Genomic DNA, 461,373 nt, shown 5'->3' with positions numbered 1-461,373 from the left:
GCAGGTGCAGTCTGCCTGTGGGGTGTGCATGGCCTGAAGAAGCTGCTGGGTGCCGACGATGCACTGGACGTGTTCGGTGTACACGGCGTGGGCGGTATCTTCGGCGCGCTGATGACGGGTGTGTTTGCTGATCCGGCACTGGGTGGCACGGGCATCTACGACTATGTTGCCAATGCAGTTGCGCCAACCTACTCCATTGTTGATCAAGTGATTGTTCAGGCCAAGGCTGTAGGCACCACGCTGGTCTGGTCCGGTCTGGTCTCGGTTGTGCTCTTCTTCGTGATCGACAAGATCATTGGTCTGCGTGTACCGGAAGACGAAGAGCGCGAAGGTCTGGATGTGACATCGCACGGTGAAAAGGCTTACTACCGCTAAGGCGGATGGGTGAAACGGTCTCACTGGGGAGAGCGCCATCCGCATCATTTGATGCTAAAGATGACAGGGGTTGGGGAACGTCTGTCATCCGATCAGGATGGCGAGCGCGCAAGGTGGCGGTATCGGGACGAATGTCTCCTTGACCCGGTACCGCCAGCCCGCTCGGTGAGATCGTCCAGTCTTGTGAAGGAAAAAACAGGCGGCTTGGCCGCCTGTTTGCTTTTGAATTGAGCACTTGCCAGCGAAAACGCCCCGCATCAGCAGGGCGTTTTGCTTGACTCAGCTCGCGAATCAAACGGCAGCGTGATCGCGCAGCATGGTGTACAGCTGATCCTTCAGCGACAGGCGCTGGTGCTTCAGGCCGTCCAGTTCGCCGGTGCCCAGACGGTCTTCACCGTTTTCGGCGCGGGTGATGGCCTTGTCGACCGACTCGTATTCGCCTGCCAGACGGGCGAAGTGGGCGCTGTCCTGCTTCAGCACATGGATGCTGTCGCGGTGTTCCGGGAATTCGGAGATCAGGGGATGATGATCGATATGCATGGGTCTATCCTGTGCGATGTTGGGAACCTGCCGGGTTGACCTGCTTGTCTTTCCGGCGTTGAGATCAGGTTATGCCTGTCGCCGGTTCCCCATATTGATCGCGATCAAATTGCATGCTCAAGGATTGCTACCGGATGTCTCAATCCAGTGATCGACCCGTGATTCCAGTACGCTGAGTGGCAGGGTGCCCTCACCCAAAATCTGATCATGGAAGTCTGCCAGCCGGAAATGGCTGCCCAGTTTGTCTTGCGCACGCTGACGCAACTCCTGGATTTTCAGTGAGCCAATCTTGTAACCCAGCGCTTGTCCGGGCCAGGCCATATAGCGTTCAATAGCATTGCGGGCGCGGGCTTCGTCATAGCCAAGTGTCTCACGGAAGTATTGAATCGCCTGTTCGCGTGACCAGCCCTTGTCATGCAAGCCGGTATCAACGACCAAGCGAGCTGCGCGAAGCAATTCGTCTGTGAGGTGTCCTTCATAGGCAAGCGGATCGGCGTCATACAGCCCCATTTCTTTGCCGAGTGTTTCCGCATACAGCGCCCAGCCTTCGGTATAGGCATTGTTGCCACTGAATTTACGAAATGCGGGCAGCGCGATCTCCAGCATGGTCGCGCTGTGGAAATGATGACCGGGGACGCCTTCATGCAGGAATAATGTCGTCATGCCAGCTTGCCCGTAGGTTGCTGGATCATTGACCACTGCCCAGAAAACCCCCGGCCGGGTACCGTCAGATGACGGGCCTGAGTAATGATCCGAGGCCGTTTTGCGACTGATTTCTGGCTCGAGGCGGATATCCATCGGTGTGCCAGGCAGATGATTGAACAGTTGCGGAAGCTTGCTATACACGTTGGCCGCAATGCGCTTGTATTCCGCAATCACCTGATCTTCGGATGTAAAGGGATGGTAGCGAGGCTGCTCATGTACCCACTTGGGTAAGCCCGCAGCCGGGCCGTCATACCCGAGCTTGGGTGCCAGCTTCGCAAATTCAGACTGGATGCGCGCTACTTCTTTGAGCCCGATCTCGTGAATAACAGACGGTTTAAGATTGGATCCTGTCTGGGTGAAAATGCGAGCCTGATACCACTCCTTGCCATCAGGCAGGCTGCTGATGCCCGCTGTATCACGACAGGCCGGCAGGTATTCCTGTTCCATAAATGTGGTCAGTCTGCGCAGTGCGGGCATAACCTGCTGTTGCACTGTCCGTGTGAAGTCTTTGCTCAACGCTTGCTTGTCCGCGCTAGAAAAGTCAGCCGGGAAGCGATGGATGGGTTTCAGGTACAGGTTGTCGTTCTCAGACTTGGCCAGCAGGCTCTGATACTGCGGGAGTGTTGAGCGTATCAGTGCTTTAGGCAGAACAATGTGCTGGCGCATGCCACGGCGCATATTCAGCATGGACTGATCTATCCAGTGGGGGAGTTGGCGCAAACGACTCAGGTAGGCGCGATACTGCTTGGGGGTATCCAGCGGTTGGTTGTCTTCACCACTGCCATAACTCGCCAGCGTGACCGGAATGCTTCCCATCTGGTCGATCGGGAGCAGATAGGCGGGAAACCGTTCCAGCGCAAGCGCCGAGCGGAGTTCGTATTCCAGAACATCCCATGTCAGCTTGTCCTTATCATCTAGCTGATGACGTTTAATAGCTGCAAGCCTTCGCTGCAGGATATGCAATGTCTGGTATTGCTTGCGTACCTCGGCCGGATCATTATTTTTGCCAAGCTGGTCGTCATAGCGGTTTTCGCCATAATCGGTTGCCCGCATGGGATCAAAGCGGATCTGCAGCTCGTAAAAGTCATGGGCGACGTTTGCCAGTTGTGTTTTCAGCGTCTGTGCCATGGCGTCCGGTCGTGCAGCTGGTCTGGGGGCTGCTTTAGCAGTCGTATCCGGGCTAACGCTCAAGAGGCATATTGACAGGGCGATGGCGGACAGCGGGAAAACAGGGCGAAACATGCAAGACTCCTGTGATAGATGGGGGATCAATCAAAAGGTCAGAATGAAACGGGCACCTTGGCTGATGCCGTGTGCGAGTCTGACGGTCCCGTGGTTGTTATGAACGAGTTGTCTAACGAGTGCGAGGCCGATGCCCCGACCTTTGGATTTGGTCGAAAAGAACGGCGTAAAAATCTGGCTGGTGATGGCATCTGGCACGCCGGGACCATTATCACTGACCTCAATGCGCAAACGCCCGCCTTTACTGAGTCTGGCACTGATATTCAGGCACGGAGGATTTGATTGCCGGCAGGCTTCCAGTGCATTTCGGGCAAGATTAATGAATGCTTGCTCAAGTTGACCTGAATCGCACATGAGTTCGACAGTCGGCGGTTCGATACTCAAACGAAGATGACCCTGAACGGCATCCCATTCCGGACGAATCAGTGCTTCCAGGCGCGCAAATAGCTGGCTGACCGGTGTGCGTTCCATGATGGGCGCGGGCAGGGCAGACAAACGGCGATAACTGGATACAAACGCGGCCAGGCTGTCAGCACGGCGACTGATGGCCTCAAGCGCCGTATGCAGATCGCTTCGTGCATCGATGTCCTGATCTGAAATCTCCATTAATTCGAGCGCCGTTCTGGAGAGCGAGGCCACGGGGGTAAGTGAGTTCATGATTTCATGCGTCAGCACGTGCACGAGTTGCTGCCAGGCGTGGAGCGTTTCGGCTTCTAGTTCACTTTCGACCGGCAGGAGCGCAATGAGGCGTTCTTGTTGTCCTGCAACTAACAGGGTAGTAGCGGCAAACAGGACACGTTCGGCACCACGCTCCGATTCAAAGCTGACCAGTTGCTGATGATCACCCGGGGTGTCGTTAAACATGCCATACAGTGCGATGGGAGGATGGAAGCGTCCGGGGGCAATGAGGCGGTGTGCACGTGTGTTCAGGGGAGCACACTGCCCGGCGCTTTGCCTGAATAATGCAATCGGCGCATGATCCAGACGTGCTTCCAGCGCATGAAGACGGGACATCATGTCCAATGCATCCTGCACCGGGGGAGGGGATGCCTCCTCGATGGGAGTCTCCCCCGCTTGTAGTGTGCGCAACGATGTCAGTAAAAGCGGCACACCAATGATGACTGCCAATATGGCCAGAACCAGTAAACGCATGCGGATGTCATCGGTCAGCGTAAGTGGCGGGATAAGCAGGCAGCACAGTGCAGTGACGCCCGAGCAGAAAAGCAGGCACGCCATCAGGGGACGCAGCAGTGGGCGCCATCCGCGCGGTTCAGAGGCCATGCTTTTCCAGTCGTCTGTACAGTGCGGCGCGTGACAAGCCCAGCTTTTTGGCAGCCTGACTGATATTGCCTTCACAGGCCGCCATCACGTCGGTAATGGTCTGCCGTTCCTGTTCGGCCAGTGTGGAATCCTCCGGATATCCTACTTCGGTCACTCCGCCGGAGTGGGTGGGGTGCGGCTCGCTTATCGCGAAATCGAGCAGTCTGAATGTGTCGTGGGGTGACAGAATCGTCGCGCGCTCGCATGCGTGGCGCAGTGCCCGAATATTGCCCGGCCATGCATGGGCGGTTAGCGCGGCCAGCGCGTCGGGTTCAATTGGACGCAGGGGTTTGCGGTACTGGAGCGCATATGTCCGAAGATAGTGATCCAGCAGTAAAGGAATGTCTGCCTGGCGTTCTCGCAGCGGCGGTACGCGCAGCACAATGGTATTGAGCCTGAAGAGCAAATCGGTTCGGAATATCTGTGGATCGAATAGCTTCAGTTCGGCGAGATTGGTGGCGCTGACAATACGCACATCCAATGGAATCGGGTGATCACCGCCAACAGGCGTGATATGTCGCCGCTCTAATGCCGTCAGAAGTCGCGCCTGCGCAGACAACGGCATATTGCCGATTTCATCCAGAAACAAAGTACCGCCCTGGGCGGCTAGAAATCGGCCTTCTCGATCCTGCCGGGCATCGGTGAATGCACCGCGCTTATGTCCGAACAGCTCGCTCTCAAAAGTGGATTCAGGCACGGCGCCCATGTCAATGGCCTGAAAGGGTGCCCGGTGGCGTAGCGAACGTGCGTGGATCTCTCGTGCAACCAGCTCTTTACCTACTCCATTTTCACCCAGAATCAGGATATTTGCCTCGGTGGGGGCGACGCTGTGAATCATGGCATTGAGCTGGCGCATGGCCGTAGATTCACCCAATAGCGGCGAGGCACCGCTCGCATGAGCTGATTGACGAGGGGTCCGGCTGGCAAGTGCCGCCTCGATGGTACTGATCAGCCGCTGGTTATCCCAAGGCTTGGTAACAAAGTCTGTTGCACCGAGTTTAAGCGCACGTACTGCAAGCGGCACATCGGCATACGCGGTCATGGCAATGACGGCGGGCGCAAGCGGTTTTGAAACAAGCCGCGTCAGGGTATCGATTCCTTCGGTGCCGTCAGTGCGGCCGACTGTAAAGTTGAAATCGAGCAACACGACATCGGGCATACCCTGTTGCAAGGTGTGTTCCAGCTGCGACGGATCAGACAGCCAGCTAATGCGGGCAAATCGCCGTCGCAACAACAGACGCGCTGCGATCGCAACGTCCTCATCGTCATCAAGAATCAGGATATGGCCGTGTACAGACTGCTCAGACATGCATATTCAACGGTGTGATCAATGGCGGGAATGTATCAGTTGCACTTTGGCTATCGCAACACGTTGATCCTTTGCCTGTACGGAATGTGCAAACTTGGTCTATCAAGATAAAGCGGAGGGATGATTACGGAAATCGTCATGAGTCAGGTCGGAGAGAGTCAACCGTTCTCACGGAGCGTGCATTTTCTGGCGCAGCAATACTTCATTCACGATAATCGTGAAGCGTTGCTTATGTACGCCCATCGTTATGATTTCGACATTCTGTTTTTTGATCAGATTGCCGACTTCTTAATGGCGTCCGAAGAGGCAGGATCGGCAGATCTGTTTGTGGTCGATCTGGATGTGCTTTACAACCTGCAGGCCAGTAATAATCGCACGCCTTTTTTGGGCGATCTGCTGCGGCAACTTCCGCAAATCCACCAGTATGTGTACCTGCAGACACGTCGGCAAAGTGAGCGCTTCCTGTTACAGCGCATGCTGGTCGAAACCAATTGTCTGGCCTATGCGGAAAAGCCCATTGCCAACGATGTACTGATAGACAAACTGTTTAGCCTGCTATTTGATCATCAGATTCACAGTACCGATCAAATGGTGTATCTGGGCGATTGCGGTCTGCTTGATGTGGCCATGCTGACCCGCAAGGGGATTCACTGGGTACATCATGACGATCCCCACACCTTGCACCGCTACGTGCGTGAACACCCGCCGGAAATGGTGGTGATTGATGATCGTCTGTTTAGTCAGCTAGAGATTCTGCCAGCTGTCATCAATCGCAATCTGGAAACCGATCCGAGTCTGGAGATGGTGCTTTTGCAGCACCGTCATGATGAATCTTTGCTGGCGCGCGCCATTAAAGGGGGCATGGATACTGTCTTGTTAGCGCAAGATCCATCGCTGGCTACCCGGCAATTGATCCATCGCCTGGATAAAATCAGTATCAACCGGAATCTGATCAGTCGCGATCGTGCGACAGGCTTGCTGAATAAGGTGGGCTTCCAGAAGCAGGCTCGTAGCGTGCTGTCTCAGGCCGGCTCCGATCGGCATATGGCCATGGCCGTGATCGATATCGACAAGTTCAAGAATATCAATGACACGTGGGGGCATCACTTTGGCGACATCGTGATCAAGCGTCTGGCGGTCTTGTTGCAGGTTCACATGAAACAGGATGATTTACTGAGCCGTTTTGGCGGTGAAGAATTCGTCATGTTGCTGATGGACTGCAATCTTGAAGCGGCCTATTTGCGACTTGAGCGCATGCGCCTGGCGTTTGCCGGGGTGCTGTTTGAGGTGGAAGAGGAAGACTGGCGCGGCTTTACCTTTTCTGGGGGGGCAGCGGCGTACCCGGCCTTGCGCAGCGAAACCGAGCTTTTCCGCCGTGCCGATGAAATGCTGTATCTGGCCAAGCAAAACGGCCGCAATCAGATCGTCGCCGAATAGGGTGACTGACCACAGTGTCCGGTTCCGGACACTGTTCGCTGTCCGATCCCGGACACTCGCAGCCTTTACGTATGAGTCATGTTTTGTAAGTTACTGATATTGATGGGTAGATGAAGCTGGCACGCAGCTTGCAGATAACTTGAAATGAAACGTTATCAATGCAGGAGGGAGTGTCCATGAGTCATGCTGATCACAATCTGCCCGTAAGCGGTGCGGGCATGGATGAAGTGATTAAGCGCAATCGTAAGCCGCTATATATCAAGCTTGGTATTGCTGCTACGGTGTTATCCGGATTGGCGTGGGCTGGCTGGCAGGCAATGCCGCACGGGTTGGTGGTGTCGGGTGCGGATCTGCATATTGCCTCCGTGACTCGCGGGGTGTTTCACGACGACATCATCGTGCGTGGTAATCTGGAGCCCGCCAATAGCGTGGTATTGGACTCGGTTGAAGGCGGCCGCGTCGAACAGGTACTGGTAAAAGACGGCACCATGGTTAAACAGGGACAGCCACTCTATCGCCTGTCTAATCCTAATCTCCAGCAAAACTTGCTCATGGCGCGCTATCAGCTGACGCAGGCTTACGGCATGCTGTCGAATGCCCAGCAATCAGCAGCGCAGGGGGATCTCAGCTATCGGGCACAACGCCGCGACCTGCAGCGACAGCTCGATATGGCGAAACGTCACAATAAGCGTAACGAGGACCTATCTCGCCAGGGCTTTATTTCGGCCATGGCGCTGGAATCATCGCAAGATGCGGTCAAAGGGTTGGAGCAGCAGCTGGATGCACTGGAGCAGAGCTATGCCCGCGAACAGCCATTGCGTGATGCTGCCCTGAAAAAGCAGGAAGATGCGGTAGGCGGTATGGCCGATGGCGTCAAGCTGGTCGCCAACGCCATTGATGCATTGACGGTGCGTGCGCCCATTCATGGTCAGCTAACCAATTTCTCTTTGCAGGTCGGGATGCTGGTGCAAATGTCCACTCGCGTAGGACGTATTGATGATCCCAGTAATTTCAAACTGACCGCCTCGGTCGATGAATACTATGTGAGCCGCGTCCATGCGGGGCAGAAGGGTGCGGTATCGGTGGATGGCCAAAGCTATTCCGTCAATGTCGTACGCGCCTTTCCTCAGGTCAAGGATGGGCGCTTTCAGGTTGAGCTGGCCTTTGACGGCGCACAACCCAAGGGCATGCGCCCCGGTCAGAGTGTCGATGCACGCTTGACGCTGGGCGATCCGAAGCCTGCCTTACTGCTACCCTACGATGCCTTCATTAACGATACGGGTGGGGCATGGGTGTTTGTGGCGGATGCTCAGGGCAAGCATGCAGAACGGCGTGCCATCAGGACGGGGCGTCGTTCCAGTAGCCAGATCGAAGTATTGTCCGGGCTCAATCCGGGAGAGCGGGTGGTGGTATCGACATATGCCACGTTTGCTAAGGCACATGCCCTTGATATCGGGCATTAACCATTCGGACGGATACCATGATTTTTAGCCCATTCTGCTTAGCTGCGCGTCGCACCATATCAAATACAACAGGAGGAAACCAACATGCTCAGACTCGTTAATGTCACCAAACTGCATCTGGCTGGCGAAGTGCAAACCCGCGCCCTGAATGGCATTGATTTGGACATTGCATCAGGTGAATACGTCGCGATCACGGGGCCTTCCGGCTGCGGAAAATCCACACTGCTGAGCGTCCTTGGTCTGCTGGATGTACCGTCAAGTGGCGAGTACTGGTTCGATGGTCACAATGTGGCAGGCTGGCGTGAGTCAAAACTCAATCAGCTGCGTCGTGGTCGCATTGGCTTTATTTTTCAGAGCTTTAACCTGATTGAAGAGCTGAACGTATTCGAAAACGTAGAGCTGGCGCTGGAATATACCGATACGCCGGTGAAAGAACGCAAACAGCGTATCGAGGCCGCTCTGGATAAGCTCGGCGTCTCGCATCGTGCCCGTCATCGTCCATCGCAGCTATCCGGTGGTCAGCAGCAGCGCGTCGCCATTGCACGCGCCCTGGTTGCAGGCCCCGGCCTGTTACTAGCCGATGAACCCACAGGCAATCTGGACTCGGCTCATGGCGACGAAGTCATGAAGATGTTGCGGCAGATTAATGAAGATGGCACCACGGTGATCATGGTGACTCACTCTCCCGCACATGCCGCACAGGCTAATCGCACCATTCAACTTCTGGATGGACGCGTATTGGTGGATGCCGCTCAGCGCGTGTAAGTCTGCATGGCATAGCGATTGGTCGCTTGCACAAAACAAGATACCGGGGAAAGCCTGATGAACTGGAAAGATTTTCGAGTTGCCTGTCGTCTATTGATTGCCGACAAGGTATATGCGCTCGTGGTGCTGGGCGGACTGGCTGTTGCGATGGCTACTGTTTTGCTGCTGGGTGCGTTTATTCGCAACAGCCTGAGAATTGAGTCGGTTCCTGCCGAATCCAATTTGATGCGTGTGGAGTTGTCCGTCAGCAATCAGGGACGGGAGGGGGACTGGGTAGGATATGTACCCGTGCCGGTGAAACCCAAATTGGGCAATCTATCCGGTATAGCCGCGTTGTCTCGCTACTATCCCTACGATCAATCACTGCGTGTGGGGCAGACCGTACTGCGCCGCAACTTTGCCTTTGTCGACCCTGACTTTCCGGCTATGACGGGACTTCGGGTGCTACAAGGTGATGTGGCAGCAGCCCTGGTGCAGCCCGATGCCGTGGCAATTCGCCGGGCACTTGCAGTGGAGCTGTTTGGTCATGCAGATGCACTTGGCAAGAGTCTGTCGGTTGCAGGTAAGCCCTTGCGCGTGGTGGCAATCTTGCCTGATTTGGCGGGTTACGAGCATTTTGACTTTGATGTGCTGGCCGGTACGGAATCCGCTGCATGGACAAATCGAGGCTTTGCCATCAATGCCTGGGGCCACTTCCACGGCAGCTTATTCGCCTCTTTGCAGCCCGGTGCGGATGTGTCAGGGATTGCAAGCCAATTAGTAGCGGTGATGGATGACTCGCCCTGGGCGCAATGGATGAAACCAGAGGAACGCGTCAATGGGCATATTGCGCGCTTTCGGCTGATTCCATTCGAGCGCATGCTATTAGATGGCGCATTCAGCAGAGACATACTTGAGCGGGCTGGTGGCTTGGCGCTGGTGGGCATCGCAGTGCTGTTGCTGGCCTTTATCAATTACGTGAATCTGACCACCCTGCGTACGGTACGCCGGACACGTGAGCTTGCAATGCGCAAGGTATTGGGCGCTAGTGTGGGGCGCGTGCGTATGCAATTCATGGCTGAGTCCGTGATGACGGCATGGGTGGCGTGGATAGGCGGCGTGTTTCTTGCGTGGCTGCTGTCCGCATCGTTTGCCCACATGATTGGCATGCGCGAAGGCAATATACTCGATCTCCAGAATGTGCTGGCGCTGCTATTGCTGGCCATCATGGTCGGTGTGTGTGCAAGTCTGTGGTCATGGCGAACCGCTGGACGTATTCAACCAGGCGAGGCGCTGGCCGGACGAGATCATCAGGAGACTTTGCCGGGGCGTTGGTTCCGACGCTTGCTGACTGTGGTGCAGCTGGCAACCACCATGAGCATCGTGTGTATTGGTAGCGTCGTGTATTTGCAAATGGAGCACTTGCATCAACTGGATATTGGCTACGATAAGCGCGGCCTGAAGTGGTTGATGTTTGCGGAAAACCGCACCGTTGATCCGGCTACACTGCTTGCTCGCAAGCAAGCATTTGCAGCCGCGGTTGCGCGGATTGAGGGCGTGACTCAGGTGGCGCTTGCGCAAAATCTTCCCGGCAATGCGGGCGGTGTCCGGAACACGGGGGACTACCGGCTGGCTGGACAGCCCGCTGGGATCAATCTGCGGGAAGAAACAGTGGATAAGCACTTTTTCTCTCTGTTGCATCTGTCTCCCTTAGCGGGGCGGACTTTTGTTGAAGATAGTCCAGTTGATCAAAGCGATGAATGCGTACTCAGTGAGTCTGCCGCAAAAGCATTCGGATTGACTGATCTGCAGCATGCGCTTGGGCAGTTCTTGCGCTCGGATGGTGGAGAGGGGTGTCGCGTGGTTGGCGTGGTCAAAGATGTGCGTCATAGCAGCGCCAGAGTGAGCGATCAGACCGGGCCAGTCATGTACGTACAAAGTACTTTCTGGCTACAGGGGCTCATCATTCGGGTGAGTCCGGACAACTGGTCTGGCGATCTGCAAGTGGCTGATCTGTGGCGCAGCTACTTCCCCGATGATCTTCTGCAATATAACGATGCTGATCAGCTCTATCGTGAAGCGTATCAGCATGACTTTGTGCTGGGGAAGTTGCTGCTGGCTTCATCATGGGTCGCATGCTTGTTGGGCATTGGCGGTCTCTATGCCCTGGCGGGGCACAACGCAGAGCGTCATTATCGACAACTGGTGCTGCGCAAACTGCATGGCGCATCTTCACCCAGACTGCTCGCCTTTTTCCTGCGAGAGCCGGTGATGTTGCTGGGACTTGGATTGCTGGTGGGGGTGCCCGTTGCCTGGCTGGGTGAGTATCACTATCTGGCTCGCTTCTCTGTGGCGGTCGAGCCTGGCTTGCTGCCTTGGGGCGTTTCGATGGCGATCTGCGTACTCATTACCTTGTTTGCCAGCTTGCGTCACGCCTATCGTGCAGCAAATGTACGGATTGTTGAGGCGCTCAAGGCTTGAGCGGTAGTTAAAAGGGGAAAATAAATGCCGACAGTAATTCAACCGACTGTGATATTGCTGGCATTGGCACTGCATTTTGCGTGAGATGCATGGCAGAGATTGGTATTGATTGTAGTGTGACGGGAAATGATTTTGAAAAGGGCGTACATAAATATGTACGCCCTCGATAAATACTTAATTCAGCCTAGTGTTTGGGTATGTCCAAATACCTTTTTCTATAAAGCGATGTTGAGTTTATTGACCCGGCGTGCCAACTGTTTTTGCATACGGTGGATTGAGTTCTGCCTGGTTGCGGAATTCCTCAGCATCTGCGCGACTGACGTTGGTATTTCGCATGTCCGAGACTCTCCGCTTAAAGTGACTTCCCGTGACTTCTTCTGTTTCTTCGCGATCAGTACTGGCCATCTGCTGATGTTGTGTGGATGCACATGCAGCAAGCATGCAAATGGCGCCTGCATAGATAAATAGTTTAGGCATGTTCAATGTCATTCTCCTTGTATTTGATTGCATTAGGTTACACATATTACAAAGCTCGATGCCTTTCTTGATTAAATCGAGCGATGCCATAAGTAATTGTAACATTGTGTTTAATTTAAATGGGTTCCGGTCAATATATGCATAACGGTTGTGACTTCGAAGCAACAGTGCAGGACTGCGTAGCTGCTCAATCCGTCATTCCATAAAAGACAAAGGGCGTACAAATCGGTGTACGCCCAATGGTAAACATCAATGCTGGATTTAAGTGAATAAATTAAATGCCATTTCTTCCCAATGTCTCGAAGCCGGCCTTTGGCATTTCAGCCTGACGACGCAATTCCTCTGGATCAGCTGTTGTCACATTTACATGGCGAGCATCGTTTGCACGACGTTTGATATGACTGCCGGTAATTTCTACCATTTCGTCACCATCGTTGCTGGCGACTTGTTGATTCTGAGTGCTTGCGCACGCGGCCAGCATGCAGAAGGCGCCGACACAGCTAAACAATTTAATGAGTTGCAATGGAAATCTCCTTATTCTTGATAAGCATCAACGTGAACAGGTTCACGCTTGATATGCAAAGATATATCAAAAGCGATCTTTGTAAGGGGATACATTAACATCGTGTACAAAATGCACCAATTGTAATTTTTTATTTACATTTGTGCTGTTACTGTGTCGCAACAGTACAGTTCCTCCGGACAGTTTGCTCAAATATCCACTTCGGCCAGATTTCCCTTCTCTTCCAGCCAGGCTCGACGTGAGCTGGCCTCGCCTTTGCCCATCAGCATGGTCATGATGCGCTTGGTGTCAGGGTCTGAGGCTTCCAGTTCTACACGCAGGGTCCGGCGGGTATCCGGGTTCATGGTGGTGTCAAAGAGCTGTTCCGCGTTCATTTCGCCCAGACCCTTGAAGCGGCTGATGCTCCACGACGATTCGCGCACCTTTTCCATGCGCAGCTTATCCAGAATGGCTTCCAGCTCGCCATCATCCAGTGCGTAGAATTTACGCGGCGGCTTTTGCTTGCCACTACCGGCCACATCAATACGGAATAGTGGCGGTCGGGCGATGTAGATATGTCCGTTCAGCACTAACTGCGGGAAATGGCGGCAGAATAGGGTCAACAGCAACACTTGAATATGCGAGCCATCGACGTCAGCATCGCTCATGATCAGGATCTTGCCGTAGCGCAGGCCGGCCAGATCAACCGTCTGGTCGGAGGTATGCGGGTCGACCCCGATGGCTACAGCGATGTCATGAATTTCGTTATTCCCGAACAACTCTTCTTTGGCGACTTCCCAGCTGTTCAGTACCTTGCCGCGCAGGGGCAGGATGGCCTGGAAATCCTTATCGCGACCCTGTTTGGCGGAGCCGCCAGCCGAATCGCCCTCCACCAGAAATAGCTCGCGGCGGCCAATGTCATCGCTCAGGCAGTCGGTCAGCTTGCCGGGCAGCACGGCTACGCCGCTGGATTTTTTCTTGACCACGGTTTTGGCTGCACGCAGGCGGCTCTGTGCCTGACGAATGGTCAGCTCGGCCAGTTTCTTGCCGTAGTCCAGATGTTCATTGAGCCACAACTCGAAGGGATCACGCACTTGTCCGGACACCAGACGCACCGCATCGCGACTGGACAGGCGCTCCTTGGTCTGACCTTGGAATTGCGGGTCAAGCACCTTGGCACTCAGTACAAACGATGCGCGCGCAAACAAATCTTCAGGCAGCAGCTTCACGCCCTTGGGCATGAGGTTGTGCAGCTCGATAAAGCTCTTCACCGCATTGAAAACACCATCGCGCAGTCCAGTTTCATGCGTACCACCCGACGGTGTAGGAATCAGGTTCACATAGCTTTCACGGGCAATGCCACCTTCTTCTGTCCAGGTGATCACCCAGGCCGCACCTTCGCCCACCGAGAAGCTGTCGTTAGCTTCTGCGATAAAGCGTTCGCCTTTGAACAGGGGGACCGCAAGTTCTTGATCAGCCAGTTGCTCCGAGAGGTAGCCGGCCAGTCCATCCGGATAGCACCAAGCCGTGGTTTCAAGGCTGCCATCGCGTTTTTCAACGTGCAGGTTGACCGTTATGCCGGGCAGCAGCACAGCCTTGGAGCGCAGGATATGCGAGAGCTCGCCAAATGGAATATTGGCCGAATCGAAATATTTTGGGTCTGGCCAGGCGCGTACGCTGGTGCCGGTGTTCTTCTTGCCCACATCCTTGACCACGGCCAGCGGTTCAATCACAAAACCGTCACCGAAGGCTAGCGCGTGCTCCTGGCCATCGCGTTTTACGCGCACTTCCATGCGAGTGGACAAGGCATTGGTCACGCTGACGCCGACACCATGCAAGCCGCCCGAGAAGGAGTAAGCGCCGCCGTCTTTTTTATTGAATTTACCGCCCGCATGAAGCTGGGTGAACACCACTTCAACCGTGGGTACACCCATTTCCGGGTGAATCCCGACCGGAATCCCGCGCCCATCATCGGCCACCATCACCGAGCCGTCGGCATAGATCGTGACATCGATGGTTTTCGCAAAGCCACCCAGTGCCTCATCCGCCGCATTGTCGATCACTTCCTGAATGATATGCAGGGGATTTTCGGTGCGGGTGTACATCCCCGGGCGATGCTTGACGGGCTCCAGTCCTTTCAGGACCTTGACCGAGCTTTCATCGTACTGGGCGGAATTGGGCGTAGCCATCTGCATGCTTTCATGAAACAGTTCGGCCGCAGTCTAGAGCGGCCGATTGGTGTCATGCAAGCGTTGTGGCAGGAAATGTTACGTCCCGAGCAAATCCAGTGATTGTTCGTCCACAAAGGTCTGCCCTGCCGCGTAGCCCAGGTCGAACAGTTCGCTTAGATTGGTTTGCGACCAGTCAAGCACCGATTCCCAGCGTTCCGGGGCAATATGGCGAGTCAGGTCGACCTTGAGCAACTTGCGCTTTGGGTGGCCGTGTTTGTCTACATTGTGTAGATGCTGGAAGAGCTTCAGATCATCTCGGGTGAGTTCGACCAGCGGCGTAATGATGCTTTGCACCCAGGCATCGTACAGATTGCGTGGTGTGTGAATGAGGTGATCGCTGCCCAGTACATCGAAGACGACAATGGTTTCCACGCTCTGATGCAGGCCGGGATCCGCCTTGTGCTCGTCATCGTTTAACAGTGCTTTCAGGTTGAGCGTGTCAATGGCTGCGCCTTCGATGTATTCGCTGTCACCGATCTTGTAGGGCGGATAAATAAAAGGGAAGGACAGGGCTGCGCGGAAATGATCAACATTGAGCTGCTGCTTGTCCCATATTTCCATCCGATGCTGCGTGACGTTGTAGGCGTTGATGTAGAAGGCCGGATCGATGGCCGGGACTTTGCTGAAGTCGACCATGTCCTCTACAAACGGGACATGCGCGCATAGACCCTGACTGTTCCAGCTCCAGGTAGCGGGTGTCAGTGCCTGCAGCCACAGTTGGATGCTGTCACCGACGAATTGAGATTGCTTGTAACTTTGCTCGAGGACGGCCTGAATAAACGGGTCACGATGCAGCCAGTTGCGCCACATATCTGCGCCTAGCCCCGGCTTCATGAATACTTTGTAATTGACCGGCAGCCACTGGTAGATCAGATCGGCTACACCATTACTGGCCCACTCCTTCAACGCCTGGCGTGGGTTGCCATTCTTGGGAGCCTGATACAGCAAACCCATGAGCGCCCCGGCACCCGCCGTGGAAATGACATCGAATTGCACGCCGTGATCGATAAATGCGCACAGCGCCCCACCCATCAGGGTGGCGTTCGGTGCGCCGCCGCCAATGACAAGCGCGGTTCGAGCTGACTTCGGTGTAGCGGGTTTCATGCATCCTCCGGAGCGGCGTGCAGCGCCGCTTTATCGTTGTAGCGCAAATCCCGTGCCGCCGCAGGGGTCAATAGAAGCGGTCTTCGCCCTCTGGTCGGGTTTTGAAGCGTTTGTGTAGCCAGAAATAGCGGGCAGGATCTTTTCGTACACGCGCTTCAATTTCCTGATTGATGCGTGCCGTATCTGCCACGACATCCTTGGTCGGGAAGTCCTGCAAAGGTTCGCCCACGCTGATGACATAGCCATGACGATCACGTCGCCAGAAAAAGGGCACGATATGTGCACCGGTTACAGCGGCCAAGCGCGACAATCCTGAAATGGTGGCAGCCTGCACCCCGAAAAACGGGACGAACACAGATTCATCCGGCCCGAAATCCTGATCCGGAAAGTAATAGAGTCGCAAACCCGACTTCACAGCTCGAATCACCGGACGAATGCCTTCCTGACGCGAGAGCAGCTGTCCGCCAAAGCGCGCACGACGTTCCAGCATGAAACGGTTGAGTTCGGCATGCTTCTGGTTGGTGTAGATGTCGATCATTGGCGTATCGATCGACATACGCAAGCCAGCCAGCTCCAGCCCGGTAAAGTGGGCGCTTAAGAAAATCACCGGTTGGCCATCCAGCTTGTCCAGATTAGCCTGACCTTCGATGCGTACCAGCTGGCGCATGCGTTCCGCACTGGCAAACCAGGCGTAACCAAACTCCAGCAGCATGCGCGCCATTTCGCCGAAGTGTTGCTTAAGCAAGGCCTCGCGTTCAGCTTCAGTCTTTTCGGGGAAGCACAGGCGCAGGTTGACGCGCCCAACACGGCGGCGCTCGGCGGCCAGCCAGTAAATCAGTCGCCCCAGTCCAGCGCCCAGCGCGGATACAATAGGGTAGGGCAGGCGGCTGATCAGCCACATGAGAGCTTTCAGAAAAATCATGCAAGGGGTTCCGGTGCGCCCGCAGGCGTCTTGTAACGGTTATAGCTCCAGAGATATTGATCGGGCGCCCGTGCGATCAGCGTCTCAATATTCTGGTTCATCAGGGCGGCATCATGATCGCGATCGCCATTGAATGCACCCTGCATCGGATAAATATGCACAGCATAGCCGCGGCCATGTGGCAGGCGCTCTGCGAAAAAGAACAGCACGGCAGCATTGGCGCTGCTGGCCAGTCTGGGTAGCAGCGTCATGGTATAGGCTGGTTTCCCAAAAAACGGCGCCCAGGCTCCTTCACCTGCACCCGGTGCCTGATCCGGCAAAATGACGGTCGCTTCGCCGCTTTTCAAGGCCTTCATCAGAATGCGTACACCTGACGGTGTGGCGGGAGCCGTGCGGCCATTGTCACGCACCCGGCCCTGCTGCATCAGCGGTTCCAGCCATTTCAGCTTGGGCGGACGATACATGGCCGTGAGCGGATACGGCAGCCGGGCACTCACATAGCGTCCCGCCACATCAAATGCGCCCAGATGGGGCGTCACAAAAATAAGCGCCTGTTTGTTGTCGATGGCAGCTTGCGCATATTCCCATCCCTCGCATTTCCGAACTTGCTTGACTATGCTATCTGAAGGGAGACCCCAGACCATGGGGAGTTCTAATGCTGCTTTACCATGTTGCACGATACTTGATCGTAGAATCTGGTTATAATGCGCAGTTGTCATCGCAAGGCCGCTCTGGCGCAGATTGTCGCGCAAGCGGATGCGGTAGCGCTGATCAAGTACCCAGGCTAACCAGCCAATGCCACTGCCTATCAGGTGTAATAACCCTAATGGCCAGCGGGACATGAATTTGAGAATGTAAATCAGCATTCCGGTAGAATTGGTCGTTAAACCTAACAATACAAGTCCCTGATTGTAGCGCACCTGCGCAATCCAGCGGCTCACCCGTCACAAGGAATTACCATGCGCGAATTTCTGTTCACGTCTGAATCTGTTTCCGAAGGTCATCCGGACAAGGTTGCGGATCAGGTCTCTGATGCCATCCTTGATGCCATTCTGACTCAGGACAAATATGCGCGCGTGGCCGCTGAGACACTGGTCAATACGGGCTTGTGTGTACTGGCCGGTGAAATCACCACCCATGCCAATGTGGATTACATTCAGGTTGCCCGCGATACGATCAAGCGCATCGGCTACGACAGCTCAGAGCTCGGCTTTGATTACAAGGGCTGTGCCGTGCTGGTGGCTTACGACAAGCAATCGCCGGACATCGCCCAAGGCGTGAATGAAGGCCAGGGCATCGATCTGGACCAGGGCGCAGGTGACCAGGGCCTGATGTTCGGTTATGCCTGTGACGAGACCCCGACGCTGATGCCGGCCGCCATTTACCTGTCGCACCGTCTGGTGCAGCGCCAGAGCGAATTGCGCAAGGATGGCCGCCTGCCGTGGCTGCGTCCGGATGCCAAGTCGCAGGTGACCCTGCGCTACGACGCCGAAACCGGCCGTCCGGTGAGCATTGATACCGTGGTGCTGTCTACCCAGCATCATCCGGATATCGCTTACGAAACCCTGCGCGAAGCTGTGATCGAAGACATCATCAAGCCAGTGCTGCCGCCTGAATTGCTCAAGGATGATGTGAAGTACTTCATCAATCCGACCGGCCGTTTCGTGATTGGTGGCCCGCAAGGTGACTCCGGTCTGACCGGCCGCAAGATCATTGTGGATACCTACGGTGGCGCCTGCCCGCACGGCGGTGGCGCGTTCTCCGGCAAAGATCCTTCCAAGGTTGACCGTTCGGCTGCCTACATGGGCCGCTACATTGCCAAGAACATTGTGGCTGCTGGTATCGCGCGTCAGTGTCAGGTGCAAGTGGCGTACGCCATCGGTATCGCCCAGCCAGTGTCCATCATGGTGGATACCTGGGATACGGGCAAGATCAGCAACGAGCAGATCGTTGAACTGATCAAGCGCCATTTCGATCTGCGTCCGAAGGGCATTGTGCAGACACTGGATCTGCTGCGTCCGATCTACTCCAAGACGGCTGCATATGGTCACTTCGGTCGCGAAGAACCGGAATTCAGCTGGGAAGCCACCGACAAGGCTGCTGCCCTGCGCGCGGACGCAGGCCTGTAAGCACCCCTCCCGGCTTGAGGCTTCAAGCCGGGGTGACGTAAAAACGTCAACACACTCGACGTGAAAGCGTCAAAACACAGATATCCGGCGGGGAGCGCTGCAAAGTCGTCTGACTCCAGGCCCGCCACTGTTGTATCCGTTTCAAAACGGCGCTCACTTAACCCACCGGCTTCGTCCGCATTCTTGCTTGTATAACGGGCAGAATGCGTCATAACGAAGCCAGCGCCGGGTTGGGTGAGTCCGCCCACACCCGGCCACATGCACAAGGAGCACGCTGTGGCTGAATTCAAAGACTTTCATGTAGCGGATATGTCGCTGGCCGATTGGGGCCGCAAGGAAATCCGCATTGCCGAAACCGAAATGCCGGGTCTGATGGCGATTCGCGAAGAATACGCCGCTGCGCAGCCGCTGAAGGGCGCGCGCATTGCCGGTTCGCTGCACATGACCATCCAGACTGCCGTACTGATCGAAACCCTGCAGGCATTGGGTGCGGAAGTGCGCTGGGCGTCGTGCAATATCTTCTCCACACAAGATCATGCTGCTGCTGCAATTGCTGCGGCCAACACCCCTGTGTTCGCCTTCAAGGGCGAGACACTGGAAGAGTACTGGGAATACACCCATCAGATCTTCGAGTGGCCGGAAGGTCGCGATGCCAACATGATTCTGGATGATGGCGGCGATGCCACGCTGCTGCTGCATCTGGGCGCCCGTGCCGAGCACGATATCTCTGTGCTGGCCAATCCGGACAGCGAAGAAGCCCGCATTCTGTTTGCGTCCATCCGCAAGCGTCTGGAAACTGTGCCGGGCTGGTATTCCCGCCGTCTGACCGCCATTCAGGGCGTAACCGAAGAAACCACGACTGGCGTGCATCGTTTGTATCAGATGCATCAGCGCGGCGAACTGAAGTTCCCGGCCATCAATGTGAATGACTCGGTCACCAAGTCCAAGTTCGACAATCTGTACGGCTGCCGTGAATCGCTGGTCGACGGTATCAAGCGTGCTACCGACGTGATGGTGGCAGGCAAGATCGCTGTCGTCGCAGGTTATGGCGATGTGGGTAAGGGTTCTGCTCAAGCACTGCGCGCCCTGTCCGCACAGGTGTGGGTCACCGAAATCGATCCGATCTGCGCCCTGCAAGCGGCGATGGAGGGTTACCGTGTTGTCACCATGGATTACGCCGCCGACAAGGCCGATATCTTCGTAACCGCCACCGGTAACTTCCATGTGATCACCCATGATCACATGGCCAAGATGAAAGATCAGGCCATCGTCTGCAATATCGGTCACTTCGACAATGAAATCGAAGTGGCGGCGCTGGAGCAATACCAGTGGGAGGAAATCAAGCCACAGGTTGATCATGTGATCTTCCCCGACGGCAAGCGCATCATCCTGCTGGCCAAGGGCCGTCTGGTGAATCTGGGCTGCGGTACCGGCCATCCGAGCTATGTGATGTCCAGCTCGTTTGCTAACCAGACCATTGCACAGATCGAACTGTTCACCCGTAACCATGCCTATCCGGTTGGCGTCTATACTCTGCCGAAGCATCTGGATGAGAAGGTTGCCCGCCTGCAGCTGAAGAAGCTGAATGCGCAGCTGACTCAGCTGACGGATGAGCAAGCCAAGTACATTGGCGTGGATAAGTCGGGTCCGTATAAGGCGGATCACTACCGCTATTAATTCGCGCTTAGCGGATAAACAAAAACCCGGCGCTGTTGGCCGGGTTTTTTCATGCAGAAGCGGTCGCTTAAAATTAGAACTGCGCGCTCATGAAAATCCCGACATGGGAACCGTCTGTGGTCAGCTGGTGGCGGGATACATCGATGCCGTTATATTTCTGCAACTTCAGCGTTTCATGGACATAGCGGCCACTTAGCCATACGCGGTCGTTCATTGCGTAGCCTAGTTCGATGACCGAACTGTTCTCACCTGCGTATTCAGCGCTTTCGCTGGCGCCATCTGCATCAAGCTTCAGCTTGGCCGTGCCAATGTGGCGAATGCCTGCGCCAATGCGCCATTGCGGTGAAAACTGGTAAAAGCCCAGGACTTCGAATGGAAAGCGCGAGAACGTGGCGTCACCATTTTTATAGTGGCGGTTATCGACGTGGTAATTGAGGGTTGCTTGCAGGGCGATCGGATAGTCCTGCGACTGAAAGACGACCCCCGCGCCGAGCTGAACGAGATTACCGGCGTACAGCTTGTCCGTTCCCTTGCTGGTTTCTACCGTGGCAAGCTTATCGCCGCCGCCAGTCAGGCCAGCCTGCACAATAAAGCGGAAAGGCTTGTAATTCGCTTGCTCCGTCATCATCGGGGTTTGCTCATCTGCATAGGCTGCGAGCGAAGCGAGGACAAGGCAACCTCCTAATACTGCTTTTTTCATTTTTAAGTGATCCAGTGACATCAGAAAAGACAAAGGGCGGTCAGTCTAGGTTGTTCCGCCAAGCCATTCAAATAATCGGTGCGATCGGGGAGGGTGAATGGAAAAACTGTGGTGAATTCGGTGTGGATGGGGGTGTGCTTGACTGAATGCTTCGGCATTCTTCAGAGGACTGAAAAACAAAAAACCCGCGTTGCACTGAGCAAAGCGGGTTTCAAGTATTTCCTCACAAGTCCCACTAGGTGGGGTGGTGGCCGGTCGCGGAATCGAACCACGGACACGCGGATTTTCAATCCCCACGTTTTCTATGAAGTTAAGAGATGTACAAGTTAGATGAAGGATGTTCCTGAAGGAAAGACCTCGCCGTTTCTGACGAGCTTTGCTTGCTCTACATTGAAGGGCTTTCATCAAGGAAGTACCTACCTAAAGTTGGCATTACACGTTGGCGATGCCATGAAGGTTTGGTGAGTGGAAGCGGTAAGTAAGGCGTACGGCAGGCAGTTGTGCAAGTCGTTAAAGGTATGGGGTAAGGATTTCCCTGATCAAATGAATCTGGTGGTGGATCAAAAAGTCGTGAGCTGGGGCACGTGCGCACGGCGAGCGACAGTCTGAGAAAGAATCGGCATTTGGGGTATTGCCCCCCATGCTAACTAAACTCTTGGTATGCCGTGGTAGGGAAAGGCCAGTTCGAAGGTGTGCTCTAGTGCTGAAGTGGAGTGCAGTCACATCTATGGCCTTTAATCCATCGGATTTTATTCAAATGAGCCAAAGAATATTTCACTGTATGACTTGGTCGAAAGAGTTCATTTTTTTATTGGCGATATGGTCTTGATTAGGGAGCCTCTGAGTGAGTAAAAATATAAGGTCGTGCAATCATGTAACCCGTTGATTGAACATGCCTGATTTTTGTGAAAAGGGACTTATTCAGAGCCTCCTTAGGGTGACAATATTATTTTTGTCTTTTGTGATTGAGAAAATGTCGCCGCAAGCAATAACTAATTGAGTGAGTGGGCTTGCGGCTTTAGTAGATATGCCAAAGTTTCGTAGTGCTGGAGTTGCCTGTTCGATTCTAATAATGCCATTATTTTTTTTGAATATTTTAAGAATTTCTTGTTTGACTTCTGATCGTCTTTCATCAAAAGATTTGTGGCCGAAACTAGGCGTGACTTTGTGCATTGGATTCATATAATGCACGTTGCAAGCAATAAGTATGCCAGATTTAATGTCTTGGCCAATGGCTGGCTCTATTCCGAGGCAGAAAGTGAAATTTTTAATATGGGTAATATCTTCAATATCCTCAATGTCTTTAATATTGAATTTGTCTATATCTACGTGTATTTTTTTTAAATTTATGCCTAGATGTAAGTCATATGTGAATCCCAGCGGGCCAAGTTTGATGGTGCCCTTGTGAAAAGAGCCTAGCAAGGGAGTGCTGTGTGAGAGGATATTTTCAAGTCTTAAGGCAATGCTTTCAATGTTTCGTTCAGCAACTCCCTTGCGCTGTTCGAGCCAACTTATTTCAGCACCCAAAAATAGAGGGATATGCACTCTTTCAAGTTGTGACTTAAAAAAAGATATTACTCTCCTTGAGTGAAGATCAAAAACAAATGCTCTTCCGCTGTGGATGTTGCAGATGATGCCACTTCGTCGCTTGATGGGGGGAGTAATATCACTATCAGATAGGCGTGGAATTGCAGTGTAATGATTGTGGTTTATTTTTTTTGAGTGTGATCTGTATCCTATGATGAATAGAAGTTTGCTTGATTTAAATGTGAGCTCATAATTAAGTTGAGCTCTATGAAGGGATAGAAAAATATCTTTTCCATCTACTTTAAAAGCGACCTTTTTTTGGGGATCATTGCCAGTTATTGTTCCATGAATAGTTTTGCCGAGCCATTCAATAACTGGCGTGGAGCCGCTCCATGGTTGAGGATTTTCTGCTTGAATTAAGTGGTCAGGGGCAGAGACTGAGGTGCCTGTCCAGCTTACATATGTGCCAATGACAAGTGGGATATTTGATTCGCGAAGTTTTGAAGTTTCTATTGAATAGCATCGCCCTTCGTAGCTAACCAGAGTTGATATTCCAAAGCGGTTAATATTACTAAGCTGGCCAAAAATTCGTGCATCAATTTGTGTAGGTTCCTTGTTTGAATATAATATCTCTATATTGGTTTCGAGGGCGGGTTCTTCTTTGGAGGAGGGAGTGTCACTGGAGAAGAATTGAAGGAATTTATTTAATCTATGTTTAAACATGCGCATTGTGTGCTCAGTGAATAATGGGGTAGGGCTTATGGATGATAGTCTGTTGGCGATAATTGTATCATTTTGGAATTTAATTGGTCTACTATAATTGGGCTTTGATTGCCAACTTGAATGGTTAAGTGATTTTAGGTGTGGGAAGTGGATTAGGGGTGTGAAGGCGCTTGACATAATGCCGCTTACTATTTATTATTTGTAATGTAGATGCCTTGAATGAACTTGCCTTAAATGGGTGGGTGATGTTGTGGCTTGTCTGGGATGACATGGGTTTAACAATTGGTATCTAACAGCCATTGTTGAATCTTCTCTCTGAGAAGCTGTGATAATGTTTGATAAAGTCTTGATGAACGGAGTTGGCTTGCTTGGTAGCAAGCATGATGGTTTAGTAGTACTTGCATGACTACTTTGGGTTTTTGAGGGTTGGCTCAAGGGTGGTAATGTTTACTGAACAATCGACTTCCAACGGTAATAACCTTGAAAATTTATCCTGACTGTATCAATGCTACCATTTTCATGGCAAATACATAATTAGTAATTGATTGTAAAGCCCGGCTGGTAACTGGGCTTTTTGTAAAGCCCGGCTGGTAACTGGGCTTTTTTAAAGCCCGGTTTGGTACCCCGGGCTTTCTTTATTCATCTTGACGGATGTAAATAGAACCTCTGAATAAGTCCAAATATAAGGTTGCGCATCAAAATAACCCGTTGATTGGACCTGCCTGATCTTATGGTGAAGGGACTTATTCAGAGTATCCTAAAGCATATTTGAATGTTAATTAATATGCGTAACTGTCACACGAATAACCTTGCGCGGTGTAAGTGGTGTATTGGATTTGGCTGTAATTCAATAGGGCTGATATATTGCCTTCTTAGTGTGCTGTTGTATATTTGTTCTTCTGGATCAAGAATAAGTAGAAAAGTATCACAATTAATAAATTCATACTAAGATAAAGTATTCCTGATGCGTACTCAGACTTGAAATTTTCAAGTGTGGATGCAATGGGATGGCAAAGGTATGCTTCAACTTGAGTTTCAGTAAACTAAAGCATTATTCTAGGTTGGTAACTTGCTGAGTGGAGATGCTGAGTTTTGCCTCTTGTTCGAGGTGTGCTTGTTGTTTTTTCTGGTTGAATCATTCACTGTGCAATCAAGGAGAAATTATGTCGATTTATAAGCCTGGACGTCCGAACAAAGGAAACCCGCCAGATGAGGCTGGTGAATATCGGTTTAGGAATAAAGACACGAATGAAATTGATTACATTGGAGAGACAAATAATCTCAGGCGGAGAGAGAGGGAGCACTATAATTCGGATAAGCCCCTTTCTCCAGAAACTCATGACTTTGAATGGCAGCGCGCAGATGGTAGGAGTACATCTGGCACACGCAGAGAGCATGAGTCAGAAAAGATTGGTCAGCATAATCCACTATTAAATATTCGCGGTGGAGGAGGTGGTAGAACTGCGAAATAATATTTGGAAAAGCGCCGAAGTTATGCGGCGCTTTAATTGTATTTGTTAATTTAGTTTTTAAGAAGTATGGAATGTATTGCTGTGAATTATAAATGGATAGAATTTTGTAGATAATGCTGGTTCGCTGCTTGGGTGTTAAATTTGGATTAATGAGATTTCAGTTTAGAAATCTGCTCTTCTTTTTCCGTATTTTGTTGGATCTGAATGAATGTCAAAGCAGCCATTTGGTGCTTGTAAGTCCCACGTGTCCTCCGTTAACCCGAGTTTCTTTAAGAGTCTAAATTGTTTAGAACTTGCTTGGTTGATACATAAGACCGTTACATAAAATAAGAAAAAGAATTTCAAGCCTTTTCTGTCTTCTACAAATCTAATCGAGCTTTTCATGAATATAATTCCAGATGGCATCTTTATCGCTTCATATATAAGCCTAAGATCGGTTCTCCCAACTATTTTTGCAGGATATTTTCGTCTATTTGACAATACCTCAAGAATAGATCGGATTTGATCAGATCTTGAGAGATGGCTTTCTATTGCTCGTTCACTCCACCGTTCAAGAGCGTGACTGGTGAAGACTCTTGTTATGCCAAAGGTGTTAAAGTCAGGTTCTGAAAAAATCGCAGATGGAACTAATTGCCTCGTGACATATAGACTGCCCAGCTTTCCTCTCCAAGCTCCAGCACGCGGTATTTCCATTGCAATTGCAGATTCGGTTACAATTCTTGGCTTATGTTCATTCTTTATGTTTGTAAAATTCATCAGGCCATGAATAGGAGATGACGCTGCGATCTTAAACTCAATAGGAGCTGATAGCAAAGCTTCCAATGTTTTTTTGCTTTGAATTTTACCCCCTCTTTTCTTGGCTATCTCACTTATTATTTCCGCCCGTTTTTTGATGATTTCCGAATAGAATCCACCCAGAAACATGATGTCGGCAGTATTCATTGCATCCTTTTCGCGGAGTTTGGATAGCCAAACGGTGATGTCACGAAAAGCCTCGTTAGTTGCAATGATTTCATCATATTTGCCCAGTGGCATGGCTGCATGTACTTCTTGTGGAGCTTCGCTCGATGCGTTGTGAATCACCTGCAGTGTTGGTACTGGCATGCCATTCATATTGAAATCCTCTCGTGTGACGATGCATTGCCCTGTATGGCTTGAGATGCGGTCCATTCCATAGGGCGTATGCACCTTCAGTTCCAGATGGTGGAGCGCCCCTAATAGCACTACAAATGCGCGGAATCGTGATTGCTTGAGTTGGTGTCCTGATTTCCTCGGACAGCAGACTCAATGGCCCTTTGCTCATGCTTGGCGATGCGTGAGCGTGGCTGACTGTAAATCACAGTTCTGCGGTGCAACTAAGGCATATGCATAGACATCAGTGAACACCATATGGGTGTGCATAGGCCTAGCGCAGATACGCCTAACAAATCGATGATGTATCGGGCTTGCTGTACGAGTTCGGTGACTGCCGGTTATGAAGTCGCATGATGCGTAAGGGTAAAACCCAAAACGCATACAAATAAGCTCAAGTGATGCAGAGCTGGTCTGGCTCACTCAAGTTATTCAGCAAGTAGCTGGCAGGAGCCAGCTTTCTGGAAGCAGTAAAGACTCTGTGTGTGCAAAAGCTGAGTACGCAGCAAAGTTGATCGGAGAGTCGACCGCGCCACCGACTTATGAAAAAGGCGGTGAATTTTAGGTTCCAGTATGTCCCGCAAGAATAATTGATTAACGGGCAGGTACTTATGCCACGGATTAATCCAATATTGACGCTGGAATCACCCGCGCCGGAGGTTCACACCCTCAGCCGGAGTGGAGCTGATCCGTACCGATCGTCCACGAGCTAATAATAGGCAGGAAAGCGAAGGATTGCAAAGACGTGAGTCACTCGGATCTCACTTGTGATGGAAAAGGTACACAGGTGCCGGGGGAGAGGGGGCTCGAACCCCATAAAAAAACACCGGCCTGATCAGGCCGGTGCTTGTCAAACACCTCTGCTAGTCCTCTACGAACTCGGTTGCCAGCGTGTGGAGCGTTTCGTAACCGTCAGGTGCCGGTGCCTGAGCATCGCCCTCTGGAGCCGTGCGGAGCATGCATGGAAGGTAGTAGCCCCCGTTTGACCTTTGATATTCTTGAACATTCAAAAGGTCCATTACCTCCTCGTAGGCAACACGTTGAGATTTAGGTGTTGCGCCAATCTCATCGCAGTGCTCTACATATGCTTTATATAGATCCCTTCTCTCTATTCTGAATTTCTTGACAGGTACTGCTTCCTTCCTGTTGATGATCAGGCAGTGGTTCGCAAATGACAGCACGCTACTCAGCTTCTCCTTGTACGCGGTCAGCGCCTGTTCACTACTCTTTGGGATGCAGAAACCACCTGAAGCATGCAAGGATTGGTACCCCTTGATGGCCCAGTTCAGGATGCCAGGCAGCTCATTTGCCAGCTTCTGGCTGAGGTTTCGGTCAATCTGGCTCTCTTCAACCCTATTGTTCAAGCGGAGAACGATCAGTCGACGGAACCAGCCGTGGGAAGTGTCCTTGCTTCGGGGGAGCGAATTGACCGATACGACGAGCTTTGCCGTTGCCTTGAACTGGAAGGGGTCCTTGCCCTTCCTCTCGGCCGAAATCAGTCCGCCTGCAACAACACGCTTGATGATCTCGTCGGGCAGCTTTGCGCCTGCAGCGACCTCATCCGAGATGTTCGCCAGCTTGCCGCTCATCTCGGCGACATTGAACTTACCTGCGAGCGCTGGAAGGGGTATCACTGAGACATTGTGCACCCCGAGCAGGGAGGTCATTGTCGAGGTAATCACGCTCTTGCCATTGGAGCCGGTGCCCCACAGCCACAGCATTTTTTGGAAGGAAGTGTCTTGTGTAAGCATGTAGCCCATGTACTGCTGCAGGACGAGGATTTTGGCGCTTTGGTCAGCATCACCCCTGAAGGTAGCCTCCAGGAATTTGAGCCACTCTTCGCATGCTGCCTGCGGATCAAAGGTAATGCTGAGCTTGTTCTGCAGGTTGTTTTCGGGGTTGTCAGAGCTGAGTTCGCCAGTCATGAGGTCAACCGTTCCATTGGCGCAGCCAATCAAATGGGCCAGCGGCTCAGGACGGAATTCCTTGCGGCAGGTGACCGTCAGCACGTTAATAACCGCTTCCACTTCGCGCAATGGCTTGCTCTGCTTGTAATGCTCGTTGACTAGGGATGTCTGCAGTGTCTTCACTGCAATTGACGACCATGAACCGGATTTGTAGACCCAGAACAGCCCCTCGCTGAAGTAAGGGCTGATGCCGCCAAAGTAGGTGGCTATGACCGCTTCAGCCTCTAGGTAGTCCGACTCGACTGGCGTCGAGTTGCTGGCAGTCCTGCTGCTGGTGCGGTGGCCTTTGAGTACAGGAAGTGCATCTACATCAATCGCCTTACCATCGGCCTTGCATTCGATGAAGTGATCGGCTGGATGGCTGCCGTCATGGGATGGCATATAGTAGATCTGAACGGCGTTGTCGGAGCAGGGATCCACTTCGACATTGAGGAGCTTGCCTATGCGGCTGGCAATCTTATCGGTGCTGTAGCGACCTGAAGGGACATCTTTGGTCAGAGGCATCACCAAACGCAGCTTGTATGCCTCAGCTGTTGAAGAGAACGTGGTGTACAGGATATAGGCGTATGGCTTAAGAGACGCCTTCAAGGTAGCGAGCCCTTCGGGTGACAGCTCTGCATCAATGTCCAGGATTGCGCCGGTAACTGCGACCGCATTCTCCTTTGTACGGGGCTGATTGGGCTTGAACTCCGTCAGCGAGAACAGTTTCGCCTGATCCTTACTGGGAATGGTAGCGTGACCTAATTGTCCAAAGTGGTAGCACAGCTCTTCAAAATTACATTTTTCAACGCTTTTCGGACGATTGGATTTGATGACTTCGAATTCAGAGAATTGCATTTTTAGGACTTTCTAAAAAAATGCCCCTTCCGAGGCTAAGTGTTTGACTTAATGGTTATTTCATGACTACGTTGGCCATCACATCACTGGCGACGCGGAGACCCGAAGTGCTGAAGTGGGCGTAGCGCTGGGTGGTGGATGGTGATGCATGCCCGACCAGATGTTGGACGGTATAGAGCGACACCCCGTTCTCAACCAGCAACGAGCAAAAGCTGTGGCGGAGATCGTGTATACGCATATGGCTGAGGCCTGCGGCCTCAAGGATGCGGGTAAAAGCCTTGCGCGGATTGTTCAGTGGCTTGGATGGGTCCTTGCCTGGAAAAATCCAAGGCGAACCTGCAACCCGAACTTGCTTACGAAAGATGCTGATTGCGGCCTCGTTGAGCGTGACATGTCGGGACTTTCCGGCTTTTGTGGTCGGAAGGTAGAGCGTGCCAGCATCAATGTCGAGATGCTCCCATCGTGCCTGCAGGATTTCTTCACGACGGCAACCAGTCAGCAGTAATGCCATGATTGCTGATGCAGCAACCTGATTGGTTTCATGCTGCGCGGCCTCCACGAGGCGCTTTGCCTCTTCCTTATTCAGGTACTTCTGATGCTTGATTTCCTCCTTAAACTTGATTGCATGGGTAACAGGGCTCGTTGCGACAATTTCCCACTTGACTGCCAGTGAAAACATCTTCGACAGCAGGGAGCGGTGACGATTGGCGGTGGCCGGAGATAGCAGGTTTTTGATTGTATTCAGGTAGGTGTCGATGCAACGTGTAGTGATATCGCTTAATCGGTATTTGCCAAAGGCGGGGATCAGGTGTTGATTGAGCTTGGCTTCGTCATCTGCGATGGACCGCTTGTACCCGCTTGCATGGGGAACATAGTGCTCCTTAGAAAACTTGGAGAAGAGCGGCACTGCCTTCAGTTGCTGGTTTTCGTTGAACGGGTTGCCACCCCGCTCGATTTGGGCACGGAAACCCAATGCAATCGTACGAGCTTGCTCTACCGTGATCGCGCCAAACGTACCGATACGAAGATGTCTTTTATGACCAGCGATAGTCGCGGCGAACCAGAACGATTTTTGCCCTGACTTGGTCACCTCAATACGAAGACCCTTGACCAATGGGCAAGTGATGCTACGTGACTTCGAGCTTGAATTGGCATCGTGAGGCTTTAAGGCCCTGATTGCCTTATCGGTAAAGGGCGGAGCGTTACTACTTGAACTACTGGGATCAACTTTCATTGCCATGATAGAACCTTTGTAAAAAGGAGGTCATGGCAAGAGGGGGGTGAGATGCGGCAGCGGTACCCGCGCCCATACACAACCACCGCAGAACGAGTCGTACTCGTGCGATGACCATCCTTGTGGATGACTTCCAATAGGCTTATTGGAGTTGGTTTGTATGGCGGGTATTAATCGGAGGCCGCGACCGGAAGCAGGGGACTGGGCGCTGTGGCGCTAGAGACTGCTTCCCTCTAGCACAGCCTCTGTCGATAGCGTCAGAGGCTCATCCAGTTTTTAGGTGTATGTGAATCGCCTATGTAAAGCGATTCAAGGTGCGAATCTTGTACCGTCTTTTGGGTGGTTGTCAACACTCGCGGCATATGAATCCGTTGATTAGAACCCAATTTCTCCCTGTTTTCTTCAGAAATTCCCTCTTGCCACAATGGGTTAGGATGCTGGGTGTGGAAATGTCCAGAAAGAGGCTTCAGTGGCCAGCCTATGGCCAGCCAATTTGAACTTGGATAAAAGTTGGTGCCCTTCGCGCCCTTCATGCCCTTTCATACACCTTGAGGGCGCGAAGGGCGTCAAGGGCACCATTTACAACTGGCGTCGCGCCAACCATGCAACCGTATCCAAGTACGCTAGTGCCTCCGCCTCTTCACGATGACAGTTGCCGTCAAATTCACGGATAGCAGCTCGTTCCATGAAAAATTCGGCAGCATCGGCATCTAGGGATTGGAACCATACGAAAAGTGACTCCTTGCTTGGTTTGAAAGGATGTGAATTCATGATCGCCTCCATCTGCTCGTCTCACGCATGGCGTCACACCTCTGTCGGTGTTGTGCATGGTGAAAGGTGGAAACGGCAGAACGCTGAAATTTCGTGGTCAATGCCTGATGACTTCGGAATGATGATCTCAATACCTGATCCAGAGTCTCCGGTCAGATAAAGCAGTTCGTAACAGGTAGCATGTTCCTCGATGAACTCGAACCCCGGATGCAGGTCCAGATCGGTAGAGCATTCAAGTGAGGACTCAATACTGAGGCTGCCACCAGTAATTGCTTCCACTTCCCTTGGGTGATCCGAGTCGTCGATGATGATGAACTGCGAATATTCGAACGGGTCGATTTCACATGTGTCCAGAAACTGACCAATCCGCATTTCAACTAGGCTTTTGATTTCGCTATTCACAATCTTGTGAATATCTTGATGGGACTGGATGATCATCATTGCTGATTGTCTCCATGCTGGATGTGTAGATTTTCTGGATTTTGAGGGGCTGAGATTCCATATAGGCCAGCCTCATGATTTGGTTTTCTTGGCATATTTGGCCCTGAGCTTGGAAATGGGACCCAATAGGTAGACCCCCTTTTTATCCCCCTTTGTGATGATTTCCTCATTGATTAAGATGGCGGCTAGGTAATAACCGTTATTGCACGATCTACTTTTCAAATAGGCGGGTTGAAGCTGTTTAGGCGAAATGATTGACCCCTCGTTAATTTCGGAGAGGATGGATTCAATTCGACCAAATGGGATTGGTTCGGTGCCGAATATTCCGCCGGATGTGGAAGTGATGCGAATGGCGAAATCATCAACTTCCTTTGCGAAATCTATTGTATAAGTGATTTCGCTGAATTTTTTGCCGCCAAGCGTGCTTGTGCTTTTTGTCTGGGGGTTCATGATGGTTATCCCAAAATGTGGTCGATCAGGTTTTCGGGATGAATGGAAATGCTGAAGTCAATTTCAAGTTCAAAATTGATTTCAAGAATAGAGTCGGAGGTTTCGTGATGGGTAGGCATATTTCCTCGTAATGGTTGATGATTCGAGGAAATATATCTGTCCAATAAATATTTAGATTCGGGTTAAAGTATGTTTGTATATCATTATTCTGTGAAATAGATTGTGTGGATAAGGTCCTGCTCGAATGGTAAAGTTAACTATCGTTCTGCGGGGTGTGATAGATGAATAATTACGATCAGCTGCTGGGTATCAGGGGTGCGCTGGGTATGCTCCAACTGCAGGAGTCTAAGAGAGAACTCCTTGACTCTTTGAAGATGGGAGGATGGGGTACGATGTTGAAATACAATAGCGGCTCATTGGATGTCCTATCTTCTAGGAATGATCATCTTCGCTATTTTGCTGATTTTGAAAGGTCCACCTCAGCTTTACATTCAGTTGGGGAACTTCGTGAGGTATTGCTTGGGATAGAGGCGCTCCCCTTCAGTACCTATCGTGAATCCTTACAAGCATTAGTGATGCATGATCCATTAAGCGAATACCGCAGAATTTATGATAAGTATAATGTGCTTGATCCTATTCAAGAGCTGCGTGATGGATTAAGGTCGCTGCATATTTTGGATCCTTTAAAAGAATATAGGGATGCATTAGAGGCAAGCCGTGTTTTGAGCGACTTTTCTGGAATGAATTCGACTTTCAAGTCTTTGGGGATTGAAAGTATTATTAAGTATGCTACAAGAGAGGAGTGGTCCGCAATCTATAGCTACTTCGATGATAAAGTAGAGCTAGGTCCCGATAATACTATTTCGCTGGGTTCTGCAACGTTTAGCTGTGCTGAAATTCAAAGAATTGCCGATGAAATTGCAGATAAGATTTTTAGTGATTCCTCTGAAAGAATTGAACAGGTTCTGGAAAGGCTGATTGCTGAAGTCAAGGCTTTAAAGAGTCCGGTCCTTGAGAAGATTTTAACCTTGTTTGTTTTTCCAATAATAATGACTTTTGCTTTTTCTTTTATTAACTCTGGTGTTGATTACTATGTGAAAAACTATTTAACAGCTCCGCCACGTGAGGTGGAGAAGAAGATAAAAAAACACGTAATTTCTGAGGTGGAGGATAGGGCTGTCCTCGAAAAATTCAGACTGGTTTCAGGAAAGGCGATTAATGTGAGACTTAATCCATCTGCTAACTCACCAGTTGTCGGTCAATTTCAATTGGGGCAAGTGGTTGCGTTGATGGAGAAACGAGGGGATTGGTCTCTTGTTGCATGGTCTGATGATGGTGGCGGTGTTGTGGTGCGAGGATGGGTGTTCAGTCGATATTTAAAAAAATTCAATTAAAGGGGCAAAGATGAATGAGGACACAGTAAGTAAGGTTACTAACCTGTTTTACTACGGTAAAAGCGCGTAGCTCAAAAACGCGGGCTGTATTTCGCCTGTCGGGAGCACGGTACCAATGGTTTGCTGGCTATAGCCCGGCAGCCGTTCCTTGAACATTTGAAAACAAAAAACCCGCGTTGCAATGAGCAAAGCGGGTTTCAAGTATTTCCTCACAAGTCCCACAGAGTGGGGATGGTGGCCGGTCGCGGAATCGAACCACGGACACGCGGATTTTCAATCCGCTGCTCTACCAACTGAGCTAACCGGCCGCAAGTGAGACGCGCATTAAACCCGATTTAAGAAGGTGCGTCAACCTTTTTCTGCAAATTTTTTTCGGTGTGAGACCGGTTTTGTCCGGGATTCTTGCCTATCTTTCTGTTTTTAATGGGTATTCTTTCATTGCTGGTGGGAGCAAAAAAATGGGGTTCGTATGCGCGGTCTTGTGTCCAGAGTCGCAAAATTTTGCCGTTTCTCTCGAGCCTGCCTTGCTGTGGAATCGCAGAACCTTGTTGGTCAATCACGTGTCGTTCATGAGGCGTAAACAAGAGCGTTCCAAGGGATTCGTTCTGTGGTGGGACGGATAGCAGCCCCAGAAGGAGCAGGGTGTTCATGGCTGTAGCCATCTGAGTTCACCTTCGCAACGCAAATGGGCGCCCGATGTGCGCGTCAGGATGCAGCGATCAAAGTGCACACGCCCGGGAAGCATTGCCAGGCTACCGAGCCATTCGATTGCGGCAACATCATGTACAAATATGCCATCTACCACGAGAGACACGTGCAACCACCCGTTCGGGTCAGGTGCCACGGCATCTCCGATCGTAATCAGGGTAGGGGGAAGAGGGGAGCGCGCGGTGTGCCATGCGGCCCGTGGATCATGGATAAGTGCATGTGTGATGGCGGTTGGTGCAGGTATGGATGGCGGACTTTGCACCGGACGCATCCTGGTCTGACTCATCACAGCTAGTCCGTATGCCTGGGCTGACATATGTATGGCCAGCACGCTGCTTAGCAAGGCAAGACACGGCGCGATGAGTGAGGCGAGGCGGGTGGGTATCATGGCAATGGATGAGTGACGTCCAGGGTGTGGGTATCCTGATGGATGATCAGGCCCGGTGTTCGCTGCAGCTGATCGATCCAGATGCGCGCAGAGGCGTCTGGGCCATGATAGGTCAGCGTACTACGTACATTTCCCCCGTTAGATTGCCAGCGGATTTGGTCAATTCGGATATCCGGTGGCGGCATCAGTCGGGCTGCCAGCGCATGCAAATCGCGATCGGGCCGAGTCTGATGTTCATCTGCATCGGCAATCAGCGCTGACCATGTGGCGGACTGCGAACCTGAATGCGAAGATTCCGTCACGTGAGGTAATGGTGCCGGGCGGGTTGCCAGATAGTGACGCGTCGACTGGCTGTATCCATGCAGAACCCCACTCAAGCCGAGCGCGGCAAGTGAGAGCGCGATAAAGCGGCGCTGCCATGCGGGGCTCGCGTAACCATGACTGGACAGTATGTCTGGTGCCCGCATCAGCACAGGACAGTGCAGTCCTCCCTGGCGGCACAGTACGGAAAGCAGAGAAATATCAGGCGGGATGTCGATTAAGCAGATGTCGAGTCCTGCACGTTCTGCGTGCTGCCCTACACCCTCTCCGTTTGCCTCGGTGCTGATCATCAGGGTGAGAGGGGCGGCTAATCGGAGGATGCGATATTCCTGCAGCTGTGGCCTGATCCAATCATCGTTTCCCAATTGCTCGCCATGGTCGGTGCTATGCAATATTGCACCGTGCTCACACAGTAGCATGCGTGTACGTCTGCCTAGCGGTAAGGCGAGCAAGGTGGGCGTCTGCAGATGCGGCAACAGCGCGTGCGCGGCCAGCATGGCTGCACTGACCACTCGCCAGGGTCGGGACAGTGGCTTGAGCGTCTGCGCCAGCCAGTCGCGCATGCCGGCCTCGCGACAGTGAAAGTGCAGGGTGCGATCTCCCATTGACCAAGTCTGCTGCCAATCGTGCTCGCTCGCCATCGGGGGTATTTCGCTGATGGATTCGCTGGCCAAGTTGAGCAGTATAAACAGCTGCCGTGTCGACTGACCCAGTGCAGGAAGCCAGTCATCCTGATCGCTTAGCTGAATGGCCTGATCCAATGGCGTATTGTCAGGCAGAAACCAAATTCCATCATCGTCTATCAGGATCAGATCCGGATCGTGCCGACCCATGGCTATCCTCCTAATTTGCCCACTAAGTCGTACACGGGCAGCATCACCGCGGCAATGATGCCTGTCATGATTCCCCCAAGGAGCAGCGTCAAAGCAGGCTCGATACTGGCGATGAGCTTATCGGTGCGCTGCTGGCACCGCCGTTCGAAATAGGTGTGGGCGCGTTTCAGGGTAGAGAGCAGGGCACCGGTGTGTTCGCCTGTTTGAATCAATTGGATAAACAGGCTAGGCAAGCGAAGATGCCTGCCGAGGGCAAGACTCAGCGGATGGCCATTTTCCAGATGTACGCAGCACTGTCGAAGAGAGTGCCCAAGCTCTGGATTTGACTGGTTGTGTGCGCAGACGGATACGCACTCTGCGAGGGGCATACCGGACTCGAACAGCATGGCGAGCTGTGAGGCCAGATGACTGGCTCGCCATTCTTGCCGCCATGCGCCGATGACTGGCGCGGACTCCAGGACATGCCCCAGCCATCGCTGGAATCGGGTAGATAGCAGCGTGGCCATTCCGAAGCATAAGGGCGGTGCGAATAGGCAGAGACAGGAAAGGATAGGTGCCTGGCGAAACACCTCATTCACGGACAGCAAGGCTCGCATCGTAGCGGGTGGCTGACTGCCAAACGCACTGAACATGCCGGCAAGTTGAGGGAGTAGCCAGCCAATGATAAAGACGCTGGCTCCGCCACCCACCATCAGCACCAGTGCCGGATAGGTCAGTGCCTTCCGTAAGTGTTTGCGCGCTGCGACATGTTGCTGCAAAACGGCTTCCAGGCGACCCAGTGCTTCGGGTAGTTTTCCGCTGAGTTCGCCTGCTCGAATGACGGCCAGACAGTGCAATGGAATCTGAAGCCCGCAGCGCCGCAGCGCATCCGAAAGGGGAAAGCCGCTTTCTATGATGGCCGCCATTTGCTGAACGGCTGTGCGCCAGCGTGCATGAACCACCAGATCGTGCTGCAGCTTCAATGCCTGCGCGAGAGGTAAGCCAGCGTCGAGTAGCTGGGCCAGCTGAAAGCAGAACTCAGCCAGATCTTCATCTTGAACCGGATAAGCGGCGCGAGAATGACGTAGAAATGGTGTCACGGCCGCCATCCTGTCACGCGTTCGATTTCTGCCGCTGTGGTTAACCCCGCACGAAGAATGCGTTGGGCATCATCCTGAAGGGTGTGTTGCGGATGCAGACTGTCTAGTGCAGTACAGTCAGGTATCAGGCATTCGGCCAGAATGGTTCTACCCTTGAAGCCGCGATGCTGGCAAAGGCTGCATCCCGCGCCAAAGCAGTGCGGACACTGTGTACGCACCAGACGCTGCGACAGGATCAGTTTCAGTTCGCTGGCAAGCTGGCGCGTTGAGATGCCCAGCTCCTCCATGCGCAGCACGGCGTTTCGAGTGGAGGATGCGTGTACGGTAGATAAGACCAGATGTCCTGTCATGGCAGCGCGCATGGCCATGGCTGCAGTTTCTGCATCCCGAATTTCGCCAATCAGAATGATGTCCGGATCCTGGCGCATCAGGGCACGGATGCCATCCGGGAAATTCAGCTGTTCGGAAATGGCGGTTTGACGAATGTGGGGTAACCTGACTTCCACTGGGTCTTCAAGCGTCGCAATATGAATGCCGGGGCTGGATAGGGTGGCGACTAGCGCATGCAACGTAGATGTCTTACCCGAACCCGTGGGGCCGCAGACAAGAATCAGCCCGGAGGGATAGCGCATGGCGAGCTCAAGTGCGGATTGCACTGGTGGAGCCAGGCCAAGCGATGCCAGGCTGCGCGGACCCATATTGAGGTCCGCAAGGCGGAGCACGAGTTTCTCGCCGTCGATTGTGGGCAGGCTGGATACTCTGATTTCCAGCTTTGCATGCTGGCCTTGCCAGGAAAACCGGCCATCCTGAGGATGGCGTGTGTCGGTAATGTCCATGCCCGCAAGTGTTTTGATGCGATTGATGAGCTGAGGCCAGCGATCGAGCGAGGCACTGTGCTGCAGATGTAGCACCCCATCAATTCGCATGCGGATATCACCACTGTAGCGTCCGGGTTCGAAATGAATGTCCGAGGCGCGTAGTCGATGTGCCTCGCCCAGACAGTCATCCAGTATGCCCGGCGCATCCAGATCCTGCCACGCCATTGGCGGCCGCTGCTCCAGGGACAGTGCTTGCGCCAAAGTGAGCGGGTCGCACAATGCAGGCTCGATTAACCAATCGCGATGTAAATGCCGCGTCAGCATGTCCAGGACAACTGTATCCTGTGGGCGTGACATTGCCAGGGTCATGGTGCGAGCGGCAGTGTCCAGTCGGGCTGGCCAGACTTGATAACGGCGTGCGAGATGAGGGCTGAATGGCATCTCGCCAATGCACGTATCCAGTGTGGTGACTAGTTCATTTCCTAGTCTTTTTGCAAGTCTGGGCCAGATGTCCTGCGCCTGAGAAAAGCCCAGCTCGATTAATGTTTCGCCAATGGGTTTGCCGAGGGTGCGTTGTGCCGTCAGTGCCAGGTGAAGTTGGTCAGGATGCAGGATGCCTTCAGCGACTAATGATTCACCAAAACGGACAGTTGGACGACTTGTCATGGTTCATTTGCCTTGTGAGTTGGGCATACGGGTCAGTCGAAGGGGCGGAATGGCTTGCAGCTTGCTCCCCTGGATCTGGACAGCGGACTGCAGTCGGGGCGTTGGCAGTGCGACAGATGCCGGTTCACTGGTCGCTGGCGCAGAAGGTGTGCGAGATGCTGCCTGCGTGTCCGGATGCCATTGAACGGGCCACCAGCAGCCTAGGCTAATCAGCGTGCAGATGACCCAGGCCAGACCGTGATGCTTCGATGTGCGGCCAAGACGGATCATGCGTATCGGTCTGCTCATCGAACCTCCTCGGGTAGGGCATCAGGCCAGCGGGATTCTGCAGCCTTGATGTGTGCCCGGAGCACAATCAGCAGCTCTGTGCGTCGAGCAAGACGTGACTGACTACCAAAGAGCCGATCCAGTCCAAACGGAAAGGTCTGACTGCCCGGCACACGATCCAGATCATGATCCCTCTGCTGCTGCACCAGTCCGCCGAGCACGGCTGTTTCCCCGTCGGCGAGCGTTAAGAGTGATTCGATTTCGCGTACCTGAATTTCCGGAACGGGATTGCGGATACTTTGAGCGGCCAGTCCATCTGCTTGCAGCATGGCAATTGCCGGATCATCCCGATAACCGGTGATACGGCTAATCGTGGGGCGGATATGCAGGATAAGGTCGCCATGAGCACTGATCTGAGGCAGGACTGTCATCACAAATCCGACGGGGACTGTATGAACCGTACTGCTGTATACGCGGCGCTCCGGTGTGCGCTCCGTGGCCTCGCGGATATCGATTTGTGTACTGAAGTAGACTTTTTCGTCTACTACTTTCAAGACTGCACTTTGATTGTTGAGCGCCATGATGCGCGGGTTTGATAGCACACGCGCCGAGCCAACTGACTCAAGTAGCTTCAGGACGCCATTCAGGTCGCCTGACAAATAGCGCGCCAGTCCGAAGGGCTCGGTGCTCAATCTGCTACCCAGGCTGGATTGACCGAATTCCAGTCGCTTTCCGCCTAAAAGCACGCTCCAATTCACACCCGCTGAAAATTCCTCCTTGAGTTCAAGCTCAACCAGTGCCGCGTCGATCAGAATCTGCCGGTGTGATTGCAGATTGATATCGTTCAGGAAGGTGGTAAGTGCAAGGTGTTCGCCACGTTTGAGCCACGCAGCAATGACCCCGCTTTCTGGGTGTAGAACAAATCGTGGCACGGGTGCACTTGCATCGCCCTGCAGAGGTGCGGCGGGTTGCAGTAATGTGGCGATGGCCTTTTCCAGTCGGCCCCAGAATTGCTGATCGCTGGCGCTAGTGAGGTCGGTTTCACTGCTATTGCCCGTCTGGGGGGCGTTTGCCTGTGCGCTACCCGTGGTGCCAACTGCGGTAGACAAGGAAACATGCCCTTTCATCTGTCGGGCGATCTGGGGATAGTCCACGCGGTAGGTATGCAGGGTAGGGACATCATCGTTGACGAGAATGCGCTTATCGCGAATCTCGATCAGCAATCCTGTTTGTAGGGCAATTGCCTCCAGCAGCGTGGCAAGCGGTCTGTTCTTCAATAGGAGCGTAAGACGAGCGTCGCTGCCTGTCTGGATTTGCAATTCCATCCCGCTGTCGGCAGCGAGTGCCGTGAGCACTTCGCGTAAGGGGACATCGCGTACTTCGAGTGAGTACGTGGCAGATTCACCTCTGGCAGAAAGATGGATTGCGACTATTAACATGATGGATATGATTAATTTGTACATTAATTATAAAATATATAAGTAAAATGATTAAAAAAATAATGGCAGATCATCAGAGAGCGTGTCAGACATGATGAGCAATGGATACAACGCGTGTAGTTTGCCTAGCAGCGTAGTGCGCTTGATCCCTAGCAGGCGTGCTGCATCAGTTTTATTATGCTGGCACTGATTGAGTGCCGACATAATGACACTGGCCTCAATCTGCTTCAGCCAGTCATCCAGTTTGAAACCGGGTTGCAGAGGATGAGGCCGACGCTCGGTGTGGGAGGTATCTACAGGTAGAGGCAGATGAGGTTCGATATCCTCCGCGCTTAAACACGCCCGATCTGCGTGTGTGCACAAGCGAAATGCAAAATTGCGCAGCTCCCGCATATTGCCTGCAAAAGGATGGTTCGCCAGGCGTTGGAGCGCGCCGATGTCCAGTGCTGGTCGGAGCGAGTTCCCATCCCGGCAGTTCAAAAAATGATCGAGCCAGATCCAGCGATCCGCGCCGCACTGTCTGAGCGACGGGGTCTGGATATTCAGCACATTGAGCCGGTACATCAAATCCGAGCGGAACAATCCCTCCTCGACTGCTTGGTTCAGATCGCGATTGGTGGCTGCCACAATGCGGGCTGACGTCATGCGTACTGTTGTTTCGCCCACACGTACGAACTCACGGTTTTCCAGAACGCGCAGGAGTTTGGCTTGCACCTCCGGCGATAACTCGCCCACTTCGTCTAGAAATAAAGTGCCGGCGCCACAGGTTTCGAAGTAGCCGCGACTATCTTTGCTTGCTCCTGTAAATGCACCCTTGGCCGAACCAAACAAAATGGACTCGGCCAGACTCTCTGGTAAGGTTGCGCAATTGACGCGCATAAATGGCTGATCGGCACGCGGACTGAGGGCATGCAGCGCATGTGCGACCAGTTCTTTGCCTGTGCCGGATTCTCCGGTAATCAGCACCGGCCAAATGAAGGGCGCATACCGTGCAATGGTTTCACGAAGTGAGATGATGGGGGGACTGTGACCCATGATCGGATGTGAGGATGGGGAACCATCCTGATGATTGAGCGTCCATGCCAGTGTTGCAAGCAGGTCTGCTTCTTCCGGGGGCTTGATTGAAACGGGTTGCGTGGATGCGCTGCCGGACGGTTCCCGCGCCAAAAGTAGCAGTTGACCCTGTTCACCGCTTGACGTGACATTGAAGGCCAATGAGAGGGCTTGCCGGATGTGCTCATGCGGGATGCTGTGATGAGTCGAAAGCTGGAGTAGGATCATATTAAACTCATGTACAATATATAAAACAATAACTTGCGACATGATGTAACAGTTTGTCGGTCAAATGCAAATTGTTGCGATGCGAGAAATTTTGGCCGAAAAATTGATTACAATTTCAATCATGCTTAAAATGGCGCGTTGACTGAGAGACAGAGTGAATCCAGTGTCTTCTGCAAATTTGGTCGAAGTAAACAATGTGACGTTTGCTTACGACACCCGAACGATCCTGAAAGGGATCAACCTCACCATTCCGCGTGGCAAGCTTGTTGCCATCATGGGTGGTTCCGGCTGTGGCAAAACCACCCTGATGCGACTCATTGGCGGGCAGGTCAAGCCGACCTCCGGCGAAGTGAAAGTCGATGGCAAGATCGTGCATGCGCTTGATCGTGATGATCTGTACGACTTGCGCCGCCGCATGGGCATGTTGTTCCAGTTCGGTGCGCTGTTCACCGATCTGTCTGTGTATGACAACGTCGCCTTTCAGATGCGCGAGCATACCGACCTCAGTGAATCCATGATCCGTGATCTGGTACTCATGAAGTTGCATGCGGTCGGCTTGCGTGGTGCATCGCATCTCATGCCATCCGAGCTGTCCGGCGGGATGGCGCGTCGGGTTGCCCTGGCGCGTGCGATTGCGCTTGATCCGATGCTGATGATGTATGACGAGCCCTTCGCTGGCCTCGATCCCATCTCGCTTGGTGTCATCGGGAAGCTGATTCGTGAACTGAACGATGCGCTCGGTGCAACCTCGATTGTCGTGACGCACGATGTGATCGAATCGCTGGAGATTGTCGATTACGTCTATTTCGTGTCCGAGGGCAGAATCGTCGCTCAAGGAACACCCGACGAAATCCGTGCCTCCGACGATCCTTTCGTACGCCAGTTTGTGGGCGGCCTGCCGGATGGCCCTGTGCCGTTCCATTACCCGGCGGCAACCTATGCAGAACAATTGATGGGAGTGCCACATGACTGACTGGTTTGTGGCGCGGCTGTCCGCCCTTGGACGTCCCTTTGTGGATGCGCTGATCAAGGTGGGCTTCGCGACGCGATTTTTCTTCACGCTGCTGCTTCACTCCAGTACGGCTTTTCGCCGCGCCGGACTGACTATCCGCGAAATTTACTTCAGCGGTGTACAGTCGCTGATCATTATTTTGGTATCTGGCCTGTTTGTCGGCATGGTGCTGGGACTGCAGTTTTTCGAACAACTGCAACGCTTCGGTGCAACCGAAACAGTGGGCGTCGTGGTGGCGCTGTCGCTGTTGCGCGAGCTGGGGCCGGTCGTGGCGGGTTTGCTCTTCGCCAGCCGTGCAGGGTCGGCAATGACCGCAGAAATCGGTCTGATGAAAACCACCGAACAACTCGTTGCGATGGAAATGATGGCGGTTGACCCGGTTGCACGTGTGGTCGCGCCGCGATTCTGGGCGGGGGTGATTTCCATGCCCATGCTGGCGATCCTGTTTTCCACGATGGGGATTATCGGCGGCTATCTGGTCTGCGTGAAACTGATCGGTGTGGATGCGGGCGCATTCTGGGGACAGATGCAATCCAGCGTAGACATGCGTGATGATGTGATCAATGGCGTGATCAAGAGCGTGGTGTTTGGTCTGGCAGTTTCGCTGATTGCAGTGTTTGAAGGTTATGAGGCTGAGCCTACGGCGGAAGGCGTTTCCGGCGCCACGACCCGCACAGTGGTGACGTCTTCACTGGTTATTCTCGGTCTGGACTTTGTGCTGACCGCTTTTATGTTCAGGGGCATTTGATGAATCGCCGTTATTACGATTTCTGGGTAGGCTTATTTGTTGCCATGGTATTTCTGGCCATTGCCTTTCTTGCTTTGCGCGTCAGTGGCAGTAGCGGCGCCACGCAGGCTGCCACCTACAATGTCACTGCTACATTCGACAATATTGGCGGCCTGAAGGTGAAGGCACCCGTCAAGAGTGCAGGTGTGGTCGTGGGTCGTGTACTGGACATTCAGTTCGACAGCAAGCGCTATCGTGCCATTGTGAAGCTGGCGCTGGATCCGCGTTATCAGTTCACAAAGGATAGTTCGGCCGAAATTCTGACGTCCGGTATCCTTGGTGAGCAATATATCGGCTTGACCCCGGGGGCAGATGAAACCATGCTGAAAGACGGAGATCAGATTTCCCTGACATCGTCAGCCATTGTGCTGGAACAGCTGATTAGCCAGTTCCTGTTTAGCAAGGCTGCGGAAAACAAGGGTGACGGAGCGGCAGCCAAATAAGGCTGATCGGAGTCAGCATGCGCCAATTGTATTCACCGGTTCTGCTTGGCATGTCCTTGCATGCGGCTGTATGGGCCGTCGACGTGCCGATGCCAGAAACGGTGGTGCGTAATGCCAGTCGCGAAGTGCTTGAAGTGGTGCGCAAGGAAAAATTGACCTTCCGCGACAAGCGATTCAAGGATCTGATCGAGTCGCGCGCGCTGAGCAATTTTGACTTTGCGCGCATGACTGCCCTGGCGGTGGGTAAGGGGTGGCGTGACGCCAATGAGCTGCAGCGCAGCCTGCTCGTGAGAGAGTTCCGCACACTGCTCGTGCGAACCTACTCCATGGCACTGTCAGCACAGTCCATAAAGGATATCGAGGTGAAGCCTGTTCGCTTGGTCGAGGGGGACAACGATGTCGTGGTTCACACTGAAGTGGAAACCAGTTCCGGCCAGACCTTTCCGATCGACTACCGCATGATCCATATTGGTAATACGTGGCGTGCATGTGATATCTCGGTAGAAGGGGTATCACTGGTGAGTACGTATCGAACCAGCTTCAATCAGACCATCGAAAAAGAAGGTATCGAAGGGCTGATTCGCCAGTTACAAGCGCGCAATGCTGCTGCGCGGCAAAAGGGAAAACCGAATAATGCAGACGATACGCCTTGAAGGCGCCATCACATTGAAAACTGTTACCGCACAAAGTGCACGCGTCAGCGTAGCTTTGGCTGCAGATTCGGTGACATTGGACTTAGCCGCGGTCACTGATGTGGATTCGACGGCTGTGAGCATGCTGATGCAGGCGCTCAGAGACGCGCGAGTAAATGGGCGCGACCTGAAAGTGACCCGTCCGCACGATAATATTCTCAATTTGGCACGCTTGTATGGCGTGGAAACCGTGCTTGCCGGAGTCTGGTCATGAAATCATCTGCCCGCGTGCTTCGTTCAATAAGTGCCTGTATGCTATTTGTTCTGATGGCAGGGTGTGCGACACCGGGCAATTATTATGATCCGCTCGAACCGGTTAATCGCAAGGTCTATGCCTTTAATAAATCGGTTGATGAGGCAGTGATGCAACCGGTGGCGCGCGGGTATCGGGATCGTGTGCCGCAGCCTGTGCAAACGGCGGTCAGTAATGTGCTGGGCAATTTCGAAGATATCTATATTGGCCTGAACAATTATCTGCAGGGGAAAGTGGTCGACGGTACCACCGATGCCTTCCGGGTGATGGTAAATACCACGCTGGGACTTGGCGGTCTGATTGATATTGCGTCTGCGGCCAAGGTGCCCAAGCATCAGGCCGATTTTGGCCAGACATTAGGCAAATGGGGCGTCGGATCAGGTCCTTATCTGGTTATGCCGTTTCTTGGTCCTAAAACCTTGCGTGATACCACTGATTGGGTGGTAGGCAGTCAGGTGGACGGAAGTCGTGTGATTCATGATCAGGCGGCACGTAACCAGTTAAAGCTGATTAAAGTGGTCGATCTGAGAGCGCGTTTGCTGAATTCAAATGCACTGATTGGCGAAGCATCGCTTGGCGACGAATATGCCTTTGTGCGCAATGGGTATTTGCAGCGTCGTTACAGTTTGATTTATGACGGTGCGCCACCCAAGCCGCTGAAGCTGGGAGACGATGATGACTTTGATATTTCATCCATCGATGAACCCACAAGCGCAAAGTCTGAAACAGGTAAAAGTGCAGACATACAACAGACTGCACCTGTCACTACCGAGTCACCTCCGGTAACGCCTGCTGAAAAATGAATGCCTTGAAACAGGCGGGTCAATTAGCCCGCCTGTTCTATTTTTTCCATGATATGTGCAGGGATATTCCGATCTTTTCACCTAAGTGAATTGCGCTACAATCCCTGCTTTCCAGTTGGTTGCTACCCATGTCCACTGCGATCCGTTTTTCCCAGGTCAGAAAGCGTTTTGGTGAGCTTGAAGCCCTGAAAGGGGTGGATTTCCAGATTCACGAAGGTGAATTTTTTGCCTTGCTTGGCCCAAATGGTGCAGGCAAAACGACACTGATTTCCATTCTCGGTGGCTTGGCGCGCGCGGATAGTGGCTCTGTCGAAGTCATGGGGCGGGATGTGGTCAGCCAGTATCGCGAAGCACGCCGGCTCGTCGGTATCGTGCCGCAAGAACTGACCTTTGATCCCTTCTTCTCCGTACGTGAAGCACTGCAATTCCAGTCGGGCTATTTTGGATTGCGTCGCAACGACGACTGGATTGACGAAATCCTCGAAAACGTCGGGCTGACAAATAAAGCCAATACCAATATGCGTGCCTTGTCAGGCGGCATGAAGCGTCGGGTCATGGTGGCGCAGGCGCTGGTGCATAAGCCTCCCGTGATCGTGCTCGACGAGCCCACCGCCGGTGTAGACGTGGAATTGCGCCAGAGCTTGTGGGAGTTTGTGCAGCGCTTGAACCAGAAGGGTCATACCATTGTACTGACCACGCATTATCTGGAAGAGGCGGAAGCGCTGTGTGGCCGGATTGCCATGCTGAAGCAGGGCGAGCTGGTGGCGCTGGATACCAAGGATAACCTGATGCAAGCGCATTCGGCGCGCACACTGGCCCTGCGTCTTGAGCAGGGACTGCTGCCGGATAGCATTGCAGCCCTCAAGGTGGGCGAGGACGACGGCATGATCCTGCTGCGTCTGGATGATCCAGCCAGGCTTTCCGGCATTCTGAGCGTGCTCGACATGGCCGGCATTCGTGTACTGGACATTGATATCCGCAAACCTGCGCTTGAACAGATTTTTGTCGACGTGATGCGTCGCCATTCAACGGCTGCCTGAGGAGTACATGGTGCAAGGATTCATCACCCTGTTTTACAAGGAGCTGCTGCGATTCTGGAAAGTGAGCTTCCAGACCGTTGCCGCGCCGGTGCTGACAGCCATGCTGTATCTGCTGATCTTCTCTCATGTGCTGGACCAGCATGTGGAAGCGTTGCCCGGTGTGCGCTATTCTGCCTTCCTGATTCCCGGCCTGGCCATGATGTCGATGTTGCAGAATGCCTTTGCTAATACCTCATCCAGTCTGATTCAGTCCAAAATTACGGGTAATATCGTCTACGTATTGCTGCCGCCCCTGAGTCATCTTGAATTTTTCTCGGCTTATGTGCTCGCCGCTGTTGTTCGCGGTTTAGTGGTCGGTGCTGGTGTCTTACTGGTGACCTCTATCCTGGTGGTGCCAGAGGTGAAGCATCCGTTATGGGTGCTGGCCTTTGCCGTGGCCGGCTGCGGTGTACTCGGTGTGCTAGGCATGATTGCAGGCATCTGGGCTGACAAATTCGACCAATTGGCAGCCTTCCAGAACTTCGTGATTGTGCCGCTGACCTTTCTCTCGGGCGTATTCTATTCGATTCATTCTCTGCCATCCTTCTGGCTGGGCATATCGCACCTGAATCCAGTTTTCTATATGATCGACGGTTTCCGTTACGGATTCTTCGGCGTGGCCGACGTACCGTCCCCGTGGATCAGTCTCGGCGTGGTGGGCGCAGCATTGATCATGCTGTCTGCCTTCACACTTTACTTGCTTAAAAAAGGATACAAGCTGCGCCACTAAAATGGGGTAGCGTGACACATCATGGTGACACCAGAACAAGTCAGGCAATACATTGCTGCAGGTTTGGCATGCGAATTTCTTGAAGTGACCGGTGACGGACATCATTTCGAGGCCACGATTGTCGCCAATGCGTTTGATGGATTGCCGCGTGTGCGTCAGCATCAGATTGTCTATCAGGCATTGGGTGAGCGCATGCGTGAAGAAATTCATGCCCTGTCGATGAAAACATATAGCCCGCACGAATGGAAAAACCGCGCCTAAGCAATGAGACGCCGGAGGCCCCCCGAAAACGGGTGGATTCTGGCATGCGCTGGGCGCTGTTGATAACCGGCCTGCCGTGGCTGTTTATCTTGATTGCGTGGTGGGTGATGCACGAATAATGACGACGCACCGGAAGGTGTGGCGAGATAGTAGATCATGGATAAATTAAAGATTGTGGGCGGTGTTCCGCTCGAAGGTGAAATCGTGATTTCGGGTGCCAAGAACGCGGCTTTGCCGATTCTGTGTGCATCCATTCTCACAGCGGAAACCTTGCGCCTGACCAATGTGCCGCAACTGCGCGATGTAATGACCACCCAGAAATTACTTCAGGGCATGGGTGTGCGCGTCATGACCGACAATGTGCACGAGTTCGAACTGACCGCCAGCCACCTCGACAAGCTGGTTGCACCGTACGAACTGGTGAAAACCATGCGCGCATCGATTCTGGTGCTCGGCCCGATGCTGGCGCGTTTCGGTGAAGCAACCGTGTCCCTGCCGGGTGGATGTGCAATTGGTAGTCGTCCGGTTGATCAGCATATCAAGGGCTTGCAGGCCATGGGCGCTGAAATTGTCATCGAGCATGGCTACATCAAGGCCAAGGCGACGCGTCTCAAGGGCGCACGCATCGTGACCGATATGGTCACCGTGACCGGCACCGAAAACTTGCTGATGGCTGCCACACTGGCCGATGGCATCACCACGATTGAAAACGCTGCGCGCGAGCCGGAAGTGGTCGATCTGGCTGAATGCCTGATCAAGATGGGTGCAAAGATTCGCGGTCATGGTACCGATACCATCACCATCGAGGGTGTGGAGCGTCTGCATGGTGCCGAGCATGCTGTAGTACCGGATCGCATCGAAACGGGTACCTTCCTGTGTGCGGTGGCGGCAGCCGGGGGACGTGTCATTCTGCGTAATACTCGCGCGGATATTCTCGATTCCGTACTCGATAAGCTGCAGGAAGCCGGCATGCATATCGAAGCCGGTGACGGCTGGATTCTGGGCGAGATGCGTGGCCGTCCGAAAGCGGTTGGCTTGCGTACCCTGCCGTATCCTGCATTTCCCACCGATATGCAGGCGCAGTTCATGGCCGTCAATGCGCTGGCCGAAGGCACCGGTGTGATGACCGAAACCATCTTCGAAAATCGCTTTATGCATGCACCTGAACTGGTGCGCATGGGGGCGAATATTTCCACCGAAGGTAACACTGCCATTGTGCAGGGTGTCGAGAAGCTGTCAGGTGCGACAGTTATGGCGACCGACCTGCGCGCATCCGCCAGTCTGGTGATTGCGGGGCTGGCAGCAGAAGGCGAAACCATCATCGATCGTATCTACCATCTGGATCGCGGCTACGAGCTGATCGAGGCCAAGCTGGGTGGTGTGGGTGCCCGCATCGAGCGGATTCAGTAACTGGGATCGCTCAGCATAAAAAAGCCGGCCTCGATAGGCCGGTTTTTATTTTCAAAATCTGCATTATTGCCAGTTCATCCAGCTGGCTACGCCCAGCAGAACCAGCGACAGCACTAAGTACATCAATTGCAGCGGCATCATCCAGCGCGCCCACTTGCTCCACGGGATGCCTGCGAGTGCCAGAACGCCCACCGTGATGCCGGAAGTCGGGATCATGGGCGTGGTGAATTCGCCGAACTGGTAGGCGAGAATCGCCGTTTGCCGAGACACGCCCACCAGATCCGCCAGCGGCGCCATGATGGGCATGGTCAGGGCAGCTTGCCCGGTTCCAGAGTGGATGAAGAAGTTGATGATCGACTGAATCACGAACATTTTCTGCGCGGCGAATGCCGGGCTCGTCGATTGCACGTAAGGCATCAGTCCATGCAAGAGCGTATCGATGATGTGAGCGTCGCGTGCCAGAATCATGGTGCCGCGCGCCAGGGCAATGACCAGTGCGGTGGTGACCAGATCGCGTGCACCCTGCATAAAGGCCGCAACAAACTCATCGGTGTTCAGGCGACCGGCAAAGGCAACAATGATCGACATGGCTAGAAACAGCGCTGCGATTTCTTCGATGTACCATGCGTAGCGCACGACGCCCAGCACCATGGCGCCGAGTGTCAGCGCAAAGATGACTAAGACCAGCGTGTGTTGCCTGCTCATGCCAGTAAATGATTTGAAACCATGCAGATCGATCTGGGCCCGCCTGGACTGATCCAGCTCGAAGCAGGGGCTATATGCCGGGTGGCGCTTGACGCTGGCCGCGTACCAGCTCAGAAAGACGATGGTGATTGCCGTTGCCAGTAGCCAGACGATCAGTCTGAACCCAATGCCGGAAAACAGAGGCACACCTGCAATCCCTTGTGCGACGCCCACATTGAACGGATTCAGGAAGGCCGCCGCAAAGCCGACTTGCGAACCTATGAAGGGAATGGACACGCCGACGATCGAGTCGTAGCCCAGTGCAAGTGCGAGCGGAATGAAGATCATGACAAAGGGAATGGCTTCTTCTGCCATGCCAAAGGTGGCACCGCCCAGCGAAAACAAAGTAACGAACACCGGGATGAGCAAGGCACGGATCAGTGCCGAATCCTGATGGCGTTTTGCCACCGATTTGATGAGTGCGTCGATGGCCTCCGTTTTTTGCAGTACGGCGAAAGCACCACCCACGATCAACACAAAGCCGATGATCAGTGCGGCTTCCACAAATCCTTTGATCGGCGCCATCAGCAATGCGACAGGCCCTTGTGGCCGGCTTGCTATGTACCGAAACGATTCGGGATCGATCAGCTGTTTGCCGTTGAGTTCATGCATGGCATAGGCGCCGCCGGGCACGAACCATGTGGCCAGTGCAATCAGTGTCAGCAGCAGAAAGAGCAGCACGAAGGTATTGGGGAGTTTGAATGAGCGCATGGATGGTGGAGTCCCTGTCATGCAAATCTACATAGAAAGCAGCTTGCCGCTGCGATAGGCCGTTTTTCCTGCAATTTTGGCGAGGCGCATGCCGCGACTGGCATACCGTCGCGCAACCCGTGCGAACAGCACACCGGAAACACTGGCGAGCACCGGCGTCGAATGTCCTGTGAGCGGGTCGATCAGCTCGGCAACCTGTTCGCCGGCATTGATCTGTTCGCCGGTTTCTCGATGAAATACCACGATGCCGGGATGCGGTGCGACCAGGGGTTCGACTCCTTCGAGCGGCGTCGCTTCGCAGCGAGCGGCAGGCAAAGGTGCTGCTTGTCCCTGGACATGCCCTTCGTGCTTCAGAAATTCGATGATGGCTGCTGCATCACGCGCAGCAAATGTGTGTGTAACGTCCGCCTCGCCCCGCAATTCAACCGTTAAAGCCAGGCAGTCCAGTTCAACCGGAAAGCGTCCGGCATAGTGCTCCGCGAGTTCCCACCAGGTCCGTGACAAGGTTTCATCAAACGGATCATCGCCGGACTCGCGTGATACCAGTATGGCCTCGGCACCGAGATAGCGTGCTAGTGGCATGGCGCGCGACTGCAAAGGTGTACCCGCGTAGAGGTGCACGCTGGCCTGATTGTCGCAATGCAGATCAAGCACAATGTCGGCGTCGATCGACAGCGTTTGCAGCAGATGTTTGAGCTGTTCCGATTCGGTAGCAGGCCGTGCCTCACTGAGGAGACTATGGCAGGCATGCCGGATGATGCGCGTATTGTCGCGGGCGGAATGGCCAATCAGTGCATCCAGCCGGGCGGGCAACTCGGGCGTCAGGTGACGATAGCCACGATTGAAGTTGATGCCGGTGCTCAGGTCGAAGCGCCCAAAAGCAACGCCCTGAATCTCCTGACTCAGGCCGATTGGATTGGCGACTGGCACCAGAACAATCTCGCCCGAAATTGCGCCAGCGGACTCGAGTGCCGTCAGGTGTTGCCGCAAGTGCTGGGCGACCAGCATGCCGGGGATTTCGTCTGCATGCAGCGATGCCTGAATATAGACCTTCTGCGGTGTCTGCCTGCTACCGAAGTGCAGGGAATGCAGTAGTCGTTGATGGCCGGCGCTACCGGGGAGCAGCGGATGTTCTTGAATATGCATAACAATCGTGTCTGTTAGATGGCAAAATCGGCTGGGGGACCGATGGTGTCTCACTGATAGAGTGGCGCATTCATCTGAACCGGGCGTATATCCAGTGCCAGGCGCGAGATTGAATAGGATTCGTGTCCGTTGGTGCTGGAAAAATATCCGATGCTGTCCGGCGTCTTGTAAAAGCGGAATTCAAACCCGTTTCCTTGTTCCCTTAGCTTTGAATGATCAAAGGCCAGGCCGATCGCTTCATGCTGGTCACTGTCGATCAGTTCGAACATCAGGTCGGTCAGCGTGGTATTGCCGAGAATATCCGGATAAAAGCGTGCACCGTGAAAATAGGGTTTATCAGGATCAAGCGGATGCTGCAATTTGTCTGCGGCCGGGGTGAGCTGGCCGGTTGAGAGATTGAACCGGTCGCCGCTGTCCAGATAGCTCAGACGAACCCTGCTGATATTGAATTCCCTTCGCGTGGAGTCGGAGGTGGCGGTAGACAAGTCGATCAGGATGGCACCTTTATAACCGACAATTTCGACGTGCTCGCGCTCACGTACAACCAGTGCGGTATTTTCATCGATGCCGAGCCCTAGTGTGTAGCCTGCTTGTTGCATCGCCGGAATCATGCGCGCGAATCGCCCGCGTATGATTAGATGCTGGTCGATAAATACCCCCGGTCCAATAAAGCCGAGTCCGGCGCTGATCTCTTTTCCCTTTTGTACGCCGTTTTTCAGCATGTCGAATGTCGGCATCGCATCGAAGAACATCGTGGTACTCATGATGGCTGCGCCCGCGCTACTCCCCGCGATGACCCCGCCACGCCGGTAAATCTGCCAGATGGCATCCAGCATGGGGCTGTTGCCGCCATCGGTGGTGCGCAGCGCTGCCGTGATCCGACCCTGATCGCCTCCAGTGAAATACACGCCGTTTGCCCGGCGGATCTGTTCGGCCCAATATTTGCTGCTGGCAATATCCTGGGCACGGTGGGTTTTCGAGCGAATAGAGAGCGGCACGACAAAGGCATCTGCGCCATAGGCTTGCAGCCGGACGGCTGCTTTCTTGCCAGCCGCTTCAGGGTCGCCTGACGCGGCCGGGATAACGGCGATCCGTGCGTGCCTGCCGCCGGCGGCATCGACAATACGCGACCAAACTTCGCGATTATCGTTGCGTAATGCCCCCCCAATGATGACCAGCGTTCCTTTGATTGCATCGTTCTCCTCTGCCTGCACGCCAGGACTGCTTAGTGCAGTCAGGAGCAGCAGAGCAAGGCGCCAGCGGTGAAAAGGCTGTAACAGTTTCTGCAAGAGCATTCCTCCTCTGATCTGCGTCAGCGAGCAGCAAATGGCACCAAGCGCTGACGCACCTCTACATGCTCGGGATTACTTGAATGCGTAACTGACCGAACCATAAACATATCTGCCACGCGGATCGGTATAGCTTGGATCGTATCCGGCGATAAAGTGGTAGACCTGATTGGATCGCGGCGGGTTCTGGTCAAACAGGTTCTTTACGCCCACGCGCAGACGCAGTGCACGGGACACGCGGTAGCTGCCACTCAAGTCCCACAGTTGGTAGGCCTCCAGCCGGCGCGGCGAACCGTCCGGCATCGGATTCTGGTCCTTGTAGCCGTGGTAATAGGTTTGCTGCATAGTGAGTCCCAGCGGTCCGCGATCGAAATTGAAGGCCAGACTATGCCGCCAGCGCTGCACCACCTGATCGTTGGCAAACACACCGACACCGTTGATCTCCGGCCCACCATCGGCTTCCTGGCTCACATAGTCGATTACATAGGTGCCATTGAGCGACACCGCGAACCGGCCGACATCGGTGGCAGGCAGTTTCCAGTCCGCACCCAGATCGATCCCGGATGTTTTCAGCGAGCCAATATTGCGCAGGCGCGAATCCACCGAGAGGATGCGTCCCGGAATGCCAGGCAGCGCCGGATCGGGGGTATCACGCGTGATATAGGCGGCATTGCGTACTGGATCGTCGAAGAGCGAACCTTCCGGCGCCACGATCACGTTCGATTTCTTGATGCGCCAGTAGTCGAGCGTGGTACTAAAGCCTTTGCCAGGTTCGAGGACGATGCCGAAGGAGAATTGTTTGGATTCTTCCGGCTGCAGGCCATCCCGGCCACCTGTCAGCTTGTCCGGCTGCAGGCCGCAATAGTCCGGGTTGTCGGTATTGTCGAGTGTCGCGGTCTTGATGCAGCCCAGCGGATCGTTATAGATACCGTTGGTTTGTCCGATACGTGGCGGTGTATAAAGATCTGCCAGTGATGGCGCACGGAAGCCCGTGCCATAACTACTGCGAACCATTAATTCCGGCAGGGGCGTCCAACGTACACCGAGCTTGGGATTCAGCGTGCTCCCGAAGTCGCTATAGTGATCACGGCGCAGCGCAGTTTGAATTTCCAGTGTTTTCAGCAGCGGCAAGTTGAGTTCGGCATACAGCGCGCTGACTTTGCGGTCCCCGGAGAATGCCGTTGCGGCACCATCCCCGCGAATTTCGCCTTGCTCCAGTAATGCTGACGGCGTGAATGCCATCTCTTCCTTGCGGTATTCAGCCCCGAGCGCCACGCCGGCTGTGCCGCCCGCCAGCTCAAACAAATCGCGGCTACCCTTGATTTCGATTGTATTGCTGTTGCCCTTGGCATGGCGTGCTGCATCGTTGATTTTTGCAGCCTCGAGCAACGCCTTGCCCTCTATCCCCGAGGGGCCGAAGGGGTTGATCTTGCCAGCCTTGAAAGCCGAATCGAAGGCAGACGTTTTGACGTAACCGTCGATGTAGTTATCATCGACCGTATTGGTGCTGTGATTGACTGCAGCGTCCACATCCCACTCGCCCAGATGGCTCTTTATGCCCAACAGCAGCCGTTGTGCGAGTGCATCGACTTTATTGGTTCGCGGACCGGCCTCGCTCAGACGCATGTTGACCCGCAGGGGCGTCTGGTTGCTGGTGATGAGCTGAGTTGGGTAGAACGGCCCACCCAAGGGGTAATTCAGATTGCTGATGGTCAACGGACTGATGCGGTAAGTTGTCCGGGTGTCATTCTGCAGCGCTTCCGCGAACAGCGTCGTGTCGCTGCTCAGGGCCATCTGACCGCGTGTAATGAGCGAAAGACGGTCTGACTCCGGGAAGATTTCGGTGTCGTGCATATAGTCATACAGACAGGCGCTGCTGCCTACAAAGCTATCTGCTGCATAAATGGTCGCGGGCGGATTGCATTTTGGGGCGGAGGGATTCAGGCGGGGGCCGGTGGCACTCCCGTTGGACTTGGTACGTCGGACATTGGCCGGAAAGGTATTCGAGCTGCCCACATCGAGATTGATATCCGGCTGGTAGGCCGAACCGATCCAGTCGCGCTGGGTCGAGCGCAATGGCTTGGTTTTCTGGTAATCCAGCACCGCCATCAGGTTATAGCGATCACTTTCCAGATCACCCACACCACCTGACAGGGTCACGATCTGCTTACCCGCGCCACCGTGCTGGCTGTCCCCGAAATAGGCATTGATTTCGGCACCCTGATAGTTGTCCTTGGTGATGAAATTGATCACACCGCCCACTGCATCCGTACCATAGATCGCCGAGGCACCATCCTTGAGGACTTCCACTCGCGTAATGGCCGAGGCAGGAATCGCATTCAGGTCAACGCCTGCATTGCCGCCGGGCGAGGCGAAGTTGGCCAGACGACGACCATTGAGCAAGACCAGCGTCGACGAGACGCCGATTCCGCGCAGATTGGCGCCGTTGAAACCGCGCTGGCCGGAGATATCGCTGAAGCTCTGGCCATCGCTGAGGGCGGCAGCATTGGCGGAGATCATGCCCAGCAGTTCACTGGCAGTTGTCACACCTGCCTTCTCGATGGCCTCACGGTTAATCCGCTGCACAGGTAGCGCTTTTTCAGCATCCAGACGTTTGATGGATGAGCCGGTGACTTCGATTTTCTGCACCCGGAGCGGATTGGTTTCCTCGTCGGCAATGGCCTGACCGGTCGTCATGCCAGTAACGGCCATCAAGCTCAGTGCGTAGAGGGTGGCGCTGGCGAGTGTGTTGGGGGTGGGCTGGAAAGCCGGTTTACGTGCATGCATGACCTGACTCCGGTTGGTTTGGCAAAATCAATGGGCGGTTAAAGGTGAAACGATGAAAACGCGGGCAAAGCATCCCCCTCAGGTGCGTGTTGGCACCTGATCATGGTGGTCGGGGGGTCTGAATGGTTTTAGGAGGGCGTGCGCTTTGCCGCTATTGGCGGGCCTGGCTCGTCCGGACTATGGAGATACGCGGAAATCGCCTCGGTCAGTCGCATGGCTTTCTCTACGTTTTCCTTGTTGGAAACCATGATGGCACTGACAATGCCTTCGAGAACCGCCACCGCAGCACTCAGGCTGCTTGGCAGTACAGGATGTGAACTGGGAGCGAGTAGCACATGATCCGCCAAAGTGGCCAGTGGCGATGCAGTTGAATCTGTAATGGTGATGACGCGCGCAGCCCGGTCGCGCGCAAACCGGGTTAACCTGACCACGTCCAGACCATAGCGCGGGAACGACAGCACGATCAGCGCATCTTTGTCGTCGATATTGGCCAGATGGCCGGCTGCGACCTCGGTTCCCCCCAGTCCGGCCACTTCAACAACATGGCGACAGAAGGGTTGCAGGTGCAGGGCGAGCAGGCCGGCCAGCTGTGCACTGAGACCGAAACCCATGATATAGACGGTTTGTGCCTTGCATATGGCCTCTACGATGGGTGAGAGCTGCTCATCTGTCATTGTTTGCCGAGCTGACTCGATATTGGCAATGGCATACTGCAGATTGGCTGCAGAGGGCGACTCCGCCGATTCTCCGCTTTTAATGGAGTTGCGCAGCTTTTCAACGGGCAGAAATACGTTCTGCACCATTTCGGCAATTTTGCTGCGCATGCCGGCGTAATTGCTGAAACCCAGTTCCCTTGCAAAGCGGCTGATGGTGGCTGCCGACACATCACATTGTTGCGCAAGTTCTTCAATGCCCAGTCCGGGCATGCGTGCAAAGTGGCGCAACATGAAGTCTGCTATCCGGCGACTGGAGGCCGAGCCTTGAGTCAGCAACTCCTGAAGCTGCTTGCCCATCGGAGATTGGGCAAAACTCATATCGGGTGAGCGTCGATCCTGCATGTCATTGCTTGTACTCATCATGGGCATCCGCAAACAGCTGTCAGTCAAGGGAAGCAAAACTTCCTGTATCTGACAGCAATGTATCGCGAGTGCCGGGAGGGATCAATGCGTATTGTTAAAAAATTTTCATAAAGTGTTTTAATGAAAAATAATTTTCATTTTTTGCCTGAAAGGGAATGTGTGAACGGTTTTGTAGATTTTTGATTTGATGGGGAATTTTTGAATTTTTATGACAGATGCTCTGTGGTAGAACTGTCGCAAGGGTGAGACACTATCTGCTGCTCTGAGGGAGGAGACGGCGCGGTATCACTTTTTTTCTGGCAGAAATCCAATTGAGACATTAGCTTAGGTATCTCAGGAAAAAGTGCTTGAATGAGTGCATCGTGCTATGCAGCATGAGCGAAACCAGATAAGCTAGGAAAAGTGGCAAACCTTTTAATTTGCCAATTTTTTGTATCATGATCACGATTGCACTTTCCAAAGGCCGGATCTTCGAAGAGACGGTACCCTTGCTTGCTGCGGCTGGCATCATCCCGGTGGAGGCGCCGGAGTCTTCACGCAAGCTGATTCTGGGCACCAATCGCCCGGACGTCCGTCTGGTGATTGTCCGCGCCACCGATGTGCCGACCTATGTTCGATATGGTGCGGCCGATCTGGGTATTGCCGGCTTCGATGTGCTGCGAGAGCAGAGCCTCGACGGACTCTATCTGCCGCTCGATCTCGAAATTGCCAAGTGCCGCCTGATGGTGGCGGTCCGCGAAGGCTACGATTATCACGCTGCAGTGCGTCAGGGTGCGCGTCTGCGGATTGCCACGAAATATGTCGAATCGGCCCGCGAACACTTTGCCCGCAAAGGTGTGCACGTCGATCTGATCAAGCTTTATGGCTCGATGGAGCTGGCGCCGCTGGTCGGGCTGGCCGATGCCATCGTCGATCTGGTCAGTACCGGAAATACTCTCAAAGCCAATCATCTGGTGGCGGTTGAGCATGTGCTGGATGTGAGTTCGCGTCTGGTGGTCAATCAGGCGTCGCTGAAGCTGAAGCGACACCGGATCCAGCCCATTATTGACGCCTTTGCACTTGCCTCGAACCCGACACCGGAAGCCGCATAATGAAACGACTCACCACCCGCAGTGCCGACTTTGCGTCGAGCCTGGATGCTTTGCTCGCCTTTGAAACCGCCCAGAGCCCTGAAGTCGATGCGACTGTCGCGGCCATTCTGAAAGACGTCCGCCAGCGCAGCGATGCTGCAGTGGTGGACTACACGCGTCGCTTTGATCGCGTTCAGGCGGAAACCATGGCCGATCTGACGCTGTTGCCCGCAGAACTTGAGGCTGCCTTTCACCGCTTGCAGGCTGATGTGCGCGAGGCGCTCGAAACGGCGGCTGCGCGGATTCGCCGCTATCACGAACATCAGGTGCTGAAGAGCTGGCAGTATCAGGAAGACGATGGCACGGTACTCGGCCAGACTGTCACCGCCCTTGATCGCGTGGGCGTGTACGTGCCGGGAGGCAAGGCAGCTTATCCGAGTACGGTATTGATGAACGTGATGCCGGCCAAAGTCGCGGGCGTCAAAGAAATCATCATGGTGGTGCCGACACCGGGTGGCGAGCGCAATGATCTGGTGCTGGCGGCTGCACATTTAGCCGGCGTTGATCGAGTGTTTACCATTGGTGGCGCCCAAGCAGTGGCAGCGCTGGCTTATGGGACGGATACCATTTCGCAAGTCGACAAGATTACCGGCCCGGGCAATGCCTATGTGGCTGCAGCCAAGCGTGCAGTGTTTGGTGTGGTCGGCATTGATATGGTGGCAGGCCCATCGGAAATTCTGGTGATTGCCGATGGCAGTTGCAACCCGGACTGGGTGGCGATGGACTTGTTCAGTCAGGCCGAGCACGATGAAATCGCCCAGAGCATCCTGCTGTGTCCGGATGCCGCGTACATTGATGCAGTTGCCGCCAGTATCGAACGCCTGCTGCCCACCATGCCGCGTCAGGACATCATCCGTGCGTCGCTGGGCAATCGCGGCGCGCTGATCGAGGTTCGCGATCTGGACGAAGCCTGCGCCATCTCCAATCTCATTGCGCCGGAACATCTGGAGCTGTCTGTCGCCGATCCTTGGGCGCTGCATGCCAAGATTCGTCATGCCGGTGCGGTGTTTCTGGGACATTTCACTTCCGAGTCACTGGGGGACTACTGCGCCGGCCCGAATCACGTGCTGCCGACCTCCCGCAGTGCGCGCTTTGCCAGTCCACTAGGTGTCTACGATTTCCAGAAACGCAGCAGCATCATCGCCGTGAGTCGCGAAGGATCGCAAACCCTGGGCCGAATTGCCGCATTGTTGGCTGAAGGCGAGGGACTACCCGCACATGCCCGTTCGGCAACATTGCGACTGGAGGGCGAGGCATGAACACGTTTGACGCATTGAAACCCATTCGCCGCCCGGAAATCGACGCCATTGCGGCCTATCATGTGCCGGATGCATCGGGCTATATCAAGCTCGACGCCATGGAAAACCCCTATGGTTTGCCTCCTGCGCTCAAGTCCGAACTCGGGCAGCGTCTATCCGAGGTGATGCTGAATCGCTATCCCGACCCGTCCGCTCACGTGCTGCGTGCGCGTCTGTGCAAGGCCATGGGTGTACCCGCCGGATACGATGTGATGCTGGGCAATGGCTCGGACGAGCTCATTCAGATCCTTGCGCTGGCGCTGGCCAGGCCCGGTGCGACACTATTGGCTGTTGAGCCCAGTTTTGTGATGTACCGCATGATTGCCGGGTTTGTCGGCATGCAGTATGCCGGTGTGCCGTTGCGCGATGACTTCTCGCTGGATGTCGATGCTGTGCTGGCCGAGATTGCTACCAAGCAACCAGCATTGGTGTTTCTGGCCTATCCCAATAATCCGACTGGCAATCGCTTTGCAGCCGAAGATGTGATCCGCATCATTGAAGCTGCTCCGGGTCTGGTGGTGGTAGATGAGGCCTATCATGCCTTCGCCAGCGACAGTTTCATGCCGCGCCTGCCACAGTATCCAAATCTGGTGGTGATGCGGACTCTATCCAAGCTGGGACTGGCCGGTTTGCGCCTGGGCTTTATGTCCGCGCACCCGGACTGGCTCACCTACTTCGATAAAGTCCGCTTGCCCTACAATATCAATGTGTTAAGTCAGGCTGCAGCCAGTTTTCTGCTCGACCATATCGACGTGTTTAACGCACAGGCGGCCACGATCAGGCAGGAACGTAGCCGGTTGTTTACGGCACTGTCTGCCATGCCGGGTCTCACAGTCTACCCGTCCGAAGCCAATTTCATTCTGGTGCAGATGGCAGACGCAGAAGCGTGTTACGCTGAGCTGAAAGCACAGCATATCCTGATTAAAAAGCTGCATGGCGCACATCCCATGCTGTCCGGTTGCCTGCGATTCACGGTTGGCAGCCCCGAAGAAAATGACCGCGTGCTGGCAGTGCTGGGTGAATGGATCGCCCAGCGTCAGCTTGCTCCTGTCTAACTCAGGCCATACTTATCATGCGCACCGCAACCGTTACGCGAAATACGCTGGAAACCCAGATCACCGTCAGTCTCAATCTGGATGGCACGGGCAGCTTCACATGCGAAACCGGCCTGCCGTTTCTCGATCATATGCTGGATCAGGTGGCCCGCCACGGACTGATTGATCTCGATATTCACGCCGTGGGCGATCTGCATATCGATGCACATCACACCGTGGAAGATCTGGGCATCACCCTTGGTCAGGCCTTTGCGCAAGCGGTGGGCGACAAGAAAGGGATCGTTCGTTACGGACACGCCTATGTGCCGCTTGATGAAGCCCTGTCTCGTGTGGTGTTTGACCTCTCAGGGCGACCGGGGCTGACATACGAATTGCCTTTTACGCGCGCTACGATTGGTCAATTTGATGTCGATCTGTTCAGCGAGTTTTTCCATGGTTTTGTGAATCACGCCAAGGTCACGCTGCATATCGATAATCTGCGCGGACAGAATGCCCATCATCAGGCTGAAACCGTGTTCAAGGCGTTTGGTCGTGCCCTGCGCATGGCGGTGGCCTTCGATCCGCGGGCACTTGATGCCATGCCTTCCACCAAGGGCACACTGACCGCCTGATCGACTACCGGACTGAATCATGAGCATTGCAATCGTCGATTACGGTATGGGTAACCTGCGCTCGGTAGAAAAAGCACTGGCGCACGTGGCGCCCGACCGTGAAATCTTGCTAACCAGTGACCCTGAGGTTATTCGTCGGGCCGATCACGTCGTTTTCCCGGGGCAGGGCGCCATGCGTGACTGTGTGGCAGAACTGGATCAGCGCGGGCTGCGCGAAGCAGTCATGCAGGCCACCCGTGACAAGCCCTTCCTCGGTATCTGTGTGGGTGCTCAATTATTGCTGGATCGTAGCGAAGAGGGTGGCGATACGGCGGCACTCGGGTGTCTGGCTGGTGACGTGGTTCGTTTTCCTGATGAACTGATGGTGGGCGCAAACGGCGAACGCCTGAAAGTCCCGCATATGGGCTGGAACGAAGTCTGGCATCAGGGCGAGCATCCGCTGTGGCGGGATATCCCGGATGGCGATCGCTTTTACTTTGTGCACAGCTATTTCCTGCGTCCGCATGACGAGAATGTCACGGTCGGATGGTCGGAATACCCGTTTCGCTTCTCAGTGGCGATGGCGCGCGCTAATATTTTTGCATGTCAGTTTCATCCGGAAAAAAGTCACCGGGCGGGTCTGGCCTTGTTGCGCAATTTTGTGACCTGGGACGGTGTCTGTTAAGACCCGCAACTTATCCTCTCTGACGTTCCTATCATGCTGATCATTCCTGCTATCGACCTGAAAGACGGTCAGTGCGTACGCCTCAAACAAGGTGAGATGAAAGATGCCGACGTGTTCGGCGATCCGGCCGAAATGGCCGAGCGCTGGCTCAAGGCCGGTGCGCGCCGCCTGCATCTGGTGGATCTTAACGGCGCCTTTGCTGGCAAACCCAAGAATCTCGATGCAGTACGCGCCATTATGGACGTGATCGGTAGCGAGATTCCCGTGCAGCTGGGTGGCGGCATCCGCGATCTGGAAACCATCGAGCGCTATCTCGATGCCGGATTGCGCTACGTGATTATCGGCACGGCAGCGGTAACCAATCCCGGCTTTTTGCACGAGGCCTGTGATGCCTTCCCTGGCTCGGTGATTGTGGGGCTGGATGCCAAAGACGGCAAAGTTGCTACGGATGGCTGGTCCAAAGTGACCAAGCATGACGTGGTTGATCTGGCCAAGCGCTTCGAAGATTACGGTGTCGAATCAGTGATTTACACCGATATCGGCCGTGATGGCATGCTGTCCGGCGTGAATATCGACGCAACCGTGCGACTGGCGCAGGCGCTGACGATTCCGGTGATCGCCTCTGGCGGCCTCAATAATCTCGATGATATCAAGGCACTGTGTGCGGTCGAGTATGAAGGCGTGACTGGCGTCATTGCTGGTCGCTCCATCTACGAAGGCACGCTTGAATTCGGTGCTGCCCAGACGCTGGCAGATGCCGGAGGCTGATTCCGGTCGTAGCCGTGCAGAATTTGTATCAACCACGATTGGGCAGTCATGCTTGCCAAACGCATCATCCCCTGTCTTGACGTCACGGCGGGCCGCGTCGTCAAAGGGGTCAATTTTGTCGACCTGCGCGATGCCGGCGATCCCGTCGAAATCGCCCGCCGCTATGATGAGCAGGGCGCGGACGAACTCACTTTTCTTGATATCACGGCCAGCTCGGATCAGCGCGATATCATCCTGCACATCATCGAGCAAGTAGCGGAGCAGGTGTTTATTCCGCTCACCGTCGGTGGTGGCGTCCGTGCGGTGGCGGACGTCAAGCGTCTGCTGCGAGCCGGTGCGGACAAAGTCAGTATCAACACAACTGCTGTCAGCAACCCCGAAGTGGTTGAAGAAGCGGCGTGCTATTTCGGTTCCCAGGCCATTGTGGTAGCGATTGATGCACGTCGTGTCAGTGCGCCCGGCGAAGCGTTGCGCTGGGAAGTGTTTACCCACGGTGGCCGCAAACCAACCGGGCTGGATGCGATTGAGTGGGCGCAGGAAATGGCGCGCCGTGGCGCTGGCGAGATTCTGCTCACCAGCATGGACCGCGACGGTACCCGTTCCGGATTCGATCTAGATCTAACGCGCGCAGTCAGCGAAGCGGTTCCTGTGCCGGTGATTGCATCTGGCGGGGTCGGATCACTGCAGGATCTGGCCGATGGCGTGACCAGAGGCAAGGCAGATGCCGTGCTTGCTGCCAGCATCTTCCATTTTGGCGAACATACCGTTGGTGAGGCGAAGGCACTGATGCGTGCGCAAGGCATCGAGGTGCGGCTGTGAGCATTTCCGATAGTAAGAACTGGCTCGACGAAGTGCGCTGGGATGCGCAAGGTCTTGTGTGCGCCATTGCCCAGGATGAATCCACGCACCGCGTGCTGATGGTGGCGTGGATGAATCGTGAATCCCTGCAGCTGACAGCTGACACTGGCGTAGCACACTACTGGTCGCGTTCACGCCAGAAGCTGTGGCGAAAAGGCGAAGAATCCGGTCACACACAATTAGTCAGTGAGCTGCGCCTCGACTGCGATGGTGATGTGATCGTGATGCAGATCAAGCAGCAAGGCGGCATCGCCTGTCATACTGGCCGCGAAAGTTGCCTTTACCGTCGGCTGGAAGGCGGAGCGTGGCGCGTGGTTGATCCGGTATTGTGTGATCCTGCTGCTATTTATACAAATCCGCATAAATAATTCCGTTTTTTGCCAATTTGGTTATATTGCGTGCGATTAATTGTGCTTCACGCCGCAATCGAACCTCTCTTATAATCGTTCACCAAAGTCGTGGAGCCCTGCTCATGGCCAAAACCGATGTGCTGTATCGTCTCGCCGATACACTGGAAACCCGTAAGCTTGCCGATCCATCCTCCTCATACACTGCGGGACTGCTGCAGAAGGGGATTGATAGCGTGCTGAAGAAAGTAGGCGAGGAGGCCGTGGAAACCATCATGGCCGCCAAGGATGGCAATCGCCTGCATCTGGTGCGCGAAGTGGCAGATCTGTGGTTTCACACAATGGTTCTGCTGGCGCATCAGGGCCTGGGTCCGGACGATGTATTGGCAGAACTGGCTCGCCGTGAAGGAATTTCCGGCATCGATGAAAAGAATGCCCGAGAGGTAGCTTGATGAGTGACAACTGCATATTCTGCAAGATCGGTCGAGGTGAAATCCCCTCGCGCAAGGTGTACGAGGACGATGATGTCATCGCGTTCCACGACATTCATCCGGTTGCGCAGGTGCATTTTCTGATTGTCCCCAAGCGCCATATCGAATCCCTTCTGGCAGCAAACGCCGACGATGCTGGCTTGCTGGGCAAGCTGCTTGCGCTTGCGCCGCAACTCGCGCGCGAGCAAGGGCTGGGTGAGGGCTTCCGTACACTGATCAATACGGGTCACAAAGGTGGCCAATCTGTATTTCATCTGCATCTGCATGTCTTTGGTGGGGGCGGAAAAGCCGAAACCATGATGGAACAGATGATTCAATAAGGGGTTAACATGGGTTCCATGAGTCTGATTCACTGGCTGATCGTGCTGGTGGTGGTGGTGCTGGTTTTCGGCACTAAAAAGCTGCCGAATCTGGGCAAGGATCTGGGCGACGCGGTGCGTGGTTTCAAGGACGGCATGCGTGGCGATGATGCTGCCGCCAAGCCTGCAGAGAAATCCGACATCCCAGCTGACAAGCACTGATGGCGGTGCATTTAAAGCGTCATTCTTGCCGGAGCGCAGCGCATGTTTGACTTTAGCGCGGGCGAGGTGATTGTCATTGGCGTAGTTGCGCTGGTGGTGATCGGGCCGGAGCGCCTGCCGACCGTTGCACGTACGGTAGGTACCCTGCTTGGTCGTGCGCAGCGATATCTTTCCTCGGTGAAAGCCGAGGTGGAACGCGAGATCGAGCTGGAAAACCTGCGCAAGATGGAAGCCGACATGAATGACCGTGGCCGCCAGCTGGGGCAGGATATTTCGGGTGCCTTCGAAGATACGCCTCATGTGCATGCGTCTACGGGCGAGGATGCACATCTTGCTCCCCCCGAGCCCGTCAAACCGGCGTTTGTGCCGCCACCGCGTGATCGACGCTGACGCTATCTATGCAAGAAGAACTCCAGACATTTGTTGAACACCTGATCGAACTGCGTACCCGGATTGTCCGGGCTATTCTGGGCATTGTGGTGGTGTTTTTTGGCCTGTTTCACTGGTCGCAAGACCTTTACCACCTCATCGCGTTGCCGCTGCTGCAGCATCTGCCCAAGGGTGGCCAGATGATTGCAACCGATGTGACCGGCACTTTCTTTGTGCCCATGAAGGTCACCCTGATGGCGGCGTTTCTGGTGACCTTGCCACATACCCTGTATCAGGCGTGGGCGTTTGTGGCGCCGGGTCTCTACCAGCATGAAAAGCGGCTGATCCTGCCTTTGCTGGTGTCCAGCGTGCTGCTGTTTGTCATCGGCATGGCCTTCGCCTATTTTCTGGTGTTTCCCGTGGTGTTTGGGTTTATGGCTGCGATTGCCCCGGAAGGGGTAGCGATGATGACAGATATCGAGAAATACCTGTCCTTCGTATTAGGGATGTTCCTGGCCTTTGGCGTGACTTTCGAGACCCCTGTGGTGGTAATTGTGCTGGTGAGGATGGGGATTGTGACGGTTGCCAAACTCAAGAGTATCCGTCCATATCTGATCGTCGGTGCATTTGTGGTGGCAGCTATTGTGGCACCTCCAGATGCAGTCAGTCAGTGTCTGCTTGCAGTCCCATTGTGGTTATTGTTCGAATTAGGGTTGGTGATCGCATCTGTCTGGCAGCCCAAGCAGGCTTAAAAATGCATAATCTGATTCATCAGTGAATCGGACGCCATTGATTCATGCATACAGAAAGGGCCGCAGAAAGCGGCCCTCGTCTTTGGAGGAGTCAGCTGACGCACTGGGTGCTATTGGGCATCATCTTCCTCGTCATCGTATTGAACCTTCATTTTGGGACGACGGGCAATCACGACCGGCACGTTTAGCGCCTGATTGCCGCGGTAGATTCGAATGTCGGCCTTTTGTCCGGGTGAGAGCGAGGCAATGTTGGCCAGCATGCCATCCACATCGCGGACAGGATGATCATTGACGCCGACCAGCACGTCGCCGGGTTTGATGCCGCCTTGCCACGCTGGACCACTTTTCACCACGCCGCCAATCAAGGCACCTTCTGAGACAGGCAACTTGAATGTCTGGGCAACATCCGGTGTGAGTGAGCGTGCTTCGATGCCAATCCAGCCCCGTGTGACAGTGCCATCGCGGATCAAGGCTTCCATTACTTCTTTGACAATCGATGTCGGAATGGCAAATCCGATCCCCATGGAACCGCCAGTTTGCGAATAAATGGCAGTATTGATGCCGATTAGATTGCCCTGAGTGTCGATGAGAGCACCACCGGAGTTGCCCGGATTAATGGCGGCATCAGTCTGGATAAAGCTCTCGAAGGTATTCATGCGTGTGGTTCGGCCAAGTGCAGACACGATTCCGCTGGTGACGGTCTGCCCCACATTGAACGGGTTGCCAATGGCCAGTACGACATCGCCTACATTTACGGAGTCGCGTGGTGCAAGTGTCACTGCAGGTAATTTGTCGAGATCGATGCGGATCACGGCAAGATCGGTTTCCGGATCGGTGCCTACCAACTTGGCGTCGGCAGCGCGACCATCGGATAGCATCACGTGAATAGCATCAACTGACTGGACGACGTGATTATTGGTAACAATATAGCCTTTGTCGCTGACGATGACGCCGGAGCCCAGGCTCGCCACCTTTTCGCCACCCTGCTGATCGTTGCGGTCGCCACCGAGAAAGCGGCGAATCACGGGATCATCCAGTAAGGGGTGATTTCGGCGCTTAATCTCTTTGCTGGTATAGATGTTGACGACAGAAGGCATGGCTTTGCGAACAGCCGCGCGGTAACTGCTAGGCGCGATGGGTGTAGCTTTATTGTCATTCATCGCTTCGCGAATGGTGACAACATCACTGACGCGCCGCGGGAGCCATTCTGGTTTGAGTACAGTCAGCAAAAACCATCCAGCCAATCCGATGGTGGTGGTTTGTGCGAAAATCAACCACAGTCTTTTCATAACCGGGAATCCGCTAAATGTCGGAAATAGTGTCGTTACAGGCAATTGAAAAGTATACCGGACAATTACTGAATGCCGGACTTTTCCGCGATTACGCTCCAAATGGTATCCAGGTTGATACAGATCGGCCGATACGGAGGCTTGCACTTGCCGTTACTGCAAGTCTTGAAGCCATTGACGCCGCGATTAGTTGGGGGGCTGATGCGCTACTGGTACATCACGGTTATTTCTGGAAAGGCGAAGATCCACGCTTGATTGGCCCCAAATGGCAGCGCATCCGCAGGTTGTGCGCCGAAAATGTGGGGCTGCTGGCCTATCATCTGCCGCTGGATGCGCATCCGGAGCTGGGAAATAACGCCCAGCTTGCAAAGTTACTGGGTTTGCAGGAAGACGGACGCTTCGGCGATCAGGCGATTGGCTGGATGGGGGCATTGCCGGTCCCCTTGTCGCTGACCGCACTGGGTCAGCTCGTTGAAGCAGAGCTCGGACGGATGCCGATTCTTGTGGGTGAGCGGGATCGGATGGTCAGTCGGATAGGTTGGTGTTCAGGTGGCGCGCAAGGGTATGTGTTAGATGCAGCTGCGGCAGGATGTGAAGTTTATCTGACGGGTGAAGCGTCCGAACGCACCTATCACGATGCAGTGGAAAACGGCATTGCCTTTATAGCCGCAGGGCATGATGCGACTGAACGACTTGGGGTGCAGGCACTTGGCGCGCATCTGGCGGCACAATTTGGATTGCAGGTTCGCTTTTTTGCGTCAGGTAATCCGTTCTGATTCAAGTGCGATAAGTATCTGTTGTTGCGGTATCTGTGTGGCGGGGAATGCACTACACTGGGAGAATCCTTTAACCACGAGGCCATCAGTGCTTAAGTTCTGAGGGCAAATGGGTTAGAATCGAGCGATTTTCGGGTTGGTATTTCCCAAACGAGAGCTCGCTACATTACGAAGATGGTGGCGGGTGCCCAGTTTTCAAGTCAGGGAATCGGTTATGACGAATCAAGTGGACAGCAGCAAGCGGCGCTTCCTGACGCTCGCGACTGGCGCCGTGGGTGGCGTCGCAGTGGTTGGAGTGGCTACACCTTTTGTGGCCAGCTTCTTCCCGTCCGAGCGAGCCAAGGCGGCCGGTGCGCCGACCGAGGTGGACATCAGCAAGATGGAACTCGGTCAGCAAATTACGTCGGAATGGCGTGGCAAGCCGGTGTGGGTGGTTCGCCGCACACCGGAAATGCTGGAAGGCATGAAGCAGATTGAAGGCCAGCTGGCTGATCCGAAGTCGGAAATTTCCGAACAGCCGGATTACTGCAAGAACGAAGGCCGTTCGATCAAGCCGGATGTGTGGGTCGCGCTGGGTGTGTGTACTCACCTGGGTTGCTCGCCGACCTATCGCAAGGATGTGGCGCCGGCCGATCTGGGCCCGGAATGGAAGGGTGGCTTCTACTGCCCGTGCCATGGTTCCAAGTTCGATCTGGCAGGCCGCGTGTATTCTGGCGTCCCGGCTCCCAAGAATTTGGTGATTCCGCCTCACAAATACATCAACGACAAGCTGCTGCTGGTCGGTGAAGACAAGTAAAAGGGGAGCGCAATGAGCAAACTGCAGTCAGTTTTAGGCTGGGTCGACGATCGTTTCCCGTTGACCAAGCTGTGGAATGACCAGTGGGGCAAGTATCCTGCACCCAAGAACTTCAACTTCTGGTACTTCTTTGGTTCGCTGGCGATGCTGGTTCTGGTCATCCAGATTGTCACCGGTATCTTCCTGACCATGAACTACAAGCCGGATGGCAATCTGATTCCGGGCACCAATGTTTCAACCGCCTTCATGTCGGTTGAATACATCATGCGTGACGTGGCAGGTGGCTGGATCATCCGCTACATGCACTCCACTGGCGCTTCCATGTTCTTCGTGGTGGTGTATCTGCACATGTTCCGCGGTCTGGTGTATGGCTCGTTCAAGGCACCGCGCGAACTGATCTGGGTGTTCGGTACCCTGATCTTCCTGTGTCTGATGGCTGAAGCCTTCCTGGGCTATCTGCTGCCATGGGGTCAGATGTCGTTCTGGGGTGCGCAGGTGATTGTGAACCTGTTCTCCGCGATTCCAGTGATCGGTCCGGATCTGTCCGTGCTGATTCGTGGTGACTTCGTGGTGTCCGATGCGACCCTGAACCGCTTCTTTGCCCTGCACGTGATTGCTGTGCCGCTGGTGCTGCTGGGTCTGGTGGTTGCTCACCTGATCGCCCTGCACGAAGTAGGCTCCAACAATCCGGACGGCGTGGAAGTGAAGAAACAGCCGAAGAATCCAGAAACTGGTCTGTACCTCGATGCGATCTACTCGCATCCGTACTACTCGGTGAAGGATATTCTGGGCGTGGTGGTGTTCCTGGCTGTGTTCAGCGCCATCGTGTTCTTTGCGCCGGAAATGGGTGGTTTCTTCCTCGAGCATCCGAACTTCGATCCGGCTGATCCGCTGAAGACCCCGCCGCACATTGCGCCGGTCTGGTACTTCACCCCGTTCTACGCGATTCTGCGTGCGGTGCCGTCGTTTGCCGGTACGCAAGTCTGGGGTGTGATCGCCATGGGTGCGGCCGTTGTGCTGATTGCCTTCTTGCCGTGGCTGGATCGCAGCCCGATCAAGTCGATCCGCTATCGCGGTACCACCTTCAAGGTCATGCTGGTACTGTTCATTGCTGCATTTATCGGTCTGGGTATTTTGGGCGCAATGCCGCCGACCAGCTCGCGCACGATCATTTCGCAGATCTTCTCTGTGATCTACTTCGTGTTCTTCCTGGGTATGCCGTTCTACACCAAGAATGATGTCGGCTCTGTGCCGGTCCCGGATCGCGTGACAGAATCGACGCTGGGTCGCCAGGTTCAGTTCCTGCTGTATGTGGGTCTGACGCTGGCTGGTGCCTTCTTCTTTGCCAAGGTGGTCTAAGCCGATGAAGACTATTCTCGTAAAACTGCTTGCGACAGCAGCCCTGCTGATGCCGGTGGCGGCGACCGCAAATACCGATGTGGCGCTCGACAAGGCTCCGATTGATCGTCGCGATGCCGAATCGCTGCAACGTGGCGCTCAGACATTCGTGAACTACTGTCTGTCCTGTCACGGTGCAAACGCCATGCGTTTCAACCGTCTGACTGACCTTGGTCTGTCCGAGCAGCAGATCAAGGACAACCTGATGTTCACCACCGACAAAGTGGGGAGCACCATGAAGGTTGCCATGCAGGCTAAGGATGGCAAGGCATGGTTCGGTGCAACTCCGCCGGATTTGTCACTGATCGCCCGTTCGCGTGGTGCAGACTGGCTGTACAGCTACCTGCGCAGCTTCTATCGCGATGAATCCCGCCCAACCGGCTGGAACAATGGTGTGTTCGACAAGGTTGGTATGCCGCATGTGCTGTGGCAGATGCAGGGTGATACCGTGCTGGAAACCGTAGAAGGTGAACATCACGAAGCGGCTGGTAATGTGGTGCGTTCCTGGTCTGCTAGCGAAGCGGGTGCAGATGGCAAGGTGCAGCATGTCACCAAGCAAATCGTGCTGGAAAAGGCTGGTACCCATACTCGTCTGGTCGATGGTAAAGCGGATCTGAGCGACTACAACCGCAAAGTAACTGATCTGGTTAACTATCTGGTGTGGATGGGTGAGCCTGCTCAGGTGCAGCGTGAACTGATCGGGACGGGCGTTGTGCTGTTCCTGTTGTTCTTGTTGTTCCCGTTCGTGTACTTCCTGAAGCGCGAATACTGGAAAGACATTCACTGAGTCAATCAGTGGTGAAAAATAAAAAGGGCGGATATCCGCCCTTTTTTCTTTTAAAACATGGGCTTATGTTGAATTTCTGGAATATGCTGTTTTGAAATGCTACAATCTCGCATTACATACTCGACACTAATATGGGAGATCGTCCGCCATGATGACATTGTATTCCGGCACGTCCTGTCCATTCAGCCACCGTTGCCGCATTGTCCTGTTTGAAAAGGGCATGGATTTCCAGATCGTAGATATCGATCTGCAAAATAAGCCGGACGATCTGGTCAATATGAACCCGTATGGCGAAGTGCCGGTTTTGCTGGAACGCGATCTGGTCCTGTACGAGTCCAATATTATCAATGAGTACATCGATGAGCGTTTCCCGCATCCGCAGTTGATGCCCGCAGATCCGATCATGCGTGGTCGTGCACGTCTGATGCTGTTCAACTTCGAGCGCGAACTGTTTGTTCATGTAAAAACACTCGAATCCGGCGATGCCACCAAGAAAGAGCAAGATCGTGCCCGCGCAACTATTCGCGACAATCTTGCCCAGATTGCGCCATTGTTTGTGAAGCAAAAGTTTATGCTGGGCGAAGAGTTCTCGATGCTCGACGTGGCGGTTGCGCCGCTGTTGTGGCGTCTGGAGCACTATGGAGTGGAAGTGAACAAGCAAATGGCTCCGATTCTGAAGTATGCTGAACGCATGTTCAGTCGTCAGGCGTTTATCGATTCGCTGACGCCGAATGAAAAAGCCATGCGCAAGTAAGCATCGGTGATGACACTCCGTAACCTTCAGAGACCTGGTCATTTCAATTCATGAATGCTGCTCCGATTAAACCCTATTTGATGCGCGCCATCCACGAATGGTGTTCGGATCAGGGCTATACGCCTTATCTTGTCGTGGCCGTTCGAGGCCCCATGCAAGTGCCGATGGAATTCGTCAAGCATGGCGAAATTGTGCTGAATATCAGTTACAACGCGACTCGCAATCTGCATTTGGGTGACGACTATGTGCGGTTTTCCGCGCGATTCAATGGTCAGTCACGCGATATCATCGTGCCGATTGGTTCGGTGATATCCCTGTTTGCCCGTGAAACAGGGGAAGGTATGGCGTGGGAGCCGGATGCGCATGAAGATGAAGTGCCTGAGCACGTCCGTCATGGTATTCATGCAGTGACCGATGAAGATACGATCCCTGTGCTGGGGGCATCTGAAGCGCCTGAGGATGATCGCGATCCACCGCCACCGCCTGAACCTGCTCCCTCGGGGGGTAAGCCTCGCTTACGCGTGGTGAAGTGAGCTGAGTACGCTGTGTTAGGCCAGATTGCCTGTGTACCTTGAAATGCCCATAAAAAAACGCCTCGCTGTTGCGAGGCGTTTTTCATGGTTGTGAATCCAGACGGATTACATACCCATGCCACCCATACCGCCCATACCACCCATGTCGCCACCTGCCGGTGCATCATCCTTCGGCAGTTCGGCAACCATGCAGTCGGTGGTCAGCAAGAGACCAGCAACGGAAGCAGCGTGTTGCAGTGCAGAGCGGGTTACCTTGGCCGGATCCAGCACGCCCATTTCAACCATGTCGCCGTATTCGCCGGTTGCAGCGTTGTAACCGAACGCGCCCTTGCCTTCCAGCACCTTGTTGATCACCACGCTCGGCTCGTCGCCAGCGTTGGCTACGATCTGACGCAGCGGAGCTTCGATCGCCTTCAGAACGATCTTCACGCCTTGCTCTTGGTCGTGGTTGATGGTTTCAACCTTGCCCAGGTTAGCACGGGCACGCAGCAGCGCCACGCCACCACCAGCCACGATACCTTCTTCAACGGCAGCGCGGGTAGCGTGCAGTGCATCTTCCACGCGAGCCTTCTTTTCCTTCATTTCGACTTCGGTGGCTGCGCCAACCTTGATCACGGCCACGCCGCCGGCCAGCTTGGCCTTGCGTTCTTGCAGCTTTTCGCGATCGTAGTCGCTGGTGGCTTCTTCGATCTGCTTGTTGATCTGACCCACGCGAGCCTTGATAGCCTCTTCTTGGCCGTGGCCGTCGATGATGGTGGTGTTTTCCTTGCCGATTTCAACGCGCTTGGCTTGGCCCAGATCAGCCAGGGTAGCCTTTTCCAGGGTCAGGCCGACTTCTTCGGCGATCACGGTACCGCCGGTCAGGATGGCGATGTCTTCCAGCATGGCCTTGCGACGGTCGCCAAAGCCAGGAGCCTTCACGGCAACTGTCTTCAGGATACCGCGCATATTGTTCACCACCAGTGTCGCCAGGGCTTCGCCTTCGACATCTTCAGCGATGATCAGCAGCGGACGGCCGGACTTGGCTACTTGTTCCAGAACGGGCAGCAGATCGCGGATGTTGCTGATCTTCTTGTCGAACAGCAGCACGAACGGGTTGTCCAGCGAAGCAATTTGCTTTTCCGGATTGTTGATGAAGTACGGGCTCAGGTAGCCGCGGTCGAACTGCATACCTTCCACGGTTTCCAGGGAGTTTTCCAGGGAGGAACCGTCTTCAACGGTAATCACGCCTTCCTTGCCCACCTTGTCCATCGCGTTGGCGATGATGTTGCCGATGTCTTCATCGGAATTGGCGGAAATGGAACCAACTTGGGCGATTTCCTTGGAAGTCGTGGTCGGCTTGGCGATGTTCTTCAGTTCGGCAACCAGGGCGATAACAGCCTTGTCGATACCGCGCTTCAGATCGGTCGGGTTGAAACCGGCAGCAACGTACTTCATGCCTTCGCCAACGATGGCTTGTGCCAGCACGGTAGCGGTCGTGGTGCCGTCACCAGCGATGTCGGAAGTCTTGGAAGCGACTTCCTTGACCAGTTGTGCGCCCATGTTTTCGAACTTGTCCTTCAGTTCGATTTCCTTGGCAACCGACACACCGTCCTTGGTGATGGTCGGGGCACCGAAGCTGCGCTCCAGCACGACATTGCGGCCTTTCGGGCCCAGGGTCACTTTAACGGCATCAGCCAGAACGTTTACACCAGCCACCATGCGGGCGCGGGCGGAATCACCAAATTTGACTTCTTTTGCAGCCATTTCAATTCTCCAATTCTTTAACCAACGTGCATCTTGCACATTCCCTTTTCCATTCAAGGGAAAAGGGCAGGGGATAAGGGTGGTCGATCACGCGCCTAAAGGCGCAAGACGAAACAATGTCGAGTCTCAGCCTTCGACCACGCCCATGATGTCTTCTTCGCGCATGACCAGCAGTTCGCTGCCGTCTACCTTGACGGTCTGGCCGCTGTACTTGCCGAAGATCACCTTGTCGCCAGCCTTGACTTGCAGGGCGCGCACGGAACCGTTTTCGAGGATTTTGCCGGTGCCGACAGCAACGACTTCGCCCATGTCAGGCTTCTCGGCTGCATTGCCAGGCAGAACGATACCGGATGCGGTCTTTTCTTCGGCTTCGACGCGCTTGATCACAACGCGGTCGTGCAGGGGACGAATCTTCATGGTTTGCTCCTGTTGGAATGTGTTTGAGCCGTTAACAGGCAAAAATCAAAGGGTTGATGCTTGCTTGTTAGCACTCATTGCTAACGAGTGCTAATGATAGGGGCGGGGTGTCGGGTTTTCAAGAGCAGGAAAGTGAAGATTTTCATCGTGAGTCTCAAATGGAGTGATTAAGCGTGGTGTCACAGTAGGTATGCCAGTATCCGGGCTGTAAGAAATGGCAATGTCATTTGTTGGGTATTGGTGCAAAATTCATGCGTGCGACGTATCGTACTGACATAAAAAGATATTTGTGTGCACTACTACGGGATGGGCAGTCAGACATGGCAGATGCGCAATTTTCAGAGGGTGAGCTAGCCGATGGTCCGTCCGGGCTGGCAACGGTCGGCGTATGCATATTTGCACTGTGCATGCTCTACTTCCAATTGCTTACGGCCGCTGCATGGGTTCCCTTACTTGATAGTGCTAATCTCGCACTGCATGAGGCAGGACATCCACTGCTTGGGCTAATCCTGCCGTCGTTGACTGTCTATGGTGGAACCCTCTTCCAGCTGCTATTTCCGCTGGCGGTGATCCGGCACTTCCACAGGCTGCATCGCGCAGATGGCGTGGCGGTCGGGCAAATCTGGCTGGGCGAGAACATGCTGAATATCGGCAGATATATGGCTGATGCACGTACTCAGGTTTTACCATTGGTAGGTGGCGGGGAGCATGACTGGACTGAAATTTTCAGTCGCTGGCATGTGCTTGGGGCTGACCGGTTCATTGGCGGCGCGTGGCGGGTGGCGGGTGTGATCATCATCATATGGGCGTGCTGGCGAATGGTGATGCGGTATGTCGCAGCGTTGGAAGAAGGTGACTGATCTTGTCTCGACTTGCATTACAATCGTCAGATGCATACCCCTCATTCCTCGCACAATCAGCAATGGCTGTCGCGCAGCCGCTCCGCCGTCTGGCACCCCTGTACCCAGATGAAACGCCACGAAACCTTGCCCATTGTGCCGATTGCACGGGGAGAGGGCGCCTGGCTGTTCGACTTTGATGGCAAGCGCCATCTGGATGGCGTCAGCTCCTGGTGGGTCAACTTGTTCGGACATGCCAATCCACGCATGAATGCCGCCATTCTGGATCAGATGAATACGCTGGAACATGTGATTCTGGCCGGCTTTACTCAGCAGCCGGTGGTCGAGCTATCGGAACGGCTCGGGCAGCTGACGGGATTGGGCCACGCCTTCTACGGGTCGGATGGTGCGTCTGCCATTGAAATCGCGCTGAAAATGTCTTTTCACTACTGGCGCAATCTTGGTCAGTCTGCAAAGACCGAATTTGTCAGTCTCGAAAACAGTTACCACGGCGAAACCATGGGCGCGCTGGGGGTCACCGATGTGCCGATTTTCTCGGAAACGTATGCGCCACTGGTGCGACGCGGACATCGTGTCATGACGCCTGACGCACGCGGAGCCTTGCCTGGCGAGACTGCTGCGGATGTTGCACATCGGGCAGCAGCGTCACTCGCGCGCCTGCTCGACCAGCATCATGGGCAGATTGCTGCTGTGATCGTCGAACCCCTGTGTCAGGGGGCGGCGGGGATGGCGATGTACGACCCAGTGTATCTATCAGAAGTACGTGCCTTGTGCGATCGCTATCAGGTGCATTTAATCGCAGACGAGATCGCGATGGGATTTGGGCGAACCGGCACCCTGTTTGCATGCGAACAAGCAGGAATCCGGCCAGACTTTCTCTGTTTGTCGAAGGGAATTACCGGGGGTTATCTGCCTTTGTCCGTGGTGATGACCCGTGATGAAGTGTATTCCGCGTTTTACGATGACGATATCCGCAAGGGATTTCTGCATTCACACTCTTATACCGGTAACGCACTAGCCTGCCGTGCGGCGCTGGAGGTATTGAATATCTTTGAAGATGAAGCCGTGCTGGATCGTAATCGCCAGCTCGGCGAAACGGTAACGTCAGCATTTGCCGAGCTTGCGAGTCATCCTCGTGTAAGTCATGCGCGGCATCTGGGTATGATCTGGGCATTTGATGTGCCAGACGCGCAAGGGAGTTTCGCGCAGCGCTATTTTTCCCTTGCATTGGAAAAAGGCCTGCTTGTCCGACCAGTCGGCAATAGTGTGTATTTGATGCCACCGTATTGTGTGACTGCTGGGGAAGTGATGGATGCGTTTGCTATTATGCGAACTGTACTGGAGCAAGAGTACACTTTGGCGGCAGGTATTCCTGCCGGCTCCGATCCATCCAGACCCGCACCGGCCTGACTTCCGCTGCGGGGTGAGGCAATTTTGTCAGATCACTCATGCAGCTTGAGCTTAAGGTTCCCGAACCTGTAACCCATCATCAACTCGCAACCGAGACGGATCCCCGTGCCTTGAAAGCGTGGCTGGTTTCACTGCCACCTTCGGAGGTGCACGATAGCGCCCGTGCGATTTTCGATGCGCTGACATCGTTGAATCGCACCCGCATGGATGCCGATGATCGCCTGAAACTGCTCGAGCTGTATCAGGTGTCAATCGACATGCTGGAAGCGCCGCTGGAATCCGTATTTACCTCGGTGGCGCAACCAGCTCGGGAGCGTGCGCGGGCGGCTGGCTTGCTGGCGCGAAACCTGCAACTCGAAATGGCCAATGGCTATAAGCTGGTGTTGCGTGAAAAGCTATCCGCGCGCTTTACGCTAAGTAATCGCAATATTCCGTTGCTGATTCAGAAGCTGCTGGCAGTTCATGCCAAGCTGATGTGGATTTGCAGTAAGAATTATCTTTCTGTGCCCGATGGTGTCTGGCTGGAAGTGCATCAGATTTGTCATTACGCTATCCAGCAGCGCATGCTGGATGGGCCGGAGCAGGTGGAGCGCCCGATTCTGACGATTGGCGGGTATTACAAGCAGATCTTGTTACTGGCACTTGCCGATCCCTATCGCTATCAGCCGCATGAGCTCGACAAAATCCGAGAATTGATCCTGCATTATGGATCTCTGGCGAATATCAGTCTGGCTGGCGAATCGCGTGCAGAAGGCCTTGGCGGGATGTTTGCCGTCAAGCTGGATCGTGATCAGCCACCACAGTTTTATGATCCCGGTTTGCTGGATGAGTTTGATACGCCCGCGATACTCCTGGATAGCTCGGACATGGCGCAGATGCTGCGTCGCGTGGAGAGCGCGGCTGAACTGAAGATCCAGAGTATTGCCGACAAGACGCGGGCGTTTGCCTCGCTGGATTTGTTGCGTAGAGTCATCCGGCAGTGGAGCATTGCCCCGAAGCGCGTATTTCAGCGGATTTCGCCTGATGCCCGCGTTTCGACCTGTACGGGCCTGCGTTCTGTTACCCAGTTGCTAGGGTCGCAAACGCATGCAACGGGTGCTGAGCCGGTGCGTAGCATCTTGCCGCCACCAAGCCTGATGCATGAATGCAAGGTACTGAATGAATCGCCATGTGGCTTTGCACTGAGGCTCTCACCCGTGCCGCAACATTGCACTTGCCGTGTTGGCGATGTGGTTGTGGTGCGCGCCGTGGATACGCGCTGGATGCCGGGTGTGTTGCGCTGGATGCAGACGGTTGATCAGGGCGCTGCGCTGGAAATTGGCGTACAGATTATTGCACCGACTGCAGATGTGGTGGATATCCGGCCTGCGACGAGCAATGGCGAGGGGGCATTTCAGACTGCACTGAGTCTGCCTGAAGTCAGTGTCCTTGATCAGCCCGCCTTGCTAGTGGCACCACGCGGGACGTTTTCACCGGGGCGCGAGCTGTTTATTCATGGCGAGACGGCGCGCTATGTGAAAGTGACGCGTCTGGTTGATCAGACGCCCGGAATGGAACTGATCGCCTATTCCGAGCTAGGTTAGGCTGATTGATCTCCGCTGCATTAGCGGTCTGAGCCAGCCAATAGGGCTGAATCGCGCAGGGACGAAATGGGCACCCGCAACTGTTGATCTACCCGGTTCATATAGGTGTCGACAATGCCGTGTAATACGTCACCTTCACCTGCCATCCGTGCTTCCCGTGCGACCAGCAGCGCGTAAAGATCCGCCAGCTGTATCCGTTCCAGTGCAGCGCTCAATACCCAATCTTCATCGCGGGTGCATTCTACCCACTGCTGATCCGACATCCGCTCGAGCAAAACAGTGAGTTCGTCTTGGCCAATTGCAAGTGTATGGCGTAAGGCATCTAAGCTGGCGACCTGCCCGGCCTGACGGAAATCTTCCAGTTTGAGGAGCAGGCGCACCGCATCGTACAGACGTTGACCTGAGTGGGAGGGGCGGCGGAACGCCTGCCCGCGCCAATAGGAAAGCGATGCGGAAAGAACTGCCCCAGTAATCACGATGACCCATGCAATGTATAGCCACAGCAGAAAAATGGGAACGCTGGAGAAGGCACCGTAGATCAACTTGAAAGTGGCGAATTTTTTGATGTACAGCGCGAATAGCCGTTTCATCACATCAAACATGATGGTGGAAAAGATGGCTGCAGCCCATGCGTGACTGGTGGGCACCGGGCAATTGGGCACGACACGATAGAGTACAAGGAAACCAATCAGGGCCAGCAAACCCGGGGTCAGGGCTTGCAAGATTGCATCCAGCCAGCCACCACCGACGCTGGCAAGATTATGGGTCAGGGTGAGGCTGGCGCCGATGAGCATCGGTCCAAGTGTAATCACCGACCAATAAGTAAGCAGGCGGGTATGAACCGGACGGGGCTTGCTGACCCGCCATACACGATTGAAAGTGCGCTCGATGGTGGCCATCATGGCTAGTGCGGTCACACCCAGCGTGATCATCCCGACGGTGGTGAGACGGTCGGCGTTATCCGTAAATTGCCGCATGTAGACGGTGATGATCTTACCTGCAGCCTCTGGTACTAGATTGCCGAGCAGAAAGGTTTTGAAGCGCATGCCCACATCGTCGAACATCGGGAAAGCCGACATGACCGCAAGTGCAATCGTCAGCAAGGGCACGAGGGCGAGCAAGGTTGTAAAAGTCAGACTGCCTGCCGCTTCCAGACAGCGCTCCTGATTCAGGCGTTGCCAGATAAAGCGTGCAAAACCGCCCACATTCCGGACGGGTTCGGGCAACAGGGCGCGGAGGGCATTCAAGGAGAGCATCTGGGGCGTTTTCTGCCAGGGCGATTTGTCATGAAGTCCGTATAATACCTGTCGAATGCGGTGACGGGAAAACCGGCGTGGGCCGACCCGCTGTCACCTGAAGGATACATACTCAACATGACCGAGATTCTGGTTCTGTTTTATTCGCGACATGGTGCGACTCGCCAGTTGGCGCAGCTGATTGCGCGCGGCGTAGACAGCGTGGCGGGTTGTTCTGCCAGGCTGCGCACCGTGCCGTCCGTCAGCACCGTCTGTGAGGCGACGGCAGCGGCGATACCTGATGAGGGGGCGCCCTTCGTGTCGCTGAACGATCTGCGCGAATGTGCCGGGCTGGCACTGGGTAGTCCGACCCGCTTTGGCAATATGGCCGCGCCGCTTAAATATTTCCTCGATACGACCTCGTCCGAATGGCTGGCGGGGAGTCTCGCAGGCAAGCCGGGTGCCGTATTTACCAGTACATCCACACTGCATGGCGGCAACGAATCCACCCTGATGACCATGATGCTGCCACTGTTGCATCATGGCATGCTGATCGTAGGCTTGCCGTTCAGCGAGTCTGCACTGAGTCACACCACCCAGGGCGGATCGCCCTATGGTGCGACCCATGTATCCGGCCACGATGGCAGCAACGTGGTCGACGCGAATGAAAAGGCACTGGCTATGGCGCTGGGTAAGCGTCTCGCCGAAACCGCGCTTAAGCTGAAGGGAAGCATATGAGCGATGCGATGACCCATGAAACGGTTGTTTTACGCTGGATTCGCCTGAGCCGGAATGCCACAGTTGCCGGTACACTGGCTCTACTGGCCTTGTGTATTCTGTGGGAAACGCTACTTGCGCCGCTTCGACCCGGCTCCTTGATGTGGCTGAAAGCCGCGCCACTATTGTTACCCTTGCCGGGCTTGCTACGTGGCAAGCGTTATACCTATCAGTGGATGTCGATGTATATCCTGATCTGGTTTATCGAAGGCACCATGCGTGCATGGGCAGATCATGGCACATCTGCTTATCTGGCCGCTGTCGAAATCGTACTGGCGGTGTGGGTGTTTGCCTTTACCTGCCTGTTTGCGCGTCTGACCCGTCAATGAGCCCATTTCCCGTATTGCGCCGCCTGCACGCAGATGACTTTACCTCCGGCGAGCAACTGGCCGAGGCACTGAATGTATCTCGCGCCAGTATTTCGCTGGCACTGCGCGATGCAGCCGAGCTGGGCGTTTCCATTGAATCTCGCCATGGCAAAGGCTATCGCCTGCATCGCCCGGTTGATTGGCTGGAAGAGTCTGTGGTGGCGAGCCATCTGGGAACTGCACTACGTTTTTTTGATCTGCGATGTTTCGATGAAATCGACTCGACGAATGCTGCATTGATCAAGGCTGCGCACGACGGAGCACCGTCGGGAATGGTCTACGCGGCCGAATATCAAACGGCAGGCCGGGGACGGCGGGGAAGACAGTGGCGCGGCGAACTGGGCGGCACCCTGATGTACTCCTTACTGTGGCGGTTTAACCTTGGGTTAGCTGATCTGTCAGGTTTGAGTCTGGCGGTGGGGTTGGCCGTTGTGCGTGCGTTGCAATCGCTGGGTGTGTCGGGTGCCCAGCTCAAATGGCCTAACGATATTGTCTGTGATGCGGGCAAGCTGGGGGGCATCCTGATCGAGCTAGCGGGGGAGGCGCATGGCCCCGTGGCGGCGGTGTTAGGTATCGGCTTGAATGTGCGTATGTCCGATGACAACCGGGCAGCGATTGATCAACCTGTTGCAACCCTCGATGATCTGGGGCTGAAGTCGACACGCAATCAATTGTTAGCCTGCTTATTACGTGAGCTGGCAGATGTGCTGAATGCATTTTCGCATGGTGGATTTTCTCCGCTGCTGAAGGAGTGGGAGTCACATCATCGCTGGCATGGACAGCCTGTGTCCATGCTGATGCCCGATGGCAGTAAAATCCAAGGCACCGTAGTCGGAGTGAGTGACGAGGGTGCGTTAAAACTGGCGTGTGAAGATGGCATCCGGCAGTTTCATTCGGGTGAGGTCAGTTTACGGGGCGCAGCATGAGTCGAGATTTGTTGCTTGATGCGGGAAATACGCGCTTGAAGTGGCGGGTGGTCGAACAGGGAATCCTTCTCGCTGAAGGGGTGACATCATATCCGGTACCGCAGACCACACCATGGTCTGCGTGTGAGCCTGATCGTGCATTTGTATGCAATGTGGCGGGCAAGGCAGTTGCAATGCAGTTACAGCAAGCATTGCAGATGGGCGAGATTGAATGGCTGCAATCCAGTGCTGATCGCGCGGGTGTACGTAATCTGTATCGAGTGCCTGAGCAGCTGGGCGCAGATCGGTTTGCTGCATTGATTGGTGCTCGCGCCCGCGTAGGTGAGCGAGCTGTGATTGTGGTGATGGCTGGTACGGCCATGACGGTGGATGCTCTGACAGCTGGGGGCGAGTTTCTAGGCGGGGTGATTGTGCCGGGCTTGCAGTTGATGCGCTCGGCTTTGCAGCAGGGTACGGCCAATCTGGGGATGCCTGCTGGCGAGGTTGTGCTGTTTCCTGTGAGTACAGGTGAGGCCATTGTCACGGGGGCGCATATTGCGCTGGCTGGTGCGATTCAGGTGATGCACCAGCGCCTGCTGCAACGGGATGGCTTGAGCCCAGGTATATTGTTATCCGGCGGGGACGCCGAGGCACTGCTGACGTGGGTGCCTCAGGCGCAGCACGTTCAAAATCTGGTTCTGGATGGTCTGGCCCGTTTGGCCGCAGATGCGAACCCGACAGACAAAATGGTGAGTCATGCGTAATTTATTTATCGTATTGCTGCTGGGCAATTTGGCCTTTTGGGGCTATTCCAGCTTGTCTACGCCACCCGCGCCGATTGACTGGAAGGTGCGTCAGGTTGCGGCAGACAAGGTCAGATTAATTGCCCCGGGCGAGCCCATGCATGTGGAGACAGCGCCCGTTGCTGAACCGGCCACTCAGGATGAGAAGCAAGCTGCCAGCGTTGTCGCAGAGGAGAAATCATCCGGTGAAGACAAGCAAGCAAATATGACGAAGGCGCCAGAAGCAGATCTGCACACGTCGAAGGAGTCGGTTGCCCAGAAGGATGACAAGGCCGCGACAAAGTCTGTTCACGACAAGGTTGTCGAAAAAGCCAGTGAAAAGATGTGTGTGGTGTGGCGAGGCATCGACCCGGAGCAATTGAGCATCGTCAAACGCAAACTGGCGAGTGTCCCGGGCAAGCTGGATTTTGATGTGCATCTGCCGGAGGGGCCAAGCCGTTTCTGGGTCTATATTCCACCACGTGCGTCGCTGGCGGACGCGCAGCGCAAGGCGCAGGAAATCACCGAGCGTGGCATGGAGGACAACTTTGTCGTGAATGACGGCGGCAAGTGGCAGAACGCCATTTCGCTGGGCGTATTTTCGAGTCGCGAAGCGGCAGAGCGCCGGTTGGCGGATCTAAAACAGCATAACGTGCAGTCTGCAATCATCCGTGCGAAAGATGATAGCTTGCGTACAGCGACGCTGACTTTCAAGGCGATGGATGTCGGTCAGGCTGATGAAATCGCCAAGCTGAATAAGTCAGCAAGAGGAAGTGTGATTGCTAGCCAGCGGTGTGAAAAACACTAATGGTTGGTAGATGTAATCAAGGGACCTTATGGTCCCTTGATTACATCCAGATGGATCGAGTCTACTTCCGCTCAAACATCAAATCCCACACGCCATGTCCCAGGCGCATACCGCGCTGCTCGAACTTGGTGAGCGGACGCCACTCGGGGCGCGGTGCATAGCCATCGAACTGGTTCTGCAGGTCTGGATTGGCACCGAGGACTTCCAGCATCTGGACGGCATAATCTTCCCAGTCGGTTGCCATGTGGATATAGGCACCCGGCTTCAGCAGCTTGACGATGGTCTCAACAAAAGCGGGTTGCACCAGACGGCGCTTGTTGTGGCGTTTTTTGTGCCATGGATCAGGGAAGTAGAGGTGGAAGCCATCCAGGCAGCCAGGTGTCAGCATGTCGCGCACCACTTCTACGGCATCGTGCCGGATCACACGCAGATTGGTGAGCTGCTGCTCGTTGATCAGCTTGAACAGATTGCCCACGCCGGGGCTGTGCACTTCGATGCCCAGAAAATCGGTATCTGGACGAGCCTTGGCGATATCGGCTGTCGCCACGCCCATCCCGAAGCCGATTTCCAGCACTTTAGGCGCTGCGCGGCCAAAAGCTGCATTCAGATCGAGTGCTGCGGGCGCGTATTCAATGCCCCACTTGGGCATGCCTTCATCAATTGCGCGCGATTGTGCATCGGAGAGATGGCCCTGACGTAGCACGAAGCTGCGGATGTGGCGGTGTTGCGGAGTGTCTTCCATGTCTTTACTCAGCGGGGCGATCGCGTTTGATCGTCCCCGATTATTTATTGCAAAAAATACCTGATCAGCCGATCAGTCCAGTGGTCGGGGAGCTGGGTACGCCACTGTAAAGCTTGCGCGGCATCCGACCGGCCAGGAATGCTTCGCGACCGGCTTCCACGCCCTTTTTCATGGCGCTTGCCATCAGAACCGGGTTCTGTGCGGCGGCAATCGCGGTATTCATCAATACGCCATCGCACCCCAGTTCCATGGCGATGGCTGCATCCGATGCAGTCCCTACACCCGCATCGACAATCACCGGCACCTTGCTCTGTTCGATAATGAGCTTCAGATTCCACGGATTGAGAATGCCCATGCCGGAGCCGATCAGGCTGGCTAGCGGCATGATCGCGCAGCAGCCAATGGCTTCCAGTTCACGGGCCACAATCGGGTCGTCGGAAGTATAGACCATCACGTCAAAGCCCTCTTTCACCAGTGTCTCGGCGGCGACCAGCGTCTCGCGGACATTGGGGAACAGGGTATGCGGATCACCCAGAACTTCCAGCTTCACGAGGCGGTGATCATCCAGCAGCTCGCGGGCCAGACGCAAGGTGCGCACTGCATCTTCCGCGCTGTAGCACCCAGCTGTATTCGGCAGGTAGGTGAACTGCGAGGGCGGCAAGTAGTCGAGCAAGCTGGGGGCGCTGGCATCCTGGCCAATATTCACGCGCCGGATGGCGACGGTGACGATTTCGGCGCCTGCTGCATTAATTGCAGCGCGGGTTTCGGTAAAATCCTTGTACTTGCCTGTGCCTACCAGAAGGCGCGAACCATATTCGCGGCCAGCAATGGTCAATCGATCTTGCATGAGATGCTCCAAAAAACCACATTCTTGCCTATGCGAGGCGTTCAACCTCCGCCAACGGCGACGACAATTTCGAGAGAGTCGCCCTCGGCGAGGGCGGTTTCGGGGTGCAGGCTGCGCGGCACGATCTCGCCATTGCGTTCAATGGCGATGCGACGACCGGTGTGGCCCAGTCGAACAATCAGTTCGGCAACCGTGCAGGGGGATTCGATGGTGCGGCTTTCACCGTTGATAGTCAGAATCACGTTGTGCTTCCCGGATCGGCTCGGGTTGGGAAAAACTGGATTTTACCACGGCGGGGGCGTTCAATCCGGCTCCGCCATGTCGATCGCTTACGATTTAGCTGAGCCGGATGCATGGCCGCTACTGGCGGCAAAGGTTTTTAGACGGTTGAGACGAACCACGGTTTCCAGTTGACGCACGGTCTGCATGACCTTGGCCAGATGCTGGCGGTTTTCGACTTGTAGCGTGAACCGAATTTCGATGTAGTGTTCATCGCTGGTCGGTTCGTCGCCCATGTGCACATTTTCGATATTGGCATCGCTGGACGAAATGGCGGCTGCAATCTGTGCAAGCACACCGCGCCGGTTTTCGGTCAGGACGCGGATCGGCACGTTGAACAGGCGGCCGCGCGGCGCATCCCACTCCACTTCCAGTAACTTGTCCGGATCAAACCTGCCAGCGCGACCCACCTGTGGGCAGTCATGGGTATGGATGACCAGACCCTGCCCCTGCTTGATGATGCCCAGAATCGGATCGCCCGGAATCGGGTTGCAGCAGTGAGCAAATTGTACGGCTACCCCTTCGGTGCCACGAATCACAATCGGGCCGGACTTGCCATCGCCTTCGGCAAGATGACCTGCCAGCGTCAGCAGACGCTGTGCCATCACTGGCGCCAGACGTTTGCCCAGGCCCAGATCGGATAGCAACTCGTCCCGCTTGGAGGGCGCATTTTCGCGTAGATAGCGATCCCATGCCTCTTCGCCCAGCTCCACCATTTTGCCCATCACGCTGACAATCGCCTGATTGAGCATGCGCTCACCCAGTTGTACCGATTCCTCGTAGCGGACGGTTTTGATGAAGTGGCGAATATGCGAGCGTGCCTTGCCCGTTACGACGAAATTCAGCCAGTTCGGATTGGGCTTGGCGGTGACTGCCGTGATGATTTCGATCCGGTCGCCGGTGCGTAGCACGCTGCGCAGTGGCACCAGATCGTGATTGACCTTGGCTGCGATGCAGCGATTGCCGATGTCCGAGTGCACCGCGTAGGCGAAATCGACCGCTGTCGAGCCTTGCGGCAGCGTCAGAATTTTGCCCTTGGGGGTAAAGACATACACTTCGCCGGGGAACAGGTCGACCTTGATATGCTCAAGGAATTCGACCGAATCGCCACTCATGGCCTGAATTTCCAGCAGTGATTGCAGCCACTGGTGAGTTTTCTGGTGCACATCGCCAAAGCTCTCGTCACCGGATTTGTACATCCAGTGCGACGCCACACCCGCTTCCGCCACTTTGTGCATATCGTGGGTGCGGATCTGGATTTCGATCGGTGTGCCGTAAGGGCCGGACAATGCAGTATGCAGTGACTGATATCCATTCGGTTTGGGAATGGCGATGTAGTCCTTGAATGCCCCCGGTACCGGCTTGTACAGGCCATGCAGCGCACCCAGCGTCAGATAGCAGGTGGGCACATCGCGCACAATCACGCGGAAGCCGTAGATATCCAGCACCTCGGAAAATGACAGGTGCTTTTCCTGCATCTTGCGGTGGATACTCGCCAGATGCTTTTCGCGGCCGCTGATGGAGGCTTCGATTTTGGCGTCAGCCAGCTTGAGGCGGATCGCTTCCAGAATCTTGCTGACCACTTCGCGACGGTTGCCGCGCGCCTTTTTCAGCGCATCGGCCAGCACGCGGTGGCGCATGGGGTGCAGGTAACGGAAGGCGAGGTCTTCCAGCTCCTGATAGGTGGAATGCAGACCGATGCGATTGGCAATCGGCGCATAGATTTCCAGCGTTTCGGCCGCGATGCGCTTTTGCTTGTCCTCGCGCATGGCATCCAGCGTCCGCATATTGTGCAGGCGGTCGGCCAGCTTGACGAGCAGGACACGGACATCGCGCGCCATCGCCATCAGCATCTTGCGGAAATTTTCCGCCTGCGCTTCTTCCTTGCTCTGAAACTCCAGTCGCTCCAGTTTCGACAAACCATCGACCAACTCGGCAATGGTTTTGCCAAAGCGCTCGGTCAGTTCCAGCTTGGAAACGGCGGTGTCTTCCATCACGTCGTGCAGGAAGGCAGCAGTCAGCGCCTGTGCATCCATATGCCAGTCAGCCAGTATATCGGCGACGGCCAGCGGATGGGTGATGTAAGGCTCACCGCTCTTGCGGATCTGGCCATGATGAGCGTGTGCACCGAAGGCGAAGGCCTGGCGCAGCAGGTCGACGTCTTCGGGTTTCAGGTAGGCTGACGCCTTGGCCAGAAATTGACCAACATCCTCACGGATCTGATCGCCGTGATCACCAAAGTCGGGGAGAGTGGGAAGCGCGTGCATCTTCAGCAGACGAAAAAGGCGGGCTGTGTGAGCCCGCCTTGTTGGCGTATCGGATTAGCTGCGTGGAATTCGGTTCAGCATTTCGCGACCGATTTTGCCGGCGGCCACTTCGTACAGTGCCTGCACGGTTGGCTTGTGATGAGCGTAGCCATCGACCAGCGGGGTGGAACCGTTTGCTAGCTGACGGGCGCGGTAAGCGGCGACCAGTGTCAGGTCAAAGCGGTTGGCGACGCGTGGCAGACATTCTTCAACGGTAATACGGGCCATGGTGAGATTCTCCAGAGGTTGATGCCGGGGCCGGTCAGGCACCCTTCAGTTCGTTGACGAGGTTGCCGAAACGGGCCAGCTGCTTGGCTGACTTGATCCGTTCTGCACGTACGATGCCGATGATGTCGCGCACCGCTTCGTCAATGTGTTCGTTGACAATGATGTAGTCCGCTTCGTGTGCGTGACCAATCTCCTCGCGGGCATTGGCGAGGCGCTGCACGATGGCATCTTCGCTATCCTTGCCACGGCCACGCAGGCGCTGCTCGAGAATGGCTTGCGATGGCGGCAGGATGAAAATTTCGATGGCGTCCTTGAAGTGCGAATGCACTTGCTGGGCGCCCTGCCAGTCGATTTCCAGCAGGATGTCGCGGCCACTCTTCAGTGCATCTTCGATCCAGCTGCGCGACGTACCGTACAGATTGCCGTGTACTTCTGCGTACTCCAGGAAATCGTTGTGGGCAACCATTTCCTGAAAGGTTTCGCGGGTCACGAAATGATATTCGCGACCATCTACTTCGCCTTCGCGCGGCGCACGAGTGGTGTAGGACACCGACAGTTGCACTTGTGGTTCAGCGGCTAGCAGAGCCAGCACCAAAGTGGTTTTGCCGGCACCCGACGGGGCGACCACGACGAAGATATTGCCTTTACTCATTGTTTTGACTCGCTGATCAGCTCTATATAGGGTACCACAAGCGGACCCCGAGAGCCGATCCGTTGATGATCATTCGATATTCTGCACCTGTTCGCGCATTTGCTCGATCAGGACTTTGAGTTCCATTGAAACCTGTGTGGATTCCAGCGATACAGACTTGGAGCCCAGTGTGTTGGCTTCGCGATGGAGTTCCTGCATGAGAAAATCCAGACGTTTGCCAACTGGCCCCTTTTGTTTGAGGATGCGGCGGACTTCGCTGGTATGAGCCGACAGACGGGATAGTTCCTCTGCCACATCAATACGTTGCGCGAAGAGGGCCACTTCCTGTTTGATGCGATCGTCATCTGCGGAACCGATCGCGTCAACCAGTCGCTCTTTAAGCTTGGCCTCGTAATTGGCGACGATTTCCGGCATTCTGGGTGCGATTTGCGCCACATGCTGTTCGATGCCAACCACACGTTCCAGCATCATGGCGGCCAATTTGGCGCCTTCGCGCTCGCGGGTGGCTGTGAAATCAGTAATGGCCAGATCAAGCAATTCCAGCGCAGTTTCCTGCATTTTTTCGGGGCTGACGGAGTCACTCACCAGTACGCCCGGCCAGCGCAGCAGCTCGCCCATGCGCAAGTCGCCTGCGTCGTGGGCGATGCCACGTGCACGACGAGACAGGTCGACAAGCTGGTGCAATAATCCTTCGTTAAGCTCCAGACCTGGTGCAGCTTCATTGCGAGCAGCGAAGCCCATGCGACATTCCAGCTTGCCCCGGCTGATACGACCGGACAGCTTTTCGCGCAGGGTGTTTTCCAGTGGGCGCAACTCTTCCGGCAAGCGCAGGCTCAGATCGAGAAAGCGGTGATTGACGGCGCGCAACTCCACGCTGAGCACACCGCCGACCAGTTCGCGGCTGGCAATGGCATAGCCTGTCATGCTGAGGATCATGTTTTCTCCGTTCAGGCCAGTGTGAAGCTGCGAACTGTCGCAGGATGGCGTCAGCACTTGACCAAAATCACGATTGTGGCGCGTCGCCTCTGTACGCTGCGCCACATTCATTGTAGCCTCAGGGTGTCTTACAGGCGTAAATCCTGTACATTTGCATGATGCAATGCATGTTAAACACCCTGCGTTGCCCGAAATATACCACAGGCGTTAGCCTTCCCAGATGGCCAATCAGTCCAATTTACCTTTACCCCGCGGCTATCAGCTGCTGAATTACACCATCGTCAAGCAATTGTCGGCCGGTGGGTTCAGTATCGTCTATCTTGCCCACGATGAGCGCGACCATCCGGTGGCGATCAAGGAATACCTGCCCAATGCACTGGCATTGCGTCAGGAGGGGTCGCAAGTTGTGGCGACGTCAGCCGACAAACTTGCCCTGTTTCGTCATGGCATGAAATGCTTCTTTGAAGAGGGCAAAACCCTCGCCACCATTACCCACCCGAACGTGGTGCGCGTGATCAATTTCTTCCGCGCTAACGAAACGGTGTACATGGTGATGGAGTATGAGCGCGGCCGGACGCTTCAGCGCGAAATCCAGCTGACCGAAGGCGGCGTCAAAGAAAACATGATTCTGTATGTGTTTATCCACATGCTGAATGGATTGCGTGAAGTCCATTTGCGCAAACTGCTGCATCTCGATATCAAGCCCGCCAATATCTACATCCGGCGCGATGGCTCGCCCGTGCTGCTGGACTTTGGTTCGGCGCGCCAGGCACTTGGCTCGCAGATTCAGCGCTTTACCCCCATGTACACGCCTGGCTTTGCCTCGCCCGAACAATATGGCGACCGCGAAAAGCTGGGGCCGTGGAGTGATATCTATTCGATCGGCGCCAGTATCTTTGCCTGTATGAGCGGGATGGCGCCTCAGGCTGCAGATCAACGCGCCAAGGATGACCGTTACGTATCGGTGCGCAAGGCATGGGCTGGACGTTATTCCGATGCCTTGTTGGATATTGTCGATTGGTGTCTGGAGATGGACACGCTGCGCCGTCCGCAAAGCGGACTGGAGCTGCAGAAAGCCCTGATGGCGGTAGCGGCCGCACCCCAACCCAAACCGACCTTGCTGGATAACCTGCGTGCAGGCCTGAGTAAGCTGAATCACTTTGGCGGCACGAGGAAAGATAAATGAAGTTCACGATTTTTCAGGAAAGCCGCCAGGGCGCCCGCCAATACAATCAGGATCGCATGTGCTATTCCTACAGCCGCGATTCCTTGCTGATGGTGGTGGCCGACGGTATGGGGGGGCACCTGCATGGTGAAGTAGCCGCGCAGATTACAGTGGAGCTGCTGGCCGAGCTGTTCCAGCGCCGCGCCAAGCCGACCATTCCCAATCCGCACACGTTTTTGCACGACGGTTTTGTAAAGTGTCACGAGGCGATTTTCAACTATGCAGGCAATCACTCTCTGCTAGAAACGCCGCGTACGACGGTAGTCGCTGCCATCATTCAAGATGGCATGATCTATTGGGGGCATGTTGGTGATTCCCGCTTGTATCTGCTGCGCAAGGGGCGCGTGCATAAGCGCACCAAGGATCATTCCAAGGTTCAGGCGCTGATTGATCAGGGTCGCATCACCGAGGAGCAGGCGCGCACTCATCCGGACCGCAACAAAATTTACAACTGCCTGGGCAGCATGTTCCCGCCAGAGGTGGAGCTGGATAAAACCCAGCTACACGATGGCGACACCGTGTTGCTGTGTACGGATGGCATGTGGGGTGGCCTGAATCAGGTGGAGCTGGAACAGATGCTGAGCACCTTCCCCGTGCTGTACGCCCTGCCGCAATTACTGGACCGTGCCGAAGCGGCAGGTGGTCAGTACTGCGACAATCTAACTGCCGTGGCGATCAACTGGCACGAAGAGCAGGAAGAAATCAGTGGTGCGCTGTCGACGCACAAGCTGAGTCAGGGCGAAGTGACGACCCAGTTGCACACACTGGCCAATGACAAGGCACTGAAAGGCAGCAAGGATATTACCGAAGCCGATATCGAAGCGGCCATTCAGGAAATTCAGGACGCCATCCGCAAGTACTCGAAGTAAAGGCAATTTTTCCCCGCCCGTTCGTCTTGGCCGGACAGGCTCGCGTATAATCCTCCCTGATCAACTAGGAGAGTGACTATGCGAGCGTCCGGCCGTTCTGCCGAGCAACTGCGTACTGTACGCATCACCCGCAATTACACCTGCCATGCAGAAGGCTCGGTGCTGATCGAAATGGGTCAGACCAAAGTGCTGTGCACGGCCAGCGTGGAAGAGTCCGTGCCGCCCTTTCTCAAGGGCAAGGGCGAAGGCTGGGTGACGGCTGAATACGGCATGCTGCCGCGTTCGACTCATTCCCGCATGAAACGCGAAGCCGCACAGGGCAAGCAAAGTGGCCGCACTCAGGAAATCCAGCGTCTCATTGGCCGCAGCCTGCGCGCGGTTGTGGATCTCAAGGCGCTCGGCGAGCGCCAGATTACCCTCGACTGCGATGTGCTGCAGGCTGATGGCGGCACGCGCTGCGCGAGCATTACCGGCGCGTTTATTGCCCTGATGGATGCCTGTAACAAGCTGGTCGCCGCTGGCAAATTGCCTGCTTCGCCTGTGCGCGATCATGTGGCGGCAATCTCGGTTGGTATTGTGAATGGCGAGCCGGTGCTGGATCTGGATTACCCGGAAGATAGCGGCTGCGATACCGACATGAACGTCGTGATGACCGGTGCGGGCGGCTTTGTGGAGCTGCAGGGTACCGCCGAAGGGACGCCGTTCAGCCGTGCAGAAATGAATACGCTGCTGGAACTGGCAGAGCGCGGCATTGCCGAGCTGATTGCGGCGCAGAAGGCTGCATTGGGCTGATATGGGGAATGTAACTCCATTTTGGCAAGCATTGGCAGTTGCACCGGAGGGCACGAATCTTTCGGTGTTGGGGCGCGATGTTTGGGGCGAAGAATGGGTGCGCACTGTGGATGCGCCTGTTTGGGTCGAGCATCCTCAGTATCCTGGGCAAAAGCACCGTGCCTTCGTTTACCAGTTCCTAGCGAACCCAGATTTGTGTTTCGCGGCAAGTGAATTGTCGCCGGGAGTGTGGGGGTTTTATGTTCCCCTTTAATCATTTTCCGAAAAACTGAAAGTAGTACATGCACCATCAAGCCTCACGCCGGGTCGCGCTTGCACCCATGCTGGACTGGACTGACCGGCATTTCCGTTATTTCCTGCGGCAGATCAGCCGGTACGCCTGGCTGTATACCGAAATGGTGACCACCGGTGCGATCATTCATGGTGATCGCAACCGTCATCTGGATTTCAATGATGATGAGCATCCGGTTGCCTTGCAGCTGGGCGGATCTGATCCGGCGGATCTGGCGCAATGTGCGAAGATCGCTGCCGAGTGGGGCTACGACGAGGTCAATCTGAACGTCGGTTGCCCGTCCGAACGCGTGCAGAGCGGCTCGTTTGGTGCTTGCCTGATGGCGGAGCCTGCGCTGGTGGCGGATTGCGTAAAGGCCATGCGCGATGCGACCACCATTCCGGTGACGGTGAAACACCGTATCGGGATCGATGCGGTCGAGGATTACAGCTTTGTGCGCGATTTTGTCGGCACGGTGGCGGATGCGGGCTGCGAGGTGTTTATTGCCCATGCGCGCAATGCCATTCTCAAGGGGCTTTCACCCAAACAGAATCGCGAAATCCCGCCACTGAAATACGATTATGTGTACCAGTTGAAGCGCGATTTCCCGCAGCTGGAAATCCTCATCAACGGCGGCATCGACAACTGGGACGCCAGTGCCGAGCATCTGCAGCATCTGGACGGTGTGATGATCGGTCGCATGGCCTATCACGATCCTTACCAGTTTGCGGCCGTGGATGCGCGTTTTTATGGCGATGATCATCCGGTGCCGACGCGCGCCGACATCGCTCGCCACATGATGGGCTATATCGAGCACGTCATGAAAAATGGCAAGACAGAGGTCAAGCATGTGGTGCGCCATATGCTGGGGCTCTATCACGGCGTGTATGGCGGCCGCACCTGGCGGCGTATGCTGTCCGATGCATCCTTGCTCAAGGGCGCAACGCCGGAACTGATCGAAACCGCATTGGCACAGGTGGAACATGAGCAGCGCTAACTTCAAGCATGATTACAAGCAGGCGGTGATCTGGGCGCCTGCGACGCTGGTGCCGATTGGTCTGGCCATCGCCGGCTGGGTGGCGCAGGGCTGGGGTTCGACGCTGCAGATTGGCTTTGGCGTGATCGCGCTGGTGCTGTTTTTTATGGCAGAGCGCTGGCTGACGTATCAGATTCGCGTGGATGCGATCTCGCTGCGCTGGCGCTGGGGCATCTTCCGGCCGGGTGTGCGCGGTGAGTTAATGATGAACGAAATCCATACCGTCGAAGTCGTCACCTTGCCGGACCAGCCACGTCAGCCGGTGCGCGTGGTGGAGGGTATTGAAATACATGGCGGCAACTTTACCCCTTCGCTGAATCGCGGCATTCGGGTGAAGGCTGTGGATGGCAAAGTATTTTGCTTTGGGCTTAACGATCCGGAAAAATGTGCCGAAGCGATTCGCCATTTCAAGCGACTGGCGGATGAAGCGCACGCCAACCGTGATCAGGCCGAACACGACTAAGTCGTTGTCGAAAAGGATAAAGAGCATGAAACGCATTGTGCTGGCCAGCAATAACGCGGGCAAATTGAAAGAATTCCAGCGCCTGTTTGCCACGCTGGACATCGAACTGATTCCACAGGGGCAGCTGGGCGTGAGCGAGGCTGAAGAGCCGCATGCCACCTTTGTCGAGAATGCGCTGGTCAAAGCGCGCCATGCATCACGCGTGACCGGCCTGCCTGCGCTGGCGGATGATTCCGGCATTTGTGTGGAAGCGCTGGGCGGCGCGCCGGGCGTGTATTCTGCACGATATGCCGGTGAGCCGAAATCGGATGCCCGCAATAACGAAAAGCTGCTGGCCGACATGGCCGGACAGGCTGATCGCCGCGCCTTCTACTATGCCGCACTGGTGCTGGTGCGCCATGCTGACGATCCGCGCCCGCTCATTGCCGAAGGCCGATTTGATGGCGTGCTGCTGGATAGCCCGAAGGGCGAGGGCGGCTTTGGTTATGATCCGCTGGTCTATGTGCCTGCCTTTGGCAAGACCGTGGCCGAGCTGACGCCGGAAGAAAAGAATCCGGTGAGTCATCGCGGCAAGGCGCTGAATGCGTTGCTGGATAAATTGCGTGAGGCCGGTGCATGAGTCAGGAATGGCCGAAGTGGCTCAAGGATGATGGCTCGGTGGTGAGCTGCACCGAGAAGGTCAAAGTCATGCAGGAGAACTTCGACGAGCTGCGCCAGATGGCGCAGGATGCGTTCGAAGATGGCCTGTTGATGGAGGTCTCGGAAGCGCAATTGCGTCAGGCACTGGTCGAGATGATGGCCGGCCTCGTCAATCCGTATCGCAAGGGCTGATATGAGCATCACCCTGCAACGGCCCAATCAGTGGCAAGGCCTGACCGCGCTGCCTCCGCTGTCGCTGTATATCCATTTCCCCTGGTGTGTGCGCAAATGCCCCTATTGCGATTTTAACTCGCACGAGTCCAAAAATGGCTTTGACGAGGCAGGCTATATTCAGGCACTGATTGCTGATCTGGAGCATAGTCTCCCATTGATCTGGGGACGGCCCATCCATACGATTTTCATGGGCGGCGGGACGCCTAGCCTGTTTTCTGCCGAGGCCATGGATACGCTGATCGCTGCGATCCGTGCCCGCGTGAAGCTGTTGCCCGATGCCGAAATTACGCTGGAGGCCAATCCGGGTACGGTCGAGGCTGATCGATTCCGGGGCTATCGTGCAGCAGGCATCAATCGGGTGTCGCTGGGAATTCAGAGCTTCAATGCCGGCCATCTGCAGGCCATTGGCCGGATTCATGATGCCGATGAAGCCAAGCGGGCAGCCGCGCTGGCGGCAGAAATATTCGATACCTTTAATCTGGATCTGATGTTTGCGCTGCCGAATCAGACGATTGAAGAGGCGCTGGCTGATGTGGAAACGGCACTCGGTTTCGGACCCGCGCATCTGAGCTGTTATCACCTGACGCTGGAACCAAATACATTGTTCCATCGTTATCCGCCGCCGATTCCTGACGAAGATATCGCCGCCGAGATGCACGACCAGATCGAAGCGCGTTTGCAGCAGGCAGGATTCGATCACTATGAAACGTCAGCCTATGCGCGCCGTGGCCATCGTGCGCGGCACAATCTGAATTACTGGGCGTTTGGCGACTATCTGGGCATTGGTGCGGGTGCGCACGGCAAGCTGAGTTTTCCCGATCGCATCATCCGCCAGATGCGGCACAAACAGCCCACGGCCTATCTATCGGCCATTGCACAGGGCAATGCGGTGCGGACTGAAGAATTGGTGACGCCTGATCAACTGCCCTTTGAGTTCATGCTCAACGCCATGCGTCTCACCGAAGGCGTGCCGGTCGAATTTTTTACCGAACGTACCGGTCTGCCGCTGGCTGCGATGAGCCGTCCGCTGAACGAGGCGAATCGACTGGGACTGCTGGATGCAGATCCATCGAAGCTCGCGCCGAGCGGGCTGGGCCGCCGTTACCAGAATCGACTGTTCGAATTGTTTTTACCCGAAGAGTGAGTCGCCCGAGCGACCGTTTAACCAACTTACCCAAGGAGTTCCCCCATGTCCCGCGAAATCATCCACAGCGACAACGCCCCTAAAGCCATCGGCGCATACTCTCAAGCTGTGAAGGTGGGCAATACTGTTTACCTGTCCGGCCAGCTGGGCATTGTGCCAACTACCGGCGATCTGGCTGAAGGTTTTGAAGCGCAAGCACATCAGATGTTCCAGAACTTGCGTGCAGTGGCGCAAGCAGCGGGTGGCGATCTGAAAGACATCGTCAAGCTGGGCGTATTCGTGATTGATCTGGGCAATTTTGCCAAGCTGAACGAGATCATGGGCCAGTACTTCGAGGCACCGTATCCTGCGCGCGCAGCGATTCAGGCTGCTGCTTTGCCGAAGGGTGGTCTGGTCGAAGCGGATGCAGTGATGGTGCTGAGCTGATCCAAATCAGGTAAATGTGTTGTTAATACACGAAGACGGGCCATTTGGCCCGTTTTGCATATTAGTGACTTCTAATGCGTGTGGCATAATGCAGCCAATCATCTGCGAATGACAGATGTGCAGGGGGGCTGCACTACAATGGTGAAACACGCGCTGTTTTATCGTTGCGTGCAAGGTGGTTCAGAGGTGCACGGAGCACACATGGAAGTACATGTAGACGTGGCGGATTTGCAGTTGGGTATGTTTGTCTGTGAGCTGGATCGCCCCTGGCTGGATACGCCTTTCCTGATGCAGGGATTTCTGATTGACTCGGGCTTGCAGCTGGACATGCTGGTTCAGTACTGCAAGCACGTGAAGGTCGACCTTGGACGCTCGCTTGGCGGGATGTCGCGCTGGTCGGCATTGATTCCATTTGATGTGCTCGCAGCCAGCTCGACCGACGCGCCGGTCGTGATCGATGATGTGAGCAAGGCACGGATCACATCAGACATTCTCAAGGTGCGCGAGCCCTTTGCCGGTCAGTCCAGTGTCCCTGTGGTGCTATATGACGAAGGTCGGAGCGTCCCCGAAGAGTTGCCCAAGGCCAAGGAATCGTTACTGGCTGCCGATGAGCTGATGGAGTCACTGGCCGAAGCGCTGGTCAATGATAAGCCGCCTAGCTTGCAGCAAGTCGAAGAAGTTGTCGGGGATCTGGTTGACTCGGTAGTGCGTAACCCCAATGCGCTGCTTTGGCTGACGAAGCTGCGTGATCAGGATAAAACCGGATACGCCCATGCAGCGGATACCGCCATTTATATGCTGGCATTTGGCCGACATCTTGGCTACCCCAAGCATTCACTGGCCTGGCTGGGCATGGCCGGGCTGATGCTGGATATCGGTAAATTGCGCCTCCCGGCCGAATTGCGAGCGGTGACGGGGCGTCATACTGCTGAACAATATGAAACGATGAAGACGCACGTGCGTCTGAGCCTGGATATTCTCGATTCCATGGGTGGCGTACCGATGGATGTATTCGATGCGGTCGCCCGCCATCACGAGCGGTTTGATGGGAGTGGCTATCCCTATGGCCTCAAGGGGCAGGATATCGGCCTGTTCGGTTCGATGGCAGGCATTGTCGATTGCTTTACCGCACTGACCAGCAACCGGAATTACGGCGTCTCGCTGACGAGTCACGAGGCACTGCAGATTTTGCACAAGTGGGCCGAGCACTATTTCCATGCGCCCCTGGTGGAACAATTTGCGCAGTGTGTGGGGATTTTTCATGTAGGGACACTGGTGGAGCTGTCCAGCGGCGAGATCGGCATCGTCGTGGGGCAGAATCGCGCCCGTCGCCTCAAGCCACGTGTCATGCTGATTAAGGATGCTCACCGCAAAGATTACACCCGTCCTGTCATCGTCGATTTGATGACGCAGATCGGTTCCAATCCGGTCGCGGTGCGCCGCGAATTGCCGATGGGGGCCTTCGGTATTGATCCTCGCGATTATTTTCAGGCACCGTCATGATGCTTGAACAGGATAGCGGAGGGCCGCTTTCGCCTGAATTGGCTTCGACATTGGCGAGATCGCTTGCGGTGGCAAGCGAAGATGCGCTTACGGCGCTGTTGTGGCTGGATCTGGGCGGGATGGCGGGTGCGCGCGCGGCACAAGTCGTTGTACAGGTCAAACAATGGTTACGCGAACAGGATGCGTGCGAAGCCATAGATGGTCGTCATGTCGTGTTCATGCTGCCGCAGCTGCAAAGCGAAGGGCAGGCTGTACTGGCGGCACATCGGGTGCTGGATGAGTTAAATCGTTTCGAGCGGACGCCATTGCTGTTCCTGCCAAAAGTAGGCATCGCACTAGGGCCGCGCCATGCCCGTTCACCCGGAACACTGGTGGAGTCAGCCGAAGCCGCTGCGGCGCAAATCTCGGGTAGTGGTGTGGCCATGTATGATGCGCGTCACGACTACGATAAGCAATTGGTGCAAAGACTGGGTGGTCCGTTGCGCGAAGCACTGGCCGATAATGCGCTGCATCTGGCTTATCAGCCGATGGTTGATTTAAATAGTGGTTGTTGCGCGGGGGCTGAAGCACTATTGCGCTGGCAGGATGCATCACTGGGGTGGGTGCCGCCCTACGAAATTGTGATTGTGGCAGAACGCTTGCATTTGCATAACGAACTGACGCGTTTTGTGCTCAATACCGGCTTTCGAGAAATCGCCATGCTCAATGGGCGTGGTTATCGTGGCACCATCAGCCTGAATCTTGGTGCTAATGACCTGATGGACAGTGGCTTGCCTGACATCATCGCCGATGGATTGGCAATCTGGAATCTTCCGCCGGCGCAGGTTATGTTCGAGCTGACCGAATCGGCAGCCGTGAGCGATATCGACGCGACGATTGAAACACTGCAGCGTCTGCAGTCGCTGGGATGTCGTGTCGCGCTAGATGATTTTGGCACAGGGTATTCCTCCCTAACGCACTTGCTGCGCTTGCCCATCAACAAGCTCAAGATTGACCGCAGCTTCATTCAGGATTTGAAAGCCGGGACGCGTGAGAGCCATATCGTCGAATCGGTCATTGATCTGGCTCACAAGCTGGGTATGACCGTTGTTGCTGAAGGTGTGGAAGAACTGGCCACGGTGGATATCCTGCAAGCCATGCGATGCGACCAGATTCAGGGTTACTATTTTGGACGACCGGGCGATGCCGAAGCCTTGCTGCGATTTGCACTGCAGTTTGGCTCGGAGCCGATCTAGTCGCTTCGTGAAGTGTGTTTCGTTGCGTATAGATACACAATGAAACGAAATATGAAATACTGTTCTTTATGTCGGAAGAGTTTGTCGGGTAGTATGCTGGCACTCAAACAGATATATGGAATGTGCCCATGAACCTGCGCCCCGTCCTGCTTGCCCTTGCGCTTTCCTCCGCTGCATTTGCCGCCGAACAGGCCGCCACGCATGCTCTTCCGCCCGGTATCGAGTGGCGTCAGGGCAATGTGGAAGCAGCGTTTGCCGAGGCCAAAGCCAGCAATAAGCCTTTGTTCCTGTACTGGGGCGCGGTGTGGTGCCCGCCATGCAATCAGGTGAAGGCCACCATCTTCAATCGTCAGGATTTTATCGCGCGCACCCGTCAGTTTGTGCCGGTATTCTTGGACGGGGATAGCCCTGACGCACAGAAGCTGGCCTCCAAATTCAAGGTGGTTGGCTACCCGACCATGATTCTGTTCAAGCCGGATGGCACGGAAGTGACGCGTCTGCCGGGCGAAGTCGATGGCGAGCGTTACGTGCGTGCCCTGAGCGCAGCGCTGCGGACATCGCGTCCGGTGAAAGCCCTGCTGGCATCTGCTCTGAAGGGCGACAAGCTGGCCGAGCAGGACTGGCAGCTACTGGCGGATTACTCGTGGGATGGCGATGAAGCGCAACTGGTCGCTGCCGACAAACTGGCCGATACCCTGCAGGCGCTGGCCAGCAAATCGCCGGTAAAAACCAGCTATGCCGCGACACGTCTGCAACTCAAAGCGCTGGCTATCGCAGCAGGTCGAAAACAGACCATCGCTTTCGACAAAGCTGCAACGCTGGCTGGGATTGAGACGCTGCTGGCTGACGCCAAGCGCGTGAAGGGTCAATCCGATATCATCGCCAATCTGGCCGAACCGATTATCGAGCAGGTGACTGCAGAAGGCGCGCAGCGAAAACAGCTTGCCGCAAAATGGGAAAAGGCGCTGGATACGCTGACGGCTGATCCGACCTTCTCCACAGCGGATCGTCTGGATGCGCTGTCCACCAAGCTGGCGCTGGTGCGTCTGCAGTCTGGCAAGGATGATCTGCCCGCAGCCGTGGTCGCCAATGTGCGCAAGACTGTGGATGCTGCCGACAAAAAGACCACCAATGGCTACGAACGTCAGGCCGTGATCGCCAGCGCAGGTCATCTGCTGACAGATGCCGGTCTGGTGAAAGAATCCGATACGCTGTTGCTGGCCGAATTGAAGAAGTCGCATTCGCCCTACTACCACATGCAGATTCTGGCCTCGAACGCCAAGCTGCGTGGCGATAAGGTCGGTGCGCTGGACTGGTACGGCAAGGCCTACGATGCTTCGGTTGGCGAGGCCACCCGTCTGCAATGGGGCTCGAATTACGTCGGCAATATTGTAGAACTGGCACCGCAGGATGAAGCACGCGTTGAGAAGGCATCGCTGGCTGTGGTGGCTGATGCCGAAAAGGCCAAGAGCGCCTTTTACGAGCGCAGTCAGCGTTCCATGAAGAAGCTGGTCGATAAGCTGCGCGGCTGGAGCAAAGATGGCCAGCATGAGGCCGTAGTGAAACGCGTGCTGGTGAAACTGGGTGATGTGTGCACCCGTCTCCCGGCAAATGATCCCCAGCGCGCCAGCTGTGAAGGTCTGCTGAAAAAGCCGCAAGCCTGATCGATGACCGATCGATGTGCCTAGTTGCACGCCCGTGCCGCTATCTGCTTGAGATAGCGGCATTTTTGTTGCAGTGCGTCATCATTTCGCAGTCTGATTAGGTGATCATGACAGGGTGGACTATCATGCCGAGTATGGGCGGCGCCCATTTCACTTCTGACTTCTGGAGTTTGACATGTTGCGTGGCAAAACAGCGTTGATTACCGGTTCAACCAGCGGCATTGGCAAAGGCATTGCCGAAGCGCTCGCCGCGCAGGGCGCGAATATCGCGCTGAACGGATTTGGCGAGGCGGTGGACATTGCCGCGCAGGTGCAGGATCTGCAGACTCGCTTCGGTATCACAGCTAGCCATATCGCGGCTGACCTGAGCAAGGCGGACGAGATCGAGGCCATGTTTGCCACTGCGCTGTCGCGCCATGATTCGATTGATGTGCTGGTCAACAATGCCGGCATCCAGTTTGTGTCGCCGGTGGATAGTTTTCCGGTTGATAAGTGGAACGCCATCATCGCGCTGAATCTGAATGCCGTCTTCCATACCACGCGTCTGGCGCTGCCCGGCATGAAGGCAAAGGGCTGGGGGCGGGTGGTGAATATTGCCTCCGCGCATGCACTGGTAGCGTCCCCGTTCAAGTCGGCCTATGTTGCCGCCAAGCACGGTGTAGCAGGCTTCACCAAGACGGTTGCACTCGAAGTGGCGACACAGGGCATTACCGTGAACGCCATCTGCCCCGGCTATGTATGGACGCCGCTGGTCGAGAAGCAGATTCCCGATACCGCCAAGGCGCGCGGCCTGACCGAGCAGCAGGTGATTGATCAGGTGATGCTGGCGGCCCAGCCGACCAAGAAGTTTGTACAGATTGGCGAAGTGGCGTCGCTGGCGACTTTCCTCTGCAGTGAGGGCGCGGCGTCAATGACCGGCGCCATCCTGTCGATGGATGGTGGCTGGACAGCACAGTAAGTAAGAAAAGATTCAAGATTTTCCCCGCGCAAACATTGACTTGTGTCGGGCTGGTTCCGGTTTTGGGGCTATAACGAATTTAATGTGCGTGTGCACAATCAGCCGGGCATGGCCGTCAGAAGCGTGACCATGTGTCCCCTTGGAGTTGAGTCATGAGTGATCGTACGTCTGGTTTTCCATTTTCCGGCATGCCGTGGATGCCGCCTTTCCAGATGAACAAGGGGGCCGAGCTACTCACGCAGATGGCGCCTTTCTGGTCGGCGCCGATGGCGTACCAGCAATATGCTCAGGATTTCTGGGAGCGGACAGTACTGTTTCTCGATGTGCTGCGCCAGCGCGGTAATCAGTTCGAAGCCGGGGCTGAGAAGGCTGCGCTAAATGTGCTCGGCTTCGAATACGAAATCATTGTCGATGGTCGTCAGCTGCCGCGCCCGGTGAACTACGGCCTGATGCGCATCAAGCCGCGCCCGACCGATGTGATCGAGCCGCAGCGTCGACCCTTTATCGTGTTCGACCCGCGCGCCGGGCATGGTCCGGGTATTGGCGGCATGAAGCACGATAGCCAGATCGGTATGGCTCTGTCTGCGGGTCATCCATGCTATTTCGTGGGCTTCATGGTCGATCCGATGCCGGGGCAGACCGTGGAAGACGTCTGTCGTGCCGAAATTGCTTTCATCGAAAAGGTAAAAGAGCTGCACGCGGATGCTGATGGCAAGCCCTGTCTGATTGGTAACTGTCAGGCGGGCTGGCAGATCATGATGGCCAATGCCATGCAGCCGGATCTGTCCGGGCCAATCATTCTGTCGGGTGCGCCGCTGTCGTACTGGGCGGGCTATCGCGGCAAGAATCCCATGCGCTATCACGGCGGCATGCTGGGTGGTACATGGCTCACTGCACTGGCCAATGATCTCGGTGGCGGCAAGTTTGATGGCGCCATGCTGGTACAGAATTTTGAAGGCCTGAATCCGGCGAACACCTTTTTCAAGAAAAACTACGAGCTGTTCTCCAAGATCGACACGGAAGACCAGCGCTATCTCGACTTCGAGAAGTGGTGGGGCAATCCGGTATTGCTCAACGGCGAAGAAATCCAGTACATCACCGATGAGCTGTTCGTCGGCAACAAATTGTCTAGTGGCGAGTTGATCACCAGCGACGGTATTCGGGTTGATCTGCGCAATATCACTTCGCCGGTGGTGGTGTTCTGCTCGATGGGCGATAACATCACGCCGCCGCCGCAGGCACTCGGCTGGATTCTCGATGTGTATGGGTCAGACAAGGAGCTGCTGGAGACCGGCCGCACCATCATCTACACCCTGCACGATACGATCGGCCACCTCGGCATTTTTGTCTCGGCCAAGGTCGCTACCAAACATCACGATGGTTTTGCCCGCAATATTGATCTGATCGATGTGCTGTCGCCAGGCTTGTACGAGCTGGTGATTCAGGAGCGCACCGACGATACAGTCAATGCTGATCTGGTCTCCAGCAATTACGTCGCCCGCTTCGAGCGTCGCAAGCTGGCGGATTTGCGCCCGCTGGTGGAAAACCTGCCGGAAGATGATGATCGCTTCAATGCGGTGTCGCGTCTGTCGCGCGTGAACAATGCGCTCTACAAGCAATTCCTGCGTCCGTGGGTGAAGGTATTGGGTACGACGGCGACGGCTGAACTGAACCGTAAGAACAGTGCGCATCGTGTGCGATATTCGCTGTTTTCAGACCGCAATCCATGGATGCGCTCGATTGCCGAGCAGGCCAAGGTCATTCGCGAAAATCGCCATCAGGTGAACGAAGACAATCCCTTCCTGAAAATGCAGGAAGGGCTGGCCGATCAGGTAGTGGAAGGTTTAAATGCTTGGCGCGATGCGCGCGATCATGCGACTGAGCAATGGTTTATGCGTACCTTTGGCAATCCGGTGCTGCAGGCCTGGCTGGGCATGGATGCAGGCGAGGGCAATAAGCGCCGCCGCATGGGCCGTGATCTACTGCGTGAGGCTGAGTCAGCACGTGCGCGTGAATGGGTGGCGTCGCATATCGAAACCGGCGGACTAGGTGCGGCGGGTACGCGCTGTATCCTGTATGCGGGTCTGCTCGATCGCGCCTTTGATGCACGCGCTTTCGCACTGATCCGCCAGTTGCGTCACAACTATCCCTCACTCAGTGTGATGGGGGCGCGAGAGTTCAAGCAACTGCTGCATGATCAGACGGTGGTGCTGGCCTACAATCAGGAAGCCGCGCTTAAGGCCATTCCGCATATGCTGGATGAAGCAGGCGTGGATCGCGCCGAGTTCCTGTCGCATATTGAGGCGATTGTGCGCGCCGATGGCAAGCCGCACCCCGAAGATGAGCAGAAGCTGGTGCATCTGAAGGAAATAGTGCTGGGTGCACAGGGTGCAGGGCAGGTAAAAGTGGTGTCGGCCAGCAAGCCTGCGCCGGTGAAGGCTGCGGGCGCTAAACCTGTCGCAGCAAAGGCAGCGACGGCAAAGCCGGCCACAAAGAAGCCTGCTGCGCCGCGCAAGGTGGCTACGAAAGTGGAAAAGGTTGTGACTGAAACGGTGCAGCCGGTTGTCGCAGCTTCGCCAGTTGCCGCTTCAGCAGAGCTGGTTAAGCCGGCACGTGCCCCGCGTGCGAAAAAGGCACCAGCGGCCTAAGCTGCCTGTGCAGGGGCGACCGGTGGTTGCCCCTGCCGCATTCTTTTTCTGCAGCGGTCAGTTAATCGCATTCCAGCGGCTGACTGCGTCCTTCTTGTTGTCTTCCTGCGCGCCAATCTGGTTGCAGTTGCCGTTCTTGCCGAAGCGGGCACACTGTACCCAGAAACGGCGCGAACCCGCCTTGGTCAGTTCGCCGGCCGAACCGCATTTGATACATCGTTTGACCGGAGTGCCGCTTTGCTCGCTCATGGGTGTTCCTGTGTGCACGTCAGTGCTTCATTGTAGGTCGGGGCGCGCATGATACGCCAATCGCGTGCAATCGCCAGACTTAGAGCACTATCAGGTTGTCGCGGTGGATCAGCTCGGCTTCGTCAACATAACCCAGAATCGCCTCGATGCGTTGCGAGGGCACGCCAGCGATGCGGCGGGCATCCGCGGCGGCGTAATTACTCAGGCCGCGTGCGATTTCAGTGCCAGTCTGATCTACACAGCGAATCATGTCGCCGCGAGCAAATTCGCCGCTCACGCTGCGAATGCCGATGGGCAGCAGGCTGGTACCCTGTTCGCGTAGCGCTTTGACTGCACCGGCATCCAGTTCCACATGACCACATGCCTGCAGATGATCTGCCAGCCAGTTTTTCCGCGCGGTGATGCGGGTTTGTCCGGCCAGTAGTTGCGTGCCGATGGATTCGCCAGATGCCAGGCGACTTAATACCTGCGCCTCGCGACCGCTGGCAATCACAGTATGAGCACCACTACGCGCTGCGCGTTTGGCCGCGATGATCTTGGTATACATGCCGCCCGTGCCCACGCTGGAACCGGCGCCGCCAGCCATGGCCTCAAGCTCGGGTGTACCTGCGATCGCTTCGCTGACCAGTGTGGCATCCGGATGCTTGCGCGGGTCGGCGGTATAGAGGCCAGACTGGTCGGTCAGGATGATCAGGGCATCGCCATCAACGAGATTAGTGACCAGCGCACCCAGCGTATCGTTGTCACCAAAGCGGATTTCATCAGTGGCTACGGTGTCATTTTCATTGATGATGGGGATGACGCCCAGTCCCAGCAGCGTAGTGAGTGTGGTACGTGCATTGAGATAGCGGGTGCGGTCGGCCAGATCTTCGTGGGTCAGTAACACTTGTGCCGTTTTCAGACCATGCTCGCGGAAACATCGCTCGTAGGCTTCGATCAGCCCCATTTGTCCGACGGCTGCGGCAGCCTGTAGTTCGTGCACGGCACTCGGACGTTTCGCCCAGCCCAGTCTTGCCAGTCCTTCGGCAATCGCGCCGGAGCTGACCAATACAATCTGTTTGCCTGCCCGCGTCAGGCTGGCAATCTCGCTGGCCCAGCGCGCCAGCGCAGCATGATCCAGTCCTCGGCCCTCATTGGTAACAAGGCTGGAACCGACTTTGACGACAATGCGCTGGGCAGACTGGATAACGGACATGATCGATAAACTCGCGTGCAGGGTCGGCTATTATTCGATGCTGCGGTGCACGATGGCAATTGAATCTCGCAAATTGCCCGCTGAATTTCGCGATGTAGTGACATTTGTGCATGTGTCTGAGGTGGACGAGCGCCATCAAACTACGAGATATCAGTGATTGATGGTGTGGGTGATTGGATAGGATTGATTACAAATGTTTTTGCAAGGCGGTGTGATACCGGTGGGTAGCTCATGTATGCTGCGCAGCTGCAACGCGGGTGTGATTTGTGACAGTACAAGCGGTTGCGATGCGCCAAGTCCTGTTTTCGTGGGCTAGAATAAGGGAGATGCGCGGAAATCGCGCAGGATGAGGGTTATGGTCGGAATTCTATTGATCACACACTACGGTCTCGGGGAGAGCTATGCCGAATGTGCGGCACACGTGCTCGGTCGCCCCCTGCCCAATTTGCGCCATCTGGCCATCAATCGCCATGACGATCCCGATGAGGCCCGTCGCCGCGCCGAGGCGCTGGTCAATGAACTGGATGATGGATCCGGGGTGGTGATCCTGACCGATATTTATGGCGGAACACCTGCAAACGTTGCCTACAAGCTGATCAAGCCCGGCAAGGTGGAAGCGGTTGCGGGCGTTAATCTACCCATGCTGGTTCGCGCAATCTGTTACAGCCATGAAGCCATTGAAGTGACGGTAAGCAAGGCCGTGACGGGCGGGTTGGAAGGGGTGATGTATATGCTGCCACCCATCGCCCGAGAGCTGGGTCTGGATTAAGCACAGAACAAACGCAACACATAGCAATTCGTTAAACAGGAATGCATCCATGCAAAAGCGTGAAGCCGACATTATCAACAAGCTGGGCCTGCATGCCCGGGCATCCAGCAAGCTCACTCAGTTGGCGAGCAAATTTAATTGCGAAGTCTGGCTGAGCCGCAACGGCAAGCGCGTCAATGCAAAAAGTATTATGGGTGTCATGATGCTGGCAGCAGCCAAGGGCGCCCGCGTCGAGCTGGAAACCAATGGCCCGGATGAAGATGAGGCCATGGAGGCGTTGCTGGGGCTCATTGCCAATCGTTTTGACGAATCTGAATAAGGCGCAGCGGCGATATGGCGATCACCCTGCACGGTATCGGGATTGGTGGTGGCATCGCGATCGGGCGAGCCCATCTGATTTCACATACCGATCTTGAAGTCGCACACTACGATATCGAGGAACGCGAGATTCCGGCGGAACTGGCACGCTTTGACGCGGCCATCCGTGTTACGCGCAAGGAACTGGAAATGCTCTGGGGCTCGATCCCGGAGAATGCCCCGACCGAACTGGGCGCCTTCCTGTCCCTGCATGTGATGCTGCTCAATGATCACACCATTTCGCGCGAACCACGCGACATCATTGCCGAGCATCATTGCAATGCCGAATGGGCGCTCAAGCTGCAGCAGGATCGCCTGCTGGCGCAGTTCGACGAAATTGAAGAAGAATACCTGCGCGAACGCCGCAACGATGTGATTCAGGTGATCGAACGGATCCAGAAATCACTCGACGGTCGTCACGGCACGCGCTTTGTGGCACCTGACGATAGTCGTCATTGCATTCTGATTGCCCATGATCTCAGCCCGGCAGATATGGTGCTGTTCAAGCAATCAGAGTTTGCTGCTTTCCTGACCGATGTCGGCGGTCCAACCTCGCATACGGCTATTCTCGGCCGTAGTCTGGATATTCCGTCGATTCTGGCGTTGCACAATGCGCGCCAGTTGATTCGCGACGAAGAAACCATCATTGTGGATGGCTCGGCTGGCGTGGTCATTGTTGACCCCAGCGAAACCATCCTCGAAGAATATCGCCGCAAGCAGGCAAACCATCTGCAGGAAAAAAAGCGCCTCAAGAGTCTGAAAAAGACCGAGGCGATTACGTTGGATGGTACCAAGGTTGAAGTACTGGCCAATATCGAATCGGCCGCTGATTGTGAGCATGCGCTGGAACATGGTGCGGCCGGCGTGGGTCTGTTCCGGTCCGAATTTCTGTTTCTCGGGCGCGATGATCTGCCGAGCGAAGAAGAACAATTCAATGCCTATCGCGCCGTCATGGAAGGGATGCAGGGCAAGCCTGTCACCATCCGGACGGTCGATCTGGGTCGCGACAAAATGCCCAAGTGGGCCGATCACAACGCCAGTCCCAATCCGGCGCTGGGAATGACCGGTGTGCGCCTGTGTCTGTCCGAGCCGGTGATGTTCCGCACTCAGCTGCGCGCCATGCTGCGTGCGGCGAAATTCGGCCCGCTGAAAATGCTGGTGCCGATGCTCTCTGGCATCCACGAAATCAGCCAGATCCAGTTCCACCTTGAAGAAGCCCGCGAGTCTCTGCGGGACGATGGAGTGGATTTTGGCGAGCTGCAATTAGGTGGCATGATTGAAGTGCCGGCTGCGGCACTATCGATCTCGCACTTCCTGAAAAAGCTTGATTTCGTGTCGATTGGTACCAACGATCTGATCCAGTACACCCTGGCCGTCGATCGTTGCGACGATGCGGTGGCCAATCTGTATGATCCGCTGCATCCGGCGGTGCTGCATCTGATTCGCCACGTCATTCACACGGCCGACCGGTTGGGCAAGCCCGTATCGGTTTGCGGTGAAACGGCGGGCGATCCAAACCTGACACGTCTCTTACTGGCGCTGGGATTGCGCAGTTTTTCGATGCATCCCGCCCAGTTGCTGAATGTAAAACAAGTCATCCTGAAAACGGACCTGACCTCTATGGGTTCGCTGGCGAGCCGTATCCAGCGGGCGGAAGACTCCGGCCGCGTGCGCGAATTGCTGGCGGATCTGAACGACTGATCCATGCATCCTGTACTCAAACCCGACGACGCCATCGATGTGATGGCGTTGCGCTGTATTCTGGTCATCAAATTGCGCCATCATGGCGATGTGTTGCTATCTGGTCCGGTGCTGTCTGCGCTGAAAGCCGCCGCACCGCACACTGAAATTGACGCGCTGGTCTACAAAGACACCCGCGACATGATCGAACTGCATCCGGCCATGAGCCAGTTGCACCTGATCGACCGCCAGTGGAAAAAGCTGGGGCCGGTCGGGCAGCTGCGCGCCGAATGGCAATTGATCCGCACCCTCAAATCCCGCCAGTATGATCTGGTGGTGCATCTTACCGAGCATAATCGCGGCGCTTGGCTGATCCGCTTGCTTAAACCGCGCTGGTCGGTGGGCATGGAGGGCGATTTTGGGCGCTTCTTTGCCAAAACCTTTACCCATCGCTATCCGGTGATTGCAGGCAATCGTCGCCATACCGTGGAGATTCACCTCGATGCGTTGCGGCGGCTAGGAATTCAGCCCGATCCGCGTACGCGATTGACGATGATGCCCGGTGCGCCCGCCGAGCAGCATGTGGCCGAACTACTGGCCACGCACGGCGTGCAAGCCGGGCGTTATATCGTGGTGCATCCGGGTTCGCGCTGGTTATTTAAATGCTGGCCCGTCGAGCAGACGGTGGCGGTCTGTCGGCAGCTGCAGGCCGATGGCCATACCTTGGTGCTCACCGGGGCGCCCGATCCGGCAGAGGCAGGCATGGTCAATGCCGTCATTGCGGGGCTGAGCCAGCCGGTGGTGAATCTGCAAGGCCAGCTTACGCTGAAGCAACTGGGCGCCGTGATTGCATCGGCGCGCATGCTGTTCGGTGTCGATTCCGCGCCCATGCATATGGCTGCTGCGCTGGGCACGCCGGTGGTGGCGCTTTTTGGTCCCTCGGGTGAAATCGAATGGGCACCGTGGCAGGTGAAGCATCGCATTATCACCAGCGATCACCCCTGTCGTCCCTGCGGCCGAGATGGCTGTGGCGGGGGCAAGGTGAGCGATTGTCTGGTGCAGATTGGCAGCCAGCGTGTCTATGCTGCGATTCAGGATTTACTGGCGGAGTGCGCATGAGCGTGCCGCGTCTGGCCATCGTTCGCCAGAAATACAATGCCGCAGGCGGCGCAGAACGATTCGTTAGTCGGGTCATCGATGCCTTGCAGGGCAAGGTAGATGTCACCCTGATCGCGAGGAAATGGAATCAGCATGGCGGACAATCTACCGTCCGCGTGCGCCCGTTTTACATCGGTAGCGTGTGGCGCGACTGGAGTTTTGCCTGCGCGGTACGAGAAGTTGTGGCGGCCGGGGCCTTTGATCTGGTTCAGTCGCACGAACGTATTCCCGGCCTGCCGCTCTATCGTGCGGGCGACGGTGTGCATGCCGAATGGCTGATCCAGCGCGCCCGCGTTCAGTCGCCTGTCAAGCGACTGGGGCGCTGGCTGAATCCCTACCATCATTATCTCACCCGCGCCGAACGGCGGATGTTCGAGCATGCCAATATGCGTGCCGTCATCTGCGTATCTGAACTGGTCAAGCAGGATATCCTGCGCCATTTCCGCATTGATCCAGCCAAGTTACACGTCATCTACAACGGCATCGATACGGCAACGTGGTGCCCCGAATTGCGTGCGCAACTGCGTGATGATGCGCGTGCCAGATTGGGTCTGACGCCGGATCAGGTGGCGCTGGTGTTTGTGGGCTCTGGTTTCGAGCGCAAGGGCGTGGGTACAGCCGTCCGGGCGCTCGCGCAAAGCCCGGCACAGGTGCGATTACTGGTTGCGGGCAAGGATAAACATCAGCATCGCTATGAAACACTGGCAGCGGAGCTGGGCGTGTCGGATCGGGTGACCTTTCTGGGTAGTCTGGACGACGTGCGTCCGCTCTATGCTGCGGGCGATGCCTGCATCCTGCCGACATTGTACGAACCCTTTGGCAATGTGATCCTCGAAGCCATGTCCATGGGGGTGCCGGTGCTCACTACGCATACGGCGGGTGCGGCAGAATGGATACGCCACGGTGATAATGGATTTGTCATGGATGCACTGGACGTGGCAGGCTTCGCTCAAGCGATTGCTCGGATATGCGATGGCGAAAGAGCGGCTGAGATCGGCGCGCGTGCAAGAACAACCGTTGCACCTCATACGCCCGCAGCCATGACGGAGAAACTGGTAGCCCTGTATCAGCAGTTGCTGCCTGCATAACAAGGATCAAATGATGACCGAGCTGTTTCTGGCAATCGACCAGGGCACCACCAGTACCCGCGCCATGGTACTGGGCATGGATGGCAGCGTGCATGCGCGTGCGCAGCGAGAATTACCCCAGCATTATCCGGCCGATGGCTGGGTCGAGCACGATGCGCTGGAGATTCGCGATCATACCCTTGAGCTCTGCAAGCAAGCGCTGGCTGACGTCAGCCAGCCGGTGCGTGCCATCGGCATCACCAACCAGCGCGAAACCACGGTCATCTGGGATCGCCAGACCGGCCTGCCTATCCACAAGGCGATTGTCTGGCAGGACAGACGGACTGCGCCCTGGTGCGCCAGCCATCGCACGCCGGACGTAGAACGCTGGCTGGCCGAGCGCACAGGCCTGCTACTCGACCCGTATTTTTCCGCGACCAAGATTGCCTGGCTGCTGGATCAGGTACCCGGTGCTAGGGCGCGTGCCGAGCGTGGCGAGCTGGCCTTTGGCACGATAGATACCTGGCTAATCTGGACGCTGACTGGTGGCCGCGTACATGCCACCGATGCCAGCAATGCATCCCGCACCGCGCTGTTTAATATCCGGACGCAGACGTGGGATGCCGAGTTGCTGACCTTCTTCAACGTGCCTGATGCCATCCTGCCGACGGTACTCGATAGTGCCGATGATTTTGGTACGACCGATGCAGCGGTATTGGGCGTGGCTTTGCCGATTCGTGGTGTGGCGGGCGACCAGCAGGCGGCCACGGTCGGGCAGGCCTGCTTCGCGCCGGGCATGGTGAAGTCTACCTATGGCACCGGCTGTTTTATGGTGATGAATACCGGCGAGCAGATTGTGACGTCGCGCAATCGCCTACTCAGTACTGTTGCCTGGCGACTGAATGGCAAGGTCACCTACGCACTCGAAGGCAGTATTTTTGTGGCGGGTGCGGCGGTGCAATGGCTGCGCGATGCGGTGCGTCTGGTGAGTCACGCGGGTGAAACCGAACAGATTGCCCGTTCGATTCCCGATACGCGCGGAGTCTATCTGGTGCCAGCCTTTACCGGCCTTGGCGCGCCTTACTGGGACCCCGATGCGCGCGGGGCGATTGTCGGCCTGACGCGTGATACCGGCATGGCCGAAATCGTGCGGGCGGCGCTGGAAGCCGTGTGTTACCAGACCCGTGATTTGCTGGAAGCGATGCGAGCCGATGGCGCACAGATGCCCGCGGCCATTCGTGTCGATGGCGGTATGGCCGTGAACGACTGGGTGATGCAGTATCTGGCGGATTTGCTGGCTACACCGGTCGAGCGTCCGGCATTGACCGAAACCACCGCGCTTGGAGCCGCCTGGCTGGCCGCACTGGGTTCGGGCGCGGCTTCTAGTCTGGAAGAAATCGGCGCACGCTGGCAGTCGGTTGCCCGATTTGATCCGGCGATGGATGACACTGCGCGTGAGCGTCTGTATGGCGGCTGGCGTTCGGCGGTGGCCCGCGTCCAGTTGCAGCCGGGCAGTCGCTGATCCTTAGACGCGCGTCCGCGCAAACAGATGCATGTGGCGCGGCGTACCGTCTGCGTCACAGCGCTCATGACGCATGATGCCCTCCTCGATCATGCCGATCCGGTGCGCAAGGCGGATGGATGCCTGATTTTCCGTATCAACCAGCGCAAAGATCCGGTTTGCTTGTAATTCGCTAAACGCAAAATCGTGAAGCGCACGGGTCGCCTCGCTCATCAATCCCCGTCCGCATTCGCTTGTCCGCCCCCACCAGCCCGTTTCAAATGTGCGAAATTGCCAGTCGGGATGGTGTAGCTCCGCCACTCCTACAAGCAAACCTGTGTCCTGGCGAAAGGCGAGCCAGGGAAGATCCTTGCGCAACATACTGTTGGCTTGACCCAAACGGCACCAGCGCTCCATGGCATCCAGAGTGGGCGTTGCGCTCAACCAGCGCATGGATGCCGGAAAGGCGAGCAATTCATTCAGCGAACCGATCACTGCCGAAAAGACATGCTGGCCGTCTCCTGCCTGCGGTGGCCGTAATATCAGGCGGGTGGTGCGGATGCTGTCAGGTAATGCAATCAGGACAGGATCAAGCATGGTCAGCGCATCCCGATATGAGAGCGACCAATACCGAACAGCACACCGGCATCGTTGGGGTAATAGTCCTGTAGTACCGACTCCTCGCGCAGACCTGCTAGCAGGAGAGATTCGCACAAGGTGGTTTGACTCGCAGGCACCACACACGACAGGCGTCTCGCATTGAGTATCATGAAGCTATATGCAACCAGATGCATGAGTGCATCGGACAGACGTCCACTATTTTTCCATGCGGGGCGTGTCCATAAACTTATTTCATGCACGCCCTCTAGCCAGCGCATGTTTTGCAAGCCAACGGAACACGTGAGTTCGCCAGTTTGCCGGTCGAATGAGAGTAGGAGTAGGCGCTCACGCAAAATCCATTCAGCATGTGCCTCGCGGCAGGCAGCCTCTACACCGGTTTGCGAAGGGCGATGGTGGTTGATGGGCGCGTCTGGCTGCAGGTTCTGTTCAAAGAGTTCAAGTAGCGCTTGATACAGTAGGGGGCCATCGCCTTTGCGCGCAAGCCGCATATGCTGATACGGCGTATCAATCGTTTCCGGGTAATCGCACAAAATGGGATCACGCATAAGGTGGCAGCAGGGACAATAAGTGTTACTGCAGTTTAGGATTGTGCATGCCTATGCAGGCAAGACAATTGTGTGCGATGAAGCATCTTTGCGGCAGAACTGCCATATTCACAACAACTTAGGCCGCTGTCTGGTTGGAAGAAGCATGCTGTTTCGTGAGGAAGATAAAATATTCTGAACGATAAGTATATTGCAATAGATACATATTAATATGCTGTGGTAACGTACATCTGAAATGTGCGAGAATGCCTCAGCACTATTCAGTTCGTTTGTGCAGTAAATAAAAGCCTAAATAATAGGCATACAAGAGGGAGCCCGGACATCCGGGACGAGAAGTGAAACGTCTGCTGCAATATTTTGTGGCTGCCGCACTGTGTTCGTCCAGTGCGTGGGCCGGTATTTCTCTGAGTGCAACCCGTCTGATTGTGAATGAAGGTCGGCGAGATACAAGCCTGACTGTTCGCAATACCGGCGGTGATGCTTTTCTTGCTCAATCCTGGTTGCAATCCGGTGTCAGTGATGATGCACCGGAAACGCTAGAACTATGGGTCACTCCACCTGTTGTGCGAATTGATCCAAATCGGGAAGCATTGGTGCGGATTGTGCCGCTGGATATTGCCAAACTCCCTAAAGAACAGGAATCTGTATTCTATTTGAATGTTCAGCAAGTGCCTGAAAATAAAGCTGATATTCAGAATAAGCTTGTTTTGGCCATTCGCCAGCGTTTAAAAGTGTTTTATCGTCCAAGCGGTTTAAAGGGCACATCTGAGGATGCACCCAAGCAGCTTGTATGGCGTGTCGAAGCTGCAACCGACGGGGGCTATACCGTATTTTTACGGAATCCCTCTGTTTATCACGTGAATTTTGCTGGTGTTTCCTTGCTTCGTGAAAAGCAATCGATTGCGGATCATGATGCATTTATGCTTAAACCGCTTGAATCCCGTGAAATCCACATTGATCGAAAGATCAATGTGGGTGCATCAATTGCAGATACGATTCGGTTTAGCACCATCAACGATTTCGGTGCCGAGGATGTCCAGGCTCATTCACTGCCTAACCCTAGCAGCGCTCAATAGCGCATTGACGCTAGAGGTTTCGGCAGCGCCGACGACGTTTACTCAGGATTTTTTACATAATTTCCGAAACGAATCGCCTGTCGACCTCAGTCAATTTGAGCGGAGTGCTTTGCCACCGGGCAAGTACCTGCTGGATGTGGTGATCAATGATCGCCAGCTAGATGCACGCATGGTTGAACTGGTCGCGGCAGGAGAAACAACGCGTCCCTGCATGAATCGGGAAAACATGCCGGAATTAGCGGAATTGTTTCCTGAAGCGCACTCGGACTGTATCGATCTCGTTGCCTTACTGCCTGGTGTGCAAATCAGTGTGGATGGTCCGGCGCAACGGTTGGTGATTTTCCTGCCCCAGCAGATCATGCAGCGTATTAAACGCCGCTCTTTGCGCAAGAGCTGGGATCAGGGCGTGGATGCGTTATTGGCCAATTACACGATTTCTGCTAATCGCAATTCTGCGGGGAGCCAGTTGTCGTTTGCAACGCAAATGGGTCTTAATACCGGACCTTGGCGCTGGCGAACCAGCTTGTCTGTTGTGCAAGGCGGAAAGCTAAGTGCGAATCGTATTGCACAGCTGCTGTACGGTTATCGACACCTATCCGACTGGAATGGTCAGCTGGTCGTGGGGAACGCGCTTGCTGGCGGAACTGTACTTGGGACAAACCGTATTTACGGTGTGCAGTTTCATACTGATACCGATATGGATCCCGATAAACTCGCTGGCGCTCGCCCGAAAGTACGGGGGTTGGCAAGAACCAATGCCACTATTCGAATTTTCCAGTCCGGACATCAGCTCTATTCGCGTAATGTGCCTCCCGGCGATTTTCTGATTGAAGATTTGCCTGTTCTACTGGGGAATCAGGACTTACTGGTCAGAGTTGAGGAAAGTGATGGCCGGGTGCAGGAGTATTTGCAGCCTGTTTCAGTATTACCCTCCATGCGTGCAACGGGTGAAAGCACGTGGTCTCTGGCCATCGGGCGCTCAGCGAGTGCATCCGACTTTAATATATTGAGCTGGCAGCATGCACGAGGGATCGCCTCGGAATGGACCTTCAATACGGAGGGGGTGCTTGGCAATCGCTATCAGGCGCTGAGTGCAGGTGTCACCCGTCAACTGGGCAATATGGGCGCACTTGAGGCGGATGTCTCGGTGTCTCATTATCACGATCCGTTCAATGACGGACGTGGTGCGAGTGCACGTGTTTTGTGGGCAAAAAGCCTGAGTGATACGCAGACAGATTTTCAGTTGATAGCCGCCCGACATGATTCGCCCGGCTATCTCGATATGAATGATGCGGTTGCGCTTAGCGAGTCCCCTCGGCTTAGCCGCCGGTTTCGCACCAAAGATTCATTGCAGATGATCGTGCAGCAACGCATTGGTGCGCGTCTGAGTGTCAGTGCCAATGCCACGCAGACTACGGCATGGGATAGTCAGGACAAGCAGCAGGTCACAGCCCTGAACGCAAACTGGCAAATGAGTGGTAGTTCATTGCTCTCCCTCTCGTATAACCGAACGCAGGTATTCGGTTTTCCAACGGCTACCTTTTTGATGCTGCAATGGCAGATGCCACTTGGTATCCGTCCGGATAATCAGTCGTTTATGAGTATCCGGCGGCAAGTTAATGATCCGGGCGGATCAGGGTATCAAGCGTCGCTCGGCGGCGCATTTGGTGAAAAGCTGCAGTCCAATTATGCGGTGACCTTATCTCACGGACAGGAAGCCAGTCTGGACGGTTTCCTCGGTCAGAATACATCGAAAGGGTTGGCTACCCTGTCATTCAGTCATTATTCGAATGGCACATCGCTTGGTGCACAGTTTTCCGGTGGATTGGCTTTGCATCGAGATGGCCTGACTTTGGGCACCATGTTGGGTGAGTCTGCCGCACTGGTTTACACAGGAGGGGTGGGGGACGTGAATATTTTAGGGTATCCCAATTCGGTATCTGATCGAAAAGGATACGCCCTGATTCCATCGCTGGCACCTTATCGCGAAAACAGTATTTTGCTCCAACCGGGTTTTGATCCGGCAGGCAATTCTGCCGAGGTGGAGACACTGTCCAAGGAAGTTGTGCCCTCGCGAGGGGCATTGGTTCGCATTCCCTTTAAGGCTCAGCGCGGGATTCCTGTGCTGTTAAGCATTCGCCGCGATAACGGCCAGTGGGTGCCACTGGGCGCGCGTATTGATCTGGGCGAAGGACGTGAAAACTGGGTAGGTCCGCGTGGGATGAGTTATGTGCTGCTGCCTGATACCTCTGGGGTAGCCAAGGTGGTATGGGGGGATGGGCGATGTACGTTTGCCTACGACGTGACACAGTCTGTCGAGTCGATTCGGCGCGAGGTGCAATGCAATGGCTAACTGCTTGCGTCTGATCTGGATGGGATGGATATTGCTTGGCTGCCTGATCGTGTCCGTTCGGGCTGACTGCTATTCATCGCCCAGTAATACCTATCCTTCTGTGGATACGGCCATTACCGAATACATGACCATCTCGATCCCAACCCTGAACTACAGTGCATTGTCCAAGGTGAGCGGGATGACACTGGCCTTTGGCTCAAGCAGCACGGCCACCTCGAACGACGGTAATCTGACCACTTTCGTGTGTGTGGTAGATACGCTGGTGAATACCACCACCAATGTCAATGCAAGCTTTAGCGGTTCGTCGGGGTCGATTTCGGGCTATTACAAACTGGCCAACAAGCTTTACCTGCGTGTCACCTTTCAAGCACTGAACAAGGCCTATCCATTCAGTCAGGACATGTCCTCGCTGACGACGCTGACGAATCCGGCCTCGCTGGGGCATCTGGCCGAGGTGGTATATATCGAGGATGGCACGACAACAGCCAATCCGAGTTACGCGGGTGGTCAGGTGGTGGCGCGTTTTCAGGAGCCCGCATGTGCATCCAATCCACGGGGAAACTATTCCAAAGTCGTGAATGGACGGACGCAGTATTACAACTGTCTGAATATGCAGCTCACCATTAATATCGGTGCAATCAGTACCGCAACCACCTGCAATGCAAATTTGCCATCGACCATATTGATTCCAACTCAGTTGGCATCCGTGATTACCAATACGACGAAGCAGGTGGCCACGTTTACAGCGACGCTAAACTGTTCCGGATTCAGTTCGGCCACGATTCTATTTAATGGACCCGCCGGAAGTGTGGGCACCAATTTGGCCAATCAAGGTACGGCTAGCCCGCTCAGTATCGGGCTGGCGCTTGCCAGCAGTGGAGGCATGATTTCGACGGGTGTGCCTGTCAGTTTGCCGATCACTTCGTCTACGTCAAATAGCTGGCTGTTTAATGTCTATACCATTTCATCATCTGCTTCATTGCAGCCGGGTACGATTAATGTGCCGGTTAATTGGACCATTACGTATCAGTAAGGGGCGGGTGGTTTAATCAGGCCTGCAAGAGTGGGGCCAAATCGGGCTAAAAGCCTAAAACGAGGGAAAGGAAGTCATCATGAAAACCAAACATTTGCTGCCTCTAGCACTGGCACTCACCAGTTTGGCTGGCTTTGCTGCCGGTCAGACATCGACTGCAGGTACTATCACATTCAGTGGTAAAGTGGTTGCACAGCCTTGTACGATCGACACATCGACAAGCACACAAACTGTGACCCTGCAAACAGTGAACACCACCAACTTCTCGGCAATTGGGGATACTGCTGCATTGCAGAACTTCAATCTGAAGTTCACCAATTGTACCTATTACGCAAATGCAACCAACAAGCTGCAAGTTGCGTGGAATGGTACTGCTGATGCAACCGTCAACACGACCTTCAACAATGGTGCTTCTACCGGTAAGGCAACCGGCGTGTCCCTGCAGGTGAAGGAAGCGACCAGCGACAGCAATGTCACACTGGACTCTGCTAACGCAATTGGTACCGTGGTGACACCGACCTTTACCTCCAAGTACACACTGGGCTCAGGTCTGACCGGTACCCAGGCAGTGACCCTGACGTATAGCGTGGCTTACTACGCCACCGCTGCTGCCGTTGGCGCAGGTACGGTCAGTGCTGCAGTGCCTATCGCGATCTCTTTCCCTTAATTTATCGGGGTAGACGACAAAACGGGCCTGAATGGCCCGTTTTTTATTGCCGGTTATCGGCATGGTCGTCACTGCATCTGTATTACGCCTAATACACAAGGAGAGTGAATGCAGTTGGAGTGTGGACATGATGCGCGGCGGTTGGCGAGGGGCTCGCCTGTATGTATGGGCGATGACGGTATGGCTGCTGCAGCCCGCATCGAATAGCGAATCCCAGTCATTTGCAGGAACGATCGAATTCCGCGGCGCCATTGTTGCACCCAGCTGTGTGGTCACGCCATCGGTGCGGGCTGGCAATCAGGGCGAGCAACTGGTATCTGTGAGTTACAGCCAATGTCCGGGTACGGCTGCTGTGCGATATCCCATGCCGCAAGTCAGCATCATCGGTACCGGCGGGCAGACCTTTCAGGGTAAGGAAATTGCTGTGAGCGGGTCTGCTCAGCGCATCAATATTCTTGTCGACTTACCTTGAGTTCAAATGGTGGACTGATGTACTGGAAAACGCACATACCCGCTATCTCGCATGCTTCTGTTGAATGACTCAATAAAATTGGCAAATATTTCCGTAACAAAACTACTTTTTAATCAAAAATGCAGTTGATATACAAAGACTTAGATTGCTTAAAACGCCTGTATAAAGGATAATCCGCGCCAAATTTTGCTGGCCTGCAACATAGGCCGACTCTGTCCGCAACCTGGCGCGCGCCTGCGCCTCGCTGATGAAAGATAGCTTCATGGCTTCTCGTACCGATCTGAGCAATGCGATCCGATTCCTCTCCATGGATGCAGTTCAACAAGCCAATTCCGGTCACCCCGGTGCCCCGATGGGCATGGCTGAAATTGCGCTGGCCCTGTGGGGTGGTCATCTGCGCCACAATCCGGCCAATCCGCACTGGGCAGATCGTGACCGCTTCGTGCTGTCGAATGGCCACGGTTCCATGCTGATTTACTCGCTGCTGCATCTCACCGGTTATGAGCTGAGCATCGATGATCTGAAGCAATTCCGTCAGCTGCATTCCAAGACGCCGGGTCACCCGGAGTATGGCTACGCACCGGGTGTGGAAACCACGACAGGTCCGCTGGGGCAGGGCATCACCAATGCAGTGGGTATGGCCATGGCTGAAAAGATGCTGGCCGCGCAGTTCAACCGTCCGGGTCACGCCATTGTCGATCACTACACCTATGTGTTCATGGGCGACGGCTGCCTGATGGAGGGCATTAGCCATGAAGCGTGTTCGCTGGCCGGCACCTGGAAACTGGGCAAGCTGATTGCCTTCTGGGACGATAACGGCATCTCCATTGATGGCCACGTCGAAGGCTGGTTTACCGATAATACCCCTGCACGTTTCGAATCCTATGGCTGGCATGTGATCGCCGGTGTGGATGGTCACGATGTCGATGCGGTTGACGCCGCCATCCGCGCAGCCAAGGCGGTCAGCGACAAGCCGACCCTGATCTGCTGCAAGACCGTCATCGGCAAGGGTTCGCCTAACAAGCAAGGCACACATGATGTGCACGGTGCGGCACTCGGCCACGCCGAAATCGCCGCCGCCCGCGAGCATCTGGGCTGGAGCCATGCCCCGTTTGAGATTCCGGCTGATGTCTATGCAGGCTGGAACGCACGCGACAAGGGCGCGACGCTGGAAAGCGAGTGGATCAAGCGTTTCGCTGATTACGAAGCTGCGCACCCTGAGTTGGCTGCCGAATTCCTGCGTCGCATGAAGGGCGAATTGCCTGCCAACTGGGCTGAAGTGAAAGCCGCTGCGCTGCAAAAGATTAACGATGCCGCACAAACTGTTGCGACCCGCAAGGCTAGCCAGATCGCCATCGAAGCGTTCTCGCCCGCTTTTCCGGAGTTCGTAGGCGGTTCCGCCGACCTGACCGGCTCCAATCTGACCAATTGGTCGGGGAGCAAGTGGATTGATAGCGAAGGCAACGGTAATTACATTAGCTACGGTGTGCGTGAATTCGGTATGGCTGCCATCATGAACGGTATGGCGCTGCACGGCGGTGTCCGTCCCTACGGCGGTACCTTCCTGATGTTCAGCGAATATGCACGCAATGCCCTGCGTATGGCTGCGCTGATGAAGCAGAACCCGATCTTCGTGTTTACCCACGATTCGATCGGTCTGGGCGAAGATGGTCCGACCCATCAGCCGGTGGAACAAACCGCTACCCTGCGCTACATCCCGAACATGAATACCTGGCGTCCCTGCGATACCATGGAAGCGGCTGTGGCTTGGGCGCATGCCATCGAGCAGAAATCGACCCCGTCCAGCATGATCCTGAGCCGCCAGAATCTGCCGTTTGTCAGTCGCGACGCTGCGCAAGTTGATGCGATCAACAAGGGTGGCTACGTGCTGCGTGATGCCGCCAATGGCGCGCCCAAGCTGGTGCTGATTGCCACCGGTTCGGAAATCGAACTGGCGCTGAAGGCGCGCGAACTGCTGGAAGCAGAAGGCGTGGCAACCCGCGTGGTGTCAATGCCATGTACCAATGTCTTTGATCGTCAGGACAAGACTTATCAGGCAGAAGTCCTGCCACGTGGCACTGCTCGCGTTGCCATCGAAGCGGGCGTATCCGACTTCTGGCGCAAGTATGTGGGGCTCGATGGTGCAGTGGTTGGTATGGATACCTTTGGTGAGTCCGCACCTGCGCCTGCACTGTTCAAGGCGTTTGGCTTCACGGTTGAAAACGTGGTGGCTGTCGCGAAGGCGGTATTGTAATCATTTGCTGTTTTGCGGCCCGTACATGCGGGTAAATGACAAACGGGAGGGAGAAATCCCTCCTTTTTGCATTGAAATCAAGGTTTAAGTACTAAATTTCCTGTGATGTAGTCGCACTTCATCGCAAGGAACAGGTAAAATCGCCTTTTTTGTAGTCTGAAATTTTTGACTACAACTTTCGAGTTTTCAGGAGAGTCACAAGATGTCCATCCGCATTGCCATCAACGGCTACGGTCGTATCGGTCGCAACGTATTGCGCGCAATCTACGAACTGAACCGCAATTCCGAGTTCAAGATCGTTGCCATCAACGCATCGGGTGACATCGAAACCAACGCCCACCTGACCAAGTTCGACACCGTTCACGGTCGCTTCAATGCCACCGTGAAGGCCGATGGCGACTGGCTGCGCATCAACGACGAAAACATCCGCTTCTTCAGCACCCGCAATCCGGCCGAACTGCCGTGGCGCGATCTGGGTATCGATGTGGTGCTGGAATGTACCGGCGCATTTACCAGCAAGGCCAAGTGTCAGGTGCATCTGGATGCGGGCGCCAAGAAGGTGCTGATCTCCGCTCCGGGCGACAAGGATGTCGACGCGACCATCGTGTACGGCGTCAACCACGACATTCTGCGCAGCGACATGACCGTCGTATCCAACGCCTCGTGTACCACCAATTGTCTGGCACCGGTAGCAAAGGTACTGAATGATGCCATCGGCATCGAAAAGGGTCTGATGACCACGATTCACGCCTACACCAACGATCAGGTGCTGACCGATGTGCGTCACAAGGATCTGCGTCGTGCCCGTTCTGCTACGCAATCCATCATCCCGACCAAGACTGGCGCAGCTGCGGCCGTGGGTCTGGTGCTGCCGGAACTGAATGGCAAGCTGGACGGCTACGCCATGCGCGTCCCGACCATCAATGTGTCGATGGTGGATCTGAGCTTTGTGGCCAAGCGCGACACCTCCAAGGAAGAAATCAATGCCCTGATGCGCGATGCCGCCAACGGCCTGATGAAGGGCGTGCTGGGTTACAACGATCTGCCGCTGGTGTCGATCGATTTCAACCACACTAACGAAGCCTCGATTTTCGACTCGACCCTGACCAAGGTGTCCAGCGGCAATCTGGTGAAGGTGGGTAGCTGGTACGACAACGAGTGGGGCTTCTCCGTGCAGATGCTCAATACCGCTCGTGCCATGATGGCAGCCAAGTAAGGTTGTCTGGCGGTGCCGGTTGGTGCCGCTTCCGTGTTTCCGGCCGCTGCTCAAGTGGCCGGATGCACATGTAGTCAGGCAATCGCACCTCCGCAAAATGTCTGCGCTACACTATTCATCTTTCATCACTATCCTATTTGCCTGCCATGAAATTCAAAAAGCTGACTGACCTCGATCTCGCCGGAAAACGTGTTCTGATTCGTGTCGATATGAATGTGCCCGTCAAGGACGGCAAGATCGGTGACGACACCCGTATCCGCGCCAGCCTGCCGACCATCGAACACGCGCTGAAGGCCGGTGCCGGTGTGATCGTGATGACCCACCTGGGCCGTCCGACCGAAGGTCAGGTCAACGAAGAGGACAAGTTGGCCCCCGTGGCAGCACGTCTGGGCGAATTGCTGGGCAAGACCGTGCCGGTGCTGGCTGACTGGACCGGGTTTCAGGTCAAGGCAGGCGAGCTGGTGATGCTGGAAAACGTCCGCTGCAATGTGGGCGAAAAGAAAAACAAGGACGATCTGGGTCAGGCCTATGCCGCGCTGTGTGATGTATTTGTCCATGATGCCTTTGGTACCTCGCACCGCGCCGAAGCCTCGACCTACGCAGTGGCCAAGTTTGCACCCGTTGCCTGCGCTGGCATTCTCATGGCGGCCGAGCTGGACGCACTGGGCAAGGCACTGGCACAACCGGCGCGTCCGCTGGTGGCGATCGTCGCAGGTTCCAAGGTGTCGACCAAGCTGACCATTCTCGAATCGCTGGCCGACAAGGTAGACCAGCTGATCGTGGGCGGCGGCATTGCCAATACCTTCCTGCTGGCGGAAGGCCGAGAAATCGGTAAATCGCTGGCAGAAGCCGATCTGGTCGATGCAGCCCGTGCCGTGATCGCCAAGATCCGCGCCCGTGGCGGCAATGTGCCGCTGCCAAGCGATGTGGTGGTGGGCCAGAAGTTTGCCGCTGACGAACCCGCTGTGACCAAAGCGCTGGCTGACGTGACAGCCGACGACATGATTTTTGATATTGGCCCGAATTCAGCAGCCGAACTGGCCGCCATCGTGGCACAAGCCGGTACCATCGTCTGGAATGGCCCGGTCGGCGTGTTCGAATTCGACCAGTTTGGCAAGGGTACCGAAACCCTGGCGCGCGCCATTGCCGCCAGCAAGGGCTTCTCGATTGCCGGTGGTGGCGACACGCTCGCCGCGGTGGGCAAGTATGGCATCACGGATGAAGTGAGCTATATCTCCACAGGTGGCGGTGCCTTCCTCGAATTCCTGGAAGGCAAGCTGTTGCCTGCAGTCGAAGTGCTTGAAGCGCGGAGCGAATAAGACGATGCGGGCGCTCTGGTGGAGTGTGATTGCTACAGTGGTGCTGGCTGCTTGCGGAAGAGTGGATAGCGAGCTCGTCAGCAAGCCTGTTGTGTTAAACATGCAGCAGAAAGAGACGCCTGCTGCATTTATGCCGCCTGTAGAAGTGCCCCTCCACTCAGCGCCCATGGTTGAGGATGTTCAGGCTGACAGGGCGGATGTAAATGTTCGTCGATATCTGGCTGTATCTCACTCCATCGAGCTTGAAGTAAAGGCTGCAGAGCAGGTCGAAACCACGTTATCAGACCTGACCAAGGGTGTGATGCAAGCCAATGGCGAGATACTGTCATCGCGTTTTGAGCGCAATGATCGCGTCAATCCAAGCGCAACCCTGGCGTTCAGATTGCTGCCTGCGACGGTTGAACCGTTCTTCGCCAGGATTCGCGGGCAGGGCGTGATTGTCAGTCAGGGGACCGAAAGCGAAGATAAAACCGCCGAAGTCGTCGATGTCGATGCCAAGCTGAAGAATCTCACCGAATCGCGTGATCGCATGCGCAAATTGCTGGCCGAAAAGCCCGGCAAGCTGGCTGATATCGTTGAACTGGAAAAAGCACTGACGGAAACGCAAAGCGAGCTCGATTCGATCGTCGGACGTCGCAAGGTATTGGCCAAACAGACCGATATGGTGCGCATGACGCTGGAAATTCATGCGACGCGATCCATCGCCGAGCGTAGTGCGTGGATGCCATTGAAGGACGCCTGGGAATCATCCGGATTTGTGTTCTTTTCGAGCCTGGGACATTTACTGTCGGCACTGATTGCCCTAGTGCCGTGGGCCATCCCGGTGGGCGTGCTGGTCTGGTGGGCGAAACGCCGCTGGGCAAAGCGCAAAGCGCGTGCAGCTGCGCAATAGCGTGGTATGGATGTAAAGCTAAGACAACGCAGGGCGGTCAATCGCCGCCCCGAGTGAAACAAACGAATCAATTATTGAATGGAGTAAGTCATGGCCCTCGTATCAATGCGTCAATTGCTGGATCACGCTGCTGAAAATGGTTACGGCCTGCCAGCGTTCAATGTGAACAACCTCGAGCAGGTTCAGGCCATCATGCAGGCCGCTGACGAGTGCAACAGCCCAGTGATCATGCAAGGTTCCGCCGGTGCCCGCAAATACGCAGGCGAGCCATTCCTGCGCCACCTGATTCTGGCCGCTGTCGAAGCCTATCCGCATATTCCGGTGGTCATGCATCAGGATCACGGTGCCAGCCCGGCCGTGTGTATTCAGGCCATCCGCTCGGGTTTCTCCAGCGTGATGATGGACGGCTCACTGATGGAAGATGCCAAGACCCCATCCAGCTACGAATACAACGTCGATGTGACCCGTCGCGTGGTGGAACTGTCGCACGCGATTGGCGTGTCCGTTGAAGGCGAGCTGGGTTGTCTGGGTTCGCTGGAAACCGGTGAAGGCGAGAAGGAAGACGGCCACGGTTTCGAAGGCAAGCTGAGCCACGATCAGCTCCTGACCGACCCGGAGCAGGCTGCTGACTTCGTCAAGCAGACCGGTGTGGATGCTCTGGCCATTGCCATCGGAACCAGCCATGGCGCTTACAAGTTTACCCGCAAGCCTACCGGTGACATTCTGGCCATCGAGCGCATCAAGGAAATCCACGCCCGCCTGCCGAACACCCACCTGGTGATGCACGGTAGCTCCAGCGTGCCGCAAGAATGGCTGGAAATCATCCGTCAGTACGGTGGCGATATGAAGGAAACCTACGGCGTGCCGGTTGAAGAAATCGTAACCGGTATCAAGTACGGCGTGCGCAAGATCAATATCGACACTGATATCCGTCTGGCGATGACCGGTGCGATCCGTCGCCATTTGGCCACCAACAAATCTGAATTCGACCCGCGCAAGTTCCTCAAAGATGCCATGGGCAGCGCCAGGGACATCTGTAAGGCACGCTTCGAAGCCTTCGGTTGCGCAGGTCAGGCCAGCAAGATCAAAGCGCTTAGCCTGGAAGCCATGTCCGATCGCTACAAGAAGGGCGAACTCGCTGCAATTATCAAATAAATCAAGACAATGGCATAAATTGGCATATTGCCATTTGTCGTTCTACAATTGAACGTAGTCTGATTTTGATGCACTATAGCGGCAGGTAACATATGTCTTTTGGTTATGAACCATCAGGCAGAAGTGTATGCCGTTGGATAGCAAGCAGCCCTTTCGAGAGACTGACCCCGCCCTGCGCGGGGTTTCTTTTTTTGCTGGAATGAACGGTCATAAACCGTTATCTTTGCCATAAAAACCAGCAAAGCCTACCCATGACCTTTACCAGCAAATTTCCCGATCTCGGCCTCACCATTTTCAGCCGGATGTCGCAGCTCGCGCTGCAGCACGGCGCCATCAATCTGTCTCAGGGCTTTCCGGACTATCCCTGTCATGACAACCTGATTCAGGGCGCCGCCGACGCCATGCGCGAAGGCTTCAATCAGTATGCCCCCATGCCCGGCCTGCCAGTATTGCGTCAGGCCATCGCGGCCAAGCTCGCACTTCAAGGCCATGAAGTGGATGCCGATCAGGAGATCACCGTCACCGCAGGCGCCACACAGGCGTTGTATACGGCGATTGCCACCACGCTGCATGCCGGTGATGAGGCTATCATCATCGAGCCAGCCTACGACAGCTATGCGCCCGCTATCGTGGCGCAGGGAGCCATTCCCGTGCGTGTGGCATTGGCACCAACAGCCTTTGCGATGGATTGGGATGCGGTACGTGCTGCTGTTACGCCGCGCACGCGTCTGATCATCATCAATAATCCGAATAATCCGGCCACCAGTGTCCTGACCCGCAGCGATCTCGATGAACTGTTTATCATCGCCGATACCCATGATCTGCTGGTGCTGTCCGACGAGGTCTACGAGCATCTGGTCTTCGATGGCCATCAGCACCACAGTGTGCTGAGCCATCCGGGCTTGCGCTTGCGTGCCTTTGCGGTGTACTCCTTCGGCAAGACATTTCACGCAACCGGCTGGAAGGTAGGCTATGTCGTCGCGCCTGCATTCCTGACTGCAGAATTTCGCAAGCTGCATCAATATCTGGTGTTTTCAGTTGCCACACCGTTGCAGGTCGCGATTGCCCGCCATCTGCAAGCGCCCGAGCACTGGCAGGGCTTATCCGCGTTCTTTGCTGCAAAGCGTGCGCGACTGGCACCTGGCCTTGAAGCCGCCGGATTCAGATTGTTGCCCGTCGCAGGCACCTACTTCCAGATCGCCGACTATCGCGACATCCGTAGCGATCTGGGCGAGCTTGAGTTCTGCGAGTGGTTGACCAAAGAGGTGGGGGTGGCAGCCATACCCCTATCGGCGTTCTATGCTGACGGACGTAATCAGGGACTGGTTCGTTTCTGTTTCGCAAAACAGGACACCACACTGGACGCAGCCATTGAACGGCTAGCGAAAAGATAATCAGAAACGGACAGACAGAACGTAACCCCGCCGTGAAGCATCACGGCGGGAGTGGGCGCTTAATTCCGGCCTTCGAGGGAATCCAGTGCCAATCCGAGGCTGAAGCGGTAATGGACGTTGGCCGATTCTACCTCGCCCAGTTGTTCCAGTAGCCCCCCCAGTTCGGCATGCGCAATCGCGGAGGCATGCACGGCAATACTGGCGTCAAGGTAGGTGCGAGCCTTACCCCACAATGAGGCATGGCGGCACAAACGACCCAGTGTCAGCAACAGATGATGATCGTCGCGATGCTGGGTGAGCCATTCCTCTGCCAGGCCGATCCGCTTCAGGATATCGGCTTCAGCGGTATCTGCTGGCAAGGCACCCAAGGCATCGACCAGATTGCTGTCCCAATTGGCAGTGAGTGCTTCAACCAGAATATGCTCGGCTCGCTGAGTCTGACCGTGCTGCTGGAGCGCACGCGCAACTTCTGCAGCCAAACGCGGTTGCAAGCGTTCTTCCTCGTCTAGTTGCGCCCAGAATCGCGTCAGCATGTCGGGATCCATATCTTCGCTGCGCAACTGATTCAGGCGTGCGCGGGCACGCAGGCGGCTGGCTTGCGCGCGCTCGAGCGCCTCGCTCTTTTCCAGCTGGTGTGACAGCTCAATGACGCGCTCGTTTTGCCCTTCCCGCTGACGGATACGCAATTCCAGCTTAAGTGCAGCCGTGAGATTGGGGGACAGCGCCCGCGCCCGTTCAATCGCGGCCAGTGCTTCACGATTGCGATGCTGGCGATAGCACAGAGTCGCCTCCAGCATTGCTTGCGCCAGCGTGTCGCCTTCGTTCAACTCCCGGGCGGTTTCCAGCCAGGCATCCCGGCTCCGGAGATCGCGGAATTCGTGTGCAGCATAGGCTGCCACCAGCGCATCAATCGCGCGGGTTGCCGGATCTTCCTCCTGATCGGCAATCTTGCGCAGGGCACGCTCGGTTTTTTGCGGACGTCCCTCAAGCAGGGCGCTCAGTGCCTCTGTACGCAGACGTCTGGCTTCCAGCAGCTTCTGACGCGCACGGTAACGCGTAACCTGCTCTGGCATGCCTAGCACCCAGTCAATCATGCGGAATACCATGAACGCGCCAAATACCAGTAGCAGGAACAATACCGCAAAGGCATTGAGCGAGAGCTCAATCCGCCAGGGCGGAGCGAAAATCAGGGTATAACCGGTGTTCAGCTGGGCAAACTGAGCTAGACCAACCGCTGCACCTGCAATCAGAATCAGCCAGAGGAGCCACTTCACTTGCGGCCTCCCTTTTCATCGTTCTTCTGGGCAATCTTACGCGCATCCTTGAGTGCCGACAGACTATCGGCCAGTGTTGGCAACTCTACAGCAGGGCGCTGCTGCATCAACTGTGACAGACCGGCCAGTGTGTTTTTGACAGGTTTGGACTGGCGGTCGAAATAGCGGCGCAACATCGTATCGGCGGCAACCAGATCCTGCTGGAAGCTTGGCTGATCATGTTGCAGCAAGGCCAGACGCGCATTCAACAGGCGCAGTTTGACATGCTCGCGCAGATACAAAGCTTGTTCGGGCGCGAGCAGTACCGGGTCAGGTCGATCAATGCGGCGAATTTCAACCACGGCACCCATCGACTGACGGATCTGTGTCCACGTCCGTTCCAGCCAGTTTCCTTGTGGATTCGCTTCACGCGCTTTAGGTGCGTCTTCCTGCGGACGTGCATCCACCACCAGCGGCAGCGTGTCCACGCCTGCTGCGAGGGCATCAATTCGGGCGGATAAACCCACCAGATCGACATATGGAATACGTTTCAGCGTATCAATATCGCGCGCAACTGCTCGGCGTACAGGCAGCAAGGCACCGGCATCGAATCCGGCCAGGCGCTCATCCAGACGGTAGAGCGCGGATAAGGCCGCACTGACATTGCCGGTGAGCTGCAGTTGCTGTGACGCCAGTGCCAGAGTCAGCTCGGCATCGGCGAGCAGGGCAGCCTCATGGCTGCCTGACAGCACACCATACAGTTCGCGCAAATTGGTTTGCTGCGACAGCAATTCCTCGTTGCGGGTTTCCAGTGTGGCAAGGCGTGCCTCGGCCTGATGCAGGGATTGCTCGGTACGGTCGGTGCGCTGAGTCTGCAATTGCAATGCATTGCTCAGTTTCAGTGCCTGCTGGCGTGACAGAGCATCGGCCTGGTCAATCTGCCAGGCGCTCATACCAAAAGCCGCTGCACATGCCAGCACCACAGCGGCAATTGCCCAGGGCAGATGGCTGTGCGATGACAAGTCCTGAGTCAGCTCCTCCTCTGCTTGCAGGGAAGGCGATGGGCTGTGGGCTGGGGGCGTGATTGACTGGGTGGGGGTGTCTGGTTTGCCAAAACAGGCCAGCAGACTTTCAACGATCGCCTGATCACCTGTGCCCGATAGAATCACCCGCATTGCACCATGACGACGCACTGCGTCGGCGATGCGTGGATGCGAGGCAACGAAATAGCTGTCGCGTAGCTGTGTCTGTGCTGCGGGTGCCGCCAGCTCGAACAAATTATCGACCGCTTCGGAACTGGTGACGATGATTGCGTCCGGCGCAGGGCGCAGCAGCGCATCAAGTGAGGCTGCGTCGATGTCCGGCCGCTGACGCTGATAGGCTTCGACAATATCCAGTACCGCGCCGCGAGCCTGCAAGGTATCCGGCAGCAGAGAACGGCCACCATTGCCCTTGACCAGCAGAACACGCTTCCCTTCCAGTGATTGCATCTCCGGACACGCCAGCAAGCCTTCACTATCGTGCTGGGTGGCCGGTGAAATCACCGTATCGACTCCCATGCGGATGGCGGCATCGCGGGAGGCCGGGCCAATGACGGCACACGGGACGCCTTCCGGCCACTGTTCGACCTGATCGGCGACAGTCGCGATGGCGGTCGGGCTGACAAACACCACCAGATCATATTCGCGAAGCCGGTCAATGGCATCGTACAGCGTCTCAGGATGATCTGGCGGCGCAATGCTGATCATCGGGGCGAGTACAGCTTCCGCGCCTGCATGCTGCAGCAGGCTGGACAGTGTATCGCTCTGACCGGCCGGTCGGGTCACAATAAAACGGCAGTGGGCAAGCGTTGTTGTCATGGGTGATGACTCGGGTGGCCTGGGTAAAGGGCGGAGCGTTCCCGCCTCAAATGTTATTGTAATCTGCTTTGCCCGCCGGACGGGCTATGCGCATGATACAGGCTTGAGCAGCGGGCCTGCACCCTCTGTCAGGAGCAAGTCTGCCACTCTTCTACCCAGACCGGGGGCTGAAGCGATGCTGCCATTCGATTCGGCATACACCATCTGTGTACCATCCGGACTGGATACAAATCCACGCAAGCGGATAAAGGCTTCGTCGACGATTTCAGCATAGGCACCCAGTGGTGTTTCGCAGGAACCATTCAAACGCTGACTCAATGTACGTTCGGCGATGACGCACGAAGCAGTTTCCGCATGATTCAGCGGTGCAAGCATATCGATCAGATCGGTGCGATCTGCGCGAATTTCAATGCCAACGGCGCCTTGGCCGGGTGCCGGGAGGCTGTCTTCCGGGCTCAGGTAGCTGCGGATGCGATCAGCCAGCTCCAAACGCTTGAGTCCGGCTGCAGCCAGAATAATGGCTGAATACTCGCCGTCATCCAGTTTGCGCAGGCGAGTCTGCACATTGCCGCGCAGTGGGCGTACATCCAGGTGCGGGTAGCGCGCGCGCAGTTGCGCTTCGCGGCGCAGGCTGGAGGTGCCTACGATTGCGCCAGATGGCAATTCGGACAGCTGCGTATACTGATTTGACACAAAGGCATCACGTGGGTCTGCCCGCTCCAGAATGGCTGCAATGCTGAACCCTTCCGGCAACACCATGGGGACATCCTTCATGGAGTGAACCGCGATATCGGCGCGGCCATCCATTAGCGCCGTTTCCAGTTCCTTCACAAACAGGCCTTTGCCTCCAATTTTGTTCAGGGTGACGTCCAGAATACGGTCGCCCTGGGTGGTCATGCCCAGCAATTCGACGGTAAGCCCCGGATAGCGGTCACGCAACAGCTGCGCAACATGATTGGCCTGCCACAGGGCAAGCAGAGATTCGCGGGTGGCGATGACGATTTTATTTGGCTGGCTGGACATGAACAGCGTTTCCATTCAATAGGGAAAGCAAGTCACCATTCTAACATGCTCGCTGCATGCGAATAGGTGACGTGAATTTGCAACAATTTTCAATTTTCAGTAGCAGGTTTAGAATTCGCGTTGGACAATCTTCTGTCTTTGCCAAGTGTCAAACAATAACGACTTTCTCGCTTCAGCGCGTGACACCGGCCAACGGAGGAAAACGTGTTGAAACGCTTGACGGGCTTGCTCGCATTCGTCTCCCTGACTAGCTGGGCGACGGTTGTGCCCAACCAGAGCGATCAGTTGTATTGCATGTTCGATAACAAGCAGTATCCGCTTGGAGCGGTCATTCGTGCGCAAGATGGCTTTTACACCTGCAAACTGGTCAGTATCAGTAATGCCCGCAATGAGGCGCCAGTCTGGGTCAAGATCGGCAAGCGACTCGACCCTTCCGTGTCATTCTGATTACGGCAGTCAGGCGGTTTAGCGCCCCATGCCACCTACTTGCTGTGCCAGATAGGTGGCGTAGTTGTCGGTCATCCCGCCAATAAAATCCATCACCCGCATATAGCTCTGGTACAGCGACCATTCTTCCTTGGGGGCGTTGTACTCCATCAAGTCGAGAATCCGTTTGTTGCGGAAGCTGAGCTGATCTGGCGTGGTGCCGAACTGGTAGGCCGCACAGCAGAATGATTCAAGCAGAATATCCAGGCAACTGAACGAACCGACTTCAATTTCCACTTTGCGACGCGCATTGAAAATACGATCTCGCGCCAGCTGTTTGGCATCGTGAATGCCAAGACGCACAAAATCGGGCGCCGAGTGCAGCAAGTCACCCTCATACTCTCCCGCCATCAATTTCTGTTCATTGCGCAGGAATGCCTGACACACTTCGCGCACGCAGCGATCAATCGCCTTTGAGCGCAGTAGCGACATCTTACGGCGAACGGAAGGTGCAGCGGCCACTTCCAGTGCCAGTAAATCGTCGTCTACTCCGGCCAGGCGAATCAGCATCGGCGAGATGGTTTCAAAGGGCAGCATGCCTATTTCCACGCCATCTTCGAGGTCCAGAATGGCGTAGCAAATATCATCCGCCGCTTCCATCAGGTATGACAGCGGATGACGGCACCACTTATCTTTACCTGCCGAAATCAGCCCCAGTTCATTGGCGACTTCCGCAAGCAGCTGGGTTTCGGCCTGATAGCAGGAAAATTTTTCCTTATGCCCGGCATATTCGCTTGTCCACGGATATTTGAGGGTGGCACCCAGGGTAGCGTAGGTCAGGCGCATGCCACCATCAAAGCGGTGGTTTTCTAGTTGGGTGACTACGCGGAATCCCTGTGCATTCCCTTCAAATGTCTGAATGTCACGTAATTCACGTTCGTTCAGTGAAGCGAGCAGATACGCGTGTGCGGGGCGGCGAAACCAGTCGCGAATCGCGTATTCGCCGGCATGGCCAAAGGGCGGATTGCCGATATCGTGCGCGAGGCAGGCTGCGTGCACAATCGAGCCTATATCAAAGGGCGTGATGTGGGCTGGCAAACGGTCGGCAATGGCCTGTCCAACAGCAATTCCTAGTGAACGACCTACACATCCGACTTCAATGGAGTGGGTCAGGCGTGTATGGACGTGATCATTTTCGGTCAGCGGGTGTACCTGAGTTTTGCGACCCAGCCGGCGAAATGGCGAGGAAAAAACAATCCGGTCGTGATCTTTATGGAAGTCGGAACGACCAATCTGTCCGCCGGTTTCCGGTGCCCGTCGCGGTGCGCGCAGGCGGTCGGCCGACAGCAGTTTATCCCATGTCATTAGTGTGGTCATATCAAAGGCTTTAATCGCAGATGTCACACAGTATGACAAATCACCGTGAACAGGAAGTCAGGCATGCGTCTGGCATGTTAAAGTCCGCGGATGCAGTGGCGTATCCCCATTTCCTATCTTGCCCGTTCCAGTTCTCCCTCATGGCTGGGGCGGCATTTCCTGTTGGCCTGGCATCTGGTTATTTTGCTGGTCAGCTGGTTTCCCTTTTCCGAGTGGCGCTATACCGGTGAGGGTGTACTGGCGTTTCTAGCGTATCCATTGCCGCATTATCAAAGCAATTTTGACAATATCATCAACGTGCTGGCCTATGTGCCGCTTGGCTATGCATGGGTGATGCTGCTCAGGCCGCGCTGGGTGGCGATTGTCTGGGCGATGCTGGCGGGTGGAATATTGTCGGCACTGGTCGAGTTTGTGCAACAGTTCGAACCAGGCCGGGTGGCCTCGAATCTGGATATTTTGACGAATACCAGCGGTGCGTTGCTCGGAGCCGTGGCCGGTGTTGTGCTCTCCAAGTTGCTGGTGGTACGTGTGGTTTACCTGTTCCGGCTGAGCTTATTCCGAAGCGGTGCGCTGACGGATCTGGGGATTGTGCTGCTGGCCGTGTGGCTGCTGACCCAGATGAATCCCTCCACACCCCTGTTTGGTGTGGTACTGCAATCGACCGGTATCCCGCAATACTGGACGCCCCCCTTTCCCGCGCCCACCTTGATTCTGGCTGCATTGCAAGCTATGGGTGTGGCGGCGCATTTGCTTTCGGTAACACTGTTCCTGACCATTCTGCTATCACGTCAGCATCAACGAGGCTGGGCTGTGGTCTGGCTGGTCGGATTGGCTGTCCTGATCAAGATGGCCTTCGCGGGTATGCTATTGAAGCCCAGTCGCTACTTGGCCTGGATGGATGGCAATGTGCTGGCGGGTATGCTGGTGGCAGGTGTGTTACTGCTGTTCCTGGTGCGACTGCAGCGGCTATGGCGGGCTACGGCAGCTCTCGGATGTACCTTACTCATCCATGTGGTCGAGCAGCTTTGGCCGCTAGAAGGCCCGTTCACCGGCGTGTTTAGCCTGTTCTCCTGGCGCTATGGTCATGTCACCGACTTTCAGGGGCTGACGATGATGCTGACGGGTCTGTGGCCGCCAGTTGCGGGTTTGTTCTTGCTCGTGGTCATGCGTGAATCATGGTACGAGCGCAGTGGCCCGACCATTCTGGGGCGCTAGTCAGCCCGTATGACTACAGAATCTGGCGGGGGACGGCGGGATTGATGAAGCGTTCGCCGCGCAGCAACTTGTCGAGCATGGCCGGATCTTTCCACTCCGCTTTGCATTGCTCGGAAAAGTGGATGTCAGTCAGCGAAATATTACCCATGCGCGGGTTGTAGGCGTCTTCCCGGAAGCATTGTGCATACCCCGTTTCCGTTTCATGGGCGATCACCGAATACAGGCGCACATCGCTGGATTCGCCATTGGCCATATTGGTATTGGCGAGAATCGCATCAATCACCACAAAAAACAGGCGCGAAAACTGTTCTGCCGAAGGTGAGACAGGCAGGGAAATCCAGCGCGCCGAGTATTGCTTGGCCCAGGCGATATAGTCGGCCTCGTCGCGATCCCAGAAACAGATGGCATGATCGAATGCATCGATTACATCGCGGATCGTGCCCTTCATCAAGCCGAAGTCATACACCATCTGGCCGTGATCAAAGGCGTGCGCCTCCAGAATCACTTCAACTTTATAGCTGTGACCATGGATGGAGCGACGGCAGCGATCGGTGCTGCAGTTGCGGACGATATGGGCGTTTTCGAACTTGAAGAGCTTGCGGATCAGCATGTCTAACCTCTCAGACTTGGGGTTTTACCACCAAGTGTCTGTGCTGGCAACGTCCTTGCCAGCGTAGCAGGTCGTGCAGGGTTCGGATTTTCACGTCGACCAGCGGGTGATGGGTGAGTGAGCGCGTCAGCCAGACCGTGCGCATGCCCAGTCGCTTGGCTGTCAGCAGATTGTTGCGGCTGTCTTCCACCATGATGCAGCGATGCGGATCGAGATGATGCCGCTGCAGTACATGCAGGTAGGCGCGCTGCTGGGGCTTGGGCAGATAGCGCAAATCGCCGATGCTGATGATGGCTTCGAATTGATGCCTGAGGCCGAGTCCATCCAGAACGCGTACCGCATAGTTGCGTTGTGCATTGGTAAACAGGAATTTGCGGCCGGGTAGGGCAGGTAGAATCTCCCGCGCACCGGCGATGGCGATCAGTCGCTGTGCCGCCACAGGATCAGGGTGGGTTGCTTCTAGAAAATGTTCGGGGTCGATATGTTGATGATGACGCATCAAGCCGTTCAGTGTGGTGCCGTAATGCCGCCAGTAATGATGATGCAGGGAAAGCGCAGTGGGGTGATCCAGTTGCAGATGGGTCATCATGTACTGCGTCATTAACCGGTTCATTTCCGGAAACACCCAGTGGTCTGCATCGTGCAGGGTATTATCGAGGTCAAACAGCCAGATGGGCGGCATACAGCTCCAGAAACGACGGTGCTTGAAAAAACAAAAGCCGGCTAGGCCGGCCTTGTCGTATGCAGAGCCAGTTAGCCGTGAATGTATTGCTCGAGCTGATTGATCAGGAACTGCTGCTCGGCAATCTGCTCGCGTACCAGATCGGTGATCGAGATCACGCCAAGGACGACATCGCCATCCATGACGGGCAGGTGGCGGAAGCGCTTTTCGGACATGATCGCCATACACTCGTCACAGGTTTGCGACGGTTTGGCGTAGATGACCTTCTTGGTCATGATATCGCCGATACGGGTACCGGCAGAGGTCTTGCCCTGTAGCACCACTTTGCGGGCGTAGTCTCGTTCGGAGAAAATCCCGACCAGCTTGTCGCCTTCCATGACCAGAACGGCACCGATATCCTTATCGGCCATTAACTGCAGGGCGTTGTAGACGGTGCCCTCGGGGGTCACCGAGAAAATCCCCTGCTTCTGTTTTTCCGCAAGCAATTGACGCGCTGTTTTCATGTGACCTCCATAGATGGCAGTCCGGGTGCAACGCTCCCGGAGCCTTCACTATAGCAGCACAGTTTGTCCTTGCATCAAGATTCGATATTGCACTGCAACGAATCTGGAAATGGCTTGTGGATGCGACTTCGGGGTAGATGCACCGGATTGATTCTGCCCCAGTGCAACCTTAGCTTGCAGAAATCTTCGTGCCTACGCCGTGATCTGTCAGGATCTCCAGCAAAAGTGCATGTTCGACCCGTCCGTCGATGATGTGCACTGCACCAACGCCATTCAGTGCCGCATCCAGCGCGCCGGAGATCTTCGGGATCATGCCGCCGGAAATGGTGCCGTCAGCCACCAGTGCATCAATAATGGTAGGTGTCAGGCCGGTCAGCAGATTGCCGCCTTTGTCGAGCACGCCACTGGTATTGGTCATCAGGATCAGCTTTTCGGCCTTCAGTGTTTCAGCCAACTTGCTCGCCACCAGATCGGCATTGATATTGTAGGCGCTGCCATCGGTACCTACGCCAATGGGCGCGATCACCGGAATGAAATTCTGGCTGCACAGCAGATTGACCAGCGATGGATCGATGCTGTCGATCTCGCCGACCTGACCGATGTCGATGGCTTCGTCATCCGCCGGATTGCGCAGGAACAGCTTGTGTGCGCGGATGAAATGGCCATCCTTGCCGGTGATGCCAACCGCACGACCGCCGTGATGGTTAATTAGCGACACAATCTCCTTATTCACCTGACCGCCCAGCACCATTTCCACGATGTCCATGGTCTCGGCGTCAGTGACGCGCATGCCTTGAATAAACTGGCCTTCCTTGCCGACCTTGTTCAGCAAATCATTGATTTGCGGGCCGCCGCCGTGTACCACAACCGGATTCATGCCAACCAGTTTCAGCATGATCACATCGCGGGCGAAGCCTTCCTTGAGGGCGGGCTCGGTCATGGCGTTGCCACCGTATTTGATCACGATGGTCTTGCCGTAAAAGGACTTGATATACGGCAGGGCTTCCGCGAGGATATTAGCGGTATCGGCGGCAGTTTGCGGGTTCAATGGCGTGACGGTGGGCATGGCGAGTCCTGTGTGTTGCATATGGCGGATATTCTACCGTGTTCCAAACGCTGCGCTTGTATTCTGCATGGCTTGATAATAAGATACTTGTAAGTATGTTTAATTTGGAGGTGGAACATGAAGAAGACAGTCATTGCTGCATTACTGGTATCGTGCGCAACCTTTGCATCTGCCGCGTCGATCAAAGGAAGTGGCAAAGTGGTGGAGCAACAGCGACAGATTGGCGACTTTACTGCGCTGCGCACCGAAGGAGCCTATAGCCTGATCGTCAGAAACGGCGCCGCGCCCTCCATCAAACTCTCCGGTGACGATAATCTGCTACCGTTGGTAGAGACCACCGTGACAGGCAAGCAACTGGTGATCGCGTTCAAGAAAGATACGTCGATTAATATGAATCAGACCATCAAGATCGAAGTCACCGTACCCAAACTGGAACGATTCTCCAACGAAGGCGCAGGAAAAACCGAGATTCTGGATCTAAAGGGTGACTCGTTCGAGATTCAGTACGAAGGCGCTGGCTTGGTGAAAGCGACGGGCACGGTTAAAAAGCTGATTGTGAATGCACAAGGTGCGGGTGCGCTTGAGTTGCAATCACTGAAGGCCGAGGATGCACGTGTATCGGTACAAGGCGTGGGCGCAGTCAAGGTATTCGCCAGCAATGTGCTCGATGCCAGCCTCGAAGGTGTGGGTAGCCTGAAGTATTACGGCCATCCCAAAACCCTGCGCAAGTCAGCTGCTGGTCTGGGTTCGGTGAGTGCAGGTGACTGATTTGCCACGGCAGGCATAAGCTACTAAACAAGCGTCTGCTTTGTGCGCTATGCTCCGTCGAGGCACGATTCGATGGCGAGGAGAGACTCAGCATGCGTGAAGTAGACGTTCTGGTGGTGGGCGGTGGCATCAATGGTGTGGGCATTGCCAATCATCTGGCGGCGCTCAAGCTGGATGTGCTACTGGTTGAGCAGGCTGATCTGGCCTCCGCGACGTCATCGGCCAGTTCCAAGCTGATTCATGGTGGCCTGCGCTATCTGGAATATGGCGAGTTTCGTCTGGTGCGCGAAGCCTTGAACGAGCGAGAAGTTTTGCTGGGGATGGCGCCACACCTGATCTGGCCACTGACCTTTGTATTGCCGCATATGGCGCATTTACGACCGGCATGGATGATCCGTGCCGGTTTGTTTTTGTATGACCATCTTGGGGGCCGCAAGCGCCTGCCAGCTTCCCGATCCATCCAGTTTCAGCGCCACGCCTATGGTGAGCCGCTGATGTCATCGATTCATAAGGGTTTCACCTATGCCGACTGCTGGGCGGATGATGCGCGACTGGTGGTGGCCAACGCGATTCAGTTGCGCGAGCGTGGTGGCGAGGTCAGAACCCGCACCAAGCTGATCCGCGCGCAGCGCATGTCTGATGGCTGGGTATGCACGCTGAAAACAACTAGTGAAACTGAGCAAGTAAAAGCACGTGCCCTGGTCAACGCGGGCGGGCCATGGGTGAGCCAGATTGTCAGTGAGCAACTGCAATTACCCTCCCGCGATAGCATCCGCATGGTGAAAGGCAGCCATATTGTCGTGCCTCGCCTGCATGATGGGCCGCAAGCGTATATTTTGCAGCAGTCTGATCAGCGCATTGTGTTTGTGCTTCCCTATGAACACGAATTCAGTCTGATCGGCACTACGGATGAAGCGTACGAAGGGGATCCAGCACAGGCAAGCTGCAGTGATGAAGAAGTCAGCTATCTCTGTAATGCACTTGCACCCTACTTCAAGCATCCCCCGGATCCGCGCGATGTAGTCTGGCGGTATTCCGGCGTGCGTCCCTTGCATGACGATGATGCGGGCAATCCATCGGCGGTCAGCCGTGACTATGTGTTGCGTCTCGATACGTCCGGTGCGCCGGTATTGTCGGTATTTGGCGGCAAGCTGACGACGTACCGCCAGCTATCGATGCAGGCGGCCGAGATGCTGGGCGAGGCGATGCAAATCCCCGTCCACGCGATCAGGCAGGCACCGGAGAATTTGCCGGGCGGGGATATCAACTGCGAATTTGAATCCTTCCTGCAGCAGTGCGCCCAACGCTGGCCATGGCTGGATGCGCCGGTGCTACAGCGTATGGCACATCAGTACGGATCGCGTCTGGAACAGGTACTCTCCGGCGCTCATGATGTTGCTGATCTGGGCGAACACTGGGGTGCCGGCTTATATAGCCGCGAAGTGGCATATCTGGTGGTGCATGAATGGGCCAGTCATCCGGACGATGTGCTGTGGCGACGCACCAAGTGCGGCTTGCACATGGGTGAGCTGGCGCGGCGCCGGTTTACCGACGCCTTCACATCACACTTTATGCCTTTGGCTGTTTGACGGGCTTCTTCCAGCCGGAAATCGACTTTTGTTCGCGAGCCCGGCAGATGGTGAGCGCATCGGCTGGAGCCGTTTTGGTAATGGTCGAGCCCGCTGCGATGTATGCACCCGTTTCAATGATTACCGGTGCCACCAGCTGGCTATCCGTGCCAATAAAGGCATCGTCACCAATGGTCGTGACAAACTTGTTGGCGCCATCGTAATTGCAGGTAATCACGCCTGCTGACACATTCACCCGTTCACCGATGACCGCATCGCCCAGATAGGCGAGATGACCTGCCTTGGTGCCATTGCCAAGTCGTGCTTTCTTGGTTTCGACGAAATTGCCGATGTGTACTTTTTCGCCCAGTACGGTGTCCGGACGCAGGCGGGCAAACGGGCCCACATCGCTACCCTTGCCGATGATGCTATCTTCGATCACGGTATGCGATTTGATGATGACGCCTTCGCCGATCACCGCATTACGAATCACGCAATTGGCACCGATCCGCACACCATCGGCCAGCACCACATCGCCCTCGAAGATGACATTGACGTCAATTTCTACATCCTTGCCGCACTGCAGTGTGCCACGCAAATCAAAGCGGCTGGGATCGAGCAAGGTTACACCACGCGCCAGCAGTTGATCCGCTGCGCGGCGTTGATAGACTCGCTCCAGTTCAGCGAGCTGGCGCTTATCGTTTACGCCTGCGGCTTCCCAGTGATCGCAGCTGCGGGTGGCAACTTCCAGCCCGTCAGCAACCGTCATGGCAATCACATCGGTCAGATAGTATTCGCCCTGTGCATTGGCATTGCGCAACTGTGGCAGCCAGTCGCCCAGCTTCTCGACAGGGGCGGCCACAAAGCCGGTGTTGATTTCACGGATACTGGCTTCTTCGGGAGAGGCATCTTTCTGTTCGACGATGCGCAATACCTTACCTGCACCATCCCGCACGATTCGACCGTAACCGGTGGGGGTGTCCAGATGCGCTGTCAGGACGGACAGGGTGCTGCCCTGTGTTGATGCGACCAGCTGCTGCAAAGTAGGTGCGGTAATCAGCGGGCAATCACCATACAGCACCAAGGCCATGCCCTCGGTACAGAAAGGCAGGGCTTGCGCTACCGCATGTCCGGTACCCAATTGTTCTGCCTGATGCGCCCACACGATGTCGGTTTCACGAGAAAACGCTGCTTGTACCTGATCGCCGCCATGGCCATGCACCACGATAATCCGGGCAGCACCCAATGTGCGGGCAGCATCCAGTACATGTCCAAGCATCGGACGTCCTGCAATGGGCTGGAGGACTTTCGGCAAGCGTGAGTTCATGCGCTTGCCTTGTCCTGCAGCCAGGATAATGACGTTTAGTGCGTGGGAGTCGGCTGTCGCGACGGCGGGAACGGAGGCGGTATCAGGCGCATTCATAAGAGGATCATCAAAGGGAATGGTAAAAAGGTGATTGTGACGTGCTGGGTGGAAATTTCAAGTGTGGTTGAGGATCAGTTGCTGTCGGATGTGCATAGCTAAATGAAAACCCCGGCAGCAAAGCTAGCCGGGGTTGGAATGGTAAGGCCTCTCTGTTAAGGCTTACTTAAACGAGTACGAAGCACTCACGGTGTAGAAGCGACCGATAATATTGTGGTAGTTGTAGTCGTAGTTCTGCGTGTAGGTCGTATCGATCGGTGGCATGCGATTGGTCAGATTCTGAATGTTCGCAGCCAGTCTCCAGCCCTTAAACCCGGTGTAACCGACGTTCAGGTTATAAGTGGTAAAGGAACCAATTTCACAGCCACCCGGACGATAGTTTGCCACTGAGGCCGGGCAAGCAGAGAGCGGGCTACCAGAGTACGAGAACGAACCGACGGCGTTGGCGCTCAATGTTGTTGCCCACGGACCGCGCTCCAGTGTCGTGGTGAAGTTGGCGCGGATGCGCGGCTGGTTATGGGTGCCATTGTACTCGAGCAAATCACTTTCTTCTGTCGGGCGAACCAGATAGGAGATTGTGTAAGTTGCATTCAAGCCAGTGGACAGCACGCCAAATTCACCAAGATTGGTGCGGGTACGCAGATCGAAGTCGACGCCCTTGGTCTTGGTCTCACCCAGATTCTGGTAGTTCAGCTTCATGTACTGAATCGGGCCAGGAATATTGGGCTGAGCTGGGTTTACCGGGCCGCGGATCACCAAGCCGGGGTACTGAGACTCGTTACCCAGCAGTACTTCTGGATCCAAGGCACCAATTTCGTGTTTACGATTGATGTAGTAGAAGTCCACGGACACATTGATTGAACGGTTCGGCTCGAAGATGATGCCTGTTGTGTAGCTCTTCGATGTTTCCGGCTTCAAGGTCGGATTGGCGCCAATCAGAGCCGGGAAGGAGCCGTTACAATCAGCTGCGGCAGCTGTGGTCGGACAACGGGACGGATCCTGCAGGCCGTTGTAGAAGCCGGTCAGCACACTTTGTGAAATTTCAGGCAGCGACGGTGCGCGGAACCCTTCTGCATAGGTACCACGAACGGCGATATCCTTCGCGGGGGTCCACTTCAGACCAATCTTCGGTGTGGTGGAGTTACCAAAGTCGCTGAAATGGTCATAACGAGCAGCAAACTGAGCTTCGAGGTCTGCTCGCAGCGGAACAGACAATTCCACGAATACGTTGCTTGCCTTACGTTCACCATTGGCGCTGGTTGCACCCAGACCAATCACATCGCCACTTGCGATGCGTGAATCGGCGTTGTCATGCAGATCTTCCTTGCGGAAGCCGACACCGGCAGCAAAGCCGACAGAACCAGCAGGCAATTGATAGAGGTCGCTGTTGGATACCTTCAAGTCGACGCTCTTGGTGGACGTATCGCCGGTGCGAACCAGTTCTGGTGCCAGGCGGTCATACAGTGCTGCACTGTTCTTTGAGCGATCACCAAAGATGTAGGTGCCATTCTGGACAACTTCATTGAACACGCTGGAAAGCACGTAACCGTGGCGGGAGGCTGCTGTTTCGCTCTTGATTAAGCTGGCCGCAACATCCCAGTCCCAATTGCCGGTGGTGCCCTTCAGGCCGCCAACGAATCGAGTCAGTTTGGAGTCCAGATCTTGAGTGCGAGGGCCAACATCACCGAATGCATAGCGGATACTGACAGGCGCTTTGGTCGGATTGTTAGGGTTTCCAACTGGCAGAATTGTCGGCGAAACTGTCACGAGTTGCAGATCTGTTGCACGCAACCAGCTGGTCAGCGCGGTCGGAGTCGAAATCGTTTGGGTCTTCGTCTCGTTCCGGCCAGCCTCTACGAAGGCCTGCAAATCTTCGCTCAGCTGGAATGTGGCGCGGCTGTAGACGTTCTCGCGCTTTGATTTCGGGCTGGCAACGATGTAGTCATTGGCGTTCAGCAAACAGCGGCCGGTTAATGTGCTGCCGCCGTTCACGGCTGGGCCACCATTCAGGTTTTCCGGAGCACATCCCTTGAGCGGCTGCAGGAAGGCCACTTCAGCTTTTGTGACAGGATTGTAAGTGTAGATATTGCCCGGATAGGACTGAGTCGAGCGACCATCTGCTTGGCCGATGACGCGGCGATCAGTAGAGTTGAATGGTGCATCACGATCGCGTTGATAGATTGGCTTGCGGTCGTATGCTTCTGCATTCAGGAACATATTCCAGCGCTGGGTAGCCAGATCACCAAAACCGGCAGTCGCAGTCAGACGGGTTGTTTGGCCGTCGTTGCGGGCGGAAATGCCTGCCGAAGCACTTGTCTTGAAGCCTTGATAGCTTGGCAGCAGGATAATGTTAATTACGCCTGCCATCGCATCGGAGCCGTAAATGGCCGAAGCGCCGTCTTTCAGAATTTCCACACGCTCGACTGCTTCAAGCGGAATCGTGTTCAAGTCGACGAACGTGGACTGACCACCATTGGCAAAGCCGTAATTGGTCATGCGACGGCCGTTTACCAGCACCAGCGTAGCTTGAGCGCCTAGACCGCGAAGCGACACTGCAGCTGCACCAGCTGCGAAGCTGTTTACGTTGGATTCGTTAAAGCCGCCGGAATTGTTACCGGGGATGTTCTGCAATACGTCACTAATGGTGCTGAAACCACTACGCTCAATCTCTTTCTTCGAGATGATCTGAATCGGGGCAGGTGCTTCGGTGTTCACGCGCTTGATGTTAGAGCCAGTGACGGTGATTTTTTCAACTTTCTTTGTATCGTCGCTGTTGGCGTCTGCCGAGTGCGCAAACTGACTGATGGCAGCGGTCGTGCCGATCATCAGCAGGGCCTGGCTGATTTTTTTCAATTGCATCTTGTAGTTCTCCGTTTAGGTCGACACTTTTAATCAATCAATAAGGCGGGGTGTTCGGAACCATTTGATCGACGCACGGTCGAAAGCATGCCTATGTGATGCACCGTATTTTACGGAAGGGCGGGAATCACACCGAAGAAAGCGCAGCGATGTGTCTTAATTGGTGAATGACTGTTGTATCAATGTGTATATGATCAGATGCTATATTAGTGTATTTTAATTTGCATTTCATTTTTAAAACAGTATGTTGCGATTGTTTTTTCCGGTTTTGGCGATGGGGCGAGCACTTGATTGTTAAAAAGCTATATGGTTAAACTGAAAAGTTCAATCTACCTTTTTAGAAAATAAAGCCCCTGATCGTTGCAATCAGAGGCTTTGTTTTGACAAATAAGTTTGCGTTATTTAAGCGAGTAGATCGCGCTCAGGCTGAAACTTCTGCCCTGAACCGAATACAGGCTGGCTGGAATGCCACCTGTGCCGGAATCTGCCCAAGACAGATCCAATGGCGCCTTGCGGTTTGTCAGGTTGTATACATTCAGACGAATCGTGGTGTTCTTGATACCGAAGTAGCCTACGCCTGCATCAAATGTGACATTTGAGCGCACATCGCAAGATGGGCTGAACGACACCATGGCAGTGGTAGAAAAGGTGGATGAACAACCGCGATCAGCACTGGCTTTCAGGTTGTACCCGCCTGTGTAGTTCAGATTGACGAATGCATCCCAGTCACCTTGGTTCCAGCTGTTTTTGAGCTGTGCTTTAGTATGCGGCAGTCCGCCACTTTCACCCACGGTGTACGGATTGCTGTAGGTGCCTGCGTACTCGATCAGCGGTTCCCCTGCCTTCGCACTCTGTTGGAAGGATGAGAGATACTGGGCAGTCAGGCGCGTCACAACCTTGCCATACTGACCAAGCTTGGTGGTAACGGTAGTATCCAGATCAAAACCGGTGAGGATGGTTTCGCCCAGGTTTTCGAAGCGACGCAGTGTGTACAGGATTGGGCCTGTACCTGCGACTGGCAAGCCATTTGCGTCTTTGAGCAGTAAGGCATCGCTATTGTCGCGAATCACGCCTGCTGGATTTTTAGCCTCATTTTCGACGGCGGTCGTACCGGAGATACGGTCAATTTCGTCACGCTTGTGAATCTTGAACCAATCCAGAGACAGGCTGAAATTCTTGCTTGGCGAAATCACAAAGCCCAGCGTTTTGGACTTGGCTGTTTCTGGTTGAATGCCCAGGTTCGGCGAAATGATGGATGCAGTGCTTGGACTGGAGCTGCAAATCGGGGTGACTGGTGTGCCGGTTTTAGGATCACGAGCAATACCATTTTTTTCGGCAACGCCTGGTTGCGTCAGGAAGTTACAGCGTGTGGCATCGTTGGTTGCAGTGAAGGAGGTCACTGCCGACTTCGATATTTGCGACAAGGATGGTGCACGGAATGATTCACCATAGGTACCGCGGAAAGCGATGGTGTCATTCGGCATGAACTTGAAGCCGAGCTTTGGTGTGCGCGAATTGCCATAGTCGCTGTAATGGTCAAAGCGGGCGGCACCAGTCAGCTCCAGCTCGTTTAGGACTGGCAGTACAACTTCACCAAATGCCGAGTAGACATTGCGAGTGCCGTCAGCGCTGGATGCGCCGCGGGACAGTGTCTGACCCTTCATGATTTTATCGTCATTATAGACGTTCAGAGAGTCGCGACGTGCCTCAACGCCGGAGGCAATCGCTGCCGGGCCACCCTTGAGGTCGAACAGTTCGCGGCTACCGCGAAGGTCGATTTGGTCAACCACTGCCTTGCCGCCGTCGTTGTTGTCCGGGCTGATGGCTGATTTTACGGCATCGCTATTTGTGGGTGAGCCAAAGCGGTAGCTGCCATTGGCAACGGCTGCATCCAGCGCTGCTGTATTGATCAGACCCTTCATATTTGTCTTGCGACGGGTCTCATTGTGGGTTAGGCCCAGAGTCCAGTCCCAGCCCAGATTGGAACCTTCCAGCTGTCCGCCTACGCGCAGTGCTTCCAGTACGGTACGGTCACGGCGGTCAATGTCGGCAAAGCGATATTGGAGGGAGACAGGTGTTGCCCCCGGCTTGCCTGCAGTCGGATTGTCTGCGTGGGTGGTTGGCAGTACCAGGAAGTAGCGCATTAACGAGCCATCGCCGCGTACCCATGAGTTACCTGCTTCACCTGCTACGGTCGAACCGTTACCTGGCGTTTCGATATCCTTGCGGGTGTAGATGATATCCGCAGAGGCACGCAGGTCATTGCCAAGATCAAAAGTGCCACGCAGATTCAGTGCATCGCTAGTCGCGGGGGTTTGCTGGTAGCTGCGTGCCCAGGTGTCGAAGTAGCAGACATTTTTGTTGTATGTGCTACCGGTAGAGGTGGCATTTGACTTGCTCACCATATTGGCCGGACAGCGCGGATCCATACCAATAAAGTTGGCGTATGTGGTCGCGGTTGCTGCTTTCTTGCTGTAGTACAACGGCGCAAAAGCGGATGGCACACTTGTCGAGAAGGTTGCCGGGAAGATTGGATTCATCCAGCCGTAGTACGCAGCTGCTTCAGGGTAGATCTGATCTGCGATGGCCGACGTTGGAGTGATCTTACGATCGGAATGCTGAAAGGAACCGAATACGTTGTAACGGTCATCTGCCAAGCTGCCTACGCCAAATGTTACGCCCAACTTCGAATTGCGGAAGTCACCCTTTTCATTTGCACCAGCACCTGCGTTCAGCGTGGTGCCTTTGAATTCTTTCTTGAGGCGGACGTTAATCACACCTGCGACGGCATCCGAGCCGTAAATCGCAGAAGCACCATCCATCAGGATTTCTGTACGATCGACAGCAGCGGCAGGAATGGCACCCAAGTCAAACAGATTTTGTTGACCAGAGTTTGGATCAGCAAAAGGAGCTGGGGCAATGCGACGACCGTTAATCAGTACCAGTACGGCAGATGAGCCCATGCCTCGCAGGGATACGCTGGAAACAGCGCTGGAAAAACCTGCGTTCAGAATCGGATTGGCATCGTTTACCCCGCCGGAACTTGCAGAGGCAATATTGGTCACAATATCGGCTACGGTGTTCGCGCCCAGGCGAATACTTTCATCGCCGGTGATCACCTGAACGGGTGATGCTCGCTCGGCTTTGGTTCGCTTGATGTTTGAGCCAGTAATTTCGATGCGATCTACTTTTGCTGTTTGGGATGCGTCTGTGCTGTTGTCAGCAGCCATGGTGAGTGATGCTGCGCCAAATGCGCCCAGCAACATGACCGCTTTGCTGATTGTCTTCATTCTCATCTGAAGTTCTCCGTATCTTATTGCCCGTCAGCGAGGAAGCGTGAGCGCATTCCAGATTGCATGAAAGTTGAGGAGGTGGTGCCGAGGGCAATTTATATATTCTACGGTTGCGATGATCCTGAGCTGGGTATGATTGCGAATATATGTATCAATCTATGAAAATATGTATCGTTTTGACCGCTAATTAATTGCATTTTGGATACACATTTTTAAATAAATGAAAAAAAGCCCAGATGACTCTGGGCTTTTTGCATGGGTGCTGAGTGAGCTAGCTTAGAAGAACTTGTAATCCAGACCCAGTTGGGCGATACGCCAGTGGGTGATGGAGTAACCACCGCGGAAGTCAACTGGGGCTTCCTTGTTGGTCAGGTTCTTCAGCATGAAGTCGACGGTCAGGTTCTTCACGCCACGGTAGGACAGCGCCCAGTCGTAGGTGGTGTCGGAACCAACGCCACACTTATCTTCAGAAATGGACTTGGACTTACACCAGGTCGGGTTCTGCAGATCGTTCTGGCTGTAGCCACCGGTATGGTAGGCGATCAGCGTGTTAGTCCACACACCGCGTGTCAGCGAGCCGGTCAGAGTGGCGTTGAAGCGCGGGATCAGGTAATCACCGCCGCGATCCGCACCCCAGTTGTTGGTGGCTGTGTTGAACGTCTTGTAGGACAGCAGGTAGTTTGCGTCCAGACCTACGCGCACGCGACCGACACCGGCGATATCGAAGCGATGCTTGATATCCAGATCCAGACCGGAGGTCTTGGTCTTGCCGCTATTGCCCCAGCTTTGGTTGATTGCACCGATCGAGCCTGCAGCGTAGACCAGCGGCGTGCCGAAGCCATACTTCTGGGCGATAGTAGCGATACGGGCATCGTTGGCTGTGGAGTCAATGCGTTGAATGGTGCTAGCTTGCGGCTTGCCTTCCAGTGCCAGAACGTCGGCGATATCAGGAGTATTGATTTCGTCGTGACGCTCGATGCCGTAGTAGTCCAAAGCAACGGAGAAGCGCGATGTCGGCGAGAAGACCACACCCAGCGACTGGCTACGTGTCACTTCCGGTTGCAGATCCGGGTTACCCTTCACGAAGTTACCCACGCCACCCTTACAATCGTTGTTGTACTGGGTTTGTACGTCGGTCATGTCTTGTGTTGCAACAACACCCTTCGCTTGAGCTGTCAGGTAGTTGTACAGCTTGGTGCTCAGATCGCAGCGCTTCGGATCGCTGGTGTTGGTTGCAAACGAGGTGCGACCCAGACCCTTACCGGATTCCAGAATGTTCGGTGCGCGGAAGCCATCGGCCAAGGTTGCGCGGAACATCAGGGTGTCCATCGGCTGGTAGCGCAGGCCAATCTTCGGGGACAGGTGCGTATCGAACGAACCGGTCTTATCGGCGCGAACGGCAAAGTTTGCATCCAGACCGCGGATCACAGGTACGTCAGTTTCAATGAAAGCTGCTGCGTTGTTGCGTGAATCGTCAACTTGCAGACCACCAATGCCCACCAGTTCGGCGCGGATCACGTTGTCCGAGCTGGCCATGGAGTAGCTCTCGTGACGGAAATCGGCACCTGCGGCGATCATGACCGGACCCGCTGGCAGTTCTGCAACTTGGCCGCTGACCTTGGCATCCACGAATGCAGTCTTGGAATCACCAATGGTGTGGCGTGTGGCGAACATTTTCGACAGTACGGCATCGCTATTCACCTGGCCGAACTTGTACGTGCCGCTTACGATTGCATTGGTGTAGCCCACTGCATGAATGTTGGTATTGCTGGCCTTATCGGCGTGCGATGCCATGTAGCCAACGGCAGATTCCCAGTCAAATGCACCGAATGTGCCATTGACGGTGAACATTGCACGGTACTGGTCTGCATCAGCCTTCTGGTAGAAGAAGTCAGGGTTATCGGTATAGCGATAACGCAGTTCGATATCCTTGCCGTAGGTGTTGTACGGATTGTTTGCTGGCAGCTTCGGGAATGCCCAGGTCATCACCTTGCGCTCGACAGCGTTGTACCAGGTATTCAGGGAGGTTGTGCTACCTGCGGTCATCGGTGCGACGTTGTAGTTGGACTTGGTCTTGGAGTAAGACAGTTCCAGGCTACCTTCCAGGCCAGCGGGCAGTTTGAAGTGAGTGTTACTGAATGCGCTGACAGCCTTGTTTTCGCGAACGATGTCGGTGTAGGGCAGCAGGTCGAATGTGCATTGGCCGTCCTTGTTGATCAGGGCGGGATTGCAGCCCTTGGCGGCGACGTAGCTGTTGCCAACCAGGAAGTTACCCGGGTAGGCGTTGATGCTTGGTGCATCCCAGGTTGCATTACCCGGTACGCCACGGTGCCATTCCGGATAGCGGCTCTTCACGTCAGCCTGAGTGTAGTTCGGGTTCTGGGTGTATTCCAGAGACAGGTAGCTTTCGACACCCTTGGCATCGTAGTCACCCAGACCGAAGGTCAGGGTGGCATTGTCTTGCTTGGCACCGGAGAACTCGGTGGACTGACGGTGAGTCAGGCTACCTTCTGCACCTTGATAGTTCTTGCGGGTGATGATGTTAATCACACCGGCAACAGCGTCCGAGCCGTAAATGGCGGATGCGCCGAACTTCAGAATTTCCACGCGTTCAATGGCACCTACGGCGATGGCGTTGGTGTTGGTGAACATTTCCTGTGCGCCATCGGCCAGGCCAAACGGTGCAATACGGCGACCGTTTACCAGCACCAGTGTCGATGCCTTGCCCAGATTACGCATTTCGATACCGGAGCCACCGGCAGCGAAGGAGCCCGAGCTGGAGTTCAGCGAGTTCAGGCTGGAGCTCACTGTCGAAATAGTGGTCAGCAGTTGCTGCAGTGTTTGTGCGCCAGTGGCTTCAATGTCCTTGCGGCCAATGACTTGCAGCGGAACTGCGGTTTCCTTGGCGGTTGCCTTGATGTTGGAACCGGTAATGGTGATTTTTTCAACCTTCTGGGTTTCGTTGCCTTCTGCAGCGAAAGCCGGGCTGAAAGCGCTCGCCAGGCCAGCAATGGCCAGCGCGCAGGAGATCTTGTTCAGTTGCATCTGGGTTTCCCTCTGAGTTCGCCCATCCGGACGGGTGATCTTGCATAAAGATCAGTCAAGGGATGGGGGAGCGGTTCTCGATAAGATGAACTGAATATTCTACTCGCATGCAACAAAGTGTGTTTAAAGAGCAACCAATGTGCGATTTGTCAATGGTAAACTATTGCTATTTAAAATTGTCAGGAAGTGTATTAATAAGGCAACGTAATTGCCTGATTTGCAACAAAAAATATGGATCAAATGTACAGTCAGTAGTGGTGTTTACATAAGTGATGGGGATAATGGTTGGTTGTTTTGTTCTAAAATGATCTAAAAATGGCAGGAACAAAATGAAAAAAACCGGCACAAATGCCGGTTTTTTTAAGTGATGGTTACCTGTCGCCTATCAGGATTTCCGCGTCATGGCTGCGGCAAAAAATCCATCGCAACCATGTATTTGCGGATGCAGCTTCAGCATCTCGCCCGTATCCAGTTCGATCCGTTGATCGGCCAGAATCTGAGATGCAGGCGTCAGTTCGAACTCGGGGTGGCGTTCAAGGAAGGCACGCACGATATGCTCGTTTTCAGCGGGCAAGATACTGCAGGTTGCATACACCAGACGGCCACCCGCTTTGACCAGGCGGGATGCACTTTCGAGGATGCTGGCTTGCTTGGCGTTGAGTTCTGCAACGCTGGTCGCAGTCTGGCGGAATTTCAGATCTGGATTGCGGCGCAGGGTGCCCAGTCCGGAGCATGGGGCATCAACCAGCACCCGATCCATCTTGCCTGCGAGACGTTTAATCCGGGTGTCGTTTTCACTCTCGATGCGCTGTGGCTGTACATTTGACAGACCCGAACGTGCCAGGCGCGGCTTCAGATTAGTCAGGCGTTTTTCCGAGACATCAAAGGCATACAATCGACCCGTCGAATTCATCAGCATGCCCAGCAGCAAGGTCTTGCCGCCTGCGCCTGCGCAGAAGTCCGTCACCATCTCGCCGCGACGCGGTGCTACCAGCATGCCCAGCAGCTGACTGCCTTCGTCCTGAACTTCGATCGTGCCTTGCTCAAACAGCGGGTGGCGATTGATGGCCGGTTTACCTTCCAGCCGGATGCCGTAAGGCGAGTAGGGCGTTGCGCTAGCTTTGAAACCATCGGACAGGAGGCGTGCCAGTACGTCGTCACGCTTCATCATTTGCGTATTCACGCGGATATCCAGCGGTGCCGAACGCGTCATGCTCTGGCCGATTGACAGGATGTCGGCATCCGCCACCCCTTCGGATTGCAGGGCGCCTACCACCCAGTCCGGTAGTTCGGCAGCAATATCCAGTGAAACGGTATCGCGATTGATGGCTTTGCTCTGACCGAGCCAGGTGCGCTCGTCTTCTTTGGTGATGTCCTCCAGCATGCGCGGGTTGTAACCGTTGCGTACCAGCCAGGCCAGCGCGAGTCGGCGCGGGGTGGCTTCCGGTGCGCAGGCAGCATCCAGCAGACGCTTGTGGCGCAATACGCCAAACACCAGCTCGGCAATAAAGGCGCGGTCTTTGCTACCGATCTTGGGGCGTTCGCGGAAAAAGCGCGAAATGACGCCATCGGCAGGCGAGGTGAATGGTAATACGAGCCGCAAGGCTTCGATGGCGGCATTGAGTTGCGCGTGACTGATGGTCATGGTGTATCGATTTCTATTTTGGTGGCTATCAGCCAGAGTTCCTTGCTGTCGTCCTGGCGAATCAAGCGGATGGGCAGATTGCCCAGCTCCGGTGCCAGCCAGACTTCAGTATTTTCGCCATTATCCCGACTTTGCCAGACACGTGTCAGTACTTTCTGTTCGCCGAGTCGGGTGGAGCCCGGAGTTTGCAGGGTAAACCGGTGCTGCTTCTGCTTGCGGCCGGTGTTGACCGGCATGTCGATTGCCTCGCGGTGATCGCCTATCCAGCTTAGCTGGAAAATGAAGGCATTGATGTCCTGAATGCCTTTGGGCATAGACAGTGTTTGCGGTTTGTCATCGCGATCGCCGAATTGCAGCGTGTGGGCCGTGCTATCAAATCGGGCACTGACACGTGGTGATCCCTCCTGATTGCGGAATTCAGCATAGTCCTCCGGAATCAAGCCCTGGCTATCCATGCGGCCGTGGCTGATATAGCGAATCGTCGGGCCGAACAGACTCGGTTTCAGGCGTGTTTCCAGTGTGTAATGCTTATCGTCCAGTGACCAGCTCTGCTCGGCGGTGCCAATTTTCAGTTTGCCGTTATACAGTACATCGTATTGGATGCGGGCGCGTGCAGGCAGGGTTGACGCCAGTACATGGCTGGTCAGTAGGATAGCTGTGAGCGTGCTAAGCAGGTGTCGGACTGTCATGGTGTGGTTTGACTTGCGAAATTGGGATCCAGTACCCGTTTGCCTTGAATGTCGATCCGTCGTGCGCGCAAATCGATGCTGCCGTTCTCGTCTTCGCGGAGGATGCGCACTGGTAAATTGTGCCAGGCAGGTGCCAAATAGAAGCTGAATTTAATGGTCTTCCACTGACCACTCAGCAGCAGTGTAGAAACCTGTTCGCCGGCCAGCCAGATTTTGACTTCGCCTTTCAGTTCGAATGGCACCACATAGCTATTGCGGCCTGACACGATCTGCATGGTAAACGTCGGCAGCGACTCACCCTGAATGGCAAATTGGTAAGCAGCTGAAAACATGTCTTGTGCGCCCTTGATCAGCTCGAAATCTTTCTGGCTGCCGGGCTCACCTACTTTAACTGTTTGTGCAGGCCAATCGAAGTCGACCTGATATTTGGGGCTGGGTACATGATCGCGCCATTCGGTAAAGCTGTGCGGGATCAAACCATCCTTGCTGAGTTGGCCTGTGGACTTCCACTCATAGTATCGGCCGAACATGCCCCCGGAGGTGGTGATCTCATACTGCTTTCCCTGAATGCGCCAGCGGTGATCTACATCGACAATGCCTTTTAAGACGTAGCGGATGTCGACCTGATCGGGAAATGCAGGTGGAGTGGCTTCCTCGGCAGGTTGTGTCACTGGCAGCGGCGGTGGTTCAGCGACAGCAGTAGCTGCTGGCACGTCTGGTGGCAGCTCAACCGCCAGCTCGGGGGTGTCCGCTGTCGCGGCGACGGGCGTGGGTGGAGTGGCCTTGGTCAGTGCCTGCGTGAGTGCCTTGTATTTGGCAAGATGCGGCTTGGCCTGAGTGTGAGTCGGAGGCTGGGGAGGGAGGGAGGCTGGTGCCGGTACGCCCAGGGTTACCGTAAACTCGCCATCGTGGGCATCGGGGTGGGTGTTGGTATGATCTGCCAGTGTCTGTGATTTAAGCGCCTTGGTGGTCGCTTCAATGACATCATCGTCCTGCTCGTGTTCGGGCGTACGATGCTCAAGCCACCACTCGACCGCAGGTGGCGCAAGATGCAATAGGGTGGACAGGCATACACAGGCAGCGAGAAACCATACAGCAGCGCGACGATGCCTGTGCATGGTGTCCTCAGTGTTCGATCACACGCATGCCGTCAATCTGCAGACGGCCTTCCACAAACGCGCGCACTGCAGCAGGATAGATGCGGTGTTCTTCCTTGAGTAGGCGGGCGCTCAGGCTGTCTTCGGTATCTTCCGGCTCAATGCTGACCAGTGCCTGCGCCACAATCGGCCCGTGATCGAGTTCGGCAGTCACAAAATGCACGGTACAACCTGCAAATTTGCAACCTGCATCAATGGCGCGCTGATGTGTATTCAGGCCGGGGAAGGCGGGCAGCAACGACGGATGGATATTGAGCATCCGACCATCGTAATGGCGCGTAAATTCAGGCGTCAAAATGCGCATGAATCCAGCCAGCACCACCAGATCGCAGCCCACACCATCAATTGCCTGCATCAACGCGGCATCAAATGCCTCGCGCGAATCGAAAGTCTTGTGGTCCAGTGCGATGGTATGGATGCCGCGATCAGCCGCCCATTGCAGACCAGCCGCATTCGGTCGATTAGAGATCACGGCCGTAATCTTGCAATTCGGGATGGCTGCATCGACGATGGCTTGCATATTCGAACCACGGCCCGAAATCAGAATGACGATGTTTTTCATCTGGGAGTGAGGTGTCAGGGGTGAGGAGTGAGGGGGGAAGAGGTAGGGGTTACGCCTCACACCTCACTCTTTCCCCATGCATTTAAGCGACTTGAGTCTGGTGTTCATCACCCACGCGGGCACGGATGGCACCCAGCTGGTACACAGTTTCGCCTGCTTCGGTCAGGATGCGTGTCGCTTCGGCTGCATCTGCGGCCGACACAATCACCACCATGCCCACGCCGCAATTGAAGGTGCGGTACATTTCCTGAGCAGCCACATTGCCTTCGGCCTGCAGCCACTTGAACAGCTTCGGCAGTTCCCATGCGCTGGCGTTCACTTGCGCGACCACGTTGTCCGGCAGCACACGCGGGACGTTCTCGGTGATACCGCCGCCGGTGATGTGAGCCATGCCCTTCACGGTCAGGGTTTCCATCAGCTTGAGCATCGGCTTCACGTACAGGCGGGTCGGTGCCATGACCACGTCGGCCAGCGAACGGCCCTGATCGAACGGGGCGTTGTAGTCAGCGCCGGTGAGGTGCAGAATCTTGCGCACCAGCGAGTAGCCGTTGGAGTGTGCGCCATTACTGGCCAGGCCGAGCACCACATCACCCGGTACGATGTGTTCGCCGGTGATGATCTTGCTCTTTTCCACCACGCCAACCGCGAAACCGGCCAGATCGTATTCGCCTGCCGGATACATGCCCGGCATTTCGGCGGTTTCGCCGCCAATCAGCGCGCAGCCGGAATCTTCACAGCCCTTGGCGATGCCCTTGATCACTTCGGTTGCGCTGGTGACATCCAGCTTGCCGCAGGCGAAGTAGTCGAGGAAGAACAGCGGCTCGGCGCCCTGTACCAGAATATCGTTCACGCTCATGGCCACGAGGTCAATACCGACGGTATCGTGACGATTCAGCTCGAATGCCAGCTTCAGTTTGGTACCCACGCCATCGGTACCGGACACCAGAACGGGTTCCTTGTACTTCTTGCTGATTTCTACCAGACCACCAAAGCCGCCAATGCCGGACAGCACTTCCGGGCGCATGGTGCGCTTGGCAAATGGCTTGATGTTTTCAACCAGTTGATCACCTGCGTCGATATCGACACCGGCATCGCGGTAGGAAAGGCTTGGGCGTGAATCCTGGGTCATGATGGGCTCTGCGTATGATGACAAAATCTTTAGGTGACGAAATGTACACCCTGCAAATTGCATTGCATTCGCGACGGTTCGGCGGACTACGCTACAATACCGGTCGCGACTCGACACGCTAGGCGGTCGGGCAACGCATACGGAGGTCTGCTGTACCTGGCTCAACTGCTCCAAGTAACGGAATTTGCGCGCATTCTACCCGAAATGAGACAAACTCGCTCCGGATCACCTCGAATCTGGTTGAACAATCTGTCTGCCATGCAGACCGGATGGACGACCTGTCGGCGGACAAAAGCGCGTCCTGATTGTCACTTTAGCCGCAAATCCATGCATTTGCCGTATGTCGGCGCAGATATGACACACGCTGCAGGTGGGCTGGCATGAAGCAGATTGCACTCGATTTGCAGCTGCCTGAGCCATTTGGGTTCGATGATTTTCTGATCGGCCCCAATCTTGAAGCATTCATGGCCTTGCGCGAAATGGCGGCGGGAACCGCTCACGAACCACTAATGTATCTGTGGGGTGAGTCTGGTGTGGGTAAAACGCATTTGCTCCGTGCCGCAGCAGCCATGGCGATTGAGCATGGATATTCGGCCAGCTATTGGGATGCGGCAGCCGAAGGTCTGAACGAATCGGCACACGGCTTTGATCTGTTAGCTGTCGATGGCGTAGATGCGTTGGGTTCGGATGAGCAGATTGCCCTGTTCGGTTTGATCAATGCCCAGCGTGAACGGGGTGCGGCCATTGTCATTGCAGGGCACCAGCCACCGGCACGCACTCTGGTACGTGAAGATTTGCAGACGCGTCTGGGCTATGGCCTGGTGTACCAGATTTTGCCGCCTGCTGACGAAGACAAGGCCGCCTTGCTCAAATACCGCGCAGCCATGCGCGGCTGCGAGATTGCGGAAGATGTATGCAACTGGCTGGTGATGCGTTCCAGTCGTGATCTCGGGTCACTGACGCGTTTGGTCGATCGGCTCGATCGTGCGGCATTGGCGGCTAAACGTCCACTTACCCTGCCCTTTGTGCGCGATGTATTGCGCTCGGAAGGAGATGAGGCCTAAGCCCCGTCCCCAGCCTCATCGACCGGCTCAATCGCATTCACTCAAAATTGCGAAATCGGCAGCGCCAGTCCGAAGGTGCAGCGATCAAAATCGACCCCTCGTTCAGCCAGCGTATCCAGGCGTATCGGATGGATGCGACCTGCAATCATGATTTCAATGGTTCGCGCCTGCTTAAACCAGCCTGCGGGCAAAATCAGCTCCGCCTCATCAAGGGAATTGCCATGATTGAGCAGCAAAACCGGGCTGAACTGGTTGGAAAACTGATGAGTCCCGCTGGTCTGGCAGGCGACCCCCTGAGGGGTACCACTGACCAGTGAAATGCCCATTTCGATGACGCCGTCAGATTGCTGCCTGAGCCAGCGAATCCGACCCAGCACGGGTTTGGCTTGATCGCTGCAGAGCAATAGCAACTGATGCTGGCTGAGTCTCGCCTCGCCCTGGGTACGCGCGAGGCGATAACCCTGCTCGCTGATATCCTTTATCTGCCAGTGTTCCAGCTCCGGACGGGCTGGGCTGGCGGGTATGCCAGTACTGCGTTGATGTCCGAACAGTTCCTGTTGTGCAAGGCTGCGTGCGCTGACAGGGCGTACGGCATCAGGCTGTTGGAACGGCTTGCCCTCCAGCACCTGATACATCTGCTCGATACCGTATGCAAGCGAGCATGCTGCCGGGAGGGATTCGACCACGCGAACATGTTCGCGTACTCCCGGCTTGAATCGCCAGCTGCGATAAATCCACTTCAGCAGGGTTTGCGCACCTTCCGATGGCATGTCCTCGCCTAAGTTCAATTCCGCAGGCGACACGCCACTTCTCAGCGCCTTGATTCGTTTGCGCAGACTCTTGATGATATCGTCGATCACCAGAACGTAGGCACCCGGCCGCATCCGATCTTCGGAAAACGCCCCCGGAATCTCGGGATACTCCGCGTTAAATCCGATTGGCAGCGATTCGGCCTCGAACGGATAACTGTCCGAGAAGGTGGCGCGCAGGCTGAGTCGTTCGAGCAGATGATCGACCCATAGCAACTGACGCACGCTCAGCGCCCACGGATCGCACAAATGCAGTAATAATGCATGTGCCAGCGACGCATCGCATGAGGACAAACCTGTCTGGCGGTTATGTTTGTCTTTTACCTTGATCGCATGCACCTGTGTGCGCCGGATAACCTTGTAGTCTGACAGCATGGTTTGCCAGAAACGCAAACTGACAGCGCGGCGGCACAGGACATGTTCGCGCAACACCTGAACTTGGTAGAACTGCGTGCGCTGTGCAACCAGTGCCTCGAACTCGGCGACTTCGACATCCCCGTCCAGCACGCCCTGCCAGCAATGGCGATAGGCAGTAGACATGACTTGCCATAAGTCGACGGTCGCGTGCCATGCTGCCGCTTCGGAGGGGGCGAGCGGAATCGGGCGGTTCCAGTAGCGTTTACTGGATTCTTGCTGAATGATTGCGACAGGCTCGCGCAGAAGTTCCAGCATCTTCAGGCGATCGAGTGGCGTGATGGACAGCTCGTTCAGTGAATTGATGCAATCCGCCAGCGCGCTGTGAGACTCCTTCACATTGGCGAGCGGCAATTGCTTTAGCCAGTCTTTCAGCTGACGTGGCGTGGTAAATTCGCCCGGTCGAGCTGCGCGTCCTGCGGGTAATGCAAAATCGATTCGAGTGCTCACTGCGCAGGCTCCAAACTCTCATCCATCAGGAGTGCCGAGGCAATCGCTGCCTTGAGCCCCGCCAGATCCACTTGTCGTGGTGACGCTTCGCGTCGTGCTTCTCCCCAAATCGGATTAGGGAAATGGCGATCGTCAGTCCAGCGCGGGATAATATGCCAGTGGACGTGGGCAACCACGTTGCCCAGACTGGCGAGATTGATCTTGTCCGGCTTCAGTTCACGGCGGATGATTTTTTCAACGGTCAGGACTGTCTTGAGTAGATGAGCTTGTTCAGCCTCTTCCAGGTCAGTCATTTCAGCGGCGTGCCGGTTGAGTATCACCCGGCAAAATCCCGGATAGTCGGGTTCATTTGCAAGGATGACCCGATACAGGCGGGATTGCCAGATCAGTTCTCCCCCGTGATCTGTGCAGAGTGCGCAATCTGGTTTCATGATTCTTTATGCGTGTGGCATGAGCTATTGGCCGCATTGTACGATGAAAAAATGAAAAAGCGGACAACCAGGTGTCCGCTTCCCATTCCTGCAACAAGGTATTACAGCAATACCCGTTCGATTCCACCATTTCTGGCAGTTTCGACAAATTGCGGCATCCAGTTTTCGCCCAGAATATGCTTGGCGATTTCCACCACGATGTAATCCGCCGTGGTGCCGGAATCATCATCGTAGCGGCTCAGACCCTGCAGACAGGCCGGGCAGCTGGTGAGAATCTTCACCTGATCCTGCGGTGTGGCCTGACGCAGCGCATCCGCGCCCTTGCGCATTTCCTCTTCCTTGCGGAAGCGGACTTGCGTGGAGATATCCGGGCGTGTTGCTGCCAGCGTACCGGACTCGCCGCAGCAGCGTTCGCTGAGTTCCACCTTCTGACCCATCAGCTCATTGGCCAGCTTGATCGGACTCATGGTCTTGATCGGGGTGTGGCAAGGATCGTGGTACATGTACTGCGTGCCACTGACGCCTTCAAGTTTCACGCCCTTTTCCAGCAGATACTCGTGGATATCCATCAGGCGGCAGCCCGGGAAAATCTGCTCGAACTGATACTTGAGCAGCTGATCCATACAGGTGCCGCAACTCACGATCACCGTCTTGATATCGAGATAGTTGAGCGTATTGGCCACGCGATGGAATAGCACACGGTTTTCCGTGGTGATGGCTTCGCCCTTGTCGGCCTGACCGCTGGAGGTTTGCGGATAGCCGCAGCACAGATAGCCCGGCGGTAGCACGGTGGTGGCGCCTACATGCCAGAGCATGGCTTGTGTGGCGAGTCCCACCTGAGAGAACAGGCGCTCGGAGCCGCAGCCCGGGAAGTAGAACACCGCTTCGGATTCTTCAGCATTCTGCTTGGGATTGCGGATCACCGGCACGATATCGGCCTGTTCGACGTCCAGCAGGGCTCGCGCTGTCTTTTTCGGCAGACCACCCGGCATCTTCTTGTTGATGAAGTGGATGACCTGCGTTTTCACGTCCGGTTTGCCAACGGTTGCGGGTGGTGCGCTGGTCTGGGCTTTGGCGGCGCCCTTGAGCAGATCATGACCCAGACGCTGCAGCTTGTAGCCTACACCGACCATACCGGCACGCAGTGCCTTGATGGTGGCGGGGTCTTTTGCCGTCAGGAAGGCCATGGCGGCCTTGGTAGCCGGACGGAAGCGCTTCTGGCCGGTCTTGCGCAGGAAGTTGCGCATCACAACCGTCACATCGCCGAAGTCGATCTTCACCGGGCAGGGATTCACGCACTTGTGGCACACCGTACAGTGGTCGGCCACATCGTCCAGTTCTTCGAAGTGACGGAAACTGACACCACGGCGGGTCTGTTCTTCGTAGAGGAAAGCCTCAGTCAGCAAACCTACGCCGAGAATCTTGTTGCGCGGCGAGTAGAGCATATTGGCGCGCGGCACGTGCGTCGCGCAGACCGGCTTGCATTTGCCGCAGCGCAGGCAGTCTTTCACCATATCGGAAATCTGGCCGAGATCGGATTGCTCCAGAATCAGCGATTCTGCGCCCAGCAGATTGAAGGACGGCGTATAGGCATTGCGCAGATCTGCACCCGGCAAGAGCTTGCCCTTGTTGAAGCGGCCATTCGGGTCGATGCGCGCCTTGTAGGCTTCAAACGGGGCGATTTCTTCGGCGTGCAGAAATTCCAGCTTGGTGATGCCGATCCCGTGCTCACCCGAAATCACGCCGTCCAGCCCGCGCGCCAGCTTCATGATGCGCGCCACGGCTTTGTGCGCAGCTTGCAGCATGTCGTAGTCGTCGGAGTTCACCGGAATATTGGTGTGCACATTGCCGTCGCCTGCATGCATGTGCAGTGCCACGAACACGCGACCCTTGAGCGTACGGGCATGAATCGCCTTCACTGCATCGCGCACAGGCGCATCAGCCGCACCGGAGAACAGCGCGTCCAGTTCACCCTTCAGCTCGCGCTTCCAGGAGATGCGTAGCTGGAAGTCACGTAAGGCATGGAAGAGTGTGCTGACGGGCAGTTCGCCTGCTTCAAGCGGCGCATTGGGATAGCGGCTGGTGTAGTCGGCGAACGGTGTATCGAGCTGGTCGATGATCCACTGCCAGCGCTCGCGCACGGCGGTAATTGCTTCCAGTGCGGCGGTGCGGCGGTCGCCGATCAGTTCGTCATGCGAGACGCTGGCATCACCCAGATCGATGGGCAGGTTGCCGCTTTCGAAAAAGGTATGCAGGCGGTCGAGCAATTGCAGCTTGTTGTTGATCGACAGCTCGATATTGATGCGTTCGATGCCGTCCGAGTAATCGCCCAGACGCGGCAGCGGAATCACCACGTCTTCATTGATCTTAAATGCATTGGTGTGGCGCGCAATGGCGGCAGTACGGCTGCGGTCGAGCCAGAATTTCTTGCGCGTGTCGGCGGTGACGGCAATAAAGCCCTCGCCATGCCGGGCATTGGCAATGCGGACGACCTGCGAAGCGGCTTCGCCTACGGCCAGTTCGTCATCCGAGACGATGTCGGCCAGCAATACCATTTTCGGGCGGCCCTTGGACTTGGCCTTGGTGGCATAGCCCACGGCACGCACATAGCGCCAGTCGAGGTGTTCCAGACCCGCAAGAATCGCCGCCGGGTGGGCATCCAGATAGTTCTTGATTTCGACGATGGCAGGCGTGGCTTCGGCGACGGTGCCAAAGAATTCCAGACACACTGTGCGGATATGGCTGGGCATGCGGTGCAATACAAAGCGCGCCGAGGTGATAATGCCGTCGGTGCCTTCCTTCTGCACGCCAGGCAGACCTGCGAGGAATTTGTCGGTCACATCCTTGCCGAGGCCGGTCTTGCGGAAGCGTGCGCCCGGAATCTCCAGCGTTTCTTCGCTGATGAGCGTCTTGCCATCGGGTTGGTAGCGGCGCAGACGAAAGCGCGCGAGGTCCACGTCGTGAATCTTGCCGCGATTGTGTTCGAGTCGCTCGACGAACAGCCAGTTGCCATCCGGATCAACCATTTTCCAGCTGGCCAGATTATCCAGCGCGGTGCCCCACAGCACGGCCTTTTTGCCGCCTGCATTCATGGCGACATTGCCGCCGATGCACGAGGCTTCTGCCGACGTCGGATCAACTGCGAAGACGAGGCCCGCCCCTTCTGCGGCTTCCATGACGCGTTTGGTCACCACGCCTGCGCCGCACTGAATGGTGGCAACCTTGCCCTCAACACCCGGCAGATCGAGGTATTCTACGCCATTGTGGCGATCAAGCTTTTCGGTGTTGATGACGGCTGAGCGCGGGGTCAGCGGGACTGCACCGCCGGTGTAGCCGGTGCCACCCCCACGCGGGATGATGGTGAGGTCGAGCTCGATACAGGCTTTGACCAGCGCAGCCATCTCGTCTTCATGGTCGGGCACCAGTACCACGAACGGGTATTCCACGCGCCAGTCGGTGGCGTCGGTCACGTGGGAGACGCGTGCCAGCCCATCGAAGCGGATGTTATCGCGACGGGTGATGCCGCTCATGCGCTTGAGAATCTTGCGACGCAGCTCGGCCGTGTCGTGGAAGGATGCTTCAAATGCCTTCACTGCATCACGGGTGCGGGCCAGCAACTCGCCCACTTCGGCGTTGTCATTGCGGCGTTTATCGATCTCGTTGCAGCGGTGGTGCATGGCTTCCACCAGCAAGTCGCGGCGCTGCGGATTGTCAAGCAGATCGTCGAGCAGGTAAGGATTGCGCTGGACCACCCAGATATCGCCCAGCACCTCGAACAGCATGCGGGCACTGCGGCCGGTTTTGCGTTCGTCACGCAGGCTTTCCAGAACCGACCAGGCAGACTCCCCCAGTAATCGGATCACAATTTCGCGATCGGAAAACGAGGTGTAGTTATAGGGAATTTCCCGCAGGCGGGGCGTGTGCATTTCGCTCATGAGGTGACTCGTGCAGATACGGGCAAACGCGACGCGATGCGCCGGCGGCTTGCCTTGAATGGAAATCGTGAATAGCGGAAAGCAGACAGGCTGCCTAATTGCAGCGCGTGATCATCAGGGTACGACAGACAGGATCGTTGCTGTCTTTGCAGGAGTTGCGTAGCGGTTTGGCGCGCATCAGCTGCGCGAATTGATACATGCCGCGCCCCTGCAGGGTAAAGCGGAACCCGCCATTGCTTGACCAGCCTATCCCCACGCCCGCACCCGCATCGCGATTGTTGCTGACACACACGACCTGCGAGCCAAGGCCGGTATTGACGGCCAAGCCAAACGAAGGTGAGCTGGTGTGTTCGACAAGTGGCGCGACGAGTTTGGCTGACGTCGTTTCGCGTTCGGCGTGCACTTGTACGGCGGTATTGTTGAGTGACTGCGTGGGCATCTGGTTGAGCCAGGCGGCTTCGCGGGAAGTGACAATCGAGTTGCCCAGTCCGGCGTTGGTGAGCAGTCCGGCCTGACTGATGCCGCTTGTCAGCATCAGCAACACGAATGAAAGCGTGCGAGGGGCATCCATGATGACCTCCAGCCAGATGATTGCACGCCTTCAATATATGCCGCTCAGTTGCCATACACAATGACTCGATGTCCCGTTTATCGCCGGTATTGACCGAAATACCTGCCGTCTATCGGCTGCTTGGTTAAGACCCCAGAAACAGCATGTACGCGGGGTTGTTGCGCTCGTCTGCGTAGTCGTAGCCCAGGCTGTCGAGGAATGCCTGAAACGCTTGCGCTTCTCCTGGTGGTACCTGCATGCCGACGAGCACTCGCCCGTAATCTGCGCCATGGTTGCGATAGTGGAACAGGCTGATATTCCAGCCGCGTCCCATCTGTGTCAGGAAATTCAGCAAGGCGCCCGGACGTTCCGGGAATTCGAAGCGGTAGACCAGCTCGTGACGGGCTTCCGGCGCACGTCCGCCAACCAGATGGCGGATATGCAGCTTCGCCATTTCGTTGTCGGTCAGATCCAGGGTACGGAAATCATTGTCGTTGAGCAGTTTCACCAGCTCGGTGACTTCGGCACGATTCTGGATTTGCAGGCCGACAAAGATGTGCGCGTGCGTAGGGTTGCTGTAGCGATAGTTGAACTCGGTGACAGAGCGATTGCCCAGTAGCTCGCAGAAGCGGCGGAAGGTGCCCGGCATTTCCGGAATGGTGACGGCCAGTACGGCTTCGCGCTGTTCACCCAATTCCGCGCGCTCTGACACATGGCGCAGGCGGTCGAAATTCATATTGGCACCGGATGCGATGGCTACCAGCCGCTTGCCCGACACGCCTTCACGTGCACTCCACGCCTTGAGGCCTGCAACAGCCAGTGCGCCAGCTGCTTCGAGAATCGAGCGGGTATCTTCAAAGACATCCTTGATCGCAGCGCACATGGCATCGGTATCGACCAGTACGACTTCATCCAGCAGATCGCGGCACAGGCGGAAGGTTTCTTCACCCACTTGCTTCACGGCTACACCATCGGCAAACAGACCGACATTGGGGAGTACTACGCGTTCGCCTGCTTTGATCGAGTCATGCATTGAGGCCGCATCGACGGGTTCTACGCCAATGACTTTGATATCCGGACGTAAGCGTTTGATGTAGGCAGCCATGCCAGCGGCGAGGCCGCCGCCGCCTACCGGAATGAAAACGGCATCGATATCCTGCGTCTGGCGCAGTAATTCCATGGCAACCGTGCCCTGGCCAGCAATCACATGCGGGTCATCATAGGGATGCACAAAAGTGGCACCGGTGGCTTCCACATATTGCATCGCCTGTGCATAGGCATCCGAATAGGAGTCGCCATGCAGAATGACTTTGCCGCCTCGACGTTCAACCGCGTTGATCTTGATCTGCGGGGTGGTGGCAGGCATAAAGATGGTCGCAGTGCAGCCTAGCTTGCGTGCCGCGAGCGCAACCCCCTGCGCATGATTACCTGCGGATGCAGCAACTACGCCTTTCGCGCGCTGTTCCGGTGTCAGATTCACCATGCAATTATATGCACCGCGCAACTTGAAGCTGAATACCGGCTGGTTGTCTTCGCGCTTGAGCAGAATCTGGTTGCCATTGCGCGCCGACAGTGCAGGCATGGGGTCGAGCGCCGTTTCAATGGCGACATCGTAGACATGCGCAGTCAGGATGCGCTCAAGGTAATCGGTGGGAGCCGCCATGGGGAGTTATCGCACTGCAACAATCGAATAGCCGAAGGTAACAGGAATTCCCCGCCTCTGGGTAGTTGACGTGAACGTCAATGCACCATGTTGTTGCATAGAGCCCGTCCACGGGCAGCTTCAAGCGCGTATCGTGCAGTTTTTTCGGGACTTTCGTGCGAGATCAAGCGAGTGGGCTAGCGGCGATGCCCGGGTTAGATTGCTGTCGATGTCGGGAGAGGACATCGCGCGCAACCTGTTCGAATCGCACGGCGATCACGTCCCAGCTGACAGATTGACAACTGCGGCGGGCGGCCATCCCCATATCGCGCATGACACTTGGATAGCTTGCGGCATACCGAGCCTGTTCGACAAACTCGGCATCATCGTCAAAACGAGCAAGCAAGCCATTTTCGTGGTGGCGAATATGATTGTGCGCGGCAGCATAGTCGTAAGCCACCACCCCCAGGCCGCTGGCCATGGCTTCCGTTGTCACATTCCCGTACGTTTCGGTGGTGCTGGGAAATAGGAAGACGTCGGCGGATGCATAGTGCGTAGCGAGGGCTTCATCGCGCTGCATACCGGTAAATATCTGGTCGGGGTGAGAGGCTTGCAAATAGGCTCGCAATGGGCCATCACCCACCCAAACCAGAATGCTGTCATCCCGAATCTGTTTCATGGCGTGATACGCAGCCAGAACCAGCGGCAGATTTTTTTCTGCAGCCATGCGCCCGACATAAACGACTACCTGAGTATTCGGACCGGCTCCCCACTGACGACGCAATTCGTTGCTGCGACGTGCGGGATTAAACAGGCCAGTATCTACACCGCGAGCGACCACTTCCAAATGTTCGAATCCATCGGCACTCAGTTGTGCGGCAATTTCGGCAGTCGGCACCAGCGTGGCCAGATTGCGATTGTGAAAGCGACGCAGGTGGCCCATGACGGCCTTGGTGAGCCAGCCTAGACCGTAGTGTCCGCTATAGCTGTGGAAGTTGGTATGAAACTCCGAAATGGTCGGAATGCCCAGTCTTCTCGCTGCTCGTAGGGCTGATGCGCCGAGTGGTCCTTCCGTTACAGCAACGACCAGATCGGGTCGTTGCTTGCGCCAGTGCGCGAGCAGTTTGCCCATCGCGGGTAGGCCAAACTTTAAACCGGGGTAGCGCGGCAGACCCAGGCCGGGGACAAGCAACTCCTGCAGATGCTCATGCTGGCGGGCGTAATCCCCTTTGTGCTGTCGCGGTCGGATCAGGTCAATATGGTGGCCTCGCGCAGTCAGGTGCGTCACCATGCGGCCGACGGTCATTGCCACACCGTTGACTTCCGGGGGGAAGGTTTCGGTGACAAATGCGATGCGAAGTGGGAGGTTCTGTGCCATGGGTGCGTACTTTGCGAGATCGACATGGCACCTCAATGACGGCTGCTTGAAGGATTTGTGACATGTACCTCGTGTCGATCAGTGCAGGATCGACATGATCTGATATGATTGAAATGAATGGATTTCAAAAAATGAATCGAAATTAATCATGTCAAATCTGCTGGAACTGCGTCATCTGCGAACCCTCATCGCCCTCGTGGAGACAGGTGGCGTGGCACGCGCTGCCGAACGTTTATGCCTGACCCAATCGGCATTGTCCCACCAGCTCAAGCAGCTGGAAGAGCACTTCGGATTGAGTTTGTTCGAGCGAAAATCTCAGCCTCTGCAACTGACGCCAGCCGGTGCGCGCTTGCTGCAACTGGCGCATAGTGTGCTACCACAGATAGGGGATGCTTGCCGCGATCTGGCGCGTATCCGCGATGGTGCGGCAGGGAGCCTGCGGGTAGCGGTTGAATGTCACACCTGTTTCGACTGGCTGATGCCCGCAATGGATGAATACCGGCCGCGCTGGCCAGAAGTTGAGCTGGACATTGTCAGCGGGTTCCATGCGGATCCGGTGGGATTACTGCATCGCAATGATGCCGATCTGGCTGTGGTGTCCGACCCAGGCGAGGACGGCATGACCTGTTTTCCTTTGTTCCGGTACGAGATTGTGGCGCTGGTGGCCAATGACCATCCGCTTGCCCATCGCCAGGAACTTTGCGCAGAAGATTTTCGCGATGAAACCCTGATCACTTATCCGGTGCCGGACGATATGCTCGATATCATCCGTCAGGTTTTGCGACCCGCCGGGATCAACCCTAAACGACGCTCAAGTGAGCTAACCATCGCCATTCTGCAATTGGTGGCGAGCCGGCGCGGCATTGCTGCCATGCCTGCGTGGGCTGTCAGCGCCTATGTTGCGCGTGGTTATGTGAAGGCCATCCGCATTGGTAAGGATGGATTATTCAGTGAGCTGTACGCCGCAGTACCCGAATCACGCGCCGAATTTGCCTATGTCGAGGATTTTGTCGCGACTGTTCGCGCAACCTGTCTGCAAGCGCTGCCCGGAATTACGTTGCTGGGCTGAAATCGCGTCTGGATAGTCGCGGGTGTCGTGGCTATGCTGCAAGTGGTTGAGCGGCATCAGGTAAATTTGCCATACAAGCGTTTGCTTGGTTACAGTGCGCACAGTGTGAATTGAGAATGGGTAGACCATGGCCAAAGTTGAAAATGCAATGAGCCGGCAGATGAAGGTGTTTAACAATCTGCCTGTTTTCATGCAGCGATATGCGCGCTCCAAAGTGTTCGGCAGTTACATCAAGTTTGCCGGGACGGCAGGGGTCGATTTTGAAGAAGTGACACAGGAACGTGTGATCTGCAATATCGCCAATGTGCGCAAGGTGCAGAATCACATTAAGGGCGTACATGCTGCCGCGATGGCGTTGGTCGCCGAAACCGCATCGGGCTTCGCGTTCGGGATGAATTTGCCGGACGATAAGCTACCCTTAATCAAGTCGATGAAAATCGAGTATCTGAAACGTGCGCAAGGTAGTCTGCGCGCGGTAGCATCGCTGACGCCTGAGCAGGTCGTTCGCGTGCAGTCGGAAGAGAAGGGTGATGTGCTGGTCAGTGTGATTGTGACGGACGAATCCGGTATCGAGCCGATTCGCTGTGAAATGATCTGGGCCTGGGTGCCGAAGAAACGCAAGGAAGTTCAGGGATGACCATACCCCACTTTGCTACGCTGGAAGTTACGCTGGAAAGCCATGTAGCGCTCATTGCGCTCAATCGGCCGGAAAAAGCCAATGCCATGAATGAGGCCATGTGGCATGACCTCCACGCGGCATTCAAGTGGGTCGATACAACGCCCTCAGTGCGCGTAGCCATCCTCACTGGCAATGGCGATATTTTCTGTTCCGGCATCGATCTGTCGATGGCGGCTGGCTTGCAGAAAGCCATTGGCGATGATTCCATCGGGCACCAGAGTGAAAAGCTGCATCAGTTGATCTTGTCTCTGCAGGACAGCATCACCAGTCTGGAAAAATGCCGTAAACCGGTGATTGCTGCTATTCATGGCCCGTGTGTGGGCGGCGGGCTTGATCTGGTGGCAGCAGCCGACTTCCGCTACAGCACCGTGGACACGTATTTCCAGATCAAGGAGATTGATCTGGCGATGGTGGCCGATGTCGGCGCACTGCAGCGTTTGCCGCACATCATCGGCGAAGGTTATGTGCGGGAAATGGCATTTACCGGCAAATGTCTGACTGCACGCGAAGCGGATGCAATTGGACTGGTGAACGGATTCTTTGATGATCCGGGTACGATGATGATGCGGGTGATGGATATTGCCGCAGGTATTGCACAAAAATCACCGCTGGCGCTGCGTGGTATCAAGCAGGTGCTGAACTACAGCCGCGATCATTCGGTGGCAGACGGTCTGCAGTATGTGGCCGCCTGGAACGCTGGCATGCTGGTCTCGCAGGATCTGGAAAAGGCCGCAATGTCGATTTTCCTGAAAGAAGTGCCGCAGTTCAGAGACTGATCTTGTGCTGTGCCACTCAGTAGCTGGGTCACACGAAAACAAAAAGCCACTCAATCGAGTGGCTTTTTCATTTCAGCTGTCCTGATTAGCTCAGCTTGCCGTGGCAAGCCTTGTACTTCAGGCCGGAACCGCAGGGACATGGATCATTGCGGCCAATGTGTTGGTAGGCACGCTGCGGCTGCTGGGCTGCGGGCTGGCTGGCGCTGGCTTCCGCGAGTGCTTCCTCATAGTCAGCGTGGTGATACTGCATTGCCGGCTCTTCGTGCTGTGCTTCCAGTGCTTCCACGTCGGCCTCGGAGCGAATCTGTACCGTCATCACCAGCTGAACGACTTCGCGACGAATACGCATCAGCAAATCTTCAAACAGTTCGAAGGCTTCGCGTTTGTATTCCTGCTTCGGATTCTTCTGACCATACGAGCGCAGATGGATACCCTGGCGCAAATGATCCAGCGAGGCCAGATGATCACGCCACTGTGTATCGACAATCTGCAGCATCAAGGCACGTTCGAAGTGATGCATGACGGCCGGTCCGACCGCTTCAGTCTTGGTGGCGTACTGGCTGGCGGCCAGCTCGATGAGGCGCTCACGTGCAGTTTCCAGGCTGATGTTCTGCTCGTCTTTCAGCCACTGGCCAACTGGTGACTGGACGTGCAGTTCAGCCAGCGCCTTGTCCAGCGCCGCAACATCCCACTGTTCTTCCATGCTGTCAGGTGGCAGGAACTCATCAAACAGATCACCGATGTATCCATCACGCAGGGAATGAATGGTGTCGGAGATGTCTTCCTGCTCCAGGAGTTCGTTGCGCTGACTATAAATTGCCTTGCGCTGCTCATTGGATACGTCGTCGTATTCCAGCAATTGCTTGCGGATATCGAAGTTGCGCGCTTCCACCTTGCGCTGTGCACCTTCAATCGCGCGGCTGAGCAGACCGGACTCAATGGCTTCGCCTTCCGGCAGGTTCAGACGCTGCATCATTGCCCCGATACGGTCTGCGGCAAAAATACGCAACAGCGGATCTTCCATCGACAGATAGAAGCGGCTGGAACCCGGATCCCCCTGACGGCCCGCGCGGCCACGCAGCTGATTGTCGATGCGACGCGACTCATGACGTTCGGTGCCAATGATATGCAGACCACCAGCAGCGACCACCTGGTCGTGCAGCGATTGCCATTCGCTATGCAGGGTCTCGATGCGCTTGCTCTTTTCGATGTCGTCTAACGATGCATCGGCCTCGACGGTCTTGATCTGACCTTCCACATTGCCGCCCAGCACGATATCGGTACCGCGACCGGCCATATTGGTAGCAATGGTAATCATGCCCGGACGACCTGCCTGCGCGACAATCTCCGCTTCGCGGGCGTGCTGCTTGGCATTCAGCACATTGTGCGGATAGCCTGCAGCGGCCAGTTGCGACGAGAGCAGCTCGGAGTTTTCGATGGAAGTGGTACCCACCAGCACCGGCTGGCCGCGATCCTGACACGACTTGATGTCGGCCACGATGGCGTTGAATTTTTCATTGGCGGTGCGGAAGACCTGATCGTTCATATCCTTGCGAACCATCGAGCGGTTCGTCGGGATGATCACGGTTTCCAGACCATAAATTTGCTGGAATTCGTAGGCTTCGGTATCGGCCGTACCGGTCATGCCGGCCAGCTTGTCGTACATCCGGAAGTAGTTCTGGAAGGTGATCGAGGCAAGGGTTTGATTTTCCTTGTTAACGGTCACGCCTTCCTTGGCTTCCACGGCCTGATGCAGGCCATCGCTCCAGCGGCGACCCGGCATCAGACGGCCAGTGAATTCGTCGACGATAATGATTTCGTCGTCCTGCACTACATAGTGCTGATCGCGGTGATACAGGGCATGTGCGCGCAGCGAAGCGTACAGATGGTGCATCAGAGCGATGTTGGCTGGTGCATAGAGGCTATCGCCTTCAGCCAGCAGGCCTGCGTCAGTCAGCAGCTTCTCGCCCTTTTCGTGCCCCTCTTCGGACAGAATGACCTGATGACCCTTTTCGTCTACCCAGTAGTCGCCACTGCTGTCTTCCTTTTCCTGGCGGGTCAGGTAAGGCACCAGCACGTTCATGCGATGGTAGAGCTCGATATTGTCATCTGCCTGACCGGAAATGATCAGCGGGGTTCGGGCTTCATCGATCAGAATCGAGTCAACTTCGTCGACTACGGCAAAATTCAGGCCACGCTGCACGCGCTCACTGGCGGTATACACCATGTTGTCGCGCAGGTAGTCGAAGCCAAACTCGTTATTGGTACCGTAGGTAATGTCGGATGCGTAAGCGGTCTGCTTTTCATCATGCGGCATCTGGCTGAGATTGATCCCCACGCTGAGGCCGAGGAAATTGTACAGCTTGCTCATGATGGTAGCGTCGCGGCGGGCGAGATAGTCGTTCACCGTGACAACATGCACGCCCTTGCCGGACAGCGCATTCAGGTAAGTGGCCAGTGTCGCCACCAGCGTCTTACCTTCACCGGTACGCATTTCGGCGATCTTGCCATCATGTAGCACCATCCCGCCAATCAGCTGAACATCGAAGTGACGCATGTTCATGACACGCTTGGACGCTTCGCGACAGACTGCAAAGGCTTCGGGCAGAATCTGCTGCAGGGTTGTGCCGCCGGCGATGCGCTGACGGAATTCTTCTGTCTTGGCTTTCAGTTCGTCGTCGCTGAGTGCCGACATTGAGCTTTCAAGGGCGTTGATCTGGCGAACAACCGCACCGTATTGCTTGAGCAAACGGTCGTTGCGGCTACCAAAAATCTTTTTGAGCAGTTGGCTGATCATCGCTATCCATCAATCGGGCTAGGCCCGCTCCATCCAGTTCGCGCCAGAGCGCGTTGACATTCAATTCATTCACCGGGCAACCAGGTTGCCACTCCCCACGGAACAAGACTGCCGTTCCGGCTTCGCCCAAAAGGCGTAGCGCGCTTTATATATGAAAACACGGCGGACCGTGATCGATCCGCCGTGCTCTGTATCTTTTGCATGACACATCGGCTGCAAACTGAAATGAGGGCAAGCCCCGGAAATTCAAGTGAGCAGGATGTGCGGACAGCAGGAAACGCTACTGGCGTGCTGCCGTCCTGAGCGTTTCGGTTTGCCTGAGGCCGCCCAGAAAGAATAACGGATTCTGGGGGATGCCTTTGTATCGGACTTCGAAATGCAGGTGTGGCCCGGTCGAACGACCGGTATTGCCCAATAGCCCGACCTGTTGTCCGGCTTTCACGGTTGCGCCTTCCTGCACGCCGATTTTCAGCATGTGAGCATAGCGCGTCGTGATGCCATTGCCATGGTCGATCTCCACCATATTACCATACTCGGGGTGGCGCTCGGCAGAGATTACCGTGCCGGATGCAGATGCTGTGACCGTACTGCCCACATCGCCTGCGAAGTCGATCCCGGCATGGAATGCCTGACGGCCATTGAAGGGGTCGATCCGCCAGCCAAACGATGAAGATTGTTCGCCAGAATTCATGGGTGCCTTGGAAGGCGGCGCCCACGCAGTGCTGCGCTGACTGGCGAGCAAGGCTTCAATCACGTCGTACTGATCCATGGTGTTACCAATTTGGCCGCGTATTTTGTCCATTTCCGAGGAGAGTTCCTTGAGGGATAAGGCATGCTCCGGGTATATCGAACGTGCGCCACCCTGTGGGGCGGGTTGCTGGCTCTGGAATGGTGTTGGATCAATGCCGGTCTTGTTGGCAACATTGCGGGTCAGGCTGTCCAGTCGCAACATTTGTGCCTGAATCTGGCCGAGTTTCACGGCTAGGGCATCAATTTGCTGCTGCTCGGCGTGGCGCGTGCCAGGAATCACTGGAATATGCCAGCCCAGTTGCCGGGTGAGCGACCATGTGACCCAGCTTGCTGTGGTGACCATACCCATCAGCGCCATCAGCAGTACAATGGCAATGAGCGTGACATGTCTCGGGCCGAGTGATACGGCCTTGGACATTTTGTTCGAGACGAGGATGACGTTCATGAGGTATCGTCCGGTGTATTCTTGTCTATGTTCCCGTTATCCACCTGATTCACACCGAAATCAGTGTTTACTTTGCAGCTTCCACTGAGTAGATCGGCATGAATGCACATTCCCTTGAGCAGATTTTTCGACAGCCGGAAATGCGTAAGCTGGCGCAAATCATGCACGCAGCCACCACGCTGGATGCCAAATGGCAACGCGTTTTGCCGCAAGAATTCGTCGGAAGCACCCAGGCAGTCGGGATTGACCAGGGCGAACTGGTGGTGATGACCCGTCAGAGTGCACTGGCTGCCAAGCTCAGGCAGATGTCGTTCCGACTGGTGCAGTCACTCCGGACAGAGGGCCTCGACGTTAGCGGAATTCGCGTTCGGCTGCAAGTTGAAGTCTTGCCGCATCAGGGCAAAAAAGCCAGTAAAAATCTGCAATTAAGTGAAACAGCCCTGTCAGCCTTTGAGGATGCAGTGGAGCAGATCCAAGACCAGACGGTGCGTGGCGCGATGGAGCAGTTGCTTGCTCGCCGTCGGTCGGGTCGGACATAAAAACCGCAAAAAATTGCAGATGACCGGACTTGATCAGGTCAGTGATTCCGGTTCTAGCAACAGATAGTGCACTTGGCCTGCCTTGCCTTCGCGCAAGACGACCCAACCTGACAGGTCAGGTAGCGAGGCGCACTCCAGATAGACGCGACTGTCGGCATGCACACGATCGCGTACAAGCGGCAAGGCTTGGTCCAGCAATGTGGAGGCATAGGGCGGGTCGAGAAAGACCACGTCAAATGACTCGGTTGAGCGCGCGAGCCAGGCAAGCGAATCGCCTTGAATGACCTCTGCTGAAGTTGCTTTGAGCAGGTCTTTGTTGGCTTTGAGCTGATTGCTGGCGGTACGGGCCAGTTCCAGCATGACCACACGTTTTGCACCACGAGATGCCGCTTCGAAGCCCAGTGCGCCGCTGCCTGCAAACATATCAAGGCAGGTCTGTCCGTGCAGTTCCTGACCCAGCCAGTTGAACAGCGTTTCGCGGACACGATCGGGGGTTGGACGCAGACCTTCACCATCCGGGAAACTGATCATGCGGCGACGAAAATCACCGCCAATGATGCGTACCTGATTGCTTGTAACTGATTTTCCGGTGCTTTTTCGTGTGGGCTTCATAAGTGTATATGTGTAAGACGCTTTGGGATTGCGCCGCGAAAAGTTAGAATTCACCCCTATTATCGCTGATTAGACACCGGCCATGTGCCGATGAGACGGATTCAATGAGTCATACCCCCGAACAAAAGGACGCTCCGGGCTGGGGCAAACGCCTGTGGAGCAAGCTGACCGGTGCACCGGAAAACGCACCCGCGCCAGCCCCGCAGCCTGTCGATGTACCTGTTCAGCCAATCGCCGAAGTCACTTCGCCTGTTGTGGAAGTCGTGCCTACAACGGAAGTGCATGAAGCCGCGCCCGTACCGGAAACTGCTGCACCTGCACCTGCACCTGCACCTGCACCTGCACCTGCACCTGCACCTGCACCTGCACCTGTCTCCCCGCATGAGCCAGGCTCGCTGGAAAATCGTTCTTTCTGGCAGCGTACCGTCGACAAGGTGCGTGATACCTGGCAATTCAAGCTCAAGGCTGGTCTGGCCAAAACCCGCGACAAGCTGGGCAAGGAGCTGGCGGCGGTTTTCGGTGGCGGCAAGATCGATGAGGATCTCTACGAAGAGCTGGAAACCGTGTTGCTGACCGCTGACATGGGCGTGGATGCAACGGTGCATTTGCTGAAGTCAGTGAGAGAACGCGTGACACTGCGTGGTCTGAAAGATGGCTCCGAATTGCGCGGCGCCCTAAAGGAAGCCCTGCTGGAGTTGATCCGGCCACTGGAAAAACCGCTGGATGTGAGTCAGGCCAAGCCTTTCATCATCATGGTGTCCGGCGTGAATGGCGCAGGCAAAACCACCAGTATCGGCAAGCTGGCAAAGTACTTTCAGGGTCAGGGCAAATCGGTGCTGCTGGCCGCGGGGGATACTTTCCGTGCTGCAGCCCGTGAGCAGCTGATGGCGTGGGGTGAACGCAACAATGTTACCGTCATCGCACAGGATGGCGGCGATTCGGCGGCGGTAGCGTTTGATGCGATCAGTGCAGCCAAAGCGCGTGGCATTGACGTTGTACTGGTCGATACAGCCGGGCGTCTGCCGACCCAGCTGCACCTGATGGAAGAAATCCGCAAGGTCAAGCGCGTGATCCAGAAAGCGGATCCGACCGGTCCGCATGAGTCGCTGCTGGTACTGGATGCCAATACCGGTCAGAATGCGCTGATGCAGGTCAAGGCGTTCGACGACGCATTGGCACTGTCCGGTCTGGTGCTCACCAAGCTGGATGGTACGGCCAAAGGCGGCGTGATTGCCGGGATCGCCAAACAGAAGCCCATTCCCCTGCGTTTTATCGGGGTGGGTGAAAATATCGACGATCTGCGCCCATTTACGGCGCAGGATTATGTGGACGCCCTGATCGATAATGATCCAGTTCAACCAGGTCAGTAAACGCTATCCCGGCGGCTTTGAAGCGCTCAAGCAGCTGAGCTTCGAAATTCAGTCGGGCGAGCTGGTATTTCTTGCCGGCCATTCCGGTGCGGGTAAATCAACGTTGCTCAAGCTGGTGGCCGGTATTGAACGGCCCTCCAGCGGCTCTGTGCTGGTCAATGGACAGAATCTGGCCGCGGTCAGCCGCGCCGCGATTCCATTCGTGCGCAGGCATATCGGGCTGATCTTTCAGGATCACAAAATTCTGTACGATCGTAGCGTGTTCGATAACGTCATGCTGCCGCTCGATATCATTGGTTTTGATCATCGCGATGCGCAGAAGCGTGTGCGTGCTGCACTCGATAAGGTCGGGCTGCTGGGCAAGGAAAAGCTGAATCCGGTGTCGCTATCGGGTGGCGAGCAGCAGCGCCTGTGTATTGCCCGTGCGGTGGTGCATCGTCCATCCATCCTGCTGGCTGACGAGCCGACGGGCAATCTCGATCGCGACTACGCGCATGACATCATGGAGCTGTTCAAAAGCTTCCATCAGGTTGGGGTGACCATCATCATCTCGGCACACGACGAATCCCTGATGGCAGACTATGGCCGTCGCATTCTCCGGCTCAGCAAGGGCCAGTTCACTTCCTGAGGTGGTCATGGGGCACTGGTTACGCCTGCAAATCAATGCATTGCGCACAAGTGTGCGTCATCTCCTGCGCCAGCCGCTGGCCACGCTGATGAGTCTGGCCATGATTGCGGTGGCGGTAGCGTTGCCACTCGGTCTGTATATGCTGCTGAATAGTGCGGCGAGTCTGGCAGGACGATTACCGACGACGCCGGAACTGACAGTATTTGTCCGTCAGGCTGCATTGACCAGCGAAGTCTCGCGTATTGATGCCTTATTGCAGCAGGACGCCAATGTGGCGCGCTATCGCCATGTTAGTAAGGATGAGGCGCTAAAAGAGCTGGAAGGCGGCGGTATGCGCGATCTGGTGGCTGGGCTGGGTGACAATCCGCTGCCTGAAAGTTTTGTGGTTACGCCAAAAGATACGTCTGCTGCAGCCATGAAATCGTTGAGCGAGCGCATCCACAGCGATCCATCGGTCGATCAGGTGCAGTTCGACAGCGAATGGGTGCTGCGACTGGAGGCATTTGTTGCCGCTGGTCGTGAAATTGTGCTGACCATCGCTGCACTGGTGTTGCTGGGCCTGCTGCTGGTGACGGCCAATCTGGTGCGTATGCAGATTCTCACCCGGATTGACGAGATTGAGGTGAGCAAGTTGATTGGCGCTACAGATGCGTTTATCCGGAGGCCGTTCCTGTATTTTGCAGCCGTCCAGGGTATTCTGGGTGCTATCTGTGGTATTGCCCTTGTGGTGGCAGGCCTTGGTCGTCTGGCGGAGCCGGTGATGCGCCTGGCGCGTCTGTACGGTGAAGGCTTTGTGCTGCAGACTGCCAATGTCGAGGTGATGCTGGTCACCATCGGTTTGGTGGTGGTCACCAGCCTCGTGGGTGCAGCCATTTCTGTTCGTCAGCATCTGCGTCGTTTCGACGCCTGATCAGGCCTTCGCGTTTATCTAACGAACCGGCAGCCCTGCCGGAAATGGGCTATGCCTGAGAAGGATGGTACAAGGTGTGCCATCCGAACAGGATGGCTCATGTATCCCCCAGATCTCAATGCTCTCGTCGTGGATGATGCAATCACGGTGCGCCAGTCGGTGCGCATGATGCTCGGGCAGCTCGGCATCACCAAGACTGAGTCTGCGTCGAATGCGGGCGAGGCGCGTCGCCGAATCCAGAATGGCCGCTACGATATTATCCTGTGCGACTACCATTTCGGACCGGGCATGACCGGGCAGGAGCTACTGGAAGATTTGCGGCACTCTGGCGTCCTGCCGCTGGATGCCATCTTTATCATGATTACTGCAGAAGCCAGCTATGAGCGTGTGGTGGCGGTGGCTGAAGTTGCGCCGGATGATTACATCCTGAAGCCGTTTACGGCAGACCAGATTGATAAGCGATTACAGCGTGCTTGGCAGAAACGGGTGGTCATGGCGGAAGTGCATGCTGCGATTGGATCAGGCAAGATTAATGACGCGATCGGTTTGGCGCATGGATTGCTTGCTCGCCACGATGTCCCGTTTCGAAGTGAAATCACCCGTTTTTTAACGCGAATGCTGACCGAGGCGGGTCGGCATGAGGAAGCAGCGCAAGTATGCGAACAGATATTACGCCAGCGTGGTGGTGTTCCCTGGGCCCGGCTTGGGCTGGCGAAGTATCTCGAACGCTGCGGACGCGAGGGTGAGGCAGAGGCAATGCTGGCGGCGCTGATTGCCGAAAGCAGTGTATATGTGGACGCTTATGATGCACTGGCGCAGCATTACACTGATCGCGATGAACATGATGCTGCGCTGGAGGTCATCGAACGATCGCTCAAAGTGACGCCCAATAATATTCACCGGTTGCAAGGGGCGGGCATGTCATCCTACCTGCTGGGCGATGCAGAAAACGCCCGCAAGTATCTGGAGCGCGCGGTTGCACATGGCGCAAACTCCGCTTCATTGCAGCCCAGAGCCTTATTCTGCCTGATTCTCAGTAGCGTCAGTACCGGCAAGACACGTGAGGCGGAAAAGAGTCTGGCGCTGTTGCGCGGTATTTCAGAGCGAAGGAATAACTTTGAAACAGAAGTTCTGATTCAGTACGCCAATGTGCTGCTGGCAGGTGTTAATCACCAGCAGGAATCGCTTCAGCAATTTCTACTCGGGCTGGATACCAAGGTGCGGGATCAGGCATTTACGCTGGATCTGGCGAGCGATTGTCTGGAGACGCTCAGCGCGTTTGAGTCATCCGAGCCTGTCATCATCGAGACCACCCGCAGGCTTGCCATGCGCTTTGCTAATCAAAAGCGCTCTGTGGAACATATGGAACAAGCTGCCCGCAAAAGCCCTGTGTTGCTGGAGCTGATCAAGGATTGCGTGGCACGTATCAATCAATTGGCTAATCAGGGCATGATGCTGGTGATGAAGGGCAATCTTGAAGAGGCTGCCCGCCATCTTTACAACCATGCCATGGAAACCTGCAATGCGCGACTGCTGCTAGCTGCAGCCAACGCGTGTATTAAAGCTGCGCAGGGGAGTGATCATCCCCGGCGGGCAGAGCATTTGCTCAAACAGGCCAGTGATTGTGTGACCCGTCTGGCGTTTGAGTATCACGACCCCACTGTCCTTGATCAGCTTGAGCGCGATATGTCTGACGCCATGCAAGCACTCAAAACGCACAGATCAGCCTGATCCTTCCGGCTTTATCTGGATATCCAGATGCTGTTCGATTCCCTGGGCGCTTGCCTCGGCGGACGCGGGGGCATCCAGAACAATTTGCGCGGCAATGCCCGCATTGATGCTCAGTAATGCTGCCCGGATGGCTTCAGCGCGCTGTCTGGCCAGTGCGCTCAGTGCATCATTGCTCACAGCAGCCTTGGCGGTTTCCAGCATCTGCTGCCGCAGATTCCGGTAGCGATCCGTATTGTCTTTGGTGCCGAGCTTTAATTTAAGAAGCGCCATGCGGCCATGATCGACTGCATATATGTCCAAGAGCGTGCTACGTGTTTTGGCATCTTCCAGATCTGGCTGGGCGGGAAGGGGAAGGCTGGCATCCCACAATCCGGCAGCTGCCAGAATACGTTGGTCGACCCGAATACGCGCTAGCGCATCTCGATCTGTCACCGCATCAAATCGTCCGCCAATATGCACTTGAATGCGAGGGCGATTGGCTAGCATCGTTGCCAGTGCTTCGAGATGCTCCCGGTCGGGAGGCGAAAGCGTGCTGCTTCCGCCATCAAGAGAAATCTGGTGAATATGCTCGTTGCCGGCCAGTCCCAGTAGGGCACGGAAGGGCGATGAGACCGCCTTTGTAATAATGTTGCTAACAGCTTGTCCAACCAGATGGCCGTAACTGAACTCGGGATCACCCAGATTGCCACTTACGGGCAGATTGAGATCGATGCGTCCCTCGCTATCTTCAAGCAGGGCGATGGCCAGCCGTAACGGTAGGTGGCTGATATCCGGCTTGTCGATTTCATTACCCAGTTGAATGGACTGGATAACGACATGATTATCCCCCGCCATGCTGCCATCCTTCAGGGCGTATTTCAGCCCCATATCCAGACGGCCATCCTTCAGCTGCCATCCGGCAAAATTCTCCGAATAGGGTGTCAGGCTATGAATCGGAATATTCCGGAAATCTAACTGGATCTGACTGTCACGGCTCGCTGCGGTGGGATCCATCATGCCACGTACGGTCACACTGCCGTATCGGTCAACCTGTCCATCCAGTGTCACGGTGGCGTGGGCATGGTTACGTGTCGACACACCCTGAATGGTGCCGTTGAGATGGTGCATGTGCGAGGCAAATCCGGGGTTCATGCCCTGATCGGCAAAGTCCACTGTGCCGCCACTGATCCGGATATTGCGTATCTGCAGCGCCGGGGGCTGGCTGGCCGGTGCCTGTGCCGCTGGCGTGTCAGCGGGAGCCGGATCGGTTGGCTCTGTAGGTGCGAACGCCGTTTTCAGATTGAGCTGATGTGCAGCGTTGAGGCGCACGCGTACCTGTGGATTGAGCCACTCGACACGCTCCATGCGAGTATTGACTTCGGCACCACCGCTTACTTGCAATCCGGCAAGCCGCAGCTGATCCCAGGCAAGGAGCGGTGCAGATTGTCCCGCTTCCTTGAATGCGACATTGCGCAGCGACAGGTTGCCGCCCACTTGCCAGGGCATGTCGCCGCCTGCGTGCCAGTCTAACTGACCATCAAGTCGGGCAGAGCTCGCCTGTACGGCGGTATGCGATAGCGCATAGGGCATAACAGGCAATAGATTCAGTTCGCTGGCTTTAATTGTGCCTGCCCAGGCACCATCGCGGATATCGCCCTTGATCGACGCATCCAGTCGCCCGCCGCTGGCAACGCTGCTGCTTGCGTTGCCTTGCAGTCGATGTCCATCCACCCATTCGAACTGACCATCCAGATCATTCAACTTGACTGTTGTTGCCGGTTTGGTGCGAGCGTCCTGCCAGCCAAGCTGGCTGTTGGTCAGCGTCGTAGTCAGGGTGCCAATTCGCCATGGTTGAGTTTCGTCCTCTGGTTGGGGCTGGCGTGCTTTAAACAGGTCAACCAGGTTAATTCGTCCCTGCGCATCACGAGTGGCGTCAATGGATAGGCCGGTCAGCTCGAGCTTGCCAGGGGTCAAGGTGCGAGCGTCGAGATCAATCTGACTACTTGCAAGGGTGGCTCGTTCGAGTGAAATGGCGGCCAGTTTGCCCGGTTCTCCCAGTCGAACATTGGCTAGCAATGCTTCGACTTTGTCCAGATGCTGTTTGCCTGTGGCGGCATGGAACCCCAGTGAGAGCTTTGGAAGATGCAAGTCCAATGCATAGGGACGCAGCGTGGACTGATCGGCGTAATGAATGTACCAGTTGCTCAGCGTCACTGCCGGGATGGCAATCTGCCAGGGAGAAGGCGAGGTGGCGTCCGGCTGGCGGGATGATTCAGGGACGAACAGGGCTTGCCAGTCGAGCTTACCCCCGGCAAGGCGTTGAGCGCCCAGCACACCGTTTTCTACGGTGATAACGGGAATGGAAATGGCTTTACGCGCGAAGTCTACTTGCCCGCCTTCGAGTCGCAGGCGCCCCACCGCGAGGCGGCTATCACCCATACCCTTTAGATTCAGATGCTCCAGGGTTGCCGAGAAAGGGCGAATGTGTAGCGGGGTACGCGATTCGGGCTTGTAATCGTAATGCAGGCGAAAAGACAAGTCGCCCTTGAGGTCGCCCGGTTTGAGCGGGCTGACATAAGGCTGAAGTCTGGCCAGTGGAAATCTGGATAGATTGAGCGTGCCTGTGCCTGATAGCGGACTGAGACCCTGCGCCCCATCAATATCGAGACGCGCTTGATGATCCAGCAGTGCATCCAGATGGTAGCGGCCAGCGCCACTGCGTGTAGACAGATCGCTCAATGCGAATTGGAGGGGGATCACATGCCAGTCTGCTTGCACAACAGTCTGATCCTGAATGGCGATATGTCCGCCATTCACCTCGAACCGGCTGATACGAAATGCCGGGCTGATTCCGCTGTCGGATGCCCTGGACGGCTTTGCATCCGTGTGGCCTGCATCCTGAATAAACGTCAGCCAGTTCCATTGGCCGCCTCTGGTGCGGATCACCGACAGCTGCGGACGGGTGAGGGTGACGTGATCTAGCGAGATTTCACCAATGATCAGATGCGAGGGCTGAATGCCGACATCCAGCGACTCAAGTGTCATGAGCGGTGCGCCGTGCCGATCGGTCAGCTGAATCGCATCAATATGCAAGGTGAAGCTGAGCGCCGAAATACGGATATCGCCCATGCGAATGTCGCGGCCATGTGCTTTGGCCCATTTCACCGCAGCTTCCCGCAATTTTTCGGGGAGCCAGAAACGGGCAATCAGGCTGGCAAGCATCCACAATGCAGTCAGGGATACGAGCGTAATCAGGAGGCGTCGGCGAAACGTGGACATCGGCGGCTTGAGCTTTTTATGTATTGTTGGATTGCAGGCTGTCGGCGTGATTATAACGCCGTCAAGATGCTTAGACGCGTGAGAGCTTCACAAGATCCTTCAGCATCCCGATTGACATGGCGACGACAGCTGGCCCCAGAAACAGGCCAATCAGACCAAATACCTGCATGCCGCCGATCATGGCAATCAGCACAATCAGCGGGTTAATCTTGACCTCATGGCTAATCATGTTGGGTTTGACGATATTTTCAAACACCACCCACACCACAATCAGGTCGATGAGTCCGACAATTGCCCAGCCGGTATGCCCGCCCAGATACATGTACGCGAGACACGGCAAAATAAGTGCAGGCATCAGCATTGGAATCACGCCAAGGATCCCCGCAATTAGGCCAATCAATAATGCTGAGCGCATGCCTCCTGCCACCAGCGGTGCGGACAGCAGCAGACCTTCCAGCAGGCCGATGAGCACGACACCGTTCACCGTACCCCGTAGTGCCTGAATCCCTGCATTTACGTAATCGACGCTGCGTGCGCCAAACCAATGGGCGCATACCTGTTTGTAGTGTTCCTCAATATAGCGGCCATTTTTCAGCATGTAATAAAAGGACACCAGTAATACCAGAAGTGATACTAACTTACCCATCAGCTTGGGCCAGAGAGACGATACCAGCGTGACGAACTGGCCTTTGGTCACTCGATTAATGACATCGAAAATACCGGTGCTGTTGGCAATGTTCTCGTTCCAGAACTGCAACACTTTATCGTGCATCGGCAGATAATCCAGAATCGCGGGTGGCGCAATGGGGCCATCCTGTCCGGTATGTGCAAGGTAAGCTGATCCGGCCGAATAGGCGTGTGCCAGTTCAAAGCCGGCATAGGCGAGCGGCGTGATGAAGATCACAACGAAGGCGGCACTCAATAGCATGGAGGCCGTTGCTGGGCGGGCACGAAGACAAACCGGCCCCAGTCGCAAACCTTCTTCGTCGTGCGCAATGCGCCGGAACAGCGGCCATGCAGCAATTGCAGTGACGCTGCCGCACATAATGCCGAACAGAAAAGGCTGCAGAATCAGCACTGCCACGCCGATAAACAGCGCGACAAATAACAGGGAAGATTTGTTGCCTTGAATGACAGGTTGCATGCGGCTATCCGGAAGACCAGGTTGATCAATTCACTCGAACAGAATCGGGTGAATCATAACCAGCCTTGACCCTCCGTGGGGCATGCCGCGATTAAAAAAGCCTGATCAGGCCTTTTTGACGAACTCCGACTTCAGACCCATGGCACCCACGCCATCAATCTTGCAGTCGATATCATGATCTCCATCGACCAGGCGGATGTTCTTCACCTTGGTGCCCACTTTCACAACCAGTGACGAACCCTTGACCTTCAGATCCTTGATGACGGTCACCGTATCGCCATCCTGCAGAATCGTACCGTGCGCATCGCGAATGACGCGTTGCTCTTCGGCGGGTGCGGCGGCTTCTCCTGCAATTGACCACTCATGCGCACATTCCGGGCAAACGTACATTGCGCCGTCTTCATAGGTATATTCGGAGTTGCATTGCGGGCAGGCGGGCAAGGTGCTCATGGGATTCCTGATGTTCAATAAAAAGACAAAGGCGACCAATATGTCGCCCAGACTCATATTTTACCCTACTCTCTGTAGGGTTGTCCTCAGCCTGCTCTAAGCGGTAGTGATGCTGCCTGATCGGGTTCATTGAGTCCCAATGCGTGGCAGACGCGGCTTGCCAATTCGTCTGGCGTGGCAGAAATGAGCGGGCGTGGAATATTGAAACGCTCTGTCAGACGATTCATATCCTCGAATCCGTAGCTGACCATAAAGGGATGCATACCTGCGGACATTGCAGCGCGATAATCACTGAATTCGTCGCCGCAGGCATAGCTCAGCGCCGGATTGACGCCCAATTGGGCGCGCAGATTCTGGAACGTGAGATCCTTATTTTCGCTTAATGGGAGGCAAATCACCTTATGAAACCGGCGCAGATCAATATCGTGACGGGCAAAGAGCAGTGAAAGGGTCTCGGCCGGATTGTGCGTGATATTGCGGGTGACTAGTACCAGATACAGATCCGGTTCATTTAACAGCTGCTTGATAAAGGGCGCCATGCCGGGATACAGCACACCCTCCTCTCGATAGACTTCGGTCAGGGTGGCCAGCAGGCGTTTGCGCGACTGCTTGCCAAACTGAAGCCGGATATTGTTGGGAAGTTCGCGTATGCCACCCAGATACTTGAACAACTTGCGTCGCTTTTGAAAGCGTACCAAGTCGCCAATGTCCATGCCATGACGGCTAAAGGTGGTATCAATCGCAGAAAATGCATCGACTGTTGTGCCATCGGCGTCAAGGATCAATAATTTGTCGCGGGATACGTACATGATCTCACCCAAATTGGTTACGTTTAGTGTGGCAGTGATTTGTTTCAGCCAGATAGCATTGGCTGACTAGACTTTACACTTCAGTAGACATAACACGGTTACACCCAAGCATTACAATATCATTCGTGCGCATAACGATATGAAAGATTGTTGAACGATGGACATGTTGCGAGTGGAAGACATCGTGGTGGGCGACGGCAAGGAAGTGGTGAAGGGCGCGCTGATTCAAACGTGGTACGACGGCTATCTGCTGGATGGCACCAAGTTTGATTCATCCCGTGATCGTGGCACCCCGTTTAAATGCGTCATTGGAACCGGCCGGGTGATTAAGGGCTGGGATATCGGTTTGATGGGGATGCGTGTAGGCGGCAAGCGAAAATTATACGTTCCCGCACATCTGGCATACGGCGAGCGTCAGGTTGGTCAGCATATTCAGCCGAACGCCGATCTGGTGTTTGAGATTGAACTGCTGGAAGTGCTTACCCGCGACGATTGAAGTGTTCGATTCCATATAAACCCATGAAGGAAATAGGGATTTTTAGACGCTCAGGTGTTTACCCGGAACTTTCTGAAGGGCTAGCACTCAGTGCATTAGAGTGCTAATATCATTTCGACTATCCGGGTTATCCGGATGCTTCAGGAGGTGTTTAAATGAGTGCAACCATGTCTCCGCCAGTTCTGGCCGGTGGCGACAGTCTCGACCAGTATATTCAGCAGGTGAATGCCATTCCCATGCTGACACCGGAAGAGGAAACGGCCCTTGCCGAAAGGCTGCACCATCATGATGATCTGGAGGCTGCCGGCCGTCTGGTGATGTCTCACCTGCGCGTGGTGGTCTCGATCGCCCGTGGCTATACAGGCTATGGCTTGCCGCAGGCTGACCTCATTCAGGAAGGTAATATCGGCCTGATGAAGGCGGTCAAGCGCTTCGAGCCCAGCCGTGGCGTTCGCCTGTTCTCCTTTGCCGTGCACTGGATTCGTGCCGAAATCCACGAATACATCATCCGCAACTGGCGTCTGGTACGTGTCGCCACCACCAAGGCTCAACGCAAGCTGTTCTTTAATCTCCGCTCCATGAAAAGCGGCTTTTCTACGCTCACCCAAACTGAAGCGCAGCGTATTGCTGACGAGTTGGGCGTGAAGCGCGAAGAAGTGCTGGAAATGGAAATGCGCCTCTCCGGCCAAGAGGTATCCTTGGTCGCAGAGGAAGGCGATGAAGAGGGCTTTGCCCCCATCGACTGGCTTGCAGATGAGCAGAGCGAACCGGTAGCGGTGCTTGAGCGTCGCGCGCAGGACTATATGCAGAGCGAAGGTCTGGAACAGGCGCTGGACGCGCTTGATCCGCGTAGCCGCCGCATTGTTGAAGCGCGCTGGTTGCAAGATGACAGTGGTGCCACCTTGCATGATCTGGCTGCCGAATTTGGCGTGTCTGCCGAGCGGATTCGCCAGATTGAAGCGAAAGCCCTGCAAAAGATGAAGGGTGCGCTGATCCCGGCCTAATGGTAGCCGGTATCGAGTTGGGTGCTGTCATCCATTTAAAAGCTGCATCAGCTCATGTGGGCGATGCAGCTTTTTACATGCGATATCCGAAAAATCACCATATCCCCATGTCGCTGCGACAAATTCCAGCTGATTGGCCTGCGCCGCTTTCATGTCACCCAGCGTGTCACCTACATAAAGCGCATCGTGAGCCTGAATGCCTTCAGCTTGCATTAGTGCAGCCAGCATCTCGCCCTTGTTCGCCCAGGCCGGATGAATCTTATCAAGTGCATAAATGCCGGAAAACCAGGGTGTCCAGCCTAGATAGTCCAGAATCGCCTGAGTAGGTGCGAGGCGTTTATTGGTGGCAATGTAGAGCCTGGTTTGCCGGGAAAGCGCCGATAGAGATTCGGCCACATCGGGAAACACCACCGTATGCTTGAAGCCTTCGGTGTCGTACCAGGATTTGAATGCGCTCGCCAGCGATTCAAGCACATCCGGCTCTGTGCGACCTGTTAAGGTGGCCAGCGTGTCCTTGAGTGGCGGGCCGATGACATCGTGTGTCAGCGGGCGGATGGGCTCTACCCCGCATGACTGCATGGCCATCGCAAAGCCTTGCAGAATGGTGGGGGATGAATCGATGAGGGTGCCGTCGAGGTCGAGGAGGAGGGTCATGCGAAGTCCAAAAAATGGTTTATTCAACATTCAAGCCGAGCGTGGTGCATATTAGATCGTTGGGCTCTGATTTAAATGCATACATGATGATTTCGAGATTTTCTGCATAGCCGTAAACATGCGAGAACCCAGCTAAAATCAGTGCATTGGCTAATGATTGTTGTGTAAAGCCCGTTTTGTGTGCAAAGAATGGCTGCCCACTACTTTCAATTTGCTTGCCAAATCCATAGATAACATCGAGCACCGAAATGGGGCCTGCAGGAGAAATATATAGGGTGTCCTCAATATCCAGATCTCGTTCGATGGCTTGACGCATGACTTCCCGCATATCCGGTACACGGATTTCAATATGACCATCCTCCTTCGTTACGTGGTGAAATCCAAGTAGCACTTCCTTTACTTCATGCCGGTAGTAGTGTTCAAGATTATGAGAACAATAAATTGCATCAAATTGTGCTGGATTCAGTTTTCCAAGCTCACGCGCATCGCACAAGATGTCTGGAGAACCCATGGGATCGATATCAAGCAGAAGATGTGCATATTCCGAATAATAATTTGGGATAGGGATTTCCTTTGAATTCCCGCCAACATTTAAAACTGTTTTCATGTGAAGGTTCCTTTGAGTTGTCCAGATTAATTTTTCTGGATTGTATAGCCAGTGAATAGACCTGAGAATCCAGGAGTGCTATGTATCCGTATTTCAAAATTTCGGCATGATTTTTGTAGGTCGAAGTTTAAAATTATCTTTCCATCTGCAGGAGCAGGATCATCAGTGGAAGTGGCTGCATGTGTAACGAAGCCTTTTTCACTGCATGCATCAATATATGGATATCCTTGAATTGATTCGGGCTGGAAATGAATCGTTACGGTATATCTGCCGTCTTCTAGGGCTATATAGGGGCCGTATACTTGACAGCCTATGTCGGCATTGATAATGCTAATACCACTACCATCGCGTAAATGGGGGTGGCAGTAAATTGCTGGATCGCTGAACTGCCAAGCTAGAGTTGTTTCCCCAAAAATCCGTTTTGAGTGCCATAGTTCTGGGTACGAGTTACTTCCTTCAATGCCAAGACATTGCACTGTTTTTGGCTTATTCCTTAGGCCGATCAATCTCCCGCAGGCATCAACAAAGCCTATGTTTATTTCATGGCAATCCGCAGTTAATTTTCGAACCTCGCCACAGGCGAGCGCATTAGGATCGTTTGCAATGGCGAATGCCCGTCCAAATAGGGCAGGGCCGGTGGTGTGAAGGCTATTTGGGCCATAAAACCGTTTCCTGATATTGTCCAGTACCAGGTCAATCGCGATTCTTAATTCGTTACAACCGGCATTTGCGAAGAAAATACCATTGGATACTGCCCATGGCGTATTGCTTGAATGTGTTAAGTCTCTAAATAGGTAGAATTTTTTATCGATGGGGATGATGAGTCGATTTAGTAGGCGAATTCCAACATCAATATAAAGGCCGCCATAGATGTAGAGAAGGCAGTATCTCGCTAGATCAGCTTTGTAGGCGTATGGCGCGAGCAGATTGAATGCATCCAGGACTTCTGCCTCAAAATGCTGCTCTAGGAAAGCCAAAATATCATTGGTATCTAGAAGTACATGATTGGCGTCAGGGTAATGAAGCTTAACCGAGTTGAAATTCTCGGTGATTTCTTGTGGGTAACTTTGGGGTGTGCTTTTGTTGTCAATGATTGTGATCTGAAAAATATTTAGCATAATAAATTATGGCAAACTCAAGGTTGCTTTCCCGGATGACGAGCTGATCTCATCTGAAATTGATGGATTATATAAACGAGAACAGCCTGTCCCAGGATACTCATATGCTATGACTATGATTATAACGCTTCGGGCGGGAGAGAGAAGCCGAAGCTCTCCAGCTGCTTCAGGCGGATTTCACGCAGATGTGCAGCCTGAACCGGCCATCGAGCGTAGATGGACATCCAGTCAACTGCACGCGCAAGGGCATTTCCACTATTCCGTCCAACTTCCTCTTCGTCAATATGCACGTAGGGGCCAAAAATCGGCAGGTGCACAAATGGGCGCTTTCTGTGTAATTGAATCAGGAAGTCCCAGTCCTCCAGGCATCTGAGCTGCGGGTCAAAACGGGCCCACGCAGCTGCTTCAGCCGGTAAGACAATGCAGTTTGAAGGAATAAAGTTATCGTATTCAATGCGTTCCGCCTGAATGCCAACGTGATCCGCAATTTGAACCGATTTGACCGGGATGGATGGCTCGGATCTGCATTCCTGAATGACATGGCAATTCACATAGAAAATTGCATGTTGCGTTAGTTCGGGTCGTTGAATGAGGTGTGCCAGAAAATCGGGATGCCAAGTATCATCGTCATCAAGAAACAGTACAAATCGCCCCTGTGCAAGCTGCATCCCAAGATTGCGCGAGGCTGCAGGACCCGGAATGCCGGGCATGCGCAGGAATTTGTCCTGCTCACGCAGGTACTGGCCTGCCACATGATGTGTTGCCGCCGATCCCTCATCACTCACCAGAATGATCTCGAAATGCTGGAAAGTTTGCGCGAGGATGGATTGAAGCGCGCGTTGAAGGAGCGTGCTGCGATGATGGGTCGTGACAATAACAGTGAAGTCTGGCTGCATGGTGCTTGAGCCCTTTTGGAAGTGTAAGGCTTCCGGCTGATGGGGGTGTGGTACGATTGTATCAAAGGCGCGACGCAGTGCGGGCTGCCACGTTTCAAAGCGGCCTCGACGGACGAGTTTGAGGGTTGGATAAAGGCGGCTATTTGCCTCCGATGTGCCCCAGCGTGTGTCGGGTTTACGCCCCAGAAGCACAACGGCCGGTATGCCAAGTGCCCCCGCCAGATGCGCGGGTGCCGAATCCACTGTCAGAAAACCATCCAGCAGAGACAACAGCGCAGCGGTATCCGAGAAATCGTGAATATGCTGGGCAACAACGTGTACATTGTCAGGTAAGCATGCAACGCCGGGCTGCTGAAGAGCGATAAAGGTGTATTGTGGATAGTCCCGAATGGCCTCAAGCAAAGCGGTTGTCGGCACTGAGCGCTCGTGGTCATTGCGATGTTGCGGATTGCCCGACCAGTTCAATCCAATCAGGGGCCGACCAAGCGATTTGTGCGCTTGCAGGATGCTGTACCATGTGTCTAGCTTTGACTGGTTTGCATGCAGATAATGTCTGAAGCCCACGTCTTGCGGTGAATGATATTCAAGACTGCCCGCATGCACCCATGCATCATATTCGTACCAATTTCCCGGTTGGTCATGCCTCACCCGTTCGAAAATGTCCGAATCCTTCAGCAGGGGTAGCAGTGGCTGACGTGCCATCCAGGTTAGTTTCAGCCCTGCCTGCTTCAACTTGGCTGCGTGGCGGGCATACTGAATCATGTCCCCCATGCCCTGCTCTTCGATGATGAGCAGCCTTAAACCCGACTGTAGCGATCCGTCCCACAGAGGCAAGTCGGGCGGGGGAGTGTGGGATGCGTTCCAATATTCGGAACCTAATGATTTACGCCACTCAAGATGCGCGAGTGCATGCGCAGGCTGATTTGTCCCGAGCAGCGCCTGGCCTGTGTTGAATTGAAGAATGGGTTGATCGGGTATGCGCGCAAGCACATTCAGGCCATATTGCGATGCCCATTTCAATTTTCCGGTAGCTGTCAAAATCGACACAATGCCCGAGTGAGCGCGGCCATCATCGGACAATTGAAGGGCTGTGCGATAGGCGCGAAGCGCACCAGCATACTGTTCCGACTCCTCCAGAATCGCACCCAGATTGATCCAGATATTAGCGTTGCCCGGATTGATTTCCAGTGCCCGCAATGTCTGTTGTTCGGCACGATCCAGTAGCCCGAGTGCCTTGTAACTTGTACCCAGATTCATTCGTGCAATACTGGTTTCGTTTAAGGCAACAGCCAGCTTTAGCCAGAAAACCGCTGAAAGGTGATCACCCTGCAGCACATGGGCAGTGCCTCCAAGTTGCAATGCTTGGGGGTGCATGGGATGTTGTTGCAGGATATCGCGGCAAAGTGTCAGTGCAGTGTTAGCATCACCTTCTTTTAATGCGTCGGTCGCCTCGTTTAACCAAGCTTCAGTATGCATACCTTAATCCCGGGCCAGGATGATGTCTGACACGCCGAGCCGTTCAAGCTCCGGTGCGTCGACTTCTTTTAGCGTGCCATCGGTTGCGATGAGCAAGGGTGAAAAGCCCTGTTCTGCCGCAAATTGGAGGAGTTTCGCGACAGAATGACCTGCCGACTCGAGTGCTCCCTTGTTGATTTCGGTGACGATATTGATTTGCGGATTGGCCTGCAGTAGCTTTCGTGCCCCTTTCAGAATGGCTAATTCAGCGCCTTCTGCATCCATCTTGATCAGGTCGATGCGTTGCCCGTCAAAGCGCTCATCCAATGATATGGCTGACACCTCAATGGTTGAATACGGCTCGGAGCATGTCGGCTGGTTGATGGATGAGCCACCCTGTTCGCGCTCATAGCAGTGGAAGGTAAGTGTGCCCGAGTGTGAGTAAACCGCGCGCTGCTCAGCCAAAATACGGGAACTGAACCCGTTAATGGCGATGCTTTTTTGAAGCAAATCAAATGTACGGGGATTGGCTTCAAATGAGTATACCTTCCCCTGCTCACCTGTCAGCGAAGCCATGATCAGACTGTAATAGCCTACATTCGCCCCGATATCGATAATGGTGCTACCGGGTAAAACCATTTTCTGAATCATATTGGTGATCCAGGGTTCCCAGTATCCATCGAGTATCAGATGTGGGGCCAAGCTAATATCATCTCCTGACACGTATAGCTTATGTCCGTATACCGTTCGAGTCAGTACAGTATTGTTACCCACGTAAACAGATTGTCGTTCCATCGAATGCTTTCGTGCGACTCACTGCCGCTTTAGTCCTGCGCAATAAATTCGAAAAAGGCTTTTTCAAGATTCATGGAGGGGCGAACCTCCTGAATTACATGACCTGCCAGCTGGGCGCGATTTAACAGTGGCCATAGTTCGGATTGCGACGCTTCACCCGACCAGCGATTGCCTGTGTCAGCAGCCAGCCCTTCGACTGCCAAGTCACCTCGTGTCCGTACCAAAAACGATTGTTCACGTGCAAGCAATTCATCCGGTGACTGGACCGTGCGGATTTTCCCCTTGTGAATCAAGCCAAAACGGTCGGCCATGCGTTCGACATCATGCAGCACATGCGACGAGAAAAAGATGGTGCCACCACCACGGCGGTATTCGACCAGGATATCCACGACATCCTTGCGACCTACGGGGTCAAGGCCGGATAAGGGTTCGTCGAGAATCAGCAGGCGAGGCTCAATCGCCAATGCGTGGGCCAGTGCAGTGCGCTGCGCCATGCCCTTGGAAAAGCCACGCAGCCGTGCACGTGCAACGCGAGCGAGATCGAAGCGTTCCAGCCACTGCATGCAGTGTTGTTGCAGCTGATCCTTTTTAACGTGATGCAGCTTGCAACCCGCTTCCAGAATTTCCAGCGGCGAGAGATGGTCATACAGATAGGGGCTCTCCGGTACATAGGCGACCTGATGCCGTGATGCAGCCTCACGCGAATCAACGCCATGAATGAGTGCCTGACCCGCATCTGCTTTCAACGCATCAACAATGATTTTGATGGTCGTACTTTTGCCTGCACCATTGGGGCCAACAAAACCGAACGCTTCGCCTTCATGGATTTGCAAGCTGACATCATCCAGCGCATTGACCTTCGGGCGCCCAATTGGGCGATAGGTTTTCTTCAGATTGATCAGTTCAATTGCGTGACTCATTTGACTTTGATCTCACGGGCATTCGGGTAATTAAGCGTGACGTGTCCGTCGGCATGCAGCGTGTAGCCAAAGCCGAAGGGATCTTCCGGTAAAGAGGGCAGTTCAGGGGTGCCTGCCAATAATTCGAGCCTGGCAGGCGGCTGTCCGTGATGACGCTGGTACGCGGCAGATGCATTCTGCAAGGCGATCAGACCTTTAATGCGCATGGCCCGTTGCTCAAGATGCTGCTTGAGCGCCTGGTCACGCGTGCTGTCGATCAGGGTATTAATGGCAAGCAGAGCAATTCTGGGGTCTTCAACCTTTTCATAGAACTTGCTTGCCATCGCCAGCATCGCTTGCCGCGTGCCACCATCGGTATGCGCGGCCGCAGCCTCGAACGAGCGGCCTGCAGCCTGGAAGTCCTTCAGGAAGTAGAAATTGTTGAACCCCATAAAGAAGCCGGGCAGGAAATCCTGCTGTCTGGCTTCATGCACCTGCTGCAGGATTGATTGTGTTTCAGGCACCATGCCATTCCACGGCAATATTGCCTGCGTCAGATAGTAATTATCTTCATTCATGGCATTGAGGCGGGTCGAACTTGCCTGAATATCGGCCAGCACACGCACATCATCCGGCCCGATTTCTGTGACGTTGACGAACACTGATCGCAAGCTGCCCAGATTGGCTGCGAGATAGCGATCGCCAGCGGAGTAGGCCAGCTGAACAAGATCCGGTGTGCGGACATTGAGTGCGTTGTCTGGCTTGGTCTGTGGATAGGTATTCAGCCGGCCAGTCAAGTGTACAAGCAGGCCAAACGCAAGCAGAAAGCCTGCGGGGCCGACAAGTTTAGTTATCCGCATTACACCAGCTCCCTGCGGGCAAAGATAAATGCAGCGATAAAGATGAAAACGACCGCATAGGCAACAGCCTGTGCGCTACCCAATAACATGATGCTTGTATCCGGCCAGGTGCCATAGCTGACGATCTGGCGCCAGTCCAGCCGTCCCAGATCAGGCAGCACCCAGCTCATGGCTTTAATGACGGGTGCCATCTTGGGTCCGAGCTGGTCGGGCGAGAAATTGCCCGTTTGCAAATAAGCCAGTGCTGCGCCGAGCCCACGCGCCGAGAATGCAAAGATGATCCCGGTGAAGAATGGCAGGAAGGGCGTTTCGGATAGCGTGGAGATCAGGATGCCACAGGCAATGATGACGAGCATATCCAGATACAGGCCTGCGAATGGCAGGAGGTAATCATGGCCAAGATGCAGCGGGAAGGCTTGCTGATAATCGGGCAGGATCTGTTTGACCGTAAATAGCAGCAAGATGGCCAGCACGCTGATGGTGATCCAGCACAGCAAGGTGATCGCGATCAGTCGCCCGACCAGGAACTTCCAGCGCGCGACTGGATAAGCCAATGCAAAAATAGCGGTCTTGCGTTCCAGATCTTTGGCGAATAGTTCCTGCACCCAGAAGAGGCCGAGGAGAACCATCACGATTCGGATGAGTGAAAAGCCCACGTCAAATCCGACTGTTTGCGGCGCACGCGTAGCAAAATTACCACTTACCCAGGCGATGCCAATCAATGCGACTCCGACAAACAGGATCAGGCGGGCGACATGGCTGCGCCAGCCGGACTTTAACCCCATTAAAGCAAATTGCCACATGCTTAATCAGTCCTATTTCGATCTGAAAATTATTCCGGTAACCAGGCTGACAGAATGGATTGTAAGGCCTCGCCGCGCAGCATCCAGTGCTGGCTGATGGTTTCCCTTAGCGCTTCACCCGAGCGCTTCAGTTGGTCGCGATCAGACAACAAATGTTCCATCGCATCAATCCACTCGCTGGCGGTGTATTTTGCCAGTGTCACCGGCAATCCGCTTTCGCGATAGGGGCGCACGTCCGAGCAAATCATGGGATAGCCGCATACGCCGAGTTCCAACTGGCGTAAGTTGGATTTCGATTGATTGAAACGATTATCTAATAGCGGCGCAAGTGCAAGATCAAGATCAAGCGATGCGAGCAAGCTTGGGTAGTGATGGAAATTGGTGAATGGGTAGAACTCACAAGCAAGTTTGCTCTGTTTTGGCGTTGCACCGCCAAGTAAAACCCAATCGATACTTTCGCCAAAGTGCTTCATCAGTGCATTAAGAATTTTTAGGTCACCATCATGTGAACCCGCTCCTGCCCACCCCACTCGGGGCTTATCATTCTTGCGAGGCAAATATGCTCGAGGCAAGTCAAGCCATGAAAGGGGCAGATAATTGGGGGCGATGACGATATTGTCATGATGCTCTGCTAGAATTTCAGCAAGCGCTGATGTACTGACGACCAAACGGTCACAGGATTGCATCGTGTAACGCATTCTCTGTTTGAAGTCCCTGTCATGCTTTAGGCTTCTCGCAGCACAGTTATAGCTTGGCAAGCTAAAAGGATCATCGTCAATCTCGAAAATCATAAATGTATTTCCGTAAAAGCGAGTTCTACGGAAAAAGCCACGTGCATGTGGTGTTGGGCGATACTGCAGCAGAATCGAGTCGGGACGAAAAGCTGCAAAGTCTGCAGGAACGAGTTCATCGTGACTAATGATGGAAGTCGCCAAGCCCTGATCGTCCAGTGCCGTCGCGGGCTGGATGACCCGGTACATGCCTACCCCGGTTGTTCCATTGGGATAGGCTAGAATGGCCGGGATGTTCGGTTTGGCGGATTGTTTCAGTACAAGGGGGCGTGTCTCGATCTGCGTGCCATTCCCTTGCCTTGAAAACGCCAGACCCTGAAATGGATCTTTGTTTAAGGCATCGCGCCAGTGCTTATAGAACCAGCGTTCTTCCTGGGACAGTTTTTCGCCAAAGACCGACTCGTCTGCGCCAATGCTATGGCTACCTGTCCGTTTGAACATGAGTTGCGGCACGAAGCAGGACGGGCGTCCTTGCCGATTCAGCTGTAGACACAGATCCGCAGCCATCAGGCGACCGCTTAGACGAGGATTAAGCCCACCTGTGCTCAGGTATGCGTCCTTAGCAAGCAGCGTAGCGTCTAGTGACAAGGTGCTTGCATATTGAGTGACGGCGAGCCGACCAAAAGCAGCGGCCTGATTGAAGTAATCACCGCCACAGAGTTCGCCGATCAGACCCGATAGTCCAAGAATCCCTGTCGAGCGTGCGACCGCGCCAGATTGATTCAGGATCAGTGGCGCGGCGGCTGGCGCCTGGAAAGTATCCAGCGTAGCGGAAAGCTGTTGGAGCCAGTCTTCATCCGAGACGAGATTGCCCGGGTGACTGACAAAGATGCGTTCCCCTTCTGACATTCGTATCGCCGCATCCAGTGCCTGCGCACTTTGCGGATGATGCTGCGACTCGAATAATCGAATACCCGCATCCGGATGGGCGCGGAGGACATCGAAATAGGCTGCAAGATCCGGTGAAATTCGTCCCGCTTGATAGACAAGCAGAATCTCGCAGGGATCCCAGGATGTGTGCTCAATCAGGTTGTTCAGACAGGCCTGTAATTCGGCCAGATCAACGATCATCGGAATAATGATGGTGATCAAACCATTGAATTGGTTTGGGGTGGAAATGCTGCGCATCCAGTTGAGTTCAGGATGCGGCTTGGCTGCAATCAACGCGCCAAATGTCTCGCTTAGAGCTTGCTGCTCAGCATGCAATTGAATGTGACCCGCCGGATTGTCATCCTTTGACAGCCATAATCCTGTTGTATGGAGCGTCATCCCGCTATGGGCAATAGCGTGTTCACCTTTTTGCCTGACCAAGTACAGCGCGAAGGCATATAACCAGCCAACCTGACGGCAATGCTCAATGCCCCATGCCCGTAAGGCCTCCATCCGAATGAATGCATCTGCGCCGATATAGTTGAAGCCGAGCAGATAGGGGAGATTAAGCGTAGGACTTTTGCTGTGGAACTGGTGCAATTGAGCGTGCCGACCAAAGACCATTTCATCCAGATAAAGCAGATCTTGCGGACACTCTGCCAACACTGGCGTGTCCGATAGCTGTGCATCGGCCTCGCATATCAATATCCAGGTGTCCGAACACTGTATCAGCGTTGAAATCGCTTCGTCATTGAGCGTGCCATCTGCCTGACGCACTACTTTCAGGGGCAGGGTAGGAGATGGGTGCATCATGTATTCCTCAACACAAAACTCAGGTCGTTCATGCGGTTAGCGGGGCGGTCCGGTGCGTGCTCGCTATGCAGATATCGACGGATGACTTCATCCATCCAGTCTGGCGTGGCGGCTTCGAGATAGGCGAGCGCATCCCGTTTGGCGGCTGCAGATTTGTGTGCGTAGAACGCGGCATCTGTCGCCAGTCGCCGTAAATATTCAGCGGCCTGCGCTTCATCGGGTTCGGCCCAGGTGCTGTCTCCTGTCCATTTGCCATATACCGGGTCGTCTTCGGGTACCGGTACTAGCGAGTAATCCACTAGGCAGCTGTTATCCTCAGTAGTGAAGTCCATATGGCCGGACCAGCCAGTACAGATCACAGGACGACCGCACCACATGGATTCAAGGAGGTGCTGGCCGAATCCTTCGGATCGATGCAACGAAATATACGCGGAACAGGACTGCAGCGTAGCGACTGACTCGGCATGCGAGCCGCTGCGGATATCCAGCGTGATATCGCTACGCGTGATGGCTTGCTGTAAAGCAATCATGTCTGCGGTGGGGTGGCCGAACTGATCCATTCCACCGTTCACCTTGATCAATAGTTGGCGATCCGAACTGGGTTCCGGAAACGCCCGTTCCCATGCGCGGATCACTGCTTGTCCATTTTTGCGCGAAGTTCCACTTTTGGCATCAAAGCTGGCCAGTACGCGGAAATGATCGGGGGGCACGGAATTTACCGCTGGCGCATAAAAATACATGGGCAGATTGATGCGGATGACCTTAGGGCGTAACTCTTCGTCGAGCATGTCGTAAATGAAGCTTGATGGGGCAAGTAGCACGTCGTAGGTGGCAAGGTGGCGCCGCAGATAGGGTGGGAGCTTGGGTAGCTCCCAAAAAATCAAACCAACGACAAAGCGATCATGTCGGGATCTTAGAATGATTGTGTTGTGATGAATCGCGTCTAATACCCCCATGACAACCATTGTGATTGGCTGCCACTTTTTTCGGGGATGACTGATCCAATCTTCTAGGTCACCGGCATAGCCTGCTCTAAATCCTGCGGCCGGTAAATCGGTCAAGTTTAATGGGATTCCTGACTCGATTAGTTGTCTAGCGATGGCTCGTGCGGTCACGCCAAGCCCTAACGCGCCACTTAAATAGCCAATTAGGTTCACCCCTACTCCAGAGGCCGCTGGCAAATGTTGGGGCTTGTTCGGATAAAGGCGTTCAGGTGCAGGAAGGTTGGAGTGGAAAATTGGTCGTGGGGTCTGCGATTTCGCGGATTGCAACACAGATAGAAGACGCTCAACATAAGCATCCTGGGTCTGTAGTACTCTTGTGCAGGCCTCCTTCGTCAATGCCTCTCGCAGCGTGCGATTGGACATCATTGTTCGTAGTCCTGCTTGAAGCGACTTTGGCTGGCGAACATTCACTGTGTAGCAGCCGCCTTCGGCTGCAACTTCTGCCATCGCCCCGAAATTTGCCGTTAAGCATGGCTTTCCAAGCCACAAGCTCTCCGTGATTGGCAATCCAAACCCTTCTTCCTCTGATACAAACGAAGTAAAGGCTGCGCGCCGAATAAGTGAAAACATTTGCGCATCATTAGGCTTGTCAATGTACTGTATTTGGGGATGACGATCTACGAGCCGCCTGAACGCGTCAAAATAGGGGGACTTTCGCTTTTTGGGCCACATGCCGCCCATGAATACCAGCTTCCACTCTGGAAAATCTGATGCGATCGCTGCAAATGCTTGTGCCAACTCAAGTGTGCGTTTGCGAGGTTCAATAGAACCCACGCATGTAATAAAGGTGTGTTCGTTGAGTGGCGTGATTTGTCTAGGTATGCCAACAATCCCTGCCATATTGTGCAGTACATGGATGGCTGGTATGGCGTAGGCATTGGTATCGGTTAGGCTACAAAAATGCAGGAAGTCGGATGCAACGAATTCTGAAATTGGCATTACGACGTCAGCAAGCAGCATGGTGGCGAAAAGTGCGCGGGCATCGCATGGCAGTGCGCCAGCTCGGAAGAATTCCGATCGCTTAAGAGGAATTAGGTCGTGCAGTACATAGGCAATGCGCCAGCCATGGTGTCGTGCCTGCTGTACAATCGTCTGCGGCGGATAGTCAGTTATGCTGAGACCTTCAGCTTGGATCAGCCACCTTTCTCCGGTAAAGGAACTAAATGCCGCAAGGTCTGCCGCGTATTGCTGGGTATCCAGTTGAGTCTTGAAGCGAGGCAAACTATCGGGTGCCACTAATACAATGTTTCCCTCGGTGCCCCATGCGGCAAGCAAGGTGGGTATCTTATTAGTTTGAGTACTCTGCGCTAATCGCCTGACAACTCGTTCAAGCCCGGTTGAGTGAGATTTCAGAGGCAGATTACCTGCCCAAACAATGATATACGGCAGCATGATTGCTCTTGGGGGAAACAAAAAACAAAGAGCCGGCAAGCCGGCTCTTTGTGGCGAATAGCCTAGGCTTAGCAACCGCCAGAGGTAGCTACCACATCAGCAGAAGTGGCCGCACCTACGTTGGTAACAGCAGCGCTAACAGGCGTGCCACCTGCCGAGCTCAGACCAAACTTCTTTGCACCAGCAACGTGTGCAGTACAGATGCCCACTGCAGCTGCAGTTTCGTCAATACCGATCAGCACGCCAGGCGAAGTCTTGATGGTAATGGAGGAGGCCAGGAATGTACCTGCGCTCATTACACACTGAGCGCCTTGGGTCTTGCTAGCTGCAGTGGCACAGGTAATGGCTGTAGCGTTAGCGTCGAAGGAAGCAGCTAAAGTGGTGGCACTAGCAGCCAGGGCGAGCAGTTTTGCCTTGTTCATAATGTCTGGCTCCTATTAGTTGTTTGATGCAGTAGCGACTTGAGTGATCGCTGTCTTCAGATCAGCGGTAGCGGCCTTGTCACGGGCATTTTGCTGATAGGAATTAAATTGCGGAATCGCAATTGCAGCCAGAATACCGATAATCGCAACCACGATCATCAGCTCGATCAGGGTAAAGCCCTTTTGCAACTTTTTCATCGAAATGCTCCTGTTGGAGGGTCTGAAAACCAAGTGGTTAAAACCACAGGGAAGAGAAAAATCAAGTTTTGTCAGATGCAGTCATGATGTTCACAACGGCTGTTTTGAGATCCCCCATCGCAGCCTTATCACGCGCATTCCGCTGGTACTGACCAAACTGCGGAATCGCAATGGCAGCCAGTATGCCAATAATTGCCACCACGATCATGAGTTCGATCAAGGTAAAGCCAGACTGCTCGTGTCGCATCACTAACTCCGCTCGGACTGTGTCCGTATCTTTTTGTTCGTGTATAGCAATGCAATCCGTGTGCCAGAATTGTACGGAAATTCTATGACGAGCGCATTTTGTTTCTCTGTGTGGCAAGGAGGGAGTTGATAGTTTTATTTATATCTATATGTTTTTATTGGGAGTTCATGTTAGGAAGTTTAGGTAATAGTCTGTGGGTAACTTCGAGATGTCCGCATGTCTATAAGGTAAAAGTACTGGATATTTTCAGTTTGGACGGCTTGCAGTCCTTTGCGGCTGGGTAGTTGTGTAGGCAGTAGTGAGTGGCTAATTTGGGTCAGGAAGTGACAATTTCCGTCACATCCTCACGTGCTTGGCTCGCAAAAAAGCCTGCTTATGCAAGCAGGCTTGATGTCGCGATATGCATCAACTAGGCGATCGAGAAACCCATCTTCACGCCCACCAGTTCGATGATGTCGCCTTCATGCAGTTCGTGGGCACGAATGCCGATTTCTTCCCCGTTCACGAATGGATGGCGTGGGCCTTCTACGTGGGTCAGGAAGTAACCGGCCGGTCGGCGGGTAATGATGGCGACTTGTGTGCCGGGTTTGCCGATCGAGGTGACGTTTTTGCTCAGTTCCAGTACCCGGCCTGCGTTCGATCCCGACAGGATGGTGATGATGCCGGATCGGCCTGTGGTGGGGCTTTGCGCACTATTTGATTCATCGCTGGTACCCGCCGATGGCTGCGGAGCACCAAGGTTTTCTGCTTCGTAGAGCAGCTGGTATTTGCCAATCTCGATGACATCCTGATGCTTGAGAGCATAGCGTTCGATCAACTCGCCATTCACCAGGGTGCCATTGGTGCTATGTAAGTCCTCGATCAGCGTAACACCTTGATCTTGAACGATGCGCGCATGTTCGCCCGATACGGTCAGGTGGTCGATCTGCAGTTCGTTGGTGGGTTTGCGGCCGATACGGACGCGCGTTTCGCTCAGCGGCAGTTCGCGTATGACTGCGCCGTCGAGGGAGAGAATCAGCTTTGCCATGGGGTGTTTTGCCTTGTTGCCTCTTGCCGGTAATCCTGTCGTGTTGACCCGGATTGTGGGCGAGGCAGCTACAGCCAGCTAAATAACCTCGACCAGAATCCCTTAGTGGCAGAAAAGTCGCGAACGACCTTAATCAGGATGATGGAGACATTATCCCTGCCGCCCGCCTGATTTGCCATTTGAATCAATTCATCAGCTGCTTGTTGCAAATTGCTTGCCAGCAACCCGAGGGTCAGATGAATTCGGGTGTCATCGACCATATCGTTCAGCCCATCTGAACACATCAGGTATAGATCACCGGGCAACACTGCGAAATCATTGAGTTCTGCTTCCATGGCCGGATCTACCCCGACTGCACGTGTCACCAGATTGCGATGTTCGGCCAGCCGTGCCTGTTCCGGCGTAATCATCCCGGCATCCAATTGCTCTTGTAACAGGGAGTGATCACGGGTGATCGCGGTGAATTCTCCGTTGCGTAAACGATACATTCTTGAGTCGCCCGCGTGGGCGATTGCAACCCGGTTGTCGTAGAACACGGCTGACACGAGCGTCGTGCCCATGCCGTGACACTGCGGTTGGCTCTGTGCGGTTTCAAAAATCGCCAAATTGGCGCGATTGATTTCATTCAGCAGCAGGCGATGAATATGAGGTCGTCCAGTGCCCAGTTCACGCACGTGCGCAGGAATGACGCCGAGCGAGGATCGGAGTCCTTCGCTCACCATGGAGACTGCTATATGGCTAGCCACCTCGCCGGCCTGATAGCCGCCCATGCCGTCTGCAAGCAGCGCGATACCGTGGTCGCGATCAATGACGATCGCGTCCTCGTTATGGCTGCGAAGCAGGCCGGTGTCGCTTAGAGCGACCATTTCAAGGGCGTCGGACAACTGGGCTGTCATTGTATGGGTGGCGTCCGGAAAGGCAGAGAAAATCAAGCGCTTAAGCAGAGCTTAGCTGGGACAGCTACGCTTTGCCAATGATCCCGGTGATGTATCAGGTTAATCCGGTGCAAACATGTACAGTCTGCGGAAGTTAGTCCAGGCTTCGGGGTGATATTCTTCGAGGTGACGATGATCTTTGGCCCAGCCAAACTGGGTCAGACAAACCTTGGCAAAGCGCGGTTGCGCGGGTGAAAGTGCAGAAAGGGCAACCATCAGTTCTGCTTCCGTGAGCAGGCGAACATCCAGATTGATCAGGAGTTCGCTCTCCAGAAATGTTTGCAGTGCGGCCAGTGCGAGATCTTCCTGATCGTCATTCAGGAGGGCGATGAGTTCGTCGACCTGTTCGAGTGCGTCAGCCTCTTGCAGGCGCAGATGCAGCCAGGCCACTGTTTTCGGGTCTTTTTCGGCCAGCCAGTGACCGGGACGCAGCCAGCCGAACATATCGATGCATTCGCGCACAAACGCATCATGGTTGGCATTGATTTCGCAGCATACCCACACCATGCCATCTTCAAACATCTCCCAGACAGCGCCGTGACGATGCTCGGTCTGATCGAATCCTAGTTTGGTCAGCGTATTGGCGAAGAAATCCATCGTGTCTTCGCTGCTGGCCGTTTCATTGAGTTCGGCCAGCTTTTCTACAAAGGGGCGCAGACGGAGTTCGATTTCCTTCTCGCTGGCGGGCAGGCCTGAGTCGGGTATTTCAGCGGGTGGCTGCATAGCGGCTACTTCGCGCATGTCGTGCGCCTGCCACAGTGCTGTTTCCAGCGCCTCGCGCAGCACCTTGAAACCTTCGGGGTTGTCATCCGGGCGGCAGGATTTCAGTAGTGTAGCGTAGGTACGGCGGATCGCACGGTCATCAGTGGTCGGGTCGATGCCGAGGGTAATCCAGCAGGCTTTGGGGTCGTGCGTCGGGTGCATGGAGTCAGGTGCGCCGCTGCGTGCGGCGTTCTTGTCGCGTTAAACGGATCACAGCCAGCTCTCGCCCTCGATATCGTCGAGGAATTGCTTGAAGGCCAGCCGCGCAGATTCGACCTCGGTCTCATTTTGCGCCTCGATGGCAGCAATGAATCGAGCCGATTCATGAGAAATCCACTGGCGCTGCTCGCCCAGCGTCTGCTGGAACATGCGGTCGGCACGATTCAGCAGGGCGGCGTTAGGCAAATGCTCGCGCGGATGGATTTTGAGGCGTTCCAGCGCCTTCAGGCGAGTGTCGATTTCGGCCTGGGTCAGGACGCCCGGATTGTCTTCAATCACCAGTCGATGCTTGGCGCCAGTATCTTCCACCGTCATTTCGGCTTCCAGCAATCCGCTCACATCATAGGTAAAACGCACTGCCACGCTCACTTCGGTAGCTGGACGTGGCGGCACCGGAATGATCAGTTCGCCGAGGAAGACATTATCCTTCACCAGACGGCTTTCGCCCTGAAAGATACGGATGTTGAGCGCACGTTGCTGATCGTGGATGGTATTGACCACCTGCTCACGGGAAATGGGCACGACCGAGTTGCGTTCGATAATCGGCAGGAAATAGCCCGGTTCGAATCGTTCCGGTGCAAGTTGCTCTGATACTTCGATCCCGAGGGTATAGGGGCAGACGTCGGTCATGACGATTTCGTCGAGCGACTCGTCACGCGCCTTCATGCCTGCCATGACGGCGGCGCCCTTGGCAACGACTTCGTCCGGATTGATATTCATGGCGGGCATGCGACCGAACATCTTGGCCACCAGCTTGCGCACGATCGGCATGCGGGTTGCGCCGCCTGCGAGCACAACTTCATCGAGGTCGATGGCTTTCAGGCGGGCGTCACGCAGCGCGCGTTCGATGGGTTCGCGCAGGCGCTTGAGCAAGGGCTCCGCCTTACGCTGCCATTCGAAATCGGAAATATCCTGCGTCAGGATCGCATCGCCACGGCGCACGCTCATGGTGACCGTATCGTTACTGGTCAGGGTACGCTTGGCCTGTTCGGCCGCCTTACGCAGAGATTGGTAGAGCTCGGGCGTTTCGGCTTTGTCGTGCAGGCCGACTTTGGCGCCAGCATGATCGATGAAATGGTCGATCAGCAGTTCACTGAAATCTTCGCCGCCCAGAAAATTGTCACCTGCACTGGCACGGACTTCCATCACGCCATCGAAGAGTTCGAGGATGGAGATATCGAACGTACCGCCACCGAGATCGAATACCAGAAAACGGCTTTCCGGCTGCTTCTGGTGTAGCCCGTAGGCCAGCGCCGCAGCGGTGGGTTCATTCACCAGTCGTTCGACCTTGAGCCCTGCCAGTTGTCCGGCAATCTTGGTGGCTTTGCGCTGCGCATCGGAGAAATAGGCCGGAACCGTAATCACGGCCTCGGTCACGGTCTCGCCGAGAAAACGTTCGGCATCTTCCTTGATCGATTTCAGCACCAGTGCAGACAGTTCTTCGGGACGGAAATGCTGGGTGCCCAGTTGCGTCACCCGATCCGAGCCCATATAGCGCTTGAATACTGCGGTCGTGAGATGCGGGTGGGTGATCAGGCGTTCGCGTGCGGCAAGTCCGACCAGCACATTGCCTTGATCGTCCAGTCCAACAACGGACGGCGTGAGGTGATGTCCCAGTGCATTGGGAATCATCACGGCCTGAGCGTCTTTCCAGACTGCTGCTAGGCTATTGGTAGTGCCAAGATCGATGCCGATGATCATCTACAAAAACCGAATGAATTATTTTGGGGCGAAACACCGTATTTTACGTGAGTCTGGCCGCTTATTGGGGATCTGCTGATACTTGGCATATCGAAGTCGATTTGAGTGGGCGCTGAAGCATCTGTCAAAAAAACTGAACAAGCTGATGAAAAAGCTCCGCTATCAAGTAGATGGCGGATGAATGAATAATTCGCGTCAACTTGATTCGTATGCGGCGGCTAACCTTGGCTGCCCGCATCTACACAGGATGAATGGCGATGAACGCACCTGTACAACGATATACGCTGCCTGCCCGTGCACTGCATGGTCTGACAGTCATGGCAATGCTGACCGTATTCGCGCTGGCATTAGGTATGGATGGCATGCCGCTCAGTCCACGCAAGCTGCACCTGATCAATTATCACAAATGGGCAGGTGTCACCGTGCTGGCGCTGGCCATACTGCGGGTGGTGTGGCGTATCTATCGTCGTCCGCCGCCGCTGCCTGCCGAGACGCCGCGTCATGAAGTCGGGATTGCCCATGCGACCCATGCACTCCTATATCTGCTGATGTTTTCGGTGCCGTTGCTGGGCTGGGCTTACTCAAGTGCCAAGGGATTTCCGGTGGTGTGGTTTGGTGTACTGCCGCTGCCTGCCTTGCTGGCGCCCAACCCCGAGCTTGCCGAGACATTGAAATGGATTCATGAACGAATGGCGTGGGGCTTGGGCGGACTCATTGTCCTGCATGTCGCAGCCGCGCTGAAACATCGCTTCATTGATCGTGACACCATCATGCAAAGGATGATCTGACATGTTTGCAACCCGTACGATTTTTACCCGCAGCGCAATGGCTGCGGTGATTGCAGCAAGCACCCTGACGGTAGGATACGCCCGTCCCGTAGATGCAAAGAAGTCCGAAGTTGCCTTTGTATTTACGCAGATGAACGTGCCGGTAACCGGTCGCTTTAAAGCATTTGTAGCCGATGCGGAGTTTGCGCCGGCTCACCCGGAACAGGGCAAAGTGAGCGTCAGTATTGATTTGCTGGGCACCGATGCGGGCAGTCCGGATGCCAATGAGTCCTTGAAAACCGATGCATGGTTCGCCAGCAAGCGTTTCCCCAGGGCGACGTTTACGGCCAGCGGATTCAAGGCGATTGCGGGTGGCAAATTCGAAGCTACTGGCACGCTGTCCCTGAAAGGCCGTACCGCACAGGTGACTATTCCATTTTCGTCCCGAACCGATGCTGCCGGACAGTGGCTCGAAGGCGCCTTTCCCTTGCAGCGTCTGAGCTGGAAGATTGGCGAAGGTGAATGGGCCGATGTTGGCACTGTCGCCGATGCCGTGCAGGTGAAGTTCCGCCTGCTGGTGCCGGGCGTAAAGTAAGTCCCACGCAATAGACCAGATGTAAAACAAGGCCTGCGATAAGCACGCAGGTATTCCCGTTATTTAGATGTGTGTCCTTAAACTGGAGAGACCGTACATGAAAGCCCGTAGCCTGATTGCAGCCCTGATCACTGGTGCATCCCTTGCCGCGTTTGCCGCACCGGAAAAATTTGAATTCGACGCAACGCACACCTATCCGCATTTCGAGATCAACCATCTGGGTTTCTCGGTGATGCGTGGTATGTTTACCGATACCACCGGTACCCTGACGCTGGACCGTGCCGCCAAGACCGGTCAGGTGGAAGCCACCATCTCCACCAAGTCCATCAACACCGGCATGGACAAGCGAGATGAGCATCTGCGCAGCAAGGATTTCTTCAATGTCGAACAATTTCCGACCATGACCTTCAAGTCGGAAAAGTTTGCATTCAAGAAAGGTGAGCCAGTTGCTGCAGAAGGTACCCTGACCCTGCTGGGCGAGACCAAGCCGGTCAAGCTGATGATCAAGCCGTCCAAGTGTGCTGTGCGCATGGTTGATCAGAAGTTCGTGTGTGGTGCCGATGTCAGCACCACCATCAAGCGCAGCGACTGGGGTCTGAAGGCTTATGTGCCGTACGTCGGCGACGATGTGAAGATCAGCATCGAAGTCGAAGCCGTAAAACTGTAAATCTGATTCTGGCTTCGGCCACTTCGGATCAAGCGCGCACAAACGCCGGCATATCGCCGGCGTTTGTGTTTGCCATGATTGGGTCAAATCAGGTGTGGAGTGGCGTGTGCATCGCAGCTTCCCGTTCCGCCGCCATCGAGGCATCACGCCCGATGCGTTTGGCCTGGTTCAACGTATCATCGAGTCGTTTGAGTAAGGGACTGGACATCTCATTGTTGCCAAGTTGTGCGTAGCTGGCGCAGAAATGCACCTCGATCTTGAGCTGCTGCACGATGAAGGGCGTCTTCAGCATAATCATGCGCAGGCGTTCCAGCAGATATTTGGCACCATTCAAATCGGTTTCCGGTAGCACCAGCAGGAACTCGTCATTTCCATAACGCACGAAGCTGTCGCATTCGCGCAGGGCTGAACGCGCAAGCGCCACAAAATGCATCAGGTATTTATCACCCGTTACCTGACCGTACTGGCTATTGAGTGCCATGAAGTCGTCCAGATCTGTCAGGATGACGCTGAGCGGACTTTCATAGCGGTGCGACCGCTTTACCTCGCGCACCAGAATGTGTTCCAGCCCCTGCCTGTTGGTGACACCGGTGAGCGGGTCACTTTCCATATGCTTGCGATTCTGTGCCAGATCGTGACGAATATGTTCCATCGCCGATTTGAGTTCATTGAGTTCCCTTTGCGAGGCGAGTACCGTCTCGCTCATCATCGTGGTGGAGTTCACGATGGACTGCATCAACTCGCTCAGGCTGTCCTTGCGCTGTGTTTCACCCAAGGCATCCAGCGATTGATGCAGGCGAACGCCGCCGCGTTCCAGCCCTTCCAGCAGGCTGTCTGTTGTATCGGACACATCATCCAGCAAAGCCGAGACGCGGAACAACACCTGATACGCACTCTGCAATTCTGCTTCGCTGCGATCATTCGGTGTCTTCAGGATGGCAATGGCGTTGTAGAATCGCGCATAATTTTCCGGCGTAGGGGGCAGGCCCAGTTCGCCCAGGCGTCGCAATGCGATGCGGGCGATATCCGCCGGAACCATCGACGAGGTGCGTGACATACTCATGTCGATCTCCTGCAAGCTAAGACCCGTGCGGGTTTTCTCCATATTGTCAGTTCGATCACTGGATCGGCGGAGCGTTGAGTCACATGCATATCCATATTCTCGGCATTTGCGGCACCTTCATGGGCGGGATTGCCCAGCTGGCGCGTGCTGCAGGTCACACAGTCACCGGATGTGATGCCGGTGTCTATCCACCCATGAGTACCCAGCTGGAAGCTGCGGGGATTCATCTCATTGAAGGCTATGACGCCTCTCAGCTCAAGCTGGGTGCGGATTTATATGTAGTCGGAAATGTGGTCACACGCGGCAACCCGCTGATGGAAGGCATTCTCAATGCGGGTTTACCCTACATCTCTGGCCCGCAATGGCTGGCCGAACACATTCTGCGCGGTGGCAACTCACCCCGATGGACGCTGGCCGTGGCTGGCACGCATGGTAAAACCACAACGAGTTCCATGCTGGCGTGGATCCTGGAGTTTGCCGGATTGGCGCCGGGCTTTCTGATTGGCGGCGTGCCGCAAAACTTTGGCGTATCAGCCCGACTGCCGGGCGAGCCTGTAGCAGAGCCCGGGGGGCAGTCGCCGTTTTTCGTGATCGAGGCCGATGAATACGACACAGCATTTTTCGACAAGCGTTCGAAATTTGTTCACTACCGGCCACGCACGGCGGTCCTGAACAATCTGGAATTCGATCACGCCGACATCTTTGCTGATCTGGCGGCCATCGAAACCCAGTTCCACCATCTGGTTCGGACGGTGCCCTCTACCGGGCTGATCGTCGTCAATGGCCGTGAGGCCAGCCTTGATCGCGTGCTGACACGCGGCTGCTGGACGCCTGTCGAACGCTTTGGCAGCGATGCCGGATGGCAAGCGGGCACTGCGGATGCGGCAGGCCACTTCGAGGTAATACTGGATGGCAAAGTACAGGGGACGGTACGCTGGGACATTCTCGGAGAGCATAATCGGCACAATGCGCTGGCTGCACTGGCGGCTGCGCGCCACGTGGGCGTCACGCCAGAGGTAGGGATTGCGGCCCTGGCCGAATTCCAGAGTGTGAAGCGTCGCATGGAAGTACGCGGCGTGGTGAACGGTATCACTGTTTACGATGATTTTGCACACCATCCCACCGCCATTGATACCACTGTAGCGGGTCTGCGCGCCCGTGTAGGATCTGCGCGCATTCTGGCAGTGCTGGAGCCGCGCTCTAACACCATGAAGCTCGGTACGATGAAATCCCAGTTGCCCGATGCGCTGCGTGAAGCCAATCATGCCTATTGCTATGCAGCCAAATTGGGATGGGATGCGGCTGAAGCATTGGCGCCGATGGGCGAGCGCGCCAGCTGTTACGATGATCTCGACACCATGGTGGCACGCATCGTCGCAGATGCACGGCCGGGCGACCAGATTCTGGTGATGAGCAATGGCGGCTTTGGCGGCGTACATGAAAAGCTGCTGAGCGCCTTGAGATCCAGTTCAGTATAAGTTGATCTATCCATTTGATTTTATGAGTTAGATCTCCGTTTTTGCAGGTGCTGTCATCAGGTTTTCATGTAAGCGCAGGACAATGTCAGTAATTCAGTACTTGGTGAAATACCGACATGCGCGCACTTCTGATTACTATGCTCAGCCTGATGGCATCTGCACCTGTGGTGGCCAAAGAGATCGTTCTTGGCCAGATCGTCAATTTGCGAGGCGATGTGGCGGACAGCTGCCGTGACTTCAATGCCGGTGCACAAACCTACTTGGACATGATCAATGCCAAGGGTGGGATTGCAGGTGATCGAGTCGTGCTGCGCTCGCGCCAGGAATCAGCCGATGGCTCCGATGCACTGAGTCTGAGCCGCGAACTTGTCGAGCGTGAAGGCGCAGTGGCGCTGTTTGGTTTCTGCGGCGGTTCTGCTGCCAAGCGCGTTGTATCCAGTGCCTGGTTTTCCTCCGCCGATGTCCCCATGCTTGCGCCCTTTTCCGGTTCGGATGCTTTACGTGGCAGCAAAGTGGGGCCGGTATTTCATGTGCGAGCCGGTAATAGCGAAGAAGCTGTCAAACTGGTCAAGACGCTCAAGGGATTTGGACTGAGTCGCGTAGCGCTGGTGGCGAGCCGCGATGAAGAAGGGCGCGATGGCGGGGCTGCTTACATCAATGCGCTCTCGCAATTCGGGGTCAAGCCTGCTGTGCAGCTAAACCTTCAGCCAAATGGTGACAACGTGGCCAGTATTGTCAAACAGATTGAAGCCAGCGGCACGCAGGCCGTGCTGGTGGCGGCTTCTACAGTGGCCACGGCGTCACTGGTGGGGGAGTTGAAGGTGAAACGACCCGGCACAATGATCTTCGCCTTTTCCGAAGTTAACCACATCACACTGGGCGATTATCTCGGCAGTAGTGCTGCCGCGCAGGGCGTGATGATTGCCACGCTCATGCCCTCGCCCTATTTTGCCGTGACGCCCATTGCCCGGGAACACATCAAGGCCATGCGCCAGTTCCGCGATGAACCGCCGTCACAGGCGACGCTTGAAGGCTATGTCGCAGCCCGAGTCGCCGTGGAAGCGATTCGCCGTGCGCCGCGTAAAAATGCGGCCAGCGATGTTCTGCAGGCGCTCAGTCATCTTGGCACATTGGATTTGGGTGGGTACAAGCTCAATGTGAGTCGCGGACAGTCCGGCTCCAACTTTGTCGATGTGGCTGTCGTGGCAAATAATGGCAAGTTGTTGAATTAACATTCGATATTGGATGATTGAGCGGCCCTGGCGGGCCGCTTTTTTTTGGCGACAGGCTGGATGGCGGTTCCAATTTTGTACAAAAGCATGAACAATATCGCCCCTTCGCATGGGCTATGCTGTAGTCAGTGCCCATCCAATCGTCGACGAGACTGAATGTACATGGAAACCTCTTCCTTTATTTCCGCCGTGATCCTGCTGGTGCTAGTCACTGATCCAGTTGGTAACGTGCCCTTGTTTATCGGACTGTTGCGCCAGGTTGCACCGGAGCGCCGCCGTACCATCATTATTCGCGAAGTGCTGTTTGCGTTCCTGATCCTGCTGTTTTTCCTGTTCTTTGGTCAGCATATCCTGGATCTGATGCACCTCAGTGATACGTCGCTGGGGATTGCCGGTGGCGTGATCCTGTTTCTGATTGCGCTGAAAATGGTGTTTCCGCAGCCAGAAGGCATCTTTGGCGATCAGGTGAAGGGCGAACCCTTCCTTGTGCCGCTCGCCATTCCATTTATTGCAGGTCCGTCGGCCATTGCAACGGTACTGCTCTTGGTATCACGCGAGCCACACCGTATCTTCGAATGGATTGGCGCCTTGTCGATTGCTATGCTGGTCTCTGCAGTGGTACTCGGGTTTTCCGAACAAATTGCCAATTTCCTTGGCGAAAAGGTCACCATGGCCATCGAACGTCTCATGGGTTTGATCCTGACCGCGATATCCATTGAGATGCTGCTGGGCGGGATCGAGAAATTTGTGCATCACCTGCAGGCCCCCATTGGCGGCTGACCGGTATAATCGCGTTTTTGGCCGCAACGGAGGAGAACACCATGGATCAGAATGCAATGAAAAAGGCTGCGGCCGAAGCAGCAATTCAGTATGTGGAAGATAACAGCATCGTCGGTATCGGTACTGGCTCGACGGCCAACTACTTTATCGATGCGCTGGCTACCATCAAGGGTCGCATTGAAGGCGCCGTGGCGAGCTCCGAAGCCTCTGCTGCACGCCTGAAGTCGCATGGCATTCCGGTATTTGATCTGAACAGCATCGACAAAATGCCGATCTATGTGGATGGTGCAGATGAAATCAATGAATTCATGCACATGATCAAAGGCGGTGGCGGTGCACTGACCCGTGAAAAGATCGTGGCCGAAGTCGCAGACAAGTTTATCTGCATTGCCGACCATAGCAAGCTGGTCAAGATTCTTGGGGCGTTCCCGCTGCCAGTTGAGGTGATCCCGATGGCGCGCAGCCAGGTGGCGCGTGCGCTGGTGAAGCTGGGTGGTCAGCCGGTGTTGCGTGAAGGCTTCACAACTGACAACGGCAATATTATTCTCGATGTGCACGGTTTGCAGATTGCCGAGCCTGCCAAGCTGGAAGGTGAAATCAATCAAATCGTGGGTGTCGTGTGCAATGGGCTGTTTGCCCGTCGCCGTGCCGATGTGTTCCTGATGGGTACGCCGGACGGTGTCAAAACCCTGAAGTAATCAAACTGTTACATTTTTTTGTCATACGAGTGCGCTAGCATCTTGGCGTGGGCCGGTGCAAACTGGCAGAGTCGTGGTTGACGACAGGAGAACAGCAGGATGTCTGAACATATTTCCAAGCAGTTCGATGCCGATCTTGAATCGGCTCGCGCGCAAGTGATGGCCATGGGCGGATTGGTCGAAGAGCAATTCCGCGATGCAATCGGCACGATTGGTGCGGGTGATCCCCAAGTGATTGCCAAGGTGATCGAGACCGAAACGCAGGTCAATGCCATGCATATGGACATCGATAATGTCTGCGTACACATCATTGCCCGTCGTCAGCCTGCGGCCAGCGATCTGCGTATGGTGCTGACCGTGATCAAGGTGATCAATGATCTGGAGCGCATTGGCGACAAGGCCGTGAAAATTGTCCGCCGCGCCCGTCAGATCGCCGAAAACGGCCGTATCAGCGTGCCGCGTTTGTCGGATCTGACCTATCAGGCTGAATTGGCAACCAATATGCTGCATACTGCGCTGGATGGATTTGCCCGCATGGATTCCAGCGTAGCGGTGCAGGTTGCACGTGAAGACATGAAACTGGACGAAGAATTCAATGCGATTCAGCGTCAGCTGATCACCTTCATGATGGAAGATCCGCGTACGATTACGCTGGCGCTGGAAATCATCGACATTGCTAAAGCAATCGAGCGTGTGGGTGACCATGCCAAGAATATCGCCGAATATGTGGTGTATCTGGTCAAAGGGAAGGATGTCCGTCATTCTTCCGTGGAAATGCTCGAACGCGAGGTGCTGGGCTGATCTTGATCAGTTTGGTTGGCAAAATCAGGCCCCCGTCGTGTGCGGGGGCTTGTGTTTTCAGGTCAGGGTTCCGACAATGGCGTCTTGAGCGCCGCATATAATTTCATTATGACTGTTCACCAAACCATTGCCGCAGTAGATCTGGGTTCAAATAGTTTCCGCCTGCAAGTTGCACGCGTTGAAGACAACCAGATTTATCCGCTTGATTCGCTTAAGGATACCGTGCGGTTTGCGGCAGGCCTGAGCAAGGACAACCGGCTGGATGATGCCAGCCAGCAACGTGCGCTGGCGGCATTGTCCCGCTTTGGCGAGCGTCTGCGCGGCTTTCATGAGGATGCGGTGCGCGTTGTCGCCACCAATACGCTGCGTGTGGCCAAAAATGCGGGTGATTTCCTGCCGCGCGCTGAGGCTGCGCTAGGATTTCCGATTGAAGTGATCGCTGGGCGTGAAGAAGCCCGCCTCATCTACATAGGCGCAGCACACAGTCTCCCCATCAATGACGATCGCCGGCTGGTGGTGGACATCGGTGGCGGCTCCACTGAATTTATCATTGGTCAGGGCTACGACTCGCACAAAACCGAGAGCCTGCGCATGGGCTGCGTCAGCTGGAGCATGAAATTCTTTCCGGATGGCAAACTGACCAAGGAAGGTTTCCGTGATGCCGAACTGGCCGCGCGAGCCGAACTGCAGCGCATTGCCACGGAGTTTTCGCCCGAGCACTGGCAGGTTGCAATCGGAACCTCCGGTACGGCGCGTTCGCTGTCAGATATCTGTGAACAAAATGGTCTGAGCGCATCGGGCATCAGCCGGGAAGGGCTTGAGCGTTTACGCGCCATTCTGATCCGCACAGGACATCTGGATAAGGTGCAGCTGGATGGGTTGCGACCCGATCGCCGTCCGGTGCTGCCGGGTGGGTTTGCCATTATGGCCGCAGTGTTTGCCGAGCTAGGGGTCGACAATATGTCGATCACGCTGGGTGCGCTGCGTGATGGCGTACTGTATGACCTGATTGGTCGCCACCATCATCGCGATCTGCGTGATATTACCGTTGATCGCTTCACGCGTGTGTATGGTGTCGAGCAAGCGCAGCAAGCGCGCGTGACGCAGGCCTCACTGGCCTACTGGCAGCAACTGGCGGTGAATATGGGCATCGACCCCATGCCGCGCATGCAAATGCTGGAATGGGCGGCACGTCTGCACGAAATTGGCCTGTCGGTGGCGCATACTGCCTACCATAAGCACTCGGCCTATATTTTGCAAAATGCCGATATGCCGGGCTTCTCCAATCGCGAACAGCAACAACTGGCACAACTGGTGCTCGCGCATCGTGGCGGTATCCGTAAACTCGGTGCGCATGTGCCGATGGAAGCGATGGCACAGATCCTGGCACTCCGTCTGGCGGCTATTCTCAACCGCAGCCGAATGGATCGTCCCTTGCCCCCTCTGGTGCTCACCGGTGTCAAAAATGGCTTCCGTATCGAAGCCTCTGATTCCTGGATTGATGACAACCCGCTCAGTCACATGGCGCTGATTCAGGAAGCCGAAGCCTGGCGTGATGCGGGCTGGCGACTCGATCTATCCGATAGTTTTTCCCGCTGGGAGTAAGCATGTCTCTGCGCAAATGGCTGCCCCTTTTCCTGGCGGCGTTCGCGCTGCCTGTTTTTGCTTCCGGATCGCATGAAACGGCCAGCCAGTTCCTCTGGCTGACCATGCTTTTGCTGTTCGCTCGTCTGTCTGGCCTCGTGGAGCGTTTAGGTTTACCCGCTGTACTGGGTGAGCTTGCTGCAGGCATGCTGCTTGGCAACGTGGTACTGGTCGGGCTGCCCTCGCTGAGCTTTATCGCAGGTGATCGCGTGTTGCAGTTTCTCGGTGAGCTGGGTCTTGTGATCCTGCTGTTTCAGGTGGGGCTGGAATCTGATCTCAAAGCGATGCGCGCCGTAGGTTTACGAGCGTTTTCCGTTGCCAGTGTGGGCGTGGTTCTGCCTTTTCTGATCGGTGCCGCGCTGGTAGGGCCATGGCTGTTACCAGGGGCCTCCACGATTTCCTATTTGTTTCTTGGTGCGGCACTGACCGCGACCTCGGTTGGTATCACCGGACGGGTTTTCAAGGATGCGGGGATGCTGAGTAGCCAGGAGGCTCGCATCGTTCTGGGTTCTGCGGTCATCGACGATATTCTCGGCTTGATCATTCTGGCGGTGGTATCGGCGCTGGCCATCAAGGGATCGGTGGATATCGCCCAGATCGGCCTGCTCTCTGCCAAGGCGTTCGCCATTCTGGCGGTGTTTTTCATGATCGGGCAGTGGTTTGCACCGCGTGTCTCTGCGCTGATGGCGCGGGTGCATGGTGGCGCATCCATGCAATTCACCGTGATCATGGCGTTCTGCCTAGGGTTTTCCTGGCTGGCTGATCTGGCCGGTCTCGCCGCCATTGTCGGTGCGTTTGCTGCGGGATTGGTGCTGGATGCCGCTGTAGTGAAGCCCTTTGAAGCAGCAGAATCGAATGAAGCGGCCAAGCATCGCATGATGCACATGGTCGAGCCGCTCGGCTTTCTGCTTGGACCACTCTTCTTTGTGCTGACCGGCATGCAGGTTGATCTGCATGTATTTGCCGATGTACAAACCTTGCTGGTGACCTTGGGCCTGACGCTTGCCGCATTACTGGGCAAGGTGGCTGCCGGCGCGGTAGCAGGATCGGGTGTGAATCGCTGGTTGATTGGCTGGGGGATGGCACCACGCGGCGAAGTGGGGCTGATTTTCGCCAGCATTGGCTTGTCACTCGGTGTGCTGACACCCGCGATTTATAGTGTGGTGGTCGGTGTCATGGTGCTGACGACGCTGGTCACCCCACCCGTATTGAGTGTGTTGATCCGCCGAATGCAGCGCGTGTAGCTTACCGGGACGTTTGCCAGCTGCGAAGCTGGGCTGCAATGTCCCGATCCAGTGTATCGCGCAGCGTCATACGGCGTCGATATTCAGCACGATGCTTGCTGGGGACGTGGCTGATATCGTGAATCAAGTTTGCAGGTAAGCGGAACATGCCATCCTGTTGCAGAACGCCACCCGCCTCTGTCCATACCGCATCGTAATCTGCATGGACTGACTCTCCCTGAAAGACCCGGGCAGCCGTGGAGACACACTGAATCTCCTGAATCCCGCATGCACGCTTGATGCTGTAGAGCGCATCTACCAGCAGGTTGCGTGGGCGAATGCCATGCAAGGCTTTGGTCGCATGCTTGACCGTGTCGCGAGCGCCTTCGTGCTTGGGTCCTTGTAAGCAGCCAACTACCAGCGCTTGCTTACCCGCTGCACTTGTTCCCAGACTAAATACCAGACGATAGACAATGAGGTGTGTGTCTGCCGTACGCAGTGTGAGCACCAACTCTCCCTCACGATCGAACATATCGGTTCGGGTGAGCACGAGTTCAAATGCAGCATCCGCTGTCTTACCCTGAATCTTGGCCAGTTGAAGGGTTTCACCCACGAGCATCTGTACAACAAAGCGGGGCGAAATCAGCCGGATGGCCATCTGATAGTGGCTGCGAATGGTATGCGCACGCAGATGGAACGTGTTTTGCCGATTTATGTAGGGGCGATACGGCTTGAGCAGCAGGCGTGGATGCAAATGCACCAAATCGCCCATACCGGACTGGTATAAATCGGTTAACCAGCGGACCGACGCTCTGGGACGGCATATGCATTTGCTGAGGAATCGCGCTGTACGGCTGTATTTCCGCTTCGTATCAATAGATGCAACTGCCCTGACTGCCCGTCCCAGCGCTTGCAGAGGGGAAATGGTGGCCACGCGGTGAGGCTGGCAAATCTGGTGCGATAGCGTGTCGACATCGATCGGCGACAGGCATGCAAGGGTGAGGTCTGACATCGTACGTAGCGGCAGCTCAGTAAGCTGTTTGAGTAGTTATAACGAATTTGTGTGACAAAATGTTACCAGATAAACATTTGATGTGTCAGATGTTTTTATGTATGTAACATTTTGCATGTTGGATACATATGTACAGCATCGAGCCCGTTGAGTCAGGCGTACAGGCTGATGAGGTCGGGGAGTGCGCATTCAAAAGCGCGGAGCGTCGCGCTATCTAGCCGGGTTTCAAGCCCTGCGCTCAGATCAAACAGCGTGCGTAGTGCACCACGGCGAAAGGCATCGCCGCGTGTACCGTTTGTCCGATGGTAGAGTTCGTCCGCGCAGGCAAGAATCAGGGCACCCGGATGAGGCGCGTCGTGAGTGAGGCGAGGGGGTGATTTCCCATTTGCCCAGACGTGATGATCGCGAATGATCGTGGCGGGGTCGCTGCATTCGCCATTCAAGGCAAGTAAGGCTTGTGCAGCGTGCGCCGCATGCATCGGTGCAAATTGCTGGTGATCGTCGGGAAGACTGGTGGCTGGTGTACCGGAGGTAGCCAGCAAACCGGTATCGTGCCACCAGCCGGCAAGTATCAGTGATTGCGAGGAAATGTGAGCTGGATGGTGACGCTGAATGTGTAGCGCAGCATCTGCAATGAACGCACTTCTGCCTATCCATGCCCCCCCGAAGCGGGTTTCCAGCCAGCCATTTAGCATGTGCCCCATCGACAACGCATGCGCAAATGCTGCCTCGGGCAAGTCGGGGGGCGCAGGCGGGTCATCCTCCAGTAGTCCGTGCAGCAGGAGCAACAGCGTGCGTGCATGATCATCTGCACGTGCCTGAGTATCTGCGCTGGCCATTTTCAGCGCCAGATCATGCAGCCTGGGATTCGGTTCAGGCACCTCATCTTGCCCACTCAGGGTTGGAAAGATATCGGCTAGTCTGCGAATCTCTTCCAGACTTTGCAGAATGGCCTCGGCTATGACCGCGCTGCAGATCAATTCCTTGGAGCGAATCCGCTGCAAGGTATTTTCAAGTGTATGAACAAAGTGCTCGTACGGGTGAGCGCGGCAGAAACCAAAGTCGCCCTTGATCGTGTGAATCCGGCGGAAAGCACTGGCCACGCTATCAGCCGCCAGCGGTGACTGCACAAGCGCATGCAAATCATTCGCGAGCCCGGCAAGGTGCTCGTCAAATTCGTCCAGAACGTCCTGGATCAGTGATTGGTCAAGCTCGATTGCTTGCATCTTGTCCGCCCGCATCCCGACGAATGGTCGGCCAGGATTTTCCGACGCCTTGTTTAGCTTAGCTCCATTTACGGTGGGCAGCTAACAGCTAACTGACGAAAGCGGATAACGCGGGCAGTCGGTCAGACTCGCAACTGAGATGTGCCCCTGTTCCGAAGACGTCGCTTGAATATGATGGGGATCTATATATCTAGAAGTTTCTATTTCCACATCTTTTATTATTTATTGGGATAAAGTGTATTTGTTACATTTCGTTTCCCCGATACGACGGCTGAAACAGGCATGCGCCGGCAGCCCGTTGGATAGACGGCAGCAATTCGCTACCGGGAAACGGTTTCAAAGGTAAAGAAATGAAACATACACATACAAGAATTACATCCCAAGTTGTTCTGGCACTTGCCACACTCTCCTCGCTCGCATGGGCTGCCGAGGATGCGCCGGCGTCATCTGATGCTGCCCGCTCGGAAAAGATTGTCGTTACCGGATCGCGAATCGCCCGAATTGATAAAGAAGGGCCAACCAGCGTCACCGTGCTGACAGCCAAAGAAATTGAGCAACAGGGTTACAAAAGCGTATTCGACGCGCTAAATAACCTGACGCAGAACACCGGCTTTGTTCAAGGCGATGACTATGGCAATACATTTACGCCAGCTGCCAATGCGGTGAGTTTACGCGGATTGGGGCCTAACCATACCTTGGTACTGCTCAATGGTCACCGTCTGAGCGACTATCCGATCGCATATCAGGGAACAGTAAATTTCGTAAATCTGTCTGATATTCCGGCAGGGCTGGTTGACCGAGTCGAGGTGCTCAATGGCGGGGCATCTGCGATTTATGGCTCTGATGCGATAGCAGGTGTGATCAATATCATTCTGAAAAAGCGTGTGACCGGATTGGATATTTCGGCACGAACCGGCAGCTTGCAAGACGGTGGTGGCAGGGATACGAAAGTGGCACTCAGCGGTGGCCTAAATGCCGATCATTTGAGTGTCGTGTATGCTTTTGATGTGAATCGACGTGCCATGCTGTGGAGTAAGGATCGGGCATTCATGGCTGATACCACGCTCGATGGTAGCGACCCTTATTCGACCTTGAAGCGCGTAGATTTAAACAAGGGTGTGAACTACGGTCTGGATGCCGTGTGTGGCGCATTTTCCAGGACATTTGATGGCAGTGTGCAAACGATTCAGGACGGTGAAGGTGGGAGCTATTGTGGCACCGGCAAATTACGACCGACCTACTGGACACTGCAAACGCAAAAGCAGGGTGTGAGCGGATTCACGGGCGTGACCTATGAACTCGATCCCGATCATACAGTGTTCGCCGAGCTTCAACTGGGGCGCAACGTCACTGAAAATAATACCAGCACTGTCTCATGGGTATCATCTGCACCTAACAAGCGGTATTTCCTCAATCAGAATACCGGCAAGATTGAACAATGGGCTAAACAGTTTTCCCCGGAAGAAATCGGCGGTGCTGAGCGCTGGAATCGCCGCTGGGCGGATACCAGCTTAAACGTGGCACTGGGGTCGCGTGGCAGGTTGGGGCAGAGCGGCTGGCACTATGACGCGGTCTACGCAGCATCAGGCTACGATAGTCGTGCGCGTACGCCGCGATTTCTGACAGGGTTGGATGAATTTTTCCTCGGCCCCAAACTGGGTACGACCAGCGGCGGCGTTTCAATCTATGCACCCGATCCCAAGCAATTCTATACGCCAGTCACTACGACACAGTTTGATGCGCTGACAGGTCAGAGTGAAGCCAGAAACAAGAGCTGGAACCAGACTGCAAGCCTGTCGGCAACCGGGGAGTTGCTGAATCTGCCTGCCGGGCCACTCACGCTCGCGACAGTGGGAGAACTCGGTCAGCAGGGCTATGTGAATGCCGCTGATCCAAGGTTGGCGCAGGGGGTGTTCTATAACAACAGCAAGTCGAACTATGTGAGTGGCGCACGTACCCGCTATGCGCTGGGTGCGGAGTTCAACATTCCGATCCTGAGTCAGCTGACTGGCACGCTGGCTGGCCGTTATGATCGCTATGCATTTGCCGATACGCGTATCGGGAAATTCACATCGAATGGTGGTCTGGAATACCGGCCAAGCTCATCGCTGCTACTGCGCGCAAATTACGCAACCAGCTTCCGCGCACCGGATATGAATTACACCTTTGCCAGTCAGGTGAATGGTTACTATGCCTCGACTACCGATTATTACCGCTGCGAGCTGGCAGGCCAACCGCTGTCCAAGTGCAAGTTCGCCAATTATTCGCCGGGTGCAAATTATACCCAAACCAAGAACAAGGACTTGCAGCCGGAAAATGGCCAGTCGTGGGGGCTGGGTGTAGTCTGGGCGCCAAATAGCAAATTGGACGTTTCGCTTGATTACTGGAAGATTCAGATCAATGACGAAGTGACGAATCTGGATGCCGGGCAGTTGCTGCATCAGGAGGCGCAATGCCGAAATGGTCAGTTGAGCGCCACATCGACCCAGTGTCAGGATATCTTCAGACGCATTGTGCGTAATCCGGCTGATGCTACGTTCCAGCCTAATGTAATTACCAATATTTTTGTCAATCCGATCAACGCGGCCGATGAAGTCACAAGCGGAATTGATCTGCATGCCAACTATCGCTGGCGCACTGAAGAATTGGGCCGGTTTGCCACCCAGGTACGCTATTCGCGGGTGCTGACGCATACCTATCGTCAGTTTGCCGGTGACGACGCTCAGGATCTGTTGCATGCAGAGGGGGCAACCGACTGGCCGTCGCGTCTGACAACTACGCTGACTTGGTCGAATCAGGCTTGGCGTGCTGCGCTGGCTGGCAATCTGTATGGCCGAATTTCCAATGCTGCTGGCAAGCGCTCATTGCCTGCCACATGGCTGTTTAATGGCAGTGCGGGCTATGAAATCAGCAAGCGTGCGAGTGTATCGGTGACGGTCAATAATCTGTTCAACATCACCAAGCGTGATGACTCGGCGGGTTGGCCCTTCTATCCGGTAGGCAACTTCACCCCGTATGGGCGGCAAATCTCGGTGGGCGGGGAGTACCACTTTAACTAAGCGTAAAAGAGGCGCTACCCAGGTTTGTCGCCCGGCTTGCGCCTTCTTTTCCTGTCTGGCTAAAACTGCCCGGCGGGATGTCCACGAATAGCAGAATATCGTAATATACATAGCAAGCAGTTGCTTGTTTTGTCGAATCATTCTGTAGAGTATTCATGCTGTCATCCCGCCTAATGTCTACGCTGCTTGCGTGCAGCCTGTCTCTGATGTCTCTGGATTCACACGCCCTGATGCTGGGTGAGCGAACGGTTGCCGACGCTGCACAGGTGGCCAACGCCACACTTGCGTTAAATGGCGCAGGCATTCGCAGTAAAGCCTATTTCAAGGTATACCTAGCGGCCTTGTATCTAGATAAGCTGACGAACAGTGTGAGCGACATTCTGGCGGATCAAGGACCACAGCGCCTGCAGATTACCTTTTTGCGGGATGTAGGTGGCGGCTTGCTGAGCCGGTCCATGCAGGAAGGACTGGATGAGAATTGCTCCGAGTCCGAACATGCGCAATTTGCAGCCAGCATCGAATCGTTTGCGGCCATGTTCGGATCGCTTGAGTCGGTACATGAAGGCGATGTCATTAATCTCGACTGGGTTCCCGATACAGGCATGGTGGCAACAGTCAATGGCCGGGCCATCCGAGACCCGCTGCCTGACCGCGAATTTTACAATCTGGTATTGCGTATCTGGCTGGGGGAGCATCCTGCCAGTAACGATCTCAAGCAGCGCCTGTTAGGCGTGCAATTGACCGGATAATTCCCGTCAAGCCGCGTATCCAGTAGCGTGACTGTCTCATAAAAGTGCTAGGCCAGCCGACCAGGGCTGGCCTTTTGCATACTTTTCCGGCGTTGATGCGGCATTCCCAGATGTCATGGCAAGCGAACTGGTATCATGCGGAGCCCGATATATGCGGAGTCCGCATATCGGTTCGCTTCTTTGATATTGATTGAATAAATGATGGGAATACATACCGTGTCACATGCATTGAAACAACCGTCTATTCGTCCCTACTGGGAACGATTTCCTTCGTTTTTTGCTTATCCGCTCTCTGGTGCGGGAATCGTCCCGTTCCTTGGTTTTTCGATTTCCACACTGCTCGTCATGCTGTGTGCAGTTCTGTTTTCTAAACTTGCCCTTATCTTGGTGGTATTGCTGACGCTGGCTTGGTTTAAGCATCTTTTTATGCTGCTTGATCGTACGGCAAAGGGCTTTTCGGGTGATTCATTGATCCATGAGGCTGAACACATCAATCTGTGGATCGGCGTCAAACATGGTTTTGCCCTGATGCTTGCCGGGATTGTTGTCGGGCTGACCGTTGCATTGAGCCCTGTCATGGGTGTGATCGTCGGGCTATTCTGTCTGATCGCCTGGCCCGCAAATGTGATGCGGCTGGCGCTCAGTGGCAGCTTTTGGGATTCCATCAACCCATTTCGCCTGTTTGAAATGATGACCATCATCGGTTTGCCCTATCTGGGTTTATGGGCATGCCTGGCGATGTTGTCCATGGGCAGCATGGCACTGAATGAGTTTCTGATCAGACATATGCACACTGCCATTGCAGCAAGCATGTGTACGACATTTGCCTTCCAGTATTTCTACATGGTGATGTTCCGGCTGATGGGATACGTGGTGTATCAGTTTCATGATGGCCTGGGTCTGCATGTACGTGACATTGAAGGTCAACCCGTGCGAGAGGCCACCGAGCAGGAAATCTCGTTATCCGAGTGCAATACGGCTGTTGCAGCAGGACAGGTAGAGGACGCGCTGCTCATACTTGATAAGGCACTGCGCCGCTATCCGTCAGATCTACCCTTGCTGAATGCCTCGCTACGACTGATGCTGGCCAGTAGTCAGGCGGCTGAGCGTGTAACAGAAATCGCCACGCGGCTTATGAATCTGCATCTGGCTGCACGTAAACATGGCCCGGCGCTGGATGTGATCGAGCAGGTTGCCAAACTATTGCCCGATTTGCGCCCGAAAGCAGGTGAAGATACTCTGGCATTGGCCAAATTAGCGTTTCAAACGCGGCGCATGGCCTTATCTCTGCGCCTCATTCGCGGATTCGACAAGGCGTATCCCAAGCACACTGCGCTGCCTGAGGTGATGCTGCTGGCGGCGCATATTTCAAGTGATCATCAACGGAACGATGCCCATGCACGCAAGTTGCTTGAGCAACTGATCCGCCACTTCCCCAATCACCCGGTGCGGGAAGAGGCTGAGCGCTTTCTGATGGTGCTGGAACGGATTGGCACGCTTTCCATTATGCAGAATCAGGATGCCTGACCTGCCATACGGGCTTCGACCGATTCCGGAAAATGCTTTTTAAGGAGTGTCCAGGCGGCAAGACTGCGTGTCTTGTCGCCGCGTACACGATGTGCCATACCCAGTTTGTATACCAGTGCTGGCAGTAACTGAATATGATCTCCTTCACGGGAAATCAGGCGTGCAAGCAATTGCTCCGCTTCATCCAGTTTACTCGCGGCAATCCATGCCGAGAGCAATCGCACCCATTGTTTGAGGCTGAGTTGAGGTAATTTAAGATTCTGTTGCCTGGCCATTTGCCATGCTTTAGCGGTATCGGCCGCATGCTGATCAACTGATGTAAGCTGCGCCGCCTGGAACAAACGGAATGCAGCCTCCTGAAGCACATTCGGATCTGGCTGCATACAGGCCGCGCGAAAAGCAAGTAAGCCCGGTTCAGGCTGGGAGATATCCTGATCAAACAGCGAAATATAGCTGCGGGCTGCAGCAGCGAACTCCATTTTCCGCATCTGATCATCTGCCAGTTCCCGCTGGAGCGCGTGGGCTTTGGCCCGATCATCCACCTCCAGCGCTTCTGCGGTTTTGCCTTGCTTGTAAAGGCGATACACCGCAATGAACACGGTTCCGCTACAGAGTCCGGCAAAGTGCGCCCAGTAGTTGACATGGCTTTCCGGATCGCCCAGTCGTTGCCATACCTCATGCGCAAGCCACCATGGCAATACCAGAATTGCAGGCGCACGCATCGTACTGAAATACACCACAATCCAGTAAAAGAAACGCACCTTCCGCAGGCCATACAGCATCACAAACATGGCCATCACTCCGGCGATTGCACCCGAGGCACCTAAAGAAATCGATCCTGCAGTGCCGGGCCAAATCAAATCGGGGAGGGTTGCACAGACGCCTGCCAGTACATACAGCAGCAGGAACAGGCCGCCACCAATCAATGCTTCCACCGTGTAGGCCACCATAAACAGGATCACCATATTGCCCACCAGATGATCGATGCTGCCGTGCATAAACATCTGCATGAACACCTGGGCGGTGGTAGGGGCACGTGGATGCAGTGCATACTTCCAGGTGAAATTTTTGGCCCACAGCAAATCAAACTGTTTGCGATTGCGCTGCCAGTCGGCATACAGGTGCTGTTCTGTATGTTGAGCAAGATCTTGCTGCAGTTGCCGTTGGAAATCCTGATTGTCGAGACTCGCGAGTACGGCATGCACCCAGCCTGCATGCTGCGAGCCTTCTGCTAGCGCCTGTTCTACTGCATCCGCTTCAGGTTTTGCACCGGCGCGCTGCAGAAAGGCTTGGTAGCGTGGTAGCTCGATGTCACCGAGTCCTGCTGACTGGTAAAGCTTGATGCCCTCATTCGCCGCACGTTCACCCGGCAACTGAAAGCCAAAGTAAATCAGAACGCATGAAATGATCAGGCAAAGCGTCACCCACGGCGGATTACGCCAGTTTGGGCGATTGGGCAGCGGTATAACAAGCATCGAATCAGTAGAACCTGATAATGAAAAGTGGCAACCCGTTACACTGTCAGGTTCCTGCCGCGTCTGCAACCAGACATTAGCTTGGTGTCCGCTTCATGCAAATACCGAGTTACCATCATCTCGTTTGCTTGGTAGGTACGCAGGCACGACCGCAAGTCGAGGTGCAGATCAAAACAACTTGGAAGTCAATGCCTTACGGTCTGCTGACAAGTGTTCACCCAAATGGGTGCTGGGCTTGTTTCGCCAGCAGCGAGACTTTTTTGCGAAGTGAAGCAATCGTATACAGCAGGCAGGCCATCATTTAACCCAAACGATGAAGAGAGCATGATCACCGTGAAAATATTGTGCGAAGCCATGAATGACAACCCTGCTACGAAGCATGTGGCAAGCAGGGCTGCGCACCTTTCGGGCCACACTGGGCTTGGGCGAATGAGCACTGTGTGTTCATTGATTTGACGCGTGAGCAATGCGCCATCTACTTGGGATGAATCCGGCATGTGCATGTGGCTTGGGGATGGCCAAAGCTATTTAGCTCACCACTATGTCATGACAAGATGACGGCGCAATGAATCGTGATCCGCAGCGGCGTGAAAAGAGATAATGCAGGTAACAAAATAACAAAAAAGCCAACCCCTTCAGGTTGGCTTTTTCATTTGCCGTTCAATAGCTTACGGCCTGATATTCTGGAGCGGGCGATGGGAATCGAAAACGTTGATCGGTCAACTTTTGATCTGATCATGGTTTGTGGATTTAAAAAATATCATTTTAAATCATTATCTTAGATATGATGGCGCTCACCAGGCACATCGACCTCAGCACCAATGTTGCAGAGCATTGCACACCGTAGTACCTAGCTCTGACCAGAATCCGACCAGACAACTCAGTTTGGAATCCGTGGGCTTGCAGAAGGGTGTGAAATGACTTTACTAGGTTGTTGCGAAAAGGTAGAAGGCAAGAAACGTACATCTTTTCCAAGCAGGACGACATCAGATTACCATCAAGTTGCACATTGTGCTGAGGCAAGCTGTCATTCTGTCGGTAGTAATGCGAAAAGTGGTGGCCAAGAAAGTTACGTCACGGTATCATATCAGCGATATCGTGAAGTTGACCCAAAATTTGGCTATGAACAATCGTGTAATTTCCCTTTTCTGCGGTACCGGCGGCATGGACTTTGGTGCACATGCTGCGGGATTCAGAACCGTATTTGCCCTCGATAATTTCAGAGCGGCCACGTCGACATTGTCGAACTATTTTCCTGACGTTGACGTTAGAACTACCGATATTTATTCATTCAATGAGTCAGCTGTTAATCCATATCCAGAAGCAGATATCATCATGGGTGGATATCCATGCCAATCTTTTTCAATGGGGGGTACGCGCAATCCGGAAAAAGATGATAGGTCCAATTTGTTTCTTGGCTTTGCTGAGGCGGTGAACAAGGTTAAGCCGAAAATATTCATTGCAGAAAATGTTTCAGGATTAGCTAAGCTTCAAAATGGTGAATGGTTTAAAAAGCAAATTGATGTCTATGAAAATCAATTGGCGGCAAAATATCACGTACATCATCTGCTTATAAATGCTGCTGACTTTGGCGTCCCTCAGTTTAGGAAGCGTGTATTTATTGTTGGAGTTAGGGCTGATATTTCAGATAGTTTCGAATTCCCAACGCCAACTCATACAAAGCCAAAGCTGGTCAATAAGCTTGGCCTACTGCCATATGCTTCACATGGCGATGCAATTGCTCACCTGCCTGCTAATCCGATCGGTGAATATTACGAAAGGCCGCATGATCCTGATGGGAACTTTGCATGGTACTTCATGTCCAGAAATCGTCGTCATCGATGGGATAGCCCAGCATTTACGGTGGTAGCAAACTTCAGGCACATTACTTTGCATCCCGCGTCCCCAGTAATGGAGCTTGAATGGAGCGATTTGGCGAATGGGTTTAAGCAGAAATGGCGATTTACTGATCATTATGATCACTTGCAATTTAATCCAGATTATCCATGTATTAGCCCTAGAAGACTCTCTTGGAGAGAGGCGGCAGCAATCCAAACATTTCCTCCCGATTTTGAACCAATGGGGACTTTGGAGGAAAAGTTTACGCAGATTGGAAATGCTGTACCACCCCTACTCATGGAGAAAATAATGCAAAAAGTACGTGAATTGATTTAGCGTTCAAACATCCGGTGTATCTTTTGACGTAGGGACTCGACTGCTGGCTTGTAATTTACTAAATTAAAAAGTCCTGTCCCGTGAATTCTGTCACAAATTTTGGGGTAATATTTGAATTGCCCGCCAGAAAGTGCGTACCATTCATATAGTACTTCGCCTGAATTATCAACGCCCACCAAGCGTTTTCCACTAAAATTCCAACTTGCAGGTGGTTGCAATGCGGACGTAAAACTCGAAACCAAGTATGTTCTTTCCCCATTAACCATAGGTGAGTAGAGTAGCGAGATATATACGCTTTCTTCCTCTACAAAGCGCTTATTTGCGCCAGGAATACTATCCAAGTAGGCACGTTGCGTCTGGAGACGTTCTGATGCTTGTCTTTCTAAAATGGTGGCCCCAAATTCTTCGGGGTGCTCCCTATTCCTAAACATTTCTTCAGTAAGTCCCTTTGTACGGCACAGTGCGAGATCTTTTGCTGCCGAATTAGAAAGTTCTAGGTAGGATCGCATAGTACGATTTTCTTCAGAATACGCGTGCAAACCATCCATTTCCTTGGATTTCACCGATGCGCCTCTGATAGAAATGCCACCTCTCTCGTTTGAGAGAACAATAAAATCGTAAAAAGCCTTATTTTCGGTGGTTCTGCCGTCGAGCAATTCGGCAAAGCAGCGTTCTATTTGCCGATAGTCGGCACGAGTGCTTGCATCAGGCTCTCGTAAATTTCCAGTTCCATCTCGAAAACTCCCAAGAAATTTTTGAAGATCCTCTAGTTCGCGTGGTGAAGGGCTGTGCGTGAGAAAAGGGCCAGACATTGTGAAACTCCCATGGCAAATTGAGTTGGCAATGTACTGCCAAAATATTTTGCTGTCAATACAGAAAATAAGTGGCCAAAAAAATGGCCTAAAATTTGGGGCGCTCTATAGCGAAACTCCATGGCCATATGGGTACAACTTGCCAAGCTACATAGGCAGGTTCTATGGAAGGTTCATGCCGTGCCGTGCTAAACTGATTCCAGTAACTCGTCAACAGGAGGGTTACTATGTCCATCCAAAGTCAGGCCACGGCAAGCCACAACATGCCGATTCAAACCTCGTTCAAGTTTTCCAAGGCTGCCTTGGAAGATGTTGCGTGCAATCTGCGGGCGAATCAGGTCAAGCAACTCGAATGCAATGACACTCAAAGCAAGGGGTTGCGTGCAGTCGTCTACCCTAGCGGCAAAGTCGTTTTTTACGCTCGGATAGCTCATCGAGGCTCATCCAAAAAGGAGCGACTGGGTGAGTTAGAGTTTGTTAGTGTCTCGACGGCCAGAGAACGTAATCAGGCCGTAAGGGCATCGGTTGCTGCCGGAAAAACCAAGTTCATGTCCCGAGGTGAAGGTCTTACTCTTTCGGACTTTTTCACCCACCATTACGTCCCTTCGGCATCACTTCGTAAGCGCACGCTACACACTGATCAGAGCCGATTCGCAAACTGGATTGCGCCTGCACTCGGGAAGTCATTCATCAACAGAATTCGCGTGATTGACGTTGAAAGAATGTTATCTACCATGGCGATCACGCCGTCGAAGGAGACCGGAAAGGTGCCTGCACCCGCCACGCTCAATCACATTCTTGAGTTGACCAAGGCAATTTTCAACCATGCTGTCTCATTGGAGTTCATCGAGACCAGTCCAGCAGCCAAAGTGCGTCGGACCAAGGTAGAAAATCGGCCTGATGACTTTATGTCACAAGATGATATGAGGGCATTTCTAGATGCTGCAATGCGTGATGAGGCTGTCACAGCTGCATCCATGCTCATGCTGATGCTACTTACCGGTGCTCGGTTGGGTGAGGCTCGACATCTTAAGTGGGATGATTTGAATCTGGATGCCAATGAATGGCGGATTACGAAGCAAAAGTCAGGTAAGAAGGGGAAAATCTACCTTCCGGATGTTGCTGCCACTATTCTCACAGCTATGCGTTCACGTTCAACAAATGCATATGTATTCAGCGGAACCTCGGAAGATGGGTGCATCGCACGACCGATACGTGTGTTTGACAGAATCTGTAAAGAGGCAGGGCTGGTCAAGTCGGGTAAGCGGCGCTTCCGCATTCATGATTTGCGCCACGCGTTTTGTAGCAGCCTTGCAGGAAATGGAACCCCATTTCATCTGGTATCCGCTGCAGCACGCCACTCAAGCATGGCTATGACCAAGCGTTATGTGCATGAGCATGCCAATGACTTGATCTACGCGGTGAACGAACATTCCATGAATGTTTCCCCTGAAAAAAAGTATGCGTAACACATTGTTCGTGTCGGAAAATTTAGGTATATTCCGGCTCCCTGTTGTTTGGAGCTGGTTGCCGGAGGTTCGGCAGGCTGGTACCCGGATCCGACAGCAAGCGTTATATGTAATCTGCCGAAAGTAAGGAATCAACATGCAGACTACAAGTACCGCGTTTTACGATGACTCATTTTTGACGACTTTGGAAGTGTCGAAGATACTCAGAGTGTCCCCATCGTCGCTGGAAAAGGACAGGCTAAAAGACCAAGGTCGCCAGCTTCCTGATCCGGTGTGGATTGGTCGTAGTGTCAGGTACAGCAAAAAGGTAGTAATGAAGTTCATCGCAGACCGTTCTTGAAGTTAGCAGTACCTCGAAGTTAGCAGTATCGGTTGATAAGTTAAGTAATTAGTTGATTTTGAAGATCGTTGAAAAAATTGAGATGACGAAAGAGCCCGCTTTATGCGGGCTTTTTCATGCCTATCCTAGACTTGCCTCCTTGATCAGTGTGGATACATGGGCGCTGGCTGTTCTCAGCCGGTCAGAGTTAAGGTGCGCATAACGCTGTGTTGTCGTGGTGTTGGCATGACCAAGAAGACCAGCAATTTCATGAAGGCTTGCTACGCCAACCAGATACGATGCATGGGTGTGTCGAAGGTCATGAATCCGCATCCCTGACGGATCAATACCCGCAGCCTGAAGAACCCGCTTCCAGGCGCGAGTCGGATTGCTGGTACGTTCACCATTTATGCCCGGAAAAATGTACGCACCGGCACCCGTGAGCTTACGAGCATTCAGGACATCCAGTGCCGTATCGTTCAGCAAAACATAGCGACTTTTCCCGGACTTGGTATGAGGTAGGTACCAAACCCGCTTATCTAAATCGACATCCTGCCACTTTGCACCTAAGGCCTCTTCACGCCGTGATCCCGTTGCCAGCAAGAATAAGAATGCATCTGCAGCAGAGCGGTTTTTCTCGTTTTTGAGTGCAGTAAGAAATCGTCTCAGTTCATCATCAGAAAGAAAACGTTCACGACGGTTGTTTTCTCTGTGTAGACGGATGCCTTTCGCTGGATTGTGATCAACAAGCCCCCACAGATTTGCTAAGTTATACCCCCTTTGGATCAATTCGAAGATGCGGTTGGCTGTACTGGGGCAGAGCTCGAGTTTTTTCCTGTTATGAAATTGCTGAAGCTCAAGTGAAGTGATATCGCAAAGGTTCCGTTCCCCGAATGCTGGTAGTACATGGCAGCGGATTCGGCTTTCATCGGCTTTGGCGCTGCGTTTTGTGGCTTCAAAATGAGGCCAGAGGTGCTCCGCGAAAAACTGCCGGAAGGTGAGACTGTGCATTTGCCTCCCCTGCATTCCCTGTGGGTCCACCCCTTTGGCTAGCAGTGCGCGGAGCTCAAATGCTTTTGTTCTCGCGTCTGCAATGTCAATATCAGGGTACTTGCCGATCTTCATGGACCGCTTTTTGCCATCGTGGGTATAGCGGAATAAGAATGACTTCCGACCGATCCTATTTACAAGAAGCCTCAAGCCGGTCACTTCGGCATCACTATATTCAATCTCCTTTGATTTGTTTTCCGCAGGACATGCGGGAAGGGCGTCTACTAGTTTTTTCGAAAATCGGAACTGACGGGTATGCATATGAATCAGTCTCGGATGCGAAGATGGGATGTGCCTAGGAGATCAAATCCTTTGCACGCTCTATAAAGTTTGACTGTTATTTGTCGGGAAGCCTCGTCAGCGATGACATTGGCAGGGCCGATTATGTTTGGCATGCTGATTTCTGGTGGCATCCGGTCCCTATCTGGTCTGGATCGCAAAATTGGGCCCAAAAACTGTTGAACACAGAATGGGCCCAAATATACGTATCAATCAAAATTTCGGGTTTTACGCCGGATAAACACTCGTGTATCAGCCCAAGCAAGAAGCTCTGCCTCTGATCGCGAAAGTCCGGCATCATGTTCACGGATGGCCGCTCGCTCTTCGAAGAACTCACGAACATCAGCCTCCTGATTTTCCAGCCAAGTCTTCAGTACGGCGTTGTCGGGTGTACTCATCAATACTCACCCGGCAGCAGGATAGTGGTCTGATGCCTGTCCGCTTCAGTGATAACCCAGACCGTATCGCTCTTTCCAAGAATGAATGACGACAATATCCGCTGATTGCTATATATAGCCAGATCATTGGCAGTTTGATCATCAGGGTCGACGTTGCCCCAATCTCCGGACAAGTGGCGCGCAAGTAAACTGGCAATCGTGATGCGATGACTTTTGACGATTTTCATTGCAGTTGGCGTAGCTACTATGTTTCCTGGAAGAAACAGTGCACGTAAGTGCATACATTTGCTCCTGATAGGTGTGACAATGCCTGCAAACTGAATTGCATGCGCACAATCAAATGACAGGGTTAGGCGAGGATTTCGGTTTGACAGGCAGCGAGAAGACGAGCGTCTATGCCTGTTTTTTTGGGGATAAGGACGAGATAGAAGTCACCTGCATCGCACGTGATTACCGATAGCTCGAAGAAGGTATCTTTATCTTCAAGCCATTCGTAGCAGACATCAAAATGTAAGCCGTCGATCTCAGAGATGAAGGGAGGGCAGGGAGGGCAAATTGCACCATCACCATGCTCAAAGACATAGATTTTCCCGAATTCCCGCCAGTCGAACGGGGCCCATGTTGTATCCCATTCACCAATGTATGTCTGGATGCATGAAACCATGCGGTCATCTGTTAAGCATCCCAGCTGCGAGGTATCAGTGATTTCAATCATGGCTGTTTGTTCCGTTTGGAGTGATGACTGATTGGCTTGCTGATCGCTTCTTTGCTTGTGGAGAGTGCTTTTGATTTCACCTTTGGTTCCAGTATGATTGTGGTACCATTTCCGGATAATTGCGAAGATAGCCATTGACTGACGTTTTCGGTTAGGAAAAGTAACGGACCACCATTAGGGTCAGGCTTGATAACTCCTTCGTTAATCAGGATTGCAGCGAGAAAATAAGCATTATTTGTACTGCGTCCGGAAGTAATTGAATTTAGTAATTTCGCGCTAAACCCCTTTTCCTGATTCTGTGTCGATATCAGGCTGGAAATCGATTGACAGCTCATTGGATGATCATTGAAATAGCCCCTTCCTTCATTGCCCGTAATTCGAATCCATAGATTAGATCTATCCGGTTCAATTAATAGCTGGTAGCTAAGCATTCCTTTGGATTTGGAGCGTAGCTTTTTTGCTTGTGCTTCTTTTATTAATAGAAATTCATTGCTATGCAACGGACGATTCATAATGCCCCCATTTGATTAAGATATCCTGACGTGCAATTCGAAATCGATCTCAATTTCGGATGGCAGGTATTCTTTGAAATTTTCAAATGGAAGGTAGAGCGATTCGAGAGGGTCGGTGTTGTTCATTGGACAATGCCTTGCTGTTAAAGACATGTCCTTATATATGCACGTTTCTTATGTGAATACGTCGCGGTATTTCTGACACGTAATTCGTCCCGTGAAATAAAAAAGGGAACCAGATTGGTTCCCTTTTTTAATCTGATTCGGTTAAAACGTCCGAAATTTATCAAATAGATATGAGAAGTTCTTGTGGGGGGGCTTTCCTAGTCTTCTAATAACTTATATGTAAAACGATCTTTGTATTTTCTTTTAAGTCTAATTATATATTGGCTGTCACTGTCAGAATGAGTGGGCTTGACCCCAAACTTTTTTGCATGCTTACCAAAAACACTGCTGGTTGTAACGCGAATGCCATTATCATGGCAGTAATTACGATATAGGTCGTAAATGTGAGCCTTTTCAATTACGATCGGTTCACTATCGTCGGTGTATTCTTTCAGAAAGGTCGCAATTGGATCGTTAAAGAGCAGAAATTTTTCAATGGCCTGATTACTTGATGGTACATCAGTGTAGTCTCCATTTTCCACAAGTCGTCCTAGCCCTTCAAGCGCCCATCTGAAGATGGCAGCTTGTTCTGCTAGCAGTTTTTCCAACAGGTTGACGTCTCGCTTATCCTTCTGAACAGTGACGTTGAACTCAACAATCTTGATTCGGCGGATAAAGCCATCACTCAGATCGGTGAGTGGTGGGAGGTCGTTCATGCATGCCAAGAACTTTGCTGTGTTATCAAGACTATAAGCTCGCTCATTCTTATTTTCGACTTGAACGCTATCGCCAGTGATAAGTGCCTTCAAAGTGCTTTCATTTAGCTTCTTGCGTGGGTTAACTTCCGAGCTTACATTCAGTAGTTTCCCATCTATTTGTGCTGTATTGAACGGCCTTGATCCACCAAAGTCGTGTAGTTCAATGCTGGAGCAATTATGTCGTCCGATGACCGCCTTAATTACGTCTGTCAGTACCGATTTTCCATTTGATCCATTACCAATGAACCAGATCATTTTGCCCAAGCGCTTGGCGTCGCGCTTGAGGCATGCGCCCATGAATTCTTGGATCAACATGATTTTTTGACATTTATCATCATCGGTGCTAAAGATGTTGTTAAGAAATTCAAGAAATCTGTGCGGTTGGCTATTTTCATCCACAATCCCTGCTTCTGAATAGTCAAGATAGGTTCTTGTAAAGTACTTGCTAGATAGCGGTACAGTTTCCATCTTTTCAAGATCCAGAAAACAGTCTTTCAGGCATATAAGATGGTCTGGAAGGTATTGGGGGTGTGTAAACTTTGAAAGTTTGATAAGTTCAATGTGCTTTGAAATATCATTTGTTTTGCTGCTGAGTATAGTTTTATCTGTATTGAATATCATACTCCTAAGCTCTGCTTCATTTACTTCACTCCAAATAGGAGATTTGTACTGAAAGAACTTGCCAGAGCTTAAATAAATTGTGTTGTTAATAATACTGTCAATGTCGATAGTCATTTCAAAACTTTCTTCAATGGATTATGAAGCGTTGATGCAAATGACCCTGATGCTCCTTATGCATTCATGCGCGTACAGTTCGTACGTTCACAGGGTTAAACCAGATGAGCAGTACGAGCGCCTATACCAGATGCAATCAGGGCATCAATGACCCGCTTGCATTTACGCGATGCTGAAGCTGTTTGTCCGCTTTTTTAATGATCATGTGGACTAAACAAGCTCCAGTTAGGGTATTGTACATGCTGCTAAATTTGATGTGAAGTGTTTGATTTAAAAGAAAATTTTTGGGAGGTTAATTTGCGGCAGCATCCAAGGAGGTATGGCTCAATGCGCCCCAATGCAAGATAGATATTTAATATTTATATTCATGGTGTAAATCTTGCGTGAAATTTGGGATAGCAGGGAGGGCAAATCGTGTGTTTTGGATGAGGGGGGTGATAGTGCGGGTGCGTGACGTATTTGGGAGGGCATTGGTAGTTTCTATCAATCTCTCTCTGATTGGTGGTGGTCGTGGCACATTCAACAATAGGCGTATGTTTCGGTCAATTTCGCATGCTGGGTAGATTTTTTCGACAATACGCGATCAGATACCAAGTGTTGCATGACAGCGCGGACGATTCTGGTTGCCTTGCCCGCCCTTTTTCGAAAGGGCAGATCGGGTACGCAGCCATCAGGAGCAATACTCGTCTTCATGATCTGCGCTTGCGCTCCATATGCCCTATAAGATACGATCCTATGCGGCTTATGGGAGCCTGCCCCTTCCGCCCACTTGGGCATGGTGAATCCCTGTTTTATTTGTTATTTCGCTGCTTTGCTCCACAATTGAGCACTGAACGGAAACGGGAGGCCTGTTCTATCGCGTGCTTTGCGAGGAGTAAGTCATGCCCCATCTCACCTCATTCGAGGCGAAACAAGTTGCAGCCTATCTGAAAGCTTCGTCAGCTTTAATCACTGATGCTTCTACACATCTGAAACTTGGTCAGTGGCTGGAGGTTATATCGCGCTCTTGCGGATTTCGTGACTGGAATGCAATGTCTGCAGTCGTTCCTAAGCAACCCGACAACGACGATTTTGATACATTTTTCGGCGTAGCCAGAGTTTTTGTTCACGGACGAAGTGAAGCAGATCACTTTATATGGTTTCGCGACCAACAGTCCAGTCCAATTGAAGTTGCAAACAAGCTAGCGGATTTGGTAAGCATCAAATTAGGGCATTCAGCTAGGGGCAGTCACTTTTCTTACTCTCAGCCTGATGTAAATTACCTTACTGACTACACCTCCGCGCTGCGTGCGTGGCCAGCCACTTCCAAAGATAGAGCCGCACCGATTGTGGCGGTATCCTCTAATCAGCAAATCAAAATTTTGCTTTGGTGGCTGTGTGACAATGCTTGGGCTAGACAATATACGACCAGTGAAGGATATAGTGTTATCAGGTCCTTCTTTTTTTCGCATGATGGAGCCCCATTTACCTCAAAATCTGAATTTGTCAATGATGTCGAATCATTAACTAACAGGTTTCTCGCGACTTTAACTGGAATACATCCGCATGCGCGGACGTGCTTATATATTCCTGAATTCCCAAATGGAGTAAATGATTCATTTATCCCGGTAATAGTTCGAGAGGGACATCCACTCGGAACTACCTCTGAATTGAACTATGGCACTAATAGGCTGGAAGCATGTCGACGCGCAATCGTGCAAAATCTAGAGAATGGTATCAGTGAGGCAGATATGTGGGCAATTTCGTCCAGATATCGAGAGTCAGGCGATGACCCAGTTTCGGATTACTCTGGAATCTATGAGTAAGATCATGCTTCTCAAGATTGATACGACATTACCGAGGAAGAAGTGACATCTTATCATTGTCAGTGCTCTTCATGCTGCTGCGCGCTTTACGCCGATCGTCTTCCTGTTGGTGAGGGCTACCAATTCATCATGATTGGCGCACTCTGCTCATCTTGCCAAACCGAGCAGGATCGGGCAACTAAGGGCAATTTCTACTACGATGAAGAGTAGGAAGGTATGAATTCGAACCGTTTGCACGGCGGCATTAGTATTGAGATGTATATATGATGGATCGATCCCTGTTCCCGTTAACGCGAAGCTAATCGATACATTAACTCCGCGCTCTTCAGAAAGGCTAGGTCGGGCACGCAGATTTGGATTTCGTAGCACCCGATAGCAACCCGCACTGACCAGAATCTGACCAGACAACAAAAAAGCCAACCCCTTCAGGTTGGCTTTTTCATTTGCCGTTCAATAGCTTACGGCCTGATATTCTGGAGCGGGCGATGGGAATCGAACCCACGGCACAAGCTTGGGAAGCTTGGGTATTACCATTATACGACGCCCGCGTGATCCGCATTCTAACAGGGTTTGCCGACGAGCGGCAGGAAATTCCCACTCATTCAGGTGTGCTTAGTTACTGCACACATGAAGTAGAGCACATCATCAATGTGCGAGGCCAACGTGCTGCGCGTGTTTGAGTGCTGCGATGCAAGACCGCACCATGCCCGTATCGAATGACGCTCAGGGATGAGAGTGTGTAGATGTGAGGGCAGGAGCGGAATGCCTTGCGAAGCTCAGACTATCCGGACGTATTTATTCTCTTGGTGGAATCGGCATCAGCCAAATCGTCGTGCCTGCAAGCCGGTCATGCAGAAACTGTTTCGAGCGATCAACAAATGCCCACAAAAATGGCAGTGCAGCAATCGCCAGGGTGAGCCACCAGATCCACTTATTGTTCGCTGATTGCTTTTTTGCCATCCAGCCGTAGAGTGTGGGTGCCATGCATGCAGTGAGGATCAGATAGCGAATCGCAGCGGCTTTCAGCGTGACGGGGTGTTGCTGTGAATCCAGTAATTGCAGCCGCCAGACTTTCATGGCAAGCGTCTGGCCGCGTTTGCGCCAGCAGTAGGCGAAATAGGCAAATACCCCACCATAGACCAATAAAAATTCGAGTACATTACCCTGCATCGAACTCAGGATAAGCGCATAGGAAAAGGCAATTGCAAGCATGACAGCAAGTACGAGAAAAGCCTCGTAGGCCAGGGCAATCAGGCGTCGCCAGCGCGGCGCCACGGTAAGTTGGGTCATTTGCTTGGATGAGTGGAGGATGTTTGAGAGGTGGCCGGATGCTGTGCTGTCATTCGCTTTTGTAATTGCTGACGAGCATGTGCGCGCTGTTCCGGGGACAATTGTTTCAATTTACGGAAGTTCTGCCGAGCCTTACTGCGCTCTTCGGTAGACAGTGCGGCCCAGCGAGGTAGCCGCGCCGATACGCGCGCCTGCTGCTGCGGCGTCATCGATGGATACTGATCTGCTACTTTAACAAGACGCTTGCGCTTTGTATCGGGGTAGGTATCCCATTGTTTCGCCAGCGGCGCCAACACGGATTGCTCGGCAGGGGAGAGTTCCGTCCAGCGTGGGGCTGGTCGGTCGCCGGCAATTGCGAACTGCATGGTGCAGGCCAGCATCAAGGACAAAGCCAGTATACGCATGCTCATTGACCCTTTGTGACCTGATCCACATGGTCACCCAGATAGGCTTCCATGGGCAGTTCATCCGCGAGCAGGTGCAGGTCGTCTTCTTCGTCTTCTACGGTGCCTTGGATGTACAGTGTGACCATCAAGCCAAGCAAAATAGCGAATCCACCCAGCATCCAGCTGCGTTGAACCGGGTGGCGTTCCAGCCAGTAGCCGACACCCGCAAAGACGCCGACATGAGCGGGTTCGCGCGCGTGCGCTAAAGCAGCCATGCGTGCCCGTGACAGCTTGTGAAGCTGGGTCGCATTTAGCGGCGCATCATCGAGATAGCCCGCAATGCTACGTCCGAATTTGTCTTCATTGATGTGGTGAGTGTGTTCCGTTTTCATGATTCTACCCCCCTGGATTTCAGCCAGGCAGCCAGGGCTTGCGTAGCACGCGAGCAATGTGTCTTCACGCTGCCCTCGGAGCACCCCATGGCCTGGGCGGTATCGGCAACGTCCATCTCCTCCCAGTAACGCATGAGGAAGGCTTCCCGTTGACGTGGGGGCAGCGTTTGTAATGCTTCTTCGATGAGCGTAATCGTCTGGGCCCGATCGAGCTGTCTTTCCGGCTTGGCAAAGACCTCGCTCGTCGGGTCGATATCCATTGTTTCCAGTGGATCGACTTCGTCTTCATCCTCCTTGCGGGTGAATAGGGACGAGAAGAGGCTGACCCAGCTGCCGCGTACCTTGCTGCGTCGAAAGTGATCGCGGATGGCGTTTTGCAGGATGCGCTGAAACAGCATGGGCAACTCCTCCACCGGATTATCGGTGTAGCGTTCCGCTAGCCGCATCATGGCGTCCTGCACCAGATCAAGGGCAATGTCGTCATCCTGAACCGCGTATTTGGCCTGTTTGAATGCCCGGCGTTCGACTTCAGCCAGAAAGCCGGACAATTGCTCGTATGTAGCCAGTTTGGGTCTCCAGAGTACGAATTCGTGCGCGCGCTGATACTAGCAAATGCAACAACCGTTTGTCAGTGTGTTTTCTGGATGCTGCATTGCAGAAAAGCGGTTGACTTAGTAGAGGGAACATGGCTAATCTTGAGTCATCTATTTCGCCATCGGCCCGTATTGCACCACCCGCATGTACGGTCCAGCAGCGCTCAAATCGAGAATGTCAGTCAGCCACAAGCTGTCACGATGTTCGCCATTGGCTTGGGATGCATGAGGTTTCATCATGTTTCCAACACTCTTTGAAGTCGTATCAAGACTTTTCGCTGTACACGTTGCAGTTCGCACTATTCGTTTTACAAGTCAGCGTGAGCCCGAGGGTTCGCGTCAGATTCTGGTCAAGTTGTCGCTGGTTCGGCGCATCCGTGATGCATCGAAGCCACGAAACCGGTTCGGGTTGAGCCCGGCTGTTCCGGCATCTGTCGATACGCTGCACGAACGCGATCTGCTTGGTTTTTCTTTACCGAGGAAGACATCATGGAAATGTCCGGAGCGGAAATCCTTGTCCGTAGTCTGCAAGAGGAAGGCGTCGAATATGTGTTCGGCTATCCCGGCGGCGCGGTGCTCGAAATTTACGATGCAATTTTCAAACAGGATCAGTTCAAGCACGTTCTGGTTCGTCACGAACAGGCAGCGGTACACGCTGCAGATGGTTACTCGCGCTCCAGCCGCAAGGTTGGCGTTGCCCTGGTGACCAGTGGCCCCGGTGCAACCAATGCGGTGACCGGCATTGCCACGGCCTATCTCGATTCCATTCCCATGGTGGTGATTTCCGGCCAGGTGCCGACGGCCGCCATCGGTCTAGACGCGTTTCAGGAAGTGGACATGGTGGGGATTACCCGCCCGTGCGTGAAGCACAATATCCTGGTGAAGGATGTCCGTGATCTGGCGTCATCGATCAAGAAAGCATTCTTTATTGCCACGACTGGCCGTCCGGGTCCGGTGGTGGTGGATATCGCCAAGGATGTCACTCAGGCGAAAACGACATTTGCCTACCCGCAGACCATGTCGATGCGCTCCTACAATCCCCCTTCAAAAGGCCATCCGGGCCAAATCAAGAAGGCGGTGAATCTACTGGGTGAAGCACGCCGGCCGGTGTTGTATGTCGGGGGCGGCGCGGTATTGGCCAATGCGTCCGAGCAAGTGCGCGAACTGGCACGCATGACCGGTGCACCGGTGGTGAATACCCTGATGGGTCTTGGCGCCTTCCCGGGCGATGATCGCCAGAATCTCGGCATGCTGGGGATGCATGGCTTGTACGAAGCCAATATGGCCACGCAAAACTGCGATGTGCTGGTTGCCATCGGCGCGCGGTTTGATGATCGCGTCATCTCGGTGCCACAGCATTTCCTGTCGACCCCGAAAAAGATCATCCACATCGATATCGATCCGTCCAGCATCGCCAAGCGCGTGAAGGTGGACATCCCGATCGTAGGCAATGTGCGCGATGTGCTCGATGAAATGATCGGCTTGATGAAGCAGACGGGCGTGATGCCGCCAGCCGAGCCGCTGGCTGCCTGGTGGCGCCAGATCGAAGAGTGGCGTCGTCACGACTGCCTGAAATTCGAATGGTCGGACGAGGTGATCAAGCCGCAATATGTGGTGCAGAAGCTCTACGAAATCACCAAGGGCGATGCCTTTGTGACATCCGATGTCGGCCAGCACCAGATGTTTGCTGCGCAGTACTACAAGTTCAAGAAGCCGCGTCAGTGGATCAATTCCGGCGGTCTGGGCACCATGGGTTTCGGCTTGCCGTCGGCCATGGGCGTGCAGCTGGCTAATCCCTACGATACGGTGGCCTGTATTACCGGCGAAGCGTCGATCCAGATGTGTATTCAGGAGCTGTCGACCTGCAAGCAGTATCACATCCCGCTGAAGATCATTAATCTAAACAATCGCTATCTGGGCATGGTGCGCCAGTGGCAGGAGTTCTTCTACGGCAACCGTTACTCCGAATCCTATATGGATGCGCTCCCTGATTTTGTGCGTCTGGCCGAAGCATACGGCCACGTGGGTATCCGCGTGGAGAAGCCGGGCGATGTCGAAGGTGCACTGCGCGAGGCCATGAGTCTCAAGGATAGGCTGGTTTTCCTCGATTTCATTACCGATCAGAAGGAAAACGTCTTCCCGATGGTGCAGAACGGCAAGGGCCTCAACCAGATGGATCTGCCGGCTCACATGCGCGAGCTGCAATTGGGGCAGGCGAGCAAAGAGCGTGACTACGGTCATCTGTGCTGAGGGAGAACGCCATGAGACACATTTTATCGATTCTGATCGAGAACGAAGCCGGTGCGCTGTCGCGTGTGGTGGGGCTGTTTTCCGCACGGGGTTACAACATCGATTCGCTGACTGTATCGACCACTGAAGACGCCACCCTGTCGCGGATGACCATCGTGACGCACGGGTCGGATGATGTGATCGAGCAAATCACCAAGCAGTTGAACAAGCTGATTGAAGTCGTGAAGGTGATCGACCTGAACGAGTCCGACCACGTGGAGCGCGAACTGATGCTGATCAAGGTTCGGGCCACCGGCAAGGATCGCGACGAGATGAAACGCATGAGCGACATCTTCCGCGGGCGGATTCTGGATGTAACCGAGAAAACCTACACCATCGAGCTGACCGGCGAGAGCGCCAAGCTGGATGCATTTATCGGCAGCGTCGACCGCACGTTGATTCTGGAAACTGTTCGCACAGGCGCATCGGGTATCGGGCGTGGCGAGCGGATTCTGAAAGTTTGATTGAGAAAGACACCTGCAGCAGGTGCCGGAGCACCCAGGCAGGTCTGAGACAACAGATTAGATAAGGAACAGATCATGAAAGTTTATTACGACAAAGACGCCGACATCAGCCTCATCAAGGGTCGCAAGGTTGCCATCATTGGTTACGGTTCGCAGGGCCATGCCCATGCGCAGAATCTGACGGACTCCGGTGTGAACGTGACCGTGGGCCTGCGCCGTGGCGGTGCATCGTGGAGCAAGGCCGAGAGCGCTGGCCTGAAGGTGGCTGCAGTGGCCGATGCGGTGAAAGAAGCCGATGTGGTCATGATTTTGCTGCCGGACGAATCGCAGCCGGACGTGTACTACAAGGACATCGAGCCGAACATCAAGCAAGGCGCTGCGCTGGCCTTTGCACACGGCTTCAACATCCATTACAACCAGATCGTGCCGCGTGCCGATCTGGACGTGATCATGGTGGCACCGAAAGGCCCGGGCCACACCGTGCGTTCGACCTACAAGCAAGGTGGCGGTGTGCCGTCGCTGATTGCGGTGTATCAGGACAAGAGCGGTAAGGCACGCGATGTGGCGTTGTCCTATGCGGCTGCCAATGGCGGCACCAAGGGTGGCGTGATCGAGACCTCCTTCCGTGAAGAAACCGAGACTGACCTCTTCGGCGAACAGGCTGTGCTGTGTGGTGGTGCGGTCGAGCTGGTGAAGATGGGCTTCGAAACCCTGACTGAAGCGGGCTATGCACCGGAAATGGCTTACTTCGAGTGTCTGCACGAACTGAAGCTGATCGTCGACCTGATGTACGAAGGTGGCATCGCCAATATGAACTACTCGATTTCCAACAATGCCGAGTACGGTGAATACGTGACTGGCCAGGAAGTGATCAACGAGCAGTCCCGCGCTGCCATGCGCAATGCCCTGAAGCGCATCCAGACCGGTGAATACGCCAAGCGTTTCATTCTGGAAGGCAAGACCAACTATCCGGAAATGACGGCCCGCCGTCGCCTGAACGCTGCGCACCCGATCGAAGTGGTCGGCGAGAAGCTGCGCGACATGATGCCGTGGATCAAGGCCAATAAGCTGGTGGATCAGAGCAAGAACTGATTGATTGCTGAGTTGAAATGAACAAAGGCCGGGGAATCCGGCCTTTGTTGTTTGGAATGCAGATGCTTATCCGCGCTTGGCCGCCATCGTCTCACCCATCCGCGTCGGGCGAGTCGCTCTCCAGTCAGACTGGAACTGCACGCCAGCGGCTTCAGGGAAACACAGAACCACAGTTGAACCCAGCAGGAAGCGGCCCATTTCCTCGCCCTTCTTGAGGTTGATGCCCTTGCCTGTGTAATCCCACTCGCGTATTTCACCGGGGCGCGGCGGATTGACGACGCCATGCCAGGTGGTGGCCATGCTGCCAACGATGGTTGCGCCCACCAGCACCAGTGCCATCGGACCATAGGCGGTATCGAACAGGCAGACCACGCGCTCGTTCCGCGCAAACAATCCCGGTACGCCGCGCGCGGTGGCTGGGTTCACGGAGAACAGATCGCCCGGCACATAAATCATCTTGGTGAGTGTGCCATCGCAGGGCATGTGGATGCGGTGGTAGTCACGTGGGCTGAGATAGATGGTGGCGAACTGGCCGTTTTCGTAACGCTTGGCCGTAGCGGCATCGCCGCCCAGCAGGGCTTGCGTGGAATACTGATGACCCTTGGCCTGAAAAATCTGATCGCCTTCGATCTTGCCGAGCTGACTGATGGCGCCATCGACCGGACACACCCAGGGGCTCTCCGCAATCGGACGGGCGCCCTCTTTCAGCGGCCGGGTAAAGAACTCATTGAAGCTGCCGTAGTAAGCCGGATCCGGATGTGCAGCTTCCGCCATGTTCACATTGTATTGCTGGATGAAGCGGCGAATCGCCCATTGCGATACTGTCTTGCCGCGATAGTTGGCGAGCCAGCCCGCCATCCGGGTCAGCGCGAGTTTCGGCAGGCAATACTGCAGGGCAACGAACAATTTGTCGGACACGATTCACCTCGATTTCAGTACAAGCGGCGCATTTTACCTAAACCGCGCATCCATCGTGCCGGCAAATCGAATTTTGTCCTGTTAATCGATGCGTGAGTCAGTTTGGTGTTGCGTGCGTGTCGGCACGAGCGAGCTATGAGTGTGATGTGGTTTGATCATGAATGATCACGGTGCGACACTGCCACGCTATCAGCACAAGTCGTTTCTACAAGATTAAATCTGGAGGTTGGCATGCTGGATGGAATGGGCGGAAAGATAGCGGGAGGCAGGACATTAACCATTCTCGGATGTCTGGCAGTGCTGCTGTTGCAAGGGTGTGCATTCACCATCAAGGACGACATGCTGATCAACAAGGTTGTCGTTGAGAAGCGCCTGAGCGAACTGGCACCGGAGCACGCAATCACAGTGGCGATGCCTGATGGTGACAAGCTCGAAGGATTGTTCATTCCATCCCCACAGGCGCGTGCCTCGGTGCTGTTTCTTGGCGGGAACGCGCAGTCGGTACAGGGCAACTACCGCTTCCTCACACAGTATGCAGACAAGCAGCATGTGAATGTGATGTCGGTCAATTATCGTGGCTATGCCTTTAGCGAAGGACAGGCGCATACCGAAACGCTAGCCGATGATGCGGCTATTTGGCTGGAGTACTTGCGTGCGCGCCCGGAAGCAAAGGGTTTGTCCATTGTGATGCATGGATTGTCGATCGGCAGCATTACGACTGGGGCATTTCTGGGGCGGGCGCATGTGGATGGCGTGATCCTGGAAAGTACGGTGACAGACGTGCGCCAGTGGGAAGAAAACGCGGTGCCCGGATGGGTGAAGTTGTTCGTGCGACTGGAGTACGGCCCGTTTATCACGGTGTACGACAACCGCAGCAATATCAAACGCTATAACGGGCCACTGCTGGTCATCACCGGTGGGCAGGATAGACTGACGCCACCAGTGATGTCCCGAGCCGTATTCGAAGCATCAGGTTCCGCGAAAAAGCAGTTGCTGGAAATTCCGCAGGGCGGGCATGTCGGCCTATGGGTATATCCGGAATATCAGGGTGCGGTGGATCGCTTCTTATCGGAATTGAAGTCGGAGCAACCGGCGGCATCTGTCAACCCGACGGCCGCAATTGCAGCGAATTGAGCGCGAAGCATAGAAGAGCATGCGGGCAGCCTTGACACACAGGGTGCCCGCTTTTACTCTCACTGGATGAATCCGAACACCCGTCCCCAAGCAGGCGTCAAGCGCGACCTGCGCCGCCAGAGCATCTATCTGCTCCCGAACAGTTTCACGCTGGCTGCATTGTTTTGCGGCTTCTATGCCATTGTGCAGGCGATGAACCGTAACTTTGATCACTCTGCTGTCGCCATTTTTGTGGCGATGGTGCTGGATGGCATGGATGGCCGCGTTGCCCGCATGACGCATACGCAAAGTGCCTTTGGTGCAGAGTTCGACTCGCTGTCGGACATGGTGTCCTTCGGTGTGGCCCCTGCACTGGTTGTATACGAGTGGATGCTGCGAGGTTTTGGCAAACTGGGCTGGATTGTGGCCTTTATCTATTGCGCTGGTGCTGCACTGCGTCTGGCGCGTTTCAATACCAATATCGACGTGGTCGACAAGCGCTTCTTCCAGGGCATGCCTTCACCTACGGCTGCGGCTATGGTGGCAGGCCTCGTGTGGGTGTCGCTGGAAATGGAATGGAGTGGTGAAGGCCTTCGCTGGGGCGCGCTGTTTGTGACCGCGTTTGCCGGCCTGACCATGGTCAGCAATGTGAAATACTGGAGCTTCAAGGAAATTAATTTCCGCAAGACGGTACCGTTTTTTGTGCTGGTGCCGGTGGTGTTCCTGTTGCTCGCAATCGCCGCCAAGCCCCAGGTAGCCTTGTTTGCGCTCTTTGTGGCCTATGGTTTGTCTGGCTATGTGATGTGGCTGGTCAATAAGTTACGTCACGGCAAGAAGGCTTGACAGGCGTTTCTACATCCCCTATTGTCGATCTTATGGAACTGTTCATCGCTGCCCTTCTGTCGCTACTACTACTATCCCGTCTCAAAGACCGGGCAGGCAGTCGCGCACGCGTAAAGGCCACACAGCGTTGACAGCATAAGGATTACCAAAAAAGCCGCCCGGCAACCGTCGGGCGGCTTTTTTTCCGTCTGGCGTTCCGGCACCCCATTATTTTGCCAGACGAGGTCATCATGTATCGCATCGAAGCCATTGCCCCGGTTCACTTGCCCGGTTTTCGCCTGACGCTGGATCAAGTGGCGCGCGAAGATCGCTATTTCCGCATTGATCGTGCCCCCAGCCTGTATCGCCTGTGTTCCGACGTGGATACTTCGCTGGCGCAAGGCGGTGTACATCGTGTCGCGACTGTCCAGAACGAAGTGGTGGGCTGGTGTGATATCCGTCCGCTTGATGCGGGCGACTGCGCCGAGCTTCGCATGGGGGTGGATGCTCGTTATCGCAATCAAGGGATGGGCAGCGAGTTGATGCAGTCGGCGCTGGATGCGGCATGGCAGCAGGGCATCCGCCAGATCACACTGGAAATCTACAATGGCAGCGAGGCAGCTGCGCGATTCTGCGAGCGAGCCGGGTTTCGCCGCGTGACACCGGAAGGTGTTGCGCCAAGCGCGAAAGACGGGCACGGGCAGACAATCGTCATGGCGCTTTCGCGTCCGGTACAGTAGGCTGCGCGCGGACCCACCCTGGTCCGCGACAAGCCCCACGAAGGTTTGGAACACTGGAGAGAGACATGAGCAACAATCGCCTTTACATCTTTGATACGACCTTGCGCGACGGTGAGCAAAGCCCCGGCGCCGCCATGACCCGCGATGCGAAGATCCGCGTCGCCAAGCAACTCGAACGCCTCGGTGTCGACATTATCGAAGCGGGTTTCGCCGCCGCCAGCCCGGGTGACGCAGCGTCCATCCGCGCGATTTCCGAAGTCGTCACTGAATCTACTATTTGTTCACTGGCACGTGCCAACGAGCGCGACATCCGCGCCGCCGGTGAAGCCATCCAGCCTGCCAAGCGCGGCCGGATTCATACTTTTATCGCCACCAGCCCGATCCACATGGAGCACAAACTGCGCATGAGCCCGGATGCGGTGGTGGAAGCAGCGGTGAAGGCCATCAACGTCGCTCGCGAATACACCGACGATGTCGAGTTCTCCGCTGAAGACGCGATGCGTTCGGAAATCCCTTTCCTGTGCCGTATTTTTGAAGCAGTCATCAAGGCGGGTGCCAAAACCATCAATGTGCCGGATACCGTCGGTTATTCCGTGCCTTACCTGACCACGGAATTCTTCCGCAAGCTGATCGAAGGCACGCCGAATTCCGATCAGGTGATCTGGTCGGCGCATTGCCACAACGATCTGGGCATGGCGACTGCCAATTCGCTGGCAGCGGTACTGGGTGGCGCACGTCAGGTGGAATGTACGATCAATGGTCTGGGCGAGCGCGCGGGCAATGCAGCGCTGGAAGAGATCGTGATGGCCGTGAAGACCCGTAAGGATGTCTTCAATGTCGAAACCGGTATCGATACCACCCAGATCGTGCCGGCGAGCCGTCTGGTGTCGTCCGTCACCGGCTATCCGGTGCAGCCGAACAAGGCGATTGTCGGCGCGAATGCGTTCGCACACGAGTCCGGTATCCATCAGGATGGCGTGCTGAAACACCGCGAAACCTACGAAATCATGTCCGCCGAAAGCGTGGGCTGGAATACCAACCGCCTGACACTGGGCAAGCTGTCTGGTCGCAATGCCTTGCGCTCGCGACTGGAAGAGCTGGGCGTGTTGCCGGAAAGCGAAGAAGGCTTGAATGCCGTCTTTGCACGCTTCAAGGAGCTGGCTGACAAGAAGCGCGAGATTTTCGACGAAGATTTGCTGGCGCTGTTGGGTCACGAACAAACCGTTGCCGAGAAGTTCCGTCTGCTGTCGCTGAAGGTGGTATCGGAAACCGGCGAGCGCCCAGTGGCCAATCTGGTGATCAGTGTCGATGGCGTGGAAAAAGCCATCTCCGCCAACGGCGCAGGCCCAGTGGACGCGACCTTCAAGGCCATCGAATCCTTTGTTAACAGCGGTGCAGACCTGCTGCTGTACTCGGTGAGCGCCATCACCAGCGGTACCGACAGCCAGGCTGAAGTGACTGTGCGCCTGAGCCTGAACGACAAGGTGGTCAACGGGCTGGATGCCGATATTGATGTGATCGTGGCATCGGCGAATGCGTATCTGGCGGCGCTGAATAAGCTGGGGGTGTAATCCTTCGCGCGTGGGAGAGGGCGACCCTAGGTCGCCCTTTTTTCATCAATGCCCGTGTCCTGCCTCCGGCTTCTTCACCGTCACTTCCACTGATGCATCCCTATGCGCCGCATGTTCAGCGCGATGTGCTTCCGGTGGTGCGGCGCCATATTCGTAGGCGACCGTTCCCTTCCGCGGGGTATACCAGCCGGGATCGCTGTAATCGCCGGGCTTTTGATCGCGGCGGACTTTGATCACGCTGAACATCCCGCCCATTTCCAGCGAGCCGTAAGGGCCGTCGCCGGTCATCATCGGCAAGGTGTTGGCGGGAAGCGGCATTTTCATCTCGCCCATTTCCGCCATGCCGGATTCGCCCATCTTCATATAGCCGGGGATCAGATTGCTGATGCGCTCGGCTAGCTCGCCCTGTTCCACGCCAATCATATTGGGCAGACCGTGACCCATGGCGTTCATGGTGTGGTGGCTCTTGTGGCAGTGAATCGCCCAGTCACCCGGTTCGTCCGCCACGAATTCCAGCTGGCGCATTTGTCCGACCGCGATATCGGTGGTCACTTCCGGCCAGCGTGCGCTATGAGGAATCGGGCCGCCATCGGTGCCGGTAATCGTAAATTCGTGACCATGCATGTGAATGGGATGATTCGTCATGGTGAGATTGCCGACGCGAATCCGAACTTTGTCATGCTGGCGGACATTCAGCGTATCGATTCCCGGAAAGACACGGCTGTTCCACGTCCACAGATTGAAATCCGTCATGGTGCTGGGTTTCGGCAGGGCGCTGCCGGGTTCGATATCGTAGGCACTGAGCAGAAAGCAGAAATCCCGATCGACCGTGCTGATATGCGGATGGGCTTTGGCCGGATGCGTGATCCACATACCCATCATGCCCATCGCCATCTGGGTCATCTCGTCGGCGTGCGGATGGTACATAAAGGTGCCGGGCCGTTTGGCGACGAATTCATAGACAAAGGTCTTGCCGGGTTGAATTGCAGGTTGGGTCAGTCCGGACACACCATCCATGCCATTGGGCAGACGCTGGCCGTGCCAGTGCATACTGGTGCGCTCCGGCAGGCGATTGGTGACGAAAATGCGCACCTGATCGCCCTCTACGACTTCGATGGTCGGGCCCGGAGACTGACCGTTATAGCCCCAGAGGTGGGCAATCATGCCGGGCGCGAGTTCGCGATTGACCGGTTCGGCCACCAGATGGAACTCCTTTACGCCCTTGTTCATGCGCCAGGGCAACGTCCAGCCGTTCAAGGTGACAACCGGATTGTAGGGCCGACCGGTAGACGGATGCAGTGGGGGGCGCGTGCTGGCCGAGGTTTCGATAACAGGTTCGGGCAGGGCGGCAAGTGCCGGACGGCTAACGGTAGCGGCAGCAATGGCACCACCGGCCATACCGAGAAAATGGCGACGGGATGTCATGGCTGGTCTCCGGTAGAGAGGGTGGGCGCGCCCAGTAATTCGCTTTCAAGGGCAGCGTCGGCTTGCCAGAAGCGCCGTTCGGCTTCGATGGTGTCGATCACGGTATTGATCTGTTCACGGGCGCTATCGAGCAATTCGAACACGCTGATCAGCATGCCGTTGTATCGCAGCAGGTTTTCATGGGCGATCTGTTCACGAAGCGGCAGTAAGGTGCTGCGCTGACGACGGGCAATATCGAAGCGCGTCAGGTAATCGCCATACTGGCTGCGCAGGCTGGAACCCGCGCGGCGCAGTGTGGCATCCAGTTGCAGGGCGGCCGCCTGCGTGCGCGCATCCATGCCTTGTCGCGTCAGTTCGCCGGTATCGAAAACGGGAAGCGCCACACCCAGTTCCCAGCCCTGACTGCGTTCCGGACCGGTGCGCTTGGCGTGCAGGGTCAGTTCGGCACGGGTATAGCTTTCCGGTAGCGACAGCGACTGTTCCGCTGCGGCGGTGGCCAGTGCGGCGCGGGCGAGGCGAACATCCAGCCGCTGTTCTTTGACCCTCTGATTGATTTGCTCGGCACTGCGGGCGGTGGCGGGTAAATCGGGTAGTTGCTCGGGTAAGGCGAGGCTCGCAGCTTGCTCATCATTCAAGCCCAATTGGCGAATCAGGCGCTCACGCTGCTGCTGGGTATGCAGGCGCGCTTCAGTCAGGCGATTGGCTGCTTCGGCGGCAAAGGCGCGCTGGCGGGCGAGATCGAGTGCGCTGATGCTACCTGCTTTCTGCATTTTATCGGCCAGATCGCCGGCGATCGCGGCACTTTCGGCCACATCTTCGGCATAGCTGAGCTGCTGCTGCGCGGCGACCGCATCCACCCAGGCCAGACGCACGGCACGCAGTTCGCTCAGCAAAGTCATGCTCAGTTGCAATTGCTGTTGCTGTTGTGCTGCTGTGGACACCCGCTGGCGTTGCGGCCAGGTCAGAAGATCAAAGAGGCCGATACTGAGCGCGCGCTCGATCTCCACTTCCGGGCCTGTCAGTCGGGTAAAGCCAAGAACCGGATTGGCGGGACGACCGGATGCCGCGCTTTGTGCAATGTCGGCTTCAGCTTGCCGGATCAGGGCGCGCAGTGCGGGGCTGTGCAGCAGCATCAGGCGCTCGGCGGCTGCGCGGTCGAGTGGCCGCGCGAGCAGGGGGTTTATGTCCGATGAGGTATCGGTCAACGATGCAGGATGTGATAGCGCGAGGTCGCGCTGCGTGTGTTCGAGTAGCGTGGCGCGGTCGAGATGCGCGCAGCCACCCAGCATCAGGCCGAATGCGCTCACCAGCGTGAGGCACCGCGCCTGTTTGGCAAGACCATACATGGGTCTGTCTCCCGTTCAGGAAAGCGTGTGATTCAACGATATACCGTGACAAGCGCATGCGCAGGGCATGATGTCACGGCGCGAGATCATCAGGCAGATCTGGGCGGGCGCTCGGGAACGGGAAGGCTGACAGAATTCAGGGAAACACGAAGATGGGTCGCTGGCGGCAAGGGCCGGATGGGCGCGGCGGCGACTAGCGGCAAGGTATTGCTGAGCATGCTGATACAGCAACTGGCATGCGCGCAATCCTGAACCGGTGCAGCATCGGGGCAGTGACAGTGGGGGCTGGCTTGTGCGGCGGGTGTGACGGCTTGAACAGGCAGGCTGCTCCATGCCCGGCTGTTCAGGGCCAGACAGGTGAGGCACAGCAGTAGCAATCGCAAGACAAACGTACACATCCTCACAATATAACACGCAAGCAGCCGATGCGTGATCCCTGCCGGTTTCCATTTACTGGTAGAATTCGCCGCTTGATTCAAGGTGCCGCAGTCGCTCAGGCTGTGGTTAAACGGGAAGCAGGTGTGAATCCTGCGCTGTCCCTGCAACGGTCATCACGTGTGGGTGAGCCAGATAGCCACTGTGGCGTATAGCCATGGGAAGGCGGCTCATCAAGTCGTGTCAGCCCGGATACCGGCCTTGTCGTCCCGCAACGAGGCTGCACGGGAGACTGACCTCATGTGTTTCACATTCAATGCCACTGGAGCCCTCCAGTGAGCATGCATCTTATTCTGGGCGGCGCCCGCAGTGGCAAAAGCCGTCGCGCACTGTCGCTTGCACAGGCGCATTCGGGGCCGGTGAGCTGGATCGCCACTGCCCGTGCCGATGACGACGAAATGCGCGATCGCATTGTCCACCATCAGGCTGAACGCCCGCCACATTGGTCTACCGTCGAATCGCCGCTACATCTGGCGGATGCGCTGCGTCGCTGTTCGAACAGAATGATCGTGGTCGATTGTCTGACGTTGTGGGTAGCCAACTGGCTGTGCGAACAGCCCGATGGCTGGCCCGCAGCACGTAGCGATTTCCTCGATGCACTTTCGCAGTCTAAGGCCGAAGTCGTACTGGTCAGCAATGAAACCGGACTTGGCATCGTGCCGGACAATGCGCTGGCGCGGCAGTTTCGCGACGAGGCTGGCAGACTGCATCAGGATCTGGCGGCAATGGTCGACGAAGTGGTGTTCATGGTGGCAGGGCTGCCGATGATCGTCAAAGCATCGTCTTCAGAACAGAAAACGCAATAAAGTAAAGCCGAAAACGGAGACACAATGGCATTCAGATGGTGGCAGGAGCAGGTGCGTCCGCTCGATGAGGCGGCACGATTGGCTGCACTCGCACGGCAAGGTGTACTGACCAAACCGGCAGGGTCACTCGGTGAACTGGAGTCGATTGCGGTGGCGCTGGCGGCGATGCAGAGTAATGCCTGCCCGAGCTTGCGCAAGCCATGGATCAGCATATTTGCAGGCGACCATGGCATTGCCGTTGCAGGCGTATCGGCCTATCCGCAGGCTGTTACGGCGCAGATGGTTGCCAATTTCGCCCGAGGCGGTGCAGCGATTTGCGTACTGGCGCGTGAAATTGGCGCGACGCTGGAAGTGGTGGATGTGGGCGTGGCGGGGGATACAACCGGCCTAACCGGGGTTGAGCAGCGCAAGGTCGCGCTTGGCACGGCCAATCTGCTGGAAGGTCCGGCCATGAGCCGCGAACAGTGCGAACTGGCGCTGGCAGCGGGATGTGCGTCGGTGAACGCTGCGCGTGAAGCGGGTGCCGATTGTTTTATGGCCGGCGAGATGGGGATTGCCAATACCAGCAGCGCCTCAATTCTGGCAGCGGCCTTGCTTGGTGAGACGCCATCTCATCTAAGCGGCCCCGGCACCGGACTGGATGCCGCAGGCGTGGCGCGCAAAGGCGCCTTGCTGGATGCCGCACTCATCAAGCATGCATCGGTCAGCAACGATGCCCACGCCGTCCTGTCCGCACTCGGCGGATTCGAGATCGCTGCGATGGCGGGTGCCTATATTGCTGCGGCTCAAACCGGCATCCCGATTCTGGTGGATGGGTTTATCAGCACGGTAGCCGCCCTTGTCGCCACGCGCCTGAATCCGGGCGTACGCCAGTGGATGCTGTTTGCGCATCAATCCGCCGAGCCCGCGCATGCGCGCGTACTGGCGGCATTGTCAGGTCGCCCAGTGTTGACGTTGGGCATGCGGCTGGGCGAGGGCAGTGGCGCGGCAACGGCTTTCCCGTTATTGAAGCTGGCCTGTGCGCTGCACGCGCAGATGGCAACGTTTGGCGAAGCGGGCGTGAGTACCGCTGTCGCGAATGAATCGAAGGTGTGACACATGGATGAACAGGCAAAACAACAGGCCGAAGCTGATCGCAATGCGCGACACGCAGCGCGCATGGCACGCAAGAAGGCGCTGATTGATGCACATATCGCCGCGTCTGATCTCGATACCGGCGTGTTGCTGGTGCTGACAGGCAATGGCAAGGGCAAGTCGTCTTCGGCATTTGGTATGGTGGCGCGTGCCATTGGTCACGGTATGAAAGTGGGCGTGGTGCAATTCATCAAGGGCCGCACGGATACCGGCGAAGAGGCTTTTCTGGGCAAGCATTGCGAGTGGCATGTAAAGGGTGATGGCTTTACCTGGGACACGCAGGATCGTACAGCCGATACCCGTCGCGCCGAAGAAGCGTGGGATATCGCTGCGCGGATGCTGGCAGATGCCAGCTACGAGCTGGTGGTCTTGGACGAGCTGACCTATTGTCTGAGCTATGGCTATCTGGATACCGAGCGTGTGCTGCGCGATCTGGCCAGCCGGCCGGAGATGCAACATGTGGTGGTCACAGGGCGCGGCGCGGTGCCGGGCTTGCTGGACCTGGCCGATACCGTATCCGTGATCGAGAACACCAAGCATGCCTACGAGGCAGGCATCCGTGCACAGAAGGGTGTGGAATGGTAAGGCACTGCCTGTTGGCGTTGATGATGGTGTGGATGACGGCTGCGCAAGCCATATCGGTAGTGGATGACAGCGGCCACACAGTGACGCTTGCCCAGCCCGCCCGCCGCATCATCAGCCTGACGCCGCATCTCACCGAAGACCTGTTTGCGATTGGCGCGGGCCATCTGCTGGTCGCCGCGACGGACTACAGCGATTATCCGGCTGCTGCCAAAGCCATCCCGCGCGTGGGTGGCTACGACAATCTGGATCTAGAGCGTATCCGCCTCTACAAACCGGACCTGATTCTGGCGTGGTCGGGGGGCAATAGCCCGCGCCAGCTGGAACAGGTCGCCAAGTTGGGGCTGCCGGTATATTACGATGATCCCAAGACGCTTGCCGATGTTCGCCATTCACTCACGCGGCTCGGTGAGCTAACCGGTCGTGCTCAGGCCGCACAGCATCTCAATGCCACGCTGCTCAAACGTGAACAGGCCTTGTCGACCCGTTTTGGGGGCAAGCCGGTGGTGAAAGTGTTCTATCAGGTGTGGGACAAACCGCTGATGACCATCAATGGCGAGCAGGTGATGTCCGACATCATGCAGCGTTGCAGTGGCCGCAATGTGTTTGCCGCACTCAAGGCGCGTGCGCCGACTGTGGATGAGGAAGCGGTGCTGGCCGCCGCGCCTGATCTGATTGTCACCAGCGGTGATGGCGAAGCCAAGACGTCGTGGCTGACCCACTGGCAGCGCTATCCCGGCGTGCCTGCCGTCAAATACGCACAACTGAAAGTCTTGCCGCCCGATGTATTGAGCCGCATGGGGCCGCGCCTGGTCGAGGGGGCAGAAGCGCTGTGTGCCGCTATCGACGGAGCTCGCCGTCCATGATCGGTCTTGCATGGCATCCGTGTCGCCGCATCTGGGTATGGAGCCTGATTCTGCTCTTGCCGCTATTGTTGCTGGGGCTGAGTGTCTGCGTGGGCAGCAGTGGCGTTGGCGTTGCCGCATTATGGGGGCAGCATGCCGATGCCGCGCTGACACGGGATGTGATCTGGCAACTGCGCCTGCCGCGCAGCCTGTCCGCGCTTGCGGTGGGCGGATTGCTGGCGCTGGCGGGGGTCTTGCAGCAGGTGTTGCTGCGTAATCCGCTAGCCGATCCCTATGTACTGGGCACCTCTGGCGGTGCGGGCGTCGGTGCTTTACTGGCGATGTTGCTGGGTGCAGGCACCGCGATGGTTTCACTTGCCGCAGGCGGCGGCGCGTGGATCAGTACAGTGCTGGTATTTGTACTGGCACGAAACGATCACTCAACCCAGCGCACACGCCTGCTGCTAACCGGTGTGGCGGTGGCTTCCTTTGCCAGTGCGCTGATCGCATTGATTCTGAGCATTGCCCCCGATGGCATTTTGCGCGGCATGATTTTCTGGATGCTGGGCGATCTGGCCGGTGCGGATTGGCACTATGCCTTACCCGGGCTGTTGGCATTGCTGGCGCTGGTCTGGCCGTGGCTGCGTGATATCGACATGCTGGCACAGGGCGAAGCGCGTGCACATGCATTGGGTGTATCGGTGCGGCAGATGCACTGGCTGCTCTATACCGTCTCGGCTATGGCGACTGCACTGGCGGTGACCACGGCAGGGGCAGTAGGGTTTGTCGGCCTGATCGTGCCGCATGCCTTGCGATTATTGCTCGGGTCGTCGTTGCGACAATTGCTGCCTGCGAGTGTGCTGTGTGGCGGGGCGGTGTTGCTGGCTGCGGATATCGTGGCGCGCACTGCCTTTGCGCCGCAGCAGCTACCGGTCGGCGTCGTCATGGCGATCTGCGGTGTACCGGCGTTTCTGTATCTGCTGGCGCGTTTTCAGGGGAGGCGCTGATGCTGACGCTGCAACAAGTCTCGCTGGTGCGCGGCCAGACTGCGCTGGTGCGCAATCTCGACCTGACGATTTCAGCTGGCGAATGCTGGCTGGTGCTGGGCGAGAATGGTTGTGGCAAGAGCACGCTGCTGGCGCATCTGTCGGGTTGGCTGGTACCTGCACAGGGCAAGGTTCTGCTGCAAAACCGGATGATCAGTCACTGGCCCGCCCGCGAGCGCGCCCGGCAACTGGCCTGGCTGACACAGCAGGATGAACATCCTTTTCCGATTTCCGTGCGCGATCAGGTGTTGTCCGGCAGACATCCCTGGCAGGATCGCTTTGGGTGGACTTCGGCCGAGGATCAAGCGCTGGCAGAACGATGTCTGCAACGGCTTGATCTGACGCATCTGGCAGATCGTGATCTGGCAGATTTATCGGGCGGCGAACGGCGCCGCACCAGTCTGGCGACCGCGCTGATGCAAACGACGCCGCTTATGTTGCTGGACGAGCCGCTGTCACAGCTTGATGTGCGCCATCAGCAGCAGGCATTGGCGTTACTGCGGGAGGAGTGCGATGCCGGACGAACGCTGGTGATGGTGAGTCACGATCCCAATCACGCCCGTGATCTGGCGACCCATGTCCTGCTGCTGGCGGGCGATGGCAGCTGGCGCGCTGGTGCGGTGGATGAACTGCTCACCGAAGCCCATTTGTCCGCACTCTATGGCTATCCGCTGCGTGCTGCCGAGGTGGATGGTGAGACGTACTTTTTCCCCGCGAGCCATACAGCATGAGTTCGCTCTGGCTGATCCGGCATCCTGCGGTGCTCGATATGACAGGCCGATGCTATGGTCAACTGGACGTTGAGGTTGACCCGGATGTATTACGCACCGCCATCGAGACATTGCGTTCGACCCTGCCTGACTGGCCGGTGTATGCCAGTCCCGCTAGCCGCTGCATGAAGCTGGCGCAGGCGCTATCACCCGATGTGGTCTGCATGGATAGCCTGCTCGAACTCGACTTTGGCGCATGGGAAGGGCTGCACTGGGAAGATATCCCGCGCAGCGAACTGGATGCGTGGGCTGAAGACATTCTGAACGGCGTGCCGGGTGGCGGAGAGCGTGTGGCAGATATGATCCATCGGGTCAGTACCGCAATTTCGGAAATTGCGGCGGCTCATCCACATGGCGCAATCATCATCACACACGCAGGCCCCATTCGCAGCCTGATGTTTCAGGCGGGCTTAAGCAATGCATCCGACCGCTGGCAGGTGCCCGTGCCCTTTGCCACGCCCATCCTGATTGACTGGATATCTGAATGAATCAGTTGTTACTAGCGATTCAATTTCTGACCCGGCTGCCTGTGCCGCGCAATCTGCCATTTTCACCCGATGCGCTGGTGGCCTCTGCGCGCTGGTTTCCGCTGGTGGGGGTGCTGGTGGGCGGATGCGTGGTGCTGGCTGCATATCTGGGCGGGCAGATTGATCCGTGGCTCGGCGCATGGCTTGGCCTGATTGTGTGGGTGTGGGTAACGGGCGGGCTGCATCTCGATGGACTGGCTGATCTGGCAGATGGGCTCGGTGCCGCGCATCGTGATACGTCCCGATTACTGGCGGTGATGAAGGATCCGCATCTGGGTTCCTTTGGCGTGCTGGCGCTCATCGTGCAAACCTCGGGGAAGCTGGTTCTGTTGATGTTGCTGGTAAAACAGCATGCACTGATACATCTGATCTGGATTGCCGCATGGGCGAGACTCGGGCCGCTATTCTGGCAATCGTTGCCGCCACTGGTCAGCGGTATGGCTGAAGCATTCAGCTGGCGTATTCCAAAGCTGGCGCGCCTATTGTGGGGCGTAGGGCTGATGGCGGCAGGGTGGATGTACCCTGCGCTGTGGCTGGCACCGCTGCTCATTGCGCTCTATCGCGTCTGGCTGGAACGTAGACTGGGCGGCGTATCAGGCGATTGCCTCGGGGCGGGAATCGAGTGTGTGGAGACCGGTTTGATGCTGGCGGTCGCAAGCGGGCCGTTGATCCTGTCGCTCACTCGTCTCCTGTAGCACACACAAGACATACAGGCGAAAAAAGTGCCCGGATGTGACCATCCGGGCCCAAGAATCGAGAAACTCGATTACCGGTTCAGAACTGGGTAGGCGAACCGCATGGCTCGCCGGAAAAACATCATCAGACTGTGTGATCAGGCAGTCATGCGCAGGCGGCTGCGATTCGCCGGAATCTGCCAGGCCGGAATGCTGGCCTTGCTGGCAGCTTCCAGCGCCATGCGGCTGATCTGCTCGGCGCGGGCATGCATTGCAGCAGCGTGGCGCAGACCTTCTTCGCGGAAACGGGCAGCTTGCTCGTGGTAGGCAGCAGCCAGATCGCGGTAGAAGGTTTCCTTGCGGGCCATTTGAGCCTCGGTCAGCAGGTGCGATTCACGGCGAGCCATTTGTTCGGCCAGCACCATGATGGTTTCAGCCTGACGCTCGAAATCACGGGCGCGGATTTCGTAGGTCTGATTGAACCAGAGGTTCGGGACTTCAACGGTTTCACCGGTGTCCAGGTAGCGGTACTGCAGACGGCTCTGGGTGTCTGCAAGAGCCGGCACACAGGCCAGCTCATATGGGCGTTCTTGATCCAGCTTGCTTTCGTAGGCGCAGTTCATGGCCATCTCCGTGACATTTCACCTTCAGTGCGCAACGCACTTTCACTCGGTGCAGGCGTATTTAACGCCTGTGAAGCTGAACGTTTCCTGAATCATGTTCAGGAAACGCAAAAAATGTGAGAAATGATTGCTGCGACCCGAGACGCAATATATTGCTTGATCCGGTTAGAATGACCCGAGTCATGTTTGGATTCGGATGCGGGTGGGCAGGAATGGATATCAAGACGTACATGGATGGGGTGGGACGAGCGGCGCGGCAGGCGTCCTCGATCTTGGCGGCGGCGGATACGGCCACCAAAAATCGCGCACTGATGGCGATGGCCGATGCGGTGGCGCGAGATGCAGCCTATTTGCTGGACGCCAATGCGCGCGATGTGGCACGGGCCAAAGATAGCGGGCTGGATGCGGCCATGCTAGACCGGCTGGCAATCTCCGAAAAATCCATTGCTGCCATGGCAGATGGTTTGCGCCAGGTCGCAGCCCTGCCTGATCCAGTCGGTGAGATGAGCGAGTTTGCGTTTCGACCCTCGGGTATTCAATTAGGGAAAATGCGCGTCCCGCTGGGCGTGATCGGCATCATCTATGAAGCACGCCCCAATGTTACTGCGGATGCAGCAGCGCTGTGCCTCAAGTCTGGCAACGCGGCTATTCTGCGTGGCGGCTCGGAAGCGCTGGAAAGCAATCAGGCGATTGCCGCGTGTGTAGCCGAAGGTCTTCGTGTGGCCGGGTTACCTGAAGCCTGTGTGCAGGTGGTAGCCACAGCAGATCGGGCCGCCGTGGGCGAGCTGATCACCATGAAACAATGGGTAGACGTGATTGTGCCGCGTGGCGGAAAAGGGCTGATCGAGCGCGTTTCGAATGAGGCACGTGTCCCCGTGATCAAGCATCTGGATGGCGTTTGCCACGTCTACATCGATGCAGATGCCGATATCGAGATGGCGATCCGCATTGCCGATAATGCCAAAACCCATCGCTATGGCACCTGCAATACGATGGAAACCCTGTTGGTGCATCGGGATGTCGCTGGTAACGTGTTGCCTGCACTGGGTAAGATTTATGGGGAAAAAGGGGTGGAACTACGCGCTTGCCCCCTCACTCGTGACATATTGCCTGCTGCATTACCTGCGACCGAGGACGACTGGTTTGCCGAATATCTGGCACCGATTCTGGCGATCCGCATCGTGAATGATATGGATGAAGCGGTCGCACATATCAATCACTATGGATCACACCATACCGATTGCATCGTCACGCAGGATTATGCGCGGGCGCATCGTTTCCTGCGTGTGGTGGATTCCAGCTCGGTCATGATTAATGCATCCACCCGCTTTGCTGACGGTTTCGAGTATGGTCTCGGCGCTGAAATCGGTATTTCCACCGACAAAATCCACGCGCGGGGTCCCGTTGGTCTGCTTGGCCTGACCTCGCAGAAGTGGGTCGTGTTCGGTCAGGGGCAGGTTCGTACCTGAGTTTGATCATCCACTGAGCATTCAGGTTTGCAACCGGCGATCCTTCATCTAATTTTAGAAGAGCGGGATTGTCCGGTTGCGGCGTGTTGTCGCAGGGGGTTCCGCAGCCACGGGGCCGCCACATGCGAAACAACCAGCCAGTGACCAACGTCGAACGCTTTTTGAAGCCGGGACAGCCCATCGTCTCCAAAACGGACCTCAAGGGCAATATTGTCTATGTGAACCCGGCGTTCTGCGAAATCAGCGGCTTCAGCGAGGCCGAGCTGATAGGCCAGCCACACAATATTGTTCGGCATCCTGATATGCCTGCCTCTGCATACGAGGATCTATGGCGAACCATACAGGCGGGTAAGCCGTGGCGCGGCTTGGTTAAAAACCGTGCGATTAATGGTGATCATTACTGGGTTGAAGCGTATGTCACGCCGGTAAGGGTGGATGGACGCATCGTCGGTTATCAATCTGTGCGTACTGTGCCTGACCGTGCTGAGGTCAGCGCTGCAGAAAATCTATACCGTGCCGTCCGGGAAGGTCGGCAAACGCTGTCAGCGACCAAACTCAATACGCTTCTGAATAAAATCAACTTTGCGCAGCGCGCTTGGCTCGCCTTTGTCGGGCTGGCGATTTTGTTTCTGGCGACGGGTCTTGCGGCTGCAGCTGATAGCAAATGGATGTGGGTATTTGCCACGACGGGCATGCTGTCTTCGCTTATCGGGGGCGGATGGTGGGTGAGTCGTGCCCTGCAAGGGATTCGTAAGGTCGAATATAGTCTTCAGCAAATCGAAGAAGGCAATTTCAAATTTACGCTACAGGTTGACGAAACGGACGAGTTTGCAGACTTGATTGTGTCAATCCGCTCTCTTGCTGTGCATTTGCGTGCCTTGATTGCCGATATTACCTCCGCTGCCACTCGCGTCAGCATGGAGGCAGATACCCTGCATGAGTCTGTCGAACACCTCTCCGAGCAGACCGGCCAGCAAAGTGAGCGCGCGATGAAGGTGAGTGCGCTGACCCAGGAAATGAGTGTCACGATTGGTGAAATCAACGATGCAACCGAAAGCACGTCGGCGAGTGCCAATGAGACCTGTGACATTGTGCTGCGCGACGAAAAAAACATGATCGGTAGTCTGGAGTCAACCCAGCGGATTGTCGATGTCGTGGGAGAAGCGCGTTCGACACTGAATGATTTGAATGCAGCGGTAGAGCGTATCGGCAGCATGACCTCTGTGATCAAGGAAATTGCAGATCAAACTAATTTACTGGCACTTAATGCGGCAATTGAAGCTGCACGTGCAGGTGAGACCGGCCGCGGATTTGCGGTGGTGGCAGATGAAGTGCGCAAACTGGCGGAACGGACTGCTTCTTCGACGCAGGATATCACCAGCAATGTAACCAATATCCAGCTGGTGACGCAGATGACCTTGATGACCATGGACAGTGCGGCGGAAGAAGTCGAGCGCGGCACTGCGTCGATCAAGGCCAGTAACGAAAGCCTGCATAAAGTGCTGGAGGCTGCACGTACCACAGTGGACAAAACGGGTCAGATTGCAGAATCCTTGCGCCAACAGGTGCGGGCATCGCATGATGTCGCCCAGTCAATTGAAGAAATCGCCTCGCTGGTTGATTCCAACTCACAGGAAGCGCAGGCAGTGAGTTCGGCTGCCCAGCAATTGACCCGGACGGCGCACTGGATGCGTCAATTGGTATCGAATTTCGAGCGGTCCATCTGAGCTGGACCCATGGAGGTCTGGTTTGCGGCGTATTGGTGTATTTGGCGGGAGTTTCGATCCTGTGCATCTGGGGCATGTGGCCATGGCAAAGGCATTCAGAGATGCCTTCCAGCTTGAGTGCGTGTACCTGATGCCAACCGCCAATCCGCCACATCGACCCAATACCCTGAGCCCGGCCCGGCATCGCGTGGCCATGCTGGAGCTGGCCTTTTCTGCTGAAACGGGTTTTCAGATCGATCAGCGTGAGATTCACCGCGATGGTACGGCCTACACCATTGATACATTGGAAGAAATTCAAAATGAGCAAGGGCCGGAAACATTGATTCACTGGTTGATTGGTGCAGATTCCTTTCTGAACATCGGTACATGGCGCCGTTGGCGGGATCTGCTAGATATAGGTGTGCTGGCAGTGGTGTGCCGTCCAGGATTCGATCTGGATGGCTGGCAGCAGCAGATGCCGGAACCGGTTGTCAGGGAAGTCCTGCCAAAAATTCAATCACTTACCTTACCCAAAACAGATTTACGCGGTACAATCTCCTTTTTACCCACCAAGCCGCTCGCCATCTCGGCGACCGCGATCCGCCAGTGTCTGGCCGGGGGCAACCCGGTAGAAGGTCTGGTGTCTGATGCGGTGCGAGACTATGCCGGGCGGCATTTGCTTTATAGATCATGACTGAAAACACACTCTCCATTGCCCAGCAGCGCGATATCGCCGTCGCAGCCCTCGAAGACGTCAAGGGCAAAGACATCATTGCTCTGGATACCACCAATCTGACCGCACTGTTCGAGTGCATGGTGGTGGCTTCGGGCGACTCCAATCGTCAGGTGAAGGCACTGGCAAACAATGTCCGCGAAAAGCTAAAGGAAGCCGGTGTCGAGATTCTCGGCATGGAAGGTGATAATACCGGCGAGTGGGTACTGGTCGATGGAGGTTCCATCATCATTCACGTGATGCTGCCGGCCGTGCGCGACTACTACAATATCGAACAGCTGTGGGGCGGCCAGAAGCCGACCTTCAACCCGACCCGTCCGTGGCAAGCCGCCATTCAGGCGCACGAAGACCTCGACGATTAATCCGGTTGTGTCTGCATGAAGCTGTACATCATTGCCGTCGGGCACAAGATGCCGGGCTGGGTGGAAGAGGCGTTTCAGGAATACCGCAAACGCATGCCCCGCGACGCCGAGATCAAACTGGTCGAGCTCAAACCGGGTGTGCGCGGTGGTGGCACCTCTGTCGAAAAGACGATGGAAACCGAGCGTGACCGCATCGAAGAGGCTTTGCCGCAAGGCGTGCGCCGGGTGATTCTGGATGAGCGAGGAGCAGCATGGACCTCCATGCAACTGGCTGCCAAGCTCAAGTCCTGGCAGCTTGATGGTCGCGATGTCGCCTTTGTGATTGGTGGTGCAGATGGTCTGCATCCCGATATCAAGCGGACTGCCGATGATCTGGTGCAATTGTCTGCCCTGACCATGCCGCATGGCATGGTGCGTGTACTACTCGCCGAGCAGTTGTATCGTGCCGTCTCTATCAATCAGGGCCATCCCTATCACCGCGAATAAGCCGCGAAGTGCCATGTCTACAGCTAGCCGTCCCCTGATCCATCTGGCATCCGCCAGCCCCCGTCGCCGCGAACTCCTGACTCAGGCAGGTATTCCATTTGAGCTGATTCGATCGGAAGTTGACGAGACGCCACTTGCGAATGAAGCTGCGAAGGCCTACGTTGAGCGGCTGGCGCGTGACAAGGCGCATGCAGGATGGCAAAAAGCAGTGAGTGAAGGCAATACGCCGCGCTGGCTGCTGTCGGCAGATACGACGGTGGCACTGGGCGATGTGATTCTGGGCAAGCCCGAAAGCACTGAAGAGGCTGTCGCGATGCTGACACGCCTGTCCGGATCGCATCATGAAGTGTTTACCGGAATTGCCGTTGCCTCGCCGGATGGCGTGCGTTCGGCGGTGGTGCGCAGTGAAGTGCGATTCCGTGAGCTGACAGAGGCGGTGATCCGTGCCTATGTATCCACTGGTGAACCGATGGACAAGGCGGGTTCATACGGTTTGCAAGGACAAGGCGGCGTACTGGTGTCCGGCATTGTGGGCAGCCCGAGCAATATTGTCGGACTGCCGATTGCCGAAACGGTGGATCTACTGATCGAAGCAGGCTACCCCTATTGGGGGGTAATTTATTTGATGGCAGAGGGGCCAACCAGCTGAACCAGTCGCTTCTTATTGGTTTCAGCTTTGGCTGCAATATCGATTATTTCCTGCTTACTGCGTTTGATATTCTGATCAAGGGCAGCGAGATCCTGTTGCTTCTCATCAATCTGCTTTTGCAGTTCTGCATTGACAGGCTGCTTGTTTTTGCTGGCAGCATCGGCGCGTTTCTGTAGCTGCGCCAGCTTCTTCTGCGCTGCTTCGATGCGCATCTGATCGGCTTGAATACGCGCTTTGCGCAGATCCGTTTCCTGATCGCGGATGGCATCGATTTCGCTAGTACGGCTGAACGTGGCGAGCAGGATTTTATCGCGGCGGTCACTTTCCTGACGTTCGGCGAGATCCTGCTTTTCCTTCTCCAGTGCCTGCTTTTGCTCCTGGCTTGGCTCAGGTGTGAATCGTTTGATGACGAGACCACCGGCATTCAACTCGACATATCCGCCTTTGGGCATGGCCGATGGCGGGGCGTCGCTCAGCTGCGTACGCCCATGCTCATCTGTCCAGCGGAAATAGTGTCCGCCACTGCCCGCAAAGACAGCAGCCGACAACAAAGCAGCCAGCATAAATCGCATCAGACTACCCCGTATTGCTGACGATAGGCCTGCACGGCTTGCAGATTCTGTTCCAGGTCAGGCTTACCTTGCAGGAAACTGATCAGGTCAGTCAGGCGTGCAATGGCGATGACGGGAATGCCATACTGTTCGGACACTTCCTGTACTGCGGATTGCTCGCCCTTGCCCTTTTCCTGACGATCCAGCGCAATCAGCACACCTGCGGGTGTGGCGCCTTGCGCACGGATCAATTCGACGGATTCGCGCACCGATGTTCCGGCGGAAATCACATCATCGATGATCATGACTTTACCCTTGAGCGGCGCACCGATCAGCGTGCCGCCTTCGCCGTGGTCCTTGGCTTCCTTGCGGTTGAACGCGAACGGTATGTTGCGTTCACGGTCAGCCAGTGCAATCGCGGTAGATGCCGCCAGTGCGATGCCCTTGTAGGCCGGGCCAAACAGCATGTCGAACTGCACGCCGGACTCAATGGCCGCTGTGGCGTAAAAGCGCGACAGTGCGCCCAGACTGGCGCCATCGTCAAACAGGCCAGCGTTGAAGAAATAAGGAGACAGGCGCCCAGCCTTGGTCTGGAACTCGCCAAAGCGCAGGACATTTTTCTGGATGGCGAAGTCGATAAAATCGGAGCGGAAGTCAGACATGGTGCAATCGTTGTCCGGAATGAATCAAACCTATAGCATATCACCCTCAAACACATTCTGGATGCTCGATCGCATGCGAATCATTTCCGCCAATCTGAACGGTATCCGTTCTGCTACAACCAAGGGCTTTCTCGACTGGCTGGCTACTCAACACGCCGATGTGGTCTGCGTTCAGGAACTGAAGGCGCAGGATGCCGATCTGACCGACGCCATGCGCAATCCTGCGGGGTTGACCGGATATTTCCATCCCGCTGAAAAGAAGGGTTATAGCGGCGTCGGAATTTACTGCAGGCAGAAACCGGATGAGGTGATCGTCGGCCTGGGTATTGCCGATATCGATGCCGAAGGGCGCTATATCGAGGCGCGATTTGGCAATCTGTCGGTTGTGTCGCTGTATCTGCCGTCGGGTTCCAGTTCCGATGAGCGTCAACAGGTCAAGTTCTCGTTTCTAGACCGGTTCAAGCCGATTTTGCAGGCGCTGATCGAGTCTGGTCGTGAAGTGGTGATGTGCGGTGACTGGAACATCGCCCACAAGGAAATTGACCTGAAAAACTGGAAGGGCAATCTCAAGAATTCCGGCTTTTTGCCAGAAGAACGCCAGTGGATGACGGATATTCAGGCCATGGGCTGGGTGGATACGTGGCGCACGCTGTATCCAGAGCAGCCCGGCTATACCTGGTGGTCGAATCGCGGGCAGGCCTATGCCAAGGATGTCGGGTGGCGTATTGACTATCAGCTGGTCACGCCGGTGATGGGTAGCAAAGCGCGTGCATCAAGCATCTACAAAGATCAGAGATTTTCAGATCACGCGCCGCTGATTGTAGATTTCGAGTAAACGCCGATCAGGCATCCGGGCTGTGGGCGGCCTCCCTGCCGTTCCATGGCGCAATCCAGATCAGCATGATCATGCCCGGAATGCCCGCCAGGAAGCAGAACAGGAAGTAGTCAGTCCAGCCAAGATGTTCTGCTACCCAGCCCATTCCTGCATTGATGCCTGTGCGTGGCAGTGATGCAATGCTGGTGAGCAGGGCAAGCTGGGTGGCGGCATAGCTGGGATGTGTACTCCGGGCAATAAAGGAGACGAATGCCGCTGTGCCGAGTCCGATGCCGAAATACTCCAGACTGATGGCTGTTCCGAGTGCCCATAGGTCGTGACCGATCTGTGCCAGTACTGCAAAACCCAGTACCGCACTCAATTGCATGGCTCCAAATATCCACAGTGCTCGGTTCAGTCCAAGACGCAACATCCAGATACCGCCTACCATGCCGCCGATAATGGCTGGCCACAGCCCGGCTTGCTTGGCAATCACGCCGATTTCAGTTTTCGTGAAGCCCAGATCCAGATAGAACGCGGTGGAGAGTGCTGTCGCCATGCCATCGCCCAGCTTGTACATGCACATAAACAGCAGAATGAGTACGGTTGATCCTGCACCATGGCGCTGAACAAATTCGCGAAACGGGCCGATGACAGACTCTCTGAGGCCTTTGGGTTCAGGCGCTTGATGGGCTGGGGCTGGGGATAGTAATAGCGTTGCAAACGCGCCGGGTAACATGAAAAGCGCCGTCACCAGAAAGACGCTTGACCACGGCATGTGGTCAGACAGAATCAGGGCGAGTGAGGCGGGAATCAGTCCGGAGATCCGGTAGGCATTTACATGAATGATGTTGCCCAGGCCTTGTTCAACATCGTCCAGTAGTTCGCGGCGATAGGCGTCCAGCACAATGTCCTGAGTCGCGGACAGGAAGGCAATGGCGACGGAAACCAGTGCGATAATGCCGAGATCGACTTGAGGGTTGAACTGACCCAGCACCGGAATGATGCATGTCAGGGCGATTTGCAGGACAACCATCCAGCCACGGCGTCGTCCCAGCCATCCCGACATCAGTGCATAGCGGTCCAGAAACGGTGACCACAGAAATTTCCATGTGTAGGGCATCTGCACCAGTGTCATCAGCCCGATGGATTTCAGGTCAACATGTTCGGAGCGCATCCATGCGGGCAGAAGTTGCAGGAGCAAAAACAGTGGCAAGCCCGAGCTAAAGCCTGTGAATACACAGACCAGCATGCGGCGTGACAGGAGGGCAGTGCGCCAGTTGAGAGCGTGTTCTGACATGGTGGGAGGCAAATGCGATGATGGGCGAAACAATAACAGAATTCCTATCCTGCATTGCCGGGGAATGTTGCAAATAGAGCAGTTGGGGCAGTTAAGTCAGCGCTAAGATTGTGCTAAATATGCATTTGGCATTATTCTTTAACCGCAAGAGAACAAAAGAAATCTGTTGTGCGATGTACTCATTTGATTTTGCTTAAGTGGCGTGCAATGAAGCGCGTGTTAAGATCAGCGCGCATAAAAATCATCATGATATACGTGTAGTTTTGCAGCTGAATCTGTGTCTGAAGGGCGAAGCAATTGGAAGCGAATGTAGTGATTGAAGCAGGTAAGGCGTGTATTACCTTGCGTGGAAGCTTCACAATTGAGCATTATCATGCGTTTAAGTGCGCGGTTGCACAATTAAGCGAAAATGATGGTTTAGAAGAAGTCTCCATTGATTTTAGTGCAGTACCCATGATTGATAGTACTGCACTGGGCATGTTGCTGCTTCTGCGTGAACGCCTGGAAGGACGGGCCATTCGCCTATTTGGCGTACGCGGAACGGTTCGGTCTGTCCTCAATATCACCAGTCTGGATCATTTGTTCTCCATTGACATGCATCGCCACGCATCCTGCCTCTAATCACTCTGCTCGATGACGTCGCGCAGAATGTTAGACAATATGCTCGCTCGCTTCATCCATGCCGAATTTCTGCAGCTTGCGGGTCAGCGTGTTTCTCCCTAGTCCTAGCCGTTCGGCTGCTTCAATGCGCTTACCCTGAGTGGCATGCAATGCTCGGCCAATCAGCGTAGATTCGAACTGATCCTGCATTTCCTCGATAAAGCCACTATCTCCGCGATTCAAGCGACGATCAACCTCCTGCGCCAGAAGACTGATCCAGTCGCCTTGGACAAGTTCGCTCTGCCCATGTAGCTCTTGTGGTAAATCGGCTTGATTGACGGTCTGTCCGGGTGACATCACCGCAATCCAATGGCAAAAGTTTTCGAGCTGACGCACATTACCCGGAAAATCGAAGGCGCACAGACTGCGCATGGCCTCTTCACTGAGACGCTTGGGTTCTACCCCTAATTCCCGCGCGGACTTGAGCAGGAAATGCCGTGCCAGCAGCGGTATATCTTCACGACGTTCGCGCAGCGGTGGTAGGCGAAGCCGGATGACATTAAGCCGGTGGAACAAATCTTCGCGAAATAGGCCTTGTTTGACACGCTCTTCAAGGTGTTGATGCGTGGCTGCGATGACGCGGACATTGGCTTTGATGGGTGAATGGCCGCCAACCCGGTAGAAGTAGCCATCGGACAGCACACGCAATAAACGCGTCTGCAATTCAGGTGGCATATCGCCGATTTCGTCCAGAAACAGTGTGCCACCTTCGGCCTGCTCGAATCGGCCTAGTCGTTTCTCCTGTGCGCCGGTAAACGAGCCACGTTCATGCCCAAACAGTTCGGACTCAAGTAGCTCGCGTGGAATAGCCGCCGTGTTGAGCGCAATGAAAGCTTTATGAGCACGTGGCGAGTGACGATGCAGCGCGCGCGCCACCAGTTCCTTGCCTGATCCTGATTCCCCGGTCACCAGCACCGTCGCGTTAGACTGACTCAAGCGGCCAATTGCACGAAATACATCCTGCATGGCAGATGCTTGGCCGAGCATGTCCGGCGCAACATGCTCGCCAGCATCAGCCTCTTCGTCACGCACCCGTTCGTTTAGCGCGCGACGAATCAGCGTAATCGCATGGTCGACATCGAACGGCTTGGGGAGATATTCAAAGGCACCACCCTGGAATGCTGCCACTGCGCTGTCCAAATCAGAATGCGCGGTCATGATGATGACGGGCAGATTCGGAAAGCGCTGCTTTAGTTCCGACAATAAGGCCAGTCCGGACTCGCCCGGCATGCGGATGTCACTGACCACAACATCCGGTGTTTCGTTGCGCAATGCACTGAGTGCGGCAGATGCCGATTCAAAGCAGCGATGCTGGATGTGCTCGCGACCAAGTGCTTTTTCAAACACCCAGCGAATAGAACGATCATCATCAATGATCCAGACAGGTTTCATGGGTGCACAAGGCTCCGTGGGGTGTCTTCGTGGGTCCAGCCATTGATGGGGAGCATGATGGTAAAGGTCGTGTGACCCGGCTCACTCTCAAATTCAATGGTGCCGTTGTGTTGCATAACAAAGGTGTGTGCGAGATGCAGGCCGATGCCTGTACCGCCTGGTCGAGCAGAAACCAGCGGGTAGAACAGCGTGTCGCGTATATGATCCGGGATGCCGGGGCCGTTATCGGTAATCTGCATGCAAATCGCCAGTGGAAAGCGACGGCGGTTCAGGGTGACCTGGCGGGCAATCCGGGTGCGCAGAATGATTTCACCCGCACCATGCATCACCTGTACCGCATTGCGCACAATATTGAGTGTGGCCTGTATCAGCTGCTCGCGGTCGCCAATGATAGGGGGCAGGCTGATATCGTAGTCGCGGCGAACGGCGAGCCCATTGGGCGTTTCTGCCAGAACAACCGTACGCACGCGCTCCAGTACTTCATGTATGTTCAGTTCGCCTACCTGGGGCAGGCGACTGGGCGTCAGGAGTCTATCCAGCAGGCTTTGCAGTCGGTCGGCTTCGTCGGTGATGACCTGTGTGTATTCGCGCAGATCCGGACTGTGAAGCTCGTGCTGCAGTAATTGCGCAGCGCCGCGTATACCGCCTAGGGGATTCTTGATTTCGTGCGCCAGATTGCGGATCAGCTGACGATTGGCGTGTTGTTGTGCCGCCAGTCGCTCTTCATTGACGATTTTGCGCTGCTGGTCGGTCTGGCGACATTCGAGAATGATGACGGCAGGTTGCTCTACTTGCTTAATGGTAAAGCTGATATGAATGGTACTGCCCAGCCGTAGAGCCAGAGCGACATCGTGCTCGGTGACGCTGGCATTCTGCTGCATGGCGGCATCAAGCGCGGCCAGGATTTCGCCCGGTTCGCTAAAGCAGGCTGAAAGCGGGCGACCAGCTGTCTCGCGTGCATTCAGCTCGAACAGGCTTTCTGCGGCGGGGTTCATGCTGAGCACGCAAGCAGAGGCATCAAGCACGATGACGGCAGTTTCCAGCAGTTCGAGTCCGCCTAATTGTAAATGCAGCATGATGGCAATGTGCTCCGGATAGTCACTGGGCATCAAGCAATTAGCAGGCCAGCTTCATGTACGGATGTGCATTTGCTGGAGGCTATATACATCAATCACTTGCGTGACCTGCTTTGCCTGAATGTGCCATCTGTGGGCGATCACAGAGATAGTATGCACCATATTGGTGCATTTATTTGGCGCGACTCATTTCTTTTTTGAGCGCTTCGATATTTTTCTCGTGCAGCATGACTTCATCGCGCAATTTTGCCTGCTTCTCCGGCGCGGAGGTTTGCAGATTGTTGCGAACTTGATTCAATAATCGCTGTTCGCTATCCATTTCGCTTTGCAGGATGCTCAGACGATTCTGGTCGCGTGCATTCTGGGTCGAGCTATCTACTCTTGGAAAATTGCTGGGGGTGGGGGCGGAATAGCTCGTGCTGCCGCCACTACTGCCAGATGAGCCGCTGGCACGCGGTTTGGGGGCGGGGATGGGATCAGGGAGATTGCCCAGATCGATTTTTTTTGCCCCTTTGCTGGGGACATTAGAGTAGGTGACGTGTCCTTCCGCATCCACGGAACGGTAAATGTCGGCGCAAACGTGTATGGATGCCAAGGCAGCCAGACAGAAACTGATGGTGGAGACATGCGCTTTCATCGATGCGGCAGAACCTGTTTTAAAACCAACGGCATATTACGACATCTCATGTGCCGGACGCAAAAATGCCCCGCATGCAGTATGCGGGGCATGGGCTGAATCGCGACTGAATGTCGGGATTACAGCGAGTAGTACATTTCAAACTCGACCGGGTGAGTGGTCATGCGGAACTTGTTGACTTCTTCCATCTTCAGTTCGATGTAGCTGTCGATCCAGTCCTTGGAGAACACGCCGCCACGGGTCAGGAACTCGTGATCTTCACGCAGGGCTTCCAGCGCTTGTTCGAGGCTGTGGCAGACCTTCGGAATCAGCTTGTCTTCTTCCGGCGGCAGATCGTACAGGTTCTTGTCTGCTGCATCGCCCGGGTGGATCTTGTTCTGCACGCCATCCAGACCCGCCATCATCAGTGCGGTGAAGGCCAGGTACGGGTTGGCCAGTGGATCCGGGAAGCGAGCCTCAATACGGCGAGCCTTGTCGGATGCCACGTACGGGATACGGATCGAAGCGGAACGGTTCTTGGCAGAGTAAGCCAGCATCACAGGGGCTTCATAGCCCGGCACCAGACGCTTGTAGGAGTTGGTACCCGGGTTGGTGATGGCATTCAGTGCCTTGGCGTGCTTGATGATACCGCCGATGTAGTACAGGGCGAATTCGGACAGACCGGCATAGCCATTGCCTGCGAACAGGTTCTTGCCATCCTTCCAGATGGACTGGTGAACGTGCATGCCCGAACCGTTATCGCCAACGATTGGCTTCGGCATGAAGGTTGCGGTCTTGCCGTACTGATGCGACACGTTGTGCACAACGTACTTCAGGCGCTGAGTCCAGTCAGCACGCTGAACCAGCGTGGAGAACTTGGTGCCGATTTCGTTCTGGCCGGCAGTGGCCACTTCGTGGTGGTGCACTTCAACCGGGATGCCCAGTTCTTCCAGTGCCAGACACATGGCCGAGCGGATGTCCTGGAAGCTGTCAACCGGAGCGACCGGGAAGTAGCCACCCTTCACGCCCGGACGGTGGCCGGTGTTACCGGTTTCGTAGTCTTCGGAGGACGACCATGCGGCTTCTTCGGACTTGATCTTGACGTGGGTGCCGGACATGTCGGTGCCCCAGGTCACGCTGTCGAAGATGAAGAATTCGGGTTCCGGACCGAAGAATGCGGTGTCGCCCAGGCCGGATGCCTTCAGGTAGGCTTCGCCGCGCTTGGCGATGGAACGCGGATCGCGGTCGTAGCCCTTGCCATCGGTCGGGTCGATCACGTCACAGGTGATAAACAGGGTCGGCTCGTCGTAGAACGGGTCGATGGCGGCGGTCGATGCATCCGGCATCAGCAGCATGTCGGAGGCCTGAATGCCCTTCCAGCCAGCAATCGAGGAACCGTCAAAAGCGTGGCCGCGTTCGAACCACTCTTCATCCACCACGTGGGACGGCACGGTCACGTGCTGCTCTTTGCCCTTGGTGTCGGTAAAACGCAGATCAACGAAGCGAATGTCGTTTTCCTGAATTTGCTTGAGAACGTCGGCCACAGCCATGAGACTCTCCTGTGAGGATTTCAGCCGGGATACACATGGGGTTCCCGGCATGTGGGATCAAAGTACCGCGAGATACTATATCTTTGTGCAGTCCCGTGCTAGCGGGAGCATTGCGATGGCGCAGTAATAAGCATGCTTCGTGCCAGCGCGAGGTTTACGTCCGATCAACGGGTTGCACAGTGTGTGAGCTGTTTGTGTGCGCGCTTTTGGTGCGCGCATTGCAGTAAGCGCTCCAATTTGGTGCGCTCGTCTTATCAAAGCATTATTGCCATATAATCTTGTTAGTCAAATGACAACCATCAGGAAAATGCATCATGAGTCAGCTTAACGACATCCTTCAGCATGCTCGGGAACGTGCAACCCAATCAGCCTTGCCCTATTCGGGTGCCGTGACGCCCGAAGAAGCGCATGCGTTGCTGACCGGTCTTGGTGCAGTCCGACTGGTGGACGTGCGGTCAGCTGCAGAGTGGCAATTTGTCGGCGGGCCCGAGCAAGCGGTGCGCATTGAATGGAAGAGCTGGCCCGGGATGGTCCCCAACCCGAATTTTCTGGAGCAGCTCCAGCATCAGGTAGATAAGGAGTCCGTGCTACTGTTCCTCTGCCGCACGGGGGCGCGCTCGCATGACGCTGCAGCGGCCGCTGCAGCACACGGCTTTACGGAGTGCTACAACATCCTCGAAGGCTTCGAAGGCGATAAGAATGCAGATGGCCAGCGTGGTGCGGTCAACGGCTGGCAAGGGCGCAAGCTGCCCTGGTCGCAATCCTGATCGGGGTGGATGAATGGATCGTTACGCCCTGCTGGGACATCCCGTTGCACATAGTAAATCGCCGCTGATTCATGCTGCATTTGCCAGACAAACCAATCAGAAACTGACCTACGACCGTATTCTGGTGCCACTGGACGGATTTATCGAATCCGTGGCGGATTTCTTCGCCATGGGCGGACTCGGCTGCAACGTCACCCTGCCATTCAAGGAGGAAGCGTTTCAGTTCGCCAATCAGCTGACCGACCGCGCAGAGCAGGCGGGGGCAGTCAATACACTGTGGATTGATGACGACGGGGTGGTCGGCGACAACACCGATGGTATCGGGTTGGTGCGTGATCTGTCGCGCCATGTAGATTTGAAAGATGCGCGTGTGCTGCTGCTCGGTGCAGGTGGTGCGGCGCGCGGCGCTATCGGGCCTTTGCAGGAAACAGGCGTGGCTGGTATTACCATCGCCAATCGTTCGCTGGATAAGGCGCAATTGCTGGCAGAACGGTTTGCATCTACTTCTCACAGGGTGCAGGCCGTCACGCTGGATCAGCCGGGTGAAGGGTTCGACCTGATCATTAATGCAACGTCCGCCAGTATCGGTAGCCAGCATCTTCCCCTGCCGGATACCGCCTTCAAGCAGGTACATCTTGCCTATGACATGATGTATGCAGCCGAACCCACCAGTTTTCTGAAGCAGTGTGCCGATGCGGGTGTGCCTCAATGTGTAGATGGCGCAGGGATGCTGGTCGAACAGGCTGCCGAATCGTTCTGGCACTGGCGGGGCGTGCGGCCGGATACTGCGCCTGTTTTGGCGGACATTCGTGCAACCTTGCAACAGCCACTTTAATCCGATGTCATTGTAATGCGTCGCTCCGTATATAATCGCCGCCCCTTTACGTTCAGGAGGACGCAATGGTGCTGACCTGGGTCTGGCGGATACTGCTTGCGTTGATATTGTTATTTCTGGCGTGGCAGGTCTGGATATTTGCGCATGTGTGGTGGTGGCAGGATCACAATCCCGATACGACCGCATTTATGGAAATCCAGCGGGCACGCTTGCAGAAAGATGATCCTGATGCGGATATCACGCACAAATGGGTGCCCTATGAGCGCATCTCTCCCCATCTCAAACGTGCGCTGATTGCTAGCGAAGATGCCAAGTTCCTCGATCATGATGGCTTTGATTGGGAAGGGCTGCAGGCCGCCTGGGAAAAGAACCAGAAGAAGGGCAGGATTACTGCCGGTGGATCGACGATCAGCCAGCAGCTCGCCAAAAATCTGTTCCTAAGCGGCAAGCGCAGCTATCTCCGCAAGATTGAAGAAGCAGCGATTACGGTGATGCTGGAGCACATGCTCAGCAAGCGGCGCATTTTCGAAATCTACCTGAACGTGATCGAGTGGGGCGATGGGGTGTTTGGTGCAGAAGCGGCAGCACGCCATTATTACAAGACAAGTGCGGCGCGGTTGAGTGACGCCCAGGCAGCCAAATTGGCAGCCATGGTGCCCAACCCACGCTATTACGATAAAGCGCGCAACGATAAGCGTCTGCTCCGCAAGACTGCCATTATCGTTCGGCGCATGAATTACGCGGATGTACCCTGATGAATTTTTTGCGTGCTGTGTACTCTGTGTACGTCGCCATTCTGTTTCTTGTGCTGTGTACGCTGGGCATGCCAGTCTATGCGCTGGCATCGTTTACGTCTGTCAAAACCTGCCAGCAGGTGATTGCCTGGTATAACCGCACATCAATGCGCTTGTGGGGTGTACTGGCCTTCATGCCGATCAGTATCGACGGCGAGGAACATCGCACCCATCGCGCGATGGTGATGGTGGGCAATCATTGCAATCTACTGGACATGCCGGTCACTGCCGCGGCCATTTATCAGCCCACGCGGGTTCTGGCTAAGGCTGAATTTGCCAGGATTCCGGTGCTGGGATTCTTGATGAGTCGCTTTTGTGTGCTCGTCAGCAGAGATTCCGCTGCGTCGCGCAAGCAGAGTGCCGAAGCAATGGTGGCCGCCTTGCAGTCTGGCGAGTCTATTCTCGTGTTTCCGGAAGGTACGCGCAATCGTGGCAAGGAACCCGTGCAAGCCTTTAAAGATGGCGCATTCCGTGCGGCGATCGCAGCTCAAGTACCCATTCAGCCCTTTGTGCAAATCAATATGCGCTGTGGCCAATTATTCGGCAAGATACTGTTTCAGCCTTATGGCCTGAGGGTGTGTTATTTACCGGCCATCCCGACAGTCGGCATGACAGAGGAAGATGTGGCCATGCTCAGAGATCAAACGCGTCAAGCGATTGATGCGTGTTTGCGAGCTGAGGATGATTGGTTTAAAACTCATTAATAAGAGGTTGTAGCCATGCAAATTAACTTTCAGTTCCCTGAAGGAATTAAAGGCATTGCGCAAGGACATCCGCTATCCAAGCGCTTTCATGTTTTTTTATTTGAGGATGGATCTCAGACTTCTATTCCTCAGGATTTTTTTACGCGCTGGGATGGTGAATTTCCGCAGGGTGTCACAATTAAGATGGGGAAGAACTCCGGATTCGGACTAGGCTCAAGAGTTAAATACGATGGGGGTATTCAAATACTAGAGGTTGGGAACTATGTCGCTGCTGGAAATGAGATCAAGATTATTCTAAATGGACTTCATGATACCCAGGGCCTATCCTCTTATATGCTGGGGCTGCTCGGTGCTCCCTACAGACCTCAGCCCCAGCTTGGTAATACAGTTATTGAAAATGATGTATGGATTGGTGACAATGTCTTGATTCTCGGCCAGTCGAAGATTTCTAATGGGTGTGTGGTTGGCGCGGGTTCAGTTGTGCCACCAAAAAAAGTATTGGAACCCTATGGTGTTTATGTGGGAAATCCTATCAAACTTGTTCGCTTCAGATTTGATGAAAAAGTCATTGCCGAATTACTTGATATTCAATGGTGGAATCAGCCGCTAAGCTGGATTCGGCAACAAAAAGCAGCGATCGAAACGGATCTGACTGAAGACGTTTCAAAGTCATTGGAAATATTGTCTGAAATGAAACGCAGTTTAGTTTGATTCCGCTGTAAGGCACTTACTAGGGCGCAAATTTCCAAGAGAAAAATGCATTTCATAAAGACTGCGCCCCAGCATTGCTGCATCAGGTCGTGGCTGTACCGGTGCAGCCAGCCCCGGACAGATCTGCGCAATATAGGCTATACAGTCTATCAATCAGGGCGAGTGCCTGCGGACTGGTCACGCGGTAATAAATCTGTTTGCTGGCGCGGCGGGTATCGACGATGCCTGCGCGACGTAGCACACCCAGTTGCTGCGACAGGGTCGGCTGGCGAATCTGCAGGACGTCTTCCAGTTCGCTCACACAGCGCTCACCTTGCGCAATCTGGCACAGCAGCAACAATCGTTCCGGGTTGGCCAGCACTTTCAGCATGTCCACGGCCTGATCGGCTGAATGACGCATTCGGGTGATATCCACCTCAACGGGTGAGTGAGTCGCGACTTGTGCTGTGCTAGCCATGATTGCATCTTTCATCTATACGCTTCATATTATACTGCTGAATAAAGTATAGAAGAAGTTCTAAAGAAAGTATGGATATGGATCAACCTTCTGTGTTGGGCATCGCTCATTGGGATCAACGTTTTCAGGCAGATGGCTTTCTGTTTGGTGAGAAACCGAGTCAGTTTGTCCTAAAGCATGCGCACCATTTGCCTGCAGGGGCGAACGTACTGGCCGTGGCAGATGGTGATGGCCGTAACGGCGTGTGGGCGGCGCGGCAGGGTTGTACCGTGGACGCGGTGGACGGTTCTGCCGTTGCGGTTGCAAAGGCGCGCCAATTTGCTACCGGGGGTCCCAATTACCGTGCTGATGTTGCCAACCTGCTGGGCTGGGATTGGCCAGATCAGGCCTATGATGTGGTTCTGGCCGTGTTTATTCAGTTTGTGCCTGAAACCGATATGCCTCGTGTATTTGAGGCCATGAAGCGGGCTGTAAAGCCTGGTGGTGTGCTGATGCTGCATGGTTATACACCGAAGCAGCTTGAGTTTGGCACAGGTGGCCCTAAGGTGAAGGAGCAACTCTATACGCTGGGCTGGCTCGAGCAGATGTTCGCTGGATGGGATGTACTGACCCGGGATACATACGAAATGCATCTTGAGGAAGGCAGCGCGCACGCGGGGATGTCAGCGCTGGTCGACTGGATTGTGCGTAAGCCGCAGGTCTGAAAAGCATGGCATTCCAGATTGTCGGCTGCCATACATTAAGTGTATCGAATCCCGGAGACCATCATGGACCTGCAGCACGCGATCGAAGCACATGCCAACTGGAAAACTAAACTGCGCGCCGCCATCAGCAATGGCGAGCAGATGGATGCCGCAACGATCAGCAAGGACAATTGCTGCGAGCTGGGCAAATGGCTGTATGGCGATGGTAAAAAGCAGTTTGGAACGCTGGCGGCGTTTCAGGATTGCACTGCCAAGCACGCGGCGTTTCATACTGAGGCAGGTAAGGTTGCGCAGCTGATCAACAAAGGTGAGTACGAAAAGGCTGAAGGCATGCTGGGCGCGGGTACGCCTTATGCCGCAGCCTCGACCGCTACCGGGGTGGCGATTACCAAGCTGCGCAAGGAAGCGGGCATCTAGCTATCTGTTTGTGCAGGGCAGCTCTTGCTGCCCTCGTTTCATACAATGCGCTGCACTATTCGAAGTCTGGCAAGGACTCGCGCTCAATAGGTAAGGGACTGTTTGCCAAGCCGTCAATGCCACCTGCGATAGAGATAATTTGCGTATATCCCATCACTTGCAGCGTCTGGGCTGCCAGTGCTGCACGACCGCCCGTTTTGCAATAGACGCAAAGTGGCGCATCACTCGGTTTTCCTTCCAGTACATCTGCAATTCGAAATTCCAGCATGCCGCGTGGTACATTAACAGCACCTTTCACCCGAGCTGTCCGATACTCGTCCGGCTCGCGCACATCCAGCAACAGCGCGCCTCGTGCAACCCACTGCGCTGCTTCATCCGGTGCTACTTCACGGATACTTGCTTTTGCCTGCATGACCAGCTCATGAGCGGTTTTCATTCTGTCAGTCCTGATTGATTTATTATCTGAATTAATAGTATATCGGGTGATATAGTGAATCAAGGTCTGCCTCAGTGTCTATTCCATTCGTCTGTTCGGAGGAATTCCAGCATGCAGTTCACAGATCAAGCATCGAGATCGCGATTGAATCGCGAGTTCCATTCCCGTCCGCCGATTCCGCTGCATGGTTCGGCCATGGTGACGCATGTCGCCTGTCTGCGCGATCAGGGGCAGGATGAGCGCGAGCGTGGCCATTTTCAGGTGCTGGCCAGTGCACTGGGGGCATCGATTGAACAACCCGCGCCAGAGCTGGCGATTTTGTACTCGGATAAGCGCTGTGTTCGCTGGGAGCGGCATACGGAATTCTCCAGTTACACCTTTTTTCATATGGAGATCACCGATGCAGCGCCATTCTGGCAGCAGGCCCCCATGGCAGGTGTGCCAGCAGGGTGGCTGGACAATCTGCCCGGAGAGATGCTGGTGGCGTGCTGTATCGAGATGCGCAGGCAGGCGGTCGACGATGAAGCTGCGCTGATCAGTCAGTTTGCAGGCGATGGCCGCCAGATGGTGGTGTCGCGTGCAGTGGATGGTGCGGCCTGGATCGCGGCGGATTTCCTGTTTGGGGGCGATAGCCCGTGGGGTGATGCGTTTTCCCGCTTTGTGCTGATTAATGATGGCATGACGCCGCGGCAGGCGGGTCGCACGGTGCAGCGGCTGATTGAAATCGAAACCTATCGTTTGTTTGCCCTGCTGGGGTTGCCGGTGGCGCGTGAACTCGGCCAGTGGATACGAGGGGCGGAGAGTACGCTGGCGGATCTGACCGGGCGAATTGAGGCGGCAAATGGCTTGAAAGATGAACATGCAGTCTTGAATACGCTGTCCGCTCTGTCGGCCGAAGTGGAGCGGATTCATGCCACCACCGGCTTCCGGTTCGGTGCAAGCGAGGCCTATCATGCGCTGGTGCGCCAGCGCATTGGCGAATTGCGCGAGGAACGGGTGCCAGGCTTTCCCACGTTTAGCGAGTTCATGGAACGACGACTGACGCCGCCGATGGCGACCTGTCAATCAATGCGCGCACGGCTGAAGCAGCTTTCCTCTGGACTCGCACGTAGCAGCGCATTGCTCCGCGCACGTGTTGATGTCGGCCTGGAGCAGCAGAATCAGGCATTGCTGCAGCAGATGAACCAGCGCAACAAGCTGCAGTTCCAGCTACAGGAAACGGTGGAAGGATTATCGGTTATCGCGATGACTTACTATGGCTCCCAGCTTGTACATCATATGGCGGCGGGGATGGAAGCGAAGGGCTGGCATGTCTCTCCCGAGGTTGCAGCGGCCGTTGCAGTGCCGCTGATCGCCGGGATGCTGTACTGGCGCTTGCGGGTGCAGCGTACCAGGCTGCACCGTGCGCTGGTGAAGGGTGATTAAAGGTTACCTGCTGGCGTGGCAAATCAGTTCATGATGGGTTTCGCCCGCCTGCGCCATGCGTTCCAGCGCTTCAATCACCTGAACGCTGAGTTGTTCCATCTGTCCGAGCAGGCGAGTCATCTCGTCGGTCCGCCCGCGCTCGTGTGCTTCCACAGCCTGACGGGCAATCTGATGCAGATTCTTGTGCGGTGAATCCAGATCGCCATAGCCCGGGAGCTTGGAAAAACAGGCCTTGCCATCACCGTGAAGATACCATTGGCCTAGCCGGCAATGTGTATGTTCCTCAAGGCTGCTGGCGGACTCATGGCTTAAGCCCAGCAAAATACGGTACACTCGGAATTTGTATGATACGTGGTCGATTTTGGCGAGTTCGCAAAAGCTGCGTAATGCCGATGCGGCCACCCCGTTTTCCATCGCTTTGGAGAGCCCCAGCAGGGTTTCCAGTGATGCACTGGCCTGCGAGCCACGTTCAACAGACTCGGCCGCCAGGCTGGCCAGCGCTGCAATCAACTGCTTGCCCTCACCCGATTCCGAGCTGATACGGCTCACCAGTGTACTGATTTCCGATGTTGCCCCGGTGGTGCGTTCAGCCAGCTTGCGCACTTCATCGGCCACCACGGCAAACCCACGCCCAGTTTCACCTGCGCGTGCTGCTTCAATGGCGGCGTTGAGCGCAAGCAGATTGGTCTGGTCGGCAATTTCCTTGATGAGCTGCACGATGCTACCAATGGCATGAGCCTGATGATCCAGTTCATCAATCTTGGAGGTGACTTGCTGGCTTTCACTCGCCAGCCGGTGAAGGCCCGAGGCGATGGCACTGACGCTGCTGCTGCTCGATTGCGAAGCGGCTTGTGAACTGACAGCGCGGTCACGCTCCTGCACCATCTGATCGGCCAGCCTTTCCAGCGTACCCTGTGCCATCGACAAGGATTTCGAGAAATGATCGAAATGTGTCATGACGGCCTGTCGGGTTGCCAGCTCCTGCTCGGCCCGCTGTTGCGCTTCCCTGCATCCCTGCAGGGCGCGTTCCGCATCTTCCCTTGCGCGCTGCGCTGCACTCAGCTGGGCTTCCAGTTCAAGAATACGCGACTGTGATGCCCCGCCCGACTGCTTTTGTCCGAAAAACATGCCCGCTTCCCCCGCCATGAATCTACCGTGAATAAATGGTCACACTCATTTCATTGTCAGCGACAAATGGCTGAAATCAAGCCCTGAATGCGTGTTCGCCCCTGATTCTTGCTAGTAATGGCAAGTGCTTGGGTTAAAAAAGTATATTGAAGTTGATAGGTTTGGTTTTTTTCATAATTGACAATTTGCGTAAGTATGCAAATAATGAACTAACTAGCATCAGGAGTGGACCATGTCAGTCAAACCATCTTGCCTCTTTCGTCTCGCACCGATTGTGCTCGCATTCGCCGTGCCCGTTTGGGCCGGGCAACTTGCCCATGTGCCGGTCAGAAGTGATTCGCTGGCAAGTGCATGGACGGCCGATGGCGTGGTGGAGGCCGAACGCCACAGCGAGATGGCCGTGCAGGTGGCGGGCATGATTACCGAGGTCAAAGTGCATCCGGGTGACCGGGTGAAGAAGGGGCAGTTGCTGGTTTCGGTCGATGCGCGCGCAGCCAGTCAGCTTGCCGTGGCCTCCCGCGCACAAACAGAGGCTGCACGGGCACAGCTGGATGCGGCGCAGAAGGAATACGATCGCCAGAAGCAGCTTTTCGCCAAGGGCTACATCAGTCAGGCGGGTTTGGAGCGTGCAGAAGCGCAATTCAAGGCTGCCAGTGCACAGGCGAAAGCGTCGGGCGCCAGTGCCGATGCCGCGCTGACTCAATCCGGGTTTTATACGCTGACTGCGCCCTACGATGGCATCGTGGCGGATGTGCCGGCACAGGCGGGCGAAATGGCCGCGCCGGGCCGTGTGCTGGTGAGCCTGTACGATCCTGCCCAGATGCGCGTCACCGCAGCGGTGCCGCAAAGCAAGGTCGATGCAACGATCGGGACCGATGCCGTGCGCATTGCAATATCGGGCGTGAAGGAGGCGGAAGCGATGGTGCCTGCCCGTGTGGTGGTCTACCCGGCAGCAAATCAGCAAACGCATACCGTGCAGCTGCGTGCGTGGCTGGGCAAGGCGCCTGCAACTGTTGTGCCGGGCACCTTTGCACGTGTACAGATTGCCGGAGCGTCTACGGGCGGTGAGCGTCTGTATATCCCGCAGCGTGCGGTACTGAATCGCGCCGAAATGCGTGTGGTGTATGTGCTGGATGCCAAAGGCAATCCACTGCTGCGGCAGGTGAAGCTGGGTCCGGCTAATGGCGGCGAAGTGGAAGTGCTAGCCGGACTGAGTAAAGGCGAGCACGTTGCGCTTGAACCACAACAGGCCGCTCGCGGCAAATAAGGAGGGGCCATGCACACCAAACTAGGCGTCTCCGGACGCATCGCTGCGTATTTCCTGAATGCCCATCTCACGCCGTTGCTGGCGCTGACCGCGATTTTGCTGGGACTCTTCGCCATTCTTGTCACCCCGCGCGAAGAAGAGCCGCAAATCAATGTCACCATGGCCAATGTGCTGGTGCCGTTTCCCGGTGCGTCGGCGCACGATGTGGAAACCATGGTGGCCACACCGGGCGAGCAGGTGATCAGCCAGATTGCCGATGTCGAACATGTGATGTCGGTCTCGCGCCCCGGCATGGCGGTGCTGACCGTGCAGTTCAAGGTCGGCGTGCCGCGCACCGAAGCACTGGTTCGCCTGCACGATACCTTATTGAGCCATCGCGACTGGTTGCCGCAGGGCCTCGGCGTGATGGAGCCCATTGTTAAACCCAAGGGCATTGATGATGTGCCGATTGTGTCGCTGACCCTGTGGTCGAAAGATCCGGCGATGGGGCCGCGCAATCTGGAGCAAGTTGCCCAGAGCCTGGAGGCTGATCTCAAGCGCGTGCATGGTTCCCGCGAAATCAGCACCATCGGCGGGCCGGGGCGAGCGATTAATATTGATGTCGATCCTGCGCGCATGGCCGCGTCCGGTCTGGCGGTCAGCGATGTGCAGCGCATGCTGGCGGCGGCCAATGCAGGTGGCAGCATGGGCGAGCTGGTGACGGGCAATCAATCTGTCGCCATTGATGCCGGGCCATACATCGCCAATGCCCGCGATGCGGCGCAGATGGTGGTGGGCGTGCGTAATGGCAAGCCGATCTATCTGCAGGATGTCGCCCGCGTCACTGACGGGCCGCTGCCCAGCGTGCGCAGCGTCTGGCATGGCGTCGCGGGCAAGGATGGCGGCGAATATCCGGCGGTGACGCTGGCGATTACCAAGCAACCCGGCCAGAACGCCGTGGTGGTAGCCGATGCGCTGATCAAGCGAGTGGACGAGCTGAAAAATACCGTTATTCCCGCCAATGTCGAGGTGTCGCTCACTCGTAATTACGGCGAAACCGCCAACGATAAAGCCGACAAACTGATCCACAAGCTGATGTTTGCTACGGCGTCGGTGGTGGCGCTGGTGTTCTTTGCGCTAGGCAAGCGTGAAGCGGCGATTGTCGGCGTGGCGGTGATGCTCACGCTGCTGGTGACCCTGTTTGCCTCCTGGGCATGGGGATTTACGCTGAATCGTGTTTCATTGTTTGCACTGATTTTTTCCATCGGCATTCTGGTGGATGATGCGATTGTGGTGGTGGAGAACATCCACCGGCATCAAATGCTGGAACCGCATAAATCGCTGATGGAGCTGATTCCCGGCGCGGTGGATGAGGTGGGTGGCCCGACGATTCTGGCGACGCTGACGGTGATTGCCGCCTTGCTGCCCATGGCCTTTGTATCCGGCCTGATGGGACCCTATATGAGCCCGATCCCGATCAATGCCAGCATGGGCATGCTGCTGTCACTCGCCATTGCCTTCATCATTACGCCGTGGCTGGCCAAGCGCTGGATGCGTGACGGTCATCATGCACATGAAGATGGACTGGCGAAGCGCCTTGAACCCACCTTCCGCGCAGTGTTCCACCCCTTCCTGACCGACGACACCGGATCGCGTAATCGCAAGAAGTTGGGCGTGGGCGTGCTTGCGCTGATTGTGATGTCGGTGGGTCTGCCGGTGATTGGCTGGGTGCAGCTGAAAATGCTGCCCTTCGACAATAAATCCGAATTCCAGATTGTGGTGGACATGCCTGCCGGTACGCCGGTGGAACAGACCTCGGCTGTACTGCATGAACTGGGTCGCTATCTCTCGACTGAGTCGACTGTCGTGAGTTGGCAGACCTATGCGGGCACCGCCGCGCCGATCAACTTCAATGGGCTAGTGCGCCAGTATTACCTGCGTGCCGGTGGCGAGGTGGGCGATGTACAGGTCAATCTGGTCGACAAACATCATCGCAGCGAACAGAGCCATGCGATTGCTACCCGCTTGCGTCCCGGCCTGCAGGCGATCGGCAAACGCTTCGGCGCAAACGTGAAAGTGGTGGAAGTCCCGCCGGGGCCGCCTGTGCTGGCGCCGCTGGTGGCGGAAATCTATGGTCCGGATGCCGACGGTCGCCGTCAGGTCGCCAAGGCCGTGCGCGCGGTGTTTGAAAAGACGCCGGGTATTGTCGATGCCGACGACAGCACCATTGTCGACGCGCCGCGCAAGGTGCTGCTGGTGGATCGCAACAAGGCCGCGTTGCTGGGTGTCCCCCAAGGTGAAATTGTGGCGACCCTGCGGGCAGGCCTGTCTGGCATCGCTGCGAGCTATGCGCACGACGAAAGCAAATATGCTGCGCCATTGATGGTTCGATTGCCAGAGTCGCTGAGCGGCAATCTCGACAATCTGCTGCAACTTGGCGTACATGCAGCCGATGGCCGTCTGGTGCCGATCCGCGAACTGGTGACCATTAGTGACACCGTGCGCGAGCAGCCTTCGTATCACAAGGATGGTCTGCCGGTGACCTTCGTGGTCGGCGATATGGCAGGCAAGGTGGATAGTCCGCTCTATGGCATGTTCGGCATGCGCGGCGATATTGCTGCGATCAAGACGCCGGATGGTGCTGGTATCACTGAGTATTTCATCAAGCAGCCATCCGACCCCTATCGTGGCTATGCCCTGAAGTGGGATGGCGAATGGCAGGTGACGTACGAAACCTTCCGCGATATGGGAGCCGCTTATGGTGTGGGGCTGATCCTGATTTATCTGCTGGTGGTGGCCCAGTTCGGATCCTACCTCACCCCGCTGATCATCATGGCACCGATTCCGCTGACCATCGTCGGTGTGATGCCGGGGCATGCGCTGCTCGGTTCGCAATATACCGCCACCAGCATGATCGGCATGATCGCGCTGGCCGGGATCATCGTGCGGAACTCCATCCTGTTGGTGGACTTTATCCGCCTGCAGGCCGGGCGCGGCATGGATTTTAAGGAAGCCGTGGTCAGCGCTGCCGTGGCGCGTGCGCAGCCGATTGCGCTCACCGGGCTGGCCGCCATGCTGGGTGCCTTCTTTATCCTCGACGACCCAATTTTCAACGGGCTCGCCATTTCACTGATCTTCGGGATTTTTGTCTCTACCCTGCTCACGCTGGTGGTGATCCCGCTGCTCTATTACGTGGCCTATCGCGGTCAGTACGAGCAGGCAACACAGGAGTAAACATCATGACTTCATGGCGTATTGTCCGCATCGTAGCCGGTACCTTCATTCTGCTGAGTCTGGCGGTGGGTATCCCCGGCAGCCCGGTTTTCTTGTCGCAATGGTGGCTGGCCTTTACTGCCTTTGTGGGCGTGAATCTGCTACAAAGTGGCCTCACCAAGTGGTGCCTGATGGAAACCATTCTGCGCAAGGTGGGTGTACGGGGCGGGTGCTAATATCCGGCATTCGTTTTTCGGAAACAATTTGTCAGGAGTGATTCATGCATCTGTCGTGTCCACATTGTGGTGCCACCAACCGTATTCCAGACGAGCGCCTCAACGATGGCCCCAACTGCGGTAAGTGTTCGACGCCCTTGATGGCGGCTGAACCCGTGGCGCTGTCTGATACCCAGCTCCCTGGATTTCTGGCCAATACGGAATTGCCCGTGGTGATTGATTTCTGGGCGGCGTGGTGTGGCCCCTGCCGCATGATGGCCCCGCAATTTGAAAGCGCAGCCGCAAGCGAGCCGATGATCCGTTTCGTCAAAGTCGATAGCGATGCCGCGCCCGTTGCTGCCCGCAGTTTTGGCATCCGCAGTATTCCCACACTGATCCTGTGGCATCAGGGGCGGGAAGTCGCGCGGCAGTCAGGCGTATTGCAGGCGAGCGCGTTGCTGGAATGGGTGAGGCAGTCGCTACGAAGCATGTAAGGGATGCAATCCGCCTTTTCCCACGACATACCGCAGTAAGTTGATGGAATCGATTGATAGTTGATGTGAACGATTGAGCGACCATTCATAGAGTCGCCCCGCTGACCGGCAGCAGCCGGCCTTCGATCCGCCCTGGCATTCAAAGGAGACAACCATGGCACATATCGTTGTACTGGGCGCAGGGACGGGCGGGATGCCCGCCGCCTATGAATTGCGCGAAAAGCTTGGCTCATCCCATCAGATCACCGTGGTGAATGCGGTGGATTACTTCCAGTTTGTACCATCTAACCCATGGGTGGCCGTGGGTTGGCGCGAACGCGAGGATATTACGTTCCAGATTCGCCCTTATCTGGAAAAAAAGGGGATCGGTTTTGTCGCGCAGCGGGTGGAAAAAATCGATGCAGAGGCCAGTCAGCTTCTGCTGGCTGATCAGTCGACGCTGGCATACGACTATCTGGTGATTACCACCGGGCCCAAGCTTTCCTTCGATGAAGTGCCCGGCGCGGGGCCGCATAGCGGGTTCACCCAGTCGATCTGTACCGTCGATCATGCAGAGCGCACGCACGAGGCATACAAGCATTTTCTGGAAGACCCGGGGCCGGCCATCATTGGTGCCATGCCGGGTGCATCCTGCTTTGGCCCTGCGTATGAGTTTTCCTTTATCTTCAATACTGATCTGCGCAAGCGCAAGCTACGCAACAAGGTTCCCATGACCTATGTCACCAGTGAGCCCTATATCGGGCATCTGGGGCTGGGCGGCGTGGGCGACTCCAAGTCCATGCTGGAAAGCGAGTTCCGCAATAACGACATCAAGTGGATCTGCAATGCCAAGGTTACCAAAGTAGAAGACGGCAAAATGTACGTCACCGAAATGGATGATCAGGGCAATGTGAAAAAGGAGCACGAACTGCCGTTCAAGTTCAGCATGATGTTGCCCGCATTCAAGGGCGTCGACCCGGTGGCATCTGTCGAAGGCCTGTGCAATCCGCGCGGTTTTGTTCTGGTAGACGAATTCCAGCGCAGCAAGAAGTATCGCAATATTTTCTCGGCAGGCGTGTGCATTGCAATTCCGCCTGTTGAGGTGACTCCTGTACCAACGGGCGCACCAAAGACAGGCTATATGATCGAAACCATGGTCACCGCGATTGTGCACAATATTGCGGCTGATCTGGATGGCAAGCCAGGCACGGCCAAAGGCAGCTGGAACGCAATCTGCCTTGCAGATATGGGCGATACCGGTGCCGCTTTTGTGGCCTTACCGCAAATTCCACCCAGAAACGTGAACTGGTTTAAAAAGGGCAAGTGGGTGCATCTTGCCAAGATCGCCTTCGAAAAGTATTTCATGCACAAGATGAAGGCTGGCACATCCGAGCCGATTTACGAGAAATATGTGCTCAAATCACTTGGGATTGAACGGCTGGATCACTAGTGAAGCGGCGCACAAATAAAACAAGCCGCTGGGCGTTGCTCAGCGGCTTGTTTACTTGAGTCGTTTGCAGATTGTCCTGCCGCTTTAGTTGGCCATCGCGCGGTTGCTGACCAATTCCAGCTCAACAGCCTGCACATCCGGATCTGCTGCCAGCTGCTGGGTCAGTGCCTGCAATTCTACCCCGGCCGGCGCCTTCAGCAAGACCATGTCACGTGTGCGGAATTGCACCGACAGGTTGTAGCGTTTGGCAACGCTGGCATAGCTGTCCGCCGCTTTCAGGTTGACCAGCAATCCGCCGCTGACGACGCCCGGTACCGCATCATCTTCATTATGCAATTCATCCCCAATATACAATCCGTCAGGAGGATTGCCGGGAGCGGACGCTGCACTTTTGCCGGTTCCGCGCAGGTTCGCGTTTTGTCTACTTGCAGCAACCTTGAACCATCTCTGGCCGCCGATCACGAATGCTTGACCGGATTGCTTGCTTGCCAGCGGGCTGATGGTGGGTGCGGCTGCGAGTGCCGCTGCACTCGGACGAACTGTATTGGCAGCATGTGCAGTGCTCGCTACACCCAGTGCGGTCAGGCTTGCCAGCAGCAGGGGGCGGAATGTTGAAGTCTTGTTCATGATTGACACTCCTATTAGCTCTTCTTGTGACCGATGAAGCGGATCGACCACGATTGCAGCGTGCCATCGGTTGCATTGTTATTGATGCGTGCAGCACTCCATGCGCCGGAACCGGCGTTGTAGAGGTAGTAGCCACCTACAGCTGCGCTGGTATCAATGACGCGCAGGGTCCACTTGCCCTTGCCCGATTCGCCATAGAAATGGTTGGACAGCATGCGCTGTTCAGCCAGGGCTCGGGTGGTCAGCAAAGAATTGTTCGGCGACAAAATGACACTGCGGGTGCCAGACGGCGAGATCAATTCAAAAGCCAGATCACGCGGACGGGTATGCGCGACATTCACGCGAACCTGTACGGCTTCGATGGTCATATTGTCTGCTAGCTCGAAGGTGCTGGATGCGCCGTCTAGTTTACCGTCCGGAATCCGCGCATTGCTGCTCACCTTATTCCAGTCAGTCCAGATCTGTGCAGGCAGCGGATTGCTATAGAACAAAGCAGCCTCGACCGCGCGGTCTACGTCGACCAGACCGAAGCCGTAGAAGTTGTGGAAATTGTATCCGGCGGCATTCTTCTGCCAGCCCGGGATCGCGACATAAGGCGTCTTGCTGCCATCCTTGCCGAGCACATCCAGCGACACGCCTGCATTGTCTGCATCGACCTTGCGAGCGGTGCTGATCAGAATATGGCGAACATCGCGCCAGTTCAGCGCCGGATTGGTGGACATCACCAATGCAACCGCGCCGGACACGGATGGTGCGGCAGCCGAGGTACCATTCATCTGGCCGGTGAAGTTGCAGTTCGGATCAAGTGCGGTACCGCCCTGAAGCGAGTTTGAAGTCGCTCCGGTGACATTGAATCCGCGTTTGCACCCGGTTAGATCCGTGGTGACCATTGCCGGGCTATCGGTTCCATATTCGCCACCCGTACCGGTCAGGAGTACAGATGCGCCCGGTGTGGAATAGGACGAGCGCACACCATCTGCGTTCAGGGCGGCGATGACCATATTCCAGTAGTTATTATTGGCTGGCTCAAGGTTGGCATCTTGCAGCGGCATGGCGCGGTCGTTGAAGACGTAGCCGGTGTTGCCGTCAGTCAGACCCACCGTGATATTGTTGTAACCATTGCCCGCAGATTTCACAAATAGCGATCCGCGTCCCCAGTGACTGAAGCGGGTCACTTCCTCATACGTCTGTTCTTGCAGACGCAGGCTCAGATTGACGCTGGTATCGGCGTTCACGCCGCCAGTGAGACTGGAACCATAACTTTGGTTGAACACACGTGAGTCGGTGTTAGACACCAGCGGTGCGTCATTGGGGAGCTTACCGTGTGAGTGCAAGAACGCATCTTGGCTTTGATTGAGCAGGTAGTTGTAACCCTTAAGACCTGCGCTGGGTGCGACGCCGCGGCCACCGATATTGTTCCAGCCTACCGCTGCCGCAACACCCGCAACGGCGGTGCCGTGACCGTTGTTGCCACTCGGCGTCGGATCATCAGTGCCCGTGACAAAATTTTTGGAGCCCGGTTTGACGTTTGCAGCGAGATCCGGATGGGCGATTTCGAGGCCATCGTCGATCACCGCAACGGTAATACCCACGCCGCGAATACCGCGTAAATGGGTGAAGGCCAAATTGAGATCGTTACCTGCCTTACCCCCACGCGCCGAAAAGGCGGTTTGCCCGGTGTTTTTGAGGTACCACTGTTCCTTGACGAGCGGGTCACCCGGCTGAAGTTGATAGTTTGATGCAGCATGCGCATAAGCGAGTGACAACGCACCGCAAACCGCCAGTGTGCAGATTTTCGGTTTCATCCGATCCTCCATGCTTGTGATTATTGATATCAGGACAACAAGTGCTTGTTTGCACGGGGGTGGATCATGACACGCATGTCAGATTTGGGTAAATGGCATGTGAAATGAATCGAAAGTTATTTGGACTAAAGTGGAAATGCAATGATTCATATATTGCATATTTTGTGCATTGCGCTATCTTTGGACTGGCTTGAGTCGAGCCAATCATGATCTACAAATTTTGCATTGCACAAATAGTTTCCGCCTGTCAGGTAGATGAAACGCTGTGGGTTGAATGAAACACATCGCCTGTATTGAATGCTGCCAATTTGTGGCAGGATATGCGCATGTCCCGCGCCCAGCGTCTGCTTGATCTCCTTCAACTATTGCGTCGCCACCGCTTCCCGGTGACGGGGGCAGTGCTTGCCGAGTCACTCGGTATCAGCTTGCGTACCCTGTATCGCGATATCGCCGAACTTCAGGCGCAAGGTGCCAGTATTGATGGTGAGCCGGGGCTGGGCTATGTACTGCGCCCGGGCTTTATGCTGCCGCCCCTGATGTTTTCGCAGGAAGAGCTCGAAGCACTTGTGCTGGGCGTACGCTGGGTAGCCTTCAAGAGCGAGCCCGGCCTGGGCGCCGCTGCGCGCAATGCGCTGGCGAAAATCGAGGCAGTGCTCCCGGAAGAATTGCGACGCGAAGTCGATCAATCCGGCTTGCTGGTCGGCCCGCCAAATGCACCTATGGCTGGCGATATCGAGCTGCCGCGCATACGTCTGGCGATTCGACTAGAACGTGTGCTCACCATTGCCTATCGGGATGCAAAGGGTGATGCTTCCACGCGTACCATCTGGCCAATCGCGCTCGCTTTCTTCGATCAAGTCCGGGTGGTGGTCGCCTGGTGCGAGCTGCGACAGTCATTCCGGCATTTTCGTACCGATCGCATTGAGTCCCTTCAGTTGTCCGATTCTCGTTATCCCAAACGCCGCCTCATGCTGCTCAAGGCATGGCGCGAACTGGAGGGGATCGGCGATTTCGCTACGAGGTAGTCTACTGCTGACATATTCTGTCAGTAGTGATGCGTACACTGGGTTTCATCAGCCGGCCCGTTGTGGTGCCGGAATACACCGAGTGGAGGCATACCATGCAACATCCCAGCTATACCCTGCTGTACGTTGACAATCCCCTGTCCAGTGCCGACTTTTATCGCGGCCTATTGGGGATCGAGCCAGTAGAGTGCTCGCCCGGCTTTGCGCTCTTTGTGCTTGAAAATGGCCACAAGCTGGGGATGTGGACGGTCAGTCATGTGGAGCCTGCTGCGAACCAGAAGGGCGGCGGCGGGGAGTTGTGCTTCACGGTTGAATCGGATGCAGAAGTGGATGCACAGTTTGCACGCTGGACGGCAGCCGGACTGACTATGGCACAGACGCCTACCCAGATGGACTTTGGCTATACATTCGTGGCGCTAGACCCGGATGGGCATCGTCTGCGGGTGTTTGCGCCGGGGGCAATGTAATGAAGTGCTGGCTGGCAGTTGCATCTGCTGATCACGTCAGCATCGGGCGGGCTGCAGGCTTCATGCAAGTGTGCCATGGCAAATGCAAGCCCCTGCAGCGTATGCGGCCGGGAGATCTTGTCGTGTATTACTCGCCTAGCCAGGTCATGGGCGTGAAGGATGGGTTGATGCAATTCACTGCAATCGGTCAGGTCAGGGAAGGCATCCCCTATCAGGCGGATATGGGCGGTGGATTCCACCCGTTCCGCCGGGATGTCGACTGGTTTCCGTCTGTGCAAGCAGCCATTCGGCCTTTGCTGGATCGCCTGTCATTTTCAGCGGGCAAGCCCGGTTGGGGCTATATGCTGCGTTTCGGCCTGGTTGAAATCGCGCAATCCGATATGCAGGTCATTGCGCAGGCGATGGCGGTGGAGCCGGATTACGCCGGCTCGCTGTGGCCGGACGCTTTGAGTGCTGCGGCGTAGTCTGACTGAGCCTGATTCAAGTTGGTCAGCCGCTGCTGAAATTCGCGCAATGCCTTCAGAAACTCCACCGGGTTGACCTGGTGGAGTTCCAGATCGGTGACCAGTGCGTTCCAGCGAGGATGGAGGACATCGCTGATGCCGCGTTTGAAGGCGCTTTGCCGCTCAACCAGACTGCGCTGATGGGCGTACAGTTTGGAAAAAGTATGCAGTTCTTCCGATGGCATATGCGCCACCGCCTGACTGGCAATGGCGGCATCCCAGGCATCTTGCGCGGGATCAATCGAGGATGCGCCGATGCCATAGTGGCCATCCATATGCTTCTCGAGCAAGGCCGCCACTTTGCTTTGAGGCAAGCCGGACCGGATGTCGGATAAGACCTGTCTTTCGACTTCGTTTATCGTTTGCAATGCTTGGCGATTTGCGGCGATGCTTTCCTCTACGGATTTGAGATTGCTGGCGATTTCGGCGCGAATGCGCTGAGTCGCCAGTTCCGCCTCATGTCGTTTATGTACTTTTGTATACTGATGTTCAATGGCAATCGCCGTCAGAATACCAATGACAATCATGGCGAATTCTTTGAAAAACTCTTTCAGGGAATGCACCTGTACGCGACGAATATCAAACACAATAGCTTCCTCATCAATCGATTTTTGTTATCAGCGGACGCGTCATCACCAGCGCATCGGCGATGCAGCCGACAATGGGTTTGCGATCTTGCCTCACAAAGCCTGCCCTGCGCCAGAAATTAAGCGCAGGCAGATTGGTTTCGATCACGGCCAGTCGTAATTGCGACAGTTGCCAATGGGACGCCTGCGTGCAGATCTGGGTCAGCACGCGGGTGCCAAGACCTTTGCCCTGATGCGATTCCGCCAGTAACAGCAGGCCGATGTAGCAGGTCTGATCGTCCGGAAATCCCTGTAGCAGGTCGACTACGCCAACCAGTTTGGCAGCGTCATATATTCCGAATACATGTTTGCGGGTGCGCGCCACGGCGGGCGGGCAGGCCTCGAACAGATCAATGACCTCCTCTTCCGACCACGCGCGGCCATACACTGCACGGAAGTACCCCGGTGCATTGTCGTAGAGATGCCGAATTGCATCGCGGCTATCTGGCGAATCGGGCAGCGGTAAGAGCTCAGTCATGCTTCATGTTTTCATGTTTATTAAGGAGGGCATGTATCGCGCTGTCTATCAAGGGCCGTACCTGAGCATCCGGCAGTCTGGCCAGTTCGTCCAGCGACCGTGTTTGACCGAGCTCGCGGGCAATCAGCCAGCCGATAACGTATGCACGCCTGCGAGGTAGCCTTCCAGTTTCCGGACCTGTATTTGCGATTTCCGAAATGACGGCAGGGTCCGAGCTATCCAGCTTGGGTTGCAGATCATGTAGCGCTTCCGGCAAGGCAGCCAGTGTGCGGGAGTGGAGGCCTGGGGGGAAGTCTAGCAATGCTTCTGCATCGTTCGCATCAGGGTTAAGTGTGCGGGAGACATGAACGGCTAGTCCTTCGGTCCACAATCTGCACCAGAGCTCTGCGCAGCTGTTAAAAAAACTGCCGTGATAGATATGGAACAGCTCATGATGAAAGAAAGTGGATTCGCTGCGAAACCCCTTGTGATAACGCACCATGGCATCAAGACCAAACACGAGATAGGTCTGGCCGTTGAAGGAGCGTGGCCCGCCATCCATTTCGCCAAGCGAATGAACAAGGTATACCGGTAAAGTCATCTGGAAGCCCGGAAATGCCTGCTTGAACGAGACAAGGTCAGCTTGATAGCGGGCGCTAAATTGCCGGGCTTTTTCAATGTAATCATTACGTATGGCGTCAAACTCAGAAAGGGCCTTGCGCATCCGCCCGTCGAGTTCGGCTTCCGACAGGTTGCCATTAAATCGCTCAATCCCATAAAAGCCAGGGAATTGTTGATTCATTGCTTGTTTGAGTGCGTGGATTCGCTCCGAAATAGGACTTGTACTTGTGGCATCGTACGAATTTACGAATACGGATGAAAGATCATGAACTGATGGGCCGGGCGTGTCTGGGGAGGAGGCCGCTTGCGCGCCGGATATCAGTAGCAGGCTCAAAAAAATTGCAACGAATCGCATCATGGATCCCATTGGGCTGAAGGCATGAACATGCCACCGTCTATTATCAAAATCCAGATACAGCACATCCGACGCAAAAGCATTCATGGTGAAAAACCACGAATCCCTTCGGTTGGTGTGGATCTGTTGAGGTTCAGTGAGAGCGGGTTAGGTTAGGCTTGAAATACAAGTCAATCACGGCCGGACATCACAGCTCATCAATCAGCCTCATCATTCAATTGTCAGTCCAAATGATGCGGTTCCCTTGTTGATTATTTCCGCTTCCGACCACTCGCGGCCATACACTGCCCGGAAATACCCCGGTGCATTGTCGTAGAGATGCCGAGTTGCATTGCGGCTATCTGGCGAATCGGGAAGCGGGGAGAGCTCAGTCACATGTCACCCCAATACCCTTGCTATGACAAACCCATCATATCCCTTGCATCCGACTGTCTGCAGTGCCGTCGCTTCCAGTCGTGGATCAGCTGCGATCAGGTCAATATAGGTACGCACACCCTGTACATTTGCATCGTCGCTGGCTGCATCTACTACCTTGCCATCGCGGACCACGTTGTCACCAATGATGAGCGTGCCGGGGCGTGACAATTCGAGTGCCCACTTGAGGTAGATCGGATTTGAGGGTTTGTCGGCATCAATAAAAACCAGGTCAAACGGGCCTTCATGGACGAGTGAGGGCAGTGTATCCGCCGCCTTTCCTTCATGCAGACGAATGCGCTCGCTGACACCCGAGTCGGCAATGTTCTGGCGTGCCACAGCAGCGTGAACGGGGTTCGCTTCCAGCGTGTGGATGATCCCGCCTGCAGATAACCCGCGCGCCATCCAGATCGTGCTGTAAGCACCCAGCGTGCCGATCTCCAGAATGCGGGTCGCGCCGGTGAGTTTGATCATGAGCTGCAAGAATGCACCCTGATTCGGCGCAACTTGATGTGCCGGCAGTCCGGCCGCATCTGCGCGTGCCTGAGCGCGATCCAGAACGGGATCGCTTGGATGAAGCTGATCGCTAAAGTATTGGTCGACTGCGGTCCAGATGGAGAGGGGCATGGAGATAACCTGTGTGGATGAAGGAAATGCGTCCGTACACGTGACGGTCAGAGAACCGGGGCCGATTGATCTGAAGCCGAAACATGCCACTGCCCCTTCACAAAATCCAGATACAGTACATCCGACTCGAAGGCTTTCATGCCCAGCACGCCGCGAACGCCGGCTGGGGGCTTGAAATCTGCAGCAATGCAGTGCGATAGATGCAATTCCCGACTGAGTTGTGTACCGATTGAGACTGGTTGGGATTCCACGGTGGATTGGCATTGGGCCCGCGTTTGACCGCGAGCAGCGGTGTCGGTTGCAATTGAGGTTTGAGCAGTGATCACCTGCCAGTCCGATTCTTCGAATAAGGCCACTCCAAATGCGGCCGCGCCCGTGTCTATCATCACAGGGATCCGGCCTAGTGGCGGAAATTCGACTTCGACCACAGGAAAAAAGCCATCCCAGTCCGGTACGGTGATCAGCTTCAGTGGCTCGCCGGCAGGTGAGCTAATCGCAGAAGTTTGTCCGATGCGCCGCAACCGCTGTGCCTTAAAGTCGATTGCCAGCGTGCTGCCCGCAAAATACCCCGCGCCAAGGCTGCCACAGCGCATGTGCTCACCAATTGGGCCAGTCTCGGCACCATCGAACCATTGATCCACGGCCTCACGCAAATGTGCAGGTGATGACCCAGAGGTGATACCGTGGAATCCGGTGTCCAGCTGAACCAGACAGGTTTTTCCTTGATATGGAATGCGCAGCAGGATGGCTGCGTGAGGCTCAGTCTGGCCGAACAGTCGCGCCGACACCCACTCAAAAGGCTGCCATGCGGACACCGCGCCAACAGACAGATTGATGCCACATGCAAATAGAGAAATGAGAATACGGCCGAGCAGGTGAGTCATTGTAGAAAAATCATTCTAGACAAAGTTTTCTATATTGATTTACGCTAGTCAGCATTCCAACACGAAAGCCTGTTTCATGCGAATGTTGTCTGAATTGCTGAGTATCTGTCTGAGTCTGTGTGGCGTGGCCGCGAGTGCGGGCGAATCTGTGCCTGCGTATTCATTAAGCCGTACCGAAGTCCGCGACATCCATTCGACCTTGCTCAAGCGCGACTATCAAGTGTTCGTCAGTTTGCCAGCAGGATATGAATCGTCCACACGCCGTTATCCTGTCGTATTTGTCACGGATGCGAATTACGGCTTTCCCCTCGTGCGCGCGATGGTGGCGCGTCTGCATCACGAGTCGCGCAATCTGAGCGACTTGATTGTGGTGGGCTTGTCCTATGCAGCCGGTAACACGCCAGAACAAAGCCGGAACCGCGATTACACCCCCACTGCAAGCGGGTATGAAACCGAACCGGGAGAAACTGTCTGGCCGCACGGTGGAGCAGAGGCCTATCGCCAGCATATCAAGCAGGAGATATTTCCCGTGATCAGCAAGTATTACCGGGCTGATATGAACAGCAAAACCTTGATCGGGCATTCATTTGGCGGTTTGTTCGGTGCCTATGTATTGGTGTCTGACCCCGAAATGTTCCAGCAATACCTGCTGAGCAGCCCGTCACTGTGGTACGACAAGGAGTGGATATTCAAACGGCTTCATTCGATGCTGGATGCTAGACATGATTTGAGTGCAAGAATCTATCTGGGTATCGGATCGTTTGAGCGCCCCAACCCGAATCCCCACAAACCAGACCCGCGCTTTAATCGTGATACGGACATGGTGGACGAAGTGAAGCGTTTTGCACGCACACTGCGCAAGGCACGATTCCCGAATCTTCAGATTTTGGACGAGGTGATCGCAGGCGAAGATCACCTCACAGTCAATCCGATCACGTATACCCATGGCCTGATGTGGTTGCTGCCGGGCTCGAAAGATCGATCATCCGGCACGCATTAAACAGGTGCGTGACATACCGCTTCGATATTGTGTCCATCCGGGTCGAGTACAAATGCACCGTAATAATCGGGATGATAATGCGGGCGTAATCCGGGTGCCCCATTGTCGGTGCCGCCAGCTGCAAGGGCTGCGGCATGAAAGGCGTCGACCTCGGCCCGTGTGTTGACGCGAAATGCAACGTGGATGGCGGGACGATTCGGCGTGCCTTTGCTGATCCAGAAATCAGGTTTAGACGGCTCGCCAAAGCCCGCCACATCGGTGTGGCCGGTCACTTCGGCAGGGAAAGACATCAGCATGGTGTAGCCAATGGGTGCAAGTGCCTGCTGATAGAACATTTTGCTACGTTCGAAGTCGCTGACGACAACGCCGGTGTGATCAATCATGAGTTAAGCCTCCTAGCTGTTTCAGATGTAAGCCTACCGACTGATGGTCCGGGCAGGCCAGGCAATGCTAGCTATCAATATTATTGAATGTCGATGTATAATTAAAAAAAACTATGAAAATCGTATTGCGATGATTTATTGGGGAAATGAGCAGTGCTCAGCCGGCGGTAAGTCGGTTTGTCGCATTATTTCATTGAGCGTTCTGGGTAGCATCATGCCGATGGCATGAATTGACTTAGCTGCCATCCTCGTCCAACATCGTCAGAACAAGTACAAACAATACGTACAATCAAGAACCCCTGTCAAAACTGAACAAGATGGTGTCAGGCCTCGCTTGGCAACGTGCCCGCGATTGCACTGTCTCGGTTTGGACGATGGCTCTACAAAATAAGTATGACGGAGGGATTGTGAACCCAAGGCAACTGGCGCTATTGGATCAATTGGCGAATTCTGCCGATGCGGATTCTTGTTTCGAGTGCATTGCTGTGTATGCTCAGGAATTGGGGTTTGAGTATTGCACGCATGGGATGCGTATGCCGCTGCCGATTACGCGGCCTCGCACCAGTATGTACAGTAATTACCCAGCAGCATGGCTGGCCCGCTATCAGGAGCGGGGCTATATCGACATCGACCCGACTGTTGCCCATGGCATGCGCAGTTCGGCACCCGCCATTTGGAATGATGCATTTTTTGCGGCTGTGCCCGCATTCTGGGAAGAAGCAAAATCCTACGGTTTGAATTACGGATGGGCGCAGTCCCGTCGTGATCCAGAGGGAACCTACAGTCTACTGGTGCTGGCGCGCAGTCAGGGCGAGTTAAGCGAATCCGAACTCTACCGGCTGACGCCGTTCATGCAATGGCTGGTTCATGCCGCGCATGAAGCCATGAAATCGGCTGGCGGTGCGGAGTTTACGTGGTCGACCGATGTCCGCTTAACAGATCGCGAAATTGACGTGCTGCGCTGGACCGCAGAGGGTAAGACGTCTGCCGAGATCGCCAATATTCTGGATATTGCCGAGCGCACCGTGAACTTTCATATCAATAGTGCGGTTGCAAAGCTGGGCGCTTGCAACCGCACCAGTGCGGCTGTGAGAGCCGCTATGCTCGGTTTATTATGGTAGAGACCCTACCGGGTCACCGTCACTGACGGCATCAGTGTCAGTCCGAGCACGCTGGAAATTGTATGTTCCCATTGTAGTTCGGTCATCAGGTGGGCGATGAAACGCCGAGTATCCCAGTCGTTCAGATGGGTACCCTCATGATCCACCATGCGTACATTGGTGCGCAGGGTTTCCCAGCGTGCATCAATACTGAGCCGTCGGCAGTCGTAATCCCAGTCCCATGAAAAGCTGAGCGCGCAGGGACGGCGGTTGCTTGCCCACTCGGTATACCCCCTGATTTTGCCGAGAGGCAGGCAAGAGGCGGGATCAAGCTCGTCCATCTCCGAGTAGAGATGGGTATGGGTGTAGTGCTTCAGCTCGTTTGGATGTATGCAAATATGCAAATTCATTCGGATGACCTCTTGAGGTGCCGAATCTGGCGGGTTCAAGAATAAATGTACGTGAGGCATGCCGGCTATGCCAATCATTCCGTGATGGGTTTCATGCTTGCAATGCGGCTATTGGCGCCTGTCTGGTCTGTGTCAGCTCAAGCAAGGTTTCCATGGCGCGTACCCCATCAGAACGCTGTAGTCTGGACGGACGTTCGCGCTTAATGGCCGCAGCCTCGATCTGTTCAAGTGCCGCAATCGACCGTGCGGTGACTGCAATCACGAATGCCAGCACAGGTTTGCCGTCAATGATTTCAGGCGGACCAAAACGCAGGCATTCGACACCTGCACGCTGTAGCAGACGTTCCACTGGCGTAGTAGACACGGCGATCAAGTGCGTGACGGCCTGCTCATTGCAAAAACGAAGCGCCTGCAGGAGTACGCGCTCTGCCATATGAATGTCACCTTCTGCGCCTTGATCCATCGGATCCATCGCTGCAAACCGTGAAAGCTCCCAAACCTTTTCGTGACGGGGCGCCTCAATTCCGTTTAATAGCTGCGGGAATACCGACTCGAGCAGATAGCGCCCGGTGGTGGGTAGAAGTCGTCCGCAGCCCACAATGTGATCTGAATGATTGCGTGCGATGATATGAATGGTGTCGGGTAAGTCGAATTGATCCTGTTCATATCCCTCCTGCACATTGGGCAAGCTCCAGTTTAGACGCTGGACAAACACTCGATAGCGATAGCGGGCAAGTGATTCAATTGTGGAAATGGATAAATTGCGAGCGGATGCGGTCTGGAAGTTCATTCTGGGGGTCCATGGAGTTGATTGCGGTAGCCCATGGTCGAATGAATTTCAATATCGGACATACTGTCAAAAATGACAGGTTCAGTTTCTTGGATTCGGGTATGGCGAATATAGCATGTGTCGCATTGTGAATGTCGCGACATGATGGTTAATGTATTGATTGTTTGGGTGATTTTGTATTTTTTGATGCGGATTGATCGGGTTGCATAAATATAGCCATTTTAAAAGTATGCGCCAGGTGTAGAGGGATTTTCATTGTGAGTAAATACTCCATCTGTGTATCAAAGTACAAGTTGCTAGGCATGAAAGAGGGATAGGCTGAGTGCGTCTTTTCAGTCTGGTAGTTATGTGCGGGATATTGAAGCTGTTCGGATAAAGCTGGTGCATCAACGGCTGTGGCATCTTGCTTCGTATATATGAGCTTGAAGGTGGAGGTTCAATAGATCGATCATCAACAATGCGGTCATGATTCAGTTTGATGATTGCCCGATTAAAAAGCGTGTCTGGTGCGATTCAAGTTCAAGAGTGCAAAAGCCAAAGGTTTGAGTGAGGTGTGTGACAGGTCAACGTGTATTAGAACGGATCGAACACTGACACGGCGATTCATCTGCTCGCCATTGGCAGCCGGGAGGCATGGATAAATAAAGGCACGAACGTGCTTGCCTTGCCAGGCCTTGAGGTGCTGGCCGTTCAACTGCGCCGGAGCGGTGTTTGGATGTGGTGTCACCACTTTCCAATGTGGAATGGATGCCTTAAAAGTGCATTCCCCCTTGATTGTGCGCGTGAATTGCCAGACGGTATTGTCAGATTCCGGGTATGTCGCGAAGTTGATTTTTGAATAGGCAAAGAAGCAGGCAATGCATCATTCGATCTAGAACCTTAATAAGTGAATGGATGATGATATCCCGCTTGCCGGAGTACAACGTAAACGGCAATGCAAATCATATGAGTGATGACGCAAATGATGGCTTACCTCTGAAGTCTGGATGGTAAAACTGTAAAGAGATCGGCACATGAGTCATTGCTCGGATGCATGCTGGTGATGATTCGAGCGGCTCTGTAAATAGGAAGACCTATCGAGCGGACTTTTTATCGGCCCCTGATATGACAGCAGGAATGAGAAATAGTGGGTATGTCAATTTGAGTGATTCATCGTGATTGGGTGTAACAACCGATATCGAGATATGCGCTTGTTGGCATATATGTACGCTATCTTTCTTTGATCATATGAATATTGATGGCGGAAATATTCGATTCACCATGAATCCGATGCGCCGCTAAAAGTGTTGTATCCAGCACTGATTCAGCAAGGCCGGGCACTGAATGAAGAGGTGCGCGCCTATGTAAATCCATTCATTGGAATCCTGATGCAGCTGCATGATATTACCCGCGTGATCATGCATTCACCTTGCGATTAATGTACATCGAAAGATCGGTGGTGTCATTGCTATGCTTAATTTTTACCAATTCCTTTTCTTTTGTATTGGGTATTGGCAAATCAGCTTACAGATATCCGGCTATCTGCATGTTTGTTTAAAAAAACGTTGCGGTTGCAATCAGTCAGGTCTGTCTGCCGATTGACTGATGGCTGCCGGGACGTAGACATGTACTACCAGAAAATACGGATGGAAACCTTGTGATTAGTATAACTGATTGATTTGTATGGTTGGTTAGTGAGCGGTTAGGGTGAAATTAGCACTGTTTAGTGGCCGCTCGTGCAGTGATCCGCGACAGTGTCGACCAGACAGATATCGATGTCGTGTCTGTCTGGGCTGGATCGGATGTCATGAAATTGAATGCATGGATGTACAGGCTGCGTAAGCCCCGCTCTAGTAATGAATGAATTTTAATATCAAGGAAAATGATCATGGTTGTATTAGCTCCCCCGCTCGTTGCACTGGTATTGTCAGTAATGGGTATTGGTATATATTCATCCCGTACCGAGTCAGTTCCGCTCGATAGTACGAATACCTTGCAGGCCGTTCAGTCCAATCCTGCAAAAGAGATCACTGTGCCAGCGGCAGAGGTATCACTGGCTCGTTCGGCCGGAAACCAGGCCGTGGTTGTGGCAAGCGCGCAGCCGGGCAAGGCGGGTGTCGAGCGAGTTGCTCAGTCAAATGCACGTACAAGCGAGCAGGAAGCTCAATTAATCCGCGATGCAATCGATCGGGTTGAGCCATAGTCGTTCCGCTTGTGCTGCGAAACCAACCCCACCGCTCGGGTGGGGCGCATTCATGCCGGGAGGAGTTGCTCAGGGGGTGCCCATCGCCTCGCGCCAGCGCATCGCATCATGAATCCGGAAGCGTGTGCTGGGATGATCGAAGAAGATGAATTCTTCAATGGGAGTGGGGTCTGGCTTGCGATATTCGGTCAGCTTGAGGAAGGCCTCTGCCTGACCAATCGGCTCGCGTGCCAGATTCAGCGCAAAGCGATCAGCTTCAATTTCCTGAGTGCGGATAATCGTGTTGGTGACCGGGGTTGCCAGCAGAATAATGACCGAAAATACAGCCGATAAGAGGGGCAGATTGGCGATGTCATCCATGCCATGGATGCCCCATCCTGCACCATACTTGGCCAGCAGACCATTCATGATTCGAGAGACCAGCAGAAAAACCACGAGCGATAGCAGGGTCATGGCTAACAGTGCCTTGGCTACATGGTTCATCACGTAATGGCCGAGCTCGTGACCCATGACTGCCCGGATTTCCGGCAAACTGGTTTTGTGAAGCAGGTTATCGTTGAGCCTGACTGCAGCAGATCCGAATATCCCGCTTACGTTGGCTGAAATGCGTGTTGTCTGGCGGGAGGCATCAAATACATAGACATTGTCCGCAGGCACCCCGTTAGACTTTGCCATGGTCAGCACTGCTGACCTGATCGGACCATCGGGAACGGGCTTATACGTGTTAAATAACGGATCAATCCAAATAGGACTGATCACCATGGCCAGTACCATAAAGGCCATGGCTAATCCGGTGCCCCACATCCACCATCGTTCGCCGGTTTTGCGGATGGTGGCATACAGCACGGCAAATGCCAGAGGCAGCACGACAACGGTGATGATCAGTCCTATCAGCTGCTCGGCAAACCATGCCCCAAATGCCTGAGTGGCCATCCCATACGCATGCTCCCGCAGAAATCCCTGATATATCGTCAGGGGAAGTGTGAGCGTCCAACTGACCGTCAAATACGCCGCGCCGTAAAAGGTATGACCGAGAAAACGGTTTGGAGCGTGACGCTGTGCCCAAACGCGAATCTTTGCCGATCGCTTGCCCGAGAGTAAGGCGGCTGACACGACCAAACCCAGCAGGACGTTCCAGAGTTGCAGCCAGTAGCCACCTTCGAAGTAATCGTTCGCACGCGTGCGGACCACTCCGGGAATTCGATCCATAAACGCCTGCGTGGCTTTGTCTGCATCGCGCGGTAACGACGCCCGCCAGGCATCATTGGCCGGCGTAATATGAAACTGCGCATTAGTGACGGGTACAACAGGCTCATCTGCATGGACATGCACGCCCATCGCGCCAAGCATGCCAGCCAGTGTAAATGCCATCAGGCGAGATCTGAACATGGGGGCTCCGGTAAGATTTTATCGTTGTGATCCTGAGGGTAGCGCGTTTATACCTGCGGGTGGGCTTAGGTGCTCGGATGTGCAGGGAAATGCAACAGTTTCACGACGATATGGGCACTGTGTCTGGTCACAGCACCGCGTTGACGACTTGGTACATCCATTTGCCCACCACTTCACCGGTGCAGATAGCAAGATAGACGATACAAAGTGCAAACGGGGTGACATATAGATAGCCACCTCGTTTGGTCAGTAGAGCATTGAGTTTTGCTTTAAACACCATTTTTCTTCACCTTGTTGTGTAAGGCTCTGAGAATAAAAGGACGGGCAGGGTGGGTAAAGTGCCACATTTCGCGATTCTTACGCAGGTAAACGCGCACGGATGCACCCTCATATTCACGTTCGTATTGCATGTTGAGATATCGGAGGCCGGCTTCTGTCACCTCGATCTGCATTCCGGCTCGAGCGCCCGAACCTTTAAGAATGCGCATCAGCTTAAATTGATAAATGATCTGGTTGCTGATGCCTGGGCCGATTTCCAAGGCATCATCATGAACCTCGGTTCCTGAACTGTCTTTGCCGATCACGTTGATGATCAGGGCGTCGGCGATGAGGTCCGATGTGCGGATGAGTTGTGTGTGGCTCAGTGGCGTGAGGGAGGTGGCATTTGCTCTCCAGCCTAATAGCGCGAGCGACATCAGGATGAGTAGGCGCACGAATTGAGATGATTTAATCACCATTCCCCCAGACCAGTACGCCGCCTTGCGGATAGCTCGATAGATTGAACAGACTATGGTTTTGACTTTCCGCTTGTGTGATCAAGACGTAGACCCAAGCCTGCATGGAGTCATTTAGTCTGGCTAGGTCGATCTGGATGCAATGATCAAGGCGATAGCGTGCCAAAGCTGTACTCAGGTATGTAATATCCGACTCACAGAGTCGATCCGTATCCCGCGTCGAAAAATAGGCATTCAGCTCATGCTCTGGCGATAGCAACTTACCGTCTGGCACGGATATATCATTGCGTATCGGGATATAGATGCCCTCCTGTTCGGGCTGCCTGCACGCTGTACCGCCCGCCTGATTCGAGTAAATGACGCCGCTTGGGTGTGCAATGATCAGACCGAGTCCGGCGGATTCGTGAAGTGACAGCCGCAACCTGAGTTCCTCCATTGTTGTATGGTGTGAGATTAACATAACGGATATGCACGCACTTGCTCTCACTTGATCTGCTCATTTGAGCTATACTGGGTGCTCATATGAGTGGTTTTGGTTGGGTGGGAGCATCGCGATGGCACACGCACTAGGCAATTTCCGGCAAGTCTATGAAATGCCGCTGATCGACCGGGTCGGGATGATTCAGGACGGCGTGCCGGCCACTGAGTTCAAGGAGCTGGTGGCGGACATGAACATGCCGCAGGCCGAGCTGGCGCGGGTGTTGCGTATTCCGGTGGCGACAGTAAACCGTAAGGCTAGCCGTCTGGAAAACCTCACCATCGACGACAGCGAACGGCTGGTGAATCTCGCCGCGCTGATTGGTCAGGTGCAGAAAATGGTGGATGAATCGGGTGATCCAACCGGTTTTGATGCACCACGCTGGGTGGCGGACTGGATCGAGTCGCCGCTGCCGGCGCTCAATGGCAAACGTCCCGCTGATTATCTGGGCACGTCTGCCGGCTTTACGCTGGTGTCCGGCGTGCTGACCGCCATGCAGGCGGGCGCCTATCTGTGAACGTACACCGTTTACCTGTGCCGCACGCCGTCTGGCGTATCGCGACCGATACCCCCTATTACACAGCGGATGACCTATCCGGCCTCGGTGCCAAGCAATCCGGCGGACGCTGGAATCGCGTGGGCACGCCGGTGGTTTATGCGGCCAGCAATATCGCGCTGGCTTGCCTCGAAACCGTGGTGCATCTGAATGCCGTTGCGCTGCCGCTCAACCGCTATCTGGTGCGTATCGATATCCCCGAAGACCTCTGGCAGCACGCCAACTGGGTTGATCCGGCCGCGCATATTGGCTGGGACGCCCTGCCTGCGGGCAAGGTGAGCCTTGATGCGGGAATGGATTGGATTCGGGCATCGGACAGCGCGGTGCTGAAAGTGCCGTCCGTGGTGGTGCCGGAAGAACTGAATGTGCTGATCAACCCGGCGCACCCGGACGCTGGCCGCATCACCGCACACAAGGTGCGGCGATGGGTGTATGACGGCAGGTTGGTGGGGTAGGCTTCGAGGGGCTCGGCCTGCGATGTACCGCACACTGAGCGAAGTCGAAGGGTAGTCGACGTGGAAGAATTAACTCTCCGCCTATAGGGATAATTCTTCTGCTACGGGTTGGCCATTCAATAGCGTGCCATCTGTTCGGTAAATGCTGCGATACACCTTTTTGTCAGACGTGACGACATCCTCAATAATCACCTGTCCCTTTTCGATGGCCATGGGGAATTCATCGTACTCCATGGTGCTGTTTATTTTTTTAGAAGAAGCCAGATCAGAATAGGCTCCTTCCAGTCGCCAGTACTCATTGAAGTCGATATTCTTAAATCCGCGCCAATTTACTTTTCCATAATAACTGGCTGAATACATTTTCCCGTTAATGGAAATCTGATCGACTCTAATGGGCGATGACAGTTTGTCAGGATAGGCCAGGTTCGTGACCTGGATGGATGGTCCATATTTAAGCTTGATTTGTTCAAGCATGTTAATCACAGCGCCGTCAGCGTCCTTGCCTCCTGGCCGAACATGCGTGCCACCATAAATCCCCATGACATCGGCGCCATTGATCGATTTGAGTTCGCGAATGAAGTTGCGCGCCATTTGGTTTTCACGATAAATGCCATCCTCTCCATCATAAAAGCGCGCTCCTTGATCAATGGCCTCCAGCGTCAATTTATACTGATCTGTGTGAGTTAAAGCGTGATCCTCAAGGTATTTCTTGAAGCGTGCGCCTGTTGCGTAATATTTATGGCCGATATCCGTCCCGTGAAAAACGGTTTCCGGACAACAAATCTTGATGTTTTTGTAAAATGCTTGAAAATATGGTGACTGGAAGAATGTGCCTTTGAAATCATTAATTAATTCTTCAAGAATATGGTCATCCTTATCTTTCATCCAGATATTTTTAAATTCGGCCGTGAAATAGGGCTCTTCAGTAAATAAATGGCGCATGCCGTTATTGTAGTGGGATTTCCACAGATCGAGTTCTTTGCTGAGAATGCGTTCCATGCCATGGCTTTCTCCGTAAAGATAAATTGTGCCCGGATATGCCTTTTCTGAATTTTTTCCGTTGGCAATTGAAAAAAGAGAAGTGGTCGTGAGAGATGTACATAGGATGGAAGAAATTACTATTCGACGCAATTTTAAGTTCCTCAAATAAATTATACTGGCGCACTGATTGTGCGGATGAATGCGCGACGTGTCCATATCAGATAATGACAGTTGTATTTCGTAGTCTGAGCCTGTCGAAGGGTGGTTGGAACCTCCGGCTTCGACAAGCTCAGCCAGCGATTGCGGTGACCATGCAGAGTGTCATTGGCGTGATTGGTAGAGATCACGCCAGCATATTCTCGATCAGCCGGATCATCGTTTCCTTCTGCGCCGGATCAGATTCGGCCACCAGCAAGGCCAGGGCGGCGAGCCCGATATCATTGATCACGGGCTGACCATCGCGGAACAATGCATGGTTCCGGTTCAGGAAATCGACAAACATATGATTTCCCATCAGAAGCAGTATGTGCAAAATTTGCACATACTGAATTCTCATCGAGCTCACCATCCCGCAAAATATTACGGATGTGTTTTGAAATGACGGTTCGATCTCTGTCGAACAACTGCGCCATTTGTTCTTGCGTCAGCCACACGCTCTCGCCATCCAGTCTGACTGTCACCGGATCGGTTTCGCTTGCCTGAAAAATAACAATTTGACTCATTGTTTCCCCCTCTTTTTATGAGGGGGAGCATATCACCCTTACCCCTCAAACGGCACTCGCACCCAGCCCTCCATCAAGATCCGCGCACTGCGGCTCATCACGGCCTTTTTCACCGTCCACTGACCATTCACTTCCACCGCTTCCGCGCCTACACGCAGCGTGCCGGACGGATGGCCGAAGCGCACGGCTTCCTTGCGGCCGCCACCTGCAGCCTGATTGACCAGCGTACCCGGTATGGCAGCCGCGGTACCGATGGCGACGGCGGCGGTGCCCATCATGGCGTGGTGCAGTTTGCCCATGGACATGGCGCGCACCAGGAGGTCGATGTCTTCCGCTTTCACCACTTTACCGCTGGACGAGGTGTAGTCCTTGGACGGGGCGACAAAGGCGATTTTCGGGGTGTGCTGGCGGGCGGCGGCTTCGTCGATGTGCTTGATCAGGCCCATTTTGACGGCACCATAGGCACGGATGGTTTCAAACATCGCCAGCGCTTTGGCATCGCTATTGATTGCGTCTTGCAGTTCGGTGCCGGTGTAGCCAATCGCGTCGGCATTCACGAAGATCGTGGGGATACCGGCGGTGATCATCGTGGCCTTGAGCGTGCCGATGCCGGGCACCTCCAGATCGTCGATCAGATTGCCGGTGGGGAACATCGAGCCGCCCGCGTCTTCGTCATCTGCCGGGTCGATAAATTCCAGCACCACTTCAGCGGATGGAAAGGTCACGCCATCCAGCTCGAAATCGCCGGTTTCCTGCACTTGGCCATTGGTGACAGGCACATGGGCGATGATGGTTTTGTTGATGTTTTCCTGCCAGATGCGCACCGTGCAGATGCCGTTTTCCGGCACGCGGGCCGGGTCGACCAGACCTGCTCCCACCGCAAACGAGCCGACTGCGGACGTGAGATTGCCGCAGTTGCCGCTCCAGTCCACAAAGGCGCGATCAATCGCGACCTGACCGAACAGGTAGTTCACATCGTGATCGGGCTTCGTGCTCTTCGAGACAATGGCCGTCTTGCTATTGCTCGACGCCCCGCCGCCCATGCCATCCATCTGCTTGCCATAGGGGTCCGGGCTGCCGATCACGCGCAGCAGAATCGCATCGCGCACCGCGCTGGGCACTTGCGCGGCTTCGGGCAGGTCCTGCAGGCGGAAAAACACACCCTTGCTGGTGCCGCCGCGCATATAGGTGGCGGGAATGCGGAGTTGGGGGGAGTGGGTCATGGGGTGTCCTTAAAATTTGGCGAATCGGGCGAGCGCAGCTCGCTCCTACGAATGTATGTCCACCATCAGATGTAGGGGCGATCTGTGGTCGCCCGAGCGTTGTCGAATCAGTTTTGCTTTATTAATTCACGCAATGCGGATAGTTCCGCCACACCAAAACGCTGATTGAATTGCCCGGCCTTGTTGTACGCAATAACCATGTCTGACATGAGATTTATTGTTGTGGTGTCACCGTCCGCATGTTGTGCATGAACAATAAGGTTGGGCACGTAACTAACCGAGCTGCGTTCCCATCCATCTCGATGATGGGAAAACCAATCTGAGAGTGCTCGAACACGATTTGCCTTCAGCTCGTATTTTTCCACCATTACGCCACTACGATGATTTTCGACATCGGCGGAAGTGGTCTGCGGAAAATTGAACGTACAACCTGCGAGTATCAACATACACGCAAGGACAAGTGAAAATCGTATCCAAATCACTCTCATCATGGTGAGTATCATTTACTGCTTATTCGCCGCCAAAAAATCCTGCGCAAACCGCTGCAGCACACCGCCTGCATCATAGATCGACACCTCTTCGGCGGTATCCAGACGACAGGTGACGGGCACGCTCAGCGACTCGCCATTTTTGCGGTGGATGACCAGCGTGAGCGTCGCGCGCGGGGTGCGTTCGCCGATCACGTCGAAGGTTTCGGTGCCATCCAGCCCGATGGTGAGGCGGGTGGTGCCGGGCTGGAATTCCAGTGGCAGCACGCCCATGCCGATCAGATTGGTTCGGTGGATGCGCTCGAAGCCTTCGGCCACAATGGCTTCCACACCGGCCAGACGCACGCCCTTGGCCGCCCAGTCACGCGACGAGCCCTGACCGTAGTCGGCTCCGGCCACGATAATCAGCGGCTGCTTGCGTGCCATATAGGTCTCGATGGCTTCCCACATGCGGGTGACCTTGCCTTCAGGCTCGATGCGCGCAAGTGAACCCTTCTTCACCTGACCATCGACCACCACCATTTCGTTCAGCAGCGTCGGGTTGGCAAAGGTGGCGCGTTGCGCGGTGAGGTGATCGCCGCGATGGGTGGCGTAGGAATTGAAGTCTTCCTCCGGCAGGCCCATTTTGGCGAGGTATTCACCGGCGGCGCTATTGGCCAGAATCGCGTTGGAGGGCGAGAGGTGATCGGTGGTGATGTTGTCGCCCAGAATCGCCAGCGGACGCATGCCCTTGAGCGTGCGTTCGCCTGCCAGTGCGCCTTCCCAGTACGGCGGACGGCGGATGTAGGTGGACATCTCGCGCCAGTTGTACAGCGGATCAACCTGTTCGGCCTGCGCGGTGGAGATCGCAAACATTGGCTCGTACACCTTGCGGAAGTGTTCCGGCTTCACGCTGCGGGCGATCACGGCGTCGATCTCGTCATCGCTTGGCCAGAGATCGGCCAGACGTACTTCCTTGCCCGCCTGATCCACGCCCAGCACATCCTTTTCGATATCGAAGCGGACAGTACCGGCAATGGCGTAAGCCACCACCAGCGGCGGCGACGCGAGGAAGGCTTGCTTGGCGTATGGATGGATGCGGCCATCGAAATTGCGGTTGCCGGACAGCACGGCAGTGGCGTAGAGGTCGCGATCGATGATCTCTTGCTGAATCTGCGGGTCGAGCGCGCCGGACATGCCGTTACACGTGGTGCAGGCAAAGGCGACGATACCGAAGCCCAGCGATTCCAGATCCGGCAGCAGATTGGCTTCTTCCAGATACAGCTGCACGGCCTTCGATCCCGGTGCCAGCGAGGTCTTCACCCAGGGTTTGCGGGTCAGACCACGTGCGCGGGCATTGCGTGCCAGTAGACCAGCTGCAATCACATTGCGCGGATTGCTGGTGTTGGTACAGCTGGTAATCGCAGCGATCACCACTGCGCCGTCCGGCATCTGGCCTTCGGCTTCCTGCGCACGGGCAGCTTCAAGATTGCCGGCAATGCCGCGCTCGGCCAGCGCGCTGGTGGGCAGGCGTTTGTGCGGGTTGGATGGACCCGCCATATTGCGCACGACGGTGCTCAGGTCGAACTTGAGCACGCGTTCGTACTGCGCAGTGGTGAGGCTATCTGCCCACAGGCCGGTCTGCTTCGCGTAGGTTTCCACCAGCTTCACTTGCGCATCGTCGCGGCCGGTGAGCTTGAGGTAATCAATCGTCTTCTGGTCGATGAAGAACATGGCGGCGGTTGCGCCATATTCCGGGGCCATATTGGAGATGGTGGCCCGATCACCCAGCGTCAGCGCGGCAGCACCTTCTCCATAAAATTCCAGATACGCGCCAACGACCTTTTCCTTACGCAAGAATTCGGTCAGGGCCAGCACGACGTCTGTCGCAGTGATGCCCGGCTGCGGTTTGCCCGATAGCTCCACACCGACGATATCCGGCAGGCGCATCCACGAGGCGCGACCCAGCATCACGTTTTCGGCTTCCAGACCGCCCACCCCAATGGCGATCACGCCCAGCGCGTCGACATGCGGAGTATGGCTGTCGGTACCCACGCAGGTATCGGGGTAGGCGACGCCGTCTTTCACGTAAACCACCGGGCTCATCCGCTCCAGATTGATCTGGTGCATGATGCCGTTGCCAGCGGGGATCACGTCGACGTTCTTGAACGCCAGCTTGGTCCAGTTGATGAAATGGAAGCGATCTTCGTTGCGGCGCTCTTCCACATCTCGATTCTTCTGGAAGGCATCTTTCTCGAAGCCGCCATGTTCTACGGCCAGAGAGTGATCGACGATCAGCTGTACCGGCACCACCGGATTCACCTGCGCAGGATCACCGCCCTGATCGGCAATGGCATCGCGCAGACCGGCGAGGTCCACCAGCGCGGTCTGACCCAGAATGTCGTGGCACACCACGCGCACCGGATACCAGGGGAAATCGAGATCACGCTTGCGTTCGATCAGCTGCTTCAGCGAATCGGTGAGGGTGGCCGGATCACAGCGGCGCACCAGATTTTCGGCGAGCACGCGTGAGGTATATGGCAGCCCGGCCCATGCACCCGGCTGGATCGCATCGACGGCAGCTTGCGCATCGAAGTAGTCCAGCGATGTGCCGGGGAGGGGTTTGCGGAATTGGGTGTTCATCATGATTGCCTGTCTAGTTAAGCAATCTCCCGCTGGGCCACTGACTCGCGTGAGCGAGGCTCCCTCGCGGCGGCGAGGTCAGGGGGCGTGGAATCAATCAGCGAGAATGCGTGGTCAAATTTGAGCTATCCTGAATGCGCCCGGGTTTCCCGGGCGGAGCACTGCAGGATGCCTCACTGTTACAGTTGTTTAGCGCTTTTCAATCGGCACAAATTCCAGATTTTCCGGACCGGTGTAATTCGCGCTCGGACGGATGATCTTGCCGTCGATGCGTTGCTCGATCACGTGCGCTGCCCAGCCACTGGTGCGGGCGATCACGAACAGCGGGGTGAACATGGCGGTGGGCACGCCCATCATGTGGTAGGACACGGCGCTGAACCAGTCGAGGTTCGGGAACATCTTCTTGATGTCCCACATCACGGTTTCGAGGCGCTCGGCAATGTCGAACATTTTCATGTCCTGTGCTTGTGCGGACAGGGTACGCGCCACTTCCTTGATCACCTTGTTGCGCGGATCGCCGATGGTGTACACCGGGTGACCAAAGCCGATCACCACTTCCTTGCGCTCCACACGGGCGCGGATGTCGGCTTCGGCTTCGTCCGGGTTTTCATAGCGCTTCTGTACTTCGAAGGCCACTTCATTGGCGCCACCGTGCTTGGGGCCACGCAGGGCGCCAATTGCGCCGGTGATGGCAGAGTGCATGTCCGAACCAGTACCGGCGATCACGCGGGCGGTAAAGGTCGAGGCATTGAATTCGTGCTCGGCGTACAGCACCAGCGAGGTGTGCATGGCCTTTACCCAGGCATCGCTCGGCTTTTGGCCGTGCAGCAGATGCAGGAAATGGCCGCCGATGGAGTCGTCGTCGGTTTCGACTTCGATGCGCTTGCCGTTGTGGCTGAAGTGGTACCAGTACAGCAGCATCGAACCCAGCGAAGCCATCAGACGATCAGCGATATCGCGTGCGCCCGGTGTATTGTGATCATCCTTTTCCGGCAGCGCGCAACCGAGTGCCGATACGCCCGAGCGCATCACGTCCATCGGATGCGAATTGGCTGGCAGCGCTTCCAGCACAGCCTTCACCGATTGCGGAATGCCGCGCAGGGCCTTCAGCTTCTTCTTATACCCGATCAACTCAGCCTGGTTCGGCAGCTTGCCATGCACCAGCAGATAAGCGATTTCTTCGAACTCGCAGGCATCCGCCACATCGAGAATATCGTAGCCACGATAGTGCAGATCGTTACCGGTACGGCCTACGGTACACAGCGCGGTATTGCCCGCTGCGACGCCCGAAAGGGCAACGGATTTCTTGGGCTTCGGCAGGGTGGAGGTGGTGTCGGACATGGTGGTCTCCGGTTGAATTTGATTATTCGATGACTTGGTGTTTGGAAGTGAGTTGTTTGTCGCGTAAAAACTGCGTGATCAATGGCTTGGTGTACTTAATTTCGGGGTCTATGTCGCGAGCATCATCAGGGTGATGGTATTCACCCTCATCAAATGCCATGTATACCCTCATGACGTCCTCCGGGGCGGTTCGATCATAAGCTGCCCAGAGCTCAGGGCTCGTCGCCAGGCAGAATGCAGCGTTCATCACTGCATCTGCTTCGTCATACGCCAGTTGCTCGGTTGCATAACATTTAGCCACGTAGATCGACAATTGATTGAGTAGTTCTGGTGCGGAAGTCGATGATTGACTGGCAAGTTGCTCAAGTCGTTCAAACGTCATGTCGCCGGACAGGGCTAAATCAATCAGTTGCGTAAGTGGCAATTGAGTCTGCATGAGCAATCCTTACTGCCCATCCTTCGTATACAGCGCATCCAGCTTCTGCTCGAATTCGTGGTAGCCGAGGTGATCGTACAGTTCCATGCGGGTTTGCATGGTGTCGACCACGTTTTGCTGGGTGCCGTCGCGGCGGATGGATTCGTACACGTTCAGTGCAGCTTTCGACATGGCGCGGAAGGCCGACAGCGGGTAGAGGATCATCGATACGCCCGATGCACCCAGTTCGTCGCGGGTGAACAGCGGGGTCTTGCCGAATTCGGTAATGTTAGCCAGCACCGGCACCTTCACGGCATCTACAAAGGCGCGGTACATCTCCAGGCTTTCCATGGCTTCCGGGAAAATCATGTCGGCACCGGCTTCCACGCAGGCGCAGGCACGGTCGATGGCGGCGTTCAGGCCTTCCACCGCCAGCGCATCGGTGCGGGCCATGATCACAAATTCTGAATCAGTCTTGGCATCCACAGCGGCCTTGATGCGGTCGACCATTTCAGTCTGGCTGACGATGGCCTTGTTCGGACGATGGCCGCAACGCTTGGCCAGCACCTGATCTTCGATATGCACGGCACCGGCGCCGGCACGAATCATTTCACGCACGGTGCGGGCGATATTGAACGCGCCACCCCAGCCGGTGTCGATGTCGACCAGTACTGGCAGCTGGGTGCGGTCAGTGATGCGGCGCACGTCGATCAGCACATCTTCCATCGTGGTGATGCCGAGATCGGGAATCCCGCAGGAGGACGCGGCCACGCCACCGCCTGATACATACAGCGCCTTGTAGCCACTGTGTTCGGCCAGCATCGCGGCATAGGCATTGATGGCGCCGACAATTTGCAGCGGGGATTCGGCAGCGACCGCGTCTCTAAAGCGACGGCCTGCAGAGGATTGAGCCATGGTGATGCTCCTGTGCTTGGGTTGGATGCGCCTGTCAGGTCGGCGCGCGATGCGGGGATACTGCAAGGGGCGTGCCAGCGGGTGGTGTGCTCAGGATAGGTGGCTAAGTGCTTGATTTAAAGCGGGTGGCGATGGGCGTCAGAAATCGGGGTGAGAAGGTGATGTTTCAGATGTGAAATTGTGTTGCATTTATGAAATATGAAGCCAGAATATTTTACTGTTAAAAGTGATGTAATCTGCCACAGTACAGTTGGTATTGGAGTGGTGTTAAGTGCAACCTTCGTGCACACTTTCCGCCGTCTGCCACCCGGTTCGAATGAAGCTTTACATGCGTCACCTCCGCAATATGATTCTGGCAGGGGCGTGCCTGATCGGCATGCACTGCAATGTGCTGGCTACCGAGCCGGTCAAAACGGTTCCTCGTGTTGATTTATCGCGTTATCTGGGCAAATGGTACGAAATTGCTTCGTTCCCGATGTTTTTCCAGCGCCAGTGCGCCAGTGATACAACCGCCACCTATGCCTTGCTGCCCAGTGGCAAGATCAGCGTCGACAACGAATGTAAAACCAGCGAAGGCAAAATTGATCACGCCAGTGGTACTGCAACTGTGGAAGACGGAACAGGCAATGCCAAGCTGAAGGTCACCTTCTTCTGGCCGTTCAGGGGGGATTACTGGATTATCGGGCTGGATCCGGAATACCGCTGGGCTGTCGTCGGCAACCCTGATCGTAAATACCTATGGATCTTGTCGCGGACACCGATCATGCCGCAAGCAATGCTGCTTGAGGCGCTGGATACAGCCTCGCGGCAACATTTCGAGATTGGACGACTGCAATATACCCGGCAAGGACACTAGGTACGGGGCGGGTTTCCGTGTGATGCCTGACCGGATGGTCGCAAAACCAAAGTTCATGCGACGAAAATGCTGCTTGGAATTCGGGAATCAGGTGTAGAATTGCTGCCTTTCCGAAACTGTACTTCCAATCACGTCCATGACTGAAACACGCGCAAAAGCCGCCCGCCCGAATCCCTTGCTCGACGCATTGATCGAGGCCTTTCCGGTATTCCGGGACGGTTTGCCGCTGGCACTGGGTATCCACAAGCAAATCATCGAACGCATGCCGGAAGTGGATGTGCCTGCGCTGCGCAAGACACTGCACGCCTACACCAGCTCGACTCGCTACCTGAAAGCGACGGTCAAGGCCGAACAGCGCTTTGATCTGGACGGCCAACCGGCCGGTGAGCTGACACAAGAGCACCGTGATGTAGCGGCAACCACGCTGAAAGATCGCGCCAAACGCGCCGCAGACAAGCGCCGCGAGGCAGAGCGCGCCCAGCGTGAAGCCGAGCGTGAGGCCAAGGCCAAAGAAGTGATGCAGAGCAAGATCAGCGATCTGGCCAACAAGTTCAAGCGCCAGTAAGCGTCCTTTTAGGTCCTTGCATCACACAACGGGTTTGCTGTTGGACAGCAGACCCGGATTTACCAGCAGCATGGCCGCATTGGCGACCTGCTGCAAGCCGTCCAGCCCGTTGAAACTGCGGGTGTCACTGGCCTGTTCCGGCCGCGTGTTGACCGACACGATATCTCCCCCTTCATGGAAACTCGAGCCCGTCCAGCGCGTCGCGCTGCGATGCACCGTTGCATCCGTATTGCCCGGTGAGAGATCAATGCGCACTGCACTGCTGGCGGTGTCATTCAACCTGACATAGCCGTAGTTCTGACCCGATCGATCGGTTCCCAGTGTCATGGGGGTGCGATCCGATGCCGCACCATGATATGCGGCTTCCATGCTCATCTGCAGCTGCTGGCTGATTGACAGCGAACTGCCATTGCCGCTGATGCGCGTAGTTTGCGAGAACGACAAGCTGAAGAAATCAACTTCCTTGCTATCGAGTGGGTTGGGCGATGCGGGTGTCAATTGCAGATTGGACTGGAAGTCCAGCAATCCACTGAGTGCCTGCCGCACAGTGTCTGGAATCGCCTCATTCTGCGATGTGGCTTGAGTCGCGGATGCACCGTTTTGCGGCTCGAGGCTGGCATCTCCAAGCTGTAGATCGCGAAATGCCTGCATAAAGAGATTGTTGAGCCCACTTTGCGCAGGGCTGCGCTGGCTCATTTGCGTGAGTTGATCCAGTAGCGAGTTTACGCTGGCCTGACGCTGCGCCAAGCTGCCTGCCATGGCAGCACTGGCCGGATCGATGCTGAGATACACATTGCCATCACCCGCTTGAATGTTCACGGTGCGATAGCTGACTGTTGCGGAAAAACGCAGGTCGGTCACAGTACCGCTGCCATCGTTCATGTGTGCATTGAGATCAACATTGCTGATGACACGTGTATCAAAGCCGGTCAGCGCACTCAGATCGACTTGCGGCGGTACCTGCGCCATGCCGTCCACTGCTTTCTGGAAAGCACTCGAGAGCTTTGTTACCGCTTGTCGTTCTTCTGGCGTCAGCGAGCCTTCGCTGCTCATGCTGATTGCCAGCGCGTTGTCTGTCGCGGAAATCTGTAACTCGATGCGCGTGCCGCTACGGGTCTGGATGCTCATACCGACTTTGGCGGCGGGTGAGGCATGCACGGATTGCTGGCTGACTTTATAGCTATCGTCGAGCTCAGTGCCGCGCTGGTTGGGGGTGAAGCGCACCACGGATTGCTGTAACCGATCTTCCCCATTGGCCAGTGCACTCAGCATGGCGCTGCCCAATCCGGCGAATCGATCTGACAGGGTACCTGCTTTGATATTTGCCCCTAATTTGTCATCCAGTCCAGTGGCTTTGGCCGACTCGTACACCAATGCCTGCCCATTGACCGGTGCCGCACTTGGCAGGCTATATACCAGCTTGTCACCAAGTGGCTGATTGAGCGCAACAATACTCGACAGCGATCCATCCGATGGATTGGCCTGTGTGCGATCCCCGGTGGACTTGGGTTGTGTGCTTGTGGTCAGTTGGGTCTGAGGCACAAGGCTGGATGTGGAGCTTGCAATCTGCATGATGGGCGCACGTCGGTATCGTGACCGTTATATCGACCGTTGCGCCGGAAACTGTAGGGCAAGCGTGGATGTGAATTGCAAATTTGTCCGGCTGACATAAGCTCAAAGGGGGAGAGCGGCACTGTACAGTTGGTTTGAGGAGTACGATCATCAGCCTGTGTGTAGCAATTGACGGGTGCGCTGCCAGATGAAACCTGGTCGGCAGCTGCGCGTGATCATTATTCTGGCGTTGGTAACGGCCAATGTATTGGTCGGGTTGTTTGGCGGCTATACCCTGTACACCAGTAAGCGGCAATATGAATTCCGTGCGGGCAAACTGACGGAAAATGTCGCTGCCACCCTCGAGCAAGGGCTGCGCGCCAATATCGACCGAATTGATCTGAGCCTGGATGCACTCGCCGACGATATTGAAGATATGCTTCAGCGCGGCCAGTTCAGTCAGGATCGACTGCGTGCCCGTCTGCATTGGCATGCTCTGCGCATGCCTGAGCTGGAGGCCTTTGTCGTGGTGGATGAGGCTGCGCTAGAAAAGGCGCGCGCAGCGAATTCACCTCTGCCGGGTGCCGATTTGCCTGCCGAAGTCGATTGGCCTCGATACGGGCTGAAGCCTTTGATGAAGCAATTCGGCGATGCCCGAACCATGTTGATTCACAAGGTGGTGCTCGGCCGGCGGGCAGAAGACTTGCATGTGGTGTTTGTGCGGCCGTTTCGTCGCGCCGATGGTAGCGTGGCAGGCATGGTCATGGCGCTGGCCTCGCGCATTTACTTTGCGCGCCGCCTGACCACCGTGGATCTGGGTAAGCAGGGGGTCGTGGTCATGCGCGATCCTGATCTTGCCATGATTAGCCGCGCCCCGATTCCCAAGAGAGGGCAAGAGCTTGATGCATACTCCCGCAAACCGTCACAGCAACTGAAGCACGCGTTTGCGGCCGGACTGGATTCCCTGACCTACAAAACAGCTTCGCCTGCAGATGGCATCGAGCGTACCTATTCCTATCATCGTGTCCATCAGTCTCCTTATAGTGTGACGGTGGGCGTCGCCAGTGCAGAGTACCTTGCAGATTGGTATGGAGAAGTCCGCGCCACTGCATCAACCATACTGATTATGGCGTTTGTCTCATTGCTGCTGGGGAGATCGCTGTTGAAATCCCTTCGGCAAAGTGAGCTGCAACGCAAGCGTCTGCGTGAAAACGAGCATGACCTGAATACCCTGCTGGACAATACACCCGCTATGATCGGCTACTGGGGGCGCGATCAGATCAATCGCTTTTGCAATCGTGAGTACGAACGCTGGTTTCAGATGCCGCGCGAACACATTTGCGGCAAATCCATGGCCGAACTGCTGGGAGAAGCGCGCTATCAGGACAGTCTGCCCTATGTCCTAGCGGCGCTGGGGGGAGAGCCACAGCGTTTCGAGCGAACCGTGGTGCAGCCGGGAGGGGCATGCATCCATCTGCTAGCGGAAATTATTCCTAGTCTGGTGAATGGCGAGGTCGAGGGGTTTTACTCAATTGTGTATGACATTACCTCACTTAAAGAGACCGAGTTCGCCCTGCGTGCGAGTGAGGAGAAGCTGCGTAGCCTATTCGAGCTGTCACCTGTAGGGATTGCGCTCAATGACGTCAGTGGCCGGCTGATCGAGTTCAACGCTGCCTTTCAGCAGATCACCGGATATTCGCAAAAGGAACTGGCCGAGCTGGACTATTGGGCCCTGACGCCTTCTCAGTTTGCCCGCGCCGAAGCCGAGCAGCTGGACAGGCTGGAAATGACCGGACGCTACGGGCCGTATGAAAAAGCCTTTATCCGTCGCGATGGCAGTCTGGTGGCCGTTCAGCAAAGCGGCGTGACGGTGATCGGTAGCAATGGCCAGCGCTTTGTCTGGTCGATTGTTGAAGATATCAGTGAGCGCAAGCAGTACGAGCTGGAATTGCAAAAAGCCAAGGAAGCGGCTGAGGCTGCCAATGTGGCCAAAAGTCAGTTCCTCGCTGCGATGTCTCATGAAATCCGCACACCAATGAATGGCATTCTGGGGATGACCGAGCTTGTGCTCGACACTGATCTGGATAGCCAGCAGCGCGAGTTTCTCGATCTGGTGATGTTATCAGCCAACAATTTGCTGGCGGTGATCAACGACATCCTCGATTTCTCCAAAATCGAAGCAGACCGGATCGAGCTGGAAATCATCCCCTTTATGCCAGCCGCGCTTATGGATCAGATCTGGCGGACTTTACGCCTGCGCGCCGAGCATAAAGGCCTCAGGCTCAATCTGACGCTTGATCCGGGGCTGCCTGACTATGTCCTCGGCGATCCGACACGGCTGACCCAGGTTCTGATGAATCTGGTGGGTAATGCAATCAAATTTACCGAGCACGGTGAGGTCAATATCAGTGTGCATCTGGGCGATATACAAGGCGAAGCCGTCTTGCTGTCCTTCGTGGTCAGTGATACGGGTATAGGGATTGCACCGGAGCGTCAGGCGAGCATTTTTGATGCATTTACTCAGGCAGATAGTTCGACCACCCGTCGCTATGGAGGAACCGGGCTGGGTCTGGCCATTGCCAGGCGACTTGTCCAGATGATGGAGGGGGACATTATTCTGAACAGCATACCGGGACAGGGCAGTGCATTCAGCTTTATGGCGCGCTTTGGTCGAGTCAGTGAGTCACAGCAGAGCGAATTGTCCGATACCTCCGGCGTGCAAGGTGCGACTGTCCAGACGGCGCGGCAGCAAGAGGTGTGTGGCCCCCTTAACATCTTGCTGGCCGAAGATAATCCGGTGAATCAGACCTATGCCGTGGCTGTGCTGGAGGGAGCAGGGCATGAAGTGACGCTTGCACGCAATGGTCAGGAAGCATTGGAAGCCGTTCAGGCGATGCGATTTGATGTGATTCTGATGGATGTGCAGATGCCTGTGATGGACGGGTTTCAAGCGACCCAGGCGATCCGGGAGATGGGCGTGAAAACGCCTGTCATTGCCCTGACGGCGCATGCGATCAAAGGCTTCCGTGAAACGTGCATTGCCGCAGGGATGAACGCCTATCTGTCCAAACCCGTGAAAAGTCGCGAATTGCTCGATACGCTGCAGACCATTCGTCACTGCGATGACAAACGTGAAACCGGAGGCGATACTTCACGTGCCATGACATCGCCAGTGGCCGGCGTTGATAAGGTGCTGAATATCCGCAGTGCATTGGCCACCATGGATCAGGCGGATGATCTGTTGCGCATGACTATGGAGATGGCGCGTGTTCAGGTCACCGATTTCCCGGTTGAACTGGCGCGCCTGATTCGGGAAGGACAGTATGAGGTACTGCGCCTGCAAGCTCATACCCTTAAAGGCAGCATGCGCAATATTGGTGCCGAGCGAGCAGCTCATGCTGCATCTGCGCTGGAGATGGCCGCCAACAGCAAACAGGCTGATAGGCTCCCTTCGCTGCTGGTCAGTCTGGAAAATGAATTGTTGCAGCTGCTGCCAGAAATGGACCGCTATCTGGCATCCACTCCCGGCAGCGCCCGCGCTTAGAACCTGATCCGCAAGCCCAGATCAATCGATCTGCCCTGTCCGCGCAAGCTGTTCAAGCCTTCTGCAGGATTCATTTTCAATCCTGCCAGATTGCTCCCCCCCAGCGGCAATGCATAGTTGCGATCAAGCAGATTGCGTACGCCCGCGATCAGGGTGGTGTCTTTGCTGGCGGCGTATTCCGTACCGACATTCAGCAAGCCATATCCGGCCGTTTTGTCTTCGAAGCGACGTGCATCGACATGATCCTTCTGGGCCACCAGCTGCCATTCCACATGGTTATGCCAGTCCCCTGCAGTCTGGGTAATCGCTAGCCGCATATTAGCGGGCATGATGTGGTAAAGGTCGCCCGAATCATCGCGCTTGCCACGGGTGAGGTCGATGCGCAGATCGAAACCGACTGTGCCCATAGCCGATTGATTGGCCAGCGTACCGGATGCGGCCAGGTTGACCCCGTACAGGGTGGCATCATGGTTGGCGAACTGCAGCAGGGCACGGGTGGCGTTTTTCTTGCCGTAAGGATTGAATGTGCCAACAACATCGACGTCGATGGCATCTTTAATGCGGGTATAGAACGGCGAAATCCGGATCATCAGATCGCTGTTGCTGGCGCTGTGAATCAGGCTGGCATTCAGGGTGTTTGCTACTTCCGGCTTCAGATTGAGATTGCCTGCATATCCATTGCCGTCGCCAAACCAGCCGGTCATCATCATGGCCATCTGGCCGCGACCCCATGTATAGCGCTCGTACAGATTTGGCGAACGAGTTTTGCGCGCCACACCCAGTTCAAGAGAATGGCTGTCGTTCAGCGTAAGCGTGGTCATTGCGGTGAGATCGACATTGCTATCACGCTTGTGGCGATCTGCACTGTTGAACGCGGTGGCTGATTTGACGTCGCCCGCACACATCATGCCGCAGTTGTAACCGTGCACGGTGCCGGTCTCACTATCTACCGACTCAAACCTTACCCCGATCAGACTGCGGGCAGCGCCGGTTTTACCTTCCCATTCGCCGTAGAGGGCGGTGCGGTTTCGGCTGCCATCATTGATGTTTTCATAGGTGTCCGGGCCCATCATCATGGACATGGGCATGCCCGGCCAGTAGTCGTCCAGATGGGTGCGATGCAGTTCGGTGCCGAGACGCAGTGTGCCCTCGTAAGCGGGCAGTTCGGCCTTGATCTGATAGCCCGCGTCGCTGCCGTGCGTGTTCATTGGCATCATGCCCATGCGTTCATTGCTGGGGAAACCCATTTCGTGAAAGGTATTGCGGCCATCGGCGCGGATGTCCAGCGTACCCCAGGCAAACTTGCCCACCATATTGGCCTGAACAAAGCGACTGCTGTTGTCGCTCATGTCCATGTACTCGTTGGCAAAGCCTTGATACGGGATGTGCTGGTCTCCAGCGCGAATCGTATAGGTGAAGTTGTCATCACGCACACCGAGCACCAGCTGCTGGTTGGTACTTTCAAATAGCGTATCCAGCACCTTGTTACCCGCACCATCCTTGTAGCTGCTGGCTTCATGATGGCTGCCTGCGTAGCTCAGGCTGACGTGATCATTGGCCAGTGACGTATGGATGGTTTCGCTGTGACCATGATCGACGCTGTGATGCGCCAGTCCGATAATGGTCTGGCTGGTGGTCAGGCCGCGCTGTGCGAAGACAGGCGCCAAGGTTTCAACCGACACGACGCCGCCAATGGCATCGCCACCCATGCTGACGGGGGAGATGCCCGCAATGACTTTGGCGCTGCGAATCTGGGTTGGGTCGGCGTAGGATAGGGGCGGGTTCATATGGTTGCCACACGCGGAGGTGGCTTCGGCACCATCGATCAGCACCTTGATGCGATCATCAGCCAGCCCGCGCAAAACTGGCAGGCTGGCGACCCCGCCCGCACTCCAGGCGGCGAAGCCGGATGTGCCTTTGAACAGCGCATTGCTGTCGCTGCCGCCAAAGCTGCTGGCGAGCGGTGCAGCCGGTACGGCGCCATTGATGATAATGGGTTCGACTCGCCGGGTATCGTCTTCGGAATGGGCGAATAGCGTCAGGAGGGCCAGCGCGAGTGCGCTGAGTGCAAGAGGGGTGTGCTTCATGGTCAGACCGTTTCTTAAATACACAGGGGAGAGGCGGATGCCCGTTTTGCCAGACGGCGGGTGCCGGGCTTCCAGATTTGTTCGCTGGGCAGCTCGTAGTTGCTCAGATGATCAGGATCAAATGTCGCGCCGGTACGTGCGGTGCCCTTGAGTACGGCACTGCGGCGCAGCCCGCTGAGAATGCGGGAGACGGTTTCCGGCGCGACATCGATCATGTGCGAGATGGTTTTCAGGGAGGGCAGCTGGCACTGGCTCAGGTCGACGCCATCGTCACGCTGGCCGAGCTGGCAGATCAGCTGCTTCACCCACTCCGTTGCGGTGCCAGTGCGAAGGCGCATGGTCTCTGCCGTACGCTGTTGCTGGCGCATCAAGGCTTCGAACAGGTAGCCGGTTTCAGCCAGCCGCTGGTCGTCGGGCAGCGAGGAAATGATGCAGGACGATATCGCAATCGCCCGGAAACGGCTGGTGAAGCCACCGTAGCACTCGATGCCTAGCACATCGCCCGGATGGGCGAGGTGTACGAAAATGCCGTCCGCGTCTTCGAGCATGATCTGGCCGGACTGAACCAGCAGGGGCGGTGTGTGGATGCCGGCCTGAAACAGGATGTCGCCGGGTAGGACGGCGCGAGTCAGCCCTGTAAATGTATCTGACATGATATGACCTCTGATCTGCGTGCGCAGGCCGGGTTGCATCAGGGCGAAACCGGCGGGCGCAAGATGGACATGGCTTCACGCAACCAGCCGGTTCCAGCCGGATAGTCAGGTAAAGCAAGGCTATGGAATCAGATCAGGGCAGGTGGGGCTCGACTGGCAGGCAGCCGGTAGCGCACCGCATCAAGCGGCAGCGGAAGGACGGAGACTTCAGGCGTCAGGTGATCGAGTACTTCTGGCGGAATCCATGCAGATCGCGCAGGAGGCAGCCCATCGAGGTGTGTATGCGCAGCGCAGAAAGGACACTGGCCGAAATGGTCGACGGTATGATCATCCTGCTGCTTGCCGGGAATCACGATGGCAATGGCACGTGTGGACGTGCTGGAGCAGTAGCTGATACTGAAAGACTGGTTTCCGCCACTCCGCATCTGCGCAAACGCAGGCAGCATGCTCGCGGCAATCAGCGCGATCAGTGCCAGGCAGCGGGCAAGGGCGTGGGGAAACTTGGACATGGCGACCATTCTAGGCGGGAACAAATGAACCTGTCCATGATCTGAGCGGTTTGCGTGGCGATTTCATGATGTATCGCAAATTACGGGTAAGATGCGCGTTGCTATTCACAGAAGGCATCGATCATGAGCAAGGATATTCAAACGCGGGACGGCATTGTGCAGGTCTGGACGCAACCTGCTGTCCAGCTGGGCGTCAGCTTCAACAACTACGAAGACGAGGCCATCGTCGAAGAAATGGTGCGGTGGCTGGAATCGGACGACGAACTGACCCTCACGCGCCGCTTTATGCTGTCTGACGTGATCGAGCGCGTGATGATGGATGAGACCGATCCCGCAGCCCGAAAAGCCACACTGACCGCACTGGATACGGCATTCGCCGACGCGCGCGGGCGCATTGCTGCCTTGCTGGCGGAGTAATGGCAGATGCCGATGTATGAATGGATCGGCATGGTGGCGGGCTTTGCCACCACCATCGCCTTCGTACCTCAAGTGATTCGCGTCTGGCGCACGCACAATACCCGCGATCTGTCGCTGCCGATGTACCTATGTCTTGATGCCGGGCTGCTGTTGTGGCTGGTGTATGGCTGCTACATCGCTTCGTGGCCTGTCATCATCTACAACGCGATTACCTTTGTGCTGTCGAGCGCCATCCTGGTGGCGAAATGGCGGTTTGGCTGAGATGGGCGTGGACAAGTGAGCTTGTCCTTACCTAGAATCTACGCCCATGCACCGTTTCCCCGCCCACCTCGCACGCTGGTTAGCGCTAATCGCACTGTTGTCTGCAAGTGTGATGCCTGCGCTCGCCCGTACCTCGGGCACCCAGTATCTGCGCATGTCGATGTGTACTAGCCCTGTGGTGGGTGGCAAAACAGCGGTGACCCAAAGCCTTTCCGGCAAAAATGAACTCATCTCTTCATCGGGTTCGTCGGGCTTGGATCACGGGGATGTCTGTCCCTGGTGCATGCTGCATGCGCAATCCGACGCATTATTGCCCCCGTCCAATGTCTGGATTCCGGATGATGTCCTTCGTCATCTCGATCCGGCCGAGCGTGCTGCGCCTGCTGTGCGCTCATTATCACGATTCCTGCAGCCGCCGGGTCGTGCCCCTCCGCTTTAACCCTGCCAGCCTTTGTCCGGGGATGCAGTCCATATGGACCATCCCTGATTTTGCCACCTGACCGGCGTTCGCGCTGTCACGTGTTGCCGGTCCCATTCGGGAAATACCATGAAACTGCTTTTGCACAGCGGCCGTGCCGCTTTGGTGCTGGCTGCGCTTTGCTGCATGCCCGTATCCCATGCTGCGACTGCCAACGAGGCGGGCGAGATTCGCCAGTTGATCGCACATACCTATGATCGTCCGGATGCCCGGGTCGAAATCGATCCTGTGGTGCATACCGCTGCCTATGCGCTCGCCGATTGGATTCAGGGCAGTCACGGTGGCCGGGCGCTGTTGCGCAAGGATCGTGGCAAGTGGGCGATCGTGGCATGTGGCGGGGATGGCTTCAAAGTGCTTGCACAGCTGAAGGATGCCGGCCTGCCGGAATCTGATGCCAAGACTTTGATTCAGCAGCTGAATGAAGCGGAAAAGCGATTCGATCCGGCGCGTGTCCGGCAGTTTTCATTATTCGGCAGCCCTCAGGTAGACCATTCACACCATCAAGCGCATCACTAATTTACAGCCTAAGAGCGAATCCATTATGTTCAAGCTTCACCCCATGACACTTGCGCTGTGCGCAATCACGCTGCCTGCAGTGGCAGAGATACCTGCTTCGACTCCCAACGTGCAGACGGTTGATACGATTGAAGTCATCGCCCGGCCGATTGTCGAGGACATTCGTCTGGATGCATTTTCCGGTACATCCGCAGTGGTCAGTGATAAGCAGCTGAGAGACCAAAATGCGGTGGATGCCGCTTCCGCGTTGCGGCGAACGCCCGGCGTACAGATTTCCCGCTACAACCCGGTGGGGGCGTTTGGCGGAGATCAGGGGGGCGCAGTGTTTATTCGCGGGATGGGCGTGAGCCGTCCGGGAAGCGAAATCAAAACCTATATTGATGGCGTGCCGTTTTATATGGGGCTGTGGAATCATCCTTTGCTGGATTTGCTACCAATTAACGGGATGCAGTCGGTTACGGTTTTTAAAAGTCCGCAATTGCAGTTAAATGGGAATCATTTTGCATCCTTGAATCTGACGTCTCGCCGTGCAAGCACCGAGGGATTTCAGGGGGATGCACGCCTGTCAGCGGGTAGCTTTTCGACGGTCGTAGAACAGGCGACCTTGCTTGGTAAGCAAGGCGATACTGACTTTATGCTGGCACAAGGATATGCGCGTTCGGATGGACACCGAAACGGCGCTAACGGCAAGCTGGCGAATGTCATGGGCAGGTTTGCCTACAGGCTGGATGATCACTGGGCAATGGCCGTCCACTTACTCAGTGTTGACAATACCGCCAGCGATCCGGGTGACGAGCGGGCCGCACCTATAGCCGTTCATCCTGAGTACGTTACGCGTGCCACGCTGGCATCGGTGCAGATGTCGCATCAGCATGGCGACTGGTCTGGCGAAGTGAAGGTATACCGCAATCAAGGGGATGGCGATTGGCTCAATCAACCCGCTCAAGATGGCGATACGCTGAGCCACTTCACCATGAATGGATTGCGCTGGAAAGAATCTTTGCAGCCTTGGCAGGGTGCCTTGCTCATGGCTGGCGTGGATTATGAACGGCTAGGCGGAGAGGCACAGTTCAAGCGCATTGCGCCGGCGCCGCAAGCCCGATTTACCGCGCCTGACTTTACCCGTACATCGGTGTGGGCGGCGTTCAGTCAGCAATTGCAATTGAATGATCAGTGGCAGGTGATTCCATCGGCTGCAATCCGGCACGATAGCCACAATGTGTTCAAGTCCGCCTCCAGCGGGCAATTCGGCGTATCACTGGTGTCTGACAGTACTACCCTGTTTGCCAATGTGTCCAAGGGCATCAATTACCCCGGCCTTGAAACGCCTTTACTGGCGTCGCTGATTCCGCCGCTTGGCGAGAGCTGGAAGCAGCTGGAGCCGGAAACCCTTCAGCATGCGGAAGCCGGCATCCGCCTGAAACCGGAATCAGGCGTACAACTGGATCTCAGCCTGTTCTCGGACAAGGTGGAGCATCGCTATGTATTCGGCTTTCCGCCGGATGTGCCGCCGCCACCACAATTCATCAATCTGGGTGCCTATCGCATGAAGGGGCTCGAGGCATCGCTGCGCTATACGCTGTCCCGAGAGTGGTCGGCTTTTGCCGGTTTCACGCGGCTGAGTCCGGATATCGATCATCTGCCCTATACCCCTTCGCGCGCACTGACGCTTGGTGTCAATGGCAAAGTGGGTGTGGTGTCGGTTGCGCTGGATGCGCAATACCAGTCTGAGGTCTGGGCACTGAATCGTGCCCGATTTGCCGGTGCGGTCAATACCGAACAGGTAGGCAGCTTTACGGTGGCCAATGCGCGGGTTGCCTATCCAATGGCCGCGCTGGGCAAGACGGGTGAAATCTTTGTTTCAATTGAGAATATGTTCGACAGGCATTATGGCTATCGTCCCGGCTATCCTATGCCGGGACGATGGGCGCAACTGGGGGCAAGTGTGTCGTTCTGATGATCGATACGCTTTACCTTGAGGGGCGATAGGGGACATGCTGTGAAGGTAGCATGTCCACTTTAAGCCTTGGCGACAGCCTCACACTGCTTGATGCACTCGGTACAGGCTTCGCGGCAGGCTTTGCAGGTATTGTGATGGTTTTCGTGCTTTTTGCACTCGGCCTCACAGGCCTTGCAGGCTTCCAGTGCAACCTTGGCAAGTGCTGGCGTCAGCGGAGATTGCTGCGAAGCGAGTTTTTGCAGCGCGCCACACAGGGCCAGCATCTGATTGGCTGTGGTGGCGCAAGGTCCCATCGATCCGTCACCATCGGCCATCAGCTTGATGCAGTGTGCCAGACAGGCCTCACCGGCCATCAGGCAATGGGCGGTGCTGTGGATCAGCGCAGCGTAGGGGTTGCCACCGGATTCAGCTTCGTGGTGATGGTGTTTGTGCTTGTCTGCGGCGTCTGCAGCATGTACAGCTAGAGAAGAAACGGCGAGGGCAACAGAGCTTTGAAGCAGGGTGCGACGGTTCATTGCGGCATCTCCTTGAGTAATTTCATCAGGATACTGGTGCTTGGTGCAATTCGCCAGTTGCATACAAAAGGAAAGGCAGCCATCCGATTGGTTGGCTGCCTGAGGCGCATGGGGTGCCATCAAAACATCAAATGTACCCCGTTCTGAACCAGCACCTGTGCATCTCCCTGCTGGAAGACCTGATAGTGCACCTGATCAATCATTACCGACCCTGCATGATGCCAGTTGCCATCGGCCAATTGCAGGGTGTGCGCTTGGGTACCTTGCACGATCATCTGCTGGGTGGCACTACTTCCGGTTGCATGTACGGTTGGCGTTGAACCAAAGTGCAGCACGTCTCCCGCGTTCAGGCTCACCAGTGCCTGACCGGATTTCAGCTCCAGTTGTCCCAGTGACCCGGCATTACCGGCGGTGCGTTCGAGTTCGGCGAGACTGGCCGTTTGCAGCCCAAGCTGCTTGTCCCAGCTATCTGGCAGGGACAGCGTGCGCCCATCGTGTGGTGTGGCATGCGCAGCCAGGCTACTATTGAGCTTATCCAGCATGCTTTGTATACCGAGCGAACCTGCCCCGTTGCCCATTACATTGTTTAGCTCCCCGTTGTGTACCGCGGTGCCCGTCAGCGTTGAACCATCATGGCTCGCGCCCGAGGTGGCATTACTTTGTGCAAGCAGGCTCTGGATGCTGAATCCATCCTCGCTACCGGCCAGCAGGCTTTGCTGGCTCATCAGCAATGTGCCAGCTGCAACCAGGCCGGATGGCTTGAGCAGGTTGGCGTCGATAATGGCCTGTTGAGCCGCACTCATGGCGTTGTAATCGGCGACCGAGAAGCCCTGTGACTGTACTTTGCCCAGTACGCTCAATTGTGTCGTCGATAGCATCACGACTTCGGCAGTGGTCAGATTGCCGATCATCTGTGAGCTCAGTCCGGTCAGTTGTGTGGTGGTCAGGATCGACATTTCAGTGGTTGTCAGCGACTGCAGCTGGCTGGCGCTGAGGTTGTTCAGCTGTGCTGCCGTGAGCGATGTGAACTGCGAGGTGTTCAGCAGAGCAAACTGCGCACCGCTAAACCCGCTTACCGCTGCTGTATTCATGCTCATCAGCTGTGTGGTGGTCAGTGCGGCGAGCTCGGCTGTGGTGAATGCTTGTAACTGCTGACCATCCAGTGCATTCAGCTCGACGCTGGTCAGGCACACGACTTGCGCGGTGGTGAGCGAGGCCAACTGAGTGAGGCTCAAGCTGGTGAGGGTGGCGGTATTGATGCCCGCGATCTGCGCTGTGGTCAGGGCAGCGACCTGTCCTGTTGAGAGCGCGGTCAACTGCGGGGCTGCCAGCGCATTGAGTTGCACGGTACTTAAAACAGTAAGCTGCGTGGTGGTGAGCGCCGCAAGCTGACTACCCAGCATATTCCCGACCGCGCTCGAGTTCAGCGCCGATACCTGCGCCGTGCTGAGAGACTGCAGGTCTACGCTGTCCAGCGCACGGATCTGCAGCACGTCCAGTGTATTGAGGAAGGTCGTATTCAGTGTCACCAGCTGTGCGGTAGACAGTGCCTCAATCTGTGCCACATTGAAGTTGCTGATCGTCTGCGTGGTGAAGGCATTCAGTTGTGCAGCCGTCAGCGCGGCGATATCGGCAGTCGACAGCGCACGCAACTGGGTTTGCGACAAGGCATTGATACCTTGCGTGCTTATGACGCTCACCTGCATGGTTGAAAGGGCTGCAATCTGCTGGGTATTCAAGTTACTCACTGCCAGCGAATTCAAAGCCTTGATCTGGTTGCTGCTCAGTACGGCGATGTCGGTGGTTTCAATGGCTCGCAGCTGCCAGTCCGCCAGATTATTCAGGCTAGTAGTACTGAGTGCCTGTACCTGTGTGGTCGTCAATGCAGCAATCTGATCCTGGTTGAGGTTACTCAGGGTGCTGGTGCCAACGCGCGCAATCTGTGTCGTACTCAAGGCTGCGATATCGGTGGTGTTGATGGCCTGCACTTGCCAGTACTGCATGGCGTTTAAGGCTGAGGTGGTCATGGACTGGATCTGGCCGGTAGTCAGCGCGGCAATCTGATCCTGAGTGAGTGCTCCCAGTGCGGTTGAGCCAATTTTGCTGATCTGCTGTGTTGTCAGCACGGCAACATCACCCGTTTCCAAAGCAGCGATTTGTGTGGCGGTCAGCACATTCAGGCCAATGGCACCCAATGAAACCACCTGCTGCGTATTAAAGGCCGCGACTTGATCCTGTGTCAGGCTTTGTAGCAAGGTGAGATTCAAGCCATTAATCTGCGCAGTCGTCATCACATTGATTTCGCTGGTCAGCAGACCTTGCAGCTGGCTGACATCCAGCGCGTTCAGGCTGAGGGTCGATAGTGCCTGAACCTGTGCGCTATTGAGTGCATCCAATTGGTCAATGCTGAGGGCCGGCAGGAGCGCAGTATTCAGTACCGCAATCTGTGCGGTAGTCAGCGCGGCAATCTGATCTGTATGCAGTGCATGCAGCTGGGTATTGCCCAGGCTCAGCAAATCGGTGGTGGTGACAGCAGCAACCTGTGCAGTATTCAGGCTGACCAGTTGATCGGTATTCAGGCTGGCCAGCTGGGTGCTGGTCAGAGCGACGATCTGTGCCGTGTTGAGTGCGTTGATGGCGCTGCTGTTCAATACCTGCAATTGCGTCGTACTGAGTGCCATGATGCTGGCGGTGTTGATAGTTGCGAGCTGGCTGCTCAGCAGGGTTTGCACCTGTGTCAGATTCAAGCCAGCAATCTGCGCAGTGTTGAATACCGAGATCACCTGAGTGCTCAACCCCTGCAACTGCGTGCTGTTTAGTACATTCAGCCCGGTCGCGCTAAGCGCGGCCACCTGGCTGCTATTGAGGACATTGAAGTCCGCTGCGGCAAGCCACGACACCGTGGCCGTATTGAGTGCGGCAATCTGTGCAGTGGTCAGACCGCTGACTTGTGCGGTGAGCAAGGTCTGAACTTGCGTCTGGCTCAGCTGGCCGATCTGAGCGGTCGATAATGCCGCGATTTGGGCGGTGGACAATGATTGCAGCTGTGCAGAATTCAGACAATTCAGTGCACCCGAGCTCAAGGCGCTCATCTGTGTGGTGGTGAGGGCATCCAGTTCTGCGATCAGTAGATTGCTGACGGTCGTGGTATTTAGCGTGCCCACCTGGCTATTGCTGAGCGCGGCGATCTGACTGGTCAGGAAGGATTGCAGCTGCGTCGTGGTGAGTGCGTTCAGATCCGTCGAGTTGATCGCGCTGATCTGAACGGTAGTCATCGCCTGAATATCGGCAGTCGACAAGTAACCCAGTGTCACCGTATTCAGTGCAGCGATCTGGCTGCTGGCCAGTGCGGCAAATTGCGAGGTGAGTAGATTGGCAATTTGGGCGCTATTCAGACCTGCGATCTGGGCATTGGTGAGGCTTGCAATCTGATTGCTGTTGAACAATTGCAGCTGCGCGGCACTGAGCGCATTCAGATCAACCGTATTCAATCCCGGCAAATCCTGGGTGGTCATGGCGCTGAGTTGCATGGTTGTCAGTGACACAATTGCCGTACTGCTCATGGCGCCAAATTGCGTAGCAGTCAGGCTGGTCAGTTGATTGGTATCCAGCACTGCCAGCTCCGCCGTGGTGAGATTGGCAATCACAAATGTCGATAAGCCGGGCAGCTGATTGGTGTTGAGTCCAGCCATCTGACTGGTGAGCAAGGACTGCAGCTGCGTGGAGTTAAGCCGATTGAGCTGGCTGGCGCTCAGGGCGCTCAGTTGATTGGTGGTGAGCGCCGTCAGCTCGGATGCATCCAGCGTAGTGATCACCATTGAATTCAGCGATCCAACTTGCGATGTTGTCAGCAGTTGCAGCCCGGTCGTGGTGAGGCCATCAATATTAGTGCTGTTCAGGGCAGCAATCTGGGCGGCAGTAAGGGCACCGATTTGCGCACTGTTCAGGATGCCAAGCTGTGCAGAGGTGAGCATCACCAACTGCTTGCCGGTCAGGGCTGCAATCTGGGTCGTCTGGAAAGCCTGAATGTCCGCGGTACCCAGGCTCACCAGATCATCCGTGGCAATGGCTGCAGTTTGTACGGCAGTCAGTGCGGAAATTTGAGCTGTCGTGAGGGCGCTAAAGGCGGTGGTGTTCAACGCAATGATTTGGCTAATCGATAGCGAGGCAATCTGATTGCTATTGAAAAGTTGTAATTGGCTGGCTTGCAGCGCATTCAGGTTAGCACCGGAAATGGCTCCCATCTGCATGGTTGTTAGTGCAGCAAGCTGACTGTTGCTGAGGCCGGTAAAGGCCTGTGTGCTGAGTGCGGCAATCTGGGAAGTTTTCAGCGCGGCAATCTGGCTGGTCGGCATGATTTGCAGCTGCGTGGTGGCCAGATTGTTCAGAACGATACTATTCAGCGCCAGTGTCTGGCCGGTGGTGAGCGCCGCCAGTTGCGTCGTATTGAAGTTATTGATGCTCAGGCTGGTGAGGCCATAAATCTGCCGTGTGGTGAGCGCTGCAATTTCCGCCGTGGTCAGCGCCTGAATCACATTGCTATCCAGCGCATTCAGCACTGTGCTGCGAATCGCGGCAATATCCACGGTTTCCATTGCCTGTAATTCGGTGGCAGTCAGGCTGCTCAAGGTCGCTGCAGACAAGCTGGCCACCTGAGTGGTGGTTAGTGCGGCAATCTGGCTGGTAAGCAATGTTTGCAGCAAACTGGTATTCAAATTGGCAAGCTGACTGCTTGTCAGCGCTGCGATTTCACTGGTGGTAAATGCCGCGAGTTGATTGGATTCCAGGCTATTCAGACTGGCAAGACTCAAACTGGCAATATGGGCGGTATTCAACGCGGCGACCTGAGCGGTGGTCAGCGCATCCAGCTGACTCAGACTGAGGCCCGCCAGCTGGCTGGTTTTCAATGCAGCAATCTGGCTGGTACCAAGGATCTGGATCTGGTTGCTGGATAAGCTGCTGACGCCCGATACCGATAGCCCTGCCATCTGGCTGGTGGTAAAGGCGGCGATTTGTGCTGTGGTCAGCCAGTTCAAGCTTTGCGTATTCAGGAGCGCCAGTTGCGTGGTACGCATGGCAGCAATCTGGCTGGTGCTCAGGGCATCGAGCTGAGATGAATTCAAGCTATTCAGCGCGGTGGTGGTGATCAGGCTAACCTGCGACGTGGTAAGCGAGCCTGCCAGCGTGTCGAGAATTTCACCCAATGCGCGCCCGGACAAACCGGCTAGCTGCCGCGTCGTCAGCGCGGTGACTTCTGCTGTGGTCAGATTGTTAATCTGTGCATCACTCAAGGCATTGAGCTGTGTAGTCGTCAGGGCGGCAAACTCACTCGTCGTCAGCGACTGAACTTGTGCCGTACTCAGTCCGGATAAGGCATTTGTATTGATGGCCGCAATCTGGCTGGTATTCAGGTTGGATAGCGCAGCAGTGGTGAGTGCGGACAGTTGATCCGAGCCAAGACCGAATATCTGGCGTGTGCTCAGCGCAGCAGTTTGTGCAGTGGTGAACACCTGCAATTGCGAGGCATTCATGCCGTTTAGCTGGGTCGACGTCAGCGCGCGGATTTGTGTTGCCGAAAAGGTATCGATCTGAGTGCTGTTCAGTAAGCTCAGATCGGCGGCGCTCAGTGCAGTCATCTGGGCTGTACTGAATACGGCGAGTTGCGCCGTGGTGAAAGCGGCAATCTGATTGTCGTTCATTCCGGCAATTTGTGCCGTCGTCAGGGCGGCGACATCTGCCGTTTCCAGAATCTGTAATTGCGAAGAGCTCAAGGCATTTAAGCCCTCTACCTTGAGTGCCGCAAACTCCCGTGTGGTCATTGCCTGCAGCTGTGCTGTCGTGAAATTGATGATGACGCTTGAGCTGAGCGCCGCGATCTGGTTGGTGGCCAGATTAGCGATTTGTGCGGTAGTCAGACTGTCGAGTAGGTCGGTATTCAGCGTATTGAGCTGGATACTATTGAGTGCCAGCAGCTGTTTGGTGGTGAGCGACACCAGCTGGCTAGTCCCCATGCCATTCAAGGTAAAGGTGCTTAGCTTATTAATCTGTGCTGTGCTGAGCGCTGCTACTTCTGTACTGGTCAGTGCTTGCAGTTGCACGCTGTTAAACCGCAGCAGCTGGCTGGTACTGAGGGACACCATTTCGCGGGTAGTGAGTGCTTGAATCTGCGCGGTGGTAAAGGCGGTAAGGCTATTACTGGTGAGTGCGACAACCTGCCGGGTATCCAGTGTCTGGATATGCGCTGTGTTGAGCGCCTGCGTCTGCGCCGAGTTCAGTAGCGAGATATCCAGCGTGGTAAACAGCGCAATCGACTGAGTCGACAATCCCGCAATCTGGGCGGTTGTGAGTGCAGGAATAATGGAAGTAGCAGCCATGGCAGATCTCACCGGGTTGGTTTCTTGCGTGTGCCGGAAAAGGGCAAACGCGCATGAACGGTGAGCTAACCGAGCAAGATGTGTTCCATCAGTGAACGATGGTGAAGTGCGGGCGATAATCGGTTGACGTCGATACCGGATGCCACGGTGGCAGGTGTCATGGCCGGCGTCGAACAGAGTACATAAAAAAGGCGACCTCGCTCGAGGTCGCCTTTGCCGGACGTATCGGACGAATTAAGACTTCACTTCCGGATCTGCCTTGGCCAGCTCGGCATTTTGTGCGTCGAGCCAGGTCTTGAGTGGCGCGAAGTAATCGATGATGGCGCTGCCATCCAGCTTGTCTTCGCCAGTCAGGGTCTTCAGTGCTTCCGGCCAGGGCTTGCTGGTGCCCAGGGTCAGCATGGCCTGGTACTTGGCACCTGCTGCCTTGTTGCCATAAATCGAGCAACGGTTCAGCGGGCCGCTGTAGCCAGCTTCCTTGCACAATGCACGCTGGAACTGGAATTGCAGGATGTGCGCCAGGAAGTAGCGAGCGTACGGCGTATCGCTGGCGACGTGGAACTTGGCACCTGCATCAAAGCCGCCTGCAGTGGCCGGAACCGGACGCTTCACGCCCTGATACTGTTCGCGCAGTTGCCACCACACCTTGTCGTAATCTTCCGGCTTCACCTTGCCACCGTACACTTGCCAGCGCCAGTTATCGACCAGATAGGCGAACGGCAGGAAGGCGATCTTTTTCAGCGCTTGTTGCAGCAGCGGGGTGATCTCGTCGCCTGCTTCTGCATTGGCATCCATCAGACCGATTTTCTTCAGGTATTCAGGGGTGATCGACAGCGCAATGGTGTCGCCAATGGCTTCATGGAAGCCATCGTTGGCACCGCCACGGAACAGGTTGGCTTGCTTGCGGTATGCCAGATCGTAGTAGATGTGGCCGAGTTCATGGTGAATGGTGATGAACTCTTCTTCGGTCGGGCGAATACACATCTTGATGCGCACGTCTTCCAGCTGGTCGATATCCCAGGCGGACGCATGGCAGACCACTTCGCGATCCTGCGGCTTCACGAACAGCGAGCGCTCGTAGAAGCTGGCTGGCAGCTTTTCCATGCCCAGCGAGGTGTAGAACCCTTCGCCGATCTTGACCATATCCTGCGCGCTGATCTTGCGCTCTTCCAGTACCTTGGACAGATCGTAATCGCTGCGCGTGGTGGAGGGCTTCAGGATCGGGTAGATGTTTTCCCAGCTCTGACTCCACATATTGCCGAACAGATGGGCCGGGATCGGGCCGGATGCCGGGACAACGTCATGTCCGTATGTCTGGCGCAGTTTGTAACGGGCATACTGATGCAGCGAATCGTAAAGCGGCTTTACCTGACGCCACACGCGCTCGACGTCCTCGCCAAATGCCTGCTCGGACATATCGTAACCGGAACGCCACAGCGCGCCATTGTCCTTGAAGCCCATTTCACGGGCACCCTTGTTGGCCAGCGAGACGTATTCGGCGTACTCTTTTTTGTAGCCGCGTGCCACATCGTGCCATCCCAGCCAGACTTCCTGCAGCTTGGCCGGATCACGGCTTTCGGCCAGCACCTTTTCCAGATCGCCCAGCGCCATGCACTTGCCAGCACTACCATCGGTGTTCTTCGGACAATACTTGCCCTTGCCGTAGGAGCCAGTCAGACCGGCGAGCAGGCGGGTAAAGCGCTCGCGCTCTTTGTCATCCGGCAGATTCAGGCTCAGTTGCAGCAGCTTCAGCTTGCGCGCGTAGTCGGTAGACAGCTTGACGCCATTGTAACGACGCGATGCCAGTGCGATCTCGCCCGAGGCCTTGATCAGCTGTTCCATCGCTTGCGAGGTAATGACTTCGGTATCGTCGGTGATGAAATTTTCAGCCACCCATTCGGCACGCTGTGCATTGATGCCGAGCTTTTCCAGACGTGCTTCGGCATCATTGATAAATTTTTCAGCTTCGGCGGCCGTGGGCTTGGCAGCGGCCAGTGCAGTGGCGGGTGTCGCCAGCGTCAGGCCTGCAGCCAGAAGTGCAGCGCGCAATACGGTGTTGCGCAGGGAGGTGGACTTGATGTTCACGGGGTGTCTCCGTCTACTTGGGATATAACCGCTGATTTTAACGGTTTAGGCGCATCCTTGGCATGTATTGATCACGAGCCAGGAAAAGTTGCGCAAAAGTATCAGTACACAAACCGCAGAAAGTCGGTATCTGTACACCGTCATCTTGTCAAACGATCAAGCAAGCATTTGCTTTGTATATGATTTCAGGTAAATTGCACACTTGTAATGTTTATATGCAGTCAATACGAGGACGACATGATGGCAGTGAAAGCACTCAGGGCTGGTGGGGCTCTGCTGGTTGCGGCGCTTGTAGGCGTAAACGCATCTGAAAACTACGATTTGCGCTATGCTCCGGGCGTAGGTGGTGCCGATATGTCCGCACCGATGGAGCCGGGCTGGGTCGTACAAACGCCGCTGTATTCGTATAGTGGCAGCATTGATCACACCTCCTTCAAATCGACCAATCTGGCTTTGCTGGGCGCGCCGATTGCCGGTACGGCCACGACAGCAATGGACAGCAAAATCCGCATCAATGTGGATGGCGTACTGCCACGCCTGACCTACCTGAGCAATACTCAGTTCCTCGGCGCCAACGTCGGTTTTACGGCGCTGCTGCCGCTCCTGCGTAAAAAAACAGATGTCAGCCTGAATGCTGTGAACACCAAGGTGGATGTGGCTGCGCTACAGGCATACGCGCCTAAAGTGAATGCAGCTGCGACCGTTTCTGGTCAGGCTGTCGCCGCAGCCAATTCCAACGCCAGTTCGGGTGTGGGTGATCTGGAGCTTGCACCTGTGCTGCGCTGGAGCAATGAAACCAGCCAGTGGATGTTTGTTCCGGCCGTGGTTCTGCCTACGGGTAAGTACGATGGCGACAAGGCAGCCAATCCGGGCTCGGGTAATTTCTACACCTTCCGTCCGCTGGTGCAGTACAGCTATATAGGCGACGGCTGGGATGTTGGTGTGCGAGCCTCCGTTGCTTTCAACAGCCGCAATCGCGATACCCATTTCCGCAATGGCAACTACATGAATCTGGACGCCGCCCTGATGCGTTCGGTGAATGATGCCACCCGTGTGGGTCTGGCTGCCTATGCCGTCTACCAGTTCACCGAAGATACCGTGAATGCACCTTCCGCGAATGCTGCCATGGCCGCGCGTCAGGATCTGACACTGGGCAAGAAGGGGTACGACTACGGTATCGGCCCGGAAATCGCCTGGATCAAGGGGGCCGGTGACTTTATGCTGGATGCACGCTATGTGCGCGAATTCGCGTCAGATAACCGTCCGCAAGGCGGCGCATTCTGGGTCAACCTGTCTGTTCCCTTCTAAGCTGAGCCGCGCTGCCTGAATACCGGGTGGCGCTTATGAAACCAGCGGGCATGCATCTTCCCCAGTGCATCCCGCTGTCGAGACCGCACTTTGTGCGTCTCCCCGGAAAGTGAGACACATCATGTTCATTCAATCACTGCTTCGTCATTTCAAGACTGCTGCATTGCTCTGTTTTGCGCTGCCCGTCGTGCATGCGGCGGTCGAACTGGATGGGATGTCCTTTGAGGACACCGTGACGGTCGAGTCTGTTAAATTGCAGCTCAATGGTGTGGGCTGGCGCAAGCGCGGATATAACAAGGTAGATATCTCCGGCTTGTATCTGCCGCAAAAAGCCACCACACTGGAAGCGCTCGAAGCCATGCCAGGTCCGAAGCGTATTCAGCTGGCGCTCTTGCAGGAAATCTCCGGCTCGACAGCCTCGCGCTATTTTCTGAATGATTTTGAAGCCTCTGCGACCAAGGAAGAGTTTGGTCAGGTGATCAATGAGGTATTCCAGATGGGTGCGATTTATAACTCGCTGCCTAAGATCAAGAAAGGCGATATCGTCGCGATCGATGTTATACCCGGAAAAGGCGTGTGCGCGACCATCAATGGCAATCCCATCATGGTACCCGGCACCAATACGCGTTACATCAATAGCGATTTAATGGGCAAGATCTTCCTGCGTATGTATGTGGGCGGAAAAACGCCAGCGGAGTTGCGCAACAACTTACTGGGTGTATCCCGAAGCATGCGTGACGCTGGCAAATAAGCTGAGTCAGTCCATTTTTACCTTAAAAGCGCCCGACCGAGTTCGGGCGCTTTTTTTGCCTGCCTTGCTGCACCGATATCATAAAGTGAACGAAAGCTGATCTGGCGCAATGCAAGGTGAAATGTAAATAAATATGAATGAATTGTAACGGGATTGAAATATTTAACTGTTACGCTGGATGCTGTGTAGTTTTCTATCCTGTCAGACAGGAGGTGGGCCATGAAGCCTATCCAGTCCCCCGTAGTGCAAGTCTGTCATCTTGCTGCTTCCGGTATGCAACTTCGGCACATTGCGCCAAGTGACTCCATCCTGATGGGTGCATTTATCGCCCGTCTCTCATACGCCAGTCGGTATTTTCGTTTCGGCGACGGCGACTTTTCCGCTTCGCGTCCGCAGCTGGATGCCTTATGCACGCCGGATCCGGATCAGGTCACCCACTTTGTGATGACATGCGATCGTGATGGTTCCTTACGTGTCATGGCATCAGCGCGATATGTCATCGATTCCGAGACGCAAACCGGCGAAGTGGCGGTTCTCATTTCAGATGACTGGCATGGCATGGGCGTGGGCAGCATCATGATGCAAGCGTTGATTGACAGTGCACGGTCACGTGGTTTGCGAGGACTGCTTGCGCGATGCTTGCGGAGCAATGATCGCATGATACGCCTGGCGGTTCGTCATGGATTTGTTCGCCTCACACCGGCTGATCATCCGATCCTGAACTACCGGCTTGCTATCGATACGCCGAAGGTGTGTCAGCCAGTTGTGCAAGTCAACACGCTGGTTCCGGGGTAGCCTCAGCAAATCTTGTACAGGATAACCTTCCCGTCGGTATACTGTTGTTTTGGCAATGTGCGCCAATACATAGACAGAATACCCATGGGAGGTTTATCCGATGCGTCGCCTCGTACTTGCCTTGTGTGCTGCAGGGCTCTACCCGCTGACCGCGTCTGCACTTGCTGCTGATGCGAGCGCAGACCAGCCATTTACTTCGTTGCCGTATACGCCCAGTCTGGATAACCAGTCGATGGATCGGACGGCGAATCCATGTCAGGACTTTTACCAGTACGCCTGCGGTGGATGGATCAAAAATAACCCTATTCCGTCAGATAAATCCAGCTGGTCGGTATACGGTAAATTGGCGCACGAAAACCAGCGCTATCTGTGGGGTATACTCGATTCGCTTTCCAAGCAAACCGAAGGCCGAACCGTCAGCCAGCAAAAAATCGGCGACTACTTTGGCGCGTGCATGGATGAGTCCGGTATTGAAAAGCGCGGACTCGCACCTGCACAGTCCATGCTTGATCAAGTTGCCGGGCTGAAAGATCGGCAAGTATTGCCAGCCCTACTGGCTACGCTGCATGGCCGTGGGGTGAGCGGGTTCTTCAATTTCGGCTCCGAGCAGGACTATACCAACTCTGACAATGTGATTGCGGGTGTGGGTGCCGGTGGCATTGGTTTACCCGAGCGCGATTTCTATCTGAAGACAGATCCCAAGTCGAAGGCGCTGCGCCTTAAATACATCCAGCACATTGAACGTGTACTGGTTCAATCAGGCACCAGCAAGGCTGCCGCCAAACGTGATGCAGCCGCGATTCTGGCACTGGAAACCCGTCTGGCCAAAGCGCAGCTGGGCGCAGTCGATCTGCGCGACCCATACAAGACATCGCATAAGATGGGGCTGGACAAGCTCAAGGCCATGACGCCCGCCTTTGCATGGGATCAATATCTGAAGCAACTGGGTGCGCCCGATTTTGCCGAGCTGAACGTCGGTCAGCCAGCATACATGAAGGCGCTGAATCGCGAACTGTCGAGTCTGCCGCTTGATGTGGTGCGGGCCTATCTGCGCTGGAATGTCATGCGTGCATCCGCGAGCAGCCTGACTGCCGCAATCGATCGTGAACACTTCGATTTCTATGGCACTGCGCTAATGGGTACGCCCAAGCAGGCACCACGCTGGCAGCGTTGCGTCCAGAATGTGGATAACCAGCTGGGTGAGGCATTGGGCAAGGAGTTCACTGATCGCGCCTTCACGCCAAAGCTGAAGGCAGACACGCAGAAAATGACGCGCCAGATCGAAGATGCAATGGAAGCCGATATTAAGGCGCTGAGCTGGATGAGTGACACAACCAAAAAGCGTGCGATCGAAAAGTTGCATGCGGTTGCCAACAAGGTAGGCTATCCGGATCGCTGGCGCGATTACAGCAGCGTCGAGATTCGCCCCGACGATTTCTTCGGCAACAGCGATCGTGCCACAGTCTTCGAAATTCGCCGCCAGCTTGCCAAGATTGGCAAGCCGGTTGATCGCAGCGAATGGAGCATGACCCCGCCGACAGTGAATGCCTATTACAACCCGCAGATGAACGATATCAACTTCCCTGCGGGCGTCTTGCAGCCGCCCTTGTACGACCCGAAGATGGATGACGCACCTAATTATGGCAACACAGGCTCGACCATCGGGCATGAGCTGACCCATGGCTTCGATGACAGCGGTCGCCAGTTCGATGGCAAGGGTAATCTCAAAGACTGGTGGGAAAAGGATGATGCCAAGGCATTTAACGAACACGCAGCCTGCATCGTTAAGCAATACAGCACCTACACCATTATCGATGAGCTGAAGATCAATGGCCGTCTGACTCAGGGCGAAGACATTGCCGATCTGGGCGGCTTGATTCTGGCCTGGATGGCCTGGAAGGCCGAAGTGGTCGGCCAGAATTTGCCCGATGTCGATGGTCTCACACCTGAGCAGCGTTTCTTCGTAGGCTATGCACAGTGGGCATGTGAAAATACCCGTCCGGAAACGCAGCGTGTGCATGCGCTGACAAATCCGCATTCACCGGGGAAATACCGTGTGAATGGTCTGATGGTGAATATGCCTGAGTTCGAGCAAGCCTTCGCCTGTCATAAAGGGGATGCAATGGTGCCGGAAAAGCGCTGCCGAGTCTGGTAAGCGCCGTGCTCCATCAACAACCCGCCAATATGGCGGGTTTTTTTATTGCCGTATATCCGGCGCAGGCGGAGGTGAAGTCTGCTCGTCTATGCTGATAGGACAACCGATTTTCCGGCTGTTCGGAGCGTTTTTACTGTCTATCTAGCTTTTCGAGACAATGGCCATGCAGACCTCAGGCACCCAGTTGCGTCAACGCTTTGCTGATTTGCCCATTCGGATCAAATTTCTTCTGCCCGCTATGCTGACCGCCGTGCTCATGCTGCTACTCGGCATCATGGCGCTTTACGGCATTCGCCAGCAGACATCGACCCTGAACTCGCTATTCGAAGAAGATTTCAAGCAATACGATCTAGTAAGTCAGTTCACACTGGAGCTAGGGCTGACGCGGAATAATCTTTATTCTTTGTCAGCCATGCTGCAAAGCAATGCAGATGCAGATAAGGCAAACAGGTTTGCTCAGGAACAGATTCAACGGCTCGACTTAGCCGCCAATCAGCTTGATACCTGGCAAAAGTCGAGTCTTTGGAGTAAAGCGGATCAAGCCAATATTGCGGTACTGGCTAAGGCGACGAAGGCCTTCCGTAAGGATATTACCGATGCGCTGGATATGGTGACAACAGACGTCAATATGACTGCAATGATGCTGCAATCGGCAGATACCACCTTCTCCGCATCGAATCGAGAACTGACTACACTCTTTGAGGATGCGCGAAAGGACATGAGTGCTCGGCGGGAGTCGAGCATTGCAGCCTCGCACAGTCTCACAATCTGGTTTTCCGTGTGGATGGTAGGCGCATTTGCGGTTGCCGTTTTGAGTGCCATTGCGCTGGTGAATGCCCTGCTGAAGCCGCTGAAGAAACTGCAGGAGACGATTGTCCGTGTAGAGATGCAAGGGGATTTTTCTCTGTCGGTTCCCATCGCTGCTCAGGATGAAATTGGCAAAACTGCTCAAGCATTCAATCACTTGCTCTCTTCCGTACAAGGCACACTGGCTGAAACTAATGAGGTGATGGCATCCGTGGCTTCGGGCGACTTCTCGAAGCGGATCGAAGTCGATGCGGTGGGTGATCTTGCAACATTAAAAACAAGCGTCAATGTATCTGTGGATACCCTTGATCTGTCGACCCGTGCGGTTGTGCAGGTCATGGATAGCTTGTCTCATGGTGACTTCTCGTCGCGTGTTGATCCGCGTGTGGCAGGTGATTTCCGTCGGTCAGTGGATCAGGCCATGTCAGTGATGGATACCATGATTGGCGATATTGGCGCGGTCATGGCGAAAGTGGCGCGCGGGGATATCAGCCATCGGGTGAGTGCGCAAGGCGAAGGCGCATTGGCGGCTTTGAAAGACAATATCAATTGCACTCTGGATGCCCTGCGTTGCCTCGATGAGATGGCACATGTTGCACGCGCGCTCGCCAAAGGCGATCTGGATCAGTCAATGACTGGCAGCTACCAAGGCGTATTTGCAGAGGTCAAGGTGGCCATGAATTCGACGGTGGCGAATCTGAAAGCCGTGCTTGAAGATATCGGCGATGTAATGGCGCAGTTGGCCAATGGCAAACTGGGTCAGCATGTGACGGCAACTGCAGAAGGGGAGCTTGCTGTACTAAAAGGCAATATCAATGCGTCTTTGGATGCCCTGCATTGTCTGGGTGAGCTATCGGTTCAGGCTGAAGCCATGGCCAAGGGGGATTTGTCGCGGACGGTCGATTCGCAGTATCCGGGTATATTCGGTGCAGTGAAGGACTCGCTCAATGAAACGGTGTACAGCCTCCGCGAGTTGATCGGTGGCATTCGAATTGCGGCAGACCGCATCAATGTAGCGTCTCAGGAAATTGCACAAGGCAATCAGGATCTGTCACGCCGAACCGAGCAGCAGGCGAGCAGCATTGAAGAAACCGCTACCAGCATGGAAGAGCTGAGCGGCACAGTCGGTCAGAATGCCGGCAATGCCACCATGGCGAGCGAAATGGCCATACATTCGCGGGAAGTAGCCGAGCAGGGCGGCAGTGCTGTCAGGCAGGTAGTAGAGACTATGGGCGAAATTGCTGCGTCATCACGCAAGATTGCTGACATTATCGGTGTCATTGATGGCATTGCCTTTCAAACCAATATTCTGGCCTTGAATGCGGCTGTTGAGGCCGCACGTGCAGGAGAAGAAGGCCGTGGCTTTGCAGTGGTGGCATCCGAAGTACGCAGTCTGGCACAAAGAACAGCTAACTCCGCTCGCGAAATCAAGCAACTGATCGAGGCGTCACTATCATGTGTAGAAGTCGGCCGCCATCAGGTGAATCTGGCGGGTGATACGGTTGAGGAAATTGTCGGCGGTATCGGTAAGGTCAGCGAAGCCATTGTCGAGATTGCCAATGCCAGCAAGGAGCAATCCGAAGGCGTGTCTCAGGTCACACAGGCGGTGGCCATCATGGATAAGGCCACCCAGCAAAATGCTGCCTTGGTAGAAGAGGCCACTGCCGCCGCCATCCAGCTTGAAACACAAGCCAATGAACTGGTGTCAGCAGTGTCGCGTTTTTCGCTCGGCAATGAGACGAATCGTCAATTGCCTCGTGGCGGACAGGTACCCCGACTCACGGTACGCTAGGCGGATGGCGAATCACTACGAGCGCCAGACGCAGCCGTACCGCATGCATGGCAGAAATGCGAAAATGCATTTTTACGCGTGTCGCAATGTGTGCAATGGTTAAACAAGCCAATGCCGCAATGCGGACAAAAATCAATGTGAGGATGTTTCAGATCTACAGCTCGCTCGCATCCGGGACACACGCCTTTTGTCATGCGTGCAAGTGCGGTGTCGTAGCTGAGTTCTTGGCGCCTGACCACATCTGGTTGCGACTCCGCGGCTTTTTGCTGTTCCAGATAGCGTTGCAGCGCATTGATGCTGCTGCGGCCTATTAGTACGGTCACAATAATCCCGACAATGTAGTGGACGTAACCGCCGTAACTGGGCAGATAAGGTACCAGTTCAATAAAGAAGGCACTCAGTGCAAACAGAATGAAGCCCCAGGCAAAGGGCCAGGAGGGGCTTTTGCGCTTGTTGCGGAACAGCCAGCCTGCGATGATCAGCAAGGGGAGTGTCAACGCGAGACGGTACAGGAAAACACGGAGTTCCTGATGCCGCTTGGCGGTGTACCATTGAACGCGGGCGACATCCTCCAGTTCGGCCAGTTGCCTGCGGGCATGATCCTGTGCCTGTGTTGCATCGAGCAGAATTTGTTGCTGTGATTCAACTCTGGCCTGCGTCGTCCGCTCGGTGGCCTTCAGTACATCCAATTCCTGTGTCCGCTTGATCACCTCCGGATCTTGCGAAGATTGCTCTGTGACATGACGTGTTGCCAGCCAATTACTGAAGGTTTCGCGTTTGGCGCTGACGTCGGCTTGTGCGGTCTGCCGTTTCAGTTGAGCTTGTGCCAGCGCTTCGTTCGCTGCAACGGTTTGTTTTTCTGCTTCCCGAATCGCGGCACGGGCAGCTTGTGTTGGCCCTGCTGGCATGAAAGACTCTAGCGACACGCCAGGATCAACCTTGGGAAGATCACTGACAATATTGCTGCCCAGCCCATTTAAAAATCCTGCAAATACAATTGCCACCAGCCACAAGCCACGCTGGAACCATTTTTCGGACAATCGAAGCGCTTTGCTCATGACATCCTCATATTTGGAGTAGATTGCCTAGTGTGGCATAAATTGTCCGGGCATTGCATACTGAAAAGACATGAAACACATATGACGGGCGCATTCTATGGATTGCTTGGCAAGATGTCTGACAATCGGTCTGCTTGGCTGTGTGCTGGCAGGGTGCGCAAGCACATCGTCCAAACGGCTCGGCAATGCAGCCACTACGCCACTGAGTGATATCAATCTCGTACGCGATGATATTCCACTGGTGCTTGCCTCAGCACGCCAGCAGCCCTATGCGCTGACTGACGAGCTGGCCTGTGACGCACTTGTGGCAGATGTGAAAGCGCTGGATGACGTATTGGGACCCGATCTGGATGCCCCGGAAAATCCGGATAAGCCAGGTCTGGTCGAGCGAGGTGGAGAGGAGGCCGAGAATGCGGCGATTGGTGCTGTTCAGCGCACGGCTGAGGGGTTGATCCCGTTCCGTAGCTGGTTGCGTAAATTGTCCGGCGCGGAAAAGCATTCGCGAGAAGTCTCAGCCTCGATCGCCGCGGGTACCGCGCGCCGGGCTTTCCTCAAAGGCGTGGCTCGCGGCAAGGGTTGCCCGGTTGCGTCACCCGTGGCCGCAGTTAAGCCCACTTGAGTTCGGGCATGCAAATGTCGGTGATGGCGATATCTGTCAACGCAGCATTCATGCGATTGAAGCGGGCGTAGACATTGAGTGGCGCCAATGCTTCCAGCTCCGCAGGTGTAAACCAGCGTAGCTCTGCGCTTTCATCATTGCTGACGTGAATGTCGCCAGACACCACCGTCGCCAGAAACAGAAATCCCCAGAATCGCAGCGAGTCGCCATTAGGGTAATTGATCCAGCCATCATCCCCAGTCGCGATCGATAACAGTCGATCCAGTTTTACGCGCAGACCACTTTCCTCGTACGTTTCGCGGATGGCCGCATCCATCGGTGTCTCGCCAATCTCCACGCAGCCACCCAGAATACTCCAGGTATGGTCGTCGGTGCGACGCTGCAAGAGGACTCGGCCTGTGTCATCCTGCACCATCGTACCTGCAGACGGGACAAACAAAAGGTCGTGTCCCACCTTCTTGCGGCATTGGCGCCAGTATTCATCCGCTTGAGCCGAGAGACCTGTACCCAGCATCGTGAATGGGAGTAGCCCGTTAAGCTGGTGAATGGCAGCTTTGAACTCGGCATCGTCGCGGATAACGGTTACATCGTCTTGCATCGACGATGTGCGATATACCAGTACGGTACGATGCTGTTGCGCCTCACCATCCAGATCAGTCAGTACGCCAACAAACTGTGCATCCAGGAAGTGGTCAGCTAATTCCGCCAGCACATGATCGTCCGGCTCCGGCTGAATGGTGGCGATCAGGCGATCCTGCGTGTCGATGATCCACAGCGCCAGTGCGTGCAGTGGGACATCAGGAAGTTGCGTGCGGAGATGGGTAAGGTAGTTCATGCAAGCCATGCTGACCAAGGGAGTTCGAGGACGGCATGATGCCGGAAATGCGGCGGGAGGCAAACCCGCCACATCGTGATGTGGCGGGATGATCAGGCTTAGAGGCGATGGATACGGTTAACGCTGAACATCCACCTCAATCGCCTTATTCCGATTGCTTGGGATAAAGACGGAGTGAATCTGGCTGATATCGCTGACATTCGGAATCTTATGATCGATTTTGGTGTAGGCGCCATCGCGTTCGAGCAGAACATAGGCTTCCCTGCGTACTGCGTCCACTACGATCAAATCTTTCGCGCCAATCCCGGAAAGACTCAGCTGATGATGACTGATCGATGGGCTGGCAGCTTGAATGCCCAGACTATAAAGATTCAGTGCGAGCTTGCTTGAGGGATTCAGCAGTGGCAGGTTGCATAGATTGGGTTTCGGGCAGGTGGAGGATTTGACCGTTACAGTGGCAACACGGGTGGTTGTGCCGCCATCGCCGGTACACGAAGCCGAGTACGTGGTGGTGCGTGCAACGTATACCTGTCCGATTGTGCCAGAGCAGCTGTTCGAGTTCTGCGCATTGGTCAGATACAGGGTCGTGTAGTCCGGGCCTGCGGAGAGCACACTGGGGCTTGCGTAATAGCTAAACGCGGGCACTTGCGGGCCGACAGTCAGGGAGGCTTGCGCAGAACCCGTATCATTTCCACCGCCAATATGATCAGTGCAGGTGACAGTGGCGTTCAGACTGTTGCTTGCCTGAAAAGTATAGGAACGGGATGGTCCAGAAATGATGCCGTTGAAACCGGGAACACCCTCGATGGTGCAGGTAATCGAGGCGCCAGTGACGGCAACAGATGCCTGATAGCTGAACGTAACGGATTGCCCGGGCGCTGCATTGGCAGGTGTGAATCTCGCAGCAACGGATTGTGCGAGAGCTGGGCTGCTGATGGCAGTGGCTGCAATAAGAGATGCAAATAAAGACGACAATTTCACTGCGTGACTCCTGTTTGGGTTAGGTACCAAAACTTGATCACGACTGCTCCGGTGCGGCCACTGAGCGTGCAGAGGCTTCACGCACCGCGCGCGCGATCACCTCGGCATCTGCAAGCATCGCAGCATGAAAGGTGATTTAGTGTAATTAAGCTACAAAATATTCATATCTGATATTTTTTACAGGTGCATCGATATTTCCGGTTGTAGGCGGAATTTCGGGCGTGTTGAACTACGCTCATGCGCCGGATATGTTGTCAAATAACAAAAAGCCCGCCAGGTGTTTACTTGGCGGGCGATTCTTGGGTGCAGGATGCCGAGTACTTATCGCTTCAACAGCGCACTCACATCCTTCGCTTCCCAGTGCGGAAAATACTTCCGCACCAGCGCATTCAGCTCGACTTCAAACGCCCGCAAGCGGGTCAGTTCATCCTGATCATCGGTGCTGCCTGTCGATTGCGCCGCTGCTGCAATCATTCCGGCACCCGCCGTGGCATTGCTCAAGCGGTCGATCACAATCAGGCTGCCAGTCGCCCGGCAGGCACGATAGGCATCGAATACCACCGGTGCATTCACCTGAATGCGGCATAGGCCGATTTCATTCAGGCTCAACTGGCTGGCTTCGCTTTCGTTCAGCGAGTTCACATCAATACGGCTCAGAATACGCTCGATGCGGCCCGATACCTGCTTGCCGGCAAGCTTGAACAGATATTCCTTGCCAGTTTCCAGTGGCGTTTCATTCATCCACACGATGTGTGCATCGAAGGCTTGTGAAACAGCCGGGCTGGATTCGCCCGTCCTGATGATCAAGTCGCCGCGCGAAATATCGATTTCATCTGTCAGTGTCAGTGTGATCGCTTCACCCGTGCCCGCGCTTGCCAGCTCACCCTCATAGGTCACCACGGCCTTCACCGTCGATTGCTTGCCCGATGGCAACACGGTGATCGCATCACCCGGCGCAATGCGACCGGAGGCGATGGTGCCGCAGAAGCCGCGGAAATCGAGATTCGGGCGATTCACATACTGCACCGGCAAACGGAAGGCATCGAGCGCGACATCGTGGTCGATCTGCACCGTTTCCAGCAGCTGCATCAGGGTCGGGCCCTGATACCAGGGGCTTTGCTGGCTGGCGTTCACCACATTGTCACCGCGCAGCGCCGAAATCGGCACAAAGCGGATGTCCGGGATAGCCAGCTGACCGGCAAAAGCCAGATATTCATCGCGGATACGGGTGTAGACGGCCTCATCAAAGTCGACCAGATCCATCTTGTTGATCGCCACCACCACATGCTTGATCCCCAAAAGACTCACGATAAAGCTGTGACGGCGGGTCTGGGTCTGCACGCCCCGGCGCGCGTCGATCAGAATGATGGCCAGATTACTGGTCGATGCACCTGTCGCCATATTGCGGGTGTACTGCTCATGACCCGGGCAATCGGCAATAATGAACTTGCGCTTGTCGGTGCTGAAGTAGCGGTAGGCCACATCAATGGTAATGCCCTGCTCACGCTCGGCCTGCAGACCATCCACCAGCAAAGCGAGATCAATCTCTTCGTCTGTGGTGTTGTACTTCTGCGAGTCGCGCTGGATCGCCGCCAGCTGATCTTCAAAAATCAGCTTGGAATCATGCAACAGGCGGCCAATCAGCGTGGACTTGCCGTCATCGACATTGCCGCAGGTAATAAAGCGCAGCATGTCCTTGTTTTCATGCTGTTTCAGATAAGCGAGGATGTCGCTGGCAATCAGGTCGGATTGGTGGCTCATTAGAAGTATCCCTCCATCTTCTTTTTCTCCATCGACCCGGCCGAGTCATGGTCGATCACGCGGCCTTGCCGCTCGCTGGTGGTGGCCAGCAGCATTTCCTGAATAATTTCCGGCAGTGTGCTGGCGGTGGACTCCACCGCGCCAGTCAGCGGATAGCAGCCAAGCGTACGGAAACGCACGGATTTGTGCTCGATGCTGGCCTGCTGCTCGGGTGTCAGATATTCGAGGATGCGATCATCATCGATCATGACCTGTGTACCGTTCAGGTTCACTACCGGGCGTTCCGCTGCGAAGTAAAGGGGCACAATCTCGATGCTTTCCAGAAAGATGTATTGCCAGATATCGAGTTCGGTCCAGTTCGACAGCGGGAACACGCGGATGCTTTCACCACGGTCGATGCGCGAGTTGTAGATGTTCCACAGCTCGGGGCGCTGGCTTTTCGGGTCCCAGCGATGATTGCGGTCACGGAAGGAATAGACCCGCTCCTTGGCGCGCGATTTCTCTTCATCCCGGCGGGCACCGCCAAAGGCCGCGTCAAAGCCGTACTTATTCAGCGCCTGTTTCAGACCTTCCGTCTTCATCACATCAGTATGCTTGGCCGAGCCCACGGTAAACGGATTGACGTTATTTTTCACGCCCTCTTCATTCACATGCACGATCAGCTTCCAGCCTTCCGCCGCCTGCTTTTCGCGCAGGGTGTACATATCGCGGAATTTCCACGTGGTATCTACATGCATCAGCGGAAAAGGGGGCTTGCCCGGCGCAAAGGCCTTCTTGGCCAGATGCAGCATCACAGCCGAATCCTTGCCGATCGAATACAGCATCACCGGGTTTTCGAACTCGGCGGCCACTTCGCGGATGATATGGATGGACTCGGCCTCCAGCTGGCGGAGGTGGGTCAGACGCTGGCTGTCCAGCTTCAGGGAAAGGTCAGTCATGCTCGGCGTATATTCCGTAGTCTGGCAGTCGGGGGGGCTGCGCAATCGGCAGCACAGGGCTGCGGAAGTGTTATTTAAACAGAGCGGACTGCGGAATATAAAAACCGATTAGATATATGTTTAAGGAATTTGAGACAGGTGGCACCGCCCTGAGCGAGTCAGGGCGGTAGGGGGCGCATCAATAAGCCTGCGCGAAAGCGTTCAGTGCGATGTCGTTCATCCACAGCTTGGTAGGGTTGCTGCTGACATCGCCCGGCGTGCTCATGAATGCACCTTCAGGACGGTAATAGCCGCTGTACAGGTTTTCCGATCGCTCGGTAAACGCATAGCGCAGACCGGTATCCATCCGCATCGGCATCGGATCGACACCGGGTACGGCTGAAAAGCGTTCGCCGGGCTGGACAATGCTGAAAATGCGCGGGAAATCGAGCACCAGAAATTTGGCGTCTGCGCGGTACTTGATCGACCAGTTACCTGTCCACTTCAGATTCGGATAAGTGAGGCTGCTGGAAGTAAAGGTACCGGCAGGCGTGGCGCCATTCGGATCGCCCAGGAAGGTGATATTGATGCGCTGTGGCTCGGCGGGCGTGACGCCCAGCTGCCCGCAGGAAATGGCCTTGTTCTGGGTGTCGATACACTGTGCCGCGGCAGTCAGATTCAGTGTGCAACTGGCGCCCGCAGATTGCTGGCAATTCAGGATCAGCTTGACCAGATTCGATCCCGGATAAACCAGACTCGGATAGACAATGCTGCCGATGGCACCGCTGGCATTGCTCACCGGCACGATGCGATCACTATACTCACCCCAAACCGGGTTGATATTCTTCTGGACCGTGGTGTAAACCTGACTTCCCGCTGGAAAGACGGCGTTGGGGTTGTGAGAGAGTACGCCGGACTTACCCAGAAAGCTCTGCTCGCCCCAGTTGCGTGCGCGGGTAACCGCGCTGACCGACAGGCCGCTCACATCAAATCCGAGGTAAAGCATCTGGCTGTCCACCGCTTTCCGGTTGCTCAGATAGCGCTGAAGTCGGTTGCCGCTCACCGTTGTGAATCCCGCAGGCGACGGGATTTCCTTGTTCACCTCGGTGCAGGCAGGGTTGTAGGTGTTGGCGGTATTGGTGCCGTTCGGGCAAACCCAGTTGCCGCCATTATCGTTGGCATTCGGTAAGTACATGCGTTCGTTGCGTGGCAGGTCAATCTGCTGCGGGCTGTATCCTGTCACCGGCTTGAAGGCCAGTGCGATGCCATCCCAGTACTGCTGGGACGCAAAACGGTCGATCAGGAAGGTACCCTGTGCAGTCAGCGTTTCTTTATAGTCATACAGACTGCCCACGTTATAGGCCACCTGATGCATGCCGCTGGCGCTATTAATCAGCGCCGCCGCATTGCTCAGGACAGGTTTGGCACCAAAGAGGCTATTGCTGGTTTGCAGCGTGTAGGTGCTGACATTGGGGAGCTTGGCAAGCGCCGATGTATCCGCATCGTTCAAAGCCGAACTGGCCAGATAGGGCGTCATGGCCATTTCACCTGCATAAATCTGGTGAAACATGCCGGCACCGGTGCTGGCATTCAGCTGCCCGGTGATCTGGAAATCGCCCCCCAGCCGCAACGTGTAGCGCAGCGCCATCATGCGCAGATAGGTGCTGTCTGTCAGGGTCGTGGTATTGGCGTCAACCGTATAGTTTTGCAAGATGGGGTAGGTATCCGATACACCCAGCGTTGCGCGTACATAGCTCTGTGCTTCTTCTGGCGTAAATTCCGGGTAGCTGCGCATGACGGATGCCACCATGCTGGTGTACACATTCACCTGAGTAGTGCCGGCCGGTGCGGTCAGGTAATAGCCATTCACCACCTTGCGATTGGCATCGCGGTCCATGGCGCCGGGCGGAACCCAGGCCATCAGCGGATAGCTGGCGAGTTGCACTGCGGAGACATTCTGAAACGTAAAGCCACCGTCCGCTGCGGTTTGTGCAATCGGCTCATCGCTGCCTGCGACAAAGTCGCCATTGATATCCAGCCACACCTTTGCGCCTTCGATGGCGGTGACATAGCCAGTCGCTTTTCCGGAAGGGGGCACGACGCCGCCGTTGCCATTATTGCTCGAGCCGCCGCTATCGACGCCATTGCTTTGGGTGCAAGCCGCAAGCACTGCCACCAAGGCAGTCCCTGTCAGACCGGTGAGAAGGCGCATATTGAAATCCATGAGAACAAGATGACGAAAGGTAAAAAGATTATATCGGGCTTCCTGCACAATCAGGGGGAATTGCAAGGCGATGTGGCGCAATTTCACGTAACAGTAAACTGTGGACCGGCAAGGGCGTGGTAGCAATACGCCAGTCTCAGTCACTTACCTTGACATGGCGAATCTGGTATCTGTATGGTCATATAATATGACGAAAATCCGGAGAAGATGTATATGAGTGGTATTCAATCCAGGCGCCATCCTATGGTGTGGGTGCCGACATTGTACTTTGCGCAGGGCTTGCCCTTTGCTGTCGTAGGTATCATGGCCGGATTCATGTACAAAAAGATGGGTATCTCCAACGAGGAAATTACCTGGTGGACCAGCATGATGGGATTCGCCTGGGTGTTCAAGCCACTCTGGAGCCCTTTTCTGGAAATGTTCCGTAGCCAAAAGTCAGTGGTGGTCGCCTTCCAGATCATTGGTGGCATATTGCTTTTGCTGACGGCATCATCCCTTCATCTTCCGGGCTTTTTCACGTTTAGTGTTGCGCTCCTCTCGCTTGTGGCGTTTGCTTCCGCCACGCATGACATCGCGTCAGATGGTTCATATATCGCCAATCTGGATCAGCATAAGCAGGCGCTATATTCCGGATGGCTGGGCGCTTTCTGGAATGGCGGCAAACTCTTTGTTCAGGGTGGTCTGGTTTGGCTGGCTGGTGAGCTGGAAGGGAGAATGGGCGTCTCTGGTGCATGGACCGTCGCAATGGCAATTCCTGGCGTGTGCTTGATTGCATTGGGTCTCTACCATATGTGGGCGATGCCAAAAACAGTGAGCACGCATCAAACTGCAGCGAGTGTGGGTGAAGTGTCGCGCACCCTAGTTGATGTGATTGTGACCTTCTTTCAAAAGCCGGGCATTTGGCTGGCTATCTTGTTTATATTGCTGTTCCGTGCGGGTGAAGGGCAGGTTCAATCAGTTGGACGATTGTTTCTGCTGGATGAAAAGGGCATTGGCGGTCTTGGTATGACAACAAGTGACGTAGGCATTGCTTATGGCACAGTGGCTACGCTGGCTTTTATTGGCGGAAGCATTGGCGGGGGCTGGTTTGCAGCGAAGCTCGGATTGAAGCGAGCCTTATTCTGGTTGATTCTGGCCATGAATGTTCCGAACCTGACCTTCTGGTACCTCAGTCAGTTTCAACCTAGTAATTTGATGTTTATTACATCCATTCTCAGTATTGAAATGTTTGGTTATGGATTTGGTTTCACAGGTCTGATTTTGTACATCATGCAGGTTGTTGCGCCCGGTAAGTATCCAACAGCGCACTACGCGCTTGGCACGGGTATCATGCAGCTTGGCTTTGTGCTGTTTTCGATGAAGAGTGGCGCCATTCAGAAATGGCTGGGTTACCACGATTTCTTCATCTGGTGCGTGGTATCTGCCATTCCGGTTTTATTGCTTTCACGCATCGTCAAGATACCTGATACGCTCCAGCCAGAGGCGTCCGCTGAACCAGCCAATCAGGAAACGGTGCTTGTTCCGCCGGTTAAGTCGCAAGTGGCGGAGGAGACGCCCGCTTGATCGTTGTGAAATTAGCTTTGCATGATAGATAAAGCAAGGCCCGACACTGTCGGGCCTTGTGTCGTTGGCGTGCGCTTATTTGCCGGCTGTCACGCTCTCGATTGGCACCCACTTACCGTTGAATGCTTTGTAAATAGTGATGTCGCCATTTTTCAGGTCACCCTTTGTATCCCAGGCGATGGTTTTAGCGGCTACACCGGGGACATTGGACGCGGCCAGCACTGGCAGATACTTTTTCGGGTCGGCTGAATTGGCACTCTGCATGGCACGGATCATGGTCATCGTGGCGTCGTAAGCGAAAGGCGCATAAAAGTCGGCTGCCTTGTACTTAGCCTTCAATTTGCCCATGAATGCTGCGCCGCCCGGTGCCTGCTCAATGGGCAAACCCGCAAGCGATACCATCACACCATTACCATTGGCCGCAGTTGTCTTTAGAAAGTTATCGGTGCGGGTCATCTCGCCCGAAATCAGTGGCATGGTCATGCCTAAGCGGCGCATTTGATTCACCATCGGCGCAGACTGGGTATCTGCACCGCCGTAGAAAATGGCATCCGGACGTTTCGCTTTGATATTGGTGAGGATGGCACTGAACTCAGTCGCACGATCTGTGGTGTACTCGCGCTGAACAATGTCAGCGCCTGCAGCTTTTGCAGCCTTTTCGAATTGATCGGCAAGCCCTTGTCCGTATGCCGAACGATCATCCACGATTGCAATTCGCTTCAACCCCAGCTTCTTGACAGCAAAATTGCCAAGTGTTGGCCCTTGCTGCGTATCGCTTGTCATTGCTCGAAAGGTTGTTTTGAAGCCCTGGCTCGTATAGGCGGGAGCTGTGGACATTGAAATTTGCGGGATGCCTGCCTGCGAATAGATGCGTGAAGCGGGAATGGATGTGCCGGAATTGAAGTGGCCGATGATGCCGTTGACGCCCGAGTCGACAAATCGCTGGGCGACGGCTGTCGCGGATCGTGGATCGGCTTGATCGTCGGCAGCGACCAGCTCGAATTTCACCGGCTGCCCACCGATTTTAGGCTGACTGGCATTTGCTTCATCGATGGCGAACGCGATACCGGACTTCATATCTTCGCCATAGTGAGCTTGTGGTCCAGTCAGCGGACCCGCAAAGCCGATTTTGACCACGGCAGATCCGGCTGCGCAGGCAAAGGGAATAGACAAGGCAAGGCTTGTGGCTAGCGTAATCAAGGTGCGGCGATTTAAGCTTTGGGTCATGGTTGGTCTCTTTTATGAAGGACACATCTTGGTGTGCCGAAAGGCAGAATGAAGCCCGTTTTTACATGAAAGTGCAAGGTACACATTATTCTGAGCGCTCGTCTTTCAATAGGTATTTAAATGGTATTGAAAGTGTGCTCGTTGAGTCGTATGATAGCCTGAACATTTTAATCACCTTCCGGGAATTGATCGTGCGAAATTCATATGTGGCTATTCTATTATTTCTGTCCGCTGTAGGTGTGTCTGCAGAAGGGGTGTCACCAGCAGCGACATCGGTTGTATGTCAGGCTCCGGCTATGATTACACCGAAAGCGACGACTGCAGAGCGCAAAGTGTTCAATGAAGGTGTGACTGCTTACACCGCATGTATGAAAGATGCATTGGCGACTCAGCGTAAATTGGCGGAAGAGGCGCAAGCAAAGGGTCAATCGCTCATTGCAGAGTATCAGGCGTTCAGCAAGTTATTAGATTCTTTCAAGGAAGAAGATGCGAAAGCAAATCAGAAAAAATAATTCAGGATGCTTGTTTAAAATGAAACGCTGAGCATGAAAAAATCCCTTGACTATAAGCCAAGGGATTTTTTCACTTGCCTAATCTGTCCTCGTTATGTTCGGCCGGAATGGGCGATTTACCATGTAACGATAACCTGAATCTCGTCTTTTCCGTTGGAAGGTATAAAGACAGACTTAATCTGGCTCAGGCTGCTGATGTTGGGAATGGTGCGGTCAATTTTGGGATAGCTGCCATGACGATTAAGCATGATATACGCGCAGATTGCGCACGCGATCAATCACAATCAGATCTTTTTCTCCACTTCCTGTTAGATTCACCGGCGCAGGGCAAACTGCAATAGACGTGGCATCAATCCCTGCATTCGACAAGCTAGAGGCGACCGATTTCGGTATGTTTTGGCCGGATGTGAGGCAGGGCGGACGAATATTTCGTACAGTTACTGATGCGACCTGTGTGGTTGTTCCGCCTGTGCCAGTACAAGAGGCTGAAAATGTTGTCGAATAGCTTACAAAGACGGTTCCGGTTTTGAATTTACTATTTAATTGCGTTTTTATAAGTAATTAAATGTGGGGTAGATGATTGTGGAAGGTGCAGCGATGATGAATAGCATGAAAAAAGCGGCCAATTATTGGCCGCTTTTATTTTAAGTATGGCCCGGGAGGGCCACGCTTTACGACTGCTTAGTACTTGCCGCGCAAGGTCACAAAATAAGTGCGACCTTGATGACCGGCGCTGCCAAAGTCGCCATTTGGTGCGTAGGTGTACAGCTTTGGATCCAGCAGGTTCTGGCCTTCCACGGACACGGTGAGGCTCTTGCTGACGTTGTAGTTGAACGCAGCAGACAGGTTGCCACCGTTGTGAACATAGACAGCCTTCTTCGGGTTGGTGCCGAAGAGGAAGTCGGAACGTTCTGTGTAGCCAATGCGGGCATTAAAGGTTTCGTTTTCGAAGTACACGCCTACGTTGTAGGTGTTCTTCGAAGTGCCCAGCAAGTGGCAATCATGGGTGGCGCCAGCACACAGCGAGTTGGCAACATTGCCAGTTTCTTTGCCATCGGCGTAGGTGTAGTTACCGTCAACACCGAATCCGCCACCAAGTGCATACTGAGCCGAGAATTCAATGCCAGATACCTTGGCTGTGGTATTGGTAGGACCTGCAACCGCAAAATCCTCATTCTTCTTGTTCAGTGCATTGTAGGCATTGAGGGTGTAATTACCGTTGGTAACATAGCCGTCCAGCTTACTGCTGAAGATACCTGCAGTCACAATCGAACGTGGTGCGAAATAGTATTCGTATGTGATGTCAAGATTGTCAGACAGCACCGGCTTGATCTTTGGATTAGAGCCTGTACCGGTCAGGGTGTAGTCGTTCAGATTCAAACCAGCGTACTGGCCGTAATCCGGATGGGACAGCGTACGGCTTGCAGCTACACGAATCTTGGTGTCATCAGCCAGATCAAAGGAAATGTTTCCGCTCGGTAATGTATTGTTGAAGGTAACCGACGATGAGAACGGGGAGTACTTATCCTTGGAGCCAGGCACGCCTTGCGCGATGGTACCGCTTTCGTTATTCAGGCGATAAGCGTCTACGTTGTCCTTGGTTTGAACGAAACGAACACCGATGTTACCGCTGAAGTGGTTACCCGAGAATCCAGCCATCACATACGCTGCATTCACCGTCTCTTTGAACGAGAACTCTTTGCTGTAATCGTGATTTTGCGATGGGAAGCTGGTCCAGCGATCAGACCACGAAGTAATCGCGGACGGATCGATCGTCCAGAAGTTTTGCAGGCCAGATGCGCCAAACGAATAGGTCGACACCGCGCCGGCCGGTGCGTTTGAGAGCAATCCCGCAGCGGCTGGGCGAGCACCTGCAATCCAGTTCAAGTCGCGCTTGTGCTCAACGGAACGAACGCCGACTTTCAGCCAGTTGAACACGTCGCTATCCAGTTTCAGTTTTGCATCAGCATTGAAAAAGGATTCGGTATCGGTTGTGTCCATCATATTGGTCCAGCCACCAACTGGCAGATGATCTGGATCATTCAGATCGGTGTTGCTGCCATAACGTGCCTGGAATACCGTTGCCGACGGGAAGTTGACCGAAATACCTGCGTCGCCGCCATTGATCTTGTAGCTATTGGCTACGTGGGGGCCAAAGATTTCGAAACCAATGTCTTTTGAGTGACCTGTGGATTTGGATTGTCCCGCTTGACCACTGATGTCCAGATTTTCGTTCAGGCGATACTTGAAGTCACCTGCGAAATAATTGGTTTCTGTTTTTGCATCCGGACGGACCGCGATGTCCACTGCGCTGGATGCCGCATCTGAGCACTTGCCAGTTGCGCCAGTTGCGATTTTGCAGCTGCCATCAAATGCCAGTTGATCGATGACACCATTGCTGACGTGAGCGACTGACGGAACAATGCCCTGATTGAGAGACGCCCAGGGATCCTGCATCCAGTTGATATTGGAGTTGGATGCCTTCAATGTGCTGGTGAATGCATTCAAGCCAAGGGTCAGTTCGTTGCTCGGCTTGAATTGAACGTCCAGCACGCCACCTTCGCGTGTGCGCTTTTGCTCAAATACGGCGCTACCTGTCAGCGGTGCCAGGCGATGTGGCTTGGTGATGTCGACGCCAGCAGCAGCCAGTGCCTTGTTGGAATTTTCGTTCCAGCTGAGGTCATCGTATACATACCAGACATTTTCCTGCTCTTCGCGCTTCAGGCTGCGCTTTTGCGAGAATGCCTGCATGGTAATACCAAATGTATTGGTGTCATTCTTCCACGAAACCAGGCCGGCCAGTTGCGGATCCCAGTTGCGCGCAAAGCTTTGATACGCACCTCCCGCGCTGCCCATGGTAGTCAGCTGATCTTTGAAATCCAGCGGACGGCGGGTTTGGATATCGACAGAGCCAGACAGGCCACCTTCAGGCAGATCGGCTTGCGAGGACTTGTGGACGACGATGCTGCCAACGATATCGGATGGCAACAGGCTGTAGCTCACGCTTCGGCCGCCATTTGCAATGTCAGCCCAGAACCAATCTGCAGTGGCAATGCCATGGCCGTTAACGGTGGTCAGGGTGTAGGCATCAGACATGCCGCGCATCGACACTTTTTCGTTTTCGCCCAGCGAGCCAGCTGCACCACCCGCGGTGGTATTCACGCCGGGAACGCGCTGCAAGGTGTCGGCGACGTTTTTATCCGGCATCTTGCCGATATCTTCTGAGGTCACCACTTCCACGATGGATTCGGCGTTGCGCTTTGCTGCCAGCGAGCGCTGCTTGGAGGCACGAATACCTGTGACTGTAATGGCTTCGACGGATGTCGAATCTTTGGCTTCCTGGGTGCCCTTGGCGGACTCTTCTGCGAAGGTGGGTACACTCAGTGCTAGCAGCGCGAGCGCAATAGCGGATGCTGCGGGTGTTGGCTGGAACTTCATGGCAAATCCCCTTTATTTAATCAATGTCTGACTGCTTTGGTGGCAAATGCGGATCCTTGTAATCGGCCGAGCAAACATGCCTCTGTGGTTTATTTGCTCTACTCTCCCCGTCTGACTTTGGGGGTGGGTAAACCCCCTGGCATACGTGCGTTTGAGACTGCACTGGTTCATTGCTGTTTGGAGTCGCATTTCACGATTGAGATGTTGCAATTAAATACCAGTGAAATACAAGACAAATCCGATACCAGTGTGGGAATTTGGTATTAATGTTGCAAAAAATGAACGAGAGTGTTGGCTGGAAGTACGCGGGGATTTCGGCGATGACTGGGATATGCGCGGCGTTTCTGTTTGCTCGTTATGTCGATTGGGCTGAGGTGGTATTGCTGAATAGAAGGGTGTGATTAGCTAAATGGCGGATGCTGGGAGGGGAGATTCATAGTGGTATTGCTGTGTAGCGGCATTGCGTGTGGATGAGTTGGGTGGTTGCTCATGAACGCGTGTGCATGGTGTGTGTGTGTGCGTGTCGATCGTTCAATTAGACCGATTGATCGCTAGGTAGATTAATTGGGGTGTTGAATGTGTTCAGGTGGCAGGCGGGTGTAGGGGGGGGAATGTTAATACCACTATAAACTGGATGGAAGGTGAGAGACATGTTTGGATTGAATGAGCGGATACGCTGAATGGCATTGCAGCAGGTGCTTGAGATGCTTGTACGTCTTTAATCCAGGCAGATTGCCTGTCACGGTGTGTAGTAGGTTTGAGTGAGAATTCGGTTCGGTTATGTAAGCAATTGAATTTGTCTTGTCTTTTACTGGTATTGGTAGCAACATTCGCCTGTGAATTGCAATACGGATGTCTTGACTTCGATTTAGCATGGTCAGTCGTGCAGCACAGCTGCTGTACTGGTTCCGGTTTTGCGTTCGCAAGGAGCTTTGCTGAACCAGATCATTCAGAGGGGATACATGATGAAATTCAAACCTACACCTACAGCATCGGCGATCACGCTAGCGCTGCTTTCCATGACAGGTACGACCTATGCTGCTGATACAGGCAAGGACGTGCAGTCTGTGGAGTCCATCACGGTTACTGGTATTAAGGCATCAAAGCAAAAGTCGCTTGTTGCTAAGAAGAATGCAGACACTGTAGTTGAAGTGGTATCAGCGGAAGACATCGGTAAGATGCCGGACAAGAATGTTGCCGACTCCCTGCAACGTGTTCCGGGCGTCAATACAGCCACCTCCGGGGCGCTGGAAGGCGGCTTTGGCGAAAACGACCGCATCAGCCTGCGCGGTACACCGCCCAGCCTGACATTCACAACCATTAATGGTCATGTGGTGGGGAGTGGCGACTGGTATACCAAGAACATCGGTGGCGCCAGCCGCAGCGTGAGCTTTGGTCTGCTGCCATCTGAACTGGTAGATCGCGTCACCGTGTACAAGAGCTCGCGTGCCGATCTGGTTGAAGGTGGTGCATCGGGTTCAGTGGATATCCAGACCCGTCATCCGCTGGATGCAAAGCAACAGATTTCCGGCCTGGTGTCGGTTGAAGCTGCCTACACTCAACTGGCTGCTAAAACTGATCCGCAACTGAGTGGCTACTTCAACTGGAAAAACGACACCAACACTTTTGGCTTGATGCTGCAAGCATTCAGCGAAAAGCGTCATCTGCGTCGCGATGGTCAGGAAGGTGTGTGGTGGGATAAGGTTGATCCGGCCAGCGCCATGGGCAAGGCCTATCCGGCTCTGGCTGGCAAGGATATCTCCCTGCTGACCGGTGCAGTGTATTTCGAGCAGGAACGCAAGCGCGATGGCGGTCTGGTGTCGGCACAATTCCGTCCAAGCAACGATATCAATCTGGAAGTGACCGCATTCAACTCCAAACTGAAGGCCGCCAACTCCAACCAGAACCACATGCAGAACATGATTCCTGCATATGGTGCCGGTGCCACAGTTCTGCCAGTGGGTACGCCTGGCGTGACGGGTAACTACATCAGCAGCATCGCATTCCAGAATGTGGGTTGGGTGCATGATACCTATGCACGTCCGAATGCCTATGCCGAATCCAACTTTGTAGATGTGGTCGGCAAGTTCCGCATCAACGAATCGCTGTCGATCAGCGCACAGGCCGGTACGACCAAAGGCACCGGTTCCTCTGACGATATCGGTATCGAAGCGATTGGCGGCGGTGGTGCTGGTAGCTACAAGTTCAACGGCATGAATCCGGCTAATGTCAGTCTCACCAATTCTGCTGTGTATAAGGTGGCAGATCTGGGTGGATTCAATACCGACCCGAACAATGCGACTTCCACTTCCGAAGACAAGGAACGCTATGCTCAGGTAGATGCAACCTGGCGTCTGGATGGCGGCCCGTTCGAGTCGATCAAGGCTGGTTTGCGCACCAGCAAGCACGAGCGCAGCAATTCCGTGATTGCTCTGTTGCCGAACCCGAAATTTGCGACAGATCGCGAGCACTATCAGACCGGCGCGATTCCGACACCGGGTGGCGACATGTATCCGGGCAACTGGGGTAATTCGCTGGGTGGCTCATTCAGCCCATCGTTTACCTTTACCACTGCCAATCTGCAAGCCTGGGCAGCCAAGTACCTGGTAACCGGCGATCATATCAAGAGCAAGGAATTCAACATCGATGAGCCGGTCACCGCTGGCTACGTGATGGGCTCTTTCTCCGGTCAGGGCTTTAGCGGTAATGTGGGCGTGCGTCTGGTGAACTCGGAAGAGAATGTCAGCAACTATCAGGCTGATCCCAAGACCAGCCAGTATGTGGCGAAATCGTTCTCGAACACCTACCGCGATACTCTGCCAAGCTTCAACCTGAAGATGGATGTGGCGACCGACGTGATTGCGCGTCTGGGTGCTGCCAAGACCATGAGCCGTCCGGACTTCGGTAGCCTGGCCTCCTTCCAGATTGACCAGCTGAACCAGCAAGCAAGCGGTGGTGATCCGAACCTCAAGCCGATCCGTTCGAACAACTACGAAGGCTCGCTGGAGTGGTACTTTGCACCGCAGTCTCGTGTCACGGCTGGTCTGTACTACATGGACCTGACCACTTACGTGGGCTTCGCATCCAGCAAGGCTAACTTCCCGGGGTACAACGGCGTCTTTACCTTCTCCGGTCCGGTAAATACCACTGGTAAGGTGAAGGGCTTCGAGCTGTCGTACGAACAGCCGCTGGGTAATGGCTTTGGTGTGAATGCAAACTACACCTCCGCCGATGGCAAGGAAACCAGCGATAAGTGCGGACAAGCTGAGCGCGCAGGTACCTCCCACGCATGTGATCTGTTCGGTACATCGAAGGATTCGTACAATGTCGGCGCCTTTTATGAAGGCTACGGCTTCAGTGCGCACATTGCCTACAACTACCGTTCGGCTTACTACATGGGTATGGCAGGTAACGATCGTGTGAATTCAGATGCAGTTGGCTCGCTGATGGCATCGCTGGGTTACACGATCAACAATAACCTGTCGGTCAACTTCGACGCTAAGGACATCAACGATCCGCTGCTGCGTACCTATGTGTACGATGCCAAGGGTGAGCGTCGTCCGAACTCGTTCTACAAGAACGGCGCGCAGTACTATCTGGGCCTGCGTTACAAGTTCTGATCGAAGTGAGCTGGCCGGGCGGTTCACTGCCCGGCCAGCGTAAATAAAAAAGGGAACGTGTTGAACACGTTCCCTTTTTGTTTGCATGCAAGTCGCCGGATTACTTGGCGGTTTCCGCTTCAACCAGGCGAGTTGCCAGATTTTGCAGATTAGCCAGCGATACCAGGTGAGCATAAACCAGAGCCAGCAGGCCATTGCTCAACCATGCGTGTGCCTTGTCGGCAGGCAGTTGGCGCAGCTTTTCTTCGTCGATCACGAACATGCCGTCCATGGATACCTTTTCACCGTCTGGCAGGTCAGCGCTGGCGCTCACTTGCTTGAACAGGTTGGCATCGGCCAGCAGCTTGGTCCATTCGGCCACTTGCTTGCCTTCGTCGCGCATACGGAACAGAACCGATGCCCATTGCTGCATGGCTTCAGTCGGCTTGAACTTGCCGTCTTCGGCTGCTTCGTACAGGGCAAAACCATCTTCGGCGGACAGCTTGTCAGCAGCGGCTTCGTCGATGCAGATCAGTGCGTCGTTGTTTTCCACTTCGACGGTCACAAACGGGTAGCGGCGCACGAAATGCGGCACGTAACGTGCGTCCCAGCTGCCGTCAGCCTTGATGAACAGGTTCTGGTTTGGACGCAGACCAACCATGACGGTGGGCACGTAGCTGTTGTCGCCCGCTTGCGCGAACACGATCGGGAATTCGCGAGCCAGATCGTTGAATTCGGAGCCAATCACCGGAATAGCGTGTACTTCGGCGGCAAAGCGGAAATCGGTGACCGGGCCCAGCTTGAGCTTGCTGTGGCTTTCGCTGTTAACCGGCTTGATATTTTCTTGCTTGTGAAACATGTTGTCCCTCTGGATCAATGGTTGGCCTGTGGCCATCTGTAGTGTACCGGCCCCTGATAAATGGGGCCGGGTTCATGCGCTTCAAGCCAGTTTGGCGAGGAGGGCGCGATTCTTTTCCAGTGTCTCGCCAAATTGCGCGAGACGCTGACGTTCCTGATCGACCACGGCGGCAGGTGCCTTGTCGGCAAACGCCGGGTTGGACAGTTTGGCATTGGCCTTGGCGATTTCACCTTCGAGTCGGGTGATTTCCTTGCTCAGGCGAGCACGTTCGGCATCTCGATCAATCTCTACAAAGAGCTGAAGGCGGGTATTGCCGACCACTTGTACGGGCGCGTCATCACCCGGCAGCTGGCTGACCACCTTCACTTCGCTGAAACGACCTAGCAATGCCAGATATGGGGTGAAGTCGGACAGTTCATCACCGCCTTCAATAAAGAGCGGAACCTTTTGCGCCGGGCCAAGATTCATTTCGGCGCGCAGTGTACGCGCGGCTAGTGTCAGCGCACGGAAGGTTTCCATGCGGGCATTGGCGGTGGCGTTGATCTTGTCTGCTTGCGGCAGCGGCCAGTTGGCCTGCATCAGGCTGTCGGTCTTCTTGGCGTTGGCCAGTGGTGCGACAGTTTGCCAGAGTTCCTCCGAAATAAACGGCATGATCGGATGAATCAGACGAAGGGCAACTTCCAGCACGCGAACCAAGGTGCGGCGAGTGGCACGCTGTTGTGCCTCATTGCCGTTCTGGATCTGCACCTTGGCCATTTCGACGTACCAGTCGCAGTATTCGTTCCAGATGAACTCGTAGATGGCTTGAGCGGCCAGGTCGAAGCGATAGGTGTCGAGTGCGTCGGCAACTTCGGTTTCAGCCTGTTGCAGACGACCAATCATCCACTGGTCGACAAAGCTGAATTCCAGCGGCAGGCTTTCGTCCTGACCGCAATCCTTGCCTTCGACATTCATCAGCACAAAGCGTGAGGCATTCCACAGCTTGTTGCAGAAGTTGCGGTAGCCTTCGGCGCGCTTGAAATCGAAGTTCACGTTACGGCCCAGCGTGGCATAGCTGGCCATGGTGAAACGCAGGGCGTCGGTACCAAATGCCGGAATGCCTTCCGGGAACAGCTTTTCCGTGGCCTTGGCAATCTGCGGTGCTTTTTCCGGGCGACGCAGGCCGGTGGTGCGCTTGCCAACGAGTTCCGGCAGGGCGATGCCGTCGATCAGGTCAACCGGATCGATCACGTTACCTTCGGACTTGGACATCTTCTTGCCTTCGTGATCGCGCACGATGCCGTGGATGTATACGTCCTTGAACGGGACTTTGCCGGTGAAATGCTTGGTCATCATGATCATCCGGGCAACCCAGAAGAAGATGATTTCGTAACCGGTGACCAGCACATTGGAGGTCATGAAGGCCTTGAGTTCGGCGGTTTCGTCCGGCCAGCCCAGTGTGGAGAATGGCACCAGTGCCGAGCTGAACCAGGTATCCAGAACGTCGTCGTCGCGGCGCAGTGTCTTGCCAGCACCGGCTTGTGCCTGCGCGTCGGCTTCAGTGCGCGCCACGTATACTTGACCATCTTCGTCGTACCAGGCCGGAATCTGATGACCCCACCACAGCTGGCGGCTGATACACCAGTCCTGGATGTTGTTCATCCACTGGTTGTAGGTGTTGACCCAGTTTTCCGGGATAAAACGCACTTCGCCGGATGTCACGGCTTCGATCGCCTTCTGGGCGATGGACTGGCCGGTTGGATCATCCTTGGCAACGCGATCCATGGACACAAACCACTGATCGGTAAGTAGCGGCTCGATCACGGTACCGGTACGGTCGCCGCGTGGCACCATCAGCTTGTGCTTGCGGGTTTCCAGCAACAGGTCCTGTGCTTCCAGATCGGCCAGCATGGCTTTCCGGGCTGCTGCAGTGCTGAGGCCAACGTAGGCAGCGGGCAGTTCGATGGTGCCCTGGCTGCTACCGTCAAACCCGAAAATCTGCGCGCGCGGCAGAATGGTGGCTTCCAGCGACATCACATTGATCAGCGCGGTATTATGGCGTTTGCCAACCTGATAGTCGTTGAAATCGTGTGCGGGCGTAATCTTGACAAAGCCGGTGCCAAACGCAGCATCGACATAATCATCGGCGATCACCGGAATCTGGCGTCCTGTCAGCGGCAGGTGCAATTGCTTGCCCAGCAGATGCTGGTAGCGTTCATCGCTCGGGTTGATGGCTACGGCCACATCACCCAGAAGGGTTTCCGGACGGGTCGTTGCCACGGTGATGAACTCGTCGCTATCCACCACCGGATACTTGATGTGCCACATGTGGCCATCTTCTTCTTCGGAAACCACTTCCAGATCGGATACAGCGGTACCCAGCTTGGCATCCCAGTTGGACAGACGCTTGCCACGGTAGATCAGGCCTTGCTCGAACAGGCGGACAAACACTTCGCTGACGATGCCGGCGCGGGTGTCGTCCATGGTGAAGTATTCGCGCGACCAGTCGACCGAGCAGCCCATGCGGCGCATCTGTTGCGTGATGGTGCCACCGGATTGTTCCTTCCAGCGCCAGACCTTGTCCAGGAAGGCGTCACGGCCGAGATCATGGCGGCTGATGCCGTCCTGGGCCAACTGGCGCTCTACCACGATCTGTGTGGCGATACCGGCGTGGTCGGTGCCCGGAATCCAGGCCGTATTGTGGCCCTTCATGCGGTAGTAACGGGTCAGGCCATCCATGATGGTCTGATTGAAGGCATGCCCCATATGCAGGGTGCCGGTGATGTTCGGTGGCGGCAGCTGGATGCAGAATGAGGGCTGAGTGGTATCCATCGACGGCTTGAAATAGCCGGATTGTTCCCAGTGTGCATACCAACGGCGTTCGATGTCGCCAGGTTCAAAGCTTTTCGCGAGTTCCATACGGATGGGGCTCAACAGATTTCAAAACAGCCAATTATAGTGGGATTCGCGATGTAAATCGCGGCTAATTCGCGAATTCCATGCAGGATTGTAGCGATTGCCGAACGGAGGTTGACAGCCTTGCTGGCTATTGCGGCCAGGGAAGGCTCCACGGGGTATGCCAGCCGGATTCGGTTAGCAGATCTGCACTTGGCCAGTGCGTGCCGGAATCTGGAGGGCAAATGAATGCATGCACGGTTTCATGTAAGGTAAAGCGGATCGCATAGGCATGCAGATAGCCGCGATCGGCAGACGTGCCGCCATATCGCTCATCGCCCAGTATCGGGCTTCCCAGGCTTTTCAGTGCAACACGCAACTGGTGGGTGCGGCCAGTCAGGGGGCGCAGAATGAAGGCGCGCTTGCCATCTGGCAGTAGCTGGCTGAAAAATCGCGTACGCGCCGGGTTGTTGCGTGTTTGCAGGAGTTTGTAGCTTCCATTGCGCGCGGCAGTCATGTCGCCGATGATCGCGCCCTGCTTTTTGGCCGGGCGCTTGTCGGAAATCGCCAGATAGTATTTTTCGATTTCACCATGCTCGAAGGACTGACTCAGTGCGCGGGCATTGGCGGCACCGATAGCGTAGAGCAAAATACCCGAGGTCATCTTGTCCAGCCGGTGAACTGAATGCAGGTCGGCGATACCGGTGTCGGCGCGAATCTGGTCGATCAGCGAGGTATCACCCTCATCGCGATGCACGCTGATGCCGGGCCATTTATGAATCACGAGGAAGTCGGATGTCTGTTGCAGCAAGGTATACATGGAGCGAAGTGTAATGGCGCGGACGGCCAAAGCAAACTGCTCAGTCTCATCGATTGAGGTCGATCCGCTGATCGACGGCTTTCTGGATACGCTGTTTGCCGATGGCGTATCGCGCAATACGCTGGATGCCTATCGCCGTGATTTGCTGTTCTGGCAGGTCTGGCTGGCGGAGGCAGGCAAGCGGATCGATGCCTGCAATGGGGCGGATTTGCGCGATTGTCTGCAGGGGCTGGAGCAGTTGTATCAGCACAACCGGCATCTGACGCCCGCGAAAGTGCGCGAGCTGCCGCCTCTTGAACGCGGCAAGAATCCGGCATCCAGAGCACGATTACTGGCGGCGCTGCGACGCTTCTACCGGCATCAGACCGAGTCAGGCGCTGCAATGACCGACCCGACTGCGCAGATCGAGCAGCCCATCTTGCATCGGCCTTTGCCGAAGATCATTACTGAAAGCGAAGTTGAGCGGCTGTTGCTGACCCCTGATGTCGAGGATGCGCTGGGCTTGCGCGATCGGGCGATGCTGGAGCTGATGTATGCCAGTGGCTTGCGCGTATCCGAAATCGTGACGCTGCCGCTGGCCTTGCTGAGCCTGAGCGATGGTGCCTTGCGCGTGGAGGGCGGCAAGGGGAACAAAAGCCGCATCGTGCCCTTTGGCGAGGAGGCCGGGCATTGGCTGGGGCGTTATTTGGCTGAGTCTCGTCCGCTATTGCTTGCGGGCCGTACGCTGGCGCAGGTGTTTGTGAACATTCGGGGCGAACCGCTGACGCGGCAGGGCTTCTGGGAAATGATCAAGCGCTATGCCGTGCGCGCCGGAATTGACGAGGCTCGTCTGAGCCCGCATGTATTGCGCCACGCCTTCGCCACGCATCTGGTGAATCATGGTGCCGATTTACGGGTGGTGCAGCTGCTGCTGGGGCATTCCGATATCACCACGACCCAGATTTATACCCACGTTGCCAAAGAGCGGCTGCAGAAGTTGCATCAGCAACATCATCCGCGGGGGTAGGTCGGTGGAAAAACAAAAGCCCCTTCCGGGGCTTCTGTGAGTGGATGCAGATGTCGCATCAAGCGGGTTCTGCCGCCGGTTCCTTGATGTCCAGCACGATTTCGTCGTTGGCATCGATGCCGATGGCCACATCGCCACCGCCTGCCAGCCTGCCGAACAGCAATTCGTCGGCCAGTGCGCGGCGGATGGTGTCCTGAATGAGGCGGGACATCGGGCGCGCACCCATCTGCGGGTCGAAGCCCTTGCGTGCCAGATAGGCCACCAGATCCTGCGAGAAGGTGGCTTCCACCTTTTTCTCGTGCAACTGGGTTTCCAGCTGCATCAGGAACTTGTTGACCACCTGCAGGATGATGTCCTGCGATAGTGGCGCAAACGAGACAATCGCATCCAGACGGTTACGGAATTCCGGCGTGAACATGCGCTTGATATCGCCCATTTCGTCGCCAACCGACTTGCTGCTGGTAAAGCCCATACTGGACTTGTTCAGTGACTCGGCACCCGCATTGGTAGTCATGATGATCACCACATTGCGGAAGTCAGCCTTGCGGCCATTGTTGTCGGTCAGCGTGCCGTGATCCATGACCTGCAGCAGCACGTTGTAGATATCCGGATGCGCCTTCTCGATTTCGTCCAGCAACAGCACCGCATAGGGGTGCTTGTTGATGGCTTCGGTGAGCAGGCCACCCTGATCAAAGCCGACATAGCCGGGAGGCGCACCGATCAGGCGCGAGACGGCATGCCGTTCCATGTACTCGCTCATATCGAAGCGGATCAGTTCGATCCCCATGATGTAAGCGAGCTGGCGCGCCACCTCTGTTTTGCCGACGCCGGTTGGGCCGGAGAACAGGAAGCTGCCGATCGGCTTTTGCGGATTGCCCAGACCGGCGCGGCTCATCTTGATGGCCGTGGCGAGCACTTCGATGGCCTTGTCCTGACCAAACACCACATTCTTCAGATCGCGATCCAGCGTCTTCAGGGCATTGCGATCATCGGACGACACATTTTTCGGTGGAATGCGCGCAATCTTGGCGACGATTTCTTCCACTTCACCCTTGCCGATGGTCTTCTTTTGACGCGATTTCGGTAGGATTTTCTGTGCGGCACCGGCTTCGTCGATCACATCAATGGCCTTGTCGGGCAGATGGCGATCGTTGATGTACTTTGCGGACAGCTCGGCGGCGGACGCCAGCGCTGCGGCGGTGTACTTCACGCCGTGGTGTTCCTCGAAACGCGACTTGAGACCCTTGAGGATTTCCACCGTCTGTTCGACGCTTGGTTCGACCACATCCACCTTCTGGAAACGACGCGACAGCGCGTTGTCTTTCTCGAAGATGCCACGGTATTCGCCGTAGGTGGTTGCACCGATACACTTCATGGTGCCATTGGACAGTGCCGGCTTGAGCAGATTGGATGCATCCAGTGTGCCGCCGGACGCCGCGCCTGCACCGACCACGGTGTGGATTTCATCGATAAACAGGATCGCGTTGCGATCTTCACCCAGCTGCTTGATCACAGCTTTCAGGCGCTGCTCGAAATCACCGCGATACTTGGTACCGGCGAGCAGGGCACCCATGTCGAGCGCGTATACGGTGGCATCTGCCAATACATCGGGCACGTCGCCTTCAATGATGCGCTTGGCCAGCCCTTCGGCAATCGCGGTTTTACCCACGCCAGCTTCGCCCACCAGCAGCGGATTGTTCTTGCGGCGGCGGCACAGCACCTGAATCACCCGCTCCAGCTCGTGTTCGCGACCGATCAGGGGGTCGATACGCCCCTGTGAGGCTGACTGGTTCAGGTTGAGCGTAAAGCTTTCCAGTGCACCACCAGCGTGTTGTTCGGTATCGCTTTCGTGATCCTGATCCTGCTTGGGCTGGCTGCTGGCGCCGTTGCTGCTTGGTGCGGCGCCACTTTGCGGTTGCACCTTGCTGATGCCGTGGGAAATAAAATTGACGACGTCCAGGCGGGTGATGCCCTGCTGATGCAGGAAATACACGGCATGGGAATCTTTTTCGCCAAAAATCGCTACCAGCACGTTAGCGCCGGTGACTTCCTTCTTGCCGGCAGACTGCACATGCAGGATGGCGCGCTGGATGACGCGCTGAAATCCGATGGTGGGCTGGGTTTCCACTTCTGCCGTGCCGCCGACGAGCGGAGTGTGCTCGGTGACGAAATCGGTCAGTTCACGGCGTAGCTGGTCCATATTGGCACCACATGCGCGCAACACGTCGGCTGCAGACGGATTGTCGAGCATGGCGAGCAGCAGGTGCTCAACCGTGATGTATTCGTGGCGCTTCTGGCGCGCCTCCATAAAGGCCATATGGAGGCTGACTTCGAGTTCCTGAGCAATCATCAGTTTTCCTCCATGACACATTGCAGTGGATGCTGGTGCTGGCGAGAGAAGTCTGTCACCTGTTCAACCTTGGTGGCGGCAATGTCTTTCGGGAAGACACCGCAGACACCTTTCCCTTCAGTATGGACCTGAAGCATCACGCGTGTGGCATGTTCTCTATCCAGTGCAAAAAACTGTTGTAGAACGATAACCACAAAATCCATTGGTGTGTAGTCATCGTTCAGCAGCATTACCTTGTACAGGGGCGGCGCCTTGAGCCGAGTGGGCGCAAGTTGAACGCCATCATCATTCTGAGTGGCCATGTCGTCTCGTGCCAGTCGATCAAATCGCTACCGTTACCTTATTCATTGTGGTGCCACAACGACGCATTTCAAGTGATGAATTTGCGACAACTAGGGTCAGGCGACAGGCGTTTGATTGACGAAGCAAAGTAATTGATCGTAAAACTAGGGCTGTTCTGGATTCAAAGCGTTACAGCACAAGCACCACGCAGTACCTAAGCCGATGGCAGTACGGGGCCGCTCGCTGACGTTGAACCAAACAAGTAAACAGGCAAAGCGCCTCAACAGCAATATCCTAACAGAGGAAACATCAATGGCAACTGGTACCGTGAAATGGTTTAACGATGCAAAGGGTTTTGGCTTCATTACTCCGGACGATGGTGGCGAAGACCTGTTCGCACACTTCTCCGCCATTACCATGAATGGCTTCAAGACACTGAAGGAAGGCCAGAAGGTCTCCTTCGACGTGACCCAAGGCCCGAAGGGCAAGCAGGCTTCCAATATTCAGGGTGCCTGATAGGCTGCAGATTCCGGTCTGCTCCAATAAAGAAAACGACCCTCAAGGGTCGTTTTTTTGTTGTTTGCAGGCGACGCACCGGCCTGATATTCAGGCTGGTGCGCTTCTTGCGCCGTAAACTAGCTCAATACCGCCGCAATGGCAGCGTTGAATGTCGCACTTGGGCGCATCACGGCGCTGCACTTGGCGGCATCCGGCATGTAGTAGCCACCAATGTCAGCTGGCTTGCCCTGAACGGCCTTCAGTTCGGCCAGAATGGTTTGCTCGTTGTCCGCCATTTGCTTGGCAATCGGCGTAAAACGGGCTTGCAGATCGCTGTCTTCCGTTTGGGTGGCCAGTGCCTGTGCCCAGTACATGGACAGGTAGAACTGGCTGCCACGGTTGTCCAGCTCGCCAGTGCGGCGTGACGGTGACTTGTCTTCATCCAGCAGCTTGCCGGTGGCCAGATCCAGCGTCTTGGCGAGAATCTTGGCCTTCTGGTTGCTGGTCTTGATGCCCAGATCTTCCAGCGATACGGCCAGTGCCAGGAACTCGCCCAGCGAATCCCAGCGCAGATGGTTTTCTTCGAGCAGCTGCTGCACGTGTTTCGGTGCCGAACCACCCGCGCCGGTTTCGTACATGCCACCACCAGCCATCAGCGGCACAATGGACAGCATCTTGGCCGATGTACCGAGTTCCATGATCGGGAACAAGTCGGTCAGGTAGTCGCGCAGGATGTTGCCTGTGACAGAAATGGTATCCAGGCCGCGGGCAACGCGCTCCAGGGTGTAACGCATGGCGCGCACTTGCGACATGATGTGGATATCGAGACCTGTGGTATCGTAATCCTTCAAGTAGGTTTGCACCTTCTTGATCAGCTCGTTTTCATGCGGACGATACGGATCCAGCCAGAACACAGCCGGCATGCCGGAGTTGCGGGCACGGGTCACAGCCAGCTTCACCCAGTCGCGGATTGGGGCGTCCTTCACCTGGCACATACGCCAGATATCGCCTGCTTCTACGTTCTGGCTCAGCAGCACTTCACCTGTGGCGATATCCACAATGTTGGCGACGCCGTCTTCCTGGATTTCGTAAGTCTTGTCGTGTGAGCCATACTCTTCGGCCTTTTGCGCCATCAGGCCGACATTCGGTACGGTGCCCATGGTGCGCGGGTCGAAGTTGCCGTGCCACTTGCAGAAGTTGATCATCTCCTGATAGATACGGGCAAAGGTCGACTCAGGCATCACTGCCTTGCAGTCGTATGGCTTGCCATCGGCACCCCACATCTTGCCGCCCATACGAATCATGGCAGGCATCGAAGCATCGACGATGATGTCGTTTGGCGAGTGGAAATTGGTAATGCCCTTGGCCGAGTCGACCATGGCCAGACGCGGACGGTGTTCCTGGCAGGCGTGCAGATCGCGGACGATTTCCTCGCGCTTGGAAGCTGGCAGAGTCTGGATCTTTTCGTACAGGGTTGCCATGCCGTTGTTGACATTGATGCCCAGTTCGTCGAACAGCTTGCCGTGCTTCTCGAAGGCTTCCTTGTAGTAGATCTTGACGCAGTGGCCGAACACGATGGGGTGCGACACCTTCATCATGGTGGCCTTGACGTGCAGCGAGAACAGGATGCCGGATTCGCGGCAATCTTCCATCTCGCGTTCGTAGAATTCGCACAGCGCCTTCTTGCTCATGAACATCGAATCGATGATCTCGGCGTCCTGCAGGGCAACCTTCTGCTTCAGTACGATGGTCTTGCCGCTCTTGGTGACCAGTTCCATGCGGACATCGCGCGCCTTATCGAGCGTGATCGACTTTTCGCCGTGGTAGAAGTCGCCGTGGTGCATATGGGAGACGTGGGTCTGCGACCATTGCTTCCACTCGCCCATGGAGTGAGGGTGCTTCTTGGCGTAGTTCTTGACTGCCAGCGGGGCGCGACGGTCGGAATTGCCTTCGCGCAGCACCGGGTTGACAGCAGAGCCCAGACACTTGGCGTAGCGATCGCGGATCGATTTTTCAGCATCGGTCGACGGGTTTTCCGGGTAGTCAGGCAGAGGGTAGCCCTTGGATTGCAATTCTTTGACGCAGGCAATCAGCTGTGCAACAGACGCGCTGATGTTTGGCAGCTTGATGATGTTGGCATCAGGATGCAGGGTCAGCTTGCCCAGTTCGGCCAAGGTGTTCGGCACCTTTTGTGCGTCGCTCAGGAATTCCGGAAATTCAGCCAGCACGCGGGTGGCCACGGAGATGTCTGCGGTATCGACCTGGATGCCAGCAGAGCCAGCAAACGCCTGAACGATGGGCAGGAATGAGCTGGTGGCGAGCGCAGGTGCTTCGTCTGTCAGCGTGTAAATGATCTTCGATTGTTCTGCAGGCATGACTTCAATCTCCTGGTTGTCTTGTGATGACAGAACGAAGGTGCGATATGCTGGGGTGCCGGAATCGCAGGCCGTACTGGGTGCGTCTGCCTGCAGCCGTTTCCCGTCCCGACCGTGTGTCGGGAAGTGCTCCGGCAACTGCTGGCAGTCTGTCAAAGGGTGAATTATAACGCTGCTCTTCCATTTGGTTCGCTATGTAATGGCACTTTTTATGCTACATGACTGACTGTCATTGCTATCATCCCGATATTCATTCAATGACAGCCCATATTTCCGCAAGGCGGCAAATGGTGCGAGAGGTGCGGCACACATGCCAGAGCTCATTCTATTTAATAAACCTTATGGCGTGATTTGCCAGTTTTCCAGTCATGAACTGCATCAAACGCTGTCGAATTTCATCGAAGCGCCGGGGTTTTATCCTGCCGGACGCCTCGATACGGATTCGGAAGGACTCTTGCTGCTGACCAATGACGGAACATTGCAGGCAAGGATTTCCCATCCCAGGCACAAACTGGAAAAAACATACTGGGTGCAGGTAGAAGGTGTGCCAAGTGAAGAAGCACTGGATCGTCTGAGGCAGGGTGTTGATCTGGTCGATTTCGTGACCCAGCCTGCAAAGGTAGAGCGGATTGATGCGCCGGATATCTGGCCGCGTACGCCGCCGATTCGGGTGCGAAAATTTATACCGGATAGCTGGCTGGCGATCACCATTGCAGAAGGCAAAAACCGTCAGGTACGCCGGATGACCGCCAAAGTGGGGCTGCCGACCCTGCGCCTGATCCGGGTGAAAATTGGCGACTGGGAAGTGCATGATGTGCCACCGGGCGAGTGGCGCAAGCTGACGGTGGCATTGCCACCCACCCCGCGTGTAGAGCGCAGCACGCCAGCGACTGCACAGTCGAGTGGCGGTCCTCGCGAGCGGACAACGGGTACGCTGACCAGATCGGCACCCTCTGCCAAACCGGGGGCGCCAGCAGCGTCTGGTCCGTCACAAAGGTCGGGGGCTGCGGGGCATCAGGGAAAGCAGCCCGGTGGGCAGATTCGTCGTCACAATACCAACAAGTTGCGACGGGAGCCGTAGTGCTTCAGTGCTTTCAAATAAAAACGGGGCCATGTGCCCCGTTTTTTGTTGCGCGTACGACCTGATTACATCACCGCCAGTTTCACATCGATATTGCCACGCGTAGCGTGGGAGTAGGGGCAGACGTCATTGTGGGCGGTGGCGACCAATTTCTCCGCAACAGCACGATCCACGCCCGGCAGATACACATCCAGTTCGACGGTCAGGCCGAATCCGCCTGCTGCACGCGGACCTACGCCGACGCGCGCATTCACTGACGTTTCGGTCAGGCTGATGCCTTGGCTACGCGCCACAAAGCGCACTGCATTCTCAAAGCAGGCCGAGTAACCTGCAGCAAACAATTGCTCCGGGTTGGTGGCTTCACCGCCTGCTCCACCAAGCGCCTTCGGCAAGGCCAGCTTCAGGTCCAGCACGCCATCGCTGGAGGTTGCGCGGCCATCACGGCCACCGGTGGAACGGGCTTCAGCGGTATACAGAACTTGTACAGACATGATTTAACTCCTTGAGTGGGTGGGTCGCGCGTTTGCGATGGATGAATAATTGCATGCAAATAAATTGTGTGCAATTTAAATTTATCTATGGAACACATAGCCAAGTCGCGTCGGATGACTTGTCATCTTGTAGTCATGATCGCGCGATAAGTTTGAGGATTGCGGAGGGCGTCAATGTGGCGTCTCACACTTCAAACGGAAATAGAAACATGCAATTGCGCAGAGAGTGGTCGTTTGCGGCCTTGGTGGGAATGACGGCAGCTTTGTCTGCGTGTGGCGGTTCTGATTCAAGCGCTCCCAGTCCGGTAGCGCCTGTCAGTGCAGTTTTCCTCGATTCGGCTGTGGCCGGGCTTGAAGTATCCAATGGGAAAAGCAAAGTGCTGACCAGTACCGATGGCGGGTTTTCCTGTCAAAGCGGTGAGTCGCTTACCTTTACTGCGGGCGGTATCAATTTCGGCTCTGCACCGTGCGCCAGCCTGATTACGCCGCTGTCCCTGGTAAATGCTGCTGAATTGAAAGATGACAAGCTGGTCAACCGACTCATCGCCCTGCAATTACTGGACGAAGATAATGACCCTGTAAATGGTATCAAGCTGAGCGACGCAGTGAAAACTGCTTTGGCTGGGCAATCGCTGGACTTCAACGCGACATCTACTTCCTTTAATGCGGCACTGAATGCACTGATCGCCAAACTGCCGGCTGCGTATCAGGGCCGCACTGCAGATGTAGATCGCCGGATGATGGCGCGCGAGCATTTCGAGGACACGCTGGGCTCACGTACCGGTCTGGTCGTCAGTGAAACTGTTTCACAAACGCAGTCACTGGGCACCATCATTGCCGGAGTATCCCGTTATCAGATCAAGGCGGCAGATAGCTTCTATGTGCCATATGAGGGAACGGATGCGCGCATCAAAGCTGACTTTCCCAAGGGATTTCTGCCCTCCTACGGGTCGGGGCTCACCTTCAAGGGCGTGGCCGCAGATGGCTCGCTGGAGTTTTATGGCATAACCGATCGTGGTCCGAATGGCGACGGCCCGAAAGTGCCTGCCTCGGTTCTTAAGGCTGGCGCTACAGGTACCAGCGATGCCAAGCTCTTTCCATCCCCGAGCTTTACGCCCTCGATTGGCATGATCTCGGTGAGCAAGGAAGGCGCGGTGCTGAAGAGCAGCATGCCGATCAAGTTCTCCACTTCGATCAATGCCAATGGCCTGCCGATTGCGCCGGGCAAGGTTGGAAATTCGGCAGAAGCACCGCTGAATGACGCACTGAAGTATGACGCCAGCAGCAAGACGACCTTCAGCGACTATGGTCTCGATACCGAGTCCATCGTATTTGACAAGGCACGTGGCGCGTTCTGGGTGTCCGATGAGTACGGTCCGTTTATCGTCAAGCTGGATGCTGCAAGTGGGGTGGTGCTGAAAAAGTATCAGCCCGGCAACAATGCAGGTGACTTGCCTGCCGTGCTGGCGAAGCGCCGTGCCAATCGAGGCATGGAAGGCTTATCGCTCGAGGCAGCATCCGGCAAGCTCAATGGCTTTATTCAAAGCCCCCTGGACGATGGCAAGGCTGCGTACAAGGTGCCGGGCGCAACGCAGACCAGCAGCGAAAGCATCAAGGACTATGCAGGTTTTGTTCGCTGGGTAGAATTCGATCCGACAACTGAAAAAACGCGTCTGTTTGCCTATCCGATCGACAGCACCTGGTATGCATCCGGAAAAACCGGCAATGCCAAACTGGGTGATCTGGTTTCGCTGGGGAATGGCAAATTTATTGCCATCGAACAAGGTGCGGGTGTAGATGGCAAGGTCTTTAACCGTCTGATGCTGGTGGAAGTACCGACGAACGTCAGTGATATTGCAGCGATGGGGACTGATCTGGAAAAGAGCAGCATGACCGGTGCGGCGGTCAATGGTGTCAATTTCGCGGATGTGGTCAAGCTGAAGAAAACAGTGCTTTTTGATCTGAATGCTGCAGGCTGGCTGGCAGAAAAGGCCGAAGGGCTGGCACTGGTGGATGACCATACCCTCGCACTGGCAAACGATAACGACTTTGGCTTGAAGACCAATGTGTACACGCCGGATGGCAAAGTGGTTGAAGGCGCCGATATCACCAAGTGTACGGTAGATGCCAATGGTGCCATGACGACGACAGCCGGCGCGACAGGCTGTGTCGCAGGTAATACCGCCCGAGTCACCCGTGGCGCGGATAGCGAGCGTGCCAGCCGCTTGTGGATCATTCGTTTTGTCAGCAAGCTGACGGATCTGAACATTCCCAAGTCGTAAGCCAGTATTGAGGTAAGCAAAAAGCCAACCTTCCGGTTGGCTTTTTCTTTGTGACGAGCAGATAGGTGCTTAGCGTGTAATCGGCTTGTAGCGAATCCGCTTTGGCTTGGCACCCTCTTCGCCCAGACGCTTCTTCTTGTCGGCTTCGTACTCCTGGTAGTTGCCGTCAAAGAATGTCCACTGCGATTCGCCTTCGGCCGCCAGAATGTGCGTGGCGATCCGGTCGAGGAACCAGCGATCGTGAGAGATCACGAACACGGTACCGGCAAATTCCAGCAGGGCGTCTTCCAAGGCGCGCAGGGTTTCCACGTCAAGATCGTTTGACGGTTCATCCAGCAGCAGCACATTGCCGCCCTGCAGCAGTGTCTTGGCCAGATGCAGACGGCCGCGCTCACCACCAGAGAGGTTGCCGACGATCTTCTGCTGATCGGCGCCCTTGAAATTGAAGCGGCCCAGATAGGCACGGCTTGGCATTTCAAAGCGACCCACCTGCAGGATGTCGCGTCCTTCGGCCACGTCATCGAACACGGTCTTGTCCGCATTCAGATTGTCACGGCTCTGGTCGACATAGGCCAGCTGTACAGTCGGGCCGCGCTTGGCGGTACCGCTGTCCGGCTGCTCCATGCCGGCGATCATCTTGAACAGTGTCGACTTACCGGCACCGTTCGGGCCGATGATACCGACGATGGCACCTGCTGGCGCCTTAAAGCTCAGATTGTCGATCAGCAAGCGATCGCCAAAGGCCTTGGTGACGTTTTCGAATTCGATGACTTCGTTACCCAGACGCTCGGCCACCGGAATAAAGATTTCCTGGGTTTCGTTGCGCTTCTGGTACTCGTGGCTGGACAGCTCCTCGAAACGGGCCATACGTGCCTTGGACTTGGCCTGACGGCCCTTCGGATTCTGGCGAACCCATTCAAGTTCCTTGGCGATGGTCTTCTGGCGGGCAGATTCTTGCGATTCTTCCTGCTTCAGGCGGCCTTCCTTCTGTTCCAGCCAGCTGGAGTAATTACCCTTCCACGGAATACCTTGTCCGCGGTCGAGTTCGAGAATCCACTCGGCAGCATTGTCGAGGAAGTAGCGGTCGTGGGTAACGGCCACCACGGTGCCCGGAAAACGCACCAGGAATTGTTCCAGCCAGTCCACGGATTCAGCATCCAGGTGGTTGGTCGGCTCATCCAGCAGCAGCATGTCCGGCTTGGACATGAGCAGCTTGCACAGTGCGACGCGGCGCTTTTCACCCCCAGACAGATTGCCGATGACAGCATCCCAGGCAGGCAGGCGCAGCGCATCGGCAGCGATTTCCATCTGGGTATCGAGATCCTGACCAGCTACCGACAGAATGGCTTCGCAGCGCGCTTGTTCTTCGGCCAGCTTGTCGAAGTCAGCATCCGGATCTGCGTAAGCGGCATAGACTTCTTCCAGCTTCTGCTTGGCTTCGAAGATCTCGCCCATACCGGATTCGACTTCCTGACGCACAGTGTTGGTTGCGGTCAGTTGTGGTTCCTGTGCCAGATAGCCGATCTTGATGCCCGGCTGCCATTGCACTTCACCTTCGAATTCTTTTTCCACACCAGCCATGATTTTCAGCACGGTGGATTTACCCGAGCCATTCAAACCCAGCAGACCAATCTTGGCACCGGGGAAGAAGCTCAGGGAAATATCCTTGATGATCTGGCGTTTGGGCGGGACAACCTTGCTCACGCGGAGCATGGACATGACGTATTGAGCCATGATGGAGAAGCGTCCAGTTTGAGTTGGCAATGGCGGAATTTTAGCAGCTCGCGCCGTTCGTCGCGTATTCTTAAATGCAAAAGAACCAAAAGGGCTGCCATGTTTTCAATTGATCCCGATACCTTCCGCCACGAAGTCTGGCCCTGGCTGCTAAGCCTGAGCTTGCTGATGGCGACATTGCTGTATGTATTTCGCCGCGAAGATCGCCGAAGTGTGGTACTGACACTGGGCTTTCTGGTGCTCGGACTGTTTGCCATGGCCGCTCTGGCCGCAGCGAAACGTGCGGGTATCAGTGAAGGCACGGGCATCCTGCATGAGGCGGCCATTATTCAGGTCGGGCTAGTGGTGATCCGTCTGTGGGGGCTGGTGGTATTCCGGCTCTTCCTGCCCATGACCAAAATGCATGTGCCTCGCATTCTGGAAGACATCATTGTGATGCTGGGGTATGCAGTCTGGGGGCTGTGGCGGATGCGCGAGGGCGGAGTAGAGCTATCGCATCTGGTGCTCACGTCCACCATCATCACTGCGGTCATTGGTTTTTCCATGCAGGATACGCTGGGGAATCTGCTGTCCGGACTGGCGGTGCAGCTGGATGATTCAATCAAGATCGGACAGTGGATTAAGATCGGCGATGTCAGTGGCAAGGTGATACAGGTGGGCTGGCGCTCGACCTTAATCCTCAATCGCAATGGTGAAACGACTGTATTGCCCAATTCATGGCTGATGAAAAATGGCTTTCAGGCCATCGGGCAGCCACTGGCCAATGGCTTGGAAGGCTGGCGTCGCTGGGTATGGTTCGAACTGAACTGGAACTTGCCCCCGCTGGATGTTACCGGTGTGCTGGAACGGGCGATTCTTGATGCACAGATTCAGGAGATTGCGCTAGAGCCGCCTCCGCAAGCGGTACTGATGGAGTTGAAACATGGCGTCGCTCGCTATGCGCTGCGTTATTGGTTGACCAACTTCATGGCCGACGATGCAACGGATTCCCGCGTCAGGGCACACGCACTGGCTGCTCTGCGCCGACATGGCATGGAGCTGACGACTGAGAACTTCAATATCGCCACCACCAAGGAGAATGAGCGCGTAGAGGAAATCCGTGCAAAACGCGAGATTTCCCGCAGGCTGGATATGCTGGGTCGAGTCGCCCTGTTTTCCGGCATTACGGCTGCAGAACGCGAACAGCTTGCGCCGCATCTGCGCTACGCCCCATTTGAGGCCGGAGATATCATGAGTCGCGAAGGTGCGGTGGCACACTGGCTGTATCTCATCATCAACGGCAAGGTGGATATCTGGCGCGGTTATGGTACGCCGGGTGGTGTGCATCTGGGAACGCTGGGGGCGGGCGAGTTTTTCGGCGAAATGGGGATGATGACGGGTGCGCCGCGCACGGCAACAGTGGTAGCTGGATCGCGCGTGGAATGCTATCGACTGGATCGCGATGGATTCGAGGCCATCATCTCGGCTCGCCCGGAAATTGCAGAGGAAATTTCCCGTGTACTGGCCAAGCGTCAGGCTGAAAATGTGGCGCGCAACCTCGCACCAGTGCAGGGTGGGGCGCCGGCGGGCGAGGAAATGCTGGTGCGGATCAGGAAGTTTTTCGGGGTGTGAAGATGCTCAATAGCGCTTCAGCATAAACAAGCGCTCATGCCCGCCCGGCAAATCGGTGATCCGGCCGATGACCTCGAATCCCAGCTTGCCGTAAAACACCGGCCCCTGAAATGACAGGGTGTCGACCTGTGCCGCCACGCAGCCCCGCGCACGGGCTTCGTCTTCGGCGCGCTGCATCAGGGTGCGACCGAGACCTGTGCCCCGATGTCCGGCATCCACCCACATCACTTCGATCAGAAACTGCTTGTAAATGGTGCGCCCGGCCACGCCGCCGATCAGCTTGCCTGCTTCGTCATGGGCGATCACTGACAGCGGTTGGGACTTCTCTGCGCCCAGATGCTCGGCGTTGTAGGCGCGTACGCCCGTCACCAGTGCATCGAAAGTGGCGGCATCTTGTTCGTGATGGATAGAAATCTGCATCAGAATGGTCCCGATCATGCATATCGACTGATCGGGACTATATCACTGGTGACCCCGTGATCAGAACGAGTAGGTGAAGCCTGCATTAATCATTGCACCAAAGCCCTTGTCTGCCTTACGTGTAGTGTAGTCGCCGTCATAGGTGTAACCCTGCACGTTTTCGCGGTTATAGGCATTGATCAATTCAAACCAGACGCTCATGCGCTCGGACAGTTTGCGGTCGGCACGCAGATCAAGGCGGTGATACGCTGGCAGGCGCTCGGAATTCAGCTCGCCGTAGAGCGGCTGCACACGTCCATCCGGGTATTTGCCCTTGCCTATGATGGGGGTAATCAGCGAGCCGCTGTGGTAGCTCCACTTTGCGCCAAACTGCCAAGTATCAGACCAGCGATACTGGCCGACGACATTCAGTACCACCGGCTGATCGTATTCAAATCGGAAGGATTGTCCGGTCAGATCGTTTTTACGCTTCGCATCGGACAGGCTGAGCGACACCCAGCCGGAGAAATCACCACCTGCCGGGTCTTTCTTCATGAAGAACTCCATGCCCTTGGCGTGGCCACTGCCGCCATTGCGGTAGTTGGATACCGGGTCAAAAATCACGAAGTCCGAGAACGTCTTGTAATAGGCTTCACTCTTGAATGACCAGCCATCCTGCAGCCGTTGTGTCATGCCAAGCGCCACACTCTTCGAGCGCATATGCCCAAGTGCCGGGTTGCCGAAGTCTTTCAGTACCTGCAAACCATTGGGGAATTCGTTGTGCTGGCCTGCACCGAGGCTCAATACGGTATCTTCGCTTGTCTTCCATTCCAGGCCGACGCGCGGCTCGGTGTAGTTTTTGTGCAGATAGCCGTCGATGCTGTGATGCAGTCCAAGAACTGCGGTCAGATCCGGCATGAGCTGCCAGCGATCTTTCACGTACAGAATCGAGTAATTGACATCAATGCCGCCATTGAAACGATGGCGCGGGGCGCTGGTGATATCGCATCGTGGCTCGAATTCGGTACATTTTGCATCCAGCAGATTCAGGTTTAGCCCGTAACTGGAGCGGAAGAAGGTGCCACCCAGCGTCAGATCATGTGCCTCGCTTGCCTGAATTTTCAGTTGTTCGCGCAGGAAGGTTGAGTCCAGTTTCATGCCGACGTCTGCAGCGGTACCCGTGTGGCTGGTTTGCTGATAGTGCATGTGTCCGAGCGACAGCTTGTTGCGCATGAAACTATTGAGATTGGAGTCCAGTACGATGGCTTCGGTGTGGCTGGACTGATCGTCATCAAAGTTACCGACGAGCGCGGGCTCCTGCTTACCCGTATCGGTAGCTTTAGGGATATTGCCGTTAATCTTGTCGGCAGCACCGAGTACATGAAAGCTCAGTTCATTTTCCGCATTCACCTGCCAAGTATATTTACCCTGATAATCGGTATAGGAGGGAAGGCGGAATTTGATGCCCTCGTCACTTTCCAGCTCCTTTTTTACCAGCAGATCAAAGAAGCTGCGCTTGGCGGCGAAATAGAAGCTCTGGTTCTCCGTAACCGGGCCTTCGACCAGACCTTCCGCCCCTAGCAACCCGAGGCTGATTGCACCATGCAGCTTGTCTGTCTTGGGTTTGCGTAGGGTAATGTCAGCGACCCCTCCGTGGACATCATCGTATTCCGGGCCGAATGACCCTGTGTATAGATCAAACTGCTTGACCAGATCACCATGGATGGTGCTGTTGCCATACATGTGGAAGACATAGCCAACAGGCAGGGAATCGACGTAATAGGCATTGTCTTCTGGACGGGAACCGCGCACGGCAGGTGCAGGATTGCCATCGCTTGTTGCCACGACTCCGGGCAGGCTTTGTAAGGCGCGAATCGGATCGCCGCCCGTACCGGGAACGTGCGTCGCTTCAGCGCCTGATAGGGTTTGCTTGCTGGTTTGTGCCGGCAGGCGTTTGGCTTCGACCGCAATGGTGTCTACGCGCGTTTGATCATCGTGTGTGTCTCGTGTCGATGCTTGCTCCGCATGAACCGTGGCCATGGCTGCGCAAATCAGCAACGATATAGGCCGAAGCATAGACGGGAAAGATTTGATACTGGCGTGCATGGGCGAATCCTCATCCTCTGGATAATGGGGGCAGGCGCGTCCTCATGGAGACGCGTTTCTGATCATGAATGGGTAGACGAGCAGTCTTACGCGGGAAATTGACGGGCGTATGTCAATTCCGCAGGCGTGCCGACACCATCCGGGTTCGCAGACTTGGTCAGGCCACTTACGTGATAGTTCAGTGGTATTGCGTAGGGATTATTGATTGCCATTGTCTGCGACAGGGCGCAGGTCACTGGTCTCAATCTTTTGCAGCAGGGTGCGACTGTCGCCGTGACCGGGCAGGGTGAGGCCGGGGGCGATATCCTGTAGCGGCAGCAGGACAAAACCCCGCTCGTGCATGCGCGGATGGGGAATGGTCAGGCGGTCGTCATGCATGGATAGGTCGCCATACAACAGGACGTCCATGTCCAGCGTACGCGGCGCATTACGGAAGGTGCGTTCGCGTCCGAAGCGATGCTCGATGTCGAACAGTGCTTCGAGCAGGCTGTGTGGATCAAGTTGCGTATCTACACAAGCCACTGCATTTACAAAATCAGGCTGATCGGCATAGCCGACCGGGGCGCTGTGATACAGGCGCGAAGCGGCGACAAGCACGGTGTCCGGAATCTGATCCAGTGCATTGATTGCCTGCTGTACCGCATCTGCAGCATGGCCCAGGTTTGCCCCCAGGCCGATGTACGCACGGGTCATTCTGTTGTGCCTTCACCCGAACTGTTACCGGATGGCTTGCGGCGCGGACGGCGACGGCGCTTATTGCCTTCACCCTTGCCAGCCTCCGGACGTACTAGCATGGCCTCGCGGCCTGCATTGTCGGCATCCTGGAATTCGGTCCACCAGGTGGCGATTTCCTGATCGATTTCGCCACAGGATGCGCGCAGACACATGAAATCGTATGCAGCGCGGAAACGCGGTTGTTCAAGCAGGCGGAAAGGACGGGCGCCGCTGCGCTGTTCAAAGCGCGGCTGCATCATCCAGATTTCCTTCATGGCAGTGCCATAGCGGCGCGGAATCGCTAGCTTCTGTTCCTGCACGGTTTCGACTTCGTCGATGGCATCGAAGAGTGCCGGGAGCGGACGCTCGCCTGCTTCTTTGCGCTGACGCCAGTTGTCCAGTACTTCAAGCCACAGCAATGCCGCAAACACGTAGCCAGCCGAGACGGGCTTGTCTTCCTGAATACGCTTGTCGGTATTCTCCAGCGCCGTGCGCAGGAAAGTCACGCCATTAGGCGCTGCCAGCATCTTGTCCAGTAGGGGAAAGAAGCCCTGATGCAGACCTTCTTCGCGCAAAGCGGTGAGACATTGCCAGCTCTGGCCGGAGAACAGCATCTTCAGCATTTCGTCGAACAGGCGCGAAACCGGCACGTTGCTCAGCAGACCCGCCATCTCGCGAATCGGCTTGCGTGTCGGGCCGTCAATGCTCAGGCCCAGCTTGGCAGACAGTCGCACTGCGCGCAGCATACGCACCGGGTCTTCGCGATAACGCAGCATGGGCGCGCCAATCATTACCAGACGCTTGCGTTCGATATCGGCTACGCCGCCGTGATAATCGATGATTTCTTCACGGCTCGGATCGTAGAAGAGGCCATTGACCGTGAAGTCGCGGCGTTTGGCATCATCTTCCTGACTACCCCAGGTGTTGTCACGGATGATGCGGCCAGCGTCGTCTGTCAGTGCATCGCTGGCACCTCGGAAGGTGGAGACTTCCACCACTTCGTCGCCATAGAGCACGTGCACCAGACGGAAGCGGCGACCGATAATGCGTGAGCGGCGGAAAATGCGATGCACTTCTTCCGGCGTGGCATTGGTGGCGACATCGAAATCTTTGGGAATCTTGCCCAGCAGCAAATCACGGACGGCGCCGCCTACCACGAAAGCCTCGAATCCTGCTTCCTGCAGGCGGGCAGTGGTTTTCAGTGCGAAGGAAGGCAGTTTGTCCCGAGTGACGCCATGACGTTTCAAGGGAATCACTACCCTGCCGCCGCCATGACGCTTCTTCAGGCCCAGAACGCGTCCAATTAATTTACGGATCATTGTCTTGAGTGCTGAACATTAGATATCCGTGATTATAACGGGGTCATGCTCGAAATCCCCATGATATTGAAGCAATCGATTTAAAAATTTCGATAGTTATTTTGCATTCAGGAAAGGTCGCTTCGCCAAAATGTGTTTATCGGCATGCCATCCGCTTGTCATCTGGATTGCATCGCAAAGGCTGATACTATTTAGTAGTAGAGTGGTGAGCGAGTATGTGAAGCAATCGTCAGGCTCTATCAAATCTAGATTCAACAGGAGAAACCGATGAGACAATGGCTTTGGATGGCAGTGTTGAGCATATCGCTGGGGGCAATCGCAGCGGATAAACCGGTGACACCGCAACAGCAGCGCATGAAGGACTGTAACGCGCAAGCAAGTGGCAAAAAAGGCGATGAGCGCAAGAGTTTCATGAGCGCCTGTCTCAAGGGTGAATCCGCCGCACCGGAAGCTGCACCCGTCACCCCGCAGCAACGCATGAAAGACTGCAATGCACAGGCGACAGGCAAGAAAGGCGATGAGCGTAAGCAGTTTATGAGTAGCTGCCTGAAAAACAAGTAGTTAGCGTGATCTGGCAGTGCGTCGGATCGCATGCACTGCCTGCGCTTTTCCATGAATGAAAAAAACAGTACATTCGTGGTTTACAGGGACGCAAAACAGTCCCACAATCCGCCCCTTTTCAACGGGCTGGGCAAGGAGTTGTAGGGATGAACTGGTCGGTGGCGCAAAGTCGTGCAATGTACGGTATCCGTCAGTGGGGTGCCGGGTATTTCGACATCAATGATCAGGGCCATATTCTGGTCCGTCCGCACCACGACACGGGCAAAGCGCTCGACCTGCATGATCTCATTGGTCAGCTCAAGCAGTCCGGACTGGCGCTCCCGCTGATCGTACGCTTCCCGGACATTCTGCAAGACCGCGTGCGCGATCTGTGCAATGCCTTCAGCGATAACATCGACAAGCATGGCTATGAGAATCACTACACCGCCATGTACCCGATCAAGGTGAATCAGCAGGAAGCCGTGGTGAAGTCCATCATCGCCACGCAAGGGGTATCGATTGGTCTGGAAGCCGGTTCCAAGCCAGAACTGATGGCTGTGCTGGCGCTGGCGCCGCATGGCAGCACCATTGTCTGCAATGGATATAAAGACCGCGAATTTATCCGATTGGCGCTGATGGGCCAGAAGCTTGGTCACCGTGTGTTTATCGTGATCGAGAAAGAATCCGAAGTCACTTTCGTGATCGAAGAGGCGCGCAAGCTGGCCGTGACGCCAAATGTAGGCCTTCGCGTGCGTCTGTCCTCGCTTGCCTCGTCCAAATGGGCGGATACCGGCGGTGAAAAGGCCAAGTTCGGCCTGTCCGCTGCGCAATTGATCAGCGTGGTGGATCGTTTCAAGGATGCCGCCATGGGCGACAGCATCCGTCTGCTGCATTTCCACATGGGCTCGCAGATTGCCAATCTGGCCGATTATCAGGCCGGTTTCCGCGAGGCTATCCGCTACTACGGCGAATTGCGTGCACTGGGCCTGCCTGTCGAAGTGATCGACGTGGGCGGCGGTCTGGGGGTCGATTACGATGGCACACACAGCCGTAATCCGAGCTCCATCAATTACGACATGGACGACTACGCCAATACGGTAGTCGGCATGCTCAAAGAGTTCTGCGACGAGAATGCGCTGCCGCATCCGCATATTTTCTCCGAGTCCGGCCGCGCCATGACAGCGCATCACGCCGTGCTCATTGTGCAGGTGACCGACGTCGAACGTCATCACGACGAGATGCCGGATCTGGGTGATGTGGCCTTGCTGCCGGAAGTGATTCAGTGGCTGTACGAGCTGTTCGGGCAGAACGACAGCGAAATGGCGACGGAAACCTACCACCGCGCCACGCATTACATGAGCGAAGTATCGAGCAAGTTTGCCGAAGGCAAGATTACGCTGGCCGAGAAAGCACTGGCCGAACAGCTCTACTTTGCCATCTGCCGTCGTCTGCAAGGCTTGCTGCTGGCCACCCAGCGCTCGCATCGTCAGGTATTTGACGAGCTGAACGACAAGCTGGCCGACAAGTACATCTGTAATTTCTCCGTTTTCCAGAGTCTGCCGGATACGTGGGCGATTGATCAGGTGCTGCCGATTCTGCCGGTGCATCGCCTGAACGAAGCACCATCTCGTCGCGCCGTGTTGCAGGATCTGACCTGCGATTCGGACGGCAAGATCAAGCAGTACGTGAACGAACAGAGTATCGAGCCCAATCTGCCGGTGCATCAGTTGGTAGACGGGCAGGAATACGTGCTAGGTATGTTCCTCGTGGGTGCGTATCAGGAAATTCTCGGCGATATGCACAATCTGTTTGGCGATACCGACTCGGTAAACGTCTATATGCGTGAAGATGGCAGTGTGCAGATCAGTGGTATCGAAGTACACGATACCATCGAAGATATGCTGCGCTATGTGCATCTGGAACCGGCGGAACTTATGACGCGTTATCGTGACAAAGTTGCAACAGCCCAGTTGAGCGAGCATGAGCGCTCGACCTATCTGGATGCCTTGCGTCTAGGTTTAACGCGTTCGGCCTATTTGTCCGCCTGATCCGTTCAGCAGGCAAAAAGTGTAAAAATCAAATGTTTCAGGGGCAGATGTCAACCGACATTTGCCCTTGTTGGTATATAGTGCGCTTCTTCTTGCCTAAACAGGCCGCAAACGGTGAGAATGCGCGCTGAAGAGCAGACACTTAACTCACGGCAATGGATGCCGGGGAGCAATCGGGAGTCATGATGAAAAGAACGCTGTGTGCAGCTGCCGTACTGGGCGCGCTGCTTGCTGGTTGTAATTCCAAGACAACTTCGCCGGATAATCCGAATACCACTACGCCAACCACAGCATGGAGCGTGGTAGAGGCACCGACGGCATCGACGATCGGTGGTGGCCCCTGGACGCTGACCCAACTGGCGACCGGCAATACTGATATCGCCAAGAATCCATCGTTTGGTTACTGTAATGCCAATGGCCTGCGCACGCGCAATCCGGGCGTCGCGGCAATGAATCCTTATGCATCGGTTCAAGTCGTCGGAACCGGCCTGACTTTGCAGGCATTTTTCGATTACCGCCCCTATGGTCTGAACGAGAGCATTGTGGCTGCAGCATCGACCGATGGTGGCAAGACCTGGAAGTATCAGCAGGAAGCTGCAGTGCTGACCGAAGCCTGTCCGGCGAATAGCGCGAGCCTGAACCCGACTGACGGCGGCGTGGGCAAGCCCTACGTCATGACCGTGGGTACATCTGCCTATATGTATGCCGTGGATCATTCGACAAACAACACTGATTCCAGTGCGCAACTGCTGGTTCAGCCTCTGGGTCTGTCGACTGCGGCATTGGCCGCTCAGCCTGCTGCGCCGCTGCAATGGGTCGGTGCGACTGCAGCCAGCCTGCAAACACGCACATTTGGCCTGTTGAACCCGGCAGGTATTCTGGCTGTGATTCCTGCTGCTAGCTCTGGCGGTACCCGTGTACTGTATCTCTCCAAGATTGTGAACGGCGACAATACTGGCGTCACCGCCATGGATCCGAAGTTGCAGTGCCCTGTTCAGCCGGTTGCGCCGGCAGGTGCGGCAGCTGTTGCCCAGCCAAACCATGACATCATCACGGTTCGCGTTGCTGATACCTATGATGGCAAAACTTTCGTTGATCGTGGCGTAGCAACTGGCCTGAATGATTCAACCGCTGTTGGATACGACAAGATCCGCTATGTGGGTTCCAACGGTACCGTCGTCAATATGGGCAATGGCAAGTATGGTCTGTTCTTCACGGGCGGTAACTGTCTGGATGCCAATTCGGATGGTCAGCACTTTGTCGCTTATGCAGAAAGTACCGACACTCTGACATGGACGATCATCAATGGTGCCGACAAGCCGATTGCTTCGATCAAGAATGTGACGGTAGGTACCACGGTTTACCCTGCTACCGTTCCGGTTGTGACAGCACCTGCGTCGAATAACTTCTATCTGGGTCGCATCTCCTCTCCAGCGGTGAGCCAGTACGACAACTACAACATCATTCTGACCTTCTCTGGCAGCCCGGTTGACCAGCCTGTGCAGGGTCTGGCCAATTATCGTCAGATTGGCCGTATGATGCTGAAGTCCAATAACGTAATGCCTACACCTTACGTCTATTAAGCGAACGGTCGATACCAGCAAAATGCCCGCCTTACTGGCGGGCATTTTCCGTTCAACGCACACGAGGCATCCAACATGACCGAATCCTGTCCACCCTACACACTGGCCGCATTTGATTTCGATGGCACGATTACCACCGGTGACAGTCTGCAGGTGTTTTTGCGCGAGCTGTCTGGCTGGCACGGGTTGATTGGCGGGGCGCTTCAGTCTTCGCCCTGGCTGTGTCTGGCTTTCTTGAAGATTATTAGCCGTCATTCCGCCAAAGAGCAGCTTTTGGGGGCAATGCTCAAGGGCAGGTCATATGCTGATCTGGATGCGGCTGCAAAGCAATTTGCAGAAGGCACGCTTGAGTCAATGGTGCGTCCGGAAATGCGTGAGCGAATTCGCTGGCATCAGAATCAGGGACATCGCGTCGTACTGGTCTCTGCGTCGCCCAGTCTGTATTTGCGCTACTGGGCGGCCAGGCATGGATTTGAAACGGTACTGTCTACCGAAATGGAATGGCAAAACGGAGTGTTCACCGGCAATCTGGCAGGGCGTAACTGCTGGGGGCCGGAAAAGGTGAGTCGTCTCGCTGCGTGGTGGGGGGATCATCCGCCGGCTGTTTTACATGCCTATGGCGATACGCGCGGCGACCGAGAAATGATCGCCCGCGCGGATCACGCGTGGTTTAGAGGTGTGCCTGTTAAATAAACCATCCCACGATCACTACTGCTTGGCGCCCAGTGCGCGAGCAAGCGACTGTTGCCGGGACAGCTCGCTTTTGTCTGCATCAAGTACCCAGCCACCCAGATGTGGCGTGACAATATCGGACAAGGCTGCAATCCAGTCATGTCCATCGTTGGGGGCGGCAATATAGCGGTAGTCGCCGCCACCGGCATGCTGGAAGGTTTCCTTGCCCTCAATGGCAATCTCTTCAAGCGTCTCCAGGCAATCTGCGACAAATCCCGGACAGACGACATCCAGTGCGCGTGTTCCCGCCTGCCCCAAGCGCATGAGTACCTCGCTGGTGTAGGGCTTGAGCCACTCGGCTTTGCCAAAGCGGGATTGGAAACACACCGTATATTCGTCCTTGTTCAGCCTCAGTGCTTCGGCAATCAGACGCGCAGACTTATGGCATTCACAGTGATACGGATCACCTTTGTCGAGCGAAAACCGTGGCACGCCATGAAAACTCATCAATAGATGATCGCCACGGCCATGCTGCTGCCAATGCTCTTCGATACGGCTGGCCATCAGGCGAATATAGGCGGGGTGATCGTGAAAATGCTTGATCAGGCGGATTTCAGGAGGATTCCGCATGGATTGGATGGCTGTCGCCACCGCATCCATGGCACTTCCTGTCGATGAAGCCGCATATTGCGGATAGAGCGGTACCGCCAGTACGCGTTCCACCCCGTCCGCTTTCATGGCCATCAGCGTATCGCTCACCGACGGATTGCCATAGCGCATGGCATAGCGCACCGCGATGGTTGGCGACAGACTTTCACCCATGCGTCCCTGAAGCAGGGTGGCAGATCGGCGAGTGTAAACGGCTAGAGGCGAGCCCTCCGGCGTCCAGATGCTGCGGTATTTTTCGGCGCTGCGAGCGGGTCTGGTATTCAATATGATCAGATTCAGAATCGGCCACCAAAGCAGGCGCGGAATCTCGACCACCCGCTGATCACTCAGAAATTGCTTCAAATAGGGTCTGAGCGCTTTTGCGTCGGGCGCATCCGGCGTGCCAAGGTTGATCAGCAGAATCCCGGTTCTGGGCGACCGGCCATGCTGAAATGCAGGTTCTTGCAGAAAAGACATGGTAAAAACCGCAGGATATCGAGGGTGCAACACTTTGCCACGGTGCTGCTTACGTGTCGACCATTACCCGTTCCGGATACGCAACATCGGGTTTGCCGCACTGCAGCAAGGCTGGCAAGATGCGGGAAGCGAATTGCATGCTCCCGCAGTCAAACCAGAATGAGTTGTGAGGCCGATATGAAGCGCGTCATTTTTAATCAGAAGGGTGGGGTAGGAAAGTCTACGATCGCCGTTAACCTGGCCGCGATTGCCGCCAGTCAGGGACAGCGGACATTATTGATTGACATGGATCCGCAGTGTAATGCCAGCCGCTATCTGCTGGGTGATGCAATTGAAGGTGTTGAACTCACCATTGCTGATTTTTTCGAGCAGACCCTGGCGCTGACCTTGCGGCCGAGACCCGCACGTGAGTATGTGGTCACCACCGATTGGGACAATCTGTCCGTGATCTGTTCTCACCCCGAAATCAATGATCTACAGGCCAAGCTGGAAAGCCGGCACAAAATATATAAGCTGCGCGAGGCGCTAAACGGTCTGTCAGATGACTATGATCGTATCTTCATTGATACGCCGCCTGCCTATAATTTCTTTACGCAATCAGCACTCATTGCTGCAGACCGGTGCTTGATACCATTTGATTGCGATGAGTTTTCGAGACAGGCCTTATATGCCTTGAGGAGCAATGTGAGCGAGATTCAGGCTGATCATAACCCTGATCTGAGCATTGAGGGGATTGTGGTGAATCAATACCAGCCACGAGCCAGTCTGCCGGTTCGCATGGTGGAGGCACTACGAGCCGAAGGATTGCCCGTATGCAACGCGATGTTATCTTCATCCGTGAAAATTCGCGAATCACATGAGTATGGCAAACCCATGATTCACCTCGATCCCAAGCATAAATTGTCCCAACAATTTGTTGCGCTGTACGAGGAGCTGGAGGGTCGTTCACCTTGAGGACGCGGTTGCGCTCGGCTTCGCTGATTTTTATTCTCGGCGTCGGACTGACTTTTGCGCTCGACGCGTGGCGTCAGCGCGAGGGTGAAGCCCGCCTATTGGATACTGCAAGATTGCAGGGCGAAATGCGCTTGCGCAACGGCGCAAACCTGTTTTTGTCGAGCACCTCTACCGCCGAAGCACTGGCGCGCTTTGCCGCCACCGAGCAGGTACATAAGCAGCGTGACGGCCTGCAGCGCTTTTCCTCTTCCCTTGAACGACTCACAGGCGTCGGAGGCGTATTTGTTGCGCATGTTGTAAACGGGGACAACCGGCGTGAATTTGAGGCCGGTATGCGGACGGTCTATCCATCCTACGTCATCCGCATGCGAAACCGTGCCGGTGCGATGGTGATTGATGAAACCCGGCCGCGCTATGTTGCCATTATGCATGGCCATGATGTTGATCGGATTCGATTGGCAAACGGCCAGAATTTGGCTGTCGAGCCCGAATTTGCGGCCGCGATTGCTGCAATGAAGCCAGGCAAGCTGGTGCTGAGTGCTCCGATTCATTCCCTGCAGGGCGAGATTGTCTATGTCGCGATGTATGCCAGTCCGGAGGCGCCGGATTTGATTGGTGGTGTGATCCTCACGCCAGCAGTATTCCAGCATCTCGATTCAACTAAGCAGCCAATTGGTGATTTCTGGTTTGATGTCACCGATCGGGATCGGGTCGAACCGGTTGTACCGCGCGATGTCGACAATGCCAATTTGCCCGCCTCGGTCATTGCCAAGCAGCACATTGAGATCGGGGGGCGTACTCTGCGTCTCGAGTCGCGAACAGACGATGCCCGTTTATCGGACAGTATGTCTGCAGATTCGCTGGCTCTAAGGGTTTCCGGACTGCTGCTCAGTTTCGCGGTTGCCATGGCCTATGCATGGGTGACCCGCCGAGATCCCAATCTGGTTCGCTTGCAGGAGCAGCACGAGGCAAACACAGCACGCATGACGGAGATGCAAGCGCGCCTCTCGGAAAGCGACGAAGATAGTCTTCGGCTGCGCTCCATTATCGACAGCGCAGTCGATGCGCTGTTACTGGTCGATGATCGCGGCAATATCCAGCTATTCAATCATGCTGCCGAGGAAATGTTTGGTTGCGACAGTCAGGAAATGCTGGGCACGCCGCTGACCGCATTATTCCAGTCTTACCGGCATCGTCAGGACGACACGATCATTCAGTTTCTAAGTGGCGGATCGGCGGTGCCCGGTGGGCGCAATGTCCGGGAAATGCTGGGGAGGCGCAAGGCTGGAGGGGCATTCCCCATTGAATTGTCATTCAACGAATTGAATCTATCGCATTCACGGCATTATGTGGTGCTGATCAGAGATATCACCGACCGCAAACGTGCAGAGCGCATGCTGTTCGAGAGCGAGTACAAGCACCGGGCCATTCTGGATGCAGCCTTTATTGGCATCTATGTTCAGCAGGATGGTGTACTCCGCTACGTCAATCCGACGTTTGGCAATTACTTCGGGCTGGCACCTGCTGCGCTCGTAGAAAAGGTGGACTTGGCCCAATTGGTGAGCGAGCAAGGGCAGAGATTGCTGGTCGATGCGCTCGATATGGATCATGAAGATGCGGGCAAACCGACCGAATTATTGATGCGTCGTCATGATGGCTCCTTCTTCCACGCGCTTTTGACAGCCAAGCCCATTATTTTCGACAACCGACCGGGGGTGGCAGGGTCTTTACTCGATATCTCGGGCCGGAAGGCGGCCGAACTTGCCATGGAACGTGCCGAACGCCGTAATTTGGCGATGCTGCAGGCCATTCCCGATCTGATGATGCAGCTCAACGGCAATGGCATTATTACTGATTGCCGATCACAAGTACCCGCATCGCATTTTGGTCTGCCGGATAGTTGCGAGGGGAGCCATTTTAAATGGGCATTCCCGATTGAGGCAGCCAACCGCCTTGAGCATGCCACGCTTATGCATCGCGCCCAGATGGCGACATTCGAATACGTGCTGAAACAGGAAGATAGTCAGCGGTATTTCGAAGCGCGTGTCACACCCATGCCGGATGGCGAAGCCTTGCTTATGGTGCGTGATATCACCGAGCGCAAACGGATCGAGGCCGAACTGATTCAGCACAGAGATCACCTTGCGGACTTGGTGCGGGATCGTACCGCCGAGTTGAGTTCGCTCTTCGCTGCCAGTCCATTGCCTATGGCGCTGCAGTCACAAGGTCGGTTTGTTGAAGTGAATCGAGCCTTTGAAACGCTGTTTGGCTATAGCTGCGAGGAAATGGAAAATCAGTCGGCGCGCAATCTACTGGCTGACCCAACGCAATTCGAGGCAACGGAACAGCGCTTATATACTCAGTTGATTACCGGTGAGGTAGTCCGCGTTGAAATGATTTTCCGAGCCGCAGACGGTGGGGACATCCTGTGCGATGCCTTCGGCAAGTCAATTGATAATGAAAATCCGCATAATGGCGCGATCTGGATTTATCAGGATGTGGGTGAGCAGCGTGCTGCCGAGGCCGCACTCAAGGAAGCCAAAGAGGGAGCCGAGTCGGCCAATCGTGCAAAATCACAATTCCTGGCGAATATGTCACACGAATTGCGCACGCCCTTGCATGCCATTCTGAGTTTTGCGGATCTGGGGCAAACTAAATCGCGTACGCTCGAAGTACCGAAAATTGTCCACTTCTTCGAACGCATCCATCAGAGTGGTTTGCGTCTTTTGCATATCCTGAATGATCTACTTGATCTGGCCAAGCTTGAATCAGGCAAAATGCGCTATGAAATGCAGATGCTCCTGTTACGCCATGTTGTTGGTGAAGTCTGTGAGGAGTTGCGCACGATAGCCCGACCCAAACAGGTCGAATTGCTAGTGCATGCCAATGAACAGGAGTCACCGATGTGGGGTGATCCATTCCGTCTGGCTCAAGTTGTTCGTAATCTGGTTGCGAATGCGATCAAGTACAGCCCGGATGGTGGCGTGGTTGATCTGACCATTCGTCAGGTGGGTGATCGTATTATGCTGCTCGTCGAAGATCAGGGCGTGGGTATCCCGCCCGAAGAGCTGGAGGCCGTATTCGATAAGTTTATTCAGTCCTCCAAAACCCATACGGGCGCGGGTGGAACTGGACTTGGACTGGCAATCTGTCGCGAAATAGTGCTGGCGCATGGAGGCACAATCGAGGCAGAAAACCGTGAGCAGCAGGGGGCACGGCTGGTGGTCTGTCTCCCCGTTCGTGGGCAGAAGTCAGGTGCGGCGGCAGAGACCATGACGCTCTAGCTGCCGCGTAGCGCGCAGGCTGGCAAGCGCTGGCATTTAATGCGATAACAAGAGTAGGTATGGGACGTCTGCGTCCTGATTCGAGTTTGCCTGGAGTACAAGATGGAAAAAGCCAAGCTGCTGCTTGTCGATGATGAGCCTTTCAATCTGGAGATCTTGTCCGAGCATCTGGGTGATGCAGGATACGAAATCGAGACAGCGGAAGATGGCGAATCTGCGTGGCAGATGCTTCAGGATCACGGCAGTCGCTACGAAGCGATTCTGCTCGACCGGATGATGCCGCGCATGAACGGGCTGGAAGTGCTGCAGCGGATCAAGAATCATGCAGAACTCACGATACTGCCAGTGATTCTGCAGACTGCTGTGGGTGCGCCCGAGGCCATTCGCGAAGGGATGGAAGCAGGCGCATATTACTACCTGACGAAGCCCTTCGAGCGGGAAATGCTGCTGGCGATTGTCGCAGCCGCAGTGGGGCAGTTCCGCTCAGCCAAGACGGTACGCGAAGCAGTTGAAAAGCCGCTTGAGGGATTGGCGACGCTACACTCCGCCGAGTTCCGGATTTCCAGGTTGCACGAAGCACAGCGCGTTGCGGTGCTGATCGGCAAGATGACCGGACAGCCAGAACGGGTGGCGCTAGGTCTCACCGAGTTGATCATCAATGGCATCGAACATGGCAATCTCGGCGTGACTTACGACGAGAAAAAGCAGCTGATGCACGAAGGTCGATGGGCGGATGAAATCAATGCTCGGCTCGATTTGCCAGAGTTCTCGCGCAAATTTGTCCGTGTCGCCTTGAGCCGTCTTGCGAATGCGCTGCAAATCGAAGTGGTCGATGAGGGCAAGGGTTTTGACTGGCAGAAATACATGGATTTTGATCCGGCGCGGGCATTTGATCCAAATGGTCGCGGCATTTCCATGGCAAAGGTCATGAGCTTTTCCTCGCTCGAATACCGAAATGGCGGCAATACGGCAATCGCAACTGTTTTGCTTGAACAGGACTAATCTTCCGGAACTTGTCAGGCGGATGTGATTCCAAGTCCATCATGTCCGCAACCGCCCCTTTTCCCCTTGAGTCCATCCCCCGCCGGGTCTGGTTGACGCTGGCGTTGTCCGTTATTGTGCACGGGCTGTTGCTCGCCTATGTGCGCTGGACACCCACTGTGCAGATCGGTAAGGAAACAAGCTTTGACGTGACGCTGGATAAAAGGGCTGCGCCAGACGAGGCAGTTCAGGTGCCGGTGCACGAAGTCGCCCGGATTGTCCGGCAAGTAGAAACGACCATATCGTCACATCCAGTGAAACGGGCATCCCAGCCCGCGCACCTGAGCCAACCTGTTCAGAATGCGCCGCCGGAAAACTCGCCAGGCGATTCAGTCCGGCAAGAGACTGCCCCCAATGTGCGCTTGTTTACGATCAAAGATCCATTTGCACAGCCTGCCAGTCCTGTTGGTGGCGAGGCACCCCAGAAGGACTTTCATGCGGGCATGCGGAACCGCGCGCGCCTGCCTAGCCAGCCTGAGGCGCTGCCTGAACCGGAAAGCAGGAAAAAGCTTGCAGCCGACATCCAGGAAGTATTTGGAACGATTGATAGCGAAGTCCGAACATTGAAGATGCAGAATGGACAGGTGCTTGCAGTAACAAAGACTGGAAACAAAACGAGTTGTGTGGTCATTGAGAACAATCACCCGTTCGGGCTTGGCCCTAGACCACAGACAATGGTGACCTGCCCTGATAGCGGATTATTTAAGCATTTATTCAAATAGGCATGCGCAGCGGCGTACTCGGCAGCAAACAAAAAGCCCGTCATAGACGGGCTTTTGCGTTGCGGTGCAGGGGATCAGGTTTAGCTTTCCTGACTGACACAATCCACGTAGTACACGCCGTCGTCACCCTTCACCAGACCGTGAATATCGGTCTCAAAGCCGGGGAAGCGTTCGTTGAAGGCGCGAGCAAACTTCAGGTAATCCACAATTGTCTTGTTGAAACGCTCGCCCGGAATCAAGAGCGGAATGCCCGGCGGATAAGGGGTCAGCAGGATAGCGGTGATGCGGCCTTCCAGTTCGTCCAGCGGCACGCGTTCGATTTCGCGGTGCGCCATCTTGGCAAAGGCCTTGGCAGGCTTCAGCGCCGGCACCATATCGCTTAGATACATTTCAGTGGTCAGGCGCGCCACGTCGTTGTCGCGATAGACTTCGTGAATCTGCTGGCACAGATCGCGCAGCCCGACGCGCTCGTAGCGCGGATGCTTGGCCACGAATTCCGGCAGCACGCGCCACAGCGGGGCGTTCTGGTCGTAGTCGTCCTTGAACTGTTGCAGTTCGGTCACCAGTGTATTCCAGCGACCCTTGGTGATGCCGATGGTGAACATGATGAAGAAGCTGTAAAGGCCGGTCTTTTCCACGATCACGCCATGTTCGGCAAGATACTTGGTTACGATGCCTGCCGGAATGCCGGTAGCGTCAAATGCGCCATCCAGATTCAGGCCCGGTGTGATAACGGTGGCCTTGATCGGGTCGAGCATATTGAAGCCGTCGGCCAGATTACCGAAGCCGTGCCAGTCGTCGCCTGCGTGCAGTACCCAGTCTTCACGCGAGCCTACACCTTCCTCTGCCAGATACTCCGGACCCCAGACCTTGAACCACCAGCTGTCGCCGTATTCGGCATCCACCTTGCGCATGGCGCGGCGGAAGTCGAGTGCTTCGGCGATGGATTCTTCCACCAGTGCGGTACCGCCAGGGGCTTCCATCATCGCAGCGGCCACGTCGCAGCTGGCGATAATCGCGTACTGTGGCGACGTGGAGGTGTGCATCAGGTAGGCTTCGTTGAAGCGATGGCGATCCAGCTGACGGGTTTCCGATTCCTGCACGAGAATCTGCGAGGCTTGCGACAGACCGGCCAGCAGCTTGTGGGTCGACTGCGTCGCGAACACCATGGCGTCCTTGGAACGCGGGCGGTCGCGGCCAATCGCATGCATATTGCGATAGAAATCGTGGAAGGCCGCATGTGGCAGCCAGGCTTCATCGAAGTGCAGGGTGTCGATGGTGTCGCCCAGCACTTCCTTGATCATTTCCACGTTGTACAGCACGCCGTCGTAAGTCGATTGCGTGATGGTCAGAATACGCGGCTTGCTGCCCGGACGCTTGGCCAGTGCCTCGCGTGCAAAGGGATTGGCTTCGATCTTTTTCTGGATGGTTTCCGGCTGGAATTCGCTCAGCGGAATCGGGCCGATAATGCCGTAATGGTTGCGCGTTGGCATCAGGAAGACGGGCGTTGCGCCGCACATCATGATCGAATGCAGAATCGACTTGTGGCAGTTGCGGTCCACCACCACGATATCGCCCGGCGCCACGGTGGCGTGCCAGACCATCTTGTTGGAGGTCGACGTGCCGTTGGTGACGAAGAACAGGTGATCCGAGCCGAAGATACGCGCAGCATTGCGCTCGGATGCAGCGACCGGGCCGGTGTGATCCAGCAGCTGGCCCAGTTCATCAACCGAGTTACACACGTCGGCGCGCAGCATGTTTTCACCGAAGAACTGGTGGAACATCTGGCCAACAGGCGACTTCAGGAAGGCCACGCCACCCGAGTGACCCGGGCAGTGCCAGCTGTAGGAGCCATCCTGTGCATAATGCAGCAGGGCGCGGAAAAAGGGCGGTGCCAGCGAGTCCAGATAGTGGCGGGCTTCGCGCACAATCGAGCGCGCCACGAATTCCGGCGTATCTTCGAACATGTGGATGAAACCATGCAGCTCGCGCAGCACATCATTCGGGATGTGGCGGGTGGTGCGGGTTTCGCCGTACAGGAAGATCGGGATATCCGCATTCTTGAAGCGGATTTCTTCCATGAAGGCACGCAGCTGCTGGATGGCCGGGGTTTCTTCGCCGGGCACGGTGCCCACGAACTCCTCGTCGTCGATGGATAAAATGAAGGCACTGGCGCGCGACTGCTGCTGCGCGAAGCCTGTCATGTCGCCATAGCTGGTCACGCCGATGACTTCGAAGCCTTCGGTTTCAATGGCCTGCGCCAGCGCGCGAATGCCAAAGCCGCTCGAATTGTCGGCGCGGAAATCTTCGTCAATGATGACGACGGGGAAGCGGAATTTCATGATGTTCTCCAGTGCAGCACCCCTGCTGCGAGTGGATGGCGCATTAAACGTGCGCCAATTGGCAACGCCCGAATGATCAAGGGCCGCAAACGGCGGCCCTTGCAGTATCGGCTGTTTCGATCTTATTTGCAGTCTGGCTTTAGTTGCTTGGCGGTTGAGTCTCGATGAACGCTGGGCGTTGCATCAGTTTCTCATAGTGCCTTGCCAGATTCGGATACTGCTCGGCCCAGTTGATTTCACTGAACCGCAAATTCAGATAACCCAGACACATGCCCACGGCAATGTCCGCCAGCGTGAACGATTCGCCGTTACACCACGGCTTGTCGTCCAGATCGCGCGACATCGCGGCAAGACCTGCATTTACTTTGCTCAACTGGCGTTCGATCCACGATTCACTGCGCAGGGTTTCCGGGCGCTTGCGCTCCAGAAAGACTGCCACGGCAGCGTCGCAAATGCCATCAGCCAGGGCTTCCCAGCGTTTGACAGCAATGGCGGGACGGTGATCCTTCGGAATCAGTTGATTCACTGGCGAAATCGCATCCAGATATTCCACGATCACACGCGAATCAAACAGCGTATTGCCATCGTCGAATACCAGCACCGGTACCTTGCCCAGCGGGTTGTGCTCAGGCACATGTGTGGTTGCTTCCCAGGGAATATCCACTTCTAGCGGGCATTCGATTCGCTTTTCAATCAAAGCGATACGCACCTTCCGGGCATAGGGACTAGTCAGCGAAGCAATCAGTTTCATGGATAAACGGCAATCCGGTATCAGAAGTAAAAACAGCGCCGCAAATATTGCGCGCAATTGCGCATGGTAACGCGTCAGTACAAATGCAACAATACGCAATCAACATGAATGATGCATGAAATTGCAGAGAGGTTAGAAGTGAAGATTGCGACAGGCTTGCTGATGGCGCTGATTGGCGCCGCGATATCTCCTGCTGCACTGGCCTGGGGACGGGAAGGACACCGCGCCACCGGCCAGATTGCCGAGCAGTTGCTGACACCGCGCGCAAAAGTCGCCGTGGCCGATTTGCTGGGCGGTGTGCCGGATCTGGCAACTGCTGCAACCTGGATGGATGAAGAGCGTCCCGCGCTGGCAAGGAAATATCCCGGTTCTCCGCAATGGCATTATGACGATATCGAGGTGTGCAGCAACGAGCCGCACGAGTGCAAGGACGGCAACTGTGCGAGTGAGCGGATCAAGGTGAGCATGGCGATCCTGGCAGATGCCAGTCAGAGCAAAGAAGATCGTACCGAAGCCCTGAAAATGATCGTGCATATGGTCGGTGACATCCAGCAGCCCCTGCACGCGTCGGATAACCACGACAAGGGTGGGAATTCGGTCAAATTTGGCGAAAAAAACTGGGATAACCTGCATAGCGCCTGGGATACTCAACTGGTGCGTACCGATATGCGTGGCCGGAATGAAGGCGAATATGTGGCTGAACTGATGGAGCAGGGCAAGGATAGAATTGCGCTGTATCAGGCAAATGATGTGGCGACCTGGCTCAAGGAAAATAACGCACTTGGGCGTGAACGCGTCTATGGAGCACTGCCGCATTTTACGTGCGAGGCACCGTACACCATGATCAACAATCTGACGGGGCTGCCTGCACCCTATATCCAGCAGGCACTGCCGGTCATCCGTATGCAGCTGGTCAAAGCGGGTGCACGTATCGCAGTCATGCTTAACCGTGCACTTGATCCGGCAAGCGAACAAAAGTCGGCTGCCAAGCCTTAAGCGGCAATCCTGCAACAACTCAGTACGCGCGGTAACTGACCGCGCGTTTTTTATTGGTTTCGGCGCTATGCTAGACAGAGGGTACGTAAGCGCGCCTGTTATATAGCTGGCGCATTCTGATCGACGTCCACGGGATGTACGATGACACCTTTATCCGAACGACTCTCTACATTACCCGGCCTGCGTCCTGCAATTGGCCGGTACCTGCATGCCTATTCGGTCATGGATTTCCGCGGGGATCTCTGGGCAGGACTAACTGTAGCAATTGTGGCATTGCCGCTTGCCATGGCTTTTGCGATTGCCAGTGGCGTTCCGCCGCAGGCAGGTTTGTTTACGGCGATTGTTGCCGGTTTCCTGATTTCCGCACTGGGTGGTACGCGCCTGTCGATTGGTGGACCAACTGGCGCCTATATCGTGGTGCTACACGCCATTGTTGTGCAGTACGGTATCGTCAATCTGGCGGTTGCGACTGTCATGGCAGGGGTAATGCTGCTGGTCATGGGGCTGGTGCGTGCCGGCGATGTGATGAAATTTTTCCCGATGCCAATCATTACAGGCTTCACAAACGGCATCGCTGTCATCATCTTCTTGAGCCAGATTCGTGATTTTGTTGGCTTACCCACCCCGCTTCCTTCCGACGTCTGGCATTTGCTTCCCGCGTTGCATACGGCAATACCTGCATTCAAACCTGTCACGCTAGCGCTGGCGGGTGCGTGCCTCCTGCTGATTCTGCTCTGGCCGAAGCGCTTGAATGCTGTTCTACCTGCGCCATTTGTTGCTCTGATCGGTTCAACTTTATTGGCGTGGGGACTGCAGTTGCCAGTTGAAACCGTTGGTAGTCGATTTGGCGGCATACCACAGGGATTACCGCCGCTTACACCGCTGGTGTTTGATATTCACCATTTTTCCGAATTGCTGTCTCCGGCCTTCAAAATCGCCATGCTGGGTGCCATTGAGTCATTATTGTGTGCGGTGGTGGCAGATCAGCTGACCGGTGACCGACATGATGCCAATCAGGAGCTGGTTGCGCAGGGTATCGCCAATATTGCCAGCCCGTTGCTGGGCGGGATTGCAGCAACGGGTGCGATTGCCCGCACGGCCACTAATATTCACAACGGTGGTCGCACACCTGTTGCGGGCATCATTCATGCGCTCAGTGTCTTGCTGGTGATGCTGCTGGCAGCACCGCTGGCTGCGTATATTCCACTCGCCGGACTGGCTGCGATTCTGGTATCCGTCTCAATCAAAATGGGCGATTGGGATATTCGCAAGGCTTGGCATTACCCCGTTCGCGACACTTTCCTGCTGGCGCTCACCTTTGCGCTTACCGTGCTATTTGACCTAACTGTGGCGATTGAAATTGGACTCTTGCTGGCGGGGGTATTTTTCATTCAGCGCATGGCCGCACAAACCACTATCCAGCAGTTGGATGTGGGGCATTCACATCTGTTCGAGCATCACTCCATTCACGGCAAGATCATTCCATCCGGCACACTGGTGTATCGCGTGGAAGGTGCGCTGTTTTTCGGTGCAGCTGGCAAGCTGGACGAAGTCATGCAGTCTGCAAGGGCAAATGACATCCATACCGTCATCGTGCAATTGCACCGGATGACGCTGCTGGATACATCCGGCATGCTGGCGCTAGAAGAATTGGCTTTAAGGCTAACCGGCCAGCAAAAGCGGCTGATACTGGCCAGTGTAGGCTGGGAAATGCACGCCTTACTGGATGAGGCGGGGGTATCGGCTCTGCTGGGAGAGGCAGGAGTGCAGGATGACCTCATAGGCGCGCTCGCCATTGCGCAATCCCGCGCCGAAACCTACCAGCGCGCCGAGTGATCTTCCGTGACCCCGCATAGCCGATCTATCTGTATGGTATGCCCGTTGTCCGGATCGCGAAGTGTGCCCGTAAATGTGCCGATCGGCTGAATGTAGCGGCTGGCGGCAATGATCAGATTCTTGTTTTCCCGACGTGCCCCTTCGGGATGGAAGACTAGATCCAGGCTGCCATCATCGGCGCGTATTTGCCAAGGATTCAGCGGGTGCACTGGATCGAAGGAAAATGCGACCTCGCCGATCATCCACACTCGACCGGCATGCCATACTGCATTTTCCGCTTCACCCATATAGCCCGCCTGCAGATTAAAACCGATCTCCCTGCCATGTGCGCTGGCCCATTGCCATTGGGTGCGGTGGGCGAGCAGGCCATTCGAATAGTCGAGACTGGTGACTGCAGCATCTAAATCAATATCTCGACCATGCAGCACCAGTGAGCCAGTTGTACTGAGTCCGCCGGATTTATGTGTCGAATGAGCTAACCAGTTTGCGGGTGCAATACAGCCGAAAATGGGCGCACTACCTAGGCTGACACGCGCATCCAGTACCAGATTTTTCCCCCGTAGGTGGATATCCAGTGCACATCCGTCACGGTTAAAAGAGATCTGCTCACTGCCTTTTGTAAAGGTGCAATCACTGAACGGTATATCACCGACAACTGTCGATGCAAGCGGGGTTCCCAGCGCGGATATGCCTGCCACCACTTCGCGTGTTTGCCGATCAAAGACGTAGGCAAAAGCGCTGGATGTCCAGCCGACATCTACAATCGCCAATCCGATAAAGTGGCTCTCCAGCGCGATGGCGGCGTATTGCCAGCGCTTATGATGAAAGCGTTTTGACCAAGATCCCAATCCCTGAACCGGCCAGCTCACCTCGCGCATGGTGCCGGAAAAAGCAGTAAACGCAGGTTGACCATTCAGGCAGGTTGAGGCGGGGGCTGCGGGCAGATGAGTGCGCATGGCGTTAGGCAAATCAGTGTGCGAAGGAGGATTTGATTGTAAATTGATTGCTTGCTTGAATGTCGGGAAGTCGCATGCGCTTTTGCAAAATCATCCGGAATCGTTGTAAAGGTGGAACCGATTCGAGTGTGAACTTATCATAAGCAGCATGAAAACCAAGTCTACCCGTATGCTGATGCTGGCACTGCTGGTCAGCGCTGTCCTTGCTGGTGATTTACCCGATCTGGGGGACAGTGCGGCGGCAGATGTATCTGGTAACGATGAACGAAAAATTGCTGAGCAGGTGACGCTCGAATTGCGATTGTCCGGCGATGTCGTCGATGATCCAGAAATTGCGGGTTACATGCAGCGTTTCGGGTATGCACTGGTATCCGCAAGTGCTGATAACCGTCAGCCTTTCCGCTTTTTTGTGCTTAACGATGCACAGATCAATGCATTTGCCATTCCCGGTGGGGTGGTGTGCGTGAATAGCGGGCTGATTGTGCTGACTCAGCACGAGTCCGAATTGGCTGCAGTGCTGGCACATGAAGTATCTCACGTGACGCAGCATCATTACGCCCGGATGCTTGAAAGTCAGAAGGGGACACAGTATCTGGCGCTGGCCGGACTGGTGGCAGGCATTATGGCTGCGCGCAATAACGGTGCAGTTGCCGAAGCAGCAATTGCGACCTCGCAAAGTGCTGTGATGCAGAGCTACCTCTCATTTTCGCGTGATTTCGAACGCGAAGCAGATCGCATTGGTATGCAAGTCCTGGAAAAATCCGGATTTGATGGCCGCGCCATGCCTACCTTTTTTGACAGAATGCAGCGTTTCTATGCGGCAGTCGATAATGGCGCCATGGCATTTTTGCGTACTCACCCGGTCAATAGCGAGCGTATTTCCGACAGCTTGCAGCGTGCCGAGCAGTTCCCGTATAAGCAGGTGCCGGACAGCGAAGATTATCGTTATGTCCGGGAGAAGGTGCGTACGCTCTATCTCGGTAGAAGTGATGCACTCACGTTTTACACCAGTACAACCGCTCAGAAGAAATACGCAGATGAAGCCGCGCAGCACTATGGCTTTGCCTATGCCTTGAGTCGTGCAAACCGGCTGGAAGAGGCCTGGCGGGAGTTGGAGTTGGCTCGCAACGCGGCGCCACGTCGTCATCCCATGCTGATGACGCTGGCCGGGCAGATCCGGTTGCAACAGCACCAATGGGATGAGGCGCGTGCACTTTACAAGGACGCACACGAACGCTTTCCTTCATCGCTAGCGGCATCGTATGGATTGGTGGATGTCGATATTCAGCAGGGTAAGCTGCAGGACGCCGAAGATCGGCTTCGACACCTTATCGACCAGAAACTGGATGAGCCCGACCTCTACAAGCGTCTGGCCGATATTTATTCCAGGATGAAAGACACTTTCCGCATGCACAAGGCGCAGGCCGATTTCTATGCGGCGCGCAAGCAGTGGGTACCCGCAATCGAGCAACTACAGATTGCCCGTCGCCTTGGCAGCGATTTTTACCAGATGTCGGCAGTGGATGCACAAATTGCAGACTGGCGCAAACTGGTTGAGCGCGACAGGCACCTGCGTCCGGAAGATGATCCGACCCGTGATGACGACAAAAATGGCAAAAAGCGGCGCGGCGGGGACGGAAACTAGGGGCGATCAGGCCTCGGTTGACAGGCCACACTTGCGGCGCAGGCAACCTAGGTAGATATTGGCATCCGGCTCCGTACGATTGCGTTGCGCATGCCAGATCATTTCGGCCAGACAATCCATCATTTCGTGCTGTGCATCGTGGCGATTGCCGGTTTTTACGCACAGCTGCTCGAATAGCGCACGCACACCCGCAGGCTGGTCAATCGACAATTGCTCTTCCATGGCCAGATGCATGGAGATATGCAGAAATGGATTGGTTTCACCGGATTCCGGGTGATATTCGCGTTCCGATGTGCGATCCGGATGCTCGAAAATCGCGTGATACTCGGGATGTTCAGCCAGAATGCTGGCAGCGATCTTTTCCAAGTCGGTCAGTGCTTGCTGGGCGCGGAACTTCTGCCAGGCATCAAACAGGAACTGGCGAGCCTGATCACGGGAAGGATTGAACATATGGGTGCACCGGCGGGCATACAAACAGAACCGTCGATTGTAGCAGTCTGTTCCGTCTGGGGACAGTTTAAGTCTATGTGGTAATGTTCGAAATTGTGATACTCGACACGATAAGGGAAAGAGCGATGGCGCAAACTGTGTATGATTTTTCAGCAAATATGCTGGATGGTAGTCAGGTTGACTTTGATCAGTGGCGCGGCAAAGTGCTGCTGATCGTCAATACGGCCAGCGAGTGTGGCTTTACGCCGCAATACGAGGGGCTTGAAGCATTGCATCGCCAGTTTGCCGATCGTGGTCTGGTTGTTATGGGTTTTCCGTGTAATCAGTTTGGAGCCCAGGAGCCGGGAGATGAGGTGGCGATTGGTGCTTTCTGTCAGAAGAACTACGGCGTCAGCTTCACTATGTTTGCCAAAGTGGATGTCAATGGCGCCGAAGCGCACCCGCTGTGGCAGTTCCTGAAGTCATCTGCCAGAGGCGTGCTGGGTACGGAGGGCATCAAGTGGAATTTCACCAAATTTCTAGTTGATCGCAATGGACAGGTAGTCGACCGTTTCGCGCCGACCACCAAACCGGAATCGATTGTCTCGGACATCGAGCGATTACTCGATGCACCCGCAACTTAAGCGCGTATTACCTGCACCTCACGCAAGTTGATGAATTAGATCGAGGTCTTGCGTCAAGTTTCAGCGGGTTTTGATTGCCGAAAAGTTGCAAAAACGCTAAAATACGCGCCATCCAATACAAGGTCTTCGGCGACTCAAACGGGATAGGTGGAAGCCTGTCCCGTTTTGCTACGCGCGCGAAATGCACGCGTTAATCTGCTGGTATCTGCCAGTCGCTTACCCACGCCTATAATGGGGAAGACCCTTTGTTCACCTTTTTGTATGCAGGAGCCGCTGGTGTCAAAACGTTCAAAAGCATTGCTCGCGCTCGCCGACGGTACGCTGTTTCATGGTACGGCCATTGGGGCCACGGGACATACCGTAGGTGAGGTGGTATTCAATACCGCACTGACCGGCTACCAGGAAATTCTGACCGATCCCTCCTATTGCAAGCAGATCGTCACGCTGACCTACCCGCATATCGGCAATGTCGGTATCAATCAGGAAGACATGGAATCGAGCGGTGTGTTCGCCGCCGGCCTGATTGTGCGCGACCTGCCGCTGCTGGTGTCGAATTTCCGCTCGGAAGAATCACTGGATGCCTATCTGGTGCGTACCGGTACTGTTGCAATCGCCGATATTGATACCCGGAAGCTCACTCGTATCCTGCGCGAAAAGGGTGCTCAGTCCGGTTGCATCATGGCCGGCGACATTGATCCGGTGAAGGCGGTTGAACTTGCACGTGGCTTTGGCTCGATGGCTGGTCAGGATCTTGCCAAGGTAGTGAGCTGCAAGTCTGCATACGAATGGACCACCCGCGAGTGGAAACTGGAAGGCGGCTATAGCCAGCAAGCCAGCAGCCAGTTCCATGTGGTGGCCTACGATTTCGGCGTGAAGCATAACATCCTGCGCATGCTGGCCGAACGCGGCTGCAAGCTGACCGTCGTGCCGGCGCAAACGTCTGCAGAAGAAGTGCTGAAACTGAATCCGGATGGTGTATTCCTCAGCAATGGCCCTGGCGATCCAGAGCCATGCGATTACGCAATTGCCGCGATCAAGGTCTTCCTGGAAAAGAAACTGCCGGTGTTCGGCATTTGTCTCGGGCACCAGTTGCTTGGTCTGGCCAGCGGTGCGAAAACCAGCAAGATGAAATTCGGCCATCATGGTGCAAACCACCCGGTTCAGGATCTCGACTCCAGCCGCGTGATGATCACCAGCCAGAATCACGGCTTCCAGGTCGACGAAACCAGTCTGCCCGCCAATGTGCGCGTGACGCACCGCTCGCTGTTCGACGGCACCGTTCAGGGTATCGCGCTGACCGATCGTCCTGCGTTCTCCTTCCAGGGACACCCCGAAGCCAGCCCGGGTCCGCACGACGTGGCCTACCTGTTCGACCGCTTCACGGCCGCCATGGCCGCCGCAAAACAATAAGGACTCGCCATGCCAAAACGTACTGACATCAAGTCCATCCTGATCATTGGCGCCGGTCCGATCATCATCGGCCAGGCCTGCGAATTCGATTACTCCGGCGCACAGGCCTGCAAGGCGCTGCGCGAAGAGGGTTACAAGGTCATTCTGGTCAATAGCAATCCGGCCACCATCATGACCGACCCGAACATGGCCGATGTAACCTACATCGAGCCGATCAGCTGGGAAGTGGTCGAGAAAATCATCGACAAGGAACGCCCGGATGCAATCCTGCCGACCATGGGTGGCCAGACTGCGCTGAACTGTGCGCTGGATCTGTGGCGCAATGGCGTGCTCGACAAGTACAAGGTCGAGCTGATCGGTGCGACACCGGAAGCCATCGACAAGGCAGAAGACCGTCAGAAATTCAAGCTGGCCATGGACAAGATTGGCCTGGGTTCTGCGCGTTCCGGCATTGCCCATAGCCTCGAAGACGCGCTGGCAGTTCAGGCCAAGGTCGGCTTCCCGGCCATTATCCGTCCGAGCTTCACCATGGGTGGCACGGGCGGGGGTATCGCCTACAACATCGAAGAGTTCGTGGAAATCTGTACGCGCGGCCTTGACCTCTCGCCAACTCACGAGCTGCTGATCGAAGAATCGCTGCTGGGCTGGAAAGAGTACGAAATGGAAGTCGTGCGTGACCGCAACGACAACTGCATCATCGTCTGTTCGATCGAAAACTTCGATCCGATGGGTGTGCATACCGGTGACTCCATTACCGTCGCGCCAGCGCAAACGCTGACCGACAAGGAATACCAGATCATGCGTAACGCCTCACTGGCGGTGCTGCGTGAAATCGGTGTGGATACCGGCGGCTCAAACGTGCAATTCTCGGTCAATCCGGCTGATGGTCGCTTGATCGTTATTGAAATGAACCCGCGTGTGTCGCGTTCGTCCGCACTGGCGTCCAAGGCTACTGGCTTCCCGATCGCCAAGATCGCCGCCAAGCTGGCCGTGGGCTTCACGCTGGATGAACTGAAGAACGACATCACCGGCGGTCTGACCCCGGCTTCGTTCGAGCCCTCCATCGACTACGTAGTCACCAAGATTCCACGCTTCGCTTTCGAGAAATTCCCGCAAGCGAACGATCGCCTGACGACGCAGATGAAGTCGGTCGGCGAAGTGATGGCCATTGGTCGCACCCAGCAGGAGTCCATGCAAAAGGCCCTGCGCGGTCTGGAAACCGGCCTGGCTGGTTTTGACGAACGCAGCACGGATCGCGATGTCATTCTGGCGGAAATCCGCTCGGCAGGCCCGGAACGTATCCTCTACGTGGCAGATGCTTTCCGTATCGGCATGACGCTGGAAGAAGTGCATCAGCACACCAGCATCGACCGCTGGTTCCTGGTGCAGATCGAAGACATCCTCAAGGATGAGGCTGCGCTGCGTACCTCCACGCTGGATCAGTTGGATGGTGACGAACTGCGTCGCCTGAAACGCAAGGGTTTCTCCGACCGCCGTATTGGTACGCTGATGGGCGTTGAAGCAGCTGCCGTGCGCAACCGCCGCCACAGCTTCAATGTGCGTCCAGTCTACAAGCGTGTCGATACCTGTGCGGCTGAATTCGCCAGCAATACCGCCTACATGTACTCGACCTATGAGGAAGAGTGCGAGGCCCAGCCGACCGACCGCAAGAAGATCATGATTCTGGGCGGTGGCCCGAACCGTATCGGTCAGGGTATCGAGTTCGACTATTGCTGTGTGCATGCCGCACTGGCGCTGCGCGAAGATGGTTACGAAACCATCATGGTCAACTGCAACCCGGAAACCGTGTCGACCGACTACGATACCTCCGACCGTCTGTACTTCGAGCCGCTGACATTGGAAGATGTGCTGGAAATCGTGCATGTCGAAAAGCCGGCTGGCGTGATCGTTCAATACGGTGGCCAGACCCCGCTGAAGCTGGCGCGCGCGCTGGAAGCAAATGGCGTTCCGATCATCGGCACCACGCCAGACATGATCGACGCCGCTGAAGACCGTGAGCGCTTCCAGAAGCTGCTGCACGAACTCGGCCTGAAGCAGCCGCCAAATGCGACTGCACGCAACGAAAAAGATGCGCTGGTGCTGGCCGCAGAGATCGGCTACCCGCTGGTGGTGCGTCCGTCCTACGTGCTCGGCGGTCGTGCCATGCAGATCGTTCACAGCGAAGATGATCTGACCCGTTACATGCGCGAAGCCGTGAAGGTGTCGAACGACAGCCCGGTGTTGCTGGATCGCTTCCTGAACGACGCGATCGAAGTGGATGTGGATGCGCTGAGTGATGGCACCGAAGTCATTATTGGCGGCATCATGGAACACATCGAACAAGCAGGTGTTCACTCCGGTGACTCAGCCTGTTCGCTGCCCCCGTACAGCCTGTCCGCAGATAAGCAGGATGAGTTGCGCCGTCAGACCGTGGCGATGGCCAAGGGTCTGAACGTCGTCGGCCTGATGAATGTGCAGTTCGCCATTCAGGGCGAGACCGTGTACGTGCTGGAAGTGAATCCGCGAGCCTCGCGTACGGTGCCGTACGTTTCCAAGGCCACCAGCCGTCCGCTGGCCAAGATTGCAGCGCGCTGCATGGTGGGTCAGTCGCTGTCGTCGCAAGGCGTGCAGGGTGAAGTGATTCCGAAGTATTACTCGGTGAAGGAAGCTGTCTTCCCGTTCATCAAGTTCCCTGGCGTTGACACAATTCTTGGACCGGAAATGAAGTCCACCGGTGAAGTGATGGGCGTTGGCGAGTCGTTCGCCGAGGCCTTCACCAAATCTCAGCTGGCCGCAGGCGAACGTCTGCCGACTAGCGGCAAGGTCTTCATTTCCGTGCGTGAATCCGACAAGGCCGCAGCCATTGAGGTGGCGCGCATGCTGGTCGATTCCGGTCTGGAAGTGGTCGCTACTCGTGGCACTGCTGCAACGATTGCAGCTGCCGGCGTAGCCGTCACTGCAGTGAACAAGGTCAAGGAAGGCCGCCCGCATATCGTGGATATGATCAAGAACGGCGAAATCGCCTTGATCGTGAATACGGTTGACGAACGCCGCGCTTCGATTCAGGATTCGTATTCGATCCGCCATGAAGCACTCAAGGGCCGTGTTCCGATCTACACCACGATCGCTGGTGCCCGTGCTGCTGCCTATGGCATTGCGCATATGAAGGAATGGCGTGTGTACCCGCTGCAAGACCTGCATCGTCAGCTTGCTTAAGCGGTAGCGTCCATTCCCTCCTGGCCGCCGCGGTAACGTGGCGGCTCTGTTTTTGCCCGGCAACTGAAAGGTTGCCGGGCTTGTTACTGAGACTGTCGCCAATGCGACAGTGTATTAAGGATGAGACAAAATCCGCTCATCCGGGAGAAGAGATAAAATGATCAAAGTACCCCTGACCGTTGTGGGCGCTGATTTGTTAAAGGCCGAATTGCAGCGCTTGAAGAGCGTGGAGCGCCCGAATGTGATCGCGGCGATTGCAGAGGCACGTTCGCATGGCGATTTGTCCGAAAATGCTGAATATGATGCAGCCAAGGAACGCCAAGGCTTTGTAGAGGGTCGTATTCAGGAACTGGAATACAAGCTGTCCAACGCCCAGATCATCAATCCGGCAGAAATCGATGCAGATGGCCGCATTGTCTTCGGTGCCACGGTTGATCTTGAGGATCTGGAAACCGGTGATCATGTCACTTACCAGATTGTGGGTGATGATGAAGCTGACCTTAAACTTGCCAAGATTTCCGTGAGTTCACCCATTGCCCGTGCCCTGATTGGCAAGTCCGAAGGCGATGTAGCCGAAGTCGTTGCACCGGGCGGCCTGCGTGAATACGAAGTCCTGAACGTCAAATACATCTGATCTGTAGCAGGAGACCCGCATGCCATCCTTGTCACGTTCGCTTGCAGCCATTCTGACTGTATTCTGGATGGGGGGCTTGTGGGTCACTGGATTGCTGGTCGCGCCTATCCTCTTCCATGAGCTGGATAGCGCAACTGCTGGCAGGGTGGCCGGCGTCATGTTTCGTATGATGGCCTGGGTCGGAATGGTGGCAGGGGTCTACCTCATTCTGCAGTCCTTTATTGAGCATGGGTTTGCCGCGTTCAAACAAACTGTGTTCTGGCTTCTACTTGCCATGCTGGGTCTGACTCTGCTGAACCATTTCTTGATTTTTCCCGTGATCGCTGACCTGAAGAATCAATTGCATCACGCCGCAGAAGGCGTGTTTGGTGGTGGATTCCAAAGCTGGCACACCCTTTCCAGTCTCGTCTATCTGATTCAAGCCTTGTTTGCGCTCGTCTATATTTCCCGTCAGGAAACACGCCGTTGATCGGCTAACCTGTTGCGGATTTGGTACGGCTGTGCATGTCAAACACACTGTCGCATTATTGACAGCAAAATGCCGCATTTGTGCATCTTGTGGTGACGTTGCAACCATTCCCCGTTATTCTCGACCTCAACAATGAGTTGTCCAATTTTGTCAGGACACTCAGGGCAAACGCATTAGCAAGTTGAGGAAAAATCATGGGTGAACTGAATCTTCAAGCGGTCTATCGCCGCACCGAGCAAGGCGAGTCTGAGCTCAAGACACCCAATCACGGATTGAGTCTGAATCAGCGCAAACTGTTGCAGTGGGCGGATGGTTCTGCAACGGTTTCAGATCTGGCAGGGAAACTGGCCGCTGGCCACACTGTCGACATTGAGCGTGTGGCACGCGATATCGAAAAGCTGGAAAGCAGCAAACTGCTTCAGGCAATAGGTGAAAGTGTCGCCAAAAATAGTCAGGCGGCCCAAGCAACAAAGAGCGGTTTGCCTGTGTGGGCGTACGCTGCGGGTGTTGCGGTTGCCGTGGGTGCAGGTCTTTATGCATTTACCGGGCAGCATGGCAAAGAAGTCATGGTTACCACAAATGCAGCAGGTCAAACCGTGACGATCAGCGAAGCTGAGACCGAATCAAACGACAAGATTCTGGGTGTGATGCCCAATCCGAGCCGTTGGTTCTCCCCTGCAGACAAAAAGGCTGAGCCAGCGCCAGTAGAGACTAAGCAAGCTGACAGCAAGCAAGATCGCAAAGCTGCGCCCGCACCTGTTGCGGTTGTGAGCAATGCAAAGCCAGTGGCTCAAGCCCCGGCGGTTGCTGCTGCGCCGGCACCTGTTGCAGTTGCCCCAGCACCAGCTCCGGTTGTTGCAGCACCTGCACCGGTGCCTCAGCAAGTTGCTCAGGCTGCGCCTCAGCCTAAGCCTGAAGCACCAAAGCCTGCAGCGATCAAGCTGGTTTCGAGTGTCAGCCCAGAGTTTCCAACGGAAGCTGCACGTCAGGATATTTCCTCGGGCACCGTTCGTGCAAGAATGACGGTGAACGAGCAAGGCATGGTAACCAAGGTTGATATCATCGAGTCCAAACCACGCCGTGTGTTTGATCGTTCAGTCGTCAACGCGCTCTCCAAATGGCGTTTTGAGTCCACTGGTGAGAAGTTTACGGTGGAAAGACAGATCGATTTCAAGGAAAATAGCTGACCTGCGAGTCGCTTGATCAAAACAAAGCCGGCATATGCCGGCTTTGTTGTTTCTAAATGTGCAGCATACACTGAACATTTAACGCTTCTTGCGCGCAGGCTTCGGCAATTCGATGCGCGGTGTTTCGCCTGGGCGATACAAAACCAGCAATTTGCCGATGTGCTGAACAGGGGCACAGCCCAACTGTTCGCAAATTTCTTGAAACCAAGTGTTGCGCTGTTCGCGATCATCGCCCAAGACACGAACTTTAATGAGTTCGTGTGCATCGAGGTTGATGGCGATCTCGCGAATCACGGCATCGGTCAGCCCATTGTTGCCTATCATAACGACAGGACTGAGGCCATGTGCTTGCGCGCGCAAAAACATGCGCTCGTCTCTGGTGAGTTCTAACATTTGGTTCAACCTCGAAAATCGCAAAAAACCCAAGATAGTAACATTATGGCACGCTCTAAGACCAGTAAAGCATGGCTTCAAGAACATGTGAATGATCATTATGTCCATCAAGCACAAAAAGATGGGTATCGTTCACGTGCAGCCTACAAACTCAGCGAAATCAACGACAAAGATAAACTGTTCAAGCAAGGGATGTGGGTGGCGGATCTTGGTGCGGCACCCGGTAGCTGGTCGCAAATGGCTCGGGATCTGGTAGGCCCCTCCGGGCGTGTGTTCGCGCTGGATATTCTGGAAATGGCGCCGCTGGCTGGTGTCGACTTCATTCAGGGCGACTTCCGTGAGGAGGAAACCTTAAATGCTTTCCTGAATTTGCTCGATGGACGTCTTGTAGACCTTGTTATTTGCGATATGGCACCCAATATCAGTGGAATGGCCGTGATGGATCAGGCGCGCAGCTTTCATTTATGCGAGCTTGCGCTTGATTTCTGTCGTGACTGGCTGAAACCTGGCGGACAGTTTCTGGTCAAAACCTTTCAGGGTAGTGGCTTTGAGGAGTACCTGAAAGACATGCGTACAGAATTTCAGACCGTTGTTTCGCGAAAGCCGTCTGCATCACGCGATCGTTCCAGTGAAATCTATCTGCTGGGTCGTGGGAAAAAGTAAGGTAAGCTGACAGCCTGCGCGCTCACGTTTACAATCAGGTTGTTTATTGCTGCGGCCGATGGCGGCAAACAGGAACTGTCGGCACAAGGAGTCATGCCGTGAATAATGTAGGCAAAACCGTACTGATCTGGGTGATCATCGCTGTCGTACTGATGACGGTGTTCAACCAATTTTCAAGATCGCGTGAGCAGCAAGGTCCGATCAAATACTCTGATTTCATACAGGAAGTCAGATCCGGTCGAGTCAAAGAGGTGGTGATTGACTATTCACCGCATCTGATTCCGCCCGTCATCCGTGGCGAATACTCAGATGGCACGCGCTTTCAAACTGTCGCACCAAACGACACCAAGCTGATCGATACCCTGTTTGAACGCCATGTGACTTTCAAGGTGAATCCGCCTGAGGAGCCATCATTCCTGGCGAACTTGCTAATCAACTGGTTCCCGATGCTCTTGTTGATCGGCGTATGGATCTTCTTCATGCGCCAGATGCAAGGCGGTGGCAAGGGTGGTGCGTTTAGCTTCGGCAAGAGCCGTGCGCGCATGCTTGATGAAAACAACAACGCCATTACCTTTGCCGATGTGGCAGGGTGCGATGAAGCCAAGGAAGAAGTGACTGAAGTGGTCGACTTCCTGCGTGATCCATCCAAATTCCAGAAACTGGGCGGTCGCATTCCGCGCGGCATTCTGATGGTGGGCTCGCCCGGTACAGGTAAGACGTTGCTGGCCAAGGCGATTGCAGGCGAAGCAAAAGTACCGTTCTTCTCGATTTCCGGTTCTGACTTCGTCGAAATGTTTGTGGGTGTGGGTGCTGCCCGTGTCCGCGACATGTTCGAAAATGCCAAAAAGAATGCACCTTGTATCATCTTTATTGATGAAATCGATGCAGTCGGCCGTCAGCGTGGAGCAGGTCTCGGCGGTGGTAATGACGAGCGCGAACAGACACTGAACCAGATGCTGGTCGAGATGGACGGCTTTGAAGGCAATATGGGCGTGATCGTGATCGCTGCGACCAATCGTCCCGATGTGCTGGATCCCGCCTTGCTGCGCCCGGGTCGTTTCGATCGTCAGGTCGTTGTGCCGCTGCCCGATATCCGCGGACGCGAACAGATTCTTAACGTGCATATGCGCAAAGTGCCGGTAGCCAATGATGTCAGTGCTAGCGTGATTGCGCGCGGTACACCCGGTATGTCCGGTGCCGATCTGGCCAATCTGGTGAACGAAGCGGCGCTCTTTGCTGCGCGTGGCAACAAGCGACTTGTTGACATGAACGACTTCGAGAAGGCCAAGGACAAGATCTTCATGGGCCCTGAACGCAAGTCCATGGTGATTACGCCCGAGGATAAGAAGAAAACGGCCTATCACGAGGCGGGACACGCCATTATTGGTGAACTGCTCAAGGGGTGTGATCCTGTGCATAAGGTCACCATCATTCCGCGTGGCCGCGCACTGGGGGTGACATGGTCGTTACCAGAGGTTGATCGTTTCAGCCTGTACAAGCATCAGATGCTCGACAATATCGCCATGCTGTTTGGCGGTCGTGTTGCGGAAGAGCTCTTCACTGACGATATCTCGACAGGTGCCTCCAATGACTTCGAGCGCGCTACACAAACTGCGCGCGATATGGTCACCCGATATGGGATGAGTGAGGCCTTGGGCCCGATGGTGTATGCCGAAAATGAAGGCGAAGTATTCCTGGGTCGCTCGGTAACAACCCATAAGAGTATGTCTGAAGCGACCATGCAGAAGGTCGATGCAGAAATTCGCCGCATCATCGATACCCAGTATGAGCTGGCTCGCCAGCTGCTGCAGGAGAATCGCGACAAGGTTGAAGCGATGACCGATGCGCTGCTGGAGTGGGAAACGATCGACTCAGATCAGATTGCCGATATCATGGCTGGTAAGCCACCGCGTCCGCCTCGTCCCGCGGGTGGTATGCCGGGTACGTCAGGTGGGCCGGATCAGCCCAGTGCGCCTGCGGCGAGCACAACACCCGCACCTGAAGTGTAAAGGGTGAATTGCCGAAAGGCTGCCGAGTGCCGGCAGCCTTTTTGCATTGTGGTGATACAGCCGTTTATTGAAACAGTTGTCCGATGATGTTTGATTTTGTATGGAAGTCAGATGGCACGTGTTTTTAGGTGCGGCCGCTTTGAGTGGCAACTCGAACGACCTCTGGTGATGGGTATTTTGAATGTCACACCAGATTCTTTTTCAGATGGTGGTCGTTTTCAGCACGTCGATCATGCGCTGGTACAGGCAGAGCGATTGATTCAGGAGGGCGCGGATATCATTGACATCGGAGGGGAGTCAACGCGTCCTGGCGCACCTGCCGTTTCGGTTGCCGAAGAACTCGATCGCGTATTGCCCGTAATTGAAGCACTGATTACATCCGGTGTGCCATTATCAATCGATACCAGTAAGGCGGAGGTCATGCGTGCGGCCGTCACTGCAGGTATAGATATGGTGAATGACATTGCCGCTCTGGGAGATGCTGGTGCGATTGAGGCCGTGGCAAATAGCTCTGTAGGCATTTGCCTCATGCACATGCAGGGTGACCCGCAAACCATGCAGGCATCGCCTCGTTATGACTCTGTATTGGGTGATGTGCTGACTTGGCTGGCGCAACGCAAACAAACGATATGTGCTGCTGGTATTGCGCCTGAGCGCGTTGTACTCGATCCTGGATTTGGTTTCGGAAAAAGTTTCGAGCATAACGCCGAGCTTTTTCGTCATCTGTCCGCATTTCTCGCGCTGAATTCGCCCCTGTTGATTGGCGTGTCACGTAAATCGATGCTGGGGCATATCCTGGGTGGCGTGCCCGCGGCCCAGCGAGATTGGGCAACGGTTGCGAGTAGTATCATGGCAGCACAAAAGGGCGCTTCCATTATTCGGGTGCACGCCGTGGAGCCTACCGTACATGCATTAAAGGTTTTGCATGCATTGCAATAATTTCATGATCTGCAGGTAAACTGCAGTTTACGGATGTGAGGGGAATATTCGGTATGACAAGCAGAAAGTATTTTGGGACGGATGGCGTACGTGGACGTGTGGGCGGAGAACCCATCAACCCATTATTTGCCATGCGACTTGGGTATGCAGCGGGTAAAGTTTTGGCAAAACGTAGCGGGGATAGTCATCCCGCTGTATTAATTGGCAAGGATACCCGTATCTCTGGCTATATGCTGGAATCAGCCCTGCAAGCAGGGTTGTCAGCTGCTGGTGTGCATGTGCATCTGTGCGGTCCGTTGACGACGCCTGGTGTCGCATATTTAACGCGAGCCTTCCGGTTCGCTGCGGGCGTGGTTATTTCAGCTTCGCACAATCCTTACTACGATAACGGGATCAAGTTTTTCGCGGCTGGCGGTCATAAGTTGGATGATGCGGTCGAACTGGAAATTGAGGCAGAGCTGGAAAAAGGCATCTCCTGTGTAGACTCTGCGGATTTAGGTCGAGCATGGCGTGTAACGGATGCCGCTGGTCGTTATATCGAATTTTGTAAAAGTACATTTCCTGCGGAAATGGATTTGCGTGGTCTGAAGCTCGTTGTGGACTGCGCGCACGGTGCTGGATATCAGATTGCACCGCATGTGTTCCATGAGTTGGGGGCTGATCTGATCGTCATTGGAAACCAGCCCAATGGCGTGAACATCAACGAAGATTGTGGTGCGACTGCGCCGGAAGCCATGCAAGCTCGCGTGATTGCCGAAAAGGCAGACTTTGGTATTGCGCTGGATGGTGACGGTGATCGTGTGGTCATCGTGGACAGTCAAGGAACCTTGTACGATGGGGACCGTCTGGTTTACGCCATCGCACGTTACCGCCACGATCAGGGCATGCTCAATGGCGGCGTAGTCGGAACGCTGATGAGCAATCTGGGTCTGGAGCATGCCCTGGCCAAGCTGAATGTTCCATTTTTGCGTGCTAAAGTCGGTGACCGCTATGTACTGGAGTTGCTGCGTGAGCATGGCTGGCACGTAGGGGGAGAGGGCTCAGGTCATTTGCTATGCCTGGACAAGCATACAACTGGCGATGGCATCGTCTCTGCGCTTCAGGTGCTCGCTGCAGTACGTGCGTCGGGAAAGAGTCTAGCAGCGCTGGTCAGCGATATGATGGTATATCCTCAGGTGCTGAAAAATGTTAAGACCCGCCCTGGATTTAATTTCCGCGACAGCATCGCTATTCAAGGCGCACTTGTCGAGGCCGAGGTGGATCTGAAAGAGCGTGGTCGTGTACTGCTTCGTCCGTCCGGTACGGAGCCTGTGCTGCGCGTGATGGTTGAAGCGAATGATGCCAGCTTGGCCGAGAAATGGGCGCAGCGCCTGGCTGAAGTCGTTCAAGCGGAAGTTGGATAGTTCCACTTGGCTAAAACAAAAAGCGGCCCTGTTGGCCGCTTTTTGTTTGCATGGAGATATCAGCCGAATTTGCCAGTGATATAGTCTTCCGTTTCTTTGCGGCCCGGCTTGGTAAAGATCATGTCGGTGTCGCCCACTTCAATCAATTCACCAAGATACATGTAAGCGGTGATGTCAGATACACGGGCAGCCTGCTGCATATTGTGCGTCACGATGGCGATTGTGTAATCGTCTTTTAATTCGTGAACCAGTTCCTCGATGTGTGCGGTGGAAATCGGATCAAGAGCTGATGTCGGCTCGTCCAGAAGCAGCACTTCAGGCTTGACCGCAACGGCACGGGCAATGCACAGACGCTGTTGCTGACCGCCAGACAGTCCCAATCCGGACTGTTTCTGCTTGTCTTTCACTTCATTCCACAGCGCCGCCTTTTGCAGCGCCCACTCTACACGGTCATCCATCTCAGATCGCGACAGGTTTTCGTATAGCTTTACGCCGAACGCAATATTGTCGTAAATCGACATGGGGAAAGGGGTAGGCTTCTGAAATACCATGCCCACCTTTGCACGCAACATATTCAGATCAATTTTTGGATCGAGAATATTATTGCCGTGTAGCAGAATCTCACCTTCTGCCCGCAATTTCGGATACAGGTCGTACATGCGATTGAAGGTACGCAGCAAGGTGGACTTGCCGCATCCTGATGGGCCGATGAAAGCAAGAACCTTGCGCTCTGGAATTTCCAGATTGATGTTTTTCAGCGCGTGAAAATTGCCGTAAAAGAAGTTCAGATTACGAACGGCCAGGGCAATGTTTGAATCTTGGTGTGCCATGTTGAGAAAACTTTCCTGTGCTGGCGGATATCAGTGAGATTTTTCTTGCTTGAGCAGAACACGGGCAACCACATTGATGCCCAGCACACTCAAAGTAATCAGAAGCGATGCGGCCCATGCCAGCTGCTTCCAGTCTTCGTAAGGACTCATGGCAAACTGCGAGATCACGTAGGGTAGATTTGCCATGGGTGCATTCAGGTTGGTACTCCAGAATTTGTTATTAAATGCCGTAAAGAGCAGGGGGGCTGTTTCGCCTGAAATACGCGCTACGGCGAGCAAAATGCCTGTCAGGATCCCTGCGCGTGATGCGCGCAATGTTACATAGCCCACAATTTTCCATTGCGGAGTGCCGAGGGCAGCTGCAGCTTCACGCATGCTGTTAGGCACCAGCTTTAACATGTTCTCGGTTTGTCGGAGAACAACGGGAATGACAATGATTGCTAGGGCGATCGCACCGGCCCATGCGGAGTAATGCTCGACCTGCTTTACATAGACGGTGTAGATGAATAAACCAATAATGATCGAAGGAGCCGAGAGCAAAATGTCGTTGATGAAACGGGTTGTGGGTGCCAGCCAGCCCCGATGACCAAATTCCGCAAGATAGATACCAGCGAGAATGCCAATGGGCGTACCGATGAACGTGCCCAGTACGGACATCATCACACTGCCGAAAATGGCATTGATCAGACCGCCGGGGCTGCCGGGGGCGGGTGTCGACATCGTGAATACATTCGCATTCAAGGCCGAAAATCCGCTCTTTAACAGCGTGAACAGAATCCAGCCTAGCCAGAACAAGCCAAAACACATGGCCAGAAAGGACAGGGTGAGGTTAATGTAGTTCACCAGTCGGCGACGGGAGTAAAGCATGTTGTTCATTGTGTGACCAGACCTTAGGAGTGGGTGCCTTCGCCTTTTTGCAAGCGAAGCAGCAACAGTTTGGACAGGGCAAGCACCACAAAGGTGATCAGGAACAGGATCAAGCCGAGGCTAATGAGCGAGGCGAGGTGAATTTCGTCCTGAGCCTCGTTAAATTCATTGGCAAGACTCGATGCAATAGAGTTGCCGGGGTGGAACAGCGATTCAACTGCATCGTAAGAGTTACCGATGACGAAGGTTACGGCCATTGTTTCACCAAGGGCACGGCCGAGGCCGAGCATGACGCCACCAATTACGCCAGCCTTGGTGTAGGGCAGTACGACATTACGGACAACTTCCCATGTGGTCGCACCTAAGCCATACGCTGATTCCTTCAGCATGGCAGGTACCACTTCAAACACGTCGCGCATGACGGCGGCAATAAACGGAATAATCATCACGGCCAAAATCAAGCCTGCGGTAAAAATCCCGATACCAAAAGGTGGTCCATCGAATAGATGACCTATTAACGGGATGCCGGAAGTGCTAGATGTGAGCCAAGGCTGTGCGTAGTCACTGAGCAGCGGCGCAACGGTAAAAAAACCAAACATCCCGTAAATGATGGATGGAATGCCTGCAAGCAGCTCAATCGCAATGCCGAGCGGACGACGAATCCAGGCAGGAGCCATTTCTGTCAGAAACAGTGCAATCCCAAAACTGGTCGGCACAGCAATCAAGAGTGCAATGGCAGAGCTCAGCAGCGTACCTAGAATCGGACGCCAGGCACCAAACTCACTCGTCACTGGATTCCATGCTGTATTGAATAGAAAACCGATGCCAAATTTCTGGAGACTGGGCAGGCTGCCATGAATCAGGGAAATCATGATGCCGACCAGCAATAGCAGGACTAGTGTGGCTGCAGATCGGGTAACCCAAACAAATAAGGTATCCCCGAAGTGGCGGCGTGGACGTGCGTGAGTGTCTGACATATGCACTACAACCTCGATAACGTACAAAACGGCAGGCGTTGAAGGAGCCTGCCGCCTGATGGAACCTCCGTATTGGAGGTGCCATGGAGTCCAGCAAGTGCTGGTTAACGAATTTCCTTGCCGTTTGTGTCGGTCACTTGCTTCCAGCTGGCGCGGATCAAGTTAACGGTCTCGTTTGGCATAGGGATAAAGTCCATATCCAGGGAAATCTTCTGGCCTTCAGGTGACAGTGCCCAGTCAAAGAACTTCAGCACTTCCGCGCCGTTGGCAGGCTTGTCTTGCTTCTTGTAAACCAGAATGAAGGTCGCAGCAGCGATCGGCCAGCTTGATTTGCCCTTCGCGTTGGTCAGGATCTGGTAGAAGCCGGGTGCAGCTTTCCAGTCCACGCCTGCAGCGGCAGCACGGAAGGAGTCTTCGCTCGGCAGAACAAATTGGCCTTCGCTATTTTGCAATTGCACGTAGCTGAGTTTGTTCTGCTTTGCGTAGATGTATTCAACGTAACCAACGGCGCCCTTCAGGCGTTGTACGTAAGCAGACACGCCTTCGTTACCCTTACCGCCTACACCAACAGGCCACTGAACGGCCTTGCCTTCACCAACCTTTTCCTTCCATTCGGGGCTGACCTTGGATAAGTAGTTGGTGAAATTGAAGGTGGTACCCGAACCGTCTGCGCGACGTACGACATTAATAGCCAGATTCGGCAGGTTCAGACCCTTGTTCAGGGCTGCGATGGCCGGGTCATTCCAGTTCTTAACCTTGCCGAGATAAATATCTGCAAGCAGGGCAGGTGTGAACTTGATTTGCCCGGGTGTGATACCTGGGATATTTACAACGGGAACAACACCGCCGATGACGGTTGGAAACTGAACCAGACCCTTCTTGTTGAGGTCGTCTGCCTTCATTGGCTCATCAGTTGCACCGAAGTCGACAGTTTTAGCTTCAATCTGTTTGACGCCGCCACCCGAGCCGATCGATTGATAGTTCAGGCCCGTACCTGTTTTTGCTTTATATACCTCGGACCACTTGGAGTAGAGCGGGTACGGGAAGGTTGCGCCTGCGCCGGTAATGTCAGCTGCGAAAGAAGCTGAGGCAATGGCTGCTGCGACAACGCCCAAGGCGAATTTGCGCCCAAATTGAATAAACATAGTGAGTCTCTCCCGTTGAACAATCCACGTGTGTGCCTGTAAACCGGGCTATAAAGAGATGATCCGGTGTGTATGGCAAACGTTCCGGTAATACTAAGAATGCAACATTACGCCAATATTACAAATCCGCTCATGCAGAAATGGGTGGATGAAAAGTTTGACGTCAGGCCGACAAGCGGCTACAATGCGCAGCCTTTGCAGGCGGCAAGGAGTCGACAGAATGCGCAAGCATGTCGTAGCAAACTGGAAAATGAATGGCTCCAGTTTGTTGGTGGATCAAATTGTTGATCGGCTGTCGAGTTCCAGTTTCGATGTTGATGTGACATTGTGCGTGCCGTTTCCATACCTTGTGCAAGTGCGGTCGCGTGTGGCTGATCATCCGATTGGGGTGGGTGCGCAGGACTGTGATGAGCGTGAGTCGGGTGCGTATACTGGGCAGGTCTCGGTTGCGATGCTTGATGAGGTTGGGTGTGATCTGGTCATTCTGGGTCATTCTGAGCGAAGGGAATACTTTGCTGAGACAAATATAATTGTCTCGCGAAAGATTAAGGTTGCTTTGGCTGCTGGGTTGCGCGTTGTATTGTGCGTAGGTGAGGCGTTGAAGCAGCGAGATGAGGGTTCTGAGAAGGCATTTATCGCTGAGCAGTTGTCAGTGTTGAATGGTTTGACGGATCTGAGTTGTGTGTCGATTGCGTATGAGCCAATATGGGCAATTGGTACAGGTAGGACTGCCGAGTTGAGTCAGATTGCAGAAATGCACGGATTCATTAAATCGGTGGTAAATGTGCCGGTTCTGTATGGTGGTAGTGTGAAGTCATCTAATGTGGCTTCAATTGTGTCGGTTCAAGATGTTGATGGCGTGCTGGTAGGTGGTGCCTCACTTGTTCCGGAAGAGTTTGTAAACCTTTGCCGCAATGCAGGTTAAAGAGCGATGGAAGTAATCAAAGGGATTGTCCAGGTCATCAATGTGCTGTCAGCGCTGGCGGTGATCGTGCTCGTTTTGCTTCAGCATGGCAAAGGTGCTGATATGGGTGCTGCATTTGGTAGTGGCTCTGCAGGTAGTTTGTTTGGCTCGTCTGGGTCGGCAAGTTTCCTGAGTCGCATGACAGCATTCTGTGCTACTATTTTCTTCGCGACCTTGCTGGTGTTGGTGTATGCCGATGCTGCTACGGTCAAGAAAAACGACGGTTTGGGTGTGATGTCTAATGTACCCGCAACTGTCCAGCCGGCGACCTCTCCGGCCAAGCCTGCGGATCAACCTGTTGTTCCAAAGTAAGCTTGTAATATCAGATTGAAAAATCTGTCAGTTCTTTAATGCCGACATGGTGAAATTGGTAGACACGCTATCTTGAGGGGGTAGTGGCGCAAGCTGTGTGAGTTCGAGTCTCACTGTCGGCACCAAGTTCAAATCATCGCCGCAATAAATTTGCGGCGATTTCATTGGAAGTATGGCGAACGCAGCCTACACTTCCATAGCGCAAGCAGCACTGCATTGTTTTAATCAGGCGGGAGCATCCATGCTCGAAAACTACTTCCCGGTCTTGCTTTTCATGCTGGTTGGGTTGCTGGTGGGTGTTGCACCCATCGCCCTTGGTAAAATTGTCAGTCTCATCCTGGGCACTAATAAGCCCGATGCTGAGAAGCTATCTCCATTCGAGTGTGGCTTTGAAGCTTTTGAGGATGCGCGCATGCAGTTCGATGTGCGTTACTACCTTGTGGCCATTCTGTTTATTCTGTTCGACCTTGAAGTTGCATTCCTGTTGCCATGGGCGGCGGTGATCAAGGACGTCGGGTTTGCGGGTTATGTGGCCATGATGGTATTCCTCGGGATTCTCGTGGTGGGATTCGTGTACGAATGGATGAAGGGGGCACTGGAATGGGAGTAGCAGAAAATCCCGTCTCTCAGGGCGTAATGGATAAAGGGTTCGTAACAACGACCCTTGACACCGTTATCAACTGGACCCGCACAGGCTCGCTGTGGCCGATGACATTTGGTTTGGCATGCTGTGCGGTTGAGATGATGCACGCAGGCGCATCCCGTTACGATCTTGATCGTTTCGGTATTGTGTTTCGCCCAAGTCCGCGGCAGTCCGATCTGATGATCGTTGCCGGCACCCTGTGCAATAAGATGGCTCCGGCTCTGCGCAAGGTGTATGACCAGATGCCAGAACCTCGCTGGGTGCTTTCCATGGGTTCTTGCGCAAATGGTGGGGGTTACTACCATTATTCTTACTCGGTTGTTCGCGGGTGTGATCGCATTGTTCCGGTTGATGTATACGTCCCGGGATGTCCGCCGACCGCCGAAGCGTTGTTGTACGGTCTGATCCAGTTGCAAAACAAGATCAAGCGTACCAATACAATCGCTCGCTAAGCCTTGTAACCGACACAGAATATCATGGCGACCAAACTAGAAACCCTGCAACAGTCCCTCCAGCAATCGCTGGGCGACAAGATTGTTTCGCTGACCAGCCGTCTTGGTGAGTTGACCCTGGTTGTACGTCCAACGGATTGGGATGATGTAGCCCGTGTCCTGTGTGACGGTCAATCGTTTCTCTTCAAATCATGCGTTGATGCCTGCGGTGTAGACTATTCCGCTTACGGTGACGGTGCATGGGAAGGCAAGCGATTCGCAACGGTCTATCATCTACTCTCCGTTGCGCACAATCAACGTTTGCGCGTTCGTGTTTTCAGTGATGACGACCAGTATCCTACCGTGTCTTCTATGGTTACGGTATGGCCGTCCATCAATTGGTACGAGCGTGAAGCGTTTGATTTGTATGGCATCGTCTATGTTGGTCACCCGGATTTACGTCGTATCCTGACTGACTACGGTTTCGTTGGTCACCCGTTCCGCAAAGATTTTCCGCTGTCCGGCCATGTGGAAATGCGTTACGACGCAGAGCTTGGCCGTGTCGTGTATCAGCCTGTCAGCATTGAGCCCCGGGAAAATACACCGCGCATCATCCGGGAGGAGAACTACGGTGTCTGAAATCAAGAATTACACTCTGAACTTTGGCCCGCAGCACCCGGCAGCGCACGGTGTGCTGCGTTTGGTGCTTGAGTTGGATGGTGAGGTGGTGCAACGAGCAGATCCGCATATCGGTCTGCTGCATCGTGCAACCGAAAAGCTGGCAGAGCACAAGACATTCCTGCAATCCGTGCCATATATGGATCGTCTGGACTATGTGTCCATGATGGCGAATGAGCACGCGTACTGCATGGCAATTGAAAAGCTGCTCGGTATCGATGTGCCGGTGCGCGCTCAGTATATCCGTGTGATGTTCGATGAAATCACCCGGATTTTGAACCATCTGATGTGGATTGGTGCGCACGGCCTGGATTGTGGCGCAATGACGATCTTCTTGTACGCTTTCCGCGAACGTGAAGATCTGATGGATTGCTATGAGGCTGTCTCCGGTGCACGTATGCATGCGGCGTATTACCGTCCGGGTGGGGTCTATCGTGATCTGCCGGATAGCATGCCGCAGTACGAAGCATCCAAGGTGCGAAATGCTGCAGAAATCAAGCGTCTGAATGAGAATCGTCAGGGTTCCTTGCTCGATTTCATCGAAGATTTCACCAATCGCTTCCCCAAATACGTCGACGAATACGAAACCCTGCTGACCGACAATCGTATCTGGAAGCAGCGTACCGTAGGGATCGGCGTGGTGTCTCCGGAGCGCGCCCTGCAACTCGGGTTTACCGGTGCAATGCTGCGTGGTTCTGGCGTGGCTTGGGATTTGCGCAAAAAGCAGCCGTACGAAGTGTACGATAAGCTTGATTTTGACATTCCAGTTGGCGTCAATGGCGATTGTTATGACCGCTATCTGGTGCGTGTCGAAGAAATGCGCCAGTCCAACCGAATTATCAAGCAGTGTATTGATTGGCTCCGTAAGAATCCTGGCCCGGTCATCGTAGACAACCACAAGGTTGCACCGCCTAAGCGCGAGTCGATGAAGAGCAATATGGAAGAGCTGATCCACCACTTCAAGCTGTTTACTGAAGGTATGCATGTCCCGGCTGGTGAGGCATATGCCAGTGTGGAACATCCGAAGGGTGAATTCGGTATCTATCTGGTGTCTGATGGCGCCAATAAGCCGTACCGCCTGAAGATTCGTGCGCCGGGCTATTGCCATCTGGCTGCGCTGGATGAAATGGCGCGTGGACACATGCTGTCAGACGTGGTGGCGATTATCGGCACCCAGGATATCGTATTTGGTGAGGTTGACCGCTGATGCTTTCCCAAGATTCTCTTGCCCAGATTGATCGCGAGGTCGCCAAGTATCCGGCAGACCAGAAGCGTTCGGCCACCATGTCCGCGCTGCGGATTGCGCAGGTTGAAAAGGGTTGGTTGTCGACAGACACCATCAAGTTCGTAGCAGACTATCTGGGCATTGCACCCATGGCTGCACACGAAGTGGCGACTTTCTACAATATGTACGATAAGAAGCCAGTTGGTCGTCATAAGCTGACTGTGTGTACCAATTTGCCATGTGCGCTTTCAGGTGGTGCCGATGCCGGTGAATACCTGAAGAAAAAGCTGGGTGTTGGCTTTGGTGAAACAACGGCTGATGGTCGTTATACGCTGGTTGAGGGTGAGTGCATGGGTGCATGTGGTTATGCGCCGGTCATGCTGGTCAACAACCATTCCATGTGCAATCACATGACGCCAGATGCGATTGATCGCAAGCTGGCTGAACTCGAGTAAGACGGATAGCGCGATGACCGTTTACGTTAAAGGCATCATTTTCGAAGGCGTTGATTTCGATGATCCGAATTGCTGGACTCTCGACGCCTATGTGAAGCGTGGTGGTTATGCCGCCCTGCGTAAAATCCTCGATGAAAAAATCACGCAGGACGCTGTGATTGCAGAGATGAAGACTTCATCCCTGCGTGGTCGTGGCGGCGCAGGTTTCCCGACTGGCCTGAAGTGGAGCTTCATGCCCCGCAGCTTTCCGGGCGACAAGTATCTCGTCTGCAATACAGATGAGGGCGAACCTGGCACCTTCAAGGACAAGGACATCATTCAGCTGAACCCGCATGCACTGATCGAAGGGATGATCATTGCGGGTTACGCCATGGGTATCAAGGTTGGTTACAACTATATCCACGGTGAGATTTTTGAAGATTACCTGCGTTTTGAAGCTGCGCTGGAAGAGGCGCGTAAAGCTGGCTTCTTAGGCCAGAATATTCTGGGTACAGACTTCTGTTTCGAACTGCATGCGCATCATGGTTATGGCGCGTACATCTGTGGTGAAGAAACAGCTTTGCTGGAATCGCTTGAAGGCAAGAAGGGGCAGCCGCGATTCAAGCCGCCTTTCCCGGCAAGTTTTGGTCTGTATGGCAAGCCTACCACCATCAATAACACCGAAACATTTGCATCGGTGCCGTATATCATCCGTGAAGGTGGTCAGAAGTTCCTGGAACTTGGCAAACCGAACAATGGCGGCACCAAGCTGTTCTCGGTATCGGGTCATGTGAATCGTCCGGGTAACTATGAAATTCCACTGGGCACCCCGTTCTCCGAATTGCTGGAAATGTGCGGTGGGATGCGTGGCGGCAAGAAGCTGAAGGCAGTGATCCCTGGTGGATCGTCTGCGCCGGTTCTGCCTGCACACATCATGATGGAATGCACCATGGACTACGACAGCATCTCCAAAGCGGGGTCGATGCTGGGTTCAGGTGCCGTGATCGTGATGGATGAAACAGTTTGTATGGTCAAGGCGCTGCGTCGTCTGTCCTACTTCTACTACGAAGAGTCCTGTGGTCAGTGTACGCCGTGCCGTGAAGGTACTGGCTGGCTGTACCGTGTGGTCGATCGCATCGAAAATGGCTTGGGTCGTCCGGAAGATCTGGAGCTGCTCGAATCAGTTGGCAAAAACATCGCGGGTCGTACCATTTGTGCCCTGGGTGATGCTGCTGTGATGCCGGTACAAGGGATGCTGCGTCACTTCCGTGACGAATTCCAGTACCACATCGACAACAAGAAATGCATTGTGCCTGGCTTCTGAGCCGGCACATTCTGAAACTTACGAAGAAGCCCTGGCCGACCGATCATGCTAGAAATCGAAATCGACGGTAAGAAACTGACGGTACCTGACGGTAGCACGGTAATCGAGGCAGCCCGCGCAAACGGGACCTATATTCCGCATTTCTGCTACCACAAGAAGCTGTCAATTGCGGCAAACTGCCGCATGTGTCTTGTGCAAGTTGAGAAGGCACCAAAGCCGCTGCCTGCCTGTGCTACTCCAGTCACGGATGGCATGAAGGTATTCACGCATTCCGACATGGCCGTTAAGGCCCAGCAGGGTGTGATGGAGTTCCTGCTGATCAATCACCCGCTGGATTGCCCGATCTGCGATCAGGGTGGGGAATGTCAGTTGCAGGATCTGGCAGTTGGATACGGCGGCAGTGCTTCTCGTTATGAAGAAGACAAGCGTGTTGTGTCCAATAAGGATCTAGGTCCGCTGATTTCTACTGACATGACCCGTTGCATCCATTGCACGCGTTGTGTACGTTTCACCGAGGAAATCGCTGGACTGCAAGAAATTGGAATGGCTCATCGTGGTGAGCATTCTGAAATTATGTCCTTTGTCGGTATGACGGTCGATTCAGAAATCTCCGGCAATGTCATCGATTTGTGCCCGGTAGGCGCGCTGACCTCCAAGCCATTCCGTTACACAGCGCGTACGTGGGAACTGTCACGTCGCAAGAGTGTGAGTCCGCACGATGGTCTCGGCGCAAATCTGGTGGTTCAGGTGAAGCAGAATCGCGTGATGCGCGTGCTGCCGCTAGAAAACGAATCGGTAAACGAATGCTGGATTGCCGACCGTGATCGTTTCTCCTACGAAGCACTGAACAGTGCGGATCGTCTGCAAAAACCGATGCTGAAGCAAGGCGGTCAGTGGATTGAAACTGACTGGCAGACAGCGCTGGAATACGTTGCTAATGGATTGAAATCCGTCGTGCGCGATCATGGAGCAGATTCGGTCGCCGCAGTAGGTTCCGCACATTCCACCATCGAAGAATTGTTCCTGCTGAATAAGCTGGTGCGTGGCGGTCTTGGTGTGGATGCCGTCGACACACGCGGTCGTGAGTCGGATAGCCGTCTGGCTTCTGCGCAGGCCGGTGTGAGCTGGCTGGGTCAAACCATTTCTTCCTTGGCAGCATCGAGTGCTGTGCTGGTTGTTGGTTCGAACCTGCGCAAGGAACAACCGCTGATCGCACAGCGTCTGCGTCATACTGTTAAGCATGGCGGCAAGCTGTCCATTCTGGCACTGGCCGACGACAACCTGCTGTGCAAGGTCGAAAACAAACTGATCGTTCGCGCAGACCAACTGGTTGAGTCGCTCGCGTCAGTTGTGAAGGCGGCTGCGGAAATCAAAGGCGCAATATTGCCGGCGGGTGTCGAATCGGCACACGTTTCCGATACGGCGCGTCGGATCGCTCAATCATTGATTGAAGCCGCACAAACTGAAGGTAAGCATGCCAGTGTGGTGTTCGGCAATCTGGCCGCAAACCATCCCCGTGCCGCGGAACTTGCGGTGCTTGGTAATCAACTGTCTGAGTTGACTGGTGCAACGTTCGGCTGGATGTCGGCTGCAGCAAACACGGTTGGTGCACAGATTGTCAGCCTGTCCAAACAGCCTGCAGCTTTTGCAAAAGCACGTAAGGCATTTGTACTGTTTGGCGCTGAGGCAATCGATGCGGCAAATACTGCCCAGGCTCAGACCGCACTGAGTCAGGCCGAAATGGTTGTTGTCGCATCACCGTTCAAGCACAGCCTGGATGTCGCGGATGTGCTGCTGCCAATTGCACCGTTTAGCGAAACGGCCGGTACCTTTGTGAATATGGAAGGTTTGCCGCAGTCTTTCAATGGTGTGGTGAAGCCGCTTGGTGATACCCGTCCAGGTTGGAAGGTATTGCGCGTTCTCGGCAACCTGCTGGGGCTCAATGGCTTCGATTATGAAACGGCTGAAGCTGTACGCGTTGAAGCGCTGCCGCAAGGTGCGGACTCTGTTAAGTCACTGCTGAATAATGCGGTTAATTCAGTCGGTATTCAGTTGAATGCCACATCTGGCTTGGTTCGCTTGGGTGAAGTCCCGATTTATCAGTCTGATGCATTGGTGCGCCGTGCGCCTTCCTTGCAGGCGACTAAGGATGCTGCTGCGCCTGTGGTGGGGGTGTCTGCCTCTACTGCTGCGACGCTGGGTCTGAAGGATGGCCAGCAGGTGCGTGTGAAGCAGGATGGTGAAGTTGTACTGCCACTTGTAATCGATACGACACTGCCTGAAGGTGTGGTTCGTGTGGCCGCCGGACATCCTGCTACGGCTGTACTCGGAGCTGCATTCGGCAATCTGACTGTTGCTGGTGCGTGAGGAACAGAACAATGATCGAAACAATGCATAATGGCTTGATCTCGATGTTAGGCGCTACGGGCGGTGAGACCGCTTGGGCGCTCATCAAGATTATTCTGATTGTTGCCCCGCTGTTTGGTTGTGTTGCCTACCTGACGCTCGCAGAACGTAAGGTGATTGGTTACATCCAGATCCGTATTGGCCCGAATCGTGTGGGTCCGTTCGGTTTGCTGCAACCGATCGCCGATGGTATCAAACTGCTACTGAAGGAAATCATTTCGCCGACCAAAGCGTCGACCGGTTTGTATTTCTTTGCGCCGATCATGGTTTTGGCGCCGTCGCTCGCTGCTTGGGCAGTCGTACCGTTTGCTCCGGAAGTGGTGCTGGCTAATGTGAATGCCGGTCTGCTGTATGTGATGGCAATTACCTCACTCGGTGTGTATGGCATCATTGTCGCGGGCTGGGCTTCAAACTCGAAATATGCCTTCCTTGGTGCGATGCGAGCTTCTGCTCAGGTGATTTCCTACGAACTGGCGATGGGTTTCGCACTGGTTGGCGTACTCATGGTGTCAGGCAGTCTGAATCTGACTGAAATCGTGAATGGTCAGGCCAAGGGTATTGCCGGTGGCTCGATCTTTTCATGGAACTGGTTGCCGCTGTTCCCGCTCTTTCTGGTCTATTTGATTTCGGGCATTGCCGAAACGAATCGTGCGCCATTTGACGTGACCGAAGGTGAGTCGGAAATCGTTGCCGGACATATGATCGAGTATTCAGGCATGAGTTTTGCCCTGTTCTTCCTGGGTGAATATGCCAACATGATCCTGATTGCAATCATGACATCGATCATGTTCCTTGGAGGCTGGTTGTCACCATTGCCTGCAAGCATGGGCATGCTGGGTGCTTCGAGTTTTGTCTGGCTTGCTCTCAAGACAGCGTTTATTCTGTTCTGTTTCCTGTGGTTCCGTGCGACTTTCCCTCGATATCGCTATGACCAGGTGATGCGTTTGGGCTGGAAGATTTTCATCCCCGTCACGCTGGTATGGATCGTGGTGGTGGCAACCTGGATGCAAACGTCTTACTCACTGTGGTAATCGGGAACGAGACTGAAACATGGAAAAGATTCATCACTTCTTCAAGTCCTTCCTGCTGTTCGAGCTGGTCAAGGGCCTTGCACTGACAGGTCGCTACCTGTTCCAGCGCAAGATTACGGTGCAGTTTCCGGAAGAAAAAACACCTTACAGCCCGCGTTTCCGTGGTCTGCATGCACAACGCCGATACGCCAATGGCGAAGAGCGTTGCATTGCTTGTAAGCTGTGTGAGGCAGTTTGTCCGGCGATGGCCATTACGATCGAGTCCGAGGTGCGTGACGATGGCACTCGTCGTACCTCCCGATACGATATCGATCTGACCAAGTGCATCTTCTGTGGGTTCTGTGAAGAAGCTTGTCCGGTCGATGCCATCGTGGAAACGCATGTGTACGAATACCACGGCGAAAAACGTGGTGATCTGTACTACACCAAGCCGATGTTGCTAGCTGTTGGCGATCGGTACGAAGCAGATATTGCGAAAGCACGTGCGGCTGACGCGAAGTATCGCTGAGTGGAAAACTGTTCAACTTTTAACTATGGGACGTAGCGGAATATCATGACGCTTACTACCGCCGTGTTCTACCTGTTCGCAGCCATCCTGCTGGGCTCTGCCCTCAGAGTGATTACTGCGCGCAATCCGGTGCATGCTGCACTGAGTCTGGTGCTATCGTTTTTCACCGCATCTGTTTTGTGGATGTTGATCGAGGCTGAATTCCTCGCCATTTCCCTTGTGCTTGTTTACGTGGGCGCGGTGATGGTGCTTTTCCTCTTCGTGGTGATGATGCTGGACATTAATTTCGAAGAGTTGCGTAAGGGATTCTGGAGCTATCTGCCAACTGCAGCAGTTGTTGGTGGGATCATGGCAGTTGAAATGCTGGCAGTTCTTCTGACGCGTGACACTGGTCTCGGCGGTTATGGTGCAGTGGCGCCAATTCCAGCCGGTGAAACAAATCTGCATCAACTTGGTGTGCCGATCTACACCCATTACCTGTTCCCGTTTGAACTGGCTGCGGTGTTGCTGGTTGTGGCGATCATTGCTGCGATTTCCTTGACGGTTCGTAAGCGGAAAAATACTCGCTATCTCAACCCGGCAGATCAGATTGCGGTCAAGAAGGCGGATCGAGTGCGTATCGTCAAGATGGCCGCTGAAGTCGAAGTGGTTGAACAAGTCGATGCCGATAAGCCGGCTGCGTAACTGGAAAGCACAAGGATACCTATCGTGACTTTGACCCATTACCTTGTACTTGCAGCATTGCTGTTTGCCGTTGCAGTGTTTGGCATTTTCATGAATCGCAAAAACATCATTGTGTTGCTGATGGCGATTGAGTTGATGTTGCTGGCGGTGAATATCAATTTCGTCGCGTTTTCCAAGTTCCTCGGCAACGTAGACGGACAGATTTTCGTGTTCTTTATTTTGACGGTTGCAGCAGCGGAATCTGCCATTGGTCTGGCGATTCTGGTGGTGCTGTTCCGTAACCTGCGTTCGATCAACGTGCAGGATCTGGGTTCCCTGAAGGGATAACCCGGTCTTTGGCGGTGTTGCTTCTAGCAGCACCTTGCAGCGAAACGTGGCCACGAAAGTGGCCTGAAGAAAACAGATTAGATTGCCTGCAATCATGGATAAACCGACGCTTTACTTGTTGATCCCACTCTTTCCCCTGTTCGGGGCGATTCTGGCTGGCCTTTTTGGCCGCCTGATCGGACGAGCTGGTGCGCACACTGTCACGATTCTAGGTGTGGCCGCCGCGTGCGTATGCTCGATCAACGTCCTCTGGGATTTGATGCACGGTGGTGCTGCTTACAATGGCAATGTGTATACCGCGCTGACTATTGATGGGATCGATGTCAATGTCGGTTTCCTGGTGGATAAGCTGACTGCCATGATGATGGTTGTGGTGACGTTCGTATCACTGATGGTTCACCTGTACACCATCGGCTACATGCATGACGATCCTGGGTATCAGCGTTTCTTCAGCTACATTTCTTTGTTTACCTTCTCCATGCTGATGCTGGTGATGAGTAACAACTTCGTGCAGTTGTTCTTTGGCTGGGAAGCAGTGGGTTTGGTGTCCTACTTGCTGATCGGTTTCTGGTATACACGCCCGACAGCCATTTTTGCCAATCTCAAGGCGTTCCTGGTTAACCGCGTTGGTGACTTTGGTTTCCTGCTGGGCATTGGTCTTGTACTGACCCATTTCGGCACATTTGATTACAAACAGGTATTCGATCAGCTGCAAGGTAGCCAGGCTGCCATCTGGCAAGCCAAGACAATCTCCATATTTTCAGGCGTGCAATGGCCATTGCTCGCAGTAACATGTATTTTGCTGTTCGTCGGCGCGATGGGTAAGTCGGCTCAGTTTCCGCTGCATGTGTGGCTTCCAGATTCGATGGAAGGTCCAACTCCAATTTCCGCGTTGATTCACGCTGCAACAATGGTAACTGCCGGGATCTTCATGGTCGCTCGTATGTCGCCGATCTATGAACTGTCCGATGTTGCACTGAATTTTGTGATGGTGATCGGTGCCATTACAGCGTTGTTCATGGGATTTCTGGGGATCATCCAGAACGATATCAAGCGCGTGGTAGCGTATTCGACGTTGTCTCAGCTTGGTTACATGACGATCGCTCTTGGCGCTTCAGCCTACTCAGTAGCGGTTTTCCATCTGATGACTCACGCATTCTTCAAGGCACTGTTGTTCCTTGGTGCCGGCTCCGTCATCATGGGTATGCATCACGATCAGGACATCCGTAACATGGGTGGTCTGAGCAAGTATATGCGCATTACCTGGTTCACCTCACTGATTGGTTCGCTCGCTTTGATTGGTACGCCGTTCTTCTCCGGCTTCTATTCGAAGGATTCCATCATTGAGGCAGTCAAGGCTTCGCATCTCGCCGGCTCGTCCTTTGCGTATGCTGCAGCTGTGATTGGCGTATTTGTTACTGCTTTCTATTCCTTCCGTATGTACTTCCTGGTCTTCCATGGCGAGGAACGCTTCGGTAAAGCACATGATGACCATCACGGTCACGACGATCATGGCGATGACCATCACCACGGTCTGGCTCCGGGCGAAAAGCCGCATGAGTCGCCATGGGTGGTGACTGTACCGCTGATTGCGCTGGCAATCCCTTCGCTGCTGATTGGCTACTTCGCAATCGAACCGATGCTGTATGGCGATTTCTTCCAGAACATCATCTATAGCGGTGCGCATCCGGTGATGGAAGAAATGACTCATGAATTCCATCATCAATTCCATGATGCTGCGGGTATGGCTCTGCACTCATTCACCAGCCTGCCGTTTATTCTGGCACTGAGCGGCGTGTTGGTTGCATGGTTCTTCTATCTGAAGGCACCGCAGATTCCTGCCAAGATTAAGCAAATGTCCGGGCCGCTGTTCACGCTGCTGGAAAACAAGTACTACATGGATCATCTGTATATTCAGGGTTTTGCTGCCTTCGGACGAGGTGTTGGCAAGGTCTTCTGGAAGCTTGGTGACACCATGCTGATCGACGGATTGTTCGTGAATGGCGCAGCCAAACTGGTTGCGGTGTTCTCCAGCGTTACCCGTCGCCTGCAGTCCGGTTACATCTATCACTATGCATCGGCCATGATTGTGGGTGTGCTGGTGTTCTTGGGATGGTGGCTGTGGCATGGCAATTTCGCGCTGGGTTTCTGACCGGCTAGATAATCGAAAATTGATAAACCTGGGTAAGAGTGGATATGTCTGAACATCTGTTGAATCTGGCGATCTGGGTACCGATAGCGGCCGGTCTGCTGGTTCTGGCTACCGGGGGTGATCGCAACGCCGGTATTGCCAGAGTGTTGGCCTTGCTTGGCGCCCTTGCGGGTTTGGTGGTGACGTTCCCGTTGTTCACCGAATTTGCCGCTTTGCACGGTGGCCCCCAGTTCGAATTCGTTCGGGACTGGATTCCAGCCTTTAACGTCAAATACCATCTTGGCGTTGATGGTTTGTCCATGTTCTTCGTGATCCTGAATGCGTTCACAACACTGCTGGTTGTAATTGCTGGGTGGCAGGTGATTGAGAAGCGAGTCGCGCATTACATGGCCGCCTTCCTGATCATGTCTGGTCTGATCAACGGCGCGTTCGCGTCGCTGGATGCCATTCTGTTTTACTGCTTCTTCGAAGCGATGCTGATTCCGCTCTACCTGATTGTTGGTGTGTGGGGAGGTCCGAATCGTGTGTATGCGGCAATCAAGTTGTTCCTGTACACACTGATGGGTTCGCTGCTGTTGCTGGTTTCGTTTATCTACTTGTATTTCAAGGCTGGCAATACCTTCGACGTATACGCATTCCACCGTCTGCCACTGAGCCTGACTGAGCAAGGCTGGTTGATGATTGCATTCTTCCTGGCATTTGCCGTGAAGGTGCCAATGTTCCCGGTACATACCTGGTTGCCGGATGCGCACGTTGAAGCACCTACTGGTGGTTCCATGGTGCTGGCAGCGATTACGCTGAAGCTTGGCGCATACGGTTTCCTGCGATTTGGCTTGCCGATTGCACCGGATGCTGCGCGTGAATGGGGTTGGATTATTGTTGTACTGTCACTGATTGCGATTGCTTATATTGGTCTGATCGCTTTAGTGCAGAAGGACATGAAGAAGCTGGTTGCATATTCCTCAATCTCGCACATGGGCTTTGCCACGCTGGGGATGTTCATGTTCCTGAATGGTGCGCCGACGACATATGGCCTTGAAGGTGCACTGATCCAGATGATTTCCCACGGCTTCGTATCCGCCGCGATGTTCTTCTGTATTGGCGTCATGTATGACCGTGTTCATTCCCGCAAGATTTCGGATTACGGTGGTGTGGTAAATACCATGCCGAAGTTTGCAGCATTTTTCCTGCTGTTTTCCATGGCAAATTGCGGTCTGCCGGCAACCTCCGGTTTCTGGGGCGAGTTCCTGGTAATCGTCGGTGCAGTTAAGGTGAACTTCTGGTACGCATTCGTGGCCGGTACCACTTTGCTGTTCGGTGCAGCTTACACACTGTGGATGTACAAGCGCGTTGTGTTTGGTGAAGTGGCAAACGAACATGTTGCCGAGTTGAAGGATGTTAATCTCCGCGAATTTGCGGTACTGGCTGTCCTCGCAGTCGCTGTGCTGGGTCTGGGTCTTTATCCGGAAGTGATCAGCTCCAAGCTGCATACAAGCGTGGATTCCCTGATTTGGCAGGTTCAGCAGAGCAAGTTGCCTGCACCTGGCATGCATCAGTAACCGGCGGCTAGATAAGCGAATAAGGAAACAAACAACATGACGTGGGCTACTTTGAATCTGATGCCTGTGCTGCCGGAAATCTGGCTGCTGTGCGCGGCGTCAGCGATCATGCTGATTGATCTGTTCATTAGTGATGAACAAAGGGACGTGACCTTTCTGCTCACGCTCGTGACGTTAGGTGTAGCGGGTCTGTTGACCGCCAATGGCTACAGTTTGGTGCCACGCCCAGCATTTGAAGGGATGGTGGTCGCCGATGCAATGTCCGATATTCTCAAGCTGGGTATGTATGTTGGCGTGGGTCTGGTGGTAATTTACGGCCGCTCCTACGCAAAGGCGCGCGGAATTTTCCGTGGTGAGTTCTTTACACTCACACTGTTCGCGCTGCTTGGCATGATGGTAATGGCGTCGAGCAATAATCTGCTGACACTGTATGTCGGTCTGGAGTTACTCTCTCTGTCCCTCTACGCACTGGTTGCAATTCAACGTGACTCGGCGACGGCAACCGAAGCATCCATGAAGTACTTTGTACTGGGTGCGCTGGCCTCCGGTATGTTGCTGTATGGCATGTCCATGATTTACGGTGCCACCGGTTCGCTCGACCTGCATGTGATTGCACAGCATATCGCTGCTGGTGCCAATCGTACCTTGCTGGTGTTCGGTCTGGTCTTTCTGGTTGCAGGTATCGCTTTCAAGCTGGGCAATGTGCCGTTCCATATGTGGGTACCTGACGTGTACCAAGGTGCGCCTACCGTTGTAACGATGTTGCTGGGTTCGGCGCCCAAGCTCGCTGCCTTTGCTTTCGTCATCCGTTTACTGGTTGTGGGTCTGGGTGCGTTGCAGAAAGACTGGCAGGGCATGCTGATTGTGCTGGCAGTGCTATCTCTCGGTATTGGTAATATTGTCGCCATTTCGCAAACCAATATTAAGCGCATGTTTGCATACTCCACCATCTCCCACATGGGGTTCCTGCTCCTGGGTATCTTGGCGGGTACTGCGCATGGTTATGCGGCTTCCATGTTCTATGCAATTGTTTACATGCTGATGGCCGCTGCAGGTTTTGGTTCGGTCATGCTGCTGTCCCGCGCGGGTTTCGAGGCTGACAACATCTCTGATTTCAAGGGGCTGGCCAAGCGAAGCCCATGGTTTGCGCTGATGGTGCTGTTCGTCATGTTCTCGATGGCAGGTATTCCGGTCTTCTCCGGTTTCTTCGCCAAGCTGGCAGTCATCCAGGCCGTTGTCGAAGTTGGTATCAAGTGGCTGGCTGTTGTCGCTGTGATCTTCTCCCTGATTGGTGCGTTCTACTATCTGCGTGTCGTCAAGGTGATGTTTATGGATGAGGCGACTGATGATGCTCCGCTGCAAGTGACGCTGGATATGCGCCTTGTGCTGTCGGCGAACGTCTTGCTGATCCTGGTGCTTGGTCTGGTTCCACAGCCATTGCTGAGCCTGTGCTACGAATCTGTTCGACAATCACTCGGGATGCTCTGAGCGTGACTGGTGCAATCTTCATTACATTGGCGGCCTTGGCCGCCAATTTTCCATTTTTCAGCGAGAAAATATTCTTCGTCTATACCGCCGAAAGTGGGCATAAGGCCTTTTCGTGGCGCTTGGCCGAGATGCTGTCTCTGTATCTGTTCGTTGGATTGATCGGTATCTGGCTGGAAAGTCGGCTTGGACCTGTGCAAACCCAGCATTGGCAGTTTTATGCTACTTCCTTTGCACTTTTCATCGTATTTGCATGGCCAGGGTTTGTTTGGCGCTATTTCTGGAAGCGCACAGACAAAGGGTAAGGTGAAGTTTCTTTTTGCTAAGTCATTGAATTAAATGTTATTGGATTGTCTTTAGGAAAAAATGTTGAAAATATGCTTGCGCGATACAAAAGTGTTGTGTAGAATGCGCAGCTCCTCAGGCACGTAGCTCAGCTGGTTAGAGCACCACCTTGACATGGTGGGGGTCGTTGGTTCGAGTCCAATCGTGCCTACCAAACATAGGAAATTCAGAAATGTTACGAACTACAACATCCGTTGTTGGCTAAAAAGTCGCGCGGAGTCGTTTGTCTGAATTTCAAAAAAGTGCGGCTAGTCCGCACTTTTTTTTCGTCCAAAGCTTTTAAAATCTTTCAGAGTCGGGGAAATATCATGCCAGTGGTTACTTTGCCGGATGGCTCGCAACGTCAATATGATCAACCGCTGCGCGTTGCTGATGTGGCCGCCAGCATCGGTGCAGGCCTTGCACGTGCAGCGCTGGCAGGCAAGGTGGATGGCAAGCTGGTTGATACGTCATACGTGATTGATCGTGATGTTCAGCTTGCGATTGTGACGGACAAGGATGCGGATGGTCTTGAGGTGATTCGTCACTCGACCGCCCACTTGCTTGCCTATGCAGTGAAGCAGTTGTTCCCGGAAGCTCAGGTCACCATTGGTCCGGTCATTGAAAATGGCTTTTACTATGACTTTGCGTACAAGCGCCCCTTTACGCCGGAGGATCTGCTCGCCATTGAAAAGAAGATGGCTGAGCTTGCGAAGGCGGATATCCCTGTAGAACGCTATGAATTGTCTCGTGATGAGGCGGTTGCCTACTTCAATGGTATCGGCGAGAAGTACAAGGCCGAGATCATTGAAAGCATCCCGAGTAATGAGGCTTTGTCACTGTATCGCGAGGGTGACTTTACCGATCTCTGTCGCGGCCCTCATGTTCCTTCCACCAGCAAGCTGAAAGTCTTCAAGTTGATGAAGGTTGCGGGTGCGTACTGGCGTGGCGACAGCAAGAATGAGATGTTGCAGCGCATTTACGGTACTGCCTTTGCGAAGAAGGAAGATCTGGACCAGTATCTGTTTATGCTGGAAGAGGCAGAAAAGCGCGATCACCGTAAGCTCGGTAAGCAGCTCGATCTGTTCCACCTTCAGGATGAAGCGCCGGGCATGGTTTTCTGGCATCCGAAAGGCTGGCAGCTGTGGCAATCCATTGAGCAGTTCATTCGTGCCAAGTTGCGCAAAGCCGACTATCAGGAAGTGCGTACACCGCAGATGATGGATGTGACTCTGTGGAAGAAGTCGGGTCACTGGCAGAACTATCAAGAAAACATGTTCATCACCGAGTCCGAAAAGCGCGACTATGCGGTGAAGCCGATGAACTGCCCCGGCCACATCCAGATTTTCCGCTCAGGTCATCATTCGTATCGCGATCTGCCGCTGCGCTATGCCGAGTTTGGTTCGTGTCACCGTAATGAGCCAGGTGGTGCACTGCATGGCATCATGCGCGTGCGTGGCTTTGTGCAGGATGATGGCCATATCTTCTGTACTGAAGAGCAGATTAATGCCGAGGTGAAGAGCTTCCACCAGTTCACCATGAGCGTGTACGACACATTTGGCTTTGATAATGTCCAGATCAAGCTCGCACTGCGCCCGGAAAAGCGTCTTGGTACCGAGGAGACTTGGGATCGGGCGGAAGAGGGTATGCGTGAGGCGTTGCGATCCTGCGGTGTCGAGTGGATCGAGTTGCCGGGCGAGGGGGCATTCTATGGCCCCAAGATCGAATATCATGTGAAGGATGCGCTGGGGCGCTCATGGCAGTGCGGTACGATGCAGCTCGATTTCATGATGCCGGAGAATCTGGATTGTGAATATGTGGCTGACGATAACAGCCGCCGACGGCCGGTCATGCTTCATCGCGCAGCACTCGGTTCGCTGGAGCGTTTCATCGGTATTTTGATCGAAAACCATGCTGGGGCCTTCCCGTTCTGGCTGTCGCCGATTCAAGCCGTTGTCATGAGTATCAGTGAACATCAGGCTGATCGTGCTCAAGAAGTGACCGCGCAATTGCGTGAAGCGGGATTCCGTGTCGAGTCAGACTTGAGAAATGACAAAATTAGCTATAAAATTCGGGAACATAGCTTGCAGAAGCTTCCCTATCAGCTTGTGATTGGTGATAAGGAAAAAGCAGGCGGCGTAGTTGCCGTGCGTTCCCGTGGTGGTGAGGATCTCGGTCAGATGTCGGTGGAGCAGTTGATTGCCCGCTGGCGTGCCGAAACCCCGATCATCTAATTCGATTGGTCTAAGGGCCGATGCGGGCGCGCGGCATTTATTTTGCCGCCGTCCGACTATATGTTTTGGGAGTAACGACGATAGCAGCTCCAGAAAAAGAGCCGCGGATCAACGGTGAAATCACCGCACGCGAAATCCGCTTGCAAGGCGACGACGGCGAACAGCTGGGTATTGTAACTTTGTCTCAGGCACTGCAGATGGCTGAGGAACGTGAGGTTGATCTCGTTGAGATTGCGCCGAACGCTCAGCCGCCTGTGTGCCGATTGATGGACTACGGCAAGTTCAAGTACCGCGAAAGCAAAAAGCGCCACGAGCAAAAGCTGAAGCAAAAGCAGGTGCAGATCAAGGAAGTGAAGCTGCGTCCTGGTACCGATGAAAACGATTACCAAGTGAAACTGAAGGCTTTGGTGCGTTTCCTGGAAGAAGGCGATAAGGCAAAGGTGACTTTGCGTTTCCGCGGCCGTGAAATGGCTCACCAGGAAATCGGTCTGGCTCAGCTGAAGCGGATCGAAGCCGATCTGGGTGAACTGGCTGTTGTTGAGCAGTTCCCGAAGCTCGAAGGTCGCCAGATGATCATGATGCTGGGACCGAAAAAGAAATCCTGACGAGCGTGCTTGTCGGATGAGGTAGTGATGAACCTCGCAGGCTGCGTGAGCAGCAAGCCAATCATCACGAAAAGTGTGGTGCCGGGTATTTAAGCGTCAAGTTGTTTGACCACCTTGTGCCAGATATTACTCACAGGAGTTTGTCATGCCAAAGATGAAAACCAAGAGCAGCGCCAAGAAGCGCCTGAAGGTATTGGGCGGTGGCGGCGTTAAGCGCACTAAAGCGTTCAAGCGTCACATCCTGACCAAGAAGACCACTAAGAACAAGCGTCAACTGCGCGGTACCACGATGGTCCACCCGACCAACATGGCTTCCGTACGCGCGATGCTGCCGTACTCTGCTTGATCTTTTAGGAAAAGGAATCCTCCATGCCTCGCGTTAAACGTGGTGTAACAGCTCGCGCTCGTCACAAAAAAGTACTCGCCCTTGCCAAGGGTTTCCGCGGTCGTCGTAAAAACGTATACCGCATTGCCAAGCAAGCGGTAATGAAGGCCGGTCAATACGCATACCGTGACCGTCGTCAGCGCAAGCGCCAATTCCGTCAACTGTGGATCACCCGTATCAATGCAGCTGCACGTGAATTCGGTCTGTCGTACAGCAAGTTCATGAACGGTCTGAAGCGCGCCGCGATCAATGTTGATCGTAAGGTTCTCGCAGATCTGGCCGTGTTTGACAAGGTTGCTTTTGGTGCCCTCGTTGAGAAGGCCAAGGCCAGCCTCGCAGCCTGAGCTAGCAAGAATTGAAAAGGGAGGCGAAAGCCTCCCTTTTTTCATGCTGTGATTTCCAAGTATTGCCTGTCTGCTGACGGGGCGCGCGCCATGCGAATTCGCTTGAGCAACGATTGAGTTCATATCGCCCGCGCATTGAAGGAGTATGACCACCATGAGCCATGTTGATGCCCCGCATGTGAATAGCATTCTGCAAGATGGCCTGAGTGCGCTTGCGGCCACACACGATCCGGTTGAGCTGGAAAACGTCAAGGCACGTTTTCTGGGTAAATCCGGCGCGCTGACCGAATTACTGAAGCAACTGGCAGCGCTGCCGCCAGAAGAAAAACGTGCTCAAGGCGCTGTGATCAATCAGGCCAAGCAGACATTTGAAGCTGCGCTGCAAGGTCGCCGCGACGCGATTGCCGCTGAAAAGCTGGCCAAGCAACTGGAAAGCGAAGCGCTGGATGTGACATTGCCTGGCCGGGGGACACTGGCTGGTGGATTGCACCCGGTGACGCTGGTGCGCGAGCGCATCGTCAATCTGTTCCAGTCTATGGGATTTGAAGTGGCAGATGGCCCGGAAATCGAGTCGGACTGGCATAACTTCGAAGCGCTGAATATCCCGAAGGATCACCCTGCACGTGCAATGCAGGACACCTTCTACGTCGACAACGGCGAAGGTAAGGATCCACTGGTGTTGCGTACCCATACCAGCCCGATTCAGGTTCGCTGGATGCTCGAACATAAGGCGCCAATCAAGATCGTCGCGCCTGGTCGTGTATTCCGTGTGGATTCTGACGCAACGCATTCGCCGATGTTCCATCAAATGGAAGGTCTGTGGGTTGCAGAAGGCGTGAGCTTTGCCGATCTGAAGGCAACGTTGATCGACTTCCTCCGCCGCTTCTTCGAACGCGATGATCTGCAAGTGCGCTTCCGTCCGTCCTTCTTCCCGTTTACCGAACCGTCCGCTGAAGTGGATGTGCTGGGTGAGCGTGGCTGGCTGGAGGTTGGCGGCTGCGGCATGGTGCATCCGAATGTACTGCGCAATGTAGGCATTGATCCGGAAACCAATACAGGTTTTGCATTCGGTATCGGTCTTGATCGTTTTGCCATGCTGTATTACGGCGTGAACGATCTGCGACTGTTCTTTGAAAACGATACTGCTTTCTTGCAGCAGTTCCGTTAAGCCGAATCAACGAGGGATGAATCGATGAAATTCTCTGAAAGCTGGTTGCGTACGCTTGTTGATACGGCGTTGCCGAATGATGAGCTGGCCGAGCTGTTGACCATGGCCGGTTTGGAAGTGGAAGAAAACGAACCTGCTGCACCTGCCTTTACCGGTGTGGTCGTCGCGCAGGTGCTGGAAGTACAAAAGCATGAAAACGCTGAAAAGCTGAACGTCTGCAAGGTGGATGCCGGGCAGGGCGGAGAGCCACTGCAAATTGTCTGTGGCGCACCGAATGTGAAGCCGGGGATCAAGGTGCCGTGTGCGATTGTTGGCGCGGTGCTGCCGGGCGATTTCAAGATTAAAGACGCAAAACTGCGCGGCGTTGAGTCCCGCGGCATGCTGTGCTCGGCTCGCGAACTCGGTGTGAGTGAGGAGAGCGATGGTCTGCTGATTCTGGATGCGGATGCACCTGTTGGGCAGGATTTCCGGACGTTCTATCAGCTCGATGATCGACTGCTGACACTTAAGCTAACACCGAATCGTACCGATTGCCTGAGCCTAAACGGGATTGCCCGCGAAGTGGCTGCGTTGACGGGATCTGCTTTCAAGCCGGTTGAAATCAATGCCGTTGCACCTGTAATTCAGGACAGCCGCAAGGTTGTACTTGAGGCCAAGGATGCCTGTCCGCGTTATACGGGTCGTGTCGTCCGCAATGTGAATGCCGCCGCTGCCACACCGGCATGGATGCGTCGCCGCCTAGAGCGAAGCGGCCTGCGTTCGATCTCGGCACTGGTGGATATCACCAATTACGTGCTGCTCGAACTTGGTCAACCCATGCATGCCTTTGATCACGACAAGCTGAGCGGTGATGTTGTGGTGCGCATGGCCCGTACGGGTGAGTCGCTGGAAGTGTTGAACGGCAAGACGGTCGCGCTGACTGAAGATATGCTTGTGATCGCGGATGCCAATGGCCCGCAGGCCTTGGCCGGCATCATGGGTGGTCAGGCAAGTTCCGTGCAGATTGGTGAAACGCGCGACGTGTTCCTAGAGTCGGCTTTCTTTGCCCCGTCTGTCATTGCAGGCAAGGCACGCCGACTGGGCTTCGGTTCTGATTCAAGCCATCGTTTCGAGCGCGGTATCGACTTTGCTAACTGTGTTCGCGCATTGGAACGCGCCACTGCACTGGTGCTGGAAATCTGCGGTGGCGAAGCCGGTCCGGTCGTTGAGGCTGTCGCCGAGTTGCCTGCTCGTCCGCCGGTCCGTCTGCGCGTTGAGCGTGTGGCCCGCGTGCTGGGTGTGACGCTTCCCAAGGATGAGATTGTTGGCATCCTGTCTCGTCTCGGTCTGGCTGTTGCTGATCAGGACGATCTGATTGTGACGCCGCCTAGCTTCCGCTTCGATATCGAAATCGAGGAAGACTTGATTGAGGAAATCGCACGCGTATTTGGCTACGACAATGTGCCAACCCGTGCGCCGGTATCGAGTCAGGCCATGCTGGCCCGTGATGGACGTGTCCGTCCGGTGATGGCTGTCAAACAGCGCATGGTCGAGCGCGATTATCAGGAAGTGGTGACCTACGCCTTTGTCGAGGAGAGATGGGAGCGTGATTTCGCTGCCAATGTTGACCCGATTCGCCTGATCAATCCGATCGCCAGCCAGATGAGCGTGATGCGATCAACGCTGTTTGGCGGCCTGATTGATAATCTGGCAGGCAATCTGAACCGCAAGCACGAGCGTGTACGTTTATTTGAAGTAGCGCGTGTATTTAGCCGCGAAGGCGAGACGATTCACCAGCCGGAAATGCTGGGCGCTCTGGCATTTGGTAGCCGTCATCCGGAACAGTGGGCAGGGAAGGCAGAACGCATAGATTTCTATGATGTGAAGGCTGATCTGGAAGCCTTGCTGGCACCGGCAGTTGCTACGTTTGAGAAGGTGGCACATCCCGCATTGCACCCTGGACGTGCTGCGCGTGTACTGATCAATGGCGAGGCTGTTGGCGTGATCGGTGAGCTGCATCCTCAGTGGGTGCAGGCTTACGATTTGCCTGCAGCACCAGTCATGTTTGAGATTCAACTGGGTGCGCTGGTGAATCGCGAACTGATTAAGGCTCGTACTGTATCGAAATTCCAACCTGTGCGTCGCGATCTGGCCTTTGTTGTGGATGAAGCAATTGCATTCGCTGATGTGCATGCAACACTGAAGACAACGAGCGGTGCGTTGGTTACTTCGATCGATATCTTCGATGTATATCGAGGGAAAGGTATGCCAGAAGGTAAAAAGAGTCTTGCATTCAAGGTGATATTGCAAGATACTCAGCGCACCCTGACAGATGCAGAGGTTGATTTCGCTATTGCAGCCCTTGTTGCCGCTGTGCAACAGCAGTTTGGTGCTCAATTGCGCAGTTGACATCCGTGCACGGTGAATGCGGGTGCTGGTTTGCCCGATGCGCCGTGCATTTTTTGTCTCCGCAAGATATGTGATGACGTCCTTTGCGACGGCATTTTGTTTCAAGTTTCATGTAGCAAGATCTAGACTTATGACTCTCACCAAAGCCGAACTCGCGGATTTATTGTTCGACAAAGTGGGTCTCAACAAACGTGAGGCCAAAGACATGGTGGAGGCCTTCTTTGAAGAAATCCGCCTTTCGCTAGAATCGGGTGATAGCGTCAAACTCTCCGGTTTTGGCAATTTCCAGTTGCGTGACAAGCCGCAGCGTCCGGGCCGCAACCCCAAGACAGGGGAAGAGATTCCGATCTCCGCACGCCGCGTCGTGACGTTCCATGCCAGTCAGAAGCTGAAGGGAATGGTGGAAGACAATTATGCAAACGGCAAGCTCTCAGCTCCTAACTGAGTTGCCGCCGATTCCAGCTAAGCGCTACTTCACGATCGGTGAGGTCGCCGAGCTGTGCGGCGTCAAGGCACATGTCCTACGCTACTGGGAACAGGAATTTACTCAGTTGCGTCCGGTCAAGCGTCGAGGCAATCGCCGGTACTACCAGCATCACGAGGTACTTCTGGTTCGCCGAATTCGCACGTTGCTGTACGATGAAGGGTTTACGATCAGCGGGGCTCGTAACAAACTGGGGGGACCTGCTGCTCTAGACGCTGCGCATCAGGCAGAAATCGAGCAAATCGAATTGAAGTCTGTTCGCGAGGAGCTACTTGCCTTGCGGGACTGGCTGGATAATTAAGGCTTGCAAAACCATCGAGGTGCGCTATAATCGCGCCTCTTCGGTCGGAGTGTGGCGCAGCCTGGTAGCGCACCTGCATGGGGTGCAGGGGGTCGGAGGTTCGAATCCTCTCACTCCGACCAACGAATTCAAGGCCTTACAGTTGAGCAAGCTGTAGGGCCTTTTGCTATTTATGGGTTTTTCCTCTCAAGCTCATACATACGCTCATACAAGAGTGGGGCGCTAGGAAGCCTCAACAGGGGTGTTCCATATTGTATTTGACGGGTTATCTGCAGGCCTGTTTGATTTTTTCGGCAAATCCAGACGATTGATGCGCGGTGAGCACCAAGGAATTTATCGCCCGTGTCATCCCGACATACAGCACTCGAGCTTGTTCATTGGCATCGTGGCTTGCTAGGGGAAGCTCGCCGATGCCGGGAATGGCGACCATCGAAAATTCCAGGCCTTTGCTCGAATGCAGAGTCAATACGTTCACCTCTTCGACATTTGCATCGTTAGCAGCTGTCAAACCTGATCGGGCAGGAATACCTGCTTGATTGAGCAATGTGACAACCGTTTCAACCTGAGCATTTCGGTAGGCCAATACAGCTATATCTCTTAATGACGTGCCATCAACATTGCATGCGCGAATTTTCTCGGCAATGCACAGTACCTCATCCCGGAAGGTCGGTAGTTCGATGTACTCGGGTTTGGGTCCATGGCGTCCCGCTGTCTGAGGTGCGATGAGGGGCGTGCCGTCTTCTTCAGCTTCCTGTCCGGTGAGATTTTGAGCCAGTGCGCGGTTATAGCACAACACCAATACTGGCGGTGTGTTTGCCCAGATTCACAAGAAGTAACGCATTGTCTCAATTGCATATGACACACCTCCGCCCCCTAACATGGGCGTTTTTCATACGTGCGATGTTTAGAATTCCTCACGGCTTAAATTCAAAAAAAGAATATGTAAATTTCATCATATTGCTTTTTGGAATTTTGCGCCGCATCGTATGATGCCCATCACGTCAAACAGAGAATGGCTGCAATTGCATCTCACGCGCGTATCTGCGCATCCCATATATCAGCCTGTCAGATTCCGTTATCCAATAGGCAGGCTGGCAAAAAATGAGAACATACATGGCACACGATCCCTTGCTTGGCCTGATCGGTCAAACTCCCTTACTAGAAGTCACCCGTCTCGATACCGGCCCCTGCCAGTTGTTTCTCAAGCTCGAAAGCCAGAATCCCGGCGGCTCCATCAAGGACCGTATTGCGCTGACCATGATCGAGGCAGCCGAGCGGGAGGGTAAATTGAAGCCGGGTGCCACCATTATCGAGGCGACTGCCGGCAATACAGGCCTGGGGCTCGCGCTGGTGGCTGCGCGCAAGGGATACAAGCTCAAGCTGGTGGTGCCGGACAAGATGAGTCTGGAAAAAATCTATCACTTGAAAGCGCTGGGTGCCGAGGTGATCATTACCCGCTCCGACGTGAACAAGGGGCATCCGCTCTACTATCAGGATTACGCCAAGCGCCTGGCGGATGAGCATCCAGGTTCGTATTACATCGACCAGTTCAATAATCCAGCCAATCCGGCTGCACATGAACACGGCACCGGCCCGGAAATCTGGCAGCAGCTGGCCCATGATGTCGATGCTGTGGTGGTGGGCGTAGGCTCAAGCGGTACGCTGACCGGACTGTCACGCTTTTTCCGTCGCGCCGCGCCCCATGTTGAATTTGTGCTGGCTGATCCGGTGGGATCGATTCTGGCTGATTATGTGGAAACGGGTCGTTACGGCGAGGCAGGAAGCTGGCGCGTTGAAGGCATTGGCGAAGACTTCGTACCGCCGCTGGCCGAGTTCGCCAGTGTAAAACGAGCATTCCGTGTGCCGGATGATGAAAGCATTGAAACCGCACGATTGCTGCTGGAGCGCGAAGGTGTGCTAGCAGGGTCATCTTCGGGCACGCTGGTGGCAGCCGCTTTGCGCTATTGCCGCGAGCAAACTACGCCGAAGCGGGTTGTCACATTTGTGTGTGACAGTGGCAATAAATATCTGTCCAAACAATTTAACGAAGGCTGGTTGATCGATCAGGGCATCACGCAATTGCCGCGTCAGGGCAATCTGTCCGATCTGATTACCCGCCGCCATGATCGAGGCGCCACGATTACAGCGCGTCCGGACGAAACGCTGGGCGACGTCTATGCGCGAATGCGTCGTCACGATGTGTCGCAATTGCCTGTGCTGGAAAACAGCGAAGAAGTGGTCGGCATTATCGATGAGTGGGACATCCTGCTGGCGGTGCACGATGAGCCGGAAAATTTCCGCTTGCCTGTGCGCCGGGCCATGTCCACTGATCTGGTTACGCTATCGCCGGATGATCGCCTCGAAAAGTTGTTGCGCGTATTTAACGATGATCAGGTGGCGATTGTGGTCGAACGCGGTCGCTTTATCGGCCTGATTACTGAATCAGACCTGATCAATCACTGGCGCCAGAAGCGCTAAGGGGAAGACTGATGTCACATCTTGATACCCTTGCTGTCCACGCAGGTTACACCCCGGATGCAACCGGCGCGGTGATGCCCCCCATTTATCCGAGTTCGACCTATGCACAGCGTGCACCGGGCGAGCATAGTGGATATGAATACGCCCGTAGCGGCAACCCCACTCGCGGTGCCTTCGAGAAAGCGCTGGCAGAACTCGAAGGTGGTGCGGCCGGCTTTGCGTTTGCTTCCGGTCTGGCGGCCATGTCCACGGTACTGGAATTGCTTGATGCCGGCAGCGAGGTTGTGGCCGTAGACGATTTGTATGGCGGGGCCTGGCGATTGTTCGAGCGCGTCCGCAATCGTACCGCGCAGCTGAAAGTCACGTATGCAGCGGCAGACGATACACATGCCATTGTCAATGCGATCACGCCCGCGACGCGCTTGGTCTGGGTGGAAATTCCAACCAATCCGCTGCTTAAAGTAGTGGATCTGCGGGCGACGATCGATGCTGCACACAAGGTTGGTGCGCTGGTGGTGGTGGATGCGACGTTTGCGACGCCGTATCTGCTGCAGCCCTTGCAGTACGGTGCAGATATTGTGCTGCATTCGGTGACCAAATATCTCAATGGGCATTCCGATGTGATCGGCGGCGCACTCATCGTGCGCACGCCTGAACTGGCCGAACGCGTAGGCTATTTGCAAAACGCGGTGGGCGGCATTCTTGATCCATTCTCCAGTTTTCTGGCCTTGCGCGGCCTGAAAACCCTTCCACTGCGCATGCAACGGCACAGCAGCAATACACAAGCCTTGGCTGAGTGGCTGGAAGCGCATGATGATGTGGATTCGGTTATTTTTCCGGGGCTGGCAAGTCATCCGCAAGCGGCGCTGGCTCGGAAACAGTTCCCTAACGGCTTCAGCGGGATTGTGTCTGTGCGGCTCAAGGCAGATGAAGCGGGCGTCCGGCGATTCCTGGCGGCGCTCAAGGTATTTACCTTGGCCGAGAGTCTGGGCGGCGTGGAAAGCCTGGTGAATCTGCCGTGGGCGATGACGCATGCGTCAATTCCGGAGGCAGATCGCTTGCGGCGCGGCATTGGGCCGAATTTACTGCGACTGTCAGTCGGCGTCGAGCATATCGATGATCTGAAGCGCGACCTGGAAGGCGGGTTTGCCGCACTCGCAGCGGGCGCATCCCATGCTTGATCTGACACTGATTCGCGCCCTCGGCAAATCGCCGGGGCAGGTCGGGACGCTTCTTCCTTCTTCCCGCTTTCTGGCGAACCGCGTGCTCAGCCTGGCGGTGTCGCTGGATTGTGGTGGCCCGATCATCGAAGCTGGCGCTGGGACGGGTGCGCTCACGGCTGCGCTGCTCGCGTATTTTGGTCCGGATCGGCTGACCGTGATCGAGCGCGATGCCGATCTGGCCGACACGCTGCGCAGGCGTTTCCCTGATCTGCACATCGTGCACGAACAGCTCGAACATGTACTAGGCAAACTGGCCCCACGTCCGCAGAACAGTGTGCTGGTGTCTTCCATTCCCTGGCGATCGCTCAGCGCAGAACAATCCTTGCCGATCCAGCGCAAGCTGGCCCGCTATGTCATCGGCGGCGGTCAGGTGATCCAGTTCAGCTACGGCAGAAGTGCGCCATTTCCAGCGCCGGATGGCGCGCATTGGCAGCCAGCGGGACGGGTATGGCTGAACGTACCGCCCGCCCGGCTGTGGGTATTGTCCCGAATCAAACAGAAATCCTTACCCGAAACGCATTCCATTTAACACCAAACCAAGCGAGGCGAGCACCATGAAGTTTGATACCTTGAGCATCCATGGCGGATACAGTCCGGATCCGACCACCCGCGCCGTTGCCGTGCCGATCTATCAGACGGCGAGCTATGCCTTCGATAGCACGCAGCATGGTGCCGACCTCTTTGATTTGAAAGTGGCGGGCAACATCTACAGCCGCATCATGAATCCCACCAATGACGTTCTGGAGCAACGCATCGCCGCACTCGAGGGCGGGGTAGGGGCACTGGCTTTAGCTTCCGGTCAGGCCGCCATCACCTATGCCATCCTGACGATTGCCGAGGCTGGCGACAACATCATTGCCACCAGCACGCTGTATGGTGGCACCTACAACCTCTTTGCACATACGCTGCCGCAATACGGCATCGAAGTGAAGTTTGTTAATCCAAACGAGCCCGAGCAAGTAGCCTTGCTGGCCAACGATCGCACCAAGGCTGTCTTCGCTGAATCCATCGGTAATCCGCTGGGCAACGTAGTCGATATTGCCCGCTTTGCCAAGGTGGCGCATGCCGCAGGCTTGCCGCTGATTGTCGACAATACTGTGGCGACGCCCTATCTGTTCCGCCCCTTCGACTTCGGTGCCGACATCGTGGTGCATTCGCTCACCAAATACATCGGCGGACACGGCAACAGCATTGGCGGGATTCTGGTCGACTCCGGCAAATTCCCCTGGGCAGAACACAAGACCCGCTTCCGTCGCCTGAACGAGCCGGAAGTCAGCTACCACGGCGTGGTCTATACCGAGGCACTGGGCCCGGCGGCCTTCATTGGTCGTGCACGTACTGTACCGCTGCGCAATATGGGAGCCTCCCTGTCACCGTTCAATGCATTCCTGATTCTGCAAGGGCTGGAAACACTGGCCTTGCGCATGGAGCGCCACGGCGAAAATGCCCTGAAAACCGCACAGTTCCTGCAAAAGCACCCGAAAGTGGAGTGGGTGAACTACGCAGGCCTGCCTGAACATCCCTCGCATCATCTGGTGCAATCACAGTTCGGAGGCAAGAGTTCCGGTTTGCTGACCTTTGGCATCAAGGGCGGGCGCGATGCGGGGGCACGCTTCCAGGATGCGCTTAAATTGATTACGCGACTGGTGAATATTGGCGACGCCAAGAGTCTGGCCACCCATCCTGCATCGACCACCCACCGCCAGCTGTCGCCGGAGGAACTCAAGAAGGCCGGGGTCACCGAAGATATGGTTCGTTTGTCCATCGGTATCGAGCATATCGATGACATTCTGGCTGATCTTGAGCAGGCGCTTGAACATGCCTGATGTGATTAAAATTTAAGCTAAAGTCGGCCTCAGGGCCGACTTTATCCCCGGTGCTCTACGATTGCTGCTTAAAGACTCTCAATTTCGCTAAATCGACATGGGATGTGGTGTGGCATAAAGCATGCTGGTGAAACATAATGAAGTAACGCATTGATTTTATATGTATTTATGCCTTATCATTTTCAGCGTGTATCTCGGCTTCCACGGTAGGGGGCATGAGCAACCGCCACAACTCTTCGTCCAATTGCCTAAATGCAGCCTACCGATCTGATCCGCCAGCAACTCAGCACGCTGATCAATACGTTTCACCTTGTTTTCCTCGCTGTGACCAAGGCATTTTTCGATGACGTCGCAGTGGATGCCACGTTCGCCCACTAGATAGCGACAGGCTGTCGATGAGCTTGTCGCGCTTTTTGCATATGTTCGTTGCGTTGGCGATCACCGATGGCATGTTTATCCGGGATCAACCAGTTTGCTTATCGAAGTCGATATTCTGCCAGCGCATCATACTGAGTAAACCAATCCGGCTCATGGTACTGAGAGCCAGCCAGATGGCAACCTGAGTCGGAAGTTCCAGTCGGGCGAGTCCGGCAATATTGTGTTGGCCTTTAGCGGGTACGCGTTCGGCTAGTAGAAGAATTTCTTCTTTGCTCAATACACGATCACGCTCTACGTCTGCACCACCCACATCAGATTTGTGCTGAGCTTCGATGACTTTCTGTTTGCATCGTTCTTGTTCAATCGGATCGGTACCGTTTGCAACCAACCTGAATCGCGGCGCCAGTCCTTAAAGATGCTGGTTGGACTCATCTTCGGTCACGATCCTAAGCCCATCTAACCGCAACGCGAAGAAGACCGTTACTGAGGCGCTGCGATGATCGAATGCGATTATCGGGGGCGGGGTGGTAGCAGCTGTCAATAGGCTTTCAAAATCACCTAGCTTGCGTTGCGCTGGTGCGACTGGATGTTTCTCCCTGCAAATGGCGGCTGGCCGCGCCTGCAGCTATTTGTCATACATTTCGTTGTTCTGAAATTGCAACAATATATACGTCGTTTCGTTGCGATATTTTTATCTTTTTGAACTCAAATGTTAGTCTTTCCTTGCATCTGAGTGTCAGCTGACTGCTTTTTCATCACCGCAGCGGATGATCAATCCACCTGCCTGGTACAGGCTCGAGGAAAGTGGTGTGAGTGATTTAGGTTGATGCGGGAAAACGCTGTTGTGAGCCGAATGGAGATTTTAAAGGCTGAAATTCATTTAAATAAATATGTGATATTCGGTCGATATCGATGTACGAACAGCTAATCCTAGTCTTAATGCAATAGGCCAACGCAATCAAAACGGGTACATCATGAGACAATTTTCGCTTCCTCTTTTGGCGCTTGCCATGTTTGGTACGCAAACGCTGGCTGATAATATTTCTATCCGACTGGGGTATTCGGATCATAAGGATGGATTGGCATTTTCGGCTTTGCGCGCAGAGACTGGCCAATTCGCACTGAGTCCTACCCAGCCAGACCATTTGGAAGGGGCGGTTTGGCGTGTCATCGCCAAGGATGTAAATGGCAAAATTGTTCATGAAACATCGGTTAAAGACGGCACGCAGATTCATGTCGAGGCCTTTGATCCACAAACGGGTAAGGTTGCGCATTCAGGCACCATTCATAGGCCGAGTGGCGTTTTTGAAGTTTCACTTCCCTTTTCGAGTAATATCACTAGTGTAGAAGTTGTACCCGCTCAGGGAATGGGTAAGTTTAAACCTGGCGTATTGGGCAGTCAGGGCATGACGGCTGATCGTGCACCGATCGCACATTTTGATCGGAGTGCATTGCAGAATCTTGTGAATAGCAATAATCGGTCACGTAATGTAAGTGCTCAAGCCACTACCACGCCAAAAGCTACAGCCACGACGATTATTGATAATGGGCCAAGTGCAACCCGCATGGATTACGTGTTTGTGGGTGATGGATATACTGCCGCTGAAATGGATAAGTGGAAATCCGATGCACAAAAGGTGATTTCCGGATTCATGGCAGATCCGTTATTTGCAGCAAATCGTAATTCAATGAATGTGCGTCGGGTGGATGTTGCAAGTAATCAGTCTGGTGTGTCCGAGCCAGATAAAGGCATTACTAAAGATACAGCGATGGACGGTGCGTTTAATTGTTACAAAATTGACCGATTACTGTGCATGAATGATACCAAAGTTCTGAATATTGTGGGGTCAGTACTAGCGCCTGATGCGCGGGACATTATTGTGGTAGTGTCTAATTCAACACGATATGGCGGATCGGGTGGAGATATTGCGACTTTATCAATGAATGCGCAATCTACCGAAATTGCCTTGCATGAAATTGGCCATACGGCATTCAAGCTCGCTGATGAATATGATTACGGTACCTGCGATCTCTCCACCGAGCCGACTGAGGGCGATGTGTCCAGAGTGGCAACGCGCAGTGTGAAGTGGGGGAGCCTGATTGCTGCGTCCACCGCAGTGCCTACTGCTGCGGGTGCTTATCCAAATGGCACGGTGGGTGTTTTTCAGGGGGCGCAATATTGTACCAGTGGGAAATATCGACCCACCGAGAATTCCCGGATGCGGACGCTTGGATATCCATGGCATTCGGTGAATGAAGGCTTGGCTCGTAAAGTATTTGCCATGTATACAGGCGCAAGTTCGAGCGGTGTGACGCAGTCGGGCACGCTGGCGCAGGGAGGATCGGTTTTTGTTCCGTCGGCGTCTCCAAATTATGTGCAGGGCGGTTCGGGTACGTACAGCGTGAGCCTGACCGGCCCGAGCGGAACCAACTTTAACCTTGAGCTGTACAAGTTGAACGGAAGCACCTGGACAAAGGTTGCGTCGAGTAGTAACGCAGGATCCAGCGAGTCCATTAGCTATGTGGGCACGGCTGGGTATTACTACGCACGAGTGGTGTCGGCCAGTGGTAGCGGTAACTATACGGTGACCTACAATTTCCCGAAGCCCTGACCTAGGGCGTGATGGTGGGTGACTGCCGAATCTGGCAGTCGTTTGGGTTACCGGATGATGACCGGATAGATGTGATTCCGTGTCTGTGTATTCGCTCACAAATTTTGTATGCAGACGCATTTCATCAAAGCTTGGATGCGCGTTCTAACGTATCATCTGCCTTCCATACAGGACATGCCAGAACGGTCTGAAGACGCGGACTGGCATGTGTCTGAGCGTATGCCGGGAGTGCAAGATGTCGTTGGACCGTATCAAGAATCTGCTGCAAAAACATAAATTGGTTGAGCACATGGTGCATGAGTATCATGTGCCACGGCAGGACTTGGTCGAAAATGTTGTACATCGTCAGCATTCCGCTGAATTGGCCGCCCTGCTGGAAAAATATCGAACGATGGAATTGGTCGATATGCTGGGGCAGTTGGCCGAAGGTGATGCCCAGCTACTATGGATCCATATTCCCGATGCGCGTCGTAAAGAATTACTGTGGACGCTTCCGGATGCCTTGCGCCTTTTGCTGGTTGGACCGGAAGAGCCGGAGTTTTCCGAAGGGCAGCTGCATGCATTCGAACTGGTGGATGGCAGGTTGCGCCAGATTGCCATTCGTAATCGTGCTGACTTGTTGCGTGTGCAGCCACTGTGGATTGATCTGGTCAAGGCGACAGCTGCCGAACTGGCCTATGTGGGGTGGCACTTTGGTGTAGATCTGCCGTTTCCTGGTGAAACTACCGATCTCGAAGTCAGTTCGCGGTTTCAGCGATCGGATGAAGGCGATATTCATCTGCGTTCAAATTTTCTGCTGGATCGCGAAGGGGATTCGCGGAGTGTGTCGGTGGCGTTTGTGCTGCACAATGGCATTCTGTTCTCTGTACGTAATGAAGAACTGCCGGTGTTCCGCTTGCAGCGCCTGCGGGCGAGCAGTCAGCCCGGCTACGTCTCCGATTGTTATGATCTGATTCTCGATCTCTATGGTGCCGACGTCGAGTATTCGGCTGATGCCATGGAAGCCATTTATGCAACCTTGGGTAAAATCGGCAGACAGGTGCTGAGCGAGAAGATGAGCGATGAGGAAGCGGCTGCGATTCTGGCCAGCATCGCTGAAGAAGAGGATCTGAATGGTCGCATTCGCAGCAATATTCTGGATACCCAGCGCGCGATCTCATTTTTGATGCGCAGCCGTTTGCTGACTGATGGCCAGATTCAGGACGCTCGCCAGACGCTGAACGATATTGATTCACTGAATAGCCATACCGCGTTTCTGTTCGATAAGATCAACTTTCTGATGGATGCGACAATCGGTTTTATCAACATCAATCAGAATCAGCGCGTGAACAAGCTGACGGCTTTGGGCGTCGTGTTCATGCCGATCAATGTGCTGGCTGGTATTGGTGGCATGTCTGAATTTTCCATGATGACTCAGGGCGTACCCTGGCCGGTGGCTTATGGGGCTTTCTGTTTGGGCGCGGGGCTGGTCGGTTGGGCGACTTATGTCGCGGTCAAGCATTTCGAAGTACGCAAACTCAAGTCACACCTGAAGCATCCATCAGCCCCTTTGTAAGAGGATCAGATAGATTCACGATTGTCACTCGCAGACTGTATCAACTTCACTATAGTGAAATGAGTATGCGTTTTGCGGAGTGAGTGATGGAAGCTGTCCGACATCTCAAAATGCAGCACAAGCTATCGCTTTTGCTGGCCATTCCCTTGCTGGGAATTGCAGCAGTCGCGATCGTTGGGCTGCTGACTATGGGGGCACTGAAGGATCGCGTTGAGGCGGTCTACGTCAGTAGTGCTGCGCCACTATATGAACTGTCCAAAGTGAGCGCGCTGGTACCTCGCACCCGCATTGACGTCATGCAGGCCATGATGGATTCGATGGATAGTGGAAGTGCATATCGATCGCCGCAAGAACGTGCGGAGCGTTTGCAGAAAAAGATCGAGGAAATGAGCTCCGCCATCAAGAAGCTGCAGGATGGGCGGGTTTCCCCCGATCTCAAGGCAGATGTGGATACCATTGCCGTCCTGTATCGCGAGATGGCCGAGACCAGCCTTGGACCGTTTTCTGTCGCAATCCGCGACGGGAAAATCGATGACGCCAAGGCAATTTATCCCAAATACATCAAGCAATATGAAAAGCTGCGGGATCATGTCAATGAGCTCATGCCCAAGCAAATCAAGATAGCAGCCGCAGCGTATGAGGCGGCGAATGCAACCTATCGCCATCAGAGTCAGCTTATTTATGGTGTGATTGTACTGTCTGCGTTGGTGAGCATCGTATTTGGTTACCTACTGGCCCGGATGATTACAGGCGATCTCGACGCTTTGCGGCGCACCATGATGGAGGCAGCGGCAAATCTGCATCTGAGTGTGCGTGCGACTGTTGCTGGAAGAGATGAATTCGGTGAGCTGTCCGATGCTTTTAACCGGCTGATGGGGGCATTTGAATCTGCCCTGAGGCAGATACGCGAGTTTGGCCGACAGGTAAATGGCCGCTCAGATGCAGTAGCGCAAGCTGCACGTTCAATTGCCGACAGTTCGCAGGCGCAGAGTGAATCTGCCCAGCGTACTGCAGCCGCCATTGAGGAAGTCGCAACCAGCGTTCAGCAAATGGCCTACACGGCCAAGCAAACGGCAGCCTTGTCCCAGTCCGTTCAGCAGTTATCGGATCAGGGCGGGCAGGTTGTCCATGAAAATGCGGGCAATGCGCAAACCTTATCCGGTGCGATACAGACAACTGCACAACTGACCGACAATCTCGCCAGACGCTCGCATGAGATCAATGCCATTGTCGGGGTCATTCGCGAAATCGCCGATCAAACCAATCTGCTCGCGCTCAATGCGGCCATCGAGGCTGCGCGTGCCGGCGAGTCCGGGCGTGGATTCGCGGTGGTTGCAGACGAAGTGCGTAAACTGGCGGAGCGCACTACGGGCGCAACGGCTGAAATCGGCAATATGTTGAGTGGTATCCGAACGGACGTCGACTCGGTCGTATCCGATACCGGGCGCTGTTCCGATCTGATCGACGAAAGTATGCGCTACTCGGAGCGCGCAATTGAGGCGCTGCAGCAAATCCGGACGGGGGCAGAGACCTCTGCTCAGCATATCGCGGATATCGCCTCGTCGACCGAGGAGCAAAGTTGTGCTGCCGAAGAAATTGCGCGCCAGGTGGATCAGATCGCATCCATGGCTGGACGTAATAGCGAGTCGGTACAGGCCGCGTCAAGTGCTGCGGATGGTCTGGCGGATTTGGCCCGGCAACTCGAATCAGAAATTGCCCGATTCCGACTTGATTAAATGGTAGAAAGAAAACGGGTCGGTGTCTGAGCGACAGCGACCCGTTTATCAATGTTGGATACTTAAGTTCAGCTTAATTGTGCAGCCAGTGCCTGAGCTGTTTTTGACCCGCTGCTGCGGCCAATATGCTCGCCAATGAATCGACCGGCTTCAGCCAGCTTGTCGAGATTCACGCCTGATTCAATCCCCAGCCCGTTGAGCAAGTAGACCACATCTTCGGTCGCCACATTGCCGCTGGCGCCCTTGGCGTACGGACATCCACCAAGACCGGCGGCCGAGCTGTCGATGGTGGCGACGCCCATGTCGAGTACGGCATAGAGATTGGCGGTGGCCATGCCCCATGTATCGTGGAAATGGGCGGCCAATTTCTCGACCGGCACATGCTTGGCGACGGCCTCGATCATTCGGCGTGCCTGCTCGGGTGTGCCACGGCCGATGGTGTCACCCAGCGAGATTTCGTAGCAGCCGAGCTCATAGAGCTTCTGAGCGACACGGGCGACGTCTTCCAGCGGCACATCGCCCTGATACGGGCAACCCATCACGCAGGACACATAGCCGCGCACGGCGACGCCATCGCGGCGGGCGGTTTCGATCACCGGCGCAAAGCGTTCGATGCTCTCGTCGATGCTGCAGTTGATGTTTTTCTGCGAGAAGGCTTCGGAAGCCGCGCCAAACACGGCGATTTCATCGGCACCCACCGAGCGGGCGGATTCATAACCCTTCATGTTCGGTACCAGCACCGGATAGCGAACACCAGCGCGGCGCTTCAGCCCCTGCATGATCTCCAGATGGTCGGCCATTTGTGGCACCCACTTGGGCGACACAAAAGCGGTGGCTTCGATCACCTTCAAACCGGCGTCCGCCAGCTTGTCGATAAAGGCGAGCTTGGTTTCAGTGGAGACCGGTGTTTTCTCGTTTTGCAGCCCGTCGCGCGGGCCGACTTCGACGATGGTGACTTTTTTCGGCAGTGCCATATCAAGCCTCCACGATTTCAATCAAGGCAGCACCTTCGCTGACCTGTTCACCCTTCTGATAGAAGATCGCGCCCACTTTGCCTGCTTGCGGCGCGACAATGGTGTGTTCCATCTTCATGGCTTCGAGGATCAGCAGCGCATCGCCCTTTTCGACGACTTGTCCGGCTTCCACATGCACGGCAACGACGGTACCCGGCATCGGTGCAGTCAGGCCACCGCCCGCATCGACTTGTTCCAGACCGGCCAGCAGCGGGTTGAATGGGTGCAGCGTCAGGTTGTGACCATCGCGGATCAGGGTCAGGTTGCCATCGGCAAAGACCACAGAAACGGTCAGCTTGCGGCCATTGAGGCGCGCAGTCAGACGTCCATTGTCCAGCGTGGCGGTCGCAAACAGGCGATTGTCGCCAATCTCCAGATCAAAGCCTTCGGCGCGATAGTGCGCGACGACCTTGTATTCTTGGTCGAGATGCTTGAAGTGGAGCGCATGGCTATTGTCCTGATTCATGCGCCAGCCAGCGGCATTCCACCACGGCGAACCTGCATCTTCATGACGTGCACGGCTTTGTGCCTGACGCGCTTCGATGGACGCAAGTTCAGCGAGTGCAGCCAACGCCAATGCGTCTTCATCCGGACCGGCTTCGGCTGGAATCAGCGCATCGCGATGACGCCCGATGAATCCGGTATCCAGATCGCAGGCGGCAAAAGCAGGGTGGGTGGCCAGACGGCGCAGGAAATCGAGGTTGGTTTCGAGGCCGACCACTTCGTATTCGTTCAGCGCGCTGGCCAGACGTTCCAGCGCACGCTCGCGACTTTCGTCCCATACGATCAGCTTGGCGATCATTGGATCGTACCATTGCGAAATCTCGTCTCCGCTTTCCACGCCGGTATCAATACGCACGAATGCACTGTCTTCCGGCTGACGCAGATGGGTCAGCGTACCGATTTGCGGCAGGAAGTCGCGTGCAGGCGCTTCTGCATAGACACGCGCTTCGAAGGCGTGGCCGCGCTGGGTCAACTCGTCCTGCAGCTTGGGCAGACGCTCGCCCGAGGCCACGCGCAGTTGCCACTCGACCAGATCCTGGCCGGTGATCATTTCGGTGACAGGGTGTTCCACCTGCAGGCGGGTGTTCATTTCCATGAAGTAGAAGGCATTGGACAGCGTGTCGAAAATAAATTCGACCGTTCCCGCGCCAACATAACCTACCGTCTTCGCTGCACGTACGGCGGCTTCACCGATCTCGCGACGCAGTTCCGCTGCCAGACCCGGCGCAGGCGCTTCTTCCAGCACCTTTTGGTGACGACGCTGCACCGAGCAATCACGCTCGAACAGGTAGACGGCATTGCCGTGTGTATCGGCAAACACCTGAATTTCCACGTGGCGCGGCTTGGTCAGGTATTTTTCGATCAGCACCTTATCGTCGCTGAAGCTGGCGAGTGCTTCGCGCTTGGCGGAGGCCAGCTGACCGGCGAAGTCTTCGTGCTTCTCGACAATCTTCATGCCCTTACCACCGCCGCCAGCCGAGGCCTTGATCAGCACTGGATAGCCGATGCGATCGGCCTCGCGCTGCAGCAGATCAGCGTCCTGATCATCCCCGTGGTAACCCGGCACCAGCGGTACGCCGGCCTGCTCCATCAGCTGTTTGGCGGCAGACTTCGATCCCATTGCAGCAATCGCGCTGGTCGGCGGGCCAATGAAGACCAGACCATTGTCGGCACAGGCATCGGCAAAGGCTTCGTTCTCACTCAGAAAGCCGTAGCCGGGGTGAATCGCCTGTGCGCCACTGCGCTTGGCGATGTCGATGATTTTATCGGCCAACAGGTAGGAATCACGCGGGGCAGGACCACCCAGATGCCATGCTTCGTCCGCCAGTTTCACATGGCGCGATTGCGCATCGGCATCGGAATACACGGCAACGGTTTTGATACCGAGGGCGCGCGCTGTCTTGATGACTCGACAGGCGATTTCGCCGCGATTGGCAATGAGGATTTTCTTAAACATTGTGTGTCTCCGCGTCGAAACCGCCTTGGCAGCGTTCCGCTGCTACGCGATTTGGCTGCGCCGCTGTGCTGGCTTGCGCCAGCTGGTCGCCTCTGTTTGCAATGAGGATTTTCTTGAACATTTTCTTTATCCTTTAACCGGCTGGGTTGGCTTTAATCCAGCCGGGCTGGCGCTTTTCCAGAAACGCATTGAGGCCATCCTGACCTTCGGCGCTGACACGAATCGCTGCAATGCGGCGGGCGGTTTCGTCGATCAGCTCAGTGCTAACCGGGCGCAGTGCCACATCACGGATCAGGCGCTTGGCTTCCGCCATGGCCTGCGGACTATTGGCCAGCATGGCGGTAGCCAGTGCGTGTGCGCGTGGCAAGACTTCTTCGCGGGCAACGATCTCGTGCACCAGACCCAGTCTGGCGGCGGTTTCCGCGTCAAAGCGTTCGGCGGTGAGGAAATAGCGGCGCGAGGCGGCGATGCCCAGCTTCTGGATGACATAGGGCGAAATCACTGCAGGAATCAGCCCCAGTTTGACTTCCGACAGACAGAACAAGGCTTGCGGCGCGGCCACGACGATATCGCAGCACGCCACCAGACCCACGCCGCCACCAAATGCTGCGCCTTGCACGGCAGCAATAGTCGGCTTTTTCAGATGATCCAGCGTGCGCATCAGAGACGCCAGCTTACCCGCATCGGCGAGGTTTTCCGCTTCGGAATATTTCGCCATACGCTGCATCCAGCCGAGATCGGCCCCTGCAGAGAAGCTCTTGCCTTCAGCGGCCAGTATCACGATCTGTACATCCGGATTTTGCTCCAGCTGCAGCAGCGCGTCGGTCATCTCGCTGATCAGCACGTCGTCGAAGGCGTTATGTACTTCACCGCGACTCATGGTGAGTGTGGCGATCCCGCTGGCTTCAATGGTTATTTTCAAAGAGTCAGACATGGTTGCCCCTTACATGCGGAAGACGCCGAACTTGGTCGGCTCGATCGGTTTGTTCAGGCTGGCGGAAATCGCCAGACCCAGCACCATGCGGGTGTCGCGCGGGTCGATGATGCCATCGTCCCACAGGCGGCTGGTGGCGTAATACGGGTGGCTCTGGCCTTCGAACTGATCGCGCAGCGGCT

At 55.1% G+C, this 461,373-nt stretch carries 415 protein-coding genes, 5 tRNA genes, 3 pseudogenes and 2 riboswitches (2 of these 425 running past the window's edge); of the genes and pseudogenes, 231 read left to right on the top strand and 192 right to left on the bottom strand.

The genetic code is table 11. The features are described from left to right. Nucleotides 1-375, top strand: the final stretch of a protein-coding gene (locus KSF73_02395) for an ammonium transporter (protein ID MBV1774558.1). It extends 1,179 nt beyond the left edge of the window; the window shows 375 of its 1,554 coding nt (coding positions 1,180-1,554); its start codon lies beyond the left edge, outside the window; its stop codon occupies nt 373-375. 291 nt (nt 376-666) lie between these two features. Here the strand turns inward: KSF73_02395 and KSF73_02390 are convergent, their stop codons facing one another. The 4 genes from KSF73_02390 to KSF73_02375 all read right to left on the bottom strand — a co-directional run bounded on the left by KSF73_02390 (nt 667) and on the right by KSF73_02375 (nt 5,491). After that, nucleotides 667-915 carry a YdcH family protein gene (locus KSF73_02390; protein MBV1774557.1) on the bottom strand — a complete coding sequence of 83 codons (249 nt, stop codon included), beginning with the start codon at nt 913-915 and terminating at the stop codon, nt 667-669. Between the two features lie 117 nt (nt 916-1,032). Beyond that, a complete protein-coding gene (locus KSF73_02385; protein ID MBV1774556.1) occupies nt 1,033-2,862 on the bottom strand; it encodes a DUF885 domain-containing protein in 1,830 nt (609 codons plus the stop codon). A 30-nt stretch (nt 2,863-2,892) separates the two neighbouring features. Next, nucleotides 2,893-4,098, bottom strand: coding sequence for a HAMP domain-containing histidine kinase (locus tag KSF73_02380; GenBank protein MBV1774555.1), 1,206 nt, complete (start codon nt 4,096-4,098; stop codon nt 2,893-2,895). Between the two features lie 34 nt (nt 4,099-4,132). Then, nucleotides 4,133-5,491, bottom strand: coding sequence for a sigma-54 dependent transcriptional regulator (locus KSF73_02375; GenBank protein MBV1774554.1), 1,359 nt, complete (start codon nt 5,489-5,491; stop codon nt 4,133-4,135). A gap of 138 nt (nt 5,492-5,629) precedes the next feature. Between KSF73_02375 and KSF73_02370 the strand changes: the two genes are divergently transcribed. The 4 genes from KSF73_02370 to KSF73_02355 all read left to right on the top strand — a co-directional run bounded on the left by KSF73_02370 (nt 5,630) and on the right by KSF73_02355 (nt 11,616). After that, nucleotides 5,630-6,928, top strand: coding sequence for a GGDEF domain-containing protein (locus KSF73_02370; protein ID MBV1774553.1), 1,299 nt, complete (start codon nt 5,630-5,632; stop codon nt 6,926-6,928). A gap of 176 nt (nt 6,929-7,104) precedes the next feature. Next, nucleotides 7,105-8,391: an efflux RND transporter periplasmic adaptor subunit gene (locus KSF73_02365; protein MBV1774552.1), complete on the top strand. Its 1,287-nt coding sequence runs from the start codon at nt 7,105-7,107 to the stop codon at nt 8,389-8,391. An 84-nt stretch (nt 8,392-8,475) separates the two neighbouring features. Beyond that, nucleotides 8,476-9,156: an ABC transporter ATP-binding protein gene (locus KSF73_02360; protein ID MBV1774551.1), complete on the top strand. Its 681-nt coding sequence runs from the start codon at nt 8,476-8,478 to the stop codon at nt 9,154-9,156. A 57-nt stretch (nt 9,157-9,213) separates the two neighbouring features. After that, entirely contained in the window at nt 9,214-11,616 is a 2,403-nt protein-coding gene (locus tag KSF73_02355) for an ABC transporter permease (protein MBV1774550.1), read from the top strand. Between the two features lie 234 nt (nt 11,617-11,850). Here the strand turns inward: KSF73_02355 and KSF73_02350 are convergent, their stop codons facing one another. The 6 genes from KSF73_02350 to KSF73_02325 form a co-directional block, all read right to left on the bottom strand. Next, nucleotides 11,851-12,198: a hypothetical protein gene (locus KSF73_02350; GenBank protein MBV1774549.1), complete on the bottom strand. Its 348-nt coding sequence runs from the start codon at nt 12,196-12,198 to the stop codon at nt 11,851-11,853. 169 nt (nt 12,199-12,367) lie between these two features. Continuing rightward, on the bottom strand, nt 12,368-12,616 hold the full coding sequence (locus KSF73_02345) for a hypothetical protein (GenBank protein MBV1774548.1): 249 nt from the start codon (nt 12,614-12,616) through the stop codon (nt 12,368-12,370). A 188-nt stretch (nt 12,617-12,804) separates the two neighbouring features. After that, nucleotides 12,805-14,784: a DNA topoisomerase IV subunit B gene (gene parE / locus KSF73_02340; protein MBV1774547.1), complete on the bottom strand. Its 1,980-nt coding sequence runs from the start codon at nt 14,782-14,784 to the stop codon at nt 12,805-12,807. Nucleotides 14,785-14,862: 78 nt separating this feature from the next. Further along, entirely contained in the window at nt 14,863-15,930 is a 1,068-nt protein-coding gene (locus tag KSF73_02335) for a patatin-like phospholipase family protein (GenBank protein MBV1774546.1), read from the bottom strand. A gap of 67 nt (nt 15,931-15,997) precedes the next feature. Further along, on the bottom strand, nt 15,998-16,852 hold the full coding sequence (locus KSF73_02330; GenBank protein MBV1774545.1) for a lysophospholipid acyltransferase family protein: 855 nt from the start codon (nt 16,850-16,852) through the stop codon (nt 15,998-16,000). Then, the gene (locus tag KSF73_02325) at nt 16,849-17,718 is read right to left on the bottom strand and encodes a lysophospholipid acyltransferase family protein (GenBank protein MBV1774544.1); all 870 of its coding nucleotides are present in this window, start codon (nt 17,716-17,718) and stop codon (nt 16,849-16,851) included. The genes KSF73_02330 and KSF73_02325 overlap by 4 nt, the downstream gene beginning before the upstream one ends. A 93-nt stretch (nt 17,719-17,811) precedes the next feature. Here KSF73_02325 and metK point away from each other — a divergent pair, with 93 nt between their 5' ends. After that, a complete protein-coding gene (metK, locus tag KSF73_02320) occupies nt 17,812-18,981 on the top strand; it encodes a methionine adenosyltransferase (protein MBV1774543.1) in 1,170 nt (389 codons plus the stop codon). An 83-nt stretch (nt 18,982-19,064) separates the two neighbouring features. Beyond that, nucleotides 19,065-19,143: riboswitch (S-adenosyl-L-homocysteine riboswitch) on the top strand. Between the two features lie 96 nt (nt 19,144-19,239). After that, on the top strand, nt 19,240-20,658 hold the full coding sequence (gene ahcY / locus KSF73_02315) for an adenosylhomocysteinase (GenBank protein ID MBV1774542.1): 1,419 nt from the start codon (nt 19,240-19,242) through the stop codon (nt 20,656-20,658). Between the two features lie 73 nt (nt 20,659-20,731). Here the strand turns inward: ahcY and KSF73_02310 are convergent, their stop codons facing one another. Both KSF73_02310 and KSF73_02305 read right to left on the bottom strand, forming a co-directional pair. Beyond that, the gene (locus tag KSF73_02310; protein MBV1774541.1) at nt 20,732-21,358 is read right to left on the bottom strand and encodes a hypothetical protein; all 627 of its coding nucleotides are present in this window, start codon (nt 21,356-21,358) and stop codon (nt 20,732-20,734) included. Nucleotides 21,359-22,279: 921 nt separating this feature from the next. Beyond that, on the bottom strand, nt 22,280-23,614 hold the full coding sequence (locus KSF73_02305) for a hypothetical protein (GenBank protein MBV1774540.1): 1,335 nt from the start codon (nt 23,612-23,614) through the stop codon (nt 22,280-22,282). Nucleotides 23,615-24,771: 1,157 nt separating this feature from the next. On the opposite strand from KSF73_02305, the gene KSF73_02300 reads away from it, so the two are divergent. Beyond that, on the top strand, nt 24,772-25,080 hold the full coding sequence (locus KSF73_02300; GenBank protein ID MBV1774539.1) for a GIY-YIG nuclease family protein: 309 nt from the start codon (nt 24,772-24,774) through the stop codon (nt 25,078-25,080). A 162-nt stretch (nt 25,081-25,242) separates the two neighbouring features. Here KSF73_02300 and KSF73_02295 read toward each other — a convergent pair whose 3' ends face one another. The 7 genes from KSF73_02295 to KSF73_02265 form a co-directional block, all read right to left on the bottom strand. After that, the gene (locus tag KSF73_02295; GenBank protein MBV1774538.1) at nt 25,243-26,193 is read right to left on the bottom strand and encodes a hypothetical protein; all 951 of its coding nucleotides are present in this window, start codon (nt 26,191-26,193) and stop codon (nt 25,243-25,245) included. Nucleotides 26,194-27,074: 881 nt separating this feature from the next. After that, complete coding sequence (locus tag KSF73_02290; protein ID MBV1774537.1) at nt 27,075-29,015, bottom strand: hypothetical protein; 1,941 nt, start codon at nt 29,013-29,015, stop codon at nt 27,075-27,077. Nucleotides 29,016-29,070: 55 nt separating this feature from the next. Beyond that, nucleotides 29,071-30,255 carry a tyrosine-type recombinase/integrase gene (locus KSF73_02285; protein MBV1774536.1) on the bottom strand — a complete coding sequence of 395 codons (1,185 nt, stop codon included), beginning with the start codon at nt 30,253-30,255 and terminating at the stop codon, nt 29,071-29,073. A gap of 251 nt (nt 30,256-30,506) precedes the next feature. Next, on the bottom strand, nt 30,507-30,782 hold the full coding sequence (locus tag KSF73_02280) for a hypothetical protein (GenBank protein MBV1774535.1): 276 nt from the start codon (nt 30,780-30,782) through the stop codon (nt 30,507-30,509). A 46-nt stretch (nt 30,783-30,828) separates the two neighbouring features. Beyond that, the gene (locus KSF73_02275) at nt 30,829-31,020 is read right to left on the bottom strand and encodes a hypothetical protein (protein ID MBV1774534.1); all 192 of its coding nucleotides are present in this window, start codon (nt 31,018-31,020) and stop codon (nt 30,829-30,831) included. Nucleotides 31,021-31,053: 33 nt separating this feature from the next. Further along, entirely contained in the window at nt 31,054-31,461 is a 408-nt protein-coding gene (locus KSF73_02270; protein ID MBV1774533.1) for a hypothetical protein, read from the bottom strand. A gap of 72 nt (nt 31,462-31,533) precedes the next feature. Then, on the bottom strand, nt 31,534-31,911 hold the full coding sequence (locus KSF73_02265) for a hypothetical protein (GenBank protein ID MBV1774532.1): 378 nt from the start codon (nt 31,909-31,911) through the stop codon (nt 31,534-31,536). 281 nt (nt 31,912-32,192) lie between these two features. Here KSF73_02265 and KSF73_02260 point away from each other — a divergent pair, with 281 nt between their 5' ends. Beyond that, nucleotides 32,193-33,305 carry an SH3 domain-containing protein gene (locus KSF73_02260; GenBank protein MBV1774531.1) on the top strand — a complete coding sequence of 371 codons (1,113 nt, stop codon included), beginning with the start codon at nt 32,193-32,195 and terminating at the stop codon, nt 33,303-33,305. 232 nt (nt 33,306-33,537) lie between these two features. On the opposite strand, the gene KSF73_02255 is transcribed toward KSF73_02260, so the two are convergent. The 8 genes from KSF73_02255 to KSF73_02220 all read right to left on the bottom strand — a co-directional run bounded on the left by KSF73_02255 (nt 33,538) and on the right by KSF73_02220 (nt 41,105). Next, a tRNA-Phe gene (locus tag KSF73_02255) sits at nt 33,538-33,613 on the bottom strand. Between the two features lie 27 nt (nt 33,614-33,640). Then, nucleotides 33,641-33,955, bottom strand: a complete 315-nt coding sequence (locus KSF73_02250) for a hypothetical protein (protein MBV1774530.1) — start codon at nt 33,953-33,955, stop codon at nt 33,641-33,643. A gap of 442 nt (nt 33,956-34,397) precedes the next feature. Continuing rightward, a complete protein-coding gene (locus KSF73_02245) occupies nt 34,398-35,555 on the bottom strand; it encodes a hypothetical protein (GenBank protein ID MBV1774529.1) in 1,158 nt (385 codons plus the stop codon). A 2-nt stretch (nt 35,556-35,557) separates the two neighbouring features. Beyond that, complete coding sequence (locus KSF73_02240) at nt 35,558-36,634, bottom strand: type II secretion system F family protein (GenBank protein ID MBV1774528.1); 1,077 nt, start codon at nt 36,632-36,634, stop codon at nt 35,558-35,560. Continuing rightward, on the bottom strand, nt 36,631-38,118 hold the full coding sequence (gene tadA, locus KSF73_02235) for a Flp pilus assembly complex ATPase component TadA (protein ID MBV1774527.1): 1,488 nt from the start codon (nt 38,116-38,118) through the stop codon (nt 36,631-36,633). Before tadA ends, KSF73_02240 begins: the two co-directional genes overlap by 4 nt. Nucleotides 38,119-38,121: 3 nt before the next feature. After that, a complete protein-coding gene (locus KSF73_02230; protein MBV1774526.1) occupies nt 38,122-38,406 on the bottom strand; it encodes a hypothetical protein in 285 nt (94 codons plus the stop codon). Next, entirely contained in the window at nt 38,403-39,824 is a 1,422-nt protein-coding gene (locus tag KSF73_02225) for a hypothetical protein (GenBank protein ID MBV1774525.1), read from the bottom strand. Before KSF73_02225 ends, KSF73_02230 begins: the two co-directional genes overlap by 4 nt. Before the next feature lie 51 nt (nt 39,825-39,875). Further along, on the bottom strand, nt 39,876-41,105 hold the full coding sequence (locus tag KSF73_02220) for a sigma-54 dependent transcriptional regulator (protein ID MBV1774524.1): 1,230 nt from the start codon (nt 41,103-41,105) through the stop codon (nt 39,876-39,878). Between the two features lie 163 nt (nt 41,106-41,268). Between KSF73_02220 and KSF73_02215 the strand changes: the two genes are divergently transcribed. The 10 genes from KSF73_02215 to murA all read left to right on the top strand — a co-directional run bounded on the left by KSF73_02215 (nt 41,269) and on the right by murA (nt 48,575). Further along, on the top strand, nt 41,269-42,078 hold the full coding sequence (locus KSF73_02215; GenBank protein MBV1774523.1) for an ABC transporter ATP-binding protein: 810 nt from the start codon (nt 41,269-41,271) through the stop codon (nt 42,076-42,078). Next, a complete protein-coding gene (mlaE, locus tag KSF73_02210; protein MBV1774522.1) occupies nt 42,071-42,865 on the top strand; it encodes a lipid asymmetry maintenance ABC transporter permease subunit MlaE in 795 nt (264 codons plus the stop codon). The genes KSF73_02215 and mlaE overlap by 8 nt, the downstream gene beginning before the upstream one ends. Further along, nucleotides 42,865-43,347 carry an outer membrane lipid asymmetry maintenance protein MlaD gene (gene mlaD / locus KSF73_02205; protein MBV1774521.1) on the top strand — a complete coding sequence of 161 codons (483 nt, stop codon included), beginning with the start codon at nt 42,865-42,867 and terminating at the stop codon, nt 43,345-43,347. The genes mlaE and mlaD overlap by 1 nt, the downstream gene beginning before the upstream one ends. 17 nt (nt 43,348-43,364) lie before the next feature. Then, entirely contained in the window at nt 43,365-44,000 is a 636-nt protein-coding gene (locus tag KSF73_02200) for an ABC transporter substrate-binding protein (protein MBV1774520.1), read from the top strand. After that, nucleotides 43,981-44,253 (top strand): STAS domain-containing protein, encoded by a 273-nt coding sequence (locus KSF73_02195; protein MBV1774519.1) that lies wholly within the window; start codon nt 43,981-43,983, stop codon nt 44,251-44,253. Before KSF73_02200 ends, KSF73_02195 begins: the two co-directional genes overlap by 20 nt. Next, entirely contained in the window at nt 44,250-45,095 is an 846-nt protein-coding gene (locus tag KSF73_02190; protein ID MBV1774518.1) for a VacJ family lipoprotein, read from the top strand. The genes KSF73_02195 and KSF73_02190 overlap by 4 nt, the downstream gene beginning before the upstream one ends. Nucleotides 45,096-45,223: 128 nt before the next feature. After that, nucleotides 45,224-46,135, top strand: coding sequence for an ABC transporter ATP-binding protein (locus tag KSF73_02185; protein ID MBV1774517.1), 912 nt, complete (start codon nt 45,224-45,226; stop codon nt 46,133-46,135). Between the two features lie 7 nt (nt 46,136-46,142). Continuing rightward, complete coding sequence (locus tag KSF73_02180; protein ID MBV1774516.1) at nt 46,143-46,904, top strand: ABC transporter permease; 762 nt, start codon at nt 46,143-46,145, stop codon at nt 46,902-46,904. 18 nt (nt 46,905-46,922) lie between these two features. After that, nucleotides 46,923-47,165 (top strand): BolA family transcriptional regulator, encoded by a 243-nt coding sequence (locus tag KSF73_02175; protein ID MBV1774515.1) that lies wholly within the window; start codon nt 46,923-46,925, stop codon nt 47,163-47,165. A 156-nt stretch (nt 47,166-47,321) separates the two neighbouring features. Beyond that, nucleotides 47,322-48,575: a UDP-N-acetylglucosamine 1-carboxyvinyltransferase gene (gene murA, locus KSF73_02170; GenBank protein ID MBV1774514.1), complete on the top strand. Its 1,254-nt coding sequence runs from the start codon at nt 47,322-47,324 to the stop codon at nt 48,573-48,575. Nucleotides 48,576-48,638: 63 nt separating this feature from the next. On the opposite strand, the gene KSF73_02165 is transcribed toward murA, so the two are convergent. From KSF73_02165 to KSF73_02145, 5 genes are all read right to left on the bottom strand, one after another. Beyond that, the gene (locus tag KSF73_02165) at nt 48,639-50,051 is read right to left on the bottom strand and encodes a TIGR00366 family protein (GenBank protein ID MBV1774513.1); all 1,413 of its coding nucleotides are present in this window, start codon (nt 50,049-50,051) and stop codon (nt 48,639-48,641) included. A gap of 6 nt (nt 50,052-50,057) precedes the next feature. Next, nucleotides 50,058-51,176: a succinylglutamate desuccinylase/aspartoacylase family protein gene (locus tag KSF73_02160; protein ID MBV1774512.1), complete on the bottom strand. Its 1,119-nt coding sequence runs from the start codon at nt 51,174-51,176 to the stop codon at nt 50,058-50,060. Nucleotides 51,177-51,226: 50 nt separating this feature from the next. Next, on the bottom strand, nt 51,227-52,471 hold the full coding sequence (locus KSF73_02155) for a cyanophycinase (protein ID MBV1774511.1): 1,245 nt from the start codon (nt 52,469-52,471) through the stop codon (nt 51,227-51,229). 69 nt (nt 52,472-52,540) lie between these two features. Next, nucleotides 52,541-55,252 (bottom strand): TonB-dependent receptor, encoded by a 2,712-nt coding sequence (locus tag KSF73_02150; protein ID MBV1774510.1) that lies wholly within the window; start codon nt 55,250-55,252, stop codon nt 52,541-52,543. 128 nt (nt 55,253-55,380) lie between these two features. After that, the gene (locus KSF73_02145) at nt 55,381-56,286 is read right to left on the bottom strand and encodes a MurR/RpiR family transcriptional regulator (protein ID MBV1774509.1); all 906 of its coding nucleotides are present in this window, start codon (nt 56,284-56,286) and stop codon (nt 55,381-55,383) included. Nucleotides 56,287-56,768: 482 nt separating this feature from the next. Between KSF73_02145 and KSF73_02140 the strand changes: the two genes are divergently transcribed. The 13 genes from KSF73_02140 (at nt 56,769) to tatC (ending at nt 65,195) form a co-directional block, all read left to right on the top strand. Next, nucleotides 56,769-57,422, top strand: a complete 654-nt coding sequence (locus tag KSF73_02140; protein ID MBV1774508.1) for an ATP phosphoribosyltransferase — start codon at nt 56,769-56,771, stop codon at nt 57,420-57,422. Next, nucleotides 57,422-58,720: a histidinol dehydrogenase gene (gene hisD / locus KSF73_02135; protein MBV1774507.1), complete on the top strand. Its 1,299-nt coding sequence runs from the start codon at nt 57,422-57,424 to the stop codon at nt 58,718-58,720. Before KSF73_02140 ends, hisD begins: the two co-directional genes overlap by 1 nt. After that, the gene (gene hisC, locus KSF73_02130) at nt 58,717-59,814 is read left to right on the top strand and encodes a histidinol-phosphate transaminase (GenBank protein ID MBV1774506.1); all 1,098 of its coding nucleotides are present in this window, start codon (nt 58,717-58,719) and stop codon (nt 59,812-59,814) included. Before hisD ends, hisC begins: the two co-directional genes overlap by 4 nt. A 17-nt stretch (nt 59,815-59,831) precedes the next feature. Beyond that, on the top strand, nt 59,832-60,425 hold the full coding sequence (gene hisB / locus KSF73_02125; protein MBV1774505.1) for an imidazoleglycerol-phosphate dehydratase HisB: 594 nt from the start codon (nt 59,832-59,834) through the stop codon (nt 60,423-60,425). A gap of 16 nt (nt 60,426-60,441) precedes the next feature. Next, entirely contained in the window at nt 60,442-61,089 is a 648-nt protein-coding gene (gene hisH, locus KSF73_02120) for an imidazole glycerol phosphate synthase subunit HisH (GenBank protein ID MBV1774504.1), read from the top strand. Between the two features lie 33 nt (nt 61,090-61,122). Then, nucleotides 61,123-61,857 (top strand): 1-(5-phosphoribosyl)-5-[(5-phosphoribosylamino)methylideneamino]imidazole-4-carboxamide isomerase, encoded by a 735-nt coding sequence (hisA, locus tag KSF73_02115; protein ID MBV1774503.1) that lies wholly within the window; start codon nt 61,123-61,125, stop codon nt 61,855-61,857. A gap of 48 nt (nt 61,858-61,905) precedes the next feature. Beyond that, nucleotides 61,906-62,676: an imidazole glycerol phosphate synthase subunit HisF gene (gene hisF / locus KSF73_02110; protein ID MBV1774502.1), complete on the top strand. Its 771-nt coding sequence runs from the start codon at nt 61,906-61,908 to the stop codon at nt 62,674-62,676. A 2-nt stretch (nt 62,677-62,678) separates the two neighbouring features. Then, nucleotides 62,679-63,083 (top strand): phosphoribosyl-AMP cyclohydrolase, encoded by a 405-nt coding sequence (gene hisI, locus KSF73_02105; protein ID MBV1774501.1) that lies wholly within the window; start codon nt 62,679-62,681, stop codon nt 63,081-63,083. A 104-nt stretch (nt 63,084-63,187) separates the two neighbouring features. Next, complete coding sequence (locus KSF73_02100) at nt 63,188-63,514, top strand: phosphoribosyl-ATP diphosphatase (protein MBV1774500.1); 327 nt, start codon at nt 63,188-63,190, stop codon at nt 63,512-63,514. Then, nucleotides 63,514-63,873: a histidine triad nucleotide-binding protein gene (locus tag KSF73_02095; protein MBV1774499.1), complete on the top strand. Its 360-nt coding sequence runs from the start codon at nt 63,514-63,516 to the stop codon at nt 63,871-63,873. The genes KSF73_02100 and KSF73_02095 overlap by 1 nt, the downstream gene beginning before the upstream one ends. A gap of 9 nt (nt 63,874-63,882) precedes the next feature. Continuing rightward, nucleotides 63,883-64,074, top strand: a complete 192-nt coding sequence (gene tatA / locus KSF73_02090; GenBank protein ID MBV1774498.1) for a Sec-independent protein translocase subunit TatA — start codon at nt 63,883-63,885, stop codon at nt 64,072-64,074. Between the two features lie 42 nt (nt 64,075-64,116). Continuing rightward, nucleotides 64,117-64,464: a Sec-independent protein translocase protein TatB gene (gene tatB / locus KSF73_02085; GenBank protein ID MBV1774497.1), complete on the top strand. Its 348-nt coding sequence runs from the start codon at nt 64,117-64,119 to the stop codon at nt 64,462-64,464. 8 nt (nt 64,465-64,472) lie between these two features. Further along, a complete protein-coding gene (tatC, locus tag KSF73_02080) occupies nt 64,473-65,195 on the top strand; it encodes a twin-arginine translocase subunit TatC (protein MBV1774496.1) in 723 nt (240 codons plus the stop codon). 110 nt (nt 65,196-65,305) lie between these two features. Here the strand turns inward: tatC and KSF73_02075 are convergent, their stop codons facing one another. Then, entirely contained in the window at nt 65,306-66,484 is a 1,179-nt protein-coding gene (locus KSF73_02075; GenBank protein MBV1774495.1) for a trypsin-like peptidase domain-containing protein, read from the bottom strand. A gap of 17 nt (nt 66,485-66,501) precedes the next feature. Here KSF73_02075 and KSF73_02070 point away from each other — a divergent pair, with 17 nt between their 5' ends. The 6 genes from KSF73_02070 (at nt 66,502) to KSF73_02045 (ending at nt 71,528) form a co-directional block, all read left to right on the top strand. Continuing rightward, nucleotides 66,502-67,260, top strand: coding sequence for a Nif3-like dinuclear metal center hexameric protein (locus KSF73_02070; protein ID MBV1774494.1), 759 nt, complete (start codon nt 66,502-66,504; stop codon nt 67,258-67,260). Nucleotides 67,261-67,474: 214 nt separating this feature from the next. Further along, nucleotides 67,475-68,056, top strand: a complete 582-nt coding sequence (gene petA, locus KSF73_02065) for a ubiquinol-cytochrome c reductase iron-sulfur subunit (GenBank protein ID MBV1774493.1) — start codon at nt 67,475-67,477, stop codon at nt 68,054-68,056. Between the two features lie 12 nt (nt 68,057-68,068). After that, nucleotides 68,069-69,415: a cytochrome bc complex cytochrome b subunit gene (locus KSF73_02060; GenBank protein ID MBV1774492.1), complete on the top strand. Its 1,347-nt coding sequence runs from the start codon at nt 68,069-68,071 to the stop codon at nt 69,413-69,415. Nucleotides 69,416-69,419: 4 nt separating this feature from the next. Beyond that, nucleotides 69,420-70,241: a cytochrome c1 gene (locus tag KSF73_02055; protein ID MBV1774491.1), complete on the top strand. Its 822-nt coding sequence runs from the start codon at nt 69,420-69,422 to the stop codon at nt 70,239-70,241. A gap of 148 nt (nt 70,242-70,389) precedes the next feature. Continuing rightward, complete coding sequence (locus KSF73_02050) at nt 70,390-70,995, top strand: glutathione S-transferase N-terminal domain-containing protein (GenBank protein MBV1774490.1); 606 nt, start codon at nt 70,390-70,392, stop codon at nt 70,993-70,995. 50 nt (nt 70,996-71,045) lie between these two features. Further along, nucleotides 71,046-71,528: a ClpXP protease specificity-enhancing factor gene (locus KSF73_02045; protein ID MBV1774489.1), complete on the top strand. Its 483-nt coding sequence runs from the start codon at nt 71,046-71,048 to the stop codon at nt 71,526-71,528. 105 nt (nt 71,529-71,633) lie between these two features. On the opposite strand, the gene groL is transcribed toward KSF73_02045, so the two are convergent. Together groL and groES are read right to left on the bottom strand one after the other, a co-directional pair. Next, on the bottom strand, nt 71,634-73,274 hold the full coding sequence (gene groL / locus KSF73_02040) for a chaperonin GroEL (protein ID MBV1774488.1): 1,641 nt from the start codon (nt 73,272-73,274) through the stop codon (nt 71,634-71,636). A gap of 126 nt (nt 73,275-73,400) precedes the next feature. Next, the gene (groES, locus tag KSF73_02035; GenBank protein ID MBV1774487.1) at nt 73,401-73,691 is read right to left on the bottom strand and encodes a co-chaperone GroES; all 291 of its coding nucleotides are present in this window, start codon (nt 73,689-73,691) and stop codon (nt 73,401-73,403) included. Nucleotides 73,692-74,011: 320 nt separating this feature from the next. On the opposite strand from groES, the gene KSF73_02030 reads away from it, so the two are divergent. From KSF73_02030 to KSF73_02020, 3 genes are all read left to right on the top strand, one after another. Beyond that, nucleotides 74,012-74,551 carry a hypothetical protein gene (locus KSF73_02030; GenBank protein MBV1774486.1) on the top strand — a complete coding sequence of 180 codons (540 nt, stop codon included), beginning with the start codon at nt 74,012-74,014 and terminating at the stop codon, nt 74,549-74,551. A gap of 30 nt (nt 74,552-74,581) precedes the next feature. Continuing rightward, nucleotides 74,582-75,961, top strand: a complete 1,380-nt coding sequence (bioA, locus tag KSF73_02025) for an adenosylmethionine--8-amino-7-oxononanoate transaminase (protein ID MBV1774485.1) — start codon at nt 74,582-74,584, stop codon at nt 75,959-75,961. 110 nt (nt 75,962-76,071) lie between these two features. Further along, on the top strand, nt 76,072-77,544 hold the full coding sequence (locus KSF73_02020) for a hypothetical protein (GenBank protein MBV1774484.1): 1,473 nt from the start codon (nt 76,072-76,074) through the stop codon (nt 77,542-77,544). A gap of 20 nt (nt 77,545-77,564) precedes the next feature. Here KSF73_02020 and KSF73_02015 read toward each other — a convergent pair whose 3' ends face one another. Then, complete coding sequence (locus tag KSF73_02015; GenBank protein ID MBV1774483.1) at nt 77,565-78,791, bottom strand: YihY family inner membrane protein; 1,227 nt, start codon at nt 78,789-78,791, stop codon at nt 77,565-77,567. Nucleotides 78,792-78,917: 126 nt separating this feature from the next. On the opposite strand from KSF73_02015, the gene wrbA reads away from it, so the two are divergent. Genes wrbA through KSF73_01990 form a run of 5 tightly spaced genes read left to right on the top strand, consistent with a single transcriptional unit; the run spans nt 78,918 to nt 82,419 of the window. Further along, nucleotides 78,918-79,517 carry an NAD(P)H:quinone oxidoreductase gene (gene wrbA, locus KSF73_02010; protein MBV1774482.1) on the top strand — a complete coding sequence of 200 codons (600 nt, stop codon included), beginning with the start codon at nt 78,918-78,920 and terminating at the stop codon, nt 79,515-79,517. Further along, nucleotides 79,514-79,885 carry a DUF2069 domain-containing protein gene (locus KSF73_02005; protein MBV1774481.1) on the top strand — a complete coding sequence of 124 codons (372 nt, stop codon included), beginning with the start codon at nt 79,514-79,516 and terminating at the stop codon, nt 79,883-79,885. Before wrbA ends, KSF73_02005 begins: the two co-directional genes overlap by 4 nt. Continuing rightward, a complete protein-coding gene (locus KSF73_02000; protein MBV1774480.1) occupies nt 79,882-80,850 on the top strand; it encodes a biotin--[acetyl-CoA-carboxylase] ligase in 969 nt (322 codons plus the stop codon). Before KSF73_02005 ends, KSF73_02000 begins: the two co-directional genes overlap by 4 nt. Continuing rightward, on the top strand, nt 80,847-81,593 hold the full coding sequence (locus tag KSF73_01995) for a type III pantothenate kinase (GenBank protein ID MBV1774479.1): 747 nt from the start codon (nt 80,847-80,849) through the stop codon (nt 81,591-81,593). Before KSF73_02000 ends, KSF73_01995 begins: the two co-directional genes overlap by 4 nt. After that, a complete protein-coding gene (locus KSF73_01990; GenBank protein ID MBV1774478.1) occupies nt 81,586-82,419 on the top strand; it encodes an SPOR domain-containing protein in 834 nt (277 codons plus the stop codon). Before KSF73_01995 ends, KSF73_01990 begins: the two co-directional genes overlap by 8 nt. A gap of 61 nt (nt 82,420-82,480) precedes the next feature. Here the strand turns inward: KSF73_01990 and trmB are convergent, their stop codons facing one another. The 7 genes from trmB to KSF73_01955 all read right to left on the bottom strand — a co-directional run bounded on the left by trmB (nt 82,481) and on the right by KSF73_01955 (nt 88,409). After that, nucleotides 82,481-83,161 carry a tRNA (guanosine(46)-N7)-methyltransferase TrmB gene (trmB, locus tag KSF73_01985; protein MBV1774477.1) on the bottom strand — a complete coding sequence of 227 codons (681 nt, stop codon included), beginning with the start codon at nt 83,159-83,161 and terminating at the stop codon, nt 82,481-82,483. A 64-nt stretch (nt 83,162-83,225) separates the two neighbouring features. Next, on the bottom strand, nt 83,226-84,008 hold the full coding sequence (locus KSF73_01980; GenBank protein ID MBV1774476.1) for a thiazole synthase: 783 nt from the start codon (nt 84,006-84,008) through the stop codon (nt 83,226-83,228). Between the two features lie 41 nt (nt 84,009-84,049). Continuing rightward, on the bottom strand, nt 84,050-84,250 hold the full coding sequence (gene thiS / locus KSF73_01975; GenBank protein MBV1774475.1) for a sulfur carrier protein ThiS: 201 nt from the start codon (nt 84,248-84,250) through the stop codon (nt 84,050-84,052). A gap of 87 nt (nt 84,251-84,337) precedes the next feature. Then, complete coding sequence (locus KSF73_01970; protein ID MBV1774474.1) at nt 84,338-86,554, bottom strand: bifunctional (p)ppGpp synthetase/guanosine-3',5'-bis(diphosphate) 3'-pyrophosphohydrolase; 2,217 nt, start codon at nt 86,552-86,554, stop codon at nt 84,338-84,340. 54 nt (nt 86,555-86,608) lie between these two features. Beyond that, the gene (gene rpoZ / locus KSF73_01965) at nt 86,609-86,821 is read right to left on the bottom strand and encodes a DNA-directed RNA polymerase subunit omega (GenBank protein MBV1774473.1); all 213 of its coding nucleotides are present in this window, start codon (nt 86,819-86,821) and stop codon (nt 86,609-86,611) included. Between the two features lie 34 nt (nt 86,822-86,855). Beyond that, on the bottom strand, nt 86,856-87,473 hold the full coding sequence (gmk, locus tag KSF73_01960; protein MBV1774472.1) for a guanylate kinase: 618 nt from the start codon (nt 87,471-87,473) through the stop codon (nt 86,856-86,858). A 69-nt stretch (nt 87,474-87,542) separates the two neighbouring features. After that, the gene (locus KSF73_01955; protein ID MBV1774471.1) at nt 87,543-88,409 is read right to left on the bottom strand and encodes a YicC family protein; all 867 of its coding nucleotides are present in this window, start codon (nt 88,407-88,409) and stop codon (nt 87,543-87,545) included. Between the two features lie 220 nt (nt 88,410-88,629). Here KSF73_01955 and KSF73_01950 point away from each other — a divergent pair, with 220 nt between their 5' ends. From KSF73_01950 to KSF73_01885, 14 genes are all read left to right on the top strand, one after another. Then, the gene (locus tag KSF73_01950) at nt 88,630-89,595 is read left to right on the top strand and encodes a serine/threonine protein kinase (GenBank protein ID MBV1774470.1); all 966 of its coding nucleotides are present in this window, start codon (nt 88,630-88,632) and stop codon (nt 89,593-89,595) included. Further along, nucleotides 89,592-90,503 carry a protein phosphatase 2C domain-containing protein gene (locus KSF73_01945; GenBank protein MBV1774469.1) on the top strand — a complete coding sequence of 304 codons (912 nt, stop codon included), beginning with the start codon at nt 89,592-89,594 and terminating at the stop codon, nt 90,501-90,503. Before KSF73_01950 ends, KSF73_01945 begins: the two co-directional genes overlap by 4 nt. Before the next feature lie 78 nt (nt 90,504-90,581). Then, nucleotides 90,582-91,295 carry a ribonuclease PH gene (gene rph / locus KSF73_01940; GenBank protein ID MBV1774468.1) on the top strand — a complete coding sequence of 238 codons (714 nt, stop codon included), beginning with the start codon at nt 90,582-90,584 and terminating at the stop codon, nt 91,293-91,295. A 281-nt stretch (nt 91,296-91,576) separates the two neighbouring features. After that, complete coding sequence (dusA, locus tag KSF73_01935) at nt 91,577-92,563, top strand: tRNA dihydrouridine(20/20a) synthase DusA (protein MBV1774467.1); 987 nt, start codon at nt 91,577-91,579, stop codon at nt 92,561-92,563. After that, a complete protein-coding gene (locus KSF73_01930; protein MBV1774466.1) occupies nt 92,550-93,065 on the top strand; it encodes a hypothetical protein in 516 nt (171 codons plus the stop codon). The genes dusA and KSF73_01930 overlap by 14 nt, the downstream gene beginning before the upstream one ends. 25 nt (nt 93,066-93,090) lie before the next feature. Continuing rightward, nucleotides 93,091-93,684, top strand: a complete 594-nt coding sequence (rdgB, locus tag KSF73_01925; GenBank protein MBV1774465.1) for an RdgB/HAM1 family non-canonical purine NTP pyrophosphatase — start codon at nt 93,091-93,093, stop codon at nt 93,682-93,684. Then, on the top strand, nt 93,681-93,896 hold the full coding sequence (locus tag KSF73_01920) for a hypothetical protein (GenBank protein MBV1774464.1): 216 nt from the start codon (nt 93,681-93,683) through the stop codon (nt 93,894-93,896). The genes rdgB and KSF73_01920 overlap by 4 nt, the downstream gene beginning before the upstream one ends. A gap of 1 nt (nt 93,897) precedes the next feature. Further along, the gene (hemW, locus tag KSF73_01915) at nt 93,898-95,082 is read left to right on the top strand and encodes a radical SAM family heme chaperone HemW (protein MBV1774463.1); all 1,185 of its coding nucleotides are present in this window, start codon (nt 93,898-93,900) and stop codon (nt 95,080-95,082) included. A 45-nt stretch (nt 95,083-95,127) separates the two neighbouring features. Further along, on the top strand, nt 95,128-95,508 hold the full coding sequence (locus KSF73_01910) for a Rid family detoxifying hydrolase (protein MBV1774462.1): 381 nt from the start codon (nt 95,128-95,130) through the stop codon (nt 95,506-95,508). A 201-nt stretch (nt 95,509-95,709) separates the two neighbouring features. Then, nucleotides 95,710-97,011, top strand: a complete 1,302-nt coding sequence (locus KSF73_01905; GenBank protein ID MBV1774461.1) for a DUF3391 domain-containing protein — start codon at nt 95,710-95,712, stop codon at nt 97,009-97,011. Beyond that, complete coding sequence (locus KSF73_01900) at nt 97,008-98,246, top strand: EAL domain-containing protein (protein ID MBV1774460.1); 1,239 nt, start codon at nt 97,008-97,010, stop codon at nt 98,244-98,246. Before KSF73_01905 ends, KSF73_01900 begins: the two co-directional genes overlap by 4 nt. Nucleotides 98,247-98,374: 128 nt before the next feature. Then, nucleotides 98,375-99,910: a thioredoxin family protein gene (locus KSF73_01895; GenBank protein ID MBV1774459.1), complete on the top strand. Its 1,536-nt coding sequence runs from the start codon at nt 98,375-98,377 to the stop codon at nt 99,908-99,910. Between the two features lie 175 nt (nt 99,911-100,085). Further along, nucleotides 100,086-100,868, top strand: a complete 783-nt coding sequence (locus KSF73_01890) for a 3-hydroxybutyrate dehydrogenase (protein MBV1774458.1) — start codon at nt 100,086-100,088, stop codon at nt 100,866-100,868. Between the two features lie 152 nt (nt 100,869-101,020). Further along, on the top strand, nt 101,021-103,516 hold the full coding sequence (locus KSF73_01885) for a DUF3141 domain-containing protein (protein MBV1774457.1): 2,496 nt from the start codon (nt 101,021-101,023) through the stop codon (nt 103,514-103,516). A gap of 57 nt (nt 103,517-103,573) precedes the next feature. On the opposite strand, the gene KSF73_01880 is transcribed toward KSF73_01885, so the two are convergent. After that, complete coding sequence (locus tag KSF73_01880) at nt 103,574-103,765, bottom strand: hypothetical protein (GenBank protein MBV1774456.1); 192 nt, start codon at nt 103,763-103,765, stop codon at nt 103,574-103,576. Nucleotides 103,766-103,844: 79 nt separating this feature from the next. Then, nucleotides 103,845-104,963 carry a glutamate 5-kinase gene (proB, locus tag KSF73_01875; protein MBV1774455.1) on the bottom strand — a complete coding sequence of 373 codons (1,119 nt, stop codon included), beginning with the start codon at nt 104,961-104,963 and terminating at the stop codon, nt 103,845-103,847. Nucleotides 104,964-105,315: 352 nt separating this feature from the next. On the opposite strand from proB, the gene KSF73_01870 reads away from it, so the two are divergent. Genes KSF73_01870 through glpK form a run of 6 tightly spaced genes read left to right on the top strand, consistent with a single transcriptional unit; the run spans nt 105,316 to nt 111,513 of the window. Beyond that, nucleotides 105,316-105,729 (top strand): PTS sugar transporter subunit IIA, encoded by a 414-nt coding sequence (locus KSF73_01870; GenBank protein MBV1774454.1) that lies wholly within the window; start codon nt 105,316-105,318, stop codon nt 105,727-105,729. Between the two features lie 49 nt (nt 105,730-105,778). Continuing rightward, complete coding sequence (locus tag KSF73_01865) at nt 105,779-106,048, top strand: HPr family phosphocarrier protein (GenBank protein MBV1774453.1); 270 nt, start codon at nt 105,779-105,781, stop codon at nt 106,046-106,048. A gap of 14 nt (nt 106,049-106,062) precedes the next feature. After that, the gene (gene ptsP, locus KSF73_01860; protein MBV1774452.1) at nt 106,063-107,787 is read left to right on the top strand and encodes a phosphoenolpyruvate--protein phosphotransferase; all 1,725 of its coding nucleotides are present in this window, start codon (nt 106,063-106,065) and stop codon (nt 107,785-107,787) included. Between the two features lie 3 nt (nt 107,788-107,790). Then, a complete protein-coding gene (gene rfaQ / locus KSF73_01855; GenBank protein MBV1774451.1) occupies nt 107,791-108,885 on the top strand; it encodes a putative lipopolysaccharide heptosyltransferase III in 1,095 nt (364 codons plus the stop codon). Next, nucleotides 108,882-110,012 (top strand): glycosyltransferase family 4 protein, encoded by a 1,131-nt coding sequence (locus tag KSF73_01850; protein ID MBV1774450.1) that lies wholly within the window; start codon nt 108,882-108,884, stop codon nt 110,010-110,012. The genes rfaQ and KSF73_01850 overlap by 4 nt, the downstream gene beginning before the upstream one ends. Before the next feature lie 13 nt (nt 110,013-110,025). Further along, a complete protein-coding gene (glpK, locus tag KSF73_01845; protein MBV1774449.1) occupies nt 110,026-111,513 on the top strand; it encodes a glycerol kinase GlpK in 1,488 nt (495 codons plus the stop codon). A 3-nt stretch (nt 111,514-111,516) separates the two neighbouring features. Here glpK and KSF73_01840 read toward each other — a convergent pair whose 3' ends face one another. Both KSF73_01840 and KSF73_01835 read right to left on the bottom strand, forming a co-directional pair. Beyond that, on the bottom strand, nt 111,517-112,089 hold the full coding sequence (locus tag KSF73_01840; GenBank protein ID MBV1774448.1) for a GNAT family N-acetyltransferase: 573 nt from the start codon (nt 112,087-112,089) through the stop codon (nt 111,517-111,519). A gap of 2 nt (nt 112,090-112,091) precedes the next feature. Next, on the bottom strand, nt 112,092-112,658 hold the full coding sequence (locus tag KSF73_01835; protein MBV1774447.1) for a hypothetical protein: 567 nt from the start codon (nt 112,656-112,658) through the stop codon (nt 112,092-112,094). A gap of 425 nt (nt 112,659-113,083) precedes the next feature. Between KSF73_01835 and KSF73_01830 the strand changes: the two genes are divergently transcribed. From KSF73_01830 to KSF73_01780, 11 genes are all read left to right on the top strand, one after another. Further along, nucleotides 113,084-113,734: a molecular chaperone gene (locus KSF73_01830; GenBank protein ID MBV1774446.1), complete on the top strand. Its 651-nt coding sequence runs from the start codon at nt 113,084-113,086 to the stop codon at nt 113,732-113,734. Continuing rightward, nucleotides 113,691-116,087, top strand: coding sequence for a fimbria/pilus outer membrane usher protein (locus tag KSF73_01825; protein MBV1774445.1), 2,397 nt, complete (start codon nt 113,691-113,693; stop codon nt 116,085-116,087). Before KSF73_01830 ends, KSF73_01825 begins: the two co-directional genes overlap by 44 nt. Then, on the top strand, nt 116,080-117,120 hold the full coding sequence (locus tag KSF73_01820; GenBank protein MBV1774444.1) for a fimbrial protein: 1,041 nt from the start codon (nt 116,080-116,082) through the stop codon (nt 117,118-117,120). Before KSF73_01825 ends, KSF73_01820 begins: the two co-directional genes overlap by 8 nt. A 79-nt stretch (nt 117,121-117,199) precedes the next feature. Continuing rightward, nucleotides 117,200-117,787, top strand: coding sequence for a type 1 fimbrial protein (locus KSF73_01815; GenBank protein ID MBV1774443.1), 588 nt, complete (start codon nt 117,200-117,202; stop codon nt 117,785-117,787). Nucleotides 117,788-117,914: 127 nt separating this feature from the next. Then, nucleotides 117,915-118,259, top strand: coding sequence for a hypothetical protein (locus KSF73_01810; protein MBV1774442.1), 345 nt, complete (start codon nt 117,915-117,917; stop codon nt 118,257-118,259). Between the two features lie 262 nt (nt 118,260-118,521). Then, nucleotides 118,522-120,513 carry a transketolase gene (tkt, locus tag KSF73_01805; GenBank protein ID MBV1774441.1) on the top strand — a complete coding sequence of 664 codons (1,992 nt, stop codon included), beginning with the start codon at nt 118,522-118,524 and terminating at the stop codon, nt 120,511-120,513. 202 nt (nt 120,514-120,715) lie between these two features. Further along, entirely contained in the window at nt 120,716-121,729 is a 1,014-nt protein-coding gene (gene gap, locus KSF73_01800) for a type I glyceraldehyde-3-phosphate dehydrogenase (GenBank protein MBV1774440.1), read from the top strand. A 146-nt stretch (nt 121,730-121,875) separates the two neighbouring features. Beyond that, a complete protein-coding gene (locus KSF73_01795) occupies nt 121,876-123,048 on the top strand; it encodes a phosphoglycerate kinase (GenBank protein MBV1774439.1) in 1,173 nt (390 codons plus the stop codon). A gap of 4 nt (nt 123,049-123,052) precedes the next feature. Next, complete coding sequence (locus tag KSF73_01790) at nt 123,053-123,940, top strand: DUF4349 domain-containing protein (protein ID MBV1774438.1); 888 nt, start codon at nt 123,053-123,055, stop codon at nt 123,938-123,940. A 90-nt stretch (nt 123,941-124,030) separates the two neighbouring features. Then, on the top strand, nt 124,031-125,095 hold the full coding sequence (gene fba, locus KSF73_01785; protein MBV1774437.1) for a fructose-bisphosphate aldolase class II: 1,065 nt from the start codon (nt 124,031-124,033) through the stop codon (nt 125,093-125,095). A 251-nt stretch (nt 125,096-125,346) separates the two neighbouring features. Next, nucleotides 125,347-126,489, top strand: a complete 1,143-nt coding sequence (locus tag KSF73_01780; GenBank protein MBV1774436.1) for an aminotransferase class I/II-fold pyridoxal phosphate-dependent enzyme — start codon at nt 125,347-125,349, stop codon at nt 126,487-126,489. Nucleotides 126,490-126,548: 59 nt separating this feature from the next. On the opposite strand, the gene KSF73_01775 is transcribed toward KSF73_01780, so the two are convergent. The 3 genes from KSF73_01775 to hemC all read right to left on the bottom strand — a co-directional run bounded on the left by KSF73_01775 (nt 126,549) and on the right by hemC (nt 130,639). Next, nucleotides 126,549-127,763, bottom strand: a complete 1,215-nt coding sequence (locus tag KSF73_01775) for a hypothetical protein (protein ID MBV1774435.1) — start codon at nt 127,761-127,763, stop codon at nt 126,549-126,551. Then, nucleotides 127,760-129,601 (bottom strand): fused uroporphyrinogen-III synthase HemD/membrane protein HemX, encoded by a 1,842-nt coding sequence (gene hemDX, locus KSF73_01770; GenBank protein ID MBV1774434.1) that lies wholly within the window; start codon nt 129,599-129,601, stop codon nt 127,760-127,762. The genes KSF73_01775 and hemDX overlap by 4 nt, the downstream gene beginning before the upstream one ends. Before the next feature lie 84 nt (nt 129,602-129,685). After that, entirely contained in the window at nt 129,686-130,639 is a 954-nt protein-coding gene (gene hemC / locus KSF73_01765) for a hydroxymethylbilane synthase (protein MBV1774433.1), read from the bottom strand. Nucleotides 130,640-130,831: 192 nt separating this feature from the next. Between hemC and KSF73_01760 the strand changes: the two genes are divergently transcribed. After that, nucleotides 130,832-131,071, top strand: coding sequence for a DUF1496 domain-containing protein (locus tag KSF73_01760; GenBank protein ID MBV1774432.1), 240 nt, complete (start codon nt 130,832-130,834; stop codon nt 131,069-131,071). Between the two features lie 18 nt (nt 131,072-131,089). Here the strand turns inward: KSF73_01760 and KSF73_01755 are convergent, their stop codons facing one another. After that, a complete protein-coding gene (locus tag KSF73_01755; protein MBV1774431.1) occupies nt 131,090-132,415 on the bottom strand; it encodes a deoxyguanosinetriphosphate triphosphohydrolase in 1,326 nt (441 codons plus the stop codon). A 102-nt stretch (nt 132,416-132,517) separates the two neighbouring features. On the opposite strand from KSF73_01755, the gene KSF73_01750 reads away from it, so the two are divergent. Next, nucleotides 132,518-133,642, top strand: a complete 1,125-nt coding sequence (locus KSF73_01750; GenBank protein ID MBV1774430.1) for a VanZ family protein — start codon at nt 132,518-132,520, stop codon at nt 133,640-133,642. A 13-nt stretch (nt 133,643-133,655) separates the two neighbouring features. Here KSF73_01750 and KSF73_01745 read toward each other — a convergent pair whose 3' ends face one another. The 4 genes from KSF73_01745 to argB form a co-directional block, all read right to left on the bottom strand. After that, nucleotides 133,656-134,252, bottom strand: coding sequence for a 6-carboxytetrahydropterin synthase (locus tag KSF73_01745; protein ID MBV1774429.1), 597 nt, complete (start codon nt 134,250-134,252; stop codon nt 133,656-133,658). 10 nt (nt 134,253-134,262) lie between these two features. Further along, nucleotides 134,263-134,934, bottom strand: coding sequence for a pyrimidine 5'-nucleotidase (locus KSF73_01740; protein MBV1774428.1), 672 nt, complete (start codon nt 134,932-134,934; stop codon nt 134,263-134,265). Nucleotides 134,935-135,005: 71 nt separating this feature from the next. Beyond that, nucleotides 135,006-135,437 carry a CBS domain-containing protein gene (locus KSF73_01735; protein MBV1774427.1) on the bottom strand — a complete coding sequence of 144 codons (432 nt, stop codon included), beginning with the start codon at nt 135,435-135,437 and terminating at the stop codon, nt 135,006-135,008. Nucleotides 135,438-135,606: 169 nt separating this feature from the next. Continuing rightward, entirely contained in the window at nt 135,607-136,503 is an 897-nt protein-coding gene (argB, locus tag KSF73_01730; GenBank protein MBV1774426.1) for an acetylglutamate kinase, read from the bottom strand. A gap of 117 nt (nt 136,504-136,620) precedes the next feature. Between argB and KSF73_01725 the strand changes: the two genes are divergently transcribed. Further along, nucleotides 136,621-137,271, top strand: a complete 651-nt coding sequence (locus KSF73_01725) for a DUF2807 domain-containing protein (protein MBV1774425.1) — start codon at nt 136,621-136,623, stop codon at nt 137,269-137,271. A 92-nt stretch (nt 137,272-137,363) separates the two neighbouring features. After that, the gene (gene glpD, locus KSF73_01720; protein MBV1774424.1) at nt 137,364-138,860 is read left to right on the top strand and encodes a glycerol-3-phosphate dehydrogenase; all 1,497 of its coding nucleotides are present in this window, start codon (nt 137,364-137,366) and stop codon (nt 138,858-138,860) included. Here the strand turns inward: glpD and glmU are convergent. The 9 genes from glmU to purM form a co-directional block, all read right to left on the bottom strand. Further along, nucleotides 138,841-140,262, bottom strand: a complete 1,422-nt coding sequence (gene glmU / locus KSF73_01715; GenBank protein ID MBV1774423.1) for a bifunctional UDP-N-acetylglucosamine diphosphorylase/glucosamine-1-phosphate N-acetyltransferase GlmU — start codon at nt 140,260-140,262, stop codon at nt 138,841-138,843. The two genes, glpD and glmU, sit on opposite strands and share 20 nt — an antisense overlap. Before the next feature lie 162 nt (nt 140,263-140,424). Next, nucleotides 140,425-143,121, bottom strand: coding sequence for a TonB-dependent receptor (locus KSF73_01710; GenBank protein MBV1774422.1), 2,697 nt, complete (start codon nt 143,119-143,121; stop codon nt 140,425-140,427). Between the two features lie 398 nt (nt 143,122-143,519). After that, nucleotides 143,520-146,417, bottom strand: coding sequence for a TonB-dependent receptor (locus tag KSF73_01705; GenBank protein MBV1774421.1), 2,898 nt, complete (start codon nt 146,415-146,417; stop codon nt 143,520-143,522). 273 nt (nt 146,418-146,690) lie between these two features. Continuing rightward, nucleotides 146,691-149,459, bottom strand: a complete 2,769-nt coding sequence (locus tag KSF73_01700; protein ID MBV1774420.1) for a TonB-dependent receptor — start codon at nt 149,457-149,459, stop codon at nt 146,691-146,693. Nucleotides 149,460-149,844: 385 nt separating this feature from the next. Then, nucleotides 149,845-151,104, bottom strand: coding sequence for an RsmB/NOP family class I SAM-dependent RNA methyltransferase (locus KSF73_01695; GenBank protein ID MBV1774419.1), 1,260 nt, complete (start codon nt 151,102-151,104; stop codon nt 149,845-149,847). Then, nucleotides 151,101-151,793, bottom strand: coding sequence for a DUF3108 domain-containing protein (locus tag KSF73_01690; protein MBV1774418.1), 693 nt, complete (start codon nt 151,791-151,793; stop codon nt 151,101-151,103). The genes KSF73_01695 and KSF73_01690 overlap by 4 nt, the downstream gene beginning before the upstream one ends. Next, a complete protein-coding gene (locus tag KSF73_01685) occupies nt 151,790-152,911 on the bottom strand; it encodes a DUF3108 domain-containing protein (GenBank protein MBV1774417.1) in 1,122 nt (373 codons plus the stop codon). Before KSF73_01685 ends, KSF73_01690 begins: the two co-directional genes overlap by 4 nt. A 7-nt stretch (nt 152,912-152,918) precedes the next feature. After that, nucleotides 152,919-153,512, bottom strand: a complete 594-nt coding sequence (gene purN / locus KSF73_01680) for a phosphoribosylglycinamide formyltransferase (protein ID MBV1774416.1) — start codon at nt 153,510-153,512, stop codon at nt 152,919-152,921. Nucleotides 153,513-153,594: 82 nt separating this feature from the next. Then, complete coding sequence (gene purM / locus KSF73_01675; GenBank protein MBV1774415.1) at nt 153,595-154,641, bottom strand: phosphoribosylformylglycinamidine cyclo-ligase; 1,047 nt, start codon at nt 154,639-154,641, stop codon at nt 153,595-153,597. 380 nt (nt 154,642-155,021) lie between these two features. Between purM and hda the strand changes: the two genes are divergently transcribed. Then, nucleotides 155,022-155,705, top strand: coding sequence for a DnaA regulatory inactivator Hda (hda, locus tag KSF73_01670; GenBank protein MBV1774414.1), 684 nt, complete (start codon nt 155,022-155,024; stop codon nt 155,703-155,705). A 41-nt stretch (nt 155,706-155,746) separates the two neighbouring features. On the opposite strand, the gene KSF73_01665 is transcribed toward hda, so the two are convergent. The 6 genes from KSF73_01665 to KSF73_01640 form a co-directional block, all read right to left on the bottom strand. Further along, complete coding sequence (locus KSF73_01665; GenBank protein MBV1774413.1) at nt 155,747-157,378, bottom strand: hypothetical protein; 1,632 nt, start codon at nt 157,376-157,378, stop codon at nt 155,747-155,749. Beyond that, nucleotides 157,375-157,809: an HIT family protein gene (locus tag KSF73_01660; GenBank protein ID MBV1774412.1), complete on the bottom strand. Its 435-nt coding sequence runs from the start codon at nt 157,807-157,809 to the stop codon at nt 157,375-157,377. The genes KSF73_01665 and KSF73_01660 overlap by 4 nt, the downstream gene beginning before the upstream one ends. 101 nt (nt 157,810-157,910) lie before the next feature. Beyond that, a complete protein-coding gene (locus KSF73_01655) occupies nt 157,911-161,744 on the bottom strand; it encodes an FAD/FMN-binding oxidoreductase (GenBank protein ID MBV1774411.1) in 3,834 nt (1,277 codons plus the stop codon). 94 nt (nt 161,745-161,838) lie between these two features. Beyond that, nucleotides 161,839-162,315, bottom strand: a complete 477-nt coding sequence (locus tag KSF73_01650) for a hypothetical protein (GenBank protein MBV1774410.1) — start codon at nt 162,313-162,315, stop codon at nt 161,839-161,841. Between the two features lie 124 nt (nt 162,316-162,439). Then, nucleotides 162,440-163,957 carry a threonine ammonia-lyase, biosynthetic gene (gene ilvA / locus KSF73_01645; GenBank protein MBV1774409.1) on the bottom strand — a complete coding sequence of 506 codons (1,518 nt, stop codon included), beginning with the start codon at nt 163,955-163,957 and terminating at the stop codon, nt 162,440-162,442. Nucleotides 163,958-164,120: 163 nt separating this feature from the next. Further along, nucleotides 164,121-165,314: a glycosyltransferase family 1 protein gene (locus tag KSF73_01640; GenBank protein ID MBV1774408.1), complete on the bottom strand. Its 1,194-nt coding sequence runs from the start codon at nt 165,312-165,314 to the stop codon at nt 164,121-164,123. 145 nt (nt 165,315-165,459) lie between these two features. Between KSF73_01640 and KSF73_01635 the strand changes: the two genes are divergently transcribed. The 3 genes from KSF73_01635 to KSF73_01625 all read left to right on the top strand — a co-directional run bounded on the left by KSF73_01635 (nt 165,460) and on the right by KSF73_01625 (nt 167,838). Next, entirely contained in the window at nt 165,460-166,383 is a 924-nt protein-coding gene (locus KSF73_01635; protein MBV1774407.1) for a LysR family transcriptional regulator, read from the top strand. A 127-nt stretch (nt 166,384-166,510) separates the two neighbouring features. Then, nucleotides 166,511-167,020, top strand: coding sequence for a DUF4442 domain-containing protein (locus tag KSF73_01630; protein ID MBV1774406.1), 510 nt, complete (start codon nt 166,511-166,513; stop codon nt 167,018-167,020). 2 nt (nt 167,021-167,022) lie between these two features. Then, a complete protein-coding gene (locus KSF73_01625) occupies nt 167,023-167,838 on the top strand; it encodes a crotonase/enoyl-CoA hydratase family protein (GenBank protein MBV1774405.1) in 816 nt (271 codons plus the stop codon). 85 nt (nt 167,839-167,923) lie between these two features. Here KSF73_01625 and secA read toward each other — a convergent pair whose 3' ends face one another. Then, a complete protein-coding gene (secA, locus tag KSF73_01620; protein ID MBV1774404.1) occupies nt 167,924-170,635 on the bottom strand; it encodes a preprotein translocase subunit SecA in 2,712 nt (903 codons plus the stop codon). A 280-nt stretch (nt 170,636-170,915) separates the two neighbouring features. Beyond that, entirely contained in the window at nt 170,916-171,830 is a 915-nt protein-coding gene (locus KSF73_01615) for a M23 family metallopeptidase (GenBank protein MBV1774403.1), read from the bottom strand. Between the two features lie 98 nt (nt 171,831-171,928). Between KSF73_01615 and KSF73_01610 the strand changes: the two genes are divergently transcribed. After that, nucleotides 171,929-172,369 carry a DUF721 domain-containing protein gene (locus KSF73_01610; protein ID MBV1774402.1) on the top strand — a complete coding sequence of 147 codons (441 nt, stop codon included), beginning with the start codon at nt 171,929-171,931 and terminating at the stop codon, nt 172,367-172,369. Between the two features lie 33 nt (nt 172,370-172,402). On the opposite strand, the gene rsmD is transcribed toward KSF73_01610, so the two are convergent. Further along, complete coding sequence (rsmD, locus tag KSF73_01605) at nt 172,403-172,981, bottom strand: 16S rRNA (guanine(966)-N(2))-methyltransferase RsmD (GenBank protein MBV1774401.1); 579 nt, start codon at nt 172,979-172,981, stop codon at nt 172,403-172,405. A gap of 104 nt (nt 172,982-173,085) precedes the next feature. Here rsmD and ftsY point away from each other — a divergent pair, with 104 nt between their 5' ends. The 4 genes from ftsY (at nt 173,086) to KSF73_01585 (ending at nt 177,620) form a co-directional block, all read left to right on the top strand. Further along, nucleotides 173,086-174,351 carry a signal recognition particle-docking protein FtsY gene (gene ftsY, locus KSF73_01600; protein ID MBV1774400.1) on the top strand — a complete coding sequence of 422 codons (1,266 nt, stop codon included), beginning with the start codon at nt 173,086-173,088 and terminating at the stop codon, nt 174,349-174,351. Further along, nucleotides 174,326-174,979: a cell division ATP-binding protein FtsE gene (ftsE, locus tag KSF73_01595; protein ID MBV1774399.1), complete on the top strand. Its 654-nt coding sequence runs from the start codon at nt 174,326-174,328 to the stop codon at nt 174,977-174,979. The genes ftsY and ftsE overlap by 26 nt, the downstream gene beginning before the upstream one ends. Before the next feature lie 7 nt (nt 174,980-174,986). Continuing rightward, entirely contained in the window at nt 174,987-175,889 is a 903-nt protein-coding gene (ftsX, locus tag KSF73_01590; GenBank protein MBV1774398.1) for a permease-like cell division protein FtsX, read from the top strand. Nucleotides 175,890-175,988: 99 nt separating this feature from the next. Continuing rightward, nucleotides 175,989-177,620 carry a response regulator gene (locus KSF73_01585; GenBank protein MBV1774397.1) on the top strand — a complete coding sequence of 544 codons (1,632 nt, stop codon included), beginning with the start codon at nt 175,989-175,991 and terminating at the stop codon, nt 177,618-177,620. Here the strand turns inward: KSF73_01585 and KSF73_01580 are convergent. The 4 genes from KSF73_01580 to KSF73_01565 form a co-directional block, all read right to left on the bottom strand. Continuing rightward, nucleotides 177,612-180,878, bottom strand: a complete 3,267-nt coding sequence (locus tag KSF73_01580) for a DUF748 domain-containing protein (GenBank protein ID MBV1774396.1) — start codon at nt 180,876-180,878, stop codon at nt 177,612-177,614. The genes KSF73_01585 and KSF73_01580 overlap by 9 nt on opposite strands. Before the next feature lie 70 nt (nt 180,879-180,948). Next, entirely contained in the window at nt 180,949-182,022 is a 1,074-nt protein-coding gene (locus KSF73_01575; protein MBV1774395.1) for an AI-2E family transporter, read from the bottom strand. A gap of 105 nt (nt 182,023-182,127) precedes the next feature. Then, a complete protein-coding gene (locus KSF73_01570; GenBank protein MBV1774394.1) occupies nt 182,128-182,472 on the bottom strand; it encodes an alkylphosphonate utilization protein in 345 nt (114 codons plus the stop codon). Between the two features lie 86 nt (nt 182,473-182,558). Beyond that, nucleotides 182,559-183,281 carry an HAD hydrolase-like protein gene (locus KSF73_01565; protein MBV1774393.1) on the bottom strand — a complete coding sequence of 241 codons (723 nt, stop codon included), beginning with the start codon at nt 183,279-183,281 and terminating at the stop codon, nt 182,559-182,561. 157 nt (nt 183,282-183,438) lie between these two features. Here KSF73_01565 and KSF73_01560 point away from each other — a divergent pair, with 157 nt between their 5' ends. Then, nucleotides 183,439-183,777 carry an FKBP-type peptidyl-prolyl cis-trans isomerase gene (locus KSF73_01560; GenBank protein MBV1774392.1) on the top strand — a complete coding sequence of 113 codons (339 nt, stop codon included), beginning with the start codon at nt 183,439-183,441 and terminating at the stop codon, nt 183,775-183,777. Nucleotides 183,778-183,932: 155 nt separating this feature from the next. After that, nucleotides 183,933-184,781, top strand: a complete 849-nt coding sequence (gene rpoH, locus KSF73_01555; GenBank protein MBV1774391.1) for an RNA polymerase sigma factor RpoH — start codon at nt 183,933-183,935, stop codon at nt 184,779-184,781. 27 nt (nt 184,782-184,808) lie between these two features. Here the strand turns inward: rpoH and KSF73_01550 are convergent, their stop codons facing one another. The 17 genes and pseudogenes from KSF73_01550 to KSF73_01470 form a co-directional block, all read right to left on the bottom strand. Then, nucleotides 184,809-185,435, bottom strand: a complete 627-nt coding sequence (locus tag KSF73_01550; GenBank protein MBV1774390.1) for an HAD family hydrolase — start codon at nt 185,433-185,435, stop codon at nt 184,809-184,811. A gap of 19 nt (nt 185,436-185,454) precedes the next feature. Continuing rightward, nucleotides 185,455-186,042: a hypothetical protein gene (locus tag KSF73_01545; GenBank protein MBV1774389.1), complete on the bottom strand. Its 588-nt coding sequence runs from the start codon at nt 186,040-186,042 to the stop codon at nt 185,455-185,457. A gap of 26 nt (nt 186,043-186,068) precedes the next feature. Next, complete coding sequence (locus KSF73_01540) at nt 186,069-187,160, bottom strand: hypothetical protein (GenBank protein ID MBV1774388.1); 1,092 nt, start codon at nt 187,158-187,160, stop codon at nt 186,069-186,071. A gap of 119 nt (nt 187,161-187,279) precedes the next feature. After that, nucleotides 187,280-189,532: a glycosyltransferase gene (locus tag KSF73_01535; GenBank protein MBV1774387.1), complete on the bottom strand. Its 2,253-nt coding sequence runs from the start codon at nt 189,530-189,532 to the stop codon at nt 187,280-187,282. Nucleotides 189,533-189,535: 3 nt separating this feature from the next. Next, entirely contained in the window at nt 189,536-190,213 is a 678-nt protein-coding gene (locus KSF73_01530; GenBank protein MBV1774386.1) for an FkbM family methyltransferase, read from the bottom strand. 122 nt (nt 190,214-190,335) lie between these two features. Then, nucleotides 190,336-191,226, bottom strand: coding sequence for an ABC transporter ATP-binding protein (locus KSF73_01525; protein ID MBV1774385.1), 891 nt, complete (start codon nt 191,224-191,226; stop codon nt 190,336-190,338). Then, a complete protein-coding gene (locus tag KSF73_01520) occupies nt 191,223-192,065 on the bottom strand; it encodes a hypothetical protein (GenBank protein MBV1774384.1) in 843 nt (280 codons plus the stop codon). Before KSF73_01520 ends, KSF73_01525 begins: the two co-directional genes overlap by 4 nt. Beyond that, nucleotides 192,065-192,868 carry a hypothetical protein gene (locus KSF73_01515; GenBank protein MBV1774383.1) on the bottom strand — a complete coding sequence of 268 codons (804 nt, stop codon included), beginning with the start codon at nt 192,866-192,868 and terminating at the stop codon, nt 192,065-192,067. The genes KSF73_01520 and KSF73_01515 overlap by 1 nt, the downstream gene beginning before the upstream one ends. A gap of 29 nt (nt 192,869-192,897) precedes the next feature. Beyond that, nucleotides 192,898-195,342 (bottom strand): hypothetical protein, encoded by a 2,445-nt coding sequence (locus KSF73_01510; GenBank protein ID MBV1774382.1) that lies wholly within the window; start codon nt 195,340-195,342, stop codon nt 192,898-192,900. Beyond that, nucleotides 195,339-197,738, bottom strand: coding sequence for a glycosyltransferase (locus KSF73_01505; GenBank protein ID MBV1774381.1), 2,400 nt, complete (start codon nt 197,736-197,738; stop codon nt 195,339-195,341). The genes KSF73_01510 and KSF73_01505 overlap by 4 nt, the downstream gene beginning before the upstream one ends. A 68-nt stretch (nt 197,739-197,806) precedes the next feature. Continuing rightward, nucleotides 197,807-198,160: a hypothetical protein gene (locus KSF73_01500; protein ID MBV1774380.1), complete on the bottom strand. Its 354-nt coding sequence runs from the start codon at nt 198,158-198,160 to the stop codon at nt 197,807-197,809. 96 nt (nt 198,161-198,256) lie between these two features. Beyond that, nucleotides 198,257-198,358 (bottom strand): annotated as a pseudogene (locus tag KSF73_01495) (prepilin-type N-terminal cleavage/methylation domain-containing protein). A gap of 154 nt (nt 198,359-198,512) precedes the next feature. Beyond that, nucleotides 198,513-198,605, bottom strand: a pseudogene (locus tag KSF73_01490) (prepilin-type N-terminal cleavage/methylation domain-containing protein). Between the two features lie 409 nt (nt 198,606-199,014). Then, nucleotides 199,015-199,632 carry an FHA domain-containing protein gene (locus tag KSF73_01485; GenBank protein ID MBV1774379.1) on the bottom strand — a complete coding sequence of 206 codons (618 nt, stop codon included), beginning with the start codon at nt 199,630-199,632 and terminating at the stop codon, nt 199,015-199,017. A gap of 68 nt (nt 199,633-199,700) precedes the next feature. Further along, entirely contained in the window at nt 199,701-200,528 is an 828-nt protein-coding gene (locus tag KSF73_01480) for a Stp1/IreP family PP2C-type Ser/Thr phosphatase (GenBank protein ID MBV1774378.1), read from the bottom strand. A gap of 99 nt (nt 200,529-200,627) precedes the next feature. Then, entirely contained in the window at nt 200,628-201,491 is an 864-nt protein-coding gene (locus KSF73_01475) for a hypothetical protein (GenBank protein ID MBV1774377.1), read from the bottom strand. Nucleotides 201,492-201,539: 48 nt separating this feature from the next. Continuing rightward, a complete protein-coding gene (locus KSF73_01470; GenBank protein MBV1774376.1) occupies nt 201,540-203,249 on the bottom strand; it encodes a molecular chaperone HscC in 1,710 nt (569 codons plus the stop codon). Between the two features lie 251 nt (nt 203,250-203,500). Between KSF73_01470 and KSF73_01465 the strand changes: the two genes are divergently transcribed. The 3 genes from KSF73_01465 to KSF73_01455 all read left to right on the top strand — a co-directional run bounded on the left by KSF73_01465 (nt 203,501) and on the right by KSF73_01455 (nt 205,278). Continuing rightward, nucleotides 203,501-204,037 carry a cytochrome b gene (locus tag KSF73_01465; GenBank protein MBV1774375.1) on the top strand — a complete coding sequence of 179 codons (537 nt, stop codon included), beginning with the start codon at nt 203,501-203,503 and terminating at the stop codon, nt 204,035-204,037. A gap of 1 nt (nt 204,038) precedes the next feature. Then, complete coding sequence (locus KSF73_01460) at nt 204,039-204,611, top strand: YceI family protein (GenBank protein ID MBV1774374.1); 573 nt, start codon at nt 204,039-204,041, stop codon at nt 204,609-204,611. Nucleotides 204,612-204,708: 97 nt separating this feature from the next. After that, nucleotides 204,709-205,278: a YceI family protein gene (locus KSF73_01455; protein ID MBV1774373.1), complete on the top strand. Its 570-nt coding sequence runs from the start codon at nt 204,709-204,711 to the stop codon at nt 205,276-205,278. Nucleotides 205,279-205,366: 88 nt separating this feature from the next. Here KSF73_01455 and KSF73_01450 read toward each other — a convergent pair whose 3' ends face one another. Further along, a complete protein-coding gene (locus tag KSF73_01450; GenBank protein MBV1774372.1) occupies nt 205,367-206,341 on the bottom strand; it encodes a GGDEF domain-containing protein in 975 nt (324 codons plus the stop codon). Between the two features lie 83 nt (nt 206,342-206,424). On the opposite strand from KSF73_01450, the gene mpl reads away from it, so the two are divergent. The 7 genes from mpl to KSF73_01415 all read left to right on the top strand — a co-directional run bounded on the left by mpl (nt 206,425) and on the right by KSF73_01415 (nt 214,218). After that, the gene (mpl, locus tag KSF73_01445; protein ID MBV1774371.1) at nt 206,425-207,819 is read left to right on the top strand and encodes a UDP-N-acetylmuramate:L-alanyl-gamma-D-glutamyl-meso-diaminopimelate ligase; all 1,395 of its coding nucleotides are present in this window, start codon (nt 206,425-206,427) and stop codon (nt 207,817-207,819) included. Nucleotides 207,820-207,935: 116 nt separating this feature from the next. Next, complete coding sequence (locus tag KSF73_01440) at nt 207,936-209,051, top strand: ABC transporter substrate-binding protein (protein MBV1774370.1); 1,116 nt, start codon at nt 207,936-207,938, stop codon at nt 209,049-209,051. A 162-nt stretch (nt 209,052-209,213) separates the two neighbouring features. Beyond that, nucleotides 209,214-209,831: an NAAT family transporter gene (locus KSF73_01435; GenBank protein MBV1774369.1), complete on the top strand. Its 618-nt coding sequence runs from the start codon at nt 209,214-209,216 to the stop codon at nt 209,829-209,831. 41 nt (nt 209,832-209,872) lie between these two features. Beyond that, complete coding sequence (rpiA, locus tag KSF73_01430; GenBank protein ID MBV1774368.1) at nt 209,873-210,529, top strand: ribose-5-phosphate isomerase RpiA; 657 nt, start codon at nt 209,873-209,875, stop codon at nt 210,527-210,529. Nucleotides 210,530-210,628: 99 nt separating this feature from the next. After that, the gene (gene phoU / locus KSF73_01425) at nt 210,629-211,330 is read left to right on the top strand and encodes a phosphate signaling complex protein PhoU (protein MBV1774367.1); all 702 of its coding nucleotides are present in this window, start codon (nt 210,629-210,631) and stop codon (nt 211,328-211,330) included. Nucleotides 211,331-211,438: 108 nt separating this feature from the next. Then, complete coding sequence (gene ppx / locus KSF73_01420) at nt 211,439-212,935, top strand: exopolyphosphatase (protein MBV1774366.1); 1,497 nt, start codon at nt 211,439-211,441, stop codon at nt 212,933-212,935. A 2-nt stretch (nt 212,936-212,937) separates the two neighbouring features. Beyond that, the gene (locus tag KSF73_01415; protein ID MBV1774365.1) at nt 212,938-214,218 is read left to right on the top strand and encodes a cation:proton antiporter; all 1,281 of its coding nucleotides are present in this window, start codon (nt 212,938-212,940) and stop codon (nt 214,216-214,218) included. Nucleotide 214,219: 1 nt separating this feature from the next. Here the strand turns inward: KSF73_01415 and KSF73_01410 are convergent, their stop codons facing one another. Both KSF73_01410 and KSF73_01405 read right to left on the bottom strand, forming a co-directional pair. Continuing rightward, a complete protein-coding gene (locus KSF73_01410) occupies nt 214,220-215,209 on the bottom strand; it encodes a VirK/YbjX family protein (GenBank protein ID MBV1774364.1) in 990 nt (329 codons plus the stop codon). 152 nt (nt 215,210-215,361) lie between these two features. After that, entirely contained in the window at nt 215,362-216,435 is a 1,074-nt protein-coding gene (locus KSF73_01405; protein MBV1774363.1) for an Hpt domain-containing protein, read from the bottom strand. Between the two features lie 350 nt (nt 216,436-216,785). Here KSF73_01405 and KSF73_01400 point away from each other — a divergent pair, with 350 nt between their 5' ends. The 3 genes from KSF73_01400 (at nt 216,786) to KSF73_01390 (ending at nt 221,770) form a co-directional block, all read left to right on the top strand. Continuing rightward, a complete protein-coding gene (locus KSF73_01400; GenBank protein ID MBV1774362.1) occupies nt 216,786-219,494 on the top strand; it encodes a TonB-dependent receptor in 2,709 nt (902 codons plus the stop codon). 173 nt (nt 219,495-219,667) lie between these two features. After that, nucleotides 219,668-220,243 (top strand): chalcone isomerase family protein, encoded by a 576-nt coding sequence (locus KSF73_01395; protein MBV1774361.1) that lies wholly within the window; start codon nt 219,668-219,670, stop codon nt 220,241-220,243. A gap of 216 nt (nt 220,244-220,459) precedes the next feature. Next, the gene (locus KSF73_01390) at nt 220,460-221,770 is read left to right on the top strand and encodes a hypothetical protein (protein MBV1774360.1); all 1,311 of its coding nucleotides are present in this window, start codon (nt 220,460-220,462) and stop codon (nt 221,768-221,770) included. On the opposite strand, the gene KSF73_01385 is transcribed toward KSF73_01390, so the two are convergent. Then, the gene (locus KSF73_01385; GenBank protein ID MBV1774359.1) at nt 221,758-223,245 is read right to left on the bottom strand and encodes a rhomboid family intramembrane serine protease; all 1,488 of its coding nucleotides are present in this window, start codon (nt 223,243-223,245) and stop codon (nt 221,758-221,760) included. The two genes, KSF73_01390 and KSF73_01385, sit on opposite strands and share 13 nt — an antisense overlap. Before the next feature lie 572 nt (nt 223,246-223,817). Here KSF73_01385 and KSF73_01380 point away from each other — a divergent pair. Next, complete coding sequence (locus KSF73_01380; protein MBV1774358.1) at nt 223,818-224,027, top strand: hypothetical protein; 210 nt, start codon at nt 223,818-223,820, stop codon at nt 224,025-224,027. A gap of 316 nt (nt 224,028-224,343) precedes the next feature. Further along, nucleotides 224,344-225,420, top strand: coding sequence for a DNA cytosine methyltransferase (locus tag KSF73_01375; GenBank protein MBV1774357.1), 1,077 nt, complete (start codon nt 224,344-224,346; stop codon nt 225,418-225,420). On the opposite strand, the gene KSF73_01370 is transcribed toward KSF73_01375, so the two are convergent. After that, a complete protein-coding gene (locus tag KSF73_01370; GenBank protein MBV1774356.1) occupies nt 225,417-226,232 on the bottom strand; it encodes a hypothetical protein in 816 nt (271 codons plus the stop codon). The genes KSF73_01375 and KSF73_01370 overlap by 4 nt on opposite strands. A gap of 227 nt (nt 226,233-226,459) precedes the next feature. Between KSF73_01370 and KSF73_01365 the strand changes: the two genes are divergently transcribed. Continuing rightward, a complete protein-coding gene (locus KSF73_01365) occupies nt 226,460-227,701 on the top strand; it encodes a tyrosine-type recombinase/integrase (protein MBV1774355.1) in 1,242 nt (413 codons plus the stop codon). A 460-nt stretch (nt 227,702-228,161) separates the two neighbouring features. On the opposite strand, the gene KSF73_01360 is transcribed toward KSF73_01365, so the two are convergent. From KSF73_01360 to KSF73_01335, 6 genes are all read right to left on the bottom strand, one after another. Continuing rightward, nucleotides 228,162-229,331, bottom strand: a complete 1,170-nt coding sequence (locus KSF73_01360; protein MBV1774354.1) for a tyrosine-type recombinase/integrase — start codon at nt 229,329-229,331, stop codon at nt 228,162-228,164. 227 nt (nt 229,332-229,558) lie between these two features. Then, the gene (locus tag KSF73_01355; GenBank protein ID MBV1774353.1) at nt 229,559-229,747 is read right to left on the bottom strand and encodes a hypothetical protein; all 189 of its coding nucleotides are present in this window, start codon (nt 229,745-229,747) and stop codon (nt 229,559-229,561) included. After that, nucleotides 229,747-230,028, bottom strand: a complete 282-nt coding sequence (locus KSF73_01350; GenBank protein ID MBV1774352.1) for a hypothetical protein — start codon at nt 230,026-230,028, stop codon at nt 229,747-229,749. Before KSF73_01350 ends, KSF73_01355 begins: the two co-directional genes overlap by 1 nt. Before the next feature lie 68 nt (nt 230,029-230,096). After that, nucleotides 230,097-230,462, bottom strand: coding sequence for a hypothetical protein (locus tag KSF73_01345; GenBank protein ID MBV1774351.1), 366 nt, complete (start codon nt 230,460-230,462; stop codon nt 230,097-230,099). Next, entirely contained in the window at nt 230,459-230,974 is a 516-nt protein-coding gene (locus KSF73_01340) for a hypothetical protein (GenBank protein ID MBV1774350.1), read from the bottom strand. Before KSF73_01340 ends, KSF73_01345 begins: the two co-directional genes overlap by 4 nt. Nucleotides 230,975-231,297: 323 nt before the next feature. Beyond that, nucleotides 231,298-232,572 (bottom strand): hypothetical protein, encoded by a 1,275-nt coding sequence (locus KSF73_01335; protein MBV1774349.1) that lies wholly within the window; start codon nt 232,570-232,572, stop codon nt 231,298-231,300. 881 nt (nt 232,573-233,453) lie between these two features. On the opposite strand from KSF73_01335, the gene KSF73_01330 reads away from it, so the two are divergent. Next, the gene (locus KSF73_01330) at nt 233,454-234,377 is read left to right on the top strand and encodes a hypothetical protein (protein ID MBV1774348.1); all 924 of its coding nucleotides are present in this window, start codon (nt 233,454-233,456) and stop codon (nt 234,375-234,377) included. Between the two features lie 474 nt (nt 234,378-234,851). On the opposite strand, the gene KSF73_01325 is transcribed toward KSF73_01330, so the two are convergent. The 5 genes from KSF73_01325 to KSF73_01305 form a co-directional block, all read right to left on the bottom strand. After that, nucleotides 234,852-234,925, bottom strand: a tRNA-Gly gene (locus tag KSF73_01325). Between the two features lie 247 nt (nt 234,926-235,172). Then, a complete protein-coding gene (locus tag KSF73_01320) occupies nt 235,173-235,667 on the bottom strand; it encodes an RDD family protein (protein MBV1774347.1) in 495 nt (164 codons plus the stop codon). Next, complete coding sequence (locus KSF73_01315) at nt 235,664-236,077, bottom strand: DUF3106 domain-containing protein (GenBank protein ID MBV1774346.1); 414 nt, start codon at nt 236,075-236,077, stop codon at nt 235,664-235,666. Before KSF73_01315 ends, KSF73_01320 begins: the two co-directional genes overlap by 4 nt. Then, a complete protein-coding gene (locus KSF73_01310; protein ID MBV1774345.1) occupies nt 236,074-236,445 on the bottom strand; it encodes a DUF3619 family protein in 372 nt (123 codons plus the stop codon). The genes KSF73_01315 and KSF73_01310 overlap by 4 nt, the downstream gene beginning before the upstream one ends. Continuing rightward, nucleotides 236,442-237,011 carry an RNA polymerase sigma factor gene (locus tag KSF73_01305; protein ID MBV1774344.1) on the bottom strand — a complete coding sequence of 190 codons (570 nt, stop codon included), beginning with the start codon at nt 237,009-237,011 and terminating at the stop codon, nt 236,442-236,444. Before KSF73_01305 ends, KSF73_01310 begins: the two co-directional genes overlap by 4 nt. A 522-nt stretch (nt 237,012-237,533) precedes the next feature. Between KSF73_01305 and ilvB the strand changes: the two genes are divergently transcribed. The 3 genes from ilvB (at nt 237,534) to ilvC (ending at nt 240,883) form a co-directional block, all read left to right on the top strand. Then, a complete protein-coding gene (ilvB, locus tag KSF73_01300; protein ID MBV1774343.1) occupies nt 237,534-239,288 on the top strand; it encodes a biosynthetic-type acetolactate synthase large subunit in 1,755 nt (584 codons plus the stop codon). A gap of 11 nt (nt 239,289-239,299) precedes the next feature. After that, nucleotides 239,300-239,791, top strand: coding sequence for an acetolactate synthase small subunit (ilvN, locus tag KSF73_01295; protein ID MBV1774342.1), 492 nt, complete (start codon nt 239,300-239,302; stop codon nt 239,789-239,791). Between the two features lie 75 nt (nt 239,792-239,866). Then, nucleotides 239,867-240,883, top strand: a complete 1,017-nt coding sequence (gene ilvC, locus KSF73_01290) for a ketol-acid reductoisomerase (protein ID MBV1774341.1) — start codon at nt 239,867-239,869, stop codon at nt 240,881-240,883. A gap of 66 nt (nt 240,884-240,949) precedes the next feature. On the opposite strand, the gene psd is transcribed toward ilvC, so the two are convergent. Beyond that, nucleotides 240,950-241,801 (bottom strand): phosphatidylserine decarboxylase, encoded by an 852-nt coding sequence (gene psd / locus KSF73_01285; GenBank protein MBV1774340.1) that lies wholly within the window; start codon nt 241,799-241,801, stop codon nt 240,950-240,952. A gap of 231 nt (nt 241,802-242,032) precedes the next feature. On the opposite strand from psd, the gene KSF73_01280 reads away from it, so the two are divergent. From KSF73_01280 to KSF73_01265, 4 genes are all read left to right on the top strand, one after another. Next, nucleotides 242,033-242,935 carry a lysophospholipase gene (locus KSF73_01280; GenBank protein MBV1774339.1) on the top strand — a complete coding sequence of 301 codons (903 nt, stop codon included), beginning with the start codon at nt 242,033-242,035 and terminating at the stop codon, nt 242,933-242,935. A 66-nt stretch (nt 242,936-243,001) separates the two neighbouring features. Continuing rightward, on the top strand, nt 243,002-243,757 hold the full coding sequence (gene pssA / locus KSF73_01275; GenBank protein ID MBV1774338.1) for a CDP-diacylglycerol--serine O-phosphatidyltransferase: 756 nt from the start codon (nt 243,002-243,004) through the stop codon (nt 243,755-243,757). A 230-nt stretch (nt 243,758-243,987) separates the two neighbouring features. After that, on the top strand, nt 243,988-244,476 hold the full coding sequence (locus KSF73_01270; GenBank protein ID MBV1774337.1) for a GNAT family N-acetyltransferase: 489 nt from the start codon (nt 243,988-243,990) through the stop codon (nt 244,474-244,476). A gap of 65 nt (nt 244,477-244,541) precedes the next feature. After that, nucleotides 244,542-246,047, top strand: a complete 1,506-nt coding sequence (locus KSF73_01265; protein ID MBV1774336.1) for a 2-isopropylmalate synthase — start codon at nt 244,542-244,544, stop codon at nt 246,045-246,047. 45 nt (nt 246,048-246,092) lie between these two features. Here the strand turns inward: KSF73_01265 and KSF73_01260 are convergent, their stop codons facing one another. From KSF73_01260 to KSF73_01250, 3 genes are all read right to left on the bottom strand, one after another. Next, a complete protein-coding gene (locus KSF73_01260) occupies nt 246,093-247,472 on the bottom strand; it encodes a copper oxidase (GenBank protein MBV1774335.1) in 1,380 nt (459 codons plus the stop codon). Next, on the bottom strand, nt 247,469-248,818 hold the full coding sequence (locus KSF73_01255) for a transporter (GenBank protein ID MBV1774334.1): 1,350 nt from the start codon (nt 248,816-248,818) through the stop codon (nt 247,469-247,471). Before KSF73_01255 ends, KSF73_01260 begins: the two co-directional genes overlap by 4 nt. 89 nt (nt 248,819-248,907) lie before the next feature. Continuing rightward, nucleotides 248,908-249,201: a hypothetical protein gene (locus KSF73_01250; GenBank protein ID MBV1774333.1), complete on the bottom strand. Its 294-nt coding sequence runs from the start codon at nt 249,199-249,201 to the stop codon at nt 248,908-248,910. A gap of 78 nt (nt 249,202-249,279) precedes the next feature. After that, a riboswitch (cobalamin riboswitch) is annotated at nt 249,280-249,472 on the top strand. A gap of 62 nt (nt 249,473-249,534) precedes the next feature. Here KSF73_01250 and cobU point away from each other — a divergent pair. From cobU to cobS, 8 genes are read left to right on the top strand one after another with little or no spacing between them, the layout of a single operon-like run. Beyond that, nucleotides 249,535-250,059: a bifunctional adenosylcobinamide kinase/adenosylcobinamide-phosphate guanylyltransferase gene (cobU, locus tag KSF73_01245; GenBank protein MBV1774332.1), complete on the top strand. Its 525-nt coding sequence runs from the start codon at nt 249,535-249,537 to the stop codon at nt 250,057-250,059. Nucleotides 250,060-250,083: 24 nt separating this feature from the next. Further along, nucleotides 250,084-251,154 carry a nicotinate-nucleotide--dimethylbenzimidazole phosphoribosyltransferase gene (gene cobT, locus KSF73_01240; GenBank protein ID MBV1774331.1) on the top strand — a complete coding sequence of 357 codons (1,071 nt, stop codon included), beginning with the start codon at nt 250,084-250,086 and terminating at the stop codon, nt 251,152-251,154. Between the two features lie 3 nt (nt 251,155-251,157). Beyond that, entirely contained in the window at nt 251,158-251,778 is a 621-nt protein-coding gene (gene cobO, locus KSF73_01235; GenBank protein MBV1774330.1) for a cob(I)yrinic acid a,c-diamide adenosyltransferase, read from the top strand. Then, the gene (locus KSF73_01230) at nt 251,772-252,641 is read left to right on the top strand and encodes a cobalamin-binding protein (protein ID MBV1774329.1); all 870 of its coding nucleotides are present in this window, start codon (nt 251,772-251,774) and stop codon (nt 252,639-252,641) included. The genes cobO and KSF73_01230 overlap by 7 nt, the downstream gene beginning before the upstream one ends. Further along, nucleotides 252,638-253,627, top strand: coding sequence for an iron ABC transporter permease (locus KSF73_01225; GenBank protein ID MBV1774328.1), 990 nt, complete (start codon nt 252,638-252,640; stop codon nt 253,625-253,627). Before KSF73_01230 ends, KSF73_01225 begins: the two co-directional genes overlap by 4 nt. Beyond that, complete coding sequence (locus tag KSF73_01220; protein ID MBV1774327.1) at nt 253,627-254,397, top strand: ABC transporter ATP-binding protein; 771 nt, start codon at nt 253,627-253,629, stop codon at nt 254,395-254,397. The genes KSF73_01225 and KSF73_01220 overlap by 1 nt, the downstream gene beginning before the upstream one ends. Continuing rightward, on the top strand, nt 254,394-254,924 hold the full coding sequence (locus tag KSF73_01215) for a histidine phosphatase family protein (GenBank protein ID MBV1774326.1): 531 nt from the start codon (nt 254,394-254,396) through the stop codon (nt 254,922-254,924). The genes KSF73_01220 and KSF73_01215 overlap by 4 nt, the downstream gene beginning before the upstream one ends. Continuing rightward, nucleotides 254,921-255,658 (top strand): adenosylcobinamide-GDP ribazoletransferase, encoded by a 738-nt coding sequence (cobS, locus tag KSF73_01210; protein MBV1774325.1) that lies wholly within the window; start codon nt 254,921-254,923, stop codon nt 255,656-255,658. The genes KSF73_01215 and cobS overlap by 4 nt, the downstream gene beginning before the upstream one ends. 137 nt (nt 255,659-255,795) lie before the next feature. Here cobS and KSF73_01205 read toward each other — a convergent pair whose 3' ends face one another. After that, nucleotides 255,796-256,260: a hypothetical protein gene (locus tag KSF73_01205; protein MBV1774324.1), complete on the bottom strand. Its 465-nt coding sequence runs from the start codon at nt 256,258-256,260 to the stop codon at nt 255,796-255,798. Between the two features lie 212 nt (nt 256,261-256,472). Here KSF73_01205 and KSF73_01200 point away from each other — a divergent pair, with 212 nt between their 5' ends. The 6 genes from KSF73_01200 to KSF73_01175 all read left to right on the top strand — a co-directional run bounded on the left by KSF73_01200 (nt 256,473) and on the right by KSF73_01175 (nt 261,665). After that, nucleotides 256,473-257,729: a glutamate-5-semialdehyde dehydrogenase gene (locus tag KSF73_01200; protein ID MBV1774323.1), complete on the top strand. Its 1,257-nt coding sequence runs from the start codon at nt 256,473-256,475 to the stop codon at nt 257,727-257,729. Nucleotides 257,730-257,851: 122 nt separating this feature from the next. Next, nucleotides 257,852-259,456, top strand: coding sequence for a PAS domain S-box protein (locus KSF73_01195; GenBank protein MBV1774322.1), 1,605 nt, complete (start codon nt 257,852-257,854; stop codon nt 259,454-259,456). Between the two features lie 22 nt (nt 259,457-259,478). Then, on the top strand, nt 259,479-260,129 hold the full coding sequence (gene nadD / locus KSF73_01190; GenBank protein ID MBV1774321.1) for a nicotinate-nucleotide adenylyltransferase: 651 nt from the start codon (nt 259,479-259,481) through the stop codon (nt 260,127-260,129). Then, nucleotides 260,126-260,530 carry a ribosome silencing factor gene (gene rsfS, locus KSF73_01185; GenBank protein MBV1774320.1) on the top strand — a complete coding sequence of 135 codons (405 nt, stop codon included), beginning with the start codon at nt 260,126-260,128 and terminating at the stop codon, nt 260,528-260,530. The genes nadD and rsfS overlap by 4 nt, the downstream gene beginning before the upstream one ends. Before the next feature lie 15 nt (nt 260,531-260,545). Next, nucleotides 260,546-261,016 (top strand): 23S rRNA (pseudouridine(1915)-N(3))-methyltransferase RlmH, encoded by a 471-nt coding sequence (gene rlmH / locus KSF73_01180; protein ID MBV1774319.1) that lies wholly within the window; start codon nt 260,546-260,548, stop codon nt 261,014-261,016. A 13-nt stretch (nt 261,017-261,029) separates the two neighbouring features. Beyond that, entirely contained in the window at nt 261,030-261,665 is a 636-nt protein-coding gene (locus KSF73_01175; protein ID MBV1774318.1) for a Maf family protein, read from the top strand. On the opposite strand, the gene KSF73_01170 is transcribed toward KSF73_01175, so the two are convergent. Both KSF73_01170 and pyrE read right to left on the bottom strand, forming a co-directional pair. Continuing rightward, complete coding sequence (locus tag KSF73_01170) at nt 261,635-262,237, bottom strand: DUF4124 domain-containing protein (protein ID MBV1774317.1); 603 nt, start codon at nt 262,235-262,237, stop codon at nt 261,635-261,637. The genes KSF73_01175 and KSF73_01170 overlap by 31 nt on opposite strands. After that, nucleotides 262,237-262,878 carry an orotate phosphoribosyltransferase gene (gene pyrE, locus KSF73_01165; GenBank protein MBV1774316.1) on the bottom strand — a complete coding sequence of 214 codons (642 nt, stop codon included), beginning with the start codon at nt 262,876-262,878 and terminating at the stop codon, nt 262,237-262,239. Before pyrE ends, KSF73_01170 begins: the two co-directional genes overlap by 1 nt. A gap of 73 nt (nt 262,879-262,951) precedes the next feature. On the opposite strand from pyrE, the gene xth reads away from it, so the two are divergent. Then, entirely contained in the window at nt 262,952-263,713 is a 762-nt protein-coding gene (gene xth, locus KSF73_01160; protein ID MBV1774315.1) for an exodeoxyribonuclease III, read from the top strand. Nucleotides 263,714-263,720: 7 nt separating this feature from the next. Here the strand turns inward: xth and KSF73_01155 are convergent, their stop codons facing one another. Next, nucleotides 263,721-264,992, bottom strand: a complete 1,272-nt coding sequence (locus tag KSF73_01155) for an AmpG family muropeptide MFS transporter (protein MBV1774314.1) — start codon at nt 264,990-264,992, stop codon at nt 263,721-263,723. Between the two features lie 297 nt (nt 264,993-265,289). On the opposite strand from KSF73_01155, the gene KSF73_01150 reads away from it, so the two are divergent. Continuing rightward, on the top strand, nt 265,290-265,613 hold the full coding sequence (locus tag KSF73_01150) for an STAS domain-containing protein (GenBank protein MBV1774313.1): 324 nt from the start codon (nt 265,290-265,292) through the stop codon (nt 265,611-265,613). A gap of 30 nt (nt 265,614-265,643) precedes the next feature. Here KSF73_01150 and ntrC read toward each other — a convergent pair whose 3' ends face one another. The 4 genes from ntrC to glnA all read right to left on the bottom strand — a co-directional run bounded on the left by ntrC (nt 265,644) and on the right by glnA (nt 270,286). Then, nucleotides 265,644-267,044 carry a nitrogen regulation protein NR(I) gene (gene ntrC / locus KSF73_01145; protein MBV1774312.1) on the bottom strand — a complete coding sequence of 467 codons (1,401 nt, stop codon included), beginning with the start codon at nt 267,042-267,044 and terminating at the stop codon, nt 265,644-265,646. After that, on the bottom strand, nt 267,041-268,120 hold the full coding sequence (locus tag KSF73_01140; protein MBV1774311.1) for a PAS domain-containing protein: 1,080 nt from the start codon (nt 268,118-268,120) through the stop codon (nt 267,041-267,043). The genes ntrC and KSF73_01140 overlap by 4 nt, the downstream gene beginning before the upstream one ends. 172 nt (nt 268,121-268,292) lie before the next feature. Continuing rightward, entirely contained in the window at nt 268,293-268,757 is a 465-nt protein-coding gene (locus KSF73_01135; protein MBV1774310.1) for a DUF4124 domain-containing protein, read from the bottom strand. A gap of 119 nt (nt 268,758-268,876) precedes the next feature. After that, nucleotides 268,877-270,286, bottom strand: a complete 1,410-nt coding sequence (glnA, locus tag KSF73_01130) for a glutamate--ammonia ligase (protein ID MBV1774309.1) — start codon at nt 270,284-270,286, stop codon at nt 268,877-268,879. 314 nt (nt 270,287-270,600) lie between these two features. On the opposite strand from glnA, the gene KSF73_01125 reads away from it, so the two are divergent. From KSF73_01125 to KSF73_01105, 5 genes are all read left to right on the top strand, one after another. Beyond that, nucleotides 270,601-271,053: a rhodanese-like domain-containing protein gene (locus KSF73_01125; GenBank protein MBV1774308.1), complete on the top strand. Its 453-nt coding sequence runs from the start codon at nt 270,601-270,603 to the stop codon at nt 271,051-271,053. A gap of 13 nt (nt 271,054-271,066) precedes the next feature. Further along, a complete protein-coding gene (gene aroE, locus KSF73_01120) occupies nt 271,067-271,888 on the top strand; it encodes a shikimate dehydrogenase (GenBank protein ID MBV1774307.1) in 822 nt (273 codons plus the stop codon). A 65-nt stretch (nt 271,889-271,953) separates the two neighbouring features. Further along, nucleotides 271,954-272,643, top strand: coding sequence for a monofunctional biosynthetic peptidoglycan transglycosylase (gene mtgA, locus KSF73_01115; protein MBV1774306.1), 690 nt, complete (start codon nt 271,954-271,956; stop codon nt 272,641-272,643). Continuing rightward, entirely contained in the window at nt 272,643-273,386 is a 744-nt protein-coding gene (locus KSF73_01110; GenBank protein MBV1774305.1) for a 1-acyl-sn-glycerol-3-phosphate acyltransferase, read from the top strand. The genes mtgA and KSF73_01110 overlap by 1 nt, the downstream gene beginning before the upstream one ends. A 15-nt stretch (nt 273,387-273,401) precedes the next feature. Continuing rightward, nucleotides 273,402-274,097, top strand: coding sequence for an acetyltransferase (locus KSF73_01105; protein ID MBV1774304.1), 696 nt, complete (start codon nt 273,402-273,404; stop codon nt 274,095-274,097). Nucleotides 274,098-274,179: 82 nt separating this feature from the next. Here the strand turns inward: KSF73_01105 and KSF73_01100 are convergent, their stop codons facing one another. Beyond that, nucleotides 274,180-274,554 carry a metalloregulator ArsR/SmtB family transcription factor gene (locus tag KSF73_01100; protein MBV1774303.1) on the bottom strand — a complete coding sequence of 125 codons (375 nt, stop codon included), beginning with the start codon at nt 274,552-274,554 and terminating at the stop codon, nt 274,180-274,182. Nucleotides 274,555-274,631: 77 nt separating this feature from the next. On the opposite strand from KSF73_01100, the gene KSF73_01095 reads away from it, so the two are divergent. Next, complete coding sequence (locus KSF73_01095) at nt 274,632-275,258, top strand: class I SAM-dependent methyltransferase (protein MBV1774302.1); 627 nt, start codon at nt 274,632-274,634, stop codon at nt 275,256-275,258. 63 nt (nt 275,259-275,321) lie between these two features. Next, a complete protein-coding gene (locus KSF73_01090; protein ID MBV1774301.1) occupies nt 275,322-275,675 on the top strand; it encodes a CZB domain-containing protein in 354 nt (117 codons plus the stop codon). A 55-nt stretch (nt 275,676-275,730) separates the two neighbouring features. Here the strand turns inward: KSF73_01090 and KSF73_01085 are convergent, their stop codons facing one another. Continuing rightward, on the bottom strand, nt 275,731-276,111 hold the full coding sequence (locus KSF73_01085; GenBank protein ID MBV1774300.1) for a sulfurtransferase: 381 nt from the start codon (nt 276,109-276,111) through the stop codon (nt 275,731-275,733). 111 nt (nt 276,112-276,222) lie between these two features. Between KSF73_01085 and KSF73_01080 the strand changes: the two genes are divergently transcribed. Then, entirely contained in the window at nt 276,223-277,536 is a 1,314-nt protein-coding gene (locus KSF73_01080; protein ID MBV1774299.1) for a DUF3422 domain-containing protein, read from the top strand. Nucleotides 277,537-277,539: 3 nt separating this feature from the next. Here KSF73_01080 and KSF73_01075 read toward each other — a convergent pair whose 3' ends face one another. After that, complete coding sequence (locus KSF73_01075) at nt 277,540-278,664, bottom strand: CZB domain-containing protein (GenBank protein MBV1774298.1); 1,125 nt, start codon at nt 278,662-278,664, stop codon at nt 277,540-277,542. 232 nt (nt 278,665-278,896) lie between these two features. On the opposite strand from KSF73_01075, the gene KSF73_01070 reads away from it, so the two are divergent. From KSF73_01070 to KSF73_01050, 5 genes are all read left to right on the top strand, one after another. After that, complete coding sequence (locus KSF73_01070) at nt 278,897-279,931, top strand: efflux RND transporter periplasmic adaptor subunit (protein ID MBV1774297.1); 1,035 nt, start codon at nt 278,897-278,899, stop codon at nt 279,929-279,931. A 9-nt stretch (nt 279,932-279,940) separates the two neighbouring features. After that, the gene (locus KSF73_01065) at nt 279,941-283,144 is read left to right on the top strand and encodes an efflux RND transporter permease subunit (GenBank protein MBV1774296.1); all 3,204 of its coding nucleotides are present in this window, start codon (nt 279,941-279,943) and stop codon (nt 283,142-283,144) included. 5 nt (nt 283,145-283,149) lie between these two features. Then, nucleotides 283,150-283,359, top strand: a complete 210-nt coding sequence (locus tag KSF73_01060) for a DUF2892 domain-containing protein (GenBank protein ID MBV1774295.1) — start codon at nt 283,150-283,152, stop codon at nt 283,357-283,359. Nucleotides 283,360-283,403: 44 nt separating this feature from the next. After that, nucleotides 283,404-283,832 carry a thioredoxin TrxC gene (trxC, locus tag KSF73_01055; GenBank protein ID MBV1774294.1) on the top strand — a complete coding sequence of 143 codons (429 nt, stop codon included), beginning with the start codon at nt 283,404-283,406 and terminating at the stop codon, nt 283,830-283,832. 154 nt (nt 283,833-283,986) lie between these two features. Then, a complete protein-coding gene (locus KSF73_01050) occupies nt 283,987-285,261 on the top strand; it encodes an NAD(P)/FAD-dependent oxidoreductase (GenBank protein ID MBV1774293.1) in 1,275 nt (424 codons plus the stop codon). 84 nt (nt 285,262-285,345) lie between these two features. On the opposite strand, the gene KSF73_01045 is transcribed toward KSF73_01050, so the two are convergent. Together KSF73_01045 and KSF73_01040 are read right to left on the bottom strand one after the other, a co-directional pair. Continuing rightward, nucleotides 285,346-285,888, bottom strand: coding sequence for a hypothetical protein (locus KSF73_01045; GenBank protein ID MBV1774292.1), 543 nt, complete (start codon nt 285,886-285,888; stop codon nt 285,346-285,348). 14 nt (nt 285,889-285,902) lie between these two features. Next, entirely contained in the window at nt 285,903-287,693 is a 1,791-nt protein-coding gene (locus KSF73_01040; protein MBV1774291.1) for a S8 family serine peptidase, read from the bottom strand. Between the two features lie 326 nt (nt 287,694-288,019). Here KSF73_01040 and KSF73_01035 point away from each other — a divergent pair, with 326 nt between their 5' ends. The 3 genes from KSF73_01035 (at nt 288,020) to KSF73_01025 (ending at nt 289,649) form a co-directional block, all read left to right on the top strand. Beyond that, the gene (locus tag KSF73_01035; protein ID MBV1774290.1) at nt 288,020-288,718 is read left to right on the top strand and encodes a YafY family transcriptional regulator; all 699 of its coding nucleotides are present in this window, start codon (nt 288,020-288,022) and stop codon (nt 288,716-288,718) included. Nucleotides 288,719-288,813: 95 nt separating this feature from the next. Beyond that, a complete protein-coding gene (locus KSF73_01030; protein ID MBV1774289.1) occupies nt 288,814-289,185 on the top strand; it encodes a VOC family protein in 372 nt (123 codons plus the stop codon). Next, nucleotides 289,185-289,649, top strand: a complete 465-nt coding sequence (locus KSF73_01025; GenBank protein MBV1774288.1) for an EVE domain-containing protein — start codon at nt 289,185-289,187, stop codon at nt 289,647-289,649. Before KSF73_01030 ends, KSF73_01025 begins: the two co-directional genes overlap by 1 nt. Here the strand turns inward: KSF73_01025 and KSF73_01020 are convergent. From KSF73_01020 to KSF73_00995, 6 genes are all read right to left on the bottom strand, one after another. After that, entirely contained in the window at nt 289,604-290,275 is a 672-nt protein-coding gene (locus KSF73_01020) for a hypothetical protein (GenBank protein MBV1774287.1), read from the bottom strand. The two genes, KSF73_01025 and KSF73_01020, sit on opposite strands and share 46 nt — an antisense overlap. Nucleotides 290,276-290,288: 13 nt before the next feature. Continuing rightward, a complete protein-coding gene (locus KSF73_01015; GenBank protein MBV1774286.1) occupies nt 290,289-290,792 on the bottom strand; it encodes a GNAT family N-acetyltransferase in 504 nt (167 codons plus the stop codon). Continuing rightward, complete coding sequence (locus KSF73_01010) at nt 290,785-291,834, bottom strand: hypothetical protein (GenBank protein MBV1774285.1); 1,050 nt, start codon at nt 291,832-291,834, stop codon at nt 290,785-290,787. The genes KSF73_01015 and KSF73_01010 overlap by 8 nt, the downstream gene beginning before the upstream one ends. A 123-nt stretch (nt 291,835-291,957) precedes the next feature. Continuing rightward, nucleotides 291,958-292,122, bottom strand: coding sequence for a hypothetical protein (locus tag KSF73_01005; GenBank protein MBV1774284.1), 165 nt, complete (start codon nt 292,120-292,122; stop codon nt 291,958-291,960). A 3-nt stretch (nt 292,123-292,125) separates the two neighbouring features. Then, nucleotides 292,126-292,788 (bottom strand): O-methyltransferase, encoded by a 663-nt coding sequence (locus KSF73_01000; protein ID MBV1774283.1) that lies wholly within the window; start codon nt 292,786-292,788, stop codon nt 292,126-292,128. A gap of 47 nt (nt 292,789-292,835) precedes the next feature. Then, nucleotides 292,836-293,672, bottom strand: a complete 837-nt coding sequence (locus tag KSF73_00995; protein MBV1774282.1) for a hypothetical protein — start codon at nt 293,670-293,672, stop codon at nt 292,836-292,838. Nucleotides 293,673-293,748: 76 nt separating this feature from the next. Here KSF73_00995 and KSF73_00990 point away from each other — a divergent pair, with 76 nt between their 5' ends. After that, complete coding sequence (locus KSF73_00990) at nt 293,749-294,672, top strand: alpha/beta hydrolase (protein MBV1774281.1); 924 nt, start codon at nt 293,749-293,751, stop codon at nt 294,670-294,672. Here KSF73_00990 and KSF73_00985 read toward each other — a convergent pair. Further along, complete coding sequence (locus KSF73_00985; protein ID MBV1774280.1) at nt 294,669-295,055, bottom strand: VOC family protein; 387 nt, start codon at nt 295,053-295,055, stop codon at nt 294,669-294,671. The two genes, KSF73_00990 and KSF73_00985, sit on opposite strands and share 4 nt — an antisense overlap. Before the next feature lie 374 nt (nt 295,056-295,429). On the opposite strand from KSF73_00985, the gene KSF73_00980 reads away from it, so the two are divergent. Continuing rightward, a complete protein-coding gene (locus KSF73_00980; GenBank protein MBV1774279.1) occupies nt 295,430-296,176 on the top strand; it encodes an autoinducer binding domain-containing protein in 747 nt (248 codons plus the stop codon). 5 nt (nt 296,177-296,181) lie between these two features. Here KSF73_00980 and KSF73_00975 read toward each other — a convergent pair whose 3' ends face one another. Next, a complete protein-coding gene (locus KSF73_00975) occupies nt 296,182-296,565 on the bottom strand; it encodes a DUF4902 domain-containing protein (protein ID MBV1774278.1) in 384 nt (127 codons plus the stop codon). Between the two features lie 91 nt (nt 296,566-296,656). Next, on the bottom strand, nt 296,657-297,355 hold the full coding sequence (locus KSF73_00970) for a GNAT family N-acetyltransferase (protein ID MBV1774277.1): 699 nt from the start codon (nt 297,353-297,355) through the stop codon (nt 296,657-296,659). Between the two features lie 1,867 nt (nt 297,356-299,222). Here KSF73_00970 and KSF73_00965 point away from each other — a divergent pair. After that, nucleotides 299,223-299,537, top strand: coding sequence for a hypothetical protein (locus KSF73_00965; GenBank protein MBV1774276.1), 315 nt, complete (start codon nt 299,223-299,225; stop codon nt 299,535-299,537). Nucleotides 299,538-299,606: 69 nt separating this feature from the next. Here KSF73_00965 and KSF73_00960 read toward each other — a convergent pair whose 3' ends face one another. The 4 genes from KSF73_00960 to KSF73_00945 form a co-directional block, all read right to left on the bottom strand. Beyond that, nucleotides 299,607-300,926 carry a M48 family metallopeptidase gene (locus KSF73_00960; protein ID MBV1774275.1) on the bottom strand — a complete coding sequence of 440 codons (1,320 nt, stop codon included), beginning with the start codon at nt 300,924-300,926 and terminating at the stop codon, nt 299,607-299,609. Between the two features lie 127 nt (nt 300,927-301,053). After that, the gene (locus KSF73_00955) at nt 301,054-301,206 is read right to left on the bottom strand and encodes a hypothetical protein (protein ID MBV1774274.1); all 153 of its coding nucleotides are present in this window, start codon (nt 301,204-301,206) and stop codon (nt 301,054-301,056) included. Further along, nucleotides 301,196-301,663 (bottom strand): hypothetical protein, encoded by a 468-nt coding sequence (locus tag KSF73_00950; protein MBV1774273.1) that lies wholly within the window; start codon nt 301,661-301,663, stop codon nt 301,196-301,198. The genes KSF73_00955 and KSF73_00950 overlap by 11 nt, the downstream gene beginning before the upstream one ends. After that, nucleotides 301,653-302,081, bottom strand: a complete 429-nt coding sequence (locus KSF73_00945) for a hypothetical protein (protein ID MBV1774272.1) — start codon at nt 302,079-302,081, stop codon at nt 301,653-301,655. The genes KSF73_00950 and KSF73_00945 overlap by 11 nt, the downstream gene beginning before the upstream one ends. Nucleotides 302,082-302,214: 133 nt before the next feature. On the opposite strand from KSF73_00945, the gene KSF73_00940 reads away from it, so the two are divergent. Together KSF73_00940 and KSF73_00935 are read left to right on the top strand one after the other, a co-directional pair. Continuing rightward, nucleotides 302,215-302,655 (top strand): DUF2384 domain-containing protein, encoded by a 441-nt coding sequence (locus KSF73_00940; protein MBV1774271.1) that lies wholly within the window; start codon nt 302,215-302,217, stop codon nt 302,653-302,655. 17 nt (nt 302,656-302,672) lie between these two features. After that, nucleotides 302,673-303,149, top strand: coding sequence for an RES family NAD+ phosphorylase (locus KSF73_00935; GenBank protein MBV1774270.1), 477 nt, complete (start codon nt 302,673-302,675; stop codon nt 303,147-303,149). Nucleotides 303,150-303,230: 81 nt separating this feature from the next. Here the strand turns inward: KSF73_00935 and KSF73_00930 are convergent, their stop codons facing one another. From KSF73_00930 to prpB, 8 genes are all read right to left on the bottom strand, one after another. Next, nucleotides 303,231-304,148 (bottom strand): hypothetical protein, encoded by a 918-nt coding sequence (locus KSF73_00930; GenBank protein MBV1774269.1) that lies wholly within the window; start codon nt 304,146-304,148, stop codon nt 303,231-303,233. 325 nt (nt 304,149-304,473) lie between these two features. Next, on the bottom strand, nt 304,474-304,632 hold the full coding sequence (locus KSF73_00925; protein MBV1774268.1) for a hypothetical protein: 159 nt from the start codon (nt 304,630-304,632) through the stop codon (nt 304,474-304,476). A gap of 258 nt (nt 304,633-304,890) precedes the next feature. After that, the gene (gene prpF / locus KSF73_00920; protein ID MBV1774267.1) at nt 304,891-306,075 is read right to left on the bottom strand and encodes a 2-methylaconitate cis-trans isomerase PrpF; all 1,185 of its coding nucleotides are present in this window, start codon (nt 306,073-306,075) and stop codon (nt 304,891-304,893) included. Between the two features lie 107 nt (nt 306,076-306,182). Further along, complete coding sequence (locus KSF73_00915) at nt 306,183-306,566, bottom strand: hypothetical protein (protein ID MBV1774266.1); 384 nt, start codon at nt 306,564-306,566, stop codon at nt 306,183-306,185. Nucleotides 306,567-306,578: 12 nt separating this feature from the next. Beyond that, on the bottom strand, nt 306,579-309,185 hold the full coding sequence (gene acnD, locus KSF73_00910) for a Fe/S-dependent 2-methylisocitrate dehydratase AcnD (GenBank protein MBV1774265.1): 2,607 nt from the start codon (nt 309,183-309,185) through the stop codon (nt 306,579-306,581). A 189-nt stretch (nt 309,186-309,374) separates the two neighbouring features. After that, on the bottom strand, nt 309,375-310,526 hold the full coding sequence (gene prpC, locus KSF73_00905) for a 2-methylcitrate synthase (GenBank protein MBV1774264.1): 1,152 nt from the start codon (nt 310,524-310,526) through the stop codon (nt 309,375-309,377). Between the two features lie 22 nt (nt 310,527-310,548). After that, the gene (locus KSF73_00900; protein ID MBV1774263.1) at nt 310,549-310,962 is read right to left on the bottom strand and encodes a hypothetical protein; all 414 of its coding nucleotides are present in this window, start codon (nt 310,960-310,962) and stop codon (nt 310,549-310,551) included. A 9-nt stretch (nt 310,963-310,971) separates the two neighbouring features. Further along, a complete protein-coding gene (prpB, locus tag KSF73_00895; GenBank protein MBV1774262.1) occupies nt 310,972-311,856 on the bottom strand; it encodes a methylisocitrate lyase in 885 nt (294 codons plus the stop codon). A 346-nt stretch (nt 311,857-312,202) separates the two neighbouring features. Here prpB and KSF73_00890 point away from each other — a divergent pair, with 346 nt between their 5' ends. Together KSF73_00890 and KSF73_00885 are read left to right on the top strand one after the other, a co-directional pair. Further along, nucleotides 312,203-312,712 carry a lipocalin family protein gene (locus KSF73_00890; protein MBV1774261.1) on the top strand — a complete coding sequence of 170 codons (510 nt, stop codon included), beginning with the start codon at nt 312,203-312,205 and terminating at the stop codon, nt 312,710-312,712. A 136-nt stretch (nt 312,713-312,848) separates the two neighbouring features. Further along, nucleotides 312,849-313,277: a ProQ/FinO family protein gene (locus tag KSF73_00885; GenBank protein MBV1774260.1), complete on the top strand. Its 429-nt coding sequence runs from the start codon at nt 312,849-312,851 to the stop codon at nt 313,275-313,277. Nucleotides 313,278-313,298: 21 nt separating this feature from the next. Here KSF73_00885 and KSF73_00880 read toward each other — a convergent pair whose 3' ends face one another. Next, the gene (locus tag KSF73_00880; protein MBV1774259.1) at nt 313,299-314,849 is read right to left on the bottom strand and encodes a hypothetical protein; all 1,551 of its coding nucleotides are present in this window, start codon (nt 314,847-314,849) and stop codon (nt 313,299-313,301) included. A 187-nt stretch (nt 314,850-315,036) separates the two neighbouring features. Between KSF73_00880 and KSF73_00875 the strand changes: the two genes are divergently transcribed. After that, the gene (locus tag KSF73_00875; protein ID MBV1774258.1) at nt 315,037-318,372 is read left to right on the top strand and encodes a PAS domain S-box protein; all 3,336 of its coding nucleotides are present in this window, start codon (nt 315,037-315,039) and stop codon (nt 318,370-318,372) included. On the opposite strand, the gene KSF73_00870 is transcribed toward KSF73_00875, so the two are convergent. From KSF73_00870 to KSF73_00860, 3 genes are all read right to left on the bottom strand, one after another. After that, on the bottom strand, nt 318,369-320,459 hold the full coding sequence (locus KSF73_00870) for a TonB-dependent receptor (GenBank protein ID MBV1774257.1): 2,091 nt from the start codon (nt 320,457-320,459) through the stop codon (nt 318,369-318,371). The genes KSF73_00875 and KSF73_00870 overlap by 4 nt on opposite strands. A 14-nt stretch (nt 320,460-320,473) precedes the next feature. Further along, the gene (locus tag KSF73_00865) at nt 320,474-321,112 is read right to left on the bottom strand and encodes a hypothetical protein (GenBank protein MBV1774256.1); all 639 of its coding nucleotides are present in this window, start codon (nt 321,110-321,112) and stop codon (nt 320,474-320,476) included. Between the two features lie 128 nt (nt 321,113-321,240). Continuing rightward, entirely contained in the window at nt 321,241-321,621 is a 381-nt protein-coding gene (locus tag KSF73_00860; protein ID MBV1774255.1) for a DUF2946 domain-containing protein, read from the bottom strand. 123 nt (nt 321,622-321,744) lie between these two features. Here KSF73_00860 and KSF73_00855 point away from each other — a divergent pair, with 123 nt between their 5' ends. The 5 genes and pseudogenes from KSF73_00855 (at nt 321,745) to KSF73_00835 (ending at nt 325,250) form a co-directional block, all read left to right on the top strand. Beyond that, nucleotides 321,745-322,038 (top strand): hypothetical protein, encoded by a 294-nt coding sequence (locus KSF73_00855; GenBank protein MBV1774254.1) that lies wholly within the window; start codon nt 321,745-321,747, stop codon nt 322,036-322,038. Nucleotides 322,039-322,044: 6 nt separating this feature from the next. Further along, complete coding sequence (locus KSF73_00850) at nt 322,045-322,299, top strand: SemiSWEET transporter (GenBank protein MBV1774253.1); 255 nt, start codon at nt 322,045-322,047, stop codon at nt 322,297-322,299. Nucleotides 322,300-322,345: 46 nt separating this feature from the next. Further along, nucleotides 322,346-322,738 (top strand): DUF2946 domain-containing protein, encoded by a 393-nt coding sequence (locus tag KSF73_00845; protein MBV1774252.1) that lies wholly within the window; start codon nt 322,346-322,348, stop codon nt 322,736-322,738. 178 nt (nt 322,739-322,916) lie between these two features. Continuing rightward, nucleotides 322,917-323,293 (top strand): annotated as a pseudogene (locus KSF73_00840) (copper uptake system-associated protein). Between the two features lie 43 nt (nt 323,294-323,336). Next, entirely contained in the window at nt 323,337-325,250 is a 1,914-nt protein-coding gene (locus KSF73_00835) for a TonB-dependent receptor (protein ID MBV1774251.1), read from the top strand. A gap of 62 nt (nt 325,251-325,312) precedes the next feature. Here the strand turns inward: KSF73_00835 and KSF73_00830 are convergent, their stop codons facing one another. The 3 genes from KSF73_00830 to KSF73_00820 all read right to left on the bottom strand — a co-directional run bounded on the left by KSF73_00830 (nt 325,313) and on the right by KSF73_00820 (nt 334,227). Further along, nucleotides 325,313-325,768, bottom strand: a complete 456-nt coding sequence (locus KSF73_00830) for a four-helix bundle copper-binding protein (protein ID MBV1774250.1) — start codon at nt 325,766-325,768, stop codon at nt 325,313-325,315. Nucleotides 325,769-325,887: 119 nt separating this feature from the next. Next, nucleotides 325,888-332,142: a hypothetical protein gene (locus KSF73_00825; protein ID MBV1774249.1), complete on the bottom strand. Its 6,255-nt coding sequence runs from the start codon at nt 332,140-332,142 to the stop codon at nt 325,888-325,890. 234 nt (nt 332,143-332,376) lie between these two features. Continuing rightward, nucleotides 332,377-334,227: a M2 family metallopeptidase gene (locus tag KSF73_00820; GenBank protein ID MBV1774248.1), complete on the bottom strand. Its 1,851-nt coding sequence runs from the start codon at nt 334,225-334,227 to the stop codon at nt 332,377-332,379. Nucleotides 334,228-334,467: 240 nt separating this feature from the next. Between KSF73_00820 and KSF73_00815 the strand changes: the two genes are divergently transcribed. Continuing rightward, nucleotides 334,468-335,535 carry a transporter gene (locus KSF73_00815; GenBank protein ID MBV1774247.1) on the top strand — a complete coding sequence of 356 codons (1,068 nt, stop codon included), beginning with the start codon at nt 334,468-334,470 and terminating at the stop codon, nt 335,533-335,535. Nucleotides 335,536-335,656: 121 nt separating this feature from the next. Continuing rightward, nucleotides 335,657-336,286 carry a chalcone isomerase family protein gene (locus tag KSF73_00810; GenBank protein ID MBV1774246.1) on the top strand — a complete coding sequence of 210 codons (630 nt, stop codon included), beginning with the start codon at nt 335,657-335,659 and terminating at the stop codon, nt 336,284-336,286. A 17-nt stretch (nt 336,287-336,303) separates the two neighbouring features. Here the strand turns inward: KSF73_00810 and KSF73_00805 are convergent, their stop codons facing one another. Then, entirely contained in the window at nt 336,304-336,507 is a 204-nt protein-coding gene (locus KSF73_00805; protein MBV1774245.1) for a hypothetical protein, read from the bottom strand. Here KSF73_00805 and KSF73_00800 point away from each other — a divergent pair. The 3 genes from KSF73_00800 (at nt 336,506) to KSF73_00790 (ending at nt 341,835) form a co-directional block, all read left to right on the top strand. Then, nucleotides 336,506-337,081, top strand: coding sequence for a GNAT family N-acetyltransferase (locus KSF73_00800; GenBank protein MBV1774244.1), 576 nt, complete (start codon nt 336,506-336,508; stop codon nt 337,079-337,081). The two genes, KSF73_00805 and KSF73_00800, sit on opposite strands and share 2 nt — an antisense overlap. A 100-nt stretch (nt 337,082-337,181) precedes the next feature. After that, complete coding sequence (locus KSF73_00795; GenBank protein MBV1774243.1) at nt 337,182-339,236, top strand: M13 family metallopeptidase; 2,055 nt, start codon at nt 337,182-337,184, stop codon at nt 339,234-339,236. Between the two features lie 163 nt (nt 339,237-339,399). Then, complete coding sequence (locus tag KSF73_00790; protein MBV1774242.1) at nt 339,400-341,835, top strand: HAMP domain-containing protein; 2,436 nt, start codon at nt 339,400-339,402, stop codon at nt 341,833-341,835. Here KSF73_00790 and KSF73_00785 read toward each other — a convergent pair. Next, nucleotides 341,832-342,893, bottom strand: a complete 1,062-nt coding sequence (locus KSF73_00785) for a serine endopeptidase (GenBank protein ID MBV1774241.1) — start codon at nt 342,891-342,893, stop codon at nt 341,832-341,834. The two genes, KSF73_00790 and KSF73_00785, sit on opposite strands and share 4 nt — an antisense overlap. A 142-nt stretch (nt 342,894-343,035) precedes the next feature. On the opposite strand from KSF73_00785, the gene KSF73_00780 reads away from it, so the two are divergent. After that, on the top strand, nt 343,036-343,512 hold the full coding sequence (locus KSF73_00780) for a hypothetical protein (GenBank protein ID MBV1774240.1): 477 nt from the start codon (nt 343,036-343,038) through the stop codon (nt 343,510-343,512). Here KSF73_00780 and KSF73_00775 read toward each other — a convergent pair. The 5 genes from KSF73_00775 to KSF73_00755 form a co-directional block, all read right to left on the bottom strand. After that, entirely contained in the window at nt 343,499-344,347 is an 849-nt protein-coding gene (locus tag KSF73_00775) for an NUDIX domain-containing protein (GenBank protein MBV1774239.1), read from the bottom strand. The two genes, KSF73_00780 and KSF73_00775, sit on opposite strands and share 14 nt — an antisense overlap. Before the next feature lie 117 nt (nt 344,348-344,464). Next, nucleotides 344,465-345,328, bottom strand: coding sequence for a hypothetical protein (locus tag KSF73_00770; GenBank protein MBV1774238.1), 864 nt, complete (start codon nt 345,326-345,328; stop codon nt 344,465-344,467). Nucleotides 345,329-345,649: 321 nt separating this feature from the next. Continuing rightward, nucleotides 345,650-347,089 carry a sulfate adenylyltransferase subunit CysN gene (gene cysN / locus KSF73_00765; GenBank protein ID MBV1774237.1) on the bottom strand — a complete coding sequence of 480 codons (1,440 nt, stop codon included), beginning with the start codon at nt 347,087-347,089 and terminating at the stop codon, nt 345,650-345,652. Then, nucleotides 347,089-348,027, bottom strand: coding sequence for a sulfate adenylyltransferase subunit CysD (gene cysD / locus KSF73_00760; protein MBV1774236.1), 939 nt, complete (start codon nt 348,025-348,027; stop codon nt 347,089-347,091). Before cysD ends, cysN begins: the two co-directional genes overlap by 1 nt. A gap of 178 nt (nt 348,028-348,205) precedes the next feature. Next, a complete protein-coding gene (locus tag KSF73_00755; GenBank protein ID MBV1774235.1) occupies nt 348,206-350,218 on the bottom strand; it encodes a hypothetical protein in 2,013 nt (670 codons plus the stop codon). Nucleotides 350,219-350,443: 225 nt separating this feature from the next. Here KSF73_00755 and KSF73_00750 point away from each other — a divergent pair, with 225 nt between their 5' ends. Next, nucleotides 350,444-351,793 carry an MFS transporter gene (locus KSF73_00750; protein MBV1774234.1) on the top strand — a complete coding sequence of 450 codons (1,350 nt, stop codon included), beginning with the start codon at nt 350,444-350,446 and terminating at the stop codon, nt 351,791-351,793. Between the two features lie 75 nt (nt 351,794-351,868). Here the strand turns inward: KSF73_00750 and KSF73_00745 are convergent, their stop codons facing one another. Further along, on the bottom strand, nt 351,869-353,020 hold the full coding sequence (locus tag KSF73_00745) for a branched-chain amino acid ABC transporter substrate-binding protein (protein MBV1774233.1): 1,152 nt from the start codon (nt 353,018-353,020) through the stop codon (nt 351,869-351,871). Nucleotides 353,021-353,085: 65 nt separating this feature from the next. Here KSF73_00745 and KSF73_00740 point away from each other — a divergent pair, with 65 nt between their 5' ends. Beyond that, on the top strand, nt 353,086-353,532 hold the full coding sequence (locus tag KSF73_00740; protein MBV1774232.1) for a hypothetical protein: 447 nt from the start codon (nt 353,086-353,088) through the stop codon (nt 353,530-353,532). A 681-nt stretch (nt 353,533-354,213) separates the two neighbouring features. On the opposite strand, the gene KSF73_00735 is transcribed toward KSF73_00740, so the two are convergent. Then, nucleotides 354,214-356,970 carry a TonB-dependent receptor gene (locus tag KSF73_00735; protein ID MBV1774231.1) on the bottom strand — a complete coding sequence of 919 codons (2,757 nt, stop codon included), beginning with the start codon at nt 356,968-356,970 and terminating at the stop codon, nt 354,214-354,216. A gap of 965 nt (nt 356,971-357,935) precedes the next feature. On the opposite strand from KSF73_00735, the gene KSF73_00730 reads away from it, so the two are divergent. Beyond that, a complete protein-coding gene (locus tag KSF73_00730) occupies nt 357,936-360,590 on the top strand; it encodes a TonB-dependent receptor (protein MBV1774230.1) in 2,655 nt (884 codons plus the stop codon). Between the two features lie 100 nt (nt 360,591-360,690). Here the strand turns inward: KSF73_00730 and KSF73_00725 are convergent, their stop codons facing one another. From KSF73_00725 to KSF73_00715, 3 genes are all read right to left on the bottom strand, one after another. Beyond that, nucleotides 360,691-361,428, bottom strand: a complete 738-nt coding sequence (locus tag KSF73_00725; protein MBV1774229.1) for a SapC family protein — start codon at nt 361,426-361,428, stop codon at nt 360,691-360,693. Between the two features lie 81 nt (nt 361,429-361,509). Next, nucleotides 361,510-364,326 (bottom strand): valine--tRNA ligase, encoded by a 2,817-nt coding sequence (locus KSF73_00720; GenBank protein ID MBV1774228.1) that lies wholly within the window; start codon nt 364,324-364,326, stop codon nt 361,510-361,512. Nucleotides 364,327-364,453: 127 nt separating this feature from the next. Further along, complete coding sequence (locus KSF73_00715; GenBank protein ID MBV1774227.1) at nt 364,454-365,122, bottom strand: TIGR01621 family pseudouridine synthase; 669 nt, start codon at nt 365,120-365,122, stop codon at nt 364,454-364,456. A 13-nt stretch (nt 365,123-365,135) separates the two neighbouring features. Between KSF73_00715 and xerD the strand changes: the two genes are divergently transcribed. Then, complete coding sequence (xerD, locus tag KSF73_00710; protein MBV1774226.1) at nt 365,136-366,128, top strand: site-specific tyrosine recombinase XerD; 993 nt, start codon at nt 365,136-365,138, stop codon at nt 366,126-366,128. A gap of 58 nt (nt 366,129-366,186) precedes the next feature. Here xerD and clpA read toward each other — a convergent pair whose 3' ends face one another. Both clpA and clpS read right to left on the bottom strand, forming a co-directional pair. After that, nucleotides 366,187-368,478, bottom strand: coding sequence for an ATP-dependent Clp protease ATP-binding subunit ClpA (gene clpA, locus KSF73_00705; protein ID MBV1774225.1), 2,292 nt, complete (start codon nt 368,476-368,478; stop codon nt 366,187-366,189). Beyond that, on the bottom strand, nt 368,478-368,780 hold the full coding sequence (gene clpS / locus KSF73_00700) for an ATP-dependent Clp protease adapter ClpS (protein ID MBV1774224.1): 303 nt from the start codon (nt 368,778-368,780) through the stop codon (nt 368,478-368,480). Before clpS ends, clpA begins: the two co-directional genes overlap by 1 nt. 292 nt (nt 368,781-369,072) lie before the next feature. Between clpS and KSF73_00695 the strand changes: the two genes are divergently transcribed. Further along, a complete protein-coding gene (locus KSF73_00695; protein ID MBV1774223.1) occupies nt 369,073-369,276 on the top strand; it encodes a cold-shock protein in 204 nt (67 codons plus the stop codon). A 119-nt stretch (nt 369,277-369,395) separates the two neighbouring features. On the opposite strand, the gene KSF73_00690 is transcribed toward KSF73_00695, so the two are convergent. After that, the gene (locus tag KSF73_00690) at nt 369,396-371,633 is read right to left on the bottom strand and encodes an NADP-dependent isocitrate dehydrogenase (GenBank protein MBV1774222.1); all 2,238 of its coding nucleotides are present in this window, start codon (nt 371,631-371,633) and stop codon (nt 369,396-369,398) included. Between the two features lie 310 nt (nt 371,634-371,943). Here KSF73_00690 and KSF73_00685 point away from each other — a divergent pair, with 310 nt between their 5' ends. Continuing rightward, nucleotides 371,944-372,714: a pseudouridine synthase gene (locus tag KSF73_00685; GenBank protein MBV1774221.1), complete on the top strand. Its 771-nt coding sequence runs from the start codon at nt 371,944-371,946 to the stop codon at nt 372,712-372,714. Between the two features lie 65 nt (nt 372,715-372,779). Here the strand turns inward: KSF73_00685 and KSF73_00680 are convergent, their stop codons facing one another. Continuing rightward, the gene (locus tag KSF73_00680) at nt 372,780-373,208 is read right to left on the bottom strand and encodes an organic hydroperoxide resistance protein (GenBank protein MBV1774220.1); all 429 of its coding nucleotides are present in this window, start codon (nt 373,206-373,208) and stop codon (nt 372,780-372,782) included. Between the two features lie 206 nt (nt 373,209-373,414). Between KSF73_00680 and KSF73_00675 the strand changes: the two genes are divergently transcribed. Next, a complete protein-coding gene (locus KSF73_00675) occupies nt 373,415-375,487 on the top strand; it encodes an esterase-like activity of phytase family protein (protein MBV1774219.1) in 2,073 nt (690 codons plus the stop codon). Between the two features lie 69 nt (nt 375,488-375,556). On the opposite strand, the gene ettA is transcribed toward KSF73_00675, so the two are convergent. Beyond that, a complete protein-coding gene (ettA, locus tag KSF73_00670; GenBank protein ID MBV1774218.1) occupies nt 375,557-377,221 on the bottom strand; it encodes an energy-dependent translational throttle protein EttA in 1,665 nt (554 codons plus the stop codon). Nucleotides 377,222-377,320: 99 nt separating this feature from the next. On the opposite strand from ettA, the gene KSF73_00665 reads away from it, so the two are divergent. Then, nucleotides 377,321-378,832: a mechanosensitive ion channel family protein gene (locus tag KSF73_00665; GenBank protein MBV1774217.1), complete on the top strand. Its 1,512-nt coding sequence runs from the start codon at nt 377,321-377,323 to the stop codon at nt 378,830-378,832. 6 nt (nt 378,833-378,838) lie between these two features. Here KSF73_00665 and KSF73_00660 read toward each other — a convergent pair whose 3' ends face one another. The 4 genes from KSF73_00660 to pcnB all read right to left on the bottom strand — a co-directional run bounded on the left by KSF73_00660 (nt 378,839) and on the right by pcnB (nt 383,370). Beyond that, on the bottom strand, nt 378,839-379,252 hold the full coding sequence (locus KSF73_00660) for a GNAT family N-acetyltransferase (GenBank protein MBV1774216.1): 414 nt from the start codon (nt 379,250-379,252) through the stop codon (nt 378,839-378,841). Nucleotides 379,253-379,312: 60 nt separating this feature from the next. Beyond that, on the bottom strand, nt 379,313-381,337 hold the full coding sequence (locus tag KSF73_00655) for a TonB-dependent receptor (protein ID MBV1774215.1): 2,025 nt from the start codon (nt 381,335-381,337) through the stop codon (nt 379,313-379,315). A gap of 198 nt (nt 381,338-381,535) precedes the next feature. Beyond that, nucleotides 381,536-382,030: a 2-amino-4-hydroxy-6-hydroxymethyldihydropteridine diphosphokinase gene (gene folK / locus KSF73_00650; GenBank protein MBV1774214.1), complete on the bottom strand. Its 495-nt coding sequence runs from the start codon at nt 382,028-382,030 to the stop codon at nt 381,536-381,538. Further along, a complete protein-coding gene (gene pcnB / locus KSF73_00645) occupies nt 382,027-383,370 on the bottom strand; it encodes a polynucleotide adenylyltransferase PcnB (protein ID MBV1774213.1) in 1,344 nt (447 codons plus the stop codon). Before pcnB ends, folK begins: the two co-directional genes overlap by 4 nt. Before the next feature lie 267 nt (nt 383,371-383,637). Between pcnB and KSF73_00640 the strand changes: the two genes are divergently transcribed. The 4 genes from KSF73_00640 (at nt 383,638) to KSF73_00625 (ending at nt 388,234) form a co-directional block, all read left to right on the top strand. Continuing rightward, nucleotides 383,638-383,931 (top strand): phosphate starvation-inducible protein PsiF, encoded by a 294-nt coding sequence (locus KSF73_00640; protein ID MBV1774212.1) that lies wholly within the window; start codon nt 383,638-383,640, stop codon nt 383,929-383,931. 146 nt (nt 383,932-384,077) lie between these two features. After that, on the top strand, nt 384,078-385,958 hold the full coding sequence (speA, locus tag KSF73_00635; protein MBV1774211.1) for an arginine decarboxylase: 1,881 nt from the start codon (nt 384,078-384,080) through the stop codon (nt 385,956-385,958). Between the two features lie 185 nt (nt 385,959-386,143). Continuing rightward, nucleotides 386,144-387,541 carry a hypothetical protein gene (locus KSF73_00630; protein ID MBV1774210.1) on the top strand — a complete coding sequence of 466 codons (1,398 nt, stop codon included), beginning with the start codon at nt 386,144-386,146 and terminating at the stop codon, nt 387,539-387,541. A 75-nt stretch (nt 387,542-387,616) separates the two neighbouring features. Continuing rightward, nucleotides 387,617-388,234, top strand: a complete 618-nt coding sequence (locus KSF73_00625; protein ID MBV1774209.1) for an HAD-IB family hydrolase — start codon at nt 387,617-387,619, stop codon at nt 388,232-388,234. A 15-nt stretch (nt 388,235-388,249) separates the two neighbouring features. On the opposite strand, the gene hemH is transcribed toward KSF73_00625, so the two are convergent. Next, the gene (hemH, locus tag KSF73_00620) at nt 388,250-389,338 is read right to left on the bottom strand and encodes a ferrochelatase (protein MBV1774208.1); all 1,089 of its coding nucleotides are present in this window, start codon (nt 389,336-389,338) and stop codon (nt 388,250-388,252) included. 177 nt (nt 389,339-389,515) lie between these two features. On the opposite strand from hemH, the gene KSF73_00615 reads away from it, so the two are divergent. From KSF73_00615 to KSF73_00600, 4 genes are all read left to right on the top strand, one after another. Further along, nucleotides 389,516-390,292 carry a ParA family protein gene (locus KSF73_00615; protein ID MBV1774207.1) on the top strand — a complete coding sequence of 259 codons (777 nt, stop codon included), beginning with the start codon at nt 389,516-389,518 and terminating at the stop codon, nt 390,290-390,292. Then, entirely contained in the window at nt 390,289-393,576 is a 3,288-nt protein-coding gene (locus tag KSF73_00610) for a PAS domain S-box protein (protein ID MBV1774206.1), read from the top strand. Before KSF73_00615 ends, KSF73_00610 begins: the two co-directional genes overlap by 4 nt. Before the next feature lie 102 nt (nt 393,577-393,678). Beyond that, entirely contained in the window at nt 393,679-394,578 is a 900-nt protein-coding gene (locus KSF73_00605) for a response regulator (protein ID MBV1774205.1), read from the top strand. A gap of 41 nt (nt 394,579-394,619) precedes the next feature. Continuing rightward, nucleotides 394,620-395,339, top strand: coding sequence for a hypothetical protein (locus KSF73_00600; GenBank protein ID MBV1774204.1), 720 nt, complete (start codon nt 394,620-394,622; stop codon nt 395,337-395,339). 80 nt (nt 395,340-395,419) lie between these two features. Here KSF73_00600 and KSF73_00595 read toward each other — a convergent pair whose 3' ends face one another. Further along, nucleotides 395,420-397,681: an arginine/lysine/ornithine decarboxylase gene (locus tag KSF73_00595; protein MBV1774203.1), complete on the bottom strand. Its 2,262-nt coding sequence runs from the start codon at nt 397,679-397,681 to the stop codon at nt 395,420-395,422. 139 nt (nt 397,682-397,820) lie between these two features. Continuing rightward, the gene (locus tag KSF73_00590) at nt 397,821-398,432 is read right to left on the bottom strand and encodes a glutathione S-transferase (protein ID MBV1774202.1); all 612 of its coding nucleotides are present in this window, start codon (nt 398,430-398,432) and stop codon (nt 397,821-397,823) included. Nucleotides 398,433-398,570: 138 nt separating this feature from the next. Between KSF73_00590 and KSF73_00585 the strand changes: the two genes are divergently transcribed. Both KSF73_00585 and KSF73_00580 read left to right on the top strand, forming a co-directional pair. Then, a complete protein-coding gene (locus tag KSF73_00585; protein MBV1774201.1) occupies nt 398,571-399,428 on the top strand; it encodes a S1/P1 nuclease in 858 nt (285 codons plus the stop codon). Nucleotides 399,429-399,569: 141 nt separating this feature from the next. Next, nucleotides 399,570-401,264, top strand: coding sequence for an STAS domain-containing protein (locus KSF73_00580; protein MBV1774200.1), 1,695 nt, complete (start codon nt 399,570-399,572; stop codon nt 401,262-401,264). Here the strand turns inward: KSF73_00580 and KSF73_00575 are convergent. Beyond that, nucleotides 401,246-402,220: a DUF2804 domain-containing protein gene (locus KSF73_00575; protein ID MBV1774199.1), complete on the bottom strand. Its 975-nt coding sequence runs from the start codon at nt 402,218-402,220 to the stop codon at nt 401,246-401,248. The genes KSF73_00580 and KSF73_00575 overlap by 19 nt on opposite strands. Before the next feature lie 148 nt (nt 402,221-402,368). On the opposite strand from KSF73_00575, the gene KSF73_00570 reads away from it, so the two are divergent. Beyond that, nucleotides 402,369-403,865 (top strand): M48 family metalloprotease, encoded by a 1,497-nt coding sequence (locus tag KSF73_00570; protein ID MBV1774198.1) that lies wholly within the window; start codon nt 402,369-402,371, stop codon nt 403,863-403,865. A gap of 6 nt (nt 403,866-403,871) precedes the next feature. Here the strand turns inward: KSF73_00570 and KSF73_00565 are convergent, their stop codons facing one another. Beyond that, complete coding sequence (locus KSF73_00565; protein ID MBV1774197.1) at nt 403,872-404,315, bottom strand: DUF1841 family protein; 444 nt, start codon at nt 404,313-404,315, stop codon at nt 403,872-403,874. 125 nt (nt 404,316-404,440) lie between these two features. Between KSF73_00565 and KSF73_00560 the strand changes: the two genes are divergently transcribed. From KSF73_00560 to KSF73_00535, 6 genes are all read left to right on the top strand, one after another. Continuing rightward, nucleotides 404,441-404,938 (top strand): glutathione peroxidase, encoded by a 498-nt coding sequence (locus tag KSF73_00560; GenBank protein ID MBV1774196.1) that lies wholly within the window; start codon nt 404,441-404,443, stop codon nt 404,936-404,938. Nucleotides 404,939-405,199: 261 nt separating this feature from the next. Then, complete coding sequence (gene carA, locus KSF73_00555; GenBank protein ID MBV1774195.1) at nt 405,200-406,348, top strand: glutamine-hydrolyzing carbamoyl-phosphate synthase small subunit; 1,149 nt, start codon at nt 405,200-405,202, stop codon at nt 406,346-406,348. Between the two features lie 9 nt (nt 406,349-406,357). Next, nucleotides 406,358-409,564 carry a carbamoyl-phosphate synthase large subunit gene (carB, locus tag KSF73_00550; GenBank protein MBV1774194.1) on the top strand — a complete coding sequence of 1,069 codons (3,207 nt, stop codon included), beginning with the start codon at nt 406,358-406,360 and terminating at the stop codon, nt 409,562-409,564. A gap of 157 nt (nt 409,565-409,721) precedes the next feature. Beyond that, on the top strand, nt 409,722-410,198 hold the full coding sequence (gene greA / locus KSF73_00545; GenBank protein MBV1774193.1) for a transcription elongation factor GreA: 477 nt from the start codon (nt 409,722-409,724) through the stop codon (nt 410,196-410,198). Between the two features lie 19 nt (nt 410,199-410,217). Next, nucleotides 410,218-410,667, top strand: a complete 450-nt coding sequence (locus tag KSF73_00540; GenBank protein MBV1774192.1) for a DUF4149 domain-containing protein — start codon at nt 410,218-410,220, stop codon at nt 410,665-410,667. Nucleotides 410,668-410,861: 194 nt separating this feature from the next. After that, nucleotides 410,862-411,854, top strand: coding sequence for an energy transducer TonB (locus tag KSF73_00535; GenBank protein MBV1774191.1), 993 nt, complete (start codon nt 410,862-410,864; stop codon nt 411,852-411,854). A gap of 78 nt (nt 411,855-411,932) precedes the next feature. Here KSF73_00535 and yhbY read toward each other — a convergent pair whose 3' ends face one another. Next, complete coding sequence (yhbY, locus tag KSF73_00530; GenBank protein MBV1774190.1) at nt 411,933-412,247, bottom strand: ribosome assembly RNA-binding protein YhbY; 315 nt, start codon at nt 412,245-412,247, stop codon at nt 411,933-411,935. 45 nt (nt 412,248-412,292) lie between these two features. On the opposite strand from yhbY, the gene rlmE reads away from it, so the two are divergent. The 4 genes from rlmE to glmM all read left to right on the top strand — a co-directional run bounded on the left by rlmE (nt 412,293) and on the right by glmM (nt 417,261). Then, nucleotides 412,293-412,910, top strand: coding sequence for a 23S rRNA (uridine(2552)-2'-O)-methyltransferase RlmE (gene rlmE, locus KSF73_00525; protein ID MBV1774189.1), 618 nt, complete (start codon nt 412,293-412,295; stop codon nt 412,908-412,910). A 152-nt stretch (nt 412,911-413,062) separates the two neighbouring features. After that, a complete protein-coding gene (gene ftsH / locus KSF73_00520) occupies nt 413,063-414,919 on the top strand; it encodes an ATP-dependent zinc metalloprotease FtsH (GenBank protein ID MBV1774188.1) in 1,857 nt (618 codons plus the stop codon). Between the two features lie 111 nt (nt 414,920-415,030). Beyond that, nucleotides 415,031-415,858: a dihydropteroate synthase gene (folP, locus tag KSF73_00515; protein MBV1774187.1), complete on the top strand. Its 828-nt coding sequence runs from the start codon at nt 415,031-415,033 to the stop codon at nt 415,856-415,858. Between the two features lie 53 nt (nt 415,859-415,911). Continuing rightward, complete coding sequence (gene glmM, locus KSF73_00510; protein MBV1774186.1) at nt 415,912-417,261, top strand: phosphoglucosamine mutase; 1,350 nt, start codon at nt 415,912-415,914, stop codon at nt 417,259-417,261. Between the two features lie 59 nt (nt 417,262-417,320). Here the strand turns inward: glmM and pstB are convergent, their stop codons facing one another. The 4 genes from pstB to pstS all read right to left on the bottom strand — a co-directional run bounded on the left by pstB (nt 417,321) and on the right by pstS (nt 421,080). Next, nucleotides 417,321-418,091 (bottom strand): phosphate ABC transporter ATP-binding protein PstB, encoded by a 771-nt coding sequence (gene pstB / locus KSF73_00505; protein ID MBV1774185.1) that lies wholly within the window; start codon nt 418,089-418,091, stop codon nt 417,321-417,323. A 30-nt stretch (nt 418,092-418,121) separates the two neighbouring features. Continuing rightward, nucleotides 418,122-418,967 carry a phosphate ABC transporter permease PstA gene (pstA, locus tag KSF73_00500; protein MBV1774184.1) on the bottom strand — a complete coding sequence of 282 codons (846 nt, stop codon included), beginning with the start codon at nt 418,965-418,967 and terminating at the stop codon, nt 418,122-418,124. A 14-nt stretch (nt 418,968-418,981) separates the two neighbouring features. Further along, nucleotides 418,982-419,935, bottom strand: coding sequence for a phosphate ABC transporter permease subunit PstC (gene pstC, locus KSF73_00495; protein MBV1774183.1), 954 nt, complete (start codon nt 419,933-419,935; stop codon nt 418,982-418,984). A 104-nt stretch (nt 419,936-420,039) separates the two neighbouring features. Next, the gene (pstS, locus tag KSF73_00490; GenBank protein ID MBV1774182.1) at nt 420,040-421,080 is read right to left on the bottom strand and encodes a phosphate ABC transporter substrate-binding protein PstS; all 1,041 of its coding nucleotides are present in this window, start codon (nt 421,078-421,080) and stop codon (nt 420,040-420,042) included. A 250-nt stretch (nt 421,081-421,330) separates the two neighbouring features. Between pstS and tpiA the strand changes: the two genes are divergently transcribed. From tpiA to KSF73_00350, 28 genes are all read left to right on the top strand, one after another. Then, nucleotides 421,331-422,005: a triose-phosphate isomerase gene (gene tpiA, locus KSF73_00485; GenBank protein MBV1774181.1), complete on the top strand. Its 675-nt coding sequence runs from the start codon at nt 421,331-421,333 to the stop codon at nt 422,003-422,005. Nucleotides 422,006-422,011: 6 nt separating this feature from the next. Continuing rightward, complete coding sequence (gene secG / locus KSF73_00480) at nt 422,012-422,356, top strand: preprotein translocase subunit SecG (protein ID MBV1774180.1); 345 nt, start codon at nt 422,012-422,014, stop codon at nt 422,354-422,356. Nucleotides 422,357-422,396: 40 nt separating this feature from the next. After that, nucleotides 422,397-422,481, top strand: a tRNA-Leu gene (locus KSF73_00475). Between the two features lie 116 nt (nt 422,482-422,597). Beyond that, nucleotides 422,598-422,966 carry an NADH-quinone oxidoreductase subunit A gene (gene ndhC / locus KSF73_00470; protein ID MBV1774179.1) on the top strand — a complete coding sequence of 123 codons (369 nt, stop codon included), beginning with the start codon at nt 422,598-422,600 and terminating at the stop codon, nt 422,964-422,966. Next, nucleotides 422,957-423,451 carry an NADH-quinone oxidoreductase subunit B gene (locus KSF73_00465; protein MBV1774178.1) on the top strand — a complete coding sequence of 165 codons (495 nt, stop codon included), beginning with the start codon at nt 422,957-422,959 and terminating at the stop codon, nt 423,449-423,451. Before ndhC ends, KSF73_00465 begins: the two co-directional genes overlap by 10 nt. Nucleotides 423,452-423,475: 24 nt before the next feature. Then, nucleotides 423,476-424,069, top strand: coding sequence for an NADH-quinone oxidoreductase subunit C (locus tag KSF73_00460; GenBank protein ID MBV1774177.1), 594 nt, complete (start codon nt 423,476-423,478; stop codon nt 424,067-424,069). Then, nucleotides 424,062-425,315 (top strand): NADH-quinone oxidoreductase subunit D, encoded by a 1,254-nt coding sequence (locus tag KSF73_00455; protein MBV1774176.1) that lies wholly within the window; start codon nt 424,062-424,064, stop codon nt 425,313-425,315. Before KSF73_00460 ends, KSF73_00455 begins: the two co-directional genes overlap by 8 nt. Continuing rightward, nucleotides 425,315-425,788, top strand: coding sequence for an NADH-quinone oxidoreductase subunit NuoE (nuoE, locus tag KSF73_00450; GenBank protein MBV1774175.1), 474 nt, complete (start codon nt 425,315-425,317; stop codon nt 425,786-425,788). The genes KSF73_00455 and nuoE overlap by 1 nt, the downstream gene beginning before the upstream one ends. Nucleotides 425,789-425,801: 13 nt before the next feature. After that, nucleotides 425,802-427,091: an NADH-quinone oxidoreductase subunit NuoF gene (gene nuoF / locus KSF73_00445; protein ID MBV1774174.1), complete on the top strand. Its 1,290-nt coding sequence runs from the start codon at nt 425,802-425,804 to the stop codon at nt 427,089-427,091. Between the two features lie 45 nt (nt 427,092-427,136). After that, on the top strand, nt 427,137-429,458 hold the full coding sequence (gene nuoG, locus KSF73_00440) for an NADH-quinone oxidoreductase subunit NuoG (GenBank protein ID MBV1774173.1): 2,322 nt from the start codon (nt 427,137-427,139) through the stop codon (nt 429,456-429,458). An 11-nt stretch (nt 429,459-429,469) separates the two neighbouring features. Next, the gene (nuoH, locus tag KSF73_00435; GenBank protein ID MBV1774172.1) at nt 429,470-430,528 is read left to right on the top strand and encodes an NADH-quinone oxidoreductase subunit NuoH; all 1,059 of its coding nucleotides are present in this window, start codon (nt 429,470-429,472) and stop codon (nt 430,526-430,528) included. A gap of 19 nt (nt 430,529-430,547) precedes the next feature. After that, nucleotides 430,548-431,036 carry an NADH-quinone oxidoreductase subunit NuoI gene (gene nuoI / locus KSF73_00430; protein MBV1774171.1) on the top strand — a complete coding sequence of 163 codons (489 nt, stop codon included), beginning with the start codon at nt 430,548-430,550 and terminating at the stop codon, nt 431,034-431,036. 45 nt (nt 431,037-431,081) lie between these two features. After that, nucleotides 431,082-431,720: an NADH-quinone oxidoreductase subunit J gene (locus KSF73_00425; GenBank protein ID MBV1774170.1), complete on the top strand. Its 639-nt coding sequence runs from the start codon at nt 431,082-431,084 to the stop codon at nt 431,718-431,720. A 21-nt stretch (nt 431,721-431,741) separates the two neighbouring features. Continuing rightward, complete coding sequence (gene nuoK / locus KSF73_00420; GenBank protein ID MBV1774169.1) at nt 431,742-432,047, top strand: NADH-quinone oxidoreductase subunit NuoK; 306 nt, start codon at nt 431,742-431,744, stop codon at nt 432,045-432,047. Nucleotides 432,048-432,141: 94 nt separating this feature from the next. Then, a complete protein-coding gene (gene nuoL / locus KSF73_00415; protein MBV1774168.1) occupies nt 432,142-434,199 on the top strand; it encodes an NADH-quinone oxidoreductase subunit L in 2,058 nt (685 codons plus the stop codon). 44 nt (nt 434,200-434,243) lie between these two features. Beyond that, complete coding sequence (locus tag KSF73_00410; protein MBV1774167.1) at nt 434,244-435,758, top strand: NADH-quinone oxidoreductase subunit M; 1,515 nt, start codon at nt 434,244-434,246, stop codon at nt 435,756-435,758. 36 nt (nt 435,759-435,794) lie between these two features. Then, a complete protein-coding gene (nuoN, locus tag KSF73_00405) occupies nt 435,795-437,246 on the top strand; it encodes an NADH-quinone oxidoreductase subunit NuoN (protein MBV1774166.1) in 1,452 nt (483 codons plus the stop codon). A gap of 2 nt (nt 437,247-437,248) precedes the next feature. Continuing rightward, entirely contained in the window at nt 437,249-437,548 is a 300-nt protein-coding gene (locus KSF73_00400) for a DUF2818 family protein (GenBank protein MBV1774165.1), read from the top strand. A gap of 117 nt (nt 437,549-437,665) precedes the next feature. After that, nucleotides 437,666-437,742, top strand: a tRNA-Val gene (locus KSF73_00395). 154 nt (nt 437,743-437,896) lie between these two features. Then, nucleotides 437,897-439,801, top strand: coding sequence for a threonine--tRNA ligase (thrS, locus tag KSF73_00390; GenBank protein MBV1774164.1), 1,905 nt, complete (start codon nt 437,897-437,899; stop codon nt 439,799-439,801). Between the two features lie 20 nt (nt 439,802-439,821). Further along, nucleotides 439,822-440,406, top strand: coding sequence for a translation initiation factor IF-3 (gene infC / locus KSF73_00385; protein MBV1774163.1), 585 nt, complete (start codon nt 439,822-439,824; stop codon nt 440,404-440,406). Between the two features lie 145 nt (nt 440,407-440,551). Next, the gene (rpmI, locus tag KSF73_00380; GenBank protein MBV1774162.1) at nt 440,552-440,752 is read left to right on the top strand and encodes a 50S ribosomal protein L35; all 201 of its coding nucleotides are present in this window, start codon (nt 440,552-440,554) and stop codon (nt 440,750-440,752) included. A gap of 23 nt (nt 440,753-440,775) precedes the next feature. Continuing rightward, nucleotides 440,776-441,135: a 50S ribosomal protein L20 gene (gene rplT / locus KSF73_00375; protein ID MBV1774161.1), complete on the top strand. Its 360-nt coding sequence runs from the start codon at nt 440,776-440,778 to the stop codon at nt 441,133-441,135. 154 nt (nt 441,136-441,289) lie between these two features. Further along, nucleotides 441,290-442,303 (top strand): phenylalanine--tRNA ligase subunit alpha, encoded by a 1,014-nt coding sequence (pheS, locus tag KSF73_00370; GenBank protein ID MBV1774160.1) that lies wholly within the window; start codon nt 441,290-441,292, stop codon nt 442,301-442,303. Between the two features lie 24 nt (nt 442,304-442,327). After that, nucleotides 442,328-444,691, top strand: coding sequence for a phenylalanine--tRNA ligase subunit beta (gene pheT / locus KSF73_00365; GenBank protein ID MBV1774159.1), 2,364 nt, complete (start codon nt 442,328-442,330; stop codon nt 444,689-444,691). A 73-nt stretch (nt 444,692-444,764) separates the two neighbouring features. Beyond that, nucleotides 444,765-445,136 (top strand): integration host factor subunit alpha, encoded by a 372-nt coding sequence (locus KSF73_00360; protein MBV1774158.1) that lies wholly within the window; start codon nt 444,765-444,767, stop codon nt 445,134-445,136. Next, entirely contained in the window at nt 445,105-445,476 is a 372-nt protein-coding gene (locus KSF73_00355; GenBank protein ID MBV1774157.1) for a MerR family transcriptional regulator, read from the top strand. Before KSF73_00360 ends, KSF73_00355 begins: the two co-directional genes overlap by 32 nt. Nucleotides 445,477-445,521: 45 nt before the next feature. After that, nucleotides 445,522-445,598: transfer RNA gene (locus tag KSF73_00350), tRNA-Pro, on the top strand. Nucleotides 445,599-445,741: 143 nt separating this feature from the next. On the opposite strand, the gene KSF73_00345 is transcribed toward KSF73_00350, so the two are convergent. Continuing rightward, the gene (locus tag KSF73_00345; protein ID MBV1774156.1) at nt 445,742-446,272 is read right to left on the bottom strand and encodes an ATP-binding domain-containing protein; all 531 of its coding nucleotides are present in this window, start codon (nt 446,270-446,272) and stop codon (nt 445,742-445,744) included. Nucleotides 446,273-446,589: 317 nt separating this feature from the next. Between KSF73_00345 and KSF73_00340 the strand changes: the two genes are divergently transcribed. The 4 genes from KSF73_00340 to KSF73_00325 are packed head-to-tail and all read left to right on the top strand — an operon-like array spanning nt 446,590 to nt 451,003. Next, nucleotides 446,590-447,954, top strand: a complete 1,365-nt coding sequence (locus tag KSF73_00340) for a cystathionine beta-synthase (protein MBV1774155.1) — start codon at nt 446,590-446,592, stop codon at nt 447,952-447,954. A gap of 11 nt (nt 447,955-447,965) precedes the next feature. Beyond that, nucleotides 447,966-449,135: a PLP-dependent aspartate aminotransferase family protein gene (locus KSF73_00335; protein MBV1774154.1), complete on the top strand. Its 1,170-nt coding sequence runs from the start codon at nt 447,966-447,968 to the stop codon at nt 449,133-449,135. Continuing rightward, nucleotides 449,128-449,706 carry a methyltransferase gene (locus tag KSF73_00330; GenBank protein MBV1774153.1) on the top strand — a complete coding sequence of 193 codons (579 nt, stop codon included), beginning with the start codon at nt 449,128-449,130 and terminating at the stop codon, nt 449,704-449,706. Before KSF73_00335 ends, KSF73_00330 begins: the two co-directional genes overlap by 8 nt. 25 nt (nt 449,707-449,731) lie before the next feature. Further along, the gene (locus KSF73_00325) at nt 449,732-451,003 is read left to right on the top strand and encodes an aminotransferase class V-fold PLP-dependent enzyme (protein MBV1774152.1); all 1,272 of its coding nucleotides are present in this window, start codon (nt 449,732-449,734) and stop codon (nt 451,001-451,003) included. A 463-nt stretch (nt 451,004-451,466) separates the two neighbouring features. Here the strand turns inward: KSF73_00325 and KSF73_00320 are convergent, their stop codons facing one another. Beyond that, nucleotides 451,467-451,769 (bottom strand): hypothetical protein, encoded by a 303-nt coding sequence (locus KSF73_00320; protein ID MBV1774151.1) that lies wholly within the window; start codon nt 451,767-451,769, stop codon nt 451,467-451,469. A gap of 586 nt (nt 451,770-452,355) precedes the next feature. Between KSF73_00320 and KSF73_00315 the strand changes: the two genes are divergently transcribed. The 3 genes from KSF73_00315 (at nt 452,356) to KSF73_00305 (ending at nt 457,284) form a co-directional block, all read left to right on the top strand. Next, on the top strand, nt 452,356-453,993 hold the full coding sequence (locus KSF73_00315) for a M64 family metallopeptidase (protein MBV1774150.1): 1,638 nt from the start codon (nt 452,356-452,358) through the stop codon (nt 453,991-453,993). A 235-nt stretch (nt 453,994-454,228) separates the two neighbouring features. Beyond that, on the top strand, nt 454,229-455,548 hold the full coding sequence (locus KSF73_00310) for a magnesium transporter CorA (GenBank protein MBV1774149.1): 1,320 nt from the start codon (nt 454,229-454,231) through the stop codon (nt 455,546-455,548). 86 nt (nt 455,549-455,634) lie between these two features. Continuing rightward, nucleotides 455,635-457,284: a methyl-accepting chemotaxis protein gene (locus KSF73_00305; protein ID MBV1774148.1), complete on the top strand. Its 1,650-nt coding sequence runs from the start codon at nt 455,635-455,637 to the stop codon at nt 457,282-457,284. Between the two features lie 68 nt (nt 457,285-457,352). On the opposite strand, the gene KSF73_00300 is transcribed toward KSF73_00305, so the two are convergent. The 4 genes from KSF73_00300 to KSF73_00285 form a co-directional block, all read right to left on the bottom strand. Further along, complete coding sequence (locus KSF73_00300) at nt 457,353-458,258, bottom strand: hydroxymethylglutaryl-CoA lyase (protein MBV1774147.1); 906 nt, start codon at nt 458,256-458,258, stop codon at nt 457,353-457,355. 1 nt (nt 458,259) lies between these two features. Then, complete coding sequence (locus KSF73_00295; GenBank protein MBV1774146.1) at nt 458,260-460,257, bottom strand: acetyl/propionyl/methylcrotonyl-CoA carboxylase subunit alpha; 1,998 nt, start codon at nt 460,255-460,257, stop codon at nt 458,260-458,262. Nucleotides 460,258-460,390: 133 nt separating this feature from the next. After that, on the bottom strand, nt 460,391-461,191 hold the full coding sequence (locus KSF73_00290) for an enoyl-CoA hydratase/isomerase family protein (protein MBV1774145.1): 801 nt from the start codon (nt 461,189-461,191) through the stop codon (nt 460,391-460,393). Nucleotides 461,192-461,200: 9 nt separating this feature from the next. Next, nucleotides 461,201-461,373, bottom strand: partial view of a methylcrotonoyl-CoA carboxylase gene (locus tag KSF73_00285; protein MBV1774144.1) — the 3' end only. It continues 1,435 nt past the right edge of the window; 173 of the gene's 1,608 nt are visible here — the last part of the coding sequence; its start codon lies beyond the right edge, outside the window — the gene reads right to left on this strand; the stop codon is at nt 461,201-461,203.

Source organism: Burkholderiaceae bacterium DAT-1, from assembly GCA_019084025.1.
Classification (GTDB): Bacteria; Pseudomonadota; Gammaproteobacteria; order Burkholderiales; family Chitinimonadaceae; genus DAT-1.
Note: the sequence above shows the minus strand (reverse complement) of the source record. Positions and strands in the feature narration are given on the sequence as shown.

Coding starts and splice junctions, on each gene's coding strand:
- KSF73_02390 (MBV1774557.1), bottom strand. CDS start 915: ATGCATATCGATCATCATCCCCTGATCTCCGAATTCCCGGAACACCGC.
- KSF73_02385 (MBV1774556.1), bottom strand. CDS start 2,862: ATGTTTCGCCCTGTTTTCCCGCTGTCCGCCATCGCCCTGTCAATATGC.
- KSF73_02380 (MBV1774555.1), bottom strand. CDS start 4,098: ATGGCGTGCCTGCTTTTCTGCTCGGGCGTCACTGCACTGTGCTGCCTG.
- KSF73_02375 (MBV1774554.1), bottom strand. CDS start 5,491: ATGTCTGAGCAGTCTGTACACGGCCATATCCTGATTCTTGATGACGAT.
- KSF73_02370 (MBV1774553.1), top strand. CDS start 5,630: ATGAGTCAGGTCGGAGAGAGTCAACCGTTCTCACGGAGCGTGCATTTT.
- KSF73_02365 (MBV1774552.1), top strand. CDS start 7,105: ATGAGTCATGCTGATCACAATCTGCCCGTAAGCGGTGCGGGCATGGAT.
- KSF73_02360 (MBV1774551.1), top strand. CDS start 8,476: ATGCTCAGACTCGTTAATGTCACCAAACTGCATCTGGCTGGCGAAGTG.
- KSF73_02355 (MBV1774550.1), top strand. CDS start 9,214: ATGAACTGGAAAGATTTTCGAGTTGCCTGTCGTCTATTGATTGCCGAC.
- KSF73_02350 (MBV1774549.1), bottom strand. CDS start 12,198: ATGTTACAATTACTTATGGCATCGCTCGATTTAATCAAGAAAGGCATC.
- parE (MBV1774547.1), bottom strand. CDS start 14,784: ATGGCTACGCCCAATTCCGCCCAGTACGATGAAAGCTCGGTCAAGGTC.
- KSF73_02335 (MBV1774546.1), bottom strand. CDS start 15,930: ATGAAACCCGCTACACCGAAGTCAGCTCGAACCGCGCTTGTCATTGGC.
- KSF73_02330 (MBV1774545.1), bottom strand. CDS start 16,852: ATGATTTTTCTGAAAGCTCTCATGTGGCTGATCAGCCGCCTGCCCTAC.
- KSF73_02325 (MBV1774544.1), bottom strand. CDS start 17,718: ATGCTGATTTACATTCTCAAATTCATGTCCCGCTGGCCATTAGGGTTA.
- metK (MBV1774543.1), top strand. CDS start 17,812: ATGCGCGAATTTCTGTTCACGTCTGAATCTGTTTCCGAAGGTCATCCG.
- ahcY (MBV1774542.1), top strand. CDS start 19,240: ATGCACAAGGAGCACGCTGTGGCTGAATTCAAAGACTTTCATGTAGCG.
- KSF73_02310 (MBV1774541.1), bottom strand. CDS start 21,358: ATGAAAAAAGCAGTATTAGGAGGTTGCCTTGTCCTCGCTTCGCTCGCA.
- KSF73_02305 (MBV1774540.1), bottom strand. CDS start 23,614: ATGCGCATGTTTAAACATAGATTAAATAAATTCCTTCAATTCTTCTCC.
- KSF73_02300 (MBV1774539.1), top strand. CDS start 24,772: ATGTCGATTTATAAGCCTGGACGTCCGAACAAAGGAAACCCGCCAGAT.
- KSF73_02295 (MBV1774538.1), bottom strand. CDS start 26,193: ATGAATGGCATGCCAGTACCAACACTGCAGGTGATTCACAACGCATCG.
- KSF73_02290 (MBV1774537.1), bottom strand. CDS start 29,015: ATGCAATTCTCTGAATTCGAAGTCATCAAATCCAATCGTCCGAAAAGC.
- KSF73_02285 (MBV1774536.1), bottom strand. CDS start 30,255: ATGGCAATGAAAGTTGATCCCAGTAGTTCAAGTAGTAACGCTCCGCCC.
- KSF73_02280 (MBV1774535.1), bottom strand. CDS start 30,782: ATGAAGGGCGCGAAGGGCACCAACTTTTATCCAAGTTCAAATTGGCTG.
- KSF73_02275 (MBV1774534.1), bottom strand. CDS start 31,020: ATGAATTCACATCCTTTCAAACCAAGCAAGGAGTCACTTTTCGTATGG.
- KSF73_02270 (MBV1774533.1), bottom strand. CDS start 31,461: ATGATGATCATCCAGTCCCATCAAGATATTCACAAGATTGTGAATAGC.
- KSF73_02265 (MBV1774532.1), bottom strand. CDS start 31,911: ATGAACCCCCAGACAAAAAGCACAAGCACGCTTGGCGGCAAAAAATTC.
- KSF73_02260 (MBV1774531.1), top strand. CDS start 32,193: ATGAATAATTACGATCAGCTGCTGGGTATCAGGGGTGCGCTGGGTATG.
- KSF73_02250 (MBV1774530.1), bottom strand. CDS start 33,955: ATGAACACCCTGCTCCTTCTGGGGCTGCTATCCGTCCCACCACAGAAC.
- KSF73_02245 (MBV1774529.1), bottom strand. CDS start 35,555: ATGGGTCGGCACGATCCGGATCTGATCCTGATAGACGATGATGGAATT.
- tadA (MBV1774527.1), bottom strand. CDS start 38,118: ATGACAAGTCGTCCAACTGTCCGTTTTGGTGAATCATTAGTCGCTGAA.
- KSF73_02230 (MBV1774526.1), bottom strand. CDS start 38,406: ATGAGCAGACCGATACGCATGATCCGTCTTGGCCGCACATCGAAGCAT.
- KSF73_02225 (MBV1774525.1), bottom strand. CDS start 39,824: ATGTTAATAGTCGCAATCCATCTTTCTGCCAGAGGTGAATCTGCCACG.
- KSF73_02220 (MBV1774524.1), bottom strand. CDS start 41,105: ATGATCCTACTCCAGCTTTCGACTCATCACAGCATCCCGCATGAGCAC.
- mlaE (MBV1774522.1), top strand. CDS start 42,071: ATGACTGACTGGTTTGTGGCGCGGCTGTCCGCCCTTGGACGTCCCTTT.
- mlaD (MBV1774521.1), top strand. CDS start 42,865: ATGAATCGCCGTTATTACGATTTCTGGGTAGGCTTATTTGTTGCCATG.
- KSF73_02200 (MBV1774520.1), top strand. CDS start 43,365: ATGCGCCAATTGTATTCACCGGTTCTGCTTGGCATGTCCTTGCATGCG.
- KSF73_02195 (MBV1774519.1), top strand. CDS start 43,981: ATGCAGACGATACGCCTTGAAGGCGCCATCACATTGAAAACTGTTACC.
- KSF73_02190 (MBV1774518.1), top strand. CDS start 44,250: ATGAAATCATCTGCCCGCGTGCTTCGTTCAATAAGTGCCTGTATGCTA.
- KSF73_02185 (MBV1774517.1), top strand. CDS start 45,224: ATGTCCACTGCGATCCGTTTTTCCCAGGTCAGAAAGCGTTTTGGTGAG.
- KSF73_02180 (MBV1774516.1), top strand. CDS start 46,143: ATGGTGCAAGGATTCATCACCCTGTTTTACAAGGAGCTGCTGCGATTC.
- murA (MBV1774514.1), top strand. CDS start 47,322: ATGGATAAATTAAAGATTGTGGGCGGTGTTCCGCTCGAAGGTGAAATC.
- KSF73_02165 (MBV1774513.1), bottom strand. CDS start 50,051: ATGACAGGGACTCCACCATCCATGCGCTCATTCAAACTCCCCAATACC.
- KSF73_02160 (MBV1774512.1), bottom strand. CDS start 51,176: ATGCATATTCAAGAACATCCGCTGCTCCCCGGTAGCGCCGGCCATCAA.
- KSF73_02155 (MBV1774511.1), bottom strand. CDS start 52,471: ATGCTCTTGCAGAAACTGTTACAGCCTTTTCACCGCTGGCGCCTTGCT.
- KSF73_02150 (MBV1774510.1), bottom strand. CDS start 55,252: ATGCATGCACGTAAACCGGCTTTCCAGCCCACCCCCAACACACTCGCC.
- KSF73_02145 (MBV1774509.1), bottom strand. CDS start 56,286: ATGAGTTTTGCCCAATCTCCGATGGGCAAGCAGCTTCAGGAGTTGCTG.
- KSF73_02140 (MBV1774508.1), top strand. CDS start 56,769: ATGATCACGATTGCACTTTCCAAAGGCCGGATCTTCGAAGAGACGGTA.
- hisD (MBV1774507.1), top strand. CDS start 57,422: ATGAAACGACTCACCACCCGCAGTGCCGACTTTGCGTCGAGCCTGGAT.
- hisC (MBV1774506.1), top strand. CDS start 58,717: ATGAACACGTTTGACGCATTGAAACCCATTCGCCGCCCGGAAATCGAC.
- hisB (MBV1774505.1), top strand. CDS start 59,832: ATGCGCACCGCAACCGTTACGCGAAATACGCTGGAAACCCAGATCACC.
- hisA (MBV1774503.1), top strand. CDS start 61,123: ATGCTGATCATTCCTGCTATCGACCTGAAAGACGGTCAGTGCGTACGC.
- hisF (MBV1774502.1), top strand. CDS start 61,906: ATGCTTGCCAAACGCATCATCCCCTGTCTTGACGTCACGGCGGGCCGC.
- KSF73_02100 (MBV1774500.1), top strand. CDS start 63,188: ATGGCCAAAACCGATGTGCTGTATCGTCTCGCCGATACACTGGAAACC.
- KSF73_02095 (MBV1774499.1), top strand. CDS start 63,514: ATGAGTGACAACTGCATATTCTGCAAGATCGGTCGAGGTGAAATCCCC.
- tatA (MBV1774498.1), top strand. CDS start 63,883: ATGGGTTCCATGAGTCTGATTCACTGGCTGATCGTGCTGGTGGTGGTG.
- tatB (MBV1774497.1), top strand. CDS start 64,117: ATGTTTGACTTTAGCGCGGGCGAGGTGATTGTCATTGGCGTAGTTGCG.
- tatC (MBV1774496.1), top strand. CDS start 64,473: ATGCAAGAAGAACTCCAGACATTTGTTGAACACCTGATCGAACTGCGT.
- KSF73_02075 (MBV1774495.1), bottom strand. CDS start 66,484: ATGAAAAGACTGTGGTTGATTTTCGCACAAACCACCACCATCGGATTG.
- KSF73_02070 (MBV1774494.1), top strand. CDS start 66,502: ATGTCGGAAATAGTGTCGTTACAGGCAATTGAAAAGTATACCGGACAA.
- petA (MBV1774493.1), top strand. CDS start 67,475: ATGACGAATCAAGTGGACAGCAGCAAGCGGCGCTTCCTGACGCTCGCG.
- KSF73_02060 (MBV1774492.1), top strand. CDS start 68,069: ATGAGCAAACTGCAGTCAGTTTTAGGCTGGGTCGACGATCGTTTCCCG.
- KSF73_02055 (MBV1774491.1), top strand. CDS start 69,420: ATGAAGACTATTCTCGTAAAACTGCTTGCGACAGCAGCCCTGCTGATG.
- KSF73_02050 (MBV1774490.1), top strand. CDS start 70,390: ATGATGACATTGTATTCCGGCACGTCCTGTCCATTCAGCCACCGTTGC.
- KSF73_02045 (MBV1774489.1), top strand. CDS start 71,046: ATGAATGCTGCTCCGATTAAACCCTATTTGATGCGCGCCATCCACGAA.
- groL (MBV1774488.1), bottom strand. CDS start 73,274: ATGGCTGCAAAAGAAGTCAAATTTGGTGATTCCGCCCGCGCCCGCATG.
- groES (MBV1774487.1), bottom strand. CDS start 73,691: ATGAAGATTCGTCCCCTGCACGACCGCGTTGTGATCAAGCGCGTCGAA.
- KSF73_02030 (MBV1774486.1), top strand. CDS start 74,012: ATGGCAGATGCGCAATTTTCAGAGGGTGAGCTAGCCGATGGTCCGTCC.
- bioA (MBV1774485.1), top strand. CDS start 74,582: ATGCATACCCCTCATTCCTCGCACAATCAGCAATGGCTGTCGCGCAGC.
- wrbA (MBV1774482.1), top strand. CDS start 78,918: ATGACCGAGATTCTGGTTCTGTTTTATTCGCGACATGGTGCGACTCGC.
- KSF73_02005 (MBV1774481.1), top strand. CDS start 79,514: ATGAGCGATGCGATGACCCATGAAACGGTTGTTTTACGCTGGATTCGC.
- KSF73_02000 (MBV1774480.1), top strand. CDS start 79,882: ATGAGCCCATTTCCCGTATTGCGCCGCCTGCACGCAGATGACTTTACC.
- KSF73_01995 (MBV1774479.1), top strand. CDS start 80,847: ATGAGTCGAGATTTGTTGCTTGATGCGGGAAATACGCGCTTGAAGTGG.
- KSF73_01990 (MBV1774478.1), top strand. CDS start 81,586: ATGCGTAATTTATTTATCGTATTGCTGCTGGGCAATTTGGCCTTTTGG.
- trmB (MBV1774477.1), bottom strand. CDS start 83,161: ATGGAAGACACTCCGCAACACCGCCACATCCGCAGCTTCGTGCTACGT.
- KSF73_01980 (MBV1774476.1), bottom strand. CDS start 84,008: ATGCAAGATCGATTGACCATTGCTGGCCGCGAATATGGTTCGCGCCTT.
- KSF73_01970 (MBV1774474.1), bottom strand. CDS start 86,554: ATGCACGCGCTTCCCACTCTCCCCGACTTTGGTGATCACGGCGATCAG.
- rpoZ (MBV1774473.1), bottom strand. CDS start 86,821: ATGGCCCGTATTACCGTTGAAGAATGTCTGCCACGCGTCGCCAACCGC.
- gmk (MBV1774472.1), bottom strand. CDS start 87,473: ATGAGTAAAGGCAATATCTTCGTCGTGGTCGCCCCGTCGGGTGCCGGC.
- KSF73_01955 (MBV1774471.1), bottom strand. CDS start 88,409: ATGATCCTCAGCATGACAGGCTATGCCATTGCCAGCCGCGAACTGGTC.
- KSF73_01950 (MBV1774470.1), top strand. CDS start 88,630: ATGGCCAATCAGTCCAATTTACCTTTACCCCGCGGCTATCAGCTGCTG.
- KSF73_01945 (MBV1774469.1), top strand. CDS start 89,592: ATGAAGTTCACGATTTTTCAGGAAAGCCGCCAGGGCGCCCGCCAATAC.
- rph (MBV1774468.1), top strand. CDS start 90,582: ATGCGAGCGTCCGGCCGTTCTGCCGAGCAACTGCGTACTGTACGCATC.
- dusA (MBV1774467.1), top strand. CDS start 91,577: ATGCACCATCAAGCCTCACGCCGGGTCGCGCTTGCACCCATGCTGGAC.
- KSF73_01930 (MBV1774466.1), top strand. CDS start 92,550: ATGAGCAGCGCTAACTTCAAGCATGATTACAAGCAGGCGGTGATCTGG.
- rdgB (MBV1774465.1), top strand. CDS start 93,091: ATGAAACGCATTGTGCTGGCCAGCAATAACGCGGGCAAATTGAAAGAA.
- KSF73_01920 (MBV1774464.1), top strand. CDS start 93,681: ATGAGTCAGGAATGGCCGAAGTGGCTCAAGGATGATGGCTCGGTGGTG.
- hemW (MBV1774463.1), top strand. CDS start 93,898: ATGAGCATCACCCTGCAACGGCCCAATCAGTGGCAAGGCCTGACCGCG.
- KSF73_01910 (MBV1774462.1), top strand. CDS start 95,128: ATGTCCCGCGAAATCATCCACAGCGACAACGCCCCTAAAGCCATCGGC.
- KSF73_01905 (MBV1774461.1), top strand. CDS start 95,710: ATGGAAGTACATGTAGACGTGGCGGATTTGCAGTTGGGTATGTTTGTC.
- KSF73_01900 (MBV1774460.1), top strand. CDS start 97,008: ATGATGCTTGAACAGGATAGCGGAGGGCCGCTTTCGCCTGAATTGGCT.
- KSF73_01895 (MBV1774459.1), top strand. CDS start 98,375: ATGAACCTGCGCCCCGTCCTGCTTGCCCTTGCGCTTTCCTCCGCTGCA.
- KSF73_01890 (MBV1774458.1), top strand. CDS start 100,086: ATGTTGCGTGGCAAAACAGCGTTGATTACCGGTTCAACCAGCGGCATT.
- KSF73_01885 (MBV1774457.1), top strand. CDS start 101,021: ATGAGTGATCGTACGTCTGGTTTTCCATTTTCCGGCATGCCGTGGATG.
- KSF73_01880 (MBV1774456.1), bottom strand. CDS start 103,765: ATGAGCGAGCAAAGCGGCACTCCGGTCAAACGATGTATCAAATGCGGT.
- KSF73_01870 (MBV1774454.1), top strand. CDS start 105,316: ATGGTCGGAATTCTATTGATCACACACTACGGTCTCGGGGAGAGCTAT.
- KSF73_01865 (MBV1774453.1), top strand. CDS start 105,779: ATGCAAAAGCGTGAAGCCGACATTATCAACAAGCTGGGCCTGCATGCC.
- ptsP (MBV1774452.1), top strand. CDS start 106,063: ATGGCGATCACCCTGCACGGTATCGGGATTGGTGGTGGCATCGCGATC.
- rfaQ (MBV1774451.1), top strand. CDS start 107,791: ATGCATCCTGTACTCAAACCCGACGACGCCATCGATGTGATGGCGTTG.
- KSF73_01850 (MBV1774450.1), top strand. CDS start 108,882: ATGAGCGTGCCGCGTCTGGCCATCGTTCGCCAGAAATACAATGCCGCA.
- glpK (MBV1774449.1), top strand. CDS start 110,026: ATGACCGAGCTGTTTCTGGCAATCGACCAGGGCACCACCAGTACCCGC.
- KSF73_01840 (MBV1774448.1), bottom strand. CDS start 112,089: ATGCTTGATCCTGTCCTGATTGCATTACCTGACAGCATCCGCACCACC.
- KSF73_01835 (MBV1774447.1), bottom strand. CDS start 112,658: ATGCGTGATCCCATTTTGTGCGATTACCCGGAAACGATTGATACGCCG.
- KSF73_01825 (MBV1774445.1), top strand. CDS start 113,691: ATGTCCAGGCTCATTCACTGCCTAACCCTAGCAGCGCTCAATAGCGCA.
- KSF73_01820 (MBV1774444.1), top strand. CDS start 116,080: ATGGCTAACTGCTTGCGTCTGATCTGGATGGGATGGATATTGCTTGGC.
- KSF73_01815 (MBV1774443.1), top strand. CDS start 117,200: ATGAAAACCAAACATTTGCTGCCTCTAGCACTGGCACTCACCAGTTTG.
- KSF73_01810 (MBV1774442.1), top strand. CDS start 117,915: ATGATGCGCGGCGGTTGGCGAGGGGCTCGCCTGTATGTATGGGCGATG.
- tkt (MBV1774441.1), top strand. CDS start 118,522: ATGGCTTCTCGTACCGATCTGAGCAATGCGATCCGATTCCTCTCCATG.
- gap (MBV1774440.1), top strand. CDS start 120,716: ATGTCCATCCGCATTGCCATCAACGGCTACGGTCGTATCGGTCGCAAC.
- KSF73_01795 (MBV1774439.1), top strand. CDS start 121,876: ATGAAATTCAAAAAGCTGACTGACCTCGATCTCGCCGGAAAACGTGTT.
- KSF73_01790 (MBV1774438.1), top strand. CDS start 123,053: ATGCGGGCGCTCTGGTGGAGTGTGATTGCTACAGTGGTGCTGGCTGCT.
- fba (MBV1774437.1), top strand. CDS start 124,031: ATGGCCCTCGTATCAATGCGTCAATTGCTGGATCACGCTGCTGAAAAT.
- KSF73_01780 (MBV1774436.1), top strand. CDS start 125,347: ATGACCTTTACCAGCAAATTTCCCGATCTCGGCCTCACCATTTTCAGC.
- hemDX (MBV1774434.1), bottom strand. CDS start 129,601: ATGACAACAACGCTTGCCCACTGCCGTTTTATTGTGACCCGACCGGCC.
- hemC (MBV1774433.1), bottom strand. CDS start 130,639: ATGGAAACGCTGTTCATGTCCAGCCAGCCAAATAAAATCGTCATCGCC.
- KSF73_01755 (MBV1774431.1), bottom strand. CDS start 132,415: ATGACATGGGATAAACTGCTGTCGGCCGACCGCCTGCGCGCACCGCGA.
- KSF73_01750 (MBV1774430.1), top strand. CDS start 132,518: ATGCAGTGGCGTATCCCCATTTCCTATCTTGCCCGTTCCAGTTCTCCC.
- KSF73_01745 (MBV1774429.1), bottom strand. CDS start 134,252: ATGCTGATCCGCAAGCTCTTCAAGTTCGAAAACGCCCATATCGTCCGC.
- KSF73_01740 (MBV1774428.1), bottom strand. CDS start 134,934: ATGCCGCCCATCTGGCTGTTTGACCTCGATAATACCCTGCACGATGCA.
- KSF73_01735 (MBV1774427.1), bottom strand. CDS start 135,437: ATGAAAACAGCGCGTCAATTGCTTGCGGAAAAACAGAAGCAGGGGATT.
- argB (MBV1774426.1), bottom strand. CDS start 136,503: ATGCCCACCGTCACGCCATTGAACCCGCAAACTGCCGCCGATACCGCT.
- KSF73_01725 (MBV1774425.1), top strand. CDS start 136,621: ATGAAGAAGACAGTCATTGCTGCATTACTGGTATCGTGCGCAACCTTT.
- glpD (MBV1774424.1), top strand. CDS start 137,364: ATGCGTGAAGTAGACGTTCTGGTGGTGGGCGGTGGCATCAATGGTGTG.
- glmU (MBV1774423.1), bottom strand. CDS start 140,262: ATGAATGCGCCTGATACCGCCTCCGTTCCCGCCGTCGCGACAGCCGAC.
- KSF73_01710 (MBV1774422.1), bottom strand. CDS start 143,121: ATGCAATTGAAAAAAATCAGCCAGGCCCTGCTGATGATCGGCACGACC.
- KSF73_01705 (MBV1774421.1), bottom strand. CDS start 146,417: ATGAGAATGAAGACAATCAGCAAAGCGGTCATGTTGCTGGGCGCATTT.
- KSF73_01700 (MBV1774420.1), bottom strand. CDS start 149,459: ATGCAACTGAACAAGATCTCCTGCGCGCTGGCCATTGCTGGCCTGGCG.
- KSF73_01695 (MBV1774419.1), bottom strand. CDS start 151,104: ATGACCATCAGTCACGCGCAACTCAATGCCGCCATCGAAGCCTTGCGG.
- KSF73_01690 (MBV1774418.1), bottom strand. CDS start 151,793: ATGACAGTCCGACACCTGCTTAGCACGCTCACAGCTATCCTACTGACC.
- KSF73_01685 (MBV1774417.1), bottom strand. CDS start 152,911: ATGCACAGGCATCGTCGCGCTGCTGTATGGTTTCTCGCTGCCTGTGTA.
- purN (MBV1774416.1), bottom strand. CDS start 153,512: ATGAAAAACATCGTCATTCTGATTTCGGGCCGTGGTTCGAATATGCAA.
- purM (MBV1774415.1), bottom strand. CDS start 154,641: ATGACCCAGGATTCACGCCCAAGCCTTTCCTACCGCGATGCCGGTGTC.
- hda (MBV1774414.1), top strand. CDS start 155,022: ATGAAGCAGATTGCACTCGATTTGCAGCTGCCTGAGCCATTTGGGTTC.
- KSF73_01660 (MBV1774412.1), bottom strand. CDS start 157,809: ATGAAACCAGATTGCGCACTCTGCACAGATCACGGGGGAGAACTGATC.
- KSF73_01655 (MBV1774411.1), bottom strand. CDS start 161,744: ATGAGCGAAATGCACACGCCCCGCCTGCGGGAAATTCCCTATAACTAC.
- KSF73_01650 (MBV1774410.1), bottom strand. CDS start 162,315: ATGGATGCCCCTCGCACGCTTTCATTCGTGTTGCTGATGCTGACAAGC.
- ilvA (MBV1774409.1), bottom strand. CDS start 163,957: ATGGCGGCTCCCACCGATTACCTTGAGCGCATCCTGACTGCGCATGTC.
- KSF73_01640 (MBV1774408.1), bottom strand. CDS start 165,314: ATGGCACAGAACCTCCCACTTCGCATCGCATTTGTCACCGAAACCTTC.
- KSF73_01630 (MBV1774406.1), top strand. CDS start 166,511: ATGGCCAAAGTTGAAAATGCAATGAGCCGGCAGATGAAGGTGTTTAAC.
- secA (MBV1774404.1), bottom strand. CDS start 170,635: ATGATCAGCCAACTGCTCAAAAAGATTTTTGGTAGCCGCAACGACCGT.
- KSF73_01615 (MBV1774403.1), bottom strand. CDS start 171,830: ATGAACGTCATCCTCGTCTCGAACAAAATGTCCAAGGCCGTATCACTC.
- KSF73_01610 (MBV1774402.1), top strand. CDS start 171,929: ATGAATGCACATTCCCTTGAGCAGATTTTTCGACAGCCGGAAATGCGT.
- rsmD (MBV1774401.1), bottom strand. CDS start 172,981: ATGAAGCCCACACGAAAAAGCACCGGAAAATCAGTTACAAGCAATCAG.
- ftsY (MBV1774400.1), top strand. CDS start 173,086: ATGAGTCATACCCCCGAACAAAAGGACGCTCCGGGCTGGGGCAAACGC.
- ftsE (MBV1774399.1), top strand. CDS start 174,326: ATGATCCAGTTCAACCAGGTCAGTAAACGCTATCCCGGCGGCTTTGAA.
- ftsX (MBV1774398.1), top strand. CDS start 174,987: ATGGGGCACTGGTTACGCCTGCAAATCAATGCATTGCGCACAAGTGTG.
- KSF73_01585 (MBV1774397.1), top strand. CDS start 175,989: ATGTATCCCCCAGATCTCAATGCTCTCGTCGTGGATGATGCAATCACG.
- KSF73_01580 (MBV1774396.1), bottom strand. CDS start 180,878: ATGTCCACGTTTCGCCGACGCCTCCTGATTACGCTCGTATCCCTGACT.
- KSF73_01575 (MBV1774395.1), bottom strand. CDS start 182,022: ATGCAACCTGTCATTCAAGGCAACAAATCTTCCCTGTTATTTGTCGCG.
- KSF73_01570 (MBV1774394.1), bottom strand. CDS start 182,472: ATGAGCACCTTGCCCGCCTGCCCGCAATGCAACTCCGAATATACCTAT.
- KSF73_01565 (MBV1774393.1), bottom strand. CDS start 183,281: ATGTACGTATCCCGCGACAAATTATTGATCCTTGACGCCGATGGCACA.
- KSF73_01560 (MBV1774392.1), top strand. CDS start 183,439: ATGGACATGTTGCGAGTGGAAGACATCGTGGTGGGCGACGGCAAGGAA.
- rpoH (MBV1774391.1), top strand. CDS start 183,933: ATGAGTGCAACCATGTCTCCGCCAGTTCTGGCCGGTGGCGACAGTCTC.
- KSF73_01550 (MBV1774390.1), bottom strand. CDS start 185,435: ATGACCCTCCTCCTCGACCTCGACGGCACCCTCATCGATTCATCCCCC.
- KSF73_01545 (MBV1774389.1), bottom strand. CDS start 186,042: ATGAAAACAGTTTTAAATGTTGGCGGGAATTCAAAGGAAATCCCTATC.
- KSF73_01540 (MBV1774388.1), bottom strand. CDS start 187,160: ATGCTAAATATTTTTCAGATCACAATCATTGACAACAAAAGCACACCC.
- KSF73_01535 (MBV1774387.1), bottom strand. CDS start 189,532: ATGCATACTGAAGCTTGGTTAAACGAGGCGACCGACGCATTAAAAGAA.
- KSF73_01525 (MBV1774385.1), bottom strand. CDS start 191,226: ATGAGTCACGCAATTGAACTGATCAATCTGAAGAAAACCTATCGCCCA.
- KSF73_01520 (MBV1774384.1), bottom strand. CDS start 192,065: ATGCGGATAACTAAACTTGTCGGCCCCGCAGGCTTTCTGCTTGCGTTT.
- KSF73_01515 (MBV1774383.1), bottom strand. CDS start 192,868: ATGTGGCAATTTGCTTTAATGGGGTTAAAGTCCGGCTGGCGCAGCCAT.
- KSF73_01510 (MBV1774382.1), bottom strand. CDS start 195,342: ATGATGCACCCATCTCCTACCCTGCCCCTGAAAGTAGTGCGTCAGGCA.
- KSF73_01505 (MBV1774381.1), bottom strand. CDS start 197,738: ATGCTGCCGTATATCATTGTTTGGGCAGGTAATCTGCCTCTGAAATCT.
- KSF73_01500 (MBV1774380.1), bottom strand. CDS start 198,160: ATGAACAAGGCAAAACTGCTCGCCCTGGCTGCTAGTGCCACCACTTTA.
- KSF73_01485 (MBV1774379.1), bottom strand. CDS start 199,632: ATGGCAAAGCTGATTCTCTCCCTCGACGGCGCAGTCATACGCGAACTG.
- KSF73_01480 (MBV1774378.1), bottom strand. CDS start 200,528: ATGACAGCCCAGTTGTCCGACGCCCTTGAAATGGTCGCTCTAAGCGAC.
- KSF73_01475 (MBV1774377.1), bottom strand. CDS start 201,491: ATGCACCCGACGCACGACCCCAAAGCCTGCTGGATTACCCTCGGCATC.
- KSF73_01470 (MBV1774376.1), bottom strand. CDS start 203,249: ATGATCATCGGCATCGATCTTGGCACTACCAATAGCCTAGCAGCAGTC.
- KSF73_01465 (MBV1774375.1), top strand. CDS start 203,501: ATGGCGATGAACGCACCTGTACAACGATATACGCTGCCTGCCCGTGCA.
- KSF73_01460 (MBV1774374.1), top strand. CDS start 204,039: ATGTTTGCAACCCGTACGATTTTTACCCGCAGCGCAATGGCTGCGGTG.
- KSF73_01455 (MBV1774373.1), top strand. CDS start 204,709: ATGAAAGCCCGTAGCCTGATTGCAGCCCTGATCACTGGTGCATCCCTT.
- KSF73_01450 (MBV1774372.1), bottom strand. CDS start 206,341: ATGAGTATGTCACGCACCTCGTCGATGGTTCCGGCGGATATCGCCCGC.
- mpl (MBV1774371.1), top strand. CDS start 206,425: ATGCATATCCATATTCTCGGCATTTGCGGCACCTTCATGGGCGGGATT.
- KSF73_01440 (MBV1774370.1), top strand. CDS start 207,936: ATGCGCGCACTTCTGATTACTATGCTCAGCCTGATGGCATCTGCACCT.
- KSF73_01435 (MBV1774369.1), top strand. CDS start 209,214: ATGGAAACCTCTTCCTTTATTTCCGCCGTGATCCTGCTGGTGCTAGTC.
- rpiA (MBV1774368.1), top strand. CDS start 209,873: ATGGATCAGAATGCAATGAAAAAGGCTGCGGCCGAAGCAGCAATTCAG.
- phoU (MBV1774367.1), top strand. CDS start 210,629: ATGTCTGAACATATTTCCAAGCAGTTCGATGCCGATCTTGAATCGGCT.
- ppx (MBV1774366.1), top strand. CDS start 211,439: ATGACTGTTCACCAAACCATTGCCGCAGTAGATCTGGGTTCAAATAGT.
- KSF73_01415 (MBV1774365.1), top strand. CDS start 212,938: ATGTCTCTGCGCAAATGGCTGCCCCTTTTCCTGGCGGCGTTCGCGCTG.
- KSF73_01410 (MBV1774364.1), bottom strand. CDS start 215,209: ATGTCAGACCTCACCCTTGCATGCCTGTCGCCGATCGATGTCGACACG.
- KSF73_01405 (MBV1774363.1), bottom strand. CDS start 216,435: ATGCAAGCAATCGAGCTTGACCAATCACTGATCCAGGACGTTCTGGAC.
- KSF73_01400 (MBV1774362.1), top strand. CDS start 216,786: ATGAAACATACACATACAAGAATTACATCCCAAGTTGTTCTGGCACTT.
- KSF73_01395 (MBV1774361.1), top strand. CDS start 219,668: ATGTCTACGCTGCTTGCGTGCAGCCTGTCTCTGATGTCTCTGGATTCA.
- KSF73_01385 (MBV1774359.1), bottom strand. CDS start 223,245: ATGCTTGTTATACCGCTGCCCAATCGCCCAAACTGGCGTAATCCGCCG.
- KSF73_01370 (MBV1774356.1), bottom strand. CDS start 226,232: ATGTCTGGCCCTTTTCTCACGCACAGCCCTTCACCACGCGAACTAGAG.
- KSF73_01365 (MBV1774355.1), top strand. CDS start 226,460: ATGTCCATCCAAAGTCAGGCCACGGCAAGCCACAACATGCCGATTCAA.
- KSF73_01360 (MBV1774354.1), bottom strand. CDS start 229,331: ATGCATACCCGTCAGTTCCGATTTTCGAAAAAACTAGTAGACGCCCTT.
- KSF73_01355 (MBV1774353.1), bottom strand. CDS start 229,747: ATGAGTACACCCGACAACGCCGTACTGAAGACTTGGCTGGAAAATCAG.
- KSF73_01350 (MBV1774352.1), bottom strand. CDS start 230,028: ATGCACTTACGTGCACTGTTTCTTCCAGGAAACATAGTAGCTACGCCA.
- KSF73_01345 (MBV1774351.1), bottom strand. CDS start 230,462: ATGATTGAAATCACTGATACCTCGCAGCTGGGATGCTTAACAGATGAC.
- KSF73_01340 (MBV1774350.1), bottom strand. CDS start 230,974: ATGAATCGTCCGTTGCATAGCAATGAATTTCTATTAATAAAAGAAGCA.
- KSF73_01335 (MBV1774349.1), bottom strand. CDS start 232,572: ATGACTATCGACATTGACAGTATTATTAACAACACAATTTATTTAAGC.
- KSF73_01330 (MBV1774348.1), top strand. CDS start 233,454: ATGCCCCATCTCACCTCATTCGAGGCGAAACAAGTTGCAGCCTATCTG.
- KSF73_01320 (MBV1774347.1), bottom strand. CDS start 235,667: ATGACCCAACTTACCGTGGCGCCGCGCTGGCGACGCCTGATTGCCCTG.
- KSF73_01315 (MBV1774346.1), bottom strand. CDS start 236,077: ATGAGCATGCGTATACTGGCTTTGTCCTTGATGCTGGCCTGCACCATG.
- KSF73_01310 (MBV1774345.1), bottom strand. CDS start 236,445: ATGAAAACGGAACACACTCACCACATCAATGAAGACAAATTCGGACGT.
- ilvB (MBV1774343.1), top strand. CDS start 237,534: ATGTCCGGAGCGGAAATCCTTGTCCGTAGTCTGCAAGAGGAAGGCGTC.
- ilvN (MBV1774342.1), top strand. CDS start 239,300: ATGAGACACATTTTATCGATTCTGATCGAGAACGAAGCCGGTGCGCTG.
- ilvC (MBV1774341.1), top strand. CDS start 239,867: ATGAAAGTTTATTACGACAAAGACGCCGACATCAGCCTCATCAAGGGT.
- KSF73_01280 (MBV1774339.1), top strand. CDS start 242,033: ATGCTGGATGGAATGGGCGGAAAGATAGCGGGAGGCAGGACATTAACC.
- pssA (MBV1774338.1), top strand. CDS start 243,002: ATGAATCCGAACACCCGTCCCCAAGCAGGCGTCAAGCGCGACCTGCGC.
- KSF73_01270 (MBV1774337.1), top strand. CDS start 243,988: ATGTATCGCATCGAAGCCATTGCCCCGGTTCACTTGCCCGGTTTTCGC.
- KSF73_01265 (MBV1774336.1), top strand. CDS start 244,542: ATGAGCAACAATCGCCTTTACATCTTTGATACGACCTTGCGCGACGGT.
- KSF73_01260 (MBV1774335.1), bottom strand. CDS start 247,472: ATGACATCCCGTCGCCATTTTCTCGGTATGGCCGGTGGTGCCATTGCT.
- KSF73_01255 (MBV1774334.1), bottom strand. CDS start 248,818: ATGTATGGTCTTGCCAAACAGGCGCGGTGCCTCACGCTGGTGAGCGCA.
- cobU (MBV1774332.1), top strand. CDS start 249,535: ATGCATCTTATTCTGGGCGGCGCCCGCAGTGGCAAAAGCCGTCGCGCA.
- cobT (MBV1774331.1), top strand. CDS start 250,084: ATGGCATTCAGATGGTGGCAGGAGCAGGTGCGTCCGCTCGATGAGGCG.
- cobO (MBV1774330.1), top strand. CDS start 251,158: ATGGATGAACAGGCAAAACAACAGGCCGAAGCTGATCGCAATGCGCGA.
- KSF73_01230 (MBV1774329.1), top strand. CDS start 251,772: ATGGTAAGGCACTGCCTGTTGGCGTTGATGATGGTGTGGATGACGGCT.
- KSF73_01225 (MBV1774328.1), top strand. CDS start 252,638: ATGATCGGTCTTGCATGGCATCCGTGTCGCCGCATCTGGGTATGGAGC.
- KSF73_01220 (MBV1774327.1), top strand. CDS start 253,627: ATGCTGACGCTGCAACAAGTCTCGCTGGTGCGCGGCCAGACTGCGCTG.
- KSF73_01215 (MBV1774326.1), top strand. CDS start 254,394: ATGAGTTCGCTCTGGCTGATCCGGCATCCTGCGGTGCTCGATATGACA.
- cobS (MBV1774325.1), top strand. CDS start 254,921: ATGAATCAGTTGTTACTAGCGATTCAATTTCTGACCCGGCTGCCTGTG.
- KSF73_01205 (MBV1774324.1), bottom strand. CDS start 256,260: ATGAACTGCGCCTACGAAAGCAAGCTGGATCAAGAACGCCCATATGAG.
- KSF73_01200 (MBV1774323.1), top strand. CDS start 256,473: ATGGATATCAAGACGTACATGGATGGGGTGGGACGAGCGGCGCGGCAG.
- KSF73_01195 (MBV1774322.1), top strand. CDS start 257,852: ATGCGAAACAACCAGCCAGTGACCAACGTCGAACGCTTTTTGAAGCCG.
- rsfS (MBV1774320.1), top strand. CDS start 260,126: ATGACTGAAAACACACTCTCCATTGCCCAGCAGCGCGATATCGCCGTC.
- rlmH (MBV1774319.1), top strand. CDS start 260,546: ATGAAGCTGTACATCATTGCCGTCGGGCACAAGATGCCGGGCTGGGTG.
- KSF73_01175 (MBV1774318.1), top strand. CDS start 261,030: ATGTCTACAGCTAGCCGTCCCCTGATCCATCTGGCATCCGCCAGCCCC.
- KSF73_01170 (MBV1774317.1), bottom strand. CDS start 262,237: ATGCGATTTATGCTGGCTGCTTTGTTGTCGGCTGCTGTCTTTGCGGGC.
- pyrE (MBV1774316.1), bottom strand. CDS start 262,878: ATGTCTGACTTCCGCTCCGATTTTATCGACTTCGCCATCCAGAAAAAT.
- xth (MBV1774315.1), top strand. CDS start 262,952: ATGCGAATCATTTCCGCCAATCTGAACGGTATCCGTTCTGCTACAACC.
- KSF73_01155 (MBV1774314.1), bottom strand. CDS start 264,992: ATGTCAGAACACGCTCTCAACTGGCGCACTGCCCTCCTGTCACGCCGC.
- ntrC (MBV1774312.1), bottom strand. CDS start 267,044: ATGAAACCTGTCTGGATCATTGATGATGATCGTTCTATTCGCTGGGTG.
- KSF73_01140 (MBV1774311.1), bottom strand. CDS start 268,120: ATGCTGCATTTACAATTAGGCGGACTCGAACTGCTGGAAACTGCCGTC.
- KSF73_01135 (MBV1774310.1), bottom strand. CDS start 268,757: ATGAAAGCGCATGTCTCCACCATCAGTTTCTGTCTGGCTGCCTTGGCA.
- glnA (MBV1774309.1), bottom strand. CDS start 270,286: ATGGCTGTGGCCGACGTTCTCAAGCAAATTCAGGAAAACGACATTCGC.
- KSF73_01125 (MBV1774308.1), top strand. CDS start 270,601: ATGAGTCAGCTTAACGACATCCTTCAGCATGCTCGGGAACGTGCAACC.
- aroE (MBV1774307.1), top strand. CDS start 271,067: ATGGATCGTTACGCCCTGCTGGGACATCCCGTTGCACATAGTAAATCG.
- mtgA (MBV1774306.1), top strand. CDS start 271,954: ATGGTGCTGACCTGGGTCTGGCGGATACTGCTTGCGTTGATATTGTTA.
- KSF73_01110 (MBV1774305.1), top strand. CDS start 272,643: ATGAATTTTTTGCGTGCTGTGTACTCTGTGTACGTCGCCATTCTGTTT.
- KSF73_01105 (MBV1774304.1), top strand. CDS start 273,402: ATGCAAATTAACTTTCAGTTCCCTGAAGGAATTAAAGGCATTGCGCAA.
- KSF73_01100 (MBV1774303.1), bottom strand. CDS start 274,554: ATGGCTAGCACAGCACAAGTCGCGACTCACTCACCCGTTGAGGTGGAT.
- KSF73_01095 (MBV1774302.1), top strand. CDS start 274,632: ATGGATCAACCTTCTGTGTTGGGCATCGCTCATTGGGATCAACGTTTT.
- KSF73_01090 (MBV1774301.1), top strand. CDS start 275,322: ATGGACCTGCAGCACGCGATCGAAGCACATGCCAACTGGAAAACTAAA.
- KSF73_01085 (MBV1774300.1), bottom strand. CDS start 276,111: ATGAAAACCGCTCATGAGCTGGTCATGCAGGCAAAAGCAAGTATCCGT.
- KSF73_01080 (MBV1774299.1), top strand. CDS start 276,223: ATGCAGTTCACAGATCAAGCATCGAGATCGCGATTGAATCGCGAGTTC.
- KSF73_01075 (MBV1774298.1), bottom strand. CDS start 278,664: ATGTTTTTCGGACAAAAGCAGTCGGGCGGGGCATCACAGTCGCGTATT.
- KSF73_01070 (MBV1774297.1), top strand. CDS start 278,897: ATGTCAGTCAAACCATCTTGCCTCTTTCGTCTCGCACCGATTGTGCTC.
- KSF73_01065 (MBV1774296.1), top strand. CDS start 279,941: ATGCACACCAAACTAGGCGTCTCCGGACGCATCGCTGCGTATTTCCTG.
- KSF73_01060 (MBV1774295.1), top strand. CDS start 283,150: ATGACTTCATGGCGTATTGTCCGCATCGTAGCCGGTACCTTCATTCTG.
- trxC (MBV1774294.1), top strand. CDS start 283,404: ATGCATCTGTCGTGTCCACATTGTGGTGCCACCAACCGTATTCCAGAC.
- KSF73_01050 (MBV1774293.1), top strand. CDS start 283,987: ATGGCACATATCGTTGTACTGGGCGCAGGGACGGGCGGGATGCCCGCC.
- KSF73_01045 (MBV1774292.1), bottom strand. CDS start 285,888: ATGAACAAGACTTCAACATTCCGCCCCCTGCTGCTGGCAAGCCTGACC.
- KSF73_01040 (MBV1774291.1), bottom strand. CDS start 287,693: ATGAAACCGAAAATCTGCACACTGGCGGTTTGCGGTGCGTTGTCACTC.
- KSF73_01035 (MBV1774290.1), top strand. CDS start 288,020: ATGTCCCGCGCCCAGCGTCTGCTTGATCTCCTTCAACTATTGCGTCGC.
- KSF73_01030 (MBV1774289.1), top strand. CDS start 288,814: ATGCAACATCCCAGCTATACCCTGCTGTACGTTGACAATCCCCTGTCC.
- KSF73_01025 (MBV1774288.1), top strand. CDS start 289,185: ATGAAGTGCTGGCTGGCAGTTGCATCTGCTGATCACGTCAGCATCGGG.
- KSF73_01015 (MBV1774286.1), bottom strand. CDS start 290,792: ATGACTGAGCTCTTACCGCTGCCCGATTCGCCAGATAGCCGCGATGCA.
- KSF73_01010 (MBV1774285.1), bottom strand. CDS start 291,834: ATGAATGCTTTTGCGTCGGATGTGCTGTATCTGGATTTTGATAATAGA.
- KSF73_01000 (MBV1774283.1), bottom strand. CDS start 292,788: ATGCCCCTCTCCATCTGGACCGCAGTCGACCAATACTTTAGCGATCAG.
- KSF73_00995 (MBV1774282.1), bottom strand. CDS start 293,672: ATGACTCACCTGCTCGGCCGTATTCTCATTTCTCTATTTGCATGTGGC.
- KSF73_00990 (MBV1774281.1), top strand. CDS start 293,749: ATGCGAATGTTGTCTGAATTGCTGAGTATCTGTCTGAGTCTGTGTGGC.
- KSF73_00985 (MBV1774280.1), bottom strand. CDS start 295,055: ATGATTGATCACACCGGCGTTGTCGTCAGCGACTTCGAACGTAGCAAA.
- KSF73_00980 (MBV1774279.1), top strand. CDS start 295,430: ATGGCTCTACAAAATAAGTATGACGGAGGGATTGTGAACCCAAGGCAA.
- KSF73_00975 (MBV1774278.1), bottom strand. CDS start 296,565: ATGAATTTGCATATTTGCATACATCCAAACGAGCTGAAGCACTACACC.
- KSF73_00970 (MBV1774277.1), bottom strand. CDS start 297,355: ATGAACTTCCAGACCGCATCCGCTCGCAATTTATCCATTTCCACAATT.
- KSF73_00965 (MBV1774276.1), top strand. CDS start 299,223: ATGGTTGTATTAGCTCCCCCGCTCGTTGCACTGGTATTGTCAGTAATG.
- KSF73_00960 (MBV1774275.1), bottom strand. CDS start 300,926: ATGTTCAGATCTCGCCTGATGGCATTTACACTGGCTGGCATGCTTGGC.
- KSF73_00955 (MBV1774274.1), bottom strand. CDS start 301,206: ATGGTGTTTAAAGCAAAACTCAATGCTCTACTGACCAAACGAGGTGGC.
- KSF73_00950 (MBV1774273.1), bottom strand. CDS start 301,663: ATGGTGATTAAATCATCTCAATTCGTGCGCCTACTCATCCTGATGTCG.
- KSF73_00940 (MBV1774271.1), top strand. CDS start 302,215: ATGGCACACGCACTAGGCAATTTCCGGCAAGTCTATGAAATGCCGCTG.
- KSF73_00930 (MBV1774269.1), bottom strand. CDS start 304,148: ATGGAACGCATTCTCAGCAAAGAACTCGATCTGTGGAAATCCCACTAC.
- KSF73_00925 (MBV1774268.1), bottom strand. CDS start 304,632: ATGTTTGTCGATTTCCTGAACCGGAACCATGCATTGTTCCGCGATGGT.
- prpF (MBV1774267.1), bottom strand. CDS start 306,075: ATGACCCACTCCCCCCAACTCCGCATTCCCGCCACCTATATGCGCGGC.
- KSF73_00915 (MBV1774266.1), bottom strand. CDS start 306,566: ATGATGAGAGTGATTTGGATACGATTTTCACTTGTCCTTGCGTGTATG.
- acnD (MBV1774265.1), bottom strand. CDS start 309,185: ATGAACACCCAATTCCGCAAACCCCTCCCCGGCACATCGCTGGACTAC.
- prpC (MBV1774264.1), bottom strand. CDS start 310,526: ATGTCCGACACCACCTCCACCCTGCCGAAGCCCAAGAAATCCGTTGCC.
- KSF73_00900 (MBV1774263.1), bottom strand. CDS start 310,962: ATGCAGACTCAATTGCCACTTACGCAACTGATTGATTTAGCCCTGTCC.
- prpB (MBV1774262.1), bottom strand. CDS start 311,856: ATGGCTCAATCCTCTGCAGGCCGTCGCTTTAGAGACGCGGTCGCTGCC.
- KSF73_00890 (MBV1774261.1), top strand. CDS start 312,203: ATGATTCTGGCAGGGGCGTGCCTGATCGGCATGCACTGCAATGTGCTG.
- KSF73_00885 (MBV1774260.1), top strand. CDS start 312,849: ATGACTGAAACACGCGCAAAAGCCGCCCGCCCGAATCCCTTGCTCGAC.
- KSF73_00880 (MBV1774259.1), bottom strand. CDS start 314,849: ATGCAGATTGCAAGCTCCACATCCAGCCTTGTGCCTCAGACCCAACTG.
- KSF73_00875 (MBV1774258.1), top strand. CDS start 315,037: ATGAAACCTGGTCGGCAGCTGCGCGTGATCATTATTCTGGCGTTGGTA.
- KSF73_00870 (MBV1774257.1), bottom strand. CDS start 320,459: ATGAAGCACACCCCTCTTGCACTCAGCGCACTCGCGCTGGCCCTCCTG.
- KSF73_00865 (MBV1774256.1), bottom strand. CDS start 321,112: ATGTCAGATACATTTACAGGGCTGACTCGCGCCGTCCTACCCGGCGAC.
- KSF73_00860 (MBV1774255.1), bottom strand. CDS start 321,621: ATGTCCAAGTTTCCCCACGCCCTTGCCCGCTGCCTGGCACTGATCGCG.
- KSF73_00855 (MBV1774254.1), top strand. CDS start 321,745: ATGAGCAAGGATATTCAAACGCGGGACGGCATTGTGCAGGTCTGGACG.
- KSF73_00850 (MBV1774253.1), top strand. CDS start 322,045: ATGCCGATGTATGAATGGATCGGCATGGTGGCGGGCTTTGCCACCACC.
- KSF73_00845 (MBV1774252.1), top strand. CDS start 322,346: ATGCACCGTTTCCCCGCCCACCTCGCACGCTGGTTAGCGCTAATCGCA.
- KSF73_00835 (MBV1774251.1), top strand. CDS start 323,337: ATGACACTTGCGCTGTGCGCAATCACGCTGCCTGCAGTGGCAGAGATA.
- KSF73_00830 (MBV1774250.1), bottom strand. CDS start 325,768: ATGAACCGTCGCACCCTGCTTCAAAGCTCTGTTGCCCTCGCCGTTTCT.
- KSF73_00825 (MBV1774249.1), bottom strand. CDS start 332,142: ATGGCTGCTACTTCCATTATTCCTGCACTCACAACCGCCCAGATTGCG.
- KSF73_00815 (MBV1774247.1), top strand. CDS start 334,468: ATGGCAGTGAAAGCACTCAGGGCTGGTGGGGCTCTGCTGGTTGCGGCG.
- KSF73_00810 (MBV1774246.1), top strand. CDS start 335,657: ATGTTCATTCAATCACTGCTTCGTCATTTCAAGACTGCTGCATTGCTC.
- KSF73_00800 (MBV1774244.1), top strand. CDS start 336,506: ATGAAGCCTATCCAGTCCCCCGTAGTGCAAGTCTGTCATCTTGCTGCT.
- KSF73_00805 (MBV1774245.1), bottom strand. CDS start 336,507: ATGGCCCACCTCCTGTCTGACAGGATAGAAAACTACACAGCATCCAGC.
- KSF73_00795 (MBV1774243.1), top strand. CDS start 337,182: ATGCGTCGCCTCGTACTTGCCTTGTGTGCTGCAGGGCTCTACCCGCTG.
- KSF73_00790 (MBV1774242.1), top strand. CDS start 339,400: ATGCAGACCTCAGGCACCCAGTTGCGTCAACGCTTTGCTGATTTGCCC.
- KSF73_00785 (MBV1774241.1), bottom strand. CDS start 342,893: ATGAGCAAAGCGCTTCGATTGTCCGAAAAATGGTTCCAGCGTGGCTTG.
- KSF73_00775 (MBV1774239.1), bottom strand. CDS start 344,347: ATGAACTACCTTACCCATCTCCGCACGCAACTTCCTGATGTCCCACTG.
- cysN (MBV1774237.1), bottom strand. CDS start 347,089: ATGAGCCACCAATCCGACCTGATTGCCAGCGACATCCTCGCTTATCTG.
- cysD (MBV1774236.1), bottom strand. CDS start 348,027: ATGACTGACCTTTCCCTGAAGCTGGACAGCCAGCGTCTGACCCACCTC.
- KSF73_00755 (MBV1774235.1), bottom strand. CDS start 350,218: ATGCGCCTTCTCACCGGTCTGACAGGGACTGCCTTGGTGGCAGTGCTT.
- KSF73_00750 (MBV1774234.1), top strand. CDS start 350,444: ATGAGTGGTATTCAATCCAGGCGCCATCCTATGGTGTGGGTGCCGACA.
- KSF73_00745 (MBV1774233.1), bottom strand. CDS start 353,020: ATGACCCAAAGCTTAAATCGCCGCACCTTGATTACGCTAGCCACAAGC.
- KSF73_00740 (MBV1774232.1), top strand. CDS start 353,086: ATGAAAGTGCAAGGTACACATTATTCTGAGCGCTCGTCTTTCAATAGG.
- KSF73_00735 (MBV1774231.1), bottom strand. CDS start 356,970: ATGAAGTTCCAGCCAACACCCGCAGCATCCGCTATTGCGCTCGCGCTG.
- KSF73_00730 (MBV1774230.1), top strand. CDS start 357,936: ATGAAATTCAAACCTACACCTACAGCATCGGCGATCACGCTAGCGCTG.
- KSF73_00725 (MBV1774229.1), bottom strand. CDS start 361,428: ATGTTTCACAAGCAAGAAAATATCAAGCCGGTTAACAGCGAAAGCCAC.
- KSF73_00720 (MBV1774228.1), bottom strand. CDS start 364,326: ATGGAACTCGCGAAAAGCTTTGAACCTGGCGACATCGAACGCCGTTGG.
- KSF73_00715 (MBV1774227.1), bottom strand. CDS start 365,122: ATGTATACCTTGCTGCAACAGACATCCGACTTCCTCGTGATTCATAAA.
- xerD (MBV1774226.1), top strand. CDS start 365,136: ATGGCGCGGACGGCCAAAGCAAACTGCTCAGTCTCATCGATTGAGGTC.
- clpA (MBV1774225.1), bottom strand. CDS start 368,478: ATGATTGCTCAGGAACTCGAAGTCAGCCTCCATATGGCCTTTATGGAG.
- clpS (MBV1774224.1), bottom strand. CDS start 368,780: ATGGCCACTCAGAATGATGATGGCGTTCAACTTGCGCCCACTCGGCTC.
- KSF73_00695 (MBV1774223.1), top strand. CDS start 369,073: ATGGCAACTGGTACCGTGAAATGGTTTAACGATGCAAAGGGTTTTGGC.
- KSF73_00690 (MBV1774222.1), bottom strand. CDS start 371,633: ATGCCTGCAGAACAATCGAAGATCATTTACACGCTGACAGACGAAGCA.
- KSF73_00685 (MBV1774221.1), top strand. CDS start 371,944: ATGCCAGAGCTCATTCTATTTAATAAACCTTATGGCGTGATTTGCCAG.
- KSF73_00675 (MBV1774219.1), top strand. CDS start 373,415: ATGCAATTGCGCAGAGAGTGGTCGTTTGCGGCCTTGGTGGGAATGACG.
- ettA (MBV1774218.1), bottom strand. CDS start 377,221: ATGGCTCAATACGTCATGTCCATGCTCCGCGTGAGCAAGGTTGTCCCG.
- KSF73_00665 (MBV1774217.1), top strand. CDS start 377,321: ATGTTTTCAATTGATCCCGATACCTTCCGCCACGAAGTCTGGCCCTGG.
- KSF73_00660 (MBV1774216.1), bottom strand. CDS start 379,252: ATGCAGATTTCTATCCATCACGAACAAGATGCCGCCACTTTCGATGCA.
- KSF73_00655 (MBV1774215.1), bottom strand. CDS start 381,337: ATGCACGCCAGTATCAAATCTTTCCCGTCTATGCTTCGGCCTATATCG.
- folK (MBV1774214.1), bottom strand. CDS start 382,030: ATGACCCGTGCGTACATCGGCCTGGGGGCAAACCTGGGCCATGCTGCA.
- pcnB (MBV1774213.1), bottom strand. CDS start 383,370: ATGATCCGTAAATTAATTGGACGCGTTCTGGGCCTGAAGAAGCGTCAT.
- KSF73_00640 (MBV1774212.1), top strand. CDS start 383,638: ATGAGACAATGGCTTTGGATGGCAGTGTTGAGCATATCGCTGGGGGCA.
- speA (MBV1774211.1), top strand. CDS start 384,078: ATGAACTGGTCGGTGGCGCAAAGTCGTGCAATGTACGGTATCCGTCAG.
- KSF73_00630 (MBV1774210.1), top strand. CDS start 386,144: ATGAAAAGAACGCTGTGTGCAGCTGCCGTACTGGGCGCGCTGCTTGCT.
- KSF73_00625 (MBV1774209.1), top strand. CDS start 387,617: ATGACCGAATCCTGTCCACCCTACACACTGGCCGCATTTGATTTCGAT.
- hemH (MBV1774208.1), bottom strand. CDS start 389,338: ATGTCTTTTCTGCAAGAACCTGCATTTCAGCATGGCCGGTCGCCCAGA.
- KSF73_00615 (MBV1774207.1), top strand. CDS start 389,516: ATGAAGCGCGTCATTTTTAATCAGAAGGGTGGGGTAGGAAAGTCTACG.
- KSF73_00605 (MBV1774205.1), top strand. CDS start 393,679: ATGGAAAAAGCCAAGCTGCTGCTTGTCGATGATGAGCCTTTCAATCTG.
- KSF73_00600 (MBV1774204.1), top strand. CDS start 394,620: ATGTCCGCAACCGCCCCTTTTCCCCTTGAGTCCATCCCCCGCCGGGTC.
- KSF73_00595 (MBV1774203.1), bottom strand. CDS start 397,681: ATGAAATTCCGCTTCCCCGTCGTCATCATTGACGAAGATTTCCGCGCC.
- KSF73_00590 (MBV1774202.1), bottom strand. CDS start 398,432: ATGAAACTGATTGCTTCGCTGACTAGTCCCTATGCCCGGAAGGTGCGT.
- KSF73_00580 (MBV1774200.1), top strand. CDS start 399,570: ATGACACCTTTATCCGAACGACTCTCTACATTACCCGGCCTGCGTCCT.
- KSF73_00575 (MBV1774199.1), bottom strand. CDS start 402,220: ATGCGCACTCATCTGCCCGCAGCCCCCGCCTCAACCTGCCTGAATGGT.
- KSF73_00570 (MBV1774198.1), top strand. CDS start 402,369: ATGAAAACCAAGTCTACCCGTATGCTGATGCTGGCACTGCTGGTCAGC.
- KSF73_00565 (MBV1774197.1), bottom strand. CDS start 404,315: ATGTTCAATCCTTCCCGTGATCAGGCTCGCCAGTTCCTGTTTGATGCC.
- KSF73_00560 (MBV1774196.1), top strand. CDS start 404,441: ATGGCGCAAACTGTGTATGATTTTTCAGCAAATATGCTGGATGGTAGT.
- carA (MBV1774195.1), top strand. CDS start 405,200: ATGCAGGAGCCGCTGGTGTCAAAACGTTCAAAAGCATTGCTCGCGCTC.
- carB (MBV1774194.1), top strand. CDS start 406,358: ATGCCAAAACGTACTGACATCAAGTCCATCCTGATCATTGGCGCCGGT.
- greA (MBV1774193.1), top strand. CDS start 409,722: ATGATCAAAGTACCCCTGACCGTTGTGGGCGCTGATTTGTTAAAGGCC.
- KSF73_00540 (MBV1774192.1), top strand. CDS start 410,218: ATGCCATCCTTGTCACGTTCGCTTGCAGCCATTCTGACTGTATTCTGG.
- KSF73_00535 (MBV1774191.1), top strand. CDS start 410,862: ATGGGTGAACTGAATCTTCAAGCGGTCTATCGCCGCACCGAGCAAGGC.
- yhbY (MBV1774190.1), bottom strand. CDS start 412,247: ATGTTAGAACTCACCAGAGACGAGCGCATGTTTTTGCGCGCGCAAGCA.
- rlmE (MBV1774189.1), top strand. CDS start 412,293: ATGGCACGCTCTAAGACCAGTAAAGCATGGCTTCAAGAACATGTGAAT.
- ftsH (MBV1774188.1), top strand. CDS start 413,063: ATGACGGTGTTCAACCAATTTTCAAGATCGCGTGAGCAGCAAGGTCCG.
- folP (MBV1774187.1), top strand. CDS start 415,031: ATGGCACGTGTTTTTAGGTGCGGCCGCTTTGAGTGGCAACTCGAACGA.
- glmM (MBV1774186.1), top strand. CDS start 415,912: ATGACAAGCAGAAAGTATTTTGGGACGGATGGCGTACGTGGACGTGTG.
- pstB (MBV1774185.1), bottom strand. CDS start 418,091: ATGGCACACCAAGATTCAAACATTGCCCTGGCCGTTCGTAATCTGAAC.
- pstA (MBV1774184.1), bottom strand. CDS start 418,967: ATGAACAACATGCTTTACTCCCGTCGCCGACTGGTGAACTACATTAAC.
- pstC (MBV1774183.1), bottom strand. CDS start 419,935: ATGTCAGACACTCACGCACGTCCACGCCGCCACTTCGGGGATACCTTA.
- pstS (MBV1774182.1), bottom strand. CDS start 421,080: ATGTTTATTCAATTTGGGCGCAAATTCGCCTTGGGCGTTGTCGCAGCA.
- tpiA (MBV1774181.1), top strand. CDS start 421,331: ATGAATGGCTCCAGTTTGTTGGTGGATCAAATTGTTGATCGGCTGTCG.
- secG (MBV1774180.1), top strand. CDS start 422,012: ATGGAAGTAATCAAAGGGATTGTCCAGGTCATCAATGTGCTGTCAGCG.
- ndhC (MBV1774179.1), top strand. CDS start 422,598: ATGCTCGAAAACTACTTCCCGGTCTTGCTTTTCATGCTGGTTGGGTTG.
- KSF73_00465 (MBV1774178.1), top strand. CDS start 422,957: ATGGGAGTAGCAGAAAATCCCGTCTCTCAGGGCGTAATGGATAAAGGG.
- KSF73_00460 (MBV1774177.1), top strand. CDS start 423,476: ATGGCGACCAAACTAGAAACCCTGCAACAGTCCCTCCAGCAATCGCTG.
- nuoE (MBV1774175.1), top strand. CDS start 425,315: ATGCTTTCCCAAGATTCTCTTGCCCAGATTGATCGCGAGGTCGCCAAG.
- nuoF (MBV1774174.1), top strand. CDS start 425,802: ATGACCGTTTACGTTAAAGGCATCATTTTCGAAGGCGTTGATTTCGAT.
- nuoG (MBV1774173.1), top strand. CDS start 427,137: ATGCTAGAAATCGAAATCGACGGTAAGAAACTGACGGTACCTGACGGT.
- nuoH (MBV1774172.1), top strand. CDS start 429,470: ATGATCGAAACAATGCATAATGGCTTGATCTCGATGTTAGGCGCTACG.
- nuoI (MBV1774171.1), top strand. CDS start 430,548: ATGGAAAAGATTCATCACTTCTTCAAGTCCTTCCTGCTGTTCGAGCTG.
- KSF73_00425 (MBV1774170.1), top strand. CDS start 431,082: ATGACGCTTACTACCGCCGTGTTCTACCTGTTCGCAGCCATCCTGCTG.
- nuoL (MBV1774168.1), top strand. CDS start 432,142: ATGGATAAACCGACGCTTTACTTGTTGATCCCACTCTTTCCCCTGTTC.
- KSF73_00410 (MBV1774167.1), top strand. CDS start 434,244: ATGTCTGAACATCTGTTGAATCTGGCGATCTGGGTACCGATAGCGGCC.
- nuoN (MBV1774166.1), top strand. CDS start 435,795: ATGACGTGGGCTACTTTGAATCTGATGCCTGTGCTGCCGGAAATCTGG.
- thrS (MBV1774164.1), top strand. CDS start 437,897: ATGCCAGTGGTTACTTTGCCGGATGGCTCGCAACGTCAATATGATCAA.
- infC (MBV1774163.1), top strand. CDS start 439,822: ATGCGGGCGCGCGGCATTTATTTTGCCGCCGTCCGACTATATGTTTTG.
- rpmI (MBV1774162.1), top strand. CDS start 440,552: ATGCCAAAGATGAAAACCAAGAGCAGCGCCAAGAAGCGCCTGAAGGTA.
- rplT (MBV1774161.1), top strand. CDS start 440,776: ATGCCTCGCGTTAAACGTGGTGTAACAGCTCGCGCTCGTCACAAAAAA.
- pheS (MBV1774160.1), top strand. CDS start 441,290: ATGAGCCATGTTGATGCCCCGCATGTGAATAGCATTCTGCAAGATGGC.
- pheT (MBV1774159.1), top strand. CDS start 442,328: ATGAAATTCTCTGAAAGCTGGTTGCGTACGCTTGTTGATACGGCGTTG.
- KSF73_00360 (MBV1774158.1), top strand. CDS start 444,765: ATGACGTCCTTTGCGACGGCATTTTGTTTCAAGTTTCATGTAGCAAGA.
- KSF73_00355 (MBV1774157.1), top strand. CDS start 445,105: ATGCAAACGGCAAGCTCTCAGCTCCTAACTGAGTTGCCGCCGATTCCA.
- KSF73_00340 (MBV1774155.1), top strand. CDS start 446,590: ATGGCACACGATCCCTTGCTTGGCCTGATCGGTCAAACTCCCTTACTA.
- KSF73_00335 (MBV1774154.1), top strand. CDS start 447,966: ATGTCACATCTTGATACCCTTGCTGTCCACGCAGGTTACACCCCGGAT.
- KSF73_00330 (MBV1774153.1), top strand. CDS start 449,128: ATGCTTGATCTGACACTGATTCGCGCCCTCGGCAAATCGCCGGGGCAG.
- KSF73_00325 (MBV1774152.1), top strand. CDS start 449,732: ATGAAGTTTGATACCTTGAGCATCCATGGCGGATACAGTCCGGATCCG.
- KSF73_00315 (MBV1774150.1), top strand. CDS start 452,356: ATGAGACAATTTTCGCTTCCTCTTTTGGCGCTTGCCATGTTTGGTACG.
- KSF73_00310 (MBV1774149.1), top strand. CDS start 454,229: ATGTCGTTGGACCGTATCAAGAATCTGCTGCAAAAACATAAATTGGTT.
- KSF73_00305 (MBV1774148.1), top strand. CDS start 455,635: ATGGAAGCTGTCCGACATCTCAAAATGCAGCACAAGCTATCGCTTTTG.
- KSF73_00300 (MBV1774147.1), bottom strand. CDS start 458,258: ATGGCACTGCCGAAAAAAGTCACCATCGTCGAAGTCGGCCCGCGCGAC.
- KSF73_00295 (MBV1774146.1), bottom strand. CDS start 460,257: ATGTTTAAGAAAATCCTCATTGCCAATCGCGGCGAAATCGCCTGTCGA.
- KSF73_00290 (MBV1774145.1), bottom strand. CDS start 461,191: ATGTCTGACTCTTTGAAAATAACCATTGAAGCCAGCGGGATCGCCACA.